General features: G+C 68.2%; 258 protein-coding genes, 1 tRNA gene, 5 pseudogenes and 1 riboswitch. Of the genes and pseudogenes, 158 read left to right on the top strand and 106 right to left on the bottom strand.

Annotated elements, in window-relative coordinates; translation table 11 throughout:
• Positions 1 to 376, top strand: a pseudogene (locus GVY64_RS06665) (triacylglycerol lipase); the annotation flags it as partial.
• Positions 377 to 419: 43 nt separating this feature from the next.
• Positions 420 to 1,172, top strand: a complete 753-nt coding sequence (locus GVY64_RS06660) for an ATP-binding cassette domain-containing protein (RefSeq protein ID WP_159839686.1) — start codon at positions 420 to 422, stop codon at positions 1,170 to 1,172.
• On the opposite strand, the gene GVY64_RS06655 is transcribed toward GVY64_RS06660, so the two are convergent.
• Positions 1,147 to 1,623, bottom strand: a complete 477-nt coding sequence (locus GVY64_RS06655; RefSeq protein WP_159839685.1) for a hotdog fold domain-containing protein — start codon at positions 1,621 to 1,623, stop codon at positions 1,147 to 1,149. The two genes, GVY64_RS06660 and GVY64_RS06655, sit on opposite strands and share 26 nt — an antisense overlap.
• 437 nt (positions 1,624 to 2,060) lie before the next feature.
• Between GVY64_RS06655 and rpsJ the strand changes: the two genes are divergently transcribed.
• The 12 genes and pseudogenes from rpsJ (at position 2,061) to GVY64_RS06595 (ending at position 8,322) form a co-directional block, all read left to right on the top strand.
• Positions 2,061 to 2,366 carry a 30S ribosomal protein S10 gene (rpsJ, locus tag GVY64_RS06650; RefSeq protein ID WP_003938093.1) on the top strand — a complete coding sequence of 102 codons (306 nt, stop codon included), beginning with the start codon at positions 2,061 to 2,063 and terminating at the stop codon, positions 2,364 to 2,366.
• Between the two features lie 14 nt (positions 2,367 to 2,380).
• The gene (gene rplC, locus GVY64_RS06645; protein WP_159839684.1) at positions 2,381 to 3,046 is read left to right on the top strand and encodes a 50S ribosomal protein L3; all 666 of its coding nucleotides are present in this window, start codon (positions 2,381 to 2,383) and stop codon (positions 3,044 to 3,046) included.
• Positions 3,043 to 3,717, top strand: a complete 675-nt coding sequence (gene rplD, locus GVY64_RS06640; RefSeq protein ID WP_159839683.1) for a 50S ribosomal protein L4 — start codon at positions 3,043 to 3,045, stop codon at positions 3,715 to 3,717. The genes rplC and rplD overlap by 4 nt, the downstream gene beginning before the upstream one ends.
• Complete coding sequence (gene rplW, locus GVY64_RS06635; protein WP_014981657.1) at positions 3,714 to 4,019, top strand: 50S ribosomal protein L23; 306 nt, start codon at positions 3,714 to 3,716, stop codon at positions 4,017 to 4,019. Before rplD ends, rplW begins: the two co-directional genes overlap by 4 nt.
• A 33-nt stretch (positions 4,020 to 4,052) precedes the next feature.
• Positions 4,053 to 4,889, top strand: coding sequence for a 50S ribosomal protein L2 (rplB, locus tag GVY64_RS06630; protein ID WP_039795441.1), 837 nt, complete (start codon positions 4,053 to 4,055; stop codon positions 4,887 to 4,889).
• Positions 4,890 to 4,904: 15 nt separating this feature from the next.
• Positions 4,905 to 5,186, top strand: coding sequence for a 30S ribosomal protein S19 (gene rpsS, locus GVY64_RS06625; RefSeq protein ID WP_039795442.1), 282 nt, complete (start codon positions 4,905 to 4,907; stop codon positions 5,184 to 5,186).
• The gene (gene rplV, locus GVY64_RS06620; RefSeq protein WP_063021257.1) at positions 5,183 to 5,587 is read left to right on the top strand and encodes a 50S ribosomal protein L22; all 405 of its coding nucleotides are present in this window, start codon (positions 5,183 to 5,185) and stop codon (positions 5,585 to 5,587) included. Before rpsS ends, rplV begins: the two co-directional genes overlap by 4 nt.
• On the top strand, positions 5,588 to 6,382 hold the full coding sequence (gene rpsC, locus GVY64_RS06615) for a 30S ribosomal protein S3 (protein WP_043687258.1): 795 nt from the start codon (positions 5,588 to 5,590) through the stop codon (positions 6,380 to 6,382). It begins immediately after the preceding gene.
• 3 nt (positions 6,383 to 6,385) lie between these two features.
• The gene (gene rplP / locus GVY64_RS06610; RefSeq protein ID WP_159839682.1) at positions 6,386 to 6,802 is read left to right on the top strand and encodes a 50S ribosomal protein L16; all 417 of its coding nucleotides are present in this window, start codon (positions 6,386 to 6,388) and stop codon (positions 6,800 to 6,802) included.
• Complete coding sequence (gene rpmC / locus GVY64_RS06605) at positions 6,802 to 7,041, top strand: 50S ribosomal protein L29 (RefSeq protein WP_040864843.1); 240 nt, start codon at positions 6,802 to 6,804, stop codon at positions 7,039 to 7,041. Before rplP ends, rpmC begins: the two co-directional genes overlap by 1 nt.
• A 20-nt stretch (positions 7,042 to 7,061) precedes the next feature.
• A pseudogene (gene rpsQ, locus GVY64_RS06600) lies at positions 7,062 to 7,310 on the top strand (30S ribosomal protein S17); the annotation flags it as partial.
• 190 nt (positions 7,311 to 7,500) lie between these two features.
• Positions 7,501 to 8,322 (top strand): phosphatase, encoded by an 822-nt coding sequence (locus tag GVY64_RS06595; RefSeq protein ID WP_201297920.1) that lies wholly within the window; start codon positions 7,501 to 7,503, stop codon positions 8,320 to 8,322.
• Here the strand turns inward: GVY64_RS06595 and GVY64_RS06590 are convergent.
• From GVY64_RS06590 to GVY64_RS06580, 3 genes are all read right to left on the bottom strand, one after another.
• Positions 8,312 to 9,205: an NAD-dependent epimerase/dehydratase family protein gene (locus GVY64_RS06590; protein WP_159839681.1), complete on the bottom strand. Its 894-nt coding sequence runs from the start codon at positions 9,203 to 9,205 to the stop codon at positions 8,312 to 8,314. The two genes, GVY64_RS06595 and GVY64_RS06590, sit on opposite strands and share 11 nt — an antisense overlap.
• A gap of 200 nt (positions 9,206 to 9,405) precedes the next feature.
• Positions 9,406 to 9,633, bottom strand: a complete 228-nt coding sequence (locus GVY64_RS06585) for a hypothetical protein (RefSeq protein WP_159839680.1) — start codon at positions 9,631 to 9,633, stop codon at positions 9,406 to 9,408.
• 957 nt (positions 9,634 to 10,590) lie between these two features.
• Entirely contained in the window at positions 10,591 to 10,794 is a 204-nt protein-coding gene (locus GVY64_RS06580; protein WP_159839679.1) for a hypothetical protein, read from the bottom strand.
• 183 nt (positions 10,795 to 10,977) lie between these two features.
• Here GVY64_RS06580 and GVY64_RS06575 point away from each other — a divergent pair, with 183 nt between their 5' ends.
• The 5 genes from GVY64_RS06575 to GVY64_RS06555 all read left to right on the top strand — a co-directional run bounded on the left by GVY64_RS06575 (position 10,978) and on the right by GVY64_RS06555 (position 17,927).
• Positions 10,978 to 11,814: an SDR family NAD(P)-dependent oxidoreductase gene (locus GVY64_RS06575; RefSeq protein WP_159839678.1), complete on the top strand. Its 837-nt coding sequence runs from the start codon at positions 10,978 to 10,980 to the stop codon at positions 11,812 to 11,814.
• Positions 11,815 to 12,156: 342 nt separating this feature from the next.
• Positions 12,157 to 12,615, top strand: coding sequence for an NUDIX domain-containing protein (locus GVY64_RS06570; RefSeq protein ID WP_236566664.1), 459 nt, complete (start codon positions 12,157 to 12,159; stop codon positions 12,613 to 12,615).
• Positions 12,616 to 12,801: 186 nt separating this feature from the next.
• Positions 12,802 to 13,281 carry an EXLDI protein gene (locus GVY64_RS06565; protein ID WP_159839677.1) on the top strand — a complete coding sequence of 160 codons (480 nt, stop codon included), beginning with the start codon at positions 12,802 to 12,804 and terminating at the stop codon, positions 13,279 to 13,281.
• Positions 13,282 to 13,322: 41 nt separating this feature from the next.
• Positions 13,323 to 15,470, top strand: a complete 2,148-nt coding sequence (locus GVY64_RS06560) for an MMPL family transporter (RefSeq protein WP_159839676.1) — start codon at positions 13,323 to 13,325, stop codon at positions 15,468 to 15,470.
• Positions 15,471 to 15,881: 411 nt separating this feature from the next.
• Positions 15,882 to 17,927, top strand: coding sequence for an ATP-binding protein (locus tag GVY64_RS06555; RefSeq protein ID WP_236566658.1), 2,046 nt, complete (start codon positions 15,882 to 15,884; stop codon positions 17,925 to 17,927).
• Between the two features lie 99 nt (positions 17,928 to 18,026).
• On the opposite strand, the gene GVY64_RS06550 is transcribed toward GVY64_RS06555, so the two are convergent.
• From GVY64_RS06550 to GVY64_RS06530, 5 genes are all read right to left on the bottom strand, one after another.
• Positions 18,027 to 20,759 carry a hypothetical protein gene (locus GVY64_RS06550; protein WP_159839675.1) on the bottom strand — a complete coding sequence of 911 codons (2,733 nt, stop codon included), beginning with the start codon at positions 20,757 to 20,759 and terminating at the stop codon, positions 18,027 to 18,029.
• A gap of 903 nt (positions 20,760 to 21,662) precedes the next feature.
• The gene (locus tag GVY64_RS06545; RefSeq protein WP_159839674.1) at positions 21,663 to 22,406 is read right to left on the bottom strand and encodes a CPBP family intramembrane glutamic endopeptidase; all 744 of its coding nucleotides are present in this window, start codon (positions 22,404 to 22,406) and stop codon (positions 21,663 to 21,665) included.
• 161 nt (positions 22,407 to 22,567) lie between these two features.
• Entirely contained in the window at positions 22,568 to 23,497 is a 930-nt protein-coding gene (locus GVY64_RS06540; protein ID WP_159839673.1) for an RluA family pseudouridine synthase, read from the bottom strand.
• Between the two features lie 51 nt (positions 23,498 to 23,548).
• On the bottom strand, positions 23,549 to 24,130 hold the full coding sequence (locus GVY64_RS06535; RefSeq protein ID WP_159839672.1) for a putative glycolipid-binding domain-containing protein: 582 nt from the start codon (positions 24,128 to 24,130) through the stop codon (positions 23,549 to 23,551).
• A gap of 4 nt (positions 24,131 to 24,134) precedes the next feature.
• Positions 24,135 to 24,587 carry a TIGR03667 family PPOX class F420-dependent oxidoreductase gene (locus GVY64_RS06530; protein ID WP_159839671.1) on the bottom strand — a complete coding sequence of 151 codons (453 nt, stop codon included), beginning with the start codon at positions 24,585 to 24,587 and terminating at the stop codon, positions 24,135 to 24,137.
• A 996-nt stretch (positions 24,588 to 25,583) separates the two neighbouring features.
• Between GVY64_RS06530 and GVY64_RS06525 the strand changes: the two genes are divergently transcribed.
• Complete coding sequence (locus tag GVY64_RS06525) at positions 25,584 to 29,087, top strand: non-ribosomal peptide synthetase (protein WP_159839709.1); 3,504 nt, start codon at positions 25,584 to 25,586, stop codon at positions 29,085 to 29,087.
• Positions 29,088 to 29,131: 44 nt separating this feature from the next.
• Here GVY64_RS06525 and GVY64_RS06520 read toward each other — a convergent pair whose 3' ends face one another.
• Complete coding sequence (locus GVY64_RS06520; protein ID WP_159839670.1) at positions 29,132 to 29,839, bottom strand: siderophore-interacting protein; 708 nt, start codon at positions 29,837 to 29,839, stop codon at positions 29,132 to 29,134.
• Between the two features lie 109 nt (positions 29,840 to 29,948).
• Between GVY64_RS06520 and GVY64_RS06515 the strand changes: the two genes are divergently transcribed.
• Positions 29,949 to 31,250, top strand: coding sequence for a SidA/IucD/PvdA family monooxygenase (locus GVY64_RS06515; protein ID WP_159839708.1), 1,302 nt, complete (start codon positions 29,949 to 29,951; stop codon positions 31,248 to 31,250).
• Positions 31,251 to 31,260: 10 nt separating this feature from the next.
• Here the strand turns inward: GVY64_RS06515 and GVY64_RS06510 are convergent, their stop codons facing one another.
• On the bottom strand, positions 31,261 to 31,926 hold the full coding sequence (locus GVY64_RS06510) for a GNAT family N-acetyltransferase (RefSeq protein ID WP_159839669.1): 666 nt from the start codon (positions 31,924 to 31,926) through the stop codon (positions 31,261 to 31,263).
• A gap of 219 nt (positions 31,927 to 32,145) precedes the next feature.
• On the opposite strand from GVY64_RS06510, the gene GVY64_RS06505 reads away from it, so the two are divergent.
• The gene (locus GVY64_RS06505) at positions 32,146 to 33,324 is read left to right on the top strand and encodes an AMP-binding protein (RefSeq protein ID WP_159839668.1); all 1,179 of its coding nucleotides are present in this window, start codon (positions 32,146 to 32,148) and stop codon (positions 33,322 to 33,324) included.
• An 89-nt stretch (positions 33,325 to 33,413) separates the two neighbouring features.
• Here GVY64_RS06505 and nbtC read toward each other — a convergent pair whose 3' ends face one another.
• Genes nbtC through GVY64_RS06485 form a run of 3 tightly spaced genes read right to left on the bottom strand, consistent with a single transcriptional unit; the run spans position 33,414 to position 39,790 of the window.
• Positions 33,414 to 37,637, bottom strand: a complete 4,224-nt coding sequence (gene nbtC, locus GVY64_RS06495; protein WP_442939534.1) for a nocobactin polyketide synthase NbtC — start codon at positions 37,635 to 37,637, stop codon at positions 33,414 to 33,416.
• A gap of 55 nt (positions 37,638 to 37,692) precedes the next feature.
• Entirely contained in the window at positions 37,693 to 39,015 is a 1,323-nt protein-coding gene (locus GVY64_RS06490) for a beta-ketoacyl [acyl carrier protein] synthase domain-containing protein (RefSeq protein WP_159839667.1), read from the bottom strand.
• Between the two features lie 16 nt (positions 39,016 to 39,031).
• The gene (locus GVY64_RS06485; RefSeq protein ID WP_159839666.1) at positions 39,032 to 39,790 is read right to left on the bottom strand and encodes a thioesterase II family protein; all 759 of its coding nucleotides are present in this window, start codon (positions 39,788 to 39,790) and stop codon (positions 39,032 to 39,034) included.
• Between the two features lie 402 nt (positions 39,791 to 40,192).
• Here GVY64_RS06485 and GVY64_RS06480 point away from each other — a divergent pair, with 402 nt between their 5' ends.
• Together GVY64_RS06480 and GVY64_RS06475 are read left to right on the top strand one after the other, a co-directional pair.
• On the top strand, positions 40,193 to 44,803 hold the full coding sequence (locus tag GVY64_RS06480) for a non-ribosomal peptide synthetase (protein WP_159839665.1): 4,611 nt from the start codon (positions 40,193 to 40,195) through the stop codon (positions 44,801 to 44,803).
• Positions 44,804 to 44,844: 41 nt separating this feature from the next.
• Entirely contained in the window at positions 44,845 to 49,941 is a 5,097-nt protein-coding gene (locus GVY64_RS06475; RefSeq protein WP_159839664.1) for a non-ribosomal peptide synthetase, read from the top strand.
• Positions 49,942 to 50,037: 96 nt separating this feature from the next.
• Here GVY64_RS06475 and GVY64_RS06470 read toward each other — a convergent pair whose 3' ends face one another.
• Positions 50,038 to 51,417, bottom strand: coding sequence for a SagB family peptide dehydrogenase (locus tag GVY64_RS06470; RefSeq protein WP_201297919.1), 1,380 nt, complete (start codon positions 51,415 to 51,417; stop codon positions 50,038 to 50,040).
• 44 nt (positions 51,418 to 51,461) lie between these two features.
• Positions 51,462 to 52,439: an ABC transporter substrate-binding protein gene (locus GVY64_RS06465; RefSeq protein ID WP_159839663.1), complete on the bottom strand. Its 978-nt coding sequence runs from the start codon at positions 52,437 to 52,439 to the stop codon at positions 51,462 to 51,464.
• Between the two features lie 478 nt (positions 52,440 to 52,917).
• Between GVY64_RS06465 and GVY64_RS06460 the strand changes: the two genes are divergently transcribed.
• The 3 genes from GVY64_RS06460 to GVY64_RS06450 all read left to right on the top strand — a co-directional run bounded on the left by GVY64_RS06460 (position 52,918) and on the right by GVY64_RS06450 (position 56,746).
• Complete coding sequence (locus GVY64_RS06460; RefSeq protein ID WP_159839662.1) at positions 52,918 to 54,006, top strand: DUF6545 domain-containing protein; 1,089 nt, start codon at positions 52,918 to 52,920, stop codon at positions 54,004 to 54,006.
• 210 nt (positions 54,007 to 54,216) lie between these two features.
• Positions 54,217 to 55,350 carry a DUF6545 domain-containing protein gene (locus GVY64_RS06455; protein ID WP_159839661.1) on the top strand — a complete coding sequence of 378 codons (1,134 nt, stop codon included), beginning with the start codon at positions 54,217 to 54,219 and terminating at the stop codon, positions 55,348 to 55,350.
• Positions 55,351 to 55,612: 262 nt separating this feature from the next.
• The gene (locus GVY64_RS06450) at positions 55,613 to 56,746 is read left to right on the top strand and encodes an MAB_1171c family putative transporter (protein WP_159839660.1); all 1,134 of its coding nucleotides are present in this window, start codon (positions 55,613 to 55,615) and stop codon (positions 56,744 to 56,746) included.
• Here the strand turns inward: GVY64_RS06450 and GVY64_RS06445 are convergent.
• From GVY64_RS06445 to GVY64_RS06435, 3 genes are all read right to left on the bottom strand, one after another.
• Positions 56,695 to 57,132 (bottom strand): nuclear transport factor 2 family protein, encoded by a 438-nt coding sequence (locus GVY64_RS06445; protein WP_159839659.1) that lies wholly within the window; start codon positions 57,130 to 57,132, stop codon positions 56,695 to 56,697. The genes GVY64_RS06450 and GVY64_RS06445 overlap by 52 nt on opposite strands.
• 104 nt (positions 57,133 to 57,236) lie before the next feature.
• A complete protein-coding gene (locus GVY64_RS06440) occupies positions 57,237 to 57,626 on the bottom strand; it encodes a cupin domain-containing protein (RefSeq protein WP_159839658.1) in 390 nt (129 codons plus the stop codon).
• Positions 57,627 to 57,913: 287 nt separating this feature from the next.
• On the bottom strand, positions 57,914 to 59,359 hold the full coding sequence (locus GVY64_RS06435) for an MFS transporter (protein WP_159839657.1): 1,446 nt from the start codon (positions 59,357 to 59,359) through the stop codon (positions 57,914 to 57,916).
• 69 nt (positions 59,360 to 59,428) lie between these two features.
• Between GVY64_RS06435 and GVY64_RS06430 the strand changes: the two genes are divergently transcribed.
• Entirely contained in the window at positions 59,429 to 60,091 is a 663-nt protein-coding gene (locus GVY64_RS06430; protein WP_159839656.1) for a TetR/AcrR family transcriptional regulator, read from the top strand.
• Positions 60,092 to 60,138: 47 nt separating this feature from the next.
• Here the strand turns inward: GVY64_RS06430 and GVY64_RS06425 are convergent, their stop codons facing one another.
• Positions 60,139 to 62,187 carry a M13 family metallopeptidase gene (locus GVY64_RS06425; protein WP_236566657.1) on the bottom strand — a complete coding sequence of 683 codons (2,049 nt, stop codon included), beginning with the start codon at positions 62,185 to 62,187 and terminating at the stop codon, positions 60,139 to 60,141.
• A 336-nt stretch (positions 62,188 to 62,523) separates the two neighbouring features.
• Here GVY64_RS06425 and rplN point away from each other — a divergent pair, with 336 nt between their 5' ends.
• From rplN to GVY64_RS06395, 7 genes are all read left to right on the top strand, one after another.
• Complete coding sequence (gene rplN / locus GVY64_RS06420; RefSeq protein WP_067807954.1) at positions 62,524 to 62,892, top strand: 50S ribosomal protein L14; 369 nt, start codon at positions 62,524 to 62,526, stop codon at positions 62,890 to 62,892.
• A 1-nt stretch (position 62,893) separates the two neighbouring features.
• Complete coding sequence (rplX, locus tag GVY64_RS06415) at positions 62,894 to 63,211, top strand: 50S ribosomal protein L24 (protein ID WP_039795507.1); 318 nt, start codon at positions 62,894 to 62,896, stop codon at positions 63,209 to 63,211.
• A gap of 1 nt (position 63,212) precedes the next feature.
• A complete protein-coding gene (rplE, locus tag GVY64_RS06410) occupies positions 63,213 to 63,776 on the top strand; it encodes a 50S ribosomal protein L5 (RefSeq protein WP_039795509.1) in 564 nt (187 codons plus the stop codon).
• A 4-nt stretch (positions 63,777 to 63,780) separates the two neighbouring features.
• Positions 63,781 to 63,966: a type Z 30S ribosomal protein S14 gene (locus tag GVY64_RS06405; RefSeq protein ID WP_014981705.1), complete on the top strand. Its 186-nt coding sequence runs from the start codon at positions 63,781 to 63,783 to the stop codon at positions 63,964 to 63,966.
• 399 nt (positions 63,967 to 64,365) lie between these two features.
• Positions 64,366 to 65,919 (top strand): acyl-CoA carboxylase subunit beta, encoded by a 1,554-nt coding sequence (locus GVY64_RS06400; protein ID WP_159839654.1) that lies wholly within the window; start codon positions 64,366 to 64,368, stop codon positions 65,917 to 65,919.
• Entirely contained in the window at positions 65,916 to 66,044 is a 129-nt protein-coding gene (locus GVY64_RS38640) for a hypothetical protein (RefSeq protein WP_268895592.1), read from the top strand. Before GVY64_RS06400 ends, GVY64_RS38640 begins: the two co-directional genes overlap by 4 nt.
• A 4-nt stretch (positions 66,045 to 66,048) precedes the next feature.
• The gene (locus GVY64_RS06395; protein WP_014981705.1) at positions 66,049 to 66,234 is read left to right on the top strand and encodes a type Z 30S ribosomal protein S14; all 186 of its coding nucleotides are present in this window, start codon (positions 66,049 to 66,051) and stop codon (positions 66,232 to 66,234) included.
• Positions 66,235 to 66,353: 119 nt separating this feature from the next.
• Here GVY64_RS06395 and GVY64_RS06390 read toward each other — a convergent pair whose 3' ends face one another.
• From GVY64_RS06390 to GVY64_RS06380, 3 genes are all read right to left on the bottom strand, one after another.
• Positions 66,354 to 67,595 carry an AraC family transcriptional regulator gene (locus tag GVY64_RS06390; RefSeq protein ID WP_159839653.1) on the bottom strand — a complete coding sequence of 414 codons (1,242 nt, stop codon included), beginning with the start codon at positions 67,593 to 67,595 and terminating at the stop codon, positions 66,354 to 66,356.
• Positions 67,596 to 67,821: 226 nt separating this feature from the next.
• A complete protein-coding gene (locus GVY64_RS06385) occupies positions 67,822 to 69,030 on the bottom strand; it encodes a cytochrome P450 family protein (protein ID WP_159839652.1) in 1,209 nt (402 codons plus the stop codon).
• Between the two features lie 104 nt (positions 69,031 to 69,134).
• Entirely contained in the window at positions 69,135 to 69,383 is a 249-nt protein-coding gene (locus GVY64_RS06380; protein WP_159839651.1) for a hypothetical protein, read from the bottom strand.
• A gap of 19 nt (positions 69,384 to 69,402) precedes the next feature.
• On the opposite strand from GVY64_RS06380, the gene GVY64_RS06375 reads away from it, so the two are divergent.
• The 4 genes from GVY64_RS06375 to GVY64_RS06360 are packed head-to-tail and all read left to right on the top strand — an operon-like array spanning position 69,403 to position 71,732.
• The gene (locus tag GVY64_RS06375; protein WP_201297918.1) at positions 69,403 to 69,735 is read left to right on the top strand and encodes a WXG100 family type VII secretion target; all 333 of its coding nucleotides are present in this window, start codon (positions 69,403 to 69,405) and stop codon (positions 69,733 to 69,735) included.
• A gap of 15 nt (positions 69,736 to 69,750) precedes the next feature.
• Complete coding sequence (locus GVY64_RS06370) at positions 69,751 to 70,050, top strand: WXG100 family type VII secretion target (RefSeq protein WP_159839650.1); 300 nt, start codon at positions 69,751 to 69,753, stop codon at positions 70,048 to 70,050.
• Positions 70,047 to 71,387: a WXG100-like domain-containing protein gene (locus GVY64_RS37180; protein WP_201297917.1), complete on the top strand. Its 1,341-nt coding sequence runs from the start codon at positions 70,047 to 70,049 to the stop codon at positions 71,385 to 71,387. The genes GVY64_RS06370 and GVY64_RS37180 overlap by 4 nt, the downstream gene beginning before the upstream one ends.
• The gene (locus tag GVY64_RS06360; RefSeq protein WP_159839649.1) at positions 71,388 to 71,732 is read left to right on the top strand and encodes a hypothetical protein; all 345 of its coding nucleotides are present in this window, start codon (positions 71,388 to 71,390) and stop codon (positions 71,730 to 71,732) included.
• A gap of 201 nt (positions 71,733 to 71,933) precedes the next feature.
• Here GVY64_RS06360 and GVY64_RS06355 read toward each other — a convergent pair whose 3' ends face one another.
• From GVY64_RS06355 to GVY64_RS06345, 3 genes are all read right to left on the bottom strand, one after another.
• On the bottom strand, positions 71,934 to 72,146 hold the full coding sequence (locus GVY64_RS06355; protein WP_442939531.1) for a DUF397 domain-containing protein: 213 nt from the start codon (positions 72,144 to 72,146) through the stop codon (positions 71,934 to 71,936).
• 110 nt (positions 72,147 to 72,256) lie between these two features.
• Positions 72,257 to 72,463, bottom strand: coding sequence for a DUF397 domain-containing protein (locus GVY64_RS06350; RefSeq protein ID WP_159839648.1), 207 nt, complete (start codon positions 72,461 to 72,463; stop codon positions 72,257 to 72,259).
• A complete protein-coding gene (locus GVY64_RS06345) occupies positions 72,453 to 73,352 on the bottom strand; it encodes a helix-turn-helix domain-containing protein (protein WP_159839647.1) in 900 nt (299 codons plus the stop codon). The genes GVY64_RS06350 and GVY64_RS06345 overlap by 11 nt, the downstream gene beginning before the upstream one ends.
• 380 nt (positions 73,353 to 73,732) lie before the next feature.
• On the opposite strand from GVY64_RS06345, the gene GVY64_RS06340 reads away from it, so the two are divergent.
• Genes GVY64_RS06340 through GVY64_RS06330 form a run of 3 tightly spaced genes read left to right on the top strand, consistent with a single transcriptional unit; the run spans position 73,733 to position 74,846 of the window.
• Positions 73,733 to 74,110, top strand: a complete 378-nt coding sequence (locus GVY64_RS06340) for a hypothetical protein (RefSeq protein WP_201297916.1) — start codon at positions 73,733 to 73,735, stop codon at positions 74,108 to 74,110.
• Entirely contained in the window at positions 74,107 to 74,640 is a 534-nt protein-coding gene (locus GVY64_RS06335) for a hypothetical protein (RefSeq protein ID WP_159839646.1), read from the top strand. The genes GVY64_RS06340 and GVY64_RS06335 overlap by 4 nt, the downstream gene beginning before the upstream one ends.
• A complete protein-coding gene (locus tag GVY64_RS06330) occupies positions 74,637 to 74,846 on the top strand; it encodes a hypothetical protein (RefSeq protein ID WP_159839645.1) in 210 nt (69 codons plus the stop codon). The genes GVY64_RS06335 and GVY64_RS06330 overlap by 4 nt, the downstream gene beginning before the upstream one ends.
• A gap of 98 nt (positions 74,847 to 74,944) precedes the next feature.
• Here GVY64_RS06330 and GVY64_RS06325 read toward each other — a convergent pair whose 3' ends face one another.
• From GVY64_RS06325 to GVY64_RS06315, 3 genes and pseudogenes are all read right to left on the bottom strand, one after another.
• Entirely contained in the window at positions 74,945 to 75,190 is a 246-nt protein-coding gene (locus GVY64_RS06325) for a ribbon-helix-helix protein, CopG family (protein ID WP_268895594.1), read from the bottom strand.
• A gap of 108 nt (positions 75,191 to 75,298) precedes the next feature.
• A pseudogene (locus GVY64_RS39055) lies at positions 75,299 to 75,463 on the bottom strand (helix-turn-helix domain-containing protein); the annotation flags it as partial.
• A gap of 192 nt (positions 75,464 to 75,655) precedes the next feature.
• Positions 75,656 to 76,309 (bottom strand): Uma2 family endonuclease, encoded by a 654-nt coding sequence (locus GVY64_RS06315; RefSeq protein ID WP_159839643.1) that lies wholly within the window; start codon positions 76,307 to 76,309, stop codon positions 75,656 to 75,658.
• Between the two features lie 283 nt (positions 76,310 to 76,592).
• On the opposite strand from GVY64_RS06315, the gene rpsH reads away from it, so the two are divergent.
• The 9 genes from rpsH (at position 76,593) to map (ending at position 82,133) form a co-directional block, all read left to right on the top strand.
• Positions 76,593 to 76,991: a 30S ribosomal protein S8 gene (rpsH, locus tag GVY64_RS06310; protein WP_159839642.1), complete on the top strand. Its 399-nt coding sequence runs from the start codon at positions 76,593 to 76,595 to the stop codon at positions 76,989 to 76,991.
• 13 nt (positions 76,992 to 77,004) lie between these two features.
• Entirely contained in the window at positions 77,005 to 77,544 is a 540-nt protein-coding gene (gene rplF / locus GVY64_RS06305; protein ID WP_159839641.1) for a 50S ribosomal protein L6, read from the top strand.
• Positions 77,545 to 77,546: 2 nt separating this feature from the next.
• Entirely contained in the window at positions 77,547 to 77,954 is a 408-nt protein-coding gene (gene rplR / locus GVY64_RS06300) for a 50S ribosomal protein L18 (RefSeq protein WP_159839640.1), read from the top strand.
• A gap of 31 nt (positions 77,955 to 77,985) precedes the next feature.
• Positions 77,986 to 78,645 carry a 30S ribosomal protein S5 gene (rpsE, locus tag GVY64_RS06295; RefSeq protein WP_063021309.1) on the top strand — a complete coding sequence of 220 codons (660 nt, stop codon included), beginning with the start codon at positions 77,986 to 77,988 and terminating at the stop codon, positions 78,643 to 78,645.
• Entirely contained in the window at positions 78,645 to 78,824 is a 180-nt protein-coding gene (gene rpmD, locus GVY64_RS06290) for a 50S ribosomal protein L30 (protein WP_039795559.1), read from the top strand. Before rpsE ends, rpmD begins: the two co-directional genes overlap by 1 nt.
• A 1-nt stretch (position 78,825) precedes the next feature.
• Positions 78,826 to 79,269: a 50S ribosomal protein L15 gene (gene rplO, locus GVY64_RS06285; RefSeq protein ID WP_159839639.1), complete on the top strand. Its 444-nt coding sequence runs from the start codon at positions 78,826 to 78,828 to the stop codon at positions 79,267 to 79,269.
• A 172-nt stretch (positions 79,270 to 79,441) separates the two neighbouring features.
• Complete coding sequence (gene secY / locus GVY64_RS06280) at positions 79,442 to 80,764, top strand: preprotein translocase subunit SecY (protein WP_159839638.1); 1,323 nt, start codon at positions 79,442 to 79,444, stop codon at positions 80,762 to 80,764.
• Positions 80,761 to 81,306, top strand: coding sequence for an adenylate kinase (locus GVY64_RS06275; RefSeq protein WP_159839637.1), 546 nt, complete (start codon positions 80,761 to 80,763; stop codon positions 81,304 to 81,306). Before secY ends, GVY64_RS06275 begins: the two co-directional genes overlap by 4 nt.
• Before the next feature lie 29 nt (positions 81,307 to 81,335).
• The gene (gene map, locus GVY64_RS06270; RefSeq protein WP_159839636.1) at positions 81,336 to 82,133 is read left to right on the top strand and encodes a type I methionyl aminopeptidase; all 798 of its coding nucleotides are present in this window, start codon (positions 81,336 to 81,338) and stop codon (positions 82,131 to 82,133) included.
• A 431-nt stretch (positions 82,134 to 82,564) separates the two neighbouring features.
• Here the strand turns inward: map and GVY64_RS06265 are convergent, their stop codons facing one another.
• The 4 genes from GVY64_RS06265 to GVY64_RS06250 form a co-directional block, all read right to left on the bottom strand.
• Positions 82,565 to 83,365, bottom strand: a complete 801-nt coding sequence (locus tag GVY64_RS06265) for a class I SAM-dependent methyltransferase (protein WP_159839635.1) — start codon at positions 83,363 to 83,365, stop codon at positions 82,565 to 82,567.
• A gap of 36 nt (positions 83,366 to 83,401) precedes the next feature.
• Positions 83,402 to 83,830, bottom strand: coding sequence for a DUF4254 domain-containing protein (locus tag GVY64_RS06260; protein WP_159839634.1), 429 nt, complete (start codon positions 83,828 to 83,830; stop codon positions 83,402 to 83,404).
• Positions 83,827 to 84,285: a DNA-directed RNA polymerase subunit beta gene (locus GVY64_RS06255; protein ID WP_159839633.1), complete on the bottom strand. Its 459-nt coding sequence runs from the start codon at positions 84,283 to 84,285 to the stop codon at positions 83,827 to 83,829. The genes GVY64_RS06260 and GVY64_RS06255 overlap by 4 nt, the downstream gene beginning before the upstream one ends.
• 349 nt (positions 84,286 to 84,634) lie before the next feature.
• Positions 84,635 to 86,158 carry a hypothetical protein gene (locus GVY64_RS06250; protein WP_236566656.1) on the bottom strand — a complete coding sequence of 508 codons (1,524 nt, stop codon included), beginning with the start codon at positions 86,156 to 86,158 and terminating at the stop codon, positions 84,635 to 84,637.
• Positions 86,159 to 86,326: 168 nt separating this feature from the next.
• Here GVY64_RS06250 and dtd point away from each other — a divergent pair, with 168 nt between their 5' ends.
• Positions 86,327 to 86,770 carry a D-aminoacyl-tRNA deacylase gene (gene dtd, locus GVY64_RS06245; protein ID WP_159839632.1) on the top strand — a complete coding sequence of 148 codons (444 nt, stop codon included), beginning with the start codon at positions 86,327 to 86,329 and terminating at the stop codon, positions 86,768 to 86,770.
• 95 nt (positions 86,771 to 86,865) lie between these two features.
• Here the strand turns inward: dtd and GVY64_RS06240 are convergent, their stop codons facing one another.
• Both GVY64_RS06240 and GVY64_RS06235 read right to left on the bottom strand, forming a co-directional pair.
• A complete protein-coding gene (locus tag GVY64_RS06240) occupies positions 86,866 to 87,468 on the bottom strand; it encodes a GNAT family N-acetyltransferase (protein ID WP_159839631.1) in 603 nt (200 codons plus the stop codon).
• 3 nt (positions 87,469 to 87,471) lie between these two features.
• The gene (locus GVY64_RS06235; protein ID WP_159839630.1) at positions 87,472 to 88,275 is read right to left on the bottom strand and encodes a GntR family transcriptional regulator; all 804 of its coding nucleotides are present in this window, start codon (positions 88,273 to 88,275) and stop codon (positions 87,472 to 87,474) included.
• A 358-nt stretch (positions 88,276 to 88,633) separates the two neighbouring features.
• On the opposite strand from GVY64_RS06235, the gene GVY64_RS37670 reads away from it, so the two are divergent.
• Complete coding sequence (locus GVY64_RS37670; protein ID WP_236566655.1) at positions 88,634 to 88,945, top strand: DUF4254 domain-containing protein; 312 nt, start codon at positions 88,634 to 88,636, stop codon at positions 88,943 to 88,945.
• A gap of 50 nt (positions 88,946 to 88,995) precedes the next feature.
• Here GVY64_RS37670 and GVY64_RS38865 read toward each other — a convergent pair whose 3' ends face one another.
• The gene (locus GVY64_RS38865) at positions 88,996 to 93,096 is read right to left on the bottom strand and encodes a MinD/ParA family ATP-binding protein (RefSeq protein ID WP_328820876.1); all 4,101 of its coding nucleotides are present in this window, start codon (positions 93,094 to 93,096) and stop codon (positions 88,996 to 88,998) included.
• Positions 93,097 to 93,606: 510 nt separating this feature from the next.
• Here GVY64_RS38865 and infA point away from each other — a divergent pair.
• From infA to truA, 8 genes are all read left to right on the top strand, one after another.
• A complete protein-coding gene (gene infA / locus GVY64_RS06220) occupies positions 93,607 to 93,828 on the top strand; it encodes a translation initiation factor IF-1 (RefSeq protein ID WP_003418601.1) in 222 nt (73 codons plus the stop codon).
• A 148-nt stretch (positions 93,829 to 93,976) separates the two neighbouring features.
• Entirely contained in the window at positions 93,977 to 94,090 is a 114-nt protein-coding gene (gene rpmJ / locus GVY64_RS06215; RefSeq protein ID WP_011207363.1) for a 50S ribosomal protein L36, read from the top strand.
• A gap of 248 nt (positions 94,091 to 94,338) precedes the next feature.
• A complete protein-coding gene (gene rpsM, locus GVY64_RS06210; RefSeq protein WP_039795645.1) occupies positions 94,339 to 94,710 on the top strand; it encodes a 30S ribosomal protein S13 in 372 nt (123 codons plus the stop codon).
• A gap of 9 nt (positions 94,711 to 94,719) precedes the next feature.
• On the top strand, positions 94,720 to 95,133 hold the full coding sequence (gene rpsK, locus GVY64_RS06205) for a 30S ribosomal protein S11 (RefSeq protein WP_039795647.1): 414 nt from the start codon (positions 94,720 to 94,722) through the stop codon (positions 95,131 to 95,133).
• Positions 95,134 to 95,153: 20 nt separating this feature from the next.
• Positions 95,154 to 95,759 (top strand): 30S ribosomal protein S4, encoded by a 606-nt coding sequence (gene rpsD / locus GVY64_RS06200; protein WP_063021328.1) that lies wholly within the window; start codon positions 95,154 to 95,156, stop codon positions 95,757 to 95,759.
• Positions 95,760 to 95,865: 106 nt separating this feature from the next.
• Positions 95,866 to 96,924: a DNA-directed RNA polymerase subunit alpha gene (locus GVY64_RS06195; protein WP_039796155.1), complete on the top strand. Its 1,059-nt coding sequence runs from the start codon at positions 95,866 to 95,868 to the stop codon at positions 96,922 to 96,924.
• 52 nt (positions 96,925 to 96,976) lie between these two features.
• Complete coding sequence (gene rplQ, locus GVY64_RS06190) at positions 96,977 to 97,504, top strand: 50S ribosomal protein L17 (protein WP_159839628.1); 528 nt, start codon at positions 96,977 to 96,979, stop codon at positions 97,502 to 97,504.
• A 97-nt stretch (positions 97,505 to 97,601) separates the two neighbouring features.
• A complete protein-coding gene (truA, locus tag GVY64_RS06185; RefSeq protein ID WP_159839701.1) occupies positions 97,602 to 98,471 on the top strand; it encodes a tRNA pseudouridine(38-40) synthase TruA in 870 nt (289 codons plus the stop codon).
• Positions 98,472 to 98,618: 147 nt separating this feature from the next.
• Here truA and GVY64_RS06180 read toward each other — a convergent pair.
• A pseudogene (locus GVY64_RS06180) lies at positions 98,619 to 99,050 on the bottom strand (Hsp20/alpha crystallin family protein); the annotation flags it as partial.
• A 173-nt stretch (positions 99,051 to 99,223) separates the two neighbouring features.
• Between GVY64_RS06180 and GVY64_RS06175 the strand changes: the two are divergent.
• The 5 genes from GVY64_RS06175 (at position 99,224) to GVY64_RS06155 (ending at position 104,734) form a co-directional block, all read left to right on the top strand.
• Complete coding sequence (locus GVY64_RS06175; RefSeq protein ID WP_159839627.1) at positions 99,224 to 100,057, top strand: LLM class F420-dependent oxidoreductase; 834 nt, start codon at positions 99,224 to 99,226, stop codon at positions 100,055 to 100,057.
• Between the two features lie 167 nt (positions 100,058 to 100,224).
• Positions 100,225 to 101,595 (top strand): MFS transporter, encoded by a 1,371-nt coding sequence (locus tag GVY64_RS06170; protein ID WP_159839626.1) that lies wholly within the window; start codon positions 100,225 to 100,227, stop codon positions 101,593 to 101,595.
• A 46-nt stretch (positions 101,596 to 101,641) separates the two neighbouring features.
• Entirely contained in the window at positions 101,642 to 102,301 is a 660-nt protein-coding gene (locus GVY64_RS06165) for a response regulator transcription factor (protein ID WP_159839700.1), read from the top strand.
• A 28-nt stretch (positions 102,302 to 102,329) separates the two neighbouring features.
• Positions 102,330 to 103,802 (top strand): sensor histidine kinase, encoded by a 1,473-nt coding sequence (locus GVY64_RS06160; protein ID WP_159839625.1) that lies wholly within the window; start codon positions 102,330 to 102,332, stop codon positions 103,800 to 103,802.
• Positions 103,799 to 104,734: a TAXI family TRAP transporter solute-binding subunit gene (locus GVY64_RS06155; RefSeq protein WP_159839624.1), complete on the top strand. Its 936-nt coding sequence runs from the start codon at positions 103,799 to 103,801 to the stop codon at positions 104,732 to 104,734. Before GVY64_RS06160 ends, GVY64_RS06155 begins: the two co-directional genes overlap by 4 nt.
• Positions 104,735 to 104,739: 5 nt before the next feature.
• Here GVY64_RS06155 and GVY64_RS06150 read toward each other — a convergent pair whose 3' ends face one another.
• Positions 104,740 to 105,063: a metal-sensitive transcriptional regulator gene (locus GVY64_RS06150; protein WP_159839623.1), complete on the bottom strand. Its 324-nt coding sequence runs from the start codon at positions 105,061 to 105,063 to the stop codon at positions 104,740 to 104,742.
• A 198-nt stretch (positions 105,064 to 105,261) separates the two neighbouring features.
• Between GVY64_RS06150 and GVY64_RS06145 the strand changes: the two genes are divergently transcribed.
• Positions 105,262 to 106,071, top strand: coding sequence for an S-methyl-5'-thioadenosine phosphorylase (locus GVY64_RS06145; protein ID WP_159839622.1), 810 nt, complete (start codon positions 105,262 to 105,264; stop codon positions 106,069 to 106,071).
• A gap of 402 nt (positions 106,072 to 106,473) precedes the next feature.
• Positions 106,474 to 107,034 (top strand): NADPH-dependent FMN reductase, encoded by a 561-nt coding sequence (locus GVY64_RS06140; protein WP_159839621.1) that lies wholly within the window; start codon positions 106,474 to 106,476, stop codon positions 107,032 to 107,034.
• 73 nt (positions 107,035 to 107,107) lie between these two features.
• Here GVY64_RS06140 and eccE read toward each other — a convergent pair whose 3' ends face one another.
• Positions 107,108 to 108,751, bottom strand: coding sequence for a type VII secretion protein EccE (eccE, locus tag GVY64_RS06135; protein ID WP_159839620.1), 1,644 nt, complete (start codon positions 108,749 to 108,751; stop codon positions 107,108 to 107,110).
• A 112-nt stretch (positions 108,752 to 108,863) separates the two neighbouring features.
• On the opposite strand from eccE, the gene eccB reads away from it, so the two are divergent.
• Together eccB and GVY64_RS38635 are read left to right on the top strand one after the other, a co-directional pair.
• Positions 108,864 to 110,354, top strand: coding sequence for a type VII secretion protein EccB (eccB, locus tag GVY64_RS06130; protein ID WP_159839619.1), 1,491 nt, complete (start codon positions 108,864 to 108,866; stop codon positions 110,352 to 110,354).
• Positions 110,355 to 111,045: 691 nt separating this feature from the next.
• Complete coding sequence (locus GVY64_RS38635) at positions 111,046 to 111,180, top strand: hypothetical protein (RefSeq protein ID WP_268895591.1); 135 nt, start codon at positions 111,046 to 111,048, stop codon at positions 111,178 to 111,180.
• A gap of 707 nt (positions 111,181 to 111,887) precedes the next feature.
• Here GVY64_RS38635 and mycP read toward each other — a convergent pair.
• Both mycP and eccD read right to left on the bottom strand, forming a co-directional pair.
• Positions 111,888 to 113,186, bottom strand: a complete 1,299-nt coding sequence (gene mycP / locus GVY64_RS06120; protein ID WP_268895593.1) for a type VII secretion-associated serine protease mycosin — start codon at positions 113,184 to 113,186, stop codon at positions 111,888 to 111,890.
• A gap of 104 nt (positions 113,187 to 113,290) precedes the next feature.
• Positions 113,291 to 114,757, bottom strand: a complete 1,467-nt coding sequence (gene eccD / locus GVY64_RS06115; RefSeq protein WP_159839618.1) for a type VII secretion integral membrane protein EccD — start codon at positions 114,755 to 114,757, stop codon at positions 113,291 to 113,293.
• 170 nt (positions 114,758 to 114,927) lie between these two features.
• Here eccD and eccCa point away from each other — a divergent pair, with 170 nt between their 5' ends.
• Both eccCa and GVY64_RS06105 read left to right on the top strand, forming a co-directional pair.
• Positions 114,928 to 118,959 carry a type VII secretion protein EccCa gene (gene eccCa / locus GVY64_RS06110; protein WP_159839617.1) on the top strand — a complete coding sequence of 1,344 codons (4,032 nt, stop codon included), beginning with the start codon at positions 114,928 to 114,930 and terminating at the stop codon, positions 118,957 to 118,959.
• Positions 118,959 to 120,395 carry a type VII secretion-associated protein gene (locus GVY64_RS06105; RefSeq protein WP_159839616.1) on the top strand — a complete coding sequence of 479 codons (1,437 nt, stop codon included), beginning with the start codon at positions 118,959 to 118,961 and terminating at the stop codon, positions 120,393 to 120,395. The genes eccCa and GVY64_RS06105 overlap by 1 nt, the downstream gene beginning before the upstream one ends.
• 97 nt (positions 120,396 to 120,492) lie before the next feature.
• Here the strand turns inward: GVY64_RS06105 and GVY64_RS06100 are convergent, their stop codons facing one another.
• The 6 genes from GVY64_RS06100 to GVY64_RS06075 all read right to left on the bottom strand — a co-directional run bounded on the left by GVY64_RS06100 (position 120,493) and on the right by GVY64_RS06075 (position 126,922).
• Complete coding sequence (locus GVY64_RS06100) at positions 120,493 to 120,795, bottom strand: WXG100 family type VII secretion target (protein ID WP_039795677.1); 303 nt, start codon at positions 120,793 to 120,795, stop codon at positions 120,493 to 120,495.
• Positions 120,796 to 120,831: 36 nt separating this feature from the next.
• A complete protein-coding gene (locus tag GVY64_RS06095) occupies positions 120,832 to 121,149 on the bottom strand; it encodes a WXG100 family type VII secretion target (RefSeq protein ID WP_039795679.1) in 318 nt (105 codons plus the stop codon).
• 410 nt (positions 121,150 to 121,559) lie between these two features.
• Complete coding sequence (locus tag GVY64_RS06090; RefSeq protein WP_159839615.1) at positions 121,560 to 123,095, bottom strand: serine/threonine-protein kinase; 1,536 nt, start codon at positions 123,093 to 123,095, stop codon at positions 121,560 to 121,562.
• Positions 123,096 to 123,177: 82 nt separating this feature from the next.
• Positions 123,178 to 124,407 (bottom strand): DUF7373 family lipoprotein, encoded by a 1,230-nt coding sequence (locus GVY64_RS06085; protein WP_159839614.1) that lies wholly within the window; start codon positions 124,405 to 124,407, stop codon positions 123,178 to 123,180.
• Positions 124,404 to 125,603: a DUF7373 family lipoprotein gene (locus tag GVY64_RS06080; RefSeq protein WP_236566653.1), complete on the bottom strand. Its 1,200-nt coding sequence runs from the start codon at positions 125,601 to 125,603 to the stop codon at positions 124,404 to 124,406. Before GVY64_RS06080 ends, GVY64_RS06085 begins: the two co-directional genes overlap by 4 nt.
• A 113-nt stretch (positions 125,604 to 125,716) precedes the next feature.
• Entirely contained in the window at positions 125,717 to 126,922 is a 1,206-nt protein-coding gene (locus tag GVY64_RS06075) for a DUF7373 family lipoprotein (RefSeq protein WP_159839612.1), read from the bottom strand.
• A 142-nt stretch (positions 126,923 to 127,064) separates the two neighbouring features.
• Between GVY64_RS06075 and GVY64_RS06070 the strand changes: the two genes are divergently transcribed.
• Positions 127,065 to 128,411 carry an FHA domain-containing protein gene (locus tag GVY64_RS06070; RefSeq protein ID WP_236566652.1) on the top strand — a complete coding sequence of 449 codons (1,347 nt, stop codon included), beginning with the start codon at positions 127,065 to 127,067 and terminating at the stop codon, positions 128,409 to 128,411.
• A 9-nt stretch (positions 128,412 to 128,420) separates the two neighbouring features.
• On the opposite strand, the gene GVY64_RS06065 is transcribed toward GVY64_RS06070, so the two are convergent.
• Positions 128,421 to 129,866 carry a metallopeptidase gene (locus GVY64_RS06065; protein WP_159839610.1) on the bottom strand — a complete coding sequence of 482 codons (1,446 nt, stop codon included), beginning with the start codon at positions 129,864 to 129,866 and terminating at the stop codon, positions 128,421 to 128,423.
• Positions 129,867 to 129,973: 107 nt separating this feature from the next.
• On the opposite strand from GVY64_RS06065, the gene GVY64_RS06060 reads away from it, so the two are divergent.
• The 6 genes from GVY64_RS06060 (at position 129,974) to GVY64_RS06035 (ending at position 137,613) form a co-directional block, all read left to right on the top strand.
• Positions 129,974 to 132,472 (top strand): FHA domain-containing protein, encoded by a 2,499-nt coding sequence (locus GVY64_RS06060; RefSeq protein ID WP_159839609.1) that lies wholly within the window; start codon positions 129,974 to 129,976, stop codon positions 132,470 to 132,472.
• Positions 132,473 to 132,566: 94 nt separating this feature from the next.
• Positions 132,567 to 134,267 carry a hypothetical protein gene (locus GVY64_RS06055; protein ID WP_159839608.1) on the top strand — a complete coding sequence of 567 codons (1,701 nt, stop codon included), beginning with the start codon at positions 132,567 to 132,569 and terminating at the stop codon, positions 134,265 to 134,267.
• Between the two features lie 174 nt (positions 134,268 to 134,441).
• Positions 134,442 to 134,885: a 50S ribosomal protein L13 gene (rplM, locus tag GVY64_RS06050; protein ID WP_040864934.1), complete on the top strand. Its 444-nt coding sequence runs from the start codon at positions 134,442 to 134,444 to the stop codon at positions 134,883 to 134,885.
• Positions 134,882 to 135,391: a 30S ribosomal protein S9 gene (rpsI, locus tag GVY64_RS06045; RefSeq protein WP_159839607.1), complete on the top strand. Its 510-nt coding sequence runs from the start codon at positions 134,882 to 134,884 to the stop codon at positions 135,389 to 135,391. Before rplM ends, rpsI begins: the two co-directional genes overlap by 4 nt.
• A gap of 217 nt (positions 135,392 to 135,608) precedes the next feature.
• Complete coding sequence (gene glmM, locus GVY64_RS06040) at positions 135,609 to 136,985, top strand: phosphoglucosamine mutase (RefSeq protein WP_159839606.1); 1,377 nt, start codon at positions 135,609 to 135,611, stop codon at positions 136,983 to 136,985.
• A 91-nt stretch (positions 136,986 to 137,076) separates the two neighbouring features.
• Positions 137,077 to 137,613, top strand: a complete 537-nt coding sequence (locus GVY64_RS06035) for a GNAT family N-acetyltransferase (RefSeq protein ID WP_159839605.1) — start codon at positions 137,077 to 137,079, stop codon at positions 137,611 to 137,613.
• Positions 137,614 to 137,686: 73 nt separating this feature from the next.
• On the opposite strand, the gene GVY64_RS06030 is transcribed toward GVY64_RS06035, so the two are convergent.
• The gene (locus GVY64_RS06030; RefSeq protein WP_159839604.1) at positions 137,687 to 139,342 is read right to left on the bottom strand and encodes an ABC-F family ATP-binding cassette domain-containing protein; all 1,656 of its coding nucleotides are present in this window, start codon (positions 139,340 to 139,342) and stop codon (positions 137,687 to 137,689) included.
• Positions 139,343 to 139,489: 147 nt separating this feature from the next.
• On the opposite strand from GVY64_RS06030, the gene GVY64_RS06025 reads away from it, so the two are divergent.
• From GVY64_RS06025 to GVY64_RS06005, 5 genes are all read left to right on the top strand, one after another.
• On the top strand, positions 139,490 to 139,681 hold the full coding sequence (locus GVY64_RS06025; protein ID WP_159839603.1) for a PspC domain-containing protein: 192 nt from the start codon (positions 139,490 to 139,492) through the stop codon (positions 139,679 to 139,681).
• Between the two features lie 96 nt (positions 139,682 to 139,777).
• Positions 139,778 to 140,086 (top strand): DUF6802 family protein, encoded by a 309-nt coding sequence (locus GVY64_RS06020; protein ID WP_159839602.1) that lies wholly within the window; start codon positions 139,778 to 139,780, stop codon positions 140,084 to 140,086.
• A 126-nt stretch (positions 140,087 to 140,212) separates the two neighbouring features.
• A complete protein-coding gene (locus GVY64_RS06015) occupies positions 140,213 to 140,524 on the top strand; it encodes a hypothetical protein (protein WP_159839601.1) in 312 nt (103 codons plus the stop codon).
• Positions 140,525 to 140,582: 58 nt separating this feature from the next.
• Positions 140,583 to 142,388 (top strand): hypothetical protein, encoded by a 1,806-nt coding sequence (locus tag GVY64_RS38630; RefSeq protein WP_201297915.1) that lies wholly within the window; start codon positions 140,583 to 140,585, stop codon positions 142,386 to 142,388.
• 47 nt (positions 142,389 to 142,435) lie between these two features.
• Positions 142,436 to 142,786 carry a hypothetical protein gene (locus GVY64_RS06005; RefSeq protein WP_159839599.1) on the top strand — a complete coding sequence of 117 codons (351 nt, stop codon included), beginning with the start codon at positions 142,436 to 142,438 and terminating at the stop codon, positions 142,784 to 142,786.
• Between the two features lie 28 nt (positions 142,787 to 142,814).
• Here the strand turns inward: GVY64_RS06005 and GVY64_RS37165 are convergent, their stop codons facing one another.
• Positions 142,815 to 143,672, bottom strand: a complete 858-nt coding sequence (locus GVY64_RS37165; protein ID WP_201297924.1) for a poly(ethylene terephthalate) hydrolase family protein — start codon at positions 143,670 to 143,672, stop codon at positions 142,815 to 142,817.
• A gap of 36 nt (positions 143,673 to 143,708) precedes the next feature.
• Here GVY64_RS37165 and glmS point away from each other — a divergent pair, with 36 nt between their 5' ends.
• Positions 143,709 to 145,586 carry a glutamine--fructose-6-phosphate transaminase (isomerizing) gene (glmS, locus tag GVY64_RS05995; protein ID WP_159839595.1) on the top strand — a complete coding sequence of 626 codons (1,878 nt, stop codon included), beginning with the start codon at positions 143,709 to 143,711 and terminating at the stop codon, positions 145,584 to 145,586.
• A 36-nt stretch (positions 145,587 to 145,622) separates the two neighbouring features.
• Here glmS and GVY64_RS05990 read toward each other — a convergent pair.
• Positions 145,623 to 146,765, bottom strand: a pseudogene (locus GVY64_RS05990) (MFS transporter); the annotation flags it as partial.
• A 135-nt stretch (positions 146,766 to 146,900) separates the two neighbouring features.
• Here GVY64_RS05990 and GVY64_RS05985 point away from each other — a divergent pair.
• Positions 146,901 to 147,392, top strand: a complete 492-nt coding sequence (locus tag GVY64_RS05985; protein WP_159839593.1) for a MarR family winged helix-turn-helix transcriptional regulator — start codon at positions 146,901 to 146,903, stop codon at positions 147,390 to 147,392.
• A 28-nt stretch (positions 147,393 to 147,420) separates the two neighbouring features.
• Here the strand turns inward: GVY64_RS05985 and GVY64_RS05980 are convergent, their stop codons facing one another.
• Positions 147,421 to 147,846: a cupredoxin domain-containing protein gene (locus GVY64_RS05980; protein WP_159839591.1), complete on the bottom strand. Its 426-nt coding sequence runs from the start codon at positions 147,844 to 147,846 to the stop codon at positions 147,421 to 147,423.
• 42 nt (positions 147,847 to 147,888) lie between these two features.
• On the opposite strand from GVY64_RS05980, the gene GVY64_RS05975 reads away from it, so the two are divergent.
• The 7 genes from GVY64_RS05975 to tsaD all read left to right on the top strand — a co-directional run bounded on the left by GVY64_RS05975 (position 147,889) and on the right by tsaD (position 154,829).
• Entirely contained in the window at positions 147,889 to 149,334 is a 1,446-nt protein-coding gene (locus tag GVY64_RS05975) for an NAD(P)H-hydrate dehydratase (RefSeq protein WP_159839589.1), read from the top strand.
• 423 nt (positions 149,335 to 149,757) lie between these two features.
• On the top strand, positions 149,758 to 150,978 hold the full coding sequence (gene alr / locus GVY64_RS05970; protein ID WP_159839587.1) for an alanine racemase: 1,221 nt from the start codon (positions 149,758 to 149,760) through the stop codon (positions 150,976 to 150,978).
• Positions 150,975 to 152,060 carry an alpha/beta fold hydrolase gene (locus tag GVY64_RS05965; protein WP_159839585.1) on the top strand — a complete coding sequence of 362 codons (1,086 nt, stop codon included), beginning with the start codon at positions 150,975 to 150,977 and terminating at the stop codon, positions 152,058 to 152,060. The genes alr and GVY64_RS05965 overlap by 4 nt, the downstream gene beginning before the upstream one ends.
• Entirely contained in the window at positions 152,053 to 152,508 is a 456-nt protein-coding gene (gene tsaE / locus GVY64_RS05960) for a tRNA (adenosine(37)-N6)-threonylcarbamoyltransferase complex ATPase subunit type 1 TsaE (RefSeq protein WP_159839583.1), read from the top strand. Before GVY64_RS05965 ends, tsaE begins: the two co-directional genes overlap by 8 nt.
• A gap of 55 nt (positions 152,509 to 152,563) precedes the next feature.
• Positions 152,564 to 153,280 carry a tRNA (adenosine(37)-N6)-threonylcarbamoyltransferase complex dimerization subunit type 1 TsaB gene (gene tsaB / locus GVY64_RS05955; RefSeq protein WP_159839581.1) on the top strand — a complete coding sequence of 239 codons (717 nt, stop codon included), beginning with the start codon at positions 152,564 to 152,566 and terminating at the stop codon, positions 153,278 to 153,280.
• A gap of 26 nt (positions 153,281 to 153,306) precedes the next feature.
• Positions 153,307 to 153,789, top strand: coding sequence for a ribosomal protein S18-alanine N-acetyltransferase (gene rimI, locus GVY64_RS05950; RefSeq protein WP_195084848.1), 483 nt, complete (start codon positions 153,307 to 153,309; stop codon positions 153,787 to 153,789).
• Positions 153,786 to 154,829 carry a tRNA (adenosine(37)-N6)-threonylcarbamoyltransferase complex transferase subunit TsaD gene (gene tsaD / locus GVY64_RS05945; protein ID WP_159839577.1) on the top strand — a complete coding sequence of 348 codons (1,044 nt, stop codon included), beginning with the start codon at positions 153,786 to 153,788 and terminating at the stop codon, positions 154,827 to 154,829. The genes rimI and tsaD overlap by 4 nt, the downstream gene beginning before the upstream one ends.
• A gap of 60 nt (positions 154,830 to 154,889) precedes the next feature.
• Here tsaD and GVY64_RS05940 read toward each other — a convergent pair whose 3' ends face one another.
• On the bottom strand, positions 154,890 to 156,422 hold the full coding sequence (locus GVY64_RS05940; protein ID WP_159839575.1) for an Hsp70 family protein: 1,533 nt from the start codon (positions 156,420 to 156,422) through the stop codon (positions 154,890 to 154,892).
• Between the two features lie 584 nt (positions 156,423 to 157,006).
• On the opposite strand from GVY64_RS05940, the gene groES reads away from it, so the two are divergent.
• Positions 157,007 to 157,309, top strand: a complete 303-nt coding sequence (gene groES / locus GVY64_RS05935) for a co-chaperone GroES (RefSeq protein ID WP_028479292.1) — start codon at positions 157,007 to 157,009, stop codon at positions 157,307 to 157,309.
• 298 nt (positions 157,310 to 157,607) lie between these two features.
• Entirely contained in the window at positions 157,608 to 159,218 is a 1,611-nt protein-coding gene (gene groL / locus GVY64_RS05930) for a chaperonin GroEL (protein ID WP_159839573.1), read from the top strand.
• Positions 159,219 to 159,437: 219 nt separating this feature from the next.
• On the opposite strand, the gene GVY64_RS05925 is transcribed toward groL, so the two are convergent.
• The 3 genes from GVY64_RS05925 to GVY64_RS05915 all read right to left on the bottom strand — a co-directional run bounded on the left by GVY64_RS05925 (position 159,438) and on the right by GVY64_RS05915 (position 160,992).
• Positions 159,438 to 159,689: an RskA family anti-sigma factor gene (locus GVY64_RS05925; protein ID WP_159839571.1), complete on the bottom strand. Its 252-nt coding sequence runs from the start codon at positions 159,687 to 159,689 to the stop codon at positions 159,438 to 159,440.
• Position 159,690: 1 nt separating this feature from the next.
• Complete coding sequence (locus GVY64_RS05920) at positions 159,691 to 160,266, bottom strand: sigma-70 family RNA polymerase sigma factor (RefSeq protein WP_159839569.1); 576 nt, start codon at positions 160,264 to 160,266, stop codon at positions 159,691 to 159,693.
• 432 nt (positions 160,267 to 160,698) lie between these two features.
• The gene (locus GVY64_RS05915; RefSeq protein ID WP_063021425.1) at positions 160,699 to 160,992 is read right to left on the bottom strand and encodes a WhiB family transcriptional regulator; all 294 of its coding nucleotides are present in this window, start codon (positions 160,990 to 160,992) and stop codon (positions 160,699 to 160,701) included.
• 627 nt (positions 160,993 to 161,619) lie between these two features.
• Here GVY64_RS05915 and GVY64_RS05910 point away from each other — a divergent pair.
• The 3 genes from GVY64_RS05910 (at position 161,620) to GVY64_RS05900 (ending at position 164,378) form a co-directional block, all read left to right on the top strand.
• Positions 161,620 to 162,507 carry a hypothetical protein gene (locus GVY64_RS05910; RefSeq protein ID WP_159839567.1) on the top strand — a complete coding sequence of 296 codons (888 nt, stop codon included), beginning with the start codon at positions 161,620 to 161,622 and terminating at the stop codon, positions 162,505 to 162,507.
• Between the two features lie 130 nt (positions 162,508 to 162,637).
• Positions 162,638 to 163,216 carry a sigma-70 family RNA polymerase sigma factor gene (locus GVY64_RS05905; RefSeq protein ID WP_039795737.1) on the top strand — a complete coding sequence of 193 codons (579 nt, stop codon included), beginning with the start codon at positions 162,638 to 162,640 and terminating at the stop codon, positions 163,214 to 163,216.
• Positions 163,209 to 164,378, top strand: a complete 1,170-nt coding sequence (locus GVY64_RS05900; RefSeq protein WP_159839565.1) for an anti-sigma-D factor RsdA — start codon at positions 163,209 to 163,211, stop codon at positions 164,376 to 164,378. Before GVY64_RS05905 ends, GVY64_RS05900 begins: the two co-directional genes overlap by 8 nt.
• Positions 164,379 to 164,614: 236 nt before the next feature.
• On the opposite strand, the gene GVY64_RS05895 is transcribed toward GVY64_RS05900, so the two are convergent.
• Entirely contained in the window at positions 164,615 to 165,028 is a 414-nt protein-coding gene (locus tag GVY64_RS05895; protein WP_039795739.1) for a DUF5319 domain-containing protein, read from the bottom strand.
• 225 nt (positions 165,029 to 165,253) lie between these two features.
• Here GVY64_RS05895 and guaB point away from each other — a divergent pair, with 225 nt between their 5' ends.
• Both guaB and GVY64_RS05885 read left to right on the top strand, forming a co-directional pair.
• Complete coding sequence (gene guaB, locus GVY64_RS05890) at positions 165,254 to 166,798, top strand: IMP dehydrogenase (protein WP_328820875.1); 1,545 nt, start codon at positions 165,254 to 165,256, stop codon at positions 166,796 to 166,798.
• A 291-nt stretch (positions 166,799 to 167,089) separates the two neighbouring features.
• The gene (locus GVY64_RS05885; RefSeq protein ID WP_159839563.1) at positions 167,090 to 168,253 is read left to right on the top strand and encodes a GuaB3 family IMP dehydrogenase-related protein; all 1,164 of its coding nucleotides are present in this window, start codon (positions 167,090 to 167,092) and stop codon (positions 168,251 to 168,253) included.
• 291 nt (positions 168,254 to 168,544) lie between these two features.
• Here the strand turns inward: GVY64_RS05885 and GVY64_RS05880 are convergent, their stop codons facing one another.
• On the bottom strand, positions 168,545 to 169,345 hold the full coding sequence (locus tag GVY64_RS05880) for an alpha/beta fold hydrolase (RefSeq protein WP_159839561.1): 801 nt from the start codon (positions 169,343 to 169,345) through the stop codon (positions 168,545 to 168,547).
• A 118-nt stretch (positions 169,346 to 169,463) separates the two neighbouring features.
• On the opposite strand from GVY64_RS05880, the gene guaA reads away from it, so the two are divergent.
• Positions 169,464 to 171,038 (top strand): glutamine-hydrolyzing GMP synthase, encoded by a 1,575-nt coding sequence (gene guaA, locus GVY64_RS05875; RefSeq protein ID WP_159839559.1) that lies wholly within the window; start codon positions 169,464 to 169,466, stop codon positions 171,036 to 171,038.
• 51 nt (positions 171,039 to 171,089) lie between these two features.
• Here guaA and GVY64_RS38625 read toward each other — a convergent pair whose 3' ends face one another.
• From GVY64_RS38625 to GVY64_RS05865, 3 genes are all read right to left on the bottom strand, one after another.
• Positions 171,090 to 171,224 carry a hypothetical protein gene (locus tag GVY64_RS38625; protein WP_268895590.1) on the bottom strand — a complete coding sequence of 45 codons (135 nt, stop codon included), beginning with the start codon at positions 171,222 to 171,224 and terminating at the stop codon, positions 171,090 to 171,092.
• A gap of 118 nt (positions 171,225 to 171,342) precedes the next feature.
• Positions 171,343 to 171,561 carry a hypothetical protein gene (locus GVY64_RS05870; protein WP_159839557.1) on the bottom strand — a complete coding sequence of 73 codons (219 nt, stop codon included), beginning with the start codon at positions 171,559 to 171,561 and terminating at the stop codon, positions 171,343 to 171,345.
• Positions 171,554 to 173,203 carry a PspC domain-containing protein gene (locus GVY64_RS05865; RefSeq protein ID WP_442939530.1) on the bottom strand — a complete coding sequence of 550 codons (1,650 nt, stop codon included), beginning with the start codon at positions 173,201 to 173,203 and terminating at the stop codon, positions 171,554 to 171,556. Before GVY64_RS05865 ends, GVY64_RS05870 begins: the two co-directional genes overlap by 8 nt.
• A gap of 211 nt (positions 173,204 to 173,414) precedes the next feature.
• Here GVY64_RS05865 and GVY64_RS05860 point away from each other — a divergent pair, with 211 nt between their 5' ends.
• Both GVY64_RS05860 and GVY64_RS05855 read left to right on the top strand, forming a co-directional pair.
• A complete protein-coding gene (locus GVY64_RS05860; protein ID WP_159839553.1) occupies positions 173,415 to 174,743 on the top strand; it encodes an ATP-binding protein in 1,329 nt (442 codons plus the stop codon).
• Between the two features lie 129 nt (positions 174,744 to 174,872).
• Positions 174,873 to 175,508 (top strand): response regulator, encoded by a 636-nt coding sequence (locus tag GVY64_RS05855; RefSeq protein ID WP_159839697.1) that lies wholly within the window; start codon positions 174,873 to 174,875, stop codon positions 175,506 to 175,508.
• 34 nt (positions 175,509 to 175,542) lie between these two features.
• Here GVY64_RS05855 and GVY64_RS05850 read toward each other — a convergent pair whose 3' ends face one another.
• Complete coding sequence (locus tag GVY64_RS05850) at positions 175,543 to 176,664, bottom strand: serine/threonine-protein kinase (RefSeq protein ID WP_159839551.1); 1,122 nt, start codon at positions 176,662 to 176,664, stop codon at positions 175,543 to 175,545.
• A 532-nt stretch (positions 176,665 to 177,196) separates the two neighbouring features.
• Here GVY64_RS05850 and GVY64_RS05845 point away from each other — a divergent pair.
• On the top strand, positions 177,197 to 177,985 hold the full coding sequence (locus tag GVY64_RS05845; protein ID WP_159839549.1) for a hypothetical protein: 789 nt from the start codon (positions 177,197 to 177,199) through the stop codon (positions 177,983 to 177,985).
• 310 nt (positions 177,986 to 178,295) lie between these two features.
• Positions 178,296 to 179,879, top strand: a complete 1,584-nt coding sequence (locus GVY64_RS05840; protein WP_159839547.1) for a DNA polymerase Y family protein — start codon at positions 178,296 to 178,298, stop codon at positions 179,877 to 179,879.
• 66 nt (positions 179,880 to 179,945) lie between these two features.
• Here GVY64_RS05840 and GVY64_RS05835 read toward each other — a convergent pair whose 3' ends face one another.
• Complete coding sequence (locus tag GVY64_RS05835) at positions 179,946 to 180,644, bottom strand: class I SAM-dependent DNA methyltransferase (RefSeq protein WP_159839545.1); 699 nt, start codon at positions 180,642 to 180,644, stop codon at positions 179,946 to 179,948.
• A gap of 195 nt (positions 180,645 to 180,839) precedes the next feature.
• Between GVY64_RS05835 and GVY64_RS05830 the strand changes: the two genes are divergently transcribed.
• Positions 180,840 to 181,595, top strand: coding sequence for an alpha/beta fold hydrolase (locus tag GVY64_RS05830; RefSeq protein WP_159839543.1), 756 nt, complete (start codon positions 180,840 to 180,842; stop codon positions 181,593 to 181,595).
• Between the two features lie 12 nt (positions 181,596 to 181,607).
• Here GVY64_RS05830 and GVY64_RS05825 read toward each other — a convergent pair whose 3' ends face one another.
• A complete protein-coding gene (locus tag GVY64_RS05825) occupies positions 181,608 to 182,567 on the bottom strand; it encodes an SDR family NAD(P)-dependent oxidoreductase (protein WP_159839541.1) in 960 nt (319 codons plus the stop codon).
• 209 nt (positions 182,568 to 182,776) lie between these two features.
• Here GVY64_RS05825 and GVY64_RS05820 point away from each other — a divergent pair, with 209 nt between their 5' ends.
• The 4 genes from GVY64_RS05820 (at position 182,777) to GVY64_RS05805 (ending at position 187,923) form a co-directional block, all read left to right on the top strand.
• Entirely contained in the window at positions 182,777 to 183,232 is a 456-nt protein-coding gene (locus tag GVY64_RS05820; RefSeq protein WP_159839539.1) for a hypothetical protein, read from the top strand.
• Between the two features lie 54 nt (positions 183,233 to 183,286).
• Entirely contained in the window at positions 183,287 to 186,649 is a 3,363-nt protein-coding gene (locus GVY64_RS05815) for an error-prone DNA polymerase (RefSeq protein WP_159839537.1), read from the top strand.
• An 88-nt stretch (positions 186,650 to 186,737) separates the two neighbouring features.
• Entirely contained in the window at positions 186,738 to 187,733 is a 996-nt protein-coding gene (locus GVY64_RS05810) for a DUF4349 domain-containing protein (protein ID WP_159839535.1), read from the top strand.
• A complete protein-coding gene (locus tag GVY64_RS05805) occupies positions 187,690 to 187,923 on the top strand; it encodes a DUF167 domain-containing protein (protein WP_159839533.1) in 234 nt (77 codons plus the stop codon). The genes GVY64_RS05810 and GVY64_RS05805 overlap by 44 nt, the downstream gene beginning before the upstream one ends.
• Before the next feature lie 6 nt (positions 187,924 to 187,929).
• On the opposite strand, the gene GVY64_RS05800 is transcribed toward GVY64_RS05805, so the two are convergent.
• The 3 genes from GVY64_RS05800 to GVY64_RS37160 all read right to left on the bottom strand — a co-directional run bounded on the left by GVY64_RS05800 (position 187,930) and on the right by GVY64_RS37160 (position 189,370).
• Positions 187,930 to 188,394, bottom strand: a complete 465-nt coding sequence (locus tag GVY64_RS05800; protein ID WP_159839531.1) for a tRNA (cytidine(34)-2'-O)-methyltransferase — start codon at positions 188,392 to 188,394, stop codon at positions 187,930 to 187,932.
• 49 nt (positions 188,395 to 188,443) lie between these two features.
• Positions 188,444 to 188,863, bottom strand: coding sequence for a hypothetical protein (locus GVY64_RS05795; protein WP_159839529.1), 420 nt, complete (start codon positions 188,861 to 188,863; stop codon positions 188,444 to 188,446).
• 153 nt (positions 188,864 to 189,016) lie between these two features.
• Positions 189,017 to 189,370 (bottom strand): hypothetical protein, encoded by a 354-nt coding sequence (locus GVY64_RS37160; protein WP_201297914.1) that lies wholly within the window; start codon positions 189,368 to 189,370, stop codon positions 189,017 to 189,019.
• Positions 189,371 to 189,376: 6 nt separating this feature from the next.
• Between GVY64_RS37160 and GVY64_RS05785 the strand changes: the two genes are divergently transcribed.
• Positions 189,377 to 189,622 carry a DUF3017 domain-containing protein gene (locus GVY64_RS05785; RefSeq protein ID WP_051174893.1) on the top strand — a complete coding sequence of 82 codons (246 nt, stop codon included), beginning with the start codon at positions 189,377 to 189,379 and terminating at the stop codon, positions 189,620 to 189,622.
• A 29-nt stretch (positions 189,623 to 189,651) separates the two neighbouring features.
• Here the strand turns inward: GVY64_RS05785 and GVY64_RS05780 are convergent, their stop codons facing one another.
• Positions 189,652 to 190,299, bottom strand: a complete 648-nt coding sequence (locus GVY64_RS05780) for a nitroreductase family protein (RefSeq protein WP_159839527.1) — start codon at positions 190,297 to 190,299, stop codon at positions 189,652 to 189,654.
• Between the two features lie 69 nt (positions 190,300 to 190,368).
• Between GVY64_RS05780 and GVY64_RS05775 the strand changes: the two genes are divergently transcribed.
• Positions 190,369 to 190,746, top strand: coding sequence for a winged helix-turn-helix transcriptional regulator (locus tag GVY64_RS05775; protein ID WP_159839525.1), 378 nt, complete (start codon positions 190,369 to 190,371; stop codon positions 190,744 to 190,746).
• A gap of 73 nt (positions 190,747 to 190,819) precedes the next feature.
• On the opposite strand, the gene metX is transcribed toward GVY64_RS05775, so the two are convergent.
• Together metX and GVY64_RS05765 are read right to left on the bottom strand one after the other, a co-directional pair.
• Positions 190,820 to 191,977 (bottom strand): homoserine O-acetyltransferase MetX, encoded by a 1,158-nt coding sequence (gene metX / locus GVY64_RS05770; protein ID WP_159839523.1) that lies wholly within the window; start codon positions 191,975 to 191,977, stop codon positions 190,820 to 190,822.
• A gap of 184 nt (positions 191,978 to 192,161) precedes the next feature.
• Positions 192,162 to 192,272: riboswitch (SAM riboswitch) on the bottom strand.
• 52 nt (positions 192,273 to 192,324) lie between these two features.
• Positions 192,325 to 193,038 (bottom strand): TetR/AcrR family transcriptional regulator, encoded by a 714-nt coding sequence (locus GVY64_RS05765; protein WP_159839521.1) that lies wholly within the window; start codon positions 193,036 to 193,038, stop codon positions 192,325 to 192,327.
• Positions 193,039 to 193,164: 126 nt separating this feature from the next.
• Here GVY64_RS05765 and GVY64_RS05760 point away from each other — a divergent pair, with 126 nt between their 5' ends.
• The 3 genes from GVY64_RS05760 to GVY64_RS05750 all read left to right on the top strand — a co-directional run bounded on the left by GVY64_RS05760 (position 193,165) and on the right by GVY64_RS05750 (position 197,775).
• The gene (locus GVY64_RS05760; RefSeq protein ID WP_159839519.1) at positions 193,165 to 194,658 is read left to right on the top strand and encodes an MFS transporter; all 1,494 of its coding nucleotides are present in this window, start codon (positions 193,165 to 193,167) and stop codon (positions 194,656 to 194,658) included.
• Between the two features lie 351 nt (positions 194,659 to 195,009).
• On the top strand, positions 195,010 to 196,227 hold the full coding sequence (locus GVY64_RS05755; protein WP_040864988.1) for an NADP-dependent isocitrate dehydrogenase: 1,218 nt from the start codon (positions 195,010 to 195,012) through the stop codon (positions 196,225 to 196,227).
• Positions 196,228 to 196,617: 390 nt separating this feature from the next.
• Positions 196,618 to 197,775: an MFS transporter gene (locus tag GVY64_RS05750; RefSeq protein WP_159839696.1), complete on the top strand. Its 1,158-nt coding sequence runs from the start codon at positions 196,618 to 196,620 to the stop codon at positions 197,773 to 197,775.
• 78 nt (positions 197,776 to 197,853) lie between these two features.
• Here the strand turns inward: GVY64_RS05750 and GVY64_RS05745 are convergent, their stop codons facing one another.
• Complete coding sequence (locus tag GVY64_RS05745) at positions 197,854 to 198,540, bottom strand: TetR/AcrR family transcriptional regulator (RefSeq protein ID WP_159839517.1); 687 nt, start codon at positions 198,538 to 198,540, stop codon at positions 197,854 to 197,856.
• A 346-nt stretch (positions 198,541 to 198,886) separates the two neighbouring features.
• On the opposite strand from GVY64_RS05745, the gene GVY64_RS05740 reads away from it, so the two are divergent.
• The 5 genes from GVY64_RS05740 (at position 198,887) to GVY64_RS05720 (ending at position 203,756) form a co-directional block, all read left to right on the top strand.
• Positions 198,887 to 200,104 (top strand): lipid-transfer protein, encoded by a 1,218-nt coding sequence (locus GVY64_RS05740; protein WP_159839515.1) that lies wholly within the window; start codon positions 198,887 to 198,889, stop codon positions 200,102 to 200,104.
• Between the two features lie 41 nt (positions 200,105 to 200,145).
• Positions 200,146 to 200,583, top strand: coding sequence for a type II toxin-antitoxin system Rv0910 family toxin (locus GVY64_RS05735; RefSeq protein WP_159839513.1), 438 nt, complete (start codon positions 200,146 to 200,148; stop codon positions 200,581 to 200,583).
• Between the two features lie 70 nt (positions 200,584 to 200,653).
• Complete coding sequence (locus GVY64_RS05730; RefSeq protein ID WP_159839511.1) at positions 200,654 to 201,535, top strand: MaoC/PaaZ C-terminal domain-containing protein; 882 nt, start codon at positions 200,654 to 200,656, stop codon at positions 201,533 to 201,535.
• Positions 201,536 to 201,609: 74 nt separating this feature from the next.
• Entirely contained in the window at positions 201,610 to 202,485 is an 876-nt protein-coding gene (locus GVY64_RS05725; RefSeq protein ID WP_159839509.1) for an SDR family oxidoreductase, read from the top strand.
• Between the two features lie 26 nt (positions 202,486 to 202,511).
• Positions 202,512 to 203,756 (top strand): acyl-CoA dehydrogenase family protein, encoded by a 1,245-nt coding sequence (locus GVY64_RS05720; RefSeq protein ID WP_159839507.1) that lies wholly within the window; start codon positions 202,512 to 202,514, stop codon positions 203,754 to 203,756.
• 349 nt (positions 203,757 to 204,105) lie between these two features.
• On the opposite strand, the gene GVY64_RS05715 is transcribed toward GVY64_RS05720, so the two are convergent.
• Complete coding sequence (locus tag GVY64_RS05715) at positions 204,106 to 204,996, bottom strand: alpha/beta fold hydrolase (RefSeq protein ID WP_159839505.1); 891 nt, start codon at positions 204,994 to 204,996, stop codon at positions 204,106 to 204,108.
• Positions 204,997 to 205,058: 62 nt separating this feature from the next.
• Between GVY64_RS05715 and GVY64_RS05710 the strand changes: the two genes are divergently transcribed.
• Genes GVY64_RS05710 through GVY64_RS05700 form a run of 3 tightly spaced genes read left to right on the top strand, consistent with a single transcriptional unit; the run spans position 205,059 to position 206,808 of the window.
• The gene (locus GVY64_RS05710) at positions 205,059 to 205,835 is read left to right on the top strand and encodes an exodeoxyribonuclease III (RefSeq protein ID WP_159839503.1); all 777 of its coding nucleotides are present in this window, start codon (positions 205,059 to 205,061) and stop codon (positions 205,833 to 205,835) included.
• Complete coding sequence (locus tag GVY64_RS05705; RefSeq protein WP_159839501.1) at positions 205,832 to 206,314, top strand: ribonuclease domain-containing protein; 483 nt, start codon at positions 205,832 to 205,834, stop codon at positions 206,312 to 206,314. Before GVY64_RS05710 ends, GVY64_RS05705 begins: the two co-directional genes overlap by 4 nt.
• A complete protein-coding gene (locus tag GVY64_RS05700; protein WP_159839499.1) occupies positions 206,314 to 206,808 on the top strand; it encodes a barstar family protein in 495 nt (164 codons plus the stop codon). The genes GVY64_RS05705 and GVY64_RS05700 overlap by 1 nt, the downstream gene beginning before the upstream one ends.
• A 9-nt stretch (positions 206,809 to 206,817) precedes the next feature.
• On the opposite strand, the gene GVY64_RS05695 is transcribed toward GVY64_RS05700, so the two are convergent.
• Positions 206,818 to 207,453, bottom strand: coding sequence for a TetR/AcrR family transcriptional regulator (locus GVY64_RS05695; RefSeq protein WP_236566649.1), 636 nt, complete (start codon positions 207,451 to 207,453; stop codon positions 206,818 to 206,820).
• A 150-nt stretch (positions 207,454 to 207,603) separates the two neighbouring features.
• Here GVY64_RS05695 and GVY64_RS05690 point away from each other — a divergent pair, with 150 nt between their 5' ends.
• The 3 genes from GVY64_RS05690 to yhjD all read left to right on the top strand — a co-directional run bounded on the left by GVY64_RS05690 (position 207,604) and on the right by yhjD (position 210,703).
• Complete coding sequence (locus GVY64_RS05690) at positions 207,604 to 208,536, top strand: oxygenase MpaB family protein (RefSeq protein WP_159839495.1); 933 nt, start codon at positions 207,604 to 207,606, stop codon at positions 208,534 to 208,536.
• A gap of 21 nt (positions 208,537 to 208,557) precedes the next feature.
• The gene (trpS, locus tag GVY64_RS05685; RefSeq protein WP_159839493.1) at positions 208,558 to 209,589 is read left to right on the top strand and encodes a tryptophan--tRNA ligase; all 1,032 of its coding nucleotides are present in this window, start codon (positions 208,558 to 208,560) and stop codon (positions 209,587 to 209,589) included.
• Between the two features lie 82 nt (positions 209,590 to 209,671).
• Positions 209,672 to 210,703: an inner membrane protein YhjD gene (gene yhjD, locus GVY64_RS05680; RefSeq protein WP_159839695.1), complete on the top strand. Its 1,032-nt coding sequence runs from the start codon at positions 209,672 to 209,674 to the stop codon at positions 210,701 to 210,703.
• A 36-nt stretch (positions 210,704 to 210,739) separates the two neighbouring features.
• On the opposite strand, the gene GVY64_RS05675 is transcribed toward yhjD, so the two are convergent.
• Positions 210,740 to 212,041 (bottom strand): D-alanyl-D-alanine carboxypeptidase family protein, encoded by a 1,302-nt coding sequence (locus GVY64_RS05675; protein WP_159839491.1) that lies wholly within the window; start codon positions 212,039 to 212,041, stop codon positions 210,740 to 210,742.
• Between the two features lie 128 nt (positions 212,042 to 212,169).
• On the opposite strand from GVY64_RS05675, the gene GVY64_RS05670 reads away from it, so the two are divergent.
• A complete protein-coding gene (locus tag GVY64_RS05670) occupies positions 212,170 to 213,684 on the top strand; it encodes an MFS transporter (protein WP_159839489.1) in 1,515 nt (504 codons plus the stop codon).
• Complete coding sequence (locus GVY64_RS05665) at positions 213,674 to 214,285, top strand: TetR family transcriptional regulator (protein WP_159839487.1); 612 nt, start codon at positions 213,674 to 213,676, stop codon at positions 214,283 to 214,285. The genes GVY64_RS05670 and GVY64_RS05665 overlap by 11 nt, the downstream gene beginning before the upstream one ends.
• Before the next feature lie 15 nt (positions 214,286 to 214,300).
• Here the strand turns inward: GVY64_RS05665 and GVY64_RS05660 are convergent, their stop codons facing one another.
• Positions 214,301 to 215,200, bottom strand: a complete 900-nt coding sequence (locus GVY64_RS05660) for a phenylalanine 4-monooxygenase (RefSeq protein WP_159839485.1) — start codon at positions 215,198 to 215,200, stop codon at positions 214,301 to 214,303.
• A 128-nt stretch (positions 215,201 to 215,328) separates the two neighbouring features.
• Positions 215,329 to 215,850, bottom strand: a complete 522-nt coding sequence (locus tag GVY64_RS05655; RefSeq protein WP_159839483.1) for a DUF4396 domain-containing protein — start codon at positions 215,848 to 215,850, stop codon at positions 215,329 to 215,331.
• Between the two features lie 107 nt (positions 215,851 to 215,957).
• On the opposite strand from GVY64_RS05655, the gene GVY64_RS05650 reads away from it, so the two are divergent.
• The gene (locus tag GVY64_RS05650; protein ID WP_159839481.1) at positions 215,958 to 216,155 is read left to right on the top strand and encodes a type II toxin-antitoxin system VapB family antitoxin; all 198 of its coding nucleotides are present in this window, start codon (positions 215,958 to 215,960) and stop codon (positions 216,153 to 216,155) included.
• Between the two features lie 18 nt (positions 216,156 to 216,173).
• On the opposite strand, the gene GVY64_RS05645 is transcribed toward GVY64_RS05650, so the two are convergent.
• Positions 216,174 to 216,479 (bottom strand): DUF6881 domain-containing protein, encoded by a 306-nt coding sequence (locus GVY64_RS05645; protein ID WP_159839479.1) that lies wholly within the window; start codon positions 216,477 to 216,479, stop codon positions 216,174 to 216,176.
• A gap of 252 nt (positions 216,480 to 216,731) precedes the next feature.
• Between GVY64_RS05645 and radC the strand changes: the two genes are divergently transcribed.
• Genes radC through GVY64_RS05630 form a run of 3 tightly spaced genes read left to right on the top strand, consistent with a single transcriptional unit; the run spans position 216,732 to position 219,150 of the window.
• Positions 216,732 to 217,403, top strand: a complete 672-nt coding sequence (gene radC, locus GVY64_RS05640; RefSeq protein ID WP_159839477.1) for a RadC family protein — start codon at positions 216,732 to 216,734, stop codon at positions 217,401 to 217,403.
• A gap of 38 nt (positions 217,404 to 217,441) precedes the next feature.
• Positions 217,442 to 218,128: a HEAT repeat domain-containing protein gene (locus GVY64_RS05635; RefSeq protein ID WP_236566648.1), complete on the top strand. Its 687-nt coding sequence runs from the start codon at positions 217,442 to 217,444 to the stop codon at positions 218,126 to 218,128.
• Positions 218,122 to 219,150: a HEAT repeat domain-containing protein gene (locus tag GVY64_RS05630; RefSeq protein ID WP_159839475.1), complete on the top strand. Its 1,029-nt coding sequence runs from the start codon at positions 218,122 to 218,124 to the stop codon at positions 219,148 to 219,150. Before GVY64_RS05635 ends, GVY64_RS05630 begins: the two co-directional genes overlap by 7 nt.
• Before the next feature lie 6 nt (positions 219,151 to 219,156).
• On the opposite strand, the gene GVY64_RS05625 is transcribed toward GVY64_RS05630, so the two are convergent.
• The 3 genes from GVY64_RS05625 to GVY64_RS05615 form a co-directional block, all read right to left on the bottom strand.
• Complete coding sequence (locus GVY64_RS05625; protein ID WP_159839473.1) at positions 219,157 to 262,365, bottom strand: sigma-70 family RNA polymerase sigma factor; 43,209 nt, start codon at positions 262,363 to 262,365, stop codon at positions 219,157 to 219,159.
• A gap of 163 nt (positions 262,366 to 262,528) precedes the next feature.
• A complete protein-coding gene (locus GVY64_RS05620; protein WP_159839471.1) occupies positions 262,529 to 262,963 on the bottom strand; it encodes a YbaB/EbfC family nucleoid-associated protein in 435 nt (144 codons plus the stop codon).
• A gap of 153 nt (positions 262,964 to 263,116) precedes the next feature.
• Positions 263,117 to 264,802, bottom strand: coding sequence for a WXG100 family type VII secretion target (locus tag GVY64_RS05615; RefSeq protein ID WP_159839469.1), 1,686 nt, complete (start codon positions 264,800 to 264,802; stop codon positions 263,117 to 263,119).
• Positions 264,803 to 265,179: 377 nt separating this feature from the next.
• On the opposite strand from GVY64_RS05615, the gene GVY64_RS05610 reads away from it, so the two are divergent.
• The gene (locus GVY64_RS05610; RefSeq protein ID WP_159839467.1) at positions 265,180 to 265,647 is read left to right on the top strand and encodes an NUDIX hydrolase; all 468 of its coding nucleotides are present in this window, start codon (positions 265,180 to 265,182) and stop codon (positions 265,645 to 265,647) included.
• Positions 265,554 to 265,805 carry a DUF397 domain-containing protein gene (locus GVY64_RS39050; protein WP_442939533.1) on the top strand — a complete coding sequence of 84 codons (252 nt, stop codon included), beginning with the start codon at positions 265,554 to 265,556 and terminating at the stop codon, positions 265,803 to 265,805. The genes GVY64_RS05610 and GVY64_RS39050 overlap by 94 nt, the downstream gene beginning before the upstream one ends.
• A gap of 94 nt (positions 265,806 to 265,899) precedes the next feature.
• Here GVY64_RS39050 and GVY64_RS05600 read toward each other — a convergent pair whose 3' ends face one another.
• From GVY64_RS05600 to sdhC, 4 genes are all read right to left on the bottom strand, one after another.
• Positions 265,900 to 266,673: a succinate dehydrogenase iron-sulfur subunit gene (locus tag GVY64_RS05600; RefSeq protein ID WP_159839463.1), complete on the bottom strand. Its 774-nt coding sequence runs from the start codon at positions 266,671 to 266,673 to the stop codon at positions 265,900 to 265,902.
• A complete protein-coding gene (sdhA, locus tag GVY64_RS05595; protein WP_159839461.1) occupies positions 266,673 to 268,442 on the bottom strand; it encodes a succinate dehydrogenase flavoprotein subunit in 1,770 nt (589 codons plus the stop codon). Before sdhA ends, GVY64_RS05600 begins: the two co-directional genes overlap by 1 nt.
• Positions 268,443 to 268,458: 16 nt before the next feature.
• Positions 268,459 to 268,890, bottom strand: a complete 432-nt coding sequence (locus GVY64_RS05590) for a succinate dehydrogenase hydrophobic membrane anchor subunit (RefSeq protein WP_159839459.1) — start codon at positions 268,888 to 268,890, stop codon at positions 268,459 to 268,461.
• Between the two features lie 82 nt (positions 268,891 to 268,972).
• Positions 268,973 to 269,371: a succinate dehydrogenase, cytochrome b556 subunit gene (gene sdhC, locus GVY64_RS05585; RefSeq protein WP_083863252.1), complete on the bottom strand. Its 399-nt coding sequence runs from the start codon at positions 269,369 to 269,371 to the stop codon at positions 268,973 to 268,975.
• A 275-nt stretch (positions 269,372 to 269,646) separates the two neighbouring features.
• Here sdhC and GVY64_RS05580 point away from each other — a divergent pair, with 275 nt between their 5' ends.
• From GVY64_RS05580 to GVY64_RS05565, 4 genes are all read left to right on the top strand, one after another.
• The gene (locus GVY64_RS05580; protein ID WP_159839457.1) at positions 269,647 to 270,048 is read left to right on the top strand and encodes a cytidine deaminase; all 402 of its coding nucleotides are present in this window, start codon (positions 269,647 to 269,649) and stop codon (positions 270,046 to 270,048) included.
• A gap of 69 nt (positions 270,049 to 270,117) precedes the next feature.
• Complete coding sequence (locus tag GVY64_RS05575; protein WP_159839455.1) at positions 270,118 to 271,407, top strand: thymidine phosphorylase; 1,290 nt, start codon at positions 270,118 to 270,120, stop codon at positions 271,405 to 271,407.
• 521 nt (positions 271,408 to 271,928) lie between these two features.
• Positions 271,929 to 273,026, top strand: a complete 1,098-nt coding sequence (locus GVY64_RS05570) for an adenosine deaminase (protein ID WP_159839453.1) — start codon at positions 271,929 to 271,931, stop codon at positions 273,024 to 273,026.
• Positions 273,027 to 273,087: 61 nt separating this feature from the next.
• Positions 273,088 to 273,744: a hypothetical protein gene (locus GVY64_RS05565; protein WP_159839451.1), complete on the top strand. Its 657-nt coding sequence runs from the start codon at positions 273,088 to 273,090 to the stop codon at positions 273,742 to 273,744.
• Here the strand turns inward: GVY64_RS05565 and GVY64_RS05560 are convergent, their stop codons facing one another.
• Genes GVY64_RS05560 through GVY64_RS05540 form a run of 5 tightly spaced genes read right to left on the bottom strand, consistent with a single transcriptional unit; the run spans position 273,745 to position 277,165 of the window.
• Positions 273,745 to 275,007: a primosomal protein gene (locus GVY64_RS05560; RefSeq protein ID WP_159839449.1), complete on the bottom strand. Its 1,263-nt coding sequence runs from the start codon at positions 275,005 to 275,007 to the stop codon at positions 273,745 to 273,747.
• A gap of 26 nt (positions 275,008 to 275,033) precedes the next feature.
• On the bottom strand, positions 275,034 to 275,381 hold the full coding sequence (locus GVY64_RS05555) for a YbaB/EbfC family nucleoid-associated protein (RefSeq protein ID WP_159839447.1): 348 nt from the start codon (positions 275,379 to 275,381) through the stop codon (positions 275,034 to 275,036).
• Positions 275,378 to 275,719, bottom strand: a complete 342-nt coding sequence (locus GVY64_RS05550) for a hypothetical protein (RefSeq protein ID WP_159839445.1) — start codon at positions 275,717 to 275,719, stop codon at positions 275,378 to 275,380. Before GVY64_RS05550 ends, GVY64_RS05555 begins: the two co-directional genes overlap by 4 nt.
• Positions 275,716 to 276,825, bottom strand: a complete 1,110-nt coding sequence (locus GVY64_RS05545; RefSeq protein WP_159839443.1) for a C40 family peptidase — start codon at positions 276,823 to 276,825, stop codon at positions 275,716 to 275,718. Before GVY64_RS05545 ends, GVY64_RS05550 begins: the two co-directional genes overlap by 4 nt.
• Positions 276,826 to 276,829: 4 nt before the next feature.
• Complete coding sequence (locus tag GVY64_RS05540) at positions 276,830 to 277,165, bottom strand: type VII secretion target (RefSeq protein WP_442939528.1); 336 nt, start codon at positions 277,163 to 277,165, stop codon at positions 276,830 to 276,832.
• Between the two features lie 129 nt (positions 277,166 to 277,294).
• Here GVY64_RS05540 and upp point away from each other — a divergent pair, with 129 nt between their 5' ends.
• Complete coding sequence (gene upp / locus GVY64_RS05535; RefSeq protein ID WP_159839441.1) at positions 277,295 to 277,918, top strand: uracil phosphoribosyltransferase; 624 nt, start codon at positions 277,295 to 277,297, stop codon at positions 277,916 to 277,918.
• A gap of 12 nt (positions 277,919 to 277,930) precedes the next feature.
• Here upp and GVY64_RS05530 read toward each other — a convergent pair whose 3' ends face one another.
• Both GVY64_RS05530 and GVY64_RS05525 read right to left on the bottom strand, forming a co-directional pair.
• Positions 277,931 to 279,427, bottom strand: coding sequence for a phospho-sugar mutase (locus GVY64_RS05530; RefSeq protein WP_159839439.1), 1,497 nt, complete (start codon positions 279,425 to 279,427; stop codon positions 277,931 to 277,933).
• The gene (locus tag GVY64_RS05525; RefSeq protein WP_159839437.1) at positions 279,428 to 280,207 is read right to left on the bottom strand and encodes a purine-nucleoside phosphorylase; all 780 of its coding nucleotides are present in this window, start codon (positions 280,205 to 280,207) and stop codon (positions 279,428 to 279,430) included. It lies immediately after the preceding gene.
• A gap of 583 nt (positions 280,208 to 280,790) precedes the next feature.
• Here GVY64_RS05525 and GVY64_RS05520 point away from each other — a divergent pair.
• The 3 genes from GVY64_RS05520 (at position 280,791) to GVY64_RS05510 (ending at position 284,341) form a co-directional block, all read left to right on the top strand.
• Positions 280,791 to 281,495 (top strand): enoyl-CoA hydratase-related protein, encoded by a 705-nt coding sequence (locus GVY64_RS05520; RefSeq protein ID WP_159839435.1) that lies wholly within the window; start codon positions 280,791 to 280,793, stop codon positions 281,493 to 281,495.
• A 339-nt stretch (positions 281,496 to 281,834) separates the two neighbouring features.
• Positions 281,835 to 283,076 carry a M20 family metallopeptidase gene (locus GVY64_RS05515; RefSeq protein WP_159839433.1) on the top strand — a complete coding sequence of 414 codons (1,242 nt, stop codon included), beginning with the start codon at positions 281,835 to 281,837 and terminating at the stop codon, positions 283,074 to 283,076.
• A 59-nt stretch (positions 283,077 to 283,135) separates the two neighbouring features.
• Positions 283,136 to 284,341 carry a M20 family metallopeptidase gene (locus GVY64_RS05510; RefSeq protein WP_159839692.1) on the top strand — a complete coding sequence of 402 codons (1,206 nt, stop codon included), beginning with the start codon at positions 283,136 to 283,138 and terminating at the stop codon, positions 284,339 to 284,341.
• A 131-nt stretch (positions 284,342 to 284,472) separates the two neighbouring features.
• On the opposite strand, the gene GVY64_RS05505 is transcribed toward GVY64_RS05510, so the two are convergent.
• Complete coding sequence (locus GVY64_RS05505; protein WP_043720454.1) at positions 284,473 to 284,946, bottom strand: gamma-glutamylcyclotransferase; 474 nt, start codon at positions 284,944 to 284,946, stop codon at positions 284,473 to 284,475.
• Positions 284,947 to 285,119: 173 nt separating this feature from the next.
• Here GVY64_RS05505 and GVY64_RS05500 point away from each other — a divergent pair, with 173 nt between their 5' ends.
• The 4 genes from GVY64_RS05500 (at position 285,120) to GVY64_RS05485 (ending at position 290,278) form a co-directional block, all read left to right on the top strand.
• A complete protein-coding gene (locus GVY64_RS05500; protein ID WP_063023136.1) occupies positions 285,120 to 286,523 on the top strand; it encodes an NAD(P)H-quinone dehydrogenase in 1,404 nt (467 codons plus the stop codon).
• Positions 286,524 to 286,988: 465 nt separating this feature from the next.
• On the top strand, positions 286,989 to 287,879 hold the full coding sequence (locus GVY64_RS05495; protein WP_236566647.1) for a hypothetical protein: 891 nt from the start codon (positions 286,989 to 286,991) through the stop codon (positions 287,877 to 287,879).
• Positions 287,880 to 287,950: 71 nt separating this feature from the next.
• On the top strand, positions 287,951 to 288,952 hold the full coding sequence (locus GVY64_RS05490; RefSeq protein ID WP_159839429.1) for a hypothetical protein: 1,002 nt from the start codon (positions 287,951 to 287,953) through the stop codon (positions 288,950 to 288,952).
• Positions 288,953 to 289,099: 147 nt separating this feature from the next.
• Entirely contained in the window at positions 289,100 to 290,278 is a 1,179-nt protein-coding gene (locus GVY64_RS05485; protein ID WP_159839427.1) for an aminotransferase-like domain-containing protein, read from the top strand.
• A gap of 126 nt (positions 290,279 to 290,404) precedes the next feature.
• On the opposite strand, the gene glpK is transcribed toward GVY64_RS05485, so the two are convergent.
• Together glpK and GVY64_RS05475 are read right to left on the bottom strand one after the other, a co-directional pair.
• Entirely contained in the window at positions 290,405 to 291,904 is a 1,500-nt protein-coding gene (gene glpK, locus GVY64_RS05480; protein ID WP_159839425.1) for a glycerol kinase GlpK, read from the bottom strand.
• Positions 291,905 to 292,206: 302 nt separating this feature from the next.
• On the bottom strand, positions 292,207 to 293,136 hold the full coding sequence (locus GVY64_RS05475; protein ID WP_159839423.1) for a zinc-binding dehydrogenase: 930 nt from the start codon (positions 293,134 to 293,136) through the stop codon (positions 292,207 to 292,209).
• A 133-nt stretch (positions 293,137 to 293,269) separates the two neighbouring features.
• Between GVY64_RS05475 and GVY64_RS05470 the strand changes: the two genes are divergently transcribed.
• Both GVY64_RS05470 and GVY64_RS05465 read left to right on the top strand, forming a co-directional pair.
• Positions 293,270 to 293,929 carry a TetR/AcrR family transcriptional regulator gene (locus tag GVY64_RS05470; RefSeq protein WP_159839422.1) on the top strand — a complete coding sequence of 220 codons (660 nt, stop codon included), beginning with the start codon at positions 293,270 to 293,272 and terminating at the stop codon, positions 293,927 to 293,929.
• Positions 293,930 to 294,143: 214 nt separating this feature from the next.
• On the top strand, positions 294,144 to 295,877 hold the full coding sequence (locus tag GVY64_RS05465; protein ID WP_159839420.1) for a glycerol-3-phosphate dehydrogenase/oxidase: 1,734 nt from the start codon (positions 294,144 to 294,146) through the stop codon (positions 295,875 to 295,877).
• A gap of 26 nt (positions 295,878 to 295,903) precedes the next feature.
• On the opposite strand, the gene GVY64_RS05460 is transcribed toward GVY64_RS05465, so the two are convergent.
• From GVY64_RS05460 to GVY64_RS05445, 4 genes are all read right to left on the bottom strand, one after another.
• The gene (locus tag GVY64_RS05460; RefSeq protein ID WP_159839691.1) at positions 295,904 to 296,479 is read right to left on the bottom strand and encodes a TetR/AcrR family transcriptional regulator; all 576 of its coding nucleotides are present in this window, start codon (positions 296,477 to 296,479) and stop codon (positions 295,904 to 295,906) included.
• Positions 296,480 to 296,771: 292 nt separating this feature from the next.
• Positions 296,772 to 296,963: a hypothetical protein gene (locus GVY64_RS05455; RefSeq protein WP_236566646.1), complete on the bottom strand. Its 192-nt coding sequence runs from the start codon at positions 296,961 to 296,963 to the stop codon at positions 296,772 to 296,774.
• Between the two features lie 12 nt (positions 296,964 to 296,975).
• Entirely contained in the window at positions 296,976 to 297,758 is a 783-nt protein-coding gene (locus tag GVY64_RS05450; protein WP_159839418.1) for a DNA-formamidopyrimidine glycosylase family protein, read from the bottom strand.
• Positions 297,759 to 297,833: 75 nt separating this feature from the next.
• Complete coding sequence (locus tag GVY64_RS05445) at positions 297,834 to 302,690, bottom strand: ATP-dependent helicase (protein WP_159839416.1); 4,857 nt, start codon at positions 302,688 to 302,690, stop codon at positions 297,834 to 297,836.
• A 96-nt stretch (positions 302,691 to 302,786) separates the two neighbouring features.
• On the opposite strand from GVY64_RS05445, the gene GVY64_RS05440 reads away from it, so the two are divergent.
• The 3 genes from GVY64_RS05440 (at position 302,787) to GVY64_RS05430 (ending at position 305,180) form a co-directional block, all read left to right on the top strand.
• A complete protein-coding gene (locus tag GVY64_RS05440; protein WP_159839414.1) occupies positions 302,787 to 303,332 on the top strand; it encodes a histidine phosphatase family protein in 546 nt (181 codons plus the stop codon).
• A 67-nt stretch (positions 303,333 to 303,399) separates the two neighbouring features.
• Positions 303,400 to 304,347: a patatin-like phospholipase family protein gene (locus GVY64_RS05435; protein WP_159839412.1), complete on the top strand. Its 948-nt coding sequence runs from the start codon at positions 303,400 to 303,402 to the stop codon at positions 304,345 to 304,347.
• Entirely contained in the window at positions 304,344 to 305,180 is an 837-nt protein-coding gene (locus tag GVY64_RS05430; RefSeq protein WP_159839410.1) for an SDR family oxidoreductase, read from the top strand. The genes GVY64_RS05435 and GVY64_RS05430 overlap by 4 nt, the downstream gene beginning before the upstream one ends.
• Positions 305,181 to 305,231: 51 nt before the next feature.
• On the opposite strand, the gene GVY64_RS05425 is transcribed toward GVY64_RS05430, so the two are convergent.
• A complete protein-coding gene (locus GVY64_RS05425) occupies positions 305,232 to 306,398 on the bottom strand; it encodes a lipase family protein (RefSeq protein ID WP_442939532.1) in 1,167 nt (388 codons plus the stop codon).
• Between the two features lie 393 nt (positions 306,399 to 306,791).
• Positions 306,792 to 307,271, bottom strand: coding sequence for a hypothetical protein (locus tag GVY64_RS05420; protein WP_159839408.1), 480 nt, complete (start codon positions 307,269 to 307,271; stop codon positions 306,792 to 306,794).
• A gap of 275 nt (positions 307,272 to 307,546) precedes the next feature.
• Between GVY64_RS05420 and GVY64_RS05415 the strand changes: the two genes are divergently transcribed.
• Positions 307,547 to 311,020, top strand: a complete 3,474-nt coding sequence (locus tag GVY64_RS05415) for an indolepyruvate ferredoxin oxidoreductase family protein (RefSeq protein WP_159839406.1) — start codon at positions 307,547 to 307,549, stop codon at positions 311,018 to 311,020.
• Positions 311,021 to 311,287: 267 nt separating this feature from the next.
• Here GVY64_RS05415 and GVY64_RS05410 read toward each other — a convergent pair whose 3' ends face one another.
• The 3 genes from GVY64_RS05410 to GVY64_RS05400 all read right to left on the bottom strand — a co-directional run bounded on the left by GVY64_RS05410 (position 311,288) and on the right by GVY64_RS05400 (position 314,342).
• Positions 311,288 to 312,751 carry a subtype B tannase gene (locus GVY64_RS05410; RefSeq protein ID WP_236566645.1) on the bottom strand — a complete coding sequence of 488 codons (1,464 nt, stop codon included), beginning with the start codon at positions 312,749 to 312,751 and terminating at the stop codon, positions 311,288 to 311,290.
• A gap of 299 nt (positions 312,752 to 313,050) precedes the next feature.
• Positions 313,051 to 313,680 carry a hypothetical protein gene (locus GVY64_RS05405; RefSeq protein WP_159839402.1) on the bottom strand — a complete coding sequence of 210 codons (630 nt, stop codon included), beginning with the start codon at positions 313,678 to 313,680 and terminating at the stop codon, positions 313,051 to 313,053.
• Positions 313,681 to 314,268: 588 nt separating this feature from the next.
• Positions 314,269 to 314,342 (bottom strand) — tRNA-Met (locus GVY64_RS05400).
• Positions 314,343 to 314,592: 250 nt separating this feature from the next.
• Here GVY64_RS05400 and GVY64_RS05395 point away from each other — a divergent pair.
• The gene (locus GVY64_RS05395) at positions 314,593 to 314,967 is read left to right on the top strand and encodes a DUF2511 domain-containing protein (RefSeq protein ID WP_236566644.1); all 375 of its coding nucleotides are present in this window, start codon (positions 314,593 to 314,595) and stop codon (positions 314,965 to 314,967) included.
• Positions 314,968 to 315,019: 52 nt separating this feature from the next.
• Here the strand turns inward: GVY64_RS05395 and amaB are convergent, their stop codons facing one another.
• The gene (gene amaB / locus GVY64_RS05390; protein ID WP_159839400.1) at positions 315,020 to 316,549 is read right to left on the bottom strand and encodes an L-piperidine-6-carboxylate dehydrogenase; all 1,530 of its coding nucleotides are present in this window, start codon (positions 316,547 to 316,549) and stop codon (positions 315,020 to 315,022) included.
• A gap of 112 nt (positions 316,550 to 316,661) precedes the next feature.
• Between amaB and GVY64_RS05385 the strand changes: the two genes are divergently transcribed.
• From GVY64_RS05385 to GVY64_RS05375, 3 genes are all read left to right on the top strand, one after another.
• Positions 316,662 to 317,114 carry an Lrp/AsnC family transcriptional regulator gene (locus GVY64_RS05385; RefSeq protein ID WP_039796222.1) on the top strand — a complete coding sequence of 151 codons (453 nt, stop codon included), beginning with the start codon at positions 316,662 to 316,664 and terminating at the stop codon, positions 317,112 to 317,114.
• A 64-nt stretch (positions 317,115 to 317,178) separates the two neighbouring features.
• Entirely contained in the window at positions 317,179 to 318,513 is a 1,335-nt protein-coding gene (gene lat / locus GVY64_RS05380) for an L-lysine 6-transaminase (RefSeq protein ID WP_159839398.1), read from the top strand.
• A gap of 127 nt (positions 318,514 to 318,640) precedes the next feature.
• Positions 318,641 to 319,864, top strand: a complete 1,224-nt coding sequence (locus GVY64_RS05375; RefSeq protein WP_236566643.1) for a YVTN family beta-propeller repeat protein — start codon at positions 318,641 to 318,643, stop codon at positions 319,862 to 319,864.
• Positions 319,865 to 319,904: 40 nt separating this feature from the next.
• Here GVY64_RS05375 and GVY64_RS05370 read toward each other — a convergent pair whose 3' ends face one another.
• Entirely contained in the window at positions 319,905 to 320,249 is a 345-nt protein-coding gene (locus GVY64_RS05370) for a hypothetical protein (RefSeq protein WP_159839687.1), read from the bottom strand.
• Between the two features lie 165 nt (positions 320,250 to 320,414).
• Between GVY64_RS05370 and GVY64_RS05365 the strand changes: the two genes are divergently transcribed.
• Both GVY64_RS05365 and GVY64_RS05360 read left to right on the top strand, forming a co-directional pair.
• Positions 320,415 to 321,833: a serine/threonine-protein kinase gene (locus GVY64_RS05365; RefSeq protein ID WP_159839396.1), complete on the top strand. Its 1,419-nt coding sequence runs from the start codon at positions 320,415 to 320,417 to the stop codon at positions 321,831 to 321,833.
• 172 nt (positions 321,834 to 322,005) lie between these two features.
• Positions 322,006 to 324,036 (top strand): serine/threonine-protein kinase, encoded by a 2,031-nt coding sequence (locus GVY64_RS05360; RefSeq protein ID WP_159839394.1) that lies wholly within the window; start codon positions 322,006 to 322,008, stop codon positions 324,034 to 324,036.
• A 213-nt stretch (positions 324,037 to 324,249) separates the two neighbouring features.
• Here the strand turns inward: GVY64_RS05360 and GVY64_RS05355 are convergent, their stop codons facing one another.
• Positions 324,250 to 325,188 (bottom strand): patatin-like phospholipase family protein, encoded by a 939-nt coding sequence (locus GVY64_RS05355; protein ID WP_236566642.1) that lies wholly within the window; start codon positions 325,186 to 325,188, stop codon positions 324,250 to 324,252.
• Positions 325,189 to 325,335 lie beyond the last annotated feature (147 nt).

Genomic DNA, 325,335 nt, shown 5'->3' with positions numbered 1-325,335 from the left:
GACCTGGGCCGGATTGCGCGGGGCCTATCCGGACCTGGCCGCCCTCGGACTCGGTGACGCGCAGATCGCGGCCCAGGTCTTCGGAGCCCCGGGACAGCAGCAGGTGGTCGGGTCGCCGCTGCTCAACCGGTTGAACGCGGGAGGCGAGACCGTCAACGGTCCCCGGTACACGGCCATCGCCTCCCGCACCGACCAAGTGATCACGCCGCAGGACACCGCCCTGCTCGCCGCCCCCGCCCCCGCCGACCGCAACGTCTGGCTACAGGAGGACTGCCCCGGCAACACGGCCGACCACAGCGGCATGCTCGAAGACCCGCGCGCGGCCGCCGCCGTTCTCTCCGCGCTCGCCGGAGATCGACGAGCGTTGCCCTGCTGAGCGCGCCCCGGCCGGACAGAACGCACGAAGATGGAGAACCTCGGTGAGTTTCGGCATTACTTGTAGCGGGCTCTGCCGCGAATTCGCCGGAGTCGCGGTGATCGACGGCGTGACCTTCCGCGCGCCCGCGGGCCGGGTCACCGCGGTGGTCGGACCGAACGGCGCGGGGAAGACGACGCTGTTGTCGATGCTCGCCGGTCAGTTGCGGCCGCACCGAGGGTGGCTGCGCGTGGAGGACGCGGATCCGAGCGTCGAACCCTGGGTGGTCCGCTCCCGGGTCGGCTGGGTCCCCGACGTATACGAAAGCAGCGAGACCTGGTCGGTCGCGGAGGTCGTGCAGTTCTCCGCGAAGATCGCGGGCCACAGCGGAGACACGGCCGACGAACTCGTCGACCGGGCATTGCATCTCGTGCGTTTGGCCGACTCCGCCGCCACGCCGGTTCTCCGTCTCTCCCGGAGTGCGAAGAAGTGGCTGAGCGTGGCCAGAGCGCTCGCCGCGGGTACGACGGCGCTCGTCCTGGACAACCCGATGGCCGACTTGGACCACGAGGGTCGTCGCTATCTGGCCGGAATGCTGCGAGCGCTCGCGCGCCAAGACATGACGATCGTCGTTTCGGCTTGTCTCGCCGACGATCTCGCCGGATGCGCGGAGAGCATCCTGCACATCGATCACGGACGACTCGTCGCCGGCGACGCATCGGTCCCGGCCCCGGTCGATCCAGGTCGGACGGCCTGCGCGGGACCGGACGCACGCGGCTCGCGGAGGCCGACTACCGCGGCGTCACCCAGGTCGTGATGTCGGCGTGCACTACCTCGAGGCCGTGCTTGTCGTAGATCGAGACCGGCACCACCACCTCGCGTCCTTCGGTGATGGTCGGGAAATCGGGGAGTTCGGCCAGCTTCGCCACGGCCCGCAGGCCGGTCTCGGCCTTGGCCAGATACTGCACGTTCATCGCCTTGGGAATCCACCGGTGCGTCGCGGGGACCGTCGCCTCGCTCAGCATGCCCATCGCGACCTCGGCCAGGTTGCACGCCGCGATGGCGTGGAAGGTGCCCAGATGGTTGTGGATGCCGAACCACTTGGGCGAGGTCACCTCGCACAACCCGGGTTCGAGCCGGACCACGTTCGGCAGCACGGTGCCGAAGTAGGGCACCCGGGCCACCATCCCGAGCGAGAACAGCGCATGCCCCAGCCGGTTGTCCGGCAGCTTCTTCCAGCCGCGGTAGGTCGCGGTCTCTTTCGCCATACGCGTATCTTACTCAGAAGTAAGTTTTCGAACACCCCACCGATTTGAAGTGACTCGCGGGGGTCGTGCATACTGTTCGGGTTGCCCTGCACCGGGTCATGTCCGTTTCCGCGAGAAGCGGGTGGCCGGGCGGGGCGAGCAGTACCCCATCGTGTACCTCGCCGGGTTTCTGGCGTGGGTACGTCCGGGACAGTGTTCCAGGCCTGAGATGCGTTCGCGATCCGAGGCCGAGGAATGAGCGGACGGGCGACACGCCCGACCGCGTGGACCGGAGAACCATGACAGATGAACAGCGGCGAGGATCGGGCACGCCCGGTCAGGGTCTCCACCGTGTGGGACGTCTTCGTGTGTTCGGGCTGTGCAAATGAGGGTGGTCCAGAGGACTGGTGTAGCCGGGCTTCGGACCACGAAGGAAAGCGGAGAAAAGGACACTTAGCATGGCGGGACAAAAGATCCGCATCAGGCTCAAGGCCTATGACCACGAGGCGATCGACGCATCGGCGCGCAAGATCGTGGAGACGGTGACCCGCACCGGGGCACGCGTCGTCGGCCCGGTGCCGTTGCCGACCGAGAAGAACGTGTACTGCGTCATCCGTTCGCCGCACAAGTACAAGGACTCGCGCGAGCACTTCGAGATGCGTACGCACAAGCGCCTTATCGACATCCTCGACCCGACGCCGAAGACGGTGGACGCGCTCATGCGCATCGACCTGCCGGCCAGCGTCGACGTCAACATTCAGTGACGGGGACTCGAGACATGACTGACAACAAGAACAGGCCGGCCGCCGGCATCCTGGGCACCAAGCTCGGCATGACCCAGGTCTTCGACGACAAGAACCGCGTCGTTCCCGTGACCGTCATCAAGGCCGGGCCGAACGTCGTCACCCAGATCCGCACCGAGGAGCGCGACGGCTACAGCGCCGTCCAGGTCGCCTTCGGTGCCATCGACCCGCGCAAGGTGAACAAGCCGGTCGCCGGCCAGTTCGCCAAGGCGGGCGTCACCCCGCGCCGCCACGTCGCCGAGATCCGCGTCGCGGACGCCACCACCTTCGAGGTCGGCCAGGAGATCAACGCCGACGTGTTCGAAGAGGGCAGCTACGTCGACGTCACCGGCACCAGCAAGGGCAAGGGCTTCGCGGGCACCATGAAGCGCCACGGCTTCCGTGGCCAGGGCGCCTCGCACGGTGCGCAGGCCGTGCACCGCCGTCCGGGTTCGATCGGTGGCTGCGCCACCCCCGGCCGCGTGTTCAAGGGCATGCGCATGTCGGGCCGGATGGGTAACGACCGGGTCACCACGCAGAACCTGTCGGTGCACAAGGTCGACACCGAGAACGGCCTGCTGCTGATCAAGGGAGCGATCCCGGGTCGCAAGGGCGGCGTCGTGATCGTCAAGAGCGCCGTGAAGGGTGGTGCGCACGCATGACCAGCCTCGAGAAGAAGGCCAACCTGACGCTGCCGGTCAAGGAGATCGGCGGCAAGACCAACGGCACCGTCGACCTCCCCGCGGAGATCTTCGACGTGACCGCCAACATCGCGCTGATGCACCAGGTCGTCGTGGCCCAGCAGGCCGCAGCGCGCCAGGGCACGCACGCGACCAAGACCCGTGGCCAGGTCTCCGGCGGCGGCAAGAAGCCGTACCGGCAGAAGGGCACCGGTCGTGCCCGCCAGGGTTCGACCCGCGCGCCGCAGTTCACCGGCGGTGGCACCGTGCACGGCCCGCAGCCGCGCGACTACAGCCAGCGCCTGCCCAAGAAGATGAAGGCCGCCGCCCTGCGCGGCGCGCTGTCGGACCGGGCGCGCAACGAGCGCATCCACGTGATCACTGAACTGGTGGCAGGCCAGGCGCCGTCCACCAAGACCGCCAAGACCTTCCTGGCCGAGCTGTCGGACCGCAAGAAGTTCCTGGTCGTGGTGGGCCGCGAGGACGTCGCCGCGTGGAAGAGCGTGGCGAACCTGCAGAACGTGCACCCGATCGCTCCCGACCAGCTCAACACCTACGACGTCCTCAACAGCGACGACGTGGTGTTCAGCGTCGAGGCGCTCAACGCGTTCGTGCACGGCCCCGCCGAGGCTGCACAGGAGGAGAGCAAGTGACCACCATCGCCGACCCCCGCGACATTCTGCTGGCGCCGGTCATCTCCGAGAAGTCCTACGGACTGATCGAGGAAGGCACCTACACCTTCCTGGTGCACCCGGACTCGAACAAGACGCAGATCAAGATCGCCGTGGAGAAGGTCTTCGGTGTGAAGGTGACCAGCGTCAACACCGCCAACCGTCAGGGCAAGCGCAAGCGGACCCGCTTCGGTTACGGCAAGCGCAAAGACACCAAGCGCGCGCTCGTGACCATCTCGGCCGACAGCAAGCCCATCGAGATCTTCGGAGGCCCGGTCGCGTAAGCGCCTGGGAATCCAGAAAGCAGAGAAGAACTCATGGCAATCCGTAAGTACAAGCCGACTACGCCGGGCCGCCGCGGCTCCAGCGTCTCGGACTTCGCCGAGATCACCCGGTCGACCCCGGAGAAGTCGCTGCTGCGCCCGCTGACCAAGTCCGGCGGCCGCAACGCCCACGGCCGGATCACCACCCGGCACCGCGGTGGCGGGCACAAGCGCGCCTACCGTCTGATCGACTTCCGTCGACTGGACAAGGACGGCATCCCGGCCAAGGTCGCGCACATCGAATACGACCCGAACCGCACCGCGAACATCGCGCTGCTGCACTTCGTGGACGGCGAGAAGCGCTACATCATCGCCCCCAAGGGCGTGACGCAGGGCACCCGCATCGAGTCCGGCCCGACCGCCGACATCAAGCCGGGCAACAACCTGCCGCTGCGCAACATCCCGACCGGTACCACCATCCACGCGGTGGAGCTGCGTCCGGGCGGCGGCGCCAAGCTGGCCCGTTCGGCCGGCATGAGCATCCAGCTGCTGGGCAAGGAAGGCCCCTACGCCACGCTGCGTATGCCCTCCGGTGAGATCCGTCGCGTCGACGTGCGCTGCCGCGCCACCGTCGGCGAGGTCGGCAACGCCGAGCAGTCGAACATCAACTGGGGCAAGGCCGGCCGCATGCGCTGGAAGGGCCGCCGCCCCACGGTCCGTGGTGTCGTCATGAACCCGGTCGACCACCCGCATGGTGGTGGTGAGGGCAAGACCTCCGGTGGTCGCCACCCGGTCTCGCCGTGGGGTCAGCCGGAAGGCCGCACCCGCAAGCCCAACCGTCCGAGCGACAAGCTCATCGTCCGCCGTCGCAAGACCGGCAAGAAGCGCTGAAGGAGGAGGTAAGAAATGCCACGCAGCCTCAAGAAAGGCCCGTTCGTCGACGACCACCTCCTCGCGAAGGTGGACGTGCAGAACGAGAAGGGCACCAAGCAGGTCATCAAGACCTGGTCGCGTCGTTCGACCATCATCCCCGATTTCATCGGGCACACGTTCGCGGTGCACGACGGCCGCAAGCACGTGCCGGTGTTCGTCTCGGACAACATGGTCGGGCACAAGCTCGGTGAGTTCGCGCCGACCAGGACGTTCAAGAGCCACGTCAAGGAAGACCGGAAGAGCAAGCGGCGATGACGACGACCGAGACTCAGAACCCGACTGCGCGCGCGACCGCCAAGCACGTTCGCGTCACCCCGATGAAGGCACGCCGTGTCGTGGACCTGGTCCGCGGCAAGCGCGTCGAGGACGCCCTCGCCCTGCTGAAGTTCGCGCCCCAGGCCGCGAGCGAGCCGGTCGCCAAGGTCGTCGCCAGCGCCGCGGCCAACGCCGAGAACAACCTCGGCCTGAACCCGGCCACGCTGGTCATCTCGACGGCTTACGTCGACGAGGGCACCACCCTGAAGCGGTTCCAGCCGCGTGCCCAGGGCCGTGCGTTCCGCATCCGCAAGCGCACCAGCCACATCACCATCGAGGTCGAGAGCATCCCCACCGCCGGTGGAGCCACTCGTAACCGCCGGAAGGGAGGGGCAAAGTAAATGGGACAGAAGATCAATCCCCACGGCTTCCGCCTCGGTATCACCACCGACTGGAAGTCGCGCTGGTACGCGGACAAGCAGTACGCGGACTACGTGAAGGAAGACGTCGCGATCCGCAAGCTCCTGGCCACCGGCATGGAGCGGGCGGGCATCTCCAAGGTCGAGATCGAGCGCACCCGTGATCGCGTGCGGGTGGACATCCACACCGCGCGTCCCGGCATCGTGATCGGCCGCCGCGGCGCCGAGGCCGACCGCATCCGCGCCGAGCTGGAGAAGCTCACCGGCAAGCAGGTGCAGCTGAACATCCTCGAGGTGAAGAACCCCGAGTCGGATGCGCAGCTGGTGGCGCAGGCCGTCGCGGAGCAGCTGTCCAACCGTGTGGCGTTCCGTCGCGCGATGCGCAAGGCCATCCAGTCGGCCATGCGTTCGCCGAACGTCAAGGGCATCCGTGTGCAGTGCTCGGGCCGCCTCGGCGGCGCCGAAATGTCGCGCTCGGAGTTCTACCGCGAGGGTCGGGTGCCGCTGCACACGCTGCGCGCCGACATCGACTACGGCCTCTACGAGGCCAAGACCACCTTCGGTCGCATCGGCGTGAAGGTCTGGATCTACAAGGGCGACATCGTCGGTGGCAAGCGTGAGCTCGCCGCCGCTGCCGCCGCGCCCGAGCGTCCGCGCCGGGAGCGGCCGAGCCGCCCGCGTCGGTCCGGTTCCACCGGCACCACGGCGACCAGCACGGAGGCCGGACGCGCCGCCACCGCGGTGGCCGACGCTCCGGCAGAGACACAGGAGGGCTGACGCATGCTGATGCCTCGCAAGGTGAAGCACCGCAAGCAGCATCACCCGGGCCGTTCCGGAACGGCCAAGGGCGGCACCTCGGTGGCGTTCGGCGATTTCGGCATCCAGGCGCTGGAGCCGGCGTACGTCACCAACCGGCAGATCGAGTCGGCGCGTATCGCGATGACTCGCCACATCCGCCGTGGCGGCAAGATCTGGATCAACATCTACCCGGATCGCCCGCTGACCAAGAAGCCCGCCGAGACCCGCATGGGTTCGGGTAAGGGTTCGCCGGAGTGGTGGGTCGCGAACGTCAAGCCCGGTCGGGTGATGTTCGAGATGAGCTACCCCAACGAGGAGATCGCTCGTGAGGCCCTGCGCCGCGCGATGCACAAGCTCCCGATGAAGTGCAGGATCGTGACCAGGGAGGAGCAGTTCTGATGGCTACCGGAACACCGGCCGCAGAGCTCCGCGAGCTCACCGAAGAGGAGTTGGTGGCCAAGCTGCGCGACTCCAAGGAAGAGCTGTTCAACCTGCGCTTCCAGATGGCGACGGGTCAGCTGGACAACAACCGTCGTCTGCGCGTCGTCCGTCACGAGATCGCGCGCATCTACACGGTCATGCGTGAGCGCGAGCTCGGTCTGGCCACCGGACCCGCTGGCAAGGGAGATGCCGCATGAGCGACAAAGTAGAAGGGCAGCGCGGCACCCGTAAGGTGCGTGTCGGTTACGTTGTCTCGGACAAGATGAACAAGACGATCGTCGTGGAGCTGGAAGACCGTAACCGGCACCCGCTCTACGGCAAGATCATTCGCACCACCTCGAAGGTGAAGGCGCACGACGAGAACGAGATCGCCGGCATCGGCGACCGCGTTCAGCTGATGGAGACCCGTCCGCTGTCGGCCACCAAGCGCTGGCGTCTGGTCGAGGTCCTGGAGAAGGCCAAGTAAGCCTGCTCCACGGCGTGCAACCCGAAGGCCCGCTTCCCATCCGGGAAGCGGGCCTTCGCCGTATCCGGGCGCGCCTGAATCCCCGCGCTGTACACCCTGGATCGGTACTGTCTGGTCGTGCGGGTGGCGATCGAGTCCCGGCCTGACCGGTGATCGACGGCGCCGACGGCCGATGCGGAAGGTATGAGCGGTGGGGAATGTGACTCGACCTGATCAGCCCGATGACCGGGCGCTGTTGCGCGAACATCTGCTGAAGACGCGGATCGCGGGGGATGTCGCGACGCCTCGGGAGGGGAATCTCGCGAACTACCGCAAGATGGTGCAGAAGGACCCGGGGTACCAGTTCGGCCTGACGCTGAAGGATTGGACGTTCGCCGAGACGCTGGAGATGATGGCTCGGCTCTGTGGGGTCAGCCCCGATCCTCGTCACGTGCGGGGTGCAGACACCATCGACGTCGACCTGACGCTCGACGCGCTCGACGCGATGGGGTCGCGGATCGGGGTCGCGGCCCGTCGCCGGGAGACCGTGATCCTGGCGACCGGGCATCCAGACACGCTGATGGGCGTCTATCGCGCCGTCGAGGACGCGTTGCGGGCGGCAGGGTGCGTGGTGCTCGCGCCGGCCGCCGGGTGGTCTTATCTGGTCACCACACCGTTCGGCCCGCAGATTCGCGAAATCGTCTACACCTCGGGCGTCGCCGCGCTCGGCACCGACGGGACGCTGCGGCACACCCATGATCCACACCCGATGCGGGCGGTGCTGCGCGAACTGCGCGGCACCGCGACCGGCCATCGGCCCGACTTGGTCGTCGCCGATCACGGCTGGGCCGGAGCGGCGGGGGAGGCGGGAATCGAGACCGTCGGATTCGCCGACAGCAACGATCCGGCGCTGTTCGCCGGGCAGGCCGAGGGGAAGATCGCGGTTACGGTGCCCCTCGACGATGGAATCCACCCCGACCACTACCGGCCGCTGATCGCCTATCTGCTGAACCGGGCGGGGCTCACCAGGTGAGCCGTGTGTCGCGCACGATCGTTTCCAGATCGGAACGATCAAGGCGCCAGGCCAATTCGGTCGACGCCTTGGTGGGATCGCTGATCAGTACGGCCGGTTCGGGCGCGGCAGGCCGATGGGTCATCCGGATCCGGCGGCCGGTCTGCCGCTCGACCGCGGCGACGACGTCGAGGATGCTGCTGCCCTGACCGCTGCCGACGAGGTAGCGCGTGAACTCGCCTTCCGGCGGCATGTGCTCGATGCACGCCACGAACGCCGCTGCGGCGTCATCGATGTGCAGATAGTCGCGCACCGCGCTGCCGTCGCCGTTGACTTCCAATGCCGAGCCGTTCCGCGCGGCGGCGAACGCACGGGGGATCAAACGCGTCGGATCGGGGTCCGCGCCACCGGCCACGTTCATCAAGCGCAGTACGGTGGCGGACAAGCGGCCGGTGCCCGCCTGCGAGCGGATGGCCCACTCCGCCGCCAGCTTGCTCGCGGCGTACGGGTGCGGGGGCGCGTCGGGTAGGGATTCCGTCATCGGCTGGCGCTCCGGAGTTCCGTATATCGATCCGGTCGAGGCGAAGACCATCCGTGAGACTCCGGCGGCGGCCATGGCGTCCAGCAAGGCGACGGTCCCGCCGGTGTTGACGCGGAAATACCGCAGCGGATCGGCTGTCGACTCGCGCGCCCGCGTCAGCCCGCCGAGATGGCACACCGCGTCCACGCCGTTCAGCGCCTCCCGCAACCCGGCTTCGTCCAGCAGGTCGGCGACGCGAGTCGTCAGCCGCTGGGCCGGAACGACCGCGCGAACCATCGCGATCGGTTCATGCCCCGCCCTGCTCAGCAGACCGACAACCGCCCGGCCTACATAGCCGTTCGCTCCGGTGACGAGAACGCGCACCACACGATCTTGTCATCGAGCAGAAGTCGCTGAGGCTGGAGGCGGATTTCTTCTGTTGATGCCGGAGGGCGGTCGGGGCTCGCGGCAGGGCGGGACCGGGTGAGCGCTGGGCCGCACATCCTCGTGCGTTGATGAATCGCCCGGGAGGTTCGGCGCACGGTGACCAGAGGTCGGCACCGGCCCGCCCGGGCGGATACCCGCTACGCCGCAGGCAATGGGCACTGGGCGGCCGAGCCGCATTGCAGCAGACGCAGCAGCGAACTCAGGTCGATGAGCGAGCTGCCGGTCGATACTCCGCCGGGCGCGGGTTCGCCGGGCGCGACCACTGGTGCGGGAGCCGGCGGTACGGCGACAGCATGACCTGCGCTGAGGACTGCTCCGAAAGCCAGCGCGGTGATGCCTGCGCCGAGCAGCTTGGTGAACGACATTGATGAATCCTTTGCTGATTCGCGGTGCGAGACCGGCTCGGCGTGCGGTATCTGCGCGCGTCGCGGGTTCTCGCGCCCCGGGAGGTGTTTATTCGCCTTGCAACAATTAGCAGAATGGATCCAGCCGCGCTGCCGAGTTCATGGCGTGCGCAATGTGTTGCCGGGCCTCTGGGCGCCACGCGAATATCAGTCGATTGAGAGCATTCGCGGTGCCTCTACCAGCGCAAACCTTGCTTTTGCGAGATGAGGTTTTTCCGGTGGGGAAGGTGTGGCGGGTCCGTAGTAATGCAGCTTCGTGCACCGCTCGGTGCAGGAACTTGCATTGTGCCGCAGCCGAATTCGAACGCGATCGAGCGTCGTCCGGGCCGGTGATCGAACCGCGGGCTACAACCGCGCCGGGGTGATGGTGCAGGTTCCTGCAGCCGACCCTGCAACCGCTTCCCTTCCCAGTCGAAGTTTCGGGTGGGGATGCTGATGGAAGTCTGTCCGAAGGAGTCGATGTGCGAAACCTTGTCCTCGTCGCCTCGCTCACGAGCGCACTGTTGTCTCCGGCCGCCGTCGCTGCCGCCGGTCCAGCAGGCGCTGCACCGGGCGCGGTCGTGTCCGACGCAACGCCCGTGGCCTCCATTCAGGAGGAGGTGTTCTGCGCGATCGTGCGGTTCTTGAAAGGAGGCTGGGCTGGTCGTCAGACCGACTGCTCGTTCTGACGCCCTACGGCCACGCGCGGCACCGCTCAGGCGCCTTGCCATCTTCCGTCGCCGCACCCTGCCACACCGTGACCAGAGCGAGCTTGCGCCTACGGTTTGCGAGGTGACGCAGGATCGGCCTGCCGTCAGCCGAAACGCATCATCATCGTGATACTGGTCGTTCCTGCCCAATTGATCAGTTCCGAGCCGGCGATGTCGTGGAAGCCCAGTCGCTGGTACAGGCGGCGGGCGGGGTTGTCGGTGCGGACATTCAGGCACACACCGGGGTATCGGTGTTCGGCTGCCAGTCGAGAAGGTGCGTCAGCGTTCTCGACATAGCGGCGAGGTCGGGGATCGCGCGCAGATCGGCCGGGCAGGTGTGTCCCTGTTCGGCGGCTCGGCACGTTTCGAACAGCATCGACCAGAGGAAATCGTCGTCGTCGGGGCCGGCCGGGCGGAAGACGGTCTGACGCATCGGCCCGGCGGTAGCCGCCGCGCACCAGCTGCGCAAGAAGATACGTTGTATCGTATATTTATGCAGGTAGGTCGGGGCCTGCCCGGCCTGCGGTTCGGATGGCCGAATCTCGCAGCGGCATCGGCATTTCGGATCGTGGCGACGACCGGGCGCATCGGACCCGGGTAGTGATAAGGATCGATCATGACTACGGAAACCACTGTGCGCCGCTGGCTGATCACCGGCGCGAACAGCGGCTTCGGCGCGGCGTTCACCCGTGCCGTGCTCGCCGCGGGTGACGAAGTCGTCGCGGCGGTGCGCCGCCCTGAGACCATGGCGGACGTCGTTGCCGCACATCCGGATCGGGTGCAGGTGGTAACACTCGACATGCGGGATCCCGCGGCGGCCGAACGCGCGGTGAAAGAGGCCGGACGCGTCGACGTGCTGGTCAACAACGCCGGTTATGGCGTCGTCGGCGCGATCGAAGAGACCAGCCCGGCCGACGTGCGTGATGCGATGGAGGTCATGTTCCACGCCCCGCTTCGGTTGACGCAGTTGGTGCTGCCGCAGATGCGGGAACGCCGTGCCGGCGCGATCGTGCAGGTGACGAGCATGGGCGGATTCATGTCTTTCGCGGGCGTCGGCGTCTACAGTGCCGCCAAGGGGGCGCTCGAGCTGGCCAGCGAAGCCCTCGCCCAGGAGGTGGATCCGCTGGGCATCCAAGTCCTCATCGTCGAGCCCGGCGCGTTCCGCACCGGCTTCGCCGCGCCCGCCGCGTTGGCCATCAGTTCGGCGATCCCCGACTACGCCGCCACCGCCGGCGCGGTCCGCGAGGGCCTGCCCGACTCCGATCAGCAACAGGAAGGCGATCCCGACAAAGCCGCCGCTGCGGTCCTGGCCACCGTCGGCCGCCCCGGCGCACCGCTGCGCCTGGCGCTTGGCCCCGATGCCATACAGGGCATCAGGGGCAAGCTCGCCCAGGTCGCCGCCGATCTCGACGCCACGGCCGAGCTGGGATCGAACACCGGCTTCGACTCCTGAGATCGGCACACGGCAGCCTACCTGTCCCGTACCGGTGGGCCGCCTCACTGTTCGGCCGCAGTGGCCTGCTGGGCAGCGTCAGCCCGTCTATCTGCCACGTTGAACGCACCGCTACTACCGGGCGCAAGCCGCCGTCACCGGACGCGTCCTCTGACTGTGACGACGCGCAGGCCAGGGCCGGACTGTCCGTGTTCCGCGTGGCGGGGCAGTGTTGTCGGCGGGACCGTCTTCTGGCTGTGATGACGCGCAGGCCAGGGCCGAGGCGAACCGTGTATCGCCTGGCGCAGCAGTGTAGAACTCGTGCGCTGAATCCATGAATGGACTCTTCCGTGGTTGGCTGGGGTGATGGAGGTCGGGCGAGCGCGGATGGCCGCGGGGGCGCTGTTCGTGCGCGGCGACCACGTGTTGCTCGTGCACAAGACGTACGGCAATGGGTGGGATCTGCCGGGCGGGTACGTGGAGCCGGGGGAGGCGCCCGCTGCCGCTTGCCGGCGCGAGGTCCGGGAGGAGCTCGGGATCGACCGGTCCGTCCGGCGGCTGCTCGTGCACGACTGGGCGCCCAGATCCGGTGAAGGTGACAAGGTCCTGTACGTCTTCGATTGCGGTGAACTCGGCGCCGATGAGCGCGCCATCCGATTGCAGAAGTCGGAACTCGATGCGTGGCGATGGGTTTCGATCGCCGACCTCGACGACTACGTGTTACCTCGGCTGACTCGGCGGGTGCGGCAAGCGCACCTGGCGTACCTCGACGGCTTCCCCAGGTACCTCGAACACGGGCGTCCGGTCGAGCTGGACGACTAGATCCGACGGCCGTGCGGGTCGGTGGCGTGTCACGTCTTGCGCTATACGTATACATCTACTTATAGTGAGACGGCGGCCCGAACGACCTGAGAACATCGAATGCGCACCAAGAGAAGCGGATTCGGAGGGGCCGAGCTGGCATAGACGCATGCCTACATGCGCACTGATCTATGAAACGGGGAAATCATGACCACCGATCCGACCGAGCTGGACGGTGCCGGCACCGTCGAGGAACGGGCTTGCGGCGTCACCATCGTGAAGGAGTCGGCCGAGCCGGTCGACGCGGACGACCTGCGCCAGATCGTGTTGCGCGTGGGTCCGGGCGGCGGACGTCAGCAGCGGTTCGTCGGCAGGCTGCTCGGTGAATCCCGCGAATACACCAAGGTCGGGATGACCGTGGTGCGGGTCTACGTGAGCCGCAAAGGCAAGTTCGTGGTGCATCGCCGGGAATCGGACTGGCGAGAAATGTCCGTCGCCATCGACTGGACCGAATGGAAGAATTGGCGCGAGCTGCTGCGGCCCGGCAGCGGCGAGCGCGAATGGGGCGATTACACGGTGGAGATCGTGGACTCGCCCGCTGGATTGCGAGGCCGAATCCCCGAGCACATCTACCGAACCGTTGTCGATGTGGCCGAGAACCCGACCTCGCAAGACCTGCAGATCTGATACCGCCGCTTTCGCCGAATCCGGAAAGGATTTCTTCGCAGATGTTCGCACGACTGGGGGCCGTAGTCGTCCACAATCCGTGGAAGGTGATCGGCCTGTGGGTGCTGCTCGCCATCGCGGTGGTGGCCTCGGCGCCGGAACTGAAATCGACGACAGATCAATCAGCTTTCCTCCCCTCCCATTACGAGTCCATTCAGGCATTGGAGTTGCAGCAGAAAGCGTTCCCGGACAGCTCCGCTCCCGCGGCGATCATCGTGTTCGCCCGGCAGGACGGCACGCCGTTGACCGACACGGACGCGGCTTCGGTCGTGTCGATCGGCAGCAGCCTGCGTGACGCGCAGATCAAGGACGTCATCGGGATGCAACCGACGCCACCGTCGGAGAACCGCTTGGTGCAGATCATCGCGGTCCAGATGACGAAGGTGACCAATCCCAACGACACCACGCAGGGCGACGCGGTCAAGGCGCTGCGCAAGGAGTTGAAGGAACGCGTCGCGGGCACCGAGCTGAAGGCGGGCATCACCGGCCAGGCGGCGCAGGTGCTGGATCAGCAGGAATCGGGTGACAAGGGGCTGGCCATCGTCGGCGTCGCCACCGTCGTGCTGATCCTGGTGTTGTTGCTGGTCATCTTCCGCAGTCCGGTGATCGCGTTGCTGCCGATCGTCGTGATCGGCGCGGTCTCCAGCATGGTCGGCGGATTGATCGCCATGGTGGCCAAGGCGTTCGACCTGCAGATCGATGCTTCGATCAATGCCATCCTCGTGGTCGTGCTGTTCGGTGTCGGCACCGACTACATCCTGTTCCTGATGTTCCGCTACCGCGAGCGGCTGCGCGCCGGCGAGGATTCGAAGACCGCCATGGTCAGCGCCGTCACCCGAGTAGGTGAGGCGATCACGTCCGCGGCGGGCGCGGTGATCATCGCGTTCATGGCGCTGGTGCTGTCCACGCTGGGTATGTTCCGCGCGATGGGTCCGGCGCTGGCGATCGCGGTGGCGGTCGCGCTGTTGGCGGGGCTGACGCTCGTTCCCGCCGTCGTGTCGCTGCTGGGCACCAAAGTGTTCTGGCCGTCCAAGGCATGGCGCACGGAACCGAAGGGTGCACGGTTCACCGCGGTCGGCAATGCGCTCGGCCGGCGGCCCGGTGTGTTCGCCGTAGTCTCCGGCGGTGCGCTGATCGTGCTCGGCATCTTCGCGTTCGGCTTCCATCCGACATTCGATCTGAGCTCCGGATCGACTTCGCAGGCCTCGGAATCCGTCGTCTACAGCAAAGAATTGGTCAAGGGCCTGCCCGCCGGGACCACCCAGCCTTCGGACGTTCTGCTGAAGTCCGACGGCGCGTTGACCGCCGAGCAGCTCACCGCTTACCGCACCGCGCTGGCCGGGGTACCCGGTGTGGGACAGGTGGCCGAGCCGAAATTGTCCGCGGACAAGACGATCGCCGACTTCGCGGTGACGCTGGATGCCGCGCCGGAGTCGGATGCCGCGCTGAACACCGTCGAGGGCCCGCTGCGCGATACCGCGCACGCGGCGGCGCCCGCCGGTACGACCGCCGCCGTAGGCGGTCTGACCTCGGTGTTCGTCGACTTCCAGGAGGCGATGGCGCGGGACTACTCGATCGTGTTCCCGGTCGCGGCGATCCTCATCATGATCGTGCTGGGGCTGCTGCTGCGCAGCCTGGTCGCGCCGTGGTACCTCATGGCGTCGGTGTTCCTCGGCTTCGCCGCCACGCTCGGCGCGGCGGTCCTGGTATTCCAGCACTTCCGGGGTGAGACCGGCCTGATCTTCACGCTGCCGGTGATCATGTACCTGTTCGTGGTCGCGCTGGGCACCGACTACAACATCCTCATGGTCGCCCGGCTACGGGAAGAGGCGCGCGAGGGCAACGAGCCGAAACAGGCCGCGGCGCTGGCCGTGCGGCACACCGGCCCCACCATCGCGGCGGCCGGAGTGATCCTGGCGGGCACGTTCGCGTCGATGATGCTGGCCGGCAACAACGTCCTCGCACAGATGGGCTTCGCCATCTCGGTGGGCATCGCGATCGCGGCCTTCGTCATGGCGATGTTCTTCACCCCCGCGCTCACGGCGCTCATCGGACACAAGGCGTGGTGGCCGGGGCATGGGGACGAGAAGCCGGGTGGGACGCGAGCGGAGGCTCACGAGGTCGTCGGGACTTCGGTCGGCGAGAGCTGATACCGGAGACGTTCCACACGGGGACCTACCCATCCGAGCAGTCCGGAACTCCAGCTGTGCACTCGGAATATTTCGAGTGCACAGCTTCTTCGTGTGGAACGGATCCGGGTCGATTCGTCGCCGCGGAACCCACGTGATGCGCGAAGACGACTTGAACCGCAGGTATCTCTCGCCGGTCCGCGACTGCGTGTGCGGCTGATCAGGACGCTTCCGCGTGGCGGCGAGATTATCAAGTGCGACGGCAGATTTGGCCTGCTGGGCTCAGTGGCGGAGCTAGCAGGTTAGGGGGTCGTTCGGGCAGTTTGCGTGTTTGAACGAGTCCCCTGTCTACTTTCCGCCAGATTGGCCGAGCTGCCTGGGATATGAAGCAACGCCCCGCTAGAGTGGGGCTTCACAGCATCGAGGGAGGGCATGATGGCGCTGACCACTTCTCTGGCAGGTAGGGTACGGAATACGAGCCTACCCAAAAGCCATTCGCTCTTGCCGCTACTGGAGGCCGTCGTCAACGGTCTTCAAGCGATCGATGCACGCTTCCGTGAGAATATCGAGCACGGCCGCCTTCGGATTACGATCCAGCGGAGCGGACAAGATGAGTTGGACTTCGACCTGTCTGACACGGGCCGGGTGACGCTGAGGCCGATACTGGGCTTTCTCATCGAGGATAACGGTGTGGGATTTACGCCAGCCAACATGTGCTCATTCGAGACGCTGGACAGTGACTACAAGGCAGACATGGGTTGCCGCGGCGTAGGACGCCTCCTCTGGCTCAAGGCGTTCGACAGGATCTCGATACGGAGCACGTACCTCGACGACAATGGCGACCTGCGTGCACGGCAATTCAAGTTCTCCGTGGACCGCGAAGTCGAGCACGACGAGGCGCCGGACTGCTTCAATGAAACAGGTACAGTCGTCTATCTGGACGGGTTCAAAGACGCCTTCCAGAGGAATGCGCCGAAGACCGGCGAGACCATCGCCCGTGCGGTGTTCGAACACTGCATTTGGTACTTCCTCCGACCAGGCGGCGCACCTGAGGTGACGATTGTCGATGACGAGGAGGTCATCTCCCTCACGAAACTGATGGAGGAGTTCCTCTTTTCCGAGTTGCCGCAGACCACCGTCGAGGTCAAAGGCAAGAAGTTCGACATGATCAATCTTCGCCTCAAGTCCTCAACGCGCAATATCACCCCTCGGCTGTACTGGTGTGCAGCGAGCCGCGTTGTCCTCGAAGAAAACCTCACCGGCAAGATCCCAGGGCTGTACGGACGGTTGAAGGACGACGCAGCAACCGAGTTCACATACGTTTGCTACCTGTCGTCCGATTTTCTGGACGCCCACGTCCGCGCTGACCGCACCGCGTTCGACATCAACGAACGACTGGCGGACCCGACGTTGGAAGACGATATTTCGCTGGAAGATATCCGTTCGGGCGTGCTGCACGAAGTGGAACAACTCCTTGCCGGCTCGCTCGCCGCAGCCCGCGACGCAGGCAAGGCGCGTGTCCACGAGTTCGTCAGCAACCGCGCGCCTCGGTATCGCCCGGTCCTTTCCAGGCTCGAGTTACTCGGCGTGGCCGTGGACCCGTCGATCAAGGATTCAGATCTTGAACTTCTGCTTCATCGCAATTTCCAGAAGCTCGAGGCCGATACCATCGCTCAGGGCCAGACAATCTACGCGGAGGCTGGTTCCACTCCCCTGGAGGACTACCAGGAACGCCTCAACCAATACCTCGACAAGGTCAGGGATATCAATCAATCCGACCTGGCGGCGTACGTCTCCCGTCGTCGAGTGATTCTCGACCTCTTGTCCAAGCTCATCAGGACGAACGAGCAGGGCAGGTATTCTCGAGAGGATGCTATCCACTCGCTGCTGATGCCGATGCGCACCGATTCGAATGAGATCGGGACCGACGCGGCCAATCTGTGGATCATCGACGAGCGGCTGGCTTTCCACGACTACCTTGCCTCCGATAAGACACTCAAGAGCATGCCGATCACCGGCTCCGAGTCGACACGGGAGCCGGATATTCTTTCGACACGGCTTATCGACACGCCTGTGCTTGCAGCGGAGGGTGAGACGTTGCCGTTGGCCTCGATCGTCGTGGTCGAGATCAAGCGGCCGATGCGGAACGACGCGTCGGAGGACAAGGATCCGATCCTTCAGTCGCTCGACTACGTGAAGCGCGTGCGAAGCGGCGGTGTGATGACAGCCGCAGGACGTCCGATCCCGGCGTCACAGGATTCGCCAGCCTTCTGCTACATCTTGGCTGACCTCACAACGACACTGGTGAACAGGTGCGAGTACGCGAACTTGCGGCGGACTCATGACGGCCTCGGCTACTTCGGCTTCAACGAGCCAGCGAAGGCGTACATAGAGGTCATGTCTTTCGACAGGCTGGTCAATTCCGCCGCAGAGCGCAATCGGGCATTCTTCGACAAGTTGGGACTGCCCTCGAGCTGAATCGTCGACGTGTTGCAGCAATGGTGCGCTGGTCCATCGGGAAGCCGACGACCCTGTCCGCGGGAGGAGCGGCTGAAGGGAGCCCGGTACGGGCAGTGATCAGCCGATGGTCGCGTAGGGGCGGTGGACTTTGAGGGCCGAGTCCAGGACGCGGGTGACCGCCGAGCGGGGGACGCCGAGTTCGTTGGCGATGGCGGGGGTGGTGCCGCCCTGGTCGGCGAGGGTCAGGATTTCTCTGACCTCCTCGATGGGGAGGTCGGACAGGCGGCGGTCGGCGATGGCCCGTGCGAGCGCGGAGATTTCGTCGTCGTCGGTGTCGGCTTCCTCTGGTTCGGTGGGGAATTCGTCGTCCTCGTCGTCGTCCTCGAGGATCGGCATGGGTTCGACGCGCGGGTGCGAAAGCTCGGGAGTTTCCTCGAGGGCCAGTTGTTCGCTCTCCGCGTCGGCGGAGCGGTCGTTCTGCTCGGCGCTCGCCGACTTTCCGCGTTTCGCCGCGCGCGGGGCGGTGGCGTTCGGGTGCACCTGTGCGGCGGTGTCGACGGATGTCGGCGTGGGCATGGGTTCGGTGGGGCCAGGACGCCGGGCGGTGTCGTCGCCGCGATGCGCGCGATCGATCGAGCGTTCGCCTCGGTCGACCGCAGCGTGCGTCGATGCCGCACCGTTCGCTCGCGTCCGAGCGTGCTCAACGAATTCCAGGCCGTCGTGCAGGTCGGCGAGGGAGATCTGCTGTGCCGCAGATCGCGTGGATTCGAAACGCGGCTGCGGGCTCTCGAACTCCGGCGCTTCCGCTCGGTTCGAGACTTCCTCCTCGAAGGTGGCAGGAGAAATCTGTGCAGTTTCGGATTCGGCGGATCGAGTCGGATGTCCGTCGACACGGGCCTCCGGGACATGCTGCGTTACAGGCGGAACGGCGTGCGGGGAAGGAGTCGTCACTTCGCTACTGACAACCGACTGACCACGGTATCCGTTGGGAGCGATCGGGTGGTCTTCGGCGGCGCGAGCGGTGTGCTTGTCGAGCGGAAGGGCTTGCGCAGCAATGTCGGCGGGTGTCTCGGCGGCGTGACCGCCGGCCGCTTGTGCATCGCCGTTCGTGTGTGCATCGCCGTTCGTGGGGGACGCGGTGATGTGGCCGTTCGTGCTGGGGCGGACGGTATTTCCGTTGATCGGCAAGGGCTGCGCGGCATCGGCGACGGTGTGGCCGTTGGTGGTCGGGCGCACCACGTGTCCGTTGATGCGTGGGTGCGCGTTTCCGTTGACAGGCCGCTGGTCGGTGTTGCCAGCCATCGGCGGGAGGGTGTGGCCGTTCACGGGCAGGTCTTGGGTGTGCCCGTTGACGGTGGTTTCGACGGGGTGGCCGCTCGGAGCGCGGTGGAATGCGGCCCCGGGCTCGACCGCGTGGCCGTTGCTCGGCGACTCGACCGCGTGCCCGTTGGTCGGGCGAGCATCGGTCCGGCCCGAAGCAGTGGACGGCGCGGGCACTTCTCCGTCCTCGTGCTCCACCCGCGTAAGCGAGGTGCGGTCGATGGCAAGCGCGTGGCCGTTGATCAGCGACTCGACGGCGTGACCGTTGGTGGAGCGGATGTCGGTCGAATTCGCGGCGACCCACTCTTCGCCATCTCCATGGCTCGCCGCAGCGAGGAAGGCGCGGTCGACGGTGTGTGGGTGGCGGTTGACCGGTGAGTCGACTGCGTGACCGTTTGTCGGCAACCTTCCGTGGTCGGCGCGTGACGTGGCGGGCATGGTGGCTGCGCTCGAATTCGTGGACTCTGCTTGCGCAGCGCGGTGCGTGCCCGGCGTCTCAGATGTCGCTCCGTCCCGAGGTGCGGATCCGGCGCCCGCGATCGTGCGGTGGAAGGAGGCCGCCTGCCCAGGATCTCGGACGTCACCTCGATGACCGACTCCCGTTCCGGAGTCCGCCTCGTGATGCGCCCCACGGCTATCGCTCACTGCTGCGGTGTGAATATCGCCTTCCCAACGACGACGACCGCTGGTCGCCGCTGCCTCGAGCGAGTGATGTCCCTCGGCTTCCGGCATGCCCGGTTGCGCATCGAGACGGATCATCCGCCGGTCGCGCTCGATAACCGGCGCACCGTCGATCAGAACCGCGTACCGCGCGGAAACCCAGGCGTGCAACCAGATCACGACGCCGACCATCACCGGGGCGATCGCGTATTCCGCGGCGCGGCCGAGATCGCCTGCGGCGAGATGCGGGCCGGTGTTGAGTGCGACGGTCGTGCCGAGCAGGGCCGCCTCGAAGAAGATCACCTTGCCGCGCGCCAGCTCCCGGCCCCACTTGGCGGCCGTGGTCGCCGCGACCATGATGGTGATGATCGGGATGGAGATCATCGCCTCGATGCCGTAGCTCAACCAGTACAGCGGATCGGCCATGTCGCCGCTGGGCACCAGATTGTGCTGCACGTTGACACCGGCCCACACCATGCCGAGCACGACGACGGCGATCAAGGCGCGCGAGGACCACTCCGCCCGCCGGTAGAGCTGGGCCAGTCGCGCGTCCTCACTGGACGCCCGCCGCCGCGCGGCCAGCGCCCGCCGGTGCCAGCGGGCGTCGGCCTCCTCCGAGCGGCGCAACGCCGCCGCCGACTTGCGATCACGCTGCTCGGCGGCCAATTCCGCCTCGATCTCCCGGCGCCGCTGGGTGCGCCGCTGCGCGCGAATCCACTCCGCGAGTTCGCGCTCGGCGGCGATCTCGCGTTCGGACAGCACCTCCAGCAGGGCCGGATCGAGCTGCAGGGGCAACTTCCCCCGCGCGGTCTCGACCTGCTGTGCCAGCGCGGCAATCTCGGAACTACCGTTCGAGGGTTCGTCGGGCATCGCGAGCCTTCCCAAGAGCAGGTGTCATGTCGGGTGGTGGAGACATGATTGCTCGAACATATGTGTGATCGGAGTGAGACTAAACCGAGCTCTCTCCGTGGTCAATGTGGTGGACTCCAGGTCGAAAGCGACACGCCGAACAGGCGAAATTCGTGGTCAGGCTCGAATGGCCGGATGAGCGGCGCTTTTATCTGCGCCCTCCGCGTGTCGAAACTCAGTTCGAATGCGTCCACGGCAATCGTGCGGATTCCTCGCTCCGGGTCCGCCGCCCCGGACGCCCCTTCGCCGAACACACCAACGCGCCCACTCGTCACAATCACCTCTTGCGGGCGAACCCGAACCGAGCATGCATTGACGGGATGGTCGCCGTTCGCACAGAACCCGCCAGGGCAGAACAACCGATCTCGCGCAAACCACGTGTCCGGAGTTCGGACGCTGACGCGCCCGGGCTTGTGAACCACGTCTGCCGAGCGAAGCAAGACCAGGCACGTCGCGTTCGCAACCCAGCGCCCGGTCCGAAGGCCCCGCGGAGCGGCACGGACCTTGGGAAGAACTGACTGGCCGATCCTGGACAGAACCGAATCGACCGACCCTGCGAGCTGCATCCGCTGTTCGCGGCCCGGCTCGCGTTTGTGTGGCCGCCGCGTAGGCGACGAGAGCGAGCGGCGGTCACCGCAGAGGAGTCTCTCCCGAAATGGCGTGCTGCGGGGCCGCAGCGTTGGACTTTGACGCGCCCAGCGCACCGTAACCACGTCTTTCGAGCGAAGCGAGACCGACCATCCGCGTTCGCGGCCCGGCTCGCGTTTGCGCGGCCGCCGCGTAGGCGACGAAGGAGCACGCGGCGGTCGCGCAAACGCGAGCCACCAAGGGGCCGCGAACACCCAGCGCCGCAGGCGCTGGAAACTAATACAGCGTGGTGTGCCAGACGACGGCGGCCGCCAGGGCTCCCGCGCCGTTGACCGACCAGTGCAGGGCGATCGGGGCGAGCAGGCTGCCGCTGCGGTGGCGCAGCCAGGTGAACACCATGCCCGCCGCGGCCGTCGCGATGACGGCGAGCAGGATTCCGATGACCTGCCCGGCCACGCCGCCCCCGATGAAGCCGCTCAGGCCGCGGTTGCCGGAGGTGAGGCCGAGCGAGGACGCGATATGCCAGAGCCCGAACAGCAGGGAGCCCGCCGCGAAGACGCCGCGCGCACCGTAGGCGCGGTGCAGCGTGCCGTGCAGCACGCCGCGGAAGGCCAGCTCTTCGGGGATCACGGTTTGCAGCGGGATGACGATCATCGAGGCGATCAGCGCGCCCGAGATGGTCGCGTAGCGATCGGCGAGGAAGAACGGGCGGGTCAGGGGCAGCGCCGCACCGATGGCGACGACCGCGAGGACCACCGCCACCGCTGCGAGGGCGTAGCGCGAACCGCGCCGCCAGTGTCGGGGTGAAAGACCCAGTTCCGACCAGCCGAGGCCGCGCCTGCGCATCAGCGCGAGGAGGACGATCGCCGCGACCGGCACCGTCACGATGTTTGCCCACGCGGTGGTGAAATGCGCGATCAGATTGGTGCCCGCGAGGACGATCACTACGACGGCGACGTCGACGTAGGCGTGCACTTTGCGGCGCGGATGGGTCGGGGCTGCTAGGTCCGGCTCAGACATCCCGGCCGAGTCTACGGAAGAGGAACACGGTCACCACGGATCCCGGCATTATTGCCGGATCGATCACGTTTTCGCCGCCGTCGCGCGCAGAACGGTGCGCCGGGCGATCATGGCGAGACGGCGCTACCCGAGACAACGCACGGGCGCTGCTCCCGCTGTCGTCAGCCGGCCCACCCGTGCGGGTCGGTCCAGGCCTGCAAGGTGCGACTGGTCTGGAAACGACGCGGCTCGCGGGTGACCGGATCGGTGAACTCGAGCGAGGCGGCCAGCAACTGGAGCGGCCGGGTGAAGTCGTCGACGGGCTTGTCGGTGAGCGTCGGGTAGAAGTCGTCGCCGAGGATCGGGATGCCGAGGCTGTTCATGTGCAGCCGCAACTGGTGGGTCCGGCCGGTGTGCGGGCGCAGCCGGTAGCGGCCGAGCCCGTCGCGGTGCTCGAGCAGTTCGACCTCGGTCTCCGCGTTCGGTTCGCCCGGGACCTCCTGGGCAGCGAGCACCTGCTTCTCTTTGATGATCCGGCTGCGCACCACGCGGGGCAGCGCGAGATCGGGATCGAACCGGGCGATCGCCTCGTACTCCTTGCGCACGGTGCGCTTGTGGAACATGGTCTGGTACGCGCCACGGCGGGCGGGGTTGATCACGAAGAGCACCAGCCCCGCCGTGACGCGGTCGAGCCGATGCGCCGGGACCAGGTCGGGGAGGTCCAGCTCCCGGCGCAGCCGCACCAGCGCGGTCTGCAGGATGTGCTGACCGCGTGGAATCGTGGCCAGGAAATGTGGTTTGTCCACCACCAAGAGGTCGTCGTCGCGATGCACGACGGGAATGTCGAACGGGACCACCGTCTCCTCGGGCAGATCGCGATGGAACCAGACCGCACCGCCGGGCACGTACGGTGCGTCGGGAGCGATCGGCCCGCTCAGGTCGACGATGCCACCCGCGTGCAACAGTTCGTCGATCCGCGTCGCGGGCACCCGGGGGAGACGCTCCACCAGATGGTCTCGGATGGTCGCCCAGTGGCCCTGCTCCGGTAGTCGCAGCCGGGCCGGGTCCAAGCCGTGCCGTTTCGGCAACGGCGGTTGTTGCCGCCTTCTCATCGCTATCGACCCTAACGGCAGGCGGGACCGGCGTTGTCCGAGGCCTGGGGCTCAGTGGGCGCGGGACGCGATGCCCGGGTACTCGAGCACCAAGCCCGATTTGTCGTAGTCCAGGGTGCAGCGGAAGTCGAATTCGGGGGCGACGTACTCGAACCGCGGTCCGTGCTCGCCGTCCGCCGTACGGAGGTAGCGCTGTTCCAACCGGCCGACCGCGGCGCCGGAGGCGTAGACGTACGCCGCGGGCGCGTCCATACCGTCGCCGGCCTCCCGCGCGGCCCGGTGCACCGGCAGGGCGTTGGTCAGCGCGGAGGACTCCAGGTCCACGTCCAGGCAGCCGTCGAGCAACGGCGCGGGCATGCCGTCCAGCAGCCAGGACCCCGCGCCGTCGCACTCCAGCACCAGGGTGTTCCAGCCGCCCGGTTTACGCATCGCCACTTGGGCCCGGCGTGTGCGCCATTCGGTGTCCAGCGCGATCCGGTAGTCCACCACCCACGCCGCGCCGCCCTCGACGGCCGTGGTGCAGCCGTCGATCAGCACGCCCTGCTCGGTGACGCGGAAATACGCCACCTCGAATCCGTCGCGGGCGGAGCGGTGCCGCCATGCGGCGGTGGGCGGTGGCGGCGCGAACGTCATCGGGTCAGAATCCGCGCAGCCGATCCGGGGCGATGCGCAGGACGACGGAGTATTCGGCGTAGAACTGCTCGTCGGTCATGCCGATCGAGCGCAGGCCGTCGGCGTACTTCTTCGTGAACGCGTCGATCTCCTCCGCGCTGGGCCGCTGGTCGACGACGCGGGCCGTGCCGGTGAGCACGACGACGTCGCCGCCGGTCGCGGTGCTGTTGAGATGCAGCGAGACCCGGGGATTTCGCCGAATGTTGCGAATCTTCGGCTGGGCGGGCTTGCTGAAGACGAGGAATTCGCCGTCGCGCCACTGGAACCAGACGGGGTTGGGCTGCGGTGTGCCGGTGGGGCCGACGGTGGTCAGCCAGAGGACGGATTCGCGGCCGAGGCGTTCGGCGACTTTCGCCCCGAATTCGGTGTCGGTGTCGACGACGGGGGTGGCGGATCGATCGGATGCCGTTGCGGTCATGGCAGGAACAACACCGCGGTACCCGGGGCGATTCCATCCCCACCCACGGCAGCCCACTCGTTGCGCGAGAATCGGCCTTTGTGCGCATGAGCAACCGTCGGCACGACCGTGGCGCGCGCATGGCGAACGCTATTACGGCGTGGCCCGCTCATCCGACACCATCGAGCGTGCCTCGACCAACGTCCTGCGCGCGCGGCGGCGGACCCGGCACGATTCCACGCTGCAATCCAGGTGCACCTGCATGGCCCGGTGCGCCTGGCCCGCGCTCCGTTCACCGGGGTCACGCGCGCAATTCGACAGGACCGAAAACGATTCCATGCCATACATATCCGATACTCCTGCCCTCCAATGGTTCCGCTTCCGCTCGAAGTCAGCGATGTGCACGAGCTATCGGACCAGGATGTGCGGCCGTTCACTGAGGTTTCCCCGGCGCGTCGAGAGCACGAAAACCACCATTCCGGAGCAGTTTTCGCATGTTGACGGAATAGGCCGGGGAGAACGACGCCGGGGGCGGGCTCTATCGCGGCACGATCGGTGTGCTCCGCCGCTGTTCGCGTGCCCGCGGCCGGTCCCCCGTCGCGTCTCGGAAATCGAGCCCGATCCTCGTCGGGGCAATGGCGGATACCTGTGAGCTGAGGGGTAAGGCTGGGAGGCGCGGACGGATGCCGGTGAAAGTCGTGCCGCCGGTGACGAAGACGGGCGCCGGCGGCTGAAGGGTCCTCGGAGAATGCGAGCGGCGTGAGTCGGAGGCGCCAGGTTCCGTCCTGGGTAGCCGCTGCGCCCGAAGCAAAGGTAGGTTAGGCAACCCTATTTTGTTGCGATATGCTGCTCGCCGAGGTGCTTGACCGGCTGGCCGGCGCGACACGTCCGGAACTGCTGAGACTCCGGAGCGTTCGTAGACGTCGGCCCGGTGCGTGCATCCCGCGAGACAGAGGAGTGACAGCAGTGATGGAGCCAAGGCGGGGGAACGAGGCGAAGTCGGTCGCGGCGGCAGCGATGGACACCGAGGAGGTCCGTGCGGCGGTGGCCGCGCAACTGGGCGTCGCCGCGAACACGATCACCGACCGTGACGACCTGATCCAGCTCGGCCTCGATTCGATTCGCACCATGAAGTTGGCCGGAGCCTGGCGAAAGCGCGGATACGACGTCAACTTCGCCGAACTGGCTGCTGCGCCGACGGTGGCGGACTGGCACCGGATCCTCGCGTCGGGGGTGCGGCCCGGGGCAACCGAAGTCACTGCCGTCGGCAGCGCGCGGCAGGCGGGGGACCGGTCCGGCGAAACAGCGGAAGAACCGGCGCAGCAGGCGGACGAGTTCGATCCCTTTCCGCTCGCGACCATGCAGCACGCGTACTGGATCGGACGTTCCGACGAGCAGGAACTCGGCGGCGTGGCGGCGCACCTGTATGTCGAGTTCGACGGCGGGCACGTCGATCCCGCGCGACTGGAGCGCGCGGTGGCTGACCTGGCGGCGGCGCATCCGATGCTGCGCACCAGATTCCTGCCTGACGGTACTCAACAGACGATGGACGCGCCGGGATGCGCGGTGTTCAGCGTGGTCGACCTGCGCCGGCACGCGCCCGAGGCAGCCGAGGCGGCTTTGGCGCAGCTGCGCGACCAGAAAACCCATCAGCGCTTGGACATCGCGAACGGACAGGTCTTCGACGTCACACTCACCCAGCTCGCGGAGGAGCGAACCCGGCTGCATCTGGATGTCGACATGCTGGCCGGGGATGCGATGAGCTATCGGGTGCTGGTCGCGGATCTCGCCGAGCTGTACCACGGAGCGCAGCTACCGAAGCAATCTTACAGTTACCGTCGGTACCGTATCGAGCGCAAGGTGGACACCGCGGCCCGCGAAAGGGACCGCCAATGGTGGCAGCAGCGGCTGCCGGACCTGCCGGGCGCCCCGGAACTGCCCACCATTCCCGTCGGTGAGCGCATCGAGCCGCATCGCACGGTTCGCTACGACCACTGGCTGGCTCCGAAAGCGAAGAAGCGGTTGTCGGCCGCCGCGCACGAGCGCGGAATCACCCCGGCCATGGCATTGGCGGCGGTATTCGCCGAAACCATCGGCGGCTGGTCGGCCCAGAGCCGGTTTCTGCTGAATGTGCCGCTGTTTCACCGGGAGCCGGTCGACCCTGGTATCGACCGGGTGGTCGGCGACTTCACCTCCTCGATCATGCTGGACGTGGACGTCACCGAGAACGTGACCGTCGCCGAGCGAGCCAGGTCGTTGCAGCGCAGTATGCACGAAAGTGGTTCGCACAGCGCCTATTCCGGGCTGGAGGTGCTGCGTGACCTCGGCCGATACCGAGGTGAGCCGGTATTGGCGCCGATCGTTTACACGAGTGCGCTGAACCTCGGCGAATTGTTCGCCGAGTCGGTCACCGACACGTTCGGCGAACCGGTATGGATCATCTCGCAGGGGCCGCAGGTGCTGCTGGACGCGCAGGTCACCGAAATCCGTGGCGGACTGCTGCTCAACTGGGACGTCCGGCAATCCGCGTTCCCGGCGGGGATGATCGACGCCATGTTCGCGCGCTACATCGAGGCGGTCGCGAGGCTGGCCGAGGGGTCGGCGGGCTGGGATGCCGAGGCGCCGGTCCGGCTACCGGTAGCGCAGGCGGCGGTGCGCGCGCACGTCAACGCCACCGACGGGCCGGTCAGTGGGCGTTGCCTGCACCAAGGTCTGTTCGACTACGCGCGGACGACGCCCGATGCGCCCGCCGTGGTGTGGAGCCGCGACGGTGCAGACGGCGGGTGGACCTACCGCGAGCTGGCGGCACAGGCGTTGGCGGTCGCGGGCGCGTTGCGCGACAACGGTGTCGAGTCCGGTGACGCCGTGGCGGTGCAGTTGCCCAAGGGACCGGACCAAATCGTGGCCGTGCTGGGGATCCTCGCGGCGGGCGCCGCTTACGTGCCCATCGGATTCGATCAACCGGTGGCCCGGCGGGCAGAGATCCTGCGGACGGGTGAGGTGGCCGTCGCCCTCACCGTCGAGGGTGCCGACATGGGCGAACACGTACGGTGTGTGCCGATGACCGTGGCACGGCAACATGCGAACCCGTTGCGGGAGCCGGTGCTCCCGGACACGCGCGGCATCGCCTACGTCATCTTCACCTCGGGCTCCACGGGTGTGCCGAAGGGCGTCGACGTACCACACTGCGCGGCGATGAACACCATCGATGCGGTGAACGACTGGTTCGAGGTCGATGCCACCGACCGGGTACTCGGTCTGTCCGCCCTGGAGTTCGACGCCTCCGTCTACGACATCTTCGGGATGTTCTCGGTCGGCGCATCGGTGGTCGCGCTCGACGCGGAACAACGCGCCGAAGCCATCTCCTGGGTCGAACTTCTTCGCCGCCACCGGGTTTCCATTCTCAACTGTGTCCCCGCCATGCTGGACATGATCCTGGAAGTCGGCGGTGGGGAACTAGGTGACTCCCTGCGTGCGGTGACACTGGGCGGCGACTGGGTCGGCGCCGACTTGGCGCGCCGCCTCGCGCGCCAGGTCCCGGGTTGCCGGTTCTCGGGTCTGGGCGGCGCAACCGAGACGGCCATCCACAACACCATCTGTGAGGTCGTCGATCCTCCCGAGCACTGGGCGACGGTGCCGTTCGGCGTCCCGCTGCGCAATGTGCGATGCCGGGTCGTCTCGCCGGCCGGCCGTGATTGCCCCGACTGGGTGCCGGGTGAGTTCTGGGTGGGTGGCGCCGGCGTGGCGGCCGGCTACCGTAACGATCCGGAGCGGACGGCGGAGCGATTCGTCGAACACGAGGGAACGCGCTGGTATCGCACCGGGGATCTGGCTCGGTACTGGCCGGACGGCACCATCGAGTTCTTGGGACGTGCCGACCATCAGGTGCAGATCCGTGGCTACCGTGTGGAACTCGGCGAGGTCGAGACCGCATTACGGGCGGTGGATGGCGTCCGCCATGCCGTTGCCGCGGTCGTGGGCGCCGGTTCACCGAAGCTGGTCGCGGCGGTGTCCGGACCGACCGGTAGTGCCGCGGATATCACCGCAGCGGTATCGGACCTGTTGCCCGCCTACATGATTCCGACCCGCATCAAGGTACTCGATCGCATGCCGTTGACGACGAACGGAAAGCTGGACCGGCGTGCCGTGGTCGCCCTGCTCGAACCGAGCGCCGGGGACGCGGCGGACGGTCGGCCACGCACGGATGTGGAAGCCGCGCTCGCGGATATCGTCGCGGGCGTGCTCGGCGTCGACAGCGTCGGCGTGCACGACGACTTCTTCCAGCTCGGCGGTGATTCGGTGCTGGCCACGACAGTCATCGCGCGCGTGCGCGACTGGCTGGATACCGACCACGCGTTGGTTGCCGACATGTTCGCGGCCCGCACCATCGCGGGACTCGCGCAACGACTTCAGAGCAGGGATCCGCATGCCGACCGGCTGGCGCAGGTGGCCAAGATGTACCTGGAGGTCTCGGCGATGAGCGACGACGAGGTGCTGTCGCAGACGCAGAGTATGGCCTGAGGCCGGGGAGAGGAGCGCCTCGCAAAGGGCGAGGCGCTCCCGAACTACTTCCAGTAGGCCTGGTACTTGATCGACGTCTTCGGCAACTGGTGTGTTGTCTTCAAAGCCTTCACGATCGCGCGGGTGGTGTGACCGTCGCATCCGGCCCACGCGAAAACATCTTTGGAGCAGTCCAACTCATGTGCTTGTTCGCGCAGCAGCTTTCCGTCATCGATGCGCTGCACCCAGGTCACCTGGTGGTGCGGCTTGTTGCGCACCGGAAGCGAGGTGTCGGATTCGTACTGCCATTCCAGCCAGACTCTCGCGGGCGCGTCGCCGATCGCGTCGAGCAGCGAGTTGATCGCGGGCAGCGAGGCGGTGTCGCCGAAAATGATGTACTCGCTGGGAACGATCTCCGGCAGCTGAAACTTCGAGCCCAGCACGGAAGCCTCGATTTCCTCGCCGACCGCCGCGCGCTGTGCCCACGCGCTGGCCGGGCCGCCGTGCAAAGCGAATTCGATATAGAAGTGGTCGGCCGCGGGGTCCTGATCCACCAGGGTGTACGCACGATGGTGCAACTTGTCGGTGACCGCGTCGGGGATCCACAGCCGGATGAACTGCGTGGGGTGGACCGGATGGTCGGCGAGCAGACCGCCCGCGGCGAAGCCGATCCGCACATATTTGTCGGTGATGCTCTCCGTCGAGGTGACGCGCAGTCGATAGTCGTCGGCGCGCCACAGCTTCAACATGACGCCGTTGGTTCCTTTACCCATGCGATTAAGGTTAGCCTAAGTATACTTGGAAGTCTTGTCAGCTGTCCTGTCGGCGGCGGCACAGACGATCCGCTTCGCGGCCGGGGCCGATCCGGTGGCTGGGATGAAGATGGGAGAACCGGTGGACAGACTTCTGGTGGTCGGTGCGGGTCCGAAGGCCATGGCCGTCGCGGCGAAGGCATACGTCCTGCGCGAGCTCGGCCTGCCTGCGCCGCAAGTGGTCGTCGTGGAACCGCATGCGGTGGGCGGCAATTGGTTGCCCACCGGTGGCTGGACCGACGGTCAGCACCGGCTGGGCACCAGCCCCGAAAAGGACGTGGGTTTTCCGTACCACTCCACCTGGGCACGCGGGCACAACCGCGCGATCAACGAGGCGATGATGGCGTTCGGTTGGACGTCGTTTCTCATCGATCGCGGCACGTACGCCGAATGGATCGACCGCGGCCGCCCCAATCCGCACCATCATGTCTGGGCCAAGTATTTGCAGTGGGTCGCGAAGAAGGCCGAGGTCGAGATCGTGCCGGGGGCGGTGCGCAAGATCGCCGCGGCGGCCGACGGCTGGCTGGTCTCGGTGGTCGACGCGGACGGCGTCGCGTCCGTGATCGATGCGGATCGGCTGATGATCACCGGGCCGGGTGACAGCAGGCGTGCGCTGGCCACTCATCCGAAAGTGCTCAGCATCGCCGACTTCTGGGACCTGGTCGGTCGTCGCCGGTTACCGGTTTCGTCGCGAGCGGCCGTGATCGGCGGCGGCGAGACCGCGGGCTCCGCGATGGACGAGTTGGTCCGGCACGACGTATTGACCGTCTCGGTGATCTCGCCCGCCGCCACGATCTACACCCGCGGCGAGAGCTATTTCGAGAATTCGCTGTACAGTGATCCGGCCAAATGGCGGGGGTTGAGCATAGAAGAACGGCGGGACGTCGTCCGGCGCACCGACCGGGGTGTGTTCTCGGTGCGCGTGCAGGAGAATTTGTTAGGCGACAATCGGGTTCATCACTTGCAAGGGCGTGTCGTGCGGGTCGCGGAGCAAGACGAGGGCGTCGCGCTGACGTTGCGCAACGAGGGGCGCCCGGATCGAGTGCATGTCTTCGATCTGGTGGTGGACGCGACCGGCGGTCAACCGCTGTGGTTCCTGGAGATGTTCGATGTCGACGCCGCGGATCTGGTGGAACTCGCGATCGGTGGCCCCATCACGCAGCCGCGGATCGAAGCGGCGATCGGCCACGACCTGGCGGTGACCGGCCTCGACGCCAAGCTCTATCTGCCGAATCTGGCCGGCCTTGCGCAGGGGCCCGGATTCCCGAATCTCAGTTGCCTGGGGGAACTTTCGGATCGGGTGTTGCAGGCGGGGCCGGCCCGTGCGCGCTCGGTAGCCGTGCGCACACGGGAACGTTCGGCCGGTCGGTAGACGCGGGTGGTCAGCGCCGGATCGCCGGTACGTCCTGCGGCTCGCGCGGTAGCGTACACAGAGCGATCCGGCGGCCGGGACGCACATCGAACTCGCCCAGCTCCACCCAGCCGTTCTTGGCCAGAGCCTTGCGTACCGGGATGTTCTGATAGTCCGGATCGCCCATCAGGTGGCGGCATTCCGGTTCAGCGGCCCAGATCCCCTCGGCCAGAAGGCCGATCCACTTCGACATGACGCCTCGGCCGATCAGGTTCTGGTCCGCGGTCGCGATGTGAAAACCCATGTCTCGCGGGTCGGCATGGTAGAACCGAGCGCACTCGTCCTTCGCCGTCCGGTACAGCTCCACGTAGGCGACCTCGCGGCGGCCGAGTTCGGGCAGGTCGATGGCTGCGAAGTCGAAGCTGACAATGCATGGCCGCGAGTACGTTCCGGCGAGTTGCGCGGCGATGTCGGCGCGTCTGCGCTCTGCAGGCCATGCCTGTTCCCATGTCTCGGCCAGGTGCGGGAGGGACATCCATTCGGCGATCGTCGCGGGATCGTCGCTGTCGGGATCGGCCACGCGCAGACCGAACGGCTCGGGGAAAGCGGGAATCACCGGCGCCGGGGCGGCGCGGACATCGTCGGGAATATCGGTCAGTTCTCGCTTGAGAACGTACGGCGTTCCGGTCGGATTCATCGTGTCGGCGGCTCCTCGGTCGTCACTGTCAGGTTCGGCCGCAGTACTGGGTCTCCGGTCACCGGTAAGGTTACCCTATGCTAATGCCGCATCGGGTGGTTGCGCCGCTCGGCCAGGGAGTCGAAGCGCATACCGTCGGATCGCGTCTCAGCGGCTGTTTCCGCTGATACCAGTGACGCGGGCCCCGGTGCGGTGCCGTGATTCGGGTGAGGGAGACACATGCTTTCGAAGCTGCGCGGTGGCCGCGCGCCCGTTGCCCACTCGCTGGTGCGCCCGGTGCGGGCCGGGCACGGTGCCGGCATCGACGCGAGAGCCGGGGTGGACACCTTCGCGGCCCGGGGACCCGCCGAGCCGGCCCCCGCCGAACTCGCCGGCGAGCCGGTTGTGCTGACCGCTGACGAGCGACGGCGGGTGCTCGACGAATGGGCCACCGGTGTCGAATTGCCCGAGGTGCCGGGCATTGCCGACATGGTTCGCCGGGCTCGGATGATTCCCGGCATCCGTACCGCCATCCGCTGCGGCACAGTGCGTCTCACCTATAGCGATTTCTTCACACTGCTGGATATGCCCGCAGTGGGCAGCGCGTCGGCGAACGCGTCCATCGACCGCTTGGTCCGACTGGTGGCCCTGCTCGCCGAGGGCGCCACGGCCGTCGCCGGCGTCGCCCCGGAGACCGCCGTGCTGACCGGTTCGGCACTGGGCGTGGCCGTCGAGGACCGCCGTACCATCGCCGCCGAACGCCGGTACCGAGAATCCGACCGCGCGTGGGGTTGCGCCGACGTGCGGCTGCTCGCCGCGGGGTGGAGCGACGCTCAGCTGGCCGTCGAGCTGCTGGCCGCGCTCGCGGACGGTGCGACGGCGGTCGTCGCCACGCCGTCGCAGTGGGGTGACCCGAACACGGTGGTCGAACTCATCGCGACACACGCGGTCACCCACGTTACCGCTGATGTGACTGCGGTCGAACGCATCGCTGCCACCGGCGCCGAGTTGCCGACGGTACGGCGCTGGGATGTCACCGGGGTCTGCCCCGGGCCACTGCGTCCCGGCCGACTCGCCGCCCAGTCGCCGGCGTCGATCGCCACGTTCGGCTATACGGCGTCCGCGTACGCCGGTACGGTGACGCGCGGCTCGCTGGACGGAACCGGACGCACGAGGCCGATCTCAGGCGCCAGAGTGCTGGTCTTGGACGAGGCCCGGCGACCGGTCCCGCCCGGAGTGGTCGGCGAGGTCTACGTGGGCGGCGCCGCGCTCGGCGCCGAGGGCGGGAATCCGTCCGCTCCGGACCGGTTCGTGAACGACCCGTTCCTGCCGGAGGGCCGATTGTTCCGAACCGGCGATCGTGCCTGCTGGACCGCGGACGGCTGGCTGGTATGCGCTTGCTGTGCGCGCCGTTCCTGATCAGGCGGCATGACCGCGGTGTCCCAGCCGATCAGATCGGCTGGGACACCGCGAAGGAGCCGAGGGCAGTCCGCTGGGCTCCTTGCTCCTCAGTCGCGGACCGCGGCGAAGATCCGCTGGTCGAGCATGTGCATCGGATGATCGGCGTCGGGCAGCACCAGCATGGGGGTGAACCCGGATTCGCCGAGCTGATCACGCCACTCGTCTTCGGTGAGGAAGATCCTGGCCCCGGCTCGGATATCGGAACTGCCGGGATGCGGTTGACCGGGGCCGGCCGACATCAGGAACTTCATCGATGTCAGCAGCTGGAAGTTCGCCCGGCACGCCTCGATGAAAACCACCGCGCCACCGGGGTTGAGCAGGTCGTGCAGCTGGCGAAGCGTCTTCCCGATGTGGTGCGCGTTGTGCACCACGTTGGCCGCGATCACGATGTCGTAGGGCGGCTGCTCACCGAGGTCGGTATTGAGATCCATGATCCCGTAGCGGATCCACGGATACTCGGCGAACCGCTTCTGCGCCGCCGCGAGGAAGAAGGTCGACAGGTCGGTGAAGTGGTAGTCCACGGTTAGACCCGACAGTCCGGCCAGGACATCGTTGGTTGTGCCGCCGATACCGGCACCCAGTTCGAGGATCCGGATCGGCGATCGGTCGCGTTCCAGTCGCTCGGCTATGCCCGCCACGATCTCGCGGGCGGCGGTATTGAGATAGCTACTGATGATGTTGTCGCGATACGCGGCTTCGGCGGTGAGCATGTCGCCGTCGGGGAACAACAACTCTTGGACGCGCACGCGGTCCTGGGCCAGTTCGGTCAGATGCTCGTCGGACCGCTGGAGGAAGGTCGCGAACTCGGGCGAGTAGCCCAGGTCGGCGCACACCGTGAACAGGTCGGGACGAGCCGGGGTCGGCACCGGACCGGCGGCGCGATAGCCGTGCGCCGGGGCGTGGTCGAGATGACCGTGTGCTGTGAGCTCATCGAGCCAGCGCTGTAGCAACCACCGATGTCGCGGTGCGAATTCCAGACGTGTGGCGATCTCGTCCGCGGTGTGGACGGCGCCATCCCGCAACACCGGATCCAAAGTCTCCATCATCGCTCGCAGCCCGAAGGTATCCAGATCCGCGCGTGCGGAGCGCATTCGGTCGGGATCCAGATCGACCGGCACTGCCTGCGCGGCTGCCAGCCGCGCACGCTCGGTGATGTCCACGGGCTTCGTGGCCTGCGCTGGACGCGCTGGGCGCGGCACGTCTGGTCGCGTGGAGGACGAAGGGCGTGCCGGTGTACCCGTGCTCGCCAGGATCGGCGGGTGCGCGCGGACCAGCGCCACGATATCATCGACCGAGGCTCCGCCGAGAAGCTGCGCGACGGGCAGGTCGTGACCGAACTCCCCGTTGACTCGTCGACGGAATTCCAGCGCCTGCAACGAATCGAGACCGATCGCGACCATCGGAACGGAAGTATCGATGGTCGTGACGCGATCCACACCGATGACCTCTGCCAGCAGCTTCACCATGCGTCGCGGCAAGTCCTCTCCGCCGGCGGGTGCGTGGTCGGCGTCGGCTGGTGCGGCCAGCTGCGACAACAGCGGCCCGTATCCGTACGCCTCGAGCGCGGGCCGCGCGCGGCTCCAGTCGAACGCCGCGACGATGGCGTTGGTGTGAGTACCGTTCGATCCGAGTGCGATCGCGTCCGCGGGATCCATCGGAACGACGCCCGCTCCAGCGAGCTTCGCCGCGCCTGCGGCTCCGAGATCGAGATGCACCGTCCATTGCCCCCATTGCACCGAGACGCAATCGAGTCCCTCGGCCCGCAGTCGGTGCGCCATCGCATCGAGCATGCGGTTGGCGGCCGCGTAGACGACCTGGCCGCGTCCACCGATCGTGGCCGCCATCGAGGAACACAGCAGCACGCGGCAGTTCTCCGCCCGGGGGAGCACGTCCAGCACCTGCGCGATGCCGAGGACTTTCGTCCGCAATGCTTGGTCGGCCTTCTCGCTGGTGATCTGCGCCAGCTCGATATCCGAGTAATCGACCGCGGCGTGGATGATCAGATCCGTGGGCGTCGCGCGAAGTTCTTGCGCCATGCGCGAGACAGCGGACTTGTCACGCACGTCGCAGCGGATCGTGCGGATGTCGGCCGCGCCCGTCCGGCGAATCCGGGCCAACCGGTCGGCGGTCGCCGCGGTTTCGCCTGACCTGCCCACCAGCGTGATGCGTCGTGCGCCGTGGCGGGAGAAGTGATCGCAGAACTCCAGGCCGAGGTTTCCTGTGCCCCCGATGATGACGACGTTCTCCGGCGCCGTCGCGGCCGAATCCGGCGTCATCCGTTCGACCTCGACGAGTCGCTTGGCGTACAAGCTGTCGCCACGCACCGCCAGTTCCGGCTCACCTGCCGTGTGTATCGCCGCGATGATCGCGCCGACGGCATCCGGACGCGCCTGTTCGGGCGGCAGATCCAGATGACGGAAGGCGACGCCGGGGTATTCCGCGCCGATGCAGCGGAATCCCGCACTGGCCGCGGCATGTACCGGGTGCGGCGGCGCGTCCTCGGCCACCACGGTTTCCCCGCCGGCCGTCAGCAGCCAGCAATCGGTCACTTCGCTGCCCAAGCTTGGCCACCACGATCGAAGCCCGAAGAAATCGGCGGTTCGGGCCACGGCGTCGTGGTCGTCCAACGGCCCGGGGTTGGCGAGCAACACCACGACCGTGTCGACATGGCCGCTGTCATCGTCGTTCTCGATATCGATCATGCGCGCCGTGGCGCCGTAGTTCTCCGCTTCGGCGCACAACGCCGAGGCGAGTTCCGCACAGGCGCCGCTGTGATCGATGAGGCCGAGTCTGCGCGGCGGGACCAGTGAACGCTGCACCAGCCGCACCCAATCCTCGACCAGCAGTTGAGCGGGCGTCACGGCATCGCCCGGGTTGCCGGGGACCTGCTCGGTGACCGATGACGCGGCGTGCTCGGCCGGTGGGGTAACCGGGCCGGCCGGGACGGCCGAGGGGGAGTTGTATGGCAACCACAACCGCAGCTCGTTCATCCGCACATTGGGGAAGTCGGGCAACGGCAGCGGGATCGTCGTCTCGGATCCGGTGCGCAGGCGGTCCCACGAGTAGTCCGCGTCGCTCGTCGCCAGAACCGCCAGGTTTCGCGCGAACTCGCTCAGATCGGTGGCGGTGCGACTGGAGGTACCGGTCACCGTCGTGTTGTGCTCGGCCGCGGCAACGCTCAGATTCTCCTGGATCGACAGTTGCAGCGTCGGATGTTCGGCGAGTTCGACGAAGGTGTCCACCTGCTGTGCGACCGCTGCGGCGATCGCCTTGTCGAATCGGACGATGTTGCGCAGATTCCAGAACCAGTATTCGTCGACGGGCAGATCGGAGGTGATCGGGCGGCCGAGCGTGGCGCCGATGCACTCGATCTTCGTCTCGTGGAAGTAGCGGCTGCCCAGCCTGCTGCGCACCGCGTCTCGGACGTCGTCGCCGAGCCGGTTGATCGCACTGGTGTGCGCCGGGTATCGGACGCGGATCACCCGGGCGAAGGTGCCACGCTCGGTGAGCGTATCGACGACGTCGTGCACTGTGCCGCGGTCGCCCGAGATGCCCACCATGTGCGGAGCATTGATCACCGACAGCTGAGCCCACCCCGAGCGGCGCGCGAGCAAGTCCTCGCACTCGTCCCGGTCGGCGGCGACCACCGCCATCGCGTAGTCGTCGGAGGCGATCTCGTCCACGGCGTGCGCCCGCGTGCCGACGACGAGAATCGCGTCGGCCAGCGTCATCTTGCCCGACACATACGCCGCCGCGATCTCGCCCTGGCTGTGCCCGATCGTGACATCGGGCTCGATGCCCACCGCCCGCCACATCGCGGCGAGCGCGGCCATCTGCAGGAACAGCGCGGGTTGCACGATTCGCGCGCTGTCGTCGGCCGGGAAGTCCGCGTCGAGGACGTATGTCAGCGGCGATTCGCCGAACAACTCGTGGAAGATCACGTCACAGCGGTCCGCTTCGGCGCGGAAGGCGGGGGAGTGTTCGTAGTAGAGCCTGCCCATTCCTGGGCGCTGACCCCCCTGACCCGGGAATACGAACGCGCGCTTGCGGGGCGTGGCGGGACTCGCGTTACGCACCACCGCGGGGTGCGCAGTGCCCTGGGCGACTGCTCGCAGTGCCGTGGCGAGGTCGTCTCGGCCGGTGACCATCGCCACCGCCCGATGCCGACGCGCGACCCGCGTGCGGAACAACATCTCGGCGACGCGGCGTGGTGCTACCTCGGGACGATCCGTGACGTAGGAGAGGATGGCCGCGGCCTCGTCCCGCAGCAGGTCAGGCGTATCCCCCGACAGCAGAACCGGAATGGTGCCGTCGGGCAGTCGATAGTCAGAAATCGTCGCGCTCCTCACGAACGGGCATCGCAATGATTGCGTGCGCATTGGCTCCGCCTGCGCCGAACGAGGACACGGCGCCGTAGCGCGCGCCGTTCGCCGGCTCCCACGGCAGCAGTTTCGTAGCCAGCCGCAAGCTCGACCGATCCCAATCCACTTTGGTGGTCGGGTTCTCCGCGAACAGGCTCGGCGGGATATGACCGTGCGCGCCGGCCAGCAACAGCTTGATCAACCCGAGCATTCCCGCTGCGGCCTGCGCGTGTCCGGCGTTCGATTTCACGGAACCCAACATCACATCGGATCCCGCGTGGCCGTAAGTATTCTGCAGTGCGGTCAACTCGACCGGATCGCCGGCGCGAGTGGCTGTGCCGTGTCCTTCGATCATTCCGACATCAGCGGGGTCGATGCCCGCGATATCGATCGTTTTGCGAATCAGCCGTTCTTGGGCATGCGCGCGGGGAACCAGAATCGGCTTCCCCTTCCCATTGTGGTTGGTAGCGGTGGCCAGGATGCGGCCGTAGATCCGATGTCCCAGCCGACGGGCGCGCGACTCGGGCTCGACGAGTACGACACCCGCGCCTTCGCTCCAGAGCGTGCCGGTGGCGTCGTCGGCATACGATCGGCAATGCCCATCAGCGGAAAGGGCGTTGTTCTTCGCGAATTCGTAGAAAGCCACCGGCGATCCCATCACGCATACGGCCCCGGCGAGCGCCCATTCGCATTCTCCCGCTCGTACTGCCGCGGCGGCCAGATGCAATGCGGTCAACGACGACGCGCAGGCGGAGTCGATACACATCGACGGTCCGCCCAGTCCCAAGCAGTGTGAAATCCGGCCCGCGACGCCCAGTTGTCCGAAGCCGACGATCCGATGTCCGCTGTAGGCGTTGACCTCCGCGCCGCGCGGGCCGTACTCCATCGGGGATGCGCCGATGAAACAGCCGCCGTCCTCGCCGTCGAGGGCGCCGGGATTGAGTCCGGCGTTTTCCAGCGCCTTCCATGCCACTCGCATGCCGACCCGCTGTTGTGGGTCCATCGCGATGGCTTCCCGTTGCGTGATCCCGAAGAAGGAGGGATCGAAATCCGCAGCGCCGTCGAGGAATCCGCCCGCGTCGCAGACGTTTCCCCATCCGTCGATGCGGGAAACGGACAGCAGATCATCGAGCGGCCAACCACGGTCGCGTGGGAACGGCCCGATCAGTTCTCTCGATTCGGCAAGCGCGGACCAAAACGAATGGGTGCTGTCGATTCCGCCCGGCGCCTCGACGGCCATTCCGGAAATGACTATGTGATCGCGGCTTTCGGCCGTCGCTGTGGTCATGACAGATCCTCGCTACTCAGACTGTCCGCACGGGTTGCGCGCACGGCGCCAACAACTCCGCGATCGCGTCGGCGTGGTCGTTCAGATAGAAGTGCCCGCCGTCGAACATCGTGACCTGTATTTCGTCGGTGTGCGCGGCCCAGCCATAGAGGTCCCGCATCGTGACGACCGGATCCTGATCGCCGCAGATCGCGTGGATGCGAGTCGCCAACTTGACGGTGTCGGCGCAGGAATAGGCATCGAATGCCCGATAGTCGGATTTGATGACCGGCAGCGCCATCTTCATGACCTCCCGATTCGCGAAGACATCGGCGCTGGTGCCTTCCAACATGCCGAGATGATCGAGTATTTCCTCGTCATCGGTCGGATGCGGTGGTTTGTCCGCGACGTGGCAGGGCGCGACCGCCGCCGAGATCGTGAGTTGTCGCACATCTATACCCGCGGCCTCCGCGAGCCGTACGAATTCGAACGAGACCAGCGCTCCCATGCTGTGGCCGAATGTGATGATCGGGACGCCGCGGTTGTATTCCGACTGTCGGAATTCGGCGAAGGCGCCCGCGGCGATTTCGGGCAGGGTGCTCGATGCCGGCTCTGCCGCTCGGTCCTGGCGCCCCGGGTACTGGAACACGATGACGTCGAAGTTCTTGCTCAATACCTGAGAAAAGACGCGGTAGGACGAGGCGCCCGCGCCCGCATGCGGAAAGATCAGGAGTGGGAGGAGTTCAGCTGAATTCGGCTTGTGGAACTGCCTGATCCAACTCGGTCTGCGCTGCATGTACTACTCCACATCTCGATCGCTCTCGCTCGACGATCCGCACCAGGAGGGCCGCACATCGAGCGCCGGGAACCGAAATCCCATGCCTCCTGCATACGGTCCGCTGTGGCGAGCCTCGAGCCGAATGGTAGGTAAGGCTATCATAACTTGGACACTTGTACGTGTCCGTGCGGGTATTGCCCTGTGGGCCAAGGGACTCCGCCTACGAGAGGGTCATCGGGCCCGCCTCCAGGCATGGCCCGACCGAGGTTACTGGCGAGGCTATATTGTGTAGGCTAACCTAAGTCGCTAGGTTGAGCGGGCCTGAGGGATATCAGGTGCAAGGCAACAGGCAGGTGAGTTCGATCCGCACTTTCGTTGTGTTGCTGATGTCCGAGAACAACCGCTGAGGAGTTCGGCTTCATGTCGGAGAAGACACAAGCGCCCGATGCCGCGCGTGATTCGGCGGCGCTGCCGGAAATCGAAGACGTGCTCGCGCTGAGCCCGTTGCAAGAGGGCCTGTTCTCCCTGGCCGAATTGGCCGGCGCCGACGATCTCTACATCATGCAGATCGAGGTCGAGATCACCGGTCCGGTCGATGTGGCGCTGTTGCGTCGCAGCGTGGAGGCCATCGTCCGGCGGCACGCCAACCTGCGCGCGGTGTTCTGGGACCGGGATCTGCCGAGGCCGGTGCAGATCGTGCCGCGTTCCATCGAGCTGCCCTGGTTCGAGCGTGTCGCGGATGCATACGAATTCGCCGCCATCGCGGAATCGGAAGCGCGTCGCGGCTTCGACCTGGAGCGCGGCCCGGCTTTGCGGGTCGTGCTCGCGACGCTGCCCGACGGGTCGCGCAGGATGATCTTGACCGCGCACCACATCCTGATGGATGGATGGTCACTCGGTGTGTTCTTCCGCGAGGTCTTCGCGGTGTATCAGGCGGGAGGGTCGGCCGCCGCGCTGCCCGCGCCCCGGCCCTACCGCGACTACATCGGCTGGCTGGCGGCCCGGGACAGCGAAGCGGACCTGCGCCTGTGGGCCGACTATCTCGGCGATGTCGAGCCGCTCATCCTCGGTGAGCGCTCATCCTCGATCGTCAACACGATCGTGCCCGAGGTGCACAAGCTGACGATGGACGCGGTCGACACCGACCGGGTGCGGCGCTGGGCGGGCGCGCACGGGCTCACCATGAACACCGTGGTGCAGTTCGCCTGGGCTCTCGTGCTGGGCAGGCTCACCGATCGCCGGGAAGTGGTGTTCGGCACCACCGTCTCGGGACGACCCGATGAGCTGTCCGGCGTGGAGACGATGATCGGCCTGTTCATCAACACCATTCCCGTGCGAATCCAGCTGGGCACGAGAGAATTCGATGCCGACCGCGTCGCGGGAGCCTGCGCACAGCTCCAGCGCGAGGCGGCGGCGATGCGGGACATCGGTTACCTGAGCCTGTCGACCATCCAGCGCGCGGTAGGCCGGGGCGCGCTCTTCGACACCCTTTTCGTCTTCGAGAACGCCCCCGTGGCCGACGTGTTCGGGGCGATCACCACGAGCGATGGCGCCCGGTTCCAGATGTCGGTATCACAAGGCCTCACCCACTACCCGCTGGCGGTGGTGTCGTATCTGCTGGACGGCGAATTGTCGGTGGGAGTCGAGGCCGTCCCCGCGTTGCTCGGCCGGCTTTCCGTCTCGGATCTGGTCGCCCGGCTCGTTTCCGTCCTGCGCCGCTTGCCCGCTCTCGGCGACGGGGATCAGGGTGCGTTGGATGTGCTGCTGCCGCACGAACGTCCACGACTTCCCGAGGCGACGGCGCAGGACATACTCGGCGCGACGGTGCCGGAGTTGTTCGCCCGTCAGGTCGCGGCGACGCCCGACGCGCTCGCGCTGACCACCGAACACGAGCGGTACACCTACCGTGAGTTGTCCGAGTCCGCGTCCCGCTTGGCGGCTGTGCTGGCACAGCGCGGGATCGGCGCCGAAGACGTCGTCGCACTCGCCTTGCCGCGATCCGCGCAGTCGATCGTAGCGATCCTGGGGGTGCTCGCCGCGGGGGCCGCGTACGTTCCGGTCGACATCGACCTACCTGCCGCGCGCATCGAAACCATCGTGCGTCAATCGAAGCCGCGCCTGGTACTGGTGGACGGCGCGCGCGCCGCCGCACTGGCCGAAGTCGCCGGTCTGCCCCCGGTGCTCGCTATGAGCGACGCGGTGAACGCGAAAGGTTCTGTGATGGCCTCGCCATCGTTCGAGCCCGCGCGATGCGCCTACTTGATCTTCACGTCCGGTTCGACAGGAGAGCCCAAGGGCGTGATGGGTACCCACGAGGCGTTGGCGAGCTACTTCGCCGACCACCGCGACCGGGTCTATCGGCCTGCGGTGGCTCGATTGGGTCGGCCGTTGCGGATCGCGCACGCCTGGTCGTTGAGTTTCGACGCCTCATGGCAGCCGCTGATCGGGTTGCTCGACGGCCACATGATCCACCTGTTCGGCGCCGAGGAGATGCGGGACGCGCAACGGCTCGTCGACGGTATGAACCGGCACCGAGTGGACATGATCGACACGACACCCTCGATGTTCGCGCAGCTGGCGGCAGCCGGGTTGATCGATGATCGTGGTACCGCCGGGCCGGCGATCCTGGCGTTGGGCGGCGAGGCCATCGGCGTGGCGTTGTGGAAACAGCTGTGCGCTCTGCCGAATACCGCGGTGTACAACTGCTACGGGCCTACCGAGACGACGGTCGAGGCCGTGGTGGCCTCGGTGGCCGACGCCGCCGCGACGCCGACGATCGGCGTTCCGACCGCGGGCATGACCGGATACGTCCTCGATTCGGGGCTACGGGCGGTCCCGGACGGTGTCGTCGGTGAGCTCTATCTGTCCGGCGCGCAGCTGGCCCGCGGTTACGTGGGGAAGTCGGGTGTCACCGCGGAACGATTCGTCGCGGACCCATTCCGCTCCGGTGAGCGGATGTATCGCACCGGAGATCTGGTGCAGCGGTTGCCCTCCGGTGACCTGGCGTACCTGGGACGCGCGGATGGCCAAGTGAAGATTCGCGGCTACCGCATCGAGACAGGTGAAATCGAAACCGCGCTGCTGTCGTTGCCGCAGGTGCGTGCGGCCGCGGTGATCGCGGTCCGCCGCCCGAGCGGCCCGACGCTGGTGGGGTTCGTGGTCGGCGCGGACGGCACGACCGCCCAGATACGAGCAGACCTCGCCGAGCGCCTGCCCACATACATGATCCCGCATCGCATTCTGGTCCTCGACGCCCTCCCGGTGACCACCAACGGCAAGCTCGACGCCCGGCAGTTGGAGGTGACAGCGCGGGAAGCGCTGTCCAGCGCAGGCGGCGAAGGCCCGAAGACCGAGACCGAACGCAGCCTCTGCGCTGTGGTCACCGAACTGACCGGAGGCGCGAAGCCGGGTGTCGAAGACGATCTGGTCGAGTTCGGCCTCGACAGCATCGTCGCCATCTCGCTGGTGAACGCGCTTCGCGGAAAGGGAATATCGACCAGCCCGCGGATGGTGCTCACCGCGGGCACGATCCGGGAACTGGCCGCACGAATCGATTCCGGAGTGACACCGGGCCGCGCGGCGACGGCGGAGGACTACGGCGCCATCGGCCGGGTTCCGATCCTGTCGTGGATGCACGAGTACGGCGGATATCGCAGATTGTCGCTGTGCACCCTGCTCGAGCTTCCCCCGGGAGTGGACCAGCCGAGACTGGAGGCCGCGCTGCAGTCCGTCCTGGACGGACACGACCTGCTGCGGTCCCGCTTCAGCGAGACCGCCACCGGATACGACCTGCACACCCGCGCGCCGGGTTGTGTCCGCGCGGCCGACATCCTGACCCGGGTGCGGGAGGGCGCGGACTTCCGGGCGAACCTCGCGGCCCACGCGCGCAGCGCCGCGGCGCAGATCGACCCGCTCGCCGGTGACCTGGTGCGTGCGGTCTGGTTCACCCGATCCGAAGCCCCTGATCTGCTTCTGCTTTCGATCCATCACATCGCGGTCGACCCGGTCTCCTGGTACATCATCTGTGCCGATCTAGCCGAGAGCTGGGCCCGGCTCACCGCACCGGGTCAGACCGCCACCGCGCAGATCCCGGCCTTGGCTCCAGCCGAGGAGTACACCGGGTACCGCCTGTGGGCGGAGCGGATCCGGGCGCGCGCCGGCGCTGTGGACGTCGCCGCCCAGCGCGAATACTGGCTGCGCCAATCCACCGGAGCGGATCCGGTGCTCGGTGCTCGGCGCCCCGATCCGAAGACGGACACGTTGTCCTCGTGTCACGTCCACCCCGTACTCGTCCCCGTCGAGACGACGGCCGCGATCCTCGACGGCCTTGCCGGCGAACTCGGCGTCCGCGAGTTCCTCCTCGCCGCGCTCACCATGACCTTGGCGACTTGGCGCGTCTCGCGTGGCCAGGATCCGACCGGCGGGGCATACGTCGCGATGGAAGGCCACGGTCGCGAAGACGCGTTGCTCGGCGAAGACATCGATACGGCGCGTACGGTCGGTTGGTTCACGAGCATATTCCCGGCGCGCTTCGGAGCGGGTGCGGAATACGTGGATATCGATGCTGCACAGAATTCTCCGGCCGAGGCGAGGGCACTGATCGATGCCATCGCCGCACAGCTGACGGAGATACCGAACCGCGGTCTGGATTACGGCGTGCTTCGCTATCTCGAGGAGGTACCCGAACTCGTCGGCGCGCCGGAGCCGCAGGTGTTGTTCGACTATCTCGGGCGCCTCGATCTCGTCGGTGCGAACAAGCCGTGGACGCCGGTGACCGACACCGAACTGCTCGAGCGACTTCCGATGTCGCCCGAACCCGAATTCCCGCTCCGGCACGCGATCGACGTGATCGCGGCGGTGCACGCGACGCCGGCGGGCCCGCAATTGGTCACTCTGCTGCGTTGGAGCGACGCCGTGTTCACCGAAGCCGACGTGCATCGGTTCGCCGGACTCTGGCGTGCGGCTGTGGCATCGCTCGAACGCGCGTTGTCGCCGATCTCGGTCGACCGCACAGCGGTTTCCGACTTGTGATCCGCCGACCCGCAAGCGCCCCCGTCGACTGAAGGACGACCATGTCAGAAGATATTCTCGAGCGTCGGAAGCAATTGCTGCAGCAGCGACTGCGTGAGCAGAACTTGCAGGCGCCTACGCCGACAACCGTGCCTGCCCGAAGCGGTGGCGAGCCGAGCCCGCTCTCGGCCGCACAGCGCCGCATGTGGTTCGTGCAGCAACTCGATCCCGACGACACCACACTGAACGTGTGCGTCGCTTACCGCCTGGACGGTGACTTGCAGCCCGATCGGCTCCGCGCGGCGTGCGCCACCGTGGTCGCCCGGCACGAGATCCTCCGCACCACCTACCACGTCGACAAGTCCGGCGAGCCGTATCAGGTCTCTCGCGCCGAGGCCGACTTCTCCTGGCAAGAGCATGACCTCACCGAACTGCCGGAAAGCGGCCGAAGCCGGCGGATCGAGGTACTCGCGCGCCGGGAGTTCGCTCGTCCCTTCGACCTGTCCGCCGAATCGCCGCTGCGCGTGACGCTGGTGCGCACCGGCGCGGCCGAGCACATCCTCATCTTGGTCGTTCACCACATCAGCTGGGACGACGATTCCTGGCCCGTGTTCTTCGCCGAGATGAACGCGGGCTATCGGGATGGCGCGCTGCCGGAGATCCACGCGCAATACGTGGATGTCGACGCTGCCGCACAGGGCGAGGAAATCCCGGCTGCCGACCTGGCCTATTGGCGCGCCGAGCTGGTTCCTCTGCCCGAGCGGCTCGAGCTGCCGGGCAAACACGCGGGAAGCGCGCGGTCCAAGAACGCAGGCCGCTGCGTGCGACGACTGGCGCCGGAGCTTCTGAACAAGGTCACCGCCATCGGGCGCGAGCACTCGGCGAGCCCGTTCACCGTGCTGCTCACGGCGTTCGAGGCGGTGGTGCATCGCTACACGGCGGCGACGGATTTCCTCGTATCGGTGCCGGTGAGCAACCGCACCGGCCGCGGCGCCGAGGCCCTCATCGGCTACTTCGGCAATACGGTGCTGATCCGCGCTACCCCCGATGGCGACGAGACCTTCGCGACCCTTCTCGATGCCACCAAAGCCACCTGCCTCGACGCATTCGCCCACCAGCGTGCCGGCGTCGACGAGGTGATCCGCGCGGTGAGCCCCGAACGGGTGGCCGGACGAGACGGCTTGGCGCAGCTGGTCCAGCTGAGCTTCACGACGCGCGGCGCCGCGAACGGTTTCGAATTCCCCGGCATCGAGTGCACCGAATTGGCGCTGGGCAGTGCGGTCGCCCAGGAGGAACTGGGCCTGATGGTGATCCTCGACGACGCGGAGCCTCGCGTCGAGGCCACTTATCTGGTCGACGAACTGGACGAGCGACTCGTCGAGCAGTTCCTCGACCACTACATCCAGCTGCTCGACAGCGCACTGCGCGAACCGGACCGGCGCCTGCACGACATCGACATGCTGGGCGCCGATCGTGCCGACGTCCTCGAAGCCTCGCATGGCACGCTCGTCCCCGAGCAGCCGACTACGGTGGTCGCCCTGCTGGAGGACCAGGTGGCCGCGACGCCCGATCATGTCGCCGTGGCCTCGGACGAGATCGAACTCAGCTTCCACACGCTCAACCAGCGTGCGAACCGATTGGCGCACTGGCTGATCGGCCAAGGTATCGGCGCCGAGGACATCGTCGCGCTGCGAATGGCGACCTCCGTCGAATTCGTCGTCGCTGCCGTGGCCACGCTCAAGGCCGGCGCGGCATACCTGCCGATCGATCCCGCCTACCCGGAGGAGCGGATCGACTATCTGCTCGGCGACGCCCGGCCGAGATCGACCCTCGATGCCGCGGCATTCGCGGCGGCGGAGGCCGCCGCGGCCACGCTGCCCGACACGAATCCGTCCGATACGCAACGGGTTGCCCCGTTGCGACCGTCGAACACCGCGTACGTGATCTACACCTCGGGTTCCACGGGCAAGCCGAAGGGCGTCTCCGTTCCGCACGAGGCGATCGCCGAGCATCTGACGAGCTTCGTCGCGCAATGGGACCTCACCGCGCAGGACCGGGTATTGCAATCGACCTCGGTGAGTTTCGACGCATCGGTGGCGGACATCTTCCTCACGTTGGTCGCGGGCGCACGGGTGGTCATCCCGAAACCGCACGCTTACCGGGACATTCCCTATGTCGCCGACCTGGTGACCCGCCATGGGATATCAGTGCTGCACATGGTGCCCTCGATGCTGGCGACATTCCTGATGCTCCCCGACGTCAACGACTGGAGGACACTGCGACACGTCCCGGTCGGCGGTGAGGCTTTGCCTGGCGAGGTTGCCGACCGGTTCACCTCGCTCTTCGACGCCGAGTTGCGCAACCATTACGGGCCCACCGAAGCGGTTGTGTGCTCCACGCACATGGCGGTCGAGGGACCGCAGGGTACCGGGATCGTGCCGATCGGCATTCCGAATCGCAACGTCTACCTCTACCTTCTCGATGAAGCCCTGCAATTGGTGCCGAACGGCGTAGTCGGCGAGATCTATCTCGGCGGTCGTCAGTTGGCCCGCGGCTATCTGCATCGCCCCGGCCTGACCGCGGAACGCTTCGTCGCCGATCCGTTCCTGCCGGGCGGACGGCTGTACCGCACCGGAGACCTCGCCCGCCGTAACGCCGCGGGAGAGATCGAATTCGTCGGCCGCGCGGACGAACAGGTCAAAGTGCGCGGTTATCGGATCGAACTCGGTGAGGTGGAAGCCGCCCTCACCGACCACCCCGATGTCGCACACGCCGTCGCGGTGGTCACCGAGCACGAGTCGCTCGGTCCGATTCTCGCGGCCTACCTCGTGCCCGCGCCGGGCGCCGACCTCGACGTCGACGCGGTCCGCGCGCATATCGCGGCAACATTGCCCGAGTACATGGTCCCTATGGCGTTCACGGTGATCGACGAGATTCCGCTCACCGCACACGGGAAACTGGACAAGCGCGCGCTGCCGACGCCCGAACCGACGCTGACGCGCACCTACCGGGAGCCACGGACGCCGACCGAGATCCGGGTTGCCGACCTCTACCGCAGGCTGTTCGACCGCGACCGGATCGGCGCCGACGACTCGTTCTTCGAACTCGGCGGCCACTCGTTGCTGGCGGCGCGGCTGATCTCGATGATTCGGGCGGAGTTCGGTATCGAGATCGACATGCGCGTTCCATTCGACACCCCAACCGTCACCGGGCTGAGCGCGTATCTGGTCGCCCAGTTCCTCGACGAGTTCGGCGTCGACATCGATGAGGTCGCCGCACTCGACGAACCCGGCGGCGAGCCGGTCGGGGAGACCGGAGCCGTTGTCGAGGCCCGGGCATCCGTCCGGCCGGAGCTGGTGCGACGGCCGCGGCCGGAACATATCCCGCTGTCGTACTCGCAACGGGTGTACTGGTTGCAGCGGCGGCTCGAGGGTGCGATCGACGGCGAGAACGTCGCGTACCCACTCCGTTTCGACGGTCCGCTCGACCTCGAAGCCCTCCGCGGCGCCATCGATGACGTCGTGGCCCGTCACGAGTCGCTGCGCACCACCTTCCCGGAGCACGAAGGTACGCCGTACCAGCACGTGCACCCGGCCGGCCCGGTGCCGGTGCCCACCATCGAACTCGGCGGTGAGGCCCTAGATGCCGCCGCCGAGCTCGAGCGGGAACTGGCACAGGACGCCGCTTACGTCTTCGATCTGCGAAGCGAACCGCTGCTGCGGCTTCGCCTATTGGTCCTCGATCAGCAGACGCATGTGCTATCGATCCTGATGCACCACATCATCGCCGACCGGCGTTCATGCCAGATCTTCGTCGCCGATCTCACGCGGGCTTATCGTGCCCGGTTACGCGGCGAATCGCCGGACTGGCCGGAACTCGCCATCCAGTTCGCCGATTTCGCGATGTGGGAGCGCGAGGTATTCGACCGCGGGCCGGGTCGCGGCGAGGCCAGCGCGTACGGGCAGGCGCTGCTCGATGATTGGCGCGAGGCGCTGGCCGGAATACCGGACGAGATCGCCGTCGCCCACGACCGGCCGCGTCCAGCGGTGCTGGGACACGATGGCCTGAGTACCACCAGGGTTGTCCCCGCGGCCACCTGGCAGATCGCCAAGGCGCATGCCGAGGCGGCCGGCGCGACCGACTTCATGCTGTGCCAGGCGGTGAGTGCCGCGACCGTGCACGCGCTCGGTGGGGGCGACGACCTGCCGATCGGCGTCGCCGTGGCGAATCGCCTCGACGCGGTGACCGAGGACATGATCGGCTTGTTCGCCAATATGGTGGTATTGCGCAACGACTTGTCCGGTGATCCGACGCCGCGCGCGGTGCTCGGCAGGGTGCGTGATTCGGCGCTGGACGCTATCACTAGGCAGGGCGTGCCCTTCGAGCGATTGGTCGAGACGATCAATCCACCCCGCTCGCTGTCGCGCAATCCGCTGTTCCAGGTGGTGATGCACTTCCGCAACCGCGTGCAGCCCACCGACCTCACCGAGGACGGCGCGACGGTCGTGACCAGTATCGCCAAGTACTATGAAGTCTCGTTCATGGACTTCCACCTCGACTACACCGCGGAGCCCAACGGTGACCTGACGGCGCGTGTCGTGGTGAACTCGGATCTCTACGACGCGACGACCGGCGAGATCTTCGCCGATGTGCTGGTGCGGGTGATCCAAGCCTTCACCGAGCAGCCCGATCGAGCGCTCGGTGAACTGGACATCCTGCCGGAGGGCTGGGATGCCACCAGATCGGTCGTACATCAGGCGTCGACCGCGGTGGCCTCCGACCATCGGGGTGAGAACGCACCCGCATCGCTGAAAACCGACACCGAGCGCACCCTGGCTTCGATTCTCGAAGAGCTCCTCGACATCACCGGTATCGGGCGTGAAGACGGCTTCTTCGCACTCGGCGGCGACAGCGTCATCGCGATCCAATGGGCCGCCAGGGCCGGCGAGTCAGGCCTACCGCTGGCGCCGCAGATGGTATTCGAGCATTTCACGATCGCGGAGCTGGCCGCCGCGGTGGACGACGCCATCGCGAATCCGCCTACCGCCGAGTCCGCCGAGCCGGAGAAGGAGGATCGTCATCACGCCCCGATGTCGGTCTCCGGCCTCGACGACGACGCGCTGCGGGCTCTGCGTGAATCCTGGTCGGCGCGCGGCTGAGCCGCCCGCCCTTCGAAATACGAGGTCCCAGCGCTGAAAAGCGCTGGGACCTCGTATTTTCATGTGCTCGGCGGGAGACGTTCGCGGCTGAGCCGGTCAGCGCGGCGGCGCCGAACCGACGATCATGCTGCCGACGCTGCACTCCTCCAGTTCATCGACCCCCGCCGCCGCGACGAAAGCGGCGGTGTCGCCGAATCCTTGGGCGCACGCGCCCAAGCCCATGGCGGTTGCCGCCAAATAGATCGTCTGCATCAAGACGCCGACATGTTTGAGGATGACGGCGTAGGCGACCTGCTCGTAGGTCCACATCACCCGGCCGGACCGTGCCGCCATGACGAGGAGAACCTGAGGTTCGGCGCCGTTGGTCAACGTCGCGGACGTAGCTTTCAGAAGCCGGGCCACCGCGGGCGAATCCGCCGCCGCGACCGGCCGCAGCACGTGGTCGAACGAGTCGTAGTGGTACATCCCGGGTGCCAGGCCGGCGACGTTGCGCACGATCGGGTAGATCTCGAGTTCGTAGACGCTGCCGCCCGAGGGATAAGGGCGTGATACCAGTTCCTCACCCTCGCCTGCCGGACGCGTGCTGCGGGTCCGGGCCGTGCGATAGAGCAATTCCGCCAGCTGATCGCTGGTGATCGGCCGCGCGTCATCGAAGGCTCTGGTCGAAACGCGGTCTTCGAGCACAGTCGTCAAGGTCGGGTCATCGGCCCTGGCGGCCGCCAGATCGGGGATGGTGAGCGATACCGGCTCGCCGGGATAACTCGCCTTGCGCGCCGGCGGCTGCGCGAACCTGCCCTTCGCCCACTTGGTGGGGCCGAAGTTCTCCCAAGTGATGGTGCGGTCGCCCAGGGTGCTGCGGCGATGGAACCACAGATCCGGCGGATTCCAGCTGCATGTGGTGAACTGCCGGTCCTCCGCATCCGAATCCGCGACCAGGAAGCCGCACCAGTGCAGATCTTCGGTGAACCGCGAGATGAGCGCGGGCGGCAGATCGGTATCGGCTGCGGCAGGCTGGTCGAGCAGTGTGAGCAGCCGTAGATCGTGGATGCGCAGATCGCACCAAGCCAGCGGGTGTTCCAGCACGAAGCCGTGCGAGTCCCGATGCAGCACAGCGAACTTCGACAGCGTCACCGGTCCGGGGAACGGCGCTGTCGGTCGGGGGCCGGGCAGTGCGAACGGGCGGATGGTGTAGAGGTCGCGCCCGCTGTCGCGCAGCGTCACCGCCAACCAGCCACTGCGGGCGAGTCGGTCCATCAAGTCCGTGACATCGGCTCCGCCCGCTGCCGTGGACAGCTCCGATACTGTCGCTGGGCCGCGGTTCAGCATCTTCAGCGCTTGAAGCTGACCGGCGGGGAGGCCGGTCAGCTTCTCGTTGCGCGGCGGATTCAGCAGAATCGCGCCCGTGGGGAGAGTCAGGCAGGTGGCGCCGTCCCGCAGGGCGAATCTGGTCTGGTCGGGATATCTGACAGCGGGCAAACCGCTAACCTCCGCTTGTCGAACCAATTCGATCGGGGCGCTGCTTATTTCGAGGCAGCGGCGAACGCGGGCGAGATCTTGTCCAAGATGTAGGGCACCGAGAGAGCGGTCGGCTGGTTCACGGCGCTGATCTCCTGAGTGGTCAGGAACACGACCGAGCCCTTCTGCACGGCGGGCAGGTCGGCGTATCCCGGCAGTTTGCGATAGGCCTCATCCATGCCGGGGGAGTAGCCGGCCAACAACAGATCAGCGGTGAGTTCGTCGGCGCGCTCCGGCGACAATGCCAGACGACCCTGGCTTGCGGGCTGCTCGGTGAGATTCTTCGGGATGGTCAGGCCGAGCTGGGCGAATACCTTGGCGGAGCCGTCGTTCTGGTCGGTGAGCACCATCAGTTGGGTGGGCCCGCTCAGCCAGGTGCTGGCGAAGGTCTTGCCTTTCAGTCCTGGGTTGGCCGCGATGATCCCCTCGATCTTCTTGTCCACATTCGAAATCACCGCGCTCGCCTCATCCTGCTTGCGCAGCACCTTGCCCAGCGCGGTCACCTGGTCCTGCCACGGGGTGACGGTGTCCTTGGTGAGGCCGGGCAGAGTGGGCGCGACCTTGCTGAGCTCGTCGTAATTCTTCTGATCGGCGAGAAATGTATCGGCGAGAATGAGATCCGGCTCCAACGCGGCGACCTGCTCGGCGATATTGCCCATCGGGTTGAGAACCTTCGCGGATTCCAGCGACTTCGGCTCCCATGGGGGCGCACTCTGGGAGACCATGGCGATGGTGTCGACGTAGCCGACCGGGTTCACACCGAGCGCCAGAGTGGCATCCAGCCACTGGTTGCCGAGGGCGACGATCTTCTTCGGGGTTCCTTCGATGGTGGTTTCTCCACGCGCGTGGGTAATGGTGATCCGATCGCCGGAAGCGGAATCGTCGTCCGACGAGCCGCACGCGGTGACGCCGAGAGTGAGTGCACCGGCCAGTACGGCCACCGCCGCCCTCGTCCACACGCGGGGTGCTCGAACACGCTTCATCGTTGAACCTCCTTCATCGGGGAACCTCCCCAGCTCGGCCCACCGAGGGCCAACTCAGCCAAGGCTAACCTATCTTCCGGATCCCTGAGAAGGTGGCCGAGCGGCTGACCTCATCGCTCGGTGACCGGCCGAGTCCAATCTCGATCATGGTGCCGCTTACGGCCTCCATGGCGGTCGTCACCGCCGGTCGGGTGCTTACCAGCTCCACCTGTTTGCCTGCGAACGGCTCAGCGAGGTGGTCGGGGCACCGCCCGCGGAGTGGGTGACGGTGCCGCTCGGCGTTCCGTTGCGCAATGCCCGATGCCGCGTGGTCTCACCGGCCGGGCGCGACTGCCCGACCGGGTGCCCGGGGGATTCTGCCCAGGCGTGAGCGGAGAACGACGGTCGAGTGGCTTCGTCGCCGACCGGCCCCTATCGTTCGAGCCATGAACGCTCCGGCCGTGACCGATGACGGGATCGCCCCGCGGGTTTCGCGGAAATGACGGCGGTACCGCTGGCCCCCACGGTGGCGGTCACCTGTCTCGCCGTTCTCGTCGCGGTCCTGCGCTGGATCTTCGTCCGTGACAGCGCGACCGATCGCCTGATCAACCGGGCGCTGGGCTGCGCCGCAATCGGCATGCTCCTTGCGGTCGTGACGGTTCGATTCGCCGTCCCGGCGATCGTCACGCACCTGGGGGCGATGGTCGGATTCCTGACCGCGGGCAGTGTGTACGGCGTCGCACGACTGCTGGCCGGCGCGGATCCCCGTGACGCTCCTCGGCGGCAGCGCCGATACGACGTGGTCGCGGTCGCGGCGGGCGGGATCACCGTCCTGATCGATGTGGCGACAGTCCTGAGCATGCTGCCTGCCGGGACGTCCGCACGGTGGTACGCCTTCAGCGCCGCCGCGACCTGCCTGCCGTTGGCCGCCGCGGGTTTCCTGCTCATCCGCGCGGGGATCGGCGAGATTCGTTCCGCCGGGACTTCGATCACCCAGCGGCTCACCTACCTCGCCCTGAGCGGCGTCGGCGCCTTCTGGATCTGTTACGCGGTGCTCGTGCTCGGGCGAAGCCTCGTGGGCGTCTCACCGACCGATCAGGGCGAAGGGTGGTCGCTGAGCGGATTCGCCTTCTTCGCCGTCATCACGGCGCTGCTTGCGATCCCGCTGGTGCGCATGCTGCTGGTCCGCCTCGGCTGCGATCGCGACAGCCGCGATTGCCGCACCTTGCTACCGCTGTGGACCGATCTCACCGCCGCGGTCCCGCATGTCGTGCTGGTCGACGACGACCACCGCCGCGGCCCGGCGCTGCGCCGCTACCGGATGGCGATCGAGATCCGCGACGCACTGCTGCAACTGCGCAGACATGCGTCCGGTTATCCGCCCGACGACATCCGCGGCCACACCCTGCGCATCGTGCGCGAGGCCGAAGCCGGACTCGTCGCCGTCTCCGGCGCGGACGCCACCGCCGGTCACGACGTGGAACTGCGTCACCTGTTGGCCTTGGCGGCCCGGTGGCCGAAGGCCAAACGCGCCTACCTCGCAGACCGGTTGCCGCGGCTCAGCGCCGGGCGGGGGAGCCGAGGATGATGCTGCCGACGCCGCACCCTCACGGTCGTCGGCCTGGCGGCGAGTCTGCCCTCGGCGCCGGATCGTCGGCGAGGACTACGTACGTCTACGACGAGGCCGCCGAGATCACCGAGGCGGACAAGATGGCGGACTCCGGGGAGTCGACGGTCGTGGCGCGCGCTGACCCGTTCCCGGTGGCCGCGCACCGTCTCGGGATCTACAGTCACCACGGTGGACGCTGTACCGGTCTGGTTGGTGATCGCGGTCGTCGTCTTCGTCGTGCCCATGACGATCGGGCGGTGGATCTTCGTCAACGAGACGAACTCCGACCGGTTGATCAACCGCACGTGGAGCTGGAATCTGACCGGCGTCATGCTGTACGAAATCATGGCGGCGATGGGTCATCCGTACTTCGCCAAGTGTCTCTACCTGGGGCCGGGCATGATCGCGCTCTCGAGTTTCTTCGGCCTGGCCCGGCTGGTCGACGGCGCCGACGCGACGGGCTCGCGGGAGCGTCAGCGCCGATACGACGCGATCGCCGTCGTTGTCGCCGCGTCTCTGATCGTCGGCGCACCGGTCGCGCACAGCATGTTCCACTTCGACTACACCGAACTCGTCTGGACCTTGTCGGCGATTCCCGGATGCTTGTCGGGCTTTCTCTTCGCCCGCGCCTGCGTTCGCGAACTGCGTGTCGCGGACTCCGCGGCAAGGGAGAAGTTCACCTACGCCCTGTTGCTGGCTTTCGCGCTCTATTGGGCGATCTCGTGGTCGATCCTGCTCGTTCGATCACTCGCCGGCACCCCACCGAGTCGATCCGGGACGGTGGCGGCCGTAGTGGCGGTCCTCATGCTGGCTGCCATCACGCTGCTGACGGCGATCCCGCTGGTCACGGTGCTGGTGGCGCGAGCGGGCTGGGATCGGGCCGGCCGTATCTGCCGTCGCCTGCGGCCCCTGTGGTGCGAATTGACCGCCGCGGTACCAGAAGTCGTTCTGCTGGACGACCCTTCCGCACCACGCGATTCCGCCTCGCGGCTCTACCGGATGACCGTCGAGATCTGGGACGCGCTGCTGCATTTGAAGCCGTACGCTCCCGACGCGTCCGAACTCGGCTCGCCCAGCGTCAGCCGGGACCACGTGCGCGCCTACGCGCTTCGCGCGGCAGGTGCCGCCCGGGCGAAGCGGCACGGCCGCGCGCCCACGACCGATTCCTCCGCTCGCGGCGAGGTGCGGGCCGGGGAACGCGATCGCAGGGCGGAGCTGCGATTCCTGATCCGTTTGGCGCGCGAATGGCCCAAGGCGGCAGCCGTGGTCGGCACCGGAGCGGATCCGTCGCACGCGTCCGCCACCGCGGCGGTATCCCAGTAGAAGGGCCGCATCTCGGCGATGCGGCCATCCACGAGGTGATCGTCTGCAGGATCGCGAAGTCGAGGTCGCGGCCCGTCGCGCGGACTCGGACGGGTACCTCGGTGTGCACCACGGCGGTGTCCCCGGTCGCGAGAAAGCGCTGCTCGCGCATATCTGTGCGAGGACGCGAGCGCCGCCGTACCCGTCCGCTGATCGGAAAGCGGCGCAACGGGTTCGCGCCCGGGCTGGCCTCGCGCCGTGCGAGGACATACCGTCGATCGAGATGAACGCTGTTCCGGCTCCGGTGGTGCTGTCGGTTGTCGTCTTCGTCGCGCTCATGACCGCGGGGCGCTGGCTGCTCGTCGACGAGACGGCGTCCGATCGGCTGATCAACCGTACGTTCAGCTGGAACCTCCTGGGTCTGCTGCTGTACGAGGTGGTCGTCGCAATGCATCGTCCCGACCTCGGACCGCGCCTCTACCTCGGCTGTGGTCTCCTGGCACTCGCCAGTTTCTACGGGTTGGCCAGGCTCGTCGACGGTGCCGATGTGGCAACCGTTCACCGGCGTCAGCGGCGATACGACGCGATGGCGGCCGCCGTCGCCGTTTCGCTGATCGTCGTCGCACCGGTCCTGCAGTGGGCCTGGCGGATCGACTACGTCGAAGTCGTCTGGACGTTGTCGGCCCTTCCCGGGGCGTTCTGTGGCTTGCTTTTCGGCCGTGCCTGCGTTCGCGAGTTGCGCGCCGGAGGCGTCGCGGTGCGGGAGAAGCTCACCTTCGCTGTGTTGCTCGCGTTCTCGGTCTATTGGTCGATCTCGATGACGATCATGGTCGGTCGCTCGCTCGCCGGTACGCCGCCGAGCGAGCCGGGAAAGGCGTGGGCGGTCGCGGCAGTCCTCATGTTCTCCGCGGTGACCCTGTTGGCGGTGATCCCTCTGGTCGCCGCGCTGATGGCGCGGACGGGTTGGGATCAGACCGGTCGTGCCTGCCGTCGCTTGCGGCCGCTGTGGCGAGATCTCACCGCCGTGGTGCCCGAAGTGGTCTTGGCCGAGGATCACTCCGCCCCCAGGGAAGCCACGTCCCAGCTCTACCGGATGACCGTCGAGATCTGGGACGCGCTGCTGCACTTGAAGCCATATGTGCCCGCCTCGTCCGAGCCCGGCTCGCCCGAGTCGATCGACAACGACGTGCGCCACTATGCGTTTCAGGTCGCGCTGGCCGTGCGAGCCAAGCGCGACGGAAGCACGCCGGCTTCGAACTCGGCCGTCGCGGGTACAGCGCAGGCCGAGGTTCGCGATCGTGCGGCGGAGTTCCGGTTTCTGTTGGAACTGGCCCGGCTATGGCCGGGAGCCGTTGCCGCGGTGGATTACCGGTCGATCGGAGTGCAGACGCCGACGATCGCCGCCGTATCCCAATAGAAGGGACGCACCTCGGCGATGCGCCCGTCGGCGAAGCCGATCGTCTGCAAGATCGCGAAGCTGAGTTCCCGGCCGGTCGCGCGGGCACGAGCGTGTACCTCGGTGTGCACCACGGCGGTTTCCCCGGCCGCGAGGAAGCGCTGCTCCCGCATATCGAATTTCTCCCAGGTGTCGCGCATGGCGTGGAAGAACCGTTCCATGCCGTCGTGGCCGCGCCAGGTACCGCCATACGGCAGGCTCTCGGCCTGGTGCAGCACCACCGCGGTGTGGAAGAAGGGAGCCAGCAGCTCGAACGAGGCGCTACCCGGCCCGCCGGCCGCCAGGTATTCCGCCTCTGCCGCGTACATTCCGGTCAGGACGGTCATCGGGTCGGTCGTCGATGTCATGCGGCCAGTCTGTCCGCCCGGCGGGGCCATGACCGGCGGCAATCGGACGTTGCGCTGCAGGGTTGTTCCCGCGCATTGCCTCCCCGCGCGGGAACAACGGCGACTCACCGTGCGGCGACGGGCTCCTGCCGGGTTCCGTGGCGTAGTCCGATGGACATGATGTCGGACGGCTCGTCCAGTTCGATGCGGTGCCAGCGGTTGCGGGGCACGACGAAAGCGGTGCCCGCGGTGAGGCGCACCATCGTCTCGTCGTCGCCGGGCTGCTCGGCTCGCAGGTAGAGGCGCAACGCACCGGCCAGGCAGCACACCGCCTCGTCACTGCTCGGGTGGACTTCCCACTGATCGGCATGGACGTCGGCATCGGATTCGACATGGAATGTCGCGAGTTGCCAGTCGCCGTCGCCGGTGCTCATCCGGCGTTCACCGGCTGCTACGTGGCCGTCGTGGTCGAAACGAATCGCCCGGCTGAAGAGGTCGATCGAGGTCTGGTTCACTGAGTGTCCTTTCGGTGCGTTGTGTGAGGCGGCTCGGTTTCGCGGTTTCGGTGGGGGCGGAGCGGTCGGCGGCGGTCGCGTCGATCGCGCACCGCAGAGCCGGTGCGAGGATTCCTCGGTGACGAGTTGGTCGGCCTGGCCATAGTTCTGCGTCGGCGGTGTCGGGCTGCGCGAAAGCGTTGTGCCGCTGAGGCTCCGACCACTTCGAGGTTGTCCCACGCGATGGGAACGACCGCGCGGTGAGAGTCCGATCGGCTCCGGCAAGGCGGCCGATGCCACGGAATCTCTCATGCACGCGCGACCGGAAGTTCCGCGGTGCTCTTCTTCTCCTCCGGCGTCGCTGTGGCCGTGCGGTGCGTCCCCGGCAGCACGGTCGCGGCGACGACGCTCGCCACGGCGAAAAGTCCCGCCGCGCAGCACAGTGCGAGCGCGTAACCGTCGTTCAGAGCTGCCGGTGCGGCGCTGTCTCCGGTGCGCGCCGCCGCGACGGTGGCGAGCGCGGCCACGCCGACGCAGCCGCCGAGCTGGCGTGCGCTGTTGAACACGCCGGAGGCCATGCCCGCTTCGTGGGGTGTGACGCCCATGGTCGCGGCCGCGGCCGCCGGAGCCAGGCAGAGTCCGAGACCGAAACCGCCGAGCAGCGAGGGGCCGAGGACGTCGGTGAGGAAGCTGCCGTCGGCGCTGATGAAGGCGAACCAGCCGATACCGGCCGTGGTCAGCACCCCGCCGAGAACGAGCGCCGCTTTCGGCGAACGCAGGCCGCCCACGCGGGTGGCCACCACCGTCCCGGCGATGACGCTGACCGAGAACGGCACGAAAGCCGCGCCCGCCGCGCCCGCGCTCATACCGAGCACCTGTTGCTGGTACAGCGACAGCAGATAGAACGCGCTGAACTGCCCTGCTCCGGCGAGGAAGACGAACACATTCGCGCCCGTCACCCAGCGGTTGCCGAACAGTCCGAGCCGAACCAATGGCGTCGATGTCCGTGCCTCGACCGCGAGAAAAGCCGCGAGCAGCACCGCCGCCGAGCCGAGCGTGACGCCCGTGGCGGCGGAGACCCAACCGTGGTGTTCGCTGCGCACCACGCCCACCACGAGCAAACCTGTTCCGCCGGTGCCGAGTACAGCGCCCGGCACGTCGATCCGCGCGCGCCCGCTCACTCGATCGGCCGCCACGCCGGCCACCGCCGCGAGCGAGGCGAGCGCCACGATCGGGACGTTGACGAACATCACCCAGCGCCAGTCGGCGTATTCGGTCAGCAATCCACCCATCAGCACGCCGAGCGCGCCGCCCGCCGCGTTCACCGCGCTCCATACTCCGAGTGCCCGCACGCGGGCGGGCCCTTCCGGAAACGTCGTGGTCAGCGTGGCCAAAGCGGCGGGCGCCACGGCCGCCGCCGCGAGTCCCTGAACCGCTCGCGCGGCGACGAGCTGCCACGGCTCCTGCGCGAACCCACCGGTCAGCGAGGCGACGCCGAACACGACGAGCCCGGCGGTGAACAACCTGCGCCGCCCGAACAGATCACACGCCTTCCCGCCCAGTAGCAGGAACCCGCCGAAGGTCAGCGCGTAGCTGTGCACCACCCACGCCAGATCGACCGCCGCGAAGCCCAGATCGGCGCGGATGGCCGGTAGCGCGACGTTCACCACCGCGAGGTCCAACGCGACCATGAACTGCGCGACGGCCACCGCCGTCAACGCGACGCCCGGCAGCCCGACAGAGTTTTTATACATGTATAGAAAGTAACCGGGTGAGACGCCCCGTGTCCACACCCGGTTCGAGGCATGGGCGAAGATGGGTTCATGCCGAAGTCGCCGTCGCAGCCCCAACGCACCGGCCGACCTGCGCGTATCTCCCGGGCGGAGATCGTCGCGTCGGCCAACTCGGTGATCGAGGCCGAGGGCGTGGAGAAGCTGACGATGCGCCGCCTCGCCGCCGAACTCGGTTGCACGCCGATGGCGCTCTACCACCATGTCCGCGACAAGGAAGACCTGCTGCGGCTGCTGCTCGCGGATTACGCCGAGCAGGTGGTGTGGCCGGAGCTGCCGCAGGATCCGCGCCTGCGCGTCCGCGTGGCGGCGCGAGCCATGCACGACGCGCTCGCCCTGCGCCCGTGGGTCGTCGAGATCCTCGCCGCCGACGACCTTCTCGGTGTCTCGGCGCTCTGGGTCACCGAATCCATCGTGGACGGGTTCGTCGCGGGCGGCTTACCGTTGGATCGCGCTGTCCAGGCGTACCGCGCCGTCTGGCAGTTCACGGCGGGCAATCTCATCGTGCGCGCCCGTTCCGCTCGCCGGGCCGAGGAGGGTCGCCCCACGTTCCGCGCCCAGGTCTTCGCCGACCTCGACCCCGAGACCTACCCGCGCCTGGCCGCCCTCGGCTCCGAATACGTATCTCTCGCCGCCCAGGACACCTACGAATTCGGCCTCGACGCTCTCATCGACGGTCTGCTCCGGTCCGCATAGCATTCGAGCCCGCCACAAGGCGGGCTCGAATGCTCCGTCGGGGACGCTCAGAAGGTGACGCGCTGATCCGGCGGCAGGTACAACTTGTCGCCTTCCTTCACCTCGAACGTCTTGTAGAACTCCGCGAGGTTGCGCACGACCTGATTGCAGCGGAACTCGTTGGGGGAGTGCGTATCGATGCTGAGGTAGCGGACGGTGAGTTCCTTCGTCTGCTTCTCCCGCCAGCTGCGGGCCCAGGACAGGAACATGGTGCGATAGTCGGGATCATCTATGCCGCGGCGCTTTTCGGCGATGCGGAAGGCGGCCAGCGTGATCTGCAGGCCGCGCAGATCGGCGAGGTTCTCGCCCACGGTCAGTTCGCCGTTGACGTGCTGGTTCGGCTCGAGCCCCTCGGGGACGAGCGCGTTGTACTGGTCGACCAGTTGTTTTGCCTTGGCGTCGAACGCGGCGCGGTCCTCGGGCGTCCACCAGTCGCGGCGGTTGCCGTCGCCGTCGTATTTGGAGCCCTGGTCGTCGAAGCCGTGGCCGATCTCGTGCCCGATGGTGGACCCGACCGCGCCGTAGTTGACGGCGGGCAGGGCGTCCTTGTCGAAGAAGGGCGGCTGGAGGTAGGCGGCGGGGAAGACGATCTGATTGGACGTCGACGAGTAGTAGGCATTCACCGTTTGCGGCGACATGCCCCACTCGGACTTGTCGACCGGGGTACCCAGTCGCGCGAACGCACGCTTGACCTCGAACTCGTTGATGGCCAGCAGCGACTCGATCAGCTTGCCCTTGGTGATCTTCAGCGTCGAATAGTCGATCCACTTGTCCGGGTAACCGATCTTGGGATCGATCTTGTCCAGTTTCGCCAGCGAAGCCGCCCTGGTCGCGGGTGACATCCAGGTCGAATTGGTGAAGTTCTCCCGATAGGCCGCGACGACGTCGGCGAGCATTTCCTTGGCCCGCTCCTTGGCCTCGGGCGGAAAATGCTTGGCCACGTACAGTTTCCCGAGCTGCTCGCCGAGCTTTTCGTCGACGATGCCCACCCCGTACTTCCATCGTTCGGGGCGCTGGTCCTGCCCGTTGAGAATTCTGCCTTTGAAGTCGAAATTCGCGTCGTTGACAGCCTTGGGCAGATACGGCGCGAACTCCCGCAGCACGGACAGTTTCAGGTAGTCCCGCCACGTGGCGATGTCGACCTCGGTCCACAGCTGCCCCGCCGCCGTGATGAAGGACGGCTGATTCACCACCATCGTCGCGAACAACTCGCGCGGGCGGTCGGTGTTCCCGGCCAGCCACGGATCCCAGTCGAAGCCGGGGGCGAGCGCGGTCATATCGGCCCAGCTGTAGACGTTGTACGTCGCGTCGGTGTCGCGGTTGCGCACGTTGTCCCAATGGGCGGGCGCGATGCGCTTCTCCAGGTCGAACACCCGTTGTGCCAGGCCGGCCGGGTCGGCGAACCCCGCGCCCGCGGCGATCCGCTCCAGGAAGGTGCGGTATTGCGCGAGCACCTCGCCGTACTCCGGCTTCCGGTAGTACTGCTCGCCCAGGCCGAGCCCGGACTGGCCGACCGAAGGGATGTAGGCGTTGGAATTCTTCCGGTCGACGCCGATGCCGAGTCCGATCAACCCACCGATCGGCAGCTGGGCCATCACCTTGGCCAGGTCCGCCTTGGTGGCGGCGCCGTCGATCTTCGCCAGCAGCGGCGCCAGCGGCGTCATGCCGAGCCGTTCGATCTCGTCCCAGTCCACCCTGGCGTCGTAGAGGTCCCTGATCTGCTGCTCTTCCGAGCCGGGCTTCGGGTCCCGGATGCCGTCGATGATCTCCCGCAGCTGCTGCTCGGTACGATCGCCCGCCTCACTGCCCGAGCCGTAGCTGACCTTGTCCGGCGGCAGCTGGTACTCGCGCAGCCACTTCCCGTTGACGTGCCGGTACAGATCGTCCTGCGGCCGGATCGTCTCGTCGGCTCCGCTGAGATCGACGCCGGTGAGCGTCCTGCTCGCGGGTTCGGTGTCGTCCGAGCACGCGACCAGGGCAGCGGCGGCGGGAACGGCCCCGAGGGCGATCAGGAAGGCACGACGATCCAGCTTCGCTGGCCGACCGGTAGATGTCACGAGAATCCTCTCCCCGACGCGGCGGTGCCGCTGGTGTACGAAGGCAGCCTTGCAGGACACGAGGCTACCGGCGCGGCGCCGGACCGGCCGGGATTGGGGAAACGGCACCGCTTTGTGGCCCCGATTTGGGAACGACCTGCGGATTCCCATACACTAGACCGGTTGCCTGCGGGAGCTGTGCCCGCAATCCGGCAGTGAACCCCCAGTGGTTGGTTCCGCGTTTCTTGCTCGAGCCGAGAAAACCGCTGGCAGGCGCGCGTCCGGAGGGCAACCGACCATGCCCGTCGGGTCGGCAATCCGGCGTGCACATACGTCCAGGTCAAGGAGGACGCTGAAGTGATTCAGCAGGAGTCGCGACTGCGCGTCGCCGACAACACGGGTGCGAAGGAGATCCTCTGCATCCGCGTTCTCGGTGGTTCGTCGCGTCGCTATGCCGGTATCGGCGACATCATCGTCGCTACCGTGAAGGACGCCATCCCCGGCGGCAACGTGAAGCGGGGTGACGTCGTCAAGGCCGTCGTCGTGCGCACCACCAAGGAGCGCCGTCGTCCGGACGGTTCCTACATCCGTTTCGACGAGAACGCGGCCGTGCTCATCAAGGCGGACAACGACCCGCGCGGCACCCGCATCTTCGGCCCGGTCGGCCGCGAGCTGCGCGACAAGAAGTTCATGAAGATCGTCTCGCTGGCCCCGGAGGTGCTCTGACATGAAGGTGCACAAGGGTGACACCGTGCTCGTCATCTCGGGCAAGGACAAGGGCGCCAAGGGCAAGGTCATCCAGGCCTACCCGAAGGAGAACCGGGTTCTCGTCGAGGGCGTGAACCGGATCAAGAAGCACGTCGCGAACTCCGCCAACCAGCGCGGCGCCTCCTCGGGCGGCATCGTGACCCAGGAAGCCCCCATCCACGTCTCGAACGTGATGGTCGTCGACTCCGACGGCAAGCCGGCCCGCGTCGGCTACCGGACCGACGAGGAGAGCGGCAAGCGGGTCCGGATCTCCCGTAAGAACGGGAAGGACATCTGACATGACCACGACGGAAAAAGTGCAGCCCCGGCTGAAGCAGCGCTACCGCGAAGAGATCAAGGACGCGCTGAACAAAGAATTCAACTACGCCAACGTGATGCAGATCCCGGGCGTGGTGAAGGTCGTCGTCAACATGGGTGTCGGCGACGCCGCACGCGACGCGAAGCTGATCAACGGCGCCGTCGAGGACCTGGCCCTGATCACCGGTCAGAAGCCGCAGATCCGCAAGGCGACCAAGTCCATCGCGCAGTTCAAGCTGCGTGAGGGCATGCCGATCGGCGCCAAGGTCACCCTGCGCGGCGACCGGATGTGGGAGTTCCTCGACCGCCTGGTCTCCATCGCGCTGCCGCGTATCCGCGACTTCCGGGGCCTGTCGCCGAAGCAGTTCGACGGCAACGGCAACTACACGTTCGGCCTGAGCGAGCAGTCGATGTTCCACGAGATCGACGTGGACCGGATCGACCGTCCGCGTGGTATGGACATCACCGTGGTGACCACCGCGACCAACAACGAAGAAGGCCGTGCCCTGCTCAAGCACCTCGGCTTCCCGTTCAAGGAGAACTGAGCACATGGCAAAGAAAGCACTGGTCAACAAGGCCAACGCCAAGCCGAAGTTCGCTGTCCGCGCCTACACCCGCTGCCAGCGCTGCGGCCGCCCCCACGCGGTCTACCGCAAGTTCGGCCTCTGCCGCGTGTGCCTGCGCGAAATGGCGCACCGGGGCGAGCTGCCGGGCGTGCACAAGAGCTCCTGGTGAGCTCGCGCTCCTCGTGAGCGCACTTGAATAGCAAGACGCCGAGGGCACGGACTCATACTGAGTCCGTGCCCTCGCCTTTCATGGAGGCGCTTACACCGCGGCAACACTGATCGGACGCGGTTTCCCGCCGCTGACGCCGCCGTGGAGTGTTCGACCGAAGGTGGAATCCTGCGCCGGCTCACCGTCGGCCGCCGCGACCGTGCCTTCGAATCGCCCGAAACGATCATCGCCATGGAACGGCGTCTTGCCAGTCCTTCGTTCCTTTGACTGTCGAGGATCTGATGTGTGGCCGACCTCGGCTGTGATTTGTCCGGGATATCCAGCTCGATGAAACGTTTTGGCTCGACACCGCTTAACGTCTCGGGGGCACAACAGTTGGTTCGGAAGGTGGCGGCGAGCGTGACAGGTACCGAGGCGAAGCTCGAGGAACTGGTCGAGATCCTGACGATTGCTGCGGAACCGGCGGGTGAGGCCGGTGTCGCCAAGCGGGAGAAGAAGGGCATTCCGAGCGTTCGCCGGCGTGTGGACATGCTGCTCGACCCCGGGACGTTCATCGAGACCGGTGCGTTGGCTCGTCAGCCCGACCGACCGGATGCTCTCTACGGTGACGGGCTGGTCACCGGTCGCGGCCTGATCGGGGGCCGTCCGGTGGTGGTGATCGCCCACGATCAGACCGTGTACGGCGGGTCGGTCGGTATCACGTCCGCCCGAAAGTTCATGCGGGCGCTGCAACTCGCGTTCGACAACGCATGCCCGGTGGTGACGATCAATGATTCCGGCGGTGCGCGTATCCAGGACGCGGTGGGTTCGATCGCTTCGTTCGGTGATATTTCGCGGGTGTTGGAGAAACTGTCCGGGTATGTGCCGCAGGTGTCGATCATTCTCGGCAAGTGCGCGGCGGGTTCGGTGTACGGGCCGATCAACACCGACGTGCTCATCGGCACCAAGGATTCCTACATGTTTGTCACCGGGCCGGAGGTGATCAAAGCCGTCAACGGTGAGGACATCACCGCCGAGGAGCTCGGGGGCGCCGAGGTCCAGGCCAAACGCGGCACCCTGCATCACGTGGCCGACACCGAGCAGGAAGCCTACGAGTGGGCGCGCAACTACCTGAGTTACATGCCGACGAGCTGTCTCGAGCAGCCGCCGATCGTGAACCCCGGCCTGGAGCCGGAGATCACTGCTACCGACCGGGAGCTCGACACGATCATCCCGGATTCCGATCGCGCCGGTTACGACATGCACGAGATCCTGCTGCGGATTTTTGACGACGGTGAATTCCACGAGATCCGCGCCGCGTTCGCCCCGAATCTGATCACCGGGTTCGCCAGGGTCGACGGCTATCCGGTCGGTGTGATCGCCAACCAGCCGCTGGTGCTGGGCGGTTCCATCGACGCCGCCTGCTCGGACAAGTCGACCTACTTCATCCGGCTCTGCGACGCGTTCAATATCCCGCTGGTGTTCGTCGCGGACACCCCGGGCGTGCTGCCGGGTCTCGAGCAGGAAGCCAACGGTGTGATCATCCGCGGCGGGCGGGTACCGCGCGCGATCATCGAGGCGACGGTCCCGATCATCAACCTGGTCGTGCGCAAGTCTTACGGTGGCGCTTACGGCATGATGGCGGCCCGACAGGTAGGTGCCGACATCAGTTTCGCCTGGCCGACGGCCCGGATCGCTGTGATCGGCGCCGACAGCGCGGTCGACCTCATCGGCAAGCGGCAATTGGCGGCGGTGCCCGAGGAGCATCGGGCAGCGGCGCGCGAGTTCATGATCAACCAGTACAACGAGACGATCGCCACCCCGTGGATCGCCGCCGAACGCGGCTACATCGACGCGGTCATCGAACCGTCGCGGACCCGTTTGGAGATCCGGAACGCGCTACGCCTGCTGCGGGACAAGCCGCCGGTCAAGCCGGAGTTCAACCCGCGCAAGCACCCGGTGTACCCGATGTGATCTTCCCGTTTACTCCGCGGCTGGGCGTACGGCACGCCGAGCGCTGTCACACCGACCGGTTGCCGGAAAACGAAGAAGGCCGTGCCCTGCTCGAGCACCTCGGCTTCCCGTTCAAGGAGAACTGAGCACATGGCAAAGAAAGCACTGGTCAACAAGGCCAACGCCAAGCCGAAGTTCGCTGTCCGCGCCTACACCCGCTGCCAGCGCTGCGGCCGCCCCCACGCGGTCTACCGCAAGTTCGGCCTCTGCCGCGTGTGCCTGCGCGAAATGGCGCACCGGGGCGAGCTGCCGGGCGTGCACAAGAGCTCCTGGTGAGCTGACGCTCCTGGTGAGCGCACCCGGATAATCGAACAGCGAGGGAGTTTCTCTGCTATCTCATCGTGGCCGCGCCCGCTCGTCCCGCACAGCTGAGGGTCGCGTGTGCCCAGCGAGACCTATGCGGTGGTGTTGGCGAGGTACCGTCGGCGTGCCCGGTGCAGTTCGCGGCTCCACGTTGTTCCTTCGTCGGCCAACCGGCGTTGGAGCGTCCGTGGCCCGACCTCGAGGAGTCGGGCGGCCTCCGCCAGCGAGGGCGTACCTTCGGTGAGGGCGGCCTTCAATGCGGTGCCCACCCGATCCGACCATGTCGGAGAGCACACGGGCGGCGGCATCGTGGCATAACGGCGCCCGGTCGCCGGGGCAACCCCGGCTGCGTGGCGCGTTTCGAGCGCAGTTGGATGAGGCCCGTCAAGGCCCGAGCCCAGTCGATCGGGCAGTTCCCTCGATCGGCGCCTCTGGAAATCTCGGGGTGTTTCGCCGTAGCGTGCCTTGAACGCCTGGGAGAACCAGGTTTGTGTGAAACCGCAACGTGCGGCCACCTCGCTGATAGTCGTGTTCTTTTCCGGTTGGGAGAGCAGGTCGCGCGCGGCGCGCAGCGCCTCGTCCTGCCGCACGTCCCGGTAGGTAGTTCCGCTCTGCTGGAGGGCGAGCCGCAACTGCCGGGGCGACCAGCCCAGAGCCGATGCCACCGCAGGCAGACGCAAGTCCCCGACACCGACGTGCTCCCGTACGTACTGTCGAACGGCTGCGGCCGTTTCAGCCAGATGGCTTTGTTGCGGGCCCATATCGCCGAGCAGCATCAAGCAGATCAGCTCAGTGATTCGATCGCAGACGGCGTTGAATTCCCAGTCCGCGAGGTCGGATCGCTCGGCATGCGTTTCGCGGATCATGCTCTGCACGATCCGGCCCAGGCCCGATTCCATGTCGAGCGTCATTTGCGGTGGTCGGGCGGACGACAGTCGATTGTCGATATCAGCACGCGGTATGCGAACCGCGTTCGTCACCGCGCGTGGCATGTAGTATCGAAATGGCTGATCTGGGCTCAATAGCATTGCGCTACCTGGAGTCAAGCGCATTACCGTGTCATTCATTTCAAAGGTGTTGACTCCCCCCACAGTCCGCTGCGGTACGACCAACCAATAGTCTTTACCGCCCTGCCGGGTGTGTGACGGGGTCCGCCAGGCTAAACGCTCGCTGCGTTGGTCGAAGCGCAGGAGAGTGTGAGCAACAGTGTCCTGAACGGTGGCACGGATCCACCAGTTGCGCGGATCACGATACCGGGACTCGGACGGCAGAAAGCTGTCGCTGAGTGCTTCCCACTCGTCGATGTCTTTCGTAACAAGCTCGGTGTACATCATGATGACGCCTTGGCAGGTGTGTTATTCGGGACCTACGATTCAACATCACCCGGGAGGTCCTGTAGCTGTCCGGCGTTTCCCGCTGTGAGAAGGGGATCAGCGGGAAACGCTGCGAACGTCGGCGTGACCGACGCTCGATCGATCACTGGCGTCACTCCGTCGGCTACGGACGCGTCGAACCTCGAAAAAGCGCGAAACTCCCCGGCTGTGCGGAATTCACTCCGCACTACGCGCTGGGTTCGAGCAGCACGGGAAGTGTGAGGGGCCCGCAGGTGATGAAATTCGGGCCGTAGATCTGGGTGGGGTCACCAGCCAGGTTCAATCGCGGGAACCGGTTGAACAGCGTGGACAACGCGATGTGGCTTTCCAGCCGGGCCAGATGAGCGCCGAGGCAGACATGCGGTCCCCGGCCGAACGCCAGCTGGTCTCGGTGATCGCGGTCGATGTCGAAGGTACCGGCGTCCGGATAGCGCTCCGGGTCCCGCCCGACGCCGCCGTACCACCCCACCATGGCTCCCGCGGGAATGTCCACGCCGGCGATGGTGATGTCTTGCAGCGCATACCGAGTGGGAAGAATAGCGGCCACCGAAGAGCGGAAGCGCAGCATCTCCTCCACGACGTCTCTCCACCGGTCTTCGGCCTGGGCTTTGGCGAGCTGCTCGGGATGGGTGCACAGCGTGACCACCGTGTTGCCGAGCAGGTGCACGGTGGTTTCGTGTCCGGCCATGAGCACCAACCACAACATGTTGACCAGTTCGTCGTCGGTCAAACCGTTCGATTCATTGGCCTCCAGCAGAGCGGAGGTGAGGTCGTCGCCGGGTGCGCGCCGCTTGCGGTCCAGGAGTTCGGTGAGGTAGCCGAGCATATCCGCCATCGCTGCCTGAATCTCGTCGCCGGTGCTCAGATGCGACATGACCGTGGACGCCCAGATCCGGAACTGTTGTTGTTCGGACGCCGGTACACCGAACAGTTCGCCGATCACCCGCACCGGTAGGGGGGTGGTGTAGCTGGAGGCGAGATCGATTTCGGTCTTGTGGTCGGGAATCTCATCGAGGAGCTCGGTGGCGATCTGCTGGATTCGGGGCTCGAGCGCGGCGACCCTGCGTGGGGTGAACGCCTGGCTGATCGTTTTCCGCAGCCGTCGATGATCCTGACCGTCCATGTTGATCATGTGGTCGATATCGGTGAGCGCGCGCAAGGGCCAGTCGGCTGGAATCGTGCCGTCCTGCAGCGCAGGACAGTTGCGCGGATTCCTGCTCAACACGGTGCCGTCTCCGGCGAGGACTTCGCTCACCGCTTTGTGGCTGACGGCGAACCAGGCCACGACATTGCCGGGCAGCTCGATCGGAACAATCGGTCCACTCCGCCGGATCCTGTCGAAGGTATCGAAAACCAACTCGCCAGCGGTAGGCAGCTGAGCGACGGGCTCGGTCATGATGTCTCCCATGGTGCGTTCGGTCACACGGATACGGCCGACGTGTGCCCGCCCAGTGTCGGCCGCAGCGACGCACCGAACCACCGGATCCGGGAATCGCTGCCTCACACCGAAAGTGCGACGCAGAAGAACGAATATGGGAGCGAGATGTGCCACGACGTCAATCGCCGATTGTCAGGGCAGCACCTGCGGATGACATCGGGCGCGACCGTACCCACCATCGCGCCGATCACAGCGCCCAGGATCGCGGTGGTCGCTACCCCCACCACGGCGCACAGCGCGTAACCGACGACGAAGATCGCCAGGGTCGGCGAGATCCGATGAGTGACGGCGCCTGCGCGACTGGGGTACATTCGTCTGAATCATCCGCTGGTGGAGGGGGACAGAGGCGTGGCGGGGGAACAGCCATCACTGTCGATCGACACCGCTGAGGTCAAGGCATTGGGACGCTTGGCGTTCGAAGTTGCCACCCAATGCCGGGACGGTTACTCCGCGCTGGAGACCGACGTACGAGACATGTTGGAGAGTTGGACGGGGACCAATTCCGGCGCTTTCACGGCAGGGTGGGAGGAGTTCCATCAGGGGGCGGTGCAAGTCTGGGATGCGCTGTTCGAGCTGGCGGAGAAGCTGGGGGTCACCGCCGACACCGTCCGTGCGACCGACCAGGCTTTCGCCACCGGCGTCAGCTCGCTGGATCTTCCCTGACAGGCGGGACACTTCATGTCCGACGCTCAGGCCTTCTCGGTGGACCTCACCAAGCTCGACAACTTGGCTGCACGCATCCGCGGCTTCGCCGGGCTGCTGTCCGATCAGCTGGCCGCGATCGATCAGAAAGCCAAGGAGGTCGATGCCGCGTCATCGGGTGGCGCGATTGCGGCCTACCGCGAGGCGCATGATGAATGGCTGGCGGGTGCTACGGAAATCCGAGAAGGGCTCACAGCTTTGGAGGAGGCGGTGAAGCTCGCTCATGAGGGCTATACCGGCGCGGTTGCCGAGGGCCCGAGGATCCTCGGCATATGACGGCCCTCGCGGTCGATCCGAAGGCCTATTACCAAGCGGCTGCCAACTGCTTCGACGCCGCATCAGCGCTTCGCGACAGTTTTCTGTACATCTTCGCGGAGCTGTCCGAATGCGGATCGATGGCCGGCGTGGACGAGAACGGCCAGGAGTGGGCGCGCTCGTACAACACGTCGGCCTACGAGGCCGTGGGCTTCTTCCAGGATGTCCACTCCACGCTGTACGCATATGGCAGCGCCCTCAACGACATCGGTTTCACCCATGCCCAAGCCGATGCGACCGTGAAGGGCGCGCCGCAACCGGACCGGCCCACGGACCCGGGCATGCCGGTTTTCGGGCCCTTTTCGGTCCCGGCCTCCGCGGGCGGCCCTGGCCAGGGCATCGTGGACAAGGGCATCAATATCATCAGCCACATCGGCATACCCGTTCCCGACGGCGACACCGGAAAACTCGCCAAGGCAGCCGATGCCTGGGACCGCCTCGGCACGATCTACCAGAATACGAACGCCCGCGACAAGATCACGATCGCGGCGAGCCTGTTCGACAGCGTCACCGCCGATGACGCGGGCTACATCCGCGACGACCTCGAATCCCTCGCGAACTCGATCGACCAACTGCTGACCGCCTGCACGCAGATCAGCCAATCCTGCCTCGCATACAAGGACGCGCTGACGGAACTCCGTACCGAGATCGAGGGCTTCCTGAAGTCGCTCGCCAGTGACCTCGCCATCGACGCCGCGATCACCATCGGCCTTTCGCTGATCAGCTTCGGAGCGGGAGCGGTCACCGCCGCCAAGGCTCTGGACACGGTGCGGAGATGGGCCGGGAAGATCAAAGACGGCATCATCGCCTGGCGAGCCCGCAAGGCACTTCAGATCGCGGGGATCCGCCAGGAGGCGAAGGACGCCGCCGTCAAGGCCAGGAAAGTCGTCACCGATCTACGTGATCGACTGCGCGGGAAACGCACTGGTGACGCAGCTCGTGGTCCACAAGCACCGTCCAGGGCGATCGTGGACGAGAAGAAGTACGAGTATCTCTTCGGTAGGGCGGCAGAAGATGCGCACAACTCGCCTAGATCGTTGCAAAATCTCTCACAGCTGAACCGTGTGGGTATTTTCGACAACCAGGCTGGAAGAGATCTTCTCAATAGCCATTTCGACGAAGTCGTCCGTACCGACAGTAATATCGCTCGAACCTTTTCGAATGATTATGGGGACTTTCAAGTGCGAGAGTCGCTGTTCGTCGGTCCGAACGGTATTCTGAAGTTTGAAACAACATGGCAAGTGACGCCGGAAGGCCTACGCTTGACAACTGTGATTCCGAAGGGTGGAGGAGCGTAGATGGCCGACTACGAGTTCGTAGAGCCGGAAGAGTCGGAGTTCTTGGAGGTGTTCGGGGCCGAACGTGTCGCCATCCCTGGGGCTACTGCCTCTTTTGTGGTGAATATCTATTCCGACGATCGGAACAAACTGGAACTATCGTACGATGTAATAGCGCGATCCGCGCGGGTGCGGTGGTATCAGGACTCGACGGTCCTGGTGGATATTTTTCGGGAACAAGTGAACCGCATCGCGGTCGAAGGCAGCGGGGTAATCAACATAACTACCAGTGGAGTCGATCTGTCGGGTGATTTGACCGTAGAGGTGTACCCCATCCGAATCACAGATGTGTCGTTGGTTCGGTGAATTCCGTCGGTCCTGAACCTGCTCCTCGGGCGGACTGTCCCTCCCTGCATGCGTGCGAAGATCCCGTGAGTGGTACACCACCGAGAGGTCTACTCGCGTTTTGCCGCAGCCATGTGCCACTCGCGGGCGGCGGCCGGGTGGAGTCGGCGGGGTGGGAAGTGTCGAGCCCGGCGGCGGGGGTGCGGTCCGGCTCGAAGGGGTTCAGCTGTGGGTGAATTCGCCGTGTTTGGTTGCGGACAGGAAGGTGTCCCAGGCGGTGGGGGTGAAGGTCAGGGTGGGGCCGGTCGGGTTTTTGGAGTCGCGCATGCCGACTGTGCCGTTGTTCAGGTGGGCGATCTCTACGCATTGGCCGTTGGATTCGCTGAAGCTACTCTTGAACCAGCGCGCTCCGGATAGGTCAACGATCACCGTCATAGCTCCTTGCTGCCCGGCGGAGCAGGTCGCGCGTAGTCTTCTCGGCCGGGAGAGTTGGTGGGGCCGGGAGGTTTGAGCCCGGCCGCGGGGGCGGCCGGGCTCGAAAGTTCTCAGCTGTGGGTGAATTCGCCATTTTTGGTTGCGGACAGGAAGGTGTCCCATGCGGCGGGGGCGAAGGTCAAGGATGGGCCGGTCGGGTTCTTGGAGTCGCGCATGCCGACTGTGCCGTTGTTCAGGTGGGCGATCTCTACGCATTGGCCGTTGGAGGCGCTGTAGCTGCTCTTGAACCAGTGGGCTCCGGCTAGGTCAGCGGTCACCGTCATAACTCCTTGCTACCCGGCGGAGCAGGTCTCGCGAGGTCTTCTCGTCCAACGCCGTCTGGCGGATGGCTTCGGCCATCTCAGTGTAACGCCGCACTATTTCGGGCCTTTCGAGATAGAGATCGCTGCTCATCCCGCCGTCGAGGTAGACGACTGGCGGTTCGCTGGGCAATCCCTTGCTGTTGGTGCCGAAGTCCAAGAGAACGAAAGAACCGTGCAAGATGCCGCGCGTGTATCCGGCCGAGTACGGGTGGATGCGCAGTGTGACGTTCGGTCGAGTGCTGACATCAGCCAGGTAGCGATGCTGGGCGGCCATCACTTTCGGTCCGCCGACCATCCGATACAGCGCTGCTTCGTCCAGCAGCACGTGAAGGTCCACCGGGCAGGTCTTCCGGGTGACGGCCACCTGCCTGTTGAGGCGAATCCGCACGCGTTGTTCGATTTCTTCGGCGGAACCATCGTGCAGGAACGCGCCGATCAAGGCGCGAGCGTAGTCAGCGGTTTGCAGCAGTCCGGGCACTTGGACTTCGTAAGACGTAAGCCGCCGCGCCGACCGCTCCATCCCGACGTACATGTTGAAAGCATCCGAGAACAGTCCGCCGAGCGGCGTGATGCCGTCCTCGTCTCGCGCCGTGGCCGCGCGCGACGCCAGTCCCACCGCCTGTTCGGTCTGCTCGGCGTTCACCTCGTAGAGCATGCACAGTTCGCGCACGTCCTGGCGGCGTGGTTTCACCGCTCGTCCGGTTTCCAGGCGTTGTAACCCGTTGAAGCTGAGTTGGACTTCCTTCGCGGCGATGGCGATCGTCAGGCCGCAGCCCTCACGCGCCTCGCGCAGGAATCTGCCGAGCTGGCGGCGCAGCAGCGTCGGCGACTCGACTTCGGTCATCGGCTTTCCCCCAGGTGAATGAATCCAGCACACGGTCTGAACTGCATCCATTGATACACCGAAGTTCGATGCCCTCCAGGGCTTTCGGTGAAGTTGTCGGGAATACGCGAATCAGGTCGAAGTGGGCCGTGCCCGGCTGGTGTGCTGTGCCTGCGCCGGGCCGCTGAACAGGGCTTTGTCGGTTCGGAAGCGGCGAGCGATCCGCGATAGGCGCACTTCAGACTCATTCGACGGCAGGGGAACACCATGCAAGAAGGCTCCTTTCGAGACACCCCACCACCAGGTGCGCGTTCTACCGCCGTATCGGCGGACTCGCCGCTGGCGTGGACCCGCACACCGGACGCATCACGGTCCCGGCTGGGAGCGTGTGGGGATTGGGGATGGCGGCGTATCTCGGCCACGAGGTCCGCGAGGAACTGCGGCGGCGGGGAAGCGCTACCGGACCGATCGTGTCCTACCCGAGGTCGGGCTGCTGGGTCTTTCTCGTGCGTCCCGATCTTCCGGACTCGACCGCTGCGTTCGCCCAGTTGTATCGGGCGGGTGTCACGGTTTACGCCCACGGCCGGGTGATCGCGTTGCCGTCGCCGGCCGACCGGCCTCCTGCGGTTCGGCATTGGGTAGAGCCGCCTCGGGACGGTTTCCGGCCCTCGGCGATGGTGGTGGTCGCGGCGATCAGCCGATTCCTTCCGCCGCGAGCGATCAACCTGTCCGCGCTCGGCATCTCCGGAGTTTTCACCCCGGCCAGGGGAGTTAGGTGACAACCGATGCCCGAAGTCCGTTGAGCGCCAACCAGGTTCGTGCTCCGCGCCTGCCGGGCACCCGCGCATTTTTCGACATCTTCAACGCCCGCATCGAGCCGGCGGACGCGCTGATGGTGTCGGCCGTGGGGCTGCTCGGCGTGTGGGTTCGGCATTACGAGACCCGCAAGCCCGGCCGTCCGATGAGCCAGCGGTTGGCCTACTTGATGGACCTGCATATCTGGGCCATCGACCGATATGTGGAAGACCTGCTCGAAACGGCGGGTCACCGGCCTGCTGCGGACGCCGAGGAGATGCATTACTCCTACGGCGAGATGGTCAGCCTGCTCACCGCGGATTTCGTGCGCTGCCGCCGAGAGGAACGGCAACCCGGCGGAATCACCGAGGACCAGGTGCTCCACCATGTGCGGCATTGGGACGGGTTCAACGCCATAGTCGAAGCCGTGGCCGCCGGGCAGGTGCGATTGCGGATTCCGCGCACCGCGCAGCCAGCGTCATCGGCCGCCGAACCGTGCGACCCGGCGCCGTGACCACCCCGCGCCCGGAGGAGCCCGACGTCCACCTGCGCGTCTTGCTCGACGGAATAATTCTGGACTTCGCCGCCTGCCACACCGCAGCCATGCGCTTCATCCAGGAATGGCGCACCGTGCGCCCCGCCACCGACCTCACCGTCGTCCCCGGCGATACCACCGGACTGCCACGTCTACCGTGCGAGCGCCTCTACTTACAACCGTGAAGACGTTCGCCTCATCGCGAGAGGGCCGCGAGTGGCACACCACCGAGAGGGTTGCTCGGCCGATGGCGCGGTGGTGTGCCACTCGCGGACGCCGCGTGTCATCGGCGGTCCGGATTGTCATTGAGGTCACCGGCGAGGATGTCGTCGACGCGCGCGGCGAGTGTGGGATCGCCGCTGGCGAAACGATTCAGGCGTAGAGGCCGCGATCGGCGGACCCGCATCGCGGCCAGATGGATAGCGTCGCGAAGGATATCCGCACTGCTGACGCCCGTCCGCATTGCCGCGTCCTCGATGACGGCCAAGTCGGCGGTATCAGCGTGGACCGTGATTCGCTCGAGAGGCATATGCACACTGTGGCAGAGGTGTGCGCGAAAGTTGTCGCGAGCCATATGGGGGGCGGTTCATTTCGGCTCTGTGGGAGGGACGAACGCCGGAGGCCGGGCGCACGAGCGCTACGGCGCGCGGGTGTGCGGCGTGAAACTGACGCGCGCGTCGTCGGCGTCGATGGCGATGTTCAGCGAAGCGTCCAGGGCTCGTGCCAGCTTTGTCAGTAGCGGAAGGGTGGGGACGGCGTCGGATCCCTCGATCCGGGAGATCTTCGCCTGCGTCAGTCCCGCCCGGTCGGCGAGTTCGGCTTGGGTGAGGCCGAGCTCCGTGCGACGGTTGTATAGGCGGCGGCGAGCTCCATGGCCAGTCGGATTTTATGACGCACTTCGCTGACGGCCTCGGGCTCGGTCAGCCCCTGGTCTCTACCTGTCTTCCATCGACTGTGGGGCATCACAGCTCTCGCTTCTCAACCGGCCTGCGTGTCAGAACTCCAACTCGGACCAGGGGATGTGGATCGGGAACGGGAAGTCGATGGTGATGGCGTCGGAATCGTTCGGCGACCATTCGCCGATCAGGAGGTAGTTCGTCGGATAGAGCGGGCGTACGCCGGGTGGGAGTTCGCCGGGGCCGGTTTCCAGGGCGTACGCGCGGACCGTCTCGATGGCACTCTTCTTGCGCGCGATCGTCACCTTCCAATACCAGGGGATGCCCCCATCGGCGTAGCGTCGCTGCTCGTCGTGCGGATCGATTTCGATGTTCGCCGGAGAACTGATGTGGCCGACGAGCAGCACGTCATCGGCGCGGATGTCCTGGTAGGGGGTATCGAGGCGGCGGTAGACGAGGACGTCGGGGGTGGCGAAGTCCGACTTGCCGGTCTTGCCGAAGAAGACGTTGGTTTCGAAGTCGACGCGCCACCAGCTTTGTGGCTGCTCGGCCATGCCATCGCGGGCGCAGCGCTTGAGTGCGCTGGTCAGCGCGAACGTGAACGCTTGATATTCGGCGGGTCCCCGCTGTCGCCAGACGACGCGCCCGTTGCGCAGTTCGATCTGTCCGGCGATCTCCTCGGGTAGCTGCTCGAGCTCCTCCCAGGTCATGGACTCCGGGAGGTCGGGTCGCTCGACGCCTGAGCTCGACATAGGCCCATGTTAGCCCGGTCACCGGCTGTTTCCGCTGGTCATGAGTCCAGTGCAGCGGGCACCTCACAGGCCCCGATTTTGCCTCGGTGAACCTCTTGCCTACACTAGAGCGGTTGCCTGGGCACCTCCATGCCCGCATGCGTGCGCCCGGGTGATCGAACCTCCTCCGGTCGGCAAGGGTCGGCCGGACCATCCGAATTGTCGTAGGCCCACCGCTGGGCATGCCGATGCGCATGTCAGCGCTGTATGGGAACCGCGGCGAGAAAGGTGTCTAGGTCGAACCATGACCATGACTGATCCGATCGCAGACTTCCTGACACGTCTGCGCAACGCCAACTCGGCGTACCACGATCAGGTGAAGGCTCCGCACTCGAAGCTCAAGGCGAATATCGCCGAGATTCTCAAGCGCGAGGGTTACATCGCCGACTACCGGACCGAGGACGCGCAGGTGGGCAAGACCCTCGTCGTGGACCTCAAGTACGGCCCGAGCCGTGAGCGCAGCCTCGCAGGCGTGCGCCGTGTCTCCAAGCCCGGTCTGCGCGTGTACGCGAAATCCACCAACCTGCCCAAGGTGCTCGGCGGCCTCGGCGTGGCGATCATCTCCACGTCCTCCGGTCTGCTCACCGACAAGCAGGCGGCCAAGCAGGGCGTGGGCGGCGAAGTCCTCGCTTACGTCTGGTAAGGGAGCAGGGACTATGTCGCGTATTGGTAAGAAGCCCATCGCCGTTCCGGCCGGTGTGGATGTGACCATCGACGGGCAGGACATCGCGGTGAAGGGGCCCAAGGGCGCCCTGTCGCTCACCATCTCCGAGCCGATCACCGTCGCCAAGGGCGAGGACGGCCAGCTCGAGGTCGCCCGTCCGGATGACGAGCGCCGCAGCCGCGCGCTGCACGGCCTGACCCGCACGCTGGTGTCGAACATGATCGTCGGCGTCACCCAGGGCTACGAGAAGAAGATGGAAATCTTCGGCGTCGGCTACCGCGTCGCGCTGAAGGGCCAGAACCTCGAGTTCGCCCTCGGCTACAGCCACCCGGTGCCGATCGAGGCGCCCGAGGGCATCACGTTCGCGGTGGAGTCGCCCACCAAGTTCTCCGTGTCCGGAATCGACAAGCAGAAGGTCGGCCAGATTTCGGCGGTCATCCACGGCCTGCGCAAGCCCGATCCGTACAAGGGCAAGGGCATCCGCTACGCCGGCGAGGTCGTTCGCCGCAAGGTCGGAAAGACGGGTAAGTGATCATGGCGCAAACCGAAAACCAGAAGGCCAAGCGCATCCCCCTGGGCAAGGACGTGTCGACGCAGCGCCGTCTGTCGAAGACGCGCCGTCACTTCCGGCTGCGCAAGAAGGTGGAAGGCACCACCGACCGTCCGCGCCTGGTGGTCAACCGCTCCTCGCGGCACCTGCACGCGCAGCTGGTCGACGACTCGGTCGGCAAGACCATCGCCGCCGCGTCGACCATCGAGGCCGACGTGCGCGCGCTGGACGGCGACAAGTCGGCCAAGAGCAAGAAGGTCGGCGCCCTGCTGGCCGAGCGAGCCAAGGCCGCCGGTGTCGAGGCCGTCGTGTTCGACCGTGGTGGGCACGACTACCACGGCCGGATCGCCGCACTGGCCGATGCCGCTCGCGAAGGTGGGTTGAAATTCTGATGATCGACAACAAGAACGGAAGGAACGTCTGATGCCGGGACGTCAGAGGCGTGACGGCGGAAACGGACCCGCCGGACAGAATGGCAGCGCCCCCGAGGGCGGCCGCGGCGACCGTCGCGGTGGTGGCGACCGTCGGGGCGGCGGCGACCGTCGCGACAACGCCGCCGAGAAGAACCAGCTCGAGCGGGTCGTCGCGATCAACCGCGTCTCCAAGGTCGTGAAGGGTGGTCGGCGCTTCAGCTTCACCGCCCTCGTGATCGTCGGTGACGGCAACGGTCTGGTCGGCGTCGGCTACGGCAAGGCCAAGGAAGTTCCCGCGGCCATCCAGAAGGGCGTCGAGGAGGCTCGCAAGAACTTCTTCCGCGTCCCGATGATCGGCTCCACCATCACGCACCCGGTTCAGGGTGAGGCGGCCGCCGGTGTGGTCATGCTGCGCCCGGCCTCGCCCGGTACCGGCGTGATCGCCGGTGGCGCGGCTCGTGCCGTGCTGGAATGCGCCGGTATCCACGACATTCTGGCGAAGTCGCTCGGTAGCGACAACGCCATCAACGTCGTGCACGCGACTGTCACTGCCCTCAAGCAGCTGCAGCGTCCGGAAGAGGTCGCGGCGCGCCGTGGCCTGCCGCTCGAGGACGTCGCCCCTGCCGGCATGCTGCGTGCGCGCGCTCAGGCTGCCGGAGGTGTCAAGTAATGGCAGATCTCAAGGTGACCCAGATCAAGAGTTCGATCGGCGCCAAGAAGAATCAGCGGGACAGCCTTCGGACCCTCGGTCTGCGCGGTATCCGCAAGACCGTGGTCCGCGAGGACAACGCCCAGAACCGCGGGCTGATCAACGTCGTGCGCCACCTCGTGACCGTTGAGGAGGTCTGACATGACCATCAAGTTGCATCACCTGCGTCCGGCGCCCGGCGCCAAGACCGAGAAGATCCGCGTTGGTCGCGGTGAGGCGTCCAAGGGTAAGACCGCGGGTCGCGGTACCAAGGGCACCAAGGCGCGCAAGAACGTGCCTGCCGCCTTCGAGGGTGGGCAGATGCCGATCCACATGCGGCTGCCCAAGCTGAAGGGCTTCACGAACCCGTTCCGCACGGAATACCAGGTCGTGAACGTCGGCAAGATCGCCGAGCTGTTCCCCGAGGGCGGTGAGGTCGGCAAGGCCGAGCTCGTGGCGGTCGGCGCGGTCCGCAAGAACCAGCTGGTCAAGGTTCTCGGCGATGGCGAGATCGGCGTCGCGGTCCAGGTGACCGTGGACAAGGTCACCGGTGCGGCGAAGGAGAAGATCACCGCCGCCGGTGGCACCGTCACCGAGCTGGGCTGACGGTACTCTGCATGACAGCGGCACCGGACGAGTGACGAGCTCGTCCGGTGCCACTGTTAGAGTTCAATTGTTGTCTGCCAGCCTCGCCGTGGTTTTCGGCGTCCCTTCTGTGTCGAGCAGGGACCATCGCTGAATATCCATGTCATGACCATGTCGTTCGCCAGGAGGATCAGTGCTTTCCGCCTTCGTATCGGCCTTCCGGACTCCGGACTTACGGCGGAAGATTCTCTTCACGCTGGGGTTGATCGCGTTGTACCGGCTGGGTGCCTCGCTGCCGTCCCCCGGCGTCGACTACCAGGCGGTCCAGGAGTGCATCGACCTGGTCTCCGGCGGTGACTCCGCCGGTATCTACCAGCTGATCAACCTGTTCTCCGGTGGTGCGCTGCTGCAGCTGTCGGTCTTCGCGATCGGCATCATGCCCTACATCACCGCGAGCATCATCATCCAGCTGCTCACCGTCGTCATCCCGCGGTTCGAGGAACTGCGCAAGGAAGGCCAATCAGGCCAGACGAAGATGACGCAGTACACCAGATACCTCTCGATCGCCTTGGCGATCCTGCAGGCCACCGGTCTGGTCGCGCTGGCTGCCCGCGGCCAGCTGCTGCAGGGCTGCCAGAAGGACATCCTGGCCGACACCAGCATCTTCGGCATGATCATCATCGTGCTCGTGATGACCGCGGGCGCCGCGCTGGTGATGTGGTTCGGCGAGCAGATCACCGAGCGCGGCATCGGCAACGGCATGTCGCTGCTGATCTTCGCCGGCATCGCCGCCCGCATCCCGAGCGAGGGCAAGGCCATTCTGGACAGCCGCGGCGGTCTGGTGTTCGGTCTGGTGTGCGTCGCCGCGCTGGCGATCGTCACCGCCGTGATCTTCGTCGAGCAGGGCCAGCGCCGGATCCCGGTGCAGTACGCCAAGCGCGTGGTGGGCCGGAAGATGTACGGCGGCTCCTCGACCTACCTGCCACTGAAGGTGAACCAGGCGGGTGTCATCCCGGTCATCTTCGCCTCGTCGCTGCTGTATCTGCCGAACCTGATCGCACAGCTGACCGGGGCGCAGAACAACCAGAATCCGAGCTGGTGGCAGGAGATCATCCAGAAATACCTGGTGAATCCCGGCAACCCGGTCTACATCGCGATCTACTTCAGTTTGATCGTGTTCTTCACCTACTTCTACGTCGCGATCACCTTCAACCCGGAGGAGCGCGCCGACGAGATGAAGAAGTTCGGCGGCTTCATCCCGGGCTACCGACCCGGCAAGCCGACCGCCGACTACCTCAACTTCGTTTTGAGCCGTATCACCCTCCCCGGCTCGATCTACCTCGGTCTGGTGGCGGTGCTGCCGAACCTGTTCCTCGACATCGGCGCCTCCGGCGGTACGCAGAACCTTCCGTTCGGCGGTACCGCGGTGCTGATCATGGTGAGCGTCGGTTTGGACACCGTGAAGCAGATCGAGAGCCAGCTGATGAATCGAAATTACGAAGGGTTCCTCAAGTGAGAGTTGTACTGCTCGGTCCGCCGGGCGCCGGTAAAGGCACCCAGGCCGTCCTGCTGTCGGAGAAGCTGGGCGTTCCGCACATCTCCACCGGGGACCTGTTCCGCGCGAATATCAGCCAGCAGACTCCGCTGGGCCGCGAGGCGCAGAAGTACATGGACGCGGGCGACCTGGTGCCCAGCGACGTGACCAACCGCATGGTGGAGGCGCGGGTCAACGAGCCCGACGCCGCCAACGGGTTCGTCCTCGACGGATACCCGCGCACGGTGGACCAGGCCGACGCGCTGGAGAAGATCCTCGAGGACATGAACACCAAGCTCGACGCGGTGCTGCGCTTCGTGGTGCCGGAGGACACCGTGGTCGAGCGGATGCTCGCCCGTGGTCGCGCCGATGACAACGAGGGCGTGATCCGCAACCGCCTCCGGGTGTACCGCGAAGAGACCGAACCGTTGCTGGACCACTACGACGGCCTGGTCGTCTCGGTGGACGGCGTCGGCGAGGTCGATGACGTCAACGCGCGTGCACTGCGCGCGCTGGGCCACTGAGCCAGCTCGCGATGGAGCGCTGAGGCCGGATGGTCTTCCACCGCAAGAAGAAGGTCGTGCCGTTCCGGACGGCAGGCGAACTGGATGCCATGGCGGCGGCCGGCGCGATCGTCGGCCGCGCCTTGGCGGCCGTGCGCGCGGCCGCCAAGCCCGGGGTGTCCACGTTGGAACTGGACGAGGTCGCCGAACAGGTGATCCGGGAGGCGGGCGCGGTTCCGTCGTTCAAGGGCTACCACGGCTTCCCCGCGTCCATCTGCGCCTCGGTGAACGACCGTGTGGTGCACGGGATTCCGACCGCGGAGGAGATCCTCGCCGAGGGCGACCTGGTCTCCATCGACTGCGGGGCGATTCTCGACGGGTGGCACGGCGATTCGGCCTGGACCTTCGGCGTCGGCACGATCATCGAGGCCGATCGGCTGCTCAGTGCGGCGACCAAGGCTTCGATGGAGGCCGGTATCGCGGCGATGCTGCCCGGCAACCGGCTGACCGACGTGTCGCACGCCATCGAGCAGGGCACCCGGGCGGCCGAGAAGGAGCACGGACGCGCCTACGGCATCGTCGACGGCTACGGTGGGCACGCCATCGGGCGGGAGATGCACCTCGACCCCTTCCTCGCCAACGAGGGCGAACCGGGTAAGGGCCCCAAGCTCGTGGTCGGCTCCGTACTCGCGATCGAGCCGATGCTCACGCTCGGCACGACCCAGACGAAGGTGCTCGACGACGACTGGACCGTGGTCACCGTGGACGGTAGTCGTGCGGCACATTGGGAGCACACGGTCGCCGTCACCGAGGACGGACCCCGGATCCTCACGCTGCGTCCGGAGTAACACACGGCGGGCAGCCGCCGGACGGTCGGCGTTCGGTAACACTGCGCGGCGAGGAAACGAGCCGCACCGACGCCAGGAGTCCTGGTCGATCTCGCCGCTTTCGCGTGCCGACACCATGCGCCGACACCGGGCGATACCCAGCTTCCGCTGGATCGGTGACGTCGTTCCTTGCACCCGCGTCCTGCGCGTTGAGCCGAAGCGTGGGTCCGGGGAGTGCCCGTGCGGGCGGAACGTCTACTTCTCCTCGGTTCGATACTGTTCTGAACGATGCCGTCAGCGTATGGCCGGGCAGCTGACGGTGACGTGAGTAGACCGCTACTCGAATTCGCTTGCCGCACGCCGCAGTTCGCCGTCATCGGGACCTGTCCGGCGACTCCGTGATGGCACCGGGAAGGCCGTGGCCAGGGTGTTTCGTGTGCGTAAGTAGCCGTTCAGTCCACGGGACGAAGCGTCGATCGCAGCACGGAAGTCGAGATGGGCAGGTCGAATTCGCCCTCTGCCGTCTCCGGCCGCTCGCGCAGATAGGCCGTGATCCGAGCGAGCACCTCGGCCCGCTCCTGCGGGGAGATCACCAGCGTGTGCGAATGCGTGCCGATGGTCGCCGTCAGGGACTCGGCCGTGCGCCGATGCCGGTGCGGGAAGGCCTTGTGTTCGAACTCGTGCTCGCGGAACAGCGGATGGTCGGGTAGCTCGAGCTGTCCGAGCAACGGCAGAGCCGTGGACGCGCTGGACCCGGCGATGCGCTTCAGGCCGGCGACCCAGTCCACGGTGCTGTCGTCGGTGTTCCACAGCGCTGCGAGAACGCCGCCAGGCCGCAGCACCCGGAGGAACTCCGGATAGGCACGGTCCAGGTCGAACCAGTGAAATGCCTGCCCCGCGACGATCGCGTCCACCGAATCATCCGGAAGCGGAACGGCTTCAGCCGTCCCGGCGTGCGCGGTGACGGCCGGGAGCCGGCGGATCAGTTCGGCGCGCATGTGCTCGTCCGGTTCCACGGCGATCACCGTCGCACCGGCGTCGAGCAGGCCGAGGGTCAGCTTGCCGGTTCCGGCACCGAGGTCGAGGACGGTCAGCGGTCGCCGATGGGCGACGGCGGCCAGAGCCCAGCGGATGGCGTCGGCGGGATAGTCGGGACGGTGCTCGGCATACGCGGCAGCGTGTGCTCCGAACGAACCCGCCCTTCTGGCGGGCAAAGCAAGCTCGTCGTCGGCGCGGTCGTCCGGGCTCCCCATCCCTACCACCATACGGATGGGGAGCCGCGGCCGAACCTATGATGCGCCAGGAAGTCTGCGCACGCCCGCGCAGACCTCGGCCGCCAGGTCGTCGTAACCGACGGCCAGCTCGGCCAAGCGCTGCCAGGCGTCCCACAGATCCCATTCCGACGCGCTGGCCAGTGCCGCATAGGCGTTCGCCGTGAACTGGGCCAGCCGATCTATCACGGCGCCGACGGTCTCGGTGTGCACATGCGCCGCACCGTGCGCGGGCGGCAGCTGCACCGTGATCCAGCGGTCGATGTCCCTGATCAGGCTCGCTCGCAACGCATCGATCTCGTCGAGCGAGTCGGATCCCGCGCTGAGCCTGCGTTCGTGCAACGTGGTGAGTTCGTGTGCACAGCGCAGCAGCGGATTGCTTTCGTGTAGTTCGCCTCGGCAGGCTTGCAGCACTTGGTGTTTCGCGGGCAAGGCCCCGGTTGTCATCGCCTGGCCGTTCTCGTGCAGGACCGGACGATGTCGACGATGGACGCGCCGGAGGGGCGGAAATCGTTCTCCGGAGCCACGATCCAGTGCCTATAGTCGGCGTCGGCGGCGGCGGGTGAAGGCAAAGCGATCTCGCCGCCGCTGGGCACGATCGAGACGTTCAGGCGGAAGAGCTCGGCGAACAACCGGACGTCGTCGGGTAAATCGGGGCGGGTCAAGAAGGTCCAGCGTTTGGACCGGACGTGCGAAATGATCGGACCCAGCTCGCTGCGGCGCCGGGTGAGATCGTCGCGAACCTTCTGCCCCAGCGCGGCCGGCATCGTGATGGCGCCGACGAATCCGGCGCGCAGGACGATTCGGCCGATCTCCGGATGAACTCCGGCGGGCAGGTCGCAAGTGTGTCGATAGTAGGCGCATCGGGCGGTCGGGGTGTCCGCCAACGCCAGTTGGTCCATAGAGCCCTCGGGTAGCTTCGTGTGACTTTTTCCAAGCCGCCCGGACGGCGTTGCGGCATCCGTGCTGTGATCCGGTACACCGTGCGAGCGTTGTCTCAGTAGAGCACTCCATGGAGCGGATCAAACATTCCGTTCAATTAGTTCGCGAGAAATTCGTTTGCCTGCTGGTTACCGGAGGGTGCGGTGACCGGCAGGCTTCGCGGCATAGCTCGGCGTTCACTTCGGCGTACGTATCTGCTGGTCAAGTGACCTGCGAAGATGCGGGGGCGGGAACCCCCGGCATTTTGTTCACCGCCGGTGTTACTTTGCCGCAAATCCATCCCGCGGCAGCGTCATCCCGGCTCCGGCCTCAGGGCGTGGTACGGAAGAACAGCACGCGGTCGCCGTGCTCGGACAACGGCGTGTTGACGCTGAGCTGGCGCAGGCCGCAGTCGGGCAGATAGGTGAGGTTGGCGAATACCTTCGTGTTGCCGAAGGCCGCGCGCAGTTTGCTCTCGGTCGCCCGGTCAGGGTTGTACAAGGCCAGCGTTTCGAAGTCCAATGGCGCGAGCGGTTTGTCGAGCGGAGCCTGCCCGGCCGGACGGCCGAGCGCGGCGTACTGGGTGGCCGCGCCGCGCTCGTACCAGCACAGTTCGTAGGCCACGTTCTCCGTCACCGTGATCGCCGCGACGGGCCAGTCCTGGGACAGGCGCAGCGCCAGCGGGTGTTTGGCCACCGGGGTGAGTTCCCAGTTCAGACTCATGACCGTCACCCAGCCGCCGTAGGGCTGGTCGATCAGCACGATGTCGTCGCCGAGGGTGGCGGAGGTGTTCAGCTTCGGCTCGCGGGTCTGCCACTTCGACCCGTGCGCACCGAGGTAGCTCTCCCGGTCGAGCGGATAGGCGTCGTCGACGGCGTAGGCCGCGATGATCGCGGCGCGCACCTGGGCTATGGCATCCCGTTCCGGCAGGTACACGCTCAGCGCGCCGAAAGTGGAGCCGATCTGCACGGGCATCGCGGGCTGGTACTGCTCGGCGCCCGGCGCGAGCGGCCGCAGGCCGACCAGGGCCAGTTTCCAGTTGATCTCCTCGACGGTCGACAGGTCGCCGGAGGATTTGAACATGATCTGCTGCTGGGTGAGCCGCCCCGCCTGCTCCAGCGTGCGGCAGCCCAGTTCGACCAGCGCCCGGTGCGACTTCGGGGTCAGGTCCAGGTCTTGGATGCCGCACGCGCGCAGCCGGATCGACATCGTGGTCGACGTGAACGCGGCGTAGCGCTCCCGGTACATGGCGATGGCCTGCTTGCGCGACCGTCCGACCATGAGTGTGCGCAGCAGCGTGCTCAGGCTGGCCAGATACTTGCCGGACAGCTCCGGGTTCGCCGCGGCCAGTGCGGCGCGGATGCGGGCGGCCTCCTCGGTCGCGGCCACGGCGGCGTCCTGGTCCAGCCTGCCCAGCCAGACACCGCACTTGGACAGACCGTCGGCGCACGGGCCCGCGACCTCCGGGTGCTCTCGCGCCACTTGGCGGTAGACCTCACAAGCGCGACGGATCGTCGTGGTGGCCAGCTCCCTGCGGCCGCTGTGCCGTGCCGCCTGCTCGAACGAGCGCAGCGCATCGTTCAGCTCGCCGGCGAGACGAGCGGTGAGCACCTGGCCCCTGGACAGCAGCCGCAGGCGGATCGCCACCGCCTCCTCGGCGGGCGCCAGCGCCTCCCGGGTGCGGTCGCGCGTCGAGCCGTTGGTCTTGGTGGCGATCAGACCCTTGGCGAGTTCGCCGAGGGAGGTGGCCAAGCGCAATTCGGATTCGACCGTACGGTCGAGCGCCGCATACCGATCCGCGGCGATCTGACGCTCCATCGCGTCCAGATCCATCGCGCTCCTTGTTTCCAGCATGATCCTCCGCCAACGCGCGGCAAATCCGCGCAACGCAACTTTCTGCGCACCGAGTTTGTCACGCTTGCCGTCCGCGCGCACCTGTATCCGGCCAGGCAGACCGGGTTGTCCGACGGCAGGAGACCCATGCGGCCGCCGCCGCCATGGCGGAAGGCATGATCGAGGGTTGTGCGAGCCCTCCTACAGCGCGTGAGTTCCGCGCAGGTCACCGTCGACGGCCAGGTCGTGGGCCGGATCGACCCGGCCGCCCACGGCGTCCCGCACGGACTGGTCGCGCTGGTCGGCGTGACGCACTCCGACACCGAGGCGACCGCGAAGGCACTGGCCGACAAGGCGTGGCGACTGCGCATCCTCGACGGTGAGCGTTCGGCCGCGGACCTGCACGCGCCGATCCTGGTGGTGAGTCAGTTCACCCTGTACGCGGACACCAGGAAAGGCAGGCGTCCGTCCTGGTCGGCGGCGGCCCCCGGCGTGATCGCCGAACCTCTGGTCGACGTCTTCGCGCGGGCATTGCGCGAACTCGGCGCAACCGTCGCGACGGGGCGGTTCGGTGCGCACATGCACATCGACTTGGTGAACGACGGCCCGGTCACCCTGTTGCTGGAGCTGTGAAGTCGTTGTCCTGCCGTCGGAACGGATCATCGTGTCTCGCCGGGCAGCAGAACATCTTCGCGGGCCGTTGATGTCTCGCCGCTATGGCGTTCCGGTCAGTTGTTGGGCGGTGGTGGGCGCAGTGCCGCCGCGGCCGGGCGCCCGACGGCCGGAACGGTCACGGGCAGCTCGGAATCCCAGCTGTCGGCTCTCCGCTCGAACAGCGCGCGCGACGGTCCCACCGCCAGCGGCCCCGCGATCCGCACCAACCGGAACCCCGCCGAACGGTAGTAGTCGTGCAGGTCGGTATTCGTGGTCCAGGCGTCGAGCCGCACCCACGCGCGTCTGCGCAAGCGGGCGAGCATGCCCGCGTGCGCGAGCATGTGGTGGCCCACGCGCTGGCCGGCGAAGCGCAGGTCGACGATCATGAAATGGACGATCACCGCGCCCTCGAGTTCCCATCGCGACCACAGACCGGCATCGGCGCGGTCGTTGACCGTGATGGTCCCCGCGGGCTCGCCCGCCACTTCGGCGATCCAGGTCTCGCCCGCGTCCAGCGAGCGTCCGACGCCGCGGGCGAAGATCTCGATCGGCAGGCCGCGTCCGGCGACCGTCCACTGGTCGGAGCCGCGTGCGGTGAGCCACGCCGTGCGCTGTACGCGCAGGCGGCAGATCAGGCCCAGATCCCCGATGGTCGCCTGGCGCAGCGCGATGGTCATGGGCTAGGCCGAACCGGACCCGGGCGAGCCGGCGAGCGTGCTCCGGATGACCGCGGTGCCCTCGGCGTCGCCGAGTTCGTAGGCGAGCCGATTCCCGGTGGCGAGGGAGCGATGCCGCGTGGCACGGGTGACTCGCTCGTGGGTGGCCCCGATACGTAGATGGTCGAGCAGGATGGTGCCCGTGGCGACGCCGAGCACCGAGGCTTCCTCCGCGGTGGCCGGCCGTGCGACAAGCGTGTCGCGGTGCGCGGTCTCGGCGTGTCCGCGGTCGGCGAGGCGGCGGGTGGTGCCCTCCGGAATGTCGTGCGGAGAGTCGATTCCCGTGGCCTCGGCCAGATCCCTGGGATAGAAGCTGACCTCCCAGGACCACGGTTCGTGGTCGAGGTACTGGACCACGGTCCTGGCCAGGACCCAGGAATCCGGCGGTACACCCAGCCAAGACGCGACGTCGGGGCCTGCGGGCTCCATCTTCGCGCTGAACTCCTTCGACGGCTCCCGGCTCGCGGCCCGCGCGATCTCCTCGAAGATGTCGTGCGGGGTCTGCGGCCGGTCGGGGCGGATCGAGTCGGTCACCACGGATTCCAGAACTTCTTGGTTTCGAACGATGGTTCCGCGGGAAGTAGCTGTGTAGACCAAATTTTCGGTCACCAGCACCTGGATCGCGTTGCGGGCGGTGGTTATCGAGACCTGCATCTGATCGGCAAGCTCGGAATGACTGGGCAGTCGATCGCCCGGTTTCCACTTGGCTGCGCGGATCTCCTCGCGGAGGAGGTCTGCGATCCGGTGATAAGTCGGACCGTCCGGCATCTTGCTCCTCGGTTGGTCATGCAGGTAACGAAGTGTACTCTTCGCGACTCCATACGGCCGGTTAACGCTTGACAGGTGCCTTCAGAGGTTTATTGTAATGAAGTCCTGATCCGGTGTTGTGCGGCGATGACGGCGAGGCAACGTGGCAGGTTCGGATACAACGGTCGTAATGGCCCTCCCTGGCACACCGAGGTGTGTCGATCCTTCGGTGCGCTCTTCGGCGCCGGGGTTACTTCCCACGTCCGACCTATTGGTTCGGGCGTGTCGCGGGCATCGGGTGGTCGGTGGCCCGCTGTTGTGGTTCGCACGGGATCTGGCAGTGCTACATGAGCGCCGCCTGGTCGGCCGCGGTGGATCGGTGGACACCTCCGTGGCGGTGGTCCGCGAAATCGAGAGTCGCAGAGTCGAATTGGTGATGGCCATCGACGACTGGGTGATGCGCAGTGTGCCGCAGCATCGGCTCGGCGCCACTTTGCACACCGAAACGGTGGGTGCGGTCATCGATCGCCTCGCCGAGTCGTCGGTGCGCGCGCACCACGCGTTGATGACTCTGAACGCGCACGACGAGCTGCTGCACAACGCGTGGCACCATCTCGCCGAACTCGCGGACGCCTACGACGATCTCGTGCGCGACGTCATGGCAGGCAGGCGGCGCCTGCCCGAGTGGTGAGCGGCTGATCCGTTCGCGCCCTTGCCCGCCGGGCCGCTGCCCGGCGGGTGTCAGGGTCGGTAGCGACGGTGATCGGTGGCGAAGTCGTCCGCGACAGTAGCGGCCAGCTCGACGTAGGCCCGCTTGGTCTGCTTGTGCAGCCGATGCAGATCGATTTCGGCGCCTTCGGACATGTGCGGGTCGAACGGGATGATGTGCACCGCGCGGCACCGGGACAGGAAGTACTCCCGTAGTTGCTGGATACCGACATTCGGTGATCCGGCCCGCGGCGAGTTGATCACCACCACCGCGTTGCGGACCAAGTGGTCGTGGCCGTGCAGCGACAACCAGTCCAAAGTCGCTGCGGCGCTGCGGGCTCCATCGATCGCGGGGGAGGAGATCAGCACCAGCGAATGAGCCAGGTCCAGCACACCCGCCATCGCCGAATGCATGAGCCCGGTGCCGCAGTCGGTGAGGATGATGTTGTAGAACCGCTGCAGGATCCGGGCGACCGCGCGGTACTCGTCTTCGCTGAACGCCTCCGACGCGGCTGGGTCACGTTCGCTGGCAAGCACTTCCAGGCGGCTGGTCGCCTGCGAAGTGTGCCTGCGCACATCCGAATAGCGCTGGATGGTGGAATCGAGGAGCAGGTCGCGCACGGTGGAGCGGGTCTGCAACGGCACCCGCTGCGACAGTGTGCCGAAGTCGGGATTGGCGTCGACGGCGATCACCCGGTCGCCTCGGATGGAGGCGAAAGTGGAGCCGAGACCCATTGTGGTGGTGGTCTTCCCGACACCACCCTTGAGTGAGAGCACCGCGATCCGGTAGTCGCCGCGGACGGGTTGCCTGATCCGCGCGACCAGTTCTTGCAACCTGCGTTCCTCGGCGGACATGCCGGGGTTGATCGCGCCGCCGGACACGTGGTGCACCGCCTTGCGCCACCCGGATCCCGCCGGGGCCTTCTTGGCCCGGCGCAGTGGCACATTGTCCAGCGAAGGCTGCTGGAACTGCGCGCCCGGATGCTGCGCGGGCGGCTGGGGGTAGTCCGACGAGGGCTGCTGGAACTGCGCGCCCGGCGGCTGGGCATAGCCGGACGGAGTGCCCCACTGTGGAGCGGGTTGCCCCGCGACTCGATGCTCGGCGGGATACGGCATTGGCCCGGAATGGGGTGCTACCGGGCGGGATTCGGGGGCAGTGGCATTGCTCCACTGGTCGACGGGGACGTGCGGAGCGGCCCCCGGCATCTGGACGCCGGCGAATTGCGTTGCGTGACCGGCGTTCATACTGCTCGCGGCCTGGGAACCGGGCTGCGGGCCGTCCACGCTGTAGGCCGGATCCGCACCTTGCGGCGGAACCGACTGCTGATCGAAGTGCGGTGCTTGCTCGATCGGCGCCTGCGGAGCCGACCGGTCGTTCGGGTCGGCGGAGAGCCGGTGCCGTCCACCGACGGAACGCGCCGGCGCAGCGCCGACCTCGTTCGCGCTGGTCCAACCGGGCGCCGGGATCCCCGTATCTTGTTGCGCGCGAGCCGCGTCCACCGAGCCGGGCCCAGCCGACGGCGCGGCGGGATCCGACGCAGGGGCTGCGGTAGGCGCAGCGCCGGTCGCGAAGCCGCCGTGGGGCGCGGGCGGCACGAGCACAGCACCCTGCTCACGGTGCGGACCGGTCGCGGCGGTCGGTTCCCCAGCGCCATGGTCCACGGGTCGCGGGTGCGCTGCCGGTGGTTGATCGGCGGGTACCGGGGCCGAGTCGGCGGGCGCCCGATCGGCCTGTGCGGCGGTGTCATGCGGCGCGAACTGGTGCGGCCGACCGGTTTCCGGCGGTGCGGCGTGTCCGAGCCAGGGCGGCGGACCATCCGCGCCGCGCGTCGGCGGGCGGTGCTCGTTACGTGCCGGTGCGGGAACGCCGCCCTGCGGCCGCTCGTGCGGCGCAGGAGGGTCGGGCAGCGGCGGCAGTCGGCGGGGCGCGTCCGTCGCGGATACCTCGGTCTGCTCGGACCGCGATGCGGCGAGCCAAGGCGGCGGACCATCGGAACTCACCACGGCGGAATCCGATGCGGCGGTCTGCGCTGCCGATGCCTGACGGTCGCTGTGCGGTGTGGGGTGGGCGTCGTCCGTCGTGGTGGTGCTGGTCGTGGGTGATGCCTGGGGGTGGTCGTGCGGTGTGGGGTGGGCGTCGTCCGTCGTGGTGGTGCCGGTCGTATGCGATGCCTGACGGTCGCTGTGCGGTGGCAGGCTGCCTTCGACTGGTGGTGTGCCGCTGCCCGTGTCTGTCGCCGACGCTGCCGGAGGGTCGACGCGGGAGCTCTGGGAGTCATCCGGCGAGGGTGCGGTGCCGCTCGTGCCTGCGGCGGGGCCGGCTGCTGACGTGGTGGGCTGCTGAACCTGCGCCGCGTCAGAGATCGGCGCGGCAGCGGTGTTCCCGCCGTGCGGTTGCCCGGCCGAGTTCTCGCCGCCGGGTGACGCTGCGGCCGGCGTGGCCCCGTGGCTTCCGGCCTGCCCGAACGCAACCGCTCCCTCGGACGCCGAGCTTTTCTCGCCGGGCGTGGAGGCGGGTTCGCCGAATCGCCGAGTCTGCTCGTCGGCCGGGAAGCCGGGCCGTTCGCGGCTCGGGTCCGCTGCCTGTTGCTCGATCCGTGGATCGGATGCCTGCCACCCCGTGTGCTCCTCCGCGGTCGGTGCCCCAGCCGCCGGTCCGCCGCCGACTGCGGAGTTGGGCGCGGTCGACGATGTGGGAAGCGCGCCGGTCGGCAGCGGTCCGCCTTGCCACACGTTGTGCTCCGAGGCAGTGCTCGGCGTCTCGGCCGACGCTCCGCCGGTCGGCGAAAGGCTTGGTTCAGGTGCGGTCTGCGGCGCCGGCCGGCTCGCGCCGGTCGGTGTTCCCGCTGGACCGGGGCGGGTGGCCGGCGCCGCCGGGTCACTGCCGGGCAGAGGCGCGACTTGCGCGTCCGAGGTCGAGGGTCCGCTCTGCCGTGCCGTGTGGTCGGTGCTGTTTGCTCCGGCCGTGCCTGGATCGGTGGTCGGGGTTGCGGGGGCGGTGTCGGATGGTGGTGTGAACTGTGCGCCGGTCGGCGCGGGCGTGTGTCCGCTCTGCCGTGCCGTGTGGTCGGTGCTGTTTGCTCCGGCCGTGCCTGGGCCGGTGGTCGGGGTTGCGGGGGCGGTGTCGGATGGTGGTGTGAACTGTGCGCCGGTCGGCGCGGGCGTGTGGCCGCTCTGCCATGCCGCGTGGTCGGTGCCGGAAGGGGACGTCACGGGGTGACCGGGCAGCGGACCGGACGTGTCGGCGCCGATCGGACCTGCGGGGCGGTCGCCGGTGGGCCACGTTTGATTCGGGCCGGTGGGCGACAACCCACGAGACCCGCTACCGGGGTGGGCTGCCTCGTCTCCGGCCGGGCCCGGAGCCGCCGGTGCAGCGGCCTGGCCGGGTGCCGACGGGGCAGGCCAGTGGTTCGGGAGCACCGCCGACAGCGCGGCGTCGAGCCGGGGATTGCCGGTAGACGGCCAACCGCTGTGCTGCGGTCCGGCCGGAGGGCGGCCGCCTGCGGCCGGACCGGGTGCGCTTTCGCCGCGTGGCGACCGGGCGTGCTCTCCGCCTGGCGCTCGAGCGGGCCGCTCGTCGGCCTGTTGCCGGGGCGGCGGTGGCGGGAGATCCGGCCTGCCCTCTTGGCGGTCGTTCGGGGCGCCCGGGTCCGTGGACCTGCTGCCCAGCGGCTGGAAACCGGGTGAGGGCTGCGACGGGTTGCGGGTGGGCAGACCGTGCTGCGGAGTGCTGTGGTGCTGAGGCGGCGCTTGCCACGGGCTGCCCTGCGCCTGCGCCGGCCGGTCGTAGCCGGGTTGCTGCTGCCAGGACTCGCTTGCGAACGGGCCGGGCGCGGGCTCGTCCGGACCCGGCGCGGGCGCGTGGTTCGCCTCGTTCTGCCGCTGTTCCTCGTCGGAGGGCCCGTCGTGCTTGTCGCGGCGCCAGCCCTTGCGGCGCTTCTCCGGGCGTGCGGCCTCCGGCCGTTCCGCCTCGGGCGCTCGGTTCCTGAAACGGCCGCGCCTGCGGTTGGTGGTGTCCTCGATCAGTTCGTCGTGCGGGAGGTTCTGTACCGGCGCCTCGTAGCCGCTCTGGCCGACGTCGCTCTCCGACAGCCACGGCGGCAGCATGGGCAGGCCATCATTGCTACGGCTCACGACTGCGCCTCGCTGTCACGCGGCGTATCGTCGATTCGCTCGCTGCGCTCAGTCACGACTGCCCTCGCCTGCGCTCGGCTCGGTCGTGACCAGGAGTGCTCTGCCGGTGACTCGCTCGCTACGCTTACTCACGGCCTCGCCTCCCTGCCGCTCGCTTCGACCCGACCGAGGAGCGCCTCCGCCGGTGCCCCGCTCGCTGCGCCGGCTCACGCGTCCCCCTCGATCCGTTCGACCCAAATACCTGGACAGCGGCCAGTTTACGCGACAACCATGGGCCGTCGCGGCACAGCGCCCGATGCCCGCCACCGGTGGGAAGTCGGCTGCGAAACCCCTGGCGACGCGGGTATACAGGGAGGCATTTTTGCCCGATCCGGAACGGATCGGTAAGCTGGAGCGGCGGTGCACCTACGCGCCGCCTGTTTGTGTGCGAGCGGTCCGCTCCGGCGACCGATCCATCCGAGCAGATCAGGCAAACAAACCAGGTTGAGCGTAACCGGGATCGCGGAGGACATGGCGAAGAAAGACGGGGCCATCGAGGTCGAGGGTCGAGTTGTCGAACCGCTGCCCAATGCGATGTTCCGGATCGAGCTCGAGAACGGGCACAAGGTTCTCGCGCACATCAGCGGGAAGATGCGGCAGCACTACATTCGCATCCTCCCCGAGGACCGTGTGGTCGTCGAGCTCTCGCCCTACGACCTGTCGCGTGGCCGGATCGTATACCGCTACAAGTGATCGCGCCCGCCGCGATCGGATCGGTGCGACCCGGCGGTCCCGGCGCGAGCCGGGGCGGAGTCGAAAGACTCACCTCAGAGCTTCCCCAGTCGCCGACTGGGGAAAAACTGTGTTCACACCCCTGTGAACCACAACAGATTGGACGGACGTGAAGGTTCAGCCGAGCGTCAAGAAGATCTGCGAGAAGTGCAAGGTGATCCGCCGCCACGGCCGGGTCATGGTGATCTGCGACAACCTGCGCCACAAGCAGCGCCAGGGCTGAGCGAAGACGAGGGCGACCTCGTCCCACCCGCCCGAGGCTTGCCGAAGGCGCCGCTCGACGCGACACCAGCCAAGCACCGAACCGCAGTTCGGATTGGCAAGAAGAACTCCCAGCACCAGCCGCACGCTGCGGAAATCAGGGTTCGCCCTGGGGCGTGTGCGCCTACCACCGGTTCGGAGGCCGGTGCCCCACCACGACGAGGGGACGGACAGGGAGCAGACCTCCGCAACGATTAAGGAAACTGCCAGATGGCACGTCTCATGGGCGTCGACCTCCCGCGCGAGAAGCGCATGGAGATCGCACTGACCTACATTTTCGGCATTGGCCGTACCCGCTCCAAGGAGATCCTCGAGGCCACCGGCGTCAGCCCGGACCTGCGTTCGAAGGATCTCAGCGACGACGATCTGACGAAGCTGCGTGACTACATCGAGGCTTCGGAGTTCAAGGTCGAGGGTGACCTGCGCCGCGAGGTGCAGGCCGATATTCGCCGCAAGATCGAGATCGGCTGCTACCAGGGTCTGCGCCACCGTCGTGGCCTGCCCGTGCGTGGCCAGCGCACCAAGACCAACGCGCGCACCCGCAAGGGCCCGAAGCGCACCGTCGCCGGCAAGAAGAAGTAGGGATAACCGATGCCTCCGAAGAGTCGGGCCGCGGGCCCGAAGAAGACCCAGAAGTCGCGTCGCAGGGACAAGAAGAACGTCCCGCACGGCAACGCGCACATCAAGAGCACGTTCAACAACACGATCGTGTCGATCACCGACCCGAACGGCAACGTCATCTCCTGGGCGTCGTCGGGTCATGTCGGCTTCAAGGGCTCGCGCAAGTCGACCCCGTTCGCCGCGCAGCTCGCCGCCGAGAACGCCGCCCGCAAGGCGCAGGAGCACGGCGTCAAGAAGGTCGACGTGTTCGTGAAGGGCCCCGGTTCGGGCCGCGAGACCGCGATCCGCTCGCTGCAGGCCGCCGGCCTCGAGGTGGGCACGATCTCCGATGTCACCCCGCAGCCGCACAACGGCTGCCGTCCGCCCAAGCGGCGTCGCGTCTAGCGGGAAAGGAATAACGAACAATGGCTCGTTACACAGGCCCTATCACCCGCAAGTCGCGTCGTCTGCGCGTCGACCTCGTCGGCGGCGACCAGGCGTTCGAGCGTCGCCCCTACCCGCCCGGCCAGCACGGCCGCGCGCGGATCAAGGAGAGCGAGTACCTGCTCCAGCTGCAGGAGAAGCAGAAGGCCCGCTTCTCCTACGGCGTCATGGAGAAGCAGTTCCGCCGGTACTACGAAGAGGCCAACCGCCTCAAGGGCAAGACCGGTGACAACCTGCTGCGTCTGCTCGAGACCCGCTTGGACAACGTCGTGTACCGCGCCGGTCTGGCGCGTACCCGCCGGCAGGCTCGCCAGCTGGTCTCGCACGGCCACTTCCTGGTGAACAACAAGAAGGTCGACGTTCCCAGCTTCCAGGTCACCCAGTACGACATCATCGATGTCAAGGAGAAGTCGCTGGGCACCCTGCCGTTCCAGGTGGCCCGCGAGACCCTCGGCGACCGTCCGGTCCCGGGCTGGCTGCAGGTGATCCCGGGCCGGCTGCGGATCCTGGTCCACCAGTTGCCGGAGCGCGCCCAGATCGATGTGCCGCTGCAGGAACAGCTGATCGTCGAGTACTACTCGAAGTAACACGGCACACGTGCTGCTGGTGCGTGGTCGCTCTGGATGGGCGGCCACGCACAACCCCTGAGACGAGGCGTCAAATAGCGGGCGCCCAAAAAGGAGGATGATCCCCATGCTGATTTCACAGCGTCCGACGCTGACCGAAGAGGTCGTCGCCGAGAACCGCTCGAAGTTCACCATCGAACCGCTCGAGCCGGGCTTCGGTTACACCCTCGGCAACTCGCTGCGGCGTACCCTGCTGTCCTCGATTCCGGGGGCGGCGGTCACCAGCATCCGCATCGACGGTGTCCTGCACGAGTTCACCACCGTCCCGGGCGTGAAGGAGGATGTCACCGACATCATCCTGAACCTCAAGGGCCTGGTCGTGTCCTCGGAGGAGGACGAGCCGGTCACGATGTACGTGCGCAAGCAGGGCCCGGGCACCGTCACCGCCGGTGACATCGTCCCGCCCAGCGGCGTCGTGGTGCACAACCCGGACATGCACATCGCGACCCTGAACGACAAGGGCAAGCTGGAGATCGAGCTCGTCGTCGAGCGCGGTCGTGGCTACGTCCCCGCCGTGCAGAACAAGGCGTCCGGCGCGGAAATCGGCCGGATCCCGGTGGATTCGATCTACTCGCCGGTGCTCAAGGTGACCTACAAGGTCGAGGCCACCCGTGTCGAGCAGCGCACCGACTTCGACCGGCTCATCCTGGACGTGGAGACGAAGAACTCCATCAGCGCGCGGGACGCGCTCGCCTCGGCGGGCAAGACCCTGGTCGAGCTCTTCGGCCTGGCCCGTGAGCTGAACGTCGAAGCCGAGGGCATCGAGATCGGCCCCTCGCCGGCCGAGGCGGACCACATCGCCTCGTTCGGCCTGCCGATCGAGGACCTGGACCTCACCGTCCGGTCCTACAACTGCCTCAAGCGCGAGGGTGTGCACACCGTCGGCGAGCTGGTCGCCCGCACCGAGTCGGATCTGCTGGACATTCGCAACTTCGGCCAGAAGTCCATCGACGAGGTCAAGGTCAAGCTGCACGCGCTGGGCCTCTCGCTCAAGGACAGCCCGGCGTCGTTCGATCCGTCCAGCGTGGTCGGCTACGACGCGAGCACCGGCACGTGGAGCGACAGCGGCACGTTCAGCGACACCGATGGCGGCGAGCAGGACTACGCCGAGACCGAACAGCTCTAGGCCGCCGGGGTAGGCGCCCCGGCCCGGCCCGAAGACACAGGAGAACACCACAATGCCCAAGCCCAAGAAGGGTGCCCGCTTCGGCGGGTCGGCGTCGCACCAGAAGGCGATCTTCGCCAATCTGGCCACGGCGCTCTTCGAGCACGGCCGGATCACCACCACCGAGGCCAAGGCCAAGGCCGTGCGTCCCTACGCGGAGAAGCTGATCACCAAGGCGAAGAGCGGCACCCTGGCCGACCGTCGCGAGGTGCTGAAGGTGATCCGCAACAAGGACGTCGTGCACGAACTGTTCGCGCAGATCGGCCCGTCGTTCGAGGGGCGCGAGGGTGGCTACACCCGCATCACCAAGACGCTGCCGCGTAAGGGTGACAACGCGCCGATGGCGATCATCGAGCTGGTCCGGGAGAAGACCGTGACCAACGAGGCCGATCGCGCTCGTCGTGTTGCCGCGTCGAAGAAGACGGAGGAGGCTCCGGCCGCCGAGGTCGTCGAGGCGCAGACCGACGAGGCCGCTGCCGAGACCGCCGAGGCCGAGGCTCCGGCTGCCGACGAGGCCGCCGAGGACAAGAAGGACGCCTGACGCTGAGCGTCGGAGTTCGCGTACGAGCCCGCCACCCGCACTGGGTCGGCGGGCTCGTTCGTTTCGACCAGGGGATCATGTGACCGTGGAGGAATCGATGCCGGACCGGCCGCACACGGACGCGCCGGGCGCACCCGAGTCGTCGCGGGTCCGGGTGCGGCTGGACATCGCCTACGACGGCACGGATTTCATCGGCTGGGCCCGCCAGCCCGGTCTGCGCACCGTGCAAGGTGTGCTGGAGGACGCGCTGAGCAAGGTGTTCCGCGAGCCGATCCAGTTGACCGTGGCGGGCCGGACGGACGCGGGCGTGCACGCCGAGGGCCAGGTCGCGCATTTCGACACCTCCGGCGAACTGGACGCGGGAAAACTGGTGCACCGGATGGCGCGATTCCTGCCGAAGGACGTGCGGATCAAGCAGGCCGGACCGGCCGCGCCGGAGTTCGACGCCCGTTTCTCCGCCGTCCGCCGCCACTACGCCTATCGGTTGACCACCGCGCCGTACGGGGCCGAGCCGCTGCACGCCCGCAGCGTGGTCGCCTGCCGATCCGGCGTCGATGTCGAAGCCATGCGGATGGCTTCACGAAAGCTGCTGGGGCTGCACAACTTCGCCGCGTTCTGCCGGCGCAGGGAGGGCGCGACGACGGTCCGGGAGTTGCAGCGCTTCGATTGGGTGCGCGACGGCGATCTGCTGGTCGCCTATGTCAGCGCCGACGCGTTCTGCTGGTCGATGGTTCGCAGCCTGGTCGGTGCGGTCCTCGCCGTCGGCGAGGGGCGGCGCACACCGGAATGGGTGGGCGATCTGTTGCGGGAGACGGAGCGTTCCAGTTCGGTCACCGTCGCGCCCGCACATGGTTTGAGCCTGATCGGCGTCGACTACCCCGCCGACGAAGAACTCGCCGCCCGCAATGCGCAGACACGCGAGATGCGGTCGGTTCCGGTTCCGGGCGGAGGTTGTTGCGGCGATTGAGGACGTCCGTGGACTACCCGCACCCGGGCGTGGGTGCGGGTAGCGGCACGGTCACTTCGACGACTGCGGATATTGCTGCTGCGACTGTCCCGGCTGCTGACTCTGTTCCTGCTGCGTCGGCGACATCTGTCCGGACCGGCTCGATTGCGCTTCGATGGTCCTCGGTTCCTGGGACGCCCCGGAGATCTGGATGCGGCGCGGCTTCGCCCGCTCGGCGATGGGGATCGTCACCGACAGCACGCCGTTGTTGTAGGTCGCGCTGATGTTCTCGACGTCGACATTCTCGCCGAGGGACATCTGGCGCATGAAGGTGCCCGCGAAGCGTTCCGAGGCGATCCACTGGACGCCTTCCTCGCTCGGCACGGTGCGTTGGGCCCGCAGGGTGAGCGTGCCGTTGTCGACGCTGACGTCGATCGAGCCGGGGTCGACGCCGGGCAGGTCCGCGTTCAAGACGTAGTGATCTCCCGCTTTGAACAGATCCATCGGCATGAATCGCGGTGCGCGTCCGGTTCCGACGCTCTCACCCAGCAATTGGCGGGCGACGGTGTCGATGTCATGGAATGGATCGAATCGAAGCACAGCAATCACCTCCATCTCCTAGTGGTGGCGACCGCCACGGCAGCGGGCGCCGATAGCTGTGCAATAGCCACAGTAGCCCTCGGTAATCGGGAGAGCATCGACCCGACGGGGTCGGCAAGCGAAAGATCCGCGGAGCCGGAATAGCCGCCTCCGGGCACGTGTTGGCTCGGGACATGGCATTCGACAGTCTCGGACGGTTCGGCGTGTGGCGGGCGTTCAACGGGTTCAGCCCAGCGGACGCACGGGAATTGGAGCAGCTGGGCTACGGCGCGCTGTGGTTGGGGGCCTCACCCCCGGCCGATCTGGCAGTGGTGGAACCGCTGCTCGAGGCGACCGAAACGATCACCGTGGCCACCAGCATCGTCAACATCTGGGCGGCGCCCGCGAAGGAAGCAGCCGATTCGTTCCATCGGATCGAGGCGCGTTTCCCCGGCCGGTTCCTGCTCGGCATCGGCGCGGGCCACCCGGAGCACACCGGCGAGTACCGCAAGCCGTACGACGCGCTGGTCGAGTATCTCGACGACCTCGACGCCGCGGGAGTACCCGCCGAGCGCCGCGCGGTGGCCGCGCTCGGCCCACGCGTGTTGAAGCTGGCCGCCGAGCGATCCCTGGGCGCGCTGCCCTACTTCGTTCCCTCGGCACACACCGCGAAGGCCCGCGAGATCGTCGGGCCGGACGCGCTGGTGGCGACCGAGCACAAGGTGGTGCTGACCGACGACGCCCGCGCGGCGCACACCGTCGCCGATGAGACCGTCGGGTTCTACCTGGGCCTGACCAATTATGTGTCGAATCTGCGCCGGTTCGGCTTCACCGACGCCGACCTCACCGTTCCGCCCGGTGATCGCGTATTCGACGCCGTCATCGCGCACGGCACACCGGAGCGTATCGCCGACCGGCTGGTCGAACACCTGGACGCGGGCGCCGATCACGTCGCGGTGCAGATCCTCGGCGACAACTACCTCCCGGCGCTGCGAACCCTCGCCCCGCTGCTGACCGAGCGGTCCTGACCGGTCCGACGGAAGCTTCTCCGGCCCCCGGCCCCGCGCCGGGGGCCGGATCTTTTTCCGATCGTCCTAAGGGATTGTTAGGAAGCCGCGAGAGGCATTCCGTGCGCATGTGACTGTCGACACACTGATCTGCGACGACGTGATGAGGCGTCGGAGAAGGAGATCTTGTGACTACGACACAGCCCGTGGGCGAGCGCCGGGTGGTCGCGAACGTTTTGCGCGGCTCCATCGGCAATCTGGTCGAGTGGTACGACTGGTATGTCTACACGGCTTTCGGCCTGTATTTCGCCCAAGTGTTCTTTCCCAAGGGTGATCCGGTCGCGCAACTGCTGTCTACTGCGGCGGTGTTCTCGGTTGGCTTTCTCATGCGCCCACTCGGGGGTTGGGCGCTCGGATGGTATGCGGACCGATTCGGGCGGCGCTCGGCACTGACGCTGTCGGTGACGGTGATGGCGGCGGGGTCGCTGCTGATCGCCGTGACACCCGGCTATCAGACCATCGGTCTGGCGGCACCGATGATCCTGTTGATCGCTCGGTTGCTACAGGGGCTTTCGGTGGGCGGCGAATACGCGACGAGTGCCACCTACCTGTCCGAAGTGGCCTCGGCGGGACGGCGCGGGTTCTATTCCAGTTTTCAGTACGTGACACTGGTAGCCGGGCAGCTGACCGCTCTCGGCGTACAGATCATCTTGCAGCAGGCGCTGACGTCGGATCAGATGCACGCGTGGGGATGGCGGATTCCGTTCTTGATCGGTGCGGGTGGCGCGATCGTGGTCATGGTGCTGCGGCGCGGGATGGACGAGTCGGAATCGTTCCGCGCGCAAGCAGCGCACGGCGAGAAGTCCGGTGAGGCGCGCGGCTCGTTCCGCGTGCTGCTGCAGTATCCGCGCGAGTGCCTGTTGGTCGTCGGTTTGACCCTCGGCGGCACCGTGGCGTTCTACACCTTCACTACTTACATCCAGAAGTTCATGGTCTACACCAGTGGCATCGCCAAGCCGACGGTGGCGTGGATCAACTTCCTCGCGCTGTTGGTCTTCGTGGTGCTGCAGCCGCTGGCAGGCGGCCTGTCCGACCGCATCGGCCGCCGCAAGTTGTTGATCTTCTTCGGCGTAACAGGAACGCTGCTGACCGTTCCCATCATGGGGCTGCTCGCGCACACCACCAATCCGGTCGCCGCGTGGGGCCTGATGATGGCGGCGTTGGTAATCGTCACCGGCTACACGTCGATCAACGCGATCGTGAAGGCCGAATTGTTCCCGACGAAAATCCGTGCGCTCGGCGTCGGGCTTCCCTATGCGCTTACCGTCGCCATCTTCGGCGGTACTGCCGAGCTGATCGCGCTGGCACTGAAGAAAGCGGACCTCGAAGCGGTGTTCTTCTTCTATGTCGCGGGCTGCATCGCCATCTCGCTGATCACCTACTACTTCATGCGGGAGACCTCGGCCTCGTCGGCGATCGACGCGGCCGAGCCCGCCGATGCCGGGCCCGGCGCCGCCGATGCCGGGCCGGGACGGCCGATGGTCACCGTGCGTGACTGACCGACCGGCACACGCGCCGATCCGCCCGCTGTGGGAGGATCGGCGCGTGCGGCTTGCGGTGGTCGAGGACGACGACGGCGTGGGAGACGCGCTGGTCGAAGCGCTCAACGCCCGCGGGTACCGCGCCGAACGCAAGCGCCGCGGCGCCGATCTGCTGATCGCCCACCGCGACTACGACGCGGTGATCCTCGACCTCGGACTGCCCGACGGCGACGGTCTGCAGGTGCTGCGCCGGCTGCGTGAGGTGAGTTCGGTTCCGGTGCTGATCCTGACCGCCCGCAGCGACGAGCGTTCGATCGTGCGGGGCCTGCGCGGCGGTGCCGACGACTATCTGGTGAAGCCGCCGCGGATCGCCGAACTGGTCGCGCGGCTGGAGACGGTCGCCAGGCGAGCGGCCGCAGCGGCGCGGCAGGCGCAGTCGGTGATTGTCACCGGTGACGTGCGGGTCGATCTGGGCGCCCGCGTGGTGGAGGTGGCCGGGGAGCCGGTGTCGCTGACCCAGAAGGAGTTCGAGTTGGTGGAGGCGCTGGTGGAACGGCCGGGCGCGGCGGTGAGCCGCCAGCAGTTGATGGACCGCATCTGGGGTGACGCCTTCGTCGCGGTCTCGCGTTCGCTGGACGTGCACATGACCGGCTTGCGGGCGAAGCTCAACCGGCCCGGCCTGATCACCACCATCCGCGGATACGGATACCGGTGGGGGCAGTGAGCACGGTCCGGTGGGCCGGAGGTAGGCCATGCGGCGTCGCCTGCTCGTCGCGCTGACGCTCTTCGCGGCCATCGCGGTGCTCGGCTTCGCGGTCCCGCTGTCGCTGACCGTCGCCACCAGCCGCACCCAGCAGCTGGTGCTGGCGCGCTCCGGAGACGCCGATCGCTTCGCCACCCTGGCGGACAACGCCGTCACCGCCGGGGACAGCCGAGCGCTGGCCGACGAGGTGCTCCGCTATCACGAGTTGTACGGCGACAACGTGCTCGTGGTCGACGCCACGGGCGCGACGACCGTGAACGCGGGGGCGGACGTGGACGATGCCGGCATCGTCGCGGCGGTGGCGGCCGCGCGCCGCAACCAGCGCCCGCACGCGGCGGACAAACTGACGCCGTGGGGCGCGCGGACCATGCTGGTGGCGCGGCCGGTCGGAACCGGCGTGCAGGTGAACGGAGCCGTGGTGATCGAGGCGTCCACCGCCCGCGCCCGCGGCGACATCGCGCGGACCTGGGCGACGATCGTGCTCGGCGGCGTCGTCGCGATGGGGCTGTTCGTGCTGCTGGCGGTGACGATCGGCCGCTGGGTGCTGCGACCGTTGGCGGCGCTGTCGCACGGTGTGGCGGAGTTGACCGCGACACTGCCCAAACCGCGCGCCGACACTGTCGCTCCCGTATCGATAGCGGGACGCTACGGAGGACCACCGGAGATGCGCGCGTTGGCGGAATCCTTCGACGCCATGGCTTTGGCCGTGGCCGATTCGGCGGACGCGCAACGCCAGCTGGTCGCCGACACCGCGCACGCGATGCGCAACCCGCTGGCGGCGTTGACCATCCGCCTCGATTCCCTGGAACCCGCGATCCCGGCGAGCGCGGCGGGCACCTTCCGCGGCGCGGGCGCCGAGGTCGACCGGCTCACCGCACTGCTCGACGGCCTGCTCACGCTGGCCGTCGCGGAGACGCCCGCGGCATTCGACGTCGCGCGCACCAGCGAGGGCGACGACCAGTGCGACGCCGTGCAGGTGGTGGCCGACCGCTTCGACGCCTGGTGCTCGGCGTTCGAGGCGGCCGGACAGGAGCTGCGGGTGGCGCCCGCGCCGGTTCGCGCGGCGACGCTGGGCGATGCGGTCGACACCGGTAGTGCCGCGGGCGAGCACGCCGAAGTCGCGGTCCCAGCCGACGTGCTCGCGCAGATGCTCGACGTACCGCTGAGCAACGCGACGCGCTATGCGGGCGTGGGTGCGCGTGTCGAGCTGATCGTCGCGACCGAGCCGGGCTGGGTCACGGTGACCGTCCGCGACGACGGCATCGGTGTTCCCCCCACCGAAATAGACAAGCTGACCACGCGTTTTTTCCGCGGATCGTCCGCTGGGGCCGGTGGTTCCGGGCTGGGCCTGCCGATCGCCGCGGCGTTGGCGCAGGCCCGCGGCGGCGTGCTCACCGTGGCGGCGGTACGTCCGCACGGCCTCGCGGTGACCGTGCGATTGCCGGCGGCGGCGGCCCGATGACCGGCCGGGAACCGATCGTCCGGCGCGGCATCGGCCGGCGCGGCTTTCTCGCGCTGGCCATCGCGGCGGGTGTCGCGGGGTGCGCGCCGAGCGATCGGGGCGCCACCGTGCGATTGGCTTCCGGTGAAGTAGGCGGTTTCTATCACGCCTTCGCGGGGTTGCTGGGTCTGGCCGCCGCTGACCTCGGAGACGTGCGGATCGAGCGGGTCACCACCTCGGGCTCGCAAGCCAATCTGGCGTTGCTCGCGCGCGGTGAGGTCGATGCCGCGCTCACGCTCGCGGATTCGGTCCGCGACAGTGCCGGTCAGGTGTTCGCGCTGGGGCGGGTCTACGAGAACTACTTGCAGTTGGTCGTGCGCTCGGACAGCGCGATCGGTTCGGTGGCGGATCTGCGCGGGACGCGAGTGAGCCTGGGGGCGGAGGGATCGGGGGCCGCCCTGACCGGCGAACGGATCCTGCGCGTCGCCGGGCTCGACCCGGGCGCCGACGTGGCGATCGCCCATCGGCCCTTGTCAGCAGCGGTAGCTGCCCTCGACGCGGGCGAAGCCGATGCGCTCTTGTGGGCGGGCGGCGTGCCGACCGCCCTGCTCGCGGTGCCGAGCCGGATGCGGCTGGTGGACATGGGCGAACTGGCCACGCCGATGCGAGAGCTGTTCGGGCCGGTGTACGACCGGGTCGCGATCCCCGCGGACGCCTATCCGGGCGGTGCCGCGGTGCACACCATCGGGGTCGCGAATCTGCTGCTCGCCGCGGTCGGCATGCCCGACGAGGTGGCCGCTTCGATCGTCGAACTGCTGGTCTGGCACGCCGACGCACTCGTGCCCACCGAAGCGGCGGGCACCCAATTCCTCGACGGCCGTTCCCTGATCAGCACCGGTCCGATCCCGCTGCACCCGGGCGCAGCGGCGGTCTATCGCCGCTGGCACGGGTAGCCGCGTCAGGACCGGACCAAGCGGGCGATGGCGTCCGTGGCTTCCTTGATCTTGGCTTCCGCTTCCGGGCCGCCCGCGACGGCGGCGTCCACCACGCAGTGGCTGATGTGGTCCTCGAGCAGGCCCATCGCCACCGCTTGCAGGGCTTTGGTCATGGCGGAGACCTGGGTGAGGATGTCGATGCAGTACTTCTCCTCCTCGACCATCCGCTGCAGACCGCGGGCCTGGCCCTCGATGCGCCGCAGCCGCTTCAGGTAGTCGTCCTTGGCGGTGATGTAGCCGTGCGCGGCGTGGTCGCCCGCCGTGTGGTCGTGGGGGGAATCTGTCACCGATGTCTCCTCGCTGCCTGCCGGTCGCCGGAACCGGATCAATACCCCCCTAGGGTACAGCTGTCGGGTCGTCTTGTCAGGTCCGGCGGCCTGACGACGGCGTCGACCGGTCCGTGAGCAGCCTCGGGGCCGCCACGGAAGCAGGGTAACCCGGATCCCGGCGCACGACCGCCGTCGCGGGACGAGACAATTGGACCTATGAGTTCGCACCCTCGGCCCGCGCTCGCCGTCATCGGCGGCAGCGGCTTCTACGATTTCTTCGACAACGAGGCGACCACCGTCGAGGTCGAGACACCCTATGGCGCCCCGAGCGCCGGTATCGCCGTCGGAGAGGTCGAGGGCAGGCCGGTGGCGTTCTTGCCGCGCCACGGCAAGAATCACGAGTTCGCGCCGCACACCTTGCCCTACCGAGCCAATTTGTGGGCCCTGCGCTCGCTGGGCGTGCGTCGCATCTTCGCGCCCTGCGCCGTCGGCAGCCTGCGGGCGGACTGGGGACCGGGCACGGTTGCGGTGCCGGATCAGCTGGTCGACCGGACTTCCGGTCGCCCGCAGACCTACTTCGACGGTGGCGGCATCCACGTGTCCTTCGCCGACCCGTACTGCGAGGAGTTGCGCGCCGCCGCCATCAAGGCCCAGTCCGACGAGCTGCACATGATGCACGCGGCCACGATGGTGGTGGTCGAGGGCCCGCGCTTCTCCACCCGCGCCGAGAGCCGGTGGTTCGCCGCGCAGGGCTGGGAACTGGTGAACATGACCGGCCACCCGGAAGCGGTACTCGCTCGCGAACTCGAGATGTGCTATGCCGCCGTCGCTCTCGTTACCGATCTGGATGCCGGTCTGGAAGAGGGCGAGGGAGTGCACGCCGTCGACGTGTTCGCCGAGTTCAAGCGCAACCTCACGCCGTTCAAGGAGCTCATCCGTCGCGCGGTGGCCGCGGTGGACGACGCCGACACGTGCGACCGGTGCCGCGTCCACGCGGGAGTGTCGCTGCCGTTCGAACTGCCCTGAGTCGGATGCGGAGGCTGGTCACCGGGGGCGGCGGGGTTCCTCGGCGGGCACCGGGCGCTGCTCGCCGCGGAGTGACCGGGGCGGATCGTCGAGCGAGTGCACGGGCCGGACTCGCGGGCACCGAAAGGGGTCGTGTGCGACGCCGGAGCGATCGCTCCGCTGCTGGACAGGGTGGGCCCGCTGCCCGCAGCCGATCCGGCAGCCGCGATCTGCGCGGCCGCCGGGGGCGGTGAGCTGTGCGTGTGCGGGTGGTGCGGCTATGTCGAGCCTGTGGTCCGCTCGGGCAGAAGTATCCGGCGCGCTCGGGGCGGTGAGTTCGCCGATGCTGCGCAGCCGGTTCGAAGTAATGTGTCGAGCTCGCCGGTGCGTGAGGACGGACCGGTACCGCGTTAGGCTCGCGCGGTGGATACCCCGTTGCGGCTCGAGGTCATCGTGGCCAGTGTGCGTCCGGAGCGGTTCGCGCCGGTGGTCGCGGACTGGTTCCTGCGCACCGTGCGCGAGCATACGGAATTCGATACGGGCGTCATCGATCTCGCGCACACACCGTTGCCGATGGAACTCACCGAGAATGAGGAAACCGCGGCTTATCGTGCGCGTCTGCGGGATGCCGACGCGTTCGCCGTCGTCACCTCGGAGTACAACCACGGCTATCCGGCGTCGCTGAAAACGGCGTTCGACACCGCGAAACACGAGTGGCGCGCGAAACCTATCGGCTTCGTCTCCTACGGGGGTCTTTCCGGCGGCCTGCGTGCGGTGGAACAGCTGCGTCAGGTCGTCGCGGAGATCCATATGGTTTCCGTCCGCGAGACGGTCAGCTTCCATCAGGCCAAGAAGCGGTTCGACGAGACGGGAGAGACCCGCGACAGTGCCGCGATCGATGCGGCGGAACGAATGCTCCGTCAATTGGCCTGGTGGGGACGCACATTACGAGCCGCGCGGACCGAAGACCCGTACCCGGGCTGAACCCAGCGCCACGAACGGCGGATCGAGGCGCCCTCGTCGAAAAGGATCGCCGCACCGGACCTTCGGCTGAGTTCTATTGCGGCTGCATGGCCCGACGTCCACGCGGCTGGCCGATGTAGGTGGCCTCGGCGGGGATCGACACCAGCGTGAGGTCGACCTGTGCCGTCCCCGTGCGCAGCACCACGTGGTTGCCGATCGCGCCCGGCTGGTGGATGGCCAGGTCGGGACGGCTGGCGGGCCAGCCCATCGGATCGCCCGTCACATAGATGGTGGTGACACCCGCGTGCGGAGCGGGTGCGAGCACGCCGTCCACCACCGTGGCGGTGAAACCCGCGTCGGACTGGTGGGTTTCGACCGCGATGGTCAGCCGCTCCGGATTGCCGATCGTGGTGACCAGGTTCTCCCATGCCCGCGCCCGGTCGGTACGAATGAGGATCCGCTCACCGACCGCCAGCGCGCGGAAGACCAACTGCTGCGCCAGATACAGCTCGCCCGCGACATACACCGTCGAGATGCCCGCGCCCACGATACGGACCGCGACGCCGTTGCCTTCGTCGTCCGATCCGATCAACTGTCCGCAGCCGGAGGAGGGCAGATGCAGATCGTCGACGATGTCGATGAGGTGCTCGATCATCGGGACGGTGTCGTCCACACCCGGAACCCCGATGGGCAGGTGGGCCAGCAGGCTGTCGCGGTGGCGTCCGTTCATCGAGATCATGCCCGGCAGTTCGGAGCGTTCCGGCAGCTCCCGCGCGGTCAGGCGCCAGGCGGCGCCGATGCTGACCGAGGCGGCCGAACTGCCGGGGCGCAGCCGCACCGCCACCGTCGTGCCGCGCGAAGGCGCCACCCACAGCTGGGCGAGCAAGTCGGATTCCAGTCGTTTGGGGTCCAGTGCGCTGCCGACGTTCACGCTGTTGCCGATTTCGGCGTAGCGCCAGCGATGTTCGAGCGTGCGCGGGTCGTAGCCGCTGGTGATCTGCAGGACCGCCTGGCGGATCTCGGGTGCGGTCAGAATGCGGGCGTTGCAGTCGGCGTCCTCCAGCGTGCGCATGATGCGCTGGGTGGCGATGGTGACCGCGCGCGAGGCGCCTTCGGCTCCGCCGCCGCGCCGGTCCGCGGCCTCCGGGCAGGCCACCGCGTCGAAGCTGATCGCCAGCCACACCGTGCGATGGGCGGTGGCGGGCAGCGGGCCGAGCAGCGATTCGTAGATCTTGCCCGCGGGTGTGCCGGAGCGGCTGCGGTGGCCGTGGCTGATGATGTCGATGCCGCTGAGCAGGATGTCGTGCTGATTCAGGCATTTCGCCAGCTCGGCGAGCGGAAGCAGGTGCGAGGCGTGCACCGTGGTGCGGGCGATCCTGGTCAGTCCGCCGGGCGGGGGAAGCACCTCGACCACCGTCACCACGCGGCTGCCGTCCCAGAACAGGCCGAGCGAACGTCCGTCCGCGCCGCGGAAGTCGACGGTGTCGCCGATCTCGTAGTCACGGTGGGTCAGGTAACGCCACCACGTGGCGACCCAGTCCAGCAGGGTTCGTTTGGCGACGGGGATCAGGGGGATCAGCCCGACGACCAGCGCGACGGCGAACGCGGCGAGACCCGGCAGGCCTGCAAACAGCGCGACAACCGCGGCGAGCAGCCCGATGACTTGCGCGATCAGCAGGTTCTGCATCGAGACGCGCCCGAAGAGCGGTCGTGGTCCCGCGCCTGCCGGTTCCGCCATCGTCGTCCCCCAAGTACCCAATGTCGGCCGGTGCGCTGTGGCCGAGCTGAACAAACGTCCCCGGGAACTGTACTGTGTTCGGCGAACGTGAGCACTGTTCGGGGGAGGAATAATGCCTTCAAAACCCACCACACGCTGGCAGGTGAGCGGCTACCGCTTTCTGGTCCGGCGGATGGAGCACGCCTTGGTGCGCCGGGACGTGCGAATGCTGCACGACCCCATGCGTTCCCAGTCCCGCGCCTACGCGGCAGGCCTGATCCTGGCGTGCGTCGTGCTGGCCGGATGCGGCGTGCTCGCGTTGCTGCGTCCGCAGGGCAAGATCGGCGACGACAGCAAGATCCTGATCGGCAAGGACTCCGGCGCCGTCTACGTGGTGATCGACGACGTGGTGCACCCGGCCCTCAACCTCGCCTCCGCCCGCCTGGCCGCGGGCGAGGCGGCCAAGCCCGCGACCGTGAAGGAGTCCGAGCTCGGGAAGAAGCCACGCGGCCAATTGATCGGCATCCCAGGTGCTCCCGGCTCGCTGAGCTTCGACAAGGAGGGCAAGGGGCGGGGTTGGACGGTGTGCGATTCGTTGAAGACGGACGGCACCGACGACCGCAGCACCTCCGTTCTCATCGGCGACCCGGAACTCGGTGACAAGGCCTCGGAGACAGGCCGGGACAAGGCGCTGCTGGTGAAGGGCAAGGACGCGACGTATCTGATCTGGAACAAGACGCGTGCTCGCGTAGATATGAACGAACCGGCCGTCACAGGCGCCCTGGGAATCCGCGGGATGACTCCGCGCCCGATCAGTGAAGGTCTGTTGAACGCGATTCCCGAGGTGGACGCGATCGTCCCGCCGAAGATCGATGATCCGGGCGGACAGCCCGGCTATTCGATCAACGGCCTGCGAATCGGCACCGTCGTCCAGGTGGCAGGCAAGTCGAACCAGAACTTCGTCATCCTGCACAACGGCTTGCAGCGCATCAGCCCGTTCACAGCCGAAGTCATCCGCAGCTCGCAGCGCAACCCGGATCACGGCGCCACCATCGGTGACTTCGAGCAGACGTACGCGCCGGAGTCCAGGGCGTTGAAGGTCGACACCTATCCGGAGGTGGCGCCGACCATCATCCAGCCCACCGCTAGACCGGTGAGTTGCCTTTCCTGGAAACCCATTCCAGGAGTCGCGAGTAACACCGAGGTCGCTGTGCGTGCGGAGCTCACCCTCATCGACGGCAGCGACCTGCCGATGTCCAGCAGCGCCAGGCTGGTTCCGCTCGCCCAGGCGGACGGCAGGGGCGACAACGTGGATTCCGTGTACTTCAAGCCGGGATCGGGCGCCTTCGTCCAGACCACCGGCATCGAACCGGACAGCCGCCGCAAGGACAGCATGTTCTACATCGCCGACACCGGTGTCCGCTTCGGTATCAGGGACAACGACGCCGCGAAGGCGCTCGGCATGGACAAGGAATCGGGCGTCACCCCGGAACCCGCGCCCTGGCCGATCGTCGGACTGCTCGCGAGCGGCCCCACCCTGAGCCGCGAGGCCGCCATGGTCGCCCACGACGGTGTCGCCCCGGACCCGGCCCCCGCGAAGCAACCGGTCGCCTCGGCCAAATAACCGGAGTGCAGCTGAGTTCCATGGCGCCTGGACGCCTGTCGTCGCGAACAGTGCTGCCACGTGCCGTCCATCATGTGTCGCCGCGTGGCGGCGCTCACCTGCGAAGGCGGTAACCCAAACTATTTCGAAGATCGAGGGAACCGATCTTCGATGGGGCGCGTCTATAGACAGTGACAGGCAAAGTCTGCATCAAAGGTATCGGAGGTTGAGGGTCGTCTTCCCCAACCTCGGACGCCGCATGACATGCGGATTTGCATCGTGCATCGAGCGCGATGTCATTGTTGGATACAACCAGGAGGGGAAGTCACGTGTCGTGCACTCGCCACACAATCGCTGCAGCCGCAATTTGCTTGCCGCCTTTGGCGCGCCGGTGCGGTCGGTACCGCGCCGATAGCGGCAGCGTCCCCGGTTTCTGGCGTCGTCAAGGAAGCGCCGTATCCGGCTCAGCTGTCTCCTGAAGAGAAGGAGGCCGTCGATAATAAGAACGCGGGTCGTCCCTACGACCAGGCGGCGTACAACCGCGCTATGCAGAAGATCAAGCAGGCGGAAAAGTAAAACGGGGATAGGAACAAGCAGAAGCGCAACCGCCGATAAGGCCTGAGGTCTAGAGGAAATAGCCATGACAGGCGATCAGTATCAAATAAATCACTTCTCGCAATCGAACCCGGCCGGCCCAGGGTAGGGGGACGTTGTGAAACTGCTTCGGACAGTCGCGGATTCGATCGCGCAGCTCGGAGACGTCTCCATCCAGGACCTGGTCCTGCACAACGAGATCACTTCCGAAGGTGCGTGGCCTTCGATCACGGTCTATTACAGCGGCGAGTAGGTCCTTGGGCCGGTGCGGCCGTGACATCGAAATCGCAACATCGCGAAAGCGTCACTCCTACGGCTTCTGTGACGGGGTGACGGAGCATCGTCGGTACTTTCGCGAATTCTTTTAGTCCAACTCGGATCGTCGAGCTCAGCGACTTCTTTGCTGGGCTGATCGGAAGGCGTAGAAACACATGAAGTCTAGGCGTGTAGTCGTGTCGGGAATCTGTACATTGGCGGTCATAAGCGCTGGCTGGACGGGAATGGCGAGCGCTGCCAATGCGGAGCCTGTCACGGCCGACGGTATGACGAAGTCGCACTGCGAACAGGTCAAGTCTGAACTGAGTTACAAGGATCCCGAAAATGAAGCCGAACGTCGGCGTAGGCGGGAGGAACCGATGTCTACCTCGCCATCGTGGGCGCCGTTCTATAGCTGCAAGAAGGGGCAGAACGGATATTTTGTCGACAAGATCTATGTCGGCTGAGATGACCTCGCCCGCCGCATCGTCTGCAACCCGCGTCTTCTAGGTGGAGCGATCCGCGACTGAGCTCCGTTGTTTACGATTCGTAGTTGTGTTCCTCAGTGAACTGAATTGCAGAGTTGTATCACCCATAAACTATGCGCCAGTTCGAATCGGTTGAAGTGATGTGGCACTTGTAGGACCTGTGGCCCGTCGAACGACGGGCCACAGTTGTTTCGACGGCGCGGTTAGCGGATCTTCTTCAGTCCTCGCGGACGCCGAGCCGGCGGCGGATCGGGAAGGAGGCCAGCATGCCCAGAATCAGAAGTGCCGCGACGCTGCCGCTGCCGATCAGCGCCACGTTGCGGGCGCGGTTGTCGGGCGGCGGAGCCGGTGACGGCACCGGCAATTGAACGCTCCGGGCTGCCGCAGGTCGTTTCGGTGGAAGTGTTTTTGGCACTTCGGCGGTCAGCGCTGCGATCGGATCGATCGCACCGTAACCGACATAGGGATTCCAGCCTTCGCCCGGGGCGTGGGCGGTCGCCTGGATACGTCTGATCACGTCGGGAGCTCTGAGTTCAGGAAAACGAGCACGCACCAAGGCGACCACTCCGGACACATACGGTGCCGCGAAGCTCGTTCCTTTGAGCGGTACGAGGCTCTGGTTGACGTACTTGCCCGAGATTGTCCCGGTTCCGCGCGGATCCAGCGAGACGATGTCCTCGCCCGGCGCGGCCACGCCGACCCAGGGACCCGGCACGGTGAAACTCGACGGCAGGCCGTTCTGGTCGATCGAACCCACGGAGAGGACGTATTCGTCGTAACGCGCGGGCGTGACGTTGGTGGTCACGTTGTTCCACGGATCACCATTCGGATTCAGCGGATCGATCCCCGGATTGCTCGCCTTACATTTGTCGTCGGTATTGCCCGCGGCGGCCACCACAACGGCGTCCATCTCGAGGGTGGCGTAACGCACTGCGGCGCCGACCGCGCCATCGCCGAAGCTCACGCCATTGGGCATGCACGAGACCAGCGAAATGTTGATGACCGACGCGTGCCGGTCGGCGGCGCGTCGGATCGCGGCGGCGAGTGCCTCGACCCTGCCGTACCCATTTGGTGGATCTTCCGGCTTCCTGTCCTGCCGGTTCGCGTAGTCGTACAGCGCGCTGGTCTGGCGGATCGATAGAATTCGCGCCTCGGGCGCCACACCTGAGAATCCTTGTCCAGCCTGCGGCTTGGCGGCGATGATTCCGGCGACGACGGTGCCGTGCGCATCGCAGTCCTCGCTGACCCCGTCGCCGCCGTCGGCCACGTAGTCGCCGCCCGCCTCCAAGTCGGGCAGGCGAGGATGACGAGCGACACCGGTGTCGATCACCGCGACGAGTTGGCCCTCACCCCGGGAGAATTCCCATGCGTGCGGCAGGTCGAGCGAGCGCTGCGGGGCGGGAGGGGCGGGACCGTCGCCGCCCTGCTGGGTCGAGTAACAGGGTGTATTACCTGGGCGCTCGGTCTTGTCGAGCGGCCGTGCAGGATCCCCTGCGGGCAATTGTCCGGGATCCACCGGCGGAGGGCGATCGGCGTAGGCGATGCCTTGGCTCGCACCTACTCCGAACGACACGCTCAGCGACAGCACCGCCGCGGCCGCTCCGGTGCGCAGTGCCCGGTTCACAGCCCGCGAACGAGGGCGTAGAGGTCCGCTACCCAGAAGACCAGCGGCAGTACCGCGGCGACGAACGTGTACTCGAGCAGTTCGACGCCGCGGCGCATCGGTGGGGTGGCCGACTGGTTGGGAACGATGATGCCGAGGATCAGCGCCGCGACCAGGACCACCATCGCCGCGCCGAAGACGGCCAGCGGCTGGTGCATCGCGAAACCGGCGCCCACCAGCATGATCAACACGATGCCCGCGCCGCCCGCGATGAGCACGACGGCTTGCTCCGCGCCCGCGTAGGTGCGGCTGCGGAACATCAGCACCGCCGCGCAGACCAGGGCGAGCGCGATGCCGGGCCAGTATGGGTCGTCGGCGGCGGGATCGGTGGCGGCGAGCGCGCCCGCGGCGGTGACCAGCGTGGTCGCCGCGACCAGGCCGGCCAGATACATGCGGGCGCGTTCCGACTTCACCCGCAGCACCTCCATGGTCGGCAGCGCGCGGTGATCGTCCGGATCGTCCTCGGTCGGATCGATGGGCGTGCCCGGCGAAGGCACCGGCGGCAGCGGCAGTTTCGCCAGCAGCATGGACACCCGCGGGGCCAGGGAGAGCCCGGCGAGGCCGAGCGCCGCCGCGCCCGCGCCGATCGCCCGTTCCGGCTGGTCGGTGAGCAGGCCGACGAGCGCCGCGGGCACCGCGTACGTGGCCAGCGTGGCCACACCGATGAACAACGCCAGGCCGACGCCGGTGACCCGCCATGCCAGGATCGCCGTCGCGCCCGCGAGAACCGAGCCGAGCAGAACGTGCGCCCAGCCGTAATCATCCGGCACGTAGAGCATGCCCGCGCTGAACGCCGCGGGCAGCGCGCAGCCGCCGAGCACCAGTGCGGTGGCGCTGTCACCGTACATCCTGCTCAGCACCATCGCGGAGACGACGAGCAGGATCGCGACCACCAGCGCGATCGAACCGCCCACCGCGATCGGCAGCGAGCCGGGCGACAGCAGCAGGCCGAGGCACCCGACGATCATGGTGAGCGCCGCGAGCGCCGAGCCCGTGATCCGCGCTACCCGCGGCGTCCAGCTGCGGTAATGGTCGGCGTCGGCGATCGCGACGTTGTACATGATGTCGTCGAACAACGGTGTCGGCGCGGTGTGCGAGGCGCTTTCCAGCATCAGCAGTTCGCCGTCGCGGACGCCGTGCTCGCCGAGACTGAGCGAGTTGGAGAAGGGCGGATGACCGATCCGGGCCAGCACCCACTCCGCGGGTTCGTAACGCTCGCCCTCGTTGTCGAAGTCGTTGGTGCGGCTGTGCTGGGCGACCATGTCGACGACGCTCGGAATCACCAGCGCGACCGGCACGTCGACCGGTATGGCCATGTCGACCTGAGTGTGCTTGGCCAGAATCGTCACCCGCGCGAGGTCGGGTGCGCGGACGATGCCGCGCGAGGATTCTTCGTCGATGTGGTCAAGGCGCGCGTGCGTCAAGCTTCCCCCAACTCGGTCTTCTACCTCGTGATTCCACGGCTCAGCAGGCCGGGGGCGAGCTTGCGAACCCACGGTCCGGGCAGCAGAATGCTGGTCGAACTGTACGACATGTCGGCTGTGACCTCTACACTGAGCCCGGATCGCAGCTGGCCGAAGGGGGAATCTCGTCGATGAGCACTGTCCGCTTCCAGCGCCGTGCGCGCCGCGAGATGCCTCGAACGCCCGGCGGCGAGGTCACGCTGCAGCCCCCGCCCGAAATCCCCCGGGTCACACCGGGAAACCTGGTGCTCAAGCTCATGCCGGTCGTGATGGTGATCGGCATGGTCGGCATGATGGCCCTGCTGTTCACCCAGGGCGGCGGCATCGCCTCGAACCCCATGAGCATGATGTTCCCGCTCATGATGCTGTTCTCCATGGTCGGCATGTTCGCCGGGCAGGGCGGGGGCAAGGGGCAGAAGGCCGCCGAGGCCAACGAGGATCGCAAGGATTACCTGCGTTACCTCGACCAAGTCCGCAAGGACGTCAACGAGACCGCGGCGCAGCAGCGCGCTTCCGTCGAATGGAGCCACCCGGAGCCGGGGCTGGTCTGGATGCTCGCGGGCACCAGCCGCATGTGGGAACGCCGCGCGGGGGACAAGGACTTCTGTCACGCCCGCATCGGTCTCGGCGGGCAGCGCCTGGCCACCAGGCTGGTCGCGCCCGAGACCGGCCCGGTCGAGGAGCTCGAGCCGATCGCGGCCGTCTCGCTGCGCCGCTTCGTGCGCGCCCATTCCACCGTGCCCGACCTGCCGACCGCCATCGCGGTCAAGGGCTTCGCCACCATCGCGCTGGACGGCGACCGCGGCCAGGCGCGCGACATGACCCGCGCGATGCTGGTGCAGCTGTGCATGTTCCAGGCACCGGACCAAGTGCTCGTCGCGGTCGTCTGCGGCCCGGATACGGCGCCGGAGTGGGAGTGGACCAAGTGGCTCCCGCACACCCAGCACCCCGATACGCAGGACGGCATCGGTACCCAGCGCATGTTCTACGGCTCGATCCGAGAGGCCATGGCGGGGTTGCATCCGTTGCTCGGCAACCGGGTCCGGTACTCGCGAAACCAGCCCGCCAACGCCAACATGGTGCACATCGTCATCGTGGTCGACGGCGGGCTGCTCGAGGCCGAGGACGATCAACTGCGTGAGTCCGGCTACGAGGGCGTCACCATCATCGACCTGTGCGGTTACGCGCCGCGCCTGGCGGTGTCGCGCGGGATCAAGATGATCGTCGAGAACGGCGAATGCGTCGGCCGCGGCGCCACCGGCAATCAGGAGCGGTTCGCGCTGATCGACCGGATCAGCCCGGAGCAGGCGCAGCAGGTCGCGCGCAGGCTCGCGCCCTATCGTGCGGCCACGCAGCGCAGCAGCGACGTGGAAACCGACGACTCCGAGGTGATCTCGACCTGGGCGCAGCTGATGGGCCTCGGCGACATCGGCTCGTTCAACCCGGAGCACGCCTGGCGGCCACGCTACGGACGGGAACGCCTGCGGGTCCCGTTCGGCGTCGGCGCCGACGGCCTTCCGGTGGAACTGGATATCAAGGAGGCGGCCGAGAACGGTATGGGCCCGCACGGCCTGTGCATCGGCGCCACCGGCTCCGGCAAGTCGGAGTTCCTGCGCACCCTCGTGCTCAGCCTGCTGGCCACGCACTCGCCCGACCAGCTGAACCTGGTGCTGGTCGACTTCAAGGGCGGCGCGACGTTCCTGGGCCTGGAAGGGGTTCCGCACGTCGCGGCCGTCATCACCAACCTGGAAGAAGAAGCCGACCTCGTCGACCGCATGAAGGACGCCCTGGCCGGCGAGATGAACCGCCGCCAGGAAGTGCTGCGTGCGGCGGGCAACTTCGCCAACGTCTTGGAGTACGAGAAGGCCAGGGCCGCCGGCGCCGACCTGGATCCGCTGCCCGCACTGTTCGTCGTGCTCGACGAGTTCTCCGAACTGCTCACCCAGCACCCGGATTTCGCGGAGCTGTTCGTGATGATCGGCCGTCTCGGCCGCTCGCTGCACGTGCATCTGCTGCTCGCCTCGCAGCGATTGGAGGAAGGCAAGCTCAAGGGCCTGGAATCGCACCTGTCCTACCGCATCGGCCTGAAAACGTTCTCCGCCAATGAATCCCGCCAGGTACTCGGTGTGCCGGATGCCTACAATTTGCCGAACAGCCCGGGCGGCGGCTACCTGAAGGCCGACTCCGGCGAGATCCAGCGCTTCCAGGCTTCCTATGTCTCCGGCGCGTACGTCGGCGGCGGCTCGCAGCGTGACATGACCGTGGCCACGCAGTCCGGCGAGATCGATGTCAAGGCCCGGCCGTTCACCGCGACCCATGTCGACTTCCGTGCCGCGGACCGCGTTCCGTTGCCGCCCGAACCGAGCCTGGAGCCGGCGCAGGACGAGGACGGCGAGCAGCTGTCCAACCTGAACATGCTGGTCTCCCGGATCCGTGGCCACGGCCGTCCGGCGCATGAGATCTGGCTGCCGCCGCTGGACGAGGCGCCGACGCTCGACCAACTCCTGCCGCGTTCCATTCTCACCGGCGAGTACTCCGCGGTGTCCTCGCTGCGTGCCCCGATCGGGATCGTCGACCGGCCCTACGACCAGCGCCGCGACCCGATGGTCGTCGACCTGTCCGGCGCCCGCGGCAATGTCGCGATCGTCGGCGGCCCGCAATCCGGGAAGTCGACCGCCCTGCGCACGCTCATCATGGCGATGTCGTTGACGCACACCGCCGAACAGGTGCAGTTCTACTGCCTCGACTTCGGTGGCGGCACCCTGGCGAGCCTGCAGGGGCTGCCGCACGTCGGCTCGGTCGCGAGCAGGTTGGACGAGGACCAGGTCCGGCGCACCATCGCGGAGATGACCACCATCGTCCGGCAGCGTGAGGCGCGTTTCCGCCAGCTCGGCATCGAGTCGATGACCGACTTCCGCAGGCTGCGCGCGACGGACCCGGCGAGCAGTCCGGGCGCCGCCGGGGCGCACGAGGATCCGTTCGGTGACGTGTTCCTGGTGATCGACGGCTTCAGCTCGATCCGCCAGGACTTCGAGATGCTCGAGCAGACCATCATGAATCTCGCCGTGCAGGGCCTGTCCTACGGCGTGCACGTGGTTATCGCGCTGAATCGCTGGGCGGAGGCGCGGCCCGCGCTCAAGGACCAGATCGGCACCCGGATCGAGCTGCGCCTCGGCGATCCGATGGACTCCGATCTCGGGCGCAAGTTCGCGTCGCTCGTTCCGCAGGGTCGTCCGGGCCGCGGCATGACTCCCGAGTGCCTGCACATGCTGACCGGTCTGCCCCGCATCGACGGCAACTCCGATCCGACCACGCTCACCCAAGCGGTCGCGGACGCGGTCGCCACTATCGCCAGGCTGACGCCGGGCCGGCATGCCCCGCAGGTGCGCATGCTGCCCGAGCAGCTTCCGCGCGAACAGTTGCTGTATCTGGCGGGCGATTGGCCGTCGCAGGTAGACCCGAACACGAAATGCCTGCGTATCCCGTTCGGCATCAACGAATCCGAGCTGGCCCCGGTCTACATCGACTTCGTGGAGAGCCCCCACTTCATCGTCATCGGCGACACCGAATCCGGAAAGACGACGCTGCTGCGCTCGCTGGTCGAGGGGATCGCCGCGTCGAACACCCCCGATCAAGCCCGCTTCATCATCGGCGACTACCGGCGCAGCATGCTCGGCCTCGTCCCGGAGGGATACCTCGCCGGCTACGGCTCGACGGCGCCGCAGTTCACGCAGAACATGAACGACCTGGCCGCCTACGTCGGCAAGCGCACCCCGGGCCCGGACGTCACGCCGCAGCAGTTGCGGGATCGCTCGTGGTGGAGCGGCCCAGAACTGTACGTCATCGTCGATGACTACGACCTGGTCGCGACGTCCGCGGGGAACCCGGTCCAGGCACTGCTCGAACACCTGCCCCACGCTCGCGACCTCGGCTTCCACGTCATCATCGCGCGGCGTTCCGGCGGTGCCAGCAGAGCGATGTTCGAGGCGACGTTGGCCAGGATGCGGGACCTGGGCTCGGCAGGCTTGATCCTCAGCTGCAGCAAGGACGAGGGCGTCCTGATGGGCACCAAGCGGCCGAGCCCGATGCCGCCGGGACGAGGCACCTACGTCACCCGGAACATGGAGGGTCTGGTGCAGACGGCGTGGATGCCGTCGCCCTGATGTCCGAGGTCGAGCTCGTCATCACCGAGGCGCGGGTCTGGGCCCGCGGTGCCGACACGCACTGGGACGCGCCGCCCACGATCGTGCTGAGCAGCAATGGTTTCGATCTCGTCGTAGGGCAGTCGCCGAATCCGCAGGCCCAGGTCGGTTCGGCGGTCCAGTTCGTGCCCGCTGATGCCATAGCTTTGCCGCCGCGCACGCCTTCCGTGGTGGACGCGATGGGCGCCGTGTTCGCGAGTGTGCTCGAGAACCTCCGCGTCGCGTCCCCGTGTGCGCGAATGACGCTGATCTGTCCCACCGAATGGGGCGCCCGCCGTCGCGGTGTGCTCGATCAGGCGGCGCGTCGTCACACCGCGGAGATCGTTTTCGAGGACATCGCGGTGCGTTCGGTCGCGTCGGACGAGGGCACCAGCCACAGCCGCCGGACGCTGGTACTGGAATTCGGCACGCTGGCCACCACGGCATCCGCGGTGATCCGGAGCCATCGCGGCGTGCACATCGAGTCCTGCGAGCACGAGCCAACCCTTGCGCTGGGGGAGATCAGCGCGGAAGCAACAGGTTTCGCCGATTTGTGCCGGCTGATCGCGCGGGTACAGGACAGCGGACCGATCGACCTCGTGCAGGTGGTGAGTATTGCCGACGCGGCGAAACTGGACTTGCTCCGTGCGGCGATCGACCAGACCATAGGCGCCGACGTCGAGCTGCGTCCGGTCGCCGGCGCCGATCTGGTCCGCGGTCGCAGGCTCGAGCCGAGCGATCGACGCGAGGTGCAGGCCGCAGCCACGGAATGGATGCAACCGCTTCGGGCGCGCGCCGCTGCCCAGCAGCCTCGACGTGACAACGCGCGTTTGGCCATCGCCGCGATCGCTGCGGTGGTGGTCGTCGCTCTGCTGGTGGTCGGGGCGATCACCTTGTCGGACCGTCGGGACGACGTTTCCGCGGCGGCCCCCACCACGGAAATACCATCGATGAGCCCCGCGCCGCCGCCGATCCCTCCGTCGGCTACGACGGAACCGGAAGCCTTCGGCCGCGTCCGGTTTCGGATTCCTCCTGGCTGGCGCGTTGCCACATCGCCGGACAGCGGACGTCCCCGCGTCGATCTGGTGCCCGAAGTCGCTGCTCGGCAGCGCATCACGCTCATGCAGTCCCCACTGACGGCGTCGTCCAGCTATGAGCAGGTGGCGACGAAACTGGAGGCGCAGATCGCGCAGCGCCCGTCCGGGGTGCTGACCGACTTGAGACGCGACGTCATGTTCGGCGGCCGTTCCGGCCTGGCCTATGTGGAACATCCAGGGGACGGATCAACCGTGCGATGGCATGTTCTGCTGGAGTTCGGGATTCAGGTCAGCATCGGTTGCCAGTATGCGGGAGACGAGTGGGGGCAATTGGAGGCTCCGTGCTCCCATTTCGGGGACACGGTCCGCGTCGTCCCATGACCTGCGGTGGCGTCTCTCGGTAGGGTTGCTGCGATACAAGACGATTCGAGCCCCCGGCACCGAAGTACCGGGGGCTCGAATCAGCCGAGACGGGATCTCAGAAGAGGCCCGCCAGCGCGGTGTCGGTGCCCTGCAGGTCGGAGTTGCCGCTGCTGACCAGCTTGCCGGCGCTTTCCAGCGTGGTGTTCAGCTGGGTGACCTGGGTGTTCCACTGGGCCTGCAGCGAGGCGAACGCATCGTTCGCGTCACCCTTCCAGTAGTTGGTCACGAAGTCGGTGACCTGCTTGTGGAAATCTTCGAGCATGGTCATGACGCTGCGCGCCTCGGCCACGATGGCCTGGGCGCCCGCCTCGACCTCGCCGAAGTTGGAGGCAATCCGACCGGGATCATTGGCTACCATGAGGAGCTCCTTGTTGTCTGTGGTGCGGCTATCGGATCAGGGAAGGTCCAGGCTGGAGGCCTGCGCGGCCACCTGCTGGGCGAACTGCTGGTCCTGATCGGCGAACTTCCGTCCGGCGTGGGCGAGCTTGTCCGACGTCTGATCCAGTTGGTCGTTCAGCTTCCGCGCCTGAGCGAAGTAGCTGTCCATGAAGGTGTCGAACGCCTGACGTGCCGCACCGCTCCAGGTGGCGGTCGTCTGATCCGACTTGCTGTTCAGTGCGGTGATCGCGGTCTGCAGATCCTGGTGCCGCTGCCGGCAGTTGTCCACAAACTTCGAGATCGCCTCTTCGCTCGCTTCGAGCTGTCCTGCCATTTCGGCTCCTTTCGGTTCCCGTCTCGGCCAACGGCGGAAGCCTCAGTTGGCCTGTACATCTGGTTGGACGCGGTGCGGGTCTGATCGGTTCCATCCGACTCGATAAAGTTCGGCATCGCCCCACGGGATCAGGGCCCTGCGCCCCTCGGCCCGGCTCGTCCGTGATTTCGGCGGCCGCGATGCGGGCCTGCTCGGAAGACCACGATGCGATCCGGGTCCGCATGACTTGTAACGCCAGCGCTCGGCTCCCCTCCTTCCCCCTGCTCGCTGCTGTAATGATCGGCGAGTGGGCTGGCTGCGGTACACCTTACCGAACGCATAAGTCCGCCGCTACCAGCAGAATGACGAGAGCCGATGGCCTCGGAAACCGAAAAGCTGTATGACGCCTTGGATTCAGCGAAGGGGCCGTGTCACTTCACGCGATTGCGGAGCACCGGCACAAGACGGTCGAGCAAAGTCTGCTCGGACGACGCGCTCCAATTGCGGAGCGCGGCGACGGCCGCGGGATCGTCCAGCGGAATCACCGTGGCCCGGGTGCCCGCCACCTGGTACGGAAGACCGAGCAGCCCGCCGCCACCGGCCTTTTCGTCACTGCGAACGGCCAGCACGTAGCCGTCCGCAGCGACTTCCAGCCGGGTGCTTCCGGTCAGTTCCCGCGGCGAGGCCTCGTCACCCTGACGTGCGTAATTGAAGTTGTAGACGAACCCGAGGTCCTCCAGGAACTTGGTCTGCGGGGTACCGCTCAGAAAGATCGAGACCTGCGAGCTGCGCGGCACATCCACCATCGTGATGGTCTTGCCCCGGAACACCGGATTGTCCGCGCGTGCCCGCTCCAGCGGCGACACAGCGGCCGTGCTGCTCCGTGTGGCGGCCGCAGGCCCCGGTGCGGACTCGTCCCGGTTGAGTGCCCAGATCCCGATGCCGGCGGCGAGCGCGACGGTCACGATGCCCGCCCCCGCGGCGAGCAGCCAGTTCTTGCGCGCCCTGGGTGCGGGGGCGCTGCCCTGCCCGGAGATGGCGACGCGCGGATCGGTCCTCGGACGCGGGTCGAAGACCTGGATCGGATAGGTAGGGGAGGTGTGCGTGGCGACAGGGTTGTAGCCGGGAGTGAGCGCGCCGGCTGCCGCGTCGGTGAATTCACGGCAGCTGTAGAAACGTTCGGCCGGGTCCTTCGCCAAGGCACGGGCGAAGACGTGGTCGATGGCCGGCGGCAGGCCGGGGTTGACCGCGGTGGCCAGCGGCGGCGGCTCGTGGAGATGCCCCATCATCACCAGCGCGGGTTGCGTTCCCGGGTAGGGGTTGCGTCCGGTAAGCAGTTTGAAGAACGAGCAGGCGAGGCTGTAGACGTCGGCGCGGTGATCGAGCGGACTGCCGGTGAGCTGCTCGGGCGGGGCGTAGGCGATGGTGGCGACGAAACTGCCGGTCTGCGTGAGTTCGGTGGTGTCGTCGTTGGCTTTGGCGACGCCGAAATCCGTGAGCAGGACGCGTTCTTCTTCACCTTCGGCAGGCGAGGACAGCAGGAAATTCGCCGGTTTGACGTCGCGATGCAGCAGGCCCTTGCGATGCGCGTAATCGAGGCCCTTGCCGACCTCGGTGGTAATGCGCAGGGCGCGTAGCGGATTCATGGCGTGCGGATCACGGGCCAGTTCGGCGGAGGCGTCGGTGCCGTCCACGTATTGCATGGCGATCCACAACTGGCCTTGTTCTTCACCGCGGTTGTAGACCGAGACGATGTTCGGATGGTCGAGTCCCGCGGCGAGATTCGCCTCTCGCTCGAAACGGGTGCGGAACTCGTAGTCGCGGCTGAGTTCGCCGCCGAGCACCTTCAACGCGTCGGTTCTGGGCAGGCTGGGATGCTTGGCCAGATACACCGTGCCCATGCCGCCCGCGCCGAGCACCCGGATGATGCGGTACCCGCCGACGATGGTCCCGGGGCTCATCGCCATCTTCACGATCTCCTGACTCCACGCGGGCCGCTGGCGTTCGCCACGCAGCATACTCGACCCGATTCGCGGCGAAACTGCGGCATTATCGGCTGTTCGCGAAAATGGAATATTGTGCGGCAGCGCGTTGCTGAGCGTCCAGCAGTTGATTCGCCGCAACGAATCCGACGTATTCTTTGTAGGCGACGACACAGGTGAAACGTCGGTCGTCGAAAAGTCCGGAGCGATTCTCCACGCATGCCGAATCGGGCACATGTTGCGGCGGCTCGGCCGGGCCCGCCACCACCGTGGGGGTGATGCGCTCGGCGACCACCCGACGCGCCTGCTCCGCGTTCGCGGCGCGGATCACCAGCGTGCCGCCGGAGACCGCGAATTTCTCGGCTCCCATCGCCGTGAAACGCTGTTTCGCGTACTCACGGTCCTCGGCGTATTGCATGATGCCGCGCAGACCGAGCAGGGCGTTCGAATCGTCGTAGCTGGGGGACTGGACCTTGGCGGGATTCAGCGTGCGGCTCAGCAGGTGGTCGGGGTCCCAGGGCAAGCGCAGCATCTCCTCTTCGGTCAGCGGAGGCAGCTGGTCGAGCATCGGCAGCTGGACGTCGAACGCTTTTCCGGCGAGGGCGACGAGGGCGTCGCGGTCGGGTGCGTTGGCCGAGACCAGGAATGCCACGACGTACGAGCCGTGCGCGAGTATCGCACGCAGGAAAGGCGAACCGGGACGCCAGTGCGCTCGCGCCTGCGGTTGCCGCGGCAGCGTGACCGGCTCGTTCTGGTCGCGGTAGCCGCCGAAATCGGCGTCGAAGAACTCGGCGGCGGCTTGCCGGGCGCGGTCCGGGTCGGGGAACTGCATGACGATCGTGCCGACCGTCGTGGAATTGGGCCGCGGCTTGGTCGGCCATCCCGAGGCGAGCAGGCTGACGTCCTGATCCGAGCCGTTGGTGTGGAACCCGTACATCATCCGGTGGCGCTCCGCGATCGGCTCCAGGACCTCCGGGCGTCCGAGTTCGCCGGGCAATGTCCCCTTGCTGATGCTGGAAGGCGTCCAGCTGTACTTCATCCGAGGATCGATGTCGTAGGCCGACGCGACGTGATCGGCCAGCCGCATCGCGGCGACCTTCCCCATATCGATGAACAGTGGCTGATAGTCGTCGTCGTGCGCGTTCGGCGGTTCGGTGGGGTAGTTGCCGACATCGAGACGGCGGATGTCGATCTCGCCCGGCTGCGCGGTACCCGCCAGCGTGGAACCACAGCCGCCGAGGATCGCGGCGGCCACCGTGCAGGCGAGGGCGGTGGCGGCGGTGCGGAATGTTCTCATGCGGCGTTCACCAACAATGCGTACTGGGCGGAGATGCGTTGCTGTGCGTCGAGCAGCTGATGGGACCAGGCGAATGCCGCGTAGCGGTCGTAGGTCACCGAGCAGTAGAACCGGACGACCACCGTCTTGTTGCCGATGTACTCCTTGCAGCGCGCGACCGGCAGGCCTTTCGGCGACTCGACGCCGCGGAACTTCTTCGTCAGCCCGCCGCGCTGCTCGCGCAGCTGTATCGCGGCGGCGGCGTCGCGTGCGCGGAACAGGTCGGTCCCGTCGGTGGCGTACCGATCCACGCCTGCCGCTTCGATTATTCTGCGGTCCTCGGCCGAATCGGTGGTGAAGTGCAGCGCGCCGCTGCCGGTGTACGCCCCCGGTGGATCGATCCAGGAATCTTCCCTGGGCCGGGGCAGGGCTCGGTTGAGCATGCCGTCCATATCGATCGGCGCTGCCATGAGCTGGTCGACCGGGGTCGGGGTGAACCGGCCGATAGCTGGGACGACAGTGTCGAGGCTCTTCTCGACCATCGTGAGCAACTCGGGCAGGTCGACCTTCTCCAGGTAGTTCTTCACGTAGTCGAAGACCCAGGTGTAGACGACGAATTTGCCGGTGGCGAACCACGACCCGATCGATTGGTCCTGCGGCTGCCAGTGGGCGTGCGCGGCGGGATACTTCGGAATCCGGACCGGCGTGTTCCGGTTGTTGGCCTCGAAGTCGACACGTTCCAGCGCCGCCGCGGCCGCGGCCGCTTTCTGCTCGTCCGGGAAGATCATCACGGCGTTGATCAGGTCGGAGCCGCGGTTGTCCGGCGCGTTGCCCGCGCTGCTGAGGAACCCGGCGACGAAATCCGGCGCGGCCTCGGCGAACCGGGAGACGTCCATGATCCGCCCGAGCGAACCCTTCGGGTCGATGAACACCTTGGCGATGGAGGGATTCGCGGAGACGAACGCGGGATAGATGTCCGCGGGCAGCGGGACGAAGTTCGCCAGCCGTTCCGCCTCGATCATGCGCGCCTGCTCGGGATTCTTCGCTGTGCCCAGCGCGCGCGGGGTCGTCGCGTAATTGCCCACGTCGAGCTGCGCCAGATCAATGGGCTGCGTGGACTCTTGCTTCTCGGCCTCCGGGCCGCCGCACGCGCCGCCACCCAAGGCGACGGCGCCGGCCAGCACCAGGGCACAGGCGGTCCGAATCGGTTTCGACATCGCGCCGTGCTGCACTCTTCCCTCCCCCTGACTGCGGTAGTTGCGCCGGATCCTACTTCGGCGCACCCGCGACCCGGGCTCGCGCAAGCCCCCGGGGGCAACCGTCGCTGGTCTCAGAAACTGTTCGCCAGCAGCGCGTACTCCGCGGCGACCTTCTGTCGCACGTCGGGTTCCTTATCACTGGTGACGACTCCGACGTATCTCTTGTACGCGACGTAGCACCGGTACTTGTACTCCCGATCCGGGTCGCCTTTGCTGTTGAGCTGCAGGCACTTGGCGCCGGGGACGTCTTTGGGCGCGCCAAGCGAGTCGTAGTGCGCGCCTTCGCTCTCCAACAGGCCGGTGACCAGCTTCTGCGCCGCCGCCGCGTCGCGGGTGCGAGCGACGTAGCTGTCGTCCAGCAGGCCGATGTGGTCCACGCCGGTCTCCTCGACCAGGCGCAGGTGAACGGATTCGTCGTCGGCGCGGTGCACGGTGTGGTAGCCGCCGTAGACGGCGAAGGTCACCGGGTCGGGCGCGCGGTTCTTGCGGTCGGCGACCGCGACGCGGGCGAGCAGGTCATCCGGGTCGGTCTGCAGGGTGTCGAGCTTCTCCACCGGTGTCGGGGTGAACTTGTCCAGCTGCGCGACCTGGGCGGCCAGAGTCTTGTCGACCCACTTCACCAGGTCGTCGCCGTCCGCCTTGGGACGCTGGATGAACAAGGAGATGACGAATTCCTTGTGCGCCAGGAAGGCGCCGACGGTGGGAACGCCCGGCCGCCAGTGGATGTAGGCGTCGGGATACTTCGTCGAGGACAGTTTCCGGTTGTCCGGCGAGACGGCGATGTCGACGTCCTCGAGTTCGCGCGCGGCGAGCTTCGCGGTGGCCTCGTCGGGAAAGCGGAACACGGCGTTGGTGACCGCGGTGGCTTCCGGCGCCGGATTGGTTTGACCGGTGGGGTCGGGACGGTCGGCGCCGCTGGCGGCGTATCCCACGACCAGCTTGCGGTTGTCGAAGACCGGCCTGGACACCTTGGCCACGAAGTCGAGCGCCTGCTCGGCGTCGGCGACTACGGTGCTGCCGCGACCGACTTTCAGCAGGGGGTCGATACGCACGGTGGGGACCACCGCGTCCGACATCCGCATGCCTTCCAGCAGTGCGCCTTTGCCCGCGGAATCCTGCTTGTACTCGTGCTTGTCGGTGGGATAGGTGCCGACTTCCAGCATGCGCACATCGATCTCGCCCGCAGTCGGCGTTCCCTGCACGCCGGCGCAACCGGCCAGCATCCCTGCCAATGCCAGGCAAGACGCCGTGAGCGCGATGCGTTGCGTCCGAACCATCTCAGGCCCCTCGTTCCTCCCGTTGCTGACACTGAAGTTACCCGACGGACGCCGGGGAGGGGGACCGATGCCGTTGGTCTTGCAATACCCTTGTCGGTGTGGCGACGACCTTGCACTGCACCTCCGGTGGAGGCCGATCCCGGTGAAGGATCGGCAGGTCGAGGTCGTCGTAGGCAGCCACGCCGTGGCCGCGGTCGCGGGCGCGGTCGTCGTCGTCGCACACCGCAAGCCCGGTAGGCCGACCCCGGACTCGCCCGCCGTCGCCGCCCTCGAATCGCTGGCCGAACTGGTACGCGATGCGACCGACCGCGAGCCGGGCGGCCCCGGCGCCCTGGTGGCGCGGGAGGCGACGCGCTGGCTGATGAAACATGCCGAGCGGATCAGCCCCGGCGAACCGATCGACTTCGGCATTCTCTCCGCCGCCGAGAACGGGGGCGTGGCGATCTTCCTGCACGGGGCGGTCACCGCCGTGCTGGCCGGTGACGGCGCAATCGAGCGATACCGCGGCAGCGACGCGGCTTTCACCGTGGATCGGGTCGCGGCCGTGCCCGCGCGGGCGGCGGCGTTGTTCGTCGACGACGCGAAAGGCCGCATTCCCGATCTGCCACCCGAGCGTGGCATCGGCAGGCTGGTCGAGGGCGTCGCCCAGGCGGGTGGCGCGATCGTGTGGTCGGAAGGCGCCCGCACGAGTGCGCCGGCGAACGACGGGGAGCCCCGTGCCGTGGGCGCGCATCGCCGCTCGGAGACGCCGCCGCCGACGGCGCGCGTCGAGCCCGACCCGCCCACCGAGTCGGTGCGTCGGGAGCGGCCCGCGCCGCAACCGCAGCCCATGGCCGGGCGGCCGCGGTACCCGACCGCGCCGTCGACCGCCATGCTCGACGCGGAGGCCGAGCAGACGCCGATCGATCCGCACCACGCGCCCACCCAGCTGGGCGGCACCAATCCCGCGCCGCGACCCGACCCGGACCTGCAGCGCAGGCTGGAGGCGACGGCCAAAGCGACCGCGCTGACCGTCAAGGTGATGGGGTTCAAATGCGCGCGAGCGCATCCGAGCGATCCGAGGGCGGCGTTCTGCACCGTCTGCGGTATGCCGGTCGACCAGACCCAGGCGCTGATCGAGGTGGTCCGCCCGCCGCTGGGCATGCTGATCCTCGACGACGGCATGACCTACATGCTCGCCGCGGACGCGGTGATCGGGCGCGATCCGGAGCGTTCGCCCGCCGCGGAGAGCGGACTGGTCCCGCTGCGCGTCGACGACGCCTCCGGCGGTATGTCCCGCGCCCACGCCGAGATCCGGCTGGTCAACTGGGATGTGACGGTGGTGGACTGCGGTTCGACCAACGGCACCCGCACCCGTCTGCCGGGCTATCGGGACTGGGTGCGCTTGGCGCCGCGGCAATCCATGGTGCTCCTGCCCGGCACCGAGATCATGCTGGGCAACCGCGTCCTGCGCTTCGAACTGGCCGCCCCGCCGCCGTTCGGTCGCTGAACCCCCGCGTCACGAATAGCGGGCGGCGCAGACACTCTCGCCGTTCAGGACTCCGGCGCGAAACGCCTCGACCCGGGAGAAACCGCTGGGCACGGTCTTGCCTTGGGCGTCGCTCGCCGCCAAGCCGTCGGTGAGCAGGCCCGAGACCGCCTCGTCGAGATCGCCCGCGGCGAGTTTGATATCGCCCTCGCTGACCGGCCGCCCGGATTCGGCGAGCTTGCCGGTGACCACGCCGGACAGACAGGCCGCGCGCAGCCCGGTCTTGGCGCCCACCAGGCTCTCACCGCGGTTCTGCTGGACGGCCAGGGTGTAGCGGGAGATGAACACGACGTAGCCGTTGTAGTCGCCGGTCACCTTGAGCGGCAACGGGTCGTCGGTGCCGGAGCTGGACATGCCTCGCTCCGCGAGTGCGGGAATGTCCGTGGCGATCGTGTTCTTCGCGGGGCAATACGACACCGGTTCGGTGACCACGCCGTCGCGGCATTCGATCTTCGCCCGGGAGTAGTCGTAGGTCGGCTCGTCGTCGATCGGCAGAATCGCCCGGAGGGCCTTGGTGAGTTCGATCAGGGTTTCCTTCGTGATCGGGTACTCGCCGCGTCCGGTGTCGTCGCTGAAACTCTGCGGCAGATTGGCGCGGCGCCGGTCGATCTCGTCCTGATCGATGCCCTTGCATCCCTTGGGACCGTCGGTGAAACCGATCTGCACCGCGGTGACCCGTTCGAACGCGGAGCCGTGCACGCTCTCCGGGTCGTCCGGGTCGGAGTCACGGATGGCGACGGTGGCCGCGAGCACCGTGTTGAGTCCGTCGGACGTGTTGATCGTGAAGTGCCTGGCCTTGCCCTCGGCCACGTGGCGCATGAACGCGCCCGCGAAGCAATCCGCCTGTTGTTCCTTGACGATCACCGGGGTTTTCGGAGCGACGATCTTGGCCATCGTCTGTACCGCGTGCCCGTACTCGTGCGCGAGCACCATCACCACGGACATCTTCCCGAAGGTCTCCTCCATGGTGGGAAGCAGCACCGACCGATCCCAGCCGATGGAATTGTCCAACCGGCAGTAGGCGGCGTTCACCAAGCGGTAGGTGGTCTCCTTGCAGAACTCGACCGACTCCGGGCGCCCGGCCTTCGCGCTCCAGGACAGCAGCTTCTCGACCGGCTTGAACTCGCCCTGGAACTCCTTGCCGAACTCGCCGCGCCAGTAGGTCTGGATGTCGTCGACGGCGTTGAGCGCCAGCGTGTCCACGGCGCCGCCGTCGCCGTTGGTCGCGGTCAGCGTGCTGTCCGGGACGCCGGTGCGCGGACCGCTCGGACCGCTGGTGGTGGGCAGTCCGGCGACCTTGAACGGATCGTCGTAGATGGAGACGGCCCGGCCGTCGACCACTCGGATGCAGCCCCCGGCCAGCACCAGAATGCTGAGCAACGCCGCAACCAGCGCGCTCGCTCGGACTCTCGGCAAGGCTCCCCCTCGTCGGCCGGTACAGCGTTCACATCGGTGGCCGGATCGGGGCATATGGCGCATCGGGGGCACCGCCGATGTCCGGGTGATGGAATAGTATCCGCTGCATGTCTTCACCGGGGGCGCAGACCATCACCGTGCGCCATGATGGAAACGAACGAGTATTCGATTCGAGCCAGCAGGTCACGATGGGCCGCGCGCCGGAGGTGACGCTGTTCGTCGACAGCCCGCTCGTTTCGCGTGTGCACGCGACGCTGGCCTGGCAGGGCAGCGCCTGGGTGTTGACCGACAACAGAAGCACCAACGGGGTGTTCGTCGACGCGCGCAGGCTGACCCAGCCGGTGTCGATCGACCGTCCCACGCAGGTCCGGCTGGGCGACGCGATCAGCGGCCCGCTGTTGCACCTGCTGCCGGCGAACCCGCAGCCACCGCAACGGCCTTCCGTGCGCCCGCCGCAACCGGCCCCCCAACCGGTCCCGCAGCCCGGTCCGCCGCCGCACGCGGCCCACCGGCCCGCGCAGCAGTTCCAGCGGCCGCCCTACCCGCCGCAGCAGGACGCGCCCGCGCCCGCGCTGAACGTCAACATGACGACCAGGGCGGACACCTCGAACATGCCGCCGGTGCGGGCCAGGGCGAGCACGGCGCCCATCGCCCGCGGCGATCGGATTCCCCAGACCGGCCTGAGCATCGGTCGCACCACCGACAACCAGATCGTCGTCAACGATCCGCTGGCCTCCCGCAAACATGCCCGCCTGCTCTCCTCCGCCGAAGGCCTGACCATCGAGGACCTCGGCTCGGCGAACGGCACGTTCGTCAACGGGCACCGTCAGCAACGGGCGGTGCTGCGCGAGCGGGACATCATCACCATCGGCAACGTCGACTTCGTCGTGCAGCAGGGCGCTCTGGTGCACCGGCAGAAGCCGGTCGCCGAGCAAGGTCTGGCGGTGCACGGCGTCGGCTTCACCGTCGAGGGCAACAAGCAGCTGCTCGTCGACGTGAACATGTCGGCCAGCCGGGGGACGCTCACCGCGCTGATCGGTCCCTCGGGCGCGGGCAAGTCGACGCTGTCGCGCCTGATCGCGGGCACCACCCGGCCTTCGGGCGGCGTGGTCACCTTCGAGGGGCGCAATCTGCATGCCGAGTACGAGGCGCTGCGCTCCCGCATCGGCATGGTGCCCCAGGACGACGTGCTGCACCGCCAGCTCACGGTGCGCCAGGCGCTCGGATTCGCCGCCGAGCTGCGGCTGCCGAGAGACAACAGCAAGCAGGACCGGCAGAAGGTCATCGACGGTGTGCTGCAGGAGCTTTCGCTCACCGAGCACGCCGACACCAGAGTCGACCGGCTGTCCGGCGGTCAGCGCAAGCGCGCCTCGGTGGCGCTGGAACTGCTGACCGGTCCCTCGCTGCTCATCCTGGACGAACCGACTTCGGGCCTGGATCCGGCACTGGACCGGCAGGTCATGGTGATGCTGCGGGAACTGGCCGACGCGGGCCGCGTGGTGATCGTGGTGACCCACTCGGTGGCGCACCTGGACATGTGCGATCAGGTGCTGCTGCTCGCTCCCGGCGGCAAGACCGCTTATTGCGGCAACCCGGCCGGTGTCGGCGCGGCGCTGGGTACCAGCGATTGGGCGGAGATCTTCGCCAACGTCGCGGCCAACCCGGATCAGGCGTTCGCCGCCTATCGCTCCCGGCAGGCGTTCGCGCCGCCACCCCCGCCGCCCGTCCAGCCGTACGGGTCCGCGGGCAGTCCGCCGCAATCCAGTCGCGGCAAACAGTTCTCGACGCTGGCGCGCAGGCAGGTCCGGCTGATCCTGGCCGATCGCGGTTATCTGACATTCCTGGTGCTCCTGCCGTTCATCCTCGGCGGGCTCTCGCTGGTGGTGCCGGGGAAGAACGGTTTCCAGCGCGGCGCGCTGAAAGCGCTACCGGATGGCACATTCGTGCCCGAAGGCGGCAGTGAGACACAGCAGTTGCTTGTGGTGCTGATTCTGGGCGCCTGTTTCATGGGCTCCACGCTCACGGTGCGCGATCTGGTCGGTGAACGGACGATCTTCCACCGTGAACGCGCGGTGGGGCTGCTGCCTTCGGCATACCTGCTGGCGAAGATCGCCGTCTTCAGTTTCACCGCGCTGCTGCAGTCGGCGGTCCTGGTGGGCATCGTGCTCGCGGGCAAGAAGCGCCCGGGCGAAGGAGCGGTGCTGGCTTCCGGCAGCGCGGAGTTGTACATCGATATCGCGCTGACCGCGATCTGCTGCGTGGTCGTCGGCCTGCTGTTGTCGTCGCTGGCGAAGTCGAACGAGCAGGTGATGCCGCTGCTGGTGGTGGCCATCATGTGCCAGCTGGTGATGGCGGGCGGCCTGATCCCGGTCACCGGCCGGGTGGTGCTGGAGCAGGTTTCCTGGCTGTTCCCGGCCCGGTGGGGGTACGCGGCCGGTGCGTCGACGGTGAACATTCGCGAACTGTTCCTCAACGCGCAGCCCGACACGCTCTGGCAGCAGAAGCCGGAGATCTGGGCGCTGGACATCGGCGCGCTGTTGCTGATCACCTTGGTGCTGGCGATCCTCACTTGGCGCCGGTTGCGTCTGAAGAAGTCGGCCGCGTGACGCGGTCGGCGCGAATCACGGGCGGCGCCCCGCAGCGCGGAGGCGGCGCCGGACGGGTGACGACGAGCATCTCGGCCGCGAACCGGGCACACTTATGCCTGTGACGGTGCGAGTAGGGGCAGTGCATCTCGGCTGGGATGTGGTGTCCGTGGCAGCCGGTGGCGGTGGCGTTCCCATCCGGCCGGTACAGGTGGAGGGGATGTGGACGCCGCCGGCCTATCTGCTGGCGGATTCGTCGGGCCGGCTGCACACGGCGGGCGTGGAACGCAACCGGCCGGATCTCGGGATGGCGATCGCCGACGTGCGCGACATCCTGGGACATCCGCAGATCGTGGTCGCGGGCGCGACATGGCCCGCCGAACTGGTCTTCCGTGCGCGCATGTACAACCCGCTCGCCGAGATCGGCAAGCACTTGCGCGGCAAGCCGGACCTGGTGGCGTTGCCCTTCCCGGACAACTGGCCGGACGAGAAGGTCGAGATCTACGCGGCGATGGTGGAACAGCTCGACGTCGTGGTGGAGCCGCTGCCGGAGAGCGTGGCGTTGTCCGGTTACGTCCGCGCGCTCGGGCTGGTGCACCCGCCGGACCGGGCCAGGCCGCAGGGCCTCGGCGCGACAGGGGTGTACTCCGACGGCCGCAGCATGCTGGTGGTCGCGGTGCACGGCGACGACGAGCAGCCCACCGAGTCGGTGGACGTCCCGGTGGACGCGGAGGCCATGCGGGATGCCCGGTCGGCCGACGACGTGGTGATCGAGGTCATGGCGGCCGCCCGTTCGATCGGCGCGGACACCTCGACCGTTTTGTTGTCGGGCAACGTGCGCTTCAACGACGCGTTGCGCCTGGCCTTCCAGAATCATCTGGGACACCGGCTGCAAGTGGCCGACCATCCGATGCACGCGCTCGTCCTGGGCGCGGCGCACCTGCTGGTGAGCGACACGGAGGCGGGTGAGCCGGAGGAGGCGGGCAGGCACGCCGACCCCGTGGCCGCTCCGCAGCGCCCGGCGGACGCCCGGCCGCAGGCCGAGTACGCGCCGCAGCCACCGGCGCCGGCGCAAGCAGCGCCGCCGCAACCGGCGGACGCGGGGCCGCGCCGGCCGGAGCATCCGGCGCCGCGGCCGGTGCCCGGCGTGCAGTACGGGCCGGGCTACCCCACGCGGCCCGACGAGGAGACGACCCGGATCGGGCGCGACGAAGCGCCGCGCGGTCTCCCGCCGAACCTCGCCGAACTGGGCAGCCGCTTCACCCGGCCGCCGAGCGCACCCGAGGATCAGGCCGGTCCGCCGTCCGGGCCGCCCGGTGGACCGGTGCCGCCGCTCGGTCCGCGGCCGCCCTACCCGGGAGCGGCGGAACCGCAGTCCTACCCCGGCCAACCACGCCAGGGCGCCTGGCAGGACCAGGGCGCCGAGTCCGAGGACGAGGAGCGGCACCGCAAAGGCAAGCTCTGGAACAAGATGAAGGGCAACTTGTTCGGCGCCAATACCGTCGTGGGGGCGATGGCGCTGGCCGTGGTCGCGCTGCCATCCGGTAATCACCAGGTGCAGCCGACGGCGCAGCCGGTCGTCCTCGACGCGGGATCGGTCGTCGCCGAACAGGCGGGCGAGGCCGAGCCGGTCGCGTGTCCAACTGCTCCCTACGCGATCACTCGGCCCAAACCGGGCGTCACCACCGCACGCGGCGACCAGCGGGAAGCGCAGGAAAGCTCCGCGGAGTGCGGGCGGCCGGACGCCGACACGCTGCGCTACCTGATCCCCGGACCGCCCGGCGCGATCGACTTCGGACCCCCGATCGAGACCTGACGCGATTTCTTCCCGCGATACCCCACTGGTATCGTGGCTCGTCGGCGTGCGGAACGCCCGGTCGAACCCTGTGGATCGCCCGGACGTCCACCGAGGCCCGGGTCTCCACCGGCCGCCGGGAACACCTCGACCGCACGCCTGGCCGGCAACACCGACGACAGACAGGGAAGCACTGTGCCTACGTACAGCCCCAAGGCGGGTGACGTGACCCGTAAGTGGTACGTCATCGACGCCACTGACGTAGTGCTCGGCCGTCTCGCCGTCCAGGCAGCGAATCTGCTGCGTGGCAAGACGAAGCCGACCTACGCCCCGCACGTCGATGGTGGCGATTTCGTCATCATCATCAATGCCGACAAGGTCGCCATCAGCGGCAACAAGCGGCAGGACAAGCTGATCCACCACCACTCCGGGCACCCGGGCGGCCTCAAGTCGCGGACCGTCGGTCAGGTGTTGGAGACCCGTCCCGACCGGCTCGTGGAGAAGGCCGTCAAGGGCATGATCCCGAAGAACAAGCTCGGCAACGCGATCGCGGGCAAGCTGAAGGTGTACGCGGGCCCGACGCACCCGCACGCCGCCCAGCAGCCCATTCCGTTCGAGATCAAGCAGGTGGCCCAGTGACCGCTCCCGAGGAATTCAACGAGGACTACGTCGAGGAATTCGACGCTGCCGAGGCTGTCGAGGACGGTGCGGGCTACGAGGACTCCGAGGTCTCGGCGTCCTACACCCCCGTCGTGATCGATCGCCCGGTGCAGACCGTCGGCCGCCGCAAGGAGGCCGTCGTGCGCGTGCGCCTGCTGCCCGGCTCCGGCAACTTCGTGCTCAACGGCCGCACCATCGAGGACTACTTCCCGAACAAGGTGCACCAGCAGCTGGTCAAGTCGCCGCTGGTCACCGTCGAGCGCACCGAGTCCTTCGACGTGCACGCCCGCCTGGTCGGCGGCGGCCCGTCCGGCCAGGCAGGCGCCCTGCGGCTGGCCATCGCCCGCGCGTTGATCGAGGTCACCCCGGAGGATCGTCCCGCCCTCAAGCGGGCCGGCTTCCTGACCCGTGACCCGCGCGCCACCGAGCGCAAGAAGTACGGTCTGAAGAAGGCGCGTAAGGCGCCGCAGTACTCGAAGCGCTGATATCGGCAACGTCGACCTTTCGCGTCCGGCATCCTCGCGGTGCCGGACGCGGTACGGTCGACGCGGCAGCTGTACGAGAGCAGGCTCCCAGCGAACAGCTGGTCGCCTGCTCTCGCGCTGTATGAAGACAGGGCGTTCGCGGGGCCTTCGTGGTGCACGGGCCGGTGCCTCCCGGGCCGACGCCCACGCCACAGATCACACCAATGAGGGGCGAGGTATGGGACGGTTGTTCGGCACCGACGGAGTCCGCGGGCTTGCCAACGAGTCGCTGAGTCCGGAGCTGGCGTTGCGCGTGTCCGGTGCGGCCGCGCAGATCCTGAGCCGGGGCAAAAAGCGTGCGCTCGCGGTGGTCGGCCGCGATCCGCGTGCCAGCGGGGAGATGCTCGAGGCCGCCGTGACCGCGGGGCTGACCGCGGCGGGCGTGGATGTGCTGTCGGTGGGGGTGCTGCCGACGCCTGCGGTCGCCTATCTCACCGGTTTGTACGACGCGTGTCTCGGCGTGATGATCTCCGCCTCACACAACCCGATGCCCGATAACGGGATCAAGATCTTCGCCGCGGGCGGGCACAAACTCGACGACGCGATCGAGGACCGGATCGAGGCGCTGGTGGCCGCCCAGGCGCCGTTCCGCCCGACCGGCGCTGGCATCGGACGGGTACGCAGCGCGGCAGGCGCGCGCGATCAAGGGCTCACCGTCCCGGATCAGTACAGTCTCGCGGGCACCCACGAACGCTATGTGGAACACCTGGTCGAGGCGACCGGCCAGGACCTGTCCGGGCTGACCGTCGTGGTCGACTGCGCGCACGGCGCCGCCGCCGAGGTGGGGCCCGCCGCCTACCGCGAGGCGGGGGCCACGGTGATCGCGATCAACGCAGAACCCGACGGGCTGAACATCAACGACGGCTGCGGCTCGACCCATCTCGACCAGGTGCGGGCCGCGGTGGTGGAGCACGGCGCCGATCTCGGTCTCGCGCACGACGGCGACGCCGACCGCTGCCTGGCCGTCGACGCCTACGGCAATGTGGTGGACGGCGACGCGATCCTCGCGATCCTCGCCCTCGCCATGCACGAGGCGGGCGAGCTGGCCAAAGACACCTTGGTCGCCACGGTGATGAGCAATCTCGGCCTGCACATCGCCATGCGCGCGGCGGGAATCACCCTGCGCACCACGGCCGTCGGCGACCGCTACGTGCTCGAGGAATTGCGGCGCGGCGGCTACACCCTCGGCGGCGAGCAGTCGGGGCACGTGGTGTTCCCGCGATACGGCACCACCGGCGACGGCATCCTCACCGGCTTGCGCCTGATGGCGCGGATGGCGCAATCCCGGCGCACCCTGGCCGATCTGGCCGCCGTGCTGCAAACCGTGCCACAGATCCTGGTGAACGTGCCGGTCAGCGACAAATCCGTGGTCGCGCGCGCCCCTGAGATCCGCGACGCGGTGCTGGAGGCGGAGCGGATACTCGGCGACTCCGGGCGCGTGCTGCTGCGACCCAGCGGCACCGAGGAACTGGTGCGGGTAATGGTGGAGGCCACCGATCCGGCGCAGGCGCGCCAGCTGGCGGACGATCTCGCCAAACGGGTCGCTGGGGTGTGAGTCCGGCCGCACCTCCGCCGAGAACGGCGGATGCCCGGTCATCCCCGAAATCCGTTTGCGCCTCAGCGTTCTCGCGCGTTGAGTCGAGGTCATGACGATCTTGACAGTGCCCGAACTGGAGGGCGAGCAGACGCGGTTGCGACCCTTCACAGACGCCGACGCCGACAGCGTCGTCGAGGCCGGACAGGACCCGGCGATTCCCTTGAACACCACCGTAGTCGCCCACGGTGATCACCTCGATGCTCGCGCATTCATCCAACGCCAGCACCGACGAGCGATCAACGGCGAGGGATGGTCGTTCGCGATCACCGACCCCGCAACCGATACCGCCGTGGGGCAGATCGGGTTATGGCGTCGAAATATCGACCACGGCAGAGCCTCGGTCGGGTATTGGGTTCTTCAGCGCTACAGACGCCACGGGTACGCGACCCGCGCACTGCGCGTACTCAGTTCCTGGGCCGCCACCCACGACGGAATCTCCCGGCTCGAGCTGTTCGTCGAACCCGCGAACGAAGGGTCCTGGCGAGCCGCCGAAGCAGCCGGATACGAACGGGAAGGGCTGCTGCGCCGATGGCAGAAGGTGGACGGCGCGCCACGAGACATGTACATCTACGCACTTCTGCCCTGATCCTGCGAGAACAACCGGGTGCCTGAATCCTGGACGGCCTGGACGGACAGCGGCCGGGTCGCGACGGTCGTGGTCAATGGGTTTCGGTGAGTACCCCCGCGTTCATGTGCCAACGCCGGGTCGCGTGGACCGTGTCGAGCATGCGGCGGTCGTGGGTGACGAGGAGCAGTGTGCCGGTGAAGGATTCGACGGCCTGCTCCAGCTGTTCGATGGCGGGAAGGTCCAGGTGGTTGGTCGGCTCGTCCAGCACGAGCAGGTTTACCCCGCGGGCCTGGAGCAGGGCGAGCGCGGCGCGGGTGCGTTCGCCGGGGGAGAGGGTGTCGCACGGGCGCAGCACGTGCGGGCCACGCAGGCCGAATTTCGCCAGCAGAGTGCGCGTCTCCGCCTCCGGCCACTCCGGGAGTTCGGCGCCGAAAGTGTCGGCCAGCGCGGCGGGACCGCGGAACAGTCCACGCGCTTGGTCCACCTCGCCGATCCGGACGCCGGAGCCCAGGCTCGCGCTTCCACTGTCCGGCAATAGTTTTCCCAGTAACAGCGCCAGCAGCGTGGACTTGCCCGAGCCGTTCGCCCCGGTGAGCACGATGCGGTCCGCCCAGTCCACCTGGGTGGTGATCGGGCCCAGCGTGAAGTCACCCCGGGTGACCCGCGCCTGGGACAGTGTCGCCACCACCGAGCCGCTGCGCGGGGCCGCGGCGATGCTCATGCGCAGCTCCCATTCCTTGCGTGGCTCCTCCACCACCTCGAGTCGTTCGATGCGGCGCTGGGTCTGCCTGGCCTTGGCCGCCTGCTTCTCGGTGGATTCGGCGCGCATCTTGCGGCCCGCCTTGTCCGAGTCCAGTTTCCTGGGATCGCGCGCCTTGCGGCGTGCGTTGCGGACGCCGTGTTCGAGCCAGTTGCGCTGCATCTGGGCGCGGGTCTCCAAGCCCGCTTTCGTGTCGGCGTACTCCTCGTAGGCTTCCCGGGCGTGCCTGCGCGCGATCTCGCGCTCCATCAGGTACGACTCGTAACCGCCGTCATACCACCCGACCTGCTGCTGAGCGAGATCCAGTTCCACGATGCGATTCACGGTGCGCGCCAGGAATTCCCGGTCATGGCTGATCACCATCAGCGGCACCCGCACGCCGGCGACGAATTGCTCCAGCCGGGCCAGCCCGTCCAGATCCAGGTCGTTGGTCGGCTCGTCCAGCAGCAGGATGTCGAAGCGCGACAGCAGGACCGAGGCCAGCCCGGCGCGGGCGGCCTGGCCACCGGACAAACCGGTCATCGGGGTGTCCAGGCCACTCGGCAGACTGTCGGCGAGGCCCAGATCGGCGGCGACCTCATGGGCGCGCTGGTCCAGGTCCGCGCCGCCGAGGGCGAGCCAGCGTTCCAGTGCGGGGGAGTATTCGTCCGGCCCGCCTTCGGCGAGGCGCTCGGCCGCAGCGTCCATCGCTCGCTGCGCCTCGGTGACACCGGTCCGGCGCCCGAGGAATTCGAAGACGCTCTCGCCGCGCACCCGCTGCGCCTCCTGGGCGAGATAGCCGACCGTCGCGTCCGGGGGACTGAGCGTGATGCTGCCCGTGGGCGAGTGCCGGTCGGCGAGCATGCGCAGCAGGGTCGACTTGCCCGCGCCGTTCACGCCGACCAGGCCGATCACGTCGCCCGGCGCGAGGGTCAGGTCGAGGTCGGCGAACAGCGTGCGCTCGCCGTAAGCGGCCGACAGGCCGCGGGCATGCAGAGTGGTGCTCACCAGCACGAGTCTGCCGTGCTCGGGGTTGCACCCTGAGGTCGGCCCCGGGAGAAATCAGGGTCGGAATCGGTCGTCGGGCCGATGGCGAGGCCCGTGGTGGCGGGCAGAGTGGAACTCGTAGCGATCACCGCACGAGAGGGAAGACCAATGACCGCCCCCACCCGCCGTTTCACCCGCTCCACCCACGACAAGTGGATCGCAGGCGTCTGCGGTGGCATCGCCGAGTACCTCGGCTGGAACGCCAACGTCGTCCGGCTGCTGTTCGTGGTGTCGTGCCTGCTGCCCGGTCCGCAGTTCGTCCTCTACCTGGTGCTGTGGCTGCTGATGCCGAAGAAGTGAACTCGGGGGCTGCGTGGAGCCCGCGCGGGTGTCAGGATGGAACGATGCCGCTGTGGCGGCATCGCGCCAGCGCACGAGTCCTGCTGAGGAGGAGTCATGATCACCTCGAGCGAATTCCCCGGTCTGGATATACCCGGCATCGACGCGTCCTCGTCCCTCGGCGGACTGGGTGCGATCGAACTGCAGCACCCGACCCAGGACATCGACGGCGACGGCACCCTGGACACCATCACCACCACGGGTGACGAGGCGATGCAGGTCTGGACCGACTACGACCACGACGGCTTCGCCGACCACGTCACCGTGGTGGAGAAGGACGGCGACTACGCCGCATGGGAATTCCACCGCCACCCCGACGGCACCTCCGAATGGGTCCGCACCGACCGCGGCCGCATCGGCAGCTGACCGTCTCCGCGCGAGTGGAATTCGGGGGAACCGAGTGTCGGCGTGTTGCGTCGAAGGAAGTACGGCGGCAATCGGCGCGAACGAGTTTCGCGCCGCGCGATGACACTGTGAAGAGGGAGGGGAAACGTGGGCGGGTCGGAAATGGTCGGCGTCCGCACGGGGGAATTGGGTGCGCTGGGCAGCGACTATCGAAGATCGGCGGACGCGGTCCGCGATCAGGCGAAGCGAGTGGCCGACCATCTGTTCGGCAGTGGCGGCGAGGCGGGCCGGAACTACGGGCCGCAGGGCATCACGGTGCATCAAGGGCTGCAACGGATCGGCGCGTGGCTGCGGAATTGGAGTGACGCCACCACCGCCACCGCCGACGCGCTGGGAGCAGCCGTGGTGGTCTATGCCGAGACCGACCGGCAGCGCGCGTCCGAGACGAACAAGTCATGAGACCGCCGAACGACCTGTGCTCGCACCGGCGGCGCCACACCTTCGAGGAGTCGGGATCATGACTATTTCCTGGCACGGCAAGGCGATCGACGCACTCTTGGACGAGGGCAGCGCCGGACTGCAGTACTGGATCGAGTTCATGCCGCTGTACGAGGCGGCGTTCGGCGGCAACGGCGGCCGGGGTGACCTCGGCACGCTGCTGGCGAGGTACGACGAGCAGCGCGGCACCCGGCTGGAGAAGCTCGAGCAGGCGGGCGAGGCGCTGAAAGTCGCTCTCGCCGAAGTGGATCGGCAATGGGACGCGCAGCAGGGCTACACCCGGCGGCTGCCCGAGTTGTGGCAGGGCACGGCCGCCGCCGCCGCGCTCGACATGCTCGGCAAACAGTCGGTCCTCGCCGACGAGGACCGGCAGCATGCCAGGGCGGCCATGACCGTGATCGCCGATCTGGCGAACGCGCTGCGCTCGGCGGTGGCCGCGAAGGCATTCGCCACCCGGGAATTGCTGGAGGGTCCGGTGGGCGGCGGCAAGGCGGTGAAGATCGACGGAAAGACTCCGGACGAGGTGAAAGTCATCGTCGACGTGCACAAGGCGCGGGAATGGATCAGCGCGGAACAGGTGCGCGAACTCGGCCGCATATTTCCCGCGCTGGCCGTGCCGGAGGACAAGATCAACAAAAGTGTGCTCGGTTTCCTCAACTCCGACAGCAAGAATTTGCTCACCGGCGCGTACGGCGATCGGGTGCGCAGCGTCACCGAAGAGTGGCTGACCAAGACCTTCAAGCCGGACTTCGATCGCAAGCTGGCGTCCTACGTCGACGTCTGTTCCGAGGTCGATCGATTGTTCAAGGATCAGTACAAGAACCTCACGGACGCGTTGGCGCAACTGTCCGAACAGGCCTATCCGCGCCCGGAAGGCCCGTCGCAGACGCAGCCGGGTACACCGTCCGGCCCGGACAAGCCCCAGCAAACGAGTCTGCCTGGCACACCCGCGGCCACGCCGCTGGCGAGCACCGTGCCCGTATCGACCACACCGGCGACACCGAGCACGGTGGGGCCGGAGACGCCGACCACTCCCAGCACCCCGGCCACTCCCAGCACCCCGGCCACTCCCAGCACCCCGGCCACGCCGAGCACCCCGACGACGCCGAGCACCCCGACCACCCCGGCACCCAGGATGTCCGGGCTGGACGGGCTGGCCGCGCTCAGCCAGGTGGCACAGGAATTCGAGCCGCTGGCAACGGGTCTCGGTCGAGCGGTGGAGCAGGGCGTGGCCGCGCTGAGCGGCATCATCACAAGCGGAGTCGATGACGCGATCGAGAAGCTCATGCAGAGTATCGATCCGCAGAACGCCGAAGCCGACGATCAGAACAACGAAGAGCGAGCCGCAGAGCCGCACGCCGCGGCGGAATTCGACCTCGGCGGGAAGCATGTCGAGTTCGAGATGGGCCCGGACGGCCGGCTGAAATTGCTTCTCTCCGATGCCACGGGCGCGCGGCAGGAGTTCACCGTCGAGCTGAACGAACAGGGGATACCGGTCATCTCGATGGAGCAGAAAACCGATGACGCGCAGCCCTCGGCGCCTGCGGCCCCGGAGGCGCAGCGGAACGAGGAGCCTCCCGCGCCGGAATCTCAGGAGGAAGAGATATTGCCTGGTCCGGCCCCGCAATCCGACGCCGACGACGGTAGCTCCGGCCTGCCGGGCGGAACCCTGCCGGGCGCCCGTCGTGAGGAAGACGGCGAGCACTACCCGAAGCCGTTGCCGGACCGACGCGAGCCGGACCCCGACGCCCCGGTGGACGGCGGCGCGGAACTCGCCGAAGCAGGCCCGTTGGACGCGGATTTCGCCGAGGCGGGGCCGTTGTGAGCCCGGCGGCGACGAGTCCGCACACCGAATGAACAAGGAGGCGCAGCATGGTCGACTACGCCGAGGAAGCGAGGCAACTCGCCGCCGAGAACCAGCGCCGCATGTCGCTGCTCCTCGACGAGATCCAGGCGATCAACGAACAGACCGCGGCGACCGGCCGGGAGTTCGCCGACCGCCTGACCGCCGACATGGACGAGTTCTGGGCGACGCACGCCGAGAACCTCGTCAGGGCCGCCGCCGAGGCGGAGGAGCAGCGACGGCTGCAAGAGGAAGCGCAAGAGCAACATGCGGCCATCGCGCGATCGATGGCCGCACGTCGGGCGAATCGAACGGTGGCACCGGTCGACGAGGAGGACGAGGAGGCCGCTTTCTATCGACGCAAGAGCTGGCTGATCTGATCGGCACTCCGGATGTCGCGGGGCCGGGCTATCGCCGCAGCAGTGCGGCGAGCTGTCCGACCTTCAGCTTCGGTGGCTCCTTCTCCTGCGGGGCTTCCGGATCGACGACCGCGGTATGTGGAATGACCTCGTCGGGGTCGGCGAAGGCGCGGTAGGTCTTGTCGCCCGCCAGCGTGGCGAGCAGGTAACCGGCCAGCAGGGCGCGGGTGGTGCGCGCGGTCTTCGCTTCGTGCTTTCCCGCCCCCACGGCGGCGAGCACGCGACGGCCTTCGATGATGCCGTTGTGCGAGGCCTTGTCGATGGCGCGCAGGATCGCGGGACCGCCCCACGCGGTGGCCAGCGGGACGGCGTTGGAGCTGACCGAGGTGATGTCGGTCGCACCGGCCAGGATCAATGCCGGAATGTCCAGCTCGGGCGCGATGCCTTCGGCGTCGGGCGCCGTCGGCGCGGGGAACAGCGCCGCGACGGTGGCGACGTCGCGGCGGCTCGCCGCGATGACGGCGGCGCCCGCGCCCATGCCGTGCCCGGCCAGGGCCAGGCGCTCCGGATGCACACTGATCTCGCCGTCGCCGAGCCGCACGCCGGTGCAGATGTCGAGCGTGGTGAGCAGATCGGCGGCCAGTCCCAGATGTGACGGGATCGGCCCGCGCTCGGTATCGGGCGCGGCCGCCACGATTCCCCAGGAAGCGAGGTGTTCGAGCAGCGTGCGGTAGTGGCCCGCCCCGGTCAGCCAGCCGTGTCCGAACGCGACGGCAGGCAGATTCCGCCCCGTTTCGGGCGTGAACACCACCCCCGGCTGTCCGGCGATGGCCAGATTGCCTCGCAACACGCGGTGCGGGCCGCGGCTGGTCAGGGTGCTCAATAGCGATTTCACAGACGCCGACACGACGTGAACGTTATCCGATAAGTAGTGTGGTGAGCCATGTGCGGAATCGTGGGGTACGTCGGGTACCGAGACGCGCTCGGCGTCGTCGTTGACGCGTTGCGCCGCATGGAATATCGCGGCTACGACTCCGCGGGCGTGGCGATCCTGGACGGCGCGGGCACGCTGGCGGTGGAACGCAAGGCTGGTCGCCTGGCCAATCTGGAGGCCAAGCTCACCGAAACCGGGATCGATCGCTTCGTGGGCACCACGGGCATCGGACACACCCGCTGGGCTACGCACGGCGCGCCGACCGACCGCAACGCGCACCCGCATCGGGACGACAGCGGCAAGGTCGCCGTGGTGCACAACGGCATCATCGAGAACTTCGCTCCGCTGCGGCGCGAACTGGAGGACGCCGGGGTCGAACTGCACAGCGACACCGATACCGAGGTCGCCGTGCACTTGGTGGCCCGCGCGTACGCCCAGGGCCCGACCGCCGGTGACTTCGCGGCCAGCGCGCTGTCCGTCCTGCGCCGCTTGGAGGGCGCGTTCACGCTGGTCTTCACGCACGCCGACCACCCGGACATGATCGTGGCCGCGCGCCGATCCACACCGCTGGTGGTGGGCGTGGGCAAGGGTGAGATGTTCATCGCCTCGGACGTCACGGCGTTCATCGAGCACACCCGCGAGGCGGTCGAGCTCGGCCAGGACCAGGCCGTCGTGATCACGCTGGACAGCTACCGGGTCACCGACTTCGCGGGCGAGGAGGCGAGTTCGCGCCCGTTCACGATCGACTGGGACCTGGCCGCCGCCGAGAAGGGCGGCCACGACTACTTCATGCTCAAAGAGATCGAGGAGCAGCCCGCCGCGGTCGCGGACACCTTGATGGGGCATTTCAGCACCGACCGCGACGGCGCGGGCCGGATCGTGCTGGACGAGCAGCGTCTCGCCGACCAGGAGCTGCGCGATTTCGACAAGGTGTTCGTCGTCGCGTGCGGTAGCGCCTACCACTCGGGTCTGCTGGCGAAGTACGCCATCGAGCACTGGACGCGGCTGCCCGTCGAGGTCGAGCTGGCCAGTGAGTTCCGCTACCGCGACCCGGTGCTGGACCGTTCGACGCTGGTGGTGGCGATCTCCCAGTCCGGCGAGACCGCCGACACGCTGGAGGCGGTGCGCCACGCCAAGGAGCAGAAGGCGCGCGTCCTCGCGATCTGCAACACGAACGGCGCGCAGATTCCGCGCGAGTCCGACGCGGTGCTCTACACCAGGGCCGGGCCGGAGATCGGCGTCGCCTCCACCAAGGCGTTCCTGGCCCAGGTGACCGCGAACTACCTGGTCGGGCTGGCCTTGGCGCAGGCGCGCGGCACCAAGTACCCGGACGAGGTGGCCCGCGAGTTCGCCGAGCTCGAGGCGATGCCGAAGCTGGTGGAGCGCGTGCTGGAGACCGCGCCTCAGGTGCGGACCATCGCGCGGGAGCTGGCCCAGGTGCCGACGGTGTTGTTCCTGGGACGGCACGTCGGCTATCCGGTGGCGCTGGAGGGCGCGCTCAAGCTCAAGGAGCTGGCCTACATGCACGCGGAGGGATTCGCGGCGGGTGAGCTCAAGCACGGGCCGATCGCGTTGATCGAGGATGGTCTTCCGGTGATCGTGGTGATGCCGTCGCCGAAGGGGCGCGCGGTACTGCACTCCAAGCTGTTGAGCAATATCCGGGAGATCCAGGCCCGCGGCGCGCGCACCATCGTGATCGCGGAGGAAGGCGACGACACGGTGCGTCCGTTCGCCGACGACCTCATCGAGATTCCCAGCGCGCCGACGCTGTTCCAGCCGCTGCTGTCGACGATCCCACTGCAGATCTTCGCCGCCGAGGTGGCGCAGGCCCGCGGCTACGACGTCGACAAGCCCCGTAACCTGGCCAAATCCGTCACCGTGGAATAGCACGGCGGCCAAGGGCTCGTCCGGGACGACGGGCGTCGCGCGACGCTCGAGGCGGCCCGACAGCACCGCGAGCAGCAGCGCCACCAGGACCAAGCCGACGCCGACCCAGTTCGGTGAGGTGTAGCCGAAGCCGGCGGCGATCACCACCCCGCCGAGCCAGGCCGATACGGCGTTGCCGAGGTTGAAGGCGCCGATATTGACCGCGGAGGCCAGGGTGGGCGCGCCCGCCGCTTGGTCGAGGACGCGCTTCTGCAGCGGCGGAACGGTCGCGAACCCGAGCGCGCCGATCAACACCACCGTGACGGCGGCGGCGACTTTGTCGTGTGCGGTGACGGTGAACAGCGCGAGGACGAGGGCGAGCCCGCCTAGCGTGAGATACAGCATCGGCATCAGATGGCGGTCGGCGAACCTGCCGCCGATCAAGTTGCCCGCGAAGAAGCCGAGGCCGAACAGCACCAGCAGCCACGTGACCGAACTCTCCGCGTAGCCGGTGACCTCGGTCATCATGGGCGCCAGATAGGTGATCGCGGCGAACACGCCGCCGAAGCCGAGCACCGTCATCGCCATTGCCAGCAGCACCTGGGGGTTGCGGAACACCGCCAGTTCGGGGCGTAGCCCGGCGTTCGCCGCGACGGGCTGCCGTGGCACCAGCGCCGCGACGCCCACCAGACCGATCACCCCGATCAGCGCGACGAACAAGAAGGTCAGCCGCCAGCCGAAGTGCTGGCCGAGCAGCGTCCCCAGCGGTACGCCCACCACGGTGGCGACGGTGAGCCCGGTGAACATGATCGCGATCGCACCGGCGCGCCGGTCCGCGCTGACCAGGGTCCCGGCGACCACCGAGCCGATGCCGAAGAACGCGCCGTGGGCCAGCGACGCCACGATGCGCCCGGTGAGCATCAGTGCGAAGGTCGGCGCGACGGCGGACAGGACGTTGCCGACGACGAGCAGCGTCAGCATGCCGAGGAGCATGCGTTTGCGCGAGACCCGGGTGCCGAGACCGGTCATCAGCGGCGCACCCGCCACGACGCCGAGCGCGTAGCCGGTGACCAGCAGACCCGCGGTGGGGATGGTCACCGCGTAGGTGCCCGCGATGTCGGGCAGCAAGCCGACGACGACGAATTCCGTCGTGCCGATGGCGAATGCCCCGAGGGTCAGGGCGAGCAGTGCGAGGGGCACGGGAGCCTCCACAGTTGTTTGCGTCAGATCCTTACGGGCGTCCACAATAATTGCAGGCGCTCTTTAATTGCAAGCGCGGGCTATTGTTGACTCTGGCTATCCTGGAGGCACGAATCCCGACGCGAAGGAACGCCGATGACCGCGGATGCCGCCCTGACCGGCCTCGCCGATGGCTGGTACGCACTCTCGCTGCTGCACGACCGGATCGAGGCGCACATCGAGCGGGCCCTGCAAACCGGGCACGATCTGAGCGTTCGCGAGTACTCGCTGCTGGTGGTCCTCAGCCGCCAGCACGACGGGCCGGGCGGGCACCTACGGATGAACCAGGTCGCCGAGGCCGTGGTGCTGAGCCAGAGCGCCACCACCCGGCTGGTCTCCCGGCTGGAGGATCGCGGACTGCTTCAGCGTTACCTCTGCCCCGACGACCGTCGCGGCATCTACACCGACGTGACTCCGGCGGGCTTGGACCTGCTCGAGCAGGCCCGGCCCACGCACGATGCCGCACTCGCGGGCGCCCTCGGTCAAGCGGCCGCCAACTCGGAACTCGCTCCGCTCGTGGCCGCGGTCGAAGCGCTCAACACCAGTTCCGCCCGCGGTGCCCGGCCCCGGGAGTACCGCCCGGTGTGACGCGCGGCAGTTTCGGCGCGTTATTTCGCTATCGGACGGTGATCGTGCCGCGCATCTCCGGGTGCAAGGAGCAGAGGTAGCGATAGGCGCCGGGTGTGGTGAAGGTGTAGCTCCACTCACCTTTGTCGAAGATCGGGCTGTTGATGCCCATCGCCTTGTCGCCGATGCCCTGCACGGAGTGCGGGACCTTGTCGCCGAATTTCCAGGTGACCGTGTCGCCGACCTCGATGGTGACCTCGGCGGGCGAGAATTTCATGTCGTCCACGGCGATGGCGGCGGCGGCGGGCTTGCGCTCGCCGGTCTGTGGCGCGGTGGTGCTCGACCGGGCCGGCTTTCTCATGGTGGTGGCGGCCGAATCGGCTTCGTCGCCGCCGCAGCCGGACAGCAGCAGCGCGCCGGCCAGGGCGACTCCCGTGACGACGCGGACGGTCCTGGTGCGGCGGACGCTTGGCATGATGGCCAAGCGTAGTAGGCCACACCGACGGAGGGAGCGGCGATGTCCACGCAGCGGGGCTATTTCACCGTAGACGAGGTGCGCGCGGCGGAGGCCGAGTTGTTCACCCGGGTGCCGGACGGTGTGCCCATGCGTCGTGCGGCGCACGGTTTGGCGACGGTGGTCGCGGGCGAACTGCGGGAGCGCACCGGCGGTGTCGCTGGACGGGCGGTGACACTTCTGGTCGGATCCGGCGACAACGGCGGTGACGCGCTCTGGGCGGGTGCGCAGTTGCGCCGCCGCGGCGTCGCGGTCACCGCGGTCTTGCTCGATCCGCGGCGAGCGCACGCCGAAGGACTCGCGGCGCTGCGCAGAGCGGGTGGTCGAGTGGCGGACGACGTCGGTCACCCCGACCTGGTGATCGACGGTATCGTCGGCATCTCCGGTCGCGGGCCGCTGCGGCCGCGCGCCGCGGAAATCGTTGCGGCGCTGGAAGCCCCGATCGTCGCGGCCGACCTGCCCAGCGGCGTGGGCCCGGACACCGGCGCGATCGAAGGCCCGGCCGTCCGCGCGGACGTCACGGTCGCCTTCGGCGCCTACAAACCGGTGCACGCCCTCGCGGCGGCGCAGTGCGGCCGGATCGAATTGGTTCCCATCGGCTTACGTCTTCCGGAACCGGGTCTGGTCGCGTTGGAGCCGGCATCGATCGGCGCCGCGTGGCCGATCCCCGGCCCTGCCGACGACAAATACACGCAGGGCGTGACGGGCGTATGTGCCGGTAGCGCAACTTATCCGGGCGCTGCCGTGCTGTGCGCGGGCGCCGCCGTGGCGGCCACATCGGGGATGGTGCGCTATGCCGGGACCGCGGCCGCCGAGGTGCTCGATCACTTTCCGGAAGTGATCGCCACCGAGGAAGTCGCCGCGGCCGGTCGCGTGCAGTCGTGGGTCTTCGGTCCCGGCGCGGGCACCGGCCCCGACTCCAGGGAGCGTCTACGGGAAATCCTGGCCACCGACCTTCCGGTGGTGATCGATGCCGACGGCCTGACGCTGCTGTCCGCGCAGCCGGAACTGGTGCGCGACCGCGCGGCGCCGACGGTCCTGACTCCGCACGCGGGCGAGTTCGCTCGCCTCACCGGCCGGGAGGTCGGCCCCGACCGGGTGGCCGCGGTCCGCGACCTGGCCGAGGCCTGGCAGGTCACGGTGCTGCTGAAGGGCCGCGCCACGTTGGTCGCCGCCCCCGGCCGTCCCGTGCTCGTCAACGAGGCGGGTGGGTCGTGGGCGGCGACGGCGGGCGCGGGCGATGTGCTCTCGGGCATCATCGGAACGCTGCTGGCGGCGGGCCGGGATCCCGGTTGGTCGGCCGCCGCGGCCGCGCGAGTACACGCGCTGGCCGCGAACCTCGCCGCCCACGACGGGGCGCCCCAGGGAGCCCCCATCTCGGCGAGCGTCCTCGCCGCGCACGTCCGTCCCGCGATCGGCGTCCTGCGCGGCCTCGCCCACCCCTTCTGACCGGTTCGCGCGCTGAGCCGAGGAACCGGGCGCCGAGCCCGAACGCGGCATCGGCACGCCCGATCCGAAGTACCGGAGAACGCCTACCCGCTCGTCTCGCCGAGGCGGCTAGCCCGGAGCATGCGCCGACCAGCTGCGAAGCCCGCAACGGCAAGGTCGGCTGTCGAGCGGATGTGGGTCGTGTCGAACCGCGCTCGCCGCGCTACGACCTCCGTGCGGAGCCGACGGCACGCCGGCCTGGTCGGACGGGTCCGTTCGGCAGTGTCCGGCGCATTGTGCTGCGCGCTCCCTGCGTCGGCGTGATCGGTGCTGGTCGTGGCGCTCCGCACACCGGGCGCAGCGCCATCCGAACCGAGTGGAACCAGAACCGAGCACGCCAATAGACTCGACCGGAACCAATGCACCGACCGATTTCGAGAGCACATGGGTAACTCGCCGGGTACGCCGACAATTCAGGCGGCACCGCACGCAGGACCTGAACGCGAATCCAGCGCGGCCGACTGGTACGGCCTGAACAGGCGGAGAGGCGGCACAGCGCAAGTGGAAACGGTCATCGACCTCGACGCCATCGCCCACAACGTGCGAATCCTGCGGGAACACGCGGGCGACGCCGCGGTGATGGCGGTGGTGAAGGCCGACGGCTACAACCACGGCGCGGTAGAGGTGGGCCGGGCCGCCCTCGCGGCGGGCGCGGCCGAACTGGGCGTCACGACCGTGGGCGAGGCCGTGCAGTTGCGCGCGGCCGGGATCACCGCGCCGATCCTGTGCTGGCTGCACAACGCGGACACCGACTTCGCGCCCGCGGTGGCCGCCGACGTCGAGATCGGGATCTCTTCGCCGACCCATCTGCGCGCGGTCGAGGCCGCGGTCCGCGACACCGGCCGTCCCGCGACGGTCACGCTGAAGGTGGACACCGGCCTGAACCGCAACGGCGTCTCGCCGAGTGAATATCCGCAAGTGCTGACGGCGCTGCGCGCTCTGGTCGACGAGCAGGCGGTGCGCTTTCGCGCGATCTTCTCCCATCTCGCGCACGCCGACGAACCCGAGCACCCCAACAACGACGGGCAACGCGCCCGATTCCTGGACGCGATCGCCACGGCCAAAGAGCACGGCCTGGAGCCGGAGCTGGTGCACATCGCCAACTCCGCCGCCACCCTGACCCGCCCCGATCTGGCCTTCGACCTGGTCCGGCCGGGCATCGCCATGTACGGACTGTCGCCGATACCGGACAACGATTTCGGCCTGCGGCCCGCGATGACGTTCCAGGCCCGGGTCGCCCTGGTCAAACGAGTGGCGGCCGGCGAGGGCGTCTCCTACGGACATCAGTGGATCGCGCCGCGCGACACCACCGTCGCGCTGATTCCCGCGGGTTACGCCGACGGCGTGTTCCGCCCGTTGAGCGGACGATTCGACGTCTGGCTCGGCGGAGCGTTGCGCAGGAATGTAGGGCGGGTGTGCATGGACCAGTTCGTCGTCGATCTCGGTGACAACAAGGCGGGGGTCCAGGAAGGCGACATCGCCGTTCTCTTCGGTACCCGGCCGCACGCCCAGGATTGGGCAGACCTGCTCGACACCATCCACTACGAAGTGGTGTGTTCGCCGCGCGGCCGGGTCACCCGGCGCTATATCGGTGGGGCCCGATGAGCCGCTTCCGGGTGACCCCGCTGCGCGGCGGGCTGGCGACGGTCGGTGTCGTCGGTGCGCTGGCGGGCGCCCATGCCCTGCGTCGCGCGGGCGCGCGCGTGCTGTGGCCCGCCCGGGGCGACGACTACCGCGACGAGAATTTCGCGCTGATCGATGCCGACCGCGCGGGGACGGTGCTCGCCGACGACGGCGTGCCCCTGGCCACGCGGACCTGCGGCCCCGACGACGCACCGGTGACCGTGCTTTTCGTGCACGGCTTCTGCAACAGCATGGCGTCCTTCCATTTTCAGCGTCGTGACCTGGAGAAGTTGTGGGGTCCACGGGTTCGCATGGTGCTGTTCGACCTGCGCGGGCACGGCCGTTCGGGCGTGCCGAGCGCGGCGAGTTGCACCGTCGGCCAGCTCGGCCGCGACCTCGTCGCGGTACTGAACGCCACCGCCCCGGCCGGACCGGTGGTGCTGGTCGGGCATTCGCTGGGCGGGATGGCGATCCTGGCCGCGGCGGCGCGCTATCCGGATCTCTTCGCTGCCAGGGTGATCGGGGTCGCGCTGCTGTCGACCACGGCCGCCGGAGTCGCCCGGGCCGGGATCGGGCAGCTGTTGCGCAATCCCGCGATCGACGGCTTCCGGCTGGCGGTGCACACCGCTCCCGCCCTGGTACAGGCCGGCCGCGTCACCGCGCGGCAAGTGATCACGCCGATCCTGCACGTCAGCTCGTTCCACGGCACCGTGAGCCCCACCCTGTCGCGCTTCACGACGTTGATGATCGACCAGACGCCGGTGGAGACCATCGTGAAGTTCCTCCAGGCCATCGAGCTGCACGACGAGTCGGCGGCGTTGCCCGCGCTGGCGGGCACACCCGTACTGGTGCTCGGCGGCGGGCACGACCTGGTGATCCCGTTCCGCAATTCGCGGGCGCTGGCCGCCGCCTTGCCCGAAAGCGAACTCATCCGGTTGGACGGCGCCGCGCACATGCCGCATATGCAGTACCCGGACATCGTCAACGCCGCGCTGGATCGACTGCTCGTGCGCGCGGGCGCGATCGACCCGTCGGGAGACGCCGCGGAGGTGGCCCGTGGCTGATCCGGGGCAGCGGGTACTGCCCACCGTCGCCGACACCGAGGCGCTGGGCCGGGAGCTGGCGACGAATCTGCGCGCCGGGGATCTGGTGGTGCTGGACGGTCCGCTCGGCGCGGGCAAGACCGCGCTCACTCGTGGCATCGCCGCGGGGCTCGGCGTGCAGGGTCGGGTCAGCTCGCCGACGTTCATCATCGCCCGTCAGCACCGCGCCGGGCAGCGCGAGGGCGGCGGCCCGGCGGTGCCCATGGTGCACGTGGACGCCTACCGGCTCGGCGGCGATCTGGACGAGCTGGACGCGCTGGATCTGGACACCGACCTGCATCAGGCGGTGGTCGTGGTGGAGTGGGGTCGCGGCGTGGTGGAGCACCTGTCGGAGCGGCACCTGCGCGTGGTGCTGTCGCGCGAGCCGGATTCGGATGTGCGCACCGCGATCTGGGAATGGGTGGGTTAGCTCTCAGGTAGCTCTGCATCGGTGCCGCCTACCACCCGGTATCGTTGGCCCAATCATGCTTGTACTAGCCGTCGACACCGCGACACCCGCCGTCACAGCGGGACTGGTGGACCTGGAGCAGGGCGCCGGCGCGGCGGATCCCGTCCGGGTACGCACCGTCGCCTCTCGGGTGCGGGTCGATCCCCGCGCCCACGCCGAGGTGCTCACGCCGCAGATCCTCGAATGCCTCACCGAGGCAGGTCGTTCCAGAACCGACATCGACGCGATCGTGGTCGGCATCGGCCCGGGCCCGTTCACCGGCTTGCGGGTCGGCATGGCCACCGCGGCCGCCTTCGGTGACGCGCTCGGCATCCCGGTGTACGGCGTGTGCAGCCTCGACGCGATCGCCGCCGACGCGGCCGTCGACCCGGCCGTGCCGCCTCCGGTCGAGCTGTCGCCCGAAGCCGAGCTGCTCGTGGTGACCGACGCGCGGCGGCGCGAGGTGTACTGGGCGCGGTACCGGGCGGGTGCGCGCGTGGCCGGACCGGAAGTGTGCAAGCCCTCGGACCTGGACGCAGGCCAGGCGACGGCGATCGCCGGATCCGCTTCGCACGTCGACTTCTTCGATCTGCCGGTCTTGCCCGCCGAGACGCCCTCGCCCGCCGGACTGGTGCGCGTCGCCGCGCCCGGCCTGCTGGCGCGCAGCGTGCCGGAGCCGCTGGTTCCGCTGTACCTGCGCAGGCCCGACGCGGTGGAGAACGCCTACCGCCGGCTCGACCGGATGGGAGCGTGAGGTCCGTGGCGATCCGGATCGCGCCCATGGTGGCGGCCGACATCACCCGCTGCGTGGAGCTGGAGCAGTTGCTGTTCCCGGAGGACGACCCGTGGGCCGCCGTGGCATTCCAGTCGGAGCTGGCCGGTCGGCACAACCGGTACATCACCGCACGCGACGAGGACGGGCGAATGGTGGGCTACGCGGGCATCGCCCTGCTGGGTGACGCCGAACACCCCGAGGCGGAGGTGCACACCATCGGCGTCGACCCGGGCCGTCATCGCGCTGGTGTCGGCACCCTCCTGCTGGAGGCGTTGCTCGCCGAGGCGGACCGGCGCGGTGGACCGGTGTTCCTCGAGGTCCGCACCGACAACGCCCCGGCGATCGCGCTGTACGCCAAGCACGGCTTCCACATCATCGGATTGCGCAAGAACTACTACCATCCCAGCGGCGCGGACGCGTACACGATGCGCCGACCCGCGCTGACCAGCGACGACAGGTGGCGCACGCGGGACGAGGTGCTGTCGTGATCATCATGGGCATCGAAAGCTCCTGCGACGAAACCGGTGTCGGCATCGTCCGCAGGCACCCGGACGGCACCTGCGAACTGCTCGCCGACGAGGTCGCCTCCAGCGTCGAGCAGCACGCGCGCTTCGGCGGTGTCGTCCCCGAGATCGCCTCGCGCGCGCATCTGGAGGCGATCGTTCCCGCCATGCGCCGCGCGCTGTCGGCCGCGGGCATCGCGAAACCGGACGCGCTGGCCGTGACCATCGGACCCGGCCTGGCCGGTGCGCTGCTGGTCGGGGTCGCCGCCGCGAAAGCCTATGCGGCGGCGTGGGATGTGCCCTTCTACGCGTTGAATCATCTCGGCGGGCACGTGGCGGTCGACACCCTCGAACATGGGCCGATGCCGCCGTGCGTCGCACTCCTCGTATCGGGAGGCCATACTCACCTGCTGCATGTCACGGATTTGTCCGAGCCGATCGTCGAGTTGGGCAGCACCGTCGACGACGCGGCGGGCGAGGCGTTCGACAAGGTGGCACGCCTGCTCGGGCTGGGTTTCCCCGGCGGTCCCGCGCTGGATGCCGCCGCGGCGACCGGTGATCCGCGCGCCATCGCCTTTCCCCGCGGCATGACCGGGCCGCGCGATCCCCGCTACGACTTCTCCTTCTCGGGCCTCAAGACGGCGGTGGCCCGCTATGTCGAGGCGGCCCAGCGTGACGGCATCGCGGCCGAGGACCTGCCCATCCCCGATATCGCGGCCTCGTTCCAGGAGTCCGTCGCGGATGTGCTCACCATGAAGGCGGTTCGCGCGGCTCAGGACGTCGGTGTCGGCACGCTGGTGCTCGGGGGCGGCGCGACGGCCAACTCGCGGATCCGCTCGATGGCCGAGGAGCGTTGCGCGGCCGCCGGTTTGACCCTGCGGGTGCCCAAGCCCCGGTTGTGCACGGACAACGGCGTGATGATCGCCGCGCTCGGCGCGCATGTCATCGCCGGTGGCGCGGCGCCTTCACCGCTGACGGTCGCCACCGACCCCGGCCTGCCGGTGTCGGTCAGCATGGTCCGCTGACCTGAGCGGACCGGGTGAACGGCCGGGCGGCGAGCCGGCGTGGCGGAGGGCGCGGCCGGATCAGTTCGGTGCGAGCAGTCCGGAATTGGACGCGGATCCCGAATTCCCCGGCAGCGGAAGCGGCAGGCTCGATCGCGCGGGCGCCTGGGTGGGACTCGTGCCGGGCGCCGTGGCGCTCGGCGCCGCGGACGACGATGTCCGGCTCGACTGCGGATCGGGCGAACCGCCCAGTGTCGCATTCGGGTTCCCGAACATCGGCCCGAACAGCTCCGGGAACGGGATGGGCGGAAGGTTCGGATCCGGGCGCAGCGTTGGCTGCGTGGGCGTGGTCACCTGCGTGCCCGACGGCCGGCCGGTGGTGCTCTGCGGTCCGTGTTCCGTGGTCGTCGGCGCGCTGCCGGTGCTGTCCGGCGTGTGGCCGTGCGGCGTGGTGGCCGCCGTGGTGGCGGACGGTGCGGAGGTCACGGTCGGCAGTTGTGAGGCGCTGCTCGTGGTCCCGGCGGGGGAGACTTCGTCGTCCGCGGTGGGGGCGAACGTCTTGACCCCGTAACCGACGATCAGCCCGACTACCACGATCGCACCGGCCAGGGTGCCGAACACCTTGGTGACCGTCCCCGCGGGCGCGTCGCCGCCGAGCGCGCCCACCGGGAAGACCGAGGGCTGCGCCGAATCGGCGACCAAGGCCGCGCCTTTCGCGGTCACCGCCTCGGGGTCGGGCACGGTGAAGACCGGGACGTCCAGCGCGGCGGTGAGTGTGTCGAGCACCGCGGGGATGTTGGCGCCGCCGCCGATGACCGCGACGGCCTGCGGCTCGCGCGGCGCCCGGGCGAACGCCGCCGTGACGAATCGCGCCAGGTCGCGCAGCAGGTCGGCGATCAACTCTTCGAAATCGGCCCTGGTCAGTTTCAGCGGGCGTCCCGCGACGTGGTCGATGGTGACCGCGGGCGCGATGGACAGGTGCTCCTTCGCCGCGCGGCCGCGGTTGGTGAGCATGCCGCGGTTGGGGCGGGTGCCGCGCCGGGCGAAGTGCAGGTCCACCAGATGGTGGTAGATCAGCTCGTCGATCGCCTTGCCGCTGACGGCCGCGGTGCGATCGGAACGGAGCAGGGAGCCGTCGGCCCGGTCGGCGACGGTGACGCTGAGCCCGGAGGCGCCGAGGTCGACGATGGCGACCGTCTCGTAGCGGTCCAGCAGGCCGGTGTGCCGCAGGTACGTCAGCGCGGCGGTGCCCTCGGGGATCAGCCGCAGCTCACGCTGTTTGCCGGTGGCCGAGCGGATGATCTGCGCCTGCTCCTTGGTGCGGTAGGCGACCGCGACGCTGGTGGGCGGGTGCCCGGTGATCGGCTCGAAGTCGCGTGGCCCACCCGCGAAACGCCCACCGGCCGGGCGGATGATCTCACGCGGATGCTGCGTGGTCGGCAATTGGGTGGTCATCAGCTCGATCGAGGAGGCCACCAGGTCACCGAGATCGGAATGGGCCGCGTCGGCCGAGACGACGCGGTAGTCGAAGCTCTGCATGCCGTTCGGCGCGGTGGAAACCAACGCCGAGCACACGACCTCGGCCCCGGCGGAGATGCCGAGGGACGTTCGCATGTTCACCTCCCTTCGAGCGGATGGTCATGGTGTCGCCGACCATCTCGAATGGACTGCCGGACCGCCGTATGGATGACGCGCGACCCGGACCGGAAAACGAACCGGTCCCTCGTCCGGGTGGGTCGCGGGGACCGGCCATGGATCACGTGTGTTTGCTCTCTGGTGAAGCTGGTGGTGCAAGGATCTGCTGCGGCGCTGCGAGTTTCGGCGACGCTGTGGAACCCCTTCGCCGCCGCGCCGCCGCCCGATGAGCGACGAACCCGGCGGCCGGACCGCAGCCGTCGTCAATAGTGTCACAATCCGTTATCCGAACGTTACTGTTTTCCCGAACTTATCGCCAAGCCCGGAGCGTCGCCGGGCGCGCCGCGCAAAGTTGGCACCGCCCAGCCTTGAGCGCTGGCACTCTCATGTATAGAGTGCTAGTCGGCACTGTGTGTAGTGCTTGTGCCAGCAGCTTGACCACTGGGCAGGGGTCCCGGCACCCGCGACGACGGGGCTATGCGCAGGGTCAGCATCGTGACCAACCGACGAGTCCGGGACAACGGTTCCGGACGACCGAATCCCCTGAAAGTGGAGGGCTCAACGTGGCGAGCGTGAACATCAAGCCGCTCGAGGACAAGATCCTCGTCCAGGCCAACGAGGCCGAGACGACGACGGCCTCCGGCCTGGTCATCCCCGACACGGCGAAGGAAAAGCCGCAAGAGGGCACCGTTGTCGCCGTCGGTCCCGGCCGGTGGGACGACGAGGGCGAGAAGCGCATCCCGCTGGATGTCCAGGAGGGTGACACCGTCATCTACAGCAAGTACGGCGGCACCGAGATCAAGTACCAGGGCGAGGAGTACCTCATCCTGTCGGCGCGCGACGTGCTGGCCGTCGTCACCAAGTAGCCGATCGGGCACGCATGCGTTCCGCCCCGGTGTCTCGTGACCCGGGGCGGAACGCGTTCGGCGCCCACCCGGCACTGAACACGCGGTGCGAGCGACGGGCCCGTAGGCGGCAGCCTGTGTAACCACGAAGGGCCCCGGTAGCGCCGCGCATCGGACACAGCGGTGCGAGCGACGGGCCCGTAGGCGGCAGCCTGTGTAACCACGAAGGGCCCCGGTAGCGCCGCGCATCGGACACAGCGGTGCGAGCGACGGGCCCGGGCGGTCCGGAGCGCCGCAATCCACTACAGGAGCGAATTCCATGGCAAAGCAGATCGAGTTCGACGAGAAGGCTCGCCGGGCTCTGGAACGCGGCGTCGACAAGCTCGCCGACGCGGTGAAGGTCACTCTCGGCCCGCGCGGACGGCACGTCGTGCTGGCGAAGTCCTTCGGCGGTCCGACCGTCACCAACGACGGCGTGACCATCGCGCGCGACATCGAGCTCGAGGACCCGTTCGAGAACCTCGGCGCGCAGCTGGTCAAGAGCGTCGCCACCAAGACCAACGACGTCGCGGGCGACGGCACCACCACCGCCACCGTGCTGGCCCAGGCGCTGGTCCGCGCCGGACTGAAGAACGTTGCCGCGGGCGCCAATCCGATCGCGGTCGGCTCCGGCATCGCCAAGGCCGCGGACGCGGTCTCCGAGGCGCTGCTCGCGCTGGCCACGCCGGTCTCCGGTGAGCAGGCCATCGCGCAGGTCGCGACGGTGTCCTCGCGCGACGAGGAGATCGGTGAGATGGTCGGCAAGGCGCTGACCACCGTCGGCAAGGACGGCGTGGTCACCGTCGAGGAGTCCTCGACGATGCAGACCGAACTGGTCGTCACCGAGGGCGTGCAGTTCGACAAGGGTTACCTGTCGCCGTACTTCGTCACCGATCCCGACAGCCAGCAGGCCGTCCTGGAGGACGTGTTCGTCCTGCTGCACCGCGAGAAGATCAGCTCGCTGCCGGACTTCCTGCCGCTGCTGGAGAAGATCGCCGAGAGCGGTAAGCCCGTCCTGATCATCGCCGAGGACGTGGAAGGCGAGGCCCTGTCCACCCTGGTGGTCAACGCGATCCGTAAGACGATCAAGGCCGTCGCGGTCAAGGCGCCGTTCTTCGGCGACCGCCGCAAGGCGTTCCTGGACGACCTCGCCGTGGTCACCGGTGGCACCGTGGTGAACCCCGATCTCGGCATCTCCCTGCGGGAGGCGGGCTTGGACGCGCTCGGCAAGGCGCGTCGCGTCGTCGTCACCAAGGACGACACCACGATCATCGACGGTGCCGGTTCCGCGGCCGACGTGCAGGCGCGGGTCGCGCAGCTGCGCCGTGAGATCGAGTCCACCGATTCGGACTGGGATCGCGAGAAGCTGGAGGAGCGGCTGGCCAAGCTGGCCGGCGGCGTCGCGGTGATCAAGGTCGGCGCGGCCACCGAGACCGCGCTCAAGGAGCGCAAGTACCGCGTCGAGGACGCGGTGAGCGCCGCCAAGGCCGCCGTGGAAGAGGGCATCGTGCCCGGCGGCGGCACCGCGCTGGTGCAGGCCGCGGGCAAGCTCGTCGAGCTGCGCGAGTCGCTGTCCGGTGACGAAGCCGTCGGCGTCGAGGTGGTCCGCACCGCGCTGCAGGCGCCGCTGTACTGGATCGCCACCAACGCGGGCCTGGACGGCGCGGTGGTGGTCAGCAAGGTCGCGGAGGGTAAGGACGGCTTCAACGCGGCCACCCTCACCTACGGTGACCTGCTCACCGACGGCGTCGTCGACCCGGTGAAGGTGACCCGTTCGGCCGTCGTGAACGCGGCGTCGGTCGCACGCATGGTGCTCACCACCGAGAGCGCCGTGGTCGACAAGCCCGCCGAGGAGCAGAACGAGCACGGCCACCACGGCCACGCGCACTGAGCCCGGCGTCGGGCAATCCGGCCGGCAGGGCCCCCGAACCGCATGGTTCGGGGGCCCTGCCCGTTCCGGCGACAGGCCACGGCCGTGATTTCCGATGAGACCGAAGGATGTTGCGAGCTCGACACGCTGTCTGCCGCGGGACCCAAAGGGGATGCGGGCCGATCCGGACCGTTCGGCCCGGACGCGCGCGGAGCGGGAGAACCTGGCGGGACGCCGGATTCAGCTGGCGACCGGCGGCTGTTCGGCGGCGATCGCCGCGAGTAGGCGAGCACGCAGCGACGGCGGCGGAAGGGCCGCCGTGGCTGCGGCGAGAGCGGAAAGCGCTTCTTTCGTGTCTCTGACTTCCCGGATGAACTCCGCGCGTAGCACGGGGTCCTCGCTGTCGAGCAGTTCCTGCACTTCCTGATGGTCTTCGTCGTCGATCGATCCGAGCGCGACGGTGTGCGCGAGATCGATCTGGCGTTCGTTCATCTCACGTCACCCCCAAACTTTTCTTCAGTCGTGTCAATCCGTCCCGTATCCGGGACTTAACCGTAGGCAACCCTACGTCGAGGTAGGTGGCTACCTCCGCATAAGTGCGCCCACCGTAGTAGGCGAGCGAGATGGCTTCTCGCTGGGTTTCGGTGAGTGTGGCGAGACCGGCGAGGACCGCCTGTTGTTCGAACCTGCGCTCGACCTCTTCGGTGACCTCGTCGAATTCGTTGCCGAGCACCCGGATGCCGTAGGCGACCTCGCGCTGGGTGTGGGCTTGCTCGGCGCGCACCCGATCGACGGCGCGCCGATGGGCGAGCGTCATCAACCAGGTGACCGCGGAACCCTTCGCCGGGTCGAAAGTCGAGGCCATCCGCCAGATCTGCAGATAGACCTCTTGCGTGGTCTCCTCCGCGTAGCCCGGATCGTGCAGGACGCGCAACACGAGACCGAAGACGCGCGCACACGTCCGGTCGTACAGTTCGGCGAATGCTTCCTGGTCGGCTCGGCCGCACCGATGCAAAAGAGCGGCGAGCTCGATACTTTCGGCTGCGCGTGCCGTAACCGCAGAATCCACCGTGGGTGGGAAGGCTTCTCTTCGGAACGAGTCGCCCTCTGCGGCCGACGGCCGCGTTGTCACAACGCTCCATTCTGTGTCATCGGTCACTACCGTAGCGCGCCGCTATGACCTCCCTTCCGCTGGGGTGCCCGCGAGTCCGTCACACATCGGCGCCGCGTTGCGGAAAAGCGTCGAGAGGGCGGACATCTCGGAGGGACACGCCGTGACACGCCGAGCACTGTCGCACCGTGCCCGGAAACGGCAGATGCCCGGTTTCCGGCCTTCGCTCGGCGGCCGGCCGATCGAGGGTGACGATCGGAACCCACGCGCCGACCTCGGCGAGGAGCCGATCACCGTGTCGCGTGAGCGGCCCGGCCGAAGTATGTTGCAGTGGCCCGTTGTTTGCTAGGAATTCGACGCCCGGTGGCGTGCGGATGGGGAGGGATTGATTCAGACGGCCATGCGGCGGCGGTTGCGCCGCGCGTGCATCTCCCGCTCGGTCTCCGACATGCCGCCCCAGATGCCGTAGGGCTCGCTGACTTTCAGCGCGTGCGCGCGGCACTGCATGAGCACCGGGCAGCTGCGGCAGATCTCCTTGGCGCGCATCTCGCGGGCGGTGCGGGCTCGGCCACGTTCGCCATCGGGGTGGAAGAACACCGCGGAATCCTGCCCGCGGCACGATCCTCGCATCTGCCAATCCCAGACATCGGCGTTGGGTCCCGGGAGGTGGGTCGGCATGGGCATGGTGAACTCCTCGTGGTGCGAGCTCGTCAGCGTTGTCGAGCAGTTGTTCTGCAACAGTTGTGGGCCACGACGCCGGTCGGCGGGGGTACCCGGGGGGCTCGCCCTTCGTGGTCGCTGCAATTTCGCGCGGCGCCGTCCGTGGCGATGAGCTACGTTAGGTCCAGTCGCGAAATTCCGTCAATAGTTCGACGCAGCACTTTTCCAAATCTCGCGCTGTGAAATTTAACCTCCGAACTGTTTACTTTTCGCGTCGCTTCCGGCGATACTGTTCGGTTGGCCGGAGGTCCGTGGCTCTCGCACGGGCTGGGTTCCTTCGTATCCTCGCAGGTAGAAGCGATTTCTGGGCTGCGGCCCCGCTTCGGCGACGAGGTCGCGCGTATGGCAGCGGTCACCGCGGCGGCCGACGTCCTTCCCGGCGCGTGGATCCGAAGATGGCGGAAACGGGGCGGGCAGGTTAATTACGCGAAACGCGCATGAATTCCCGGCGCGGCCGCTCGGCGATTGCCGGGCCGAGATTTACCTAATGGAAACATCGGTCCGGTGGGGAAATCCCGGTGGTTGCCGGTCTGCCCTTCGGCCACCTTTCGTCGTCCAGGCCCGGGGCGCCGCACAGGATAGAGTGCGCCCGTGTTCGCGCCCGCTCCGTTCGCAGACCCTCACGTCGCGGTCCTCGCCGAGGCCGCCTTCGGCGCCGATCCGGGTCGCGCCGCCGCCGATCTACCGCCCGCCTCGGACGCGCTCGGCGGGTGGTATCGGGCGGTGGTGCTCGGCGGCCAGGGACGTTATGCCGCGGCGCGCGCCGAATTGCGAAGGATATGCAACCACAGCCGCGACCCCGTTCTCCTCTCACTGGCGGGAAGTACGGAGGGGTCTTTCCTGCGTCAGCTCGGCTGGCACGAGCGCGCGGCGGCGTTCGACGGGCGGGCCGCCGCCGTGATCCTCACCGCCGACGCCGGGACGGAGGCCACGGCCGTGGGCGACGCGCCGCCGGAAACCGGCGCATACCTTCCCGGCCGCGCCGACGCGATCTGCGACGCGCTCACCGGGCTCGCCGCCGACGCGCTCGGGACCGGGCGGCTCGCGCTGGCCGCCCGGCTGCTGCAGCGCAGCGCGTCGGCGGCACGGCAGTACGGAGCGGGCTGGCGCCCCGCGATCCGGCTGGGCTGGGTGTCCGCGGAAACGGCCTTGGCAACAGGGGATTTCGAGTCGGCGGCGCAGCACGCGGCGGGCGCGCTGGAACTCGCCGACCGATCCCCGTCGGTACGCCATCAGGTCAAGTCCCGCCTGCTGGTCGCCGCGGCCGACGTGGCGCGCGACGCGCGCGGGGTATCCGGCGTATCGGCCGAGGACGTCGCCGCGCAGTGCCGCGAGCACGGCCTGCTGCCGTTGCGCTGGGCTTGTGCCATGCTCCGCGCCGGATCGGGTGCCGAGAACGCCGCGGTGGAGGCGGCCGAGTGCGCCGCCGTCATCGCCCGCGCCGGCGGCGCGTTGCGGCCCCTGGGCGGCAGGCGGTGATCACGGAGTCACCCGTGTTGCCCAGCTTCGGCCAACGGGTCGCTATTGTTAGATCCGTTCCGCCCCTTCGGTGGAAGCACTGGTCGTCACCGGACCGTGCCACTTTGTAACGCCAGGAATATCTCTGACGATGACGCACACGGGCGAAGAGTTGGACCTCGCCGTCGCTGCCGCTGCGCAGGGCGACAGATCCGCTTTAGCTCAGGTACTGGAGATGATCCGCCCGCTGGTGGTGCGCTACTGCCGCGCGCGGATCGGAGCCGCGGAGCGTGGGCAGCTCTCCGCGGACGACGTTGCGCAGGAGGTTTGCCTGGCTGTGATGACAGCCTTGCCCAGGTATCAAGACCAGGGCAGGCCCTTCATGGCCTTTGTTTACGGAATCGCTTCGCACAAGGTCGCCGACGCACATCGCAACGCCGCCCGTAACAAGGCGGAGGCGATGGCCGAAGTACCAGATGTCATATCCACCGACCAGGGACCGGAACAACGAGCTCTCGAGTCCGAGACGAGCAGGCAGATGAACCGTCTGCTCGCGACGCTTCCCGAGAAGCATCGAGAGATCTTGATCCTGCGCTTGGTCATGGGTTTGTCAGCGGAAGAAACCGCAGTCGCCGTGGGCAGTACGGCGGGTGCGGTACGGGTGGCCCAACACAGGGCACTCGCGAAACTCAAGTCACAAGTGGCGAGGGCAGGTGAAATGTATGGCTAGGGATGGCGAGCGCGGTCGGGGTGACTGGAAGGCGCGGCTTGGATCGCGGAACAGCGGTCCCTACGCCGAGGCGTCCGGTGACACCGGCCCGGTCGACATCGCCGCGGTACGCCGCGACGATGCTCTGATCGATGCCATCGCCAGCGATGGTCCGGTGCACACCGACAGCGCCGAGGAGTATCAGCTCGCGACGTTGCTCGCGGATTGGCGAGCGGAGTTGCTCGAGGCTCCGATGCCGGCCGAACCGGACCTGGATGCGATCGTGGCCGCGGTCAACCAGGAGATCGGCGCGCGGCAGGTTCGCATCGGGGCGCACAGCGGCGGACGACTGCGGCTTGTCCGTCCGATCATGGGTGCCGCGGCCGCGCTTGCCCTGGTCATCGGCGGTATGACGGCGTTCTCGTACAACGCGGAACCAGGCGATCCGCTATGGCGGGTCAAGGAGGTCGTGTTCAGCGAGCAGGCCCAGACCACGGTGGTGCAGCGTGCGGGCGACGATCTGAACGAGGCGTCGACTCTGGTCACGCAGAACCCGTCGCAGGCGAAGGTGCGCCTGGAGCGCGCCAAGGAGAACGCCGCGCAGGTCAGCGATCCGGAGAAGCGCGCCGACCTGATGGCCGAGTGGGAACGGCTGCTCGCGGAGCTGCGCAAGGTGAACAAGGAGCTGGCCGACCAGCTCGAGGCGACGGTGCCCAAGACCACCGATCCGCGCGCGACCCCGGGCACCAGTGCGACCACGAAGCCCGGCTCGTCGACCGGCTCGACGATCGTCCAGCAGCCGGGTGAGCCGACGAAGCCTTCCACCACCGTTGATGCGACCGCTCCGAGCGGAGGCGGAACATCGAACAATGGCGGGACTCCGAACGGCGGAACTTCGAACGGCAACGCGCCGACCACGGTGCCGCCGGTGACCACGGCCCCGCCGGTGACTCCGGTCCCGCCGGTGACCGTGGAACCGACGGCGCCGCAGGAACCGCCGGTCACCGAGGTCAAGCCGCCGCCAACGGGCGGACCCACGGGAGACACGGGTAATCCGACGGCGCCGCAGCAGCAGCCACCCACCGCTCCGACGCAGGGCAACACCGGCACCAACAATCAGCCGCCGACCTTCAGCGTGCCCGTTATCCCCAACCCGGGCTCGTTCGTGCCACCCGGTCGCTGACAGAAGAAAATTTCGGGTAAGGCAAGAACCGATCGCCAGCCAGGCGATCGGCTTTTTGTCTTCGTGGAGCCGGTCTCCCCGGCGAGGCCCATCGGACCGTGATTCATCGGCGGGTCGGCCCGTTCGGGAACGTCGCCCTTCGCTTGTCGAAGTGATCGTGTGCGTCGAAAATCACAGTGGCAAGCGTCGAGTCCGCGCGCCGAGCCGGGCCCGCGAGTGTCTGGGTTTGACCGGGTTCAGCCGTCGAATCCGTCGAATCCGTCGCCGTGGAAGGCCTCGTTCATCGAGGCGTCCGCGTACCCCCGGCAGTAGTCCCAGGTGACGTACGCTTCCGGCGTCGGATCGTAGGCGGGCTCGTGCGGGCGGACCGTGCCGTCGACCAGCAGTTGCAGCAAGTTGGCGCGCAACATGTCCCAGTCGTGGTAGTGGTCCTGCCTGCAGTCTTCGCAGCTGACCACGAGTCCGCGGATACCGCGGTGGGCCAGCAGCGCCTCGTACACCGCGAGGTCGGCGAGATCCTCCTCGACCGCAAGGCGCTCGTGGGGATCCAGCGGTTCGCCGGGCTCGATGGCGTCGAGCGCGGCGGACGGGTCGGAGGGGTCTCCGGCGAACGGATCCGGCGGCAAGCCAGGTGGTAGATGGTCACGCACATCCCCACGGTACGCAGAACAGGGTGGTCTGCGCCAGCTATGCGGCCTGCCAGTTTCGGTGGTGGGCTCACTTCGTCGGCGAGTTCACCGGACAGATACGATGGAGCACAGGCTACGGCGGGTCCCGACCGCACCGCCGCCGCACCCACGTCCATCCCATCAGCCGTCACGGCGCCGGTTACCCCGGCGCCGGTCGCTATCGACGTCCAGGAGGGGTCGATCCGAATGAGTAATCCCGTATCGGGCGAACGAATCGCAGTCCGCCCTCCTACGGGTGGCGACGATCCGAACAAGATCGCCATGCTCGGCCTCACATTCGATGATGTGCTGTTGCTGCCTGCCGCCTCGGATCTCATCCCCAGCTCTGTGGAGACCTCCAGCCTGCTGACCAGGGAGATCCGCCTGCGCACCCCGCTGGTCAGCTCGGCCATGGACACGGTCACCGAGGCGCGGATGGCGATCGCCATGGCCCGTGCGGGCGGCATGGGCGTGTTGCACCGCAATCTCTCTGCGGCCGATCAGGCTTCCCAGGTGGAGACGGTCAAGCGGTCCGAGGCCGGGATGGTCACCGACCCGGTGACCTGCCGTCCGACCGATACCCTCGCCGAGGTCGACGCCATGTGCGCCAGGTTCCGCATCTCCGGTCTCCCGGTGGTGGACGAGACCGGTGCGCTTGTGGGCATCATCACCAACCGGGACATGCGATTCGAGGTGGATCAGAACCGTCGCGTCGCGGACGTGATGACCAAGGCCCCGCTGATCACCGCCCAGGAAGGCGTGACCGCCGAGGCCGCGCTCGGGCTGCTGCGCAGGCACAAGGTGGAGAAGCTGCCGATCGTCGACGGCAACGGACGCCTGCGCGGCCTGATCACGGTCAAGGACTTCGTCAAGACCGATCAGTACCCCAACGCCACCAAGGACAGGGACGGCCGCCTGCTGGTCGGCGCCGCGGTCGGCGTCGGCACGGACGCCTGGTCGCGTGCCATGACGCTGGCCGACGCGGGCGTCGACGTGCTGGTGGTGGACACCGCGCACGGGCATCAGGCGCAGGTGCTGCAGATGGTCACCAAGGTCAAGGCCGAGGTCGGCGACCGGATCCAGGTGGTCGGCGGCAACGTCGCCACCCGCCAGGGCGCGGCCGCCCTGGTCGAAGCGGGCGCGGACGCGGTCAAGGTGGGTGTCGGCCCCGGCTCCATCTGCACCACCCGCGTCGTGGCCGGCGTCGGCGCGCCGCAGATCACCGCGATCCTGGAAGCGGTCGCCGCGTGTAAGCCCGCGGGCGTCCCCGTGATCGCCGACGGCGGCATCCAGTACTCCGGTGACGTCGCCAAGGCCATCGCGGCGGGCGCGTCCACCGTGATGCTCGGCTCGTTGCTCGCGGGCACCGCCGAGTCGCCGGGCGAACTGATCCTGGTCGGCGGCATGCAGTTCAAGAGCTACCGCGGCATGGGTTCGCTCGGCGCCATGCAGGGGCGCGGGCAGGCGAAGTCGTTCTCCAAGGACCGCTACTTCCAGGACGACGTGCTCGCCGAGGACAAGCTGGTCCCCGAGGGCATCGAGGGCCGGGTGCCGTTCCGCGGGCCGGTCAACCAGGTGATCCATCAGCTGGTCGGCGGTCTGCGCGCCGCGATGGGATACACCGGGTCGCAGTCGATCGCGCATCTGCAGGAGGCTCAGTTCGTGCAGATCACCGCGGCGGGCCTCAAGGAGAGCCACCCGCACGACATCACGATGACCGTCGAGGCCCCTAACTACACGGGACGGGCGTAGCCCACTAGGTTCATGTACAGGACCAACCGGTCCGTGCATGATTGAGCTTGCCCACCGGCTGTGGCGGTGAGCGAACTGCGGTGAGTCGGTGGTGCATTTGTGCTGCCCACCGCCCCCACAAGTAACCACTGGAGGCGCGAGTCTTACGAGCGCCGTTCGCGGCCCGGCTCGCGTTCCAGCGGTCGAAGCGCATGCGCCGCAGGCGCGAGTCTCGACCGCTGGAACGCGAGCCATCCAGGGGCCGCGAACACGCAGCGCCGCAGGCGCTGCCAAAAATTAAGGAGATTTCGCGTGCGCGACATGGTGGAGATCGGCATGGGCCGGACCGCCCGGCGTACCTATGAGCTGGACGACGTCGACATCGTCCCCTCGCGCCGGACCCGCTCGTCGAAGCAGGTCTCGCTGTCCTGGCAGCTGGACGCCTACCGCTTCGAGATCCCGTTCCTCGCGCATCCCACCGACGCGCTGGTGTCGCCGGAGTTCGCCATCGAGCTCGGCCGCCTCGGCGGTCTCGGTGTGATCAACGGCGAGGGCCTGTGGGCGCGGCACGCGGACGTCGGCGCGAAGATCGACCAGCTGCTCGAGCTGGTCGGCAAGGGCGGCTACGAGCGCGCCGTGGCGCTGCTGCAGGAACTGCACGCCGCGCCGATGCAGCCGGATCTGCTCGCCGCCGCGGTCGCGCAGGTCCGCGCCGCAGGTGTCACCGTGGCGGTGCGGGTGAGCCCGCAGAACGCGCGCACCCTCACCCCTGCGCTGCTGCAGGCGGGCATCGACCTGCTCGTGGTGCACGGCACGATCATCTCCGCCGAGCATGTCGGCGACGGTGAGCCGCTGAACCTCAAGACCTTCATCGCCGAGCTGGACGTGCCCGTGGTCGCGGGCGGCGTGAGCGATCACCGCACCGCGCTGCACCTGATGCGCACCGGGGCAGCGGGCGTGATCGTCGGCTACGGCTCCTACCCCGGAGCGACCACCACCGGCGAGGTGCTCGGCATCGGCGTGCCGATGGCCACCGCGATCGCGGACGCCGCCGCCGCGCGCCGCGACTACTTGGACGAGACCGGCGGCCGCTACGTGCACGTCATCGCGGACGGCGACATCGCCACCTCGGGGCAGCTGGCCAAGGCGATCGCCTGTGGCGCGGACGCCGCCATGCTCGGAGTACCGCTGGCCGTGGCCGCGGAGGCGCCGGGCCGCGGCTGGTACTGGCCGTCGGCGGCCGCCCATCCCTCGGTGCCCCGTGGGTCGCTGCTGCACGTCGATGATCCGTGGGATCTCGGTGGCGAGCCGGTCGGCGACACCGTGCGCCCGAGTCTGGAGCGCGTGCTCTTCGGTCCGTCCGACGACCCGTTCGGCTCGCTGAATCTCGTCGGCGGGTTGCGCCGTTCGATGGCGAAGGCCGGTTACTCGGATCTGAAGGAATTCCAAAAGGTCGGCCTGAGCGTCCGCGCTTGAGCTGGGTTCGATTGCAGCGCCTGCGGCGCATGCGCTTCGACCGCTGGAACGCGAGCCGGGCCGCGAACGGCGCTCGTAAGACTCGCTTCTCCGGCGATCACCGAGCGGCTGGGGGCGCGCAGGGCGGGTCATCGCACGGTGGAAGCCCGGCGCCGCATTCGTAGTCAGGGAAGGCCTTCGGACCGTTTGTGCGCCGTGAAGATCGCGGCATGGTTGCGTGCTACCGATCTCGAGCATGCTTCGTACGCGATTGGGGTGCAACGGTTTCGATGACTCATCACGTGAGTGGTTTCACCGCACGCGAGTGGGTTTCGTTCTGGCGCGCAGGAATTGCTGGATCGCGTGGTTCACCGGTTCGGGATGGGTCATCGTGACGGCCAGTCGTGCTTCGGCGATTTCGATGAACGTGGCGCCGGACAACCCGTAAGCCAGTTCCTGGGCGCGCTCGCGGTCCATGCCGCTGTGCGTGGGGCGGATCACCAAAGCGGGGCAAGCGATTTCGCGCAGGCGATCCAGCACCGAATCGCGGCTGAGCAGGCAGCCCGCCGCCACCTCGATGCCGCGCCGGTCGCGCACCAGCCAGCGCTGGGTCCAGATCGAGCGATACCACTCGTCGTCGCCGATCAGCCAGGAAGCCAGTTGGTGCACGGCCCGTTCGCGGGAGCCGTCGTCGTACCACTCGTCGAGGAACTTCTGGGTGGCGGCGGACTGCTCAGGGGTGGGACCGTGCGCTTCGGTGCTGATCAGGATGAGCGCGGAGACGCGTTCGGGCGCGAGCAAGGCGGTGCGCAGTGCCGTGAACCCGCCCTGCGCGGTGCCGCCGACCACGGCCTGCTCGGCGCCGAGATGATCGAGGACGGTCAGCGCGTCGCGGGCCGCGGTCCAATAGGTGAAGGGTAGGCCCTCGTCCCGAGTGCGGCCGTGGCCGCGGGCATCCCAGGAGACGATCCGGAACTCCGGTGCGAGCGCGGCCATTTGGGCGGCGAACATGGTGCGGTCCATGAAGAACTCGTGCGCCAGCAGTACCACCGGGCCGTCCCCGCCGCTGTCCTCGTAGTGGATGTCGGCATCGATCGCGCGGGCGAAGGGCACGAGCAGAAGGATAACCAGCGAGCCGGGCCGCGGGTGACGATTCGGGCGGTCGGCTCTCCCGCCGCCCGAGCCGCTGTGCCGATGATTCGCTCGTTCGGCCGCTCACTAAACTGGATGGGTGGCACAAACCCAGAGACCGGTCCTCGTCGTCGACTTCGGAGCACAGTACGCCCAGCTGATCGCGCGGCGGGTGCGCGAGTCGAGCGTGTTCTCCGAAGTGGTCCCGCACACCACGACGGTGGAGGAGATCGCCGAGAAGCAGCCGCTCGCGGTGATCCTCTCCGGCGGCCCGGCCAGCGTCTACGCCGAAGGCGCGCCGCAGCTGGACCCGCGGCTGTTCGAGCTGGGGCTGCCGGTCTTCGGCATCTGCTACGGCTTCCAGGCGATGGCCCAAGCGCTGGGCGGCACGGTCGCGCACACCGGCACCCGCGAGTACGGGCGCACCGAACTCAACATCGACGGCGGTTTGCTGCACGGCGGCCTGCCCACCATCCAGCCGGTGTGGATGAGCCACGGCGACGCGGTCACCGACGCCCCCGACGGCTTCGAGGTCACGGGCACCACCGCGGGCGCTCCGGTCGCCGCGTTCGAGGATCGCGCGCGCAGGCTGGCCGGCGTGCAGTACCACCCGGAGGTGCTGCACTCGCCGCACGGGCAGCAGGTGCTGAGCCGGTTCCTGCACGAACTCGCGGGCATCCCCTCCAGCTGGACGCCGGCGAACATCGCCGATTCGCTGGTCGCCTCGGTGCGCGAGCAGATCGGTGACGGGCACGCGATCTGCGGGCTGTCCGGTGGGGTGGACAGCGCCGTCGCCGCCGCCTTGGTGCAGCGCGCCATCGGTGACCGGCTGACCTGCGTGTTCGTCGACCACGGCCTGCTGCGCGCGGGGGAGCGGGAGCAGGTGCAGCAGGATTTCGTCGCCGCGACCGGCGCCAAGCTGGTGACCGTCGACGCGGTCGACAAGTTCCTCGGCGAGTTGAAGGGCGTGACCGATCCCGAGGAGAAGCGCAAGATCATCGGGCGGGAGTTCATCCGCTCCTTCGAGGACGCGGTGAGCGAGGTCGTGCTCGAGCACGGCGAAGCCGACGGCGCGACGCCGAAGGTCGAGTTCCTGGTGCAGGGCACGCTCTACCCGGACGTCGTCGAGTCCGGCGGCGGCAGCGGCACCGCGAACATCAAGAGCCATCACAATGTCGGCGGTCTGCCCGACGACCTGGAGTTCGACCTGGTCGAACCGCTGCGGTTGCTGTTCAAGGACGAGGTCCGCGCGGTCGGCCGCGAGCTGGGGCTGCCCGAGGAGATCGTCGCCCGTCAGCCTTTCCCCGGTCCGGGCCTGGCCATCCGGATCGTCGGTGAGGTCACCGCGGACCGGTTGGAGACGCTGCGCCAGGCCGACGCGATCGCCCGCGAGGAGCTGACCGCGGCCGGTCTGGACGGGCAGATCTGGCAGTGCCCGGTCGTGTTGCTCGCGGAGGTCCGCAGCGTCGGCGTCCAGGGCGACGGCCGCACCTACGGTCATCCGATCGTGCTGCGCCCGGTCTCCAGTGAGGACGCCATGACCGCCGACTGGACCCGGCTGCCCTACGAGGTGCTCGAACGCATCTCGACCCGCATCACCAACGAGGTGGCGGAGGTCAACCGGGTGGTCCTGGACGTGACCAGCAAGCCGCCGGGGACCATCGAGTGGGAGTGATCGCCTGGCTGTGTGCCGGGCGGTAGCTCGTCATCGAGCCCGCGGACGAGGTCAGCGGGGGCGGTGGAAGGCGCTGTGCAGGATCAGATGGCCGAGGAGTGCGCCGGTCGAAGCGCCGGGACGGGGATCCGGCGGTGTGGTCCGAGCCGTGGGACGCGCCTGGTCGTTGGGTTTGTCGGAGTTCATGAGGTTCTCCTGCGGTACGACGACGAGGGGGAGTGTTGTCCGGCTCGCCTGGCGTGCCGGCGACGTCCGGAGATCGAACGCCGAACGGCCCGTCGCGCGGACGGGCCGTTCGGCGTGATCAGGATCGTTTGCGCGGGGAGATCACCAGCGCGATGCCGATGACGATCGCGGCGAGCACGATGATCCACCCGATCGGGATCATGCTGGCCGCGGGCCAGGACGCCGGGCCGACGAAAGCCCACACGCTGATCGCGAGGGACAGCAGTCCCGCGATGAGCAGCGACGCGGCAGGGCCGCGGCGGGAATCGGTCGTCTCCTTCTGCTCGGTATCAGCCATGCTGCACCTCCACGTTTCCGGCGCGGACGTCGACGTTCAGATCGAGGACCGGCGCGCCGGGAGTATTCGGACCGCTGACCCCGTCGACGCAGCGCGCTTCGGCCATGGTCGCCGTGCAGTGGGTGCGGACGGTCATCTCCGCGGGCAGCAGGACGCGGGCTTCACCCATCCGGACGTCGAGATCCACGGTGCGATTCTCGGTCAGTTTCACCGACCGCAGGTCCAGCGTGCCGGACCCCATGGTCACCCGGTAGTTCGACGCCAGGTCGGCGACCGAAGCCGGCGCCCAGGTGTGGTCGCCCATCGCGCCTTGCTCGAATTCGATCGGACCCACCGCGGAGGCGAGCAGCACGAACCCGGCGAGCGGCGCGGTGAGCACCAGCAGGCCGTAGCCGCGCCGCAGGAACGCCCCGAGCACCAGGCCGAGACCGATCACGGCGAGCGCCGCCGCGGCGATCCGGCCGGGTGTCATCCACTCCGCGCCCGAGGCCGCCGCCGCACCCGCGCCCGCTGCCGCGAGGATGGCCAGGCCGATCACCACCGGGGTCAGGCGCGAGCGGGGACGCTTCGGCGGCGGGACGACGACGGTGCGGGCGGGCGTCGGCTCCGGAAGGTCCCAGGCGAGCGGAGCGACGCCCAGCGGATCCCAGGAAGGTGGGGTCGAGCCGCCGATGATGGCGGAGTGCGCGGCCACGGGGCGGTGCGGGGTTGCGGCCGGCCGGGAGACCGGAACGTCTTTGCTGAGGGCGACCGGACCATCGGGTGAGGTCCCGGCGACCGATTCGCGCCTGTCGGTCGTGTCGGGCGCAGTTCGGCCGACTGCCTCGGCTTGCCCGCCGCCGGCCGCAGCCGGTCCCTGATCATCGACCGCGGTGGGCGAATCGGTCTGGTCGCGGTCTTTTTCGTCGGCGGACGAGTTCGTCTCCGCCCCCGCGGCGGGCATCGCCGACGCTTCCGGCACCACGGTCGCGTCGTCGGTCGCGGGCTTGTGCAGCGGGACCGTCGTCGCAGCGCCGTCAGGCGCGGGCGCCTCCGGAACGTAGGCGTCCGGCAGCTTCGTATAAGGGGTGTACACGCTGGTCGGCGGGACGTACATGTCTCCGACGGTCCGGGGTGCTCCCGGCGGGAACACCGCGCCGGGGTAGCCGGTGGCGGTGATCCCGCCCTCCGGGGCGAATCCGCCGAACGCCTCGGTGGTTCCTGGCGGCGGGTTGGGCGTGCGCAGGTGCAGCATCCACCAGCCCGCCAGCATCAGGGCGAGGCTGATCAGACCGGATCCACCGAGACCGACACCGACCGGGCCCATCGTGCTGACCGCGATGGCCAGGGCCACGATCAAGACGATGGTCTTGGTCTGCGACTGCGAGCTGTGGCCCTTGCCGACCAGCGACTCGGCCGCGGACGCCTGATCGCCCGCCGCGCTCAGCAGCAGCCAGGCCAGCAGGTAGAGCACCATGCCGGCGCCGCCGAAGATCGTCGAGACGACGAACGCGACGCGCACCAGCACCGGGTCGATCTCGTAGCGGCGCGCGAACCCCGCCGCGACGCCCGCGATCGGTCCCTGTCGCGGCAATCGGACCGGCCGGGTCTGCCATATCTGCTGGACCTGGTCGCCGAAGCTCGTTTTCGTCATGTTTCCCATGGTGTGCCGCGCCACGGAATCGGCGCATCGGGGGGAACCCTGAAAAACGGCCTGAACACTTTGGACCGATCGACTGATGTAGCAATCATCCAGCTATGCCTGTGCCTGGGTGGGACCGACCGCGTCTGCCCTGGTCGGCGTGGGTGTCGTCCAGCAAGATCAGGGTGAATCCCGATGGCTGGCAGCTGCGTTGTCGGGCAGTATCGAAGACATGTACCCGTCTGTTCCCGCGTTCGACACTCGGGGGTTCGACGCTGCCCGCGGGCTGGGACCCGCGCCCGCGCCGGTTCCCTGGCCGCCGCAGGCGCGGATGGTCCGCCGGTCCGGCGGCCGGATCGTCGGCGGGGTAGCGGGCGGTCTGGCCGACCATCTGGACGTCGACGTGTTCAAGGTGCGGATGGCGTTCGTGCTGTTGTCCGCGCTGGCCGGGGCGGGCATCGTCGCCTACGGACTGCTGTGGATCTTCTCGCCGGGCGGGTCGGACCAGGCGAAACCCTCCGGTGCGGAGCGTCGGCAGGCGATCGGGCTCGCCATGCTCGGGCTCGGGCTCGCGGTCGCCGTGTCGTGGGTGTTCAGCGGGACGGCGGCGAAGGTGATCGCGCCGATCATCGTGGTCGCGGTCGGTGCGGCGCTGGTATGGCGGGAGTACGACGTCGACGGGCCGCGTTCGCTGCTCGGAATGCCCGCGCGGCCCTCGGTGGTCACCTGGTCGCGCATCGTCGCCGGTGTGACGCTGATCGTGGCCGGTCTCGGAGTGGTGGTGCTGGCGCGGATCGATCTGAGCTCGCTCGGATCGGCGCTGCTCGCGGTCGCGGTCACGCTGATCGGCGCAGGGTTGCTGACGGTTCCGCTGTGGCTGCGCATGATGCGCGCGTTGAACGCCGAGCGCGCCGCGCGCATCCGCAACGAGGAACGCGAGGAGATCGCCTCGCATCTGCACGATTCGGTGCTCCAGACGCTCGCGCTCATCCAGCGCCAGGCCGACGACCCGCAGGAGGTGCTGCGACTGGCCCGCAGCCAGGAGCGGGAATTGCGGAAATGGCTGTTCGAGGATGCCGCCCCCGCGCAGTCGAGCCTGGCCGCGGCCCTGCGGACCATCGCGGGCGAGGTGGAGGACCAGCACGGCGTGAAGGTGGCGCCGGTGACCGTCGGCGACGTGTCGATGGACGTCGACGGCTCCGGGGCTGGTCTGCCGAAAGAGCACTTCACCGCATTGCTCGGGGCGAGCAGGGAAGCGCTGGTCAACGCCGCGAAGCACGCGGGCGTCCCGGAGATCGACCTGTTCGCCGAGGTGGAGCCGCATCAGGTGAGCATCTTCGTCCGTGACCGCGGCTCCGGCTTCGACCTCGCGTCCGTGCCGGAAGATCGTCGCGGCCTGGCCAAGTCCGTGCGCGGCCGGATCGAGCGCCGCGGGGGCCAGGTGGACATCCTGTCGACGCCGGGCCGCGGCACCGAGGTCCGGATCATCATGCCGCGCAGCGACTCCGGTTGCCCCACCGCGGAGGAAGAGCCCGCTCCCGCCGCGAGTGTCCCCCACTAGGACGCGGACTCCTTTCGATTCCGCGCGGTCGGCACAGCGGGCGTCCGGACGTGAAATTCCGCGGGGCGCGTGGGGGACGAGTGTGGTACGGGTTGGGGGTCAAGGGTCGGTTAGGAGAAGTAGGTGACCGTGCGGGTCTTTCTCGTCGATGATCACGCCGTTTTTCGGTCGGGTGTGCGTGCCGAGTTGAGCCGGGAGGCGGACATGGAGGTGGTCGGGGAGGCCGGCGGGGTGGCGGAGGCGGTGGCCGGGATCAACGCCGAGCGTCCGGACGTCGTCCTGCTCGACGTGCACATGCCCGACGGCGGCGGGGTGGCGGTGCTGGCCGGTATCGAACCGGGACCGGTGTGCCTGGCGTTGAGCGTGTCCGACGCGGCCGAGGACGTGATCGCGGTGATCCGGGCCGGGGCCAGAGGGTATGTGACCAAGACGATTTCGGGAGCCGAGCTGGCCGACGGCATCCGCAGGGTGGCGGGCGGCGACGCGGTCTTCAGCCCGCGATTGGCCGGATTCGTGCTGGACTCGTTCACCGGGAGGTCCCCGGTGCCCGAACCGCCCCTCGACCCCGAACTCGACTCACTGACGCCGCGCGAGCTGGAGGTGCTGCGCCTGCTCGCCCGCGGCTACACCTATCGCGAGATCGCCGAAAACCTGTTCATCTCCGTGAAAACCGTGGAGACGCACGCCTCCAACGTGCTGCGCAAGACTCAGCAGTCCAACCGCAACGCCCTGACCCGCTGGGCCCACCGCCGCCGCATCGACTGACCGCCGCTCGCCACCCGCTGGATACGCGCGGACGTCAGAGGACGGCGACGATGATCGCGATGATGATGATCAGGCCGATCAGAAGACCCACGGCGATGGCCAAGGGGGCGTTGCTCGGCTGCGGGTTCTTGGCGCGCTGCCCAGGTGTGGCCGCGGTGGCGCCCACGTGGTTGCGATGCGGGCGGGGGAGCGGCGTGGAGTGGGGGCTGCGGATGCCGGACGCCGAATTGCGGGCGGCCCAGAACGGGATGGTTCCGTCCTCGGTGCGGACGGGCGCGCCGAGAATGTACGGTCCGGTACCGGGGCCGAAAGCCGCGGTGAGGATCTCGTCGCGCGCCTCGGCCATGGTCGGGCGGCGCTGCGGCGCGGGCTCCATCATGTGCAGCAGCGCCTGGGTGAGCGCGCCGCTGCGGGTCGGCGGGATGATCTGCGCCATGGCGGCGCGGTGCACGATGACGTCGCTGTCCTCGTCGAATCCGTACGGCGGCTGCCCTTCGATCGCGGTGTAGAGCGTGGCGCCCAGGGAGAACACGTCGCTGGCTTTGGTCGGCTGTGCCCCGCGCGCCACCTCGGGCGGCAGGTAGGAGGGGGTGCCGGTGATCACGCCGTCCGGTTCGTCGGACAGATCGCCCGCACCGCGGGAGATGCCGAAGTCGCTGAGTTTCGCCATGCCCACGCCGGGGCCGCGGTCGGCGACGAGGATGTTGCCCGGCTTGATATCCCGGTGCACGATCCCGACCGCGTGCGCGGCGGCCAGCGCGTCGGCGACCTGAGCGCCGATCTGCGCGACCTCGATCGGCGGCAGGGTGTCGACCAGCGCGAGCGCTTTCGCGACACTGCGGGAGGGTAGGTGCTCCATCACGAGCCAGGGCTCACCGGCTTCGAGCACCACGTCGTAGACGGCGATCGCGTGGTCGTGCGAGAGTTTCGCGGCGACCCGGCCCTCGTGCATGATCTGGTTGCGGACGGCGTTCGCTTCTTCCTCGTCCAACCCGGCCGTGGTGAGCACCTGCTTGATCGCGACGTCCCGGTCGAGCAGGCGGTCGTGCGCCAGCCAGACCGCGCCCATGCCGCCGCCCCCCAGCTTCGACTGGAGGCGATAGCGGCCTGCGACGAGATATTGGGGGCCGACAGTGGGACGAGCGCGTTCGGTCACGGGTGCAGGGTAGCGGAAAATGAGGCTAGCTGGCCTGATTCGTGTTCGCGCATAGGCGCGACAGCAGGCGCGGCCGTACGGCCGGGGGTGCCTGCTGACGCTGGGTCGGATGTGTGTCACACACCATACCGATGAACGGGTGCTGCGGTGCCGTAGCCGGGCACCCGCCGGATTCTGCCCCGCCTGTTCTCGCATCGAGAATCACGTCCCTCGGCGTGGGTTGCCGGGCGGAATCGGGGTTGCGATCCCGGTTTGCCGGCGGATCGCTTTCGCCCGCGGGTAGGGCGGAGCCGGTTCCCGCCGCGCGGCCGAATGCGCGCCCGGCCTGGTGGACCAGGAGGAAATCCGCTCGATGCACCGTTCGGGCGACACGAAGCGCTGCGCTCTTGACGAAACCTGGGGGTCGGTTTCTACTGGGTCGGTATCGAACGTATATTCGATATCAATCGATAGCTGTATCGGTGCTGACACTCGAATCGAGGGTCGCTCCGCATGCTTCGCCTCGGGTCCATCGTGGGAAGTAGGTGTTGGGATGGGTTCGGATGCGATCTCGCAGGGAGGGGTGAATCGGGGCGCGCCGGCGCGCGGTGGTGGGCGGGGGGACGCTCCATCGCTGGCTGAACTGCGCAGACGCATGGCCGCGGTACCGGGTCGCGGGGAATCGGCGGCGCATCGGGTGCCACTCGACGCCGGATCGCGGGGAGCGGCGCTGCCCGTGCCCGCGGCGCTCGCACCACTGTTGCCCGATGGTGGCTTGACCAAGGGTTCCGTCGTGGCGTATTCGGGGGCGAACTCGCTGCTGGCCGGCCTGCTCGCCGCGGTGACCGAAGGCGGCGGGCATGCCGCGGTGGTCGGCATGCCCCGGCTCGGTCTGCTCGCCGCGGTGGAGATGGGCGCGCAGCTGCGGCGGCTGGCCGTGATCGCCGACCCCGGCCCCGACCCGGTAGAGGTGGCCGCGGTGCTGCTCGACGGGCTCGATCTGGTCGTGCTCGGGCTCGGCGGCGGGGCCGTCGCGCCCGCGCGCAGCCGGGTGATCGCGGCCCGCGCCCGCAACAAGGGCGCCGCCCTCGTGGTCGCCGACGGTCGCTGGCCGGGCGCGTCTCTGCGGCTCGACGCCCGCGTCTCGGGGTATACCGGGCTCGGCCGCGGGCGTGGACGCTTGCGTTCGCTCGGCTTGACGGTCGAGGTGCGTGGCAAGGCGGGACCGCCGCGGCGCGGACGGCTGGATCTGTGCCCGAACGCCGGGCGCGTGGAATGGGTGTTGCGCGAAAAAGCCGCTCGAACAGTCGAAGCCATCGACACGCAGGAGGCGGTGTCGTGAGTGTGCCTGCGAGCTCCGCGGCCGCCCCCGGCGTCTCGACGACTCCGGCCCACCTCCGCCGGGAGCGATCGCTGCCGATCCGGCCCGGCGCACCGACCGAGCGATTCGGCGCGGCTGGTAACGACGGCCGCAACCGCGGTCCCGGAGTGCGGATGGGCGGCGGCGAGCGCGCGAGGGGCCGGTGTGACGGTCTTGCCCGCTATCTCGAGCCCATGTCGGGCGATGCCCCGGCCCGTTCCGCCGGAGCAGGGCGTTTGCGCGGACGCGCTGGTCGCCGGAAACCGGGGATGGTGGAAGGTCGTGCGGCGCCGTGACCCGGCCGGGGTCGAAGCGGGTGCTCGCCCTGTGGTGCCCCGACTGGCCCGCGGTCGCCGCGGCGGCGGCGGCGGGTCTGCCCGCGACGCGGCCGGTGGCGGTGTTGTTCGCCAACCGGGTAGTGGCCTGTTCGGCGATCGCGCGAACCGAAGGGGTGCGGCGCGGCCTGAAACGCCGAGAAGCGCAGGCGCGGTGTCCCGAGCTGTTCCTCGCGCAACAAGATCAGGATCGCGACGCGCGACTGTTCGAACCGGTGGTGGCGGCGGTGGCCGCGACGGTGCCCGGAGTGGAGGTGCTGCGCCCCGGGTTGCTGGTGCTCGCCGCGCGCGGTGCGGCGCGGTTCTTCGGGTCCGAGGAGGCGGCGGCCGAGCGGCTGGTCGACGCGGTGGCCGCGGCCGGGGCGGAGGCGCAGATCGGGATCGCCGACGAGTTGTCCACGGCGGTGATCGCCGCCCGGCGCGCCGCGATCGTGCCCGCGGGGGCGGGAGCGCGCTTCCTCGCACCGTTGCCGGTGGGGGAACTCGCGGTCGAGCCGAGCCTGGCCGCCCCGGAACGCGCCGATCTGGTCGATCTGCTGCACCGCTTGGGTTTACGCCGGATCGGGGATTTCGCCGCGCTCTCGGCGGCGGAGGTCGCCTCTCGGTTCGGGACCGACGCCGTGCTCGCGCATCGCTGCGCCAGGGCCGAGCCGGAGCGTCCGCCGTCCGCGCGGCAGCCGCCGCCGGATCTGGTGGTGGAGTACCGCTGCGATCCGCCGATCGAGCGGGTCGATGCGGCTGCCTTCGCCGGACGCCTGCTCGCCACCCGGCTGCACAGCGCGCTCGCGGCTGCCGGGCTGGCCTGCACCAGGCTTTCGGTGCACGCGGAAACCGGTGCTGGGGAAGATCTTTCGCGGATCTGGCGCTGCGCCGAGCCGCTCACCCCGGAGGGCACGGCCGATCGGGTGCGCTGGCAGCTGGACGGCTGGCTCACCCGGCGTGACGGCGCGCGACCCACCGCGCCGATCACCGTGCTGCGGCTGGAACCCGTCGAGGTGATCACGGCGGGCGCGCTGCAACTCGGGTTGTGGGGTGGAGACGGGGAAGAGGACGAGCGTGCCCGTCGAGCGCTGATCCGGGTGCAGGGCCTGCTCGGCGGGGAATCGGTGCGTGTCGGCGTCCTGAGCGGTGGACGCGGACCCGCCGACCGCATCACCATGGTCACGCTGGGGGATGAACTCGTCCCCGCGGCCGACCCGGCGCAGCCCTGGCCGGGGCGGCTGCCCGAGCCCGCCCCCGCCGTGATCCTGCTGAACCGTCCGCTGGTGCGGCTGGAAGCCGCCGACGGCGCGCTCGTCAAAGTCACCGACCGCGCCCTGTTCGACGCCGACCCCGTACTGCTGCGGTGGGGAAGCAAACAGTGGCGGCTGACCGGCTGGGCGGGCCCGTGGCCGGTGGACGAACGCTGGTGGGCGTCCGATTCGGACGACGCGTTCACCGCACGCGCACAGGTCCAGCTCGACGACGACCCTGCCGCGGGCAAAGTGCTGTTGCTGATCTATCACGACGAAACTTGGCGCGCTGAAGGCCTTTACGACTGATGCCGTTGCGATTTTCCGCCGGATCGCCGACGCATGGGAAGTCCCGGATCGTGGTCGGCGGCGGGCTCACTCCGGGCGCGACCACACCGTCGCCAGCGTGAACGGATGGCCGCGCAGGGCGGCCCATTTCGGCTTGCGGGCCAGCCAGGCGTCGTCCACCAAGGCCTCGGCTACCTCGGTGAGCACCCAGCCCGCGGCCAGGCCTGCCGTCAGGTGCTCGCTGATCAAGTGCAAGTGGGTGCTGATCGCCACCGGTTCGCCGGACGGGTCGGTGTAGTGCGTCGGCATTCCGGACACCATGATGAATTGCGGGTGGTAGCTGACCAGTACGCACCGAGCGCCCGGAGCGGCCAGCCGCCATGCCTCCGCGTAGAACGGCGCGAGCTCGGGTAGGTGCTCGTCGATCAGGGACGCGATCACCAAGTCGTAGGCGCCGCCCGGCAGGCCGGTGGCTCGCACGTCCGCGCGGGTCAGCGTGGTGTGGGCGCCGCGTTCGGCGGCCGAGGCCAGCATTCCCCGGCTCACGTCGACCCCATCGATGTGCGTTATCCCCTGCTCACGCAACCAGCTTCCGGTTCGGCCGGTGCCGCAGCCGAGGTCGGCCGCGCGCCGTACTCGGCCGAGGTCCAGGTGCAACCGCCCGAGCAGGGCGAGATCCATCTCGTCCAGGACCGTTTGCTCGTAGGTGGGCGCCCAGCCGTCGTACCCGGTGGCGACGTCGACGGTGCGGTAGTCGCGGCGGTCGAAATCGGCGAAGGAGGGCATGCGGCGAGTATTGTTCCGAGCCGGCGTCCGCGCCAGGCATTTTTCGAGCAACTCGAAATACCGACGGGGACAGCACAGTTCGTGACCTCTCGCTGCCGATCTCGGCAAAGTGCCACTCGAACTGCGTGTTTGCGGCGGGTGATCAGCGCTACACCGCGCGGAGCCGGCGCATGACTGCCGGTATTCTCGTTGGTCGTGGATCTGACGCTGGGCCAGGTGACATTCGGAGACGTGCGGATCGCCTATCGGGACTCGGGGGTGGGCGCGGTCAGCGACATCCCCGTGCTGCTGGTGCACGGGATGGGCGGCGACGGACATACGTGGGATCGGTTCGCGCGCGTTCTGATGCGGTCCGGACGCCGCGTGATCATCCCCGATCTCCGTGGACACGGCCGTAGCTCACACGCCGGTTCCTACCTCTTCGACGACTTCGGCGACGATCTACTGCGCCTGTGCGACCATCTGGAACTGCCCGCGGTAGACCTGGTCGGGCATTCGCTCGGCGGTTACGCGGTGTCGCGGGTCGCGCAGGAGCGGCCGGAACTGGTGCGCAGGCTGGTCATGGAAGAGTGTCCGCTTCCGCTGCAGTCCGGCGCCGAGGAAGTGCGTCTGACCCGACGGTTTCCCACCGTGCCCGAACTGTGGCACGCCACCTCGAGCCTGGTCCGGCACCCGCGCGCGGTGCTCGCGTTCGACCGTTCCATGACGAAGACGGCGCTCGAGCAGTTCCGCAAGCCGAACCCGGAGTGGTGGGACCGGCTCTCCGACATCACCGCACCCACCCTGGTGCTGTGCGGCGGCCCGGGCGGCATGGTGGATCCGGAGAAGCTCACCGTCCTGCGAGCCGGCCTCGCGGACTGCACGGTCACCACCTTCACCTGCGGCCACAGCATCCATCGCGACCGCTACTGGGAGTTCGCCGCCGCCGTTCGGCCGTTCCTGGCGGGCTGACCTTCTTTCGGCTCACCAATGGGTGCCGGGTACCCAGCGGGCGGCGCGGCGTAAGGCTGTGCCTGTGACGCGGCGGGCGGTCGACCGGGTGCGGGGCGCGGGGAGCGCGGCGATGGGGTCGGCCGGTTCGCCGGGCACGTTCGGTTCGCCCTTGGCCGCGGGGGAGTCGGGCAGGGCGCGGTAGTAACGGTGCAGGACGCGGTCGCGGATCTTCGGGGTGAGCAGCGCGCCGTATTCGGCGATGGTGCCCAGCGGTACGTCGATGCGTTTGGGCCGTTCGGTCAGCGCGCGCACGATGGTCGCGGCCGCCCACTCGGGGGACTCGGCGGGGCCCTGTTCGCCGCTCGGGGTGATCATCGGGGTGCGCACCAGCGGCATGTGGATGGTGGTGAACGTGACGCCGTCGGCCATGGTCTCGACGGCAGCCACCTCGGTGAACTTGTCCAGCGCCGCCTTGCTGGCCAGATACGCCGAGAACCGCGGCATGGCCATCTGCACGCCCGCGCTGCTGATGTTGACGATGTGCCCGAACTTGCGTTCCCGCATCTGCGGCAGCAGGGCCAGCGTCAGCCGCAGCGCGCCGAAGTAGTTGACGGCCATGGTGCGTTCGAAGTCGTGCAGCCGGTCGGTGGAGCGGTGGATGGCGCGGCGGATCGAGCGGCCCGCGTTGTTGACCAGCATGTCCACGTGGTCGTGTTCGCGCAGGATGGTCTCGACCACGTGGTCGACCGAGTCGGTGTCGGTGATGTCGCAGGAGTATCCGTAAGCCGAGCCACCCGCGGTCCGGATCTCGTCGACGACGGCGGCGAGTTCCTCGCCCCGGCGCGCGAGGAGAAAGACGGTGGCGCCTTTGCCCGCCACTGCCACCGCCGCCGCCCGGCCGATTCCGGAGGACGCTCCGGTGATGAGGACGTGCCGTCCGGTGAGGTCGCGGGTGCGGCGCCGGGTGGGCTCAGCGGATGCGTCGGTCATCGCTGCTCCTTTGCAGATCTGGTGGCCATGAACTTACTCCGAAGTAAGTTCGCTGCCAAGTGCCCCGATCGCACTCGGATCGGCGCGCCACCCCGTGGTCGCGTCCGCGCGGGCGTGTTCGAGAACCGCACGGGCGCGGGGTTTTCGGGTGCGCGAAACGCATCGAACAACTCTCGAAACGTTCGAACATATGTGCGATACTTCACCGCATGTCGGACGATCGGATGGCGGAGGTGTTTGCCGCGGTGCGGCTCGGTGGCGTCGACCCCGCGGCGGGGCGACGGGCGTTGGAAAAGCTCTGGGACGAACTCGGCGAACGCGGCGGAGCGTTGCAGCGCTGCGTGGTCGCCCATCATCTCGCCGATCTCCAAGAGGAGCCCGCCGAGGCGTTGCGCTGGGATCAGCGCGCACTGGCCGCGGTGTTCGGCCCCGGAGTGCCGCTCGACGAAGGGCTGCGCGGCTTCTTGCCCTCGCTCTATCTCAACCTGGCCGACAGTCATCGCCGGGTCGGCGAGTTCGAAGTGGCCAGGATGCAACTGGCGATCGCTCGCGGGCATCTCGACGTCCTCGCCTCCGATGCCTACGGCGCGCTCATCCGCGCTCGGCTGAAGGGTGTCGAAGCCGCGCTGGCCGCCGGGTCCATCGAACGCCTGTCGGTGGCCTGACCTGCCTGTACATCGTCACGCATCGAATGTATGTTCGAGACGAGGAGGTGAGTCGTGGGCTGGGGCAACGGTCCGCCCAGCTGGGCGGAGATGGAGCGGGTGCTGTCCGGGCGGCCTGGACGGACGAACCCCGACGCGATGTATCCGGGCGACGGCGGCGACAGCCCTGCGTGGTCGCGCAAGCGCGGCGAGTACCACGCCGAGCCGGTGCGACGCGCCGAAGAGCCACCGGTCCCGTACGCGGAGTTGCACGCGCATTCGGCCTACAGCTTCCTGGACGGCGCCAGCCCACCGGAGGAACTGGTGGAGGAGGCGGTACGGCTCGGCCTGACGGCGATCGCGCTCACCGACCACGACGGCTTCTACGGCACCGTCCGCTTCGCCGAGGCGGCCAGGGAATGGGGAATGCCCACCGTCTTCGGCGCCGAGCTGTCCCTCGGCACGGCTGCCGAGCCGCACGTTCCCGGCTCCGCGAGCGGGCACGCCGTCGCCCCCGACTCGGCGCCGCGCACCGGCGCGCCGGACCCGGCCGGGCCGCACCTGCTGGTGCTCGCCCGCGGCCAGGAGGGCTACCGCAGACTCTCCCGCGAGATCGCCGCCGCGCACATGGCCGCCGGGGAGAAAGGGATCCTGCGTTACGACCTCGACACGCTCACCGCGGCGGCCGAGGGGCACTGGCAGATCCTCACCGGGTGCCGGAAGGGGCAGCTGCGCCGGGCGCTCGAGCTCGACCTGCGCGCAGGCAGCACCCGCCTGGAACGGGCGGAAGCCGCGCTGCGTGAGCTGACCGAGCGCTTCGGCGCCGACCGGGTGAGCGTGGAACTGACCCAGCACGGCATCCCGGAGGACGACGAGCGCAACGCGCACCTGATCGCCTTGGCCGATCGCGTCGGCCTGCCCGTGCTCGCCACCACCGGAGCGCATTTCGCCGCGCCGAGCCGGCGTCGCCGCGCCATGGCGCTCGCGGCGATCCGGGCCGGACAGAGCCTGGACGAGATAGCGGGCTGGCTGGCGCCGGTGGGCGGCGCGCATCTGCGGTCCGGGGCGGAAATGGCGCGGTTGTTCGCCGACTGCCCGCAGGCGGTGGCGAACGCGGCGGCCCTGGCCCGCGAATGCGCCTTCGACCTGCAGCTGATCGCTCCGCACCTGCCGCCCTTCGACGTGCCCGCCGGGCACGACGAACAGTCCTGGCTGCGCGAGCTCACGATGGCGGGCGCCGCGGCGCGCTATGGGACCCCCGAGCAGAACCCGGAGGCCTACCGGCAGATCGAGCACGAACTCACGGTGATCGAGAAGCTGGAGTTCCCCGGCTACTTCCTGGTGGTGCACGACATCGTCAGCTTCTGCAAGGACAACGACATCCTGTGCCAGGGGCGCGGTTCGGCGGCCAACTCCGCGGTCTGCTATGCCATCGGCATCACCAATGTCGACCCGGTTCGTAATCAATTGCTGTTCGAGCGTTTCCTCTCCCCGGAGCGCGACGGTCCGCCCGACATCGACGTCGACATCGAATCCGACCGCCGCGAAGAGGCCATCCAGCACGTCTACCGGAAGTACGGCCGCGAATACGCCGCGCAGGTGGCCAACGTGATCACCTACCGCGGCAAGTCCGCGGTCCGGGATGCCGCACGGGCGCTGGGGTTCTCACCCGGGCAGCAGGACGCGTGGAGCAAGCAGGTGAGCCGCTGGACGGGCGTCGGCGCCGAGACGAACACCGACATCCCCGCCGAGGTGCTGGAACTGGCCGCCGACATCGAGGGCCTGCCCAGGCACTTGGGCATCCACTCCGGCGGCATGGTGATCTGCGACCGGCCGATCGCCGACGTCTGCCCGGTGGAATGGGCGCGCATGCCCGGCCGCAGCGTCCTGCAGTGGGACAAGGACGATTGCGCCGCCATCGATCTGGTGAAGTTCGACCTGCTCGGCCTCGGCATGCTCTCGGCCCTGCACTACATGATCGACCTGGTGCGCGAGCACAAAGGCGAGACCGTCGAGCTGCACTCGCTGGACCTGGCCGAGCCCGAGGTCTACGAGATGCTGGCGCGCGCGGACTCGGTCGGCGTCTTCCAGGTCGAGTCGCGCGCGCAGATGGCGACCTTGCCCCGGCTGCGCCCGCGCAGCTTCTACGACCTGGTGGTCGAGGTGGCGCTGATCCGTCCCGGCCCGATCCAGGGCGGCTCGGTGCATCCCTACATCCGCAGGCGCAACGGCGTGGAGGACGTCGTCTACGACCATCCGGCGCTGAAGAATTCGCTGGAACGCACGCTCGGCGTGCCGCTGTTCCAGGAGCAGCTCATGCAGATGGCCGTCGACGTCGCCGGATTCACCGCCGTCGAGGCCGATCAGCTGCGCCGCGCCATGGGCTCCAAGCGGTCCACGGAGCGCATGGAGCGCCTGAAGGCGCGGCTCTACCAGGGCATGCGCGAGCGGCACGGGATCACCGGCGAAGTCGCCGACCGGATCTACGAGAAGCTCTACGCCTTCGCGAATTTCGGCTTCCCGGAGAGTCATTCGCAGAGCTTCGCCGCGATCGTGTACTACTCGGCCTGGTTCAAACTGCACCATCCCGCCGCCTTCTGCGCGGGTCTGCTGCGCGCCCAGCCGATGGGGTTCTACTCGCCGCAGTCGCTGGTCGCCGACGCGCGCAGGCACGCGGTGGCGGTGCATGGTCCCGACGTCAACGCCAGCCGGGCCGAGGCGACGCTGGAGGCTCAGGGCACCGAGGTGCGCCTGGGTCTCGCCGCGATCCGCCAGATCGGCGACGACCTCGCCGAACGCATCGTCACCGCCAGGGGCGAGCGGCCCTACACGTCCTTCCTCGACCTGACCGGCCGGGTGGAACTGACTGTGGCGCAAGCGGAGTCGCTCGCCACGGCGGGCGCGCTCGGCAGTCTCGGGATCACCCGCCGCGAGGCGCTCTGGGCGGCGGGCGCCGCCGCGGGCGAGCGCTCGGACCGGTTGCCCGGTACCGGCGCGGCCACCACCGCGCCCGCTCTGCCCGGGATGAGCGACCTCGAGCTGGCGGCCGCCGACGTATGGGCCACCGGCGTCTCGCCGGGCAGCTATCCGACGGAATTCTTGCGCCCGCACTTGGACGCGCTCGGCGTCGTACCGGCCGCGGGCCTGCTCACCGTGCCCGACGGCTCTCGTGTGCTGGTGGGCGGCGCGGTGACACACCGGCAGCGTCCCGCCACCGCGGAGGGCGTCACCTTCCTCAATCTGGAAGACGAGACCGGCATGGTGAACATCGTCTGCTCGCTGGGGCTGTGGCGGCGTTACCGGCGTCTGGCCCAGGGCGCCGCCGCTCTGCTCATCCGCGGCCGGGTGCAGAATGCCGAAGGCGTGGTCAGCGTGGTCGCCGAACATCTCCAGCGCATGGATCTGCGGATGGCGTCCACATCGCGCGACTTCCGTTGAGCCCATTGCTTTAAAGAAGTATTAGAAGCGCTCTAGGAAACCGTTATGCGGGGCTGTCCGCGCAGCGTAAACGGCTACTGTGCCAGGCATGAGGAAGCTTGCTGTGCTGTGTGTCGGCGTGCTGGGGTTGGTTCTGCTCGTCGGTTGCGGGGACGACGACGCGAGACCCGCGCGGGACCGGTCGTCGACGGTGGTCACCGGTCCCGCCGCCCCCGCGATCGTGCCGCCGGGAGCGCACGAGCTCGCGCCTCCGAAGCGGGACAACAACTCCGGCGGCGAACCGGTGTCCACGCGCAAGGAAGTGGTCACCGGCAGCGTGGAGATCACCGCCGCCGCGCCGGTCGCCGCGGCGGGCACGATCATCGACCAGGTGCGGGCCGCGGGCGGCCGGGTCGACAGCCGCACCGAGCAGCCCGGCACCGACGACACCGAGCCCAGCGCCACGCTCGTCGTCCGCCTGCCCGCGGACAAGACCGACGCGTTCATCACCGGTCTCGGCGGGGTCGGGCAGGTCACCCGGGTCACCACCAACCGCGACGACGTCACCATGCAGTGGGAGGATCTGGACGCGCGGATCAAGGCCCTGCAAGCGTCGGTGGACCGGCTGCGCGCGCTCATCGCGGGCGCCACCAATACCTCCGACCTGCTCGCCGCCGAGCAGGCGCTGTCGAGCCGCCAGGGTGAATTGGACAGCCTCACCGCGCAGAAGCGACGCCTCGACGACCAGGTCGCCTTGTCCACGCTGACCATCGAGATCACCACCGACCGCGACGGGCCCGGCGACGACCCGGACAATTTCTGGGACGGCATCGTCGCCGGCTGGAATTCCCTGGTGGACTGGCTGCAGGACGCCGTCGTGTTCAGCGGCAGAGCGATTCCCTGGCTCGGCTTCCTCGCTGTGGTGGCCGCGGTGCTGTGGGGTATCGCGCGCCTGGTGCGGCGTCGGAAGCCCGCGCCGCGTAGGGAAGAATCGGCGCAGGCTCCCGTCGAGCCCGCGAGCAGCGCCGCGGACGGCGCGCAGACCAGCGCAGGAGGCGAGAATGCCGACGGTGGTAAGGGCGACGATCAAGCCGAACAGCCGTAAGGGCCCGCTGGTGGAAACCCTCGACGACGGCAGTCTGCAGCTGTACGTGCGGGCTCCCGCCGTCGAGGGAAAAGCCAACAAGGCGGCCGTCGAACTGCTCGCCGAGCACTACGGAGTCCCCAAGTCCGCCGTCCGGCTGGCCGCGGGCACGACGTCTCGCTTCAAGCGCTTCGAGATCGATCTGCCATGACCACGCCTATACGCCGCCGGGAAAGCCCAGTTGGCGCCATGCTTCGTAGACGGTGACCGCGGCCGCGTTGGACAGGTTCATGGAGCGGCGGCCGGGCAGCATCGGGATCCGCAGCCGGTCGGTGACGTGCGGGTCGGCCAGCACCTCCGCGGGCAGGCCCGTGGGTTCGGTGCCGAACAGCAGCACGTCGTTCTCCTGGTAGGCCACGTCCGTGAACCGGGTGGTGGCCTGCGTGGTGAACGCGAAAACCCGCTCCGGCCGCAACGTCTCCCACGCGGCCGCCAGAGTCGCGTGCACCGTCACCGACGCCAGATCGTGGTAATCCAACCCGGCCCGGCGCAACTTCGGCTCCGACAGATCGAACCCCAACGGCTCGATCAGGTGCAGATGACACCCGGTCCCCGCGACCAACCGGATCGCGTTGCCGGTATTCGGCGGAATGCACGGCTCGTGGAACATCAGATGGAACACGGGTGCCAGTCAACCAGGCGCCGCGACCGCCGGGGCTACCGGCGAGGCCTCAGCCGAAGCTGCCCGTGCTCGGCTTGCCGATCACGTCGACGGTGACGATGTCCGTCGTCGCGGTGTCGCCCGCGCGGGGATCGCCGGTGGGCCGTTCCCAGGCGCATGCGCCACGCACGCGCATCTGTCCGGCGGGCAGGGACCCGTTGCCGAGCGACGTCTGGACCATCTTGCCGTCGGCGATGGCGAACGACGTGGGATTGTTGCCGCCGAAGATCTCCCCGGTGTCGTCGTTGTACACCCAGCACACGCCCTCGGCGTTGGGGTTGTGGAACTTCGCCGACACGGTTCCGGGCACCGAGAAGACCTCCTCGAGCACCGGAGGCGACAGCGGAGGTGTCGCGGTAGCGGTGGCGCCGGAACCCAGCACCACCGGAAGCGCGGCGAGCGCGAGAAGGGGGAGTCGTCGAAGGATCATGATCGAGATGATGCCAGCTCGCGCACATGCCCCTGCTTTCGGGGAACCAATATGCTTGCTCGACAATGTGTTTCGAGCTTAGAGGGAAGGTTGGATCGACGGCCCGGCGCAGTTGCCGGTTCCCCGGAGTGTTCAGAGCCACGACCTCGTCGGTCACTCCGGTAACAGTCGGAGTGGGACTGGGTGATTGGTTCGGACCGCGCTGAAGTGTCGGCGAAACAATGTCGCGACTTCCTTCACGTCAAGTCGTTCGGCAACGGCTGAGACGGCGGCATCGACAGCACCCAGTGGGAAGTCGGCGTACTTTCGAACCAGCTCCGCCATCCGCAGGAGATCGGTCCGGGTCGGATCGACGAGTTCGATTTCCTCATCGGCGATAGATTCGAGGAACCTGGCCCACGCCGATCGGGAGCGGCGGCGCGAGTCTGCAAGAATCGGGGCGTGACCGATGCCGACACGCCTGTCGCCGGGCGACGCAGTCCGGGGGCGGAATTCTTGCGTTCCCATCTGCCGATGGTGGTTGTGACGCTGGTCATCGTGGTGGCGGTGGTGTTCGTCGCGTCCGATCGGTGGCGGCGTGGGGCGTTCTTCTTCGGTGGGGCGACGTTGCTTGCGGCGGCGTTCCGGCTGTGCCTGCCGACCGCGCGGGTGGGGCTGCTCGCGGTGCGCAGCAAGCCCTTCGACGTCGGCGCGCTGACCCTGCTCGGGTCGAGCATCCTGTTCCTCGCGGCCACGATCAACACGCTCGGCGTCGGCTGAGGCGCGGGCGACCCGGGCCGCCCTGGCGATCAGCGATCAGCGGGATATCGCTCGGCGAAAACAGTTCGCGCGCGGGGGCGGCGCCCCGGGTGGGGCGGGACGGTGTCGCTGTAGCCGATGGTGACCAGCACCGCGATAGCGAGATCGTCGCGATCGCCGATGCCGATGGCTTGTTTCACCAGCGCTGGATCCCAGCCGTTCATCGGCGCCGAGGCCAAGCCGAGGCCGGTGGCGGCGAGCATCGCGTAGGTGGCGGCGATCATCGCGTTCTTGACGGCGTTCTCCCGCAGCAGCCCGTGCCGCTCCAGTGCCAAGTACTCGGCGCGCGTGTCGAACAAGGCGGTGAACTCGGCGTTCCACGCGCCGTTGCGGCCGGCCAGTTCGGCGATGTCGGCGTTGGCCGCTCGCCAGGCCGCGGCATCGGCGACGAAGACCAGCACCACCGGCGCTTCCTTCGGCTGCGGCTGACCGAACGCCGCCTCCGACAGCGCGGCGCGGCCGGATTCACTCGTCACCACCACGATCGACCGGTCTTGCATGTTCCATGCGCTCGGCGCTTGCATCGCGAGCTCGAGCAACTCCTCGATCAGCTCGGGCGCCACCGGATCGGAGCGATAGTGGCGCACAGTGCGACGTCCGCGGATCGCGTCGGCCACCGAAAGTGTTTGCGTTTGCATATTTCTAACTATCGGAGAGTTACGCTCTGTTAGGAAGAAGGCACTAATAAGTGCGCTACACTCCGACAGGTGTCCACCTATGTCGAAAGTTCCGGCCTGCTCGCCGACGTGTACTCCGCGAAGTGCCCGACGCGGGAGATTCTCGACCACATCGCGGGCAAGTGGACGGTGCTCATCATCGACGCGCTCGCCGGCGGAACCCTGCGCTACACCGATCTGCGCCACCGCATCGATGGGATCTCCCAGAAGATGCTGACGCAGACGTTGCGGCAGCTGGAGAACGACGGATTCGTCACGCGCACAGTGCATCCCACCATCCCGCCGCGGGTGGACTACACGCTCACCGAACTCGGCCACAGTCTGCGCACGCCGATCGCCGCGCTGCGGGAATGGATCGAAACCAACATCAACCTGATCGAATCCGCGCGGCGGCGCGCGGCGCTCTGAGCACAAGGCGACGCGGACAGCGCTCGGAACGCCGCCGGGCACGGTGCGGCGATCGACGGCCGGGCCGAACCGCTCAGCGTTCGGGCCGCACCACGGCCCGCGCCAGGCGCATGGTCTCGGTCAGCAGCTTCGACACCGCCGCCGCCTCGGTGAGGAATCCGTCGTGCCCGTCGCGCGAGTGCACGACGTCCAGCCCGTCGCAGCCGGGCAGCAGATCGGCGAGTTCCTGCTGGGTCCGCAGCGGGTACAGCCGGTCGGAGTCGACGCCGCCGACCACGCACGGCACCGGCGTCGCCGCGAGCGCCGCCTCGATGCCGCCCCGGCCGCGACCGACGTCGTGCCGGTTCATCGCCTCGGTCAGCAGGACGTAGGTGGCGGGATCGAAACGCTTGCACAGTTTTTCGGCCTGGTGGTCGAGGTAGCTCTGCACGGCGTAGCGGCCGCCGTGCAACGGGTCCTCGCCGTCCTGAGGCTTGTTCTCGAACCGGTGATCCAGCTCGAATTCGGTGCGGTAGGTCAGGTGCGCGATCCGGCGGGCCAGGGCCATGCCCGTCGTCGGGGCGCGGCCGGTGCCGTGATAGTCGCCGCCCTGCCAGTCCGGATCGGCCTTGATCGCCGCGATCTGGGTGGTCTGGGTGCCGATCTGGTCGGCGGTGGCGCGGGCGCCGACCGCGAGCACCAGTGCTGCGGCGACCCGCTCCGGCGCCCCCACCATCCACTCGAGCACCCGCATGCCGCCCATCGACCCGCCGACGACGGCGGCGAGCCGCTCGATGCCGAGCAGGTCGAACAGAGCGGCCTCGGCGGTCACCTGATCGCGAATGGAGATCTCGGGGAATCTCGCGCCCCAGGGCTTTCCGTCCGGGGCAAGGCTGGAGGGCCCGGTGCTGCCCTTGCAGCCGCCGAGCACGTTCGTCGCGATCACACACCATTCGTCGGTGTCCAGCGGCGCGCCCGGCCCGACCATGCCGTCCCACCAGCCGGGCAGCGGATGCACGTCGTCGGGCTTGCCGACGACATGTGAATCGCCGGTCAGCGCGTGTTCGACCAGTACGACGTTGTCCAGGCCGGGCGAGAGCTCACCCCAGCGCTGCACCGCCACGTGGACGTCCGGGATCACCGCGCCGTTCTCCAGACGCACGTCCCCGATGGCGATGGTGCCGAGCCGCCCATCCGGGGGCGGCAGGGCGACGCCGGAGGTCCGTGCGCTCGCTTCGGTACCCACGGTCACGTCGCCGCCGTCGCTGAACCGGCGTGCGCATCCGCATTGTCCACGCTGCGGAAAGACCACTGCCCGGGTTCGGCCCCGGGCGCGGTGAATTCACTCATGGTTTGCTCCCAAGCAGGTGTTCGCCGGTACAGCAGGGGTTAGCGGTGTGTGGCTGACGAACAACAACACATGCCGGCGACCTCCTGTTACGCGCTTGCTCCCGGCTCTCGGGAGCCAGGTCATCACCCGGAGCACCCCACCGCGGCTGGAGGGTTGCCGACCAGCGAGCCGGGGCTTGGCGCTGGTACTCATGACCTGCCCGGCATCATAACCGGCGGGCGGTCAGCGCCCGAAATCCTCCGTCGAACTCACTGGTCCGCGGCGTCCGACGTCCCGCAGCAGGCGCGGACGAACTCGTCGTAGGTCTCGGTGAACGCGGCGCGTCCCGACCTGGCCGCGGCCGAAAGGTCCTCGTCCAGGAACGCGTCGCCCGAGCATTCCATGCCGATGTGGCCGATCAGTTGCCAGGTGCCGACGATGAGCCGCACGGGACGCGCGTCGGGTGTGGTGCCCAGCCGCTCGGCGACCACCGCCGCGATCGCGGTGTTCTTCTCGTCGGCGTGTTCCATGTTGCGCGCGCTGACCGAAGGGCTGCTGCGCAGGATGCGCTGCATCTGCTGGAACTGCCGGAACGACAGCGGATCGGCGTCGCCCGCCGCGGCGGCTCGATCGACCACGTGCAGGAAAGCCGTGCGCAACGCCGCTAGTTCGTTGCCCGTGCGCGGCAGCTCGCGCAGCGTCTCGGCGACGGTACGGCCGAAGTCCTGGACCGGGCCGAGGACGATGTCCTCCTTGTTGTCGAAGTAGCGATTGATCGTGCGCGGTGAGACGTCCGCCACGTGGGCGATCTGCTCGATCGTGGTGGCGTCGAAGCCCTGCGTATCGCACAGATCCAAGGCGGCCGCGATGATGCGCAACCTCGTCTGCTGCTTCTTGCGTTCGCGCAGCCCTGTGGTCGTTGGGGCGCCCGCGGCGCGGCCGGCCGCTGCGCTCGCGCCCATCGGCGCCGATGACTCGAGCATGTGCCCATGCTAACGCAACCTGCCGTTTTCCTGTCCTTAACGGTCAAATGTCGTAGCACGACATTTTTCTCTTGACGACAAATGTCGCTAAATGACAGGATGGCTCGGACGACGAAGACAGAGGAGATGACCGTGACGGAAACGGCGACGGCGGCGCCCCGGAAAGCGGCCGGGTCGGCGCGCTGGCTCGCGCTGGCAGTGATCGCATTGGCCCAGCTCATGGTGGTACTGGACGCCACCATCGTGACCATCTCGCTGCCGTTCGCGCAGCGTGATCTCGACATCAGCGACGGCAACCGGCAATGGATGCTCACCGCCTACACGCTGATCTTCGGCGGCTTGCTGCTGTTGGGCGGCAGGCTGGCCGACTATCTCGGCAGGCGCCGGATCTTCATCATCGGCCTGGTCGGTTTCGCGGGCGCTTCGGCGCTGGCCGGTCTCGCGCAGAACGGCGCGGAACTGTTCGCCGGACGCGCGTTGCAAGGCGCGTTCGCCGCGCTGCTCGCCCCGGCGGCGCTCTCGCTGCTGTCGGTGACCTTCACCGAACCGGGTGAGCGGGCCACCGCGTTCGGCGTGTTCGCGGGCATCTCCGCGGGTGGCGCGGCGCTCGGCCTGATCGCGGGCGGCGCGCTCACCGAATACGCCTCGTGGCGCTGGTGCCTGCTGGTCAACACCCCGATCGCGCTCATCGCGCTGTTCGGCGCGCTGGCCTGGGTCGCCAAGGACGTGCCCGCGCCGCGTAGCGGGGGATACGACGTGCCCGGTGCCGTCACGGTGACGCTCGGCCTGATCGCCATCGTGTACGGCTTCAGCCGCGCCGCCGACGACGGCTGGCTGGCAGGCAGCACCCTGGCGCTGATCGTCGCCGGGCTGGTCCTGCTCGCCGCCTTCGTCGCGATCGAACGGCGCTCGTCGAACCCGCTACTGCCGCTGCACATTCCGGGTGAGATCAACCGGGGCGGCGCCTTCCTCGCCGCGCTGCTCATCCCGATCGCGATGTTCGCGATGTTCCTGTTCCTGAGCTACTACTTCCAGATCACGCTGGGCTACTCCGCGCTGAAGGCGGGCTTCGCGTTCCTGCCCTTCCCCGCGGGCATCGCGATCTCTGCGGGTGTCACCAGTGCCTTGCTCCCGAAGCTCGGCCCGCGGCCGCTGATGCTGGCCGGCGCCGTGCTCGGCGTCATCGGCCTGCTGCTGCTGGCCCAGCTCGGCTACGGTGACAGCTTCCTCGCCGGGGTGCTGCCGGCTCAGGTGCTCATCGCGCTCGGCATGGGCCCGCTGTTCGTCGGGATGCAGACGGTCGCGCTGCATCAGGTGGAGGAAGAGGACTCCGGCGTCGCCTCCGCGCTGCTGAACGCGGCGCAGCAGGTCGGCGGTGCGGTCGGGACGGCGCTGCTGACCACGATCTCGGTGCAGGTCGCCAAGTCCTTCGCGCAGGAAAACCCCGGCATCGACAACCTGGCCGCGCGAGCCGCGATCCACAGCTACGACGTCGCCTTCTATGTGGGCGCCGGGTTCTTCCTCGCGGCCATCCCGATCATCGCCCTGATGATCCGGGACCGGCCGGAGAACCTCATCGAGGGTTCCGAGGAGGGAACCCGGATCCCGGTCGCGGTCTGATCCACCCCCCGAGAGGTCCGCGCAACGTCACGATGTTGCGCGGACCTCGTCGTGTGCCAGGCGGTTGCCGGGCCTGGAAGGAAGGCGGATCATGGCGGCGACGGCGGTTGTGTGGATGCCTCCGGGAGTCGTCGCCGACCTACCAATCGGTAACAAAGGTGGCGCAGCTCACTCCGGGGGCTGCCCGTGCGGTGAGGACTCGGGCAGCAGTACGCTTGTCTTGTTTGCACCACATGTCTCGCCGACAACGCGGGACATATACGTTGTCTGTTGGAACAGCTGGGGTCCGCTCACAAGCGTGTTCGCCTGGCCGTGCAATGAGGGCACCATCCTAGGAGGACACGAAGATCCATGTCCAAGATCAAGGTTGAAGGCACCGTCGTAGAACTCGACGGCGACGAGATGACCCGGATCATCTGGCAGTTCATCAAGGACAAGCTGATCCACCCGTATCTCGATGTGAACCTGGAGTACTACGACCTCGGCATCGAGTACCGGGACAAGACAGACGACCAGGTCACCGTCGACGCCGCCGAAGCCATCAAGCGGCACGGCGTCGGTGTGAAGTGCGCCACCATCACCCCGGACGAGGCGCGGGTCAAGGAATTCGGCCTCAAGAAGATGTGGCGCTCGCCCAACGGCACCATCCGCAACATCCTGGGCGGCACGATCTTCCGCGCCCCGATCATCATCTCGAACGTTCCCCGGCTGGTTCCCGGCTGGACCAAGCCGATCATCATCGGCCGCCACGCCTTCGGCGATCAGTACCGCGCCACCGACTTCAAGGTGTTCCAGGGCGGCACCGTCACCTTGACCTTCACCCCGGACGACGGCAGCGAGCCGATCGTGCACGAGGTCGTGAAGATGCCCGAGGACGGCGGCGTCGTCATGGGCATGTACAACTTCCGCAAGTCCATCGAGGATTTCGCGCGTGCGTCGTTCAACTACGGCCTGCAGCAGAACTACCCGGTGTACATGTCGACGAAGAACACCATTCTCAAGGCCTACGACGGCATGTTCAAGGACACCTTCCAGGACATCTTCGACGCCGAGTTCAAGAGCCAGTTCGACGCCGCGGGCCTGACCTACGAGCACCGCCTGATCGACGACATGGTCGCCTCCTCCATGAAGTGGGAGGGCGGCTACGTCTGGGCGTGCAAGAACTACGACGGCGACGTGCAGTCCGACACGGTGGCCCAGGGCTTCGGTTCGCTCGGCCTGATGACGTCGGTGCTGCTCACCCCGGACGGGCAGACCTGTGAGGCCGAGGCCGCGCACGGCACCGTCACCCGGCACTACCGCCAGCACCAGCAGGGCAAGCCGACCTCGACCAACCCGATCGCGTCCATCTTCGCTTGGACCCGCGGGCTCGAGCATCGCGGCAAGCTGGACAACACCCCCGAGGTGATCGGCTTCGCGCAGACCCTGGAGGACGTCGTCATCAAGACCGTCGAGGGCGGCCAGATGACCAAGGACCTCGCGCTGCTCGTCGGTGGTGACCAGGGCTACCTGAGCACCGAGGAGTTCCTCGGCGCGCTGGACGCCAATTTGGCTCGCGCACTGCGCTGAGCCGCTCCGGCGCCGCGTCGTCGCGGGGCCGGGTTGCCGGGCCGAGCCGCGTCGCTCGGCCGATTCCGGCGCTGGGTGCCCAACCCAGCGCCGGGCTGAATCTCGGGCACCCGCCCCACCCTCGGTGGAACGGGTGTCCGGACTGTTTTTGCGACGAATTCGCCGGGCGTCGGTGACGCCTGCCGCTGGGAGCGATGTCGCCGCTCGTCAGCTCGGGTCGCCAAGCGCGAATCGTCGTGTCACCTGGTAGTTCACCGGCGGCGCGTGGGCGAACTCACGTTCGCCGGGGAAGCGAATGCGGGCCGGGGCCGGTTACATGAACACGTGACCAGCCCCGTGAGTACCAGTACCGCCGCCCCGCCCGGACGCACCGATTGGCACGTACGGGCCATGCTGGCGCTGGCCCTCGGCGGGTTCGGAATCGGCACGACCGAGTTCGTCACCATGGGTTTGCTGCCGGACATCGCGTCGGCCGTGCACGTCTCCGAGCCGACGGCGGGACACGCGGTGTCGGCCTATGCGCTCGGCGTGGTGATCGGCGCGCCCCTGATCGCGGCGCTGTGCGCGCGGGTGCCGCGCAAGCGGCTGCTCGTGGCGCTCATGGTGGCGTTCACCGTCGGGAACGCGGCGACCGTGTTGGCACCCTCGTTCGGGATGCTCGTTCTGGCGCGGTTCGTGTCGGGATTGCCGCACGGTGCTTATTTCGGTGTCGCCTCGCTGGCCGCCGCCACTCTCGCCCCGGTAGGGCAGCGGGCCAAGGCGGTTGCTGGAGTTATGCTGGGATTGAGCGCCGCCAATGTCGTCGGCGTTCCCGCAGCAACCTGGCTCGGCCAGCACCTCGGCTGGCGCGACGCGTTCGTGGTGGTCGCGCTGATCGGGGTGACCACCGTAGCCGCGCTGCTGCGCTTCGTCCCCGAACTCACCGGCGTCACGGTCACCGATCCGATGACCGAACTCGGCGCGCTGCGCCGTCCGCAGGTGCTGTTGACGCTGCTGGTGGGCGCCGTCGGATTCGGCGGCATGTTCGCCGTCTACACCTACATCGCGACCACGCTCACCGACGTCGCCGGGCTGCGCGCCGGGGCGATCCCGCTGGTGCTGATGTTGTTCGGCGTGGGCATGGTGATCGGCAACATCGTCGGCGGCGTGCTCGCCGATCGCGGTGTGGACCGCGCCATCTCGGTGTCGATGGTCGCGATGACCGTCATCCTCGGCGGCTTCGTCGCCGCCGCGCACAACCCGTACACCGCGGCTTTCGGCGCGTTGCTGGTCGGCGCGTCCGGAGCCGCGCTGGCGCCTGGGCTGCAGACCCGGTTGATGGACGTGGCAGCCGATGCCCAGACCCTCGCCGCCGCCCTCAACCACGCCGCTCTGAACATCGCCAATGCCGCGGGCGCCTGGCTGGGTGGCTTGGTCATCGCGGCGGGCTTGGGTTACACGGCGCCGGCCGTGGTCGGCGCCGCCCTGGCAGCCATCGGCGTCTTGTTGTTCACGGCGACCGTCTGGGCCGCGCGCCCGGCCGTGCGCAAGGAACGAGCGGCGCGGTAGCGCCTTGCCGAGCGCGGGCACTGGAGGCGACGTCGTCTTCCCGGTGCACGACCCTGCGCGTGACCAGCGTCAAGAGGGTCACCCCTGGTGGCCGTCTGAATCCGGACGCACCGGGACGGGTGAGGACTGTTCGGAGCGGGCGGCGAGGGCGCGACCGGCGATCTCGTGCAGGTGCACCGAGGCGCGCCGCCACCGGCGACGGGCGCGCTCGTCGTCGGGGTCGATGAAATTGGAGATCAGGATGCCGCGCAGCGCGTCCATGGCCGTGTAGATGAAATCGCGCGCCTCCTTGCGGCGCACGTCGTCCGGCACGAACCGGGCGACCGCCAGCAAGACGGCGTTGTTCACGAATGGCTCGACCTTCTCCATCGCCGCGGCGAGCACCGGGTCGGTCCGTCCCGCCACCCACAGTTCCACGGTCGCGATGAACAGCGGACCCTGATGTAGGTCCCACAGGAACTCCAGTGCCGCCGCCACCGGATCGTCACCGGCTTCGACCCGCGACATCTCCCGCATGGCGGTTTCGGCGCGCAGCTGCGCGAGATGGCTGATGGCGGCCACCACCAGATCGGTTTTCGAGCCGAAGTGATGCACTTGGGCCCCGCGGGTCACTCCCGCGCGTTCGGCCACCCGTGGCGTCGTGGTGCCGGAGTATCCGTACTCGACCAAGCAGTCCACCGTCGCGTCCAGCAAGCGGGTGCGCATCTCGGTGCTGCGCTGCTCCTGCGTCCGGCGCTGCTGCTTCGCGACTACGCTCCTGGCCATCGCTCGATCCTACACTTACATACACTGCTGTATGTTCCGGCTCGAAGGTGGTTCGGCGATGGGGCCGGGAATCGTTCCGGACGGCCATGGTGGGCGACTTCGCTGTCTCGCAGGGGCGTCGCTCATCCCGGGGTGGCGAGCGGGCGGCTACCGGCGGTGCGTCCAGTCCCGAGGTTCTAAGAACATGCATGTCTCACTGTATGTAGCAGCTGAGCTGTAATCGGCTGGTCGATCAGGTGTCAGTAAGAAGCCCGGGAAGACCTTGCCTCATTTACATACAACCTTGTATGTTTGTTTTTGCTTGGGTCGGCCGCCCCGCGGTGTACGCACAGATGTGAGGAGTTCAATGGCGAACAAGGTCTACGTCGTCGGTGTCGGAATGACGAAGTTCGAAAAGCCCGGCCGCCGCGTGGTCGAGGAGGCCGACGGCACCACCCGCGCCTGGGACTACCCGGACATGGCCAGGGAATCGGGCACCAAGGCGCTCGCGGACGCGGGCATCGCTTACGACCTGGTGGAACAGGCCTACGTCGGCTACGTCTACGGCGAATCCACCTCGGGGCAGCGTGCCGTCTACGAACTCGGCATGACCGGCATTCCGGTGGTCAACGTGAACAACAACTGCTCCACCGGCTCGACGGCGCTGTACCTCGCGGCGCAGGCGATCCGCGGCGGTCTGGCGGATTGCACGCTGGCGCTGGGTTTCGAGAAGATGCAGCCCGGGTCGCTCGGATCCACCTGGGACGACCGCGAGCAGCCGATGGCCAAGCACGTCATGGCGCTGGCCGAGATCTCCGAGGTGCTCTTCCCGGTGGCGCCGTGGATGTTCGGCGCGGCGGGGCGCGAGCACATGAAGCAGTACGGCACCACCGCCGAGCACTTCGCCAGGATCGGCTACAAGAACCACAAGCACTCGGTGAACAACCCGTACTCGCAGTTCCAAGACGAGTACACCCTCGACGACATCCTCGCCTCGCGGATGATCTACGACCCGCTCACCAAACTGCAGTGCTCGCCGACCTCGGACGGATCCGGTGCGGTGATCCTGGCGAGCGAGGCTTTCGTCGACGCCCACGACCTCGCCGGACAGGCGGTGGAGATCGTCGGCCAGGCGATGACCACCGACTTCGCCTCGACCTTCGACCAGACCGCCAAGAACCTGATCGGCTACGACATGAACGTCCAGGCCGCCCGGAAGGTCTACCAGCAGTCGGGGTTGGGCCCGGAGGACTTCCAGGTCATCGAACTGCACGACTGCTTCTCGGCCAACGAACTACTGCTCTACGAAGCGCTCGGGCTGTGTGGCGAGGGCGAGGCCGGGCAACTGGTGGACGACGGCCGGACCACCTACGGCGGCACCTGGGTGGTCAACCCGTCCGGCGGCCTGATCTCCAAGGGGCATCCGCTCGGCGCGACGGGTCTCGCGCAGTGCTCGGAGCTGACCTGGCAGCTGCGCGGCACCGCGGACAAGCGACAGGTGGAAGGCGTCACCGCCGCCCTGCAACACAACATCGGCCTCGGCGGCGCGGCCGTCGTCACCGCCTACCAGCGCGCCGATCGCTGAACGCGAACCGGCCCCGGACGAACTCGACGAGGAGTCGACACATGGGACACATCGAAGCCACCAAAGACGTCAACGCCGCCCCGGAGGCTTTGTGGGCGGTCGTCTCCGACCCGCAGACCTGGGACAAGTGGTTCACCATCCACGAACGCTTCATGGAGGAGCCGCCCGCCGTGCTGAGCGAAGGCGCCAAGCTGGTCGCCAAGATCGTGATGCTCGGCATGGCGAACAAGCTGGAGTGGACCATCGTCGCGGTGGACGCGCCGCACAAGCTGACCCTCGGCGGCACCGGCATGGCCGGGGTGAAGACCGAATTCACCTTCGACATCCGGCCCAACGGCGAGGGAAGCACCGTCCTGGTGTCCGGCGACTTCGAAGGCGCTCTGATCAAGGGCGCGCTCGGCAAAGCCGTGGAGAAGGACGGCATCAAACAGCTGGACCGATCTCTCGAACAACTCGACGCCCTGGCGGTAGCGGCATGAGCGGTCAGGCCCGGAGGCGGCAGCGCAGCGTGACCACGCAGGGCCCCGCTCATGCCGGAAGGCACAGAGCATGAGCGGTCCGGCCCCGGGGACCGCCCGGGTGGTCGAGTTCGACGACAGCGGCTTGGAGACCTGGTCCGACGAGGAGCGTTTCGAGGTCACTGCCGAGCGCGTCGCGGAATACGCCGCCGCGACGAACGATCCGATCGCCGCGCATCTGGCCGGTACGGTGGCCGGGCCGGTCTTCGCCATCGTGCCGGTCTTCGAGGCCATGATGATGCCCGTCATCGATGTCGCGCCGATGGACATCTTCGGCCGGGTCGTGCACGGGGAGCAGGACTTCCATTTCCACCGCGCGATCCGGCCCGGCGATCGGCTGGTGTCGCGGGCGAAGGCGATCGGCTACGCCAGCCGTCCGAACGGGACGGCCATCACCATCCGCATCGAATGCCGCACCGATGCGGGCGAACCGGTCAACGACCAGTACCTGACCGCCTTCTTCCGCAACATCGATGCCGGCGCCACGGTCGGCGCGGCCGCTCCGCCACACAAGTTCGACGAGCGGCTGCGCGAGCAGGATCCGGTCGCCGTGGTGGCGCAGCACGTGGACCACGACCAGACCTTCCGCTACGCACCCGCGTCCGGTGATCCGGTGCCGCTGCACCTGGACGAGCAGGTCGCCAAGGATGCCGGGTTGCCCGGCATCATCGCGCACGGGTTGTGCACCATGGCGTTCGCGTCCTGGGCGGTGCTCACCGAGGTCGCGGCGTCGGATGTGCACCGGCTCCGGCGCTTCGCGGTGCGCTTCGCCAAACTCGTCTTCCCCGGCGACGATCTGCAGACCCGCATCTGGAAGGCGGGCTCCGCCGACGGCGTCACCCGCTACGCCTTCGAGACCGTGCGCGGCGACGATGTCGTGCTCAGCGACGGACTGGCCGAGATCGCCGACTGACCCTCGCGCGGCGGCACCGACACCGCCGCGTTCTTTCTCATCGCCGGAATAGGCGCGACTTCAGGAGACAACACATGGGCGTACTGGCCGGACGGGTCGCCGTCATCACCGGCGCGGGTCGCGGCATCGGCCGCGAGCACGCACTGCTGTTCGCGAAGGAAGGGGCCGCGGTGGTCGTCAACGATCTCGGCGGCAGCAACGCGGGCGAGGGGACCGACACCGGCCCCGCCCAGGAGGTGGTGCGCGAGATCGTCGCCGCCGGCGGCAAGGCGGTGGCCAACACCGACGACGTCGCCACCTGGGACGGCGCGCAGAAGCTGGTCGACCAGGCGGTCGCCGAGTTCGGCGGGCTCGACGTCGTGGTCAACAACGCGGGCATCCTGCGCGACGCCTTCCTCGCGGGCATGTCCGAGGCACAATGGGACGCGGTGATCGCTGTGCATCTCAAGGGCCACGCAGCGGTGCTGCATCACGCCGCCGCGTACTGGAAGCAGCAGTCCAAGGCGGGCAACCAGCCCAAGGCCGCGGTGATCAACACCGCCTCGGCGTCGGGCACCACGCTGCCCAATCCCGGTCAGGCCAATTACGGCGCAGCGAAGGCCGGGATCGCCGCGCTGACCCTGGTGGCCGCCGACGAACTGGCGCGCTACGGCGTGCGGGTCAACGCGATCGCGCCGATCGCGCGCACCCGGCTCACCCTGGCCACGCCCGGTATGGGGGAGATGCTGGCGGCCGAGGCGGAGTCGTCCGAGGGCGGGTTCGACGCCTTCGCGCCGGCCAATATCGCGCCGCTGGTCGCCTACCTGGCCGCGGAGACGTGCCCGATCACCGGGAAGGTGTTCGCGGTGCAGGGCGGCGCGATCTCCGAGCTGGCCGGTTGGCACGATGTGAAGACCATCGAGACCGAGGGCCCCTGGCTGATCGACGACATCGCCGCCCGGCTGCCCTGATCTCGGGGAACGTGAGGAGAACGACGATGTTCGAATGGTCCGAGACCGATCTGCTGATCCGCGACGCCGTCCGGGCGTTCATCGACCGGGAGATCCGCCCGAATCTGGACGCGCTCGACAGCGGCGAATTGCCGCCCTACCCCGTCATCCGGAAGCTGTTCCGCGAGTTCGGGATCGACGTAATGGGCGGCGAGGCTGTGCAAAAGATGCTGGCCAAGCAGGAGGCGCGCGCGGCGGGGGAGCCGAAGCAGGAGAAGAAGGCCTCCGGCGCGAGCCCGTTCGCGGGACAGGAATCGCTGATGGCGGTGCTCATCGGCGAGCTGTCCGGGGTGTGCATGGGCTTGGTCTCCGCGATGGGGGTGAGCATCGGTCTCGGCGCCACCACGATCATGTCGCGAGGCACCCTGGCGCAGAAGCAGCGCTGGCTGGAGGACATCGTCACCATGCGCAAGGTGGCGTCCTGGGCGATCACCGAGCCGGACTCCGGTTCCGACGCGTTCGGCGGCATGAAAACCTACGTCAAGCGCGACGGGGAGGACTACCTGCTCAACGGTCAGAAGACCTTCATCACCAACGGCCCGTACGCCGACGTGATGATCGTCTACGCGAAGCTCGACGACGGCGCGGGTGGCGACAAGCGCGACCGCAAGGTGCTCGCGTTCGTGCTGGAGAAGGGCATGCCCGGCCTCACCCAGGGCAAGCCGTTCAAGAAGATGGGCTTGCACTCCTCGCCGACCGGTGAGCTGTTCTTCGACAACGTGCGCGTCGGCCGGGACCGGCTGCTCGGCGAGACCGAGGAGCACAAGGGCGGGGACGGGCGGGAGAGCGCGCGCTCCAGCTTCACCGCCGAGCGCGTCGGCGTGGCGTTCATGGCGCTGGGCATCATCAACGAGTGTCATCGGCTGTGCGTCGAGTACGCCAAGACCCGCAAGCTCTGGGGCCAGGAGATCGGGCGGTTCCAGCTGGTCCAGTTGAAGCTGGCGAAGATGGAGATCGCGCGGATCAACGTGCAGAACATGGTGTTCAACACGCTCGAGCGCGGCCGGGCGGGCAAACCCCCGACGCTGGCCGAGGCCTCCGCGATGAAGTTGTACGCCTCCGAGGCCGCCACCGAAGTCGCCATGGAAGCGGTCCAGCTCTTCGGCGGCAACGGTTACATGACCGAGTACCGCGTGGAGCAGCTCGCCCGCGACGCCAAGTCGCTGATGATCTACGCGGGCAGCAACGAGATCCAGGTGACCCACATCGCGAAGGGATTGCTGGCGCAGTAACCCGACAACTTCGCTCGCCGTGGACGCGGTGGCGCCTTCAGGTGCGACTATCCCTGGACGCGACCACCTCGTCTCACCTGCGGGCCGAGTGAAGCGATGTCCACTCCGCTTGGCGGTCACCCGGAGAAGTCTCCCGAAACGGCGAACCACGGGCCGTAGCGCTCGGCCCCTGACGCGTCCAGCGCACCTCGACCACGTCTTTCGAGCGAAGCGAGACCGAGCATCGCCCGTTCGCGGCCCGGCTCGCGTGCGCGCGGCCGCCGCGTCCGCGACGACGGAGCAAGCGGCGGTCGCGCACACACGAGCCACAAGGGGGCCGCGAACACGCCGCGACGAAGTCGCGGCCAATCTACACAGCGCGTAACCGGGTGCGGCTGGCGTACACGTGCTCGGCGATGAGGGTGGCGATGCGGTCGGGCGCTTCCAGCATCGGTACATGGCCGACGCCGTTGACCAGGATGCGGTCGGCGGATTCGGGCAGTTCCTTCAGGTAGCGGCGGGCGTACACACGGTTGGGGATGACCCGGTCGTACTCCGAGAGCAGCAGCCGGACCGGCGTGCGGAGGGTGGACAGGTCTTCTTGGGCCGGCGCCCGCATCGCGCCGAGAATCATCGGCACCATCGCCGGGCAGTGCAGTGCGGCGGCGAGGGCGGCGGCCGCGTCGCGCCGTGGCACCGCGGAGGCATGCTTGCTCAGGGCGAGCAGCGCGATCCGCTGGGCGAGCGGGTTGCCGATCGCGAATCCGCCCAAGCGCTTGCCGATTTCGACGATCGGGACCAGGGACAGGAATTTCAGGTTGACCCGCCACTGCGTCAGCGAGGGCGCGTGCCAGCCGCCCGCGGGCGCGATGAGCGTCAGGGTGCGGGCTCGTCCGCGGCGGGCGAGTTCGACGCCGACCAAGCCGCCGAGCGAGTTGCCCGCGATATGGCAGGTGCGCCAACCCAGTTCGTCGAGCTGTTCGCAGATCCGGTCGGCCAGCGTCGACACGTTCACCGCCGGTCCCTCGGCGGGCGCGCCGCCCCAGTGGCCCGCGAACGCGGGCGCGAACACTTCGCAGTGTGTCGACAGTCGCGCGGCGGTCTGCTCCCAGCAGTGCGGCGACATCATGAATCCGTGCAGCAACAGCAGCGGGTCGCCGGAACCCACATGCAATGCCTTGATCGGCTGGGGCTGTTTCGCCCGGGTGGATCCGCGCGCGGCGGCGGAGGAGGACTGGGAGGTGTCGGACGACATCGTCATCACCCCTTCCTGGACGGCAGTGTCCGGGGGACTTCATCTGACCAGCATTGTACGGTCGTGGGGTGCCGTATATCTCGACAGTGAACGTGAACGGTGTCCGCGCGGCCGCGGGCAAGGGGCTGCTGGCCTGGCTCACGGCCACCGAGGCGGACTTCGTCTGCGTGCAGGAGACCCGCGCCACCGACGAGCAGGTCAGGGCCGCGCTGGCGCCCGCGCTCGACGCGGGATGGCAGCTGTCGCATGCCGAGCCGGAGTCCAAGGGGCGCGCCGGTGTCGGCATCCTGTCCCGGCGGGCGCCGAGCGCGGTGCGAGTCGGCTTCGGCAGCGGTGAATTCGCGGCTGCCGGACGCTATGTCGAGGCCGATTTCGGCGAGTTCACCGTGGCCAGCGTCTACGTGCACTCCGGCGACGCGGGCACGGTTCGCCAAGAAGAGAAGTATCGTTTCATGGCCGAGCTCGGCGCGTACCTCGCGGCTCGAACGGGGGATTTCGTGGTCGCCGGGGACTGGAACATCGCGCACACCGAGCGGGACCTGAAGAACTGGAAGGGCAACCTGAAGTCGGCCGGATTCCTGCCGCAGGAGCGGGCGTGGATCGACGAACTGCTGGCCGCCGGATACGTCGACGTGGTGCGCAGGCTGCATCCCGAGGTCGACGGTCCGTACAGCTGGTGGTCCTACCGTGGCCGCGCGTTCGACAACGACAGCGGCTGGCGCATCGACTATCACCTGGCCCGAGGCGATCTGGCCACCCGCGCCAAAGCCGCGGTGGTGGAGCGCGCCGCCGCCTACGACCAGCGCTGGTCCGACCACGCTCCCGTCACGGTGCAGTACCGATGAACCGGGCGCGATGGATGCGTGGTCTCGGCGTCCTGGGCGCGGTCGCTCTGGTGCTGCTGGCCGCGGTGCTCGCGCTGCACGACGGTGGCGATACCACCACGGCCGCGCCGACGAGTCGCGCGACGACCGTCGCGGTGACCACGACCGCCGCCGCCCCGCGCGGTGGGGACACCGCTTCGCCGGTCACCCAGGCGGCCGGCGTCCCGGAGCGCGCGTACGTCACCCTCCGGGAGATCGATGCGGGACGGTGGCCGGACTCGGCGAACGCCCCGGGCACCAAGGGGGGCGAGCGATGGCAGAACCGCGGCCGCGACCTGCCTACCACCGACGGCTCAGGTAAACCGATCACCTATCAGGAATGGGACGTCAATCCCAAGCAGCCCGGCCGATCCCGCGACGCCGAACGCATCGTCACCGGCAGCGACGGCTCGGCCTGGTACACCGGCGACCACTACCAGACCTTCACGAGGATGCGCTGATGACAAAGACCGTCACGCTGTCGCAGTTCCTTGCCCGGCCCGACGCGGACGACGCGCCACCCAGCGCCGAACTCGCACCGCCGGGCGTCACGTTCGGCGCCCTCGCGGTCGACGCCGCCGAGTTCAGCGCGGTGCGGGACAAGGCGCCTTCCGGCTATCTGGTGCGCGAGCTGCGCGGCGCGAAGATGCCGACCACCGCCCGGCTGTTCGACGAGTTCGCCGCCGCGTTCCAGTTTCCGTACTACTTCGGGGAGAACAAGGACGCGTTCGACGAATGCCTGCGTGACCTGGACGATTTTGTCGGCGAGGGCGCCGGATACGTTGCCGTGGTGCGCGAGTCGGCCGAATTGCTGGCCGAGGAGCCGATCGAGCGCGACTGGTTCGCCGAGGCCATGCGCGACTGCGCCGCCTACTGGTCGCGGCGGGACGTGCTCTTCCGGGTCGTGCTGCAAGGCGACGCGCCCGACCTGCAGGATGTGTCGCTGCGGCTGTGAGCGGGGCCGTTACCGCAATTTGTCGGCCAGGTCCTCGCCGAGCAGGACGAAGACGTCGACCGTGTGCTCGATCAGTTCGTCGCGTGTGAGATTCAGATCGCCCTGCAGCCAAGCGGTCAGCGTCTGCACCAGCCCCCCGACCAGGTAGAGGGCGCGGAAGTCGACCGCCGAGGCGGGGGCCGAATCGGGCATCCGATAGAAGTCGGTGCCCTCCGCGGCCACCATCCGCGCGAACCCGCGAACGGTGTCGGTGGTGCGGGCGCGCAGGTCGGGCGTCGCCATGCCCGCGATCAACGCTGCCTTCGCCTTGCGCGGGTCGTCGGTGAGCAGGTGCACGCCCGCGGTGATCGCGGCGTGCGCGGTGGCGCGCGTGTCCGGCGCGGCGGTGCGCACGGCCGCGAGAATGGCCGCCGCCAGTTCTTCGGCGATCCCGTCGATCAGGGCGGTGAGCACGGCGTCGCGGCTGTCGAAGTTCTCATAGTAGTACCGCTCGTTGAGACCGGCCCGCGCGCACAAACCCGACACGGTGAGTTTCCCCAGCCCTTCCGTGCCGATGATGTCGAGCGCGGCCTCGAGCAACGCGCCGCGCCGCTGCGCCCGGCGCTCTTCGGCGGATATGCCTCCATAGGTTCGTTGCGCCGTCACAGTTCGATTCTTACAGGCGTCGGATGTACCGGCGGCTGCCTTGCTGTCACGCTGCCCGACGCGGCTCGGCAACATTCTGGAGGTATCTCTTGCCAGAATATTGGATTCTGGTGGATGCTATTGCCAGATGTTCTCGACGAGGAGGCGGCGATGTCCGAGCCCGGCTATTTCAGTGACCACTCGATGGTCCGGCGGGTGATGAGCAAGCGCGTGGTCGGGCTGACCTACGGCTTGCGCGCGCTGGTGATCGGCGCGGTGCATCCGCTGCTCTACGTCGGCACCGCGGAGAACACCGAGCACCGGATGACGCCCTACACTCGGCTCGCGCTGACCGGCCGCCTGTTCGAGGCGGTGTTCCTCGGCAGCAGAGCCGAGGCCGACCGCGCGCTGGCATTCACCAGGAAACAGCACGTCAAGGTGCGTGGCGCGCTACCGGAGGACGCCGGAGCCCACCATCCGGCGGGGACGGGATATTCCGCGCTCGACCCGCACCTGATGTTCATGACGATGGCCTTCACGTTCGACTCCGCCGAGGTGATGTACGACCTGCTGGTGCGCACCATGACCGACGGCGAGCGGGAGGGGCTCTACCAGGACTACGTGCGCTGGGCCGAGCTGTTCGGAATGCCCGCGGACGCCGCACCGGCCGATTACCCCGGGTTCCGGGCCTACTTCGACGACTATCTCGCCTCCGACCAACTGTTCCTGACCGACGAGGCGCGGCTGGTCGGTGCCTACCTGGCCGGACAGCGCGTCCCGTATGCGCAGGGCGTGCCGATGCAGCAGGTCACCTCCGCGTTCTACCTGCTGGTGCAGGGCAGTCTGCCGGCCCGCATCCGGCGGATGTACGGCATGCGCTGGGGTGCGGTCGAGGAGGTCGCCTACCGGGGTCTTTCCCAGGCGGTCCGCACCGCGCACGTGTCGGTTCCGCTGGTGCCCCCGGTGCTGCGGGACACGCTCGCCGGCCCCAGCGCGCCGGTCTACAAAATGCTGTCCCGGCGTGAGCACGAACTGGTCAGCGGCGGCAAGCCGAGCATGCCCGGGGTGGACCCGCGCAACTGGGTGCAGCGAAATTCGGCTTGAGCCGCATGCGAAGATCGGGGTATGTCCAGTCCTGCGCCCAGCCCGGCCGCCGAACGCAAACAGCGGGTTCTGTCCGGGATCCAGCCGACCAGCTCCTCGTTTCATCTAGGGAACTATCTTGGCGCGCTGCAGTACTGGGTGACCATGCAGGACGACTACGACGCGCTGTATTTCATCCCGGATCTGCACGCGATCACGGTGCCGCAGGAGCCCAAGGAGCTGAGGCTGCGCACCAAGGCCGCCGCCGCCCAACTGCTGGCGCTCGGCATCGACCCGAAGAAGTCGACCCTGTTCGTGCAGAGTCAGGTGCCCGAGCACGCCGAACTGGCCTGGGTGCTCAGCTGCATCACCGGTTTCGGTGAGGCCGGCCGGATGACCCAGTTCAAGGACAAGTCGGTGAAGCAGGGGGCGGAGAACGCGACCGTCGGCCTGTTCACCTACCCGGTGCTGATGGCCGCCGACATCCTGCTCTACCGCGCCCATCAGGTGCCCGTCGGCGAGGACCAGCGTCAGCACCTGGAGCTGACCCGTAACCTGGCCCAGCGCTTCAACACTCGGTTCAAGAAGACGTTCGTGGTGCCGGAGGCGCACATCGTCAAGGGCACGGCGAAGATCTACGACCTGCAGGATCCGACCGCGAAGATGAGCAAGTCCGCCTCCACCGACGCGGGCCTGATCAACCTGCTCGACGACCCGAAGGTCACCGCGAAGAAGGTGAAATCCGCGGTCACCGACACCGAACGCGAGATCCGGTACGACCCGGAGCGCAAGCCGGGTGTCAGCAACCTGCTGGTGATCCTGAGCTCGCTGACCGGTGCGCCGATCGTCACCCTGGAGAAGGACTTCGAGGGCAAGGGCTACGGCGAGCTGAAAGCCGACGTGGCCGACGCGCTGGTCGAATTTGTCACGCCGCTGCGGGCGAAGGTGCAAGAGTACATGTCGGATCAAGGTGAACTCGACCGTGTACTCGCCGCCGGAGCCGAGCGCGCGCGAGAGATCGCCGGCAACACCCTCGCACAGGTCTACGACCGGGTCGGTTTGCTGAGTCGCTAGGCTGCCGAGTCTTCGCCGGGCGGTTGTCGCGCGCCCGCCCGGGTAACACCGGTGTGAGGTCTCTCGGTCGAAGGGGCGAATGGTGCAGGTGATCGACAACGTCAAAGCCGGGATCGAACGGCGGATTCAGGCGCAGCCGTGGCTGGACCACTTGGTCCGTACCGCGGGACGCTATCAGCGGCAACGCGGGGACTACTACGCGGCGGGCATCACGTATTTCACTGTGCTGTCGTTGTTTCCGCTGCTCATGATCGCCTTCTCGGTCGCGGGCGTGGTCTTGTCCAGTAATCCGGAACTGCTCCAGGAGTTACAGGCCAAAATCATCGAGAACGTTCCCGGTTCATTCGGCACTCAGCTGAACGACCTGGTGAATCAGGCGGTCGATTCCCGCGGCACAGTCGGCACCCTGGGTTTGCTCACCGGCATCTACAGCGGGCTCGGTTGGATGGCCAACCTGCGCGCCGCGCTCACCGAGCAATGGGAGCAGAAGTCTCCGGACGGCAATTGGCTGATGACCAAGCTGTCCGATCTGGGGGCGCTGATCGGTCTCGGGCTCGCCTTCGCCGTGTCGCTCGGGTTGTCGGCGTTGGCGTCGAGCACCCTCGGCAGCCGGTTGCTCGAGAGCATCGGCCTCGACGAAGCCCCCGGCGCGGGCGTGCTGCTGTGGCTGTTGTCCACTTCGCTCGGGTTCCTCGCCTCCTGGGCGGTGTTCGCGTGGGTCATCGCCCGGTTGCCCCGGGAGCCGGTGACGCTGGCCAGCGCCGCCAAGGCGGCTGCCATGGCCGCGCTGGTGTTCGAGGTGTTCAAGATCGTCGCGTCGATCTATCTGCGATCGGTGCTGAGCAGCCCCGCGGGCGCCACATTCGGCTCGATCATCGGACTGATGGTGTTCAGTTACGTCACCTACCGCATCGTCCTGTTCGCCACCGCATGGGCCGCCACCGCGACGGAGAACGAGCCGGAAGCGGAGATTCCCGCACCCGGACCCGCTGTGATAGCGCCGCGGGTCAGGGCAGGCGAGATATCGGCGGGCGTGGGCGCCGCCTACTTCGGCGCGGGCGCCCTTGCCGCCCTGGCGCTTTCCGGCCTACGTAAGTTGCCCGGCCGTCGTTGATCTGTCCGCCGCGCCAGTGTTCGTGCGCGGGTTCGATCAGCGTCGCCGGTTGGCCTGCCGTGCGGCTAGCAGCAGCGCGGCGACCACGAGGACACCGCCGATGATCAGCACGGTCCTGGCGCCGGCGCGGCGATCCTCGGCCGCGGGCATCGCGGACGGGTCGCTGCCCGGCACCGACGGAGTGGCCCGGTCGCTGTCCGCCGTGGGCGGCGCGGCCAACGTGACCGCGCTCTGGTCCCGCTGCGGCACCACCGCACCGGGCAGGTTGCCGATGGAGGCGCCGCGGGGCAGTGCGAATCCGTAATCGAGCAGGTGGGCGGCCTGTTCCCAGGGCCGCAACGGCTGCACGTCGGCCTTGAGCAGGGTGACGGCGAGTCTGCGGCCGCCCCGCTGGGCGGCGGCGACGAAGGTCTGGCGCGCGTCGTCGGTGAAGCCGGTCTTGCCGCCGAGCGCGCCGTCGTAGTTGTAGAGCAACTGGTTGTCGTTGCCGATCGGGTAGCCGGGACGGTCGGTGTCGCCGGGAATCGCCGGGTCGGCCGGGTAGCCCGGGAAGTCGACCTGCTCGGTGTGGATCAGTTCGGCGAACAACGGGATGGTCATGGCCTCGCGGAACAGCACGGCGAGGTCGTAGGCCGACGTGCTCATCCCGGGTCCGTCCAGCCCCGACGGCGTGGCCGTGCGAGTGTCCATGGCGCGCAAGGACTTCGCCAAGTCGTTCATCTTCGCGACGGTCGCGGCGTCACCGCCGAGCTGCGCGGCGATGGCATGCGCCGCGTCGTTGCCCGAAGCCATGATCAGCGCCTGCATGAGCTGCCGGTTCGTATACCGGCCGCCGGGGCCGATGCCGACGCGGGTGCCGTCGACATCGGCGTCGGCCTGCGTGCCGACCACCACCTTGTCCAGCTTCAGCGTGCGCAGCGCCAGTGTGGCCAGCAGCACTTTGATCGTGCTGGCGGGCCGGTAACGCCCGTGCGGGTCCTTCGCGGCCAGCACTTCGCCGCTGTCCAGATCCGCGACCAGCCAAGCCGTCGCCGAAATGTCCTGCGGGGCGGGCGGCGCGGCTTTGGGAAGCACCACACCGCATTCGCCGAGGCGCGCGCCGCCGATCGGCGGGGAGGGGATCGGCAGCGGGGTCGGGGTCGGCTGTCCGGGCGCGGGCACTTCGGAGGCGTCGATCGGCGCGGGCGGCAACGTCTTCTGCGGGCAGCCGTCGGTGTTCGGGGTGGTGAACGGCGTAGTGGTGCCGGGCTCGGCGAGCGACGGCGCGGCCGTCGCTCCGATCGCGGCGACGGCCAGCACGACGCCCACGCAGAGCAAGGCACGGCGAGTGATCTTCATCGCCGATGAGCCTAGCGAGCGAGCCGGTGATCGGCCGCACACGCTTGCGCGTCCGAACCAGATATTGACAGACTCTACTAAATGGCAGTTACTATCAAATAGTTGCAACTACCATTTATGGAGGCACCATGAAGAACGACTCGCCCCGGCGCTGGCTCGCCCTCGGCCCGCTGGCCGTGGCGATGTTGACGATCGGGCTCGATGTCACCGTGCTGACCGTGGCGCTGCCCACGCTCGCGATCGACCTGAACGCGAATACCGCCGCGCTGCAATGGTTCAGCAGCGCCTACACGCTGGCGCTGGCCGCCGTGATGCTGCCCGCGGGCGCGCTCGGCGACCGCTACGGCCGAAAAAAGTTCCTACTGGCCGCCCTGGCGTTGTTCGGCGTCGCGTCCGTCGCTTGTGCCGTGGCCGGCTCCCCCGGCGAGCTCATCGCGGCGCGGGTCGTGCTCGGTATCGCGGCGGCGGCGATGATGCCGCTGTCGATGTCGGTGCTGCCGGCGATGTTCCCCGAACCGGCCGATCTCCAGCGAGCGCTCACCATCTGGATCACCTCGACCGCGATCGGCTTGCCGCTGGGTCCGATCGTGGGCGGCTGGCTGCTGCGCAACTTCTGGTGGGGGTCGGTGTTCCTGATCAACGTGCCGATGGTCGTGATCGGCGCGCTGGCCGTCGCCGTACTCGTGCCCGAATCGCGGAGCGCGCAGCGCTTCCGGATCGATCTGCCCGGAGTGGCACTGTCCGCGGCGGGCATGCTCGGGCTCACCTACGGCTTCATCCGGATCGGTGAGCAGGGCTGGAGCGACGGCCCGGCCTGGGCGACCGTCGCGGCCGGTGTGCTGCTGCTCGGCGCGTTCCTGGCCTGGCAGCGCAAGGCCGCGCATCCGCTGGTCGACCTCGCGTTGTTCGCGACGGACGGATTCCGCTGGGGCACAGCATTTTCCATCGTGGTGAACTTCGCCATGTTCGGCATGTTCTTCACCGTTCCGCAGTACTTCCAAGCGGTGCTCGGCGTGGACGCGCTGGGCAGCGGCCTGCGATTGCTTCCGCTGATCGGTGGGTTGCTGGTCGGCAGCAGACTGGTCGACAAGGTGCTGCCGAAACTGGGCCTTCGCATCGTGATCACCGCAGGGTTCACCCTGTTGGCCGGTTCGCTGGTGCTGGGCGCGCTCACCACGGTGGACAGCGGCTACGGCTTCACCGCGGTGTGGCTGACGCTGCTCGGCGCCGGAATGGGGTTGGTGATGCCCGCCGCGATGGGCATGGCGATGGGTGAACTGGACGCGGAGCGCTCCGGCTCGGGTTCCGCGCTGCTACAGGCGCTGCGCCAGGCGGGCGGCACCATCGGCGTCGCGGTGCTGGGCACCGTGCTGTCCACCCGGTACCGATCCGGACTCGGCGCGCTGAACCGCGAACCGATCGACGACGGTGTGAACGCGGGCGTCGCCACCGCACGCAAGCTAGGAGATCCGTCGATGCTGCACCACGTGCAGGTGGCCTTTCTCGGTGGCATGAGCGCGATGCTCTGGGCCTGCGCGGGGCTGTGCCTGCTGGCGGCCGTGCTCGCGGCGACCGTGATGCGTGCGCGGCAACCCGCCGGGGCGCCGGAGCCGGGTGCGGCAGAATCAATACATGTCGGTTGAGCTACCCGCGAACGGGACGGCGCAGGGTTTGCGCGAGCGGAAGAAGGAACGGACCCGCCGGACGATTCGTCTCGAGGCTTTCCGGCTGTTCCGCGAGCAGGGTTACAACGAGACGACCGTCGAGCAGATCGCCGCGGCCGCCGATGTCTCGCCGAGCACCTTCTTCCGCTACTTCCCGTCCAAGGAACAGTTGGTGCTCGCCGACGACCTGGATCCGGCGCTGATCGAAGCGCTGCGGCGTCAGCCGCGGCATATCGGGCCGATGGCGGCTTTCCGCAACGCCGTGCTCGAGGTCTTCGGCAATCTGCCCGCCGCCGAGCTGGCGTTCGAGCAGGAGCGGCAGGCGCTGCTGTATCACGTGCCGGAGCTGCGGTCGGCCATCGGCTTGGAGATCATCCGCAGCATCGACCTCATCGCGACCCTGCTGGCCGATCATCTGGGCCGGGCCGCCGACGACTTCGAGGTGCGGGTGGCGGCGGGCGCGATGGCGGGCGCGGCCCTCGGCATGGCGACGATGACGCCGTTGAACGTCGAGAACATCACCCGCACCCTGGATTTCCTGGACGCGGGCATGCCGCTCGGCCCGCGGACCGAGTCCTGAGGTCGTGACCCGGCGCTAGCGCGCCGTGGCGGTGCGCGCGTGCCGCAAGCGATCCGGTGTTTCGTCGTCCATGGTCGCGAAGAAGCCGCCGATCACGTCCTCGATCTCGGCGATCGAGTCCGCGCAGTGCAGAATCGGCTGGTAGTGCGTGATGTCGTAGGTCGCGGTGCCCATCTGGGCGATGTCGAGCGGGCGCAGCTCGGCGTGCCGGAACTCCTCGATCTCCCCGTAGGACGACAGCAGGCCCGCGCCGTAACAGCGGACCTCGCCGCGTTCCCGGACGACGCCGAACTCCATCGAGAACCAGAAGACGTCGGCGAGGAATTTCAAGGCGCGGTCGGTGGTCAGGCGCGCGACCGCCGCACCGACCGTCGCGTAGATCGCCGCGAAGCGCGGGCTGGCGATCTGGTTGGCGTGACCGATGATCTCGTGGATGGCGTCCGGCTCAGGGGTGTACAACGGCGCGGAGTGATGCCGGATGTACTGCGTGGAGTGGAAGATCCGATCGGCGAACGAGCCGAAGAACTCCCGCAGCGGCACCAGGCCCGCGGCCGGCGCGTAACGGAACCCGGTCAGTGGTGCCAGCGCGGCGGAGACCTCGTCCAGTTGCGGGATGTGATCGGTGGGCAACGCGAGCGCCTCGGCGGCCGCGAGTACCTCCGCGCTGGCATAGCTGCGATGTTTGCGGGCGAGTTCGGCCGACACGATTCGCCACACCTGCTGCTCTTCGTCGGTGTAGGCGATGTGGGGGAGCGGCTTTCCCGGCGCGTAGTCCAGCGCCAGCGCCGCGATGGCGTTGCGCCGGGCCCGGTATACCGGGTCGTGCACGCCGGGGTGCTCCTCGCTCAGGTGCACGGTCACGTCGCCGTCGCCGGTGCGGGTCACCGGCGAGTACAGCTGCGCCTCGGTGAACATATCTCGATGCAAGCACCGCCCGAACCCGCCGACAACAAAAGCCCGTTCAGCTGAGCAAACTGCCTAGCTGAACGGGCCAGCGGCCGACAATCCCGGCACTGGAAGGCGCGGATCCGGCGGCGTGCTGATCAGTGGCCGCCGTGCAGCGAATGCACCACCGCGTGGCCTTTGCCGCGGCCGATCATCCACTTGTTGACCGGCGTGGTCACCACGAAGGCCACCGCGAAGGCGACGGCGAGGGTGGCCCAGAACAGCACCGTGTCCAGGTGGGCGTCCATCGCACCCGGGACCGCCAGGATCACGGCGTTGTCCACGATCTCCATGACCGTGATGGACACCGTGTCGGCGGCCAGTGCGGTGCCGATCGCGGCGGCCAACGGCAGGCCCGCCCGCAGCACGCCGCGCATGGTGAACGCGTAGCCGAACACGAACGCCAGCACGATGGCCAGCACCATCGTCGAGGCGTTGTTCCAGCCCAGCGCGGTGCCGATCACCATGCCGAGGATCTCGCCGATGGCACAGCCGGTGAGGCAGTGCAGCGTCGCCATGGCCGCCATCCGCCAGGTAGCGGGGGCGTGGTGTCCGGCGTGCTGTGCGGTGTGCGTGGCGTGCGAGGTGTGCTCGGCCGACGGGTGGTGCCTGTGTTCCATGCGGTGAACTATACCCCCGTAAGGTATCAACGCAAGCCCGAGTTCCTGATTTGCCGGACATGAGCGGGCGCCATGCCGCAAGATGGCGAAAGTACGAAGGAGGGCGCATGAAATCCGTGCGGATCGATCTCGACCAGGACTTACTCGCCGCGGCCGCCGCCATCATGGGCACGGCGACCAGCGACGCCACGATCAACGAGGCCTTGCGCCGGATCGTCGTGCACGAGCGCCAGCTGCACAATCTGGCGCGGCTCGCCGCGAAGGCGTTCGTCGGGCTACCGGACGTCGCGGTGGTGGACCGCTAGACCCTTCGATCGAGCGGGCTATCGGGGGGAGGTAGCCCGTCGCTCGTCGAGAGCGCGCCGCCAGACCGCGTCGAACTCCGCGGCGTCGATCTGTAGTGCGGTGAATTCGGTCTCCTCGCTCAGCTCCTCCGGGGTCGGAACCGGGATCTGCCCGAGTTCGGTGGTGCCGGTGCCGCGATCGGAATCGGCCCAGTCGCGGTGCCCGTCGCGGAAGACTTCGACCTTGCGCACCTCGAAGCCGTCGTCACCGATCTCGCTGTACAGCTCGACCGGTTCGTCGTCGAAATCGTGGTGCCATTGCGCCTTCAGGTACCACATCGCCATCAGCTCCCCAGCTCGCGACCGACTCGGTTACCGAACCGCACATCAGCCAGCATATGGGCGCGGCGTCCCGCTGCCGAGTCGTCCGTACGGTTCGCCGGCGCGCGGGCCTCGGGGCGAGAATCGGCGTTCTGCTGCTGAGCGCTCGGGTCGGTACGCCGAGGAACCGGCCAGGCCGGGCCGGTCCCGGCCGAACTGTCGGTGGCCGCTGGCAGAATCCCGGGCACTGTTGGCGTGAGGCGAGGGGTGGGGTTCATGGCGGTCTCTCTAGTCGACGTGCCGGTGACGCAGCGGCCGCGCGAACGGTTGCTGGCACTCGGGCCGCACGCGCTGAGCGACGCGGAGTTGCTGGCCCTGCTGTTACGGCAGGGCAGGCGCGGTGCGAGCGCGCTGGACCTGGCGGTGGAGCTGCTGGTCGAGCACGGCGGGCTCGCCGGGCTGGCGTCCGCGCGTCCGGAGGAGTTGTCGCGCAGGGCGGGCATCGGCGTGGCGAAGGCCGCCGCGATCATCGCCGCCTTCCACCTCGGCGCGCGAGCGCGCGGCAGGCCGGACACGTCGATCCGGCTCGCCTGCTCCGCCGACGTGGCCGCCAGCGCCCTCCCGCTGTTCGTGGGCTGCCGGGTCGAACGCCTGCTCGTGCTCGTCTGCGACGCGCAGAACCGCCTGCGCCAGAAGGTTTTCGTCGCCGAGGGCGCCATCGACCAGGTCGCGGTCCCCGTCCGGGAAATCCTGAACACCGTCCTGCGCCACGACGGCCGAGCCTTCGCCATCGTGCACAACCACCCCTCCGGAGACCCGACCCCCAGCTCAGACGACCGTCGCACCACCACCATGCTCACCGAAGCCGCCCACACCGTAGGCCTCCGCTTCCTCGACCACGTGGTGATCGCGGGGGAGAGGTGGACGAGTGCCCCCGGCTTCGCTTGACCTTCTCACTGTGTGAAGGCCTTCACTGGCTGTCGGAGGTGGTCCCCATCAATTCGACACACAGCAATACACAGCACACCCGGCTGCTCGACGCATTGGCGGCCGCGAACTCGTCGACGCGGCTGCAGGCGGCGCTGGCGGTAGGCACGCATCCCGAACCCGGTTTCATCGATGCCCTGCTAGAGCGGTCCGCGATCGAGCCGGACTTCTTCGTACGGGACATGCTCACCTGGGCGCTGACTCGGCTCCCGGCGGAGCTCACGGTGCCGAAACTGCTCACGGAGGTGCGTTCCGAGCGGGCGCAGGCCCGCAGCCAAGCGTTGCACACGCTGTCGAAGATCGGGGATCCGAGCGCGTGGCCGGCGATCACGCGCTCGTTGCTGCACGATGCCGACGATGAAGTCGCGCGGAGTGCCTGGCGCGCTGCCGTCGTTCTCGTGCCCGACGAAACGAAAGAATGGCTGGGCGCGGAACTGGCAGGGCAATTCGGCCGGGGAGACCGGGAGGTACGGTTGAGCCTGAGCCGCGCTCTCGTCGCGCTCGGGGAGGTGATCGAGCCGGTCCTCCGGACCGCGATGGCGAATTCCGACCCGACGGTGCGGGCGCATGCGCGCGCCACGGAGCGGCTCCTACGCGATCCGGACGCCGGATTCGACATGGCCATCGATGAGGCGCGGCGGGTCGTCGCGCTCGGCCCGGATCGGGAGGAGACGACTGCGTGCTGATCGGTGAGGTGGCGCGCCGCTCGGGAGTGAGCGCCCGCATGCTCAGGCACTACGACGCACTCGGGCTGGTGCGACCGACCGGCCGCACCGTGGGCGGTTACCGGGAATACTCTCCGGAAGACATCCGGCGGATCTTCCACGTCGAGGGCCTGCGCTCCCTGGGGCTGTCACTGAGCCAGATCGGACGCGCTCTCGATGATGCCGCGTTCACCCCGTCCGCGCTGGTCGGCGACCTCATTCGGAAGACCGAAGAACGACTGAACCGGGAGCGAGAACTTCTGGAGCGGCTTCGTACGGTCGATTCGGCCGAACCCTCGGACTGGCAAGACGTCCTGCGCATCGTCGAACTGCTGCACGGACTCGGTTCGCAGAGCCCCGCCCGGCGGCAGCAGGCCGTCCTGGCCCCGGCCGAGGACGTAGCGGTGCCTGCCGAACTGCTGGCCGAGGCGGTGCTCACCGAATCCGATCCGTATGTGGCCGGGGCTTTGCGGTGGGCACTCGCGCGGTCCGGCGGTGACGGCGTGGCGAGCGTGGCATCCGGCATGGGCTCGGCTGACATCGACGTCCGGCGGCGCGCGGTGCTCGCGCTCGCCGAGCTACCGGGCGACGAGGCGACCGCGGTGCTCACGGACGCGCTCGACGACGAGGACGCGACGGTCCGCAGACATGCCGCTCTGGCACTTGGTGCGCGGGGCGTGACCCGGGCCGTGCCCGCGCTTGTCGGCACGGTGGTCGAAGGCCCGAACGACGTCGAGGCGGCCGAACTCTTGGGAACGCTGGCGCAGGACGCGGAGTGGGCGGATCGGATCATCAGTGCGCTGGTCGAACAGCTCACCGCATATGCGGCGGACTCGGCGGTGCGAATCCGACTGACCCAGGCGCTCGCTGAAATGCCGGGGACCATCGCGCTGGATACCCTGCGGCAACTGTCCTGCGATGAGGATCGCGCCGTGGCGGCCATAGCCTCGGCCCTCGTGGAAACGCTCGTAGAACGACCGGGCGAGGAGCCGGGGCAACCCTGACCGATCTCACGGCGTGGTGTGGCCGATCCAGTGGAATCCCGTCAAGAAGTCGGCCGCGTGCATTCCCCTCGGCAGGTGGCGGTCGATTTCGGCGAGGGTGGGGTAGCGGTCGTTCGGTGCGGCGTCGTTCGGTGGGTGATCCAGTTCGTCGAGGAGTTGTCGCAACTCCCGGGTGATCACAGCGTCCGGTTGCAGGGCGAGATCCGCACGGATGCGGCCGCTCAGCGCCCGCATGCCTGCGGCGAGATGGTCGGGATCGGTGACGCCGTTCCAGTCGAGGTCGTGCCTGATCGCGGCGCGAGCCCCGCGGCGACCGTGCACCGTGAAGGTCACATCTTCCACCTCGGACCGGCGGAGGTAAGCGAGGAGTGAGGTGACGACCTGATCAACGGCTCTGGTGTGGGCTTGCCACGGTTCTATCCACAGCTTGTCGAATCGTGCGGTGAGCCGGCCGTTTTCGTCGAACTCGATGGAGAGATCCAGATCGCCCGCCTCGGCCGGATTCTCGCCACGGCTGACGAACACGCCGCGGATCCGTATTCCCGAGATGGACTCGTCGTCGGTGGGCAGATAGTTGACGCGGGTCAGCCGGAGCTCGAGCTCGAGGCCGTACTCCCGTTGCAGGCCGGACAATCTCGGTAGCAACTCGCTTTCGGCAGGGGGTTCGGCGAGCAGATCCGGTATGGCCGGCACCTCCGACAGATTCGGGTCCGGTGCGACGGTGGTCCGCCGAGTCGAGTGCGGCGTGGCGTCGAAACCTGTGCTGGGCAGGTCGGGGCGGGGCCGGCTCGGGTCGGCGGCATGCAGCATGAGGTCGCGGACCTGCTGATAGGTCAGTCGCGTCCCCCGTGACGGCCACTGCCCGGTCGTCTCGGCGTAGCTCCACAGGGCGAGGTAGTCGGAGTAGAAGCGACGTGTCAGGGGGCCGGCTGTGGCGGGGTCGACGCTGATCTTGTGTACGAAGTATCGGGAGTCGGTGTACAGCGAGTCGAGGGCGGCCATGGCGCGCAGCCGCCGGAACTCCCGAACTCCGGGTTCACCGTGCTGGTCGCGAATTTCGTCCTCCACCATGGTCGTCACCCGGCCCAGGGCCTCCGGCGGCCATGAGTTCCAGAAGACGGTGACGTAGTCCCACAACCGGTGCCGGACGCCGGTGAGATTCCAGTTGTCGAGGCGTACTTCGCCGTCGGGCCGGACCCACAGGTTGCGGAAGGTGGCGTTGCCGTGGCTCAGCCCGGCCGTCCAGGTGGTGTCGCCCGGCACCCAGATCTCGTGCGGCAGCGGTACTCGCATCCTGTGCAGGAACGGATGAGATTGTTCCTGCTTGATCCGCTGCATGCTCAGGTACAGCTGTTCCTGGTCGGCTACGGTGCGGACCGACAGATCGTCGGGCAGCTCGACCGCCTGCAACCGCCGCAGCTGTCGGAGCAGGGCGCGCAAAGTCCGTGGCCAGTCCGGGTCACCGGTCGTGGGGACGCGGCCGGGGCCCATTTCGCGGAACGAGTAGTCGTCGGAGTGGGCCATCGTCGTCGGCACGTCGACACCTGCCTGCCGGGCCAGACCTTCCGCGCGTTCATCGTCCAGGGGGACCTGGTCGACGAGCCGGTCTCCGGCGAGCAGTTTCGGATGCGTGGGATTGGCGGCCAGATCCTTGTCTCCAGGCGTGGCGACGATGCGCCGCACCTTCACCGGCTTTCCGCCGCCGTCGGTGACGCACCAGACCTCCGTGTAATGGCCGGCGACATCGGGGGAATTCGTCACGACGGTGATCAGCATGCGGGCCGCATCGTCGAGCTCCAAGCCGCCGTCGTGGACCGGTTCGGCGATGTCGAGCAGGTAATCGGTGCCCTGCGGGCGGCGCAGGGCAGGGCGGAATGTGATCGGGGTGGTCGGCAGCGCAGAATCGGTGAGGTCTTTGTACGCCCATCGTCGGGCGAACCACGCACCTGGCCCGGCCTGCCCGCCGGGCTCGGCGACCCAGCTGTAGCCGCACCGCGCCGCTCGGACGCCGTCTTTGCGCGAAACCTCGACCTCGATCGCATCGGCGCCCATCCGCCGGGCCAGGTCTTCGGCCGGTCCGAGGAGGTACGGGCCGCCGTAGTCGGCGGCGAGGCGATCGAGGTCGGCGCCGATCGGTTCCGGACGTGCGGTGACTCGTCCGTACTCGTCGAGGTTGAAACGCACCGCGATTTCGCCGTATTCGCGGGTGCCGTCCATCAGCACGGTGCGCAGCCGAATGCGGCTCACCACGCCCGGGTCAGCGTCGTCGAGTGGCTCGTACTCCGCCGCGAGAGCTTCCAGCCTGGCAGGTCCGTCGGTACACCGCAGGGTGGCGATGGCTTCGGACAGGCCGGCCTCCGCTGCGGCGCTGTCGTGCCCGATCGTGCCCCGTACCAGCAACTCGCGCACCGACAGCCGCGGCAGCCAGGATGTGTCCGGATCCGTCGCCTGGGTAGCCGGTTCGACGGCTGCCGATCGATCGGCAGCCGAATCCGCAGCCGTCAGGTGGTTTTCGCGTTGCCGTACGAATTGGCGAGACCATCGCTGCAAGAGGGTACGCACCTGGGTCTCATCCGGTGCCCGTCGACCCGCGGCCGCGAACACGACCTTCAGGTTGCGGTGCAACGCATCCGTCGCGTCGGCGAGGAAACTCGGGTCGCGGGCGATCAGCAGCGGCAACCGGAAGCTGTCTCCGGCGACCGATTTCCATGCTTCCAGCACCAGATATCGGTCGAAGTCCGCAGCAGCGTCCGCGCCGTGGTCGCGCCGCAGTCGCGCCCGGCACCAGTTCATGACCTCGTTCCGGACGGTGGGGGTAGGCCACGGGTTCCTTGTCGCGAACGCCACGTAATCCCACACCGGCGATCCCGGCTGGGTCAGTTCCAGGTCGAGCAACCCGGCCCCATCGGGGCCCAGCTTCATATTGAGGAAGGTCGGATCGCCGTGCAGCACACCGAGCTGGATATCGTCGTCCGTTGCGGGCCGCACGTCGAAGATCTCGTACAGGTCGGGCAGACCCAGTTCGCCGTGCAGCCGATCATCGGTGTCGAACTCCAGGGGGATCCGTGCCACCTCGCGAACCAGTCGCCGCTCCCATTCGACGCGGGTGGTGGGTACTTGTTGCTCGGGTTCGGCCTCGGCCCAGTGCTCGGCGTGCAGGGCGTGCAGGCGGTCGAGCGCCGGGAACAGGGCCTCCGCGACGTCTTGCCACGGATCATCCGGTGTGGGGTGTTCCCCGTCGAGGTACTCGTGGAACAGGTAATGCTCGGGATAGGACTCCTGGGCGCCGACGTGATACAGCGCCGGTACCCGGACACCGGCCTTCCGGCACAGCCGGACCGCGGCGGATTCCCCGAACGTGAGGCCGATCCGGGGATCGAAATTGGGATTCGGCGTATTGATCGACGCCCGGATGACAACCTTCCGGCCGTTGAGCTCGAAGATCCAGACCCCGTGATGATTCCCGGCGAAGTGGGCTCGATTGCGGAACAGCGTGGTGAGAAGTTCGATGTCGGTTCCGGTCAATGCGGGATCCTCGGTCTCGGCACCGAGGGACGCCATCCGGGCTGTCGGTCGCGGAGCCGCGCCGGGGAGTGGATCGGAAGCGTCCGTGGACGCACCGTCCAGCACGCCCCACCACCGGCGGTCTTGCGGCCACTGCTGTGCGGACGGCTCGAGATACGCGGCCAGCTCCGGGAAGGTCGGTCGTGCCTCGGCGGGCCGGTCGAACCGGTCGAGCATCGGGTCGGCGATGAGTTCCCGCGGGTCGGTGCTCAGCAGGTGCGCCGTGCTCTCCCGCGATTCGGCCAGATGGTCCGGATCGGAATCCAGCCGAAGACTGTGCTGTGCCGCGATTGTGAAGCCGGTCGGGCCGTTGACGGGCACGATGACCCGGCCATCCGTGCCGACACACTGGCGCAGTTGCGGAACGAAGTGCTGCGCGAAGTGCCCGCCCGCGAAGGCCGGATCGACCACCAGGTGGTCGAAAGTCACCGTGAACTGGCCATCTTCGTCTCGGCGAACATGGAAACGCATATCGCCCGCTTCATCGACGCCCGGTAGGCCCTCGGCGACTCCGCCCTGGCTGACATGGAAACGCATGTCGCCCGATTCGCCGACGCGCCACGTGCCCCCGGCGACAATGGTGGCCGATACGGTCAGGCACCGATTCCCGGCGTTGTCGGTGTACCGTGCGGCGGTCGGTGTCACGGCGTAGTCGCGAGGACCGTACCGTCGATCCAGCAGACCGTTCACGACAGCCCGCAGTTCGGTGTCGCCTGCGACCTCGGCGGCCGGCAGAACCGCATGCGGGCGTGCCGTGGATGCGACAGCCTCCGGACGTTCCGCGGATGAGGGGGCCTGCCGACTCGGCTGCGCCGCAGGCTCATTCGGCAGCGGCGGCAGCCCCTGCCTCGTGCGCACCTCGTTCACCGCTTCCAGCATCAGCGTGCGAACGACATCCGGCGACTCCGGCTCCCATCCGCGCAGGCGGCACAGCCGTCGATAGTCGGAGTAGAACCTTCCGGTGAGCCGGTCGGCCTTGCCGGCATCCTCCGCGATCTGCTGGACGAAATTGCGCGAATCGGCGTAGAGCGAGTCGAGGCATCCCATTGTCAGCAGCCGATCCAGTTCCGCTTCGGCGCCCGGTCCGACCAGCCCGTTGGCCTCGAGGTCGCGGACCTCGGCTCTGATCTTGTTCTCGACCTGCTCGGCGATCTCCGGCGGCCAGTTCGACCACAGCATCGTCACGTAATCCCACAGCGGATGGGTGACGGCGGCATTGTCCCAATCGATCAGCGTCGCGGTGTCGTTCTCGTCGTCGATTCGCAGGTTGCTGAGCGTCATGTCGTTGTGATTGAGGCTCGGCCGCCAAATCGCGTCGTCGGTCTCCGGCGACCAAGCCTGATGCGGGGCGAGGCGGAACAGCCGATCCAGCCAGGGCGCGCGGCGACGGTAGTTGCGGCGCTGCTGATCCAGATAGAGGTGGAGGTGTTCGGTCACCGGCCGCACCTGCAGATGCGGGGGTAGCTGCACATTCAGCAGACGTCGCTTCGCCTCGAACATCTTGTTCAAGATCAGCTCCCAGTTCGGATCATCCGGCTCCGGGGTGCGTCCGTCGGCATACTCCTCCACGTAGTAATCGCGCCACCGGTATACCCGCGCCGGGACATCGGTCACAGTTCCGGCAAGCTGCACGGCATCGGGTGCATCGAACGGAAGCCAATGGAACCAGCGGACATTCCGATGCGACGGATCGGGGTTGCGGGTGAGGTCTTTTTCACCTGTGGTCGTCGGCAGAATCTGGTGCACGACTATCCGGTTGCCGTTGTCGTCTCGGTAGCGCCACGCCCGCTTGTTGTTTCCCTCGTAGTCGGGTGCTCGGAGTCGGGCCCGCAGGATCTGCCTGGCGGCAACCTTCGAGTTCAGTGTGCCGCGGCCTTCGCGCTTCATGTTGTCCAGCAAGGTTTCCTGTGCGGGCGGGTCCGTGGGGATGGCTACGACCGGCCGCGCTTCGGGTTGGCTCCATCCGAGGTCCGTGGCAGCGGGTGCGTCGGCCAGGTCGATGCACCCGGCCCACGGCGCGGCGATCTCCTCTAGCGGCACACCGGCCTCGATCAGCCCGGCATCCCACAGTTCCTTCGGCGTAGGGAGGTCACCTGCCCGCAACCTTCGGCCTATTTCTGCGACGCCGGGCGGGACGGTCGGCTCGCGCCGTTCGAGGTCGTCTATGGCGTCGCACAGGGCGTTGCGGATCGCTTCCTTCTCGCCGAGATGCTCCCTATTCCAGTCGAATCCGGCCCGAGCCGCAGCCGGCCAGTCGCTGACCAACGTCACCCGGAGCCGGTCCGCGCCCGCGTCACGAACGAAGTCGAGCACGAGAGGTTCGACCTTCTGGCCGAGGTCGCCGACGCAGTCTGCGACGAGCCGGTTGGAAGCATCCCAGGAAAAGGTGAAATAGACCTCGCCGCGGACGCGCGTGCCTTCCACGACCGCAGCTGTGACGACGGCCATGACGCTGTCCGAAGAGCCCAGCCACCGCAGCCTGACCGGCTCCAGCCGTGGCGGTCCGTCCCAGCGTTGGACGGCGGCCAGTGCCGCCGACTCGTCCACATCGTGGTAACCGGCACCGAGCTCCCTGACAGCCGCGTGCAGCATCCGCCGCATCCACCGGCGTGGTTCCGTCGCGTGAACGGGCGGAATCTCCCAGGTAGTCGCCGCGGTGGCGGGCGTGTCCAGCAATTCCAGCTCACGTAGCGCCCATTCCGCCAGCAGATCGTAAACCGCCTCCTCGGAGATGGGGTCCTGCCCGGCGGCGCGGCGGACGAGGGCGACGTTCCGGTAGAAGTCCGGAAGCACCTCCTCGATGGTCGCGAACCCTGTGGCGATCTTCTTGGGTAGCCGGTAGGCGTCGCCGATGATCGACTTGCGCGCCTCCAGCAGCACGTAGCGCTCGAAGTCCGCTACCAATTCGTCACCGACACCGTCTCCGTATCGGTATTGCAGAATCGTGCGGATTTCGGAGTGCACAGCACGTCGTTCGGCGTCGTCGGCCCAGTCGTTGACGAGGTAATACCGGGCCCAATCCCATGCGATGGGCGCGTATTGCGCGAGTTTCGAATCGGTGAACCCGATGCGGCCGTCGGCGCCGCGCCGCATCTTGCGGCGGATCGGGTTGCCGTGCGTGAAGCCCATCAGCTCGCTGCCCTCGTTGAGGAGCGTCGGCTGCCACAAGACGAAGAGCGGGACGCCGCCGATCAGCGTGTCCAGCCTGTGGTCGAAGTCGCCGCGCTCCAGTTCCAGCACACGGTGTCCTTGCTCCCGGTCCCATCGATACTTCGTGTGGGGAGTGGAGGACAAGCCATGTAGTCGAGACAACTCGAGGAAGACGTCCTCGGTTGTGCGGTCCCAACCCTCGTCCGGCAGGACTTCATCGCCCGCGATGTGCTCGTGAATCGTCACGCGGGTCTTGAAATCCATCGCCATCGGCGACGACTCGGAGTCATAGAGCAGCCGCGGGCCCCGCACCCCGGCCTGGTGGAACAGGTCCGACGCTTCCGCCGCCGGCACGGCCAGCGAGTCCAGATCGAAGCCCAAACGCTCCGCCTCGTCCAGGTACACCCGGACCGTCACCATCGGTACCGAGGTCGCACCCGGTCCGGCGGGTAGCGGCAGATGCCAGACACCGCATTGGTTTTCGGATTCGTGCGGCGAGGTCACACGGACCTGTTCCATCAACCCGAGCACCTGCTCGCGAGTGAGTCGTCGATCCAGGCCCGACGGGACAGGGTCGGCCGCGACCGCCGGTGGTCCACAGCGTTCGCTCAGCCACTGCGGCGCGTTCTCGACCGGTGCGAGGCCCGCTCGCGACAGCAGGTCGCGACCGTGCAGTTCCGCGGCGCCCGCGTCGTCGGCCACCTTCACCTGCAGCACATCGGCGCCGGCGCCGCGCACGAAGTGCCGAACCAAGTCGAGGAACGACCCTCGTCCTGTGTCGCCCCGAGCGGACCGATACTCCGGTAGGAAGTCGCCGGCCGGGCCGGGCTCGACGTAAGCCGTAACGATTCCGGAGGCATCGAGCCCAAAAATAAGTTCTATATCGCCGAATTCAGCTTGATCGATCATTACCGCGGCGTGCATGCGGAGGCGTACCGCCCCCTCGCGGGCGGGGTCCGGCTCGTAGGCGGCGCCGGTCACGTTCAGTCTGTGTGTTCTGCGCTGTGTCTGTGTCGCCGGAGGCCGGATAGCGATGCTCAACTCGACCTGCTGTCGGTTTTCCAGCAATCTTCGAATCGAAGACCCGAGCCGCGGTGGGAGCGGCTCATCGAGTGCCGGTGTCATATAGGCGTAGAGGTTCGACGGCCGTCCCCGGGACAGGTGGCTCGCGAAGGCTTCGAGCACACGCTGACCTTCGTCCTCGGGTACCGGTCGATGTGCCGTTGTCCGACGCAGGGCGTCCACGTACGCGGACCCGGCGCTGAGCTTCCCACGATTCAGGAGGGCCCGGCCGATGGCCGCTTCGCGGCGCACGAAGGCGAGGTTCGTGGAAAACGCCGACACCAGATCGGTGGACCGGCCGGGGTCGGTAGCGATGTCCGTGGGCGCGTGGAGTGCCTGGCGGATGGCCGCGATTCGTGCTTCGACCGCAAGGTAGCGGTGGAAGTCGGCTTCCGCAGCGCCGTAGTGCCGTTGCCGAATCTGCTGCATGCACCAGTTGAGCACCTGCGGCCGTACCTCGGGCGGCCAGGGATTGCGGACGGCGAATGCCGCGTACACCCAGGCGGGTGGGCCGAATGCGGTGTGATTGCCATGCGATCCCGCCTGTGCGCTGTCCCGGACGTGGCCGTCGAGTATCGGCGGGCTGTACAGGCCGACAGGCTGCGCGCCGTCGTCCACCGGATCTTCTCGTGACCAGAACATCTCGGACAACGGCGGCAGGCCGAGCAAGCCCGATCCCGATTCGGGCCCCGGGCCGGGGCGTAGGCCCGCGAGTCTCGCCTCCGCACCGCGCACCGCACGGCGGACATCCCGTTCCCAAGCGGCACGAGTCGTCGTCACCGGCGGCTCACCGTCCGGGATGTGCTGTGCGAAAAGCCGTTCTGCGACATCACCGCGAAACGACAGATCCTCGCCCACCAGCTCGGCAACCCCGGCCGGGGTACCGGTGGCGTGCCCGGGAACGACGACATCGTGGCCCGCGGAGTCGTCGTCGTAGGGGCCGAGGTCGATCGCGACGGGATCTTGGGGGGTGCCGGGAGTCGTCCCTGTATCGGTGGGGCCGTCCGGCAAGTATCCAGGGTTGGGGCGCCAGTACCGCGGTAATTCGTCGGCAAGGGCGGCGAAATCGCCCCGCCAGATTTGCGCGGGGATCTCGAAACAGCCCATGACGCGATCGCTACGCAGGCCTCCCGGCCAGTGCACGGAGACGACACCGCCGTTCTCGTCCACCACTCCGAATCCGCCGGGCGCGTCGATGACGTAGATCTGATGGACGAGGGTCCACTCCGAGGTGTCGTCGTCCACCAGCACCGATTCGCCGTAATCGGCAGACCGATTCACCCGCACCGTCGTGTAGACAACCCTGCCGTCGCGCTGTGACAGCGGTAGGAACCCGTCCGCCCACAGGTCCCTGCGCGGACGTGTGTCGCCACGGAACAACAGCCCTCCGCCCATACGCCACCCCGATCCCGGATACTCCTCCAGGAGTTCTTCCCACCTCCGACGGATCGCGTCGAGGTCGACATCCTGCTCGACGGCCGAGGCGAGCAGCACACTGTCCGGCAGCTGGGTGGCCGGTTGCCATTGCACCGGTACCGACGGGCCATCGAGGATCAGCCGTACCACCTGAGCGCCGTCGAGCGGATTCACCGGACCGTCGGCCGGCGGACCTTCGGCAGAATTATCGTCCTCGGTGTCTTCGTCGTCGAGGTCGATCGCGACGGGGTCGACGCTGTTGCCGGGGGTCTTTGTGTTACCGCGGGTGCTCGACGTGCTCGAGGAAATTCGGGATCCCGGCGAACCTTGCGGGTCCCGGTCGGAGTCCCCGGGCCCGCGGGCGGGCTCATCGACCGTGGGCGGGCCAGGGACGGGCGTCGCTACGCCAGGTGCGCCCGGTCGGGACCCGGTGTAGTGGCCGTCGGTGCGGAGGAAGTGGGCGTCGATATCCGGAGGTCGGTTGCGATGGCTCGCGGGTAACGTGAGTCGGTTGGTCAGTGCGTGGATGGTCTTGGTGACGTCTCGGCCGGATTGTCCGTCGACATAGCGGATGCTGCCGTGGTAGTTGACGACGTTGACGGTGTGGCCTTGCGGACCTCCGAAAGGTTGGTGGCGGTAGGCGATGATGCCGCGTGCCAGGTGGCCGGCGTCGAGGAGTTGCTGTTCGAGGTCGTTCCAGCTCTCGACGTGCTGGAACGTCGTGTCATAGTGGGCCTGGACGAACCGGATGCGGGATCGGTTGTCGTCACCGGGTGCTCGTCCTGTGGTCGACGGTTCGGCGACGATGTCGGGCCGGCCGCTGAGCCGGAGGTCTGCGGCGATGGTGCACTCGGCGCTGTTGTCCCCTTTGCGCAGTGGGTTGATGCCGCGGATCCGCTCGAGCAGCGGGTCGTCGGGCGCGGGCTCCGCCGCGGTGGGTGACGGTTGCGCCGCGCCGCTGTCCACGGCCGGTCGATCGGTGTCACCATCAGGGGAGTGCGTGGGTTCGGCGTCGGGCGACGGTTGTGCCGCGGCATCGGTCGTCTCCGTACTTGCGCCGGGGCTGGAGAGGAAACGGCCATGCAGGTGGGCGGCGAGCTTCTGTATCAGTACTCGGCCCTGGCTGCCGACCATGCCGAGCAGGTACCGGTCGATCACCCCGAGCATGTACTCGTCGACCGACCGGCTTCCGATCATCGAATAGAGTCGGGCCGCGAGATATCTGGTGCGCAGATACTCCGGCGACTCGCGGTCGAAACCGCGGCAGCCGGGGAAGTGCAGCGCCGACCACAAATCGTTCTTGCGGTGCTGCTCCCAGAATTCGTATTCCTCGGGTGTGAGCACTTTCCGCATCTGGACACGGTCGCCGTCGAGCATCGGTCTGCCCGCCAGGTAGGACATGGTTCCCGTCGCGATCGACAGCAGTTGCGGCAGCTCATCGAGCGATGTGTCACGCAGGTACCGCTGGAACGGCATGGCCCGATCGATGGCGGCGCTGCTGGTGGGGCCTTCCGGCTCGTCCTCCGGCATGGTTCGGAACTTCCAGACGACGATCGTCTCGTTGCCCTGTATTCGCTTCTCCTGCTTGAACAACAGCGGCCCCGGGTCGGAAATACCCAGCAGCTGTTCGGCTTTCAAACCGGTAGCGACGACCAGCGCGAGCGTCAGGTAGATGGGGGAACGTCGCAGCAAGCGCTTCAGTTCGAAGAGATCCTTGGCGGTGAGTTCTATGGTTCGCAGCGCGGCGAGGTCGCCCTTGCGCAGCGCCCGGAACCACGGCCCGCGGTTGGCGACCCAATCCGGCCCGGACGGTTCGGCGGCGCTGGGAATCGGCATGTTCTCGAGGTAGGCGAACGGACGATTACCGTACTTGTCGCGGTAGGTCAGCAGTTCGGCGATGAGCTGCTCGATTTCGGCAGCCTCCGCCGGAGCGAAGCCATCGTTCAGTGCGCGGGTGCGGGCGGCCCGCCGGCGTTCCGGATCGGTGACATGAAGCGCCGGACCGCGGCCCGCATCGGCCGGTCGATGTTCGGCGCGGGTGGCCTCGGCGCCACGGCCCGCGGTGATCAGGCCGATATTGTCCAGCGACTCGGTCGGCACCCGGGCCTCGATATCGGCATACGAGTTGTAACCCTGATGGACCTGCATGCGCGTGCGGAACTCCGGTGTCTTCGGTGGCTCCGCGGTGACCCGCACCGCTCCCCAGGACTCGCCGGCCGGATCCGGTCCCAGACCGCGGTTGAGGAATCGGCCGCGCCGGTCGGGAGTGGTGGCGCCGAGCCAGGTGATGGGATCACGGGTCGCCGTCAGCACGTAGACGTCCTCGGCCCCGATACCGAAGTCGGTAGCCCGAGTCATCGGGCCCGCGCCCGGGGAGGCCGTCAGAACCACCTGATCGATCTCGCCGGCCAGCCGAGCGTCCCGGCCCGCGTAGCACACGGTCGTGGAGCCGTAGCTGTGTCCGAGCAGAGTGTGCAGCCGTGGCAGCGCGCTGCCCCGATGTTCGGCCAATGCCTCGCGAGTGCTGTTGTATGACGCGGTATCTCGCGCCACGACATAGCCACCGACTTCGGCGAACCGGTGATAGACGGGATCGAACGGGAGAACCGGCACCGTTCCCTTCAGCAGTTTGGTCGGGTGTTCGTAGCCGATATCGATGATGGCCGCCACGGTCTCTTCGGGTGCATACCGTGAGGTCATCTCGTATTGCGCACCCGCGAACCCGTATCGGTACAGCAGTGACCGCAGCGTGGTACCGAAGCCGCCGACATGGCGGGTGACGTTCGTCGCTTCGTCGGCGTCTCCGATGGAGACGGAGATCCGGCCGTTGCCGTCGTACTTCTCGGCGTCGTAGGCGAGGAGTTGTACCGGCGGCGATCCGAAGTCCTCGACGCGGCGGTCGATTTCGGCCAGTTGATCCCGAGTGGTCTCCAGGTTGAGCAGACGCGCCTTCTCCGCGGTGGTGAGTTCGCGATTCCCGGTGTTCCGGCGCAGTTGCGTGAGCTGCCGGGTGATCGACCGGCGATTGGCGTAATCACGTACCGAGTACGGGATGCCGTCGGTATTGCCGATCAGGGCGGGATGTACAGCCACCATCCCCGCCTGCTCTTCGGTGGACAGCGAGAACCACCAGCGCGCATTCCTTCTGGCGCGGGCCCGGGCGGCATCGACTACCTCATCGGGGTCGACGCGCTCGACCAGCGACGACAGTGTCGCGTGCTCCCCGAACTGATGGCGCAGTGCGTCGATTGCCCGCGCCGCGTGCTCGTTCTCCGGTGGGGTGGGGTGTGGATCAGCTGGAAGCGTGGATCCTTCCTCGCCCTCGTCGGTGCCGAAGGCCCAGCGGGAGTCGGGAGTCGGTTCGACTGTGGCGGGTTGAAATTCCGTCGGATACGGGCGTGGTTGGGGCGCATCCTTGTGGAACCCGGTGACCAGTTCGGCTTCGAGTCTTATTTTGCCGTCGACTTCGGTCGGCTCGGTGAGCAATACGAGAGTCGATCCCCGCGGGGCGATGATTTCTCGTTCGCGGTACTCACCCTCGTGCGCGGTATCCATTGCCGAAACCGACTCCACGGCGATCAGCGCCGATCCGGCATCCGCGTAGACGATGACCTCGACATCCTGGTCCGCGAACACCTCATCCGACAGTGAAAGCGACGTGTAACCGGAGTTGGTCGATCGGTAACCGAGCAAGTTGTCGGTGCGACCGAAGACCCGCACGAGATCGTCCAGCTTTCGAATCATCGTGACCGGTCCGGTGGATGGAAGGGCGTTCCGGAATGCCCAGTCCATCCGGTTGATCTGGGCGGCAATGATGCCGGCTTCCTCCCGGAACCGAGCTGCCGGCCAACCGAGGCTTGCTCCGGCCGCGAGGACCTCCTCCCGAGTCACCTCCCGCCGTGCTAGTTCGACTTGCTGATGCGGCGTCAGGTTTCGGCCCATTGCGCGTAGTGGCATGTTGGGCCCGGCGAATTTGGTGTATTCCCGGAACGCGTCGATGATCTCGTCCGCCCGATTTCCCGTCGGGTCATGTGCCAGATGCGCCCGGCCCATGCCGTTCCGGATGCGCGCGAGGGCCGCATCGCCTTCGACGGCATTCCGCCGGAACCACTCCAGCCTCGCTCGGAGTGCATTCGCGTCGGCTGGATGCCCGTCGCCCGCCTGGTCAGGCTGCGGCTCGGGGAGCAGGTCGATGGCGACTGGTTCGATGCGGTTGCCGACCTGCGGGTTGTTCGTCGGTGCGGACCGGTTCTGTTCCGGGCCGGAAAGGCTGTCGGATTCCGCTGAGCTGAGGTTCTCGGCTCCGGTCCGTGGCTGCGGCGTAATGGGTTTGCGGCCCGGCTGTCCCGCCTGGGTGATATCCGGGATCGGGCCGAGAGTTTCGTCCGCCGATTGCGGTGCTTCGGCCAGCCCTGTGTTCTGGTCCGGGTAAGGCTTGCGCAGTTCGAACCATACGGCTTGGTGCCAGCCGTCCTCATGGCGTTTGAACAGCTCGACGCCGGAGCGTATCGGCGTCGAATCATCCACTGCGACAGCACGGCCGGGAAGGACAGCGAGACCGGACCGGGTCGGGATACCGCCTCGCGCGTTCCGCGGCATCGAGGCGGCGTGCGTGTCGAGCAGCGTCACGTGCAACCGGTCATCGGTTGTCTCCGCCATGAGGTGGACTCTGCCGCGGCGGTGTTCGGCGGCGTCGGTCACCATGGCCGTGAGTTCGGCGCACGCGAGGCTCACTTGTTCGGTGGGCCGGCCGTCGAGCTGTTCGGCCAGCCAGGACGCGGCTTCCGACGCCGCGTTCGGGCTGTATCGCCCCTCGGGCTCGGCACGAATGATCAGCTCGGACCGCTGGGCCGACTCCGTCGCTGTCGCGGGTCGACCGGCCGCGACGGAAATGTCTTCGGTCGGAGCCGTCTCGCTGCCCATCGCCCAGGACGCGCCGGAATCGGTGAGCCAGGAGGTGAGCTTGTCGTGCACGACCGACCACGCGAGAGATGCTCGCGCTCGATCCTGTCCGAACCGGACGGCGGTGTACTGCGCTTCGACAGAGTCACTGTCGGCGCGCACGGTGAACGTGCCCTCGGCCGGTTCACTTCGCGCGGCGTTGACCCGGATGGTGAACGACTGGCCCTCGGCGGTCGCTTCCCAGGCGACAAGGTCGGTCCAGAAGATGAGGCGGTTACCCGCGCCGTCGTCGGCGGACGAGTAGCCGGACAGCAGCTTGTATGCGTCGCCTTCGTGGCTGAGTATCTGTCCGACGGGCATCTCGGCTGCCGCACCTCGCCACATCAGGCCCTGGTGCTCGGAACCGAACTGTTCGTCGAATTCGCACACGCTGAGATCGGCTCTGCTGTTCTCCAAGGCGTCGAGGATCTGAGCGGGGTTCATCGGATCCCCGTTCCATTCCTCGAAACCTTGGCTGAACGCATCGAGACCCTTCACGCGGCCACTGATCCGCCACCATCCGAAGCCGCTGATCTCATCCAGTGATACGCCCTGCGCGAGGAGCGCGCTGAGCAGATCTTCGTGCGAGGCGTCGGCGGTGACGAACTTTCCGTTGGCGAGCAGGATGAAAGGGTCGCCGTTTTCGGGGTCACTGGTGTGATAAGGCTGCTTGTCTGGCCCCGTCCCGGGCACCACGAACCAGCCGCGCGAATCAACCTCAGGCCATACCAGCTCGATGTCGTCCGCGGGCTCGAGCGGAATTTCCGGCAATGGCATTGTTTCGTAGGTGGATCGGCTCGTCCCTGAGGATGAGGCCGTCCTCGGCTCGGACTCATCGCCGTCGTCGAGGTAGATGGCCACGGGGTCGATGTGGTTGCCAGATGATGGCGGAGTCACCTCCGATGTAGTAGATCTCGTTGCTGGACGGTGTTCTCTCGCGGCTGCTTCCGGTTGCTCGTCGGGGAAGCGGAGATCGATCCCGGCGGACCGTGCCGCCTGCGCGAGCTGTGCCCGGTTGCCTACCCGAAGCTTGCGGTAGATGTGTTGGGCGTGCGTGCGGGCGGCTGCCGGAGTGATCGCCAGCGCTGCGGCAATCTCCGTGTAGTACATGTCCGCCACGATCATTCGGAGGATCTCGGTCTCACGATCGGACAGCGCCACCGGGCGTGGCTGCGGCTCGGTCCTTGCCGGTGCATCGGTGGTCGGGCGCAGTAGTTCGGCGACGGCGCGAATCGCGCGGAACTCCCGCATCTCGAACGCGTGAGTGCCGACGCCGGCTGCCTCCGCCGCCTCCGCGGGTGGCAGGCTGCGCACGAACCGCAATATCAGCGTCTGTCGATGCGTGGCGTTGGTGAGTCCGGGGAGGGCGAGTACGAGTGCTTCCTGTGTGGTCTGCTGAACCAGTTCCCGATCGGCTTGTGCCCCGGGACGTGCTTGTGCATCGCCGAGCAGCAGCGCCGAAAGTCGTTGGATGCCACGATAAAACGTATTGCGGTGGTCCTTTCCGTGCGCTGCGGCCAGTTCGGGACCGGCATGCCCGAGTACGAGCCGGTCCGTGATGACGGCGCGCTGCTTCGCGCCGAGGGCGGCCATACAGCGGTGGAATGCGTCGAGATCTTGTTCCCAAGCCTCCTCGACCACCGACAAGGCTTGATTGCCCGCATGCTCCTGCAGCAGACGAGCCAGACGAGCGAAGGTGGCGTGCTGTGCGGTGCGGACCGCCCCTGGAGTGCGATCCAGCCAATCCGCGGTCCGGTCGGGTGACATCTCGAGTTCGAAGCGAAGCTGGAGGATCCGTCGCTGCGACGGGGCGAGTTGCTCGATGCAGCCCTCCAGCGCCTGCTGGTCGGTCTTCAGCGCCTCCCGAACGATCGGTGGCAGGTGCCGGGCGTTTGCGTTGCGGGCCAGCGCCGCCACCAATTCCGCGGCCGTCGTTTCGGCGGGGATATCCGGTAGGGCGGCCGCATTGTCCGCAGGCTCTGAACGATAATCCGATGTGGGCGAATCGTCTCCGGGTTCGGCCCGGGACGCAGGGGTCGGCTCGGGGGTGTTGCGGGACTTCGTACGCTGCGGCCTCGGTGTGTCCGGGAGTGACGCCTGCACGCCGCCCTCGTCAGCAACCGCCGTGGCCAGTTCGCAGACCGCATGCCACAGTGAGGGGGGCTCGGCGGCGGGGTCGCCGGGCATCGCGAACCGTGCATCGGGCCCCGTACGCCTCGGCGCGAATCGGCGTAGCTCCTGCTGCTGGGTCGGGGTGAGCCCGCGCATGTGTTGCCGCACCTGCACGGTATCCGCCGCGGCCAACACCGCGACCAGCGGATCCGAAGCGCGCAATCGTGCACCGCGGAGCACGAAATCCTGGATGCGCTGCCAAATTTCGGCGATCTCACGGTGCTGCGCCATGATATTTCTGGCGTTGAGGACAACCCATTCCTCGACGTCGCGCTGCCCGATCCGGCCGAACTGTCCCACCGCGTGTGCACACGCCTCGCCGAAGACTTCCCGAGCTACTCGCGGCATTCGCAGGTTTGCCTGAATCCAGGGGAATACGTTGTGCGCGAAGCGCTCCCGGAGCAAGGCGACGGCCTGTTCGGTACGACGCTGCGCGAGTAGCTGTTCGAGCTGCCGTCGCAGCTGTTCCGGCGGTACGTCGCCGGGCCGCCCCGGCGTCGCGCCGCCGTCCGCCCTCGGCTGTCGCTCGGGATCCCCAGGCGTACCCGGCTCGGACCGATGCATGTCGGGCCCGGCATTGCCGATCGGTAGTTCGGGTTCGTGCTCGCTGTCGCCGAGATCGATCGCGACGGGGTCGGCCGGTCGTGACTGTTCGCCCGGTTCGCCGGGCGAACGTTGCTCGACGGTCCGCGCTATTTCGCGGTCGAAGCGGGCCTGCCACTCGGCATCGGATTCACCGTTCGGCATCGGGTAGTGTGCGCCGTCGGACAGATCGGCGATTCGCACCGACAGGCCGTCCAGGTAGGCGTCGATCAGGCCCGGCCAGACGTCGTCGTCGAGTTCGTCGGCCCCGACCTGTAGCAGCTGCCCGTCCAGAAGGAGCTTGATCAGTCCGTCCAGGGCGTCGACGTAGGCGAGCATGGATTCGTCGCGTCGGTTGGAGAATGTCCGCCGCAGTTCTGCGACTACGGCGCGCCACGCGCGTGGGTCTTCCTGTTCGGGACCGACCCCGAATCGGTACGCCAGGTCATCCCGGAGTCGCACGAGCAGGTCAAGGGTGTCGGCCAACGTGGTGTGTGGCGGTTCCGAAGCGCCTCTGGAGGCCAGGAACTCTCTGAAGATGCGGACAACGTCCTCGTACCACGTTTGCCGCCGGTTCATGGACTCGAATACAGAGTCCGCGTCGTCGATACCTTCTCGGATCGATTCGAGTTCGGCCGGTGGAAATTCCAGATCGCCCGCCAGCAGCCTTGCCATCGAGGGGTCGAGGTGCGGCTCGAGAAACGAATTGCTGAAATCGATCGGAATCAACCGAACACCGTGGTCGACCCCCAGGTTCGCGCCTTCGAATCGATCCCACGTTCGTAGCAGTCGTTCGGCCAGTACCAGTCGCCGCCAGACCGGTGTGTGCCTGAAACGAGCCATGGAGGAGCTGTCTGTCGGATTATCGACGACTTCCGACGCATATTCCACCAGCAGGACGAGACCGCGTTTGTCACGCCGCAGCATCTGCGGCGCAGGCACCCCGATAATTCTGGTTATCAGGCTGCCCAGCTCCTCGGCATCCGCCTGATCGAGGTCGCGGACCGTCTTCTCGATTGCGCGGAAACCGTTGCGATAGGTGATCAGCACCACCTGCTCCGACATCGTCGTATCACCCGAGTCGCCCTTGAGGGTCTTGCGTTCGCGCACACCGGAGGCTTCTGCCTCAGCCACTTTGTCAGCGAAGGACCGCTTGTCGACGAGGTCTTTCATCCACGCGATTGCGTCGGGATCGTCGTAGAACTTCAGCGCTGATTCCGGTTCGTCATGGACTCCGGACACCGTCCCGACGGTAACCCGGCCATCCGTGCCGACCTGTACGCGCCAGTAATCGATGGGAATCTGGTCTTGGGCTGCCATCTCCCGGAGGATGGGATCCGCCAGATCGAGCAGGTGCTGCTGCCCGCGCAATGGTGAGGCAACCACGATCCGCATGGTTCCGTCCTCGCCATGGACGACCCCTACACCTCTGCCGAGTTTGCGCGCACCCGCTGCCGCCAAGAAATCTTCGGCCGCGAGCACCGCCAACGCCTCACGCACCTCGCCCACGTACTCGTGCCAGGCTTCGATCTGCGGCCTGACCTGCTGGAATCTATCGTTGATCGCGGGGAGCGCCTCGTCGTCGAGGAGTACCTTGACCGCCAGGTGATCGAGGACGCGCCAGCGTAGCACAGCATTCAGTCGTCGGGCCTGGATGTCTTTCAGCCGCGCTATTCCCTCGGCGATCTGGTCTGCGTTCTTCCGGTGCAGGTCAGCGGCATCGACCCCGAGCCGATCTGCCTGACGCAACACTTCGGCAACCACTTCGGCGGCCTCGTCCTCTGCCCACTCCAATGCTCGGCGCGCACTGGGCGCAAGCTCACGGGGTTCGTGCGTGTTCGGCTGCGCGGGTGCGGGATGCTCGGACTCGGTGCCATCGCCAAGGTCGATGGCGACCGGGTCGATGCGATCAACGGTCGACGTCGGCTGCGTATCGGAGGTAGTGGATCGCGTCGCCGGCGTCACGCTCGCTGGTTCGATCGGCTCGACACCCGTCTCGGTCACGACCACGATGCCGCGCCGCTGCTGCGTCCAGCCGAGCTCGGTGGCGGCCGACTGTACCCGGTTCGCCGCCTCGGGATTCACTCCACCGCGGCCGTTGAGCACGCGATCTGCCTGTGCTTTGCTTACCTGCGCCCGAGTGGCCACATCGTCGAGCGTTACGCGCCGGAGCGGGCCTCGGCTCAGCACCCGCGACATCAACTCTGGTGGGAGTTCCCCGGCCAACACGTGCGCGATCCGATACAGCGCGCCCTTGACGGTGCTCTGGCTGCGGCCCGTCGCTCGAGCGACTTCGGGTTGCGAGAGACCCTGCACCAAATACAGATCGGCGTATTCCCACTCGGTGCGCGAAAGCTGCGAGTAGCACCTCCCCAGCACATCCGGGTAGTGCGCCGCGATCGCCTCGATCAGGAACATCGCCGAGCCGTCGGTCAGCAACACACCGACGGACAGCAACGTCGCCAACCGTGGCGCTGCGGCCTGCCGCAGCGCGGCGACCCGCGCCGGCGACAAACCCAGCGCCTTCGACTTCTCCTCGACGGTCAGCTCGTCGGAGTACAACAGGGCGCCGCCTGTTTGCAGTCCCGGCGGAAGTTGACCGATGCATTCTGTCAGCACTTCCGGTGGTGCTGATCGGATGATTCGAAATGCTCTGCCGCGGCGCGGATAGTCGGCGGTGCCCTCATGGACCGCCGGGACCGGTGACTTCTCGTCGGGATGGTCCACCACGACGCCGGGTCGCCTACTTGCCCATCCGAGCCGGGCGGCCTCCGTCCGAATCTGCTGCTCCGTCTTCGGATCGGCGTGTCCGCCACCAAGTACCCGGCGCGCCGTCCCCTCGGTCACTCCGGCCCGAACGGCTATGTCCATCAGCGTCACGCGACGAAGTGGGCCCGCCCTCAGATAACGCCGCACCAATGTGGGTGGAAGTTCCCGCGCCAGTATGTGGGCGATTCGTCGCAGCAGCTTGTTGACTGTCGTCTGCTGGATGCCCCGGGTACTCGCTATGTCACGTGTCGAAAGCGCCTGTGCCAAATACTGATCGGCATACTGCTGCTGGAGACGGGTGAGTCGTGGGAAACACAGTGCCAATATCGCCGGCTCGTGCGCGTGGACCGCCTCGACCAGCAGTAGTTCCCAATTCTCCGACAACAGCATCGCCGCCAGCAGGTCTGCGATGTCATGTTGGCGTTGTCGCACCGAGCCTGCCGGGCGGCTCAGTCTTTCCGCCGTGACGGATACGGGCAGTCCCTCCAGGAGCAGCAGCGTTGCGATGTTCTGGTCTCCCTCGGAGAGGAACGGGATCAGGCGCCGCAACTCGTCCTTCGACGTCGCGCGGACGAGCTGCAGTTCCTTACCTCGCTGCTGGTACGGCACTCGATCGTGATCGGTGCGTATCACGGGAACCGGTGAATTCGACGTCTGTTCGTCGCCATCCGCGACAATTCCGGTCCGTCCACGTCGCACACCTAGGCGACGCGCGGCCGCCCGGACCCGCTCGATCGTCTCTGGTCCGGCATCCGGATGACCAGCGAGAATGCGTTTCACAGTTGCCGTGCTGACTCCCGTTTCCCTGGCGACATCGGCCTGGGTGGCCCGGCGGAGCGGTCCGCCACTCAGGTACCGCTCCACGACCTCCGGCGAGAGCGTCGAGGTCATGCGCCGTGCGATGCGGTGCAGCATGCGGCGAACTCGTTTCGGCCTCCAGCCCAGCGCCGTCGCGATTTGGGGCACTGTCCGACCCTGCTGGAAATATGACTCGACAACTGTATGCTCGGCCTCGGGCGCCGGCCCCGTGGCCGGTTCCAGCAGATCTCGGTCGTGCGCCCAGACCGCCTCGACCAGCAGCAGCATCTCCTCATCGGTGAGTCCGCTGGGATGCGGTTCGGAGCGTTGCAGGGCGGGAGAGTCGATGTGGGACAACGCCATCGACACGGTGCGAACCGCGTTGTGCAGCCGCTTGCGGATGAGGTCCTTCTTACGCCCCGTGGCGGCCGCAATGTCGGCCACCGTCTGCCCCATGAACCAGCGGACGAAGTATTCGCGCGGTCCGGGGCGAAGGCGTCGAACTACGCTGCCGAGCAGTTCGAGCCGCTCATGCTGAGCTGTTCGAATCACGGCCACATCCGGGGCCAGGCGTTCGTCATCCATTGCAAGCGTTTCGCCGCCCTCGGCAAGCACCGAGGTGAGGCCTTCTGCATCGGCCGCGAGTGCGGTCAATGCCCTGACCAGCGGGCCGTGCTGCGGCATTTCCGCCGCGAATTTCCGGCCCAGCTCGGCACGTGCGCGAGCGATCAGCTTGGTCACTTCACCCCGCGCAGACCCTAGGTGGTCAGCTACCTCGTCCGGAGAATAGCCTTCGACCACAGTGAGCCAGAGCACCGTGCGAAATTCTTCGGGCATCGATTCGAATGCCAGACCAATGGGGGTTTCCTCGGAGATCTCCGGTGTTCGCACATCGCCCAGCTGGATTCGATCGAGTGCGGCCATATCGTCGGTGGGGACTAGTCGGCTGGCGCGAGCGCCGGCGGCGTACGCCCGGTGACGAACGGCTGTACGCAGGTAGGCGCCGAAACTCAATTGTGGACCGTCACCGCGGCGGATCCTCACGAGCAGGTCGGCGAAGCAGTCGGCCACGATGTCCTCGGCGTCGGACCGGTCGCCGAGAATCTCCATGGCGGTACCGATACCCCACCCGTAGTACCGCTCATACAGCTGGCGGTAAGCGCCGGGGTCGCCCGCGCGAACTGCGGTGATCAGCTCTTGATCCCAGGCACGTTCCCGGCGCCACCGCTCGGGGATGTTCGCGTCGTCCCGGGCTGCGTGCGTGTTCGACTGCGTGGGTGGGTGATGCTCGGGCTCGGTGTCATCGTCGAGGTCGATCGCCACGGGGTCGATGCCCCCGGGACGGCGCGCTGATTCGTCGGTCCGCGGCGTCTGATCGGTGGTCTCGGTCGGCGCGGCAGGATTGCGCGGGGCGTCCGTGGCGGTGCTTGCGGCGTGGCGGGCTCGGATTGCTGCTTCCAGCTCGTTGCGCCCCTCGATGCCGAATTCGGCGTAGATCGATGTGGCTTGCCTCTGCACCGCCCACGGCGTTATTTCGAGTTCGGCTGCGATTTCTTTATAGGTCTTGCCTTGCACGAGTCCCGTGAGCACCCGGAACTCTTGCCGGGTCGACCCGATTCGGGCGAGTTCGAGCGTCCCGGCCAGTTTCTGGTAGGCGATGCGAACGTTATCCGGTATTTCTCGCTCGACGATGTGTCCCATCGCCGATGTCTCGATGAGTCCTCGCACCTCGTTCGCGATGGCGGACAAGAGTTCCCGTCCGGTCATGTCGGGCAGGCCGTAGCGGAGAAAATGTACTTTCAGGTCGAGGCGCAGGTAGTCCCAGATTTCCGTCAGATCCGACATCATCTGTTCGGTGTCGATTCCCAGGTCCCGGAGCTCCCGGATCCATTCGTCTGACGACTTGGTGCGCGCGGTGATCAGCGGTGTCTGCGGACCCGACCGAGCGTGTGGAACGTCCTCTTTGCGAGTGCTGCCTGCGTTCCGCGCGGCCTCGAGGAGGGACGCTCTGGCCTTCCAGGGTGTCCAGCCGACTCGATGCAGCACTGGACCGGGCCGTGAAACGCTCGCATCCAGCGCTGCGGTTCCCGGCGGTGTCTTGCTCTGTCCGGGTCGAGCCCACGGGGTGGCGCCGGGCGTCGCGGCGCCCTGCGCTGATTGCTCCGCCGGTCCAGCGGCGCGCGACGGTTGGGGTGTGACGGGCGCAGATTTGTCGGGGTCGCCGAGATCGATGGCGACGGTGTCCGGTCTGCGGGGTGCGCTCGGCGCGGTGTCTTCGCTCGCAGGCTCGTCGAGGGCTCCGAGCCGCACGGCTTTCATCAGCATCGGAATTCGCTTCGCCTCGCCGAGTACGTCACCGATCCGGGCTCGGCGGCGCTTGACGGTGAGCGTGGCGACGCCCAGCACTTTGGCGATGGCCTGATCCGTGAGGCCGTCGGCCGTCAACTGGAGAAGTTGGCGTTGCTCGCGGGACAGTTGGACGGTACCAGCCGGTGGTCGATCCCCGTCGTGGATGAATCCCTGGCGCTTGGCCTCCAGGACTGTCCGGATGGGGCCGGCGGTACCGAACTTCTTGGCCGCATTCCTCTGGTAGTTCGTGACCGCCTTCGTGTCGACATCCAGCCGTCGCCCGATCTCCGCGTAGGTCAAACCCTGGTAGATCAGGTTGAGCACCTCGAGTTCCCTGCTGGTGAGCCAGGGCGATGACGTCGTCGCGGTGGGGCTGCTGGGTCGGGCGATCCGAGGTGTGCTGCTTGCGGCCCGAACCGGCAGTTGGGCACGGAAGTTCGCGGCGGCCGCCACCACCGTGGCCAATTGGCGGGCTGCGACCCAGAGCGCATCACGATCGGATTCGGTGCCGTCGGACGCGGTGGGCGGCGTGCCCTGACCCGCGGGCCAGAAGGCGCGGACCAAACGGTCACGCCGGTGCCTCGGCAACCCCTGCAGGATACGCCGTACATCCGTGGTTCGGGCTTCGGCCAGCAGCCGGACCAGCGGATCGGTTTGCTCGAGTTGCGCGCACTCGGAAACGAACTTCCGGATGCTGTGCCAGGGACCCGCGAAACTGTGATGGTTCGAGATCACCTCTCGCGCAATGTTGTCCAACCACAACTCGATATTTCGGTTTCCGACCTGGCCGAGGCGCGCGATTGCCGTCGCGCAGACCTCGTCGGCAATGTGGTGCGCCGCCCGCTGCCCGAAATCAGCTACGAGGCGCGGCAGCGAGGTCTCGAACCGTCGCCGGAGCAGGGCGGTCGCGAGCTCCGGTCGTCCGCTCGCGACATGCTGTTCGAGGACCTGCCGCAGCCGCGGTGCGCTGTCCCAGGGCGTGCCGAGCCTACTGGCGGTGTTCGCCTCGTGAGTCGTGCCGTCGTGCTGTGGCCCAGCGCGATCCGACGAGTCCCGCGGCGGTGCGGTGTCCGGTTGTCGTGACCCGACCGGTGTGGGATCGGCTTCGTCCGTGCCGAGGTCGATCGCGACGGGGTCAGCGCCTCGATCGGCCGGAGTCGCGGGGCCGTCGTGGTCCGTCGCGGTACTCGCGGGGGTGTCGATGTTCGCGGCCGACAGGAATCCCGCCGCGGCGGTCACGTCGTCGGCTGTGCCCGCTTCGATGCCTGCCCGTACCAGTGCGCGCGTGACGGCGCCGAGATCGCCCGGGGCCTCGGCGAGCGACTGCCGGACGATGGCCGCGACGGGTTCGGGGTCGTCGGGGCTGATCGGTTCCCACACACCGTCCGTCAGCGCCAGGACGACACCGTCACCGCGTATGTCTCGGGCCTTCTCGCGCGGTTTCAGCCCGTCCAGCGACCGGCCCAGGTTGTGGGTGAGACCCGGCCCGCCGATCGCCGAGTGTTCGGCTTCTTCACGAGTGATGTCCTCGAAGACGTCCAGCACATCCTGGACCTTCGAGTCGTCCCTGGTCAGCAGGATCGGCGGGCCGCCGTCCAGCGGAATCCAATACGCGCGACTGTCGCCCACCCAGTCGACGGTGAGCCGTCCCGACTCCATCAACGCGACCACGATCGTGGTGGCGGGCGGCTTGTCTGCGGGAGACTCCGGGGGCAAGGCGAGTACCGCCTCCTGGGCGGCGGCCACGGCGCCCTCGACTATGGCCACCGGATCGATCCGGCCGTCGCGGTCGGCCCGCCGCAGCGCCGCCACCACGAAATCGTGGGCGGCTGCCTTGGCTGCCGCGGAGGCGCGGTGGCCGCCTTTCGGCCGGGACAGACCGTCGTTCACGATCAGTGCGGTGACCTCTTCGCCACCGACGTTCACTCGGATGAGGGCGAAGGCGTCCTCGTTGTGCGCGTGCCGGCCCCGATCGCTCGCTGCCGCAACCGCGCCCAGATCCTCCACCGTCAGGTTCTGTTCGATATAGCGCCGCGGTGCGGTTTCATCGGAGCCGCGGGGTTGCTCGTCATGGTGTCCCGGTCCGGCCTGCGCTGCGGGGGCATCGGGGGTTCGATCGGGCGACGCCGACTCGACTGGACCGGGCTCGAAGTGATCGCGCTGCCGGGGCTGGGTCGGTGCGACGAAGTCGGGTTGTCCGTTCGCGCCGGGCCAGACGACGGGTGCGCCGGGTTGCGCTGCCGGGGGAGCGGCCGTCGCGCGATGCTGCGGTTCGCCCAGCATCTCCGCGATATTGCGGACTGCGCGGGCGGCCATGCCGTAGCTCTCGGCGGCTTGCGCGAGTCGTCGTTCTCGATCGGTCGCACCGGCCAGGGCGGCGGCCGCAGTGTCGCGCAGTTCGGTCGCCGCCAACAGCTCTGAGACCGCGCGGAAGTGATCGAGCAGGAACGAGAGGCGCTCCCGGCCTATCCGGGGCGTACCCCATTGCTCGGCGAAGGTCAGCAGTTCCTCCAGCCACTGCGACATATCTCGCAGCGCGTCATAGCGCCGCGTGGCCTCGGTGAGCTGTTGGCGGTCGGTGGTGGGCACCGCATCTACCGCTGCCCCCGCGTCCGTCATCTCCCCGAAGACCGTTTCGGCCACCACGCGCAGCCGTTCGGTCTCTCCTGGCCGCAGGTGGTCCGCGGGCCGGGTCACGATCGGCGTATCTGTTTGCGGGCGGCCGCGCGCCCAGACCTCGGCGACGCCGGCGAGAGCCGATCCGAGCCGGATCTCCGCCGCGTCCTGCCGAGCCCGCAGGACGGCCGACGTCTCTTCCCGCAGGCCCTGCTCGTAGGCGGCGTTCGCCTCGGCGACTTCGTCCGCGCGGGCCGACCATGCCGACATCTGGTGCGCGAACTGCTCCAGCAACCGCAGCCGTTCCGCCGGGACCCGCGCATCCGGCCGGCGCCGCGCGGCCATCAGTTCATCGATCAGACCGGGTGCTCGATTCAGCACGGGATCGTTCGAAGACTCCGGTGTGCCCACCAGCCGCGCGGCGACCGCATCACGCAATGTCCGCAACTGTTCGGCTTCACGGAATTCCGCGTGGTGGGGCTGAATGCCTGCGGGTGGGCTTTCACCGTGACCGGTGGCGGGGCGCTCGCTCCAATTCACCGGCTGGTGGGGGTGAATCCGTGGAGCGCCGGGTGTGGGCGTGCTCGCTGTCTCCGGTTCGTCGGGGTCGAAGTCGATGGCGACGGGGTCGGGTCCGCGGGGTTCGTCTGCGGCGGTCGGGGACTCCGCCAGGGTGGCCTTCTCCGTCGCGGCGATTTCGCGAGCGAATCGTTCGTCCCATCCGTCGTCGGGCCGGGTGGTGAGCTCGGTGGAGACGGCGCGTGGTGTCGCGAAGGTGGTCGATCCCGCTGTCAACGCCCTGGTGACCCTGGTGAGCAGGCCCTTCGACGTTCGTGCGCTCAGATGGGAGAACCAGTATGCGACGATATTCTCAGTACTCAGGCCGTCACTATCGCTCGGTTCGGCGATGACCCAGCGCCCCGTGGCGTCCTTCGCGATCGGAACGGTGACACGCATGCCACCGACGACGATGTCGGGCATCCAGGTCGCGATTATCCGGCCGGGCTGCCGGGGGTAAGTAGTGGAGGCAGCGGTCCACTCCCGGGTTGCCAGACTACGAGCGACTTCCCGCGCGGACAGCGGTCCCTGTTCTTCGACCAGTGACGCGATTCCCTGCTCGAGAGACTGTTCGTACCAAGACGTTTCGCGCTCGGCCAGGCGTTTTCCGATCTCGACGACCTCATCCACCTTCAGTTCACCGACGCCGAACTCTCGGTAGCGGATCTCGTCCGGCTGGTAGAACGCTTCCGGTCCGAGGTCCGCGAGCCACTCCGGGAACGTGACGCCTCCCAGTAGCTCCAGGTAGGAAGCGCGTAGATAAGCCTCGAGCAGCGCAGCCGCGGGTTCGTCATAGCGCAACTCATCCAACTGAGGATCGTGCGAGTCGGCCGGGCGTTCGTACAACGCGATGTGATGCACCGTGCCGTCCGGCTTGGGTATCACCTCGACGAACTCGACTACGAACCGCCGCCGGGGCGGATAGACGTCCTGGAATTGCGGATGGAGCTGAACGAATTCGCGCAGCACCTGGGAATGGCTGCCTTTCGATGCCGCCACGATCAGGGTGTTGTAGACGCCCCGCACGCGCTTCAACGCGACATGTGGACTCGCTTGGTATCTCTCGATGCCGAATCGGGCGTCGTCAGCCGACCGGCCCTCGAAATACGCCAGCGCCATCGGTGCGTGCAATTCCTCCGACATGGCCCGCATCTTCTGCAGCGCATTCCGATACCGTTCGAGAGGTCCGGTCAACAGCCGAACCTCGTCCTCGCGGCGTTGGATGCGATCCAGCTCCGACGGGTCGGCCGGTTTCGATCGTGCCTCCTGCACAGCCGCCCGCAGCGCAGTGAGTTCCGCTTCGCACCGCGCGACACTCCACGCCTGTGGCGCCGGTCGTTTCGGGATCGGCAACCCCACGCGGCTCAACAACTCGTTTTCGGCCCGAATACGTGCGGCTGCGACGTTTTGCGTGGCTTGTGCCAGTTCGTAGCCCAACCTGTCGACCGCCTGCCGCAGAGCGCCCAACTCTGCTATTCGCGTGCGGAGATCGGCCGCCGATCGCCCGGCGACCGCCGCGGTCTGCGCGGACGGGTCGTGTCGGTTGGTGTTTGCGCCTGGCTCGGCCGTCTTGGACTCGCCGGAATCGGGGACTCCGCTTGCGGGCCGGTCGCCAGCAAGATTGTCACCGGGACGAATCCGTGACGCTTCGGATGTAGGTGTGGTCTTCGGCGCCTGTGGTTCTGCGGATGTGACGGGGTCGGGCGCATCTGGTTCGTCGGGGTCGAGATCGATGGCGACGGGGTCGGGTCCACGGGGTTGCGTCGGTCGGGCGCCTTCCGGCTGATCCGTCTGGCGAGCGGCATTTGCCTTGTGTGCCCGGTGTTGGCCGCGGACATGTTCGGCGTCGTCGAGGAGACCGGACTTGTCGCGATACTCCTCGACCAGCGGGAGTGCGCGCGCCTGGCTGGAGTTCAGCTTGCCTTCCCGCTCGAGATGTAGCAGCGCCCTCAGCAACCTGTCCACCGCGGCCGCGGTCGATAGATCTGCCCGCCCCTTGCTGAGCTCGAGGAGCTCTCGTCGCAGTACCTCGACTTCCTGCCGCAGCATCTTCAGTTTTCCCGAATCCGCGACCAGTTCCCAGATTGTGGGCAGGGGGGCCGAGGCGCGGTCGTTCTGGTCCGTCGGCGCCGGGTGGGTGGAAGGCGGCTGTTCCGGCGGTTCCGGTGTGGCGGGGTCCGGCGCGTTGGGTTCGTCGGGGTCGAGGGCGAGGGCGACCGGGTCGATTCGGTTGCCGGGCGTAGGCGGGTACTGGCGATCGGTGTCCGTGGGTGTGGTGGACCGGTTCCGCGTCCCATCGTTCGCGTCGGTGGGAGCGGAGTCCGAGCTGGTGGTCGACGGGCCCGGGCCGCGTCCGGTCAGGTCCGCGGCGGTGAGGTCGATGCCGATCGATCCGCGGGTGTCCGGATCGGATGCGGGTGTGTTCGGTGGTTGATCGGTGGTGGTGCCGGGCGCTGCGGATGGCGGCATCGGCACTTCGAACCAGATGGTTTTGCCGCCCGCGCGTTCCAGGATCACGCCCCAGGCCGAGGCCATTGCTTCGAGCATGCCGAGGAAGAAACCGTGGGTGTCGGCGACGATCCCGGTTTCGGCCCATTCGGCGGCTTGGTCATCGGTGAAAGCGGCGGCGCTGACGGTGCCCTGGGTGGTCGCCTCTTGCCGTGCGGGTAGGCCACGGCTGGTATCGCTGATTCCGACGTGAATTGTATTTTCGGCGAGCCGGATTCGTACCCGGGCGTCGCCTTGGTCGGCGTAGCGGTAGACGTTTTGGACGAGGTCGGATACGAGGACCGTCAGGTCGTAGGGATCAGGGTGACCGGCCTGTCGCAAGCGCTGTCGTACTGCTCGCCGCGCGAGGCTCGGGCCCTGTTGCAAGGAGTCCCGCGGTATGGGCAGGTCGAGGATGAGGTCGTGGGGTGGTTGCGAGGGGTCGCTGGTTTCTGCGGTTTCGAAGAGCTTGAACCAGACTCGTTTTCCGCTGTTGCGGGGGAGCGCCCAGCCCCAGGTTTCGGTGTGTGTGTCGAGGAGGTCGACGGCGCGCCACCCGGGGCGGTCGCCGCTCTCGCGCGCCGGCAGGGTGCGGCTGCCGTCGCTGACGTGGATCTCGATCCAGCGTCGACCTGGTTGTCCGTGGATGGCAGCGGAGATTTCGGGTGTTCCGCCGCCGTCGGCGCGGGCTTGCAACGCGAGTTCCCAGGCGATGGCGGCGGCCCGGTCGGTGTGTTCGGCGATGGGCCAGTCGGCCAGCGCCCGGTGCAGCGGTTCGACAGCCGCGGCGATGTCCTGCAGATTCAGGCATCGGGTGGCGGTGTCGACCAGGTGACGGAGTCCGGCGGGCGCGTCCGGGCGGTGCGTGAGTGCGCGGAGGTGGTGCAGCGGGTCGCTGCTGAGGCGGTCGGTCCATCCGGTTCCCGGCTCGGGCAAGCCGAGGATGTGAGCGAGTTCGTGGTCGAGTCGTTCTGCCCGGCCTTGCCATTGGGCGCGCTGGTCGGGGGTGGTTGGCTGGCGGGCGAGTCGCTGGGCTTCGGCTTCGTGGGCGAGGCGGTCGACCACCCAGCCGGGGAGCCGGGTGAGGTCGGCTCGGCCGGTGGCGTCGCGGCGCTCGGTGTCGGTCATCGATCGCAGTTCGACCTCGATCTGGTCGAGTACCTGCATGACCGCGCCAGGCAGGCTGTTCTGCAGGGCCGTGGCGACATCTGCGGCGGTATGCGCGGCCGTCTCGCTTCCATCAGCGTCCGGCGTCTGCGCGCCGGAGGCTGCCGCCGCGGCGACTGCCATCGGTCCGTCCGGGTGGTACCAGTATCCGACCTCGTCGGCGGCCCGGCATACCCGCCTGATGACGTCAGGCTCCCCGACACCCTTCTCTGCGTCGCGGACGACGGCCTGCTCTGTTCCTGCTGCCGCGGCCACCTCGTCGCGGCGCGGTTGTGGCCTGATGCTCGCCGGGACGAATTCGTCCCCGACCCACCGCGCGGGACGCAGGCGCTGCTCGACATAGGTCGGATCGATCAGCGCTGCCATGTCTTCGCGATCGGGGAGGACACCCAAGTACTGGGCCGCGACCAAGATGCCCTGCATGGACTCGCTGTGCCACCGCTTTCTCGAGTCGGATCGTCCGTTGAACGCACGGCCGACGGTTGACGCTGTCACACGCGCCAACCGGGCTACATCCGCCGCTGAGGGTTTCCGTGCGGCTTCGTCCGGGTCGAGCCTCCGATAACGGGCAGCCAGTCGGCGAGTTTGCGGTGCGATCGTGTCGTCGGCAGCAACGATTTCGGCATACCCAGGGGTCACTTCGTCCGGGTCGATCCCCAGGTTCTGCGCCAATTGGCCGCGCAAAGCGTGTATTTGGACCGCGTCGAGGGGGACGGGTGCCTGCTGCTCAACGCCCGTGCCCAGGAAAAGCTCGATCGCGTCTACCAGATCCCCGAACTCCGGCGAATGTGTCACGCCCGCGACCCAATGCAGTTCGGCCAGTACCTCGCCGGTACTCATCGGACGGGGAGGGTTCAGTTCCCGCAGCCCCAGTAGTTCCTGCAGGTCGTGGTCGAGCCTGCGGCGACGGTCGTCGAAATCCCGCTGTCCCAGCGGGTCCGCTGGTGCATCATCCGAGGCTCGGCCATGCGACTCGTCGACGTCGGATGCCCCGAGCTCGGCACTGTGGCGGGTCGCCGCCTCCTGATCGGAATGCAATTCGAGTTGGGCTGCGGTCCACCGCACGACTGCGCGTCCGTCGACGGCGCCCACCGCGGCAGGCCTCATGACCTGTATCTGCTCCGCCAGGAGGGCGACCGCCAAACGGACCGATCCCCGGCTCACCCGGTCCGGAGTCAGACCGAGCCGGTCGGCCAGTGCGTTCCGAGCCGCGTTCGATTCCGAGTTCGGTGGCATGGCAGTGGAAATCGAACGAACATCGTTGGCCGCCGGATTCGTTGTGGGAACTGCTGTTGGCTCGTGGTGCGGGCTCGGGGCAGCGGCGTCGTCCGGCAATCTCTCCCCGACCACGGGCGGATGCCCGAACAGCTCGTTCGCCAATCGATGGAAGGCTCTCGACTGCAGGTTCTTCGCGGTGCTGACGGCATTGCCCATCAATGGCGCGATCTCGGACAGCGGCAACCGTTGGCCGACGCGGAGTTCGACGAGTCGCCCTTCCGCAGGCGAGAGACGCTCCCGTACGCAGGCGTCGAACAGTTCCCGGTTGTCGCGGCGGGCGATCCGCAGTACCTGCACCAGCTGCTCACCCCGTGCGATCCGGCCTCGTTGCACCGGTGCCCCGGTGGATGCCGGACGCTGCTCGTCGTCTTCCAGCACTGCGGGCCTCAGTCGTTCCCCGGCCGACGGGAGGTGCCCGAAGAGCTTCAGCGCCAGTAGGCGCGTGGCTCGGGACTGTATGGATCTCGTTCTGGCAGTCGTCTTTCCCAGTGCCGCTGCGGACTCTTCGAGGGTCAGCCCCTGCTGTACCCGGAGTCGGACAAACGCCTGATCGGCAGGCTCGAGTACCTCGAGGCCCGCTTCGAAGGCCTTCCGGTTGTCGCGGTGTGCGTCGGTGAGCACCCTAACCAGCTGTTCGCCGCGGGATCGCCGTTTGCCCCGAGGCGGCGTTTCCGATCGCGGCTTTTCTGTCGATGCTCGCGGAGTACCGTGGACGTCGCTGGCCGACGGGAGTTCGGAGGGCGCGCCTTGTTGCTCCTCGCCGCGCGCCTCGACGTCGCCGACCAGCTGTGCCAACCGCCGGATCGCGGCCCGGTCCAAGTCGACCAACAACTCGGGCCCGTAGCTCTTGAACGGCGGTATGGACGCGGCCTCCGCCCGGCCCAACTCCAGTCCGAATCTGCGGTACAACCAGGCTCTTTGGTTGAGGGAAAGCCGATTCAAGGCCCACTCGAGCCGGTCCGCAGGTGCCGCGGCGATCCGGCGGACAACAGGCCCGGTTTCGGTCGCAGGCTCGCCTCGCAATTCGGCGAGCACCCCGACGCGGATGCGCTGTAATAGCCTGCGGGCCAGCATGTCCTCCGCGATGTCGTACAGCCATTCGCGGATACCCGCGCCCGCTGGAACGGGCCGGCCTTGCGCTTCGGCGTACCGGAATACTTCGCCGTTGACCTCCTGTGCCAGCCGGACCTGCGACGCAGGCACCTGCACACCCGCTGCCGCGGATACACCCAGTGCGCGGAGCAAGTGCCGGAATATCGCCTCGCCGTGCTGATTTCGCAGCGATTCGACGTTGTCGGATAGGGCGGCACTCGGAGTTTCCGGCTCGTCTGTACCATCGAGGTCGATCGCGACTGGATCGGTGCGATTAGATGTATTGCGATGCTCGCCGACGTTACGATTTTCCGGCGCGTAGTAGGTGGATCTGAGCATAGCGTATCGGGCTGACGACCGCGCCACGGCAGCGAAGTTGCCCGGCGGAACAAAATTCCGCAAGGCCACCGCGATCGCCTCTTCGCCAACCTTCATGAGCTCGGCCCGGTGCTCTGCTGAGATATCCCAGCCGCTTGCCAGCTGCTCTGCGATCCACGAGTATTCCTTCACAATCAGCTTCTCGGCCTTGGCCTCGATCGCGCTACCGACTCGCGCTGCGATATATTCCCAAATCAGCGGATGTGTGGCCGATTCCCGGCTCGCTGAATTCGAGTGCTTCGGGAAACATCGTAGTACGGCAATCAGTGAATCATTGGAGAAACGTAGTCGGTCACGAAGTCTCCGGAGCAGGGTAATATCGGGCCTACTGCGTCCCTTTTCGTAGTTCACGATCGTCGTGACGGACCTGTCGCACAATTCAGCGAACTCGGGCTGTGTCATTCTGTAATGATGCCGAAGTTCGCGAAACCATTCGTTTATTGATCCGAAGTCGTCGGGGTCCGGGAATTCCTCCGGTGCGTTCGATCTCGGAGCACCGGGCTCGATTCCGCGTTCCGGCGCCTGCGCGAGCGTGGCTGGTAGCGGTGTCGGCTCGTCCGGCGTCGTGTCCGGGGTGTCGTCCTGCTCGAGGACTGCGGCCAGTGCCCGGACGGCGCGGCGGTGCAACTGTTCGGCGGCACCGCGGCTGAGGTTTTCGTCCAGTACGGCGGCGATCTCAGGAACCGAGCGGCCCTCCAGGTACCGAAGCTCGAGGCATTGTTGCTGACGGTGATTGCCCAACTGCCGGATCGCCGTCCGCAGCCTGTCGAGTTCTCCCGTGTCGCCTCGCCCGGCCGCCTCGACGGCGACGGCAAAGGCGGCCTTGACCTTTCGCAGGGCGTCGCGATCCGGTGCCGGCCTCGTGCGCGTAGTGGACCGGGGGTGCCGCTCGTCCTGCAAGCGCTTGTATTCCTCCAACCAGGGCAAGAAGATCTGCAACAGTTCGGAGCTGGTGTACTCGGCGGTGCTGTCGGCCGACGGACGGGCCGACGTCGCCGCGGCTGTAGTCGTCGGGGTGGAGGTCCCGGATCGGGCCACTAGGTACCGAGCCATTCGCTGGGCGGCTCGCTCGGTCTGCGCCTCGGCGTCGGGGTCGACACGGTTCGCGGTCGCGGAAGCCGCGGGGGCAGATGATTTCGGCCGAGCGAGTAAACCGGTGACATGTTTCCGTTGCTGCGAGCTGAGTACGCTCAACGCGTCCAGGAGATCCGCGGGCCCCGCGTCGGCTATCGTGCCGGCCAGCATCTCCCGCGATATGTCATATTCGGCTGCAAGGTAATTCACCATCCGGCGCGCCGACATGACAACCGACGCGCGGACGGACCTGCTGTTCGTGCCGGACGCGAGCTGATGCAGGTTCAACCGGTCGCTGGGGGTGAGCGCCTGCAGCGCGCGATCGATCTGCTCGATGTCTGCTTCGTTCAGCAGATCTTCCGGTGTGGGCGCAGTGCCCTCGAGGGCGGCATGCAGGATGTTCCGCAGCCTGTCCAGCTGTGTGGGTGTGTAGGGACCGGTGTCCCTCGGTTCCTGTGGTGAATGGTCGTCGAGCGTTCCGGTCTCCGCGAGGCGTGCCAGGGCGTGGTCGTCCAGCCACTGCGTGACCGCATTCAGGCATTCGTTTTCCGCATACACCGGTGTGGCTGCCGATTCCGCCCGGCCGGGATGCTCCGCAGACTCGTCGGCTCGGTTCGCAATGTGCACGGCTACCTGCCGGACAACGCTGAGAGCCCAGGAGTCGAACGTTGCGTCGTCGTAGCCGAGTATCGGTGCCAACTGGGCGGGCGGTACGTTGCGCGCATACCGACTGGTAATGAGTTCCCTTTGAGTTGGGGTGAGCCTGTCGAGTGCTTCCCGGAGGCTCACCGGGCTCGCGTCCGCCAGCGCGGCGGCCAGCCTTTCCTGCTCCGAGCTATGTCCGGCGCCAATGGAAGTAACCAGTCTGTGAGCTGCCGCAAGTGCTATCGCGCGAGCTTCGGGCGTATCCGCTCCGGCTTTCACCGAGCGCAGTGCATTCCAATCGTCAGTGGTAAGTCCATGGAACGCGTGGTCCAACTGCTGCGATGTCGCGCGCTCCAGCAGTTGCTGTGGATCGGGCTGAGCGGCGTGCGTCAGGGCGTTGTGCAGAGCGGGCTGGAAGTGGCCGGGCAAGGCGGAGGGCTGCGGCTCGTCGGCGGCGGGCAGCAGGCCGGCCAGAACCTTGATCTGCTCGAGATCGGAAGTGCCGAGCTTGGCCTGCAGACGGAATCGGTGCCCCCGTGCCGTCGTTACCGGCATCCCCAACTCGTCACCGATCGCGCGGTCCGGTAGGCCCACCACCATCAGATCGAGGACCTGGCGTTCGCGTGGCGACAAAACGACGCGATCCAGTGCCACGGACGGGTTGTGGCGGCCGCTCTCGAGCGATCCTTGCCGGTGTGCCGCCAGCATGGCCGGGATGCGTCCGGTGGTATTGAATCTGCCGGGCAGTTCCGCCAGGAAGTTTCTCACTCGGTATCTGTTCATTCCGAGTCTTGTGGCGATGTTACGGGCGGAGAGCCCGTCGGCCGCCAAGCGGAGGATGGCAACTTCCGGCGGAGTCAGTGAGACGTGCGGAACGGTGTCGTCGGCGCCGTCATCGAGCCAGCCTTCCTGATCTGCGGCGAAGACGGCTCGTACCAGGCTGGTCCGGCCGAGCTTGGCGCTGGCGCTTCCGGCGTGGCGGTACAGCTGCGAATACGGGATCCCCATCTCGGTACTGATTTCCCGGTACGACAGACCCCGCGCACTCATGCGCAGGATATCGAGCTCTCGACCGGTCAAACCGCCGAACTCGGGGAGAGCGGTATCCATTTCGGCTTCCGGGATTCTGCGGCTGCCTGGCTCGTCGGGGTCGCTGAGGTGGATCGGGGCCGGGACAGCTGCCCGCGCGTGGGACTGACTGTGCTGTTGCCAGAACTCGGGTGGGAAAGCCGATCTGCCGTCAGGTCGTCCGGGCTCCGCCTGTGATGAATTATCCTGGGGCGCTGGCGTTTCGGGTGTCTGTGCGGTGCGATCGGCGGTCGATGCGACCGTGGCGTGGTGCTCCGCCTGGAGCCGGGCCAACTCGTCGAGCACGAAACCGGTGTCGGGGTTCAAGTATGCGATTTGCTGTTGCGCGTAGTCGGCGCGGGCGGTGGGGGACATGGCGCGCCATCTCGCGGCCAGGGATGCGGACGGGCCGTTCGGGGCGAGGCTCGTGCCGAACTCGGACGCCGCCGGGACGGATCCGCGATAGTCCGCTTGCACCAGGGCATTGCGCTGTTCGGCTTCCCGCAACACCTGGAAATACGGGATGTCTCGAAGCAGGGCTTGCAGGACGTAGGCGGGATGTGTGCGATCGGCCGGTGCGGTCCTGCCGAACGCGTTGTTCGCCTCGGCCAGTGCTTCTGCCGGATTGAATACCGCGAGGTCGCCCATTCTGGGCTCGTAAGTGCCTATTTCCGTCGCCTGCGACTCTTCACCCGCAAGTCTACGGTTGTATTCCTCTGCCTCCTTCAGCTTCTTCCTGCTGCTGCTGTACGAATCGAGCTGGCCCAGCCAGTCATCGAAATCGAGGTCCGGTGGCAGCATGCCGGCCTTTTTGAACTCGGCGAAATGGGTGTAGAGGAATCCGAATGCTCGTGCCTCTTTGGAGTCTTCGTAGTCCTTCCCCTGGACCGCTCCGTCTCGTAGATGGGCGATCGGCTTTTCGTCGTAGCGCCCCTGCCGCGCGGCTCGATCCTGCAGATGGCCCATCTCGTGACTGACGGCGTCGTATGCGGGGTCGCCGGTCGGGGCCATCAGGTGGCCTGCCTGCACCGCCTTCCGCATGGCGTTTCGGAATCTCTCCGGGTCACCGAAGAGGTTCTCGTTCAGGACCATGAAGGTCGGAGCGTCCTTTTCGATGCCTTCGGGCGTCCAGATACAGGCACCGGTATTGCCGACCATGGGGGCGACCAGTACGACGTCGAGCTTGATCTCCTGCCCTGCCGTGAAACCGTCGACTATCGCATTCCTGATCGACAGAGCCGTGTCGACGGAGATCCCCGGCTTGTCCAGGCCGAGCACTTCGATGTCGAACGTCTCGAACAACTGCCGGGCGATGGCCTGCTTGGTTCTTCGATCGGCCTCGGCCGTCCTCGCGGAATTCGCACGGTCACGGTTGTCGGCCGAGGGTTGCCGTTGCCGGGCCGTCGGATCGGCCGCCCGTACTGCGATCTCCTGCGCGACCCACCCGAACAGGGTGACTTGAGCGTCGGTGAGGTCGTCGCTGCGGGATCTGGGATCGAGCGCCTCGTTGACGAGTCGGCGTACGGCGGGATTCAAGTGATTGAGGCTGTCGAGCCACGTGTTCCGCGCCTGGCTGAGCAGCCAGTCGCCGATGTCGACGCCCGGGGGGACTTGCCAGCCGGCGGCTTCGGCGGCGCCGAGCGTGGCCCGGGCGACGGCGTGCGCCAGGAGCTGGATCCGCGTGGGTGGGGTGCCGTGCTCCGTATCCCCGCCGAGTACGGCACACATGGCCTGGGCGGTGGCGGGGCCGAAATGGCGGTCCAATGTCTGCGCTGCGGATTGGTCTCCCCGCTGCGCCCGTTGCAATGTCTGGGTGCGGTCGTCGGCGGGCAACTGGTCGAACGGGACGGTGGTGCCCGCAGCGGCCGCGAGGACGGGCTGGGCGGTCGGCACCTGCGCGACCAACTGGGCGACGGCTGCGGTGTGCGCGTCTTCGAGCCGCCGTCCTTGCTGCAACGCCGTCCCGGCGTCGGTGACGAGTTGACGCTGCGCCGGATCGAGCTGATCCAGGCTGGTGCGCAGCAGATTTCGTGCGGTCTCGCGCACGTGGTCGGCGACGTCGGCGCCGATGGGGATCCCTTGGGACTCGACCTGATCGAGTGCCGCGTCGCGGACGGCCTGCGCGACCGGCAGCAACGGTGCGGCCGCCTGTCCGCCGGGTGCGTCCAGCACCTGCAGGAGGTGGCGGAGGGTGCTGTCGCCGTGCTCCTCACGCACGTTGGCTGCGACCGGTGGGTTACCGGAAGCCAGGTTGGATGCTGCCCCGGCGGCGAGGCCTGCGGCGGTCGGGACGGCGGTGCCGTTGTGGGTGGCGGTAGGGGCGTGCGAGGTCGCATGTGAACCGGTCGCATGCGCAGCCGCGGTCCCCGCGGATTGGGGAGGGGGGTGCTGGGGTTGCCGGGTCGCGGTGCTATGTGCGTCCGTGGGTGGGGCGTTGGCTTGATTGGCGCTCGCGTATTTGGCGGCGAGCTGATTCTGCTCGACGGCGTCCTTCATCGCCGGGACGGCATGCTTCCACAGGTCGGACTCGGCGTTTCGCAGCGCCGTTTCGGTCCTGTTGAGTTCGATGCGCGTCGCCTCGGTGTTGCGGGCCTCGTGCTGTTCCTGGGCGGCCCGGTGGGCCTTGACGGCTTCCGTGTACTGGACGATCTGCTGCGTGACGCCGTGGTCGGTGACCCGGCCCAGAAAGTCCTCGGGGGAGACGTAGTGCACCGCCGAACCCGGGGTGCCACCGTGCTCCCGGTCGTCGCCGGATCCGCCACGGGCGCCACGACCGTCGACCTGGTCGTTCACCCGCTCGGAATACGACGGCCCGCCGCTGACCTTGACGTCGACACCGCCGAGATCGATCACCTCCTGCGACGGTGTCGGGTCGGCGCCGCGGCCTCCGTCCTTGTTGGTGATATAGATGGTGCCCTTGTCCCCGAATTCCTCGATCTTCTGCCTGACCAGGGCCTCGGCGTCGGCATTGCTACCGCCGTGCTCGGCGTAGAATTCCGCGTCGACCACCTCGAACTTCAGCTCGAATTCCGCGCCGTGTTCTTCCTTCGCCGCTGTGCGGAGCAGGTCGACCAGTCCGATCCGGCCGGCATCCGGGTCTCCCCGGATCTCGCCGTTGTCCATGCACACGACCCACTGCGCACGGCCCGTTTGCTCCCCGTCGACCACATGTGCATCCCGCACGATGTCACGGGCCAGCTGCGTGAGTTTCGCGTGCGTGTTCTCGTAGAATTTCGGCGGTTCCACGACCCGTTGCGATGTATAGAATGTCGGAAGCTCCGGCACCGGCCCCACGCCGTACAGGTCGTAGGTGATGCCCTCGACGCCCTTCATGGTCCCGGACAAACCGGACGGTTCGAACAGCAATTTGCTGCCGATCAACTGCTGATCCGACATGCGCAGGGAATGTTCCTGATTCGCCCGGACCGGCAGCCCTTCTTTGAGGTCGACGAACTGACCGACGTCCTGCCAGCGCACCTCGGTCGACTTCGTTCTGTCCCACATCGCCTTGTCGTTGGTCTCGTGAGCGAGGATGCCGATCTTCGCGCCCTCGCCGTCGTCCGCCCGGGTGATGTAGTGCGTGCCCTTCTCCAGCCCCCAGCGGGCGTTGGCGGCATCGGCGTACAGCTTCAGCTCCGAGTCGGTGACCGGTCCACCCGCCACCTTCTCCAGCTTGGCGACCGCCGCCGGGGTTGTTTCCGCGGCCCACATTCCCCGGGTGTTCTCCGGCCTGTTGAAATCCGCTGGCGTCAAACCGTGTTCGCGCTCGGCGGTCGTCAGCCGATCCCAGATCCCCTGCAATTGGGCGACCACCTCGGGTGTGGCCTCCTGCGCCGCTCCAGGGGAAAGCACGCACTCGGAATTGCCGTCGAAGATGGTGTCGAATTCGTCGACGGTGAGCTTGCCCGCCGGGAACGGGTCGTACCGGAGGTCAAGTCCGTGGTCGGATGCCGCGGTATCCAGCCGTTCCTTGATCAGATCGATCGACGGTTTCGTGTTGAGGAATTCTCGCAGTGCGGTCACCTCCTGGTGCGACATGCCACTGGCCGCGAGCTCGTTCATCATCGAATCCGCGACCTTCAACGCGCGGAACAGGTAGTCCTCTTTGGTGCCCACAACGATCCGGCTACGGCCCGGCACCGGCTCCGGCAGCGGACCGTCCTGATCCATCCGGACCACATCGATCCCGGTATCCGAATCCGGCCGCGCCACGAATGCGTGCAACTCACCGGCCAGCTCACCGGCGAGCAGATCGCTACTGGTCCATGCATGTGCGGTGCCGTGATCAATGGCGTCGGACACCTTCTTCATCACCATGACGATGGTCTTGCCCTCACCGGTCTTCATATCGACCGGTCCGTGTTCGAGCAGCAGGAACGCCGCGGCCTGCGTCTCCCGCACCAGCCGATGCCGGTCGTCACCCCGGCGAATCCATTCCGTCATCGCCGCGACGCGCTCCTCCCGGGATCCCCGCGCCATCGTGTCGGCCAACGACTCCGGTGATGCGTGCGCCAACGGGCTCGTACCGTCGGCCGTGCTGCCCGGCTTCCGCAACTCCCCGATCGCGCGACCGGCATCCAGGGCCGTGCGTACCCGCTCCTGGGCAACCACGTCGAACACGGCGTCGCGATCGGTGAGCACCCCGGCCTCGTAGTCGTTCATCAGCGAAACACCGGCGTTGTCCGAGATTTCGACCAGGTCACGGGCTCTGGCCTGGGCTGCGGCGTCATGCCGGGCTACCGCCGCCTCGTACGTATCCCGGCACTCCGCCAACTTCACCTGAGCCTGGCGGAGTTGTTCCTGAGCGGCCCGCGCGGCTTCGACGGCCACCCGGTCCTCCGCCGTGCCCGGCCCGAGCAGATCGCGTATCTTGTCACCGAAGCCGACGCGCGTGGCCCGCTCATGCTGCTCCGCCACCCGTACGGCCTTCTCCTGCCGCTGCAGCTCGGCATGGGCGGCGCGCTCGCGCTCGGCCGCGGCTTCGACACGCTGCCGGTGGTGTTCGCGCACCAGCTCGTTCTGCTGCCGCTCCGCCGCATTACGCTGCTCTACTTCGGCTCTCGCCCTCGCACGCGCGTCCGCGGTGGGGTCGGCATCGCGAGCGGTGAGCGGCGAATCCGAATCCTCCTGCGCACGAACGGGTTCGGATTGGGGTGATGGCGCGTCCGTGTCGTCGGCGTTATCGGATTTCGTCTTCGCTTGCTGCTCATTCGCGCCATCGTCACCCGCACGACCGCCGGGGGTATCGTCTCCGGTGGTATCGGACTCACCGGGCTTCGGTTGCGATGGTCCCGCCTTGTCGACTACATCGGGATGCCCCTCGGCCTGTTGCCCATTCGCGCTGTCGTCCGCGCGTGCGTGCTCCGCTGTATTCGCCTCATCCGGCTGCGTGGGTCGCGCGGTCTCGTCGCCTGTCGCGCGACCGTGCTCCGACTCCGGCTCGGCGGCAGCGGGCGGTGCGGTCCGGTTGTCATTGTCGGTTGCGTGGGTGGTCGCCGACCGTGACGGGGCATGGCCGTCCTCGGCCTGCCCGCGCGCTCCTTCGACCGGTTCGACGGCAGGAGGGCGCTCCGCGGCAGCAGTCTTCGGGGCCGACACACGTGGCGGCCGACTGCCTCCGGCAGCAGCGGGCGAACCACCGGCAGCGGGTGTGCCGGGCTGGACGCCTGCGGCCGGTCGCGCCGAGCCGCCCGACGGCTGCGCGGTCTGCCGCTGCTGTCCGGCCGCGTCCACGAACCTGTCCCCGCCGGGTGAGCGCGGACCGGAATCACCGCGTTGTGGAGCGGGCGGCAGGTCGGTGGTGATCGTCATACTCGGGGACACGTCGTGGTCCGATGACCGGCCGTCGGCCGAATCCTTGTGCGGCGCCGCCGGTACCAGCTCGGGCACGGCCGGTTCGGGATCGGTGGCGCCGTCAGGAGCCCGTTGTGCCCCCTCGCCCTCGGTCGCCGACACGGTCGGGCTCTGTTGCGCGGATGCGTCGTGCGGATCCGTCGTGGCGGGTCGCGGACCGGATTCCTCGTCCGCTGCGACACCTCGATGCCGTACCGATGACGACGGCCCGGCCGCCGGATCGTCGCCGCGGGCATCCGCGACGGCGCGGCCTCGCCCGCCCTGCCCCTCACCCGCTGTGTCCCGGCCGCCGGGGTGCGGTCGGGCCGTCGCGGCGGCGTTGTCCGGCACCGCGGCGTGCTCCGGCGTGGAATGCGGCGCCGACGAGGTGTTTGCGGACCCGACCCGGTTACCGTGAACCGACCCGGGCGCGGCATCGGCCGGTCGAGCACTGCTTTCGCCGGTATCCGTGGGGTGTCGCCGCGCCGAGTGGTCGGGCCCGTCTGCCGGGTGATCATGTCCGGTTGTCTGCCGTGCTGTGCCCGCGTTCTCGGCGGTGCTGTTATCCGAGTCGTGCGGTGCTGGAGGCAGTTCACCGTCGGCGGGAGCCTTCGCGGCACCGTTGATCTCGGAATCTGTCTGTGCGGCAGGTGCATTCCGTGACCCGGGCGTCTCCGCCGGCGTCGGATCCGTCCCGATGCTCGGCACGCCGACCGGGTTGACGGTGGACGCGATGGCGGCCGCGGGGAAGGTGACGGTCTTGACGGGATTGACGTTGTCGATCAGGGCGCCGGGCATGCCTGCGGGCGGTTCCCAGTCCATGCTGTTGTTCGGCACGGAGAACGGCTGCTCCGGAGTCGGCTTGTACTCCTTCGGCGGCGACACATGGGGTGGTTGAGCGCCTCCGTCAGCTTTCGGCGTTGTCCCTGCGGGGGCCGGATCCGCGGGTGTGGCAATGGCATCGGAGGGGGGCTTGGCGGACTTGACCGGGCTGAAGTTGTCGGGCGACACACTCGGCAGATTCGTGGGCTGCCAGTCGGCATTGTTCACTGGGAGTGTGGGACGGGCCGGGGCGTCCACGGTGGCCCCAGCTTGGCGCAGCAGCGCCACAAGATTGTCGATCTGTTGTTGCTGATGGGCGGGGGAGGGGTTGTTCGGATCGAAGTCGGCGGTGACGATGCCATGCGAGCGCAGTGCGTCGACGAGCGAAGCAGGCGACGCTTCGGGCGCGGTGACATCCGGGGCGGCGGCGGGGGCGGCAGTCGTGTCGGGAAGTGGTGCCCGGCTGCGCATCCCCTGTGCCGCGAAGCCTGCCGCGCCGATGAATCCGCTGCCGATACCGGGGATCAGGCCCTCGGTGAAGGCCTTGCGGCTGAACGGCTGGTCCGACAGCGCAAGCGAGACGGCGGTGCCGCCGAGAGCGCCGACGGCTCCGGCTCCGGCGCCGACCATGGTGGTGCCGGCGAGCTGCAGGGCCACCCGTCCGGCGGCGCTGTTGGCGTTCGCGCCGATGGTGGCGACCTTCGGCCCTGCCCAGAGTCCGAACATCATGCCGAACAAGCCACCGACAGCGCCGGCGGCCGTCGCCACGCCGACCGACGTCCAATCCATCTGTTCGCGGTCGCCCTTGGCGACCTGAACCGCCTGGGCGCCGGCTTGGGTGCCGCCGCCCAGTGCCACTCCCATCACGATTCCGTTGCGCAGCAGCACCATCGAGCCGCGTTCCGCGGCCAGTTCCGCACCGCGTCCGGAAAGGAATGCCACGAATCTCATCCACGCGCGCTGCGCCGCGGTTCGGGTCGCCATCTGCGCTATGGCGGCCTGGATCGGACCACCGGCCGCGAACATCAGTGCGCACCGGGCCAGCTGGATGGCCAGGATCACGGCCATGCTGATGATGACCATCTTCTGCAGCTCGGTGGCGTTGGCGCTCTCGTAGAGCTGCCTGGCGAGGCTGTCGCAATTGGTGGCCAGCTGTCGGAAGCGTTCGGCCGTGCTCCGGTGCTTGTCGGCGATCGCGGTGACGGTGGCGCCGTGTTGGCCCTCGGGCGGCTTTGCCTTGGCTTCGTGATATTCGGCCTGCCCACGACACCATTCGGCCTGATCCGACCAGGCATCGGCGGCGCGTCGTTCCGCGTCCTCGTCGCCCAGCGGGAAGTGCCCGGCGACACACATCACTACGACCGGGGGGAGCCAGTCCGGCAAACGCAGCGTCATGTGTGCTCGCGTCTGTCGATGCGTATCCGGCAAGCGGCTCCGTGAACGCTACTGCTGCCGCCGTCGCACGGTCGCACCCGAATCCCATGCCCTTCCGCCGGGGGGAAGTTCCACTCCGGTCGTCGGCAGGTACGCAGCATCGTCTGCACTACGCGCCCCGGTGCTACCTCGGGGTGTCTTTGTTGTCCCCGCGGAAGAAGGCGCGAATCTCGTTGAGGCTGGGGGCACCCGGGGAGATATCGGGCAGGTCGGGCAGGTCGTCGAAGTCGGCGTCGAGGGGTGCGGCGAGGGTCTCGGCCTGCTGCTGCGCCCGGTGCGCCGCGGCCCGAGTGGCGTCCACGATCGCCCTGCTCAACTGCTCCGGTGTCTGGCGCATTGCCGCGGCCGTGAGGCGCAGGTCCGTCAGCACGCCGGCGGCGTCCACGGTCACCTCTACCGATTGGTCGGGAGAACTCGCCTGCGTGCGCGCATTTTCCAATTCTCGGAACACATCGGCGAGCCGGCCCTGCTGACGTTCGAAGGAGTCGAGGAGATGTTCGAGCTGGTTGCGCATGCCGTTGTTGGCCGAGCGTAGGCCTTCGCGCTCCCATCGATCCATGCCACAACCTTCCGACTCGAAATCGTCAGCGGGCAGCGTCGACCGCGGACCTCCGAACGTGCCCATAATGATGACCGACAGGTGCGTGGCAACTTTCACCGCTGGTGGGAAGGGGGGAGAATCAGACACCGTCCGCTCAAGCGGTAACGGGTCTCATTGCCGGTCCGGCAACGCCGCACGCGACATCACCACCAGCAACCGACCCAGCACCTTCTGCGGGCCGTTGGCCTCGTCCTCACTCGATTCGACCGCGGCGAATCCCTCGGCCAGCGCCCTGCCCGGAACGAACAGACCCTGCTCGAAACAGTTGTCGCCGAGCTGCGCCCGCCATCGCTTGTAGCCGGCGACCACCCGGCTCAGCGTCTGGCCTCGGGGGTCGTTGATCCGCACGTATTCGGTGATGAGCGCGCGTTGCGCCTCCTTGTGTGCCCGGAACCCGCCGGTGAGGTCGATCGCGGCGCCGAGTTCCCGCAGGATCGCGGCATACATCGGGCGCCGTGGAGGACCGGATCGGGTCGTCGTCCGGGAACGGCCCGCCAACTTCCGAGGATCGATCACAGCAGCCTGTGCCAGCACGATCCAGGGCGCCATCTCCCCCGATTGCTTTTCCTTGCTGCGATCCTCGATGGCAGAGAGCGAATCCGTCCCGTCCCGGATCTCGATTCCGCGCACGACCGGGATCCGCGGGAGGACGGTGTCGACAGCATCGGCGATGTCCTGGACCGTTGCCGCGGCGATACCCGCCGCGTCGAATCCGACGATTTCGATGTTGTGCCGAGCGGACATCTCCCGAGCGATCCGCATGGCCTCGGCATCGGTTGCTCGGCCCGCCCGCACGTCCGCAGGTTTCGGGGCCCGTTTCTGCGGGGGCCGAGCTCGCTCCGGTTTCTTGCCCGCGGGCGGGCGGTCCGGGGTGCGTGGAGGAGATACCCGAGGCGGGGTTTCGTTCGCCGGCGCGCCCGAAGGGCTCGGCGGCTTCGCCCAAGGGGTGCCCGCCCCGTTACGCGTCCACGGCGTATTCGCCGACGGCTTGCCGGAGTCGTTGCGGCCGTCCGTCATCGTCGGTGGACCCGCCTGCTGCCTCGTCGGTGTATTCGCCGGCGCTCCCTGTCGCTCTGCGCCGTTACCGGGCGTCGTCGGCGACCCGGTCTCGGCTGCCGGGGGTTGGTCGCCGGATTTGTTCTCGGGCGATTCGGTTTCTGGAGAATTGCTCGTCGAATCGTCCTGCTGCCCGGATTCCGGAGGTTGCTGTCCGGACTCCACGGGTTGCTGGCCTGGTGTCGGGGGCTGCTGGCCGGAGCTCGGGGGTTGCTGTCCGGATGCCGGGGGTCGCTGTGCATCGACGCTGCCGCGGGCGTCCGGGGTGTCCGGCTGCGGACGGGCGGAGTCTCCGTTCGACGGGCGATCGGACGTGCCCGGCGCCCGTGCGGCATCGTCTGTGGGGCCGAGGGATTCCCTGGGCGTCTGCGGAATGGGTCCTGCCGGCCGGTTCCGGCTCGGTGCGTTCGGGTACGGGATGCCATCGTCGGTCGAGTTCCGGATGTTCCGCCGGCCGTAGTGGTCCCCGTCCTCGAACGCATCGGCCGCATGCTTCATCGCGGAACTCATCGCCCGGATGTCCGCGACGAGGTCGTCGAACCCCTCCAACGTACGGTCGGCGCCGGGCTTGTAGGTGTGGGCGAACGTCTCGCCGGCTTCGTCGTCACCCCAGAACTCACCCTCGTCGGCGAGCGCCGCCTTCAGTTCGTTCGCCATCCGTTCGGCGTCTTCGGCCGCCTGCCGCAACTCCGCCGCCGATTCGCGCAGCTGGGCCGGGTCGACCGACAGTGATTCGGCCACGCAACCCCCTAGGTCGATATCGAGACGGCCGTCTTCAGCTGCTGAACAGGACGTCGCGCATCGGCGAACCGCCACGCGCGAGGTTGACTCCGGCCGGAGCATAAGCGACGTTCGCTGGTGTTCCCGTCGGCGGGAACGTGGCGGCCACGTCACAAATGGCGAAAGGCCGCCACCATCTTGGGAATGGCGGCGGCCTTCGCCGTTCGGTGAGTGTTGCACAGACAACAGCAGGGACGCCATGATCACGCCCGCGTTCACACACCCATTGCACACACCTGCCCGAGCTGCGCGTCTTACCCATGACGGCATGTGCGCGGTCTCCTGGAACCGGGAAACGGTCGAAGAACGGCCGGACGAGTGGCCGGTAGTTTCCAGGGATGAGTTTCAGGCTGGCGGCCTACGCCCTGTGCATCGAGGACGGGCAGGTGCTGCTCGCCCGTCATACACCGCCGAGCGGCGGGTTCATCTGGACACTCCCCGGTGGCAGGGTCGAGCACGGGGAGGATCCGTTCGATACGGTGACCCGGGAGCTCGCCGAAGAAACCGGCTGCCACGGCATCGTCGAACGCCTGCTCGGAGTGGATTCGCGGGTCATCCCCGCAGCCGCCGCGCGCGCCGGAACCGAACACCAGAATGTCGGAATCTTCTACGGGGTCCACATCACCGGCGGTCATCTCCGGCCTGAACCCAATGGAAACACCGCCGAGTCGGTCTGGACTCCGATCCCCGACGTCGAGGGCCTCCGCCGGTCATCGCTCGTCGATATAGGCCTCACCCTGGCTCAGACCCTTCCGGCAACCGGCCACGTCGCTCCTGTCCCGGTTGGCGGCTTGATACAGCACTGAGCACGAAGAGCTACAGCGGCGGTGACATGGAATGTGCCGAGGCCGCCTTTCTCCCGAGCGACCTTGTCGCGGTGCGGGATTCGAAGAACCCCTCCGGCCGTGCGCTGGTGTTTTCCGCAAGGGGATCGGTCGGCTTTCGTCGCCGTGGCCAGCCGTGACGGATTCGACTGCTGACGACTGTTACGCGAAACGGCGAAGGCCGCCTTCATCGCGATGATGAAGGCGGCCTTCGGTTTCGGCTGGGCCGAGAAATCAGCGGGTGAAGAGCAAGGCTCGTTTGACTTCTTGGATGGCCTTGGTGACCTCGATGCCGCGGGGGCAGGCGTCGGTGCAGTTGAAGGTGGTGCGGCAGCGCCAGACGCCTTCGACGTCGTTGAGGATGTCGAGGCGCTCGCGAGCGCCTTCGTCGCGGCTGTCGAAGATGAAGCGGTGGGCGTTCACGATCGCGGCCGGGCCGAAGTAGCTGCCGTCGCTCCAGTACACGGGGCAGGAGGTGGTGCAGCAGGCGCACAGGATGCACTTGGTGGTGTCGTCGAACCGGGCGCGGTCGGCCTGGCTCTGGATGCGCTCGCGGGTGGGTTCGTTACCCGAGGTGATCAGGTAGGGCTTCACCGCGCGGAAGGCGTCGAAGAACGGCTCCATATTCACCACGAGGTCCTTCTCCACGGGCAGGCCGCGGATCGGCTCGACGGTGACGGTGATCGACTTGCCGCCCTTGGGCAGCATGTCCTTCATCAGCACCTTGCAGGCCAGCCGGTTGACGCCGTTGATCCGCATGGCATCCGAACCACACACGCCGTGCGCGCAGGAACGGCGGAAGGTGAGCGTGCCGTCCAGGTAGGACTTGATGTAGATCAGCACGTTCAGGAAGCGGTCGGTCGGCAGGACCGGCACCTGGAAGGACTCCCAGTGCGCGCCCTTGTCGTCCTCCGGGTTGAACCGGGCCACCTTGACGGTGATCATCACCGAGCCCTCGGGGACCGGAGCGGGCTTCTGCGAAGAGGGTGCTTCGGCAACTGCAGTCATCAGTACTTACGCTCCATCGGCTCGTAACGGGTCTGCACCACCGGCTTGAAGTCCAGGCGGATGTCCGAAAGGAGCTCCGAGCCCTCCTTGTAGGCCATCGTGTGGCGCATGAAGTTCACGTCGTCGCGGTCCGGGTAGTCCTCGCGGGCGTGGCCGCCGCGCGATTCCTTGCGGTTGAGCGCGCCGACCACGGTGACCTCGGCCAGTTCGAGCAGGAAGCCGAGCTCGACGGCCTCGAGCAAGTCGCTGTTGTAACGCTTGCCCTTGTCCTGCACGGTGATCCGCGCGTAGCGCTCCTTGAGCGCGTGGATGTCGGTGAGCGCCTGCTTGAGCGTGTCCTCGGTGCGGAACACCGAAGCGTTGTTGTCCATCGACCGCTGCAGTTCGGTGCGGATGTCGGCGACCCGCTCGTCGCCGTGCTCGCTCAGCAGCTGGGCCAGCCAGTCCTGCACCATCTGCGCCGGGTTCTCCGGCAGCTCGACGAACTCGCTGCGCTGTGCGTACTCCGCGGCGGCGATGCCGGCGCGGCGGCCGAACACGTTGATGTCCAGCAGCGAGTTGGTGCCCAGACGGTTGGCGCCGTGCACCGAGACGCACGCGCACTCGCCTGCGGCGTACAGCCCGGGGACGATGTCGCTGTTGTTGCGCAGCACCTCGCCGCGGATGCGAGTGGGGATGCCGCCCATCACGTAGTGACAGGTCGGGAACACGGGCACCAGTTCCTTCACCGGGTCCACGCCGAGGTAGGTGCGGGAGAACTCGGTGATGTCGGGCAGCTTCTCCTCGAGCACGTCCTCGCCGAGGTGGGTCACGTCGATGTAGACGTAGTCCTTGTTCGGTCCCGCGCCACGGCCCTCCAGCACCTCGAGCACCATCGAGCGGGCGACGATGTCGCGCGGCGCGAGGTCCTTGATGGTGGGGGCGTAGCGCTCCATGAACCGCTCGCCGTCGGCGTTGCGCAGGATGCCGCCCTCGCCGCGGACGGCCTCGGAGATCAGGATGCCGAGCCCGGCCAGGCCCGTCGGATGGAACTGGTGGAACTCCATGTCCTCCAGCGGCAGGCCCTTGCGGAACACGATCGCCATGCCGTCGCCGGTCAGGGTGTGCGCGTTCGAGGTGGTCTTGTACATCCGGCCCGAGCCGCCGGTGGCGAACACGATCGACTTGGCGTGGAAGACGTGCAGTTCACCGGTGGCCAGCTCGTAGGCGACGACGCCGGTCGCGACCGGGCCGCGATCGGTCTCGCTGAGCACCAGGTCCAGCACGTAGAACTCGTTGAAGAACTCCACGTCGTGCTTGACGCAGTTCTGGTACAGCGTCTGCAGGATCATGTGGCCGGTGCGGTCGGCGGCGTAGCACGCCCGGCGGACCGGGGCCTTGCCGTGATCGCGGGTGTGGCCGCCGAAGCGCCGCTGGTCGATCTTGCCTTCGGGGGTCCGGTTGAACGGCAGGCCCATCTTCTCCAGGTCGAGCACGGCGTCGATGGCCTCTTTGGCCATGATCTCCGCGGCGTCCTGGTCGACCAGGTAGTCACCACCCTTGACGGTGTCGAAGGTGTGCCATTCCCAGTTGTCCTCTTCGACGTTGGCCAACGCGGCGCACATGCCGCCCTGGGCCGCGCCGGTGTGGCTGCGGGTCGGGTACAGCTTGGTCAGCACCGCCGTCCGAGCACGCGGGCCGGCCTCGATCGCGGCGCGCATGCCCGCGCCACCCGCGCCGACGATGACGACGTCGTAGCGGTGCTCCTGGACAGGACGAGATTCACTCATGCGAGGGGGCCTGTTCCTAACTGATGTTGGGGTCGAAGGTGAAGATGACGTAGGTGCCCACGCCCATGATCAGAATCATCGACACGGCAAGCAGGGTCTTGAGCCAGAAGCGGGTCGAGTCCTTGCGGGAGTAGTCGTCGATGACCGTGCGCAGGCCGTTGCCGCCGTGCAACTGCGCCAACCACAGCATGGTCAGGTCCCAGAACTGCCAGAACGGGCTGGACCAGCGGCCCGCGACGAAGGCGAAGTTGAGTCGCTTCACGCCGCCGTCGAGCAGCAGCATGATCGTCATGTGGCCGAGCACCAGCACGATCAGCAGCAGGCCGGAGAAGCGCATGAACAACCAGGCGTACTTCTCGAAGTTGTTGCTCGAGCGCGCGCGCGGCGAGCGCGGCAGGTCCAGGCTGGCCGGACGGTCGTACGACTTACCGATGACAGGTGCGCTCATGCCTCCACCTCGCTGGCGCTCGTTTGCGGCATGACCGCACTGGCGGCTGTGTTCATGGGTCGCTCGCTTCGCTCGCTCATGATCAGTGCTCCGTGAACAGGTAGAAGAACTGGCGCCCGATCGCCGGAACGGCCAGCAGGAACCAGATCGCGAGGATGATCCAGAGCATCAGGCGCTGGTACTTCGGGCCCTTGGACCAGAAGTCCACCAGGATCACGCGGACGCCGTTGAGCGCGTGGAACAGGACGACGACGACCAGGCCCATCTCCATCAACGCCACGATGGGCGTCTTGTAGGTCTCGATCGCTTCGTTGTAGGTGTCCGGGCTCACGCGCACCAGGGCGGTGTCCAGCACGTGGACGAAGAGGAAGAAGAAGATGGTGACGCCGGTGATCCGGTGCAGCGCCCACGACCACATTCCGGGGTCGCCTCGGTACAGCGTCTTCCGCTTCGGCTGGGCCGGAGCTTCAATCGTGGTCATAGAGTGCGGTGCCTCCAACGTCGTTGATGGACCCGGTCGCAGGTCCGACGCCGACGGCGTGGCGGGCGAATGCCCAGGTGGCTGTACTCCGGCCCGTCGCAGGAACCTGAACCGATCTGTTCTGGACTCTAATCCTCCAGCAATCCCGGAACTAATTCGGCGTACCGTGCGTTGCGCGACAGTCGATCGGGTTAGGCTTACCTTTCTTGTTCGGTGCGGGGTTCCGTCGTGGCCCTCGCGCGGCCGTGATCGGGTCGGTCGGAGAGAGGTTCCCTGTGTCGGAAATCGACTGGAAATTGTTGCGTGACAACGCATTTCGAGTAATGCAGAATGCCTATGCGCCGTACTCGCGGTTTCCGGTCGGCGCCGCCGCTCTCAGCGCCGATGGCCGCGTGGTGAGCGGTTGCAATGTGGAAAATGTCTCATACGGATTGGGCCTGTGTGCCGAATGTGTACTCGTCGGTAACTATATTTCGGGCGGCGGGGGTCGTCTGGTGGCCGTCTCGGTGGCGGATTCGCGCGGGGAGATCCTCATGCCTTGCGGGCGCTGCCGCCAGCTGCTCCACGAGCACGGCGGGGGCGATCTCCTCGTCGATCACAAGGACGGGCCGATGCCCTTGCGCGCGCTGCTGCCGGACGCGTTCGGCCCCGACGACCTGGATGCCGGCCAGGTGTAGCGAGTCCATTCGGTTGCGTCCCATCGGCGAGAACCCGGGCGTTGGGCGGCCCATGCCAGACTGGCGACCGTGACGGCTCTGGACGCGGTTTCGATCATCACCACCAAACGCGACGGCGGGGAGCTGTCGGACGCGCAGATCGACTGGGTGGTCGACGGGTTCACCCGCGGCGCGGTGGCCGACGAGCAGATGTCGGCCCTGGCCATGGCGATCTTCTGGCGCGGGATGACCCGACGTGAGACGGCGCGGTGGACCGCCGCGATGATCGCCTCCGGGCAGCGCATGGACTTCGCCGACCTGCCCCGCCCGACCGTGGACAAGCACTCGACCGGCGGGGTGGGCGACAAGATCACGCTCCCGCTGGCCCCGCTGGTCGCCGCGTGCGGCGCCGCGGTGCCGCAATTGTCCGGGCGCGGTCTCGGCCACACCGGCGGCACTCTGGACAAGCTGGAGTCCATTCCCGGCTGGCAGGCGGACGTGCCGACGTCGCGGATGCGCGACCTGCTGACCGACCCCGCCATCGGCGCGGTGATCTGCGCGGCGGGCGCCGATCTCGCGCCCGCGGACCGGCGGCTCTACGCTTTGCGCGACGTCACCGGCACCGTCGAATCGATCCCGCTGATCGCCAGCTCGATCATGAGCAAGAAGATCGCCGAGGGCACCGCCGCGCTGTTGCTCGACGTCAAGGTCGGCTCCGGCGCGTTCTTGAAGACCCTCGACGGCGCCCGCGCCCTGGCGACCGCGATGGTCGAACTCGGCGACGACGCGGGCGTCCGCACGGTCGCGCTGCTCACCGCCATGGACACCCCGCTCGGCCGCACGGCGGGCAACGCGCTGGAAGTCGCGGAATCGGTCGAAGTGCTCGCGGGCGGCGGTCCCGACGACGTCGTGGAGCTGACCATCGCCTTGGCCCGGGAAATGGTCGCGCTGGCCGGGCTCGACGTCGACCCCGCAGACGCGCTGGCCGACGGCCGGGCCATGGACCACTGGCGCGCGATGATCCACGCCCAAGGCGGTGACCCGGACGCGCCCCTGCCCACCGCGAGACACACCGAGACCGTGCGCGCCGACGCCGACGGCGTGCTGACCCGGCTCGACGCGCTTGGTGTCGGTGTCGCCGCGTGGCGACTCGGTGCGGGCCGGGCCCGTCAGGGCGATCCCGTTCAGTTCGGTGCGGGCATCGAAATGCACGTGAAGCCGGGCGGTGCCGTGACAGCTGGTCAGCCGCTGCTCACCCTGCACACCGATACCCCCGAGGCGTTCCCCGGAGCCATCGCAGCCTTGCGTGACGCCGTCACCATCGGAACCGATGCCGCGCCCGCGGCGGACCCGCTGATCCTCGACCGCATCGGGTCCTGAGCGATCCGCGAGCACAGGGTTCAGCGCTGTCGCCGGGAATCGTGGCTGATTCGCCGCCCTTCTCGGCTGAATGCCTGCTCGCATGCCGCCTGCTCGGTCGTCTGTCCGCCGCCGTCGCCGGGCGTGACGTCGATAGTGTCCGTGTGCGCCGGTCTCCGGGCATCGAGGCAGTGCATGCGTTTGTGACTACGGTTCGCCGCCCCGGCCCGCGACTCGCCCGGCGCGATGGCGGACGGTGATCACAGCGCCCGGTCCAGGCATCGCACCGCGCGGAATGTGCGCGGACGACTGCGGTCGCCGCGTCGCACCGGGTGGCTGAGCGAGCCGAGCGTGCGGCGGGCCTCCGGTCGACGACCGGGTCGCGGAGCCGTGCGCGTCCCACGGGTGACGGCCCGGTTGGCTGGTGGTGCAGCAACCTGCCGGTGTCCTGCGGTGGACCGGCCCGCATCCGGCGGGCGACGAGATGGTTGTTACGGCCGGACTCGGCTGCCGTTTCGGCGCACTGCGGCTACCGTCGATACATGACTGGACCGATGCCTCTGACTCTCGCCTCGATCCGCCAGGCGCCCAAAGCGCTGCTGCACGACCACCTCGACGGTGGCCTGCGGCCCGCTACGGTGCTCGAACTGGCCGCGCACAGCGGCTACGACGACCTACCCGCCACCGACGAGGCGTCGCTGGCCGCCTGGTTCCGCGACGCGGCCGACAGCGGATCGCTGGAACGCTATCTGGAGACCTTCGCCCACACCGTCGCCGTGATGCAGACACCCGAGGGTCTGCGCCGGGTCGCCCGCGAATGCGCCGAGGATCTGGCCGCCGACGGCGTCGTGTACGCGGAGGTGCGCTTCGCCCCCGAACAGCACTTGGAACGCGGGCTGACGCTGGACGAGGTGGTCGAACACACGCTGGCCGGATTCCGCGAAGGCGAGGCGGTCGCCGCGGAGCGGGGACACCCGATCGTGGTGACCTGTCTGCTCACCGCGATGCGGCACGCGGCGCGCTCGCGGGAGATCGCGGAACTGACGGTCCGCTTCCGCGATCGCGGGGTCGGCGGCTTCGACATCGCGGGTGCGGAAGCCGGTTACCCGCCGAGCAGGCACCTCGACGCGTTCGAATACATGCGCGCGAACAGCGCGCACTTCACCATCCACGCCGGCGAGGCTTTCGGCCTGCCGTCCATTCACGAGGCACTCGCGTTTTGTGGCTGCGACCGGCTCGGCCACGGCGTGCGGATCACCGACGACATCAGCGTGCCCGGCGCGATCGAGGAAGCGCAGCTCGGGCTGGTCGCAAACTATGTCAGGGACATGCGCATCCCGCTGGAGCTGTGCCCGTCGTCGAACGTGCAGACCGGCGCCGTGCCCTCGCTGGACAAGCACCCGTTCGACCTGCTGGCCCGGCTGCGCTTCCGCGTCACGGTCAACACCGACAACCGGCTGATGAGCGACACCAGCATGAGTCAGGAGATGCTCAAGCTGGTCGAGACCTTCGGTTACGGCTGGAGTGACCTCGAGCGGTGGACCATCAACGCCATGAAGTCGGCGTTCATCCCGTTCCCGGAGCGGCTGCGGATCATCGACGACATCATCAAGCCCGGATACGCCGTGCTCATCGGCTAGGACGGCGGCCGGGGAGAACGTTCCGCAGCCGATCGGCAACCAGTTCGCTAGCGTGGCGAACATGGCGACCTTGCGCATTCCCCGGCGGTTCAACGGCCCGCCCGATTCCGGCAACGGTGGCTACGTGGCAGGTCTGCTCGCCGCCCAGCGCGACGAGCGGACGGCCACTGTCATCCTGCGCAGCCCGCCGCCGCTGGAGACGCCGCTGGACGTGCGGGACGAACGGCTCTACGACGGTGACACGCTGATCGCCGAGTCGAAGCCCGGCGAACTCACGCGGGACGCACCGCGTCGGATCGCGTTCGCCGACGCGGCGCAGGCATCGCGCAGCTACACGAGTATCGAGATGTTCGCCTCTTGCTTCGTCTGCGGCAGCGGCCGGGCGGACGGGCTGCGCATCGAACCCGGCCGGGTCGATGAGCACCGCGTGGCCGCGCCGTGGGTGCCCGACGACACCGTGCCGCTGGGGCCGCCGCTGCTGTGGGCCGCGATGGACTGCCCCGGCGGCTGGTCGCTCCCCGGCATGCTCGAGCGTCCGGCACTGCTCGGCTCGATGACCGCCACGGTGCACGGCATCCCCGACGTGGCGGAGCGCTGCGTGGTCGTGGGCGAGTTCCACGGCGAGCAGGGCCGCAAATGCTGGACCTCGACCGCGGTCTACGGCGCCGACGAACGCCTGCTCGGGCAGGCCGAGCAGGTCTGGATCCGGCTGAGCTAGTTACTGCTTGTCGAGCCGGGACTCGAGGTTGCGTTCCAGTTCGCGCCAGGCCTGCGCCTCGGCGGTGAACGGCGGGTTGGGCGCCAACCGGGTGGGGTCGGGATTCAGCAGGTAGGAGACGTACCAGCCCAGCGGGGTGGATTGCGCCAACGCTTGCTCCACCGTGGCGTCGTCGGCGTAGTCGGCGGCGTCGGTGAACAGCTCGACCGCCAAGTCGAGTTGCTCGATGTCGACCGCTTCCGGGCCCTCGGCCAGGTCCTCGGCCAAACCGGGCAGCACGTAGACGTTCTCGTCGGTGACCTCCACCTCCAGCGAGCCGTCCACCGCCGCGGTCTGCACGTCGGCGAAAGTGCTCACCCGCGCCAAGTCGTGCTCGTGATCGTCGGCCAGGTAGCGGGCCAGCGCGCGCTCGGAGGAGAACACCGTGATCGAGCCCTTGGAGCCGAGGAAGATCGGCTCGTCGTCGAGGTAACAGCGCAGCGTGAAGACGCTGCCCTCGGATGTGACGATCTTGACCGGGTCGATGCCGACCTCGTGCCAGAACGACTCGTCCTCGTCCCCGTCGTCTTCTTCGTCTTCCTCGTCGTCGTCGAGGTCGACGGGCTCGAACTCCTCGTCCTCGTCGCTGTCGGCCGCGTCGTCGGCGTCGACCACGTTCTCCTCGGCCGCCAGCAACTCGGCCTCGGCGACCGCGACCGCCTCGGCGTCGACCTCGGGCGTCTGCACGACGGAGTCGATGGCGTCCAGGACGTCGTCCCAGCCTTTGGCGATGGCCGCGCCGATCTGGTCCCACAACTCCTCGCCGTCACGCCCGACGAACGCGCTGACGCCGCCCGGCAGCGCGCCGAGCACCGGGTGGGAACCGAAGAACTTGGTGACCGTCTCCAGTTCGCACACCTCGCCGATGTTGCGCACCATGCCGAGCGTGTCCTCCAGCTCGGCGATGGTGTCGACGTCGGGCTCGCCCGCCGCCAGCTCCGGCACCGCGACCAGATCGAAGGTGAAGTTCTCCTCCGGCTCCAGTTCGACCGCGGAGAGACCGGCGACGACCTTCCACGCCGGATGGTCCACGAGGTCGTTGTCGGCGTTGGTGCGGATGAACGCGGCCAGCTCCGCCACGGACTCGAAACCGTAGAGGGCGTCCTCGTGACCGAGGAACGCCTCCCACTCGTCGTCACCGTCTCGCCAACGCGGTGCCCACAGGGTGACGAGATCGCCGTCGGTCAGGCCGAGCTCGATCGGGACGATGTCTCCAGAAGCCATGTGCGGAAGCCTATCGACCTTCCGCGTCAGGCACTATCCGGCCCGCCCCCATTCGTGCCCGCGGGCGGCTGCCCGGACGGGACGAACGACTCGTTCAGTGTCGCAACGACCTTGGACCGCTGCGCGCCGGCGTCCTCCGCGGCCTGCCTGCACGCCCAGACGATCAGCTGTCCGACCTCGGTCGGCGGCAGCGATGTGACCGATTCCGCCAAGGTCAGACCGACCAAAGCTCCGTCGCTGTTCACCTCGACGCTCACCGCGCCGTCCTCTGAGGTCCACCGTCCGCGCACCTGCTTCAGCCCGTACAGCGCGGCTTCCAGCGCCTCCAGTTTCTGGGTGGCCGACGCGACCAGGGCGTCCATTTCCGCACTCATACCGGCCTCATCCAGCTCGTCGGTCCCGTGTCCGCGTCATCGATCCGGTCGAGCTCGTCCACCGCCTGCTGGCGGGTGGGCAGGCCGAGCCGGTCGAGGATGTCCGAGGGCATGCCCGCCTCGGCGAGCAGTTCGCGCCGCCGCGCCCGCGCCGCGATCGCGGACCGCTGGGTGAGCCGCAGGATCTCGTTCGCGAGCGACTGTGCGCCGTAACGGTATTCGCTGCGCTCGAACTTGATCTCCACCGGCATGCCCTGATCGGTGGCGCGCACCGAAATGGTGCCCGACCGATTGCTGCTCGAGGCCACCGTGACGTTGGGGACTTGGGGTCGGGTCATGCCGTCGGCCTGTAGAAACCGTAGAAGTCCATGCCTGAGTTCTCCGTTCGAATCGAGCTGATCTGGACCGGGTCACCCGCCTCGACCAACTGTCCGTTACCGATCACCATGGCCACGTGGCCGTCCCAGATCGCGAGGTCGCCCGGCATCAGGTCACCGGCCGACACCGGCGTGGCCCCGTTGCCCTGGTCGCACGCGAGCCGGGGCAGGTCGACGCCCGCCTCGCCGTAGGCGTACTTGGTGAGCCCACTGCAATCCAATCCCGAGCCCGGGCTGTTGCCGCCCCAGACGTACGGCGTGCCGACAGCGCCGATCGCCGACCGGACCGCCGTGGCCGCCCGCTCGTTGGGCGCCTCCACGACGCTGCCGTCGGGCAGCGTGATCTTCACACCCTTGCCGTCGTCGGGCGCTCCCGACGAACCGGTGTCCGGTTTGGGCGTGCCCGTCGTGCCGGGCGTGCCAGTGGAACTGCGCGAGGACGTCGACTGCAGCGGCGTGGCCATCACGGTGCTCAGCAACGAGCCCGCACCGTTGAGCACGCCGGACGCGGCGGACGCCGCCTGCTGCACGCCTGCGGCGGGCACGCCTGCGAGCGAGGGAGTGGTCGGCGGCGGGGTCAGGTCGTTCATGGACGCGGTGTGCGTCTGCAATTCGTTCTGGACCCGGCCGACGACGGTGAGGGCTTGGTTGAGATGGTCGATCGCGGAGCCGACGAGCACCGTCAGACCTTCCGGTGTCGCCAGGACCGGCCCCATGCTCGCCGCGGTGTTCACGAAGGACTGCGCGATGTCGGTGAGATCCTTCTGTCCCGTCTCGACCTCGCCCGCGGCTTGGTTGACGACCGTCGCCATCTCGTTGCCGCGATCGGAGATGGTGGCCGCGGAGGTCTGCACGCGCAGTGCCTTGGCGGTGGCCGCGTCGGCCGCGCGGCCGTCCCACGCCGCGTTCATGCCGTTGATGCTGTCGCGGCCCATCTGATGGATCTGGTCCACCACGGAGGAAGTGCTGCGCAGCGCGTCGGTGGGACCGCCCGCGGGCAGCACACCGCTGCCGAAGCTGGCGAGCAGATCCAGAATCGGTTGAGCCAGCGCGTTGACATCGATCACGAGCTCACTCCAGTTCGCCGGCCGCGTTCTGCAGCGCGCTCGCGTGGGTGGCGTCGGTCTCGGTGAGGACGGCCGCCGCACCGGTGGCCGCGCCGCCCATGCTGGTCAGCACCGCCGACAACTGGCCGATCGCGGCGACGTGCCCGGCGTGCGCCGCGGCGTAGGCCGCCATGAAGTCGCCACCGATCAGCCCCATGATCGGACCGAGCAACGCGGGCTCCGCCGCTGCGGCGCTCGCCCCGGCCGCCGCCATCTCACCCGCCATGACGTGGGCGGTCGCGCCGTAGGCCGCAATGCCTTCGGTGTCCGCCGACATCTTTCGCATCAGAGCTTCCCCCATCTGTTGTTCCCAGGCAGAGTACGTCATCCACTTGGTTCGACGCGCGCTGTTCCGTTTCGGTTCCGCCGCTTCGGAAAAAAGTCCGGTGGCGTCCGGCGGCGCACCCGCGACCGACCTTATCGTTCCCTCATGCGCACCCACACCGTGGACCATCCACTCGTCGCCGCCCTGCTCACCACGATGCGGGACGAGCGAACGCCGAATCCGGCTTTCCGTGCCGCACTGCGTGATCTGACCGGGATCCTGATCTACGAGGCGCTGCGCGACGCGGAGGTCGAGCGTTTCGAGATCGTCACGCCGGTCGCACCCACCGAGGGTATCCGGCTGGCCCGGCCGCCGTTGCTGGTTCCGGTGCTGCGCGCCGGACTCGGCATGATCGATGCGGCCGCCGAGCTGATCCCCGACGCCCGAATCGGGTTCGTCGGTCTCGCCCGGGACGAGGACACCCACCTGCCGGTGCCCTACATGGAATCGCTGCCCGCCGATCTCGCCGGATTGCCGGTCTTCGTTCTCGACCCGATGCTGGCCACGGGCGGCTCGATGCGGCACACCCTGCAATTGCTCGCCGCGCGCGGCGCCACCGACATCACCGCGGTATGCGTCGTCGCGGCGCCGGAAGGCATTGCGACACTGGCTGACTCCGGTCTGCCCGTGCGGCTGGTGACCGCCGTCGTCGACACGGGCCTGAACGAGAACGCCTACATCGTGCCCGGCCTCGGCGACGCGGGCGACCGGCAGTTCGGCCCGCGCTGAATCTTCCGCGCGTCAGAGCTTCCGGCAGTAATCGCGCAGCGCCGAGAGGCGTTCGTGCGCGGCGGCTCGCGCGGCCGGAAGGCCGGCCCGCGAGCCGACCGGCTCGACCACCTCCAGATAACACTTGAGCTTCGGCTCCGTCCCGGAAGGACGGATCACCACGCGAGAAGAAACGCCCTCGAAGATCAGCGCGTCGGTGCGCATCCGGCCGCGCGCCCGGAGTTGATCGGTGTATTCGACCGGCTCGCCCCCGATCTCGTGCGGCGGGTCCGCGCGTAACCGCTCGACCACCGCGGCCGCGTCGGCGGCCGAAGCGAGTCGCAGCGACACCTGGTCGCCCGCGTGCAAGCCGAATTCGACCGCGTAGCCGTCGAGTTCGTCGTTCAGATCGCGGCCCGCGGCCTTCAGCCGGGCTACCAGGTCCGCCACCAGCACGGCGGCGGAGATGCCGTCCTTGTCCCGGACCGCCGCCGGGTCGACGCAGTGGCCGATCGCCTCCTCGTAGGCGTAGACCAAGCCGTCGCCCGCGCGGGCCAGCCACTTGAAGCCCGTGAGCGTTTCCGCGTACCGGCCGCCGCGCGCGGGCGCCAGCTTCGACAGCAGCCGCGACGATACGATGGTCGTCGCCACCAGCGCGTCGTCCGGGGCGGTGCGCAACACGCAGTCGCCCAGCAGCACGCCGGTCTCGTCGCCGCGCAGCATCCGCCAGGCACCGTCCGGCCCCGGGACGCCCACCGCGCACCGGTCGGCGTCCGGATCCAGTGCGATCGCCACGTCGGCGCCGACCCGGGCCGCCGTCGCGAGCAGCAGGTCGGCCGCACCGGGTTCCTCCGGGTTCGGGAACGCGACGGTGGGAAAGTCGGGGTCGGGTGCGAACTGCTCGTCGACCACATGGACGTCGGGAAAACCCGCCGCGCGCAGCGCTTCGACCGCGAGTTCACCGCCGACGCCGTGCAGGGGAGTGAGTGCGATCCGGATACCGGCGCGCTCGCCCGATCCACCGATGCGCGTGGGTATTCCGGCGACCCGGCGTAGGTAGCGCCGCACCACGTCCTCGTCTGCGGGAGTGACCGGCGCGCGGTCGATCGGCTCGACGACCGCCTCGATACAGCGCTCGATCTCGGCGTCGGACGGGGCGATCAACTGCGAGCCGCCGTCGAGGTAGACCTTGTAGCCGTTGTCGGCGGCCGGATTGTGCGAGGCGGTGATCTGCACGCCCGCCACCGCGCCCAGCTCACGCACCGCGTACGCGACCACCGGCGTGGGCAGCGGACGCGGCAGCAGCGTCACCGGGAAGCCCGCCGCCGCGAAGATCTCCGCCGTCGCCGTGGCGAACTCGACGGAACCGTGCCTTGCGTCGTGTCCGACGACCACCGCGCCGCCGCCGAGACACCGGTCGCGCAGCCACGCCGCGAGCCCCGCGGTCGCCCGGCTCACCGTGGTGACGTTCATGCCGTCCGGACCGTCGCGCAGCGGCCCGCGCAGGCCGGCCGTGCCGAAACGCAGCATCTACACCCGTTCCAGGATGCCGCGCAGCAGCTTGCCCAGCCGGGGGGCGGCCGCGTGGCCTTCGGCGAGCACCTCCGCATGGGACAGATGCGCGCCGGTGACCCCCGCGGCCAGATTGGTGACCAGCGAAATGCCCAGCAGTCGCGCACCGAGCGCACGGCAGGCGATGGCTTCCAGCACCGTGGACATGCCGACCAGATCCGCGCCGATCGTGCGCAGCATCCGGATCTCGGCGGGCGTCTCGTACTGCGGCCCGGTGAGCCCCGCGTAGACGCCCTCGGTCAGGCTCGGGTCGATCTCCCTGGCCAGCGCCCGCAGTTCGGGATCCCAGGCGTCCACCAGGTCGACGAAGGTCGCGCCGGCCAGCGGCGTGCGACCGGTCAAGTTGAGGTGATCGCTGATCAGCACCGGCTCACCCACCCGGAGGCCGGATCGGATACCGCCGGCGGCGTTGGTCAGCACCACGATCTCCGCGCCCGCCGCCACGGCCGCCGACACCGGATGCACCACATCGGCGGGCTGGTACCCCTCGTACAGATGTTGGCGGCCCATCAGCAGCAACACGGCGTTGTCGTCGACCTGGACGGAATGGATCACGCCGACATGGCCCTGCGCGGTCGGCGTCCCGAACCCGGGCAGCTCCGGCATCGGCACCGACGCCCGCGGCGCCCCGATCTCCGCGGCCGCGTCCTGCCAACCGGACCCCAGCACCACCGCGACCCGGTGGCGTGACACTCCCGTACGTTCGGCGATCGCCTCGGCGGCCTGTTCGGCAAGCATGATCGTCACGATAGTGGATTTCCAGCGCCGAGCCGCGAACGGGCGATGCTCGGTCTCGCTTCGCTCGAAAGACGTGGTCGAGGTGCGCTGGGCGCGTCAGGGGCCGAGCGCTACGGCCCGTGGTTCGCCGTTTCGGGAGACTTCTCCGGGTGACCGCCGCTTGCTCGTTCGTCGCGTATGCGGTGGCCGCGCAGACGCGAGCCGGGCCGCGAACGGCGGATGCTCGGGCTCGCTTCGCTCGAAACTGTGGTGATGGCGAGTTCAGGGGCGAGGTCGGGACATGGTGCGCGCGTTTCAGTGGTTACCGTCCTGCGGGTTGGTGATGGCGTGATGATCGCGGCTCGGGCGTTGGGTGGGCTGGGGTTGGCGGTGCGCGTGAGAGGCGCTGGTGTTCTCTCGTGGTTCGGACGGCTGCGGACTGTGGATGCTGTTCGAGCGGGCTTCGACCCGGGTCGTTCGCACGGGAGTCTCGCGCTCCTGGTCTCCTTCTCGTGGTAGGGCGATTGTGGCCGGTGGGAGGGTGTCGGCACGAGAGTGCTACCCGTGAGTAGGGGATCGGCTGTGGCCCGTTACGCTGCACCGCATGCCGTATCTGGAACGCCAAGGGGAAGTGTTCGTCGTCTACCTCGGTGGCGACGGGCAGACGGAGAGCGAGAACCGTTTCCACCCGGACTGGATCGATGCGCTCCACGGGCTGCTGGACGAGGTCGAGAGCTCCGAGGGGCCTGCGGCGCTGGTGACCACCGCGACCGGGAAATTCTTCAGCAACGGCCTGGACACCGACTGGCTGTTCGGCAATCTGGACAAGATGCACGGCTACCTCGACCGCGTGCACTCGCTCTACACCCGCCTGCTCGCCTTCCCGCTGCCGACGGTCGCGGCGATCAACGGCCATGCCTTCGGAGCGGGCGCCATGCTGGCCACCTCCCACGACTTCCGCGTGATGCGCGCCGACCGCGGCTTCTACTGCCTGCCCGAGGTGCACTTGGGCATGCCGTTCACCATCGGTATGAATGCCTTGCTCACCGAGCGGCTGACCAACCAGGTCTGCGTGCAGGCGATGACCACCGGCCACCGCTACCCGGCCGACGAGGCCATCGCCGCTGGCATCGTGGACGCCAAGGCGGAAGCCGACGAGTTGCTCGCGACCGCCGTCGAGCGCGCAGCCGCACTGGCGAGCAACCGCAAGCCCAACCTCCCGGTGATCAAGCGCGCCCTCCACGCGAAGGCGCTGGCCGGCCTCGCCGTCCCGACCACCCCGGAAAACCTGGCCTTCGCCACGAGCTGACCGCCACCGCGGAGGGCCAACCCCGCTCGCGCACCGCGCCGCTATGTCGGCGAGGAGCCGCCGCGCCACCCCGGCGCGCCCGGTCCACCATGCAGTGAGAAACGCATCTCACTCGCATCGAGCGCACACGACGAACACGCGAAGGTCGCCAGCGACCGCCATCCCGAATCGGACATACATCGCGGGCGGCCGACGCATACGGATGGCAGCGCGTTTGCGTGGCCGCCGCGTCCGCGACGAAGTCGCAAGCGGCGGTCGCGCAAACGCGAGCCACAAGGGGGCCGCGAACCCGCCGCGCCGAAGGCGCGGCAAATCGAACACAGTGCGAGACTGTGTTGCATGCCACCACCGCGCAGCGGGCGCCAGGAAGCGCAACACGACGGCAACGCCGTATGTGAGGTCGACGCTGCCGCTCGCAGTGACGCCGCGATCCGCGCGGCGTCCGCCGAGCTGATCGGGCTTTCGCACGCGATTCACGCCGAGCCGGAGCTGGCCTTCGAGGAGACCCGCAGCGTCGCGAAGACCATCGCGCCGCTGGCCGAGCGGGGCTTCGAGATCGAAACCGGGGTCGCCGAACTGCCCACGGCCTTCCGCGCACGCTACGGCAGCGGGGCGCTGACCGTCGGTCTCTGCGCCGAATACGACGCGCTGCCCGAGATCGGCCACGCATGCGGGCACAACGTCATCGCCGCGGCCTCGGTGGGCGCGGCGCTCGGACTCGCCGAGGTCGCCGACGCGCTGGATCTCACCGTGCTGGTGTTCGGCACGCCCGCCGAGGAGAGCGGCGGCGGCAAGGTGCTCATGCTGGAGCGCGGGGTGTTCGACGACGTCGCGATGGCGATGATGGTGCACCCGGGCCCGCTCGACATCGTCGGCGCTCGTTCGCTGGCGCTGGCCGACGTGTCGGTGGTCTTCCACGGGCGTGAGGCGCATGCCAGCGCGGCCCCCGAGCAGGGCCGCAACGCGGGCGACGCGGTCACCGTCGCACAGGTCGCCCTGGGGTTGCTGCGGCAACATCTCCTGCCCGGCCAGCAACTGCACGGTATAGTCGGCGACGGTGGCGTAGCTCCCAACATCGTGCCCGGACGTGCGGAACTGCTGTATTACCTACGCGCAGTCGACTCCGCATCCCTCGACGATCTGATGCGACGAGCGTCGGCTTGTTTCGAGGCGGGCGCCCTCGCGACCGGCTGCACCCACGAAATCCGGACGCTCGCGCCGACGTATACCGAGCTGACCCCGGATCCGGAGTTACTGCTCGTCTATCGCGAGCAGCTCACCGGATCGGGACGCGTGCCGCTCGCTCCGGAGTTCGAGGCGCAGCGGCCGCTGGGCAGCACCGACATGGGGAACGTCACCAACGTCATTCCGGGCATTCACCCGGTCATCGGCATCGATGCCGGTGGCGCGGTGACACACCAGCCAGGCTTCGCCGCGGCCAGCGTCAACGCCTCGGCGGATCGTGCGGTCCTCGACGGTGCGCTCGCGCTCGCGCGTACCGCAATCGCCGTCGCCCGCGATGACATCCATAGAGACAGGTTGTTGCAACGGCTAGTTCAACGACAGGAGGACATTCGGTGAGCACAACCGGCCGTTCGGCGGCGCCGGCTACGGGCCCGGCACTGGGCATCCGTGTGGCCATGGAAGGCCCCGGCAGCTCCGCAGCGTCGGAGACCCGGGGATCCGGGCGAGCAGCGGTGGAGTCCTGGCTGGCCGATCACACGGTCGATCTCGTTCAGTGGCGCAGGCATATCCACGCCAATCCGGAGCTGTCCCGGACCGAGTTCGGCACCACCGAATTCGTCTCGGCGTGGCTGACCAAGGCGGGACTGACGCCGCAGGTACTTCCCGGCGGCACCGGGTTGATCTGCGACCTCGGACCGGACGGCCCGCGCATCGGCCTGCGCGCCGACATGGACGCGCTGCCCCTGCAAGAGTTCACCGGACTGCCCTTCGCCTCGACGGTGCCGGGCGTGTCGCACGCGTGCGGCCACGACGCGCACACCACCATCCTGCTCGGCACCGCGCTGGCGTTGGCCGAGGTTCCGCAGCTGCCGGTCGGTGTGCGGCTGGTCTTCCAGCCCGCCGAGGAGATCATGCCGGGCGGCGCGATCGACGTGGTCGCGGCCGGTGCGATGACGGGTGTGGAGCGGATCTTCGCGCTGCACTGCGACCCGCGCCTCGAGGTCGGCCGGGTCGGCATCCGGGTGGGTGCGATCACCTCCGCCGCCGACACGATCGAGCTGGTGCTCGACTCGCCGGGCGGTCACACCTCGCGACCGCACCTGACCAGCGACCTGGTCTACGCGATCGGCTCGGTCATCACCGGGTTGCCTGGCCTGCTCAGCCGCCGCATCGACCCGCGCACCAGCACCGTGATGGTGTGGGGCGCGGTGAGCGCGGGAAAGGCTCCGAACGCCATCCCGCAAACCGGCATGCTCACCGGCACCATCCGCACCGGAGACCACGCGACCTGGTCGTTGCTGGAGCCGATGGTGCGGGAGATCGTCGACGGCCTGCTCGCCCCGACGGGCGTGCGCTACCAGTTGAACTACCGTCGCGGCGTGCCGCCGGTGGTCAACGACGAGCATTCCACCCGCATCTTCGAGGACGCGATCCGCGCGCTCGGCCCCGACGCGCTGGCCGACACCCCGCAGTCCGGCGGCGGCGAGGACTTCTCCTGGTACCTGGAGGAGGTGCCCGGCGCGATGGCGCGCCTGGGCGTCTGGTCCGGTGAGGGCGAGCAGCTGGATCTGCACCAGCCGACTTTCGACATCGATGAGCGGGCGCTCGCGGTCGGCGTCCGGGTGCTGAGCAATCTCGTGCTCGACGCGGGCTCGGCCTGATTCCAGCGCCTGCGGCACCGCGAACGGTGCTCGCTCGATGGCCTCGCATTCGACGGGGGCGGCCGTGCGCCGACGGCATGGCCGACCCAGCGGGTACGGCCGTGCCGCCGGCGTTGCGGTGAGCCGCGCGGTCAGCCGAAGTTGCCCGGGCCGACGTTGCGGCTGTTGCGGGTACGTAGGGCGTGCACGTAATCCTCTGGGGCGCCCGCTTTTTCGGCGGCGTCGGCGATCACTCCGAGGTAGCGGGCCGAGGGCAGGCCACCCTCGTACGCGTCCAGCACGTAGAGCCAGGCCAGCGTGGGGTCGCCGCCGTCGGCGTTGCGGGTCACCCGCAGGCGGATCTTCTTGTGGATACCGAAGTCCGAGCCCTCCCAGCGGTCCAGCCGCTGCTCGTCCTCCGGGGACACGTCGTAGAGCACGACGAACACCCGGGAACCGGGATCCTCGACGACCGTCGCGAGAGGCCCTTCCCAGCCGATATCGTCACCGGCGAAGGTGAGCCGCCAGCCCTCCAACCAGCCCGTCCCGGACATGGGGGAGTGCGGACAGCGCTCGAGCATCTGCGTCGAGTCCATGTTGGACCCATAGGCGGCATAGATCGGCACCAGCAAAGGGTAGCCAATAATCTTCGCCGACCGCGTTCGATTGCCGCACCTGCGGCGCGGCGCGCGGCGGGGAACCGTTGCGCACCGGTAACGCGGTCGATGGTGCGAGGTGGTTGCCGGATAACGTTGACGCGTGCCGGAGATCCCGGCGCGAAGCACGAGCGGAGGTATCAATGACCCGCATCGCGATCATCGGTGGCGGACCGGCCGGCTATGAGGCGGCCCTGGTGGCGGCCCAGCACGGCGCGTCGGTGACGCTGATCGACTCCGACGGGATCGGCGGGGCGTGCGTGCTGTGGGATTGCGTTCCCTCGAAGACCTTCATCGCCTCGACCGGCGTGCGCACCGACCTGCGCCGCGCTCGCGATCTGGGGATCACACTCGACCCGAATCAGGCGCAGGTGCAGCTGCCGGAGGTGAACGCGCGCGTCAAGGCGCTGGCGCTGGCGCAGTCCTCCGACATCCGCTCGAAGCTGCAGACCGTCGGGGTGACCGTGCTGGCCGGATACGGCGAGCTGATCGACCGCGGCAGCGGCCTGGCCGCGCACCGGGTGCTGGCCAAGCTCGCCGACGGCGCGCAGCAGACCATCGAGGCCGAGGTCGTGCTGATCGCCACCGGCGCGAGCCCGCGCGTGCTGCCGGGTGCGGAGCCGGACGGTGAGCGCATCCTCAACTGGCGTCAGCTCTACGACCTGGAGGAACTGCCGGAGACCCTGGTCGTGGTCGGTTCCGGTGTGACGGGTGCGGAATTCGTCTCGGCCTACACCGAGATGGGCGTGCGGGTGAAGCTGGTCTCCAGCCGCGACCGCGTGCTGCCGGGCGAGGACGCCGACGCGGCGCTCGTGCTGGAGGACGCGCTCGCCGAACGCGGCGTGGAGCTGGTCAAGCACGCGCGCGCGGACGCGGTGGAGCGCACCGCCGACGGCATCGTGGTGAAGCTGTCCGACGGGCGTACCGTGTCCGGCTCGCACGCGCTGATGACGGTCGGCTCGACGCCCAACACCGCGAACCTGGGGCTGGAGCGGGTCGGCATCGAACTCGACCGCGGCGGTTACCTCCGGGTGGACCGGGTGTCGCGCACGTCGGTGCCCGGCATCTACGCCGCGGGCGACTGCACCGGGCTGCTGCCGCTGGCCTCGGTGGCCGCGATGCAGGGACGCATCGCCATGTACCACGCGCTCGGCGAGGGCGTCAGCCCGATCCGCCTGAAGACCGTCGCCTCCGCGGTGTTCACCCGGCCGGAGATCGCGACCGTCGGCGTCAGCCAGACGGCGATCGACAACGGCGAGGTCCCCGCGCGCACGGTGATGCTGCCGCTGAACACGAACCCGCGCGCCAAGATGTCCGGGCTGCGACGCGGTTTCGTCAAGATCTTCTGCCGTCCGGCGACCGGTGTGGTGATCGGCGGCGTCGTCGTCGCGCCGATCGCCTCGGAGCTGATCTTGCCGATCGCGCTTGCGGTGCAGAACAATCTGACGGTCAACGACCTGGCCCAGACCTTCTCGGTGTACCCGTCGCTCACCGGTTCGGTGACCGAGGCGGCGCGTTTGCTGATGCGGCACGACGATTTGGACTGACCTCGGTTCGGCGTCTGCCGTGCCGTGTCCGATCCAGGACATCACGCCCGGTGAGCGCGGGACGCGCAGGGGATGCGGGCGCTCTTGCCAGCCTTGGCTATTCGCCGCGTTGCCCATCGTGCGCACATGTGGTTCACTCTCGGCAGAGATGCGATCGAAGGACGGTCGCGGAGTTCGGTGTGGGGGGATGGGTCCTTTCCAAATCGGCACGAACGAACGGCCCGGGTCGTTCGACGATCAGGCGTCTCACCCAGGGACAACTGCATGCGGCCGGTCCGGTCGCACCCGGGAAGGGAATTGCGAAAAGTGAAACATCGTAAGCCGAGTCGGGCGCAGCGAGCGATGGCGAGCACCTCGTTGCCTCTGGCCACAGCGGCTGCAGTGGCCACTCTCTTCGCTGCGCCGGCGGGGGCGGCTCCCAACGATCCGACCACTCCGCCGACGCCTGCTCCGACGCAGCCGGGCGTGAACGAGTCGCCGAGTACCCCGGAGACCACGCAGCCGGAGCCGAACAAGCCGGAGTCCAAGCAGGATCCGCAGAAGCCGGAGAGCAAGCCCACGCCGAGCCAGCCCGGCGTCACCACCCCCGAGTCGGACCACGCCGCGCCGGACCAGAAGGATCCGAAGCTGGCGAAGCCGACCCAGCCGGGTGTGACCCCGCCGCGCGTCGCGCCGCTGCCGGTTCCCGGTCAGCAGAAGCCGAGCGACCCGCAGCCCGCGGTCGTGCCGGACCAGTCCGCGCCGCAGCCGGGTCAGCAGTCCGCGCCGCAGCCCGGCCAGCAGACCACTCCGCAGCCTGGCACGCAGAACGACAACGACAACGCTCAGGCGCGCCAGCCGGAGAGCTCCACGCTGGTGCAGCCGCAGGCGCAGCCGCGCTGGCAGGCGCCGCGGATGGAGGCGGCCCCGGCCGCGCCCGTCGTGGAGATGACCGGTCCGCACGCGGAGATCGGCGCGAACATCGACGGCGGCACCATCCTGCCGGGCCACGTGGCCAACACCCACCACTTCAGCAACGAGGCCGGTTACGTCGGCACCATCGGCTACCGCACGCCGACCGGCGCTGGTGAAGCGGGTGTCTCGGTGGAGTTCGTCGACAAGAACACGGTCAAGCTGACCACTTACACCGGTGGCGAGGGCTTGGCCTCGAACAACACCACCGCCGTGTTCGACACCACCCAGCTGAACCAGGCCAAGGCCGCGGTCGAGGACTGGATCCGGGAGCAGCCGGGCGGCGCGGCCGCCCTGGAGGCCGCCGCACAGGTTAAGCTTCCGCTTCAGCCGGGCGATTTCGCTCCGCAGACCGTCGACGTGGGTGGTGTCACCACCCAGTGGGGTGGTTCACTCCAGTACTGACACGTGCTGTTCGACGGGTGGGGCGGTCGTTCGCGGCCGCCCCACTTGTGTGTCCTGGGAAAGGATTGGGTGTGACTTCCGAGGGTTCTGCGAGGGAGAACGAATCCGATCAGTCCGGTTCGGCGTTCGGTCCGCCAGTGGGGGAGTTCGGGCCGCCGATTTCCGAATTCGGCCCGCCGGTAGCGGAATTCGGTCCGCCGATGGCCCCGGACGCCGGCCCCGGCTGGCAGGTGCCGCAGCAGTCGACCGACCACACCGAGCTCACCTGGCGCCCGGTAGGTGAACCGGAGACGACCCCGGTACCGCCCCCGCAGTTTCGCGCGCCGGATTCGACGGTCTACGAAGAACGGCCGTCCGCACCGCCCGCGCCTGCCCAACCCGCGCCCCCCGCCGCGGAGGGCGCGGGCCCGAAGTCCACGGACGGCGAGAAGGACTCCTGGTGGAACCGGCCGACGCAGGAAGGCGGCGTTCCGAAGCCGCCGCCGCCCTCGGGGTCGGGCTTGTCCTGGGCCGAGGACCCGATCGCCATGCGGCTCGCGCTGCGCATTCCCGAGACGCCCCCGCCCGCGCGGCGCAGCTCCTCGCGGCGCTGGGTCGTGCTGGGAACGCTCGCGGCAGTGGTGGCGCTGGTCGCGCTGACCGTGACCATCGTGGTCTCCAGCGGCAGCGATGACGGCCCGGCTGCTTCGGGCACCACCACCGCCGTCGCGATGGACTGTCCGACCCGCACCGAGGGAAAGGTCACCTTCGGCAACGGTCCCGGTGATACGAGCAGTGGGATCCGGGCGATCCTGGGCTTCGAGCATGCGTACTATTCCGAGCGCAGCGCAGATCGCGCCCATACGTTCGTGGTGCCGGGCGCGAACGTCGAGCCCCCTGCCGACCTGCAGAAGACCATCGACCAGCACATCCCGCAGGGCACCGGCTATTGCCTGCGGATCGCGGAGATCTCCGCCGATCGCTTCAACGTCGAGATCACCGAGCGCCGTCCCGACGGCACCGAGGCCCAGTACTTCCCGGTGATCACGACCGTGAACATGGACGGGCGGACGCTCATCTACCTGATCGATTGAGTCTGCTCCGACCGCCCGAGGTGACATGGTCTCCGCCCCCGGAAGGCGGGCGCGGTGTCTCATATATTGAGAATGGAATTTCATATTCTGGTAGACGATGTGAAACAGTGAGGACTCGCGTACCGTGGCGTCCTTTCGGGAGGTTTCATGTCGGCGATCACTCCACCGCTGGCCCGGCGTCTCGACGGCCTGACGAGTTCGGCGATTCGGGACCTGCTGAAGGTGGCCGCCCGCGACGACGTGATCAGCCTGGCGGGCGGCTTGCCCGACGAGCAGTTGATGCCGCGGGACCGGATCGCGCAGGCCGCCGAGGCGGCGCTCGCGGACCGCGCGCGTCTGCAGTACACCGAATCGGCGGGCTGGGGCCCGCTGCGTGACGTGCTCGCGGCACGGGAGACCGTGCGGCTGGGGCGGCCGGTGCCGCTCGAGGAGGTGTTCGTCACCCACGGGTCGCAGCAGGCGTTGTCGCTGCTCGCCGAGGTGCTGGTGGATCCAGGTGCGCTGGTCGTGGTCGAGGATCCGGCCTACGTCGGCGCCTTGCAGGTGTTCCGGGCCGCCGGTTCGCGCATCGTGACGGTGCCGTTGGACGCCGAGGGCATGCGGGTCGACGCCCTGGCCGAGTTGCTCGCTCGTGGCGAGCGGCCCGCGCTGGTGCATACGGTGAGCAATTTCCACAACCCGCGCGGGGTCACCATGAGCCCGCGGCGACGTCGGGAGCTCGCCGGACTGGCCGATCGGTACGGATTCTGGGTGATCGAAGACGATCCCTACGGTGAGCTGTGGTTCGAGCGGCCGTCGCCGGAGCCCATCGCGACGTATTCGGCCAACGTGATCCGGCTGTCGAGCGTGTCGAAGATCCTGGCGCCGACCTTGCGGGTGGGCTGGATGACCGCGCCCGACGCGGTGTGCCGGGGCGTGGAGCTGCTGAAGCAAGGCGCGGACCTGTGCGGTTCGGCGCTCACCCAACAGATCGCCGCCGATCTGCTCGCCGACACGGATTGGCTGGGCGCGCAAGTGGAGGAGATCCGGCGCGTCTACGGAGCGCGAGCGCGCGTCCTGGTGGACGAGCTGCGTGCGCGTTTCGGTGACCGGCTGGTGAGTACCGACGCGGCGGGCGGCATGTTCGTGTGGGTCGACTTCACCGACGGGACGGACACCGTGGACCTGTTACCCCACGCGATCGATCTCGGCGTCGCCTACGTTCCCGGCGACGCGTTCGCGGTCTCCGGGGACCATCGGAACTCGATGCGGCTGTGCTTCACCACCTCCGAGGAGGCGACCCTCCGAGAGGCGGTCTCGCGCTTGGGGCATGCGATAGGCGGATGATCGTGGGCGCGGTTCCTCGGCGCGCGTCACTGCCGGTCGGTGACTGGTGCCTGTTCCGGTCGATTCGGCCGCACCAGGGTCGACGGCGGTAACCGCCCGGCGCGACACCGCCGGCGGAGGCCCCCGTCAGTCCACCCAGCCGTAGGTGCGTTCGACCGCCTTGTTCCACGCGGCGAAGCGCTCGTCCCGGTCGGCGGCCGACATGGTCGGGTGCCAGGTCTTGTCGGCGGCCCAGTTGTCCCGGATGTCGTCGGTGCCCGACCAGTACCCGACGGCGAGCCCGGCCGCGTACGCCGCGCCGAGGGCGGTGGTCTCGTTGACCACGGGACGCACGACGGGCACGTCCAGGATGTCGGATTGGAACTGCATGAGCAGGTCGTTGCAGACCATGCCGCCGTCCACCTTCAGCGTTGTCAGCTCCAGGCCGAGCCGCTGGGACTCGGCGTCCGCGCGCATCGCGTCGACCACCTCGCGGGTCTGGAAAGCGGTCGACTCCAGCACCGCCCGCGCCAGATGGGCCTTGGTGACGAAGCGGGTCAGCCCCGCGATCACGCCGCGCGCGTCGGGACGCCAGCGGGGCGCGAACAACCCGGAGAAAGCGGGCACGATGTAAGCGCCGCCGTTGTCGTCGACGCTGCGGGCCAGCGGCTCGATCTCGTCGGCGGCGGAGATGATGCCGAGGTTGTCGCGGAACCACTGCACCAGCGAGCCGGTGACCGCGATGGACCCCTCCAGGGCGTACACCGCATCGGCGTCGCCGAGGCGGTAACACACCGTGGTGAGCAGGCCGTGCTTGCTGAACACCGGCGTGGTTCCGGTGTTGAGCAGCATGAAATTGCCGGTGCCGTAAGTGTTCTTGGCCTCGCCGGGCGACAGGCACGCCTGGCCGAAGGTGGCGGCCTGCTGGTCGCCCAGGATGCCCGCGACCGGCACCCCCGCCAGCGGCCCGGACGCGATCGGCGCGTAGACCTCCGAGGAACTGCGCACCTGCGGCAACATCGACTCCGGCACGCCGAACTCCGCGCAGATCTCCGAATCCCACTGCAGCGAGCGCAGATCCAGCAGCATGGTGCGGGAGGCATTGGTCACATCGGTGATGTGCTCGCCGGTCAGATTCCACAGCACCCAGCTGTCCACCGTGCCGAAGCACAGCTCACCCGCCTCCGCGCGCTCCCGCACACCGGGCACGTTGTCCAGGATCCAGCGCAGCTTCGGGCCCGCGAAATAGGTGGACAGCGGGAGGCCGGTCCGGTCCTGGTAGCGGGCCGGACCGGCGTCGCCGCCCAGTTCGGCGCACAGCCGGTCGGTGCGGGTGTCCTGCCAGACGATCGCGTTGTATACCGGGCGGCCGGTCGCGCGATCCCACACCACGGTCGTCTCCCGCTGATTCGTGACGCCCACCGCGGCGATGTCGTCAGCGCCGAGACCGCTGCGTTCGAGCACGTCACCGAGCACGAATGCGGTATCGCGCCAAATGGTTTCGGCATCGTGCTCCACCCAACCCGGCCGCGGGAAGATCTGCTCGTGCTCGCGCTGGGCGACGCCGACGACACGTCCCTGCCGGTCGAAGACGATGCACCGACTCGATGTCGTGCCCTGGTCGATGGCGGCCACATAACGACGCATCCGTGCAGTGTAAATTTTCCAGCGCCTGCGGCGCTGGGTGTTCGCGGCCCCTTTATGGCTCGCGTTTGCGCGACCGCCGCTTGCTCCTTCGTCGCGTACGCGGCGGCCGCGCAAACGCGAGCCGGGCCGCGAACGGGCGATGCTCGGTCTCGCTTCGCTCGAAACCGGGGTTGGGGTGTGGTGGGCGGGTCGGGGGCGGAGTGCTGCGGCCCATAGCACTCCGTTTCGGGGTTGCGGTGCCCGTTGCTTGCGCTTCGTCGTGTACGCGGCGGCCGTGCGAACGCGAGCCGGGCCCGCGTGACTCAGCGCAGTTCCAGCACTGCCTTGCCATGCAGGCGGCGGGAAAGCAAGGCGTGGGCGGCTTCACCGATCCGAGTCCAATCCCCTCGCCAGGCGATGTTCGGGTCCAAGGTCCCGGTCGCGACCTGTTCGGCCAGCCAGGTCAGATCCGGGCCGAGATTCGCGCATGCCAGCAGGAAGAACGTGGTGATCGACCGGTCGTGGCGTCCCCGATCACCGAAGAACGTTCCGAAGGGGAACGTCTCCTCGGCGCCGGCGGCGTGCCCGACGGCGACCACGGTGCCGCCCTCGGACAAACGCTGGTAGGCGTCGACGAGTTGACTACCGCCTACCAAGTCGATCACGCCGTCGACCGGGGATCGTAGGTTGGCGGGACCGCTGATCACCTCGGCCGCGCCGAGGTCGCGCAAACTGTGCGCGTGCGTGGCCGGATCGCCGGTCGATGCGATGACGTGTGCTCCACCGAGACGGGCGAGCTGGACCGCGTAGCGGCCGGTGCCGCCGGTCGCTCCGGTGATCAGCACGCGCCGCCCCAGAATGGGGCCGAGTCGATGTAAGGACCGCAGCGCGCTCGCTCCCGCGACCGGAACGGTGCTGATCGCCGCCAGGTCCGCGCCTGCCGGAATCGTGCCGACGAGATCCGTGTCGACCGCACGCAATTCCGCCCAAGCCCCGGTCCAGCCCAGCGTGACCACCGGCGTCCCGACCGGCGGGCCGGAGCCGTCGGCGGCCGCCCGCTCCACGATGCCCGCCGCATCCCAGCCCAGTACGGAACCTTCGGGTGCATCGGCGAGCACGTAGCGGAGCTCTCCATCGTTGAGTGAGGTCGCATGCACGCGCACCACCGCCTGATGCGGCGTGGGCTCCGGATCTGCTACCTCCCCGAGACGCAAACCGGAGGGGGCGGAGCGGTCGACAACCAATGCGCGCATGCCACAACGCCTTTCGAATGCAGGGAGGCTATGTCACCGGTCGCCCGGCGGTGCATCCCAAATTGCCGCTTAGTGGCAAATGATGTCAAGTGGCGATAGCTACTCAGAAGCGCTAGAGCGCTATGCTCGGTTCATGACCGAAGCCGCGATCGATCGCCTGCCGCTGCGTGAACGCAAGAAGCAGCGCACTCGGCAGGCTTTCGTCGACACTGCTCTGCACCTGTTCACCGACCGCGGTTTCGACAACGTCACGCTCGATGAGCTGTGCGACGCTGTCGACGTGTCCAAGCGCACCTTCTTCCGCAACTTCACCAGCAAGGAAGACGTCGCGATGGCGCCGCTGCGGCAACTGTGGGTCGAGTTCCTCGCGGACCTGGCCCACCGCGCCACGGACACCGGATCGCTGCAACGGACACTGCAGGACAGCCTGCTGGCGGCCCTGGATCGGATGCCCGCGGACGGCTGGGCAGACCGTGCCGCACGCAGTCACCGTCTCGCGCAGTCCACGCCCTCGATGGGCGCGAACAACCTGCAATTCTGCGCTCGGACGGTCGGCGAGGCCCTGGAGGTTCTACGGGAACGCTTCGACATCGATCCTCGTGTCGATCAGCGCCCCCGCCTCGCGCTCGACATCGTCGTCGCCGCGTTCCACTGCGCCCTCGATGTCTGGAGCGCCTGCGCCGACAACCCCGAAACGGCCTCGCTCACAACTCGTGTGCGCCAGACGTTCGACGCCATACCCGAGGCTCTCGTCATGACTGCGCCGCCGCGACCGGCGAAAGCGACCGGGTGATCTCCGGCGGCCGCGTCCGACGGGGCGCGACCCGGTGTCGGGTGCCTCACTGAGCTGTGCGCGATGACTCGCGGCTCGGTTAGGGTGGTCTTGTTACCGACGGGTAGGTAGGGGCGACACGGGCCGGGGCGCGGGCGGTCGATCCGCGGCGGTTCGCCTAGCCTGGACCTGAACGCTCGATCGGACACATCCGCGTCGGCTGGAGGAGTCGAGCATGGCCAATAAACCGGATTCGCAGTTCCTCGGCCCGGAGCAGCGCAGGGCGGCCTGGGAGCGCTTCGGCAAGGATCATTTCGATGTGGTCGTCGTCGGCGGTGGCGTGGTCGGGGCCGGTATCGCGCTGGACGCGGCGACCAGGGGTTTGCAGGTGGCCTTGGTCGAGGCCCGGGATTTCGCGTCCGGGACTTCCAGCCGGTCGTCCAAAATGTTCCACGGCGGGCTGCGGTACCTCGAACAGTTGGAGTTCGGGCTGGTGCGCGAGGCGCTGCGGGAACGCGAGCTCACGCTGTCCACCCTGGCGCCGCACCTGGTCAAGCCGCTGCGGTTTCTGTACCCCCTGACCAATCGCGTGTGGGAGCGTCCGTACGTGGCCGCCGGCCTCGTGCTCTACGACACCATGGGTGGATCCAAAAGCGTTCCGGGCCAAAGTCATCTGAGTCGCGCGGGGGCATTGCGGCTGGCGCCGGGGTTGCGGCGCGACTCGCTGATCGGCGGTGTCAGCTATTACGACACCGTTGTCGACGACGCGCGGCACACCATGACGGTGGCCCGCACGGCCGCGCACTACGGCGCGGTGATCCGCACGTCCACCCAGGTCGTGGGGTTCGTGCGAGAGGCCGACCGGGTGATCGGCGTGAAGGTGCGCGACACCGAGGACGGGCGCAACGGCGAGGTCCGTGGCCATGTGGTGATCAACGCGACCGGCGTGTGGACCGACGAGGTGCAGGCTCTGTCGCATCAGCGCGGCCGGTTCCACGTGCGGGCCTCCAAAGGCGTGCATATCGTGGTGCCGCGCGATCGGATCGTCAGCGACACCGCGATCATTCTGCGCACCGCGACCTCGGTGCTGTTCGTCATCCCGTGGGGTGCGCACTGGATCATCGGCACGACCGACACCGAGTGGAATCTCGACCTCGCGCATCCGGCCGCGACCAAGGCGGATATCGACTACCTGCTGGAACGGGTGAACGAGGTCCTCGTCACGCCGCTCACGCCGGGAGACATCGACGGCGTGTACGCGGGTTTGCGCCCGCTGCTGGCCGGGGAGAGCGACGAGACCTCCAAGCTGTCACGCGAGCACGCCGTCGCCCGGGTGGCACCGGGCCTCGTCGGCATCGCGGGCGGCAAGTACACCACCTATCGGGTGATGGCCATGGACGCGGTGGACGAGGCGGCGCAGGACATTCCGGCCCGGGTCTCGCCGTCGATCACGGCGAAGGTGCCGCTGCTCGGCGCCGACGGCTATTTCGCGCTGGTCAACCAGACGGTGCAGCTGGCCGAGACCTACGGGGTGCACCCCTACCGGGTCAAGCATCTGCTGGATCGGTACGGCTCGCTCATCGCGGACGTCATGGCCTTCGCCGCGGACAAACCGGAACTCCTGCAACCCATTACGGACGCCCCGTCCTATCTGCAGGTGGAGGCGGTCTACGCGGCGGCGGCCGAGGGCGCTCTGCATCTCGATGACATCCTGGCCCGGCGGACCCGGATCTCGATCGAGTACCCGCATCGCGGCAGCAACTGCGCCGAGCAGGTGGCTCAGCTGGTCGCGCCCATTCTGGGCTGGGACGAGGAGGAGATCGACCGGGAGGTCGGGACCTATCGGGCGCGGGTCGACGCTGAGATCCATTCGCAGACGCAGCCGGACGACGCCTCCGCCGACGCCTTGCGCATCGCAGCCCCGGAGCCCCGCGCGGAGATCCTGGAACCGGTGCCGTCCGAGGGCTGAGCTGCGCGACCGGGCCGTCTCTCCGATCACTCCTCGCCGGCGGGGGCCTCGACGCGCATCGCCCAATCGACCAGTGAGCGCAGATAGCGCAGCACCAGCTCGTCCGGGTACTCGACCGGATCGACGAGGTGCAGCCGGGCCAATTCCTCCATGGCGGCCAACAGGATCCGCTCCGTCGGACCGTTCGGATCCACGGTGGTCCCGAGATAGCGGGACAGATGCCGCGCGCCGATCGCGCGGGCGTAGGCGCGGCGAAGTGCGAGCCGCTCGCGCAACTCGGGCGGCCCGCCGTCGAACGGGCTGAGGACGATGCGCCAGCTCGTCGGCGCGGCGTGCAGGTAGGCGAGGATGCCGCGGCCGACCCGGTCCACGTCACCGTGCTCCCAGTCGACGCTGCGCACACCGGCGAACGCGATGGCCGACTCGCGATCCAGCAGCGCCGACGTCAGCCCGGACAGGTCGGTGAACTGCTGATACACCAGCGCGCGGGCGACCCGCGCCTCGCGAGCCACCCGATCGATGCTCACCGCGCCGAAGCCCTCGGTGGCCACGATGTCGCGCGCCACGTCCAGCAGCTGGGTACGGCGGTCGGCGGCGGACATCCGGCGCCTCGGCCGCGCGGCCTCGGTGGTCGCGCGCTCGGCCGTGGAGCGATCCGTGGTCACGCAGACGAAGGTAGCTCGAGCAGGAGCTCGACCGCCCGCGCGGCGCTGGGCACCGCGCTTTCCATCGTCGCCAACCGGTCGATGGCGGTCCAGTCGCCGGCGAGTACCAAGCCGGGGACCGAGGTCCGCTGGCGCCAGCCGATCCCACAGCGCCTCATGTGCTTCGGCGGGCACGCCGACCCGGTCGAACCATTGCTCGGTGGTGATGTCGGGCAGGTCGGCGGGTGGTTCAGGCCCTGCGGGCCGAGCCGGACGGTGGTGCGATCGCCGCGCGCACGCGCTCCAGCGGATTCGCGTCGGGATGCGCGCCGAACAGCGTGCGCAGCGCGTCGACCACCTTGCCTGCCTCCGCCGGGCAGACCGCCGAGGCGAGCCCGGCCAGGCCGCCGCCGATCACCACGTATCGCCGTGGGTCGCTCATGGTGCCCGCGGATCAGCCCGCCGGGGCGGGCTGGCAGTGCGGACAGAAGAAGATGCCGCGTTCCCGCTGCACCACGCGGTCGTAATCCGGTGCGGTGTCGCCGAGCAGGTCGGCGACCAGCGGTGTGCCGCAGCGCTGGCACGGCCGGTGCGTGCGGCCGTAGGCCAGCGGCCGTCGCGGGGGCCGCTCGACCGCTTCGGTCAGGATGCGGTGTGCCTCGTTGACCATCGCCAGCAGATCGGGGACGTCCCCCACCCTGGTGGCGGGGTGCACGCGGCGCAGGAAACAGACCTCGCTGCGGAAGACGTTGCCGATGCCGGCCAGATTGCGCTGGTCGAGCAGGGCGACGCCGATGGGTTGATCCGGATACCGTTCCAGTCGCCGGACGGCTTCGGCCGCATCCCATTCGGGCCCGAGCAGGTCCGGTCCGAGATGGTCGACGACGCGGTGCTCGTCGCGCACTCGGACCACCTCGACGGTGCCCAGCGAGAAGCCGACGGCTTCGACCTCCGCGGTGCTCAACACGACTCGTGCGGCCACACGAGGTCTGGTCCAGCGCTGTCCGCAGTGGAACACGCGCCAGCTGCCCTCCATCTTCAAGTGCGTGTGCACGCTCACGGTGGGTGTGCGGATGAAAAGGTGCTTCCCGTAGCTGCCGACGCTTTCGACCACTTGCCCGCGCAGATCGACCGTGGCGTATCGCGGCACCCGGAAATCGCTGCGCGTCAGTTCCTTTCCCGCCAAAGCGGCGCGAAGCCTTTTGGCGGCCAGGAAGACGGTGTCACCCTCAGGCATGCGACCCCGTTGTGCTGACGGGGCCACCCAAGGGGCCGAATGCGCTTCGGCTCGCTTTCACCCAGGTCCCACTGTTCACGGGCGGCTCCGGAGGCGGAGTCCGCGCGGGGTGGCGGAGAAGCCCGCTTCGATGAGGAAACCGGCGAAGGTGTTGCCGTGCACGGTGTCTCCGTTCACGCGGTCGATGACCAGCGAGTCCACCCGGCGGCGCCGGACCAGGTCGGCGAGCGCTCCGGCGGCGGCCCGGCGGGCATCCGGGTCCTCGGTGAACGTGAGCAGGGTCTTGCCGCCTCGCTCGAGATACAGAACCAGTTCGCCGTCGACCAGCACGACCAGCGCTCCGGCCTTGCGGCCAGGGCGGTGGCCGCCCTCGACGTCGCTCTTCGGCCAGGCCAGCGCGGCGCCGTACGGGTTCGCGGGATCGGACGCGGCCAGCGCCAGCACCGTGCCGGTCGGCTGCCTGGACTCGGGACGAGCGCGTTCGGCGTCGAAGGAGCGCAACCGGTCCACCACGTCGGTGGTGGAGAACTGGGCGCCGCCGAGCGAGTCGACGAAATAGCCGCGACGGCAACGGCCGCGGTCCTCGAACTCGGTGAGCACCCGATACATCAGCGCGAATCCGCCCGGCACGCCCTCGTTCTGCACCGAGCCCCTGGTCAGCACCCCGTACCGCTCCAGAAGCAGATCCGCGGTCGCGTGCGCGCGCACCGTGTTGTCCGAGACGCGCTCCGGCAGCAGCGACCATCGTCCGGCGACCGAGGGCGGACCGGAACGGGTGGGCATGCTCGGCCGGGGCAGGTAGGCCCGCCCCCGCGGCGCGCGCCGGGGCGTGCGATGGGCCGTGGTGGTGCGGGTGGTGCCGGACAGCAGCGCCCGCACGGGCGCGAACGTGTCACCGGAAACCAGTCCTGCCCAAACCAGTTCCCACAGTGCGGAGGCTACGGCGGCGTCGTCGAGCAGGCCGGTGGCGTCGGAGAGTTGCCGGAAGAAATACGCGCCGCCGCCCTGCGGAACGGGTATCAACCGCTCCGCGGGAGCGCCGGAGCCGACAGGTTCCGCGTCGGCCGGTGAGCGGCGGCCGTTGTCCGGCCCGGACGCACTCGGTGCGGTGGATCGCCCGTCGGTGCCGCGTCCGTCGAACGCGCTGCCGGCGGGGGAGTCGGGCTCGTCCAACGGCACCGGAGCGCGCACGGCGTGGGCGGCAGCGGGCGGCGACCACGGCACGAAGGTCGCGCCCAGCGCGGTGAGCAAGCGCAGCTGAACGTCGGTGAGGTCGATCTCGTCCGGTGGGGCCAGAGTGAACGGCGCCTGCTCGGCCGGATGCAGAGCGATCCAGCCGTCCTTGGCGGTGATGGCGCCGTGCCCGGACCAGATCACCTCGCCGGTCGCCATGAGTTCGTCGAGCATGGCGGGGGTGTAGTCGGGCACCCGCGCGGGCAGGACGAGCGACTCCCAGGCGGAGGCGGGAATCGGCACACCCGCGAGCTGTTCCACGACGGCCGCCACACCGTCGACGCCGCGCAGCTCGCCGCTGCCGATGTGCTGCCAGGCCGGGAGGAAACGTCCGAGCGCGGCGGTCGAGACCGGTTCGACCTCGTGCCGGGCCGCAGCGAGCGACCGGCGGCGCAACCGGCGCAGCACCTGCGCGTCACACCATTCCGCCCCGCCCGCTCCGGGGGTGAATTCCCCTTCCACCACCCGTTTCTCGGCGCTCAGCCGAAGCAGGGCGGTCGCGGCCACCGCGGTGCCGAGCCCGAAACGGGCCGCCACCGCCTCCGTGGCGAACGGGCCGTGCGTGCGGGCGTAGCGGCCCACCAGATCGCCGAGCGGATCGGCCACCGGCTCGATGAACGCCGACGGCGTGCCGATCGGCAGCGGAACCCCGAGCGCGTCGCGCAACCGGGCCGCGTCCTCCACCGCGACCCACCAGCTGCGGCCCGCGAACGACACCTCCAGCGCCCGCCGTGCGGCCGCCAGGCTCTCGAACCAGGCGGTGGGGTCATCGTCGCAGCGCTCGGCGGCTTCGGCGGCGGTGAGCGGCCCGAGCAGGCGCAGCAGATCCGCCAAGCCCTCGGCGTCCCGCGCGTGCCGCTCCGGGGTGAGCCGCTGCAGCTCCCGCTCGGTCTGCTCCATGACCGCGGCGTCGAGCAGTTCGCGCAGTTCGACTCGGCCGAGCAGTTCGGCCAGCAGCCCGGAATCGAGCGACAGCGCGGCCGCGCGCCGCTCGGCCAGCGGGCTGTCGCCGTCGTACATGAATTGCCCGATGTAGTCGAACAGCAAAGCGTTGGCGAACGGTGACGGCGTCGCTGTCTCCACCTCGACCAGCCGGATCTGACGCCGCCCCACCCGGCCGAGCAGGTCGCGCAGCGACGGCAGGTCGTAGACGTCGCGCAGGCACTCGCGCACCGTCTCCAGCAGGATCGGGAACTCGGGGAATTTGCGCGCCACGTCGAGCAACTGGGCCGAGCGCTGCCGCTGCTGCCACAGCGGGGCTCGCTTGCCCGGGTCGCGGCGCGGCAGCAGCAACGCACGCGCCGCGCATTCGCGGAACCGGGAGGCGAACAGCGCCGAGCCGCCCACCTGCTCGGTGACGATGTCGTCGATCTCGTCGGACTCGAAGACGAACAGCTCGGCGCCGGGCGGATCGTCGGTGGTGTCGGGCAGCCGCACGACGATGCCGTCGTCGGAGGCGTTCGGCGCGGCGTCGACGCCGAACCGTTCCCGCAACCGTGCGCCGACGGCCAGCGCCCAAGGGGCGTGCACGGGGAGACCGAAGGGGGAGTGCAGTACCAGACGCCAGTCGCCGAGCTCGTCGCGGAACCGCTCCACCACCAAGGTGCGGTCGGTGGGCAGATGCCCGGTCGCGGTGCGCTGTTCGTCCAGCAGCGTGAGCAGATTGGCGGTCGCGTTGTCGTCGAGACCGGCGGATCGCATGATCTCCGCGACGTGGCCCGCCATCGGAACGCCGGACGCGCCGAGCTCGCGCCCGGCCGGCTCGGCGCCGTCGTGTCGCGCTCGCCGCTTCGACGCGGCAGGCGGTGCGCTGCCGGCCCGCCGTGCCGTCTTCCCGGTGCTCGCGGCCGATCCGGTGGCACGGTCCTGCGCGACAGCGCGCACGAACTCGCCGAGCGCCGCGCCGAGTTCGGCGGGCCGTCCGAGCCCGTCGCCGTGCCAGAACGGCAAACGCCCAGGCTGCCCGAACGCGGGCGTCACCAGCACCCGATCGAAGGTGATCTCCTCGATCCGCCAGCTCGTCGCCCCGAGCGCGAACACGTCGCCGACGCGTGACTCGTAGACCATCTCCTCGTCGAGCTCCCCTACCCGAGACGCCTTCTCGCCGACCATGTACACCGCGAACATGCCGCGATCGGGTATCGCTCCGCCCGAGGTCACGGCCAGCCGTTGCGCGCCGGGCCGACCGGTGAGCGTGCCCGCGTCGCGATCCCACACCAGCCTGGGACGCAACTCGGCGAACTCGTCGGACGGATACCGCCCGGAGAGCAGGTCGAGTACCGACTCGTAGGCCGAGCGCGGCAGCGACGCGTAACTGCCGGTGCCGCGTACGATCTCGAACCATTCGTCGACATCGATCGGGTCCAGCGCGCACGCGGCGACGGTCTGCTGCGCGAGGATGTCCAGCGGGTGCGCCGGAATCTGGATCGCTTCTATCTGCCCGGCGGTCATCCGCTGCGACGCCACCGCGCAGTGGATGACATCGGTGCGGTGCTTCGGGAAGATCACACCGCGCGAGATCTCCCCGACCTGATGCCCGGCCCGCCCGATCCGCTGCAATCCGCTGGCCACCGAGGGCGGCGCCTCCACCTGGACCACCAGGTCGACCGCGCCCATGTCGATGCCCAGTTCCAGGCTGCTGGTCGCGACGACGCAGCGCAGCCGCCCGCTCTTGAGATCGTCCTCGATCAGCGCCCGCTGCTCCTTGCTGACCGAGCCGTGGTGCGCGCGCGCCAGCAGGGGCCCGGCGCCGTGGTTCACCTCGGTGGACGGGCCGAGCTGGGCGGGCGGCACGTGCTCGGTTTCCACCGGCTCGCCGAGCCGCGCCGCGTAGGCCTCGTTGAGCCGGGCGGTGAGCCGCTCGGCCAGCCTGCGGGAGTTCGCGAACACGATCGAGGACCGGTGCTGTAGCACCAGGTCGACGATGGCCTCGTCCACGTGCGGCCAGATCGAGCCCGGCTGGTCGGAATCGCCCGGCTCGGTCATGTCCGCGACCGGCACCCGCACCGACAGGTCGAATGTCTTCGGCGCGGGCGGCGCGACCAGGGTGATCGGCGCGTTGCCGACCAGGAACCGCCCGACCTCCTCCGGTGGCCGCACGGTCGCCGACAGCCCGATGCGCTGGGCGGGCCGATCGGTCAGCAGATCGAGCCGGGCCAGGGACAGCGCCAGATGCGCACCGCGCTTGGAACCGGCGATCGCGTGCACCTCGTCCACGATCACCGTGCCCACGTCCCGCAGTGTTTCCCTGGCGGCCGAGGTCAGCATCAGGAACAGCGACTCCGGCGTGGTGATCAGGATGTCCGGCGGGGTGCGCAGCATGGACCGCCGGTCGGACGCGCTGGTGTCGCCGGAACGAACTCCCACGGTGATCTCCGGCGGCTCGAGGCCCAGGCGCTTGGCGGTCTGCGTGACGCCGACCAGCGGGGCCCGCAGGTTGCGTTCCACGTCCACCGCGAGCGCCTTGAGCGGGGACACGTACAGCACCGCGGTGCCCGCGCGCTTGGGCCGCTGCTCCCGTGCGGCGAGCTGGTCTATCGCCCAGAGGAACGCCGAGAGCGTCTTCCCGGAGCCGGTAGGCGCGACGACCAACGTGTGCTCGCCCGCCGCGATGGCCTTCCAGGCCCCCAGCTGAGCGGAGGTCGGCGCGGGGAACGCGCCGTCGAACCACTCTTGGGTCGCGCGGGAGAACTGGGCCATGGATTCAGTGTGCACCGGCCCACCGACAAGCACGCCCGTACCGTTTCGCGAGCGAAGCGGCAGCAATCGCCGACGCCTGGCCGTACGCTTCCACAGGTGCAAAAAGTGCTCAGACTCGACCTGGTCAGCCATGGGATGACCGAGGCGATGCGGAAGGCACGCTTCCCGGTGGACGAATCGCTCACCGAGGCGGGCAGGCGGGCGGTGGCCGAGTGCGGGCCGCTCACCGCCGCGCGGGTGCTCACCGGGCCGGAACGCCGGACGGTGGAGACCGCGGCGTTGCTGGGTCTGCCGGGCGAGGAGGACAACCGGTTGCGTGACCTGGACGCGGGCGCTTGGCGCGGTGGTGAACTGATGTCGGTGCCGCAGGACGAGCTGTATGCCTGGCTCACCGACCCGGCGTTCCGCGGGCACGGCGGCGAGTCCGTGCTGGATGTGATCGAACGGACCAGGCTGTGGATGGCCGAGGTGGCCGCGCAGTCGGTGTCCACGATCGCGGTCACCCACCCGGCGGTGGTCAGGGCGGCGTTGCTGGTGACGCTGGACGCACCGCCGAAATCGTTCTGGCGCATCGACATTCCGCCCGGCAGCATCACCCGGCTGCACTATCGCGGCGAATGGACGCTGCACTTCACGGCCTGATACCGCCCGGTGCGCCGTTCGCGCGAGGACGTGGCATCCGCGCCGCACTGCGCTAGTGTCTGAGACTATGGGTAACAACAATGGGTCGCAACGGCGCGGCCTGGCCATCGGGTGTGGTGGCACCGTGGGGGCGGCGTGGATCGTCGCCGCGCTCGCCGCCGCCCGGGACGTGCTGAACTGGGATCCACGCGAGGCGGACGTGCTGATCGGCACCTCGGCGGGCGCGGAGACGGTCACGATGCTCGGCAGCGGTGTTTCGGTGGAAGACCTGGTCGCCATGCAGCGCGGCACGGCGACCGACCCCGTGCTGCGCGAGCACCGCGTGGCCGAGCCCGGCCGGTTTCCGCCGTTGCCGCGCCCGCGACTCGGCTCGCCCCGGCTGCCGCTGCGCCGCCAGGAGCCGGGCCAGGCGCTGCTGGCCGCGGGCAGCGGACTGCTGCCGGTCGGCGGCGGCGACGCGGGGTGGCTGGGACGGCTCGCCGAACGGCTGAACCCCGGCCGCGCGTGGGTGCCGCATCCGGCGACCAGGCTGGTGGCGATGGATTACGTGACCGGTGAGCGGGTGGCATTCGGTTCCCCCGGTGCTCCCGCCGCGACCATCGGCGAGGCGCTGCGGGCGTCCTGGGCGATTCCCGGCTGGTTCCCGCCGGTCACCATCGCGGGCCGTCGCTTCGTCGACGGCGGCGCGGGCTCGACCGCGTCGGTGGACCTGCTCGCCGCCGAAAAGCTCGACGAGGTCCTCGTGCTCGCGCCGATGGCCTCCGCGGCCCGGATTCCGGCCACCGGCCCCGGGCACCTGCTGGAACGGCAGCTGCGCAACCGGATGAGCGACAAGCTTCGCGCCGAGATCGCCCGCTTGCGCGCGGCGGGCACCAAAGTGCTCTTCGTGGGCGCGTCCGCCGAGGACCTCGCCGTGATGGGACCCAACTTCATGGACGGCCGCCGCCGTCCGGCCACCTTCGAACACAGCCTGCGCAGCACCCGCCGCGCCCTCGAGCGAGGAGCATTCGCATGAACATCTTCGGCTCCGGTTACCCCGCGATCGACCTGCGCGAGGCGACCGTCCTGATCACGGGAGGCGCGCGGGGCATCGGCCGGGCCACCGCGGAATCGTTCGCCGCGAAGGGATCCCGCGTCGTGCTCGCGGACGTGGACAAAGCCGCCGTCGACGCGACCGCCGCCTCGATCGGGGCGAGCGCGTTCGAGCTCGATGTGCGTTCGCGTGGACAATGGGACGCGGTCGTCGCTGCGGTCGGCGAGATCGACGTGCTGGTCAACAACGCCGGTGTCATGCCGGCGGGAGCGTTCCTGGACCAACCGGACGTGGTGGGTCAGGCGACGATGGACATCAACGTCTGGGGTCTCGTGCACGGCATGCGCGCCGCCGCGCCGGGCATGATCGAACGCGGTCGCGGGCACATCGTCAATGTCGCCTCCCTGGCGGGCAAGGTCCCGATTCCCGGGCTGGCCGTGTACAACGCCAGCAAGTTCGCGGCGGTCGGCCTCTCGGCGGCGACCCGGCTGGAATTCGCCGGGCAGGGCGTCAGCGTCAGTTGCGTGCTGCCGTCGGCCGTGCGGACCCGGCTCTCCTCGGGACTTGCCTTGGGCCACGGCATGCCGACCGTCGACCCGGAGGACGTCGCCGCCGCGATCCTGCGCACCTGCGCGACTCGCAAAGCCGAGGTGGCGGTGCCGACTTACCTCGGACCGCTGGACATCGCGCTGGCGGCCGCGCCGGAACGCGCGGTGCGCCTGATCCGCGGCTTGTTCGACGGGGATCGAGCGTTGCGCCCGGCCGACGAGAAGACGCGGGCACAGTACGAGCAAGAGGTGCGGTCCATCAGCTGATCGAACGAAAATGGCCCGGGAGAGAGTCTCCCGGGCCGTTCTCGTCGGATTTCAGCAGCTGGTCGGTGCGGGTTCGCCGCGGAACCTGGCCTCAACGTAATTCCACGCGTCGGCGAATCCGGCGGCCGCCGCGGTCATGTGCTCGGAGATGTCGACGGTGTGGAACTGCACCGGCGCACCCGCCTTGCAGTATCGGGCAGCCACCTCGGCGACGGGCGGATAGAAGGTGAGCTCGTCGTAGCGGCCCTGCCAGATGTAGGTCGGCACCGTCGGCACGCCGTCGAAGTACCGCAGGCTGTTCTCCCGCAGGACGGCGTGTGCCTCGGGGCTGTCCATCAGGCTCTTGGACGCCGCCATCTGCTCGGCGCTGCGGAAGGCGCCGTGGAAGAGCAGGAACCGGCGGCAGGCGTCATGCGTGAATTCCCGAAACCACAAACCGTTCTCGTTGAGTTGATCGGAGATCGGCAACCGGTCCGGGTACTCTCGCTCGAGTCCCATGGCGGCGGCGAAGGCGAGGCCGAATCCGGGGTGCGGCTCGAAGCCGAGCGACATCGCCATCTGCTCGAGGTCGGCCGGGATGCCACCGGCCACGGCGGCGGTCAGCTTCAGATCCGGCGCGTAGGTGGGTTGCAGCGCGGCGGCCCAGGAGGTGGCCATGCCGCCGCCGGAGTAGCCCGCGAGGGCGACGGGGGAGGACGACAGACCGAGTTCGGCGACCTTGCGTACGGCTTTCACGCTGTCGAGGGTGATCATGCCGGCCAGGCGCGCGGCGCCGTAAGCGGAGGTCGGCCCCAGGTAATCCGGCAGCGAGATCGCCCATCCGCGTCCGATCGGCAGCATCGCGCCGACCGCGTCCTGCAGTTCGCCGTTGAACAGCGAGCGCGACGGATTGCACTGGGTGCCGAGGGAATTGATCAGTGCCTGGTAGGAGACCAGCGGCGGGTTCTTCACCCCGGCGGGCAGCAGGACCGTCGTGATGGCCATGACGGGTTCGTCCTGTGAATTGGTGGAGCGGAACGCCACCTGCCAGCCCTCGGTCCCGACATACATACCGGTGTCGATCCGGCGGGCTCGCACGACGTCGCCCGGAGCGAGCGCCCCTAGATCGGGCGGGGCCGTGTAGAAGGGATCGGGATCGGGAGTGGGATACAGGGGCTGAGCCGTCGCTGGCAGGCCGAGCAGGCCGAGCGAGACGATGCTCACCAGCAAGATCGCGATCCGGAACGGAACTCTGGACACGGGTTTCCTTCGAAAGTCAGCCGTCACCGACCCACCGCCCCGCGGGCACGCCGCGGTGTCGGTGTTCCGGACGGACCGGCACTACACGGAAAACCGCAGCGAACGTTCGCTGCGGGACGGAGCAGAAGGAACCGCCGCCGGAAAGATCCTGAGTCGATCATGGCGGACTGCCGCACCTCCTTCGACTCCGGGACCGCCGGTAGCCGCGAAGGCGGCACCATCCGCTGCGAAGATAACGCTCCGCCTATCGCAGCGTCGCACCGGAACAGGCGAACCGGACATGTCACAAAGCCCGCGGCCCGCCATTCGACAAGATCACTAAAGGAGGTGGCCTGCCCGGTCGCGCACCGAATCGTTCGCGGGTCGCGTGGCTCATGCGGAGCTGAGCACCGGCCGAGCGCCCAGCGGGCGAAGCAGGTCGACCACGACCACGCCGTACTCGCGCTTCTGCTCGGGATTCGCGCCCTGGCACGGCGGCATACCGCGATGCAGGCCACGGATCAGTCGCACGCTCACCAGGTCGGCAGATTCTTCCACGCGCGCGGTGAATCCGATACTCGGACAGCCGACCGGGCCGGGGATGTGGATCGCGAGTTTGTTCGTCCCGTCTTCGGTGTCGTACTCCGAGAAGGGCATGGTCGAACTGGGTTCCAGATCCGCGGCATGCGGGAGGACGACCATCGTTCCGCCCGCGTAAGTGCGGGGACCCGGGTCTGCCCGCGTGCCCGCCGCGGCTTCCGCGGTGCGCTCCGGCGTGGAGGGGGCAGCCGGGTCCGCCTGCTGCCCGCACGCGGTCAGCGACCCGAACGCGATGGCGGCGAGGAGCGCCGCACCCCTCCTGAGCATTGACACCTTTCCACCTTCACACAGGCGGGCGCGGGTGCCGCGGAGGAAACGCGGTGTGGCACCCGCTCGGCCCGCCGACGCGGCGACGCTGTGCTGTGCGCGTCATCACATCGACCTCGCACTGTGCTTAGGTTGTGCCCACCAACACTGCGAAGAATTGGGCACATTGCTCAATATGAAGAGTCAAGCTTGTGCGTTCAGATCTTCACAGACACCATATCGGCAAGAAGTGCTCAACGATGCGAGGCGCCGGACCGGCGCCGAGCGGACGGGTGGATCCGATGACCGAGCTCGCCGACCGCGATCTGATCGCAGCTCCCTACGACCTTGCCGACCGTTACCGCGTCGGCTCGGGGACGGTGGTCCTCACCGGCGTCCAGGCGATCGCGCGCCAGCTGGTCGAGCAGCATGTGCGTGATCTGCGCGCGGGCCTGCGGGTGGGCACGTTCGTCTCCGGGTATCAGGGCAGTCCGCTCGGCGGCGTCGACAAGATGCTGGCCGGCATGCCGGAGGTCCTGGCCGAGCACGACATCTCGTTCGTCCCGGGGTTGAACGAGGAACTGGCCGCGACCTCCGTGTGGGGCAGTCAGGCGGATCTGCCCGCGGGCACGGCGACCCACGACGGCGTCGTCGGCGTCTGGTACGGCAAGGGCCCCGGCCTGGACCGCGCGACCGACGCGCTGCGGCACGCCAACATGTACGGCGCGAATCCGCGGGGCGGCGTCCTGTTGCTGGTCGGCGACGATCCGGCGGCCAAGTCCTCCACCGTGCCCGCGGTGAGTGAGCGCTCGCTGGCGGCGATGAACATTCCCGTGCTGTTCCCGCGCAACGCCCGCGAGATCATCACCATGGGCCTGCACGGGGTGGCGCTGTCACGCGCCTCGGGCTGCCTCGTGGCGCTGAAGATCGTCGCCGATGTCGCCGACGGCGCCTGGACCGTCGAGGGTTCGGTGGGTGACATCGATATCGTCGTGCCCGAAATCGACTGGGCCGGAGCCCGCTTCCGTTACCGGCAGCGTCCGATGGCCGCGCCGGCCGACAGCCTGCTCGCCGAGGCGGATCTCTACGGTCCCCGCTGGGAGCTGGTGCGCGCCTACAGCACACGCAACGAGCTGGATGTGATCGAGGTCCACCCGGCTCGCGCCACGATCGGCATCGCCGCCACCGGGACCACCTTCGACGCGGTCCGCCAAGCTCTGCTCGACCTCGGCGCGGACGACGAGGCGTTGCACGCCGCGGGAATCCGGCTGTTGCGGATCGGCATGCCGTATCCGCTCGCACCCGACCGGGTCCGGGAGTTCGCCGCCGGGCTCACCCGGCTGATCGTCGTCGAGGACAAGACGGCATTCGTCGAGACCCAGGTCCGTGAGATCCTGTACGGCGTTCCGGGTGGGCCCGAGATCCTCGGCAAGCGCGACCATGCGGGCCGCCCGCTGTTCGGCGCCGACGGCGAACTCACCTCCGGGCGTATCGCCGCACCGCTACGCCGCGTACTCGACGGCCACCTCGAAATGAATCGTCCACTGCCGCAGCCGCTGTCGCTGTCCGTGCTGCCCGCCAAGCGCGCGGCCTACTTCTGCAGCGGTTGTCCGCACAACCGTTCCACCGCCGTCCCGGAAGGATCGCTGGCGGGCGGCGGCATCGGCTGTCACACCTTGGTGACCATGTCCGGCCGGGCCGACAGCAAGGTCACCGGGCTGACCCAGATGGGCGGCGAAGGCGCCCAGTGGATCGGTCAAGCGCCGTTCACCGACGTGCCGCATCTGTTCCAGAACATCGGCGACGGAACGTATTTCCACTCCGGCCAGCTGGCTGTGCAGGCGTGCGTCGCCGCGGGCGTGAACATCACGTTCAAGCTGCTGCACAACGACGTGGTCGCGATGACCGGCGCGCAGCACGCCGAGGGCGCGCTCACGGTGCCGATGCTCACCCACAAACTCGCCGTCGAGGGCGTCCGGCGGATCATCGTCTGCGCCGACGAGCCGGGGCGATACCGCAAGCGCGATCTCGCTCCCGGCACGCTGCTGTGGCACCGGGACCGTCTCGACGAAGCGCAGCGCGCGTTGCGCGAGGTCCCCGGCGTCACGGTGCTGATCTACGACCAGCACTGTGCGGCCGACGCGCGGCGGCAGCGTAAGCGGGGCGCCCTGCCGGTGCGCCGCACCCGGGTGGTCGTCAACGAGGCGGTGTGCGAAGGCTGCGGCGATTGCGGTGTGCAGAGCAACTGCCTGTCGGTGCAGCCGGTGGACACCGAGTTCGGGCGCAAGACCCGCATCGATCAGACCTCCTGCAACACCGATTACAGCTGCCTGAACGGAGATTGCCCCTCGTTCGTCACCGTGGAGCTGCCCGATCCGGCGAAGCGGAAGCCGCGCGGGACGAACCGGCGGCAGCAGCCGCCGCGGCTGCCGGACCTCGTGCACGAACCACCGACGACCACGCAGAACGTCTTCCTCGCCGGCATCGGCGGCACCGGCATCGTGACCGTGAACCAGGTGCTGGCCACCGCCGCGCTGCGAGCCGGATACGAGGTGGCGAGCCTGGACCAGATCGGCATGAGCCAGAAGGCCGGCCCCGTGGTCTCGCACCTGCGTTTCGCCGCGGGCGCGCTGGAGCCCGCCAACCGCCTGGCCCCCGCATCGGCCGACTGCGTCCTGGCCTTCGACCTGCTGGCCGCCACCGACACCAAGAACTTGGCCTACGGGTCCGCCACAACGACCGTGTCGGTCGCCTCCACCAGCAAGACGCCGACCGGCGACATGGTCTACGACAAATCGGTGGCCTATCCCGACGAGGCGGTGCTGCTGGAGCGGTTGGGGCAGGTGTCGCGCTCGGTACGGGCCTTCGACGCCCTGGCCGCCGCGGAAGTCCTCTTCGGCAACACTGCCGCCGCGAACTTTCTGCTGGTCGGAGCTGCTTACCAGACCGGAGGCCTGCGGTTGCCCGGCACCGCGATCGAAGAGGCCATCGGGATCAACGGAGTCGCGGTGGAGGCGAATCTGGCGGCCTTCCGGTGGGGGCGGGTCGCGATCGCGCGACCGGAGGAGTTCGCCGCCGCGACCACGCGCCGCGCACCCGGACGTGCCCCGGTGGCGGTGCCCGCGGACCTTTTCGAGGGGCTCACCGCCACGGGAGAGGTACGGCGGCTGGTCGAGCTGCGTGCGGTCGAACTGATCGGTTTCCAGAGCGTGGCGGTGGCCCGCGATTATGTCGCCGCGGTACAACGTATCTGGGATGCCGAGCGGCGGGTGACCGACCGGACCGAGTTCAGCGAGCAGGTGGCGCGCGGCCTGTACAAGTTCACGGCATACAAAGACGAGTACGAGGTGGCGCGCCGGTTGACCGATCCGGCGTTCCTGGCCGAGGTCGCCGCGCAGGTACCCGAGGGGGCGAACCTCACCTATCGGCTGCACCCGCCGGTCCTACGCGCGATGGGCCGGAAAAAGAAGATCGGGATGCGGCCGGGCAGCCACTTCGCCCTCCGCGTGCTCGCCAGAGGTAAACGTCTGCGCGGCACCGCATTCGACCCCTTCGGATACGCCCACGTGCGACGGGTGGAACGCGAACTGCTGGCGCACTACACCGCGATGGTGGCGGACCTGGCGTCGGTGTTGGATCCGGCGGGCTACGACCGCGCGGTGCAGGCCGCGGCACTGGCCGACGTGGTGCGCGGGTACGAAGACATCAAGCTCGCCAATGTCGCGCTCTACCGCGAACGCCTGCGGGAGCTCGGTATCGAGCCGCCGCGCGGCTAGCGGCGCACTGCCCGACCGACCACCGTTCGCCCAGGCTCCCAGGAATTCCGGCGGATCTGTGCGTTCGTCTGACAGGTGGCACAGCTCGGCCCCTCCGCGCTGGGTGCGGAGTCCGCGCAGAAGGCGGCTGCTCGGCCGCAGAACGCGGCGACGGACGTCCTCCGATCATCGGCCGAAGATCTCGCTGCCGCGGCCACGGGTGGCGGTCGGCGCCCGGCGCTGCCGAGGTCGGCGCGGGCCCGGCGGCCAGGGCCTCGGTGTGCCGCCTCACCCCGCGTAACCGGTCACCTTGCCGATCCACGCGATGAAATCCTCCGGGTCTTCGTTGCTGCCGTGCCCGGCGTCCCAGTACATCGCGGTGTCGACCTCGTCGCCCAGATTCTCCAAGCTCGCGGCGAGATTGCCGACGATCGTCAGTGCCGTATCGGTGTCCTTGGTGCCTACGCGGATCCACCAATGCTTCGCCCGGACGGCATTGCGCTGTCGCAGGAAGAACATAGGGTTCATCATGCTGATCTTCTCGGGCAGGTCGCTGTCGAGTTGTGCGCCCGGGTCGCCGGTCGCTCGCCGCAGGCTGAACAGGGTGAAGTGCCTGGCCTTGACGGTTCCCCCGCCGAACTCGTTGTTCTCGGGCGCCGACAGGTCGAAAGCGTCGAAGGCGGGCACGCCCTTCTGCCGCACGCCGACGTGCGAGAGGTAATCCGGCCAGGTGAATTCCGCGCGATCGCCCGCCCACGTGATCCAGCTGTTGGCCGCCAGGTAGCTGGAGCGGTCGGCGTCCGGCAGCTCGGTCAAGTACGCGGTCGCGGCCGGTTCGAGGTAGGTCCGCACCAGATAATTGCCGTAATTGCCGGCCGTGAGGGGGCCGAATCCGTTCCGGCCCTGCAGGGCCAGCGACGCCTGATAGTCGGTGAACGCCGTGCTCAGCTCCCGCGAGGCGGCGGCGTCGAGTGCGCCGGAGCGCAACGGGTTGGCGCCCCAATTCCACTCGTAGGCCATGTCCGCGTGTTCGAGATCGGTGACAGGGCAATAGGGAGCGGCAGCGAAGACGGCATCGCTCGCGTCCGCCGCGCCGAGTTCGGCGAGATATCGGTCGTACATCCGGCTGTCTCCGGACACCGCCAGCAAGGCGGACAGCGCGCCGCCCGCGCTCACTCCCGTGGCCACGATCCGGTCGGTGTCTCCGGGCACGCGGCCCGCGTTGTGCCGCAGATAGCGCACCGCGGCTTTCAGATCCACGATGGCCGCGGGCGCCACGCCGAAATATGTGCCGTCCGGCGCGACCAGGTCGCGACCGCGCGCACCGGGTTCCACGACGACATAGCCCGCCGTCAGTGCGAGGTCCCGGTTCCTCGCCCGATCCCCGCCGTCGTCCGGTGGGCGGCTCGTCGCCGACGACAGATATCCCCCGACGGAGTTGCTGAAAACGATCGGAGCCTTGCCCGCGTCGACGGCTGCTCCGTCGATTTCGGTGGGCACGCTGACGTTCAGGCTCTGGTATGCCTTGTCCACCGGCTTCGCCACATAGACGACGTTCTCGTAGCAGCGGTAGGTCACCTTTCTGTCGCGCTCGAAGGTGGCGACGGTCTTCGTCTTCGTCGTGAAGGCGCCGGGATCGAAAGCCAATTCGTCCACCGCCCGCGCGCTGCCGTCCAGCACATCGCAGCCCGCGGTGAACATCGGCACGGCGACCGCCGCCGCACACCCCTTGAGCATCGCTCTGCGCTGCACAGCTCTCTCCTTCGCGTACGGGGCAAACCGTTGCGGCCGCGGCGGGGCACGGCCGCGACAGAACGGTTGCGCGAAAACGAATCGGCTGGTCATCGGGTCGCCGAGATCGAAGGATAGCGGTAGCGGACCGCATGCTCGCGCACTTGCGCGGCCGCGCCCGACCCGTCCGCCGAAAGGCGGGGCATCGGGCGCAGCCTGCCCCGGTTGGTCACCGACCGCCAGGCGGTGTCCTGGTCGGCGGTCCGCCTCGCTCGCCGAGCCCGTGCACCCGCTGGGCTCGGCGCAGCACGATACAGCGATCAGCCGACTTTCACCGGGACGACAGCGGCATCGGCGAATCGAGCACGGCCGATGGTCAGGGTGACCAAGGCGACATTGCCTGCCGTGGAAATCAACGGTCCGGCGATCGAAACGAATTCGAACCCGCTCACCATGAGCACGCCGAGGAGGCCGAGACCGTTCGCGAAGGCATTCGCGGCAAAGGTTTGCCAGGTTTCCTCACGGGGTTTGGACCACACATGCCGGAGCGTGGGGATGGTGGCGATGAGATTGGCGCAGACGGCGAACAGCGCACCGAATGCCTTTTCCTGCACGCCGACCGTCACCAGGACACAAGCGATCGATGTGAGCAGACAGGCCCAATCGATATTGTCTTCCGGTCGCAGGCTGCTGCCGCGAGTCATGCCGACGGCGATGACCGCCGCGTTCATGGCCGCCGCCGCGGCGTTGATGCCCGCGGCGAGATAGCCGCCCTCGAGGTACGCCACGATCGCGAACACAGTGTTCGCGGTGCACCAAGCCGCCCACGACGCGACGCGCGGCCGGGTGTCCCCTTCCAATATCCCCGCCAGATACGCGATGACACCGAACAGGGAGATACCGATGCTGAGACACGCCAGAGCCGAGCTCACATTCCAGAAATCACTCACGCGGAACATTCCTCACAGATTGTTGTCGTTGCACGCAGAGATGGCCGACGTCGGCGATCGAATCATTACGAACACGCCGAAGGGGACAAGCCGGGTGCGGTGACGAAACCGAGAGGTTGCCTGCGGGATAACACTTCGGGATGAATAGTCCGGGTGACTCGGAAGTATCGTGACACGACAACTTCGGCGTCACCAATCCACGGCGGCGACGTAACCGTCTTTTAACCCCCGATTTGCAGAAGGTAGCGGCGGCGGAGCTGGAGAGAATTATTCTGACGAAGATTCTACTGTGAGCTACGGGACAAGCCTGCGGCGAATTGCATGAAAGGAACTCGCCCGTCGCGATAGGCGACACACCTGTGTTCGGGAACGGTTGTCACCGACGGCGCACGACGAGTCTGCCTGCGTCGAGCCGAAGTCGACGGCTCCGCTCGCCTGCACTCCGCCCCCGGCTCGATCCGGCGGCCCGAGTGTTCTCAGCGCCGATCGGCCGGAACCACACCTGCGGGGGCGACGCGCTGTGCACGCCGAGGCTACGACCCGAGGAAAGCGAACGGCCCGGAGTGTTGTACTCCGGGCCGTTCATAGTAGCGGGGACAGGATTTGAACCTGCGACCTCTGGGTTATGAGCCCAGCGAGCTACCGAGCTGCTCCACCCCGCGTCGGTATGCACAACACTACACAGGTGGGCGCGAAGTACCGAATCGTGCAGGTGAGAGTGCATATGGCGGGAGAATCTCCCCTCTCGGACAATCTGTTGCGCGCGAGTGGAACCGAACGCGTCGCCGCCGCGTCCAATCCTGTGACAAGAAGTATCCGGGGCGGATTCCGAGACGAGGAGTCGAGTTGATGGTGAGTGTGTCGGCGGTGGCACCACCCGGGGTGGGGAGAGCCCTTCCACGGATCCGAGCGATGCTGATGATCGGTATGGTCTGCTGCGGCGCGCTGTCGGTCGCGGCGTGTGGCGGCGGGTCGGGGGCGAAGGACGCGGCTCATCCGAGTCCGGTGCCGCTGCCCGAGCCGACGTCCAACAGCCAAGCCGTGGCCAGTCAGAACCTCGGCCATCTGTGGCCTTTGACGGTCGACAACGGCACGATCGAATGCCGGGCGGGCGAACTCGCGGTATTCGTCGCTCCGGACGGGAAGTCGTACGCGCTCAACGACAAAGCGGAACAGTCGGGACTGGCGAGCATCGAACCCCTGCGCGCGAACGGCGCCGGGGGCGACAAGATCAGTCTCGGTGCCCTGCGCAGCCGCACGCTACAGCTGTGCAAGTTCACCGGTTAGGGACGACTGGTGTCGTTGTTCGGATGATCTTGCCGCCACCGGAACCGGCGGCTCAGCCGAATTCGATGCCCTGGGCGAGGGGGAGTTCGGTGGAGTAGTTGACGGTGTTGGTGGCTCGGCGCATGTAGGCCTTCCAGGAATCGGAGCCGGATTCGCGTCCGCCGCCGGTTTGCTTCTCGCCGCCGAAGGCGCCGCCGATCTCGGCGCCGGAGGTGCCGATGTTGACGTTGGCGATACCGCAGTCGGATCCGTCGGCGGCGAGGAATCGTTCGGCCTCGCGCTGGTCGGTGGTGAAGATCGAGGAGGAAAGACCTTGCGGCACTTCGTTGTGCAGGATGATCGCGCGATCGAAGTCGTCGTAGGTGAGCACGTAGAGGATCGGCGCGAAGGTCTCTTCCCGCACCACCGCGGTCTGGGCCGGCATCCGCACGAGGGCGGGCCGCACGTAGTAGGCGTCGTCGCCGAATCCGTCGACTCGCTCACCGCCGCAGACCAGTTCGCCGCCGTCGCTGACCGCCTTGTCCAGCGCCGCACGCATCGCGGTGTGCGCCTTGCCGTCGATCAGCGGCCCGACCAGCACCCCGTCGTCGAACGGATTGCCGACGCGCAGCTGCCGGTATGCCCGCTCGAGCCGGTCCAGCAGCGGGCCGGCCACGTCGCGGTGCACGATCAGCCGCCGCAGCGTGGTGCACCGCTGACCGGCCGTGCCCGCCGCCGCGAACACGATGGCCCGCGCCGCGAGGTCGAGGTCGGCGGACGCGGTGACGATCGCGCCGTTGTTGCCACCCAGTTCCAGCAGGCAGCGCCCGAGCCGCTCGGCCACCCGCGGCGCCACCAGTCGGCCCATCCGCACCGAGCCGGTCGCGCTCACCAGCGGCACTCGCTCGTCGTCGACGAGGCGGGCGCCTACGTCGCTCGCGCCGAGGATCAGTTGATGGATCTCCGGATCGGCTCCTGCCTCGGCGGCCGCACGCCGCAGCAGCGTGTGGCAGGCGACGGCCGTCAGCGGCGTGGTCTCCGACGGCTTCCACACCACGGTGTCGCCGCAGACCAGCGCGATCGCCGTGTTCCACGCCCAGACCGCGACCGGGAAGTTGAACGCCGAGATGACCCCGACCACGCCGAGCGGATGCCAGGTCTCCATCAACCGGTGGCCCGGACGCTCGGAGGGCATGGTGTAGCCGTACAGCTGCCGGGACAGACCGACGGCGAATTCGCAGATGTCGATCATCTCCTGCACTTCACCCGCGGCTTCGGCGGGGATCTTGCCCGCCTCCAGCGTCACCAGCTCGGCCAGGTCGCTCTTGTGCTCGGTGAGCAGCTGCCCCAGCCTGCGCACCGCCCCGGCCCGGACAGGAGCCGGCACACCGCGCCAGGCGTGGAAGGCGGCCGCGGCCCGGCCGATCGCGGCGTCGACCTCCGGCAGCGAGGTCGACCGCAGGGTGGCCAGCTGACCGCCGGTGATCGGCGTGCGCGCGGACAGGTCGCCGGATTCGACAGGCGGCGCGCCGAATCGGCGCAGTACCGCCTCGGCGCGGGCAGCGAGTTGCCGGGTGGCCCGGTCGTCGAGTACCTCGGTCATGTGTTGTTCCGCCGTACCTTTCGGCCGCGTCGCGGCGTGTCTGTCCCACATAGCGGGAGGAGGGAGGTCAGGTTTCGGACACGAGGCGGGCTGCCTGAGTTAGCCTTCGCTGATGGCGGATACACCGGCAAGACCCGTACTCGATGACATCGATCGCCTGCTGATTCGTGAACTGATGGCCGATGGACGGGCCACCCTGTCGAACCTGGCCGAGAAGGCGAGTCTGTCGGTGTCCGCGGTGCAGTCCCGGGTCCGCCGATTGGAGGCGCGCGGCGTGATCCGCGGGTACACCGCGCACGTGGATCCCGAAGCGCTCGGTCAACTGCTGTCGGCATTCGTCGCGATCACTCCTCTCGACCCGTCGCAACCCGATGACGCGCCCGCCGTGCTGCAGCACATCCCCGGCATCGAGGCGTGCCACTCGGTAGCCGGCGAGGAGAGCTACATCCTGCTGGTGCGGGTGGCGTCCCCGCGGCACCTCGAGCAGTTGCTCCAGGAGATCAGAGCCACCGCCAACGTGCGTACCCGGAGCACCATCATCTTGCAGACATTCTATGACAGGTAGCGATTGTGTGTAATTAATACGCTTTGTTGTAGAGGTTCCGTAAATTTTTACGTACCCTCAGGGCGTGACCATCGAACTGGAACGCACCCGCCCGGCGGTCACCCCCGCCGCCCGGGTCCATGAGATCTTGTCGGCGAGCATCCTGGCCGACGGCTTCGACCTGGTTCTCGACCTCAACCGCTCCCGTGGCTGCCGCCTCGTCGACGAACGCGACGGCAGCTCCTACCTCGATATGTTCGGCTTCTTCGCCTCCAACGCGCTGGGCATGAACCATCCCGCCCTCGCCGAGGACGCGCCGTTCCGGGCCGAACTCGTCTCCGCGGCACTGAACAAGCCGAGCAACTCCGATATCTACACCGTCGAGATGGCCCGTTTCGTCGAGACGTTCGTCCGGGTGCTCGGCGATCCGCGGCTACCGCATCTGTTCTTCATCGACGGCGGCGCCCTCGCGGTGGAGAACGCCCTCAAGATCGCGTTCGACTGGAAGAGCAGGCACAACGAATCCCACGGCCGCCCACCGGAACTAGGTGCCAAGGTGCTGCACCTGACCGGCGCCTTCCACGGCCGCACCGGTTACACCATGTCGCTCACCAACACCGATCCGGTGAAGACCGCGCGTTTCCCGAAGTTCGACTGGCCCCGGATCAAATCGCCCTACGTCACCGACGCGTTCGACGTCGAGGATGCGGAGGCCTGCGCGCTTGCCCAGGCACGCCGTGCGTTCGAGGAAAACCCGCACGACATAGCGTGTTTCATCGCCGAGCCGATCCAGGGCGAGGGCGGTGACCGGCATCTGCGTCCGCAGTTCCTGCAGGCCGCGCAACGACTGTGTCACGAGCACGACGCGCTGTTCGTGCTGGACGAAGTGCAGACCGGGGTCGGCATGACCGGAACTGCCTGGGCCTACCAGCAACTCGGCTTGGCGCCGGACGTCGTCGCGTTCGGCAAGCGGACCCAGGTGTGCGGCGTCATGGCGGGCGGTCGCGTGGACGAGGTGCCCGACAACGTGTTCGCGGTCAGCTCCCGGCTCAACTCGACGTGGGGCGGCAACCTCGCCGACATGGTGCGCAGCCGGCGCATCCTGGAGGTGCTCGAGCGCGACGAGCTGATCGAACGGTCCCGTCCGCTCGGCGCGCACCTGCTCGAACGGCTCGGCGCGCTCGCCGCCCGGCACGCCGACGTCAGCGAGCCGCGCGGACGCGGCTTGATGTGCGCGATCACGCTGTCGTCGTCCCGGCTGCGCGACGAGGTGCTCACCGCGCTGCGCGAGCGGGAGCGCGTACTGATTCTCGGCACCGGCGAGCGGGGCATCCGGTTCCGTCCGCCGCTGACGGTCACCGGCGCCGAATTGGACGAGGCCGTCGACGCGCTGGATCGCGTCCTGGCCGGCATCGAATAGCGCGACGGGAGGAGATCCGGGCATTCCGGTGTCCCGCGGCGCGGGTTACGCCGGAATCCCCGATTCACCTCCTAGGCTTCGCACCCATGTCCTCTTGTGGTCACCGCGCTCCGACTAGGTGCAACGCGTGAACCGACAGCGGATCTACCGGCGCCGCGCCCTCCACCTCGTCGCTGCGCTGACGCTCTCGGCCGTGGCCGGTTGCGCGGCCGGTGACGCGGGCACGGTGGGCACCGAGCACAGCTCGGCCGTCCCGGCCACCGTGGCCGCCGCTCCCAGCGCCGACCCGCTCCCGCCGCACATGACCGATCCGCTGCCGGGGATGCCGCTGCCCCTCTCGCCGACCGACGTGTACGCGGCGAATCGAGTACTCAGCCCGGCGGTGGCCGACCACCGCCCGCTGGTCTACGTGCCCAACAGTCAGTCGAACACGGTCTCGGTGATCGATCCGGACGCATTCCGGGTGATCGACACCTTTCCGGCCGGCGGCTCGGAACCGCAGCATGTCGTGCCGTCCTATGACATGCAGACGCTCTACGTCACCAACGACCTGCCGCTGGGCGGAGGCAGCCTGCTGCCGATCGATCCGAGGACGGGCAAGCCGGGCGCACCCTTCCCCGTGCGCGATCCCTACAACATGTACTACACGCCGGACGGCCGGTACGCGCTCGTCGTCGCGGAGGCGGACAAGTCGCTGGACTTCTACGATCCACGGACCTGGCAGAAGATGCACGCCATGGCGGTGCCGGATTGCGCGGGGGTCGATCACATGGACTTCACCGCCGACGGCAGGCTCGCGCTGGCGTCGTGCGAATTCGTCGGCCGGATGCTGGTTTTCGACGTGGCCGAGCGCAAAGTCGTCAAGACGGTCGACCTGCCCGGCGGCCGCTCGGGCAAGCCCCAGGACGTGAAGCTGTCCCCGGACGGGCACACCTTCTTCGTCGCCGACATGACCGCCGACGGCGTCTACCTCGTCGACGCGCACACCTTCGACCTCATCGGGTTCGTGCCGACCGGCAAGGGGACCCACGGGCTCTACGTCACCCGCGATTCCGCGCAACTGCTCATCACCAACCGGCACGAAGGCAGCATCTCGGTATGGGATTTCGCGGCGAAGGGGCTGGTGCGCAAGTGGTTCGTGCCCGGGGGCGGCAGTCCCGACATGGGCAACATCTCCGCGGACGGGCGCGTTTTCTGGGCGTCGGGCCGCCATCACGGCGAGGTGTACGCCATCGACATCGTCGATTGGACTCTGTTGGCACGCATTCCCGTCGGTAAAGGACCGCACGGACTCACCATCTGGCCGCAGCCCGGCCGCTACTCCACCGGGCACACCGGCGTGATGCGCTGACCCCTCCCGCTCCGCAAGCGCGTCGACCGGCTACACCGGGTCAGGACGTGACCGGGCGCAGCCCCAACCCGCCTTCGACGAAGCGGTGCACCGACGTGAGCCCGGCCGCCAAGGCAGCCTCGTAGCCCGGACGCGCCCAGCCGCTCACCTGCGCGGTGCCGTCGCCCGCCGGGGTCACACCGATCTCCGCGACCAGTTCCGCCGTCGTCGGCTCGCAGACCGCCCAGGAGAAATGCGTCTCCTCCGCCCAGCCCGCACTGCGCCGGGTCACGTAGTCCGGTTCGGTGATCCCGCCCGCGGCCAGGGCGGGGCGGTCGTCGACGCGGTCGTCGGCGCGCAGGGCGCGCAGATACCAGGCGCCCGCGTTGATCTCGATCGGCTCCATCAGCATGCGGCCGTTCCGCCGCGCCGGCCGCTGACCGCGACCGGGGCGCCTGTCCCTCCGCCGAATTCCGCGACGCCGAGTGGCCTCGCTGGGACATGATCGGATGACCGCGGCGTCGCCTTTGCGCGTTTCGCGGTAACGATGCGGATTTCGGGTAGCTCGATCATGACCAAGAGGCTAGCGGGAGGTTGTATCGACATGGGCGAGCTGTGGTTCGGCCACTACCGCCTCGATCGGCTGCTGGGCAGCGGCGGCATGGGCGAGGTGTGGCTCGCGCACGACACCACCGCCGACCGGGCCGTCGCATTGAAGGTGCTGTCCGCCGTGTACGCGTCGGACACGACGTTCCGGCAACGCTTCACCAGGGAGGCGCGGCTGGCCGCCCAGGTGCGCGGGCCGCACTTGGTGCCGATCCACTCGTTCGGCGAGCTCGACGGCCGCCTGTACATCGACATGGAATTCATCGAAGGTTGCGATGTCGCCGCGCTGCTGCGGCGCGAGGGTCGGCTCGACCCCGCACGCGCGATCGAGATCGTCACCCAGACGGCCACCGCCCTCGATCTCGCGCACCGGGCCGGCTTGGTGCACCGCGACGTGAAGCCGTCCAACATCATGGTCACGCCCGGTGGCACCGCCTACCTGATCGACTTCGGCACCGCGCACCGCAGCGACCAGCCCGCGATCACCCGCACCGGCAACGTCGTGGGCACGCTGGCCTACATGGCGCCGGAGCGGTTCGAGGGGGCGGCGGTTCCGCGGTCGGATCAATATTCGCTGGCCTGCGTGCTGTTCGAGTGCCTCACCGGGCGCAGACCGTTCGACGACGGCGACCCGCCGCACCTGCTGCGCGCGCACCTGATGCAGACACCGCCGCCCGCCTCCGCGCTGAATCCGGCCCTACCGCCGGAAATGGACGCGGTGATCGCGCGCGGCATGGCGAAAGATCCGGATCGCCGCTGGTCCAGCGCGGGGGAACTGGCATCGGCCGGGTACGCGGCGCTGACCGGCCGGGACGCGACGACGGTGGAACTCTCGTCTTCGATGCCGATCGTCGTGCTGCCGCCGCCGCGCGGGGTGGTCCGGGCCCCTGTCACGCCCGTGGCGCGAACGTCGCTCGGGCCCCGGCTGGCTGTGCTGGCGTTCGGAGTGCTCGTCGCGGCGATCGCCGGAGCGCTATGGTTCGGACGGCCGGACACCGCCGACGCGGGACCGGCCACCGCTCCCGTTCCGGCCCCGGAACACGGACTCACGACGCCGTCCGCGCTGCCGCCGCGTCTCCCGTCCGCGCAGACTCCGGTCCCGATCTCGGCGCCCATCGTGGTCCTGCCCGGCGCGGGTCTGCCGTGCGATCCGGCGGTCGACGTGCACAGCGTCACCGTGGACGGGCTCGAGCTGACCTGCGCACCGTCGGCAGGCCGGTCGAGCTGGCTTCCGGTGTCGCCGGCTTCCGGCGGTGTCGGCGCGGAACCCGCCGACGACTCGATCGGATCAGGCCGGCCGGGCTCGGACGACAAACCCGGCCGGGGCAAACCCGAGCACGCCAACCAAGGCCACGGCAAGGACAAGCCCAAGCCCGGCAAGTAGGCGAATCGTCGCGGGACTGTCGTCCAGCACACAGTGGTGCCCGGCCCAGCGTGCGGTTACGCTCCGAAAGAGGCCTGCTCCGGCATCGATACGGTGAGCTGCTGCTTTCCGTTGTCCGCGCCGCGGGCGACGGCCGGGTCGACCAGATGTCAACGGTGACTGGAGGTTCGCGATGGGGGAGGTGCGATTCGGGGGCTACCAGCTGGAGCGGCTGCTCGGCCAGGGCGGCATGGGGCAGGTCTGGCTGGCGTACGACATGGTGGCGGCGCGCCGGGTGGCGTTGAAACTCCTGCCCGCGGAGCTGGCGGCCGCGGGGGGATCTCGCAAACGATTCGAGCGCGAAGCCGAGGCGGTGGCGCAGTTGCGCGACCCGCACGTTCCGCGGATCCACCGGTTCGGCGAGATCGACGGCAGGCTCTACATCGACATGCAATTCGTCGAGGGCACCGATCTGGCGCGCAAGCTGCTGGCCGAGGGCCCGATGCCGCCCGAGGATGCGGTCGGCGTCGTCGGTCACGTCGCCGCCGCGCTCGATGTGGCGCATCGGGCCGGGCTGGTGCACCGCGACGTCAAACCGTCGAACATCGTCGTCCACCCCAGCGGCTTCACCTACCTGATCGACTTCGGCATCGCGCACGGTCTCGGTCAGACGGCCGTGACCACCACCGGTATGGCGATCGGCACGCTCGCGTACATGGCGCCGGAGCGGTTCACCGGCAAGGTGGACGGCCGCGCCGACATCTATTCACTGGCCTGCGTGCTCTATGAATGCCTCACCGGCTCCCGCCTCTACGGTGACACCGACCCGGCGCAGCAGATGCACGCCCACCTGACGGCGCCGCCCCCACGCGCCGGTTCGGTGTGCGCCGCCGTCCCCGCCGCGTTGGACGTCGTCATTGCCCGCGGTTTGGCCAAGGAACCGGGTGAAAGGTTCGCCACCGCAGGCGAGTTCGCCGCAGCCGCGCGAGCGGCGATCGGCGTTACCGCTCCGGATCCCCGCGTCGTGACGCCGTCGGCCGTAGCGGACCACCCGGCGACGAAGCCGTTGACCGGAGTTGCTTCGGCGGTCCGTAACAGCGATCCGGCGGCACGGGAGAAGCCGCCACCGCAAGCGGAGGGCGCTGTCGGAGAAGATGATTCGCAACCCGCGGGCTCGGACCAAGCTCCGCGGCGCACGCCTGCTCCGACGAAGGTCCTGCCGAATCCGGGTCCGACCCCCACGCTGGTCGCGACCCGGCTCGATTGGCCCTCGGCCGCACCACAACCGGATTCCGCACAAGGTGCGTACGGCCCTCAGCCGGGCTCGGCGGGACCCGGATATGCCGGTCCGCAGCCGCCGCCCGGCACTGCTTATCCCATTCCGGGACAGTCGTATCCATCGCGTCGGCGGTGGTACCTGTACGGATCGTATACCGCTGGAGCCGCACCGCAGCCCGGTTGGCAGGAACGTCTGCGCGCTCTGCAGGCGCGTGTGCCGGCTCCGAAGCCGGGTCCGGTCGTGCCGCAGCCGTATCGCGCACCGGCGCGGAAGGTCTTCCCGGCGATTCAGCGTCCGGCTTCTCCGCCGGTCCAGCACCGGCGGCCGGGCGTCCCCGTCCCGCACCGGCGGCCCCGCCGTCGCCGGAGTCTGCTGTCGAAGATGATCGGCGCGCTGATCGTGGTGTTCCTCGCGCCGTTCGCGTTCGCGGCGGGTTGCGTCGCCTTGCTCGCGGCGGGAACCAGGACCGGAGACTCCGGCGCTCACGCACCCACGTCGCCGCCCTCGGCGGTGGCGGTGGAGCAACCCGGACCGCCCGGCGACGATCCGGCCGCCGTGGCGCCGGCGGGCAGTCCGGTCCGCGACGGCAAATTCGAATTCGTCGTGACGGAGGTCGACTCGGGCGTGCCCCGAATCGGATTGCAGAACGCCGCGGGCTCGTTCCTGATCGTCACCCTGGCCGTTCGCAACATCTCCGACGAGACGAAGTGGTTCCTGCCGATGGGCCAGCGCGTCCTGGACGCGCAGAACACGCCCTTCGACCACAACGCCACCGCCACCATGTGGCAGAACACCCAACAGCGCCTCGGTTACTCCTTCGAGCTGCGCCCCGGGCAGTCCGCCACTACCCAACTCGTGTTCGACCTGCCGCATTCGGTGACACCCGACCAGCTGGAACTGCACGATTTCGTGCTCTCCGGCGGCGTGCGAGTCCACATCGCCTGAACGACCACACAGCGTCCCGCACCCGCCGCCCGTGCTCCGGCGCCCCTGTCGCTACCCGCGCCGCGCGGGTCGTCGGTGCCAGGCCGAGATGCCCTGTTCTGGCAGCCCGGCCCTTTGCAGCGTCGATCACCGCCGTTCGAGCCGATCCATGGTCGGCCACCGATCCGGATGGTTATCGCGCTCCGGCCGAAGCGGAAAGCGGGCCGGAGTCGGTCAGGCGGCGGGAAGGACGGCGGAGAGCGCGGCGAGCGCGGCTCGGCGGCCGATCTGGAGGCCCGCGGCCAGCAGCGTGGTGTCGCGGGTGGCGCTGTCGATGTCGGGAGCGCCGAGGGGCGGGTGGATCTGCAGGACCGAGTCGCCCAGTTCGGCGAGCGCGCGGTCTTCGATATCCTGCTGGCGCGGGCGTTCCAGCCAGGCTCGGTACGCGCCGGGAGCCACGGCGCGCATATAACCGCCACCGACGAGCTGGTGCAGACGCGACGCGGGCGGGCGTCTTTCGTCCACCCGCCGGGTGCGCAGGACCAAGGCGAGGGTCGCGCCCGCACGGACCGCCGTGCGGATCGGCACGGTTTCGGAGAGACCGCCGTCGAAGAAAGCCGAGCCGCCCAGCGTGACCGGCGGCCCGGCCAGAATGGGCAGGCCCGCCGACGCACGCAACGCACGCATGAGCGTCTGCTTGTCGGTGATGTGCGGATACAGGTCGACCGCCTGCCCGGTGCGGATATCGGTGGCGATCGGATGGAACGTCGTGGTGTTGGCCAGGATCGCCGCGAAATCCATCGGTTCGATGCCGTCGTACACCTGGTGCACGAGATAGCGCAGGTCGAACGCCGGACGTCCGCGCAGCAGCCGGGCCGGGTCGATGGCACGGCGCATGATCGCCGGATCGGTCCAGGACCGCATGCCGGGAATGGCGCGACCGCACAGCAGCCAGGCGCCGTTGATGGCACCCGCCGACGTGCCGTACACGGCGTCGAATACTCCGGCGAGTCCCAGTTCCTCCAGTGCGGACACCATGCCGCTCGAGTACACGCCCCGACTGCCGCCCCCCTCGATCACCAGCACAAGGCGGTGGCCGTCGGCACGGCCGGAGGTGGCACGCCGTGCGCGAATCACCTCCGCGACGGGGGAGAGGCTTGTCGAGCTGGTCACCGGATCACGATACGACACCCCGGGGGCGGATCGGGTCCAGCGGCATGACGGCGGAGGGACCGCAGCGTGAACAAAGGAGCGGGCGCGGACCTCCAGGTCCGCGACCGCTCCAGTATACGGCAACAAAATGATCTCAGCCAGCAACGA

The organism is Nocardia sp. CY41 (assembly GCF_009829325.1).
Classification (GTDB): Bacteria; Actinomycetota; Actinomycetes; order Mycobacteriales; family Mycobacteriaceae; genus Nocardia.
This window is presented reverse-complemented; position numbering and strand designations above follow the sequence as displayed.

What these genes read in the sequence shown, in the direction of transcription:
- GVY64_RS06655 (WP_159839685.1), bottom strand. Translation starts at nt 1,623, where the DNA reads ATGGCGAAAGAGACCGCGACCTACCGCGGCTGGAAGAAGCTGCCGGAC.
- rpsJ (WP_003938093.1), top strand. Translation starts at nt 2,061, where the DNA reads ATGGCGGGACAAAAGATCCGCATCAGGCTCAAGGCCTATGACCACGAG.
- rplC (WP_159839684.1), top strand. Translation starts at nt 2,381, where the DNA reads ATGACTGACAACAAGAACAGGCCGGCCGCCGGCATCCTGGGCACCAAG.
- rplD (WP_159839683.1), top strand. Translation starts at nt 3,043, where the DNA reads ATGACCAGCCTCGAGAAGAAGGCCAACCTGACGCTGCCGGTCAAGGAG.
- rplB (WP_039795441.1), top strand. Translation starts at nt 4,053, where the DNA reads ATGGCAATCCGTAAGTACAAGCCGACTACGCCGGGCCGCCGCGGCTCC.
- rpsS (WP_039795442.1), top strand. Translation starts at nt 4,905, where the DNA reads ATGCCACGCAGCCTCAAGAAAGGCCCGTTCGTCGACGACCACCTCCTC.
- rplV (WP_063021257.1), top strand. Translation starts at nt 5,183, where the DNA reads ATGACGACGACCGAGACTCAGAACCCGACTGCGCGCGCGACCGCCAAG.
- rpsC (WP_043687258.1), top strand. Translation starts at nt 5,588, where the DNA reads ATGGGACAGAAGATCAATCCCCACGGCTTCCGCCTCGGTATCACCACC.
- rplP (WP_159839682.1), top strand. Translation starts at nt 6,386, where the DNA reads ATGCTGATGCCTCGCAAGGTGAAGCACCGCAAGCAGCATCACCCGGGC.
- rpmC (WP_040864843.1), top strand. Translation starts at nt 6,802, where the DNA reads ATGGCTACCGGAACACCGGCCGCAGAGCTCCGCGAGCTCACCGAAGAG.
- GVY64_RS06585 (WP_159839680.1), bottom strand. Translation starts at nt 9,633, where the DNA reads ATGTCGTTCACCAAGCTGCTCGGCGCAGGCATCACCGCGCTGGCTTTC.
- GVY64_RS06580 (WP_159839679.1), bottom strand. Translation starts at nt 10,794, where the DNA reads ATGCGTCAGACCGTCTTCCGCCCGGCCGGCCCCGACGACGACGATTTC.
- GVY64_RS06575 (WP_159839678.1), top strand. Translation starts at nt 10,978, where the DNA reads ATGACTACGGAAACCACTGTGCGCCGCTGGCTGATCACCGGCGCGAAC.
- GVY64_RS06565 (WP_159839677.1), top strand. Translation starts at nt 12,802, where the DNA reads ATGACCACCGATCCGACCGAGCTGGACGGTGCCGGCACCGTCGAGGAA.
- GVY64_RS06560 (WP_159839676.1), top strand. Translation starts at nt 13,323, where the DNA reads ATGTTCGCACGACTGGGGGCCGTAGTCGTCCACAATCCGTGGAAGGTG.
- GVY64_RS06555 (WP_236566658.1), top strand. Translation starts at nt 15,882, where the DNA reads ATGATGGCGCTGACCACTTCTCTGGCAGGTAGGGTACGGAATACGAGC.
- GVY64_RS06550 (WP_159839675.1), bottom strand. Translation starts at nt 20,759, where the DNA reads ATGCCCGACGAACCCTCGAACGGTAGTTCCGAGATTGCCGCGCTGGCA.
- GVY64_RS06545 (WP_159839674.1), bottom strand. Translation starts at nt 22,406, where the DNA reads ATGTCTGAGCCGGACCTAGCAGCCCCGACCCATCCGCGCCGCAAAGTG.
- GVY64_RS06540 (WP_159839673.1), bottom strand. Translation starts at nt 23,497, where the DNA reads ATGAGAAGGCGGCAACAACCGCCGTTGCCGAAACGGCACGGCTTGGAC.
- GVY64_RS06535 (WP_159839672.1), bottom strand. Translation starts at nt 24,130, where the DNA reads ATGACGTTCGCGCCGCCACCGCCCACCGCCGCATGGCGGCACCGCTCC.
- GVY64_RS06530 (WP_159839671.1), bottom strand. Translation starts at nt 24,587, where the DNA reads ATGACCGCAACGGCATCCGATCGATCCGCCACCCCCGTCGTCGACACC.
- GVY64_RS06525 (WP_159839709.1), top strand. Translation starts at nt 25,584, where the DNA reads ATGGACACCGAGGAGGTCCGTGCGGCGGTGGCCGCGCAACTGGGCGTC.
- GVY64_RS06520 (WP_159839670.1), bottom strand. Translation starts at nt 29,839, where the DNA reads ATGGGTAAAGGAACCAACGGCGTCATGTTGAAGCTGTGGCGCGCCGAC.
- GVY64_RS06515 (WP_159839708.1), top strand. Translation starts at nt 29,949, where the DNA reads ATGGGAGAACCGGTGGACAGACTTCTGGTGGTCGGTGCGGGTCCGAAG.
- GVY64_RS06510 (WP_159839669.1), bottom strand. Translation starts at nt 31,926, where the DNA reads ATGAATCCGACCGGAACGCCGTACGTTCTCAAGCGAGAACTGACCGAT.
- GVY64_RS06505 (WP_159839668.1), top strand. Translation starts at nt 32,146, where the DNA reads ATGCTTTCGAAGCTGCGCGGTGGCCGCGCGCCCGTTGCCCACTCGCTG.
- GVY64_RS06490 (WP_159839667.1), bottom strand. Translation starts at nt 39,015, where the DNA reads ATGACCACAGCGACGGCCGAAAGCCGCGATCACATAGTCATTTCCGGA.
- GVY64_RS06485 (WP_159839666.1), bottom strand. Translation starts at nt 39,790, where the DNA reads ATGCAGCGCAGACCGAGTTGGATCAGGCAGTTCCACAAGCCGAATTCA.
- GVY64_RS06480 (WP_159839665.1), top strand. Translation starts at nt 40,193, where the DNA reads ATGTCGGAGAAGACACAAGCGCCCGATGCCGCGCGTGATTCGGCGGCG.
- GVY64_RS06475 (WP_159839664.1), top strand. Translation starts at nt 44,845, where the DNA reads ATGTCAGAAGATATTCTCGAGCGTCGGAAGCAATTGCTGCAGCAGCGA.
- GVY64_RS06465 (WP_159839663.1), bottom strand. Translation starts at nt 52,439, where the DNA reads ATGAAGCGTGTTCGAGCACCCCGCGTGTGGACGAGGGCGGCGGTGGCC.
- GVY64_RS06460 (WP_159839662.1), top strand. Translation starts at nt 52,918, where the DNA reads ATGACGGCGGTACCGCTGGCCCCCACGGTGGCGGTCACCTGTCTCGCC.
- GVY64_RS06450 (WP_159839660.1), top strand. Translation starts at nt 55,613, where the DNA reads ATGAACGCTGTTCCGGCTCCGGTGGTGCTGTCGGTTGTCGTCTTCGTC.
- GVY64_RS06445 (WP_159839659.1), bottom strand. Translation starts at nt 57,132, where the DNA reads ATGACATCGACGACCGACCCGATGACCGTCCTGACCGGAATGTACGCG.
- GVY64_RS06435 (WP_159839657.1), bottom strand. Translation starts at nt 59,359, where the DNA reads ATGTATAAAAACTCTGTCGGGCTGCCGGGCGTCGCGTTGACGGCGGTG.
- GVY64_RS06430 (WP_159839656.1), top strand. Translation starts at nt 59,429, where the DNA reads ATGCCGAAGTCGCCGTCGCAGCCCCAACGCACCGGCCGACCTGCGCGT.
- rplX (WP_039795507.1), top strand. Translation starts at nt 62,894, where the DNA reads ATGAAGGTGCACAAGGGTGACACCGTGCTCGTCATCTCGGGCAAGGAC.
- rplE (WP_039795509.1), top strand. Translation starts at nt 63,213, where the DNA reads ATGACCACGACGGAAAAAGTGCAGCCCCGGCTGAAGCAGCGCTACCGC.
- GVY64_RS06405 (WP_014981705.1), top strand. Translation starts at nt 63,781, where the DNA reads ATGGCAAAGAAAGCACTGGTCAACAAGGCCAACGCCAAGCCGAAGTTC.
- GVY64_RS06395 (WP_014981705.1), top strand. Translation starts at nt 66,049, where the DNA reads ATGGCAAAGAAAGCACTGGTCAACAAGGCCAACGCCAAGCCGAAGTTC.
- GVY64_RS06390 (WP_159839653.1), bottom strand. Translation starts at nt 67,595, where the DNA reads ATGATGTACACCGAGCTTGTTACGAAAGACATCGACGAGTGGGAAGCA.
- GVY64_RS06385 (WP_159839652.1), bottom strand. Translation starts at nt 69,030, where the DNA reads ATGACCGAGCCCGTCGCTCAGCTGCCTACCGCTGGCGAGTTGGTTTTC.
- GVY64_RS06380 (WP_159839651.1), bottom strand. Translation starts at nt 69,383, where the DNA reads ATGTACCCCAGTCGCGCAGGCGCCGTCACTCATCGGATCTCGCCGACC.
- GVY64_RS06370 (WP_159839650.1), top strand. Translation starts at nt 69,751, where the DNA reads ATGTCCGACGCTCAGGCCTTCTCGGTGGACCTCACCAAGCTCGACAAC.
- GVY64_RS37180 (WP_201297917.1), top strand. Translation starts at nt 70,047, where the DNA reads ATGACGGCCCTCGCGGTCGATCCGAAGGCCTATTACCAAGCGGCTGCC.
- GVY64_RS06360 (WP_159839649.1), top strand. Translation starts at nt 71,388, where the DNA reads ATGGCCGACTACGAGTTCGTAGAGCCGGAAGAGTCGGAGTTCTTGGAG.
- GVY64_RS06355 (WP_442939531.1), bottom strand. Translation starts at nt 72,146, where the DNA reads ATGACGGTGATCGTTGACCTATCCGGAGCGCGCTGGTTCAAGAGTAGC.
- GVY64_RS06345 (WP_159839647.1), bottom strand. Translation starts at nt 73,352, where the DNA reads ATGACCGAAGTCGAGTCGCCGACGCTGCTGCGCCGCCAGCTCGGCAGA.
- GVY64_RS06340 (WP_201297916.1), top strand. Translation starts at nt 73,733, where the DNA reads ATGGCGGCGTATCTCGGCCACGAGGTCCGCGAGGAACTGCGGCGGCGG.
- GVY64_RS06325 (WP_268895594.1), bottom strand. Translation starts at nt 75,190, where the DNA reads ATGCCTCTCGAGCGAATCACGGTCCACGCTGATACCGCCGACTTGGCC.
- GVY64_RS06315 (WP_159839643.1), bottom strand. Translation starts at nt 76,309, where the DNA reads ATGTCGAGCTCAGGCGTCGAGCGACCCGACCTCCCGGAGTCCATGACC.
- rpsH (WP_159839642.1), top strand. Translation starts at nt 76,593, where the DNA reads ATGACCATGACTGATCCGATCGCAGACTTCCTGACACGTCTGCGCAAC.
- rplF (WP_159839641.1), top strand. Translation starts at nt 77,005, where the DNA reads ATGTCGCGTATTGGTAAGAAGCCCATCGCCGTTCCGGCCGGTGTGGAT.
- rplR (WP_159839640.1), top strand. Translation starts at nt 77,547, where the DNA reads ATGGCGCAAACCGAAAACCAGAAGGCCAAGCGCATCCCCCTGGGCAAG.
- rpsE (WP_063021309.1), top strand. Translation starts at nt 77,986, where the DNA reads ATGCCGGGACGTCAGAGGCGTGACGGCGGAAACGGACCCGCCGGACAG.
- rpmD (WP_039795559.1), top strand. Translation starts at nt 78,645, where the DNA reads ATGGCAGATCTCAAGGTGACCCAGATCAAGAGTTCGATCGGCGCCAAG.
- rplO (WP_159839639.1), top strand. Translation starts at nt 78,826, where the DNA reads ATGACCATCAAGTTGCATCACCTGCGTCCGGCGCCCGGCGCCAAGACC.
- map (WP_159839636.1), top strand. Translation starts at nt 81,336, where the DNA reads ATGGTCTTCCACCGCAAGAAGAAGGTCGTGCCGTTCCGGACGGCAGGC.
- GVY64_RS06265 (WP_159839635.1), bottom strand. Translation starts at nt 83,365, where the DNA reads ATGGGGAGCCCGGACGACCGCGCCGACGACGAGCTTGCTTTGCCCGCC.
- GVY64_RS06260 (WP_159839634.1), bottom strand. Translation starts at nt 83,830, where the DNA reads ATGACAACCGGGGCCTTGCCCGCGAAACACCAAGTGCTGCAAGCCTGC.
- GVY64_RS06255 (WP_159839633.1), bottom strand. Translation starts at nt 84,285, where the DNA reads ATGGACCAACTGGCGTTGGCGGACACCCCGACCGCCCGATGCGCCTAC.
- GVY64_RS06250 (WP_236566656.1), bottom strand. Translation starts at nt 86,158, where the DNA reads ATGCTGGAAACAAGGAGCGCGATGGATCTGGACGCGATGGAGCGTCAG.
- GVY64_RS06240 (WP_159839631.1), bottom strand. Translation starts at nt 87,468, where the DNA reads ATGACCATCGCGCTGCGCCAGGCGACCATCGGGGATCTGGGCCTGATC.
- GVY64_RS06235 (WP_159839630.1), bottom strand. Translation starts at nt 88,275, where the DNA reads ATGCCGGACGGTCCGACTTATCACCGGATCGCAGACCTCCTCCGCGAG.
- infA (WP_003418601.1), top strand. Translation starts at nt 93,607, where the DNA reads ATGGCGAAGAAAGACGGGGCCATCGAGGTCGAGGGTCGAGTTGTCGAA.
- rpsM (WP_039795645.1), top strand. Translation starts at nt 94,339, where the DNA reads ATGGCACGTCTCATGGGCGTCGACCTCCCGCGCGAGAAGCGCATGGAG.
- rpsK (WP_039795647.1), top strand. Translation starts at nt 94,720, where the DNA reads ATGCCTCCGAAGAGTCGGGCCGCGGGCCCGAAGAAGACCCAGAAGTCG.
- rpsD (WP_063021328.1), top strand. Translation starts at nt 95,154, where the DNA reads ATGGCTCGTTACACAGGCCCTATCACCCGCAAGTCGCGTCGTCTGCGC.
- GVY64_RS06195 (WP_039796155.1), top strand. Translation starts at nt 95,866, where the DNA reads ATGCTGATTTCACAGCGTCCGACGCTGACCGAAGAGGTCGTCGCCGAG.
- rplQ (WP_159839628.1), top strand. Translation starts at nt 96,977, where the DNA reads ATGCCCAAGCCCAAGAAGGGTGCCCGCTTCGGCGGGTCGGCGTCGCAC.
- truA (WP_159839701.1), top strand. Translation starts at nt 97,602, where the DNA reads ATGCCGGACCGGCCGCACACGGACGCGCCGGGCGCACCCGAGTCGTCG.
- GVY64_RS06175 (WP_159839627.1), top strand. Translation starts at nt 99,224, where the DNA reads ATGGCATTCGACAGTCTCGGACGGTTCGGCGTGTGGCGGGCGTTCAAC.
- GVY64_RS06160 (WP_159839625.1), top strand. Translation starts at nt 102,330, where the DNA reads ATGCGGCGTCGCCTGCTCGTCGCGCTGACGCTCTTCGCGGCCATCGCG.
- GVY64_RS06155 (WP_159839624.1), top strand. Translation starts at nt 103,799, where the DNA reads ATGACCGGCCGGGAACCGATCGTCCGGCGCGGCATCGGCCGGCGCGGC.
- GVY64_RS06145 (WP_159839622.1), top strand. Translation starts at nt 105,262, where the DNA reads ATGAGTTCGCACCCTCGGCCCGCGCTCGCCGTCATCGGCGGCAGCGGC.
- eccE (WP_159839620.1), bottom strand. Translation starts at nt 108,751, where the DNA reads ATGGCGGAACCGGCAGGCGCGGGACCACGACCGCTCTTCGGGCGCGTC.
- eccB (WP_159839619.1), top strand. Translation starts at nt 108,864, where the DNA reads ATGCCTTCAAAACCCACCACACGCTGGCAGGTGAGCGGCTACCGCTTT.
- eccCa (WP_159839617.1), top strand. Translation starts at nt 114,928, where the DNA reads ATGAGCACTGTCCGCTTCCAGCGCCGTGCGCGCCGCGAGATGCCTCGA.
- GVY64_RS06105 (WP_159839616.1), top strand. Translation starts at nt 118,959, where the DNA reads ATGTCCGAGGTCGAGCTCGTCATCACCGAGGCGCGGGTCTGGGCCCGC.
- GVY64_RS06100 (WP_039795677.1), bottom strand. Translation starts at nt 120,795, where the DNA reads ATGGTAGCCAATGATCCCGGTCGGATTGCCTCCAACTTCGGCGAGGTC.
- GVY64_RS06095 (WP_039795679.1), bottom strand. Translation starts at nt 121,149, where the DNA reads ATGGCAGGACAGCTCGAAGCGAGCGAAGAGGCGATCTCGAAGTTTGTG.
- GVY64_RS06090 (WP_159839615.1), bottom strand. Translation starts at nt 123,095, where the DNA reads ATGGCGATGAGCCCCGGGACCATCGTCGGCGGGTACCGCATCATCCGG.
- GVY64_RS06085 (WP_159839614.1), bottom strand. Translation starts at nt 124,407, where the DNA reads ATGAGAACATTCCGCACCGCCGCCACCGCCCTCGCCTGCACGGTGGCC.
- GVY64_RS06080 (WP_236566653.1), bottom strand. Translation starts at nt 125,603, where the DNA reads ATGTCGAAACCGATTCGGACCGCCTGTGCCCTGGTGCTGGCCGGCGCC.
- GVY64_RS06075 (WP_159839612.1), bottom strand. Translation starts at nt 126,922, where the DNA reads ATGGTTCGGACGCAACGCATCGCGCTCACGGCGTCTTGCCTGGCATTG.
- GVY64_RS06060 (WP_159839609.1), top strand. Translation starts at nt 129,974, where the DNA reads ATGTCTTCACCGGGGGCGCAGACCATCACCGTGCGCCATGATGGAAAC.
- GVY64_RS06055 (WP_159839608.1), top strand. Translation starts at nt 132,567, where the DNA reads ATGCCTGTGACGGTGCGAGTAGGGGCAGTGCATCTCGGCTGGGATGTG.
- glmM (WP_159839606.1), top strand. Translation starts at nt 135,609, where the DNA reads ATGGGACGGTTGTTCGGCACCGACGGAGTCCGCGGGCTTGCCAACGAG.
- GVY64_RS06035 (WP_159839605.1), top strand. Translation starts at nt 137,077, where the DNA reads ATGACGATCTTGACAGTGCCCGAACTGGAGGGCGAGCAGACGCGGTTG.
- GVY64_RS06025 (WP_159839603.1), top strand. Translation starts at nt 139,490, where the DNA reads ATGACCGCCCCCACCCGCCGTTTCACCCGCTCCACCCACGACAAGTGG.
- GVY64_RS06020 (WP_159839602.1), top strand. Translation starts at nt 139,778, where the DNA reads ATGATCACCTCGAGCGAATTCCCCGGTCTGGATATACCCGGCATCGAC.
- GVY64_RS38630 (WP_201297915.1), top strand. Translation starts at nt 140,583, where the DNA reads ATGACTATTTCCTGGCACGGCAAGGCGATCGACGCACTCTTGGACGAG.
- GVY64_RS06005 (WP_159839599.1), top strand. Translation starts at nt 142,436, where the DNA reads ATGGTCGACTACGCCGAGGAAGCGAGGCAACTCGCCGCCGAGAACCAG.
- glmS (WP_159839595.1), top strand. Translation starts at nt 143,709, where the DNA reads ATGTGCGGAATCGTGGGGTACGTCGGGTACCGAGACGCGCTCGGCGTC.
- GVY64_RS05985 (WP_159839593.1), top strand. Translation starts at nt 146,901, where the DNA reads ATGACCGCGGATGCCGCCCTGACCGGCCTCGCCGATGGCTGGTACGCA.
- GVY64_RS05980 (WP_159839591.1), bottom strand. Translation starts at nt 147,846, where the DNA reads ATGCCAAGCGTCCGCCGCACCAGGACCGTCCGCGTCGTCACGGGAGTC.
- GVY64_RS05975 (WP_159839589.1), top strand. Translation starts at nt 147,889, where the DNA reads ATGTCCACGCAGCGGGGCTATTTCACCGTAGACGAGGTGCGCGCGGCG.
- alr (WP_159839587.1), top strand. Translation starts at nt 149,758, where the DNA reads ATGGGTAACTCGCCGGGTACGCCGACAATTCAGGCGGCACCGCACGCA.
- GVY64_RS05965 (WP_159839585.1), top strand. Translation starts at nt 150,975, where the DNA reads ATGAGCCGCTTCCGGGTGACCCCGCTGCGCGGCGGGCTGGCGACGGTC.
- tsaB (WP_159839581.1), top strand. Translation starts at nt 152,564, where the DNA reads ATGCTTGTACTAGCCGTCGACACCGCGACACCCGCCGTCACAGCGGGA.
- rimI (WP_195084848.1), top strand. Translation starts at nt 153,307, where the DNA reads ATGGTGGCGGCCGACATCACCCGCTGCGTGGAGCTGGAGCAGTTGCTG.
- GVY64_RS05940 (WP_159839575.1), bottom strand. Translation starts at nt 156,422, where the DNA reads ATGCGAACGTCCCTCGGCATCTCCGCCGGGGCCGAGGTCGTGTGCTCG.
- groL (WP_159839573.1), top strand. Translation starts at nt 157,608, where the DNA reads ATGGCAAAGCAGATCGAGTTCGACGAGAAGGCTCGCCGGGCTCTGGAA.
- GVY64_RS05925 (WP_159839571.1), bottom strand. Translation starts at nt 159,689, where the DNA reads ATGAACGAACGCCAGATCGATCTCGCGCACACCGTCGCGCTCGGATCG.
- GVY64_RS05915 (WP_063021425.1), bottom strand. Translation starts at nt 160,992, where the DNA reads ATGCCCATGCCGACCCACCTCCCGGGACCCAACGCCGATGTCTGGGAT.
- GVY64_RS05905 (WP_039795737.1), top strand. Translation starts at nt 162,638, where the DNA reads ATGACGCACACGGGCGAAGAGTTGGACCTCGCCGTCGCTGCCGCTGCG.
- GVY64_RS05900 (WP_159839565.1), top strand. Translation starts at nt 163,209, where the DNA reads ATGGCTAGGGATGGCGAGCGCGGTCGGGGTGACTGGAAGGCGCGGCTT.
- guaB (WP_328820875.1), top strand. Translation starts at nt 165,254, where the DNA reads ATGAGTAATCCCGTATCGGGCGAACGAATCGCAGTCCGCCCTCCTACG.
- GVY64_RS38625 (WP_268895590.1), bottom strand. Translation starts at nt 171,224, where the DNA reads ATGAACTCCGACAAACCCAACGACCAGGCGCGTCCCACGGCTCGGACC.
- GVY64_RS05870 (WP_159839557.1), bottom strand. Translation starts at nt 171,561, where the DNA reads ATGGCTGATACCGAGCAGAAGGAGACGACCGATTCCCGCCGCGGCCCT.
- GVY64_RS05865 (WP_442939530.1), bottom strand. Translation starts at nt 173,203, where the DNA reads ATGGGAAACATGACGAAAACGAGCTTCGGCGACCAGGTCCAGCAGATA.
- GVY64_RS05860 (WP_159839553.1), top strand. Translation starts at nt 173,415, where the DNA reads ATGTACCCGTCTGTTCCCGCGTTCGACACTCGGGGGTTCGACGCTGCC.
- GVY64_RS05845 (WP_159839549.1), top strand. Translation starts at nt 177,197, where the DNA reads ATGGGTTCGGATGCGATCTCGCAGGGAGGGGTGAATCGGGGCGCGCCG.
- GVY64_RS05835 (WP_159839545.1), bottom strand. Translation starts at nt 180,644, where the DNA reads ATGCCCTCCTTCGCCGATTTCGACCGCCGCGACTACCGCACCGTCGAC.
- GVY64_RS05825 (WP_159839541.1), bottom strand. Translation starts at nt 182,567, where the DNA reads ATGACCGACGCATCCGCTGAGCCCACCCGGCGCCGCACCCGCGACCTC.
- GVY64_RS05820 (WP_159839539.1), top strand. Translation starts at nt 182,777, where the DNA reads ATGTCGGACGATCGGATGGCGGAGGTGTTTGCCGCGGTGCGGCTCGGT.
- GVY64_RS05810 (WP_159839535.1), top strand. Translation starts at nt 186,738, where the DNA reads ATGAGGAAGCTTGCTGTGCTGTGTGTCGGCGTGCTGGGGTTGGTTCTG.
- GVY64_RS05805 (WP_159839533.1), top strand. Translation starts at nt 187,690, where the DNA reads ATGCCGACGGTGGTAAGGGCGACGATCAAGCCGAACAGCCGTAAGGGC.
- GVY64_RS05795 (WP_159839529.1), bottom strand. Translation starts at nt 188,863, where the DNA reads ATGATCCTTCGACGACTCCCCCTTCTCGCGCTCGCCGCGCTTCCGGTG.
- GVY64_RS37160 (WP_201297914.1), bottom strand. Translation starts at nt 189,370, where the DNA reads ATGGGAACGCAAGAATTCCGCCCCCGGACTGCGTCGCCCGGCGACAGG.
- GVY64_RS05785 (WP_051174893.1), top strand. Translation starts at nt 189,377, where the DNA reads ATGGTGGTTGTGACGCTGGTCATCGTGGTGGCGGTGGTGTTCGTCGCG.
- GVY64_RS05780 (WP_159839527.1), bottom strand. Translation starts at nt 190,299, where the DNA reads ATGCAAACGCAAACACTTTCGGTGGCCGACGCGATCCGCGGACGTCGC.
- GVY64_RS05765 (WP_159839521.1), bottom strand. Translation starts at nt 193,038, where the DNA reads ATGCTCGAGTCATCGGCGCCGATGGGCGCGAGCGCAGCGGCCGGCCGC.
- GVY64_RS05760 (WP_159839519.1), top strand. Translation starts at nt 193,165, where the DNA reads ATGACCGTGACGGAAACGGCGACGGCGGCGCCCCGGAAAGCGGCCGGG.
- GVY64_RS05755 (WP_040864988.1), top strand. Translation starts at nt 195,010, where the DNA reads ATGTCCAAGATCAAGGTTGAAGGCACCGTCGTAGAACTCGACGGCGAC.
- GVY64_RS05750 (WP_159839696.1), top strand. Translation starts at nt 196,618, where the DNA reads ATGCTGGCGCTGGCCCTCGGCGGGTTCGGAATCGGCACGACCGAGTTC.
- GVY64_RS05745 (WP_159839517.1), bottom strand. Translation starts at nt 198,540, where the DNA reads ATGGCCAGGAGCGTAGTCGCGAAGCAGCAGCGCCGGACGCAGGAGCAG.
- GVY64_RS05740 (WP_159839515.1), top strand. Translation starts at nt 198,887, where the DNA reads ATGGCGAACAAGGTCTACGTCGTCGGTGTCGGAATGACGAAGTTCGAA.
- GVY64_RS05735 (WP_159839513.1), top strand. Translation starts at nt 200,146, where the DNA reads ATGGGACACATCGAAGCCACCAAAGACGTCAACGCCGCCCCGGAGGCT.
- GVY64_RS05730 (WP_159839511.1), top strand. Translation starts at nt 200,654, where the DNA reads ATGAGCGGTCCGGCCCCGGGGACCGCCCGGGTGGTCGAGTTCGACGAC.
- GVY64_RS05725 (WP_159839509.1), top strand. Translation starts at nt 201,610, where the DNA reads ATGGGCGTACTGGCCGGACGGGTCGCCGTCATCACCGGCGCGGGTCGC.
- GVY64_RS05720 (WP_159839507.1), top strand. Translation starts at nt 202,512, where the DNA reads ATGTTCGAATGGTCCGAGACCGATCTGCTGATCCGCGACGCCGTCCGG.
- GVY64_RS05715 (WP_159839505.1), bottom strand. Translation starts at nt 204,996, where the DNA reads ATGACGATGTCGTCCGACACCTCCCAGTCCTCCTCCGCCGCCGCGCGC.
- GVY64_RS05705 (WP_159839501.1), top strand. Translation starts at nt 205,832, where the DNA reads ATGAACCGGGCGCGATGGATGCGTGGTCTCGGCGTCCTGGGCGCGGTC.
- GVY64_RS05700 (WP_159839499.1), top strand. Translation starts at nt 206,314, where the DNA reads ATGACAAAGACCGTCACGCTGTCGCAGTTCCTTGCCCGGCCCGACGCG.
- GVY64_RS05690 (WP_159839495.1), top strand. Translation starts at nt 207,604, where the DNA reads ATGTCCGAGCCCGGCTATTTCAGTGACCACTCGATGGTCCGGCGGGTG.
- trpS (WP_159839493.1), top strand. Translation starts at nt 208,558, where the DNA reads ATGTCCAGTCCTGCGCCCAGCCCGGCCGCCGAACGCAAACAGCGGGTT.
- GVY64_RS05675 (WP_159839491.1), bottom strand. Translation starts at nt 212,041, where the DNA reads ATGAAGATCACTCGCCGTGCCTTGCTCTGCGTGGGCGTCGTGCTGGCC.
- GVY64_RS05670 (WP_159839489.1), top strand. Translation starts at nt 212,170, where the DNA reads ATGAAGAACGACTCGCCCCGGCGCTGGCTCGCCCTCGGCCCGCTGGCC.
- GVY64_RS05665 (WP_159839487.1), top strand. Translation starts at nt 213,674, where the DNA reads ATGTCGGTTGAGCTACCCGCGAACGGGACGGCGCAGGGTTTGCGCGAG.
- GVY64_RS05660 (WP_159839485.1), bottom strand. Translation starts at nt 215,200, where the DNA reads ATGTTCACCGAGGCGCAGCTGTACTCGCCGGTGACCCGCACCGGCGAC.
- GVY64_RS05655 (WP_159839483.1), bottom strand. Translation starts at nt 215,850, where the DNA reads ATGGAACACAGGCACCACCCGTCGGCCGAGCACACCTCGCACGCCACG.
- GVY64_RS05650 (WP_159839481.1), top strand. Translation starts at nt 215,958, where the DNA reads ATGAAATCCGTGCGGATCGATCTCGACCAGGACTTACTCGCCGCGGCC.
- GVY64_RS05645 (WP_159839479.1), bottom strand. Translation starts at nt 216,479, where the DNA reads ATGGCGATGTGGTACCTGAAGGCGCAATGGCACCACGATTTCGACGAC.
- radC (WP_159839477.1), top strand. Translation starts at nt 216,732, where the DNA reads ATGGCGGTCTCTCTAGTCGACGTGCCGGTGACGCAGCGGCCGCGCGAA.
- GVY64_RS05625 (WP_159839473.1), bottom strand. Translation starts at nt 262,365, where the DNA reads ATGACGCTGCGTTTGCCGGACTGGCTCCCCCCGGTCGTAGTGATGTGT.
- GVY64_RS05620 (WP_159839471.1), bottom strand. Translation starts at nt 262,963, where the DNA reads ATGGATCGATGGGAGCGCGAAGGCCTACGCTCGGCCAACAACGGCATG.
- GVY64_RS05610 (WP_159839467.1), top strand. Translation starts at nt 265,180, where the DNA reads ATGAGTTTCAGGCTGGCGGCCTACGCCCTGTGCATCGAGGACGGGCAG.
- GVY64_RS05600 (WP_159839463.1), bottom strand. Translation starts at nt 266,673, where the DNA reads ATGACTGCAGTTGCCGAAGCACCCTCTTCGCAGAAGCCCGCTCCGGTC.
- sdhA (WP_159839461.1), bottom strand. Translation starts at nt 268,442, where the DNA reads ATGAGTGAATCTCGTCCTGTCCAGGAGCACCGCTACGACGTCGTCATC.
- GVY64_RS05590 (WP_159839459.1), bottom strand. Translation starts at nt 268,890, where the DNA reads ATGAGCGCACCTGTCATCGGTAAGTCGTACGACCGTCCGGCCAGCCTG.
- sdhC (WP_083863252.1), bottom strand. Translation starts at nt 269,371, where the DNA reads ATGACCACGATTGAAGCTCCGGCCCAGCCGAAGCGGAAGACGCTGTAC.
- GVY64_RS05570 (WP_159839453.1), top strand. Translation starts at nt 271,929, where the DNA reads ATGACTGGACCGATGCCTCTGACTCTCGCCTCGATCCGCCAGGCGCCC.
- GVY64_RS05565 (WP_159839451.1), top strand. Translation starts at nt 273,088, where the DNA reads ATGGCGACCTTGCGCATTCCCCGGCGGTTCAACGGCCCGCCCGATTCC.
- GVY64_RS05560 (WP_159839449.1), bottom strand. Translation starts at nt 275,007, where the DNA reads ATGGCTTCTGGAGACATCGTCCCGATCGAGCTCGGCCTGACCGACGGC.
- GVY64_RS05555 (WP_159839447.1), bottom strand. Translation starts at nt 275,381, where the DNA reads ATGAGTGCGGAAATGGACGCCCTGGTCGCGTCGGCCACCCAGAAACTG.
- GVY64_RS05550 (WP_159839445.1), bottom strand. Translation starts at nt 275,719, where the DNA reads ATGACCCGACCCCAAGTCCCCAACGTCACGGTGGCCTCGAGCAGCAAT.
- GVY64_RS05540 (WP_442939528.1), bottom strand. Translation starts at nt 277,165, where the DNA reads ATGGGGGAAGCTCTGATGCGAAAGATGTCGGCGGACACCGAAGGCATT.
- upp (WP_159839441.1), top strand. Translation starts at nt 277,295, where the DNA reads ATGCGCACCCACACCGTGGACCATCCACTCGTCGCCGCCCTGCTCACC.
- GVY64_RS05530 (WP_159839439.1), bottom strand. Translation starts at nt 279,427, where the DNA reads ATGCTGCGTTTCGGCACGGCCGGCCTGCGCGGGCCGCTGCGCGACGGT.
- GVY64_RS05525 (WP_159839437.1), bottom strand. Translation starts at nt 280,207, where the DNA reads ATGCTTGCCGAACAGGCCGCCGAGGCGATCGCCGAACGTACGGGAGTG.
- GVY64_RS05520 (WP_159839435.1), top strand. Translation starts at nt 280,791, where the DNA reads ATGCCGTATCTGGAACGCCAAGGGGAAGTGTTCGTCGTCTACCTCGGT.
- GVY64_RS05515 (WP_159839433.1), top strand. Translation starts at nt 281,835, where the DNA reads ATGCCACCACCGCGCAGCGGGCGCCAGGAAGCGCAACACGACGGCAAC.
- GVY64_RS05510 (WP_159839692.1), top strand. Translation starts at nt 283,136, where the DNA reads ATGGAAGGCCCCGGCAGCTCCGCAGCGTCGGAGACCCGGGGATCCGGG.
- GVY64_RS05500 (WP_063023136.1), top strand. Translation starts at nt 285,120, where the DNA reads ATGACCCGCATCGCGATCATCGGTGGCGGACCGGCCGGCTATGAGGCG.
- GVY64_RS05485 (WP_159839427.1), top strand. Translation starts at nt 289,100, where the DNA reads ATGTCGGCGATCACTCCACCGCTGGCCCGGCGTCTCGACGGCCTGACG.
- glpK (WP_159839425.1), bottom strand. Translation starts at nt 291,904, where the DNA reads ATGCGTCGTTATGTGGCCGCCATCGACCAGGGCACGACATCGAGTCGG.
- GVY64_RS05475 (WP_159839423.1), bottom strand. Translation starts at nt 293,136, where the DNA reads ATGCGCGCATTGGTTGTCGACCGCTCCGCCCCCTCCGGTTTGCGTCTC.
- GVY64_RS05470 (WP_159839422.1), top strand. Translation starts at nt 293,270, where the DNA reads ATGACCGAAGCCGCGATCGATCGCCTGCCGCTGCGTGAACGCAAGAAG.
- GVY64_RS05465 (WP_159839420.1), top strand. Translation starts at nt 294,144, where the DNA reads ATGGCCAATAAACCGGATTCGCAGTTCCTCGGCCCGGAGCAGCGCAGG.
- GVY64_RS05460 (WP_159839691.1), bottom strand. Translation starts at nt 296,479, where the DNA reads ATGTCCGCCGCCGACCGCCGTACCCAGCTGCTGGACGTGGCGCGCGAC.
- GVY64_RS05455 (WP_236566646.1), bottom strand. Translation starts at nt 296,963, where the DNA reads ATGAGCGACCCACGGCGATACGTGGTGATCGGCGGCGGCCTGGCCGGG.
- GVY64_RS05450 (WP_159839418.1), bottom strand. Translation starts at nt 297,758, where the DNA reads ATGCCTGAGGGTGACACCGTCTTCCTGGCCGCCAAAAGGCTTCGCGCC.
- GVY64_RS05445 (WP_159839416.1), bottom strand. Translation starts at nt 302,690, where the DNA reads ATGGCCCAGTTCTCCCGCGCGACCCAAGAGTGGTTCGACGGCGCGTTC.
- GVY64_RS05435 (WP_159839412.1), top strand. Translation starts at nt 303,400, where the DNA reads ATGGGTAACAACAATGGGTCGCAACGGCGCGGCCTGGCCATCGGGTGT.
- GVY64_RS05430 (WP_159839410.1), top strand. Translation starts at nt 304,344, where the DNA reads ATGAACATCTTCGGCTCCGGTTACCCCGCGATCGACCTGCGCGAGGCG.
- GVY64_RS05415 (WP_159839406.1), top strand. Translation starts at nt 307,547, where the DNA reads ATGACCGAGCTCGCCGACCGCGATCTGATCGCAGCTCCCTACGACCTT.
- GVY64_RS05395 (WP_236566644.1), top strand. Translation starts at nt 314,593, where the DNA reads ATGCTGATGATCGGTATGGTCTGCTGCGGCGCGCTGTCGGTCGCGGCG.
- amaB (WP_159839400.1), bottom strand. Translation starts at nt 316,549, where the DNA reads ATGACCGAGGTACTCGACGACCGGGCCACCCGGCAACTCGCTGCCCGC.
- GVY64_RS05385 (WP_039796222.1), top strand. Translation starts at nt 316,662, where the DNA reads ATGGCGGATACACCGGCAAGACCCGTACTCGATGACATCGATCGCCTG.
- GVY64_RS05370 (WP_159839687.1), bottom strand. Translation starts at nt 320,249, where the DNA reads ATGGAGCCGATCGAGATCAACGCGGGCGCCTGGTATCTGCGCGCCCTG.
- GVY64_RS05365 (WP_159839396.1), top strand. Translation starts at nt 320,415, where the DNA reads ATGACCAAGAGGCTAGCGGGAGGTTGTATCGACATGGGCGAGCTGTGG.
- GVY64_RS05360 (WP_159839394.1), top strand. Translation starts at nt 322,006, where the DNA reads ATGGGGGAGGTGCGATTCGGGGGCTACCAGCTGGAGCGGCTGCTCGGC.